This window comes from Enterobacter sp. CC120223-11 (assembly GCF_900215375.1).
Taxonomy (GTDB): Bacteria; Pseudomonadota; Gammaproteobacteria; order Enterobacterales; family Enterobacteriaceae; genus Scandinavium.
Genome location: NZ_OBEF01000002.1, coordinates 1 through 431295, shown reverse-complemented (window position 1 = coordinate 431295; position 431295 = coordinate 1). Strand labels below are relative to the sequence as shown.

Sequence of the window (431295 nt, the reverse complement as noted above, 5' to 3'; positions counted from 1 at the left end):
CTCGACAACAATCAAACGCAGGATATCGATCATAACGCGGCGGCCATTGCCGACAACACCAACCACATCGGACAGGTTGAGCACGACGCTGACACCCGCGCCCACAATCAGGAGCAAATCAATACTGCTGTCGACAATAAGCTCCAGGCCACGCAAGCGCTCGACAACAAACAAACGCAGGATATTGACCATAACGCGGCGGCTATTGCCGACAACACGGATCATATTGATGAGGTTGAGCACCATGTGGGCAACAACTCTGCGGCCATTGCACAAAACGAGCAGCGCATTGAGAAGCTGGAAGCCAGCAACAATGAGAACTTCAGCAATCTGAAAAACCAAGTGGATGAAAACCGTCAGCGTGCGTCAGCAGCAATTTCCGGCGTGGCGGCGATGGCGAATATTCCGCAGGTGATTCAGGGCCAGACCTTCAGCGTCGGTGCGGGCGTGGGTACAACGGATGGCGAAAGCGCGCTGGCCGTTGGGTTCTCGGCGCGAGCCGCAGAACACGTGGTCGTGAAAGCCTCGGTTTCTAACGACACGCAGCAGAACTTCGTGGTTGGCGGGGGCGTAAGCTACGGCTGGTGATATCGGTTTTGCCCGATGGCGCTGTGCTTACCGAGCCTGCGCGTAGGCCGGGTCAGGCATAGCCGCCACCCGGCAAAACACATCGTCTCAAGTATTTATTGCGCGACATGAATTCGCTTTTTAATGTCTTTCAGGAACAGCGTGATGGTAAAGGTCATCATCACCAGCAGCGTCCAGGAACCCCATTTGCCGACATGCACCGTCGCCCATGCGCCCAGCTGATTTGGGTAGCGCCAGACGCCGAAGAAGGTGCCCATATTTTCCGCCAGCCAGATGAAAAAGCCAATCAGGGCGAAAGCCACCAGCAGTGGCATTTTGTAGGGCCTGTCGTAAGGGGTGAAAACCACCGTTGAGCGTGCATACATGCCGAGCGCAACCGCCGCGATATACCCACGGTAGTCACCGATGAAATGATGGGTGAAAAAGTTGGCGTACAGCGCAAGCGAGAGCAAAACCGCATGCAGAATCGGCGGGTGATGGCGAATTTTCAGGTCGAACAGGCGCCAGCACTGAATGATGTAGCTCCCCACCGCCGCATACATAAAACCACTGAACAGCGGCACGCCACCTATTTTGCTCCAGCCCGCTTCCGGGTAGTGCCAGGAGCCAATCGCCGACGACGTTTTAAACAGCTCCAGCGCAAAGCCGAGCACGTGAAACAACGTAATGGCTTTGATTTCATCGAGGCTTTCGAGGCGGGTGAAAAACATGGTGAACTGAATGGCGAGCGCTATCAGCAACAGCACATCGTAGCGTGGTACACCCAAAACTCCGCTGTGGGGCACGCAGAAAATCGCGAGGAAAAAGAGCCCGGCGAACAGGCAAGCGCGAAGTTCCTTCACGCCAAACCAGATGAAATCCAGTCCGGCCTTTTTAGCACCGCGCAGCGCGGTCTTTGGCGGGTGGATTAAGAACAGATCGATACGACTGAGCACTTCCCTTCACTCCAGTACCTGTATGGAAAGCGCTCATTGTGCCACAGGCGCAAAATAAGGATAGCGGGCAGTCAGAGGACTGCCCGAAAACGGATTAGCCAAGCACTTCTTTCAGCACCGGGCCAATAGCCTCAAACGCCTGCGGGGAGATGATGTCCACGTGAGCACAGTCCTGACGGTACACATCCAGCTCACTCACCCACGGGGCCCAGGCACGATGCGGATCCTGCCCCGGCGTCAGCGTGCGTTCGGCAACAAACAACGTCGCTTTGCCGTCAAACTTCACGCTGTGTGCCGTGGTAAGCAGGCGCACCGCATCGGCGTAGTTGCCTTCAATGGCACTGAACAGCTCGCCAGAGGCCTGGCCTTGCTGTGCAGCGAGGAAGGCATCACGTTCGCGATTGATCTCCGCCAACACTTCCGGATCCAGACCGTTGGCTTCCTTTTCCGACCAGTTTTGCGTCTCCGGCGGCCAGGTGTCCAGCAGGCCAAGGAAGGCAACCTCTTCGCCGCGCTGGCGGAGCCGGGCAGCAATCCCCTGCGCCAGCGTGCCGCCTAGCGAGTAGCCAAACAGGTAATATGGCCCATGCGGCTGCTGCGCCAGCAATGTTTGCAGATGATGTTCGCAGAGTTCATCGAGCGTGTTCGCATGCGCCATCGGACCCTCTGGGCGCGGCGACTGAATACCTGTAATTGACCATCGCGGACTCAGCCAGCGGGCCAGCACACTGAACTGCCAGGCAAAGCCAGAAGCCGGATGGAAGCACCACAGGCGCGGCCCGTCACTTTCGCGCAGCGGGAGAAGCGTTTCATAACCCAGGCGCTGCGCCTGCGCATCGTTTACCGAGTCCAGCAGATGGCTCAGCTTGCCCACGGAGGACGCCACCATCACCTGCCCCGGCGTAACCTGACGGGCAAAGGTGCGGCTCAGCTGTGCCGCCAGGCGCATAGCCAGCAGAGAATGGCCGCCAAGCGCGAAGAAATCGGCATCCACGTCCTGAACCTCGCAGCCGAGCAGCGCGCTGAACGCATCGGCGACGGCGATTTCAGTTTTGCTTTCCACCGCCCTCCCCGGCGCTTTTTGCGTCAGCTCCGGCAGCGGCAGGGCTTTGCGATCGAGCTTGCCGTTAGCGCTGAGCGGTAAGGCTGAAAGAGAAATCAGCGTGACCGGCACCATATGCGGCGGAAGTTTGTCGCGAAGGTTTTCGAGCAGCGCAGCGCAATCCAGCGGCAGCCCGGATTCCGACACCACGTAACCCACCAGTTGACGCGCATCACCGCCCACCGCCGCGGCCTGATTCAGCACGCACGCGTGTGCAACCGCCTGTGCCACGTCCGGCAGAGTGAGCATCATGCGTTCGATTTCACCCAGTTCGATGCGCTGGCCACGAATTTTCAGCTGATCGTCGCTGCGGCCCAGATACTCTACCGCGCCGTTATCCTGCCAGCGGGCCACGTCACCGGTGCGATACATCCGCTCACCTGGCGCAAACGGATCGGCATTAAAGCGGCTGGCGGTCAGATCCGGGCGCCCCATGTAGCCCTGCGCCAGCTGGATGCCGGTGAGATACAGGTCGCCCGCTACGCCGAACGGCACCGGGCGCATCTGCGCGTCGAGAATGCGCAGGCCAGTGTTCCACACCGGGAAGCCAATCGGCACGCTGTTACCCTTCACCGCCGCCAGCTCTGGCCCGAATGCCGGATACCAGCTGACGTCGACCGCCGCTTCCGTCGGCCCGTATAAGTTGTGCAGCGGCGCGCCGGTGAGCTGTTCCCACTCCCGGCAAAGTGCCGTTGGCAGCGCTTCGCCGCTGCAGAACACCTGCTTAAGCGTCCGGCACGAAGCCACGTTATCTTCACTCAGCGAGGCCACAAACGCCGCCAGCATCGACGGCACAAAGTGCGTGGTCGTCACGCCGAAATCAGCGAAGAACTGTTGCAGTGCCTGCGGGTCGCGATGAGCATCCGGCTCAGCCATCACCAGCTTCGCGCCGGTGATAAACGGCCACCAAAATTCCCACACCGAGACGTCAAAACTGCACGGCGTTTTTTGCGCCACCACGTCATCCGCCGTGAGCGGATAGTGGTCCTGCATCCACAGCAGGCGGTTGACGATCGCCGTCTGGCCGACCATCACGCCTTTTGGCCGTCCGGTCGACCCTGATGTGAAGATGATATAGGCCGTCTGCTCCGGGCGGGAAAGCGCGAGCGGAGTGTCATCGCCCGCAGACAGCGGCGCGGTGTAGCACAGCGTGTCGATGCCGGAGAAACGGCTCAGCTGATCGTCAGAGGTGATCAGCAGCGAGGGGCGGGCATCTTCCAGCATCATGTGCAGACGCTCGTCCGGATAGCCCGTGTCCAGCGGCAGCCAGGCCGCACCCGCCTCCACAATACCGTGCAGCGCGAGGGTTAAAAAAACCGAACGCGGTAATGCGACCGCAACGCTGTCGCCGGGTTTTACGCCACGCTCGCGTAGCACTTTTGCCAGGGCCACCACCTGCTGGCGCATTTCACGATAGGTGAACTGCAGCCGGGCATCCGCCAGCGCAATAGCATCCGGCGTTTTCGCCGCCTGTGCCGCGACCAGCGCGCTGAGCGTGGTTTCCGGCAGCATCATGCCCGTGTCGTTAATCTGTTCCAGACGCTGATACTCCTCGTCTGACACCATCTCAACGTCGCCGCAGCGTAGTACAGGATTGGCGGCAAACTGGTTCAGCATCGCCAGCAGGCGGGCGATGTGCTGCTGCAATGCCGCTTCGTCGTAGCGCTGCTTATTGGCGAGCACTTCGATCGTCAGGCCGCCCTCTTCGTCCGGGAACAGCGCCAGTTCGAGGTCGTTTACCGGGCCCGTCGCCAGAGTGTGGGTCGTGGCGCGCACGCCGTCGAGTTCGAGCTGATAGTCGAACACTTTGATATTGAACACCGGGCCAAACAGCGGCTCATCACCCGCCGCCTTGCCTGCGTCGCGAACAATTTGTTCCGCGTCGTAGCGCTGATGACGACGCATTTTTTTCAGCTGTGCGCCAAGACGGTTCGCCAGCTCCGGCAGGGTTTCTTCCGGTTTGAGGGTGACCGCCAGCGGCAGCACGTTCAGCACCGGGCCCGTTGCAGTCAGCGCGGCAGAGCCCATGCGGCGCATGAAGATGTAGCCCGCTGCGTAGTCGCTGCGTCCGCAAAGACGGCCCAACCACAGCGCGGCCAGCGCCAGAGCTAAATCGGTGCGCTGACATGAGGATGTTGCCACTATCTGACTAAAGCCCCGCTTGTCCGCCGTGAGCTTCAGCCGCCAGATATCGGTGGTCGCCGCCCGGCCAGGCAGTGGCGCAGAGGAAAGCGAAGCCGGGGGCGGCAGCTGTTTACGCTGCTCAGCCCAGAATGCGCCATCGCGCGCGCGCGCTTCGCTCTGCTGGTAGCGCTGATACTCATCGACAACTTCTGCAAACGGCGTAAACGGCGATGCGGGCGGCGTTTCACCTCGCTGCAATGCGGCATAAATTTGCACGATCTGGCGGGTAATGGCCGGGAAGCTGAAGCCATCCACCAGCAAATGGTGATAACGCTGATACCAGTACCAGCGGCGATCGTCGATGCGGATCAGTTGGTGACAGACCAGTGGGTTACCGCTATCAACACGGGTGTTCTGCGCCAGGTCGGCTTGCATTGACGCCATTGCGGCTACATGCGGCGAGGCTTCGCCGCGAAAATCAAGCACGGTGCTCGCCGCTGGCGTCAGGCTCTCATCCACCCACTGCCACGGCTCGCCGTTATCTTCGGCAAAGCGCATTTTCAGCGTGTCGGCCTGCGTCAGCCCCAGGGTGATGGACTCATTGAACAGGGCGCTATCAATCTCGCCTTCAAGTTCAACATAATGGGCGACGCTCCAGGCGTTCGGCAGCGTGGAGAGCTGCTCCGCCATCCAGATCCCCGGCTGTGCGGCCACCAGCGGTAAACGGTTAGTCATGGTGGGCTCCGGCGAAATGGGCGGGGTTCAGGGTTGTCCAGCGGGCCGCCAGCCAGGCGTTGCAGACCTCGGCGCTTTGAGGTTCGCAGACGACGCGCCAGCCTTCGGGCAATGCGCACTGCTGCGGCCACAGGCTGTACTGCTGCTGCGCATTTTGCAGAATATAAAACTGCCCTTGCGCATCATCGAAAGGGTTACTGATTTGCATACCAAACTCCTGTCGTAAAGCGCACTATGCCGTGAGCAGCGGCTGCCAGAGCGCAATCAGCCCTGCCGTTAAGCCGCCGCGCCAGCACAGCGCATCGTGTCCGCCGTCAACCTGACGCCAGAAAACCGGCTGCTGTGTACGTTGTAGTTGTTGTAAGAGGGCCTGATTGGCCTTAAAGATAATCGGCTCGCGACGTCCCGCTTCCAGCCAGATGCGCAGGCCACGCGGCGAAAACTCGCCACGGGAAAGTTTTTCGGGGATCACGCCCCCCTCAGTGCTGCCGCGCGTGGGCCACCAGTAGGAACCGGACTGACTCAGCACACAGCCAAACTGCTGCGGGAAGCTCAGCCCGGCATACATCGCCGCCAGACCGCCAAAGCTTTGCCCGGCCACAAGACGACGCTCAGGATGCTCGCTGTGCGGCGCAATACGCTGGATTTGCGGCAGCAGCTCTTCCTGAAGCGCCAGCCAGAAATCGCGGTTGCACGGTAACTCGGCGCTGCGGTGCGCGGTGTCGATGGCGTCGATAAGGACATACACGGCGGAGGGCAGTTGGCCTTCACGCGTCAGACGGGCAAGCGGTGACCAGACTGGCATACTTTCGGCCCAGAACTGCCCGTCGAGCAGCAGCGCCAGCGGACGTTCAGCAGAAGACATTTCGCCCGTGGTATAGACCCAGACGCGGCGCACGTTGCCGAGGCGCTGGCTGCGCCACTGAATACAGACCGGTGGCGTATAGGGTACGTCGGGCAGATCCCAGCCGGGCTGTATGGGCGCTTCCGGCAAGGAAAACGCCGACACAGCATGCCCTCGCCCGCCGCGCCAGCTGTGCTGATTTCGTGGGTCGGCCACCGCCTGCGGCAGCAGTTTTCGCCAGCCCTCACGCAGCAACTGGCGATCGAGTGCTGCGCCAGTAAACAGCTCTGCCGCGAAGTCATCGGTGCGTTCGGTGGGAATAAAACAGTAGCTACCGCGCCAGCTGGCAGGCAGACAGGTTTGCCACTGCCAGACGTCGGTGCCGGGCAGACGGGACAGCGTCTGCGGCACTGCATTTTGATGATGATCGGTGACCCCGGTGATATAGATCCACACCCGCTGAACGGCGGAATGATGTTCATCCCCCGCCGGGTCGCGCCAGTAAAATGTGACGTGGCAATCCTCGCCTTCCCTCCGCCACTGGGGGCCATTAATTCCCGCCCACCACTCTGCACTCCCTGCCGCTGCCGTCTCCGCCACGTTAACCCCGCGTCTTGTATGGAATTTTTGTTACACCTTAAAAATTATTGATAATATTATTGATAACTATTTGCATTTGCAATAGCGTATTGGCGCGCGTTTTCGTTTCATCCATAACCTCCGAACGTCGCTCTGCGCCTTGACGAGGTTTTATCCATACAGCAGGACGTTGACTGATAATGAATAACAAACTTAAGTCCCTGACCTTACTGGTTAATCTGGGCATTTACGGGGTGGCTTTACCACTGCACGCTGAAGAGACCGCAAAGGCAAAAACGGCAGATGCAGAAGAAACTATGGTTGTGACCGCCGCCCAGCAGAACCTGCAGGCGCCGGGCGTGTCCACTATCACCGCGGATGAGATCCGCAAAAATCCGCCCGCTCGCGACGTGTCCGAAATTATCCGTACCATGCCGGGCGTGAACCTGACGGGCAACTCCACCAGCGGCCAGCGCGGCAACAACCGCCAGATTGATATCCGCGGCATGGGCCCGGAAAACACCCTGATTCTGGTTGACGGCAAGCCTGTCACCAGCCGCAACTCCGTGCGTCTGGGCTGGCGTGGCGAACGTGACACCCGTGGCGATACCGGCTGGGTGCCGCCGGAAATGATCGAACGTATTGAAGTTATCCGTGGCCCGGCCGCTGCCCGTTACGGCAACGGTGCGGCAGGCGGCGTGGTGAACATCATCACCAAAAAAGCCAGCAACGAGTGGCACGGCTCATGGGACACCTACATGAACCTGCCGGAGCACAAAGATGAAGGCTCCACCAAGCGTACCAACTTCAGCCTGACCGGCCCGATGGGCGGCGACTTCAGCTTCCGTCTGTGGGGCAACCTGGACAAAACGCAGGCCGACGCCTGGGACATCAACCAGGGCCATCAGTCAGAGCGTACCGGGATCTACCAGAACACCCTGCCCGCCGGGCGCGAAGGGGTGGAAAATAAAGACATCAATGGCCTGGTGCGTTGGGACTTTGCGCCGATGCAGTCGCTGGAACTGGAAGCCGGTTACAGCCGTCAGAACAACCTCTACGCGGGCGATACCCAGAACACCAACACCAATGCTTTCGTGAAGGAAAACTACGGCAAAGAGACCAACCGTCTTTATCGCCAGAACTATTCCCTCACCTGGAACGGCGGCTGGGATAATGGCATCACCACCAGCACCTGGGCGCAGTACGAACACACCCGTAACTCCCGTAAAGGTGAAGGCCTGGCGGGCGGCACCGAAGGGATCTTCAACTCCAATAAGTTTGTTGATATCGATCTCTCCGACGTGCTGCTGCACAGCGAAATCAACCTGCCTGTCGATTTTGTCTTCAACCAGACGCTGACCCTCGGCACCGAGTGGAACCAGCAGAAAATGAAGGATATGGGCTCCAACACCCAAACCTTTATGGGCGGGGAAATTCCGGGCTACAGCAGCACCGGCCGCAGTCCGTACTCGCAGGCGGAGATCTTCTCGCTGTTTGCTGAAGACAACATCGAAGTGACCGACTCCACTATGCTGACGCCAGCGCTGCGCTTCGATCACCACAGCATTGTCGGCGACAACTGGAGCCCGTCCCTGAACCTGTCTCAAGGCTTAGGTGATGACTTCACCCTGAAGATGGGTATCGCGCGCGCCTATAAAGCGCCAAGCCTGTACCAAACCAACCCGAACTACATTCTCTACAGCAAAGGCCAGGGCTGCTACGCCAGCACCAGCGGCTGCTACCTGCAGGGTAATGAAGACCTGAAGGCTGAAACCAGCATCAACAAAGAAGTGGGTCTGGAATTCAAGCGTGATGGCTGGCTGGCAGGTGCCACCTGGTTCCGCAACGACTACCGCAACAAGATTGAAGCGGGCTACGCTCCGGTGGCGACCAACACTTCCGGCACCGATCTCTATCAGTGGGAAAACGTGCCGAAAGCGGTGGTTGAAGGCCTGGAAGGCACGTTGAACGTGCCGGTGACCGAGAGCGTCAACTGGACCAACAACATCACCTACATGCTGCAAAGTAAGAACAAGGAAACCGGCGATCGTCTGTCGATCATTCCTGAATATACGCTGAACTCGACCCTGAGCTGGCAGGTAGTCCAGGACTTCTCCGTGCAGTCGACCTTCACCTGGTACGGCAAGCAGCAGCCGAAGAAGTACAACTACAAAGGTCAGCCAGCCACCGGCAGCGAGCTGAACGAAGTCAACCCGTACAGCATCGTTGGCCTGAGCGGCACCTGGGATGCGACCAAATACGTCAGCTTCACGGCGGGGATCGACAACCTGTTCGACAAACGTCACTGGCGTGCGGGTAACGCCCAGACCACCGGCGGCGCGACGGGCTATATGTATGGCGCAGGCGCAGAAACTTATAACGAGTCCGGCCGGACTTATTATATGAGCGTGAATACGCACTTCTGATCCTGAGTTTCCCCTCTTCATGCGGAGAGGGGAATGCGTCGTATCAGGTTCCTCCACGCGCCCTCTCCCCGGCCCTCTCCCCAGGGAGAGGGAGAAAAACGAGCCCTCACTTGATTTCCGGGAGAGGGAGAAAAACTGGCCCTCACTCGACTTACGGGAGAGGGAGAACGGCAAAACCTGCTCCTGACAGTTCCCTCTCCCTTTGGGAGAGGGTCAGGGAGAGGGAGACATCAGGCATGAAAACCACCCACAGCACTTTCACCCTCGCCGCTCACACCCTCCATCAGATAGATTTTGATCCAAAGAACTTCACCGAAGCCGACCTTCTCTGGCTGCCGCACCACCACAAACTTGCCCACGCGGGCAGGAAGCGTAAAGCCGAGCATCTCGCCGGACGACTCGCCGCCTTTCACGCGTTGCAGCAGCACAATATTCGCAAAATCCCTGGCATCGGCGACAACCGCCAGCCGCTGTGGCCGGACGGTTTTTACGGCAGCATCAGCCACTGCGGCACTTCCGCGCTGGCGGTGGTATCGCAGGAACCCATCGGGGTAGATTTGGAAACGTGTTTTAGTGAGGCGATGTGTGGCGAAGTGGTCGGGAGCATTGTCACGACGGAAGAACAAATGGTGCTGAATGCCAGCGGCCTACCTTTTCCACTGGCATTGACGCTGGCCTTTAGCGCAAAAGAAAGCGCCTTCAAAGCCTTCTCTTTTATGGCAACCGGCCTGCCCGGCTTTGCCTCAGCGGAGGTTGTCACGCTGGATACGCTGAGCATCTCATTGCAGCTCACGGACACCTTCTCACCCGCCCTTGCGGGCGAACGCTTTCAGCTTGCCTGGCTTCAGCGCGGGCAGAATGTTGTCACGCTACTGACGAAAACTCTCCAGCCTGCGTAATTGCTGGCCTTGCGCATCAAAATTTTCCGGCGCGAGCCAACTTTGTAGTGCGGCATCAATCGCTGGCCATTCACCGTCGATAATCGACAGCCAGTCGCTGTCCCGGTTGCGGCCTTTGCGCACCATTCTTTGCCGAAATCGCCCTTCGAAAGTGAAACCGATACGTTCGGCGGCCTGCCGCGAAGCCACGTTCAGTGCATCACATTTCCACTCCACGCGACGGTAGCCGCAGGCGAAAGCCTCCCGAAGCAGCAGCCAGACCACCTCGGTACTCATCACGCTACGCTTCATCCGCAGTGACCAGCTAACGTGGCCGATTTCCACCGTGCCGTTAGCGCGGTCAATCGCCATCAGGCACACCACGCCGACCGTGCGTTCGCTGCGTGCATCAATGACCGCATACGGCACCAGACCGCTGTCATCGACTTTGGCCTGTAACCATTGTTCGGTTGCCGCAACGGAGACCGGTCGCACGCTGCCAAGCCAGGTCCAGTCCCGTTCATCTTCAGCCAGCGCAAAGGCATCGTATAAATCTGCCGAATGCTGCGCCGCATTTATTGGCTCCAGGCGACAGCTTCGGCCCGTCAGCATTTTCCGCTTAAGTTCTCCGGCACCATGCCAGTCAGGTACCGGGTCACCCACCCATTGCCCGTATTCGTTCAACTCAGCCACGCTCTGCTCCTGCTGATGTGATTGACTCAGGTTATACCATGCAAGCGGCTGCATTTCGGCAAAACGCAGGCACTGATACAGCCGCGAACTCCGAAACCAAACGTATAAACCGAATCATTAACCAGGCAATAGCGAATGACTCGGAACAACACCCTGCAAATGCGATCACAATCAGCTTTTATTACCATAAATAGATAGTTTCAGGCTGGCATTCCCTCTATTATCCCTTCGACACATTCGGAAAAGAAATGAAACACTCAGTCGGTCGAAAGGAGATCTATGAATACACTGACAAGGACAAAAAAGGACGGGCAGGAAAGTCGCCTGATGAGCGGGTTCCTCAACGCCATTGAGAAGGCGGGCAACCGGCTGCCGGAACCCGCACTGATCTTTTTCTATTTTTTACTCGCGGTAATGGGCCTGTCGGCCGTGCTGTCGCAAATGTCGTTCGACATCGTTAACCCGGTCAATCAGCAAACCGTGCAGGTCAATAACCTGCTCTCTGCCGAAGCGCTGAGCAACACGCTCGCCAATATGGTTACCACCTTCACTAGCTTTGCGCCGCTCGGTATCGTCCTGGTGGCGATGCTCGGCGTGGGCGTGGCGGAGAGCTCCGGATTTATTAACGTGGCGCTGAAAAAGATGCTGCGCGTGACGCCGAAGAAGCTGCTGACGCCAATGCTGATTTTTGTGGCGATGTTCAGCCACGTGGCGGCGGATGCCGGCTACGTGTTGGTGATCCCGCTCGGGGCCATTATCTTTATGTCCGCAGGCCGTCATCCGCTGGTGGGTATTGCCGCCGCGTTCGCGGGTGTCTCAGGCGGATTCGCCGCCAACATGGTGCCAACCGGCAACGACGCACTGTTGCAGGGCTTCACCCAGGCCGCGGCGCAGCTGCTCGACAACACCTACACCGTCAACACCCTGTGCAACCTGTTCTTCGGTATCGGCTCGTCAATCATGATAACCCTGGTAGGCTGGTGGGTGACGGAGCGCATCGTGGAGCCGCGCGTCAGTAAAATGACCCTCGACGGCGATTTTAAGCATGATGAAGACATGTCGCAGGTGTCAGCAGTAGAAAACCGCGCCTTTAACCGTGCGGGCCTGGTGATGATCCTAAGCCTGGTGGCGCTGGCCGCCGCCGCATGGCCGGAAGGCTCGATGCTGCGCAGCCCTGAAGGCTCGCTCACGGCCTACAGCGCGCCGATCATGAAGTCTATTGTGCCACTGATTTTCCTGATCTTTATCATTCCCGGCATTGTCTTTGGCCTGAGTGCAGGCACCTTCAAGAGCGGGAAAGACGTCATTGGCGCGATGAACGAGTCGATGAGCAAGATGGGCTCTTATATGGTAATGGCCTTCTTCTGCGCCATGTTCATTAAGGCCTTCAGCGATTCCAATATCGGTACGCTGATTGCGCTGGCGGGAGCCGACGGACTGAAAGCCATGGCGCTGCCGGGTGAAGCCACCATTATCGGCATGATTGTCCTGACCGCGGTGGTGAACCTGCTTATCGGTTCCGCATCCGCCAAATGGGCGCTGCTGTCGCCAATCATGGTGCCAATGCTGATGGCCGTCGGTATTTCGCCAGAGCTGACTCAGGCGGCGTTCCGCATCGGTGACTCCTGCACCAACATCATCACTCCGCTGATGGTCTTCTTCCCGCTAATCGTCATCTACTGTCAGCGCTACACCAAAGGCGCGGGTGTGGGTACTCTGGTGTCGATGATGATGCCGTACTCCATTGCGTTCTTCATCAGCTGGAGCCTGTTCCTGCTGGCCTGGTGGGGACTGGGCATGCCGCTCGGCGTGGCAGCACCTTACACCTGGTCTGCCGGGTAACTCTCCTTAAACAGGCCACGCCCTGTGGCCTGACGGTAATGCGGTTTTTTGTCTCCTATACTGACAAAAAACCGCTACCGGACCTTGCCATGCCACTTCCCGATTTTCACGTTTCGGATCCTTATACTCTCGGCATTGAGCTTGAAATGCAGGTGGTCAATCCGCCTGGGTTCGATCTGAGTCAGGACTCTTCCGCGCTTATTGCACAGATTGACGGCAAACTGGCTGGCGGAGAGATCAAGCATGACATCACCGAAAGCATGCTGGAGATAGCCACCGGCGTGTGTCACGACATCCATCAGGCAAGCCACCAGCTTTCCGCTATTCGCCAGACCGTGCTAGAGGCCGCCTCGCGCCAGCACGTGCAAATTTGCGGCGGCGGGACGCATCCCTTTCAGAAGTGGCAACGTCAGGAAGTGTGCGACAACGAACGCTACCTGCGCACGCTGGAGCAGTTCGGCTACCTTATCCAGCAGGCGACGGTGTTCGGGCAGCACGTTCACGTCGGCTGCACCAGCGGCAATGACGCCATTTACCTGCTGCACGGGCTCTCGCGCTATGTGCCTCACCTGATTGCGCTGAGCGCCGCCTCCCCTTATTTGCAGGGGAGTGACACAAAATTTGCCACTTCGCGCCTGAACGTCTTTTCCGCTTTTCCCGATATGGGCCCGATGCCGTGGGTAGCCAACTGGCAAGGGTTCGAAGGACTGTTTCGTCGACTCAGCTATACCAGCATGATCGACAGCATCAAGGATTTACACTGGGACATCCGTCCCAGCCCGCATTTTGGCACTGTGGAAGTCAGGGTGATGGACACGCCGCTGACGCTTGAGAGCGCGGTAAACATCGCCGGGTTGATTCAGGCTATCGCCTGCTGGCTGCTGGAAAAGAGGCCGTTTAAGCATCAGGAGCAAGACTACCTGCTGTATAAATTTAACCGCTTCCAGGCCTGCCGCTACGGCCTCGATGGCGTGCTGACGGACGTGCAAACCGGTGAGCAGCGCCCGCTTGGGGAAGAGGTTCAGCGCCTGCTGGAAACCATCGAACCCTGGGGGGACGTTAGCGCTATAGAGGCGCTGGCAAGACGGGTTCAGCAGGGCCACAGCGAAGCCGACGGGATGCGGGAATTTATCGCCTCCGGCGGCTCGCTGATTGCCCTTGTGGAAAAGCATTGTGAGATTTGGGCGGCTTAGCCCGCCCGCTTGTGCCCCCACTCGCGCAGGCGCTGGAACAACACATACAGCGAGGGAATAAACACCAGCCCGACAGCCGTTGCCACCAGCATGCCGCTGAACACCGTAGTGCCGATAATCTTCCGGCTCTGCGCCCCTGCGCCACTCGCCAGCATCATTGGCAGCACGCCGATAATAAACGAGACGGCAGTCATCATCACGGCGCGAAAACGCCGGGAAGCACCTTCACAGGCGGCCTCGATAATGGACGCCCCGCTCTCGCGCCGCGTTCGGGCAAATTCGACAATCAGAATCGCGTTCTTCGCCGCCAGCGCTATCAGCAGTACCAGGCCAATCTGCACGTACACGTCGTTGGCGTATCCGGCTAACCACAACCAGAGCAACGCGCCGCCGATGGCAAACAGCACGGAGAGCATCACGCTGCCCGGCAGCGTCCAGCTTTCATACTGCGCCACGAGGAACAGCCAGGCCATCACCACCGCCGCCAGCACGATCCACACGGCCTGATTGCCGGTCTGCTGCTCCTGCCAGCTCATTCCGCTCCAGGCGTAGTCATAGCCCTGCGGCAGATTCGTCGCGAGGATCTGCTCCATTGCCACCATCGCCGTGCGGCTGCTCGCGCCTTCAGCGGCAGACCCGCTCACCGCGACAGAGGGGAACTGGTTGTACTGTTGCAGGAAGGGCGCGCCCACGGTCGGTGTGATGGTAACCAGGTTGCTAAGCCGCACCCGCTCGCCGCCGTTGCTGCGCACGTAGAGATCGCTGATTTGCTCAGCGCGCTCGCGCCACTGCATTTCGTTTTGCATGACTACATGCCAGACGCGGTTGTTAATGCTGAAATCACCCGCGCGCGTGCCGCCAAAGGCGGTTTGCAATGTGCTGAAGATGCGCGATACCGGCACGTCCAGGCGGGCCGCACGCTCGCGGTCAACGGAAAGCGAAAGTTGCGGCACGGTGCTGCTCCAGGTGCTGAACACCCGGCTCAGCTGAGGATGCTGATTCGCCGCACGCAGGATCTTTTGCAGCGTCTGCTCAAGCTCCGCCGACGACTGCCCTTCCTGTGCCAGCAGACGCAGGTCGAAGCCGGACGCCGTGCCCAGGCCCGGCAGCGTTGGCGGCGCAAAGGTCATGATCGTCGCCCCAGGCAGAGTCAGCAGCTGACGCTGTAGCGCCCCCATGACCGCATCCAGCGGCTCACGCTGGTGCCAGTCTTTGAGCATCACCGACATAAACCCGCCGTTCGACGCGCTGGTGCCGTTGAGGATGTTAAATCCGGAAACCTGAATCACATCGGCCACCGCCGGATCCCGGCGCAGTATTTCACGCGCCTGATTCATGACGGCCTCAGTGCGCTCCAGCGAAGCCGCTTCCGGCAGCTGGACGTTGGCGAAGAAGTAGCCCTGATCCTCCTGCGGCAGGAACCCTTTTGGCATGTTCATGAAGCTGAACGCCACCAGCAGCGCGGCGGCCCCCGTCGCCAGCAGCGCCAGCCACGGACGACGGGTCAGTTTCTCAACCCAGCACTGATAGCCGTTGCGCGTGGCATCCAGCCCACGGTTAAAGGCGCGATAAATTGCCGCAGGCGTCTGCGGACGAGGACGCAGCAGCAGCGCGCAGAGCGCAGGCGTCAGGGTCAGCGCCACCAGGCTTGAAAGCGTGACGGCGGCGGAGAGCGTCACCGCAAACTGACGATAAAGCTCGCCGACGATACCCGGCAGGAGCGCGACGGGTACAAACACCGCCAGCAGAACCAGGGTGGTGGCGATAACCGGGCCGGCGATTTGCCCCAGCGCTTTCGCCGTGGCCGTTTTACGATCGAGCCCCTCTGCCATCAGGCTTTCAACATTTTCGACGACCACGATGGCGTCATCCACGACCATCGTCAGCGCCAGAATGATCGCGAACAGGCTCAGGGTATTGGCGCTGTAGCCAAGCCCCCAGAGTATGGCAAAGGTGCCCGTTAAAGAGACCGGGATCGCCAGCGCGACAATCAGGGTGGCGCGCCAGCTTTGCAGGAACAGAGATACCACGACCACGACCGCCAGCATCGTCAGGCCGAGGGAGAAGGCAATTTCTTCGATGGTCGCTGCAACGAAGCGGGTGGTATCGAACTTCACTTCATATTTGAGATCGTTCGGAAAGCGCGAGGAAAGGGTTTCCAGCTCAGCGCGAACGCGTTTTGCCACCTCCAGCGCATTGGCCGAAGGCGTGGGGTAAATCCCAAGATAGGCAGAGTCATGCCCGTTGAGCTGCGCCCCGGAGCTGTAGCTGCGTGAACCTAATTCAATGGTCGCCACGTCGCCCAGGCGTACCAGTTGGCCCTGTTCGCCCGCGCGCAGAATGATGTTACTGAATTCGTCGGCTTCATTGAGTCGCCCCAGGCCGTTAATCGTCAGGGTCTGCTGCTGCCCGTTGAACACCGGCGGCGTGCCGACCTGCCCCGCTGCGCCCTGCACATTCTGCTCACGCAGCGCCTGGGAAACGTCTTCGGCGGTGATGTTCAGGGCGTTCATGCGGTCTGGCCGCAGCCAGATGCGCATGCTGTAGTCGCGCGCGCCAAACATCTGCACCTGACCCACGCCCGGCAGCCGCGCCAGCGCTTCACGCACGCGGGTGCTGGCATAGTTGCTGACAAACAGCGGCGTCAGGCTGCTTTCCGGCGAGTAAAGGCTGACACCCATCATCAGGTTGGTGGCGCGCTTACGCACCTGAACGCCGTTCTGCTGTGCTTCAGCCGGGAGCTGCGCAACCGCCTGCGAAACGCGGTTTTGTACGTCGATCGCCGCGAGGTCCGGATCGGTGCCTGCCGCAAAGGTGATGCTCAGGCTGTAGGTGCCCTCATCAGAGCTGGTGGATTCCATGTACAGCATGTGGTCGACGCCGTTGAGCTGCGTTTCCAGCGGCGTGGCGATGGCTTCTGCCACGTCCGACGCGCTGGCACCAGGCCAGCTGGCGCTGACGTTCACGACCGGCGGCGTGATCTGCGGATATTGCTCCACGGGCAGCAGCTTCAGGGCCACGGCGCCAACAAAAGTCAGCAGCAGCGCGATGACCATCGCAAAGCGCGGACGACGAATAAAGAACGTCAGCATTCTCTCTCCTTAGCTCAGCGGCTGAACGGCAACGCCGTTACGCAGACGCTGCGCGCCTTCGGTCACGATACGCTCGCCCGACGTCAGCCCGTCTAGCACGGTAAACTGTTGCCCCTGCTGAGCGCCGAGCTTCAGGCGCTTCTGCTGCGCCAGGCCGTTACCGTCCACAGCCCAGGCGAAAAAGCCGCTGGCATCCTGCATGACGGCGGCGGCCGGGATCATTAGCGTCGGCTGTTCTTCCTGCGGGCGCAGCCAGATATCCACGCTGCCGCCCGGCAGCAGGCGATGCTGCGGGTTGGCAAACTCCGCCCGCAGGGTGACGCTGGCGGTACGCGGATCGATGCGGTTATCGACGGAGGTCAGCGTGCCCGATGCCCTTTCACCGTTCAGCTGGATCTGCGGCAGCCACGCGGCCTTCAGATCGCTGATGTCCACGTGCTGCCCGCTTTTTTGCCAGAAGGTTTGCTCATCCAGCGCAAAGGCGATGCGCACTGGATCGAGCTGAACCACCTCCACCAGCACGCCGCTGGCAGGGTTAATCAGGCTGCCCTGATGCATGCTGGTGTGCCCGACGCGCCCGGTGACCGGGGAAGTGATACGCGTGTAGCTGAGCGCGATGGTCTGCGTCTGCACGCGGGCTTTTGCCTGCTCGACCGCTGCGGCGGCCACGTCTCGCTGCATCCGCGCGGTGTCCACATCGTTGCGGCTGATGGCCTGGCTGTTCTTCAGACTCTCGTAGCGCGCCAGCAGCTGCTGTGCCTGCCGCAATGACGCCTCTGCGCTTTTCTGCTCAGCCTGCGCAAGCGACAACGCGGCGCGTTGAGAAGCGCTGTCGAGTTCGAACATGAGGTCACCGGCGTTGACGTATTGCCCTTCGCGGAAGTGCATTTTTTCGATAACGCCTTCGGTACGAGCACGGATAGCCACGGTGTGAATGGCCTCGATGCGACCGGGGATCTGTCGCTCCGCAGCGTGGGAAGTCTGCTCAACTGTGACCAGACGCACCGGTATTGCGCTGGCCATTGCCGTACCCAGCGTACAGACAGCCAGACCACAGGCCAGTAAGGCGTGGCGAAGAGTTTTGTTCATGGGGATCTCCGGTTCGCGCCTCCCCTTTACGGGAGGCGCTTCAGGCAGGTTCAGCTCGTTTTACGGAAGCGGCGCGTCAGGCGTTTTTCGATTTCGACCACGAAGAACATCGCACCCGCCATCGCCAGGGTGATGCCCCAGTAACGCAGCGGCAGCGCTTCGGTACCGAACATCATCTGCATAAACGGCAGGTAGATCATTGCCAGCTGGAGCAGGAGCAGCACCCCGGTCACCAGCCAGATGCCTTTGTTCAACAGCAGGCCACGGTTGAGGGAGAAGCGATTGCTGCTGCGGCAGTTGATCATGTAGACCCACTGCGCCGCCACCAGCATCTGCAACAGCACGGTGCGGATAAACTCCGGGCTGTGCCCGCGTGGGCCAAGCCAGGCCTCCAGCGCGAAGGCGCTCAGCGCAATCATCGAGCCGACGAAGGCCACGCGCCAGACGGCATACCCGTCCATCACGTGCTGGCCCGTTTTACGCGGCGGGCGATTCATGGCGTTGCGCTCGGCGGCCTCAAAAGCAAGACCAAAGGAGAGCGTGGCGGAGGTGGCCATGTTCAGCCAGAGGATCAGCACCGGAGTCAGTGGGATCACGCTGCCTGCCAGCAGGGCGATGATGATAAGCAGCCCCTGCGCCAGGTTGGTCGGCATGATAAACAGGATGGTTTTTTTCAGGTTGTCGTAGACGCGACGCCCCTCTTTCACCGAGCTGGCGATGGTGGCGAAGTTATCGTCCGTCAGCACCATGTCGGCGGCCTCTTTGGTCACTTCCGTGCCCTTAATGCCCATGGCGATGCCGACATCTGCCTGGCGCAGCGCAGGCGCATCGTTCACGCCGTCGCCCGTCATGCCCACAACTTCTCCCTGCATCTGCAACGCTTTTACCAGGCGCAGCTTATGCTCCGGGCTGGTGCGGGCGAAGATGTCAAACTCCACGGCCGCCTTCGCCAGCTCCGCGTCATCCATGTGCTCCAGCTGATAGCCGGTCATCGCCTGCTGGCTGTTGCTGATCCCCAGCATCTGGCCGATGCTCATTGCCGTTTGCGGGTGATCGCCGGTGATCATCTTCACGCGGATCCCTGCCTTCTGACAGGCGTGGATCGCATCAATCGCTTCCGGGCGCGGCGGGTCCATCATTCCGGCGATGCCGAGGAACACCAGGCCGCTTTGCAGATCGGAATGCTCAAGGGTTGTGCTCCCTGGCAGGGCTGGCATGCTCGCGGCAGCAACCATACGCAGCCCCTGGCGGGCGTAGCGCTCCATTTCCTGCTCCCAGTAAGCACGCTCAAAGGCCACAATACCCTGCTTCGTCTGCTGCGCCTGGCACAACGCAAAGAGGACGTCCGGTGCGCCGGTGATCAGAACACGCTCTTCGCTGCCGATGCGGTAGTGTGTAGCCATGTATTTGTACTGCGAATCAAACGGAATTTTGGCGACCAGCTGTGAATCTACCTCGGCCAGGTGCGCTTTCGCCGCCAGCACCTTCAGTGCCCCTTCAGTTGGGCCGCCGGTAATGCCCCACAGGCCGTTGTCCTGCTTCACCAGCTGGCTGTCGTTGCACAGATCGATGGTACGCAGATACTGTTCCAGCACGGTACCCGGCCGGATTTGCACCGCTTCGTTGCTGCCTTCCAGGTAGATGTTGCCGGTTGGCGCGTAGCTGTCGCCGTCCACGAGATAGCAGCAGTCGGCGGTGATAATGGCCTTCACCGTCATTTCGTTCATCGTCAGGGTGCCGGTTTTGTCCGAACACACGACGGTCATCGCGCCGAGGGTTTCCACCGTCGGCAGCTTGCGCACGATGGCCCGCTTGCGCGCCATTGCCTGGACGCCGAGTGAAAGAATGATCGAGATGATTGCCGGTAAGCCTTCTGGCACGGCGGCCACGGCAAGGCTAATCAGCGACAGCAGCAGCTCGCTCATCGGCATGTCGCGCAGCACAAGGCTGAAGACAAACAGCGCGGCCATCATCGCCAGGATAATGACGAAGATGGCTTTGCCCAGCTTGTCCATCTGCACCAGCAGCGGCGTGCGGGCCTGTTTGATCTCCGCCATCATCTGATTGATGTGGCCCAGCTCCGTTTGTTCACCGGTTGCCGTGACCACGCCCGTACCGCCGCCAGCGCTGACCGTGGTGCCGGAGAAGAGCATGTTGGTGCGATCACCGAGGGCCAGTTCACCGCTCAGGGCGTCTGCGTGCTTGTCCACCACGGTGGATTCGCCGGTCAGAATCGCTTCTTCCACCCGCAGGTTGTGCGCTTCAAGCACGCGCATATCTGCCGGAATGCGATCGCCTGCGCGCAGCAGAACGATATCGCCCGGCACCAGCTCAGTGGTGGCGAGGGTTTCATGCTTGCCGTCGCGGAGCACCACCGCATCGCTCGACAGCATGTTGCGGATGCTTTGCAGCGACTTCGCCGCGCTGCTCTCCTGCAGGTGACCAATCAGGGCATTGATGACGGTAACGCCCAGAATCACAAAGGTATCTACCCAGTGGCCCATCGCCGCCGTCAGCACGCCCGCGCCAAGCAGGACGTAAATCAGCACGTCGTTGAAGTGCGCCAGGAAGCGCAGCCACGCCGGTTTGCCTTTCTTTTCTGGCAGCGCGTTTGGCCCGAAGGCTTCGCGTCTGGTATGGGCTTCAGCCGCCGTCAGGCCGCTTGTCTGGCTCTGATGATCGTCCAGGACCTGCGCACAGGATTTCTGGTAAGCATGCTCAGGCGGATTGCCGCCAGGCGGCATATTTTGGGGAGTGATCATTTTAGTCAAAATACGTTTCCTTATAATTTCCCGGAGGCAAATAGCCTGAAGTCTATTTCGGGCCAATATTGAGAAGATTTAAACAATGTTTACTTTGCCGTCTCAAAAATTGATCTGACGCAATATTACAGTTACCACAATATTCAAAACTGCATTCAGCATTTTGTTACTCAATATAATACCGACACATTCTAAACCATTATTAAACGAGGACACCTATGTTTGGAACCTACCCCGCACGCCGCCTGGCGCTTTACATCGTTTTAGCAATCATGATTGCTACGCTTGTCGGATACAGTACTTATATGTTTGTAAAGATGATGACGTAATAATAACGTAAACTGACAATTCAATTATTACCGGAGAACTTAAAACATTATTTCAATAGAAATATCAGATCTCATATTTTGTTGTGAGAAATATCGCACGCGAAGAGCATATTGCACGACGTTAAAATTTACCGGACAATACCTTTTTTACAACGACTGATTAACATCACAATGAAACATCCGCTCGAAACCCTTTCCACCGCTGGCGGCATTTTGCTGATGGCCTTTCTCTCCTGTCTGCTGCTGCCCGCCCCTTCCCTGGGGCTGACGGTGGCACAAAAAATGGTGAGCGTTTTTCACCTGATGGACATGAGCCAGCTCTATACCATCTTGTTCTGCATCTGGTTTTTGCTGCTCGGCGCCATCGAGTTTTTCGTGCTGCGCTTTATCTGGCGTCGCTGGTTCTCACTTGCGGACTAAGCCTGTGAAATCGCGCATTCCGTCGACCAGGGCTTCACACCATGCCGCGTAGTCGTGCCCGCTGGCATATGGATGGAAGCTGACGCGATAGCCTTTGTCACGCAGCACCTGTTCAAACTCTAATGTGTTGGGGTAGTTGCCCCCGCCAGGGCCACTGGTTTCGAAAGTGCCCGCCTGAAGCCAGAAGCGAACCGGATAGCGCGGCGACTGCTGATACTGCCGCGTGAGCCAGTCTGAAGCCTCCCCTTTCGGGGCCCACCAGTAAGAGCCAGACAGGCTCAGCACGTTACCAAACAGGCGCGGGTAGCGCAGCGCCACCCAGGACGCCGCCAGCCCACCGTAGCTGGAGCCCGCCAGCACCGTTTTCTGCCGTTGCAGGCTGAGCCCCTGCCGGTGCAGCCATGGCAGCAGCTCATGCGCCATAAAATCGGCAAAGCGCGGGTTCGGCGGCAGTTCGGCGCTGCGGCGGGTGTGATCGAGCGTGTCGATAAACACCACGTTGACCGGTGGCAGCACGTGGCGGGCAATCAAATCGTCGAGCACGTTGGCAAAATGGTACTCATCCTGATACTGCTTGCCGTCGAACAGCAGCAGCGTCCAGCGCGCAGGCTGAGGCATTCGAGGGCGATAGATTTTGATTTCACGCGTATTGCCCAGAAAATCGCTGTCCAGCTGATGGCGGGTCAACTGGCCGTACTGAATGGGCTTTTTCATGCGCGCCAGCGTGCAGTAGCGGGCAGGATCGAGCGCGAGCAGCGAATGACGATTCCAGCGATCGCCCCCGGGCTGGAGCGTATCCGGGTTCAGCGGATCGGCCTGGGCGCTGACCATAATCGCCTGGCGCTGTTCATGCGGATCGCTGCCGATGAGCGGCACGTCCGGCGCTAATTTATACTGCATCAGCGTATCGGCAGGCACCACGTAGCTGCGGAACCAGACGTCGGAATCGCCCAGTCGGAACAGCGGATCGTGCTCACCCGCAGGCGATCCAAGCAAAAATACGTTATGACGCGCACCGCGCCAGAGGAAAGTCACTCGCCTATGCTGCGCATCCACTGGCTCAATCATCGGCGTGCCCTCCTGCTGGCGCTTTTGCCAGAAGGTTTCAGTGGAGCCTCCTGCCACAAGGTCTGCCGCCAGCTTCTGCAACATCGGGCTGGCAGGAGCCGGGCTGTCCGCTTTTACCACTGCGGACGTCTCTTTCATTCGCCACTGAAAGTGCCAGCGCTCTCCCTCGTTACCGTTCAGCACCAGCGTGGAGCTTTGGTGCACCGGCAGCGAAAACAGCAGGGTTTGCGTGCCGTCTGCCGGGCCGCCCTCTATGAGGGTGCGTATACGGCGATTGTCACGGTCCAGCAGGCGGGCATCCGTCACACCGACCAGTCTGGCCTGAACGTAGTTTTCCCCAAGCTCCGGAAGGGCAAAACAAACCTCACCGCTGGCATCGAATTTGCCCTTCTGCTCACCCTGAAGAGAAGGCGATTCGCAGGCCGTCACCGGCAGCGCGCTTAATCCAATCAGTAAACCACTCCACGCCATTTTCATTACGTTAACGTTCCTGTTGTCAGAGGGGAACACGCTAATGCAAATGGGAATGGTTTGCAATATCACTTAGTTGTTCAGAATAAAGACGTAAAAAAGCCCGCTTTCGCAGGCTCTGTTTTTTTATGCGCTAGTGCGCCCGACTCTGATTCTCTTTGCGCCACGCGCCGGGTGGCTGCTTAAAGGTGCGGGTAAACACCCGGGTGAAAGTCTGCTGTGAGTCAAACCCGTACTTCAGGCAGATGTCGTAGACCTTCTGATCGGTGTCGCGCAGCTCCTGTGCCGCTAATCTGAGCTTGCGCTCGCGGATATAGCGCCCAAGACTCTCCCCCTTTTGCTGTAGAAACAGGCGCTGCAGATGCCACTTCGAATATCCCGCGTGGCGGGCGATGTCGTCAATGCGCAGCGGCTGGTGCAGATTGTCGTCAATCCACTCGACGATGGTGTCAATAACCTGAGCGGAAATCGTCATACCTTCCTCCCCTCTCTCGAAACTGCGCGGTGGTCATTCCCACCAGGCGCGAAACTGCTGATCGCGGTTGGCAACCCACACGGGTTCGCCCTGAACCGGCGTTAACAGGCGATAATTTTTCCCGGCACTGGCCTCGGCCAGCCGCTTATACGGATCGTCCCAGGTGTGTTTGGCGAGCACGAAGCGCCCTGCGTGACCGGGCAACACGGCACGAGCGTTGAGATCGACGGCGGCCTGCGCCGTTTCGTCCGGCAGCATGTGAATGTATTTCCAGTCCTGGTCATACTGGCCGTTCTCCATGATGGCCAAATCGACGTGGCCAAACTGCTCACCGATGGCCTTAAAGTGCGGGCCATAGCCGCTGTCGCCGCTGTAATAGATGTTTTGCTCTGGCGTGACGAACATGAAGCTGCCCCACAGCGTCTGGTTACGCTTCAGGCCGCGTCCGGAGAAGTGGCGCGCGGGCAGCACGTGGGCCGTCAGTTCGTCGCTGACCTTCACCTGCTGGTTCCAGTCGGCTTCGGTAATAATGGCGCTGTCCATGCCCCAGTAGCGCAGGTGTGAACCCACACCCAGCGGGGTAATCACGCGTTTGATCTTCGGCATCAGACCTTTGATCGTCGCGTAATCCAGATGATCGTAATGGTCGTGGGAGATGATCAGCAGATCGATGTCCGGCATCGTTTCGGCTCGCCACGGGTAGTCCCCTTCGAATGCCTTATTGAGGAAGGAAAACGGTGCGGCATAGCTGCTGAACACCGGGTCAATCAGAATGCGCTTTCCGCCAAGCTGTAAATACCACGAAGAGTGACCGAGCCAGATCATCACTTCCTGCTGCACCGGCAGGCTGGCGAGATCGGTTTTCACCATCGGCAGCGGTTTTTCCGGGCGCGCGTTCGGGCGCTTTTCGGTTAAGAACTCCCAGATGGCCCGCGGCATACTTTTCTGCCCGGACCAGCTCGGCGTCGGCTGCTGGTTATGGAACTGACCATCGCGGTAGTGCGCGGAGCCTTCCATCGCATTCAACCGATCGCCCTGCGGGGCCTTACCGAAACCGGCATTTAGCACAAAGGGTAAACTCGCTGCACTGGCAATTAACATGATGATGACCACACTGAGAAGTAGACGCTGCATATCCAGACCGAAGACCCGCTCCATCCTGGAGACAGTATTTAAGAGAAATCTTGCTTATGAGTGAGTAAGCACTCATTATAGAAAACAAGCGAAAGTCGTCAAGCCGATTTTCAATTTTTGACATTCAGCGTTGAAGTGCTGCAAGGGGCGTGCTTCAATCGGTGTTTTTTCCCGTCCGAGAGGTAAAGTGTAGTGGCTCGTCCTAAGAGTGAAGATAAAAAACAGGCGTTACTGGAAGCCGCAACGTCGGCAATTGCCCAGCAGGGGATCGCGGCATCGACGGCCCTGATAGCCCGTAACGCTGGCGTTGCCGAGGGCACGCTGTTTCGCTACTTCGCCACCAAAGACGACCTGCTCAATGCGCTTTACCTGCACCTGAAAAGCTCCCTGTGTGAAACCATGCTGGCGGGCATTACGGACGCGGTGACGCCGAAAGACTTCACCCGCTGCATCTGGAACAGCTACATCTCCTGGGGCGTGCGTAATCCGCTCGGCCACAAAGCCATTCGCCGTATGGCGGTGAGTGAAAAAATTACCGTCGAGACAAAGCAAGAAGTGACGGACATGTTCCCGGAACTGCATAAGCTCTGCCAGCGCTCGGTGCGCAGCGTGTTTCTCTCCACCGAGTTTCAGGCGTTTGGCGATGCGCTGTTTTTGTCGCTTGCCGAAACCACCATCGAATTTGCCAGCCACGAACCGACGCGCGCCAGTGACTTAACCGCCCTCGGGTTTGAAGCCATGTGGCTGGCGCTGGCGGAGGAAAATGCCGCATGAACGGCGAGGCCATAGTCAAACATGCTCATCAGTTTGCGCTTGAACTGCCCTTCACCGAACAGACCTGGCCGTTCGGCCCGGAGTACGACGTGTATCGGGTTGGCGGTAAAATCTTTATGATTGCCATGATCTTGCGCGGTAATCCCATCGTGAATCTTAAAGCGAAGCCGGATAACGTGCTGTTGCATCAGGAGATTTATAAAAGCGTCGGGCCGGGCTACCACATGAATAAAAAGCACTGGATAACCGTTTCCGGCGGCGAGGATATCAGCCCGGAATTGCTCTCAGGGTTAATCACTGACTCCTGGCACTGCGTGGTCGACAAACTGCCTAAACGCGATCAGAAGCGCCTGCGTCCGGGGTGATTTTCTTGTTTTAACAACAAGTGTTATCGCATTTTATCCCTTATCATTTGCCCCCTCACCCTGTACTCTTCAGCCATCGAACGAGCCCCTGTGGGCTGCTACTTTCTGAGGAGTCATTATGGATATCATCTCTGTTGCGTTAAAACGTCACTCCACCAAAGCCTTTGATCCCGCTTTTGCGCTCAGCGAAGAGCAGGCCGAAAACCTGAAAACCCTGCTGCAGTTCAGCCCTTCCAGCACCAACTCACAGCCGTGGCACTTCATCGTGGCAAGCACCGAGGAAGGAAAATCGCGCGTCGCGAAATCAGCCGCTGGTGGCTTCGTGTTCAACGAACGCAAAATGCTCGATGCTTCCCACGTGGTGGTGTTCTGCGCCAAAACGGCGATGGATGATGCCTGGCTGGAACAAGTGGTGGATCAGGAAGAAGCCGATGGCCGTTTCGCTACGCCGGAAGCCAAAGCGGGTAACCATAAAGGCCGCGTGTTCTTTGCCGATTTACACCGCAAAGAGCTGAAGGATGACGCGCACTGGATGCAGAAACAGGTTTACCTCAACGTCGGCAACTTCCTGCTGGGCGTGGCGGCGATGGGCCTTGATGCAGTGCCAATCGAAGGGTTTGATGCTGCGGTGATGGATAAAGAGTTCGGCCTGAGCGAAAAAGGCTTCACCAGCGTAGTCGTGGTGCCAGTTGGCCGTCACAGCGTGGAAGACTTCAACGCTAAGCTGCCTAAATCTCGCCTGCCGCAGAGCACCACGCTCACCGAAATTTAAGCATTTTGCCCGGCCAGCGCCTGCGGCCGGGCTTGCTCCTCAAAGACGCTCGATAAAATGCGCTTCGGTTAAGCTTTTTGCCCCGCATGCCAGATTTTCTCGGCGTATTTACCCAACGCAGCAAGCGAAACGGCGAGGATCAGGAAGAACACGACTTTATGCATGCCGTCCCAGAAGTATTCGAAGAAGCGGGTGTAGAGATTAATTGCGAGGAACGTCAGGCCAAAGCCGCGCAGCATGCCGTCGTCGGTTTTCAGGCTGATATACACGCAGACGCCTGCGGCAACGGCAAACAGCAACGCCCAGGGCAGCAGTTCCGCATGCGTTGAGCTGTACCAGCTGTCAGCATCATAGTTGCCGAAAATCGACATGATCCACAGCGCGATAAACAGATACGTCAGCCCCATCGCCTTACTGACGGTAAACAGATTTCGCCCTTGCAGAATGCGCCCCAGCAGCAGGCAGACCGCCAGCAAAACGCCGCCGAACAGCACGAAACGGATCGGGAAGTTCATCCCCAGCCAGTACGCGCCCCAGCCGGACATATAGCCTGTTTCCGCGCCAAACCAGTTCCCCAACGCCAGCAGGAAGAACAGCCAGACCAGCGACGAGCGCCCGATCCAGCCCACTACGCCGTAAATGGCGCAGCCCACCAGAAACAGCGGCGCAATGTGGCCGCTGCCGTCATCCAGCCTTTCCCCCAGTTGCCAGAGCATCAATGCAGTAAAGACCACGCCGAGGAACAAAATCGCCTCGGTGCTGTAATGCCACTGCGTCTCTCGCCGCTGACGGCGGAATCCCCAGAGATAGCAGAACACGGCCAGCAGCATGGGCACGCCGATGCGCAACAGGCCTGAATTCGAAAACAGTGAATAAAGCACGGCCATCAGATAACTGTCGGCGAACAGGCTTGCCAGCGCGATAAGCACGCAGGCCAGCGCCGTCCAGAAGGCGTAGCGGCTCAGGCGTTTCCAGTCGAACAGCTGAGGCTTCAGCGTTGCCGCCAGCCTCTCCTGCTCAACAGCACTCAGTTCTCCGGTCTGCTGCCAGTCGGCCAGCGCCCGGCGGATAATGCGTTCCTGCTTACGGGTGACGTTCATCGCTTTCCTTGATGTGATGGGGTGATGAGCCCTGTTTATCGAGCCGCGCCAGCGCCTGCTCGCCCTGTTCGTCTACCGGGAGGTATACCAGCAGTCGCGACCCGTTACGCGGGGCGGAATACCAGTACATCTGCTGGAGGCTGAATATCCCTGACTGCGGATGATTAAACATTTTGATCTGATTTTCGACGCCCCGCACCTCATATCGCTGATGCCAGATAGCCTCGAACTCTGACGATGCGGCAAAATAGCGCGCCAGCTTATTCTCCCACTCCGGCTCACCGCGATGCTCTGCCATCGCCGCCCGAAAATAGGAGACGTAGTTCAGCAAAGCATCACTGTTGGCAATCCTGGAGCGCCAGACGTCATGGGTCAGATAGAGATAAATGCAGTTACGATCTTCATCGGCAATCGACGCAAAATCCACGCCCATCAGACGACAGAAGCTGTCATTCCAGGCAACGATATCAAAATTCGGCTTCTGAATGCTCGCCGGCTGCGGCATCAGGCTGTCGAGCATTCTGCGCGTCCCGGCGCTGATGCCTTCACACTGCGGAACCTGCAAAGATTCGAGCGGCGGCAGCCCGGCCAGCACAAACAGATGGCGCGTTTCGAGGGCGGTACACTGCAAGGCCTGGGCTATCGCCTGCAACACCTGCGTCGAAGGATTCACCTCCCTGCCCTGTTCCAGCCACGTGTACCAGGTTACGCCGACATCTGCCAGCATCGCCACTTCTTCCCGGCGCAGGCCCGGCGTTCGCCGTCTGCCGCTACGCGGGAGCCCAAGTCGCTGCGGATCAAGGCTTTCCCGCCGCGCACGCAAAAAGGTGCCAAGCTGTTTCCTGTTGTCATCATGCCTGACGGGTGGGGCCTCCACGGGCGTTATCAGGGACATAAAACCTCCAGCAGGGTAGTGCCAGTACCAGTATAAGCAGGAACTGGTACCCGTTTATTCATTCAGCGATGCTACGTCCGATCCCTGAATGACGCAATGGAGAACACCATGAATACGTCTGCTGTTTCACCCGGTCGCGCTGGCCTGCTGCTGTTATTAACCGGACAGATGCTGCCGCTGATAGACACCTCAATCACCAACGTCGCGCTGGAGTCGATCACTCATTCGCTTCACACCAGCCCGACGCAGCTGGAGCTTATCGTCGCGCTCTACGGCGTTGCCTTTGCCGTGTGCCTCGCTATGGGCAGTAAACTGGGCGATAACTACGGCCGACGTCGGCTGTTTATGTGGGGCGTGACGCTGTTCGGCGTGGCATCGCTGCTGTGCGGTATGGCGGATTCCATCCATGCGCTGCTGGCGGCCCGTACGCTACAGGGTGCAGGGGCGGCGCTTATCGTGCCGCAGATTCTGGCCACGCTGCACGTGACTTTGAAAGGCACCGCCCATGCCCGAGCCATCAGCCTGTACGGCGGCATTGGCGGGATTGCTTTTATCGTCGGACAGATGGGCGGCGGCTGGCTGGTCTCAGCAGATTTTGCCGGGCTCGGCTGGCGGAATGCGTTTTTCATCAACGTGCCCATATGCCTGATTGTCCTCGCCTTCAGCCTGCGCTATATCCCGGAAACCCGCAGTGAAACACCGTCAGGCATCGACTGGCCGGGCACGTTTTATCTCGCCGCGATCCTCTGCTGCCTGCTGTTTCCGATGGCGCTTGGCATGGAGCTGCACTGGCCCTGGGCGCTGAAGTTGATGCTGCTGGCCGTGATCCCACTGGCCTGGCTGATGCGTACCAGCGCTCTGACGAAAGAAGCCCATGGCCAAACGCCGCTGCTGCCGCCACGCTTGCTGAAGCTGCCGAGCATTCGCTTCGGCATTTTGATTGCCCTGCTGTTTTTCAGCGCCTGGTCCGGCTTTATGTTCTGTATGGCGCTGACCATGCAGTCGGGTCTCGGCATGGCACCCTGGCAGTCCGGTAACAGCTTTATCGCGCTGGGCCTCGCCTATTTTGTCTCAGCGCTGTATGCCCCAAAACTGATTGCCCGCTACAGCATGGGGCGCATTCTGCTCATTGGCCTGAGCGTGCAGATAAGCGGCCTGCTGTTGCTGGCGTTCACTTTCTGGCATTTCGGCCTGCGCACCCACGCCCTGACGCTGGCTCCGGCCACCGCCGTGATCGGCTACGGCCAGGCGCTGATCGTCAACAGCTTCTATCGGATTGGCATGCGCGATATCGAAGCACGTGACGCGGGCGCAGGCAGCGCCATTCTTAGCACCTTGCAACAATCGACCTTCGGTCTGGGGCCAGCCGTGCTGGGGAGCGTCTTCCTGGCCCTGGCTTCGCAGGGTGATTACACCACGGCCATCGTTGGCTTTTTGGCCCTTGAAGTCGTGCTGATGCTTACGCTTGGTGCGCTGGCGCTCAGCTACCGACGGCACTTAGCGCACTGCCCGCAGCCAACGGTATAACCCGGTTCGATTTGCATCTTATTCTCTCAGCGGTCATTATGGCCGCTGATAAAAAGGAGAAACTATGCAGGAAATTATCGCAGCCCTTAGAAACTGGGGCCTTGAAATAAACCACACCACATCACTGCTCATCGTATTCGGAATTATCTTCCTGACGGCCATTATCCTGCACATTATTTTGCATCGGATAGTGCTGCGCGCTTTCGAAAAACGCGCTCAGGCGAGCTCTCATTTCTGGTTGCAAATCATCACCCAAAATAAATTATTTCACCGGGTGGCCTTTACGATTCAGGGTATTGTCGTTCAGGTACAGGCGGCCCTCTGGCTGCATAAAGGTAGCGATGCTGCCTCTATTCTGATTAACTGCGCCCAACTGTGGGTGATGCTCTATTCCCTGCTGGCGTTTTTCTCGCTGCTTGACGTACTGCTTAATCTGTCGCAGAAATTCACCTTCTCGTCGCAGCTGCCACTTAAGGGAATATTCCAGGGCGTTAAGTTGGTCAGCGCCATTCTCGTCGGCATCCTGATTATTTCGCTGCTGCTGGGTCAGTCTCCGGCGATCCTGATTAGCGGCCTGGGCGCCATGGCCGCAGTACTGATGCTGGTATTCAAGGACCCGATTCTCGGCCTGGTGGCAGGTATTCAGCTCTCCGCTAACGACATGTTACGCCTTGGCGACTGGCTGGAAATGCCGAAATACGGCGCGGACGGTGCGGTGACGGACATCGGGCTGACCACCGTCAAAGTCCGCAACTGGGATAACACCATCACCACCATCCCGACCTGGTCGCTGGTGTCGGACTCCTTCAAAAACTGGAGCGGCATGTCAGCCTCCGGCGGGCGTCGTATCAAGCGCAGCATTAATATCGATACCACCAGCATTCATTTTCTCGATGAGCAGGAGAAGCAACACCTTATTCAGGCGAGGCTGCTGAAACCTTATATGGACAGCCGCCATGAGGAAATCAGCCAATGGAACGAACAGCACGGCGGCGATAATTCTACACTCAACAGCCGTAAAATGACCAACGTCGGAACTTTCCGCGCGTATCTTAATGAATACCTGCGGAATCATCCTAGAATCCGCAAGGATATGACGTTAATGGTGCGTCAACTGGCACCCGACGCTAATGGTTTGCCGATAGAAATATACTGCTTCACCAACACCGTTGTGTGGGCAGAATATGAAGATATTCAGGCCGATATTTTCGACCATCTATTTGCGGTGGTGGATGAGTTCGGTTTGCGGATTCATCAGACTCCGACCGGGAATGATATTCGGTCCCTTTCCGGCGTCACCGCATAATAAGAAAAATCCCGCCAGATGGCGGGATTTCTTTATCAGGCATCAGGCGCGTTTTCTCAACACCTTAAACACCCCAAACAAAAACACTACCCACACCGGCAGCAGAATCGCCGACAGGCGCATGCCATCGAGGGTCAGCATCAGGCAGAGGATCATCAGCAGAAACGCGATGCAGATGTAGTTGCTGGCCGGTGCCCACAGCGCACGGAACTTCGGTACGCGTCCTTTACGGCGCTGAGCCGATCGGAATTTCAGATGCGCGAGACAGATCATCACCCAGTTCAGCAGCAGCGTGGCCACTACCAACGCCATCAGCAGACCGAAGGCTTCATGCGGCAGCAGGTAGTTCACCAGCACCACCAGCGAGGTGATGGCCCCGGAGAGCAGCAACGAATTCACCGGTACGCCGCGACGGTTAACGCGGGTCAGGAACTTTGGCGCGTTGCCCTGGACGGAAAGGCCGAACAGCATCCGACTGTTGGAGTAAACGCCGCTGTTATAAACCGACAGTGATGCCACCAGAATGACGAAATTCAGCGCCGATGCCACCACGTTACTGTCAATATTATGGAAAATCATCACGAACGGGCTGCTGTCGGATTTGACATTGATCCACGGATAGAGCGCCAGCAGCACCACCAGCGAGCCAATGTAGAACAGCAGAATGCGGTACACCACCTGATTCACCGCTTTCGGGATGGTGGTTTCCGGGTCGCGCGCTTCTGCCGCGGTGATACCAATCAACTCGAGTCCACCGAAGGAGAACATGATCACCGCCAGCGACAGCATCAGGCCGTGCCAGCCGGTGGCGAAGAAGCCGCCGTGCTGCCACAGGTTGTCGAAGCTCGCATGCGCGCCACCGTGACCGCTGAACAGCATCCACAGGCCAAAACCAATCATGCCAAGGATCGCCAGCACCTTAATCAGCGCAAACCAGAACTCGGTTTCGCCATACAGGCGCACGTTGACCAGGTTGACGGCGTTGATAATCACAAAGAACGCGGCCGCCCAGATCCAGGTCGGCACCTCCGGCAGCCAGTACTGCATATAGATCCCGGCGGCGGTCAGCTCGGCCATCCCCACCAGCACGAACATCACCCAGTAGTTCCAGCCGGAGAGGAAGCCCGCAAAGGGTCCCCAGTATTTATAAGCAAAGTGAGCAAAGGAGCCGGAGACAGGTTCTTCCACCACCATTTCGCCCAGCTGGCGCATGATCAGAAATGCGATGATGCCCGCGATGGCATAGCCGAGGATAACAGCAGGCCCGGCCATCTGAATGGCGGGCCCGATACCGAGAAAGAGTCCGGTGCCGATAGCACCGCCGAGGGCGATAAGTTGAATATGACGGTTTTGCAGACCGCGTTGAAGCGTCGGTTGTGATTCTGACGCCGCATCCGTTGGCAGATTATCGGATGCCGATGACGCGTTTTTCACGTCGTTCCCCTGTAGCATTTTTCAGAAGGGGCACCTTTTAACACTTCATCAGAAATGTCGCAAGTTTCGCCCCGGCAAGTCACCCTCGCCGGGGCGAGAGTCACATCAGAAATCGTAGCTCATAGACACCTTCACGGTGCGCGGTTCGCCCTGGAAGATGTAGGTGCCGTAGCTTTCCACACCGGACCAGTATTTCTCGTTAGTCACGTTATCCACGCCCACTCGCCAGACCATATCGTTCCGATCGGCGTTGACGCGCATGCGGTAGCGCACGCCGAGGTCAAGCGTGGTGTAGCTTTCGAGCTTTTTGGTGTTGGCAGCGTCTGCGTATTGAGAACCGGTGTGGTTCACTTTCGCCGTTGCGGTCAGGCCTTCAATCGGCTTGATAATTGGCTTATAACGAGGCTGAGTGAAACAAAGTGGCCCGTGGCCGGGCCGTTCTTTTTATTTATTCAGATCGATACGCACGACGCGGTCGGGCCCATCGGTCGAATGGTCTTTATTGAAGGCTTGTTTGACGGTGACAAACAGGGTCTGGCCATCTGCAGAGAGCAGCAGGCTGTTTGGATTCGGCTTCAGGTCCCAGCTCTTTTTCACCGCGTACGAGGTGGCGTCGAGGCTCAGCACTTTGCCGGACTCACGCTGCGAAACGTATAGCTCATGACGAATCGGGTTGAACACCACGCCAAGTGAATCACCAACATCCAGTTGCTTGATCACTTTGCCGCTGTGAATATCCAGCGCCAGAGTAGTTTTCGCCTGAGAGTTGTCGGTGACGAACAGGCGGCCGGTGTCGCTGTCTTCGGCAATATTCAGCAGCAGCGCCGGTTTGTCGCCGAGCGGCTTCCAGCGTTGCTCAATACGGTTATTACGTGGGTTGATGACCAGGATCTCACCGCCGCCGTTCGCGGCATAAATACGCCCGGTGTTCGACGAATAGTGCAGGCCAGTCATCCATTTGCCGGTGTTTTTGATGCGGGTTTTCAGCTTCATGGTCTTCGCATCAACCACCCAAATGACCGCCGGGTCGGCCACCGCGCCAACGTACAGCAGGCCGTTGTGCAGCAGCACCTGGCGTGCACCATACGGCAGCCCTTTCTCATTACGCTCAGGGAACAGCAGACGCGCCTTCACCTTACCGTCAGAAGTATTCAGCGCGCTGATACCTCCGTCGAGTGAGTTAGTAACGTAAACCGTCTGGCCGTCGTCAGAAATCGCCATACCGAAGTTTTTCAGATCCGTGTGGCTGGCGCCGACGGTTTTCAGCGTCTTCGGATCGAGCTTGTACACCACCCCGCCCTGCACATCTTTAAAACCTTCGGCGCTGGAGACATACAGCGCATCGCCTTTCGGGCTGAGCGCCATTTCGTACAGGCCATCGGCGAGATCGCGCTGAGTCAGATCGGTTGCCGCAGGTGCGGTGACGGCCGCTTCTTTTTGTGGGACAGGCGTGCTCTTTGCGGCACACCCCACCATGGCGAAAGCCACAGCCAGCGCGGTGAGTTTGCGTTTCATGAAAGTTCCCTGCCAATAGATAAAAAAGAGAATGAGAACTATACGCATTATCTTTATATCTTCAAGAATAAATATTCACGGGAAGAATGTGTGGAGATCAGGTATTGAGGGGATAGTAGAATGGAGAAAAACAGATGAAGTCATGCAGGTAAGCTGTGCGGACTGATGCCCTCTCCCCCGCCCCTCTCCCACAGGGCGAGGGGCGCAAACACTAAAAAATCCTCTCGAAAGAGGATTTTTGCTGTTTACCTTGCCGCCGGGCACAAATTACATCAGAACTGATAGCTGTAGTTGACGCTCGCAAACCACAGGTAAGGATGGTCATAGCTGCCGGAGAAGACCTCAGGCGAGGCCACTTTCGACGATTGCATATGCAGGTATTCCACCGCGAAACCGACGTTGCTTGCTGGCGTGATTTGATACTGCGCCCCGGTGCCAAAACGCCACTCATCGCCGGTCGGCAGACTCAGTGACACATCGCTCTGATCTTTGTACGGCGTGCTGTCGAACGCCACACCTGCATTCAGACGCCACTGCTCCGTAGGACGATACTGCACGCCCACCGCCGTGTGCCATGTGTCTTTCATTCGGTTAGTGTTGTTCACCTGGCTGCCACCCACCGTAATATTCGGCGCGCCAAACTGGCTCCAGTCCTGCCACCCCAGATCGCCCATCACCGACCACTGTTTGTCGATGTCGTGCACCAGGCTGAACATCAGCTGCTGCGGCGCGTTCACCTGGGCGGTAATCGGCAGCGTGTAGTCACCCTGTGGCAGACGAACTTTGCCGTCAATATTAAAATCGTAATCGGTTTTGCTGTTCCAGGTTATCCCGGCGCGGGTCTGCTCGGTCAGTTGCATCAGCAGGCCGAGGCGATAGCTCGCCGCCCAGTCGTGATCTTTTTCCTTTTTATCCTCGCCGTTAACGTCGCGCGTCAGGCTAAGAAAACCGTAGTTGGCGTTGACGGAAGCGCCAACGGATACTTTATCACTGAGCTTATAAGCCAGCGACGGGCTGACGGTCAGCGCCATCAGGCTGCTCTTTTTGATGACGCTGTCTCCGGCCCAGTTGCCATAATCCACGCCGAGGCCGAAGTTGCCATACATGCCGATCCCGGCATACAAATTATCCGTCAACTTCTGGCTGTAGAACGCGCTGCCATTCGGCATCACGTTCAGCACGTTGCCCGGGCTCTGTCGGCTGTCGTTATCCAGCTGGTAGTCGATATTCCCGCCAAGCGCCTGCAAACCGCCGGTAAACATATGATCCGGTAAACGCGTCATGCCCGCCGGGTTGGTGGCAATAGTCGATGCATCCTGGGCTCGGGCAGCCTGTCCTGCGCCAGCCAGCGCGGTATCTTCGGTGCCAATTTCGTAGAAATAGAGGGCGCTTGCGAACGCGTGTGAGGAGAGAAGCAGTCCAGAACAGACCAGAGCTATTTTTTTCATTTGCCACCTGCCAAAGGAGAAGTCTTAATCATTGTTATGCGTAAAAAAAGCATAGTTACCCACGGCGAATTTGCCACTGGCAATCACCCGGGTAACCCCTTCATTTTGAAGGGGCAAAGAATAACAAAGGGGTGTTCACTTCTTCAGCAAGAGATCAGTTTATTATTAAACAGGTGAACTATTTCTGCATGCGATCAAGTTGGGTTTTGTCGGCGGCCTGCGCCTTGTCGGCGAGGGGCTGGAACTGCGAAGGGATGTAGTGCCCGTCCGGGGACGGCAGGCGTTCCATCTTATGACCCGGATAGATTTGCAGCTCGCCAAGGGCTGACAGCGTAAAACCACTCATCCGGGCAGGCATATGCAGCTGATAAGGCTCCACCTTTTCAAACGGCACCGGCGTCGGGAGGCGGTTGTCGCGGAGGGTATAGTTGCGCTTCAGTACCAGGAATTTATCCGGCACCCGCCGCTTGCTGTTCCACCAGTCGCCGTCCACTTCACGGAACATCCTCTCCGTCTCTTCGCGCGTCACCACGCCAAGTCCCACCAGCGCCTGCTGGATTTGCGCGTCCATCGCCTTGTCATAGGCTTCGACGCTGCCGGCATGGCCTTGCAGGATGGCGTTAATCGCGAGCCTCGCCCCCAATAAATTGGAGTAAAGATCCTCCGGAGAAAACGCCGAGATCTCTTCTGAAAAACCGGGCACCGACTGGAAGCCATACCACTGGGCAATCTCATGCCACTGCGCCAGCTCGAAGGCGATTTTACCCGCCAGCCAGGCCGCCAGGGTGTAGCGTTCTGTCATCGAGGCAGGAGGCGTAAACGCGTTGAGCTGAATCCGCCGCAGGCCAAGCTCTTCGCTGTAGAAGAAGCGCCACGACTGGCCGAGCTTCGGATAGATTTTAGAGAACAGATAGAAAGTGTTGTCGGCGGTGTCACGCACGTGGGCAATATCAATAAAGCCGCCGCGATGAGTGTAAATCAGCCCGCTTTTTTCATCATTCAGGCCAACCAGATCCTTCACCGCCGTCAGTGCGCTGTCGTTATAATGATGATGTCCGAGCGAATCGAGGGTCAGCACGTTGCCAATCTGATAAACGGGGATCGGCACGCCAATGGCCCGAACGTTCAGGTCATAGCCAAAGGCGCAGCAGGGGCGCAGCGACTCCGGCGCCACCAGATGCCCTACCACTGGCGCAACGCGCCTCGCCTGCTCGACGGGCAGCAGCGTATCGTCCGCCTTCGCCACCGTCGCCACCACTAACAGACTCAACAACCAGCCCCGCATCAAAATGCCTCCGCAACCTGAAAATAGAAACCGGCACTCTCCCGGCCCACGCCCAAATCAAGCCGGATATTCATCGCCGGCTTGACCTCGAAACGGTACCCGACGCCGACCGTCGGTAACAGAGGATGATTTCCTAAATCCGCGGGTGAGCTGCCGAGCGCCCCGGCTCCGGCCCAAAGCACGTAGCCGTGTCGCCAGTTGAGCTTCTGACGATACTCAATCTGCCCGCTCACCACGTCGTTATCGCGGTAGCGGCCCTGATAGTAGCCGCGCAGGCGGTTGTCATCCCCGGCCTGCGAGAGCCTGTCCCAGGGCACGTCGCCGTGGGTAAAGCGGCCCCACAGGTCAAAAGCCAGCACGCGCTTATCATCCAACGGCAGGTAATAGTTATATTGAAGTTGGGTGGCTGTGAAATGGGTATCCGAGCCAAGCGACGGGTCGAAATAGCTGTACTCGACGCTGACGTACTGCCCGTGATGCGGCTGGGTAATGGCATCGCGCGAATCGTAGTTCAGGCTGACGGTCGCCCCTGAACTTAAGGGATTCGTGGTCGTCGTGTACTGCGAAAACTTGTCGCCCGGCTTTCTGTCATCGACGTTGGCATTCATGGCTGAGAAATCCCAGCCCACGCCAAAATAGAGCTTATCGACAATCTGCCGCATCAGCTGCGGATGCAGCTGCACCGAGTTATTATTGTACTTCTGCGAGCTGCCCTGCGCCGCGTCGTAGCCCACGCCCCAAAATTCAGTCGGCACTTTGGCCACGCCACCGTCGAGGAAAAAACGCCAGCGATCGTCGGTAAAGAAGGTGTAGTTGTGCAACCCGAGCCCCAGCGCGCCGCTGGTGCTGACAAACCCGGTAAAGGAAATGGACGAGTTCTGCGTTTTCTTGTCATTGGGGTCGATACGGTAGATCCCCGCCACCGCCGTTCCGAGGCCAAGCTTCAGCTCCGGAGTATAAAACGGCCCCGGCAGCACGCTCCAGTCGATGCCTTTGCTGGCGTCATACTGGTTATCGGCCCCGAGCTTGCCCAGAAAGTCGTCAATCGATTGCTGACTGATTTCGGCAAACGTCGGTGTCACCATGCCCACACTGACAAGCCCGGCCAGTACGGTCGTCCATCTGCTCATCAGAATCGGTATTCACCCGCGATAAAGAAGCTGTTGCGATCGTTAAAGCCAAACTCGGTCAGCACGTTGAAATTTTGCGTGATTTCATACTGCGCACCCACCAGCATATTCCATGGTGAAGAGAGGTGTTGCTTCACGTCGAAGCGCCCGTCCTCAACCACGCTATCCAGCGCCGACGGCAGCCCCAGGTCGGACAGATTGCCTCTGAACTCCTGTTCAACATCCTGATACATGCTGCCGACCCACAGACTCAGATGCGACGGCCCGGCGATGCCCTGAAATTCAAAGCGATAGCCCACGCGTGGAGACACCGTCAGCGCCGAGATTTTGCCATCGAGGATGTCGAAGCTGGTCTGGGTGTAGTTGGTGTCGAGAATGGTGAACCAGTTGCCGTAACCGCCCGCCAGGGTCACGCCCGCGCCGTAGGTGGTGCCTTCGAAGTTGAGTTTAAAATCCAGGTTCTGCAGCGCCCCGCTCTCGTAACCCGAATGCACTGCCTGGGAGATGATATGGTCCGGGTTCGGGTGAAGAATGGTGCCACTGTCGTAGCGCGATGGGTCGGAATCCACCGAGATGTTCGACACCGATGACCCTTTGGTATGGCCGAGAATGCCGTAAACGTTGAGGAACGGGAATACCCACATGTCGAGGCGCAGGTTTTCCGTCTTGCTGCGCTGGCGGGTATCGCCGACGCCGATGTTGAACATATCGTCCGGTATCGGGTGGCTGCCGAGATTCAGCCCGGTCAGGGAAATGCTCTCAACATCAATGTTCTGGCGCATGTTCATATAGCTAAGATTCACGCCGAACGGTAGCGGAATCGAATAGCCACGCGCCCGTGCTTCGTCGCCCCAGATGGGGAACATGCTGTCGCTTTCGGAAGACGACGGCGTGCCGTCGGCAGAAGCCCCGGATGCCTTTTCCGGAGGTGTACTTGCACCACAGGCTGTCCCGGAGATCAGCAGCAGCGGCAGCAGCGTTTCACGCCATCTCATCATTGGTTTCTCATTTTGCGAATTGCCCCGCCTACAGCCCGGAGCCAACATTAAAATAGACCGCCTGTTCACCATCGCTGAAGGCGACATCGACCCCGGTATAAAGCCCGTACTGTCGGGCAATCAGATAGCGAACCCCGGTTCCCCAGGCCACTTCACTGCTGCTGAACAGGTCACTGCTGTCGTTTGCGGCACTCCCCGCGCCGACAAAGCCCTGCAACACCCAACGAGGCGTGACCGCCCACGCCAGCTGCGTTTGCACCGTGCCAACGTAGTCGCCCTGATAGCGATAGCGTGAAATGCCGCGCAGGTTGATATCCGGGCGGGCCATCGGCGGAAGATGCGCATCGCTGTTGGTCAGCGCCTGGTAGTTGCCTGCCAGCCCCAGGGTCACCGTCCGGCTGAGCGGCAGGAAATACTTCCCGTCGATCGTCAGCTGGTTATAGCGGTAGTCGCCGCCAAGAAACGAGCTGTAAAAGCGGTATTCAGCGCTCATCGACAACCCTTTGTGAGGATAGAAAAAGTTATCGGTGGTGTCATATTCGGCCAGCAGTCCGAGCGCTGACGAAGTGCTCTCTTCGCCAAAGATCCGCTGCCAGGCGGCATTAATCACTTTGTTATCGGCTGAAATATCGGTGTGGGCGTAAAACTGCGTCACGCCCAGAAAGACCGGAGAATCCCCGACGCGGAACTGCAGCTTTTGCAGGCCGCCATAGCCTTTGGTGTTGGTGTTGATGGCTTTGCTGTTACCGAAGCCCAGCACGTCGCCGCTGTAAATATCGAGATTGATATCGGCGTAACCGAGGGCCGCAAGGTAGCGAATATGGTCGTTGTTCCAGGTATGGCGATGCCCGCCACCGGCAAACCAGCTTCCGTTTTCGGTCGCGCCGCCGCCAAACGCCGAGAGGTTCGGCGGAATAAAGCGGTCGCCATCCATTGAACCTTTTCCGTGCAAAAACAGGCCAAACAGACCGCCGCCGTAGCCGATCGCCGGTTCGGTTATCAGGATCGGAACGGGTAAAAATCCGTAGCGGTTATCCCGAAGATACTCGCTCATGTCGAACATGCCGTCCTGCGGGTCGAAAAGGTCGGCAGCAACGCTTTGGCCGCAGCCCAATACCAGCAGCACAATTGCCAGAACGCGCAGCCTCATGCTTTCGGTTCGCCAGGAGGCGCTGCCGGGGCGGCGTACCAGTTCTCTTTTGCCACCATCACTGCCCCTTCCGGCTGCAGGACGAAGTTTGGCGACATGATCTGCACGCCAAATTCATTGAATACGTCCTGAATGTTGCTGTGCAGCGCGTTTCGCGCCACCGCAAGCGACGTGCCCGGCAGCAGGCGGACCTGTAATTCATAGGATATGTACCAGTCCATCAGGCTCAGCTGACGCACCAGCGGGGCCTGAGCGTGATCGATACCTTCAGCACGGCGCGCCGCCAGTTCCAGCATGGCATGCACCTGCCGCCACGGCGTGTCGTAACCGATGGTCACGCCAGTGGTGAGGTTCACGCCTCCGCCAGGGTTTTGCGCGCTGAGATTGGTAATTTTACCGCTGACCACAACGGCGTTGGGCACCGTCACGACATAGTTCTCGCGGGTAATGATTTTGGTCGCCAGCATCCCAATTTCACTGACCTGACCTTCGTTGTCTGCAATGCGAATAACGTCACCTTTGCGTAATGCGCGGGAGTAAATTAGCACCAGTCCGCTCATGGCGTGGTTCATCACCCCCGCCGAGCCGAGCGTCAGCATCAGGCCGAAGAAAACGCTTATCCCCTTGAAGGCCAGCGAGTTTGCGCCAGGCAGAAAAGGGTACGCTGCAGAAAGCGCAAACAGCCAGACCATCACCGATATCAGCTTGCGCGTGGCGCCCACCGTTTCCGGATGTAACCCCGGGAGATGCACTTTACCCGCCGCCACCTGATTAAGTAAAACCTTCAATAATTTAATAATAAACGACGTAATCAGGAAGATAATCAAAACGATAAGCAGCCCTGGCAGCGCCGAGACAATCGACAGCGCGATCTTTTGCAGCACCCGCCAGGTCCAGTCGCCGAGGGATTCGCCCCACACTCGGGTCCAGGGGAACAGGCTGAACGTCCAGCCGAGCCACAGATACAACGCGACCAGGCTCAGCAGGATCATCAGCAGGCCGTAGAGTTTGCTTTCGACCGCCCCTAAAAAGCGCCGCCAGCTGTGCGGAATAATCCCGCGTTTTTCAAGCAGCATCCGGCGGTTATAGCGCCTCACCCAGCGCCACGTGCGGTAAGCGCCGTAGCAGAACAGCCCGAGCGCCGCGATCCCAAAGACAACTTTCACCGCCGCCAGCGCCAGGTAGCCGGTGTTGTACTGATCGCTCAGGGCTTTGCGCTGCAGCTCCATACGGGTGAGCACCCGCTCTGCCGCCTGATCGAGGGTTAAATCATCCCCTTCGTCGAGGTCGGCCTGGCTCAGCAGCATGATCGGTTTGCCGTTCATCAGAAACAGGCGCGCGGGCTGGCCGTAGCGGGTAATGGGTTCGACGGTCAGCGGCTGGCTGACGTCGGCATGTGTAAATGAACGAAGGGTATTGCGGATGCGCAGGACACGCTCTTCCGGCGTCGTCAGGCCAAACGTGGCCTGTAGCATGACAATCGGCTGGTGGAAGATATAGACCGTTCGGGCCCGCTCATGATCCGTCGGCTGCTGTCGGGGTTCGGCAGCAAAAAGGGGAATAGCGACCAGCAGGGAGAATAACGCCAGTAAAGCATGCCGCATCCTGTTCATATTCAATACCCACAGAAAGAGAAATTATCGTTATTATTCAGAGCGAAAAAGCAAAAGGCTGGCCTGCTCTGTTTTGAGCATAGACCAGCCTTCGGCTAATTCAAGACGCCTCAGAAACGGATCTTCATCCCAAGCGATGCGGACAGATCGGCATCCACGCTCGTCTTCCCGCTGTTATCCCAGGTTTTACCGATTTCGGTGTACGCCTGAACGTCGCGGGTAACGGTCCAGGTCGCGCCAATCGCCGCCTCCGTCGCGCTGAACCGCTGATCGGCCTTAAGCGTCGTCTTCCCGTTGCTGTTGCTGCCGCTGCGATACGTCACTGCATCCTCACCGTCAGAGAGCTCCTGCCAGAAGTTCACGCGCACATAGGGTTTGATCTTGCCGACTTTGGTGTCGTAATCCGCCGTCAGACGTGCGCCGAGACGGCCAATCACCGCGCTGTCAGCATCAATGTTCACCTGAGTGTTGACCCCGTCATTCAGCGTGGTGTCATCGAAGTTGCTCCACTGCCAGATAAGCTGCGCCTGCGGCTCAAACGCCCAGTTGCTGTCGCCAAGCTGCCACGGTTTGCCCACTTCCACCGACGCCGTGATGGTGCTGCCGTCCGGGTGATAAGTGTCACTGCTGCCCTGGCTTTTCAGATCGACCGAGTGGTAGCCGTACTGCAACACGTTATCGACGTACAGCCCGTCCGTATCCGTCCAGGTGGCGTATCCGCCAATGTAAGAGGAGAAGGTGGAGTTATACGCCGAGCCGCCGCCCATGCCGGTGTTTCCATTGATGGAGCTGTCGAGATCCATAAAGGTGGTGTAGATCCCGCTGCGCCATTGGTCGTTCTGCCACAGGTCAAGGCCAATCTGCATGCCGTCGTACTGCGAGTGGCTTTTGCTGCTGGTTGCATCGTTCAGATGCTGGTCGACCGTTTTACTCAGATAGCGCGCCCAGAAGCGCCCTTCCTGATCCTCCGGCACATCAGCACGCCACGGTTGCTCGTCGCCGACGCGCTGATGCAGCGTGCCCAGCACGAACAAATCGGCCTGACGAATAATGGAAGGCAGCGTGTCAAAGCCTGGCACTACCGGGCTGTAACCCGCCCGCAGGAACCAGTCTTCACCCGCACCGCTCGCATCCCCGGCAAACAGCTGATACTGCCATGCCCCGGCAATCAGCTTGTCAGTGCCAATGTTAAACGCATCTTTGGTGGTCTGCGCCGTGGTTGTTGCGCCGTTCAGCGCCTGTACGACCATGATGCCGTCGCCTGTCGTCGGCTCACCGAGCTGGCTGACGTCGATATCCAGCCTTGTGGTGCCGGTTGCTGTGCCCTGATTGATCACCAGTTTGTCGGCCACGCCAGGACTGTGCTGCTGCGCGGCAATTTTCAGGGTGCCGTTCATCCCGACGTAGTCCCCGTTCACCGTCAGCGTCGAACCGACGTTGCCGCCGCGCAGGTTGACGGTACCCTGGTTCACAAGATTGGCCACCGTCTGACTATTTCCGCCCGTGTCGAGGGTCGCGCCCTGACTCACGATGTGAGTGGATTTGGCGCTGAGGCGAGAAATGCCGCCTGCCTGCAATGTGCCATTCTCCACCAGCGTGTATCCGCTCCAGCTGTTCAGGCCGTTGAGGACCGTGGTACCGCTGCCGCGCTGGATGAAATCTCCGGTGCCAGTGATGACGCCATTGAGATCGACCGTGTTATTACGGTTCACCACCAAATCGCCGAGGTTGAGAATGTTGCCCGTCGCGCTGCCGCTACCGCCGCCGTTCCCCAGTTGCAGTGTACCGTTGCGAATGGTGGTCAGCCCGCTGTAGCTGCTGTCCTGCGTCAGGGTCAGCGTGCCCTCGCCCGCTTTGGTCAAACCGCCGCTGCCGCTGACGGCGGAGAGCAGCGACACGTTATTGCCGTTGGTGTCGATGGTGCCGCCATCGCCCGCCAGCGTCCAGGCGCGGGAAGTATCGAAGCCTTCGCCGTAGCGGAACGTGCCGCCGTTTAGCGTGATACCTGTTCCCGCGCGACCAAGGTTGCCGTCATTGCTGACCTGCAAAACGCCGCCGCCCACAGTGGTGCCGCCGCTGTAGCTGTTGTTACCGTTCAGGACCAGGGTGCCGACGTCTGTTTTGTCTATGCCGCCGCTTCCCGCAATTTGCGAGTTGATCGTCGCGGTGTACAGTTTGCCGAGCGCAGTACCGTCGCCCACGCGAATCACCGTGTCGGCGGTGTTGGTCGTGATCACGCCGTCGTTGATAACATAGCCGTTGGTGGTGAACTGCATGCCGCTCACGGTGACTGCACCGAGGCTGTTGTCGACGGTAACGTTGCCTTTTTTACCGCTGAACACCGCAAACGCGCCGTCGCTGAACGGGGCGTTAATGGCCCCGGACGGATCGGTTTGATCGGTACTCCAGTTATCGTTGCCGCGGCTGTTCTGCCAGATGCCGTCCCCACCGTCGATGGCGCCGTTATTTTTCAGCACGCCGCCGGTTCCCCCGGTACCGTCCCAGAAGTTCAGCACCAGCCCGGTGGTATTGACCAGGTTGACCTGGTTTGCCACCGAGGTCTGCACATACAGCTGGTTTGCCGCATCCGGCACGTTGCCGAGCAACAGGCTGTTGTTGATGAGGTTCCCGCTGTAATTGATGACGCGGTAAACGCCGACGTCAAACTTGCCGCCCGGGGTCTGAGTAATATTCAGTTTGCCATTGAGCGTCAAATCGCCGTTCACCACCAACAGATCGTTCAGCGGATCTTTCGCATCCGGCACGTTGGATTTACCGAACTGGAAATCGAGTTGTGAATTCTCGGCCAGGGTCAGGTTGTTCATCGTCAGGATACCGACGCTGCTCAGATCCTTACCCGGAGCCAGGTGGCCGTTGTCCGCCACGCTGACGTTCGCCCCAAGCGTGCCTTCGCCACCAAGCGTGGCACCGCTGGCGACGCTGGTTGCCCCGGTGGCCGTACTCTGATCGCCGTTGATTAACAGCACGCCTTTCAGCACCGACGTTGCGCCGGTAAAGGTGTTGTCGGCGGTCAGCGTCAGAATGCCAGTTCCGACTTTTTCCAGTCCTCCGCCGACGCCTGAAATCAGGCCGCTGATGGTGTCATTGAGATTCAGGTTACCTTCACTGAGCGTCCTGCTGCCTAGCGTGACGGTACCCGCACCATCAAGCGAACCGATCGATGTTTTCCCGTTTGCCCCTGCGAGGTCCACGTTCCCACCGCTTTGGTTAGCAATACGGGCCGATGCCGACTGTGCATTTTGTGTAAAAGCAACTGTCCCGGCGTTGGTGGTCACGCTGGTACCACCGTCGGAATTACCGTTCATTTTGACCACCGAGCCCGCATCAACACTAATCGCCGCGCTACCGGCACTGCTCGTATCGCCAAAACTCGCGGTGCCGCCGGTCAGGCCGATGGTGCTCTGTCCGGCGCTGGCGCTGTCGTTGAAGGCAAGGGTGGAATTATCCACGGCAAAGGTATGTGACTGTGCATTTGCGCTGCTGTTGAAATTGACCTGCACATCGTCGTTGAGCGCTACGGTGCTGTCCTGCTTGCCAAAAACGCCCGTCGTATTGGCATTAACCACCAGCGATCCCGTGCCGTTTTTCCCGGTAAGGGTGGTATCACCCTGATACGTGTTCGCCGTGTTGAGTTCCAGAATGCCAACTGCAGTACCTGTGGAAGAGTCCACGACGGCCAGCGGGCCATCGCCGCCAATCACGCCTGTAGGCTTAAAGGTGTGGCCGTAGACATCAAAGGTGCCGCCGCCTTCGCCGTCCACAAAGAACAGACGGTCCGTGGTGAAATCGGCACCGGTCTGGAATACCGAACCGCTTTTGATCAGCACCGATGTATTCGCCAGCCCAAGGCTTGAGTCTTTTGAAACCTGCAGCGTGCCATTCCAGATTTCGGTGCCCCCCCGATAATCATTGTCTCCACCGAGGATAAGCCTGCCGGGATCGGTTTTAAGCAGGCGAATACGGGTGGCAGGATCTTCCTGAACCATATCCACATCGATGGTGGTGGTAATGTCAGCACCTGCGCCGCCTGCCCCTACGCGGATGGCAAAATAGCTGTCGGCATGGGTGCCGTTTTGTCCGTCGTAGCTGTTATCCGGATCGAGCTGCGTTGGCGGATTGGTTGCCACCATGTCTAGCTGCGAATCTGGATTCGCAGGATCGGCAACCAGATGGTAACCATCGGTTAAAAACTGCATGCCTGAGGTGACGACAGCCCCGTTGATATCACTGATCCTGACTTCGTTCGCCGCGCCGCCAAACACGGCAAAGGCATCCGTCGCCCACGGCGCATTACCCTCCCCGTTGTCCTGCGTCCAGTTATTGCCCGCCCCGGCAAGCTGGCGAACCCAGTAACCGAAACCGCCATCGACCGCGCCGTTCCCCTCTACGCCATCGGTGCCATGGTTGTTACCATTAAGGTCGCCGTCCCAGTACTGCAGCTGCTGCGTCGGATCGACAAAGTTCAGCGCCAGGTTGACCTGGTTGGCGAGGTTGGTCTGGATGGCATAGTTGACCGCATCGTTCGGCGGCAGGGAGCCAATCTCCATCGTCTGGTTGTTCAGCGTTCCGGTGTAGTTGAACAAGCGATAGACGCCGGGCAGGAAGGTGCCGCCGCTGGTCAGGTCAACATTCAGCACGCCATCAAGCGTCAGGTTGCCATTGACCTGCACCAGGTCATTCAGCGCCCCGCCAGCCGTGTAGGCCTGCCCCAGCTGGAACTGGCTTTTGGTGTCGCTGGCAAGGGTCAGGTCACCGTTGATGGTCAGCGTCCCGGTACCGTTGCCACGGCTGTCATCACCTGGTTTTAACGTTGCCAAAGGCGCATTAAAAACAACATCTCCGCCAATCGTGCCGTAGCCACCGAGCGTACTGCCGCCCGATACAGTCGTCAGCCCACTGCCCGTCTGCACGCCATTGATAAGCAGCGTGCCCTGCTCAACGTTAGTGGTCCCTGCATAGCTGTTGTTACCGCCCAGACGGGTGATGCCAGTACCAATCTGGCGGAAATTACCGCTGCCGGATATCACGCCGTTTAGCGCCACGTTATCCGAGTGGAACACTGTCAGTGTACCGTCATCGGTGATATTCGTTTGGGTCGAGAGCAGCCCGGTTGTGCCGCCATTGCCCAGCGATAGCTCCGAGCCGCTACCGATAAAGGTGTTACCGGTATAGGTGTTGTTTCCCAGCAGCAGCGTGTTACCGCTGTTGATGCGCTCCATGCCACCGCTACCGGAAATGATGCCGCTATAGGTTTGATCGGCAGCGCCGTCGAACGACACCAGACTGTCCGCTCCTGAGGTGGCGATATTGTAGTTATGGATCGTTGCCTGACCGCTTTGCGTTGCGCTGTCTGCGGTGCGCAGCGTCGCGCCATTATTAACGTTGATTAACGGCGTACCCGAGAGAGTGAGATCGTTGACCACGCGCATATCCGTGGTCGCGCCATCCAGCGTCAGCGTGCTCCAGCCGCTGCCAATATTGGTCGCCGTCGCCAGATTGTCCGCCGCCAGCGTGCCGATTTTCGCCGGGTCAGTGCCCGCATGCGTACCGTTGAATGTCAGCGTGCTGCCGGTTCCCCCCTGGCTGAGGATATGCGTTGTGCCGCTCATGTCCACGTTGCCAACGGTGGCGTTATCGTTGCCGTCATTGCCGATAAAGGTCACACCTCCGTTGAAGGTCCCGCTGTTCCACGTGAAGCGGTCGCTGCCGCTGCCGAGCGTCACTTCACCGCGCGTTGTGCCGCCATTTAACGTCATGGCGTCATTGCCGCTGCCCGTCAGGACGACCTGCGCCGTCGACGAAGCGGCGGTCAATGTGCCGCTGTTGGTAAGGGTGTTATTGGCCGCGCCAGAGGCATCAATCACCGTCGCGCCCTGGCTCAGGCTGGTAATGGACCCGGTGTTAGTGATAGCGCGATTTGCCGCCGTGCCGTTCAGCACAATCAGCGAGCTGCTGTTGCTGGTGCTGCTGGAGGTGATGGAGCCGCTGTTACTGAATGCTCCAGTATTGGCGGCGAGGATCGTGCTGCCGGTGTTGCTGGAGGTCTGGATTGTGCCGCTGTTGCTCAGGCTGCTGGCGTTAGTGGCGTCTACTGCCGCCCCCGCGCTGGCCCCCATCGTAATATTTGTCCCTGTCGTCACCGTGCCGTTGGTTTTCGCCAGCACGCCGACGCTGTTTGCACCGTTGCCGTTGATTGTATAACCATTGCCGATGGTCAGGTTGCCGGTGGTCGCCGTGCCGTCCGCTTTCATGAACGCGAAGCCGCTGCCGCTGCCGTTAACGTTCAGGATGTTGCCGCTGCCTTCCGCTGAGAAGGTGACGGCGGTGCGGATCGCCGGGCCATTGGCGGCGTTGATCGTCACGTTATTGAGATTAACGTTACTGGAGTTGGCGTTGTTGTTAATACCTGCGCCGGTGCCCGTCAGATCGATAATTGTGTTAGTGGCGTTAAACGTGGAGGCCCCTATGCTGTCGATAAGCACCCCATCGGCATCCCCGCCCGCGGTGATGTGGTTTCCTGTGCCGTTGACGGTGAGCGATGCCCCGTTACCCGTCAACTGTACCGCCGCTTTGCCACCGTTCGCATTGACCGTACCAAGCTGGCTGACGACCGCCCCGCTGCCCTGAACGCGAACACCGACGTTACCGCTGCCGGTCGCGCCGGAAACGGTAATGGTACCGTTATTGGTGAGCGTACCGGCATTCTGAATATCCACCCCGATGTTATTGCTGCCTGATACCGCTACGGTGGTCCCGCTTTGTACCGTGGCAAGACCGTTATCATGCAGCAAAATACCTTTGCTGCTGTTGCCCAGCAGGTTGATATTTGCCGCAGTATTCAGCGTCAGATTGCCGAGGTAGCCTACGTTGTAGGCCACGATCCCAGACTGTCCGGCGCTGGAGCCAATGACCGCATCCGAGGTGACGTTTGTGGCGCGCGGCGTGTCACCAATTTCATTATTGATATTGTAATTGCGCCCGTCGATAAGGACCGCCGTCGTGTTATCACCGGTCAGGCGGATCGCGCCGTCACTGATCGTGCCCTCGGCACCTCCGGTCACCCTGACCCCCACGGCATTGTTACCGCTGACCTCAATTTGCGCGGCGCCGGTGGTCAACTGGGTCGCGATGTCATCACTTTGATCTTCGGTGTTCTGGTCGTCCACACCGTTGGCAAACACGCCCGTTGAGCCAACGCCGGTGACCGTAAGGTTGTAATTTCCGCCAGAAGTCGAGCCAGTGAAAACGGCCCCGCCGTCCACCGCAAACAGAATGGAGCTGGCCTGAGCGTTGTCAGTGATGGTTGGATTACTGATGTCAATGTTCGCCCCGGTGCCCCAGGCGTAATAGCCAATCTGTCTACTGTTTTCAAAGCTCAGCGTAGAGGCATTGCCGACGTTAATCGTGGCATCGCCGCGGGCATGCACGCCTATCGCCCCGGCGGCAAGCAGGCGAATGGTGGAATCCAGCTGGACCGTGGCGCTATTGCCGTTCAGCCCTTCAGCATAGACGGCGTAGTTGCGATAGGTGTAAGGATCGCTGTCGCTGCCCCCCAAATCGCCGGCCGTCCCGACGGTGATTTGGCTACTGCTGCTGGAGAGCAGGCTGGCATTGGCCGTCATCGCCAGGACGTTGAGGGCGATGTTATTGTCGCCATCCACCTGAATATTGCCGTTGTTAGTCACGGCTCCGGTGGCCCCGCCGATATTATCCTTTACGTAGATGCCGTAGTTTGCTGCGGCGGATCCCGCGGTGAGTTTACCCAGGACGTTCAACGTCCCGTTGTTGGTCACGGTGCCGGTATTAGCGTTGGCTATCATCGCTGCCGCATTTCGGGTGTTGTCGAGGATCGTAATCGTCCCGCCGCTGGCGTTTTCAACCGCGCCGCTGCTCTGACTGAAAATACCTGCGGTTAAATCGCCGCTGCCTGCCAGGTTTACCGGCAATGGCGTTCCGGCTGCCGTGAGCGGCGTACCGCCAATGTAAATATTGCCAAGGTTGGTGAAGCTTGCCGAATCGCTAATCAGCGCGCCGTAGCCGCCGCCGTGACCGTCCACATTATGGCTATTGCCGGTAAGGACAATCGTCCCGCCCGCCTCGTTGGTTGCCTGAGCCGCCCCTCCGGCAATAATCCCCCAGGCATTGTGGGTGGCCGTATCGGTGATCGCCACGTTGATATGGCCAAAGTTACTGAGCGTGCCATTTTCGCTGCCCATCGCGATGGCACCGGCGTTGTTTACATTTTGATTGCTGCCATCCTTTTCCAGAAACAAACCGGCGTTAATAACGCCGTTATTGATGGAGGTGGAATCATAGGCCAACATGCCGGCGGCTAACGGGCTGCTGCCGCTGCTACGCCAGGCGTTAATCGCACCATTGTTGGTAATGGTTGCACCATCAAGCGCTTCCATCACCGCCGACGCGCCATCAACGGCCAGGCTCCCGGTGCTGGTCACCGTCCCTGAGGCATTCGGGCCGTTGGCGTAAATCACCCGCAAATCTCCCGTCCCCAGCGTGGCGTTGTTCGTATGGCTCAGCCCGTCCTCCCAGACGTGATAGCTCATATCAATGGCGGTGCTTTGCGCCTGATTCAGAAGCGTAGTGATGATGGTGTTGTAGACCTGTTGCGCTTCGACCGATGAATCAATCACCTCGCCGTTGACCGTCGCTCCAGCCGTCAGCCAGTACTGTATTTGCGAATTGCCCGCATAGCTTCCCTGACCAACCAGGTAATCGTTGACGTCGGCAATATCTGCCGCCGAGTTGATAGTGAACGTTTTGCTTCCCAGCTGCACCACACGCCCAAGCACTTCAACGTAGTTGGGCAGCGTCAGGGTGTAGTTGTACTGGGTACTTTGCGCCGTCTGGCCCTGCACATCACTGGAAATCACCGCCGCTGGACGGAAATGAATATAGTTATCCGACAGCCAATTGACGCTGCTGTCGACGCCGTCGAACCCGTCTGCCCGTGCAAGGGTGGAGTCTTTGGCTAACAAATCGAGGGTATTAGCCGCCGCCGAAATGGGCGTGGTGCCTGACGTACTGGCCCCGATATTCACATTGGCCGTTCCGCCAGGGCTCAGCACGTTCACAATGCCGAACTGATACATGATCCGCACAGAATCAGGATCGTAGACCGGCAGCTGCATCCCGGACACCGGCACATCTTCCGCTGGAATAAAGCTTGCGGAGTCGTAAATACTGATGACCTGATAGCTGCCATCGAGGCCTGGCACTTCAACATTCAGCTCCTCATCCTGCTGCGGATTCGCAGGCGAAGGTGAATAGTTGTATTCATTGATGTTGGAAGCATCAACCGGCACGGTGTTACCCGAGGCATCCGTTGCATTGATGGTGATGATTCTTCCGCCTTCCGGAGCGCTGGCATCCGGCAATGCATCCACGACCGAGACCGTGCGCCCACTGACTCCGTTCCCGGTACTAAAATCAGGGAATGTAGGTATCGGCCCCAAAATATTGAGCGTAGTTCCCGCAGCATAATTGGCCGCGCCTGTCGTGCCGCCTATCTGGAAGGCGTCTCCGGTGGATTCAACCTGGTCGAAGTTATGCAGCGGATCGGTGGAAAAACCGTAGTCTGCTTTTATCGCTGACCACTGGACATCGACAGCACCTACCCCTCCCGGTACGCTGCCAACCAGAACTATCGCGGTAAGCAAAAGTTTGCGCCTGCCCGCACGCGGAGATTTTCCGCTTTTACTGGCGGTAAACTCGGCAACCGGAACAAACGCCGATGTAACATGACTCCAGACCAAACGGTAGATTCTGTTCATATTAATTCCATGCAAAAAAATCAATGAGTTGAAGAAATTCAGAACAAAATGGAACAAGAAGGAAGGGCCAAGACTTTTGGTAAAAATAGTACAGGCTGCTTATTTCAACCTTTAATTTGTGAAAAAATGACGCAATATGTTACTGGCAAGTTAAATACCTCCTTGCTGCGTCAGCCCGGAGACATTTGAGCAGACAAACGGGATCCACTAAGATCAGGAGTAACTAAATCAGGAGTCATTTCATGGACATCAAGCACAGTACCGGGGAAGTGGCGATTGCCAGCGTGAAGGGCTATCTCTGGTTTTTGTGCTTGAACGTGATATTTACGCTGTGGCTGGTAATGCGCATTTTTAGCGGCGGCACTGTGATTACCCTCAGGACCGAAAACTATACGCTGTCGCTGTATATCATTCTGGCCTTCTCCCTTCTTAATCTGCTGGTCACCCTGAAGCTGCGCGATCGCATCAATGAAGGGCTGTACCAAAAGTGTCTCCCGCTGATTGCACTGGTCTTTGGTATCCTGTGGGCCATCATTTTCTTCAACATGATGATCGACTTTCAGCAGCCGACCGTTACCATGGTGATGCTGGTGATCCTGCTGCTGCCCGCCACCATCACGTTCTATATTTCAGGGCTAATGCTGGCCCTGTTCTGCATCCCCATTATCTTCGCCACCCTTTACGGCGAGGTATTAACGCCGACGAAATTTACCCTGGCGCAGCTCATTGGCGCTTTCATCATTCTGGCCGTCGTCCTGTCGGCACGGTATGTCCTGCTCGAGTCCTATCTGCGCACTCAGCGCAGCGAATATGAAAAAAATGTTCTGATCAAAAAACTGGTTCGTCTCGCTAACTACGACACCCTGACCGGACTGTACAACCGTCATAGCCTCGCAGAAGCCTTTGCCCGAAACCTGCGCCAGATTGAGCAGGACAAGCGGTCGCTCTACCTCATCGTGATGGATATTGATTTTTTCAAACAATACAACGATTTGTATGGACACGTTGAAGGGGACAAGTGCCTGATTCACGTTTCCCGCTGCATCGAGCAGTCGCTACGTAAGGCCAGTGATGCGGCGTTTCGCTTTGGCGGTGAGGAATTTGTGGTGCTGGCGCTGTGCGACGGGATGAAAAATGCCGTAGACATCGCGAAACGCATTCAGCATGCGCTCGCCGAGGCTCGTATTGCACACAAGGGTTCATCTGTTTCTCCCCGGGTCACTCTCAGCCTGGGTATAGCGCAGTGGAAAGCAAAAATGTCTCTCGAAACGCTGATTGAACTTGCCGATAAACAACTCTACCAGGCGAAACACGAAGGGCGAAATCGTATCAGCTGGAACAAAAAAGGCCGCTGACGGAGAGTTGCTACCAGCAACTATTCACTATTTCCTGACTATTCACGTATTTGAAGTCATGCTCGTTTCATCGCTGCATGAAGCCTTATTATTTTTTCGTATTTTAACCTTTCCACAACGCAAAATTTCCATCCTCATCTACACTTGCTCAACGTAAACATGCAGTTATAAAAAGAAACATTTGTTCATCTTGCGCTGACAAAACCGTTCAAACACCGTCAATTATCTCATGAGGCTATGAAGATGAGACTAAACGCAATCGTTAAAGGTCTGGCTCTTGCAGGGATGCTCACCACGCTTTCTACCGCTGCATTAGCCGAAGAAGCGACCAAAGCCGCAACCGCGGCAACCAAGCAGGCAAATGATGCCCTTTACAATCAATTGCCCTTCTCTGATAACACCGATTTCACCAACGCCCATAAAGGTTTCGTCGCCGCGCTGCCGCAGGAGATGATCAAAGGTGAACAGGGCAACGTTATCTGGAACCCGCAGCAGTATTCCTTTATTAAAGAAGGGGAAAAATCCCCCGATACCGTCAACCCAAGCCTGTGGCGTCAGTCGCAGCTGATCAATATCAGCGGGCTGTTTGAGGTCACCGACGGCGTCTACCAGATTCGTAACCTCGATCTCTCGAACATGACCATCATCGAGGGCAAAGAGGGCATCACCGTGGTTGACCCGCTGGTGTCTGCGGAAACAGCCAAAGTCGGCATGGATCTTTACTACAAAAATCGCGGCAAAAAACCGGTTGTCGCCGTGATCTACACCCACAGCCACGTTGACCACTATGGTGGCGTGCGTGGCGTTATCGATGAAGCCGACGTGAAAGCGGGTAAAGTGAAAATCTACGCCCCGGCAGGCTTTATGGAAGCGGCGGTGGCGGAAAACATCATGGCCGGTAACGTCATGAGTCGTCGCGCCAGCTACATGTACGGCAACCTGCTGAAACCATCCACCACCGGACAGGTCGGTGCGGGCCTCGGTACCACCACCTCAGCGGGTACGGTAACGCTGATTGCACCAACCAACATCATTGAGAAAGACGGCCAGAAAGAGACTATCGACGGCCTGACCTATGACTTTATGCTGGCGCCAGGCTCCGAAGCTCCGTCTGAAATGCTGTGGTACATCGAAGAGAAAAAAGTCATCGAAGCCGCAGAGGACGTGACTCACACCCTGCACAACACCTATTCCCTGCGCGGCGCGAAAATTCGTGAACCGCTGCCGTGGTCGAAATACATCAACGAAGCGATTGTCCGTTGGGGTGATAAAGCTGAAATCATCATGGCGCAGCACCACTGGCCGACGTGGGGCAACGACAACGTAAATGCGCTGCTGAAATCTCAGCGCGACCTGTATCGTTACATCAACGACCAGACCCTGCGCATGGCGAACGAAGGCCTGACCCGGGATGAAATCGCCGCCAACTTCAAGCTTCCGCCGAATCTCGCCAATACCTGGGCTAACCGTGGCTATTACGGTTCCGTCAGCCATGACGTGAAGGCCACCTACGTGCTGTACCTCGGCTGGTTCGACGGCAACCCGGCAACCCTGGATGAGCTGCCACCGGAAGAAGCGGCGAAGAAATTCGTTGAATATATGGGCGGCGCGGACGCTATCCTGCAAAAGGCCAAAACCGACTTTGATCAGGGTAACTATCGCTGGGTCGCGCAGGTGGTGAGCAAAGTGGTGTTCGCCGATCCGAGCAATCAGGCGGCAAAAAACCTGGAAGCCGATGCGCTCGAGCAGCTGGGCTATCAGGCGGAATCTGGCCCGTGGCGTAACTTCTACCTGACCGGTGCGCAGGAACTGCGTAGCGGCGTGGTGAAAGGCCCGACGCCAAACACCGCGAGCCCGGATACCGTCCGTGCGATGACGCCTGAAATGTTCTTCGACTATCTGGCGGTACACGTCAATGGCGAGAAAGCGGCCGACGCCAAAGCGGTGCTTAACTTCGACTTCGGCGACAGCGGCGGTAAATACAAGCTGGAGCTGGAAAACGGCGTGCTGAACCATACGGCCGATGCCCAGTCTGATAAAGCCGATGCTACCATCACTATGTCACGCGATACGCTGAATAAAATCGTGCTGAAAGAAGAGAGCCTGCAGCAGGCCAAAGACAAAGGTGACGTGAAAATCACCGGCGACGCTGGCAAGCTGGATCTGCTGCTGAACTCAATGGATAAATTTGAGTTCTGGTTCAACATTGTGACGCCGTAATGCCCTGCCCCTGCGGTTAACGCCGCAGGGTCTACCATGTTAAGTAGCCCGCCGCTTTCGGCGGTTTTTTTATTTGGATCGGACGGTGTGTTTACGGCTTTAAGCGCCTTTTCCGGAGGCAGTGATTGCCCGGAGGCGGCTTGCGCCTTACCGGGCCTGGAAAGCGGGCGAGAGGTTATGCGTTATGCAAATGCTTCTCCTGCGCCTCCATCAACGCCACACGCAGGTTATCGTTGTTATCGCTCAGCAATTCTCTTGAGCGCCAGGCGTCCATCCCGGTCATGATGCTCAGGATCGCGGTACGGCAGTGGTTATTGCCGTTTACCAGCGCCACTTTCGCCTGTGCACGCGGGCAGCCGGTCACTTCCATCACGATAGCGATTTGCCGCTCTTGCCAGCGGGTGTTGCTGCCTTGCACGTCCACGCGCAGATTGCTGTAGACGCGTCCACTACGGATAGCGATGCCGGTGGTGAGCATAGTGAGGATCTGTTTCTGTGCCAGGTGCGCTTTCGGGTTATTAAACCCGGCCACCACTTCCGGCCCGGTGGGTGGCACAATAGTGATATCCGCCAGCTGTGCGGCTTCGCTGCTGGCATCCTGGGTGACAATCGCGACTCGGGCACCGAGGGACCAGGCGTGGCGCATCGCGCCCCAGACCCACGGCGTTTTGCCGCTGACGCTAAGACCAATCAGCATATCGTTGTTGCTAAAGGCTATGGCCTCGAGATCTTTGACGCCGCGATCGTAATTGGCTGCGGCAGCTTCTGAGGTCTGCGTCATTGACGCCATGCCCCCCGCCATCAGCGCCAGCAGCGAATGTTTGTTGTCCGGCGCGAACTCACCGGCGGCCAGTACCGCCGCCCGGCCAGAGGCTCCTGCGCCTGCCAGCACTACGCGTCCTCCGCGGCTGAGGGTCGCCGTCGCGTTATCCACCAGACGGGTGATGTCCGGCAGAGTGGCGGCAATGGCATCGGTGACCTGTTTATCTTCCTTGTTGATCATCGCCAGCATGTCGTGGGTCGAGAGCTTGTCGATCCCGGTGGTCGCGGCGTTGCGACGTTCCATCACGTTACTCATTGGCTTAATGCTCATACAACCTCCTTGGTTAGCGTCCTTACCTACTATAAGGATATTCTGATAACCGACTGCGAGTGCCGTCACGCTTAACGCCCCCGGACGCAAATTTCCTTTTCTTTACGCGGCTTTAAAAAAGGGGCTGCGGCGGCGATAATTACCCCTTTGAGGTTAGCCGCGAGACAGAGATGAGCGAATCCCCCTTGCCCGCCGCCGCGCCAAAGCGGCGAATGAAACTCAGCACCCTGGTCACCCTGATGGTTTGCAGCGTCGTTGGTGCGGTGCTGCTCCTCACCTGCGCTTTGTGGCTCGGGCAGATTGGCAACGCCACGCGCGACGGCGTGAAGGAGACGGCCCTGGCGGTGGCGAGGACGCTTGCCGATTCACCGGAAGTTAAACGCGGGCTGCTTCAGTCGCCGCAGAACAACAGCATCATCCCGCTGGCTCAGGCAGTGAAAGAGCGCAACGACCTGCTGTTCGTCGTGGTGACCGATATACGCGGTATTCGCTACTCACACCCCGACAAAGCCGTCATCGGCCAGCCGTTTATCGGCGAGGATTTACGTCCGGCGCTCGAAGGCCGTGAAAACGTCTCCATCAATCACGGCGTGCTGGCCGAGGCGCTGCGCGTCTTTACCCCCGTTTATGACGACCACCATCAGCAAATTGGCGTGGTGGTGATTGGTATTTCGCTCAGCAAAGTCGATGAGCAAATCAGCCGCAGCCGCTGGAGCGTCATCTGGAGCGCATTGTTCAGCGTCATCATCGCGGGCGTCGGTATTTATGGCCTGGTGTGGGTGCTCAAGCGTGAACTGCTGGGCCTCGAGCCATCGGAGCTTTCCAGCCTCTTCCAGCAGCGCCAGGCGATGCTGCAGTCGCTGAAAGAAGGCGTCATGGCGGTGGATGCGCAAGGGCGAGTCACGGTGATAAACCACGCCGCGCGTCAGATTTTGCTCTCCTCATCGAGCATCGCCCAGGGCGAACCGGGCCAGGCGCAGCTGCTGAACAACCTGACAGAAGTGGTCGCCAGCGGCGAAGCGATTCAGGATCGGGAGCTTGGCTGCAACGGCCGTCTGCTGCTCAGCAACACCGTGCCGGTGCGCAGTCAGGGCCGGGTGATTGGTGCCATCAGCACCTTCCGCGACAAAACCGAAGTCAGCCAGCTGATGCAGCGACTTGACGGCATGGTCAACTATGTCGATGCCCTGCGCACCACCTCGCACGAGTTTATGAACAAGCTGCACGTCATTCTCGGCCTGCTGAGCATGAAAAGTTACGATAAGCTTGAAGAGTACGTGCTGCTCACCGCGCAGACTTACCAGACGGATATCGGTGCCATTCAGCATCGGGTGAAATCGCCGGTGGTGGCAGGCTTCCTGCTCGGCAAAATCAACCGTGCGAAGGAGCGCGGTTTTAGCCTCCAGCTTGCCGATGAAAGTCTGGTGCCCGACAACCCGAATGAAAAACAGGTGACGGTACTGGTGACGGTGCTCGGCAACCTGATCGAGAACGCGCTGGACGCTATGAGCCAGCAGGAAGAAGGCGAAGTCAGCCTGCTGATGCACTGCCAGCAGGGCTGGCTGACCGTTGAAGTGAGCGACGACGGCCCCGGTATTCCCGAGGCGCATCTGGACGCCATTTTCGCTAAGGGCTTCTCCACGAAAGGCGAAAACCGCGGCGTCGGCCTGTTCCTTGCCAGCCAGCAGTTAGATGAACTGGGCGGGACGATTACGGTAGAATCCGAGCCCGGCGTGTTTACCCAATTTTTTGTCAGTCTCCCGTGGGACAGTGAAAGGAAGAGTGCGTGATAAATGTATTAATTGTTGATGACGACGCGATGGTCACCGAGCTGAACCGGATGTACGTCGCCCGGGTGCCCGGTTTTCATTGCTGCGGCACCGCTTCCACGCTGGCGCAGGCCACGCTGATGCTCAACGATCCCGCTCTGGCGATCGACCTGATCCTGCTGGACGTCTATATGCAACAGGATAATGGGCTGGATCTGCTGCCGGTGATCCGCGCCTCCGGGCGGGCGATTGACGTCATCATGATCTCATCGGCTGCCGATGCCGCAACGATTCAGACCTCGATTCACTACGGCGTGGTCGATTACCTGATCAAACCGTTCCAGTTCCCACGTTTTGAGGAAGCACTCACCGCCTGGCGTGAAAAGAAAAATCTGATGGGATCGCATGCGTATTATGAACAGGCCGATGTCGACCAGCTGTTACACGGCGGCACGCCGGAAGTGGCGGACAGCAAAAAGCTGCCGAAAGGCTTAACGCCGCAGACTTTGCGCACAATTTGTCAGTGGATTGATGCCCATCCGGGCACGGAGTTTTCGACCGACGACCTGGCAAACGCGGTGAATATTTCGCGGGTATCCTGCCGTAAATATCTGATCTGGCTGGCGCAAATCAATATTCTGTTCACCAGCATTCACTACGGCGCAACGGGCCGCCCGGTCTACCGCTATCGGCTGATAGCCGAACAGTACGGCCTGCTCAAGCAGTACAGTCAATAAGGCGGTAGCTGTCGTCGAGCAGCGTGAAGCGAAACTGACGGCGGGAGGAGAGCACCACTTCCCGCGCTTTGGTGACGAAAATCGCTTCGATATCGTCGCGCCCTTTCAGCATCCGACAGCCGTGCTCTACGCCCGCGCCATAAAGCAGCGTGGTCCAGATGTCGCCGTCGAGTGAATCGGTGGAGATAATGGTCACGCTGTCGAGTTCGTTATCCAGCGGATAACCGGTTTTCGGGTCGAGAATGTGGTGATAGCGCTGGCCGTTCTTTTCGAAATAGCGCTCGTAGGTGCCGGAAGTGACGACAGATTTGTTGGCGACTTCCATGGCGCCCACCAGCGCATCGGCATCTGAGAAAGGTTTTTTTAGCCCGATGCTCCAGTAGCCCTGCGGCGTGCCGAGCGTCTGAACGTTGCCGCCGAGATTGATAAGCCCCTCGGTCACACCCTCTTTTTGCAGCAGGTCGCGTACGCGGTCAGCGATGTAGCCTTTGGCAATCGCCCCGAGATCGATTTCCATTCCTTTGCGGGTTAAGAAGACGCTGAGCGCCGTATCGTCAAGCAGCACATCCTCTGCTTTCGTCACCTCAAGCAGCGCCGCTATCTCATCGGCAGGCGGCACGCTGTCGCCTTTGAAGCCAATACGCCAGCGTTTGACCAGCGGACCAATCGCCAGGTTGAACGCGCTGCCGGGCAGCATGCTCGAGGCTTTGGCGCATTTAATCAGCTGATATACAGGACGGCTGACGGGGACAGAATGTTCTCCGGCGGCGTGATTGATGTCCATCACCTGCGACTGCGCGCGGTTCACGGTCAGCAAATCTTCATACTGTTTGATAAGAGAAAATACGCGGGAAGCCAGCGGCTCGTTGTGGGAGAAGAGCTTCAGCAGGATGGGCGAGCCCATCAGAACGGCGGAATAGCTGTAAACTGAATCGTCCGTTGGCATGGCGGTTGCCCTCATCATGGTGGTGGCTCTTTTTGTGGCGTTTACCCTCTCCCCGGCCCTCTCCCAAAGGGAGAGGGAGAGAAGCAAACAGCTCCGGGCAATTCCTTCTCACTTTGGGAGAGGGAGAAACGTGCTCTGATCTGATCCCCTCTCCCTTTGGGAGAGGGTTAGGGAGAGGGCGAGCGGAGAACTTACCGCTGTGCTCTCACCGCAGCCTGATGACCGGCGAGTGTACCAAAGATAATGATATCCGCCACTGCGTTACCGCCGATGCGGTTGCCGCCGTGGATACCACCCACCACTTCACCCGCCGCATACGCGCCAGGGATAACCTGATGCTCAGCGTTCAGCACTTCGGTGTTAGTGTTGATGGTCACGCCGCCCATGGTGTGGTGTACGCCTGGCGCAATCTGGATTGCGTGGAACGGGCCTTCGTTGATTGGCGCACGTAACGCGGTGGTGCGGCCAAAGTCATCGTCGTGCTGTTTTTCCACGAAGCCGTTGTAGCGTTCCAGCGTTGCCAGGAAAGTGTGCTCGTCCATGCCTAATTTCGCCGCCAGCTCGCGCGGTGAACTGGCGCTGACCACCAGGCCTTTCGCGATGTACTCATCTGCCGCTTTGTTTTTCGCTCTTACGTGCTCGTCGAAGACGATGTAAGCGAAGTGCTCCGGCAGGGCAATAATCGCCGCAGAGACTTTATCGCGGGTCGACATTTCATTGTAGAAACGCTCGCCCTGCTGACTCACCAGAATCGCCCCACCGCCGCGGATAGATTCGGAAATCAGGTAAGAGGTTTTCTGCTCAACGGTCGGGTGAATCTGAATTTCGCCCATGTCCACGGTGCCTGCACCGATGCGTTCCAGCAGTGCGATACCGCCGCCGGTCGCGCCTTTGTGGTTGGTGGTCACGAAGCCTTCGAGGTCAGGACGGTATTTCACCACCATCGCGCTGTTGGCGCTGAAGCCGCCGGTTGCCACGACGACGCTCTTCGCCTGCACCAGCACGGTTTCTTTCTCTTCGGTCAGCAGGCGCACGCCGCTCACTTCCCCGTCGGTGAACAGGATGTCGTCCACGGAGGTGTCGAGCATTACGTCGATACCGCGTTTGGTGACGTTGCGCACCAGGCCGCTGATCAGGTAGCCGCCGACCGCCGACCCGTCACGTGGACGGTGAGTACGGTCGATGCTCATGCCACCGGTGGTGGTAATGTCGTTCAGCATGATGCCACGACGGGCCAGCCATTCGATGGCTTCCGGTGCGTTTTCCACGAAGCGATGCAGCAGCTCCGGATTGTTTTTGTTACCGCCGCCCTTCAGGGTTTCGGCGTAGAACAGCTCTTTGCTGTCCTGGATGCCTTTCACGCGCTGGAAACGGGTTTCCGCGGCATTCATACCCGCAGAAGCCTTGATGGTGTTGCCGCCGATGGTTGGCATTTTCTCAACGATCAGCACGCTCGCGCCTTCGTCGTGGGCCTGAATGGCCGCCGCCAGGCCAGCACCGCCGCTGCCGACCACAACCACGTCGTAGTTTTTCGGCGCCAGCTCATCGCCGCCCTCTTCCGCCACGCGTGCTTTGGTGGATTTCACCATCGCTTTGGATACAGCTTTTTTCACCGCTTCACTCTGGCTGGTTGCGCCGGAGATGGCGTCGACGTGCGGGGTGTTGGCGTCCAGAATACGAGATTTAATCTCTTCGAAACTGGTGACGAATTCCACCTGCGACGGGCCGGACACCAGTTCGATGTCGGCGATGCGGTCAGTTTCGAGGCTGACATTGATCACCAGCTCGTTCGCATCGTCCTGCACGTTCTCCACGAACACGCCCGCTTTGAATTTGGCTTCACCCATGCTCATGTCGCGGATCATCGCTTCCACCAGCGAGAAGCGCCACAGCGGCTCAGGGATGTTCAGCGCTTCACGCTGAGTGCTGTCGATGAACAGCTCCAGCTCTTCGCCATTGGCGATGCGCTCCGCCCAGTCCGGATAAGCGATGGTTGCACGGCCTACGGCGATCAGGTCGTAGCCGTGATCGATCCCTTCTTCAGCCTCTTTCGCGTTCACCACGCCACCGACGCCCATCACCGGGACTTGTGCCAACGCTTCAGAGCGCTGCGCACAGAATTTTTCAATCAGCGGGGTCGGGTCCTGAGTCTCAACGATGGACGGACGCAGGCTTGCGCCGAGCGAGAAGTGCAGATAGTCGAGGCCGCGCGCCGCCAGTTTTTCCAGCAGGAACATCGTGTCGTCAAAGCGGATGCCCGGGACTTCCATCTCTTCCGGCGAGAAGCGGTAGCCGACGATAAAGCTGTCGTCGGCGTACTGGCGCACCATTTTGTGGGTGATGTCGAGCACCGCCAGCGGGAATTTCGCGCGGTTGTCGCGGCTGCCGCCCCACTCGTCGGTACGCTGGTTGGAGTTCGGGGAGAAGAACTGCTGAATGAGGTAAGTGTTGGCGCCGTGGATTTCCACGCCGTCGAAACCGGCCTGAATCGCGCGACGAACGCCTTCACCGAATTTCACCACCATGCCAGCCACTTCTTCAGTGGTCAGCGCAACGGGCGTTGCAGCACCGTCGCGTGGAGCGGCTACGGCACTTGGGCCAACCGGAGTACGACCGCCGATCAGTTTCGGGTCGACCATGCGACCGCCGTGGTAAATCTGCAGAATGGCTTTTGAACCTTCTGCCTTAATCGCTGCGGCAATTTTGGCGAGGCCTGCGACCTTCTCGTCGTTGTCGATGCCGATGGCGCCCGGGAAAGCGAGGCCGAGGTCGTCAACGAAGCAGCACTCAACGATGATGGTGCCGATGCTGCCCGCACGCACGCGGTAGTACTCCACCAGCTCGCTGGTCACGGTACCGTCGAAATAACCTGTGCAGGTGGTCATCGGTGCCATTAATAAACGGTTTTTCAGCTCAGTACCGTTTGGCAGAGTGAAGGGGCTCAGAATGCGTTCATTACTGGTCATAATGGAACTCCGGAATTTAAAATTGAAATTTAAGAATTCGGTGACGGACACTTTTTTGTTTTATTGAGTGGTCCGATTTCATGGTTATTAATATACGCTTTCTTTAATTACGAAAGTTATTACGTTAGTTATAAAACTATTTAATACCTGATATAACACGCGTACCACCAGGGTATTAGCATTTTAAAATATTACGTTCACACAAAGCGCAAAAATGATAACACCCCATTTACCTTTGTTAACCATGACAATCGATGGTATTGATAGCAATAACAACAACAAAACAATAACTTACACAAAAATCGAACGTCCAAAGCCAGGATATTCACCATTCAAAATTTAACATTCAATGCCACTTTAAGAAAATAACCCCCTACCATATCAGGGGTATTTTATTTTTTAAAAATAACATTACTTACTGCCATTTCTTGATCTCGATCAATTGCAACAGCTACTGAAAGCGCAATATATAAATAACCAACTTATTTAATTTAGCGCTCATCAAGATGCGTTAAATCGCTATATCTGAATAGCATCAAGATCGCCATATATAATTAAAGAAACTTTAGAAACTAAAAAAAGCGATCGCGTCATTCAGAACGGCAAACCGAATTCTTAACTACTTGTCGAGTCTCACTATGAAAGACAAAACTGCAACCCCCGCACCTGCCGCTCCGGCAAGTGCAAAAGCCGGTAATAAAAACCGCCTGGTGATGATGGCGCTGCCGATTATCGTCGCGGTGCTGCTGCTGTTTATACCGGTGCCGGAAGGCCTGCCACCGTACGCATGGCACTACTTCGCTATCTTCGTCGGCGTGATCGTCGGCCTTATCTTCGAACCGCTGCCAGGTGCCGTCATCGGTCTGACCGGCGTGGTGGTCATCGCCCTGTGCAGCCAGTGGCTGCTGTTCAGCCCGGAGCAAATGCTGGAGCCAAAATTCAAACTGGCAACCGCCTCCTTTAAATGGGCAGTGAGCGGCTTCGGCAACTCCACCGTGTGGCTGATTTTCGGTGCCTTCATGTTCGCTGCAGGCTACGACAAAACCCAGTTTGGTCGCCGTCTGGCGCTGATCCTGGTGAAATACCTCGGCCGCCGCAGCCTGACGCTCGGTTATGCCATCACCTTCGCTGACCTGCTGCTGGCCCCGTTCACTCCATCGAACACCGCGCGCAGCGGCGGGACCATCTACCCAATCATCGCTAACCTGCCGCCGCTGTACGGCTCAAAACCTAACGATCCGAGCGCGCGTAAAATCGGTTCTTACCTGATGTGGGTGGCGATCACCGCGGCCTGTATCACCAGTTCGATGTTCCTCTCTGCCCTGGCACCTAACCTGCTGGCGCTGGCGCTGGTGAAAAGCATCGTTGGTCTGAACATCTCCTGGGGCATGTGGTTCCTGGCGTTCCTGCCGCTCGGCGTGATCCTGATTCTGGTGATGCCGCTGCTGGCCTACTGGTTCTACCCGCCAGAAGTGAAAGTGAACAACGAAGTGCCGCTGTGGGCCGCTCGTGAACTGGAAAAACTCGGCAAGCTGTCGCGCAACGAAATCCTGCTGCTGGTGTTCGTCTGCTGTGCGCTGATGATGTGGATCTTCGCCGCCGACTTTATTGAGCCTGCCATGGCCGCCCTGCTGGTTATCGTGCTGATGCTGTGGACCGGCGTGCTGAACTGGAACGACATCACCAGCAACAAAGCGGCGTGGAATACCTTCGTGTGGTTCGCAACGCTCGTCGCCCTGGCCGACGGCCTCTCTTCCACTGGCTTCATCGCGTGGCTGGGTAAAGAAGGCGGCGCGCTGATGGGCGGCATCTCTCCGGGCACCGCAACCATCGTGCTGCTGCTGGCGTTCTACCTGCTGCACTACCTGTTTGCCAGCACCACTGCGCACACTACCGCGCTGCTGCCTGCGATGCTGACCATCGCCTCCACCATTCCGGGCATGAATATGGAAGTGTTCTGTCTGCTGATGGTGACCTCACTCGGCGTGATGGGGATCATCACTCCGTACGGCACCGGCCCGAGCCCAATCTATTACGGCAGCGGCTATCTGCCGACCAAAGACTACTGGCGCCTCGGCACCATCTTCGGGGCTATCTTCCTCGCCGCCCTGCTGCTGATTGGCTATCCGTGGATGTCGATGATGTTCTGATTCAAAACCGTCGGGCACTCCCCGGCGGTTTTTAACTTTATGGAGTTGAGTATGTCGAATAAACCTTTTGTTTATCAGAATCCTTTCCCGCTTTCGAAAGATGAAACCGAATACTATCTGCTGACCCGCGAGCACGTTTCCGTAGCTGAATTTGATGGTCAGGAAGTGCTGAAAGTTGAGCCGGAAGCTCTGACCCTGCTGACGCAGCAGGCATTTCACGATGCCTCCTTTATGCTGCGCATTTCTCATCAGAAGCAGGTCGCGGCAATCCTGACTGACCCGGAAGCCAGCGACAACGACAAATACGTCGCATTGCAGTTCCTGCGCAACTCGGAGATTGCCGCCAAAGGCGTGCTGCCAACCTGTCAGGACACCGGCACCGCAATCATCATGGGTAAAAAAGGCCAGAACGTCTGGACCGGCGGCGGTGACGAGGCCGCGCTGGCGCGTGGCGTGTACAACACCTACACCGAAGACAACCTGCGCTACTCCCAGAACGCCCCGCTGGATATGTATAAAGAAGTGAACACCGGCACCAACCTGCCTGCGCAGATCGATCTCTACAGCGTCGACGGCAATGAATACAAGTTCCTGTGTATGGCGAAAGGCGGCGGCTCCGCCAACAAAACCTATCTGTATCAGGAAACCAAAGCGCTGATCACGCCTGCCAAACTGAAAAACTGGCTGGTTGAGAAGATGCGCACGCTCGGCACCGCGGCCTGTCCGCCGTACCACATCGCCTTCGTGATTGGCGGCACCTCCGCAGAATCGACGCTGAAAACCGTGAAGCTGGCATCAACCCGCTATTACGACGGCCTGCCAACCGAAGGGAACGAGCACGGCCAGGCGTTCCGAGACGTGCAGCTTGAGAAAGAGCTGATGCAGGAAGCGCAGAACCTCGGCCTCGGCGCACAGTTCGGTGGTAAATACTTCGCTCATGATATCCGCGTTATTCGCCTGCCACGCCACGGTGCGTCCTGCCCGATCGGCATGGGCGTTTCCTGCTCGGCAGACCGCAATATCAAAGCGAAAATCAACCGCGACGGCATCTGGATTGAAAAACTGGAAGCCAATCCGGGGCAGTATATTCCGCAAGAACTGCGCCAGCAGGGCGAAGGCGAAGTGGTGAAGATTGATCTGAACCAGCCGATGAGCGAGATCCGCAAGCAGCTTTCCGCCCATCCAGTTTCCACCCGTCTGTCGCTGAATGGCACCATCATCGTGGCGCGCGACATGGCCCATGCGAAGCTGAAAGAGCTGTTGGATAACGGCGAAGCGCTGCCGCAGTACGTGAAAGATCACCCAATCTACTACGCAGGCCCGGCGAAAACCCCGGAAGGCTATGCGTCAGGCTCCCTCGGCCCAACCACCGCAGGTCGCATGGATTCTTATGTGGATCTGTTGCAGTCCCACGGTGCCAGCATGGTGATGCTTGCCAAAGGCAACCGCAGCCAGCAGGTAACTGACGCCTGCAACCAGCACGGCGGCTTCTACCTCGGCAGCATCGGCGGCCCGGCGGCCGTACTCGCGCAGCAGAGCATCAAGAGCCTGGAGTGCGTGGCGTATCCAGAACTGGGTATGGAAGCCATCTGGAAAATTGAAGTCGAAAACTTCCCGGCGTTTATCCTTGTGGATGACAAAGGCAACGATTTCTTCCAGCAGATCCAGAACAAGCAGTGTTCAGGCTGTTCTCAGCGTTAATGCTTTAAACGTAAAAAGCCGGACAGCTCGCTGCTTGTCCGGCTTTTTTTATGCCTGATTTTTATTCCAGAATCGTCTCCCCGACCTTGTCCGGTTTTGAAAACAGCAGCACCAGCGGCAGCAACAGGAAGCAGAGGAACATCATCAGGCGGAAATCCTGATAGTAGGCCAGCACCGTTGCCTGGCGGGTGACCTCATCGTTAATGGCCATCAGCCCGGAGATGTGATGCAAATTATATTCACCCTGTAACGCCTTATTGAAGGGGGTGATAAACCCGGAAAAGACGCTGTGGTTGCTTTGGCTTTTCCGGGCCAGGTACGTCGTCACCACGGAAATGCCAATGCTGCTGCCGATGTTGCGGATCAGCGAATAGAGCGACGTGCCTTCGGTACGATAAGAGGGTGCGAGCGTGGAAAAGGTAAGCGTCGAGAGCGGCACAAACGTCAGCCCCATACCGATGCCCTGCACCACGCCCGAGCTGATAATTTCCCAAGGGCTCATCCACATGCTGAACTGCGTCATCTGCCACAGCGACACCGCCATCACGACCACGCCCAGCGCGATGACATAGCGCAGATCGACCTTCCCGGCGATGCGCCCGACGACCATCATACTGAACATGGTGCCGAAACCTCGCGGGGTCATCAGCAGGCCGACGTCGATGACCGGGTAGTGCATAAAGTTCTGCAGCAGCGGCGGCATCAGCGCCATCGTCGCCAGCAGAATGGTGCCCATCATAAAGCTGAACAGCAGCCCGACGACGAAGTTCTTGTCGCGGAAGATGCCGGGCTCGATAAAGGGTTTTTTGATGGTAAATATGTGGGCGATAAACAGATAGAAGGCAACCGCTGCCAGCACCGCTTCGATGATAATTTCGCCGCTGGCAAACCACTCTTTAGACTGACCGCGATCGAGAAACAGCTGCAGGCTGCCGATCGCCACGCTCAGAAAGAAGAAACCAGGCAGGTCAAATTTACGTTTCGCATCCAGCGCGGTTTCGCTGACGAACGCAGAAATACCAAGCCATGCCAGCACGCCAAACGGGATGTTGATGTAGAACACCCAGCGCCAGCTGTAATACTCGGTGAGCCAGCCGCCGAGCGCGGGGCCGAGGATCGGCCCGACCATCACGCCCATGCCCCACATCGCCATCGCCGAGCCGTGCTTCTCTTTCGGCCATGCGTCGAGCATCACCGACTGTGAAAGCGGCACCAGGCTTGCGCCAAAAATACCCTGCAGCAGGCGGAAAATGACGATTTGGTTGAGCGACTGCGCTGCGCCGCAAAGCATCGACGCAACTGTAAAGCCGATCACCGACCAGGTGAACAGCCGCTTACGACCGATGCGGGCCGCGACGAAACCGGTCAGCGGCATCGCTATGGCGGCGGCGACGATGTAGGAGGTCAGCACCCATGAGGTCTGATCCTGGGTCGCCCCCATCGCGCCCTGCATGTGCGGCAGCGCCACGTTGGCGATGGTGGTATCCAGCGCCTGCATAATGGTTGCCAGCATCACCGAGAAGGTGATCAGCAAGCGCCTGTCAACGGCGGTACGTTGCGGCTGAGGCGCGGCAATAACATCAGACATCTGTGCCTCCTCAGGATGCGCGGTTGGCATTAGCCTGGGTATCAATCCTGATGGTCGCGCTCAGCCCGGCACGCAGCTGCGGCTGGCTGGCATCGGTTTGCAGGCGAATACGCACTGGTACGCGCTGGGTCACTTTCACCCAGTTGCCGGTGGCGTTTTCGGCAGGGATCACCGAGTACTCCGCACCGGTAGCCGGGCTGATGCTGCTGACTTTGCCATGCCAGGTCACGCCAGGCGCATAATCCACATTAATTTCTGCCGGTTCATCATTGCGAATATGGGTGAGATCTTTTTCGGTAAAGTTGGCCTCAATATATAAATGGCTGTCGGAGACCAGCAGCATTGTCGTGGTGCCGCCCTGCACATATTCCCCGGTTTGAATAACTTTAGCGATCGTGCCGGAGGATGGCGCATATTCATTGACGTGGGACAGACGACTCTTCGCCGTATTCAGCTCCGCCAGCGCTTTTTTATAACGCGGATGCTGCTCCACGGGCAGAGTAATATCGCCGCCAAAACTGTCCGTCACTTCCTGGAGCTGTTTTTGCAGCATATTCACTTCCAGCGCCATCAGCAGTGACTTCTCATGCGCGCCGTCCAGTTCAGATGCCGACACGTAGCCTGGGCCGCTCAGGCGATGCAGACGCCCTTCCTCACGCTGAGCGTAAGCCAGCTGGCTTTTAGAAACAGCAATGTTGGCAAGCTTGCTCTGATATTGCGACTTGATGGTATTGAGATCGATAACGGTATTATTCAGCTCCGATTTCGCCTGCGCGACGGCCAACTGATAAGGCTCGGGATCGACGCTAAATAATAAGTCACCTTTATTGACGTGCTGATTCTCTTTCACCGCCACATGTAATACGCGGCCAGACACCTCGGCGCCAATCGCGGTTTTATCCGCTTTCACGTAGGCATTATCCGTTTCAACATAGCGGCCGCCGGTGAAATACATCCAGCCGCCTGCGGCGAGCCCCAGGGCAGGAATCGCAACTAACAAAGCAAAACGCAGTTTTTTGATGGTCATATGCAGGTCTCTTTTAGTTTTTGGTGCGATACCCACGTCGGAAAAAAGCAAAAGAAGTGCAGACGCCCTGCGTGACGAACAGGCGGCGTCGAAGAGAAAGAATCAGGTATCAGCGGAAGTATTGATGGGGTGAATATACTTAGCCTGCTTATAATCAGCTAAGCAGGCGGTGCTATTTGAGGTTTAATTATAAATTTGCGCCACTGGAGAGTCGCACCTTCAGCCTGCCCGCCAGGGTTAAATGCGTGGCCGCATCTTCAGCGTTGCAGAGATATTCCACCGCCAGGCGGCCCAGCTCGCCATAAGGCAGCTGAATACTGGTCAGCGGCGGCGTCATCTGCTCGGAGATTTTCTGATCGTCATAGCCCGCCACCCGCATCTGCTGCGGAATACTCACGCCGTGCGTCGATAAGGCCTGATAGCAGCCGATGGCCAGCCAGTCGCTGGCGCAGAAAATGGCCTCCGGACGCTCGTCCAGCGCCAGCAGCGTCACCGTCGCCTGATAGGATTCGTTGAACTGCCAGTTGGTCTGCTGCACCCATTCGGCTTTCGGCTCAATGCCCGCCTGAATCAGCGCCGCCTGGTAGCCCGCCAGGCGCTGACGGGTCGCCTCCATCCAGCTTTCGCCCGTAATGTGCGCGATGCGGGTTACGCCCTGGCTGAGCAGGTGCCGCGTCATCTGGAAGGCATTGGCGTAGTCGTCCGGCACGAACGACGGCAACAACGGCGAGTCAGGATCGCGCTGGTTGAGCAGCACCAGCGGCAGCGTGGTGCAGTCCTGAAACGCGCTCATGTCCGCCACGCAGGTCACCGGCGAGGCAAGAATGATGCCCACGCAGTTGCGTTTTTCCAGCTGGCGAATGATGTTCAGCGCCAGCTCGCTGTCGTCGCCGTAGTCGTAAACGGTCAGCAGCACCTCGTTACGCCAGGCGGCCTCGCGGGCCTGGGTGATGGCGTCCACAAAAGGGTCGAAGCTTTGCAGGGAGCTTATCAGCAGCGCTATCTCTTCCTGATTGCGCGGGGAGTGAATAGCGGGCAGACGGTCGTAGCCGAGTTCGCCCGCCACCGCGATCACCCGCTGGCGCGTCTCGTCGCTGAGTTTGATGTTGCGCGACTGGTTGAGCACCAGCGACACCGTGGCCTGTGACACCCCGGCGGCGCGCGCAATGTCATTCATCGTGACCTTATTTTTCCGTTTCATAATCCCTGCCCCACGGCTAACAGAATCAACATCATACCTGCCCGCATCGCTTTTCGGCAGCGCTCTGCGCCTCCGGTCACGTTTCTTTGTGCTGTGTGGCTGAACTTTGTGACGCTTCTCGCTTTTCTGCCCTCTCGCAATTGCTCATTTATGCCACAACTAATAATTATTAGCTAAACATTATCAGCTATTGAGGTGAGCATGAAACAGCAGTGGACGCAGCAGCAGGCAAACGCGTGGTATCAGCAGCAGGGCTGGCTGTGCGGCTTTAACTATCTGCCTTCAACGGCGGTGAACTGGACCGATATCTGGCAGAAAGACACCTTCGACGCGCCGACCATCGAACGCGAGCTGGGCTGGGCGGCGGACGCGGGCTACAACAGCCTGCGCATCAACCTGCCGTTTATCGTCTGGGAACATGACAGAGATGGCCTCGTCGAACGCATCCATCAATTCCTGCGCATTGCCGACGGCCACGGCTTCCGCACCATGCTGACGCTGATGGATGACTGCGGTTTCTCCGGCGACGAACCTTACCTCGGCCCGCAAAAAGCGCCGGTGCCGGGCAAACACAACAGCCAGGCGGCGGCGAGCCCGGGGCGCGCCAAAGTATGCGACCGCGATGAATGGCCGCAGATTGAGCGCTACGTGCGAGACATCGTGCGCGAGTTTCGCAGCGACAAACGCGTGCTGCTGTGGGATCTCTACAACGAGCCGGGCAACCGCGGCATTTTCGCCACCGGCACCGTCGAAGTGCAATACGACGAGAAGCTGGAGACGTTCGCCCACGATCTGATGCGCAAAGCCTTCGAATGGGTGCGTGAAGAAGATCCTGAGCAGCCGCTGACCGTCTGCGCCTGGCGTCTGCCGCAGGAAGAAGAAGGTGAGACGTTCTATCAGCATCCGCTGGATCAAACCGCGCTTGAGCTTTCGGACGTGGTGAGCTTCCACGCCTACACCAACACCGCGCGGATGGTCGCCATCATCCATCAACTGGAGCAGCTTGGCCGCCCGATGTTCTGCACTGAATGGCTGGCGCGTCACGTTGGCAGCACTATCGAAGAACAGCTACCGCTGATGCATGCCACCAACGTGGCGCCGTATCAGTGGGGCTTAGTGCGCGGCAAAACCCAGACTTGGCTACCGTGGCCGGTAGTGATGACCCACTCCCCGGACTACTGCCGCCTGTGGTTCCACGACGTGTTTGAAGAAAACGGCATTCCGTTCTCGCAGGCGGAAATGCGCCTGGTGCGCAAGCTGAGCAAAATCGGCCTGCACCCTGCCCGTTCATAAAAATAACTCATGACAATGCCCGGCGGTTTGCTGCCGGGCCTTAAGGTACGCACTATGGCAAATACAATGAAAATACCGTCTCGCGAGTTGTGGTCCTATTTTGGCTATGGTTTAGGTCAGTGTTTTAGCTTTGGTTTAGTGGGTTCATTCATTAACTATTTTTATACCGACGTGCTGGGCATCTCCGCCCTCGCCGCCAGTACCATCTTCCTGATTGCCCGCGCCTGGGATGCGATTCACGATCCGCTGTTTGCCAGCATCATGGACACCATCAACAGCCGCTTCGGCAAGTTCCGCCACTTTATGCTGATTGCGCCGCTGCTGATTACCGGCGTCACGCTGCTGTCGTTCTATAAAATCGAGGCCGACACCACCACAAAAATTCTTTACGCCGGAGTGACCTACATTCTGTGGGGCACGCTGTACGCCATTTCGGATATTCCGTTCTGGTCGATGTCCTCGGTTATGACCAACGACTCAGGCCAGCGCACCCGCGCGGTCACCGCCGCCATGCTCGGCGTGAACGCGGGCATTGCCTGCGCCAATATCTTCTTCCCGAAGCTGGCGGCATTCTTCTCGCAGTACAGCAACGACAAGGGCTACTTTATGGCGGCCCTGGTGATGATGCTGGTTGGCCTGCCGCTGATGCTGAACGGCTTTTTACAGATTAAGGAGCGCGTGCCGCCAAGCCCTGAAAAGGTCACCATGCGCGACACCTTCCGCAACCTGAAGCAGAACAAGCCGCTGTTTATTATCCTGCTGTCGTTCTTCTTCTGCGTGTTTCATAACGTCGCCAACGGCATTTATATCTATTTCTTTATCTACAACATGGGCGACGCCAGCCTGCAGATGGTGATTGGCCTGATGGGGATTGTGGCAGCCGTGGTGTGCCTGGTGGCACCGATGCTGACGCGCAAAATGCCCAAGCGGAAGCTGTTTATGATCCTCTGCGGGCTGGATATCGCGGTGCGCGTGGTGATGTGGTTTGCGGGCTACCACCACACGGCGGTACTGTTCCTGCTGCTTGGTCTGAGCACCATCTTCGTGATGATGACCAACATTCTCACCTCGTCGATGATTGCCGACACCATCGAATACGCCGAGTACCACACTCATAAACGCTGTGCGGCAATTACCTTTTCCGGGCAGACCTTCACCGGCAAGATGTCGGTGGCCGTCGGCGGCGGATTAATTGGCGTGTTTCTGACGATGATTGGCTACGTGCCGCAGGCGCAAAGCCAGAGCGACGCGGTGCTGAACGGGCTGTTCTTCGGCATCTGCCTGCTGCCCGCAATTGGCTCGCTGATCCGCCTGGGCTTTATGTCGCGCTTTACCTTTACCGAAGAGAAGCACGCGGAGATTTGCCGCCTACTGGCGGAGAGACGTCATGCCACGCCTGAGGATGAGGTGAAAGTGCAGCCGGACGGGCGCCCTGTTTCAGCGAATTGATCGTGTATTTTCCCTCTCCCTAACCCTCTCCCAAAGGGAGAGGGAACTGTCCGGAGCCTTGGTTTTACTCCCTCTCCCTTTGGGAGAAGGATCTGTCTGAAGCTTTGGTTTTACTCCCTCTCCCTTTAGGAGAGGCAACTGTCCGGAGCTTTGGTTTTACTCCCTCTCCCCGTGGGAGAAGGATCTGTCTGAAGCTTTGGTTTTACTCCCTCTCCCCGTGGGAGAGGGTTGGGGAGAGGGCATCAGGCAGCCCCCCCCCTCAACAATTACTCGTCGAAGAACCAGTAACCCTGATTGATAAACGCCGTCAGCTCTTCAACAAACGCCGGGTTTTGCAGGGCGTTGCCGAGGTCATCCTGGCTGAGTTCAGTCAGACGGCTTAACGCATCCGCCGCCTGCACATCTGCCGGGTTCCAGCCTTCGCTGTTAACAAAGAATTTGCCGTCGACGTTCAGCACGCGCAGCCCGCTCAGGCGCGTCAGCGTTTCACCGCCCTGCAAGGCATCCAGCACTTCTTCTGCGGAGTATGGCGGCTCTGCCGGGGCGATATCCAGCTCGTGACGTGGCGTGCTGGCAAAACGGCCAAACCACTGTTTAAAGTCTTCCGGCTGGCTGATCATTTCGACCATCATCGCGCGCAGGCGTTCAAGCTCATGCGGCTCCACGCGGCCTGCATGGTCACGAACCGTCAGATCGGGATCGCCATAGTTCACTCCGCCAAGATCGTTTTCCAGTGCATAGTCGGCAAAACCGCTGATCAGGTCGCGTCCGTTCGGCCCACGGAAGCCTACTGAATAGTTCAGCGTGTCTTCGTAAGTGAAGCCATCGTGCGGGAATCCAGGCGGGATATAGAGGATATCGCCCGGCGACATTTCGACGTCGATAATCGGTTCAAACGGATCAACGTGCAGCAGCGCCGGGTGCGGGCAGAACTGACGCATCGGAATGGCATCGCCCACGCGCCAGCGGCGGCGGCCCATGCCCTGAATGATGAAGACGTCGTAGTTGTCGATGTGCGGGCCCACGCCACCGCCCGGCACGGAGTAGGAGATCATCAGATCGTCCAGACGCCATTCCGGCAGCACGCGGAACGGACGTACCAGCTCCGCCGCAGGCATATGCCAGTGGTTCACCGCCTGACACAGCAGCGACCAGCCGCTTTCGCCGAGGTCGTCAAACTGTTCGAACGGGCCGTGGCTCGCGCTCCATTGGCCGTCCTTGTGGCTCACCAGGCGGCTGTCCACTTCCGGCTCCATCGCCAGCCCCGCCAGCTCGTCCGGCGTGATCGGGTCAACGAAGTTCGGGAAGGCATTTTTCAACACAACGGGTTGTTTTTGCCAGTATTTCTCTAAGAACTCAGGCCAGTTCAGATTCAGTTGATTTACCATTCCATCACACCAGTAAGAGGAAAAACGGCGGTGATTATGCGAGAGATGGGCGCACTCTTTCTTGCTAAGGGTCAAGGGTTGGTCAAAAAATGAATCACCTCAACCTTATTGAGGTTGATTTAAGCATTCATTAAGATCTGACCGCTAAAGTGTCGTTTAACGAATTTCACAAGGAGCGAGAAACCATGATTTTTAAAACGATGACGAAGAAAACCGCGCTGGCCCTGATGCTGATTACCCTTCCGGCCACAGCCGCACTGGCGCAATCTGGCCTGACAGGCTGTGCCGCTAAAAAAGCGGAGATTCAGCAGCAGATTGACTATGCCAAAGCGCACAACAATAGCTACCGCATTGCGGGTCTCGAGAAAGCGCTGGCGGAAACCTCAGCCAACTGCACCGATGCGTCTCTGCGCGCGGAGCGTGAAGCCGACGTGCGTAAAAAAGAGCAAAAGGTTGCCGAACGCGAGCAGGAGCTGAACGAAGCCAAAGCCAGCGGCCGCAACGACAAGATCGCCAAAAAGCAGGAAAAGCTTGAAGACGCGAAAGAAGAGCTGGCGGAAGCCAAAGCCGAGCTGAATAAATAAAGTGGGACACGCGGCAAATCGCCGCGTTTATCCGCAGGCGGCTGCCCTGCTCGCCTGCTGTTAAGGTTAATTTAATCTTCTCAATACCCTGCCCCGCCGTTCAGGCGGTTTATCGTCTGAAAGGTGCAATACGCCCTATTTCCCACCTTTTTATATAAATGATAATCACTTTCATTAGCATTTATCTTTCAGTGTGCTGTAATCCGCCTCGCTATGCTTTCTGGTGCTTTTACTCACTTTTATGAAGGATTAACCGATGAAATTTGGCGTCTCGTCCCTCTGTACTCTGGCCGTGCTCACCTCCTCAATCCTGCTTTCTTCTCAGACGCTCGCCGCTGAGAGCGATGCCGGGATCGTGGTCTATAACGCGCAACACGAAAACCTGGTGCAGTCCTGGGTCGACGGTTTCACCAAAGAAACCGGGATCAAGGTGACCCTGCGTAACGGCGGGGACAGCGAACTCGGCAACCAGCTGGTGCAGGAAGGCAGCGCCTCCCCGGCCGACGTGTTTCTGACGGAAAACTCCCCAGCGATGGTGCTCGTCGACAACGCCAAGCTGTTCGCCCCGCTGGATGCCGCCACCCTGGCGCAGGTTTCCCCGGCGTATCGCCCGGCACATGGCCGCTGGATTGGCATCGCCGCGCGCAGCACGGTGTTTGTCTACAACCCGGCTAAACTGAGCGAAGCACAGCTGCCGCACTCGCTGATGGACCTGGCGAAGCCAGAGTGGAAAGGACGCTGGGCCGCTTCCCCGTCGGGCGCAGATTTCCAGGCCATCGTCAGCGCGATGCTGGCGCTGAAGGGCGAAAAAGCGACCCTCGACTGGCTGAAAGCGATGAAAACCAACTTTGTGGCCTATAAAGGCAACAGCACGGTGATGAAGGCGGTGAACGCCGGGCAAATCGACGGCGGCGTGATCTACCACTACTACCGCTTTGTCGATCAGGCCAAAACCGGTGAGAACAGCAAAAACACCGCGCTGCACTATTTTAAACATCAGGATCCGGGTGCCTTCGTCAGCATTTCCGGTGGTGGCGTGCTGGCGTCCAGTAAGCACCAGCAGCAGGCTCAGGCCTTCATCAAGTGGGTAACAGGCAAAGAAGGCCAGGAATCTCTGCGCACCAACGATGCGTTTGAGTACGCCGTCGGCGTCAACGCTGCCTCTAACCCGAAACTGGTGCCGCTGAAAGATCTGGATGCGCCGAAGGTGGAAGCCTCCGAGCTGAACAGCAAGAAGGTGATTGACCTGATGACGCAGGCTGGCCTGCTCTGAGTGACAAGTAAAAGGATGAGTGCTGCATGTCCGTCGTCAATGTGACTGAACATTCCCGGGCACGGGTCGAAGCCGGGCGGGCAAGACCGGCAATCCTGCTGACGGCGCTGGCGTGCCTGTTTTCGGCCCTGGCGCTGATCCCTCCGGCTTTCGTGGTCTACGTGAGCGTCGATACCGGCTGGGAAACGGTGAAAGCACTCGTCTTCCGCCCGCGCGTGGCCGAACTGCTCGGCAACACGCTGTGGCTGATTGCCCTGACGGTCCCCCTCTGCGTGGCGGTGGGGGTCCTGCTGGCCTGGCTGACGGAGCGCACAACGCTTGCGGGCCGACGCGTCTGGTCGGTGCTGGCCGTCGCGCCGTTAGCGATCCCGGCGTTTGTGCAAAGCTATGCCTGGGTGAGCGCTATTCCGTCGCTGCACGGGCTGCCCGCCGGGGTGTTTCTGTCCGTTTTGGCCTACTACCCGTTTATCTATCTGCCCGTTTCCGCCGTGCTGCGCCGCCTCGATCCGACGCTTGAGGACGTGGCTGCCTCACTCGGCAGTTCGCCGTTGAAGGTGTTCTGGCGCGTGGTATTGCCGCAGCTCAAACTGCCCGTCTGGGGCGGTGCGCTGCTGGTAGCGCTGCATCTGCTGGCCGAATATGGGCTGTATGCGATGATCCGCTTCGACACCTTTACCACCGCTATCTACGACCAGTTTCAGTCGACGTTCAGCGGCCCGGCGGCCAACATGCTCGCCGGAGTGCTGGCGCTCTGCTGCCTGGTGATTTTGACGCTGGAAGGCGTCACCCGCGGTAAAGTCCGCTATGCGCGAGTCGGCTCCGGCGCGGCACGCGAGCAACAGCGCGGGCGACTGTCCCCCGGCTGGCAGTTTGCCGGGCAACTGTTCGCCCTCAGCGTGATCCTGCTGGCCTTTGTCGTGCCGCTGACGGTGCTTGGACGCTGGCTATGGCTCGGCGGCGTGGAGAACTGGCAGCACACCGTGCTCTGGCTCTCGCTCCAGCAGACGCTGCTGCTTTCCGCCGTTGGGGCGGCAATCGTCGTCCTGGCGGGGGTGCCCGTGGCCTGGCTGTCGGTCCGCTACCCTCGTCGGCTGTTCCGGCTGCTTGAAGGCTGCAACTATTTCACCAGCTCGCTGCCCGGCATTGTGGTGGCGCTGGCGCTGGTCACGGTGACCATTCATCACTTCCGGCCAATCTACCAGACCGAAGTGACGCTGTTCCTCGCCTATCTACTGATGTTCGCCCCGAGGGCGCTGATCAACCTGCGGGCGGGCATTGCCCAGGCACCGGTCGAGCTGGAAAATGCCGCCCGCAGCTTAGGCAGAACCCCTGCGGCAGCGCTGTGGAGTATTACGCTGCGGCTGGCCGCGCCGGGAGCCGCAGCGGGTGCGGCGCTGGTCTTTCTGGGAATTAGCAATGAGCTCACCGCCACGCTGCTGCTGTCGCCCCTCGGCACGCGCACCCTGGCGACGGGCTTCTGGGCGCTGACCAGCGAAATCGACTACGTGGCCGCCGCGCCTTACGCCCTGCTGATGATCCTGCTTTCGCTGCCGCTGACCGGCATTCTCTACGTCCAATCGCAAAAACTGGCGGGCCTGTAACATGCTGACGTTATCCGGTATTTCTAAAAAATTTTCGCAGACGCCGGTGCTGGAGGCGATCGACCTGGCGGTGACGCCCGGCAGCCGGACGGCCATTGTTGGCCCGTCGGGCTCAGGCAAAACCACGCTGCTGCGTATCCTGGCGGGGTTTGAAGCCCCGGATACAGGTAAAATCACCTTACAAGGCAGAACGCTGTTCGATAAGCAAACCGTTGTACCCGCCCACGAGCGTGGGATCGGCTTCGTGCCGCAGGAAGGCGCGCTGTTTCCGCACATGAAGGTGGGCGACAACATCGCCTACGGCCTGAAGGGCCCGAAGGACGAAAACCGCAGGCGCGTGGCGGAGCTGATGGAGCTTGTGTCCCTTGACGCACGCCTTGCAGCCCACTGGCCGCATGAAATTTCCGGTGGCCAGCAACAGCGCGTGGCGCTGGCCCGGGCGCTGGCGCAGAAGCCCGCGCTGATGCTGCTGGATGAGCCATTTTCCGCCCTGGATACCGGCCTGCGGGCCGCCACCCGGAAAGCGACGGCAGAGCTGCTGGCCCAGGCGGGCGTCGCCTCGATTCTGGTTACCCACGATCAGCAGGAGGCGCTGTCGTTTGCCAGCCAGATCGCGGTGATCCGCCAGGGGCGTTTCACCCAGGTGGGATCGCCCGCAGAGGTGTATTCCCGTCCGGTCGATGAGCAAACCGCGCTTTTCCTGGGCGATGCGCTGATTTTTACCGCTCAGGTCAGCCACGGGGTTGCGCGCTGCGCCCTGGGAGAGATCCCGGTGGCAAACCCATCAATAAGCGGAGAAAGACGCATTATGCTGCGCCCTGAACAGCTTATTATCACCGCCACCACGGCTTCGCAGGCGCAGGCCACGGTGACCGGGGTCGATTTCAGCGGCCATCTTTCAACCCTGACGCTCATGGCAACCGGCTGGGCATCGCCGCTGGAGATTAAAACGGTCAGCCAGCCGTGGCTACAGCCGGGTGCGACCGTCGGCGTGGCGGTGCAAGGGCAAGCCTGCGTGCTATCGCACTAACCCTGCTTTTCGGCGACAGACGCGGCTGCTACTCTTTGGCGACAAAACTCTTATGGATACGCAGGAACATGATGAAAACGATCACCCTTTCCGATTTACAACAGCAGAGCGAAGCGGCGGCTCAGGCCCCTCGCCTGCGCGCGCATCGCAATTTCCACCCGGAGCTGAGCGACCCGGTTCAGCGCCTCGCCATTGCCATGGAGCCCGGCACCTATATTCGCCCGCATCGCCACCCGCACACCTTTGAGCTGCTGCTTCCGCTGAGCGGCCGTTTTGTGGTGCTTAACTTTGACGATAACGGCACGGTGACGCGTCGCGTGATACTGGGCGAGGAGTGCAAAGCGCTGGAAATGGACGCGGGCACCTGGCATGCCGTGCTGTCTCTCGATCCGGGCGCGGTGATTTTTGAAGTCAAACACGGCGGCTACCAGCCCGTTCAGGAGCAGGACTCCGCCCCGTGGGCACCTGCTGAAGGGGAACCGGGCACCGCTGAGCTGATGCAATGGTACGCCACGGCTCAGGTGGGTGACGGTGGTTTTCGTCTGTAAAACTGCCGCTGCGAGAGGGCATTCACTCTCGCACTTCCCCCCTTACCTCACGGAGAGTGTCGCCTCTCACATCTCTGAGCTCATAACATTGCGGGCGCTTTATCCAGATGGCAGGCTCTGACATCGCTCGGAATTTTCAGCAGGTATTATGAAACGCCGACTCCCGTTTCAGGTGAAGCTTTTTCTGTCGCTGGTGCTGTTCTCCTGCCTGCTGCTCACGCTGCTGGGCGCGATCCTCTTTCATTTTATCGACCGCCAGTTGCATCACGACCTGGGCCAGCGCGCCCGGGTGCAGGCCAGCGAAATTGCGCTGATGCCTGGGCTGGCGGATAAGGTCGCACGCCGCGATCTGACCGGGATCGCCCAACTGATTCAGCCGCTGCGCGCCCAAAGTGACGCCAGCTATATCGTGATTGGCGACGTTCACGAACAGCACCTCTATCACTCAGAATCGCCGGAGCGCCTGAACCTGCCGATGATTGGCGGCGACAACGCGGAGGTCTTACAGGGCAAAACCATTATCTCCGTGCGCCAGGGCGGGATTGGCGTGTCGCTTCGCAGCAAGGCCCCGATTTTCAACGCGCAGCATCAGGTGATCGGCATTGTTTCGGTGGGCTATCTCACCTCGTACATCGCCAATATCAACGCCCGCCTGCTGTGGCAGGCCGCGCTTTACGGCCTCGCGCTGCTGCTTTTGTTGTTTCTCTTTTCCTGGCTGTTCAGCCGCAACCTGAAAAAGCAGATGTTCCGCCTGGAGCCCAGGGACATCGCCCTGCTGGTGCTGCAACAAAAGGCGCTGCTGGAGGCAATGTATGAAGGCGTGTTTGCGATTAACGAAGAGCGGCAACTGATCCTGATCAACCGCGCCGCGAGAGAGCTACTGGCGATTCGCCAGGATGAAAAGATGCTGCTTGGCAAACCGCTGGAGGCCATTCTGCACGTGCCGCCGGGCTTCTTTGACCAGACGGAGAGCCGCAACCGCCACGACCAGATTGCCGTGCTGAACCAGCGGCAGGTGATCGTCAATCGCGTGCCTATTGAGCTTGAGGGGCAGGAAAGCGGCTGGGTGTTCAGCTTCCGCGATAAGAATGACATCAACACCCTCAGCAGCCAGCTCAGCCAGGTAACGCGCTATGCCGACAACCTGCGCATGATGCGCCACGAACAGCTGAACTGGACCGCCACGCTGGTCGGCCTGTTGCAGATGCAGCACTACGACGAAGCAATCCGCTATATTCAGGCGCAGTCTGAAGGGGCGCAGCAGGTGCTGGATTTTGTCTCGGCCCGCTTTACTTCCCCGGCGCTCTGCGGCCTGCTGCTTGGGAAATACGTCAGCGCGCGTGAGAAAGGCATTGAGCTGAACTTCGACCCGGCCTGCCAGATGACGCGCCTGCCGCCGGGCATCAACGAGACAGCGCTGATGTCCGTGATTGGCAACCTGGTGGATAACGCCGTGGACGCCACGCTGAACGCTCCGCCGCCCCGCGCGCCCGTTGAGCTCTATATTTCAGATCGTAATCAGGAGCTGCTGATTGAGGTTGCCGATCGAGGCTGCGGCGTGGACGACGACATGAAAGCACACCTGTTCGAACAGGGCGTGACCAGCAAACCCACCGGGGACGATTTGGCGGGCGCGGAGCACGGCATCGGCCTCTACCTGGTGGCAGGCTACGTTGAGCAGGCTGGCGGCAGCATCGAAATCAGCGACAACGCGCCACGGGGCACCCTTTTCTCGGTGTTTATTCCTTACCACGCTTCGCATACGACAGGGTTAAATCATGACGCATTCCAGACCGCTTGACGTCGTCATTGTTGAAGATGAGCCACACCTTGCCGGGCTGCATCGCGAATACATTGAGCAGAATTTTCACCTGCGGGTGGTGGGTATTGCCGCCTCGCTGGAGCAGGCTCGCGCACTTATCAGCGAACACAGGCCACGGCTGGTGCTGCTCGACAACTACCTGCCGGACGGCCAGGGCGTGGAGCTTATCGACAGCCCGCTGCTGAAAAGCTACGAATGTTCGGTGATCTTTATCACCGCCGCCAGCGATATGGAAACGTGCAGCCGCGCCATGCGCAGCGGGGCGTTTGATTATCTGATCAAGCCGGTTTTCTTCCAGCGGCTACAGGCGTCCCTGGAGCGCTTTATGCTGCTGGTGAACGCGATGCGGCAAATGAAGGTGGTCGATCAAAAGGCGCTGGACCGGATGTTTAACCTGCCCGCCGGGGATTCCGCCTCTGCACCGTCGACCAAAGGGATCGAGCCCAACACGCTGGAGAAAATTAAGCGCTTCTTTAGCGACTACCCTGAAACCCACTGGTCCGTGGATGACGTGGTGGACGTTGTTGGCGTCAGCAAAACCACCACCCGCCGCTACCTGGAATACTGCGTGGAGAGTGGGTTTATCAGCATCGAGATGCTGTACGGCAATATCGGGCACCCTCGCAGGCTGTACCGGAAATGCACGGATTCAGGCTCCTGAGTGCCCCCTCTCCCTAACCCTCTCCCAAAAGGAGAGGGAACATACGGAACGTTAATGTCATGCGCTTCTCCTCTCCCTGACCCTTTCCAGAGAGAATATGCAATTTACGAACACCGTTCAGCCATTTCTGCAATCATTACATTCCCCTGCATTTTTCTCTGAGCGCCCTCGCATTAATTATCTTTGTCAGCAATTACATCGTCTGCATGTATAACCAGACAATATAATAACCTCATGCACAACAAATAAGACTTACATCAATAAATGAAAAGAAAGGCATTTATGACATGCAGTAAAAAGAAGGTGAGACTTCTCCACACCGCTAACCACAAAAAATTTAACAGGTATTATTTATGGCTGAGCAAAAACCTACTCCGACATCAATTAACTAAAATATGTAAAGTGCACAAGTTAACACAACCTTTAAAACCCCTGCCATGCGACCTTTTGTTATTAATGAACACACGCTGCTTTCATAATTTCATCTATTGATCACTCTTTTTATTTATGTGAGGTTATCGATTCAACAAACACAAAAGGAAAAAGAAGAATGGCGATTCCGGCTTACTTATGGATGAAGGATGATGGCGGGGCTGATATTAAGGGAGCGGTTGATGTGCAAGACCGGGAAGGAAGTATTGAAGTTCTTGGCTTTAGCCATGGCCTGCATTTACCCACAGATAATGGAACGGGTAAAATAACCGGGACACGTTTACATGCACCGTTAACTTTTCAGAAAGAATTTGATTCATCCAGCCCCTACATCTACAAAGCGGTAGCAAAAGGACAAACGCTAAAAAGCGTTGAAATCAAATGGTACAAGATTAATTACTCTGGGCAAGAACAAGAGTACTTTAATATGTTACTTGAAAATGTAAAAGTAATCTCTATTTGTCCCATGATGCATGATTGCAAAAACCCGGCAACTGAAAAGCATAACCACCTGGAAGCCGTATCTTTGCGTTATGAAAAAATCACGTGGAAACACTGTGACGGTAACATTATCTTCGCGGATAGCTGGAATGAAAGATGATTAGATGCACCTTCCACTTGAACGGTGGCGCACTAAGTAATCTCAGTTGCCCGGGGATAGGCTTTTTCCCTGCCTATTCTGGCACAGGCACATCACGTAATAATGCTAATGTCATTGCTGTGCCAAATATCGGCCCATTACCGCCAGGCCTCTATTATATTGTTACGCGTGGCACTGGCGGCCTTTTAACCACTGTGATAGATTGGGCTGCATCTGGCATTAGCGGTTCCGATAGGTCAATATGGTTTGCTCTATATAGACATGATTCGCGGATAGATGACATGACATTTATTGGTGATGCTACGAGAGGGAATTTTCGATTACATCCCGCAGGATACAAGGGGAGTAGTGAAGGGTGTATTACTCTGCCTCGATTATCTGATTTCATTTTGCTCCGTAATGCGTTACTTAGCACACCGACAATACAAGCAACAGCCTCTTTAACTGCTTTCGGAACTATACAGGTGTACTGATGAGGCCGATAAAATACGTTCTACTATGGCTTGGTGAAGCATTTCTATTTTCTGTAACACTCGTGGCGCTTTTTAAATCCTTCCCAGAAGATAAAGTGTATTGGTTCTTTAGAGCACGTTTTGGCTTTATTGAAGAGTACATATGGAATAACTATTACTTTCTGTCTATATGTCTTACATCGCTACTAATAGTTTCAATAGTGGTCTATTTAGCGGCGATGATTAAGAGACGATGAACATAACCCCCCCTCATCGATTGCCCTCTGTGTGGGGATTTTTTATGTACCAATAAAGATCCCAAAGACTCTTATCATCACGTTTTCAGGGCCGGAGGTTTTGGAATGTGGGTAAACCTCTCATGGCAGAGACCTGGAAAAGACAGCGCCCAACCAAAGCGGGAGCTGTTCCGGAGCGATTAATTCGACTGCCCACCCGAAGCTTCGATGCGCTGACCGTTGCCCCATCGGTTTGCCTCCCCCAACAGGCTGGCAATCATCGGACCGATGTCATCCGCAAGGCAGGCGCGCTGTTACGACGCGGACAAGTTACCTGAAAATGAATGCAAATCGGGAAACTCCTTTGCCAGAACTCTGCGGCCCTTACTTACCCAAAGAAGTATCTTATTCAACCCTGTTGTTTGCTCCCGATACTATATACCTCGTTATCACACTGTAATAACAGCTTATTTTTCCGTGCTGCAGGTGAGATTTAGCTCCAATTATGGATCAGCGATTAATGAGGGAACTTATGAAATTAACAAGCTCTGCTTTTATTCTTGCCACCCTACTGGCGGGCCCTGGCATCAGCGTTTCAGCCAATGCCGCCACGGCCTCTCAATCGGCAAACTGCGAACATGCTCATCAGGAGTGTATGGGTAAGGAACTTGGCTCACTGGAACGAGCCGTCAATGGTCAGAAAGTGAAGGTCGTTGAAGGGCAAACGATTCGTGCACGCTTCTTCAATAGCGAAACCGAACTGCCAGCCCTGGAAACCCGCGTAACAATCCTTGCCGGTGAAGAAGGCCAATGGTCCTACGTACTCGCTCAGGCTATCAACCAGCAGCACCCGGATCTGCGTGCCGGTTTCAAGCACAGCAACGGCGAGATTACGCCCGATGAGCAGCAGCCGAATAGCGTTTACGCCAAAGAGAGCAACGCTCTCAGTCACGTAGAAGTGTCCTTCAATTAATTCAGGGAAGATTATTTTGAAATTACTTAAGATGAATACCATTACGTCGGCCTTAGCCGTGACATTAGTCGGCCTGTACTCCACGGGCGCCATGGCGCATGGCTATGTTTTTGAGCCAAAATCCCGTTCAGTGATCCATTTCCCGCCGATGAATGCGAATGGCGAGCACACTAACGTTTGGCCTGCTGACGCTGTAGAAGCACCGAAGCTCCCTGCCGGCGGCGATATGTCCCCAACCCCGATCGCCAATGAGCAACTTTTCCAGTTCCCGGCGGACGGTAAGCTGGCAAGCGGTGGCTCAACTGCCGATTCTCGATTCAGCAAGCTGGATGACGAAAAACAGAACACCTATTACAACCCGATGTCTGCGGGCCCACATCAGTTTAAATGGCATTTACCGGCTAAACACCGCACCACCTACTTTACCTATTACATCACGAAGCAGGACTGGCAGTCAGTGCCGGGGGCAGATTCACGCCTGACCAAAGCGATGTTTGAAGATAAGCCATTCTGCCATAAGGTTTATACCTATGTGTCAGGTAATTCTTCAGCCGATGCCTCGATCCCAACCGCTTTTGAAACTCACACCTGTGACGTACCGGCACGCGAAGGTAAGCAGAAAATTTATGCCGTCTGGCGCGTACGTGATACCGATAATGCATTTTATCAGATGATCGACGTCGATTTTGGCGGGGAAGTCATCACCAAACCAGAGGCTAGCGTCACGCCATCCAGCCATAACCTGTCGACCAGCAATCTGTCGCTGGACGGTAGCGCCTCTACGGGGAAAGAGCTGAAGTACAGCTGGGCCGTCACCAGCAATGCCGACAAAGTGATTCTGGGAAATAGTCAGACCAGCAAAGCGACCATTCGCCTGAAAGCCAAGCCAGAGGTTGATTTCACCGTCTCCGTCAAACTGACGGTAACGGACAAAAACAACCAGCAGAGCACCCAAACCGTTAATCTGAAAGCGCAGGCAGATGTTGTCGACACCGCGCCGGTTGTGGTAATCGGCAATGATTTCACCGTAACCACGAATAAAGATTCCCGCGGCTATGCCCTTGATGGCTCGAAAACAACCAATGCGAAAAGCTTCCGCTGGACCATTGAATCAATGGACGTCAAAGAAGGTGCTGGATTTGCCTTGCAAACGGCCGACGGTAAGCCGTGGGTTCAGGTGGTTAATCAGTCAACCGCTCGTGCGCTGGTGAAGCCTGCCACAGTGGGTAGCGTCACCTACCGCTTTACCGCCTGGAACGAGGCTGATTTCAAAGGTAAATCCAGTTCGAAACTGATTAAGGTTACTGCAAAGGCGCAGCAGCAGGTGTCTGATGTCGAGATCACCACTGGCGGCAATCAGGATACGATTGTGGGCGGCGACACCCTGTCCGTGAGTGTGATTAGCAAAAACGGCCAGCTGAGCCCGAGTGACACGATCAAATGGTCTGTCAATTCGAATAAGCTCCAGCTCAGCTCCAACTCAGGGATTTCCGTGAACCTGAAAGCCGTTCACCCTTATACCGATAACGTTGACGTTACCCTGACGGCAGAAGTCACCAACAAAGAGACGGGTAAAGTGTCTACTGCAACCAAAGTGATCAAGGTTCGCCCTAAACAGTAAGACTGTCCTTTTCATTACCATTGCATCCGCAATCCCTCAGGATTGCGGATTATTGGGTTGGACTACTCCCGGCTTTCGGGCCGGGAGTTTTTTGAAACATAGAGGCAAATATATTCATCACATGGCATTTAAAAGTAAAAGCATACATATTGGCTTTATTTGCAATTAATTCAGCTTAGGCCGCTTGCAATAACTTCAAAATCAAACACGAATTAACCAGTTGATTTTTATATCTTTAAATCACTTTGACATCAATTGAGCCCTGCCTCAGCGTTTCGATAAATGCTAAGCATTGCCTGGAGGTATTTAATAAATAACTCTTTCTAATTTTTCGTGAGTTAATTCGTAGCATTCCTTTTTTAAAATCATCAAGTGCAAAGCGTTTCTCCCTAATGTTTTGGATTTCCCTGGAGGTCAATATTGTTATACCAAATATGTTCCGCTTGAAACCATCCTCAACAATCATCTTTTTTAGGATTATCCAGTTGTAGCGCAAATTGCAAAATAAACCTCGCACCAAAGCTAGTCAAAAAAACACCTCCTCTATCCCGCTGGCCCAAAATCCCCTCTCCTCCTGAAGGTTTCCGCGGTTTTAATGGTGTTAATTCCCCAAACAACGCCGAAAATCACATTTCCGGGACGCGGCGGTTCGCCCCCTCTTGTCTGCCCTTCACCTTTGGCTATGTTGACAATTAGTTCATCAAATGTAATTAAAAGGTTAACTATAATGTCGAACACTTTCCGCATCTCTCTGATTACTGCTGCTGTACTTCTCTCTACCTCTGCCATGGCGGGGCTGCCGCAGGGCTACCCGGCGGACTATCAAAAGGTCGTTGATGCCGCCACCAAAGAAGGCAAAGTGGTTATCTATTCCACCACCGACACCAAAGCGGCGGGCCCGCTGATTCAGGGGTTCGAGGCCACCTACCCCGGCATCAAAGTCGAATACAACGACATGAACAGCACCGAGCTGTATAACCGTTTTATCAGTGAGCAGGCCGCAGGCGGCGGCAGCGGCGACGTGGTCTGGAGTTCGTCGATGGACACCGGTCTGAAGCTCGCCACCGACTATGCGCAGGCCTATAAGTCGCCTGAGCAAAGCCAGCTGCCGAAGTGGGCGGTCTGGAACGATAAGGCCTACGGCACCACCTACGAGCCGGTGGTCTTTATCTACAACAAGCGCCTGATCCCGGCGAACGAAGTGCCGGACTCGCACGCCGCGCTGGCGAAGCTGATTGCCGGCCAGGTCGACAAATTCAAAAGCAAAGTCACCACCTACGATATCGAGAAATCCGGCCTCGGCTTTATGCTCTCGGTGCAGGATTTCAAAGCCGATCCGAACTACTTTAAAACTCTCGCCGACGTCGCCAAAGGCGGCTTAGCGGTGCAGTCCTCCACCGGCACCATGATGGAACGCGTCTCCTCCGGCGAAAACCTGATTGGCTTTAACATTCTCGGCTCCTACGCTGAGGCTCGCGCGAAGAACGATCCGTCCCTCGGCATCTCCTATCCGAAGGATTACACCCTCGTGCTTTCCCGCGTGTCGTTCATCAGCTCACAGGCGCAGAACGCCAACGCCGCGAAGCTGTGGCTGGACTATGTGCTGTCTGAGAAAGGCCAGAGCATTCTGGCGAACCAGGCCGATATCCCCTCTATCCGCAACGATATCGAAGGGAAAAATGACATCGACGGCATGACCAAAATGCTTGGCAACGCGCTGAAGCCGATTCCGGTGGACGAAAGCCTGCTCGAATATCTGCAACCGAAAAAACGTCTCGATTACATCAAACAGTGGCGCGAAGCCGCGGCGAAATAACCTTTACGGCAACCTAGGTCTGATTGCCCGGTGGCGGCTCGCGCCTTACCGGACCTACAAACCGTAGGCCGGATAAGCGCAGCGCATCCGGCAAACAGACCTGTTGAGATTTTGCCTCCCAGCCAGACCAGGGATTTTCTATGAATGCATTAACCAGAAAGTGGCAAAGTTTGCCGCGCGGCGTCGTGGTGCTGCTCACCGCGCTCGCCATCTACGTTCCATTGTCGTTTATCGTGATTCAGAGTTTCTTATCGGCACCGTTCTTTTCACCCGCTAAAGAGTGGAGCCTCGAGTCGTTCGGGTTTATTTTCACCGATCCGGATTTCTATAAGGCGCTGAAAAGCGGGTTTATTCTCGCCTTTGGCCTGGTCGCCATCGCCATCCCGCTCGGCGGGATCCTCGCGTTCCTGATGGTGCGCACCGATTTGCCAGGCCGTCGGCTGATTGAGCCACTGATCCTCGTGCCAATTTTTGTTTCGCCGATGGTGTTGGGCTTTGGCTACGTGGTCGCCGCCGGGCCGGTGGGCTTTCTGTCGCTGTGGGCGCAGTCGCTGATTGGCTTCGTGCCGTGGAACATCTACGACATGTCGAGCATCGTGGTGATTGCCGGGCTGACGCACGTGCCGCACGCCTATCTCTACATTTCGTCGGCGCTGCGCAGCGTGGGCTCGGACGTGGAAGAAGCCGCTCGCATCTCCGGCGCTTCACCGTTGCAGGTGATGACCGCCGTCAGCCTGCCGATGGTGCGCCCTTCTATTCTCTACGCCATCGTGCTGCTGTTTTTCCTCGGGCTGGAAGTGTTCGGCCTGATGCTGGTGCTCGGCGATCCGGAAGGCAACATGGTGCTGGCGACTTATCTTTATCAGCTCACCAACAAGCTCGGCACGCCTTCCTATCACCTGATGGCCGCCGTCGCCGTGGTGCTGATCTGCATCACCATCCCGCTGGTGATGCTGCAACGCCGCCTGATGAGCACTGCAAACCGCTTCGTGACCATGAAAGGCAAAGCTTCTCAGGCACGTGCGCTGCCGCTCGGCAAGTGGCGCTGGGTTGCGGGCGCCGTGGTCGCGTTCTGGCTGACGGTCACCATTGGCGTGCCGCTGCTCGGCGTGGTGCTGCGCGCCTTTATCTCTAACTGGGGCGTGGGCGTGTCTGTCTGGGATCAGCTCTCACTCAGCACCTTCCGCACCATCTGGGAACAGCCCAACCTGCTGCGGGCCATCGTCAACTCGATGGCGATCGGCGTGTTCGGCGGGGCGCTGGCCGTGGCCTGCTATCTGTTTGTCGGCATCGCCATGCACCGCAAGCCGGACAACACCACCCGCTTCCTCGACTACAGTGTGCTGGTGCCGCGCGCCGTGCCGGGGCTGCTGGCGGGCCTGGCTTTCCTGTGGGTGTTCCTGTTCCTGCCGATGTGGCTCGATAATGCCCTGAAGTCAGGCTGGCTCTCCGGCATGCCGTGGTCGCAGTGGCTGCGCGACAACCTGATTGTCTGGCTGCGCTCGTTACGCAGCACCATTTTCAGCGTCTGGCTCGCCTACACAGTGGTGTGGATGGCGTATGGCCTGCGGCTGATTTCCTCCACGCTGCTGCAAGTTGGGCCTGAGCTGGAAGAGGCGGCGCGCAGCACCGGTGCCACTCGCGGGCAGATCACCCGCCATGTCACCATTCCACTGTCACGCTATGGCCTGATTGGCTCGTGGCTGCTGATGTTCCTGATTTTTGAGCGTGAATATTCAACCGGCGTGTACCTGCTCTCGCCCGGCACCGAGACGATTGGCTCGATGCTGGTTTCCCTGTGGGCGGCGGGCGCCATTGATATCGTCGCGGCGCTGTCGTTTATCAATATTCTGTTGGTGGTCGTCGGTCTGGGGATTGCCCTTCGTTTTGGAGTGAAATTACATGATTGAATTAGCGGTTGAAAACCTGCACCTGACCTACGGCGACAACCCGGTGCTTAAGGGCGTGTCGATGAACCTGAAGCGCGGCGAAGTGGTCTCCCTGTTGGGCCCTTCCGGCAGCGGTAAAACCACGCTGCTGCGCGCCGTCGCCGGGCTGGAAAAGCCAACGCAGGGGTCGATTGTCATCGGTAAAAACAAAGTCTACGACGGCACGCCGCGCAGCGAGATCCCCGCCGAGGAGCGCAACCTCGGACTGGTGTTTCAGTCCTATGCGCTGTGGCCGCACAAAACCGTATTTGAGAACGTGGCCTACCCGCTGAAGCTGCGAAAAGTAGCCGCGAAGGAGATTACCCAGCGCGTGCAGGCCGTGCTGGATCAGCTTGGCCTGGGACATCTTGGCCAGCGCCATCCGCATATGCTTTCCGGCGGTCAGCAGCAGCGCGTGGCGATTGGCCGGGCGCTGGTGTACAACCCGCCGGTCATTCTGCTCGACGAACCGCTCTCCAACCTCGACGCCAAACTGCGCGAAGAGGCCCGTGTGTTCCTGCGGGAGCTCATTATCAATCTCGGGCTTTCAGCGCTGATGGTGACGCACGATCAGAACGAAGCGATGTCGATTTCCGACCGCATCCTGCTGCTCAACAACGGAAAAATTGAACAACAGGGCACGCCGCAGGAGATGTACGGCTCGCCAAAGACGCTGTTTACGGCTGAATTTATGGGCAGCAACAACCGCCTGCACGGCAAAGTCACTGAAGTGCGCGACGGCAAAGCGCGTATCGAAGGGAGTGGCTGGGTGCTGTGGGGCCAGGCAGGAGAAGGCGTGCAGGCTGGACAAGAAGGCACGGCGGTGATTCGCGTGGAGCGCGTGGCGATTGTGGAAGGCCCTGGCGAAAACCAGCTTGAGCTGCCGCTGCTCACCAGCATGTACCTCGGCGACCGCTGGGAATACCTCTTCCGCACTTCCGGCGATGACTTTGTGATTCGCGCCTACGGCAGTGAAGTTCGCGACCCGCAGCATTGCCATTTATCGCTTCCTGAAAAGGATGTGTGGGTCTTTGCTAAGCAGTAGCTCGCATCATGGAGCTAAGCCTGAGCGCGGGCTTAGCTCATTTTTGTCATCAGAGAAAACACTTTAGGATCGGTCCGAACCCAGCCCCGCCGGGCCTGGCGTATCAAAAATAACCCATTCATTATTCTCTCCCGCCTCGCTTTAGGCTATTGTATGGCCCGCTCCATTCTGGCTAAACACTGTTCGACTTGCCCCTAATTGATTCAAATGAAAAAAATACTGCTCGCTCTTTTGTTCTCTTTGCCCGTTGGGACAACCCTCGCCTCAGACCAGGCAGGCATTCAGGTCACATTGACCATCGTCGCCCCGCCACTGCCGCCCCGCATCAGCGAAGTCCGGATATCAGAAGACCGTATGCTGATTGTGCATGAGTGGTGATCCGGAGCTAACTCAGCGAGTCCTGCACTCGCGATGAATAGTCATGTTTACAGACAGTGTTAACGCCACGGTCAGTGCTTTTCACGCCCGTATGCAGATGAAGCGCTTTGGTTTCATGGACCCAGAAGCTGCCCCCGGCCTGTGCGCGCTCATTAAAAACGGTTGCCCCCGGATACATTTCCCGTAAATACCCGCTGCTCAAACCAAACCATTGACGTGATAGCGTCCTGAACTCCTGAGTCGTTAGCAGCGATGCCCCCAGACGTTGGCACCGCGCACGAGCCATTGTTGCGTTGGCATCGATGCTCCCCGCCCCCGTCAGCCAGGTATTCACGTAAAACGGAAGCGCCTGAGTTTGTCCGGTTTTGTTGTTGCGAAGCATCAGCGTTGTGGCCCGTTCTTCTGCGCTGGGTTGCCTGACCATCCTCAATATGACCCGGCCTTTGTCCGGATTGTGTCGGACTTCCAACCAGTCGCGGCTGGCGCGAATCGTCAGATCGTTCATGTTCAGACGCTCGCTGTTGCTGCTCAGGGTTACCGTCGCGCCAACAAACCCTGAAGACAGCATCTCTGCGGTGCGGTATCCGGGCATGCTCGGTGAGTGGAAACTTATCCATTGGAAATGATCGGCGGTGCCGCGTTTTTTTTCCTCCGCTAACACGGCAAAAGGCACAAGCAGGGGCAAAACAGCAGCGGTAAGCGATAGGGCTTTCATGGCGAGTTGTTCTGTCTTCTTCAGCAAGGAGGAAGAGTCAGATTAGGGCCGTTGTTCAGCAAATAAAGTGAATTTACATACCCTTAATTAATTCTCAATCGACTTAATAAACCGACCAAAGCTGACATAGTGCGTCGAAAAAATTGACGAAAGGTGGGGGGTTCAGGCATAAAAAAAGACGTCAATGGACGTCTGATTATGTCGAAGTGGCACGCCCTACAGGATTCGAACCTGTGACCTACGGCTTAGAAGGCCGGTGCTCTATCCAGCTGAGCTAAGGGCGCACTGAGAAGATAAACTTCGCGGTGTGGAACGCCTGGAATTATACGGTCAAAGCCCGGTGAGTCAATGGCTTTCACCTGCAAACCCCGCTTCTGCTTTCTTCCTGCACACGCACGCCATAACAACTGATTAAACCTTAAACACTTCGCCTAATCTGCCCTTCCCCTGCGAAAAATCTCGCTACGGTTTAAGCCGCGCCTGGTACCGTCGGAATTATCTTATAGCGACAATGCTGCATGGTCATACGTCCAGGGAGGGGAACTATGCGCATTATCCTGCGCAGGGAAAGGCGGCGGCGAAACGTGATGGCGCTTCAGGGGCGTTCGCTTCCTCTGCCGCATAACACGCTGGTTGAACATGGCGCATTGCGCCATCATACGGCCCGTTATAGCGATCGCCGCATTCTGGTGACCCGGGATCGCTATCTTGCCTCTGGCATTCGTCACAGCCCGATTCCGCTTTGCCTGTGCCGAATCTACGAGGATATCAATGAGGCGCTGGCCACCGTCAACCAGACGCAACCGCTGTGCCTCATTGTCGATCTTGAAGACTGTCAGCAGCCCGTTATGTCCCTGCTGGATCAGCTCAGGGATGTACAACACAGAAATCCGGAACTGGATATTGTGTTGATGGCCTCAGAAACCGATCCGGTTTCATACTCGTTTTTACAGCGGGTTTGCCGCTGCCGGATCGTTGATAAGCAAATTGCCTTACCCGGGACTCGCGATGTCCTGCTGGCACCGAGCCTGACGCCTTTATTACCGCAGCGGTTATTTAAAGCCAAAGAGTGGAGCGTGCTGCTCCTCATGGCCAAAGGCCACTCGCTCAGCCACGTTGCCCGTCTGCAGATACGCCCATACCACCGCATTATTTATCGGGTCGGCTGCATTATGACCCTGCTGGGCCTCGGGCATCGTCAACAGCTGCTGCGAGTGCTACAGCGCGTCAGCGCCCTTCGCGATCGTTACCACTCGGGATAACCTGCTGAAGTAGAGGGTTTTTAAGAAATTACTTAAAATAAAGTTAACCAAAAGTTAATCATTAACAAAAACGAAACAATTATAACTATTCCTGGTATTGCAGGTCAGTCGAAACGAACGCTCACTTTTTTCATTAAACCTGGGCATTACTGCTGCTTAATAAGATTTAAGGCTGCCCCGGAGGAGATATCGTCGAGTATAATGTGAGCGCAATGGCAATTCTGGCCCCAGGCACGCGGGTCACGCAGAAGAAATAGCTACCAGATGCTTGCGCAGTCTGGCCGGAGACAATGTCAGGAAAAATGCGCTAATGTGCTCTCCAGAAAGGACTTTTTTTACTGAGCGACTAAACGCAGATAATCTAACAATTTGAAAAAAATTTAACATGTGTACAACAAGCAGTCGCTTGTTTCGTTTTTCCTCGCGACCTGGATACTAAGCATTAACAAATTCATCAACCGCAGAAATTCTCGCCAAAAGAAAATTCCTGGTCTGGAACATTCAGAACATCCTAATAAGTAAAGTTAATTATAACTATCTCAGGCTTTTCCCGGATACATTACAAGGTATAATCAGCGGCAATGAGATTTAATAATAGAACAAGAAAAAAAACCGTCCTGAATAATAGTTAAACGGCGGCATTACTCCGCTCACCAACCTAAGGAAGCCTTCATCACATCAGTGGATAAATAATTAACATTCAGTTCCAATTGAGGCTGCCCACCTTTTTCACAAATGACTGGCCGACCAACCGAGGCGTGTTTTGTTATCCTGACGCATTGCGCTCCCGTGCAATTCCAGGTCATTCACACCTTAAGCAAAGCCAGACCACGCTGCAAACAGAGTTTTCCAGACTCTGCACAAATCTATACATAATCTGAGGAATAGAAAATGAAACCTGCTTCCGTTGTTATTATGGATGAACAACCTATCGTCAGGATGTCGATAGAGGTTCTGCTACGCAAAAACAGTGATATCCGCGTCGTACTCAAATCAGGAAGCGGCATTGAGGTTATTGAATACATTAGAAAAAATCAAACAGACCTGGTCATTGCCGATATCGAACTGCCCGGTACCGATGGTTTTTCCTTATTGAAAAGAATCAACGACATCAGCCCAAAAACCCGGGTTTTATTTTTATCGTCTAAATCTGAGGATTATTATGCGGGTCGCGCCATTCGCGCCGGAGCCAATGGTTTTGTCAGTAAGAGAAAAGATTACAACGACATCTATAAAGCCGTGGAAATGCTGCTTTCGGGTTATTCCTTCTTTCCTTCCGACACCCTCAACTTCCTTAGTAATAATTCCGCTCGCCGTGGAGACATCAACGAACCACCCCTTTCAAATCGTGAAGTCACGGTCCTGCGCTATCTGGTAAATGGTCTGACAAATAAAGAGATAGCCGATCAACTTTTGCTCAGTAACAAAACCATTAGCGCACATAAATCAAATATTTTCTCGAAACTCGGGGTCAATACCATTGTAGAATTGATTGATTACGCCAAATCTCACGAGCTGGTGTAAAGGCGCGCTGCATTCCCGCCGAAATTAGTGGGAATGAGCGACTGATATTAATTGTAATTGATCAGAAAGGTGGCATCCGCATCGGCCTTTCCGGGCTGCGGATCGTCAGCGGTCGAGATGTAGTTGGCATAAAATTGCAGCGTCGCATTCCCCTTGTCATCCACAGCCACCTCTCTGCTTGCCTGCTGTAAAGGCAGGCGGCTGCGATCGGCATCACGCAGCTCAACCGCCACCCGGCTGGCCGCGCTGCTACCGTTTAGCGCCAGCAGCCCAGGGTCGCTGTCATCCGGTTTGCCGGTAAAAGTGATTGACGCAGAGCCCGACGGGCAGCCCGTCAGGCTCAGCGTGAAGGGCACAAGCGAAGTGGTACTGCCCGAGTTGCGCAGCTGTTTGGTCGGCCATCGCCCGAGCTCTACCACCTTGTCGCTGTCGTTCGCCTCAACCACGCAGCTGTAATCCACCACGTTGCCAAACAGCTCAATGTTAATTTCGCCAAGTGATGTGTCAGCCAGCGCCTGATGGCTCACCAGGCCGATTGCCAGCGCCAGCCGGATAAGCATTTTCTTCATCATCCGCCCCTCAATCATAGTCCACACGCAGATACCCTCGTGCCGAAAACTTCCCTTCCGCTGGTTTGTTGCCCGTCACGCTAATAGGCCAGGCGCGGATACCAACCTGCGCCTGAGCGCTGGCGTCCAGGCGGAACGGGATTTTGCTGTTGATATTGTTTGGCGTCAGCGGGTTGCCACTGTTGTCGGCCACGATGAATCCGAGATCCGGGTTGTCTGAAAGCATGGCATTGCCCTGTGATTTTTCCGCCTCAATACGCATGCTCAGATACGCCTGCGACTCGACGTTGGTGCATTTGATGGCAACGGTTTTTTGCTGCGCCGGTACGCTCGCCGGGCGATTGCCCGCCCCGGCCTGGCTGAACAACGATGCCCCGATATCACCAAAATCAAACTGCACCACGGTTCCGGCGTTAATCTCGCAGGTCTGCGGCACGTTGATCGTCCCGCTGTAGCTAATGGTGTAGACCGGCGTGCTCAGCGCATCTCCGCTGTTGGTGGTCACATAAACGGTAAACATCGTCTGTTTTGGGATAACCACCATGTTGATAAAGCGCTTGGTGACCTTGAGACGAAACACCAGATTCGAGTCCTGTACCGGGAAAGGCTTTTGTTTCGGCACGTTTGGGTGAGTGCCCATCTGGATGTAGTTGGCAGGCGGATAAAAGGTGCCCGCCGAGCTGTCGGTTATCTGCATTGCGCCGTTGAGATAATCGTTTAACTTCAAATACTTGAAGTTATTTTCGGTGCTGACGATCGGAAAGCTGGTGACATAGCTTCGTTTCGTGGTGGTGCCCGTGGTGCCGCTCGGGCAAACCGCATTCACCCCTACCCAGCCCGATTTTTGACTGAGCGTAACCACCTGCCCGATCTGGTTGTTGGCGCTGGTAAAGGTGTCCGTCAGATCATAAAACACGTCCGTCGGCACCCCTTTCTCGTTGCGACATACCGTTGCCCAGGCCGGGGTGGAAAGCATCGCGCCCCCCAAAAGTAAAACGGTCAAAACCTTACTGATCACAGCGAACCTCCGTGAGCGTGATCGCCTGTTGCAGGCTCTTTTCGGGAAGCGTGTAGCGGGCACGACACTGCGCCCCCGGCCCGTCGCCCCACTGAATCAACAGCTCACCGCTGAGCGGCAAACCACTTAAGTAGATCTGGCCGTCGTCGCCCACCATGCTGGTGACGCCGCTGGCAGTTTCACGGACGATAGCGCCAAACGGCACCGGCTGCGTGCCCCGGCGAACGGTGATGAGCGCCCTGACGCCAATACGGGTATCAAACGCCGCACGCACGACCGCCCCTTCCGTCGGCACCACGCTGCTGACGTTATTCTCCACGTCGGTGCTGTTGCTCATGGAATTGGTGTCCAGCGCAATTCGGTTGTAGCGATACACCGTGGCGTAAGGCATCACCGCGTAGCCGCGCCAGTCAGTCTTCACGCCGGTCTGGTTTTCGATGCTGACGCCGCTTGCCCCTGGCGCTTTGATCAGCACGTTGGTGTCGCCCAGCGGCTGACTGAAGGTAATGCCGTCGGCGTGGGCCAGAATGCCGCCCGCGGCCTGCCAGTTGAGGGAGTGCCGATCGCGGTCGTAGTTATAGGCCCCGCTGAGCGTGCCGTAGGTTGCCTGCCAGTTGGCGCTGGCGCTGCCGGTGTAACCGCGCCCGCTGGCGTTACCCTGGGTTACGCTGTAGCTCAGGTTGTTGCCGTCCAGCAGCGTGCCGCTGATCCCGCTCTGCCAGCTGTTGTCACCGTCGCTGTTGCGGCTGGCGGAAACCGTGGCGTAAGCGCGATCGAACGCAGAGTTGCGACGTTCAGCACCGTTACTGAAGACGCTGAAAGGCACGGACAGGTTAAACGAGGCGATCCTGTCGGTGCCCGGAATGCCGATCGCGCGGTTCCAGGACATCGACAGCGAATAGCTCACGCCGCGCCAGCCGCCGGAGTAGCCCATCTGATACCAGGTGTTGGTGTCGTCCGTGGCCCAGTAGGTCTGTTCGCTGCCGGAAAGATAGAGCGAGCCGTAATCACCGAGCGACTGCGAGACGTTAATCTGAAAACGCCCTTTTTTGTTTTGCGTCAGGTTGTGGTAGCTGATGATGTCCGGCACGCCGTCATCATTGTTTTTGTCGCTGTACTGGTAGCCACTCATGTTCTTCCACGTCGTGTCATCGAGGGTGAAGAACCCTTTGGTCGAGTAGCGATAGCCGAGCAGCTGGAAGTTAGTGCCGTAGGTATTCAGCGATTTAGCGTAGAGGAAGCGCAGCGACTGCCCGTCGTGGGTGCTGTCATCCACCAGCCGACTGTGGGCATGAGTCAAATCGAGCGAAACCGCGCCCCAGTCGCCGAGGTTTTTCCCGAGGCCAACTGCCAGTGCGGTGTAATTTTCCGCCAGCTGCGTGCCGCCATAAACCGTGTAGCCGTCCTTCAGGCCGCTTATCAGCGTGCCCTGGGCGAAGAACGGCGTCTCCTGCTGGCTGTTGCCAGAGCGGAAATCCCCGGCGACCAGATCGTACTTCCAGCGCCCTTCACGCTGGAGCAGCGGCACGGAGGAGTACGGCACGGTGTAGCGCTGCTGGCTGCCGTCTTTTTCATCCACCGTTACCTCAAGGTCACCGCTCGACGACGTCGGGTTCAGATCGCTGATGGCGAACGCGCCGCTTTGCACGTAGCTCTGATAGACGACGTAGCCGTTCTGCCGAATGGTGATTTTGGCGGGCGTGCGGGCAATGCCGCGCACCGTCGGGGCGAAGCCCTGCATGCTGTCCGGGTACATGCTGTCGGAGGAGTAAATTCGCCCTCCGCGAAAGCCCACGCTGTCGAACACGTCGCTGCCGGTGTTGCTGTCGCCGAGCACCAGCTCGCTTTTCCATGGCACGATCGAGCGCTGTGCCCAGGTCGCGACGTTGCGCCAGTCGTTCTCCTTCTGACCGTTGCCGCTTGAGTAGTTCCACGTCCCGCTGTTACGCAGCCGCCATGCGCCGTAGTTCAGGCCGCTGGTCAGGCTCAGGAAGTAGCTGTCATCGTCGCTGCCGCGGTTGCCGCTAAAGCTGTAGTTGGCGAGCAGCGCGGGAATGCCTTCATCCCACTCCTCAGGCGGAATATAGCCGCGGGCGCTGTTGAACATGGCCACCTGCGGCAGGCTTATTGTCAGCTTCAGCGCCGCGAAATCAAACACCACCTCTGAGCCAGGAATCGTCTTCTCCAGCGCCAGACAAGTATCTTTGTCTTCTTTCATCAGCGCCGGAAAGGCGGCCGTATTGACTCCAAGACGTTTCAGAAATGCAGGCGTAAGACAAGGCGATAACCCACCCGCCGCAGGCTGTGTACCTTCGGCAGGTTTAAAGGCCAGATCTTGTGCGCCCACAAATTCGTCATTGCGCCAGATATCCACGCGGTAGACGCCTTCAGGCTGCTGGTGTCCCTTTTCGAAGCGGGAGAGATCTGCCACGCCTGCGGCATCGTCGGACAAAAACGACGGGTTAAAGTAGCTTTCCGCCTGAACGCCAGGGATCAGCGCCACGCCCGAAAGCGCGAGGGTCAGCAGCTTCAGGCGCGGTATGCGATGAGAGTGGGTTAGCGAAGTCATTACAGAGTCACGCGCCGCGCCGGGGTGATCGCCCCATAGTCATTGACGCTCTGCCAGCTCAGTGCGCCCTGCACGCCCGCAGGCGGCGTAACGGTAGCGCTGCTCTTCGGTGAAATCATCACGTTATCCAGCTTGCGGCCTGCCATTTGCAGATTGACCAGCGTGACGTAATAGGGGGAAGGATTGCTGACGGTGATGGCCGATCCGCTGCGGGTAAAGGTGAGTTTGTCCAGCGCCTGCGCGGGCTGCATCTCTAAATTTTTGGGGCGTACGAACAGCTTGATGCGCGAAAGAATCGCCAGCTGCAGCACGTTCTTGTTCTCGCCGCTCTGTTTGTCCATCGACGGAATGGCCTTCACGTTCAGATAAAACAGCGACTCTTTGTCGGTCGCGAGCGCAGGCCCGGCGTAGATAATACGCAGGGTGTTTTCGCTGTCGGGTTCACTGACGAACAGCGGCGGGGTGATAACGAAGGTTTTCTCTTTCTGACCGCTGGCATTTTCAATCCACGCGTTGATCAGATAGCGCTCCTGCTTATTGCTGTTGCTCAGCGCCAGCGACGTTTGCTTCGCATCCGCCGGATAGATAACCCTTGTGGCACCCAAAGCAATGCCGCCTGCCGCATGGGCAGACAGCATCCCTGCCAGAAAAAGCAGCGGCAGCATCAGCGTTTTTATAATTAAACGATTCATAGTCCATTAACCTGTTTTCTTATTTTCTGACCCGCTCGACGATTTACTGATAAACCAGCGTAAACCAGACGTCGGTAAGTAAATTCCCTGGCACCAGCGGCAATGAAATAACGCGATAGCGGGCGCTGAAATGGACGGTCATTTCCTCGGAGATTATTGGCGAATAATAATCAGGCGGTGCGTTGGGGATAATCAACTGCTGTCGGGCATCAAACAAGGCGAGGCCCAGCCCCGTTTCGCCGGGCATGCCGCTGGCCTTAGAGGTGGCGACAAACACCTGCGGATCTTCCGCTGGGCTCAGCCCCTGAAACGCGATCCCGACAAGGCTTGCCACGTCGCGGCGACATTCCACAAGCTTCAGGGAAAACGGGACGGTTACGGTGGAATAACTCCCCACATCACCAAAATTGTTGCTGCGGTACTGCCCCATTTCGACCCGTAAATCCTGACTTTCCGGGGAGACGGCACAGGCGCTGTTCACCAGCGCGCCGCGAAGATGGACGCTTCCTCCGTCCACCACAACCCTGTGTGCATGCGCGGAAAGTGAGGCCATCAGCAGGGCCAGTAGCGGTAACGTCCGAATCATTCTCTGTTCCCGTGAGTGCTGAAAAGATGCCTCATCCCTGAGGCAAAGCTCATCCTGAGTACGACAGAGGCTTATTCGTATTTCATTACGAAGGTCGCATCGGCGTTAGCCTGACCTGGCTCTGCGGTCGCTGCAGTCGCTTTATAGCGAGCGGTGAAGTGCAGGGTGTTGGTGCCCTGTACGAGGTTCTGTGCGGCAGAGAAGGTGCTGCCGTTCGGGCTCAGGGTTGCGGAAGCATTGTCGAGGATTTCGATACCCACGCCGGTTGCGGTATCGCTGTTATCGCCAGAGGCGACGGCCAGCAGGGTTTTGTCGGTGGCATCAACCTGGCCTGAGAACGCAACGGCTGCGGTGGCGGCAACGGTCGGGTCGCAGTCATTCAGTACGATGTTGAATGGAATTTTAGCGGAAGTATCACCGACGGCGGAGAAAGACGCGGTGCGATACTGGCCCAGATTAACGGTCTGGTTGGAAGAGTCGGTGCTGACCGCACAGGCGGCATTAACCAGCTCACCTTTGAAATGAACGTTGCCGCCATTTACAGTAACCGTATCGGCATTTGCCGCGCCAGCAACGAGGCCCAGGGTCGCAACCAGAGACGCAGCGATTTTGCTAAATTTCATGAGTTTTCCTTGATGATTAATCTAATTATTCACGGAGAAGAAACTATCCGAATATAATTTTCGTCGTTCCTTCAAAACTGAGCGGAAATATCCCCCGCGGCAGTCGCACTAAATTAATCAATTCACCTGATACAAAATACGTATAAAAGCTGCGATAGCCGTTAGCCGCGTCCTAATATCTTTTAGGAAAAGCCCGAGTCAAACGTCATTTCCGGGAAAAGACCTGGTCTATTCAGGGTTTCTGGCACGCCACCTCCTCCAGCGACAGAAAAAAGCAAACGGTGACTGACATCACGGCTGGCTTCTGCCAAAATATGCGCATCCCCTCCTTTCGAACTCGACAGACGGAATCTTCTCTCTGATGGCAGCAAAGATTATTGACGGTAAAACGATTGCGCAGCAGGTACGCTCTGAGGTTGCAGAAAAAGTGAAGGCGCGTATTGCCGCCGGAAAACGCGCCCCAGGATTAGCCGTTGTGCTGGTCGGCAGCAACCCTGCCTCGCAAATTTATGTCGGCAGCAAGCGCAAAGCCTGTGAAGAAGTGGGCTTCATCTCCCGCTCTTACGATCTGCCGGAAACTACCCTGGAAGCTGAGCTGCTGGAGCTTATCGACACCCTGAATGCCGATAACGAAATCGACGGCATTCTGGTTCAGCTGCCGCTGCCTGCGGGTATTGATAACGTCAAAGTGCTGGAGCGCATCGCGCCCGATAAAGACGTAGACGGCTTCCACCCGTATAACGTAGGCCGCCTGTGCCAGCGTGCCCCGCGCCTGCGCCCTTGCACGCCGCGTGGCATCGTGACCCTGCTTGAGCGTTACAACATCGACACCTACGGCCTGAATGCGGTCATCATTGGTGCGTCGAATATCGTTGGTCGCCCGATGAGCATGGAGCTGCTGCTGGCAGGCTGTACCACCACCGTGACCCACCGCTTTACCAAAAACCTGCGTCAGCACGTTGAGAACGCCGATCTGTTGGTCGTGGCAGTCGGTAAACCGGGCTTTATTCCTGGCGAGTGGATTAAGGAAGGCGCAATTGTGGTCGACGTCGGCATTAACCGTCTGGAAAGCGGGAAAGTGGTCGGCGATGTGATTTTTGAAGATGCCGCCGCGCGCGCGTCTTACATCACTCCGGTACCTGGCGGCGTAGGCCCGATGACTGTAGCCACCCTAATCCAGAACACGCTGCAGGCGTGCGAAGAATATCATGATCCAGAGGAAGTAAAATAATGGCCACTTTTTCACTTGGCAAACACCCGCACGTTGAGCTGTGCGATCTGTTAAAACTCGAAGGCTGGAGCGAAAGCGGCGCGCAGGCGAAGCTGTTTATTGCGGACGGCCAGGTCAGCGTTGACGGTGCCGTCGAAACCCGCAAGCGCTGCAAAATTGTTGCAGGCCAGACCGTAAGCTTTGCCGGACAGAGCATTACCGTCACAGCGTAATAAATCGTTTTTGTAGGCCGGATAAGCGTTTAGCGCCATCCGGCTTTTTTTTGCCCGGCGGCACCGCGTTTGCCGGGCCTACAGTTCTCCCTCAGACATGCATTATCCCGTAGGCCGGATAAGCGCAGCGCCATTCGGCAGTTGCCCGCCCTCCTCCGAATTTTTAGATCTACTTCAAATAAATACGTAAATCCTATGACCAGTTGTGAAATTTAAGTTGCGTATTCTGCATGCTTCTCAGACGATAAGTAGAACGTTCTACTAAAACGTTCTACTCACAATAACAGCACGTATTCAGTGCATCTCAGGGTCACAGGTCGGGGGAAAACAGCATGAGTCTGTTCTCAGGGTTTGTTAAATCGTTGTCAAAACTGTCCATGATTGGTCGCGCCTTAATGCTGCCAATTTCACTTCTGCCCGCCGCCGGTCTGCTGCTGGCGTTCGGCGATAAATTCCATCTGCCGCTGATGATGAACGCCGGTGGCGTCATTTTCGATAACCTGCCGATGCTGTTCGCCATCGGTTCCGCCGTCGGGCTGGCATCCGAATCCGGGATTGCGGCGTTATCAGCAGCGGTATCCGTCTTCGTCACCAACATCACTATCAGCACAGTCCTGAGCATCACGCCGGAAATGGCTTCCCAGGGCGGGAAATATGCGATGGTGGTCGGCATTCCAACGTTGCAGATGGGCGTCTTTGGTGGCCTGATTTGCGGCGTGCTGGCGGCCTGGTGCTATAACCGCTTCCACCAGATGCAGCTGCCCGAATTCCTCGGCTTCTTCTCCGGTAAGCGCTTTGTGGCCATTGCCACCGCCTTCCTCTCCTTCATTATGGGCCTGCTGCTGCCGTACATCTGGTCGCATATTCAGTCCGGTATTGACGCGCTTTCCGTAGTGGTAAATGGCGACAACCAGGCGGCATCGACCTTTATCTTTGGCCTGGTCGAACGCGCGCTTATCCCGCTCGGGCTGCACCACATCTGGTATCCGTCGTTCTGGTACTCCTTCGGTGATTACACCACTCAGGCAGGCCAGGTCATCCACGGCGACCAGACCATCTGGTTCAAAATGCTGGAAGAGGGCGTGAAGTCCTTCAGCAGCGACAGCTACCAGAACGCCGGTAAGTTCATGCAGGGTGAATTCCCGTTGATGCTGTTCGCGCTGCCTGCGGCCTGTCTTGCGATGTACCACGAAGCGCACACGGCGAACAAAAAAATTGCCGCCGGTATTCTGTTCTCTGCCGCCCTGACCTGTTTCCTGACCGGCATCACCGAGCCCGTTGAGTTCACCTTTATCTTTGTGGCGCCGGTGCTGTACGTCTTCAACGCCATCATGGCCGGTCTGGCCTACATGACGATGTATCTGATGCATGCGCACATCGCCAAGTCGTTCTCTGCGGGCTTTATCGACTACCTGTCGTTCGGCATCCTGCCGTCGTTCAACGGCTATCAGACCAACTTCCTGAGCGCCATCATCATCGGCATTCCGATGGGCCTGATTTACTACTTCACCTTCCGCTTCGTGATCCGCCGCTTTGACGTGAAAACGCCTGGCCGCACCAGCGTCACCGCAAACGCCAACGACAAAACGGACACCGAACTGGCCACCGAAATCATCGGCCTGCTGGGCGGCGCGCAGAACATCGACTCCGTGGGTTCCTGCATCACCCGCCTGCGTCTGGAAGTGGCCGAAAGCGATATCGTGGACAAAGATGGACTCAATGCTTTGGGTGCCCGAGGCGTCGTCTTCGTGGGTGATTCAGGTATTCAGGTAATATTTGGCGCCAGAGCGCAATTTATCGCACAAACCATGTCGACGATGATTGGCAAATAAGCGGAAGATGTTACGCTGTCCACCGTCTCCTGCCCGTGCGGGAGACGGTGCGTTATCTGACTGATTGCGGTGGTTTATCAGGGAGCAGGTTTGAAAAAAGTCAGCATTATTGATGTGGCAAAAGAGGCGGGCGTCTCCGTCTCTACCGTCTCGCTGGTTCTGCGCCAAAAGGGCAAAATTTCCGACGCCACCATCGGGAAAGTTCAGGCTGCCATCACCCAGCTCGGCTACGTGCATAACGTTGCCGCCGCAAACCTTCGCGCCAACACCTCCAATCTAATCGGCCTTATCCTGCGTGACTTCAGCGACAGCTTCTCCATCAAAGTGATGGCAAGCGTGGTTCAGGAGCTGGAGAAGCAGGGGTTTATGGTTTTCCTCGGCCAGCCGTTGGATGACCGGACAAGCCTCGAGCGCTGCCTCCTCTCCTTCAAACAGCAGGGTGTGGCGGGCGTGATTTATCTCTCTTCGGACACCACGCGTGCAACGCTGCCGGACCTGATTCGCCAGTGCCCGCTGCCGTTAGTCGTGGTTTCCCAGTCGCTGATGGAAGAAAGCTGCAATATGGTGATGCGCGACAACCGCCAGGCCGCAAGCCTTGCCACCCGTTATCTGATTGAGCGCGGACACCGCAGCATCGGCTATATTGGCGGCCAGGCCGACTGCCTCATTCGCCAACAGAGGCTGCAGGGCTTTCGCAACGCGCTGACGCAAAGCGGCATGGTGTGGAAAGAAGACTCCGCCCCGGCCTGCAACGATGATACGCAGGCGGCAAGCCTTGCCACCCGGCAACTGCTGGAAAAACACAACACCATCACCGCCCTGCTCTGCCATTCGCCAGACGCTATGATCGGCTGCATCAACGGCATTCATCAGGTCGGCCGCACCATTGGAAAGGATGTGTTCCTGACTCAGCAGGTGGCCCTGGTTGGCTTCGAAGATATGCTGCACGTCAATCTTACTTCGCCGTCGTTTACCTACGTATCATCGGCAAGCGAGGAGACCGGGCGTCAGGCCGCTGGCGTTATCATTCGCAAACTGAGAGAGCCTGAATTACAGACTCAGCGCATCACGCTTTCCGGGCAGTTAATTGCCCGCGAATCGGCATAAAAAAGCCCGGCAGAACCGGGCCTGAATGCATATTTATTTTCCTTCGGCAGGGCGCACATCCATCACCGTAATTTCATACACCATAGTGGCGTTCGGCGGGATTTCCGGCGGTCGCCCCTGCTCGCCATAGGCCAGCTCAGGTGGCACCGCCATAATCATCTTACCTTTGTTGTTCATCTTGCCGATCGCGGATGAGAACAGCGGCGGGAAGTTAGCCAGCGGCAGGGAAAGCACGTTGCCCGTTTTGGTCATATCCTTAATCACCTTACCGTTAGCCAGGCTCTCTTTAACCGAAATGGCCACCACGTTGCTGGAGGTAATTTTTCCGTCGCCTTTATTCAGCACCCGGTAGTAATACCCCATGCCGTCTCGTTTTGTGCCTGGTTTTTTACTGAACGACTGAAGGAAGTCATTGCTGGCGCTGCTTTCTGCAGGCTTACGCTTAGCCATCGCCTGCTTGTTCATGACATCCAGCTGCTCGATAATTTTCTGTCGTGGGATCCGAAACTTGCCATTAAGCGTATCGCTCACGCCGCTAATCACCTGCGAGAGTTCCAGGGTAATGCCATCAGATTCCACCGTCCTCATCGCGCCGTTCACCTCATGCCCCCACAGCGTACCGAGCGCATAGGAACGCATTTCGTTCTGTGATTTGGGCTCCGGCGTAACGACAGCGGCGGACTTCCGATTGCGAAGCTCGGTCAGTTGCTTCTCCTGTGCTTTCACTTTCCCACTGGCGTCCTTCAGGCTTTTATTCATCTCATCACGGTCTTTCTGACTCTCCAACAGGGATTTCTGCGAGACGGCAATGTGTTCCTCTTTGCGCTTATTATCTGCGATCAGCGCCGTATTCTTCGCCAGCAGATCCTTCGCCACTTTCTGACTTTCTTCTAAAGCAGCCTTCATCTGTCCGGCCGCTTTGCCGGTATCATCCTGCGACGAGTCCAGGGTCGCCAGCTGCTTCGTCAGCGCCGCCGTTCGGGTCTGGCTTTCGCTCAGCTGTTGCTTAATCTGCGCCAGCGTCTTCACGTCTTCGGACTGACTGGACGTCAGCGTGGCGATCTGTTGTTGCAGTGCCGCCGATGCCGTCTGGCTTTCTGCCAACGATTTCTTCAGCATTTCGGCTTCGCGCTGACTCTGGCTCAGCGATTGCTTTAACGCAGCCACGGTCTTGTCGTCACTGCTGCGTGCCTCTGCCGCCTTCTCAGTCGCGGCCGTCTTCGCCGTCAGGTCCGTAATCTGAGCTGTCAGCGCAACAGCCTTATCCTGGCTCTCTGCGAGCTGCTTTTTAAGCTGAGAAACAGCCTGGCTCTCGAGTGTTTTGGCCGCGGCAAGCTCAAGCGAGTTGCTGATTTGGCTGGCGGTCAGGGTTGTAATCTGCTTTTTAAGCGCCGCATTTTGGTTCTGCAAATCAGTCAACTGCGCCTTTTGCCCGTCGTCTAAGGCCTTTTCGCCCGACTGAACCTTACTCATTGCCGCCAGTTGCTGGCTTTTTTCTTCAAGCTGTTGCTGCACGCTTTTCTGTTGGATTTCTAGCTGATTTCTTTGCTTTTGCGATTCAGCGAGCTTTTTCTGTAACGCTACGTATTCTGGCATAGTGGCAGCCAGTTGACTCTTTTGAGAACGCTCACCCTCCACGCATTCCGATATTACAACAGGCTTGTTATCGGCAGATTTGTTGACGATGGCTGGCGGAAGATCGATCCTTCTCTCTGTTAATAGATCAGGAATATCGCTGGACTGCGAAGTAATAATCTCCAGTGACTGAAGCGTTTTGGTATTGTCGGCTGCATTTACATTTAATGAAACAATGGCGCTAATCAGCGTCGGAAATACAAAAAAAAAAGTGAGCGTGGTGTGATACTTATCATTTAATGCTTTCTCCTGTACTGATCAAAGACTGGCGGACAGCAATCTCAATATCACTACACAATTTCTGCGTTTTAAATTTATACAGCGCATCCATTGTATCTTTGGTTTCTGCGCCAATTTCATCACGGACAGAGGTATACACTGAAGCACGGGAAAGCAGCAGATCGAACTCAGCCTTCTTTTGCGCATAACTCCGCTGATTAACTTTAGAAAGTGCGATCAATTCGCGCTGGCAGGTCGTCATGCTGCTTCTGACCTGGTTACCCTGAGCCGCTTCTGGTGCCTGTACGGAGGCTGATATCCTGCCCGGTTCAACTGGACGAGTTTTCTGCGGTACAGGGTTTTGACAACCCGCCACAAGGAAAGCCAACGGTAGAGCGATTTTCAGGCAGTGGATCGTCCAAAGATATTCACGATGTTTGTTTATACAATTCAAGGTGTCGCCCTCGTTAATGTTTTGTCTTTTTTAAATGAGAGTGCCGGATTATTTATAATTTAAAAATAAAAAACAATGCCTATAAATACACCGACGGCAATGTTGTTTATATGTAGGGAAAATGTTGTTGAAATAATCCAGTTTAAATATCCAGACATTATGAATTTAGCGAATGAAGTTTATTTTCACATGAGAAAATTAAGCGTTAAATATCGAATTCATGTGGAAAATTCCTAATGCATAAGAAAATGATTCCGTATTTTCCGATGAAAATTAAGAACATTTTCTGCCACTCTGTTTCAGGCTGCAGGTGCCTTTTCGCCAGACAGATGAGTAAAGTCGCGTCCATGGCCCGCCACGCCTTAACGCTTATGAGGGTATCAGTGGCACCTGGCAGAATGACTGCGGATAGGTTTGCCGTCTGCCGTAGCGATGGGAGTATCGTGGTGGAGAGGGTTTAGTGCGGAGCCGGTGGTGGAAACCCGGCAGGCATTGCGCCGCCGGGTATACAAGGTTTACTTACGACGCCAGGTTGTACCCTGAGCACCGTCTTCCAGCACAATGCCCATCTCGTTCAGACGGTCACGTGCTGCATCCGCCGCGGCCCAGTCCTTCGACTGACGCGCTTCCAGACGCTGCTTAATTAACGCTTCGATTTCCGCCACTTCGCCATCATCGGCCTGCGCCCCGCCCTGCAAGAAGAGTTCCGGATCCTGCGCCAGCAGGCCCAGCACGGCGGAGAGCTTACGCAGATGAGACGCCATGGCGTTTGCCGCAACCCCATCTTCGCCCTTCAGACGGTTCACTTCACGCGCCATGTCGAACAGCACGGAGTAGGCTTCCGGCGTGTTGAAGTCATCGTCCATCGCTTCGCGGAAGCGGGCCTCAAACGCTTCGCCGCCCGCGGCTTCAACGGAAGTATCCGTCCCGCGCAGTGCGGTATACAAGCGCTCCAGCGCAGAACGCGCCTGTTTCAGGTTCTCTTCGCTGTAGTTCAGTTGACTGCGATAGTGGCCGGACATCAGGAAGTAGCGCACGGTTTCCGCATCGTAATACTTCAGCACGTCACGCACGGTGAAGAAGTTGCCAAGCGACTTGGACATCTTCTCGCGATCGACCATCACCATGCCGGAATGCATCCAGGTATTTACGTACTCGCCGTCGTGCGCGCAGGTGGACTGGGCGATCTCGTTTTCATGGTGCGGGAACATCAGATCCGAACCGCCGCCGTGAATATCGAAATGTGAACCCAGCTGCTTGCAGTTCATCGCCGAACATTCGATGTGCCAGCCCGGACGCCCTTCGCCCCACGGAGACGGCCAGCTCGGCTCGCCCGCTTTCGACATTTTCCACAACACAAAGTCCATCGGGTTGCGTTTTACGTCCACCACGTCAACCCGTGCGCCCGCCTGGAGGTTTTCCAGATCCTGACGCGACAGCAGGCCATAGTTTGGATCGCTTGGCACCGAGAACATCACGTCGCCATTATCAGCGACATAGGCGTGACCACGAGCGATCAGCTTTTCGGTGATATCGACGATCTCATGAATGTGGTGCGTCGCGCGCGGCTCGTTGTCCGGGCGCAGAATGTTCAGCGCATCAAAATCTTTGTGCATTTCGACGATCATGCGGTCGACAAGCGCCACGAAATCTTCGCCGTTTTCATTAGCGCGTTTGATGATTTTGTCGTCAATATCGGTGATATTGCGCACGTACTTCAGATCGTAACCGAGAAAACGCAGGTAGCGGGACACCACGTCGAAGGCAACAAAAGTACGGCCATGGCCGATATGACAGAGATCGTAAACGGTGATACCACACACGTACATGCCCACTTTTCCGGCATGAATAGGTTTAAATTCCTCTTTTTGGCGCGTCAGTGTATTGAAGATTTTTAACATTGAAGATTCCATGTAAACGTGTGTGGTCTTAAACGGCGTATTCTACCCGTTATTCAGTCGGGAAGCAGCACGCAATGCAAGGTGATCGAACCCGGCGGTTATGCTATAACAACCCCCTATACGTGACCCGTCTGCGGGTATTCGCACCACTATATCGGAACAGGATGCAAAAATGGTTACTTTCCACACCAATCACGGCGATATCGTTATCAAAACTTTTGACGATAAAGCGCCTGAAACAGTTAAAAACTTCCTGGACTACTGCCGCGAAGGTTTCTACAACAACACCATTTTCCACCGTGTAATTAATGGTTTCATGATCCAGGGCGGCGGCTTTGAGCCAGGCATGAATCAGAAGACCACCAAAGATCAGATCAAAAACGAAGCCAACAACGGCCTGAAAAACACCCGCGGCACCCTGGCAATGGCCCGTACTCAGGCGCCACACTCCGCCACCGCGCAGTTCTTCATCAACGTGGTTGATAACGACTTCCTGAACTTCTCCGGCGAAAGCCTGCAGGGTTGGGGCTACTGCGTATTTGCCGAAGTGGTTGAAGGCATGGACGTGGTCGACAAAATCAAAGCAGTTGCCACCGGCCGCAGCGGCATGCACCAGGACGTTCCTAAAGAAGACGTTATCGTGACAAGCGTAACCGTCAGCGAGTAATTCGTGGCGACGCTTTTTATTGCAGATTTGCACCTGCACACAGAAGAACCGGCGATCACCGCCGGTTTTCTGCGTTTTTTACGCGGTGAAGCGCGCAGCGCCGATGCGCTGTACATTCTTGGCGATCTGTTTGAAGCCTGGATTGGCGATGACGACCCTGAACCGCTGCACCGCGAAATGGCGCGTGAAATCAAAGCCCTGGTTGAGTCCGGCGTGCCCTGCTACTTCATACATGGCAATCGCGATTTCCTGCTCGGCAAGCGTTTTGCAGCTGAAAGCGGCATGATCCTGCTGCCGGAAGAGCAGCGACTTGAATTATATGGTCGTCCGGTTTTAATTCTGCACGGCGATACGCTTTGTACGGACGATGCGGGCTACCAGGCCTTTCGTGCCAAAGTCCACCAGCCCTGGCTACAAAAGCTTTTCCTTGCCCTGCCGCTGTTCATCCGCCGCCGAATCGCCGCCAGTATGCGCGACGGCAGTAAAGCCGCCAACAGCCACAAGACCATGAACATTATGGACGTGAACCCGCAGGCAGTTGTCGACGTGATGGAAAAACATCAGGTGCAGTGGCTGATTCACGGCCACACTCATCGCCCGGCGGTACACGAGCTCAGCGCCAACGGCCGGCCCGCATTTCGCGTGGTGTTAGGCGCATGGCACGAGGAAGGATCGATGGTCAAAGTGACCACCGATAACGTCGAACTTATCGCCTTCCCGTTTTGATCAGCCGCGATCGTCCTTCGGCCCGAGGAAGTAGAACCCAAACGGCAGTGAACCGATAATGGTGAACATGATGCTGTAGATGGTCGCCCATGCGCCCTGCATGAAGTACATCGACACGCTCCACTGGTCCATCGGCAGGTTGTACTGATCCTCAACGCCCTGGAACGTCACTTTTGTCACCACCGACACCGCAACGATAAAAACAATGGCCACGGCCGTCAGAAACTTTTTCCCTTCCGGGGTGCGAAGAATTTTCAGCATACGCTCTCCTCGTGGTTATGCTGTGCTGCGAGTGTATCGCAGTCATTTTTTCTGTCAGGTTACGACTCCAGCGGTGACTTTACCTCATTTCATCCGCGATCGGGGTAAATTTACAGCAGCGTGCAACCGGACGGCGCATTTGCCCATTTCATCACCGCGCAACCGTTTTCCTTGCCGATTTTCCGTGCTATTCTCTGTGGCCTTCAATGCCGTGTGTTCCACACCCACAGGAGTTTTAAGACGCATGTCTTCCCGCAACAATCCGGCGCGTGTCGCCATCGTGATGGGGTCCAAAAGCGACTGGGCTACCATGCAGTTTGCCGCTGAGATCCTTGATGCCCTGAACGTACCGCACCACGTGGAAGTGGTTTCTGCACACCGCACGCCGGACAAACTCTTTAGCTTCGCCGAAACGGCTGAAGAAAATGGCTACCAGGTCATCATCGCCGGTGCTGGCGGTGCGGCGCATCTGCCTGGCATGATTGCCGCAAAAACGCTGGTACCGGTTCTCGGCGTGCCTGTGCAAAGCGCAGCCCTGAGCGGCGTCGACAGCCTTTACTCTATTGTGCAAATGCCGCGTGGTATTCCCGTCGGCACGCTGGCAATCGGTAAAGCAGGTGCGGCAAACGCAGCCCTGCTGGCCGCGCAGATTCTGGCGACCCACGACGGCGAACTCCACCAGCGCCTGGCCGACTGGCGTAAAGCGCAGACCGACGAAGTGCTGGATAACCCGGATCCGCGGGGTGCGGCATGAAGCAGGTTTGCGTCCTTGGCAACGGTCAGTTAGGCCGCATGCTACGTCAGGCCGGGGAGCCGCTTGGGATCAGCGTCTGGCCGGTTGGGCTGGAAGCCGAGCCGGAAGCCGTACCTTTCCAGCAAAGCGTTATCACCGCAGAAATCGAACGCTGGCCGGAAACCGCATTAACCCGAGAACTGGCGCTGCATAAAGCGTTTGTGAACCGTGACGTCTTCCCAATCATTGCCGACCGTCTGACGCAAAAGCAGCTGTTCGACAAACTCGGGCTGGCTACCGCGCCGTGGCAGCTGCTGGCAGAAAAAAGCGAATGGCCTGGCGTGTTCGACCGTCTGGGTGACCTGGCTATCGTCAAACGCCGTACCGGAGGCTACGACGGTCGCGGGCAGTGGCGTTTGCGCGCCGGGGAAACGGATCAGCTGCCGGAAGAGTGCTACGGCGATTGCATCGTCGAGCAGGGCATCAACTTCAGCGGCGAAGTCTCGCTGGTTGGCGCCCGTGCCCACGACGGCAGCGCGGTGTTTTATCCGCTAACCCACAATCTGCATCAGGAAGGTATTCTGCGCGTCAGCGTGGCCTTCCCACAGGCGAACGCTCAGCAGCAGTTACAGGCAGAAAGCATGCTGACCGCTATTATGAACGAACTGAACTATGTCGGCGTGATGGCGATGGAGTGTTTCGTCACGCCTGCGGGATTGCTGATCAACGAGCTGGCCCCGCGCGTGCATAACAGCGGGCACTGGACGCAAAACGGGGCTTCCATCAGCCAGTTTGAGCTGCACCTGCGCGGCATCACCAGTCTTCCGCTGCCGCCGCCGGTGGTCAACAGCCCTTCGGTGATGGTCAACCTGATTGGTACCGACCTGAACTATGACTGGCTGAAGCTGCCGCTGGTGCATCTGCACTGGTACGACAAAGAGGTGCGTGAAGGCCGCAAAGTGGGCCATCTGAATCTTAACGACAGCGACACCGGCCGTCTGAGCGCCACGCTGGAAGCCCTCACCCCCCTCCTGCCGCCTGAATATGCCAGCGGCATTGCCTGGGCGCAGTCAAAACTGAGTTAACCTTTCTGGCCGGGGATTGATCTTCCCCTTCCCCGGCCTGCTCTCACGCGCGTAAAATCCTCCCATGCTTTTCCACTAAGGATTTCTCCATGACTAATGGGACAGATTTCCGCGCCATTTTGCGCGCTGGAACGCCCATCATCGACGTGCGTGCGCCCGTCGAATATCAGCAAGGCTCAGTGCCTGCGGCCTTCAACCTGCCGCTGATGAACGACGAAGAGCGCGCTGCCGTCGGCACCAGCTATAAGCGTCACGGTGCCGAAGCCGCCCTGAAGCTCGGCCACTCGCTGGTGAAAGGCGAGAAGCGCCAGCAGCGCGTCAGCGCCTGGATTGAGGCACTCCAGCGTCATCCCGAGGCGTATCTCTGCTGCGCCCGCGGCGGCCAACGTTCGCATATCACGCAAGAGTGGCTGCGTGAGGCAGGCTTCGATGCGCCGCTGATTGTCGGCGGCTATAAATCCCTGCGCCAGACGGCGATCGCCGTGACTGAAGAGGCTGTTCAGCGCCCGATGGTGCTGGTTGGTGGCTGCACGGGTAACGGCAAAACGGAGCTGATTCGTACTCATGCGGCAGGGATCGATCTGGAAGGCCTCGCGCATCATCGTGGTTCGTCGTTTGGCCGCACCCTGGTCCCGCAGCTTTCGCAGGCGAGTTTTGAGAACGCGCTGGCCGTCGAACTGCTGCAGCGGGATGCCTCACGCTGGGTGCTGGAAGACGAAGGCCATATGATTGGCGCCAATCACCTGCCGGAATGCCTGCGCAACCGTATGGCACAGGCTTCGATTGTGGTGGTGGAGGATCCGTTTGAGATTCGCCTGGCGCGCCTGCGCGAAGAGTATTTCACCCGCATGCATCACGATTTCATGCAGGCCAGTGGTGAGGAAAAAGGCTGGCAGGAATACAGCGAATACCTGCATCACGGCCTGTTCGCCATTCGTCGTCGGCTGGGGCTCCAGCGCTTTGCGGAGCTGACGGAGAGGCTGGATTCCGCTTTGGTTGAGCAGCAGCAAAGTGGCACCACCGAAGCACATCTCAGCTGGCTGAAGCCGCTGCTGTCGGAATATTACGACCCAATGTATCGCTATCAGCTCAGCAAAAAAGCAGAGAAGATTGTGTTTCGCGGGACGTGGCAGGAAGTTTCTGGCTGGATTAGCCTCTGATAATAATTGCCCGATGCGCAGGCTTATCGGGCCTACAAAAACCTCATTCTCTCTCGATTTTGTAGGCCCGGTCAGGCAAAGCCGCCACCGGGCATTGTTCCAAATCAGAAATCGTAGCGCAGACGCACCAGATTCATGTCGCCGAGATCGTCGGTGCTTGAGGTGAAGACGTGTTCGTAGTCCACCTGGAAGCCGTAGTCGAGCTTGAAGCTGACGCCCACGCCGTTGTCGATACGCTGGTAGTTGCGTCCGTTGACGTACTGCAAACGGTCGCCCATAAAGTACGGCTGTACGGATTTGAGTCCATACTGACCAATCGGGAATTTGTAGCCCGCGAAGTACTCAATGCCCCACGCGTCGCCCGCGAAGTAGTCATTAACCGAGACTTTTTTGGTGGTCAGGAAGTTCTGATACCAGCCGCCGCCGAAGGAGAACGTCCAGTTATCCGGGGTGTAGCTCAACGCCGTACCGAGGATGTTCTGGTCATAGGTTTTGCTGTCGTTGTTGTCCGGGTTGCGCATATCGGCGCGGGTATAGTTCCACGCGGTACCCCAGGTCAAATCGTCGGTGATGTGGTAGTTCACACCCAGCGAACCGCCGCCCTTGCGCTTGTAGCGCAGACCGTTGCCCGGCAGATATTCATTGTCGTTGAACAGGTAAGAAGCGTAGAGATCAACGTCACCTACGGTTTTCTTGTATTTCAGCATCTTGCGAGAACGATAGGATCCATCATAGTCGCCGTTAATGCCGTTACCCGGAGCCTGGCCGATCATATCGTAATCCCAGATATCGGTTTTCGCGCCGACCACATCGTAATACACGCTGTTTTGCTGGCCGAAGGTTAACGTACCCCAGGTATTACTTTTCAGGCCGGTGTAGAGCATACGGCGTGATGTATTATTAGCGCCTTCAGCATAATGATTATCCCAGTCGAACAGCGCCGGAATATTCACCCCGAGCTCGTAATAGCTTATCCAGCTAATATCATCGAACAGATAATAATCAGCAGCAAAGCGGAAACGGGTCCCGCCATCGAAGCCATTACGCTTATATGAACCTTTGTCGCCGTCGCCCGTCATCATATTAAACTGTGGGCGGATACTGCCGCCGACGGTGAAATTCAGACGGCTCAAAGGATCGCCCGCCTGCGGATCCTGCTTGAGTAAAGTGATCTCGGCCTGAGTGGCCATAGACGTTAACGCCACTGCGGCACCGACGGCGAGCGCCAGTGCATTTTTTGTTATTTTCATGTTATATCCCTGAGTAAATTAACAGACACGCATTTACTTAACGGATATTAACTTTTATCTCCAAATTTGTGTCGATGGTTTTTTAATGAAACGTGCGATTAAACAAGTCAATTTATCCTTACGTGCGTTTAAAAAGATAAAACCGGCACGGTGGCCGGTTTTAATTAATGACGGATATAAATTAACTGCTGAACTGACGGAATAAGGCTTTGCCCTTCAGCAGGCGTAAACCCAGCCAACCGCCGCACAGTGAAAGTAAAATACCGCCACACAATGGTAACGTAATCCACAGACGCCAGTCCGGCTCCCACGGGAAATCAAACACCTTCGTTTGCAACACTGCCAGTGCCGTTTCTGCGCCGATCGCGGCCACCAGGCCAGACACCAGCCCTAAAAGAGCGAACTCCGCCCACAGCGTGGTGCGCAGCAGCGATTTGCCCGCCCCGAGCGTGCGCCACACCACCAGCTCCTGATGACGCTGACGCATTCCCACCTGCACCTGAGCCAGCAGCAACAGGACGCCGCAGACGGTCACCAGCACCACCATCACCTCCAGCGCGCGGCTGACCTGCTCCAGCACCTGTCCGACCTGCTTCAGGATCGCGCCAATATCCAGCAGGCTGACGGTAGGAAACTCGCGATTAAGCTGCGTTAACAGCGCACTGCCGTTATCCCAGCGGAAGCTGGTAAGCCAGCTTTGCGGCTGACCGTCGAGCGCGCCGTTCGGGAAGATAAAGAAGAAGTTAGGCCGCAGGCTTTCCCAGTCTACTTTTCGCAGGCTGGTCACCTGCGCGCTGAACGCCTGGGTATCGCCGGTGAAGGTCACCTTGTCGCCAATCCCCACGTTCAGGCGCTTCGCCAGCCCTTCTTCAATCGACACTTCCCCCGCTTTCGGCGGCCAGCTTCCAGCGGTGACGGTGTTGTGATCGAGCACCTGGCTCTGCCAGGTCAGGTTCAGTTCGCGGTTCAGCGCTTCGTCTTTATTGCCGTCGGTCGTTTTATCGTTAATCTCCGTCAGGCGTGCCCGGACGATGGGGTAAAACGTGGAGGGAATAACCTGATGCTCGGCCAGAAACGCTTTTACCGGGCCAACCTGTTCCGGGGCGATATTAATCAGGAAGTAGTTCGGGCTTTCCGGCGGGAGCTGTTGCTGCCAGCGGTCCAGCAGATCGCCGCGCAGCACCAGCAGCAGCGCCAGCAGCATAAAGGAGAGTGAAAACGCCGCCAGTTGGCTGAGCGTCGACCACGGCTGGCGCAGCAGGCGGCTGACTGCCAGGCGCAGCGCCAGCGACTTCAACGTTATGCGTTTGAGCAGATTCAGCAGCAGCCAGCCCACCAGGCCGCACAATATGGCCAGCACCACCGCGCCCGCCAGCACAGACCAAAGCAGCATTGAGCCGCCCATCAGCCAGGCCAGCAATGCCACCACAACCACAGTCATGGCCGGAATATAAAATTTAAGCGGCCAAACGTTCGCCACCGCATCGCGCCTTAACACCCGCAGCGGCTGAGTGGCCAAAAGCAAGCGCCACGGACGCATCCCCACCAGGGCGGAAATCACCACCATTGCGCCAGTGGCCCACAGCCACGGCCAGAGACTGGCTGGCGGCAGCGCCGCCGGAAGCACCGGTTTGAGCAGCACCATCAGGATATTTTCGAAAACCAGCCCCATCGCCCCACCGGTTATCAGCGAGAGCAGCAACAGCATCGCCCACTGCCCGAGGATCAGCTTGCGCAGCTGCGTTCGCCCGGCCCCGAGGGTTTTCAGCACCGCCACTAAATCGTAGCGGCTGCGGCAGTAATGCCCCATCGCCACCGCGACGGCGGCCACTGCCAGCAGCAGCGTCAGCAGTGCTGAAAGCAGAAGGAACTGCTGGGAACGTTCGAGTGATTTACCGAGTGCACCCTCATCCTGCTCGAGGCCAATCCAGCGCTGATCGGGCTTGAGCTGCGGCAGCAGCCATTTTTCGTAAGCTTCGATTTGCTGCGGAGTACCACCGAATTTGTAGCGCCAGCTGACGCGGCTGCCAGGCTGCACCGCCCCGGTTTTTGCCACGTCGGCAATGTTCATCATCAGGCGCGGAGCCATCTGGAACGGGTTAAAACCGGAATCAGGCTCCTGAACGACTTCACCCGCAATGCGCAGCGTGGCATCGCCGACGTCTATCGAATCCCCCGTTTTCAGGTTCAGCAGCGCCATCAGGCGTGGAGCAAGCAGCACCGTTCCGGCTTGCGGTTTCAGGCCCGCCGGGCTGGTATCCAGCTCGCCGTACATCGGGTAAACGTCATCGACCGCTTTTACGCTAGCCAGCTGCGGCGTGTCACCCGCGTAGGTCATGGTAGCGAAATTGATCTGCTCGCCTACCTTGAGCCCTGCTTCACGCGCTTTCGCCAGCCACTCCGGCGGGACTTCACGTGAAGTACGCAGCGTTCTGTCTCCGGCCATAAACTCGCGGCTCTGCTGGCTGAGACCTTTGTCCATACGGTCGCTGATGTTGCCGAGCGCCAGTACGCAGGCAACCGCCAGGCTCAGCGCCAGCCAGACAATCAGCAGCGACGGCGAGCGCCACTCGCGCCAGAACCAGCGGGCAATCATGACTCCTCCCGCAGTTGCCCGTTCACCAGCCGCAGCCGCCTGTCGCAGCGCGCGGCCAGTTCAGGGTCATGCGTGACCAGTATCAGGGTCGTGCCGTGTTCACGGTTAAGGGAAAACAGCAGGTCTGCAATGCGATCGCCGGTTTGTCGGTCGAGATTCCCCGTAGGCTCGTCCGCAAACAGCAAATCGGGCCGTCCGTTGAAGGCGCGTGCCAGCGCCACGCGCTGCTGTTCCCCACCAGAGAGCTGGGCCGGAAGATGGTGCAGGCGCTTGCCGAGGCCGAGCTGCTCCAGCAGCCCTCTGGCATGACTGCGACCCTGGCTGTCGCTTTCGCCGCGCAGCAGCGCCGGGAGTTCAACGTTTTCCAGCGCGTTGAGCGTCGGAATAAGCATAAAGGACTGGAAGACAAAGCCGACGTGGCGGGCACGCAATGCGGCGCGGGCTTCTTCATCCATCTGGTGCAGCGGCTGCCCCATCAGCTTCACTTCACCGCTGCTGCCGTCGTCGAGCCCGGCGAGGATCGCCAGCAGCGTCGATTTTCCGGAGCCCGATTCGCCGACCAACGCGAGCGTCTCGCCCCGTTTGACAAGCAGCTCAACTCCGGTAAGGATGGAAAGCTCCTGCTCCCCCTGACCGACGGATTTCTTAAGATGATGAACTTCAAGTATGTTTTCCGCTGGCATCTGCCGTTCCTGTTTATGCTGCTGTTAACCTGTCGCGCCGCGTTTGCCGACACGCTGTTAATCCTGGGTGACAGTCTGAGCGCCGGGTATCGCATGGCGGCGAACGCCGCGTGGCCCGCGCTCCTGAATGAAAAGTGGCAGCCGAAGACTGAGGTTGTCAACGCCAGTATCAGCGGGGATACCTCTCAGCAGGGGCTGGCACGCTTACCGACTCTGCTCAAGCAGCATCAGCCGCGTTGGGTGCTGGTCGAACTCGGCGGTAACGATGGCCTGCGCGGGTTTCAACCGCAGCAGACAGAGCAAACCCTGCGTACCGTGCTCAATGCAATTAAGGCCGCCAACGCCGAGCCGCTGCTGATGCAAATTCGCCTGCCTGCCAACTACGGTCGCCGGTATAATGAAGCCTTTAGCGCCATTTATCCGCAGCTTGCCGAAGAGTTTGATATTCCTCTGCTGCCGTTTTTCATGGAGGAGGTCTATCTGAAACCGCAGTGGATGCAGGATGACGGTATTCATCCCAATCGTGACGCCCAGCCGTTTATCGCCGACTGGATGGCGACGCGTCTGGCTCCCTTAGTTAAACACGACTCCTGAAACTCAGGGGTTGTCTTCAGGTAAAGTTATGCAAAAAACGGTCTTAATAACAGGATGTTCCAGCGGAATTGGGCTGGAGAGTGCGCAGGAACTGAAGCGTCAGGGCTTTCGCGTGCTGGCCGCCTGCCGCAAGCCGGAAGACGTGGCGCGGATGTCGGGCATGGGGTTCACGGGGATTCTGCTCGATCTGGATTCACCCGAAAGCGTGGACCGCGCCGCCGACGAAATTATTGCTATCACGGACAATCGTTTGTACGGCATTTTCAACAACGCAGGTTTCGGCGTTTATGGCCCGCTTAATACCCTCACCCGTCCGCAGCTCGAAAAGCAGTTTTCCGCCAACTTCTTCGGTGCTCATCAGCTCACTATGCGCCTGTTACCGGCGATGTTGCCGCACGGCGAAGGCCGTATTGTGATGACCTCTTCAGTGATGGGGCTGATTTCGACCCCAGGCCGTGGTGCTTATGCCGCAAGCAAATACGCGCTGGAAGCCTGGTCAGATGCGCTGCGCATGGAGCTACGCCACAGCGGCATTAAGGTGAGCCTGATTGAACCCGGCCCGATCCGCACCCGCTTTACGGAAAACGTGAACCAGACCCAGGCCGATAAGCCAGTGGAAAACCCAGGGATTGCCGCGCGCTTTACCCTGGGACCAGAGGCAGTGGTGGAAAAAGTGCGCCATGCTTTCACCAGCGAAAAGCCGAAGATGCGCTACCCGGTAACGATGGTGACTCACGCGGTAATGGTACTCAAGCGTCTGCTGCCGGGCCGGATGATGGACAAAATTCTGCAGGGCTGAGTTGAAGGTTTCGCCTTTGCCCCCATGTAACAGAGAAATCGACTAAAGAGAACGCCTCATGTCTGCACAATATATCGTTAACATTACCGAAGCGAACCTGCACCAGACGCTGGAGCAGTCCGCGACTGTGCCCGTTCTGTTCTACTTCTGGTCGCCGCGCAGCCAGCACTGCGAGCAGCTAACCCCGGTGCTGGAAGGCCTCGCAAATCAGTATCAGGGCCAGTTTATTCTGGCGAAGCTCGACTGCGACGCCGAGCAGATGATTGCCTCCCAGTTTGGCCTGCGCGCCATCCCGACCGTTTATCTGTTCCAGAACGGTCAGCCGGTGGACGGCTTCCAGGGCCCACAGCCGGAAGAAGTTATCCGCAACCTTCTCGACAAAGTGCTGCCGCGTGAAGAAGAGCTGAAAGCCCAGCAGGCCATGGCTCTGATGCATGAAGGCAATTACGCCGACGCGCTGCCGCTGCTGAAAGACGCCTGGCAGATGTCGAACCAGGACAGCCAGATTGGCCTGCTGCTGGCAGAAACCCAGATTGCGCTGAACCGTTCCGAAGACGCAGAAGCGACGCTGAAAACCGTGCCAATGCAGGATCAGGACACCCGCTATCAGGGGCTGGTGGCACAGATTGAGCTGCTGAAGCAGGCCGCCGATACGCCGGAAATCCAGCTGTTGCAACAGCAGGTAGAAGCGAACCCGCAGGATGCTGCGCTGGCTTCACAGCTGGCACTCCAGCTGCATCAGGTTGGTCGCAACGAAGAGGCGCTAGAATTGCTGTTCAGCCACCTGAAAAAAGATCTTGGCGCAGCAGACGGCCAGGCCCGCAAAATGATGCAGGAAATTCTGGCCGCGCTCGGCACCGGTGATGCGCTGGCATCGAAATACCGTCGTCAGCTCTATTCTTTGCTTTATTAACTGACACATTGCCGGGTGGCGGCTTCGCCTTACCCGGCCTACAAAAACCAAATCTGCCTGGTGCCCCGTAGGCCTGATAAGCGAAGCGCATCAGGCAATCAACCACCGGGCGGCATCAAACGACTACGGCTTTTTCAACTGCTTCACCACCAGCTGATGACGCGAATTGTAGAACTTCCGGTAGGTCAAATAGCAGGCAATAATGCTCGACAAACTCGCCGTTGAGAGCAGCATAAACGTCACCATAATCTGATACTTTATTGCCTTAACCGGATCGACACCGGCAAAAATCAGCCCCGACATCATCCCCGGTAAGCTCACCAGCCCGACCGTTTTCGCGGAATCCACCGTCGGGATCAGCGACGCGCGAATGCTCTCGCGAATCAGGTGCTGAGAAGCCACTTTCGGCGTTGCGCCGAGGCTCAATTTTTCCTGAATCTGCTGCTGTTGGCTGCTAAAGCGCTGGCCGAGATTGTTGTAGCACAACCCCACGGCAATCATCGCATTGCCCGCAATCATCCCGGAAATCGGGATCACCTGCATCGGCGTGAAGGTAATTGCCCCGGAAAAAATCAGCACGGCCAGGGTCAGCCCGGCACCAGTTGTAATAGCGATAAAAGAAGAGACAAACGCATGGCTGATGTATTTACTGCGCTTTTGCGCGTTATAGGCCGCGTTGAAGCAGATAAACAGCACCATTAACAACGTGAGCAAAGCATTGTTAACGTTGAAGATGGATTTCAACACGTAACCCACAATCACCAGCTGCACAACGGCCCGGCAGATGCTCCATACAATGTCTTTTTCAAGCGCCAGCTTTTCCCGATAGCTGACGATAATTGCCACCAGCACCAGCCCCATGGATAACGCCAGCGACTCATTGGAAATGTTATGCCCGGTCATGAACCTGCTCCTCCATGCCGCCCGCATGCGGTTTTAAGGTAATCACATCGTCCGCATGACCGATCTCACCCGCATCATGAGTGACCCACAGCACGCCCACGCCCTGCTCTTTCACGTAGCGCTGAATAATCTCATTCACGTTATGCTTATTACTTTCATCCAGCGCGCTGGTTATTTCATCCAGCAATAAAACTCGGGGTAAAAATTGCAGATTACGAATCAGCGAAATACGCTGCTTTTCCCCGCCAGACAGTTCATTAATTGATTTTTGCAGCGTCTCTTCCGGCAAATTAAATTGCGCCAGATCGGCCAGTAATTTTTCAGGCTCAGGCCGCTTGCCGCGTATTTGCCACGGAAAAAGTAAATTGTCGTACACCGTATCGCCAAACAGCGCAGGGGTTTGCGCGCAGTACGAAACCTGCTGACGATAGGTTTCAGGAGAGAGACGCGTAATATCCTCGCCGCAGTAAAGAATGGCCCCTGACGTCGGGCTCAGCAGCGAAGCGATAATTTTCAGCAGCGTGCTTTTCCCACTGCCGGAAGGGCCGGTTATCAGGGTGAATTGCCCTTCGCTTAGCGTCAGGTTGATGTTATTTAACAGCGGAATGCCATCGGGTTTAAAACCTAGCTGGTCGACCTGTAATAATGCCTTCATTCTTTTCTCTTTTATCTCGCTTATTCCTCGTTATTGTATGCCTGCGGCCTTCGCGCTGAGAAGGATAAAAGTTATACTTTCAGCTATCGGGCCGACGAAGGCAGTCGGCTATCAGGCAAAAACAGGAGGTTTTAAATGCTCGTCTTTATTCCCGTTCTGATCTTCGTGGCGCTGGTGATTGTTGGCGCTGGCGTGAAGATCGTTCCGCAAGGCTACCAATGGACCGTCGAGCGCTTTGGGCGCTACACCAAAACCCTGCAGCCAGGTCTGAGTCTGGTCGTTCCGTTCATGGACCGTATCGGTCGTAAAATCAATATGATGGAGCAGGTGCTGGATATTCCCTCCCAGGAAATCATCTCCAAAGATAACGCCAACGTGGCGATCGATGCCGTCTGCTTTATTCAGGTCATTGATGCGCCGAAAGCGGCGTATGAAGTCAGTAATCTCGAGCTCGCCATCATCAACCTGACGATGACCAACATCCGTACCGTGCTGGGCTCAATGGAACTCGATGAAATGCTCTCCCAGCGCGACAACATCAATACCCGCTTGCTACACATTGTCGATGAAGCGACCAATCCGTGGGGCATCAAGATCACCCGTATCGAAATCCGCGACGTTCGCCCACCGGCAGAACTGATCGACGCCATGAATGCCCAGATGAAAGCGGAACGAACCAAGCGTGCCTATATTCTGGAAGCAGAAGGTATCCGCCAGGCGCAGATTGTGAAAGCCGAAGGTGAGAAACAGTCGAAGATCCTCAAAGCCGAAGGTGAGCGTCAGTCCGCATTCCTGCAGGCCGAAGCGCGTGAACGTTCCGCCGAAGCAGAAGCCCGCGCCACGCAGATGGTGTCCGAAGCCATTGCCGCCGGTGACATTCAGGCAGTGAACTACTTCGTGGCGCAGAAATACACCGACGCGCTGCAGCAGATTGGATCCGCCAATAACAGTAAAGTGGTGATGATGCCGCTGGATGCCAGCAGCCTGATGGGCTCGATTGCCGGGATCGCTGAACTGGTGAAAGACAGCGCCAGCGAACGGAGAAAATAATGATCGATGCCCTGCTCGTTCACCCGCATATTTTCTGGCTAAGCCTCGGCGGCGTGCTGCTAGCGGCGGAAATGCTCGGCGGTAACGGCTATCTGCTGTGGAGCGGCGTGGCGGCAATCGTGACCGGGCTTCTGGTCTGGCTGCTGCCGTTCGGCTGGGAGTGGCAAGGCGCGCTGTTTGCCGTCTTAACGCTGCTGGCCGCGTGGCTGTGGTGGCGCTGGCTGGCGAATCGCGTACGCCAGCAGCCGCGTGCAGACAGCCAGCTGAATCAGCGCGGACAACAGCTTGTCGGCAAGGTGTTCACGCTGGAAAACGCGCTCAGCAACGGTCGCGGCCACATGCGCGTCGGCGACAGCTCATGGCCGGTCACCGCCGATGACGATCTCCCGGCGGGCAGCCGCGTGGAGGTGGTTGCGGTGGAAGGGATCACCCTGAAGGTACGCCCGCACTAACTTTTTTTACGATGACAGCAGCCGGAAAGATTATCAATAATCGGGCAGTCGGCGCTGTCATCGCCCGGACAGGCATCCGCCAGCGCCAGCAGATGCTCACGCATTCCCTGCAATTCCTGAATGTGCCGCTCGATATCCGCCACCTTCTGTAAGGTGCGCGCCTTCACATCTGCGCTATGGCGGCTCGGGTCGTTAAACAGGTTTACCAGCTCACCGCACTCTTCCAGATTGAATCCGACCTGCCGCGCCTGACGCAGTAGCGTCAGCTCATCCAGGTGTTTTTGTGAATAGGTACGGTAGCCGTTGTCGCTGCGCAGCGGCGGTGTTACCAGCCCTTTCTCTTCGTAAAAACGAATCGCTTTGCTGGTCAAACCGGTTTTTTTCGCCACATCGCTGATATTCATTCTTTCCCCTTGACCTTCCCCTTGATGGAAGGTTTAACCTCAGTAACAGTAAGAAGAAGCATCAGGCTGGTCAAGTGCCAGCGAGGTTTAATTTCGGAGGATTTATGTCCAATACCATTACTCTTACGCTCGATGGCCTCTCCTGTGGCCACTGCGTAAAACGCGTGAAAGAGAGCCTGGAACAGCGTCCTGACGTTGAACAGGCTGAAGTCACTATTACCGAAGCCAGCGTAACTGGCAGCGCCAGCGCCGAAGCGCTTATCGACACCATCAAACAAGCCGGATACGGGGCGGAGCTCAGCCACCCAAAGGCTGACCCGCTGACAGAGTCATCACTCCCGTCGGAAGCACTGACAGCGGCCCCTTCTGCGCTTCCGGCAGCCGATGACCTCGACGACAGCCAGCAGCTGTTGATCAACGGCATGAGCTGCGCCAGCTGTGTCTCCCGGGTTCAGAACGCGCTTGCCGCGGTGCCGGGCGTCACTCAGGCACGGGTCAATCTGGCGGAACGCACGGCGCTGGTTATGGGCAGTGCGGCCGCCTCCGATTTAGTGCAGGCGGTGGAAAAAGCAGGCTATGGCGCGGAGGCTATCGAAGACGATCTCAAACGCCGCGAGCGTCAGCAGGAAACCGCCATTGCGACCATGAAACGCTTCCGCTGGCAGGCGATTGTCGCCCTGCTGGTCGGTATTCCGGTGATGATCTGGGGCATGATCGGCGACAACATGATGGTCACCGACGCCAACCGCTCACTCTGGCTGATTATCGGCCTGATTACGCTGGCAGTCATGGTCTTTGCAGGCGGCCACTTTTATACCAGCGCGTGGAAAAGCCTGAAAAATAAAACAGCCACGATGGACACTCTTGTGGCGCTCGGTACCGGCGTGGCGTGGCTCTATTCGATGAGCGTCAACCTGTGGCCACAGTGGTTCCCGATGGAAGCGCGGCACCTCTATTATGAGGCCAGCGCGATGATTATCGGTTTGATCAACCTCGGCCATATGCTGGAAGCCCGGGCCCGCCAGCGCTCCTCGAAAGCGCTGGAAAAATTGCTCGACCTCACCCCACCAACCGCACGCGTGGTCACGGAAGAAGGTGAAAAATCCGTGCCGCTGGCGGACGTTCAACCAGGCATGACGCTGCGCCTTACCACCGGCGATCGCGTGCCCGTCGACGGTGAAATCACCCAGGGCGAAGCCTGGTTTGATGAAGCGATGCTGACCGGCGAACCGGTGCCACAGGAAAAAGGCGACGGGGAAAGTATTCACGCCGGGACGGTGGTGCAGGACGGCAGTGTGCTGTTCCGCGCAAGCGCCGTCGGCAGCCACACCACGCTGTCGCGCATTATCCGCATGGTGCGTCAGGCGCAGAGCAGCAAGCCGGAAATCGGCCAGCTGGCAGACAGAATTTCCGCCGTGTTTGTGCCAACGGTGGTGGCCATCGCGCTGTTCAGCGCCGCCATCTGGTATTTCTTCGGCCCTGCGCCGCAGATTGTTTACACCCTGGTGATTGCCACCACGGTACTGATCATCGCCTGCCCTTGCGCACTTGGCCTGGCAACGCCGATGTCGATTATTGCCGGAGTCGGGCGAGCCGCTGAATACGGCGTGCTGGTCCGGGATGCCGACGCACTGCAGCGCGCCAGTGAACTGGACACGCTGGTATTCGACAAAACCGGCACGCTCACCGAAGGGAAACCGCAGGTCGTGGCGGTGAAAACCTGGGGCGATCTTCCTGAGAGCCAGGTCTTACGCCTTGCGGCCGCGCTGGAGCAGGGTTCCAGCCATCCGCTGGCCCGCGCCATTATTGAAAAAGCAGGCGCAGAACCGCTGCCGCAGGTGAATGCGTTCCGTACGCTGCGGGGTCTTGGCGTGAGCGGTGAAGCGGAAGGTCATACGCTGCTGCTGGGCAATCAGGCGCTGCTGAATGAACAGCAGATTGCCACCACAGACGTCGAAGCAGAAATTCAGGCCCAGGCGGCCAAAGGTGCCACGCCGGTACTGTTGGCGGTGGACGGCAAAATGGCTGCGCTGTTTGCCATTCGCGATCCGCTGCGTGAAGACAGCGTGGCGGCGCTTTCCCGGCTGCACCGCGAAGGCTATCGCCTGGTGATGTTGACCGGCGACAATCCGATAACCGCCAACGCGATTGCCAAAGAAGCGGGCATTGACGAAGTGATTGCCGGAGTGTTGCCGGACGGCAAAGCCGAAGCCATTAAAAAGCTTCAGGCTGAAGGCCGCAAAGTGGCGATGGTCGGTGACGGCATTAACGATGCCCCGGCGCTGGCACAGGCGGAAGTGGGTATCGCGATGGGCGGCGGCAGCGATGTCGCCATCGAAACCGCCGCTATCACCCTGATGCGCCACAGCCTGACGGGCGTTGCCGACGCGCTGGCGATTTCACGTGCCACGCTGCGCAACATGAAGCAGAACCTGCTGGGGGCGTTTGTTTATAACTCGCTCGGTATCCCGATTGCCGCCGGGATCCTTTGGCCGCTCACCGGCACGCTGCTGAACCCGGTGGTCGCCGGGGCAGCGATGGCGTTGTCGTCCATCACCGTGGTTAGCAACGCCAACCGCCTGCTGCGCTTTAAGCCAAAAGCATAACGCCTGTTCCGGCCCTTAATTGAGCACGTTAAGGGCCAGATGCTGGAGCAGCATAATGGTTTTTCCGTCCTGAATCTCACCGCTGCGGATGGCGTCCAGCGCCTTCGCCAGCGGCCACTCAAGCACTTCGATGTCTTCCCCTTCCTCAGCCAGGCCTCCACCCTGCCCGCTTCGGTCCTTCTCGCTGTACTCCGCAATGAAAAAGTAGAGCTTTTCAGTCACCGAACCGGGGCTCATAAACGCCTCGAATATCTTCTCCGGCTGCGCCACCTTAAAACCGGTTTCTTCTTCGGCTTCAGCAATAATACGCTGTTCCGGAGAAGCGTTATCCAGCAGGCCCGCCGCGGCTTCAATCAGGTAACCATGCTTGTCATGAAGGTAAACCGGCAGGCGAAACTGGCGGGTCAGCACCACCGTTTTCTTCTCACGGCTGTAGAGCAAAATGGTCGCGCCGTGACCACGGTCGTAGGCTTCCCGGCTCTGCTGTTGCCATGAGCCGTCCTGGCGGCGCAGTTCGAAGGTGTATTTTTTCAGGATGTACCAGTTATCAGACAGCAGCTGTTCGTCGAGATGGCGCACGTGTTCAGTGATTTTTTGCATGTTTTATTCTCCGGCAGATGACACCAAAAACGCTATCATGCATAATCGTGCAATATCAAGAAAATTCACTTGGACAAATACGATGCTTGCCAGCCAGCGAAAACAGCAGATTTTGCAGATCCTGAATGCGGAGAAACAGGTTCACTCCGGCGAACTGAGCCAGCGCTTTGGTATTTCAGAGGATTCTATCCGCAGGGATTTGCGCGAACTGGCCGCCGAAGGGCTGCTTCAGCGCGTGCACGGCGGCGCGCTTCCCGTTTCGGATGCCATCGCCCCGTTTGAAACACGCAAAAACGTGCAAAACGGGAGCAAACAGGCCGTGGCGCAAAAAGCGGCGAAGATGATTCAGCCAGGACAGGTTGTGATCATCGACGGTGGAACCACAACCTGTGAGCTGGTGCGCCATCTGCCGACAAACCTGTCCTTCACCGCCGTCACCCATAGCCCTACGATTGCCGTTGCTTTGGCCGATCTTCCTCAGGTGGAGGTGATTTTAATTGGCGGCGTACTGTTCAGGCATTCGGTGGTGACGATGGGAGCAGCGATGCTGGAATCCATCAGCCGGATCAATGCCGATCTCTTTTTTATGGGTGTCACGGGTATTCATCCTCAGGCCGGGCTAACGACGGGTCACTACGAAGAAGCCTGCGTTAAACGTGCGCTTGCCGGGCGTGCCGCCGAGACAGTAGTGATGGCATCACAGGAAAAACTCAACAGCGCATCGGCCTTTGCTGTCGGGGAGTTAAACCTCGCCAGCACGCTGATCGTGGAACAGCAGCCAGACGCGGCTCTGCTGGCAGCCTGCCAGAAAATGGGGGTGACGGTCATTTAAGCATTGAGCCCCTCAGCCTGACGCGCTAGCATGATCTTTTCTTCAGGGAGCGCGTATGAGCCTGTTTCAACAGCTAAAAACTTCGCTTTGTGCTCTGTTCCGTGGGCGCTACGCGTGGCCAGGACTCGACGTCACGCTGCCGGGCGGGCAGCTGCTGCATCTGGTCGGCAGCATTCATATGGGCACCCGCGATATGGCCCCACTGCCGCCGCGGCTGCTGAAGATGATTCAGCAGGCGGATGCGCTGATTGTTGAAGCGGATATCTCCGGGAATGAAACCCCTTTTCGCGATCTTCCGTCTTATCCACCGCTTCGGGAACGTTTAAGCGAATCCCGGTTTCAGCATCTGGAAACCCTGACCGAAGAACTTGGCCTGTCAATTTCGTTGTTTGATTCGCAGCCGCTGTGGCAAATCGCCATGGTATTACAGGCAACACAGGCGCAGAAACTGGGCTTACGCCCCGATTACGGCATTGATTATCAGTTGCTGAACAGCGCGCGTGAAACGCAGCGTCCGGTGATTGAGCTGGAAGGTGCGGAAAGCCAGATAGCGCTGCTGCGTGAGCTGCCGGACGGCGGCCTCTCGTTGCTGGAGGATACCCTGACCCATTGGCACACCAATGCGCGTTTACTGCAGATCATGATCGGCTGGTGGATGGAGCAACCGCCCGGTGAGACGCCCACGCTGCCGAATACCTTCAGCCATTTGCTGTATGACGTACTGATGCATCAGCGCAATCTGGCGTGGTGCGAGAAACTGCACGCTCTGCCGCCCGGGCGTTACGTGGTGGCCGTCGGGGCGCTGCATTTATACGGGGAAGGAAACTTGCCATCGATGCTGAAAACGAGGCCAGGATAAAAAAGCGGCCAATATTTCTATTGGCCCGTCAAAGAGGAATTTCATCTTTATTATTATCCCGAAGTTTACACTTCGGATCTTTCGATTGTCGCTCAAAGTGACCATCACTGCCAACACAATTGCGCAAGATAGTACTATTTTTTCGACAATCTCCAGGCGTATTCTGGTTACCGTTCACTCCGGTTGTAAGAAGGATGATTATGACGCCCGCCGTTAAGTTACTCGAAAAAAACAAAATTGCTTTCCAGATCCACAGCTACGATCACGATCCCGGTGAAACCAACTTTGGCGATGAAGTCGTGCGCAAGCTCGGGCTGAATGCCGACCAGGTTTACAAAACGCTGCTGGTGGCGGTGAATGGTGATCTGAAACATCTGGCCGTGGCGGTAACGCCGGTTGCCACCCAGCTTGATTTGAAGAAAGTCGCCAAAGCCTTAGGGGCCAAAAAAGTCGATATGGCCGATCCGATGGTTGCCCAGCGCACCACCGGCTATCTGGTGGGCGGCATCAGCCCGCTCGGGCAGAAAAAACGCCTGCCGACGCTGATCGACGCCCCGGCCCAGACCTTCGGAACCATTTATGTTTCCGGCGGCAAGCGCGGGCTGGATATCGAATTAGCGGCGGGCGATCTGGCGAAAATGCTGGATGCGAAGTTTGCGGATATTGCACGGCGGGATTAAACGATTGCCCGGTGGCGCTACGCTAACCGGGCCTACGATAGTGTAGTAGTAGGCCGGGTAAGGCGAAGCCGCCACCCGGCATTTGTCATCTTACTGCCAGCTCACTTCCCCTTTCGGTTCGTAAGCATTCACATCCAGCGGCGAGTTCTGCTCGATGTACTGCTTCAGCACTTCGGCGTCGATAAACCCGGTGTTCACGTAGCCCGGTTTGGTGTCGATGCGAGGATAGCCATCGCCGCCGGTGGCGTTGAAGCTCAGCGTCGCCATGCGGTAGTTTTTGTTGGGATCAACCGTCTCGCCTTTGATTTTCAGGTCATTCAGCTGGCCACCTTTCGCCACAAAGCTGACGTTGGCGAACTGCGGATAGGCGCCTGAGTCCGGCTTCATCTGCGCAACCGCGGTCAGGTAGTCCGTCACCTCTTTGCCGGTCATATCGACGTAGACCACAATATTGCCGAACGGCTGAACCTTCAGCACGTCTTTATAAGTGATTTTGCCCGCCTCGATGGAATCGCGGATCCCACCCCCGCTCATCACCGCAAAGTCAGCGTTGGTTCGAGCCATCTGCGCGGCGAGAAGCAAATGTCCCATGTTGGTCTGCACGAAACGCACTTTGCTGCGATCGCCTTCAAGATGGCCATTCACTTCACCCACTTTTACATCCAGCTGCGCTTTACCTTTATTCTGGAACGGCGTCAGCAGCGACAGCATCTGCGGGTTCTCCGGGATCTGCGGCGTGTAAAGTACGCGCTCACTCTGCCCGTTGTCGTAGGTGATTTTTTTCTTCAGGTTTACGGGGATCAACTGATAATGCACCAGTTTCATTTCGCCGTTGCGGAACTCGAAGTCTGCACGCCCCACGTATTTACCCCACTCGTGGGCCTGCACAATCCAGATGCCGTTTTGCTTGTCCGGTGCGCAAGGCGTGCCCGGCACGTAATCAACCTGCTTTTTGTTTTCAGAGGCCATGCAAACCGGATCCTGTGAGTGACCACCCACAATCATCGCCAGCGCTCCGGCAGGCAGGCTGCGGGCCATTTCTACGTCGCCCGGCGCGTTCGAACTGTGGTTGCCGTTGTCGTAATGCCCCATGTGCGTGGCGGCGAGGATCACGTCCGGCTTCTGCGTCTGCTTAAGCTCCTGAATAACCAGCTTCGCTTCTTCCGCCGGGTTACGGAATTCAATGTCGGTGAAGTTTTCAGGGTTGCCGATCTTCGCGGTGTCGTCGGTGGTTAGGCCAATCACGGCAATTTTCAGCCCCTGGCGATTGAACAGCGCCCAGGGTTTAAACAGGCGCTCGCCGGTGCTTTTCTGGTAAATATTGGCCGAGAGGAAGGGGAATTTAACCCACTTTTCCTGCTGACGAATAACGCTGAGCGGGTTATCAAACTCGTGGTTGCCGACGGCCATCGCATCGTAGCCAATCAGATTCATACCGCGAAAATCGGGTTCCGCATCCTGCAAGTCAGATTCCGGCACGCCGGTGTTGATGTCGCCGCCGGAGAGCAGCAGCACGCTGCCCCCTTCTGCCGCCACCTCTTTACGGATGCCGTCCACCAGCGTTTTTTGCGCCGCCAGGCCGTATTCACCGTACTCGCTGCGCCAGAAATGACCATGGTGATCGTTAGTATGCAGGATGGTGATTTTGTAGGTTTTGTCCTGCTCATAAGCGCTGGCCTGCAGGCTACCCAGCAGACCCGCTGCCAGCATCGCCAGCACCACGCCGCGTTTCAACAATGTCATGACTCTCTCCCTGAATAAATATCAACTGCCGAAATTACAGTGAGTAACAAGCATAGACAAATATGTTTTCAGAATTGAGACTTTCTTCAAACGCCTGAGCCAGTTATCTTAGTCTGATAATTATTACAGATAAGACTTTCCTCATCGTCGCTATCGCTCAAACAACTAAGTGAACTTCTATGGCAATCAGTGAAACCAGTCCGACGCTGCCCGGCAGCGCTGCGCCGAAGCCCAAATCGAAAACGTCCTTTGGCATTCTCGGGGCAATCAGCCTTTCCCACCTGCTCAACGACATGATCCAGTCGCTGATTCTGGCGATTTACCCGCTGCTGCAATCTGAGTTTTCGCTCACCTTCGTGCAGATCGGCATGATTACGCTTACCTTCCAGCTCACCTCTTCGCTGCTTCAGCCGGTGGTAGGTTACTGGACAGACAAATACCCGATGCCGTGGTCGCTGCCGATCGGCATGTGCTTTACCCTAAGCGGGCTGGTGCTTCTGGCGATGGCAGGCAGCTTCGAAGCCGTGGTGATCGCCGCAGCACTCGTCGGCACCGGTTCATCAGTCTTCCACCCTGAATCTTCCCGCGTGGCACGCATGGCCTCCGGCGGGCGACATGGCCTGGCCCAGTCGCTGTTCCAGGTCGGCGGCAATTTTGGCAGCTCACTGGGCCCTCTGCTGGCGGCACTGATTATCGCCCCATACGGCAAAGGGAACGTGGGCTGGTTCGTGCTGGCGGCACTGCTGGCGATTGTTGTTCTGGCGCAAATCAGCCGCTGGTATGCCGCGCAGCACCGCATGAATAAAGGCAAACCTAAAGCCACGATTATCAATCCGCTGCCGCGGAACAAGGTGATCCTCGCCGTTTGCGTGCTGCTTATGCTAATTTTCTCCAAATACTTCTATATGGCGAGCATCAGCAGCTATTACACCTTTTATCTGATGCATAAGTTTGGATTATCGGTGCAAAACGCGCAGTTCCACCTGTTTGCATTCCTGTTTGCCGTGGCTGCGGGAACCGTGATTGGCGGGCCCGTTGGCGATAAGATTGGGCGTAAATATGTGATTTGGGGCTCTATCCTTGGTGTTGCCCCCTTCACGCTTGTTTTACCTTATGCTTCGCTTGAATGGACCGGCATTCTGACGGTGATCATTGGATTTATCCTCGCATCAGCGTTTTCCGCCATTCTGGTCTATGCTCAGGAGCTGTTACCTGGGCGAATTGGCATGGTTTCCGGTTTGTTCTTCGGCTTCGCATTCGGGATGGGAGGCTTAGGGGCTGCGGTTCTCGGCGTGGTTGCCGATCACACCAGCATTGAAGAGGTCTACAAAATCTGTGCTTTCCTGCCATTATTGGGGATGTTGACCATATTCCTGCCAGACAATCGTCATAAAGAGTGAAAACCCTGCCGCCAGATTGTAATTCTGGCGGCAATCTCCCTGTGATTTACCTGCATTTATAGCCTTTAACATCCTCACTTTTCCCATCTGTGCGCTTTTTCGCTTTAATTCCATTTTTCTTCAAAATTCAACAATTATTCATAAACGAAATGGTTAAATCTGTCATAAACTATTACACGGGTTTTTGGCATTCTCGCCAGAAATGGATCCCTGCCAGCCACGAAAGGAGACGGAATGCACCACGCCACACCGCTGATCACCACCATTGTAGGGGGGCTCGTCCTCGCCTTTATCTTCGGAATGATTGCCAACAAGCTGCGCATTTCGCCTCTGGTGGGTTATTTGTTGGCCGGTGTGCTGTCAGGTCCGTTTACACCCGGCTTTGTGGCCGATACCAAATTAGCGCCAGAGCTGGCGGAGCTTGGCGTCATCCTGCTGATGTTCGGCGTCGGCCTGCACTTCTCCCTGAAGGATTTGATGGCGGTAAAGGCCATCGCCATTCCCGGCGCGATTGCCCAGATTGCGGTGGCAACGTTACTGGGTATGGCGCTTGCGGCAGGATTAGGCTGGTCGCTAATGACCGGCATCGTCTTTGGTTTATGCCTCTCCACCGCCAGTACCGTGGTGCTGCTGCGCGCGCTTGAGGAGAGGCAGCTGATAGACAGCCAGCGAGGGCAAATCGCTATCGGCTGGCTGATTGTGGAAGATCTGGTGATGGTCCTGACGCTGGTCATGCTGCCGGCCATTGCCAGCATGATGGAACAGGGCGACGTTGGCTTTGCCACCCTCGCGCTGGATTTGGGCCTGACGATTGGTAAAGTCATCGCGTTTATCGCCGTCATGCTGCTGGTTGGCCGCCGTCTGGTGCCGTGGATCATGGCGCGCAGCGCCGCTACCGGCTCCCGCGAGCTGTTCACCCTTTCCGTGCTCGCGCTGGCCTTAGGCATCGCTTTCGGTGCTGTTGAACTCTTCGACGTCTCCTTTGCGCTCGGCGCGTTCTTCGCAGGCATGGTGCTGAATGAATCCGAATTGAGCCACCGCGCGGCCCACGACACGTTGCCGCTGCGCGATGCTTTCGCGGTGCTGTTCTTCGTCTCCGTCGGCATGCTTTTCGATCCGATGGTGCTGGTGAATCAGCCGCTGGCGGTGCTCGGCACGCTGGCAATCATCATCTTCGGCAAATCCGTCGCCGCCTTTATTCTGGTGCGCTTGTTTGGGCACTCTCAGCGCACGGCGCTGACCATCGCCGCAAGCCTTGCGCAGATTGGTGAGTTCGCCTTTATCCTTGCCGGGCTCGGCATGGCGCTGAATCTGCTGCCACAGGCCGGGCAGAACCTGGTGCTGGCGGGGGCAATTCTGTCGATTATGCTCAATCCTGTGCTGTTCGCGGTGCTGGAAAAATACCTCGATAAAACCGAAACCCTCGAAGAGCAAACGCTGGAAGAGGCGCTGGAAGATGAGAAACAAATTCCGGTTGATATCTGCAACCACGCGCTGCTGGTCGGCTTTGGTCGCGTTGGCAGCCTGCTTGGTGAAAAACTACTGGCTCAGGGCATTCCACTGGTGGTGATTGAAACCTCCCGCACGCGCGTGGACGAGCTGCGTGAGCGCGGCATTCGCGCGGTATTAGGGAATGCGGCAAGCGAGGAGATCATGACCCTGGCGCATCTGGACTGCGCCCGCTGGCTGCTGCTGACCATTCCGAACGGCTACGAGGCCGGGGAGATTGTCGCCTCCGCCCGCGAGAAGTGCCCAAATATTGAAATTATCGCCCGCGCGCATTACGACGACGAAGTGGAGTACATCACCGAACGCGGCGCGAACAAGGTGGTTATGGGCGAGCGAGAAATTGCCAATACGATGCTGACGCTGCTGGAAAGCCCGCCGGTGGGCGAAGCGGTGACGGGTTAATTCATATTGCCTGCTGGCGCTCCGCTTAGCAGGCCTACAAAAAACCGTAGCCCCGGCAAGCAGAGCGCCGCCGGGGAAATCTTACCTATCCCAGTAAGCTTCTTCCAGGCTGTCTTCCCGCTCCGGCAGGCCTCGCGTCAAGCGTGGTGAATGCTGATTCAGCACCTGATAGCTCACCCTGTTGGCATACTTACATACCTGCGCCAGCGACGAATAGGTCAGCCAGGTGAACGAATGCTTGCTGGAGTTCGGCACGTTGTTACGGTGGTAGTTATTCGCCGTAATGTCGTGCAGCAGCGCCGCCAGCGCGCCGTCGCCCGCGCCGTTGGTGTTCATGATTTTCTCAGGCCCGCCCATGTACGGCGCGATGTGGGAATAAATGCGCAGCGGATGCTGACAATCTTTATGACGCATTGCGCGGCTGAACTCGTACTGGTTAAATTCAGCAATCGCCCCTGGCAGCAGCGGATGCTGGGTCAGACGCTTCTTCTCTTCCTCAGTGAAGCCTGCCATATACAGCCCGACCGGCCCGGCGGTACATAAAACCAGGTCGACCCAGTCCAGCGCCTTGTCGGAGGCCAGCAGCGGATCGGCAATGCCAGTAAGCGCTTCTGCCTCTTCCTCGTTCATTGCCAGGATCGACACGTGCTCCTTCAGGAACGCCTGCCACCATTCAGGGTTATCGGCGATAACGAATTTCGTGCCAAGCGTCAGGACCACCGGCACGTCGTGTTTTTTGGCGTATTCGATGGCCTTCATGGTCGCATCCGGCATCGGCTCGCCCGGTTTGCAGCGTACGAGGTAGGAGGTGAGCACCAGCGCAGAAGCCCCGGCGATAACCTCTTCCGGAATACTATCGGCACGCAGCTGATTCATGTGGCCAGGGCTTATCGCAAAGGTGCGCTCGCCGCTGTCGCTAATCAGCGTGAAGCAACGACCTATCGGGCCGTTCACGCCCTGCAAGTAGTTCAGATCGGTGCGGCTGGAGGTGTTGCAGAGATAGCGATAGGCATATCCGCCGATTTCGATGTTGCCGCACATCACGCCGAGCAGTACCGAACGGTCGTCTGCCAGCACGGAGTAATTGTGCATCGTGTTGCCGATGGTGCCTCCGGCAAACTGATGGGTGATCAGGTTCTCGCGAACCAGTTCCTGGTAAAGCGCTTCCGCCACGTCGTCTTCAATCACCAGCGAATGGCCGCTGCTGAGGCCGTAGCGGGTCACAAAAGCATCGTCAACTTTGGCTTCAATATCTACCAGAGTCTGGTCGATACCGACGACCCAAGAAGTGCCGGATTCGGCTTCAGGCTGGATTTGCTGCAACAGCGGGTCGCGGGCGTTAACGGGGAAATAGTGCTTGGACTTGCGTTTACCGGGAAATTTCATGGGCTGCGATCGGGTGGCTGTGAATAAGCGAAGAATAGTAGCATATTCCCCGCTTATTCGCTGCTTCCCGCACGCTTAGCGGTACGGCGCGGTGAGATTCACCATCATCTCAATATGTTCGGCATTCGCATTGAGCGCGGGAATGTATTCATACTTTTTGCCGCCCGCCTCAAGGAAGAACTCTTTATTCTGCACGGCGATTTCTTCCAGCGTTTCCAGGCAGTCTGCCGAGAAGCCCGGGCACATAACCTGCACGTGCTGCACACCTTTTTCGCCAAGCATCTTCAGGGTTTCATCGGTGTAGGGCGTGAGCCACGGCTCGCGACCAAAGCGCGACTGGAAGGTCATCATCACTTTGTCGTGAGGGATGCCGAGCGCGGAAACCAGTTCGCGAGTGGTGTCGCGGCAGCGCTGTGGATAGTCGTCGCCTTCATCGGCGTAACGCTGCGGAATACCGTGATAGGAGAGCAGCAGCACGTCCGGCTCGCCGTGTTCGGCAAACGAGGCTTTGACGCTGCTGGCCAGCGCCTGGATGTAGTCGCTGTCGTCGGCGTAATCACGAATAAAAGAGACACCCGGAATACGGCGTCGTTTCGCCAGAATACGCGCCAGCTCATCCCACACGGCGGCAACCGTTGAGCAGGAATATTGCGGATAAAGCGGCAGCACGACGATATGGTCCACATCCTGCGCCAGCAGTTCCTCTACAGCACTCTCCAGCGACGGCGAACCGTAGCTCATCCCCAATGCCACAGGCACGTCTGGCAGGCGCTTCGCCAGCGCAGCCTGCTGACGACGACTGTAGACCATCAGCGGCGAGCCCTCTTCCATCCACACTGACTGATACAGCTTTGCCACGCGCGGAGAACGCAGCGGTAAAATCACGCCGCGCAGCAGCGGCCACCACAGCGCGCGTGGCGTATCCACCACGCGGGAATCGCTCAGAAACTGGCGCAGATAGCGTTTGACCGCTTCAGGGGTGGGCGCATCGGGCGTGCCGAGGTTCGCTAACAGAATGCCGGTTTTGGTCTGACGCATTACCGCCTCTTAACTGGGTAAATGGCTGATAATTGTAGCGGAAAAGAGAGAAAGAAGAACTAATTGCTGTGAGAGGTGCCGGTGAAGGGTGATTGATGGCGCTGATTGCCCGGTGGCGGCTAATGCCTTACCTGGCCTACACATGCATCGTAGGCCGGGTAAGCTTACGCCACCCGGCAATTACCGCGGTATTAGCCGAGGATTTTAGCCAGTTCAGCGCGAACGTCAGCCACGGCTTTGGTGCCGTCTACTTTGGCGTATTTAGTGTTACCCGCCTGCGCTTCTTTGGAGTAGTAGCCGATCAGCGGCGCGGTCATCTGATGGTATTCCACCAGGCGTTTGCGCACGGTTTCTTCCTGATCGTCTTTACGGGTGGTCAGCTCTTCGCCGGTCACATCGTCTTTGCCTTCCACTTTTGGTGGATTGAATTTGATGTGGTAAACGCGACCAGAGGCGGCGTGTACGCGGCGGCCAATAATGCGGTCAACGATCAGCTCGTCCGGTACGTCGAACTCCAGGACGAAATCTACGTTGATGCCCGCTTCTTTCATGGCGTCTGCCTGCGGAATGGTACGCGGGAAGCCGTCGAGCAGGAAACCGTTGCGGCAGTCTTCCTGCGCAATGCGTTCTTTCACAAGGGCAATGACCAGTTCATCGGTCACCAGCTTGCCAGCGTCCATGATGTCTTTCGCCTGCTTACCCAGCTCAGAGCCTGATTTGACTGCGGCGCGCAGCATGTCGCCGGTGGAGATTTGCGGAATACCGTACTTCTCCATAATGAACTGCGCCTGAGTTCCTTTACCCGCGCCCGGAGCGCCAAGCAGAATAATACGCATTGCGGAAATCCCCTCAAATGTTGGTTCAATTTTTCAAAAGCGCTAAACGATACCACCAGACGGCGGCTCGCTCAAGGAAGGCGGGACGGCTGAAACGGTTAACGGGGGGATAATCTTTATTGCGTAGAGCATTTTCCCCTCACCCCGGCCCTCTCCCCAAAGGGGCGAGGGAGAAAACAGCACTCATGTCAGTCTCCTCTTCCCAAAGTGGCAAAAGAGAAAACAGGGCTCAGGTCAGTCCCCTCTTCCCAAAGGGGCAAGAGAGAAAACAGGGCTCGGGTCAGTCCCCTCTCCCTTTTAGGGAGAGGGTTAGGGTGAGGGTAAAAATTACGAGACCAGAAGCTGATTCATACGCTTGATAAACAGGTTCGGATCTTCCAGCGTGCCGCGCTCGGCGAACAGCGCCTGATCCAGCAGCAGCTCAACCCATTCGCCAAACTGTGCTTCGTCCTGAGTATCGGCGGCGCGTTTTACCAGCGCGTGGTCCGGGTTCAGCTCGAAGATGTACTTCACTTCCGGCACGCTCTGGCCCGCCGCGGCAAACAGCTTCGCCATCTGGGTGCTCATTTCGTCCGCTTCGGTGGTGACGATCGCTGGCGTGTCAGTCAGGCGATGCGTCAAACGTACCTCCTTCACGCGCTCGCCCAGCAGGGTTTTAACGCGTTCGATAAACGGCGTCAGCGCTTTTTCTGCTTCTTTGGTGGACTCATCCACTTCATCGGCGAGCTTATCCAGAGATTCATCGGTTTTAGCGACGGACTGGAACTGTTTGCCATCGAACTCGGTCAGGTAGCTCATCATCCACTCGTCGATGCGGTCGGAAAGCAGCAGCACTTCGATGCCTTTCTTACGCAGCAGTTCGAGGTGCGGGCTGCTCTTCGCTGCCGCGTAGCTGTCGGCGGTGATGTAGTAGATCTTCTCCTGCCCTTCCTTCATGCGTGCCACATACTCTTCCAGCGACACGGTCTGCTCGGAAGAATCGGTGTGCGTGGAAGCGAAGCGCAGCAGCTTAGCGATGGTCTGCTGATTGGCAGAATCTTCCGCCGGGCCCTCTTTCAGCACGAGGCCGAACTGTTTCCAGAAGGTCTGGTATTTTTCCGCGTCGTCTTTGGCCAGCTTCTCCAGCATCTGCAGGGCGCGTTTGCTGAGCGCGGTACGCAGATTGCGGGTGACGGTGCTGTCCTGAAGAATTTCACGGGAGACGTTCAGCGGCAGATCGTTGGAATCCACAAGGCCACGCACGAAGCGCAGGTAGTTCGGCATGAACTGCTCGGCTTCATCCATGATGAACACGCGTTGCACGTACAGCTTCAGGCCGTGCTTGTGATCGCGGTTCCACATATCCCACGGTGCCTGCGCCGGGATGTACAGCAGGCTGGTGTACTCCTGCTTGCCTTCCACGCGGTTGTGGCTCCAGGCCAGCGGGTCGGTAAAGTCGTGGGCAATGTGCTTGTAGAACTCGTTGTACTCTTCGTCTTTGATTTCAGACTTGTTGCGGGTCCACAGCGCCTGAGCTTTGTTGATTTTTTCCCAGGAGACGACAGTTTCGCCGTCCACTTCTTCAGTTTTCTCAATCTCGACCGGCAGCGCGATGTGATCGGAATATTTGCTGATGATCGAACGCACGCGCCAGTCGTTGAGGAAATCGTCTTCGCCTTCGCGCAGATGCAGGGTGATTTCGGTGCCACGATCGGCTTTGGTGATGTCGGCGACGGTGTATTCACCCTCACCTTCGGATTCCCAGAACACGCCGTTTTCAGCGCTGTCGCCCGCGGCACGGGTGCGCACGGTGACTTTGTCTGCCACGATGAACGCGGAGTAGAAGCCAACGCCAAACTGGCCAATCAGCTGGCTGTCTTTCGCCTGATCGGAGCCCATGGATTGCAGGAAGGCTTTGGTGCCGGACTTGGCAATGGTGCCCAGGTGATCGACCACGTCGTCACGGTTCATGCCGATGCCGTTATCGGCGATGGTCAGGGTGCGTTTTTCTTTATCAAAGGATACGCGCACGCGCAGGTCGCCGTCGCCTTCGTACAGAGACGCGTCAGACAGCGCGCGGAAACGCAGCTTGTCCGCCGCATCGGAGGCGTTGGAAATCAGCTCGCGCAGGAAAATTTCTTTATTTGAATAGAGAGAATGGATCATCAGGTGCAGCAGCTGCTTCACTTCTGACTGGAAACCGCGAGTTTCTTGTCCTTTCATCGGAAAATTCCTCAATGCCAAAGTAAACGGAATAAAAAAGCGTTGAGGGGGAGATGGGGTTGGAGGGAAATATTTTCAAGCACGAGGAGATAAATCTCCTCCCGCCTGGTTAAAAACGAATCTTGTGGCGCCCGGCGAGAGAATGCGACAGCGTGGTGCCGTCAACCATTTCCAGCTCGCCGCCGACCGGCACGCCGTGGGCGATGCGGCTGGCTTCAACGCCATATTGCCCACAGAGCTCGGCAATATAGTTGGCGGTCGCTTCCCCTTCCACCGTTGGGTTGGTGGCGAGGATCACTTCCTGCATCTGCTCGCTGCTCAGGCGCTGTTCGAGCCTGTCGAGGCCGATATCATCCGGCCCGATGCCGTCGAGCGGCGACAGGTGGCCCATCAGCACGAAATAGCGGCCGGAGAACTGCCCGGTTTGCTCAATGGCGTAGATGTCCGCTGGGCTTTCCACCACGCAAATCTGGCCGTTTTCCTGACGACGCGGGTTCGAACAGATGTTGCAGACGTCCTGTTCGGTAAACGTCCGACAATCGGCACAGTGGCCGATTTCGGACATCGCCCGGGTCAGCGCCTGCGCCAGGCGCATTCCGCCGCTGCGATCGCGCTGCAGCAGGGTGAACGCCATACGCTGCGCCGACTTCGGACCGACGCCCGGCAGACAGCGCAGCGCTTCCATTAACTGGGTTAACAGAGGGCTGGTCTGCATCAGAACGGCATCTTAAAGCCTGGCGGCAGCTGCATTCCGGAGGAAACAGAAGCCATTTTCTCTTTCTGGGTTTCTTCGATGCGGCGCGCGGCGTCGTTGAACGCAGCAGCGACCAGATCTTCGAGCATATCTTTGTCATCTTCGAGCAGGCTCGGGTCAATCTCAACGCGACGGCAGTTGTGCGCGCCGTTGATGGTGACCTTCACCAGGCCTGCGCCAGACTCACCGGTCACTTCCAGTTGAGCGATCTCTTCCTGCGCTTTCTGCATTTTTTCTTGCATCTGCTGGGCCTGTTTCATCAGGTTACCCAGGCCGCCTTTTCCACCAAACATAGGCTTATCTCTCAGTCAGTCATGTTAATAGGTTCAACCGTAAGGCTGACTTACGGTCAAATGGGTCGAATACTCTCTTCATCCAGATCCGCATCGAAGAAGCGGCGCAGGGTCTGGATGTTATTATCGGCACTGATGGCTTCGCGCGCCTGCGCGAGCTTCTCTTCGTAAATGGCCTGACGCCACTCCAGCGGCGTGAGCACCGCCGGATTATCATCTTCCAGGATGGTCAGTTCAACCGCCGTACCGTTTAATTCGCTCAGCGCGTCGGTCAGGACCTTCTGTGCACTGCCGTTGTTCAGATGACGCTGGGCCGGACGCAGATGCAGGCAAATTGCTGCCCCGTTCTGCTCTTTCCAGGCGTTGAGCGCTACCTGCTCTACCAGTTTAGGCAATTTCATGCGGCTGATTTCTGCCGCCCAGCCGTCGCGTTCGAGGGATTCCACCGCAAGCTTCGCGGCAAGCTCCGGCGTTTTCTCATGCTCCAGCGCTTTTTTCAGCGCTTTCGGGGTGGCGACTTCTTCCTTCACCTCTTCAACGACGGTGGTCGCCTTCCAGCGGTAAGCTTCTTTTTTCTTTGGCTGCTGCTCTTCCAGCGCCGAAGGAGACGGGCGCGCCTGAACGCGTTCCGTGACCGAGGCCAGTCTCTCCAGCGCAGCACTGTTCACCGGCCGCGCGCGGGATGCGGGGGCCGGTTCACTCTTTTTTGCTTTGGGTGCTCCCTGAGCGCGCAGCAGCTGGCTGCGGGCCGCCAGCACGGAGCTGGTGGAGTCCGGCAGCGCTTCACTTTGATACGCAGGCGGAGCAGAGACGGGCTGCTGCTGAACCTGCGTCGGGTGCATCACCGCCGTGGGCGCTACGGGCGCGAACGACTGGGGCTGAACCTCAGGCTCGGGCAGCGGCTGCCGGGGATGGAACGCCAGCGCGCGCAGCAGGGTCATTTCGATGCCCATTCTGCGGTCCGGGGCATACGGCAATTCTTTGCGGCCCACCAGCAGCGTCTGATAGTAGAGCTGAATATCGGCTGGCGGCACGGTTCGCGCCAGCTCGCGCATACGATGTTCGACGGCGGCCATGTCGCTGCCGAGCGCAGACGGCGACAGCTGTACCATCGCAATGCGGTGCAGCAGGCTTTGCATTTCCACCAGCAGCGCTTCCCACTCAATGCCGCGGGAAGCGGCTTCGTGGATAAGCGACATCACCTGTTCGCCGTTGGCGGCCACCAGCGCTTCAATCAAGGAGAGCGCCTGATCGTCGTCCAGGGTGCCGAGCATGGTGCTGACCGCTGCGGCAGTCAGCTGCCCGTCACCGCTGGCGATGGCCTGGTCGGTGAGGCTTAACGCATCGCGCAGACTGCCATCGGCAGCGCGGGCCAGCAGCTGTAGCGCACGTGGCTCCGAAGCAATGTGCTCCTCGCCAAGAATATGTTCCAGCTGCTCGCGGATCTGATCGACGTCGAGCGCTTTGAGATGGAACTGCAGGCAACGGGACAGGATCGTGACCGGCAGCTTTTGCGGATCGGTGGTCGCCAGCAGGAATTTGACGTGCGATGGCGGCTCTTCCAGCGTTTTCAGCAGTGCGTTGAAGCTGTGACGCGAGAGCATGTGGACTTCATCGATCAGGTAGACCTTGAAGCGGCCACGGGCTGGCGCGTACTGCACGTTATCCAGCAGGTCGCGGGTATCTTCGACTTTGGTGCGCGAGGCGGCGTCAATCTCAATCAGATCGACAAAGCGGCCCTGCTCGATTTCACGGCAGTTATCGCAGACGCCGCACGGCGTGGCGGTGATGCCGCTTTCACAGTTCAGCCCCTTCGCCAGCAGACGCGCGATGGAGGTTTTCCCGACGCCGCGGGTGCCGGAAAACAGGTACGCATGATGGAGTCGACCGGACGCCAGGCCGTTCGCCAGTGCGGTCAGCACATGTTCCTGGCCGACGACGTCAGCAAAGGTTTGTGGTCGCCATTTTCGGGCTAAGACCTGATAACTCATTGGCAGGCTCTGCAACGCTGGAAGGTGGAATACAGGAGGGTAATGCTAACATAGCCTCGCGGATACGGCGAGGCTATGTAGTGGGGATTTGATCAGTGTCCCGGGAACGGCACCAGGCTGTAACAGGTGATGCCCTGGCTTTCCAGGCGCTGCTCACCGCCCAGATCGAACAGATTGATGATGAAGGCCGCGTCGGTCACTTCACCGCCGAGACGACGAATCAGCTTCACGGTCGCTTCGATGGTGCCGCCAGTGGCCAGCAGATCGTCGACAACAAGCACTTTATCGCCCGGCTGGATCGCATCAATGTGGATTTCCAGCTGATCGGTGCCGTATTCCAGCTCATAGCTTTCAGCGATGGTTTCACGCGGCAGTTTGCGCGGCTTACGTACCGGCACAAATCCTACGCCCAGCGCCAGCGCAACCGGTGCACCAAACAGGAAACCACGCGCCTCAGTACCCACCACTTTGGTGATGCCCATGTTCTTATAACGCTCGGTCAGCAGTTCGATGCTGAGCGCGTAGGCTTTCGGGTCTTCCAGTAAACTGGTGACGTCGCGGAAAAGAATGCCAGGTTTCGGATAGTCCTGGATGCTTTTGATGCTGTTTTTCAGAAATTCAAGCTGCTGTGCAGTTGCGGTCATAGGTGTATGCCTGATTAAAACGGTGTAACTCACAAGGCGCATTTTGCTGAGGGTCAAAATTACATTTGATTAACCTTTAACCAGCTTCGCCCGTGCTCGAAAACGCCAGAATGTACTGGCACTCATCGTTAAATGCAATAACCTGGACACGCATTATTATTTTTGTTGTTTTGCATCAACCACCGGGATGCGCCATAAGAAAATCAGCAGGCAGGCGAGGATGCCTAGCAGCAAAAAGCGAACCCAGACGATTTTGATGAACCACAGTGAAATGGCGAAGGTCACTATGGTGATGACAATGGCACGCGGCTTCGCACCTGGAGGCATCGCTTTATACTGCTGCCAGTGGCGCAGATAGCCGCCAAACCACGAGCGGTAGAGCAGCCATGCGTGAAAACGTGGCGAAGACTGCGCGAAGCACCAGGCCGCCAACAGAATAAATGGCGTGGTTGGCAGCAGCGGTAAAAACACGCCGATCGTGCCTAACGCTACCGCCAGCCAGCCAATGATGTTTAGAATGGTCCGTTTCATAGTGAGAATAGTTATCAAACTGAACGGCAAATGTAGCACAGGCACGGGAGAAAAAGATGAAAACTGACCTGTTACTGCAATCGCTGGCGACGCAGCTTTCACGGCTTGAAGCGGAGGTGGCGCCGATGGCGTTTCACGCCACCCTCGGTCCGCGTTTTGACAGGCAGCTCTTTCGTACCCAAAGCACTTATTTACAGGCGTGCGTGGAAGAAGCACGCGGGAACCTGAAGGCACTCCGCCAGGCCGTTGAACATAAGCAGATTGAGCAGGTGCAGTGGCTGGCCGAGCGCCTGGTGGCGCAGCTTGAAGCCATCGCCCGTGAAAGTACCGCCTGGTCACTGCGCGGCTGGGATAACGGATCGCCCGCCCTGACGCGCTGGCAGCGAAAACGCCTTCAGCATCAGGAGTATGAGCGCCGTCTTCTGGCGATGACGCAGCAGCGGCGTCAGCTGCTGGCACAGGCGACGACGCTTGAGGATCAGCAGCGCCTTTCACGGGAGGTGGAGGCGTTCAGCGCCAGGCTGACGCGCTGTCGCAGCGCGCTGGAAAATATTGAAAACGTACTGGCGCGGATGACGCGCTGACAGGAGAAGCTATGTCGCTGGAGAACGCCCCGGACGATGTCAAACTGGCCGTGGATTTGATTATGCTGCTGGAAGAGCACGCGATTGCACCCGAAACGGTGCTGAGCGCGCTGGAGATGGTAAAACGGGATTTCGAGCGGAAGGTCCTGAGCGCGCCCTCTCCCCGGACCTCTCCCTGAGGGAGAGGGAGAAAACAAAAGCCGCACTATTTAGTCCCCTCTCCCTTAAGAGAGAGAGAAAACCAAAGTCGCACTATTTAGTCCCCTCTCCCTTGAGGGAGAGGGTTAGGGTGAGGGGGAAAAGTCGCAGATCAGCTCTGCGCAGGCGTCGGATCGTCACCCTTCACGTCGCGCTTCACTTCCGTCACTTCGTCACCCTTTTCATTGCGCAGGTGCACTTCGAGCTGATTGAAGGCGATGTTAATGCCGTTTTCACGACAGAGTTTGTCGATGGTGCGGTTGAGTTCATCCACCGTATAACTGCGATCGCGCAGTTCACGGACGTATAAACGCAGTTCGTGATCGAGCGTGCTCGGCCCGAAGAGGGTGAAGAACACCGCAGGCTCAGGATCGTGCATCACTTTTGGATGCTCCGACGCGGCTTTCAGCAGCACTTCTTTGACCTTATCCAGATCCGATCCATACGCCACGCCGAGGCGGATCACCACGCGGGTGATGGTATCGCTGAGTGACCAGTTGATCAGACGCTCAGTCACAAACGCTTTGTTCGGAATGATCACTTCTTTACGGTCGAAATCAGTGATCGTTGTGGCACGAATACGGATCTTGCTGACCGAGCCTGAGAAGGTGCCGATCGTCACCGTATCGCCGATGCGCACCGGGCGTTCGAACAGGATGATCAGGCCGGAAACGAAGTTACCGAAGATTTCACCGAGGCCAAAACCAAGACCGACCGACAGCGCTGCCGCCAGCCATTGCAGTTTATCCCAGGAGACGCCGAGCGAACCGAACACCGTCAACGCGCCGACGGCGATAATGACGTAGTTAAGGATCGTGGTAATAGCGTAGGACGCACCCTGGCGCATCTTCAGCCGCGAAAGCACCAGCACTTCCAGCAGACCCGGCAGGTTGCGGATCAGCGCCCAGGTAACGACTGCCGCAATCAGCGCAAACAGCAGACTGCCAAGGGTCACGCTTCGCATGACTTCGGCCCCGGCCTCCGTTACGTTGTAGTGCCACAGCGTAATGCTGTCGAGGTAGGCGAAGACGGTGATTAAGTCGGACCAGATGGCCCAGAACATCACGCCGAACAGCGCCACCATCACCAGCATGGTGATGCGCAGCGTCTGCTGGTTTACGTCTTCCAGCGCAATGGTTGGCTCTTCCTGTGGTTCAGCCCCTTCCGCGCCCTCTTTCACCAGATGCTGACGGCGCGCCAGCGCACGACGGTAGGCAATGCGGCGGGCCGCAACGCTCAGGCCGCGCAGAACCGTCTGATAAATCAGGTTCCACAGAATGACCAGATAGACGGTTTCAATCCAGCGTCCGGCAAGGCGCAGCGTGGTATAGAAGTAGCCCGTGGCGGTAAGCACCAGCAGCGCAATCGGTACGATAGCGAGCGTGGTAATAGTGACGAGGCGCAGGCTGTGTGACTCTTTATCACGCCAGCTGTCGCGGCACATCGGCCACACCAGCACGGTGATAAGCAGCAGGTTGAGGAAAATAGCAAACTGACCGAGCACGTCATCCATCAGGTGCAGGGGCGACAGTTCAGCCTCAACGGACCAGAAGTGCAGCGGCAGCAGCGCCAGGCTGACGCGCACAATCTGACGACGCCAATGGCTGGTGAGCTGCGGCGGCATGTTGAAGTGCGACACCGCCACGCCGTTCTTTTCCAGCACTTTCCAGCACAGGCCGAAAATCAGCCAGAACAGCGCCAGTTTTTTACTGAACGCCCACAGCAGGTCGCTGACGTTTAGCTGCATGGTCAGCAGGATCAGCCCGACCGCAAGAATAATCATGACTATCGGCAGCGCACGAATCAGGTCGATCAGAATCGCTTTCGGCGTGTGCAGCTGGCTGTCATTGCGCAGTTGTCCGACTTCCGAGGCCAGCTTTTGCTGATAGCTTTTCAGCCACGACAGCCGCCAGCGAATCAGCCCGGCAATCAGCAGCAGAGGAAGCCCCGCCAGAAACGCAACAAACACCGCCGGCCAGGCCTTCTCCCAGTTGACGGTGATGCTCATTTTACTGAACTGATCTTTCAGCGCTGACGGGAAGGATTTCACCCAGTCCCAGTCCATCGGTTTATTGCTGTTCACCCAGAAAATCTGCTGCGTGAGGATAGAACGCAGGCTTTTCGAGACGCTCATCAGCTGCTGCTGATTGACCTGCAGGTTGATGGCCATCATCAGCTGGTTACCCAGCTGTTTGTTCATCTGATCCAGCAGTTCGCGGCGCATATCGACCACCTGGGTCAGGGCATCGGTCACTTCGGCAGTGACATCGCTGCTGTGTCCCTCTTCCAGCTTCGCAACGTAGTCTTCATTCTGGAACAGGGCATCGCGTTGCTGGTTTATTTCGAACTGCTCCAGACGCAAATCCGCAATGCGGTTGGTCATGTCTTCCAGTTCGTCCGCAGACGGCAGCGTTTGCTGCTCCTGATAGAGGATGCGCGACAGCAGCAGGCTGCCTTTAAGCATGGAAATCTGTTCTTTGATATTGCGTTCCGACTGCAGGGCGCGATCGAGCCAGGTTTTGACACGAATGTTTTGCTGCACCAGCTGGTTGCCGTTTTCCGTCGCCTTGATCAACCTTTCGCTCAACTGGTGATTAACGTCCAGCTCCTGCTTTACCAACGGATTAGCCTGAATGCGGGCCGCATCGTCGGGGGAAACGGCTTCCTGCGCGGTTTTTTCTGTCAGCGTCAGCCGCTTGCTGTTAACGGCTTCCTGCAACAGCTGGAGCTGATGCTGGAGTCGGTTACTGTTGGCCGTCACAAAATCGCGCTGCTTTTGCAGGGTGTCCTGCAATGTGGTGTTCCCGGCGAGACTTTTACGCTGCTGATCGAGCTCGGCATTCAACAGCACCTGTTGCACCAGCAGCATGGTTTGCTGCGACGGGCGCAGCGCACCTTCACCGACGGTAGTGCCATTCAGGCGATTGCGAATTTGCTGCAGCTGCTGTGAGACGGTGTACATCGCATTTTGTACGCGCTCAGGCTGCGTTTGCAGGGACACCAGCTGACTGTTGTAGGTCGCGAGATCGTTTTGCGCCGCCTGAAGCTGATCGAGGACGTCACTGATTCGCGCTTCCAGCTGGCGGACGGAGAGTTGATTGAGCGTTTTACGCGTTTCGTCATCGTTATCCACGTCGCTCAGGGCATTCAGACTCTCGGTGGCCTGGCGCATTTTGGCGGGAGCCTGGTCTATCTGCACCTTGAGTTGGGCTGTTTCGTCTTTGATGCGGTCGATTTTATCGAGCAGCTGCAGGGTATCCGACAGATCCTGCTCGACGAGTTTATCCTGCGGCGTGAGCTCTTTTTTCTTGGTCAATGCGGTGAGCTGTTTTTGCACATCGGCGCGATCGGGCAGGTCGTTTGGACTCTGTGCCCGAGCCAGGCTGGAGCCCATCGTGGCAAAGAAAAAAATCAGTACGACGATTAATGCGGAGAGTGGTTTCCGCCAGAATGAGTTGTGCAGCATAGTGTCAGCGTGAGTGAGTTCAGGGCCGGAGCGCCGGGAGAAAAAGCTTGCGCAGAATAGCACTTATCCCGACCGTCGAATAGCACCCGGCATTCGGAAAATTCTTGGTCTATTCTTACGTCGAATTCAGGCCGCTGGCGTAGCCCGCAGCGTCGGACAGAACTGGTACATTTCGATAAGAATCGCAACGTAATGTCTGGCTTCACTTTTCAGATCGAAGGTGTCAGGTGAGAACAGCCAGTTCTCCACAATACCGGAGATGTAGCTGCGCATCAGAATGGCTGCCCTTCGCGTCAGCAGAGTGGCGGGGAGTTGCCCTACCCGCGTACAGTCTTTGAGTGCTTCTTCGATGCGGTCATAACTTTCCAGACAAAGATCGCGTTGAGCCTGCTGAACCACCGCCATTTCACCCACAAATTCACATTTGTGAAAAATGATCTCCATCATCAGTCGACGGCGCTCTTCAATCACCGTAGCTTCAAGAATATAGACTAGAATCTCCCTAAGAACTGAGAGTGGATCGTCAGGGAATTTTGCCCGATACTCTGCTTCAAGACTGCCGATGCTGGATTCTGAGATCTGCCAGATTTCACTGAATAAGTCTGATTTGTTCTTGAAATGCCAGTAAATTGCACCGCGGGTGACACCTGCCGCTTTTGCAATCTCGGCCAACGAGGTGGATGATACCCCCTGTTGAGAAAACAAACGCAGGGCAACATCGAGAATGTGTTGCCGTGTTTCCAGCGCTTGTTGTTTAGTTTTTCGTGCCATAGGTTGGTGAATTTACAGAGGTTAGATTTACATACATTTGTGAATGTATGTACCATAGCACGACCATAATATAAAGCAGCAATGGGTTTGTGGACATTTGTTCCACTGATCAATTTGAAATCGGACACTCGAGGTTTACATATGAACAAAAACAGAGGGTTAACGCCTCTGGCGGTCGTTCTGATGCTTTCAGGCAGCTTAGCGCTTACAGGATGTGACGATAAACAGGCTCAACAGGGTGCGCCGCATACACCAGAAGTGGGTGTAGTGACGCTCAAGTCCGAACCTCTTCAAATCACCACTGAATTACCTGGCCGCACCAGTGCTTTCCGTATCGCAGAAGTTCGTCCTCAGGTGAGCGGTATCATCCTGAAGCGCAACTTTACGGAAGGCGGAGAGATCAAGGCCGGTGAGTCTCTGTATCAGATTGATCCTGCAACCTATCAGGCTTCTTACGACAGCGCGAAAGGCGATCTGGCCAAAGCCGAAGCGGCAGCAAAAGTCGCTCAGCTGACCGCAAGCCGTTACCAGAAACTGTTGGGCACCCAGTACATCAGCCGTCAGGACTATGACACAGCGCTGTCTAATTCCCTTCAGGCAAACGCTGCGGTCGTGGCTGCGAAAGCCGCCGTTGAAACCGCGCGAATCAACCTGGCCTATACCAAAGTGACCTCACCAATTGGTGGCCGTATCGGAAAATCTTCCGTGACCGAAGGCGCGCTGGTGCAGTCCGGCCAGGCTGATGCACTCGCAACCGTTCAGCAGCTCGACCCGATTTACGTTGACGTGACCCAGTCCAGCAACGATTTCCTGCGCCTTAAGCAGGAACTGGCGAGCGGTTCGCTGAAACAGGTTGATGGTAAAGCGAAAGTCGATCTCGTCACGCAGGACGGTATCAAATATTCGCAGAGCGGTACCCTGGAATTCTCTGATGTCACCGTAGATCAGACCACCGGCTCCATCACCCTGCGTGCGGTCTTCCCTAACCCTGACCACACCCTGCTACCAGGCATGTTCGTGCGCGCGAAGCTGGAAGAAGGGACCAACCCTAACGCATTGCTGGTTCCTCAACAGGGCGTGACCCGTACGCCACGTGGTGATGCCAGTGCCATGGTCGTGGGTGAAGGCGATAAGGTTGAAGTGCGCCAGATTACCGCAACCCAGGCGATTGGCGACAAATGGCTGGTTACCAACGGTCTGAAAGACGGCGATCGCGTCATCATTACCGGTTTGCAGAAAGTCAGACCGGGCGCTCAGGTAAAAGCGCAAGAAGTCACTTCTGACAAAGAGCAGCAAACCGCAGGTAATGCGGCGTCAGAACAGACCAAGTCTTAACTTAAACAGGAGCCGTTAAGACATGCCTAATTTCTTTATCGATCGCCCCATTTTTGCGTGGGTGCTCGCCATTATTATCATGCTGGCGGGGGGACTCGCGATCCTCAAGTTGCCGGTCGCGCAGTATCCGACCATTGCGCCGCCGGCAGTAACAATCAGCGCAGTCTACCCTGGTGCAGATGCGAAAACGGTGCAGGACACCGTGACACAGGTTATCGAACAGAACATGAACGGTATCGATAACCTGATGTACATGTCCTCAAACAGTGATTCTACGGGTACCGTACAGATCACTCTGACGTTTGAATCCGGCACCGATGCGGATATCGCTCAGGTTCAGGTGCAGAACAAACTGCAGCTGGCAATGCCGTTGCTGCCACAGGAAGTTCAGCAACAAGGGGTGAGCGTTGAGAAATCATCCAGTAGCTTCCTGATGGTTGTCGGTGTGATTAACACCAACGGCACCATGACCCAGGACGATATCTCCGATTACGTTGCGGCGAACATGAAGGATCCGATCAGCCGTACATCCGGCGTCGGTGACGTGCAGCTGTTTGGTTCTCAGTACGCGATGCGTATCTGGATGGATCCTAATAAGCTGAACAACTTCCAGTTGACGCCAGTTGACGTGATCACCGCGATTAAGGCACAGAACGCCCAGGTCGCTGCCGGTCAGTTGGGTGGTACACCGCCAGTTAAAGGTCAGCAGCTTAACGCCTCTATCATCGCGCAAACCCGTTTAACCTCTACGGATGAGTTCGGCAAAATTTTGCTGAAGGTGAACAACGACGGTTCGCAGGTTCGTCTGCGTGACGTAGCGAAGATTGAACTGGGCGGTGAAAACTACGACATTATCGCCAAGTTCAACGGCCAGCCAGCATCCGGTCTGGGTATCAAACTGGCGACAGGCGCGAACGCACTGAATACCGCAGATGCTATTCGTGCCGAGTTGAAACGTATGGAGCCGTTCTTCCCATCCGGGCTGAAAATCGTTTACCCATACGACACAACGCCGTTCGTGAAAATTTCTATTCACGAAGTAGTGAAAACGCTGGTCGAAGCGATCATCCTCGTGTTCATCGTAATGTATCTGTTCCTGCAGAACTTCCGTGCGACGCTGATCCCAACCATTGCTGTACCCGTTGTACTATTGGGAACCTTTGCCGTCCTCTCCGCATTCGGTTACTCGATAAACACCCTGACGATGTTCGGGATGGTGCTTGCCATCGGTCTGCTCGTGGATGATGCCATCGTGGTGGTGGAAAACGTCGAGCGTGTAATGGCAGAAGAGGGGCTGCCGCCGAAAGAAGCAACCCGTAAGTCGATGGGCCAGATCCAGGGCGCACTGGTCGGTATTGCGATGGTGCTCTCTGCGGTATTTATCCCAATGGCCTTCTTCGGGGGTTCCACCGGAGCAATCTACCGCCAGTTCTCCATTACTATCGTTTCGGCGATGGCTCTGTCGGTACTGGTGGCGTTGATTCTGACGCCTGCCCTGTGTGCCACCATGCTGAAGCCAGTTCAGAAAGGCGGTCACGGCGAGCACAAAGGGTTCTTTGGCTGGTTTAACCGCATGTTTGATAAGAGCACGCACCATTACACTGACAGCGTGGGCAATATCCTGCGCAGCACCGGTCGTTATCTGCTGCTTTACATCATCATCGTGGTTGGCATGGCTTACCTGTTTGTTCGCCTGCCAAGTTCGTTCCTGCCAGACGAAGATCAGGGTGTATTCTTGTCGATGGCCCAACTTCCGGCGGGTGCAACTCAGGAACGTACACAGAAAGTCCTGGATGAGATGACCAATTACTATCTCACCAAAGAGAAAGACAATGTGGAGTCGGTCTTTGCGGTTAACGGCTTTGGCTTTGCCGGCCGTGGCCAGAATACCGGTATCGCATTCGTCTCGCTGAAAGACTGGAGCGAGCGTCCGGGTGAAGAGAACAAAGTCGGCGCTATCACGGGCCGTGCAATGGGCTACTTCTCCCAGATTAAAGATGCGATGGTCTTCGCCTTCAACCTGCCCGCGATTGTTGAACTGGGTACGGCGACCGGCTTTGACTTCCAGCTTATCGACCAGGCAGGCCTTGGGCATGAGAAACTGACTCAGGCGCGTAATCAGTTGTTTGGTGAGATTGCCAAGCATCCGGATGTGCTGACCCAGGTTCGTCCTAACGGTCTGGAAGATACCCCACAATTTAAGATCGATGTCGATCAGGAAAAAGCTCAGGCTCTTGGCGTATCCATTAGTGACATCAATACCACGCTGGGCGCAGCCTGGGGCGGAAGCTACGTCAACGACTTTATCGACCGCGGTCGTGTGAAGAAGGTGTACGTTATGTCCGAAGCGCCATATCGTATGCTGCCAAATGATATCGGAAACTGGTACGTACGTGGCAGCAACGGGCAGATGGTGCCGTTCTCCGCCTTCTCGACCTCGCGCTGGGAATACGGCTCACCTCGTCTGGAGCGTTATAACGGTCTGCCATCGATGGAAATCCTTGGACAGGCTTCACCAGGCAAGAGTACGGGTGAAGCTATGCTGTTGATGGAAGAGCTTGCGGGCAAATTGCCAACCGGCGTTGGTTACGACTGGACCGGTATGTCCTACCAGGAACGTCTGTCAGGAAACCAGGCCCCTGCCCTGTACGCCATTTCCTTGATTGTGGTGTTCCTGTGTCTGGCGGCGCTGTATGAGAGCTGGTCCATTCCGTTCTCGGTTATGCTGGTTGTGCCACTCGGGGTGGTCGGTGCGCTGTTAGCCGCAACCTTCCGTGGGCTGACCAACGACGTGTACTTCCAGGTAGGCCTGCTGACAACCATTGGCTTGTCGGCGAAGAACGCGATACTTATCGTGGAATTCGCCAAAGACCTGATGGAGAAAGAAGGCAAAGGGCTGATTGAAGCCACCCTGGAAGCGGTACGTATGCGTCTGCGTCCAATCCTGATGACCTCACTGGCCTTTATCCTCGGTGTAATGCCGCTGGTTATCAGCAGTGGTGCAGGCTCCGGTGCACAGAACGCCGTCGGTACAGGCGTAATGGGCGGGATGGTGACCGCAACTATACTGGCCATCTTCTTCGTTCCGGTGTTCTTCGTGGTGGTTCGTCGCCGCTTTAGCAAGAAAACCGACGATCTGGAGCACAGCCATCCAGTTGAACGTCATTAATGGCGTGATGCAGAAATGAAAAAGGGTCGCGAAAGCGGCCCTTCTTTTTTGCTCTGCGGACATAATCCCCCTTATTGTCCGTTGGTTTATTTAACTCAGATCTTTTTCAGGGATATAATCTTAATATTAGGGTTATTCATTCTCTGCCAATATGCAGAGATTCTGGTTTGTTTTCAGGCGATCGCTTAGGATTCCTCTGAGTTTGCCGCATGCCCGGTAAGATATTCCACTCTAGTTTTACCGAGCCATAAACATAACCTAATGAAAATTAAGCTACTCTGTAAATATTCAATGCAGAAGAGCTGACATATCAAGTATTAGGAATGGTTGTCATCGCGGTATGGCATTCGATTAATTAATCGTAATTGTAATTTTTCGTAATAGCTCGGTGAAATATTTTTCAGAGTAGATTATAGTTAACACATCAGGTTCACAGCGTATGTTCCGGGTCAGACAGTAGTATCCATCCCACACGGTGTTGTTGGTTAATCATAAGGGGATGCGTTATGGACGAATACTCGCCAAAAAGACATGATATCGCACAGCTTAAATTTCTCTGTGAAACGCTGTATCATGACTGTCTCGCTAACCTTGAAGAAAACCGGGCAGGCTGGGTGAATGACCCCACTTCTGCACTGAATCTTCAACTCAATGAACTGATCGAGCATATTGCTACCTTCGCACTTAATTACAAAATTAAGTACAACGAAGACAATAAACTGATCGCGCAAATTGATGAATATCTGGACGATACTTTTATGTTGTTCAGTAACTATGGCATTAACGCAGAGGATCTGCAGAAATGGCGAAAGTCAGGAAACCGACTCTTTCGCTGCTTCGTCAATCTTAGCCGGACGAACCCTGTCAGTCTCTCTTGTTAAAATTATTACAAGCTAAAAGGTGAAGTGATGTCAGATAAACCTTTAACAAAAGTCGATTATTTGATGCGTCTGCGACGCTGCCAGACGCTCGACACATTAGAACGTGTTATTGAGAAAAATAAATATGAACTTTCAGACAATGAACTGGCTGTTTTTTACTCAGCAGCCGATCATCGCCTGGCCGAACTGACTATGAATAAGCTGTACGATAAAATTCCATCAACCGTGTGGAAATTTATACGTTAATCATCACTCTATCAGGGTTATCCTCTCTTCGCGTTTCTCTACTGACAGCAGTACAGATTGCTCTGTGATTAGAATCACAGACCAGAACAGGGAACGTTCCCAACTCATCGGGCAATCGTTACTGTGGTTCTCTGCTTAACAGGAGAATCACATGAGTGAAGAAAAACGCAAAATGATCGCCGGAGAGCTTTATCTTCCGGGTGATGCCACCCTCCGGGCCGACCGTTTACGCGCCAGAACGCTGCTGCATGGTTACAACCACTCCGCCCCCGAGGAAAAAGCCCTGCGCGCCAGTTTACTGGCTGAACTGCTGGGTTGTGCGCGGGACGCCTACATTGAGCCGACCTTCCGCTGCGATTACGGCTACAACATTTTCGTCGGCCAGAACTTCTACGCTAACTTCGACTGCGTGATGCTCGACGTCTGCCCGATTCGCATCGGCGACAACTGCATGCTGGCGCCAGGCGTACATATCTACACCGCCACGCACCCGCTGGAGGCCGAGGCCCGCAACAGCGGCGCTGAATTCGGCAAACCCGTCACCATAGGAAACAGCGTCTGGATTGGCGGACGGGCCATCATCAACCCGGGCGTGACGATAGGCGACAATGCGGTGATCGCCTCAGGCGCCGTGGTGGTCAAAGACGTGCCTGCCAATGCCGTAGTGGGCGGGAATCCGGCGAAGGTCATTAAAATGCTGGCCTGACTGTTATGCTTTTGCGCAACCAAACTGTTACTTTTCGCCTGAATCCACGCAACATAAAATGGCGTATTCCCCGATTCAGGCATAACAGAAGGCGCAGATGAGCGAAATCCAGCAACTGCTTACCCAGACCATTAACGAGCTGAACAGCAGCGAAAAGCGCGACAACCGCCCGCGCTTCAGCGTCAGCTTTATTCGCCGCTTTCCCGGCCTGTTTATTGCCATGTATCTGGGTTTTCTGGCCACGTGGGTGGTGATGTACCGCTCAGAAACGCTGGCCGATTCACAGTGGCTGCTGGTGGTACTCTTTATTGCCCTGAACGGCTTTTTCTTTTTCGATGTGGCACCGCGCTATCGCTACGAAGATATCGACGTACTGGACTTTCGCGTCTGCTACAACGGCGAGTGGTACAACACCCGCTTTGTTCCGGACACGCTTATTGACAACATTCTGAGTTCACCACGCGTCGCGGAAGTACAGAAAAGTCAGCTGCAAAAGATGGTGGCAACCAAAGGCGAACTCTCGTTCTACGATATCTTCACCCTCGCTCGCGCTGAGTCTGCACAATAAGACGATTCAGTGTCCTGATACCGGCCACGAACCGGGACGCTGACGTATTGCCATACCCCAGAACGAACCCGGTTTCCCCCTGCGACGGATCGAGATAGAAACGGCTCAGCGCCGCCGGGGCCAGCTGGAACTGGCGCGCAAGATCCACCACTCTGCCATCATCAACGCCCGGCACCTTCACCGTTAAATGCATCCCGCCTTCGCCTGCGGAAATGTGGTGTGGCACAGTCAGCTCCTGCTGTAATGCGGCGCGCAGCTGCCCCTGTCGTTTACGGTATAACCGGCGCATTGATGCCAGATGCCGCGCGTAATGCCCTTCCTCAATAAACAGCGCCAGCGCCCGCTGCTCCACACGATGTCCGCCGCGTAGAAGCGAATCAATGGCGGGCTGTACCGACAGAGCCAGCGCTTTTGGCATCACCATAAAGCCTATCCGCAGCGACGGGAACAGCGTTTTGCTGAAGGTGCCGAGATACACAACCGGCGCATTCGGCACCATCCCTAGCATCGCCGGGATCGGCACGCCGCTGTAGCGAAACTCGCTGTCGTAATCGTCTTCAATGATCCACGCGTCCTCCTGGCGAGCCCGTTCCAGCAAAGCCAGCCGCCGGGCTGCGCTCATCAGCGTGCCGAGCGGATACTGGTGTGAAGGCGAGGTAAAAATCAGGCGCGGCGACGGGCTGGCAGCCGGAGGAAAACGCATGCCTTCGTCATCCACGGGCAGCCCCTGAAAGGCCAGCCCGGCGGAAACAAACGCGCTACGGGCACCAAAATAGCCGGGATCTTCGAGCCAGGCCATCTGCCCTCTTTCGCTCAACAACTGCGTGCAGAGATTCAGCCCTTCCCTCGCGCCCTCGGTGATCGCTATCTGGCTGGCATCACAGTCGATACCGCGGGAGAGCGCCAGATGGCGCGCAATCGCCATTCTTAACGAGGGTTCGCCAGCCGAATCGCCGTACCCCAGCAGCAGACTCCCCTCCTCCCGCAGGACACGATCGAGCAGGCGCCGCCAGAGCGGTAACGGAAAGTAATTCACCGCGGGCATACCAGGTGTAAAGGCGAGCGTGGGCGAATCACGGCGCGTACCGGGCGGCAGCTGCGCCAGATGAGGCGGCAAATCAACTGATGTCTGAGCAGGCATTTCAGAGGCCGCGGTCTGGGGCAGCGTCGCAACCTGCGAACCCTGGCGGTCGCGCAGTAAATAACCTTCCGTAGCCAGCTGATCCAGCGCGGCATTGATGGTGTTTCTCGACAGCATAAGCTGCTGTGCGATCGCCCGCGACCCGGGCAGACGGCTCAGAGGGCGAAGCTGTCCTTCGAGAATGGCCTGGCGCAGGGCATGATAAAGGGTGCGCTGGAGCGTCTCGCCCTCTCGCTGCTGCAAAGCCTGAATCAATAATGCATAAAATGCGTCGTCCGGAATGTTCATCGCGCCTCCTCGTGGTACCACCAGAAGATACGCCAGTGGCTCTTTTTAAGGAACCATCAACACCCTATTCTGCGCCTATACGTCCACAAAGGAGTCACTATGAGTCAGAAGAATCAGTTCGATCAGCCGGTGGGCGATGCTCTCCCCGACTGGCAGCCTCGCCCTCATCCGCAGCGTGAAACGCTGGAGGGCCGCTTATGCCGCCTTGAACCGCTCGGGTTGCAGCACGCCGATGCACTGTTTGCTGCGTACCAGTTGGCGGAAGATACCCGCGCCTGGACGTGGCTGCTGCGTGAACCCGATACGCACGTGGAAAGCTATCGCGCATGGGTGGAAAGCATTCTGACGCTTCAGGATCCGATTCACTTCGCCGTTGTCGACAAACAAACGGGGCAACCGGTCGGCACGCTGGCGCTGATGCGCATCGACAGTAAAAACGGCGTGATTGAAGTGGGGCACGTGCATTTTTCGCCGTTACTGAGCCGCACGCCGATGTCCACCGAAGCGCAGTGGCTGCTGATGCGCTATGCCTTTGAGACACTTGGCTATCGTCGCTATGAGTGGAAGTGCAACAGCCTGAACGAGCCGTCGCGCCGGGCGGCGCTGCGCATGGGCTTTCAGTATGAAGGACGTTTTCGTCAGGCGTTGGTGATTAAGGGGCACAACCGTGACACCGACTGGTTCTCAATTATCGACAGCGAATGGCCAGAGGTGGACGACGCGATGCAGAAGTGGCTTGCCGCCGATAACTTCGGCCCCGACGGCAAGCAGTTGAGTTCCCTGGAAAGTTGGCGACAGCCAAAAAGTTAACGTCTTTTCTTACGCCCCTGCACGGCCTTGAAGCGGGGGTTTGTTTTACAAATCACGTACAGCCGCCCTTTGCGGCGCACAATCTGACAGTCCGGGTGGCGCTGTTTCGCGCTCTTCAGCGAGTTCAGTACCTGCATGATTAGCTCCGTTTCGCATCAAGAAAGCCGCCAAAACGATGGCGGAAGCGCGCCATGCTGCCTTCGCTGGAGGCCGCTCTTTGCTTCCCGGTATAGAACGGGTGCGATTTTGATGACACGTCCAGAGTGATGTAGGGGAAAGTTTCCCCTTCCAGCTCGATTTCCTTATCGGTTTTGATGGTTGAACCGACTTTGAAATATTCGTTGGCGCTGGTGTCGTGGAAAACCACGGTACGGTAATGCGGATGGATGTTGGCTTTCATGGCAAACCTCATTTGTTACATTATAACATAACAATAAAGTACGCCGATGCCGCACGAAGATCAACCCTGCATAGCATGAGGTTTTTCTTTAAACGTAAAAAAGGGCGACAGTTGTCGCCCTTGTTCATGCCTGAGAAACGTCGATCAGCGTACCGACTCCGCATAGCGGGCGCTCTGCTGCTGCTTTTGTTCGCGCCCCACAAGCCACGTCGTCAGCGTGAACGACAGCACCAGCGCAATGGCCACGCCCGACAGCGCAAACACAAAGTACGGGCCGATATAGGCAGGCAGGCTAAAAATACTCGACAGGATGTATCCGTAAAGGCGCACGCCGAAGAACGCGATAAACGCCGAGGCCAGTGAGCTGGCAATCGTTGCCGCAATAAACGCTTTTTTGTAGCGGGTCAGCACGCCGAACAGTGCGGGTTCGGTGATGCCCAGCAGGGCAGATACCGCCGCCGACAGCGTGACCGTGCGGTCCTGACGATCCTTACTCAGCCGCCAGATGGCAAAGGTCGCACCGGCACTCGCCATGTTGGCCATAAACATCATCGGCATCAGCATGTCATACCCGCGATCGCTGAAGTTTTGCAGGGCAATGGGCGTCATTGCGTGGTGCATGCCGGTGAGGATTGCCACCGGACGGATTGCGCCGACCACCAGCCCGGCAAAGCTTGCCGATACGCCGAACAGGCCTTCAATAAACAGCGCCAGCCCTTTGCCAAGCCAGATGCCGATCGGGCCAATCACCACCAGCGCCGCCAGCGCGCCAATAAACAGCGTCAGGGTTGGCGTGAAGACCGTTTTCAGCACCTCCGGCATGATACCGTCGACCCACTTATGGATATATTTCAGCGCCAGCACCGAGAAAATCACCGGAATGACGCTCGAGGCGTAGTTAAACACCGACACCGGGATGGCATTCATCAGCCACAGGGCGGAAGCCGCATCAGGCTGGTGCGACGCCAGCGCCTTTGCCGCATCAATCAGCGACGGATACATCAGACATGCCGCCACCGCAGCCGCCAGGTATTCGTTGGTTTTGAAGATTTTCGCCGCCGATACGGCAAGGAAAAACGGCAGGAAGTAGAACACGCCGCTGGCGATCAAATCGATGATCATCACCGTATCGCTTTTCGGCGAAACAACTTTCAGCGCAATCAGCCCCGCCAGCAGACCTTTGATCATCCCGGCCCCGGCAATGGCGGGCACGATCGGCCCAAATACGCCGGACACCGTATCCATAAACATGGATACCAGGCTTTTACGCCCCTTGCCACTGGTGGCGGGTTCCGCAGCCCCCTGGCCGAGTCGGGCCTGCAACGATTCATACCACTCGTTCACCTTCGGCCCGATGATTATCTGAAACTGATCGCTCTGCAGCTGCGCGCCCAGCACGCCGGGCAGCGCTTTGATTTCACTGTGCTGAATTTTGCCATCATCAATTAAATCAAAGCGTAAGCGGGTCATGCAGTGCCAGACTTTATTGATGTTTTCTTCTCCGCCCACCAGCTGAATAATCCTGGTGATGGTCTCCTGCGTCCCCATAGTGACTCCTGAAAATGTTCTTGTTTTGGTTATGCGAATCGTAATGAAGGCAAAAGAACAAAACAAACCAATAAAATTTGAAACCGCTCACAATTCAACACACAAAAGGACTACATAGGCATGATTATCAATAATTGGTCCGGTTTTTAATTCAATTAACCCACCATTTCAGACCAAAATATTTATTCCAGAAAAGGGTTTACGCTGCCCTGAAAATAGGGTGAAGATAACGCATCATTTGAATTATTTTTTCGTCTCACGCAGGGAGCTGTTTCCGTGGAACCTACTCTTATTACCGCTATTAACTGCTTTATCACTCGCCCGGATCGCCACAATTTGGTGACCGTGCGCGTCACAACCGACAAAGGGATCGTCGGCCTCGGCTGCGCCACCTTCCAGCAGCGTCCGCTGGCGGTAAAAACGCTGGTCGATGAGTATCTCCGCCCGCTGCTGCTGGGGCGCGACGCCAATAATATCGAAGATCTCTGGCAGATGATGAACGTCAACGCCTACTGGCGAAACGGCCCGGCGATGAACAACGCCATGGCGGGCGTGGACATGGCACTGTGGGACATCAAAGCGAAGCTTGCCAGAATGCCGCTCTATCAGCTGTTCGGCGGGAAATCCCGGGATGCCATTGCCGCCTACACTCACGCCAGCGGTGAAACGCTGGAAGAGCTGTATAAATCCGTCGATGCTTTGCTTGAGAAAGGCTATCGCCATATTCGCTGCCAGTTAGGTTTTTACGGCGGAACGCCGACCGATTTGCACGCCCCGGAAAACCCTTCGCCGGGCGCCTGGTTCGATCAAGACCAGTACATGCGCAATACCGTGGAGATGTTCCGCGCCCTGCGAGAGCGCTACGGTTACCGCTTCCATATCCTGCACGACGTTCACGAGCGCCTGTTCCCGCAGCAGGCGGTTCAGCTGGCAAAACAGCTGGAGCCTTACCAGCCCTACTTTATTGAAGATATTCTGCCGCCGCAGCAGACGCCGTGGCTGGCGCAAATCCGCCAGCAGAGCAGCGTGCCGCTGGCGCTCGGTGAGTTGTTCAACAACCCGGCGGAGTGGCACGATCTTATCGTCAACCGGCAGATTGATTTTATCCGTTGCCACGTTTCACAGATTGGCGGCATTACGCCTGCGCTGAAGCTCGCCGTGCTGTGCCAGGCCTTTGGCGTCCGGCTGGCGTGGCACGGGCCGGGCGACATGACGCCCATCGGCGTGGCGGTGAATACGCACCTCAATATTCACCTGCACAACGCTGCTATTCAGGAATTTATACCGCGCTCGGCCACCACCGATGCGGTATTCCCCGGCGCACCGGTGGTGAAAGACGGATACGTTTATCCGCCACAGGCGATTGGTATCGGCGTGGACTTCAACGAAGCGCTGGCCCTTGAGCATCCCGTGGTGTATCGCCCACACGAATGGACGCAAAGCCGCCTGCCGGACGGCTCACTGCATACGCCGTAATCACCCCGGCTGCTGGCGAAAGGCGAGGTTGTCGCGGTTGTGCGGAATCACGTACGTGCAGGTGTAGTTGATATCAATGATGTCGCTAATCTCATACACCTGCCCGCCTTCCAGAATACCGCGGTTATTGATGTGCATCGCCGGGCCGCCCTTTTTGCAGCCCAGCAGTTCGGCCTGTTCGCGGCTGACGTTCACCGCCCGGTAGGTCGTCAGCATGTGCGAAATGGGATAGCCTTTTTGCAGGACATACTGCTGTAACGATCGTTCGATAACCTGCTGATTAAGGTCCGCGAATGCCGCCGAGGGCATACGCGACACCTCAATTTGCACCGGACTGTCGTCCACATAGCGCAGACGGCAAAATTGCCAGATAAAATCATCCTCCGTTAGCCCGAATATTTGCTGCTCCTCGCGGTTCGGGCGCTTTTTATGCAGGCTTATCATCCGGTAACGCATCTGATCGAAACGCTTTTCGGTAATGGAGTTATACACCAGCGGATTATTGCGCGCCTGTTCGTTAACCCAACAGCCCGATCCCTGAATAATTCTGACCACCCCAATACTCACCAGTTTCTCCAGCGCCTGACGCACCGTAGAGCGTGAAACGCCATACTCTTGCGCCAGTTGCCGCTCCGGAGGCAGCTTGCGCGGGCCACCGTCGCCCTGTTGATAAATTTTGCTGAGCAGATCCTGAGTGACGAACTCATTTTTCTTCATCGGGCGTGTCCTGAAGATACCTTTGAAAAAAGACAGTTAAGCGCATCATTGCATATAATTGGCGTAACATAACAATTTCAGCGCTTGATAAGGAAAACAGGACCATGACGAGTAAAAAGATGGTCAGCCTGGTCGTGGGCGTGCTGATCCTCTCCGTCTTACTGCCGGTCACGCTCAGCGTCTGGTTTGCACATTATCAGGCAGAAAAAGAGTTTACCCGCGATCTCAATGACTACGGTGAACGTGTCATTCTTCGCGTGCAGCAGGTCGTTGGCGAGGCCAAAGACACGCTTAAGGATATCGATACCTTTCAGGGAGAGCCCTGCAGCGAAGGTCATCTGCGCGCTATGCGTCTGGCGTCATACACCCACCGCGAAGTCCAGGAAGTGCTGTGGCTCAAAGGTCTGAAGCCCATGTGCTCCTCGATGGAGAATCAAAGCCGCGACATCAATTTTCCGCCGACCGATCGCCGGACGGTGGACGGTTACCGCGTATGGCTGACGGACACCAACGATCTGGGCATCAAACGTGAAATGGTGGCGCTGGCAAGCGATCGTCATATGGTGATGCTCGATCCTGGCTCTTTTATTGACGTGGTGCCCTACGCCTCCTGGGCCATTCATACCGCGCTGATTGGCAGTCAAAGCGGCAGCCTCATTGCACAAAGCGCACCGTTTGATTTGCGTCTGTGGCAGCAGGAGCGCCACGCTGGCAATCACACCGCTGCCCGCAATGGGGTGCTGTATAATTTTCGCGATTACCCCGATATTGGCATTTCCCAGGTTGTCTGGGCATCCACTGCGCCGCTTGCCGCCAAATGGCAGCAGCAGCTGTTTTTGTGGCTGCCGCTTGGCATCATCATGAGCCTGCTCGGAACCTGGCTGATACTGCGCATGTTGCGTAATGTGCAGTCACCGTATCACCGCATGCTGGATGCCATTAATGCTCGCAGCCTGGATGTGTACTATCAGCCAATCGTGTCGCTGCGTTCAGGGAAAGTGGTCGGGGCAGAAGCGCTGGCCCGCTGGCGACAGCCGGACGGCACCTTTCTCTCCCCGGATATCTTCGTGCCCATGGCAGTGCAAACGGGGCTCATCACCCGCCTCACACAGCTGATTGTCGAAAAAGTGTTTGATGACCTGGGCCCCTGGCTGCAGCTGTATCCGGAAAAGCACGTCTCAATTAATCTCGATCCGCAGGATCTGATTTCCGCAGCACTGCCCTCCCAGCTGGCTCAGCAGCTGAATAAATGGCGTATTTCCCCCTCACAGGTGGCGCTGGAGCTGACGGAGCGCAGCTTTATCGACCTGAAAAACAGCGCCAGCACCCTAAGCCAGCTACGCCGGGCGGGCTACGCTCTGTACATCGATGATTTCGGCACGGGCTATTCCAGCCTCAGCTACCTGCAAAACCTCGACGTCGACATCATTAAAATCGATAAGGCGTTCGTCGATGCTCTGGAACTGAATAACGTCACGCCGCACATCATCGACATGGCGAAAACCCTGAAGCTGGCTATGGTCGCGGAAGGGGTGGAGACGGAGTGTCAGCGGAAATGGCTGGCGGAGCACGGCGTGCAGTTCGGCCAGGGCTGGCTATTCAGTAAAGCGCTGCCGAAGGCGGAGTTTATCCTCTGGGCAGAGGCCAACCTGCATCAAAACTAAAACGGCTGGCGGCACGCCGCACAGCCGTCATGGCTTACTCGTCAAGGATCGGCGCAAAGCCGCCGTAAATCATCCGTTTCCCGTCGAAGGGCATGCTTTCGCCCATCTCTTTCATCCGGGGATCGGCCATCATCTTCGCGTTGGCCGCATCCCGGGCCTCTTTTGACGGGTACTCAATCCAGCTGAACACTACCACTTCGTTCTCTTCCGCTTTGACCGCCATGCGGAAATCCGTGAGCTTGCCGTCGGGCACGTCGTCCGTCCAGCACTCCACCACGCGGGTGGCCCCAAATTCTTTGAACAGCGGGGCTGCCTTTGCCGCGAGCGCGAGGTATTCCTCCTTTTTATCCGCCGGAACGGCAACGACAAAACCATCAACATACTTCATGAGATAACCTCCGAAGTGAACGGCGCGGCCAGCGGTTCTGACCGCATCCGGCATGGTTAAGTTTAGTCCCGACCCCAGCTGAACGCATAACGCAAGCGGCGCTCTGCCAGCAGGAACTCCGGCGCAACGCTCGGGCTCCAGGAGTCATCGCCGCCGACGCCCATATGGAACGCATCCAGGTTCAGCCAGCAGCCCGCTTCTTCGCGCAGCAGATGGTTGTGAGTCGTCTCGCGCAGCTGCTGCTGACCGTAGCGGCTAAGGCCGAAATGGAACCGGCCACGCAGTTCATGGTTGCCAAAGCGCAGTTCCTGAGTCTCGCAGCGCAGGCCATTTTCCGTCGGGAAAATATAAGGCGTATGCATCTCTGCAAGCGGTAAATTCCAGCGCCCGTGACGAGCCGACAGTTGGCGATCGGGATAGTTTTCATGTGGCCCAAGCCCCAGCCAGGATACCGCAGGAGCCACCTCCGCCAGCTGGCAGCAAATGCCAATTCGCGCCGGTTCGGGAATGTTTGCCGCCACGGTAACGTCTATATCCGCATGCAGCACGCCGTGGCCGTCAATACGCCAGCGCTTGTCGGAAATAAACAATGCTTTCTGCTGATGCATCCAGGCGTGGCGAGTCACGATAGTCACGCTCTCCCCCTGAGTTTGTGCCTCACAGTGCAACAGGGTTGCCTCCATGTCATACAGCCCTGCCGCCTTCCAGCGCTCCACCCAGGCATTCGGATCGATTCGGGTCGCTTCGCTGACGCCGATGTCGTTGTCGAGCGGCGCGCGGGTGAAGTTATCCTGCACCGGCGACAGCAGCCCCGGCTGTTCGTTGCGCCACCACTGCTCCAGATGCCCGCTTTCACGGCTGAACGCCCAGCGCTGGTTGCCATGGCTGACGGTAAAGGCCGCGTCACTCGTGGTGAGCTGCGGCGCGACGCCTGCGACAGGCCATTCCGCCAACGCCAGCGGGGCAGGTATTTTCCACTGATCCCATGCGCACAGGTGCTGTGCATCAGACCAGGCCGTGGCGTCGGTCTGCCACACTTCGACGTTCAGCCAGACTTCACCGAGGCCTGTGGGTAAAGTGAAGTTCGCCAGCTCAATCGCCTGCGTTTCCTGAGGCAAAATATCGAGCCCGCACTCACCTTCGGCAAGCACTTCGCCATCACGTGCCAGCCACCAGCGCAGACGCTCGTTATCGCTGCGGCGGAACAGGTATTCGCTGGCGATTTCAATTTTCAGCGGCGAAGTGGAGAGCAAACGGAACTGGAAGAACTGCTGCGCGCGTTTCGCTTCGAACAGCGCCGGATGCGGGGTGCGATCCGGGAACACCAGCCCGTTCATGCAGAACTGACGGTCGTTTGGCGTGTCGCCAAAGTCGCCGCCGTAGGCCCAGAAGTGGCTGCCCTGCTCATCCGTTTTACACAACGCCTGATCGACCCAGTCCCAGACGAAGCCGCCCTGCAGGCGCGGATACTTGCGAAACGCCTGCCAGTATTTCGCAAAGCCGCCGAAGCTGTTGCCCATAGCATGAGCATATTCGCAGAGGATCAGCGGGCGCGTTTCGCCCGGCAGTCCGATCCACTTGCTGAGCGACCATTTCGGCACCGCCGGGAACGGCTGATCCTGATCTACCCGGGCATACATCGGGCAAATGATATCTGTGGCGGCAGTATCCGCCCCACCGCCTTCGTACTGCACCGGACGCGTAGGATCGGTGGTTTTCAGCCAGCGGTACAGCGCATCGTGGTTGGCACCGTGCCCGGACTCGTTGCCGAGCGACCAGATGATAATGGAAGGATGGTTACGATCGCGGGCTACCATGCGCGTCACGCGCTCGCTCATCGCCGGAAGCCAGCAGGGATCGTCCGCCAGGCGGCTCATCGGCACCATGCCGTGGGTTTCGATATTGGCCTCATCCACCACGTACAGGCCATAGCGATCGCACAGCCGATACCACAATGGATGATTGGGATAGTGCGAGCAGCGCACGGCGTTGAAGTTGTTCTGCTTCATCAGCAGAATATCCTGGCGCATGGTGGCTTCATCCACGGCCTGGCCTGTCTGCGGGTGATGTTCGTGACGATTGACGCCGCGGATCAGCAGCGTTTTACCATTCAGCGTCAGCAGGCCATTAACGATCGCCACTTTGCGAAAGCCCACATCGCAGGCTTCGGTTTCCAGTACGCTGCCATCAGCGCTTATCAGGGTCATTGTCAGGCGATAGAGATTGGGGATCTCAGCACTCCATAAATCCGGCGCTGTCACAGGGATCGCCATCGTCAGACGCTCCGCCCAATTGCCGCGCTCATCGACAATGTCTGAGCCTGGCTTCTGCCGCTGACGCCCGACTTCTTTCCCTTCACGCCAGAGCACCGCCTCCACTTCCGCACTGGCAAACGCCGCCCCTTCCAGCGTCACGTTCAGCCTCAGCACGCCGTGAGTGAAATCCTCATTCAGATCGGTGGTGTGATGGTAATCAGCAATCCGCGTCGCGGGTTTGTGCAGCAGGGATACATCGCGGAAAATACCGCTCATCCGCCACATGTCCTGATCTTCCAGATAGCTGCCGTCGCACCAGCGCAGCACCAGCACCGCAAGGCGGTTGCGTCCGGCCACCAGCGCCTGGCTCAGATCGAATTCGGCGGGCAAGCGGCTGTCCTGGGAATAGCCTATCCACTGGCCGTTGCACCAGAGATGAAAAGCCGAATTCACACCGTCAAAGACGATGCGCGTCTGCCCCTCATTCAGCCAGCTTTCCGGCACATCGAACTCGCGCGAGTAGCAGCCCGTGGGGTTTTCGGCCGGAACCTGCGGCGGCGTGACTGGGATCGGGTAGGTGACGTTGGTGTAAATCGGCGTATCAAAGCCCTGCATCTGCCAGTTCGACGGCACGGGCATCGCCACAGCATCAGCTAAATCTTCAGTCAGCCAGCCTTCCGGCACGGCTTCTGGCGCGTTGAAAAAGCTGAAACGCCACTCGCCGTTGAGCAGCAGCCGGGAGGCGGAAAGCACATCCTGCTGCGCCTCCTCTTCGCTACGCCAGCTGAACATCGGCGCATGGGCAGGTAAACGGTGCCATTGGGTCACGACCGGGTTTTCCCAGTCGCGGCGGGTCAGTTGCAGGGCAAGGGCGGAAGGTGCAGGGGTCATCGGTTAATCCTCTTTGCGAAGCGCTCACAATTTTACGCAGCATGAACCGATCAGAGTGACGGGTAAAGGATCCGATCGGCAAGAAGCGAGGGCGATCACAAAGCCGTCAGCGTAAACCGAGTTTGTCGGCAAACGCCGCGAGTTCCTGGAGGCGGCTCGCGAGATCGTCCGTGGACTCCGATCCGGCAACCGCTGTTGATCCTCGTACGATTAGGGTGACGGGCAGCCGCGTCTGGCTCAGCCTTTGGGGGTCATGTTCGCCGATAAGCCAGTCCACACCTTGCTCGCCCGCAGCGCGGAATGCCTGACGAACGGTGGTCAACGGCGGCGTAAACCAGGCGCTGTCCATGGTGTCATCATAGCCGACAACGGACAGCTGACGAGGGACCGCAATCCCCTTTTCCGCACAGGCTCTCAGTACGCCGAGCGCCATCTGGTCGTTCGCCACCAGGATGGCATCCGGCCTGACGGCATCCGCCAGCAGGCTGTGCGCCTTTTCATACCCGGACTGCGCGCTCCAGTCGCCGCTGGCAATGGCGCAGGCTTCGCTTCCGGCTTGTGCCAGCGCGTGTTGCCAGCCCTGAAGGCGGGCTCGCGCGGAGACAGAGCTCTTCGGCCCTGCCAGCAGCGCAATGCGCGAATGCCCCTGCTCCAGCAAATGCGCGACGCCAAGCTCAGCCCCCTGAGTTGGGCTGAACACCAGGCTGTTGACCTGCGCCTGTTCGCTAACATCAAGAAACAGCACCGGCAGCGGTGCGGCCAGCACAGACAATCGCTGCGCTGCCTCATCCTCCAACGGCAAATTGACGATCAGGCCGTCCACGCGCTGGGCCAGCATCTCCTGTAGCGCTTCGCGACAGTCCGCTTCCGCATAATGGGTCACCATGGAAATCAGCACTGCGTAGCCCCGCTCGCTGGCCCGACGTTTGACGGCGGAAGCAATCTGCGAAGGCGCATGCAGGGCCAGGTCGGCGCTGATCAGCCCCAAAGTGGGCTGGCGTTTTCCGGCCAGCAGCTGCGCCCCACGATTGGGCACATAGTTCAGCTCCGTCATCGCCCGCTGCACCTTTTCGCGGGTGCGGGCCGAGACGTGCTCCGCCTGGTTAATCACGCGGGAGACGGTCTGGTAGGAAACACCTGCCGCCTGGGCGACGTCATAAAGTGTGATGGCTTTCATTGTTCGGGTTCCGGACCATAATGACGCCAGTGTAACGGATATTGCCATTGATTACCGTGAGCGCTTCGTAATTTAGTTCACTGCCTTCGCTTTATTCAGTGAAGACGTCGTGGAAGGCTTCACCTGGAACCAGGGCAGACAGAGCTGGATCAGCGGGCCAATCGCCAGCGCATAGACCAGCGTCCCCACGCCCACGCTGCCGCCAAGGAAATAGCCAATCACCAGCACCGTTATCTCAATCGTGGTGCGAATGGCGCGAATCGACCAACCGGTGCGGGCATGAATGCCGGTCATCAGCCCGTCTCGCGGCCCGGGACCAAACCCTGCGCCAATGTACATCCCCGTCGCCACCGCATTGAGCATAACGGCGGCAATCAGCAGTCCACTTTGCAGCCACAAAGAATCTGGCGTGCCCAGGACGCTCAGCGTGGCATTTGCCGCAAGGCCAAGCACAATCACGTTACTGACGGTGCCAAGCCCTGGACGCTGGCGGATTGGGATCCACAGCAGCAGAACCAGCGCACCGGTGACAATCATCACCGTACCGAAATCGGCTGACAGCTGCTGACTCACCCCAAGGTGGAAGACATCCCACGGATCGACCCCCAGTCCGGCGCGGACGTACATCGCGATCGAAACCCCATACAGGCAAAGCCCGACGTACAGTTGCAGTAAACGGCGCAGCATATAAACCTCATTATTGGTTGCTGAAAATCGCATCATCGTCAAAAATGGACTGATTATTAATGACCAGTTTTATAAAAGTGGACTGCTATGTCGTTACGTCGTTCCGGTAGCCAGTCGCTGGTGAGCCTGCTGGGCCACTGGCAGGAAAACCTTTCCCGTACCCCGCTCTGGCGTCAGCTCGCCGGGGCGCTGCGTCTGTTGATCCTTGATGGCCGTCTGGCGCTCGACAGCCGGTTACCCGGTGAACGTGAGCTGGCCTCAGCGCTCAACGTCAGCCGCACGACCGTTGCCAGCGCGCTGGCTCAACTGCGCGACGAAGGCTACGTGGTCAGCCGCCACGGCAGCGGTTCGCGGGTAATCCTGCCCACGCAGCATCAGCAGGTGCCAACGCGAATGACCGCCGTTCAGGCGCTCGATTTATCAACGGCGGCACTGAGCGCCGGGCCGGAAATTCATCAGGCCTACAGCCATGCGCTAAGCTGTATGCCGCAGCACCTTGCCAGCACCGGCTACGATCAGCAGGGTTTGCCTGCCCTGCGCGAGGCAATCGCTCGGCGCTATTGCGAGCGCGGCCTGCCAACCCGTGCCGATGAGATCATGGTGGTGAATGGCGCGGTCAGCGGGTTGGCGCTGATTCTGCGGCTGCTCACGGGGCCGGGCGATCGGGTGGTGGTGGAAAATCCGACTTATCCTTTAGCCATCGCTGCGATTCAGGGCGCGTCCTGCCGCCCGGTGGGCGTGTCACTTCCCGCAGAGGGCTGGGATGTTGACGGACTTGCTGCGACCATCGCGCAAACCTCACCGCGCCTCGCTTATCTGATGCCGGACTTCCACAATCCAACCGGGCGCTGTATGGATGCGCCGACGCGCCGACGCATCGCCGACCTCGCCGCTCGCACGCGTACCACGCTGGTCATTGATGAGACGATGGTCGATCTCTGGTACCGCGCGCCTCCCCCGCAGCCGCTGGCTGCCTTCAATGCCGATGCGCCAGTTATCACGCTCGGCTCAACAGGGAAAAGCTTCTGGGGCGGCCTGCGATTAGGCTGGATCCGTGCCTCAGCGCGCACGCTCTCCTCGCTGGTGCAGGCCCGCGACACGCTGGATTTAGGCTCTCCGCTGCTGGAACAGCTGGCGACTCTCTGGCTGCTGGAAAACGCAGAGCAGTTCCTGCCAGAAAGGCGGAAAATGCTCGCCGCCCGCCGTGATATGTGCAGCGCGCTGATGAGCGAGTACTTCCCGGAGTGGCGTTATGCCCAGCCGGAAGGGGGATTGTCGTTTTGGGTAGAATTGCCGGATATGGTGGCAACGCAGTTTGCTGCCCGCGCGGAAAGTGTAGGCATTCATTTGGGCACAGGAACGCGGTTCGGACTGGCCGGAGCATTTGACCGCTGGCTGAGAATACCGTATACGCTGGACGATGAAGCGCTAAGAATCGCCTTTAAGACGCTACAACCGCTGTGGAATTCACTGAACGGTCAGCAGAATACATTACGTACACGGAAAATTATTTAATAAAATAGCGACGAGCCGATACCGGATATCAGCTCGTCCAATATATCGTCCGTGATAGCATGAGATGATTGTTTCTTTGTTATCGCTGAACAGTATCCTGATTGCAGGCTTCAGCAATATGACATGATGTTGATATTTTTATTAATGCTGGCGGGGAATGGGGAACCCTTTGACAGAAATAATAAAACTATCGCCGTCTTTTTTAATTTTTGCACCGGTGTCGCACCAGTCTGAGGCTATGCGGAAAAACTCATCGCTGCCGACATTCCAGTTCAGGCGTACGTGCTTCACATACCCAGAGCGAAGCATTTCACAGGCTTCGCCATAGCTGCTGGCGGTTGAAAGTTGTTGTTTCATTTTCTCTTCTTCAGAAGTTTTCGTAATGCCTTGATTTCTTTAGGAGTAAGAGGAGATGACTCTTCTTCGGTATGCTGACTGTCAACCTCATCTTCGGATACTCCCGCCTCTGATGCCACTTCAAATGCCAGCTGTAGCAGCTTTTGCGTCGCTGCGCTCAGCGTCTCGTTATGGACTTCCGCATAATGGCGTAATTGCTCTTTCAGATCGCCGTCAATTTTAACATTCAGAACTGCAGTGGTCATGGTCTCGCTTCCCGCGCAATAAATTCAGATAATTAATACACGAACATTTACAGGCAATCCAGCAATAATTTATTCATAAAAATGAAACAAATAATAACCCGGATTTATTGTCAGCCTAATATATGACAGTTATATGACAACTATATTTCAGCTGCGTGACTTATTGTTTATTCTTGCTGCAGATCTCATTCAGCGCCACTAAAATTCACGGGTTGCATTTCGGTTTAGATGCCGGAAGAGGCTTCGCGGTAAACTGGATAAACACATAACAGAGGCGAACAACGATGAAGATTTTTGTGACCGACAGCGAAGGCGTGCTGCGTGAAGTGGAAGGTGAAACTGTGGTGCTGGAGCTCAGCAACGGCAAAACCATTGAACTGGCGGAGATCACCGACTGGCCGGAGCGACAGACCGCCATCACTATTTGGGGCGGCAGACAGCCGCTGGAATCCTGGACGGAGGACGATCGCCACAAAACGGAACAGCTGAATATGTCGCTGGTTGCGGGAAACTGTGTTGACGTGTGGCCTGGAAGAGTCAAAAAACAAAATTGAGATTTACCGTTCTGTTAGCAAGCCCGAGAAGGTGACGTCCCTGCAATTCCCGTAACAAGACAGTCCGATCTTCGCAGATCGATCGCAAATTTGAGTCGAAACCGCTATTTAGTGCTCAAACCAGTAACAAATAATCTACTCTTCATGGATACCGTTACATGATGAGATAACGATGAAAATGAGATCAGGATTCTGCGCGTTGGCATTTTTGGTTGCGGGAAGCAGTTGGGCTGATGAGGGTAACAGCGCAGCGCAGGCAAATAACCCGCTCGCAAACATGACCGCTTTTAATATGCAAAACTATTACATCGGTGATGTCAGCGGGACGAGTGAGGATGCTAACCAGTTCTGGTTCCGCTACGCGACCCCCTTTTCGTTAGGTAAAAGCGACTGGCTGTTACGGGCATCACTACCGATTAATACCTATCCAACCCCTCCCGACGGCGGTCATCGTACTGGCGTAGGCGACCTTAATTTGTTCGCATCCTGGCTTATTGATACCGGAAACCCTGCGGTGAGTTTTGGCTTTGGGCCACAAATTACCACCCCTACAGCGTCTGATGATGCCGTTGGCTCCGGTAAATGGTCCGGAGGTCTGGTTAACGTCCTGTTTGATGCCAGCAATCCAAAATTTCAGTATGGCTACCTCGCCTCCTGGCAACATAGTTTTGCCGGAGACGATGACCGAAGCGATGTGAACCTGGCCACATTCCAGCCTTTCCTCTTCTATCAACTGGGAGGCGGGACCTATCTTCGTGCGGCACCGATCTGGCTTTATAACCTGCATAACGACGACTACAGCGTCCCGTTAGGTCTGGGTATCGGCCAGGTCATAAAGCGTCAGAAAACCGTCTATAACTTCTTTATTGAACCTCAGGGCAGCGTTGCCGATCGTGGTGATGGGCAGCCAAAATGGCAAATTTTTGCGGGGCTTAACCTGCAATTTCTGAACTAACGGAGTGGGGGATGGTTGATATGACCTGCTCCCCGTTGATTAATACGCCGTGATTTTGCGAAGACGAATCAAATAGGTAGTCCTGCGGCCAAAATGCGATCCCGCAGTTCGACGTGGGCGTCTGATCGAGCTGATAATTGAACAGTGCCCTGATTTCTGCCGGTCTGGCATTAAAAATGCCTGACCCTGCATAAATTTTTCGAGAAGCTTATTTATTTTCTTGAAGCGTATGTGGTGGTGCTAAACATTTACAGCAACAGATAACATTTAGCACCACCAACTGCACCAGACACGATTACATGGCGATTGCTTCAATAACAGAAGTCAAAGAGCGGGTGGGATAAATTGTCTGAAGTGCAAAACCACTGGTTTCAAGAAGCTGACTGAATTCCTTCATCGTCCTCTCCTTCCCGTTCAGGGTCATTAACATTACCACATCCAGGTTAACCGCAGGATGAAAAGCACCGTCATCAGGTAAAATAGCTTCAATAACCAGAAGCTTTTTCCCTTTATTAATGGCACGGCGCAGAACCGTTAATATTCTCAGGCAATCCGCATCTGAAAAGTCGTGCAGAATATTTTTAAGCAGATAAATATCTCCGCCTTTTGGCATATGCTGAAATATATCACCGCCCTCTACCTGCCAGTGATTCTTCAGTCCAGCATCGGGCAGTAACGTGTTTGCCACCGTTTCAGGTCTGTCGAAAAGCAATCCTGATAGACCAGGTGAACGGAACAAAATTTCTCTCAGTAAGCCGCCTTTTCCTCCAGCAATATCAATTATCTGCCCCTCATCAGGAAACGGATAACTTTCCGCTATTTTCTGGTTCACTCCCGACGTCAGCGCTGACATTGCAGAATCAAACAGTCGACTTTTTTCTGGAGCAACGGAAAGGTAACTAAAGAAATCATTATTAAAATGGATATCAAAACCCGGTTTCGACTGACGTAACGTTTCAGGAAGTGCTGCTGCGGAATGGCTGAACATTTCGTCAGTAAAGAGAAGTATGGCGTTACGCTGCGATCCTTGTGTATTTTCACACAACAATCTGCCCTGCTCAGTCAATGTCCATTGATGGTTATCCAGCAGTAAAAAAAGTCCGCGATGTGAAAGAAAACGCAACACTCTAAACAACGGTTCAGATATTAAACCAGCGCGTTGGGCAAGCTCTTCTGCCGAAAGCGGTTTCTCTGCCAGTAAATCAGCAATATTATGTACAACAACCGCCCGTAACGCGCTTGCGTAAATATGACCATACATCAGATCATGAAGTATAAAAGAATTTTGATGTGGATTTATGCCAGTCTTCTGTACATGAGTTTGCTTGTTCAAAGCTATATACCCCTCACTATTTGTGAGCATTGATTATACCATCCTGCATCAATTCATCATAATTTTAAGGGTTTTTACCCTATCAAAATAACATTAATTATCAAGCTATTATGAGGGTAATGAATGGTTACAGTTTCTCTGAAACCATCAATCCCACCATCGTTAGCAGAGCGTGATAAATTTATATCTGGGGTTGTTTAGAGGTTGCCGGTTTGTATTCTGCATTATGCCAGGCCGTATTATAGGCGTAATGGATACATTAAAATGATTATATTTCTTACTCTGCTAAACGACCGTTTATGGAGCCTTAACAGTGACGCCAATGATTAGCCTGCGGAATCGTACCGGGATGGACTGCGCAAGCATTGGAAAGGTTGTGAGGTGAGATATTTCTTCAAACGGAGCAAAGCTTCACGCCAGGAACCTGTACGAAGAGAAATTCGAATTTCACGGCGTTCCCGAGGTGTCAGGCAGACCCTTCGGTAGAACCAGATTCCGTGACGGGAAAGCATAAGATGCGACATTGATAAGCGTCCTGGTGATACACAAAAGTTGTATCACTGCCGTTTCAATGCACGAAAAAAGGGGATTACATGATGGATATCATGCACTTAGTACAAATGGGTGGGGGCCCTGCCAGCTACATCCCGGCACACACGTCGTCTGCCCTGGCTGCTTCCTTCCGGACCTGACCTGGTGAACAGAGTAGCGTTGCGGGAGAACCAACAGAGCCCCCATTGAGAGCGCCATTTCTGACGCGCTGGCGCATTATCCCTGTGCGGCCCGGCAATTGCAACCCACGGCGGTCCGGATGGTGCTTTATTGTCCGATAGCGAGTTTTCACCCCACCGATAAAACATTTCGATATTGCGAAGTCGCTCTCAGCAAATCGCCTCGCAGCGTCCAGACTATGCCGATACGCCGGGTGTTTCTCTCTCTTCAGGGGTCAACCATGATCAAATCACCGCCTTTGACGCTCACGCTGCCCATGCCAGCCATTGATGAAGTGACCCTGCCCCATAAAGGGCTGAATTATCTGCGCCCTGATTTAATGCTGAGCTTTGTCAGTATCAACCCAAACCCGCTGCTTTTTGTGACTCCTGTTGCCGTGCTTTATTCTTCACTTGGCGTGGTAGGTCACGTTCCGCTGCGCAAAATCCCTGTCGCCGTATCAGGCCAGGTGACTTACCCCATCTGTACTCAGGCCTTGCCGGAGATGCGCGGGAAACTGATTATCAGCACCGCTTCCCGAAAATTGAAATTCCTTGAGAATCAGATGGTCAAGCCTGATGACTTTGCGCCCAGCACCTCCCAGGTCATTGGTCTGGCGCTGGAGTTTATCTTTCAACAGCCCGACTGACGCCGCGCTTCACATCCCCTGGGGCCTCCATTATTCTGTGCTTTTCCTCTCAGGAAAGTGCAATGGAACCTGTTGATACATTCCCGCACCGGGTATGGCAAATCGTCGCGGCGATCCCGGAAGGGATGGTTACCACCTATGGTGACGTCGCGCGTCTTGCCGGGTCGCCTCGTGCGGCTCGCCAGGTTGGCGGCGTGCTGCGTCGCTTACCGGAAGGTTCAACCCTGCCGTGGCATCGGGTGGTGAACCGGCACGGCAATATCTCACTCACCGGCCCCGATCTTCAGCGCCAGCGCCAGGCGTTGCTGTCAGAGGGCGTGCAGGTTTCGGGGAGTGGGAAGATAGATATGCAGAGGTATCGCTGGATTTACTGATCCCTCCCCCGGACGGAGGAGGGAACCGACATTAAGGCATTTGCGTCGGGGCAGGAACCGCAGAAGAAGGGTTAACCTGCGTTGGCGATGTGGAAGGCATTGTGGTTGCCGCTCCCCCCGTCGTATTCACCGGCACGGCCGTTTGCTGAACGGGCACCAGCGTCAGGTCGGCTTTGGTCCCACCGTTGTTGATCACCTGCTGCACTGTATCGGTGATAAACACCAACTTGTCGTTCACCGTCACCGCCGCACTCAGCAGAATGCGCGCGTTTGGCTGGATATCGGCCGGGTTAAACGGCAGCACGAAGCTGAACGGAGCCTGTTTCCCTTCGGTGCGCATAACTTTCTGCGACAGCACTTTGGACGGCGCATCAGCCAGCGATGCATCCGACAACGTGACCGTCAGCACAGCATCCGGCGGCAGCGCGACTTTCTGGCGGATCCATGCGGTACCAGAGACGTTGGGTTGCTGAATTACAGGTTGTGTAGCCTCAGAGGGGTTCGGGCTTGGCGCAGGGGTCTTGATATCTGCACTTTTTTGAGCGCAGGCAGACAGTGCGACCGCAACGGCTAAACCACTTAACATGTGCACGAGCTTCATTATGTTCTCCTTATCATCCACTCAACAGCCAGATTAAATCCTGCCGGAGTGCGTGCCTGAAACATTTGTGACGCGGTAAGTGTGGCACAGATCTCAGATATTTGCCTGTAATCGCGCCGTTATTCAGATAATTGCACCCATCGGACCACTTCGAAAACTGCGTTATACTGTGCCTATTCCCGCATATCACGCGGTCTTTTTACCGTTGAGGACATTTATGAGTCAGGCTCTCTCTAATCTGCTAACCCTGTTAAATCTCGAAAAAATCGAAGAGGGATTGTTCCGCGGCCAGAGTGAAGATCTGGGCTTACGTCAGGTATTTGGCGGCCAGGTGGTAGGCCAGGCGCTGTATGCCGCCAAAGAAACCGTGCCCGCCGACCGACTGGTACACTCGTTCCACAGCTATTTCCTGCGCCCTGGCGACAGCGAAAAACCGATTGTTTATGACGTGGAAGTTCTGCGCGATGGCAACAGCTTCAGCGCCCGTCGCGTCGCCGCCATTCAGCACGGCAAACCCATTTTCTACATGACGGCCTCCTTCCAGGCGCCGGAAGCCGGCTACGAGCATCAAAAGCAGATGCCGCCAGCCCCTGCCCCGGATTCGCTGCCGTCTGAAACAGATATCGCCCGCTCACTGGCGCATCTGCTGCCCCCTCAGGCGAAAGAGAAGTTTCTGTGCGACAAGCCATTGGAGATCCGTCCGGTGGAGTTCCATAACCCGCTGAAAGGCCACGTAGCGGAACCGAAACGCCAGGTGTGGATCCGTGCTAACGGCACGGTCGCTGACGATTTCCGAGTGCATCAGTACCTGCTCGGTTATGCCTCAGACTTCAACTTCCTGCCCGTGGCACTTCAGCCGCACGGCGTGGGCTTCCTCGAAAAAGGGATGCAGGTGGCGACCATCGACCACTCCATGTGGTTCCATCGCCCGTTCAACATGAATGAATGGCTGCTGTACAGCGTGGAGAGCACGTCAGCATCGAGCGCCCGTGGCTTTGTGCGCGGTGAGTTTTACACGCAGGATGGTGTGCTGGTGGCGTCCACCGTGCAGGAAGGGGTGATGCGTAACCGCAACTGACAATAGTGCGGTCTGGTGCCCTCTCCCCCAGCCCCTCTCCCACAGGGCGAGGGGAGTAAAGATGGAGCTCAGCAATTCCCTCTCCCAACGGGAGAAGATTAGGGAGAGAGGGATAACAGATGCCCCAAAAACAAAAGCCTCCAATTCGGAGGCTTTTGTCGCTATGGAGATAATCTCATACCGGAGTTGTCTGTTACCCTCACCCCGCCCTCTCCCTAAGGGAGAGGGCGAAAACACTAAAGGCCTTCTCAGAGAGAAGGCCTTGCAGTTTACTTAGGCGTTGTAAGCATTCTCGCCGTGGCTGTTGACGTCCAGCCCTTCGCGCTCCTGCTCTTCCGGTACGCGCAGGCCCACGGTCAGGTCAGCCAGCTTGTAGCCGATAAAGGCAACCACCGCAGACCAGACGATAGTCAAAGCAACGCTCTCCAGCTGCACCAGCACCTGATGGCCCATGGTTACGCCTTCGGCATAGCCCACACCGCCCAGGGAAGTGGATGCGAAGATACCGGTCAGGATACAGCCGACGATGCCGCAAACGCCGTGCACGCCGAACACATCACAAGGGTCATCCACGCGCAGCCAGCGTTTCAGCGCAGTTACGCCCCACAGGCCAGCCAGACCCGCCGCGATACCGACAATCAGGGAGCCGCCGACACCGATGTAGCCACAGGCAGGCGTTACAGCGACCAGACCCGCGATAGCACCGGAACAGGCACCCAGCAGGGAAGGCTTGCCACGCAGCGCCCACTCGCCAAAGACCCAGGCCAGAATTGCCGCAGCCGTTGCCACTACGGTGTTCACGAATGCCAGGCCGGCAATTTCGTTCGCCGCACTTGCAGAGCCTGCGTTGAAGCCAAACCAGCCCACATAGAGGATGGCGGTGCCAGTGAAGACCATTGGCAGGTTATGCGGTTTGAACGCTTCTTTGCCAAAGCCTGCACGTTTGCCAATCAGGTAAGCCCCGACCAGACCCGCCACAGCGGCGTTAATGTGCACCACGGTACCGCCCGCGAAGTCCAGCGCGCCGTGAGTTGCCAGCAAACCGCCGCCCCACACCATGTGCGCAATCGGCACATAGGAGAAGGTCATCCACACCACCACAAAAATCAGCACCGCGGAGAAGCGAATACGCTCCGCCAGCGAACCCACAATCAGGCCAACGGTGATACAGGCGAAGGAGCCCTGGAAGGCTACGTGAATGTACTGATAGAAGGTGCCCATCAGCGCTTTAATATCGATGCCTTTCAGCAGCACCCAGTCGAAGCTGCCGAAGAAGTTACCGCCGGTGCCAAACGCCAGGGTGTAGCCGTAAACCACCCACAGCACGCAGACCAGTGCGAAGGAAACGGTGACCTGCGTCAGCATGGAGAGGACGTTCTTCCCGCGGATCAGGCCGCCGTAAAACAGCGCGATGCCGGGAATACTCATAAACAGCACCAGCGCGGTGCTGATCATCATAAAGGCGTTGTCGGCTTTATCCGCGACGGCGGGCGCCGCCATCGCCAGACCCGGCAGCAGCGCCAGGAGACCAGGGGCAAATTTCAGTACTTTGTTCATGTTCTCGATCCCTATCACTGTGTGGTCTGAGAATTACAGAGCCGCTTCGTCGGCTTCGCCGGTACGAATACGAATCACGCGCTGCAGCTCGGCGACAAAGATTTTGCCGTCGCCAATCTTGCCGGTATAGGCCGCTTTACTGATCACATCGATCACTTCTTCGAGCTGATCGTCGGCGATCGCGACGTCAATTTTCACCTTCGGTAAAAAGTTGACGCTGTACTCGGCACCGCGGTAAAGCTCAGCATGGCCTTTCTGACGTCCGAAGCCTTTCACTTCGGTCACGGTCAGCCCCTGAATACCTATTGAAGACAATGCTTCACGTACGTCTTCGAGTTTGAATGGTTTAATCACCACGGTAACCAGCTTCATAGATCCCCTCCAGTCAGAATTCGGTAATGGCGGCAGCTAACACGTAGGAGGTAAAGCAAGCGGCGTGCCAGAAATTAGAATTGCGCGTTTTCTGACGGTTTCAGTGGGGTAGACAGCGGGAAAAATCAAAGCGAAAAGCGCGGGAGGCGGCAGATGAAACAAAAACGCACCAGCATAGTGCAAGGTGCGTTGAGGGAATGCACCAGCTCGCGCTGGTGTTAGCAAAATGCCTAATGATGGTGCATCAGGCGATTAGCGACTCTTCTTCTATGCTGGCGGCCAGCTCTTCGCCAGCCAGCTGAAGCTGATACATCTGCCAGTAACGCCCTTTGGCTTCAAGCAGCTGCTGATGCGTGCCGCGCTCAACGGCCTGCCCGCGATGCAGCACCAGAATGGTGTCCGCGTCGACAATGGTCGACAAACGGTGCGCAATCACTACCAGCGTTGTGTGCTGCCGCACCGCCGCCAGCGCCTGCTGAATGGCCTGCTCGGTGCCGGAATCGATATTGGCCGTCGCCTCATCAAGGATCAGAATTTGCGGCGTCTCCACCAGCACGCGCGCCAGCGCCAGCAGCTGCTTCTGACCGACGGAGAGATTATTCCCCTGCTCGCCAAGCTGGGTGTAAATGCCGTCGCTCATGCTGCGCGCCAGCTCCGCCAGCTGCACGGTCTCCAGCGCCTGCCAGACCTGCGCTTCACTGATATCCCGCCCGAGGGTAACGTTGGCAAAAAACGTATCGGCCATCACCACAGGATCCTGCTGCACCATCGCCACACCCTGACGCAATACGCTATGATCGAGCGAGGAAAGCGGCCGCCCGTCAAGACGAATTTCGCCTTTGGTCAGCGGATAATAGCCCATCAGCAAACTCGCCAACGTACTCTTTCCGCTGCCGGTATGGCCGACCAGCGCCACAAAGCTGCGCGTTGGGATAGTCAGGTTGATGTCCTGCAACACCAGGCGGTCACCGCGATAAGCAAAGGAGACGTTATCCACTTCAATGGACCCGCTTTGCAGCGGCGCATCATCATCGCCGTACACCTGGCGCGGTTTGTCCATCAGTTCAAAGACGCGCTCCCCCGCTACCACGGCCTGTTGCAGCATTGATTGCTGAGTGGTGAGCTCAATTAGCGGCTCATTGAGACGGCCAAGATAGCTGATAAATGCGTACAGCACGCCCACTTCGATGGTGCCTTTGGCGGTCAGGCCGAACAGCATCAGCAGACCGCACAGGATAAGCGAGGAGAACAGACTCAGCAGCGGGCGCAGCAGGAAACCGTCGAGGCGCAGAGTCTGCATCCTCGCCATATAGTGCGAACGACTCGCCTCGCCCATGCGCTCGCCAAAGCGCGCCTGCTGACGGAACTGCTGAATAACGCTCATGCCGTTGATGACTTCGTTGAAGCCATCGTTGATGTCCGCCAGATAGGCACGCACGCGACGCACAATTGGCGTGCTGTAGCGCTGATAAATCACCATGACCACAATCACCGCCGGGAAGATGGCAATGGCCACCAGCGCCATGCGCCAGTCGAGGCTGAACATTGCCACCAGCATGGCGCTGATTAATGCCGCGCTTCTAAGCACGGTAGAAACCACGGTCACGTAAAGATCGCGGATGACTTCAGTATCGTTAGTCACACGGGAGATCAGCTGCCCGACGGGCTGCACATCAAACTCGCTGAGCGGCTGGCGAAGTGCGGCATCCATGACGTCGGTGCGCAGCTGCTGGACGACACCTACCGCAGCTCGGTTAAATAACAGCGACTGAACGTAATGCAGAGACGCCGCCAGCAGCTGCAGGCCGACATAGGCCGCCGCAAGGCCGATAACGATGCCCCACGGCAGATAGCTTTTCGCCACCATGTTGTCGATGAAGTAGCTGATAAGCAGCGGTCCCGTCACTTCCGCCGCCGCGGCTATCCACATGATCACCATGCCGATACCCAGCGGCTTGCGCCACGGCGAGCCGTACGCCAGCAGGCGCTTCAGCGTCGGCCAGAGCTGTCCAAAATTACGCATCGGCTTCCTCCTCGCGCTGCTCTTCCGGCACGTCGTTGAGCGCCGCCTCAAGTTGCTGATAGCGGTACATATCACGATACCAGCCAGGCTGCGCCGCAAGGTGCTCATGCCCGCCGCGCTGGGCGATGTGTCCGTGCTGCATGACGATAATTTCGCTCGCCTCGGTTAACGCCGAGAGGCGGTGGGCGCTGATGATCACCGTGCGCCCTTCGCCCCACTGCCGCAGATTGTGCAAGATTTGGTGCTCGGTACGCCCGTCAACGGCAGAAAGCGCGTCGTCGAGGATCAGAATTTCCGCGTCCAGCAGGAGCGCTCGCGCGATGGAGATACGCTGCTTCTGCCCGCCGGAGAGCATCACGCCGCGCTCGCCCACTTCAGTTTCGTAACCCTGCGGTAGACGCAGGATATCTTCGTGGACGCTGGCAAGCCTTGCCACGTGCTCAATCTCTTCCTGAGTCGCACCCGGTTTACCCAATGCGATATTGTTGCCAACGGTGTCAGAAAAGAGGAACGGTGTCTGGTTCACTACCGCCAGGCGGCTGCGCCAGCCATCAAGCTGAAGCGCGGTCAGTGGCTTATCCTGAAAACGAATATCGCCCTGAGTGACATCAAAATGACGCTGAATCAGCGACAGCACCGTGGTTTTCCCGGCCCCCGTCGGGCCGCAGATCCCCAGCATCTGGCCGGGCGCAAGGCGGAACTGCACGTTTTGCAGGGTCGATTTATCCGTTTGCGGATAGCGGAATTCGCTAATATTGACCGCAAGCGTACCGCGCTCTGGCGTCAGGCTCTCGCTTCCGTCGTTTACCACCGGCGCCTCTGCCAGCATGGCGCGAATACGGCTGTAGGCCGCGCTACCTCGCTCAACAATGTTAAACATCCAGGCCAGCGCCAGCATCGGCCAAATCATCAGCCCAAGGTACATCATAAAACTGGTGAGCTGCCCGAGCGTCAGGCTGCCGTGAACCACCATCCAACTGCCGCCGCCGATAGCCAGCAGGTTTGCCATACCAATGGCGATGTAGATGGTTGGATCAAAGCGCGCATCCACGCGGGCGACGCGCATATTTTTCGCGCCGGTATCCGCAGCATCTGCCGCAAACTGCGCCGACTGGCGGTCTTCCAGGCCAAAGGCTTTGATCATGCGGATGCTGGTGAGGCTCTCCTGAGTGCGATCGTTCAGGCCAGAAAAGGCTGCCTGCGCAAGCTTGAATCGCTCGTGCAGCGTGTCGCCGTTGCGTTTGATCGCCAGTGCCATAATTGGCATCGGCAAAAGCGCCAGCAGCGTCAGCTCCCAGCTGATCTGCGTGGACATGACGATCAGCACCGCGCAGCCCATCACCAGCGAGTCCACCAGCGTCAGCACGCCTTCACCTGCGGCAAACACCACGCGATCGACGTCATTGGTGGCGCGGGCAATCAAATCCCCGGTGCGGTGACGCAGGTAAAATTCAGGATGCTGGCGGCTGAGCTGGCGGTAATAGTCTTCACGCAGCTCCACCGCGAGCTGATAGGACGCACCAAACAGCAGCACACGCCAGACGTAGCGCAGCAGGTAAACCACCACCGCAATCAGCGCCAGCGTGCCCACCCACATCATGATTCGCATGGCGGTGTAGTGATTTTCAGTCACGCCATCCACCACGTAGCCCACCACCTTTGGCGGGATCAGTTGCAAAACGGCAATAATAATAAGCAGCAGGACCGCACCGAGGTAGCGACGCCACTCCCGGCGGAAGTACCAGCTGAGTTGAGCAAATAATCGCACGCAGAATTACCCGGATAATGAATCGACCGGCAGCGCGGTGGTGTATTTGATCTGTTCCATCGCAAAGCTCGATGTCACGTCAGATAACCCCGGCACGCTGTTGACCAGTCGTTTATAAAAGTCGTCGTAGCGTTTCATGTCCGCCACCTGAACCCGCAGCAGATAGTCGTACTCGCCCGCCATGCGCCAGAAGCCAAGCACTTCCGGCATCTGCGTCACCTGCGACACAAAGCGGCTGTACCATTCGCTGCTGTGATGCTGGGTTTTGATCAGCACAAAGGCCGTGAGTCCGAGACCCAGTTTTTCCGCATCCAGCAGCGCCACGCGCCCGCGCAAAATGCCTTCGTCTTCGAGACGTTTCAGGCGCTTCCAGCAGGGCGTGGTGGTCAGATTAACGGCATCAGCCAGCGCCTGCAAAGAGAGGGTGCAGTCCTCCTGCAATAGCGCCAGCAGCTTACGGTCAATTTTATCTATCATAGAGCCATCACAGAGAAAATTATTCTCTTCTTATTCTATTTCAAAGGTCAGATAGCAACAATTTTTTCCGTGCTTTCCAGTAAGCTGGGCACAAAATGACAAACGGATAAGCATCATGAACAGCACCTGGGTAAAACACGCCATCAGCGAAATTAATGCCGACTATCAGCGCTCTGCCGACACGCACCTGATTCGGCTCGCCCTGCCCGGTTTTCCGGGTATCCAGCTCTACCTGAAAGATGAGAGCACGCACCCGACCGGCAGCCTGAAGCACCGCCTGGCGCGCTCGCTGTTTTTGTACGGATTGTGTAACGGCTGGATCAAAGAAGGCACCACGATAATAGAGGCGTCCTCAGGTTCAACCGCTGTTTCCGAGGCCTATTTCGCCCGCCTGCTCGGCCTGCCGTTTATTGCCGTCATGCCCTCCTGTACGGCAAAACGCAAAATTGAGCAGATCGAATTCTACGGCGGTCGCTGCCATTTCGTGGAGAGCGCCTGCGAAATTTATGAAGCTTCCGAGAAGCTGGCCCGCGAGCTGAACGGCCACTATATGGATCAGTTCACCTTCGCCGAGCGCGCAACGGACTGGCGCGGTAACAACAACATTGCCGACAGCATTTTCCGCCAGATGCAGCACGAACCGAATCCTGTTCCGGCGCATATCGTCATGAGTGCGGGCACTGGCGGTACGTCGGCCACTATCGGGCGCTATATCCGCTGTCAGGGATATGACACTAAGCTCACCGTGGTCGATCCGCAGAACTCCGTGTTTATGGACTACTGGCAAAGTCGGGATGCAACGCTTCGCAGCCCGGTTGGCAGCAAAATTGAAGGGATTGGTCGCCCGCGCGTGGAACCGTCCTTCATTCCTGACGTCGTGGACAACATGCTGCGAGTGCCAGATGCCGCGAGCGTTGCCACTGCGCACTGGCTGGAAACGCAGCTTGGCCGCAAAGTCGGCGCATCGACAGGCACGAATATGTGGGGCGCGTTGAACATCGCCGCACAGATGCGCAGCGAAGGTCAGACAGGTTCCATCGTCACGCTGCTTTGCGACAGCGGTGAACGCTATCTGGAAACGTACTACAACCCGCAATGGGTGGAAGCCAGCATTGGCTCACTGGCGACGGCAAAAGCGAAACTGGCTGAACTGCTGGGCTAAATTTAAAAGGCGTAGGCCCCCTGTTGAATACGCCTTTTTTAACCAATCAATAGCAGGCAGGAAAGATCGTCCCCGGCATTGATCATATCGATCGCTTTATCCATTCGGCGGTCGATCGTTGACGAATGCAGGGTATGCTCGGCAAGGCTTGCCACAATCTTCAGTATCGTCGACCGGTCCGGCACTTCCTCCAGCGACTTTAGACTTAGCAAATGCTTAACGTAGAAATAGTCGAGGATCAGACGGTAAACCTGGCGCATGGCCGTTGAGTAATCCACCCCAGGGAAATGGCTGTGATAAATTTTATAGGTCAGCAAATTACGCAGCACGTGCGGCTCGCTGAGGCAGGAATCCTGGCACAGCTGCTGCCATTGGTTATCCAGGGTGGCAAACTTGTCAGCGAGCGCCTGAAGGTCCGGGCTGTCAGCAACGTTTAAATATGTCGCCATCTGCTGGTGTGCTTCACGAATGATGCCATCTCTTCCGCTATTTCTCGCGATCAACGAACCCAGCACGGACAGTGCGCGCACCTTCAGTCCAACAGAGTCCGTTGCCGATGGGCGATGAATTAGGCTCTCACCTGCTGCCAGATCGTTTAATAGCTGCTGATGGTACTGTTCGGCCTGTGCAAAATGGCGGTACAGGTCAAACTCGATGCGTTGCAGATAAACCACAAAATGCGCCAACGCCATCAGATTTTCTTCGACGTTCACCGAGGGTGCCTGCAGGAGGTGCCAGGCAAAGAGATGGACAACCTGGTGGATTTGATTCACCGGCTGTCGCTGGCCGATGAGGTTGATTTTCGCCTTCGCCAGCAGCTCATCCTGTTCATGCACCAACATGCTGTTTGCGTCGAACAGCACCAGCCTCGCGACCTCCGGACATGAGAGCGTCATTAAATGACGCGTTTCATCGGCGTAGCGCGTTTTAGAACGTGGATAGGTTGAACAGGTGACTGAAAGCGCCTTTTCCCCAAGCTCCCGATGGACCAGGCAGAGCTTGTTTTCGTCGATAAAAGGACACTGCCCCTGCGCGTCCAGCTTAATCATCGAATAATTGCTTTTACCTTTTCGCATCCGCAGCAGGTTCTCTTTTGCCAGCGCGGCGATTTCTGGCTGTTCAGCGTTGAGGTAAGCATGATGGGTTTTCTTATCGATGGATATCGTCCATCCCTGACAGCAGGAGATCAGGCATTCGGGGCCGACGCAGGTGAACTTCTCCACGAACTCCGGTTTGATCACTTTATGGATTTGCATAGCATTCTTCACGTGTAAAAGGCGAAAAATAGCACGCTGTCAGAAAAGATTAATAACGCCATAACCTGACGTTTTAACGAGCATTTCACTCGTTCCAGAAAGCCAAAGAAAAAAGCCAGACGTCATAAGAGGTCTGGCTTGCCGGAAGGGTCTCTGTCATTCGGGGGAATAAGGGAGATGTGGAGTGTCCAGCCAATGAGTCAAATAATGCGACACCGCCTGGTTCTGACAGTGTCCAATAACCGGTAGGTGTGGCAACGTGGCTTTTAGCTGCGGCATGGCGTTACCCATAATCAAGCCTTTCCCCACCAGCCCCAGCATTTCGCTGTCGTTCATTGCGTCACCAAACGCCATGCAGTCGGCCATTGTCATACCCAGGTGACCGCTGAGCGTGGTCAGCGCCGCGCCCTTATTGCAGCCTACCGGCAACACTTCCAGGCATTCGAATGCGGAGAATGTCAGATGTGCGCGATCGCCGATGGCGTCATTCAACTGAATACGCAGACGGCTGAGATCGTCATGATCGCCGCAGAAGCAGATTTTAGTGACGTCCTGCGCAGGCAGCCGTTTGAAATCGCAGAGCTGATAGTGGAAGCCGCTGTAGACGTGCGCCTGCAACATGTCAGGGATATCGCGATCGGTGAGCCAGCCGCTGTCGTTAAACACGTGCATGCTGGCCTGGGTATCCCAGTGGCTGTGCAACACCAGATCGGCCACTTCCGGATTGAGATCGCTGTGGTGCAGAACATCCCCTTCCAGCGAGTGGATACGGGTGCCGTTGCCGGTTATCAGGAAAGCATCGAGGGAAAAATTGCCAATCAGATGGCGCATTTCGAGGACATGACGACCGGTGGCGAACGTCAGGGTGATCTCCCGCTCGTGCAGGCGCTTCAGGGTGCTCAGCGTTTTTTCGCCCAGACGATGGTCGGGCATCAGCAGTGTCCCGTCCATATCAAATGCCGCCAGTCTTGCCATGTTGTTCCCCGAAAGTGTGATGAAAGTCGCTTGTCGGCAAGTATCACCTGAGATATACGGAAGGAATAGTGATTTAATGGATTATATTGTTCCGGGTTTATCAGGACAGAACCGATGCGCCAGCTTAACCGTCTGAATCAGTTTCAGCGCCTGTGGCAGCCCTCTGCGGGTGCCCCTCAGCAAACTACCGTCGCCGAACTGGCGGCAAGATGCTTTTGCAGCGAGCGTCACGCCCGCACGCTGTTGAGCCAGGCTCAGGAGGCGGGCTGGCTAAGCTGGCAGGCGCAGTCCGGACGCGGCAAACGCGGGACCTTAACTTTTCACGTCACGCCGGAGAGCCTGCGCACCGAGATGATGGAGCAGGCGCTGGCCCGTGGGCAGCAGCAAAATGCCCTCGAATTAGCCCAACGGGCCGCTCCGGAGCTGCGTGCACTTCTGCATCCTTTTCTCGGTGGACAATGGCAGAACAACGCCCCAACGCTGCGAATTCCCTACTATCGCCCTCTTGAACCACTTCGTCCGGGCTTTCTGCCGGGCCGCGCCGAGCAGCATCTGGCCGGGCAAGTCTTTTCAGGCCTGACGCGTTTCGCACATGATAATGACGAACCGGTGGGCGATCTGGCGCATCATTGGGAGGTTTCGGACGACGGGCTGCGCTGGCATTTTTATATCCGCTCCACGCTGCACTGGCACAACGGCGACCCGGTTGATACCGCACAGCTTCATCAGCGTCTTAACCGGTTACTGGCCCTTCCGGCGCTGCGAACGCTGTTTGCGAGCGTCCAGCATATTGAAGTGACGCACGCCCAGTGCCTGACTTTTACGCTCGCCAAACCCGACTACTGGCTGGCGCATCGCCTTGCCAGCTATTGCAGCGTGCTGGCTCACCCGGACAATGATGCACTTGGCACAGGCCCTTTCCGACTGAGCGTTTTTGGACCTGAACTGGTCAGGCTGGAGAGTCACGGCCGCTATCACCTTAGCCATCCGCTGTTGCAGACGATTGAGTACTGGATTACCCCGCAGCTGTTTGCGCAGGATCTCGGCACCAGCTGTCGGCACCCTGTGCAGCTTGCCATTGGTCAGGGGGATGATTTATCACGGCTGCGGCCGGTCAGCGACAGCATCAGCCTCGGGTTTTGCTACCTGACGCTGCGCCAGAGCAAGCGCCTGACCGCCGCCCAGGCACAAAAGCTGATTGCGCTGATTCATCAAACCTCCCTGATGCAGACCTTGCCGCTCGACGAAAACCTGATAACCCCAAGCCACGAACTGCTGCCCGGGTGGGCCATTCCACTAGCAGAAGACACCGAATCAGTCGCGTTTCCCCCCACGCTGACGCTTATCTACCATCTGCCCGTCGAGCTTCATACCATGGCAGAACAGTTGCGTCAGGCGCTGGCGGCACAGGGCTGCGAGCTGACGGTGATTTTTCATGATGCGAAAACCTGGGACGGCTGTACGCAACTGGCGAATGCTGATTTAGTCATGGGTGACAGGCTGATTGGCGATACGCCCGAGTACACGCTTGAACAATGGCTGCGCTGCGACCCGCTTTGGCCTCATACGCTCAGTGCTGCGCAGTATGCGCATCTTCAGGCAACGCTTGATGCAGTACAGACTCAGCGGCATTCGGCTTCACGCTATGCCGCATTACAGAACGTTTTTCACCATTTAATGGAAAACGCGGTGCTGACGCCGCTGTTTAACTATCAGTACCGCATCAGCGCCCCGCCCGGCGTGAACGGGATCCGGTTGAACGCCCGAGGCTGGTTTGATTTCACCGAAGCGTGGCTCCCGGCATCCACATCGGCATAAAGCACGCGTTGCAGCTGGTGGACGTCACCCTCAGGCGCTACCATAGCGTTTTCCCGAAATTGACAGGATTTGCTATGAAACGCGCCGTCGTGGTTTTCAGCGGAGGTCAGGACTCCACAACTTGCCTGGTGCAGGCTTTGCAGCAGTACGATGAAGTGCACTGCGTAACTTTTGATTACGGCCAGCGCCATCGTGCAGAGATAGACGTGGCGCGTGAACTCGCCCTCAAACTCGGGGCTCGTGCGCATAAAGTCCTGGACGTGACGCTGCTGAATGAACTGGCCGTCAGCAGCCTGACGCGTGACAGCATTCCGGTACCGGACTATGAACCGGAGGCCAATGGCATTCCGAATACGTTCGTGCCAGGCCGCAACATTCTGTTTCTGACGCTGACCGCAATTTATGCTTATCAGGTCAAGGCGGAAGCGGTGATCACCGGCGTGTGCGAAACCGATTTTTCCGGCTACCCGGACTGCCGGGACGAGTTTGTCAAAGCGCTTAACCACGCAGTGAACCTCGGCATGGCCAAAGAGATTCGCTTCGAAACGCCGTTAATGTGGATTGATAAGGCCGAAACCTGGGCGCTGGCCGATTACTGGTCCCAGCTCGACCTGGTGCGCAGCGAAACCCTCACCTGCTATAACGGCATCAAGGGTGACGGCTGTGGGCATTGCGCGGCTTGTACGCTTCGCGCGAATGGCCTGAGCCACTACCTTGCCGACAAAAGCGGCGTGATGGCGGCCATGAAGGCAAAAACCGGGTTAAAATAATGGCATCATCCCCGGCGGCGTAATGCATGCCGGGGCTTCTCACGCAGGTCTACTCCACCATCGCCTCCAGATGCTCGCGGAGTTCTCCCTCCAGCGCCAGTGCCTTTTGCGTTTTCAGATCGATACAGACAAAGGTGATTTGCGCATCTGCCACCACTTCGCCTTCAGGCTCCAGGGTGACCACCTGGCTCAGCACCCCGCTTTTACCGTTGAGCTGCTGCACTTTGCTGGTGACGGTGAGCAAATCGCCCAACACCGCCGGGCGGCGATAGTTGATGTTGATGTTCACCACCACAAACGCGATGTTGTTTTTGGTCATCCACTGGAAGCCTGAACTGTTTTCCAGCCCGTCCCAGCGCGCCTCTTCAAGAAACTCCAGATAGCGGGCATTGTTAACGTGCTGATAAACATCCAGGTGAAAACCACGAACTTTGATTTGAGTCTGCATAGCGCAATAGCCTTTCTTATTAATAGAGTCAGAGGTCGCACACTGGTACGACCTCTTAATTCTGGCATTTTTTTACAACTGTGCAACCTTTCCGGCCATTCAGAGCATCAGATACGGAAGATTTCTTTCAACCAGCGTTCCTCCCATCCCCGGTACCTGACGCAGATCGTCGATGCTTTTAAAGGGGCCAAACTCGTCACGGTAGCTGACGATGGCCTGTGCTTTTTTACTGCCGACACCTTTCAATACCCGCATCAGTTCCTCAGCGCTTGCCGTATTAATGCTGACCTTGTCGCTATTGCCCTGCTCGTTGATAGCGGGAGTACTTCGTTTCTCTGCATCCACGGGTTTTGCAGCTGCCGCTTTGGCGGTACTTCGGACTTTTTCCTGCGCGGGCGCGGCGGCCACCTGAGCTGTGAGCCCTGAACAGGCCAGAGTAAGTGCGAACAGTAAGGTTTTGATTCCTGCTTTCATGCTGTTATCTCCTTGTTTGTTGACAGCAGTGTCACCATAACCAGCAGCAAAAAGCAGAACAAAAGGCAGATTTCAGAAATGGAAAAGGCCGCGAAAGCGGCCTTTAAATATTGCAGTGCGTTACGAAAATCTGGGAGCGTGCGCGAAATTATTGCTGCTGTTGCGCAATATCGCCCAGCTTGATTTTCGCTTCTTTGCGCAGGTTCGCCATCAGTGCTTCGAAAGCCACCTGGGCGTTATTTTGGGTGATGCCCTGCACCATCGCTTTCTTCTGCTCTGCCGGCATGGTGCCGTCTTTCACTTCATCCAGAGAAACCAGAACCACGTTGCCCTGCATGTCGGAACCGACGCCATAGCTCGCTTTATCTTTCTGCGGCAGCGGCAGTGCGAACGCGGTCTGGCTCAGCGGATCCTGCCCGGTACGGCTCAGGGTTTTCGCAGCACCAAAGCTCAGGTTCGCCGCCTTCATAGCTTCGTCGCCTTTGCCCGCTTTCAGATTCGTCAGCAGCTTCTCTGCGGTGACGTTTGCCTGCTGCACGGCTTTAGTGTGCTTAACGATATCCGTCACCTGCGCTTTCACTTCGGCCAGCGGTTTCACCGCTTCTGCTTTATGCTCGCTGATACGCAGAACGAAAGCACGATCGCCGTCGACGGTGATGATGTCGGAGTTGCTGCCCGGCGTGCCGTTCTCACCGACTAATCCGCCGTTGAAGATGGCATCAGAGACAGGTTTGAAGTTCAGCTCTGCTGGCAGGCTGTCGTGGCCAAACCAGCCTGTTTCAATGGCTTTAATACCGGAAACCTGTTCAGCACCGGCCAAAGATTCGTTGTCATTGCTGGCCGCATCGCTGACTTTCTGCTGCATCGCGTAGAAGGCATCCAGTGCTTTTTCCTGCTTCACTTTCGCCGCGATTTCATCGTGAACTTCAGCCAGCGGTTTCACTTTCGCAGGCACGACGTCATCAAGACGCGCCACCAGGAAGCCCACGCTGGATTTGATCACGCCTGAGAGCTGGCCTTTATCTTTCAGACCGGCATTTTTCAGCTCATCCGGGGTGGTGGATGCTTCCAGCCAACCCATGTCACCGCCGTTTTTCGCGGAGATGATGTCGGTAGATTTTGCTTTCGCAACGTCAGCAAAGTTGGCGCCTTTGTTGATTTCATCCAGTACGGCTTTGGCGTCGGCTTCTGTTTTGGTCTGAATGACGCTGTAGCGTACGCGCTGTGGCTGCGTGTACTGATCCTGATGCTGATCGTAATAAGACTGAATGTCAGCGTCGGAAGCCGTTTCCTGCAGGCTGGCAGCATCCAGTTTGATATAGCTGACGCGGAACTGCTCCGGTGCCACAAACTGATTTTTGTGCTGCTCGTAGTAGCTGGTAATTTCCTGATCGCTGGCCTGCTGCGTCGCCGCCAGCGCATTCACGTCAAGGGTAGCTTCGCGAACAACGCGCTGCTGTGAAACAAGCGCCGCCAGCTGGTCGGTTTCACCCGGCAGCATGAATTCGGAACCCACGATGGCGTTGATTAGCTGCTGAGTCACCAGCTGGTTACGCAGTGCCTGCGCATACTGATCGGTGGTCATGCCCATCTGGCCGACAATAGCGCTGAAGCGCTGATTGTCGAATTTGCCGTTAGACTGGAAAGCCTGAGTCTGGAAAATCGCCTGCTTCACCTGACTGTCGCTGATGCCGAGATTCAGATGTTTCGCGTACTGGTCGAGGAGCGATTCGTCGATCAGGCGGTTGAGCACCTGCTGACGCATCGTTTTCATGTAATTTTCGTTGGAAGCGAGTTCAGAGAACTGATCGCCTAACTGCTGCTGCATACGATTTCTTTCGCTGGCAACGGCATTTTCATATTGTGCGCGACCAATTTCCTGGCCATTCACTTTCGCGGCGTAATCACTGTTACCGCCAATCAGGTAGCTACTCACGCCGGTCAAAATGAACGACACGATAATGATACCGAAAATAATCTTGAGCACGACACTATTGGCTGCCGTACGTAAGGAGTCCATCATGGTGTAACAACGCTCCGCTGTAGGTGACTGTAATCCTCGCACAGCATAGCATGGAGAGCGGCTGCGCGTGAGAGGCTATTTTGACAAGAAACGAGGGTTATTGTCAGCCCACAACTCGCCTAAAGTCGCTTAAAATCAGACTGGACAAACAAAAAAGGCACATCTGATGATGCGCCCTTGTACTTCGTCACGTTCCCGGGAGGGAAAGCGATCAGTTTACCGCGTCTTTCAGTGCTTTACCTGCACGGAAACCCGGAACTTTGGCAGCAGCAATGGTGATCTCTTTACCGGTTTGCGGGTTGCGACCAGTACGGGCAGCACGCTCTTTAACAGCAAAAGTACCAAAACCTACCAGCGCAACGTCATCCCCAGCCTGCAGAGACTCGGTAACGGAAGCGATCAAAGCATCTAACGCACGGCCAGCAGCAGCTTTAGAGATATCCGCACCTGCAGCAATTTTGTCAATCAGTTGAGATTTATTCACTGTTCTCTTCCTCTCTTTATAATTTATATCGCACTGGAATCCTCAGCAGTGCGACGGCGCAGCAGTTATATCAGGAGTGTCATGCCCTTACAACACCCGTTGTCTATGACATACCCAACCAGCAATCTAAATTAGCTATACAAAAAAAGGCTGGCAAGTGAGAAATCACCTGTCAGCCCCGTTTTTATTAACGCTCTTTGCGCGAAGTCACTATTTTGCGGTCACAACCTGCATGCCGTAAGGCTCATTCTGCAAAGCAAGCGCCAGAACTTCCTCGATGCGCTTCACCGGATGAATCTTCAGATCGGCAATCACGTTATCAGGAATCTCTTCCAGATCACGTTTATTTTCGTCCGGAATCAGAACGGTTTTAATGCCGCCACGGTGCGCCGCTAACAGTTTTTCCTTCAGGCCACCGATCGGAAGCACCTGGCCACGCAGGGTGATTTCACCCGTCATTGCCACGTCTGCACGCACCGGGTTACCCGTCAGGCAGGAAACCAGCGCAGTACACATTGCGATACCGGCACTCGGACCATCTTTTGGCGTTGCGCCTTCCGGCACATGAACGTGGATGTCGCGTTTTTCGTAGAAGTCACCGTTAATGCCGAGCTTCTCTGCACGCGCGCGAACCACTGTCAGCGCCGCCTGGATGGATTCCTGCATCACTTCGCCAAGCGAACCGGTGTAGGTCAGTTTACCTTTACCTGGCACACACGCAGTTTCGATGGTCAGCAGATCGCCGCCCACTTCGGTCCACGCGAGGCCCGTTACCTGACCGACGCGGTTTTCATCATCCGCACGACCGTAGTCGAAGCGCTGCACGCCAAGGTAATCATGCAGATTTTCACCGTCGATGGTGATGTGCTTGAGCGTTTTGTCCAGCAGCAACTGCTTCACCGCTTTACGGCACAGTTTGGAGATTTCACGCTCCAGGCTACGCACGCCCGCTTCACGGGTGTAATAACGGATAATGCCGACGATGGCGCTGTCTTCAACCGTAATTTCGCCTTTTTTCAGGGCGTTACGCTCAATCTGTTTTGGCAACAGGTGGCGTTTGGCGATGTTCAGCTTCTCATCTTCGGTATAGCCGGACAGGCGAATCACTTCCATACGGTCCAGCAACGGTGCCGGAATGTTCATGGAGTTGGAGGTCGCGACGAACATCACATCGCTGAGATCGTAATCAACTTCCAGATAGTGATCGCTGAACGCTACGTTCTGTTCTGGATCAAGCACTTCCAGCAGCGCGGATGCCGGATCGCCACGCATGTCCGAAGACATCTTGTCGATTTCATCCAGCAGGAACAGCGGGTTTTTAACGCCCACTTTCGCCATTTTCTGAATCAGCTTGCCCGGCATGGAGCCGATATAGGTGCGACGGTGACCGCGAATTTCCGCTTCGTCACGCACGCCGCCCAGCGCCATACGGATGTACTTACGCCCGGTGGCTTTGGCGATGGACTGACCCAGAGAGGTTTTACCGACCCCCGGAGGCCCTACCAGGCACAGAATTGGCCCTTTGAGCTTATTCACGCGGCTCTGGACTGCGAGATACTCAAGGATCCTGTCCTTCACGCGCTCCAGACCGTAGTGGTCGGTATCGAGGATCTCCTGCGCCTGGCGCAGATCCTTTTTAACTTTGCTGCGCGCGTTCCACGGAACCTGCACCATCCAGTCGATATAACCACGAACGACGGTCGCTTCCGCGGACATCGGCGACATCATTTTCAGCTTCTGCAGCTCGGCTTCAGCCTTCTCTTTTGCCTCTTTCGGCATCTTAGCGGCGTCAATCTTACGCTTCAGCGCTTCGTTTTCGTCCGGCGCATCGTCCATCTCGCCGAGCTCTTTCTGAATGGCTTTCATTTGCTCGTTCAGATAGTACTCGCGCTGAGATTTCTCCATCTGTTTTTTGACGCGATTGCGAATGCGTTTCTCAACCTGCAGCAGGTCGATTTCCGATTCCATCATCGCCATCAGGTATTCCAGACGTTCGTTGATGTCGGACATCTCTAGCACGGACTGCTTGTCCGACAGCTTGAGCGGCATGTGCGCGGCAATGGTGTCCGCCAGACGAGCCGGATCGTCGATGCTGTTCAGCGACGTCAGCACTTCCGGTGGGATTTTCTTGTTGAGCTTGATGTAGCCTTCAAACTGGCTAATCGCGGTGCGCACCAGCACTTCCTGTTCGCGCTCGTCGATGGCCGGGGAATCAAGGTACTCAGCCTTGGCTGAGAAATGTTCGCCGTTGTCTGACAGCGCGGAAATACGCGCACGCTGAAGACCTTCGACCAGCACTTTTACGGTGCCGTCGGGCAGTTTCAGCATCTGCAAAATAGAGGCCACGGTCCCGACGGTGAAAAGATCGTTTACACCCGGCTCATCCGTTGACGCGTCTTTCTGAGCGACCAACATGATTTTTTTATCATGGTCCATGGCCGCTTCCAGACAACGGATAGATTTTTCCCGCCCTACAAATAAGGGAATGACCATGTGCGGATAAACCACCACATCGCGCAACGGCAATACGGGGATTTCAATGCGTTCAGAACGCTCAGGATTCATAGAGCTCTCTCTTAGTTTAATGTCCGCCAGGGTAGTCGATGGCGCCACTGTGCTTCACACCACCGTTAACATGTAATCCAGTATATGGGGATGTTTCCCACACATTCAACGGCAGGAATACAGGAAAAGCAAAAGGGGGATAAAATATCCCCCTTTTCGTTAACTGACTGAGTAATTTGGTGAATTATTCGCCAGATGCCTGCTGCGTTTCGCTGGTGCCGTAAATCAGCAGCGGCTTGGTTTGACCGGCAATGACGGACTCGTCGATAACCACTTTCTCAACGTCTTCCATTGAAGGCAGATCGTACATGGTGTCGAGCAGCGCAGCTTCAACGATAGAACGCAGGCCACGGGCACCGGTTTTACGGGCCATTGCTTTACGAGCGATCGCATCCAGCGCTTCATCGCGGAACTCGAGATCCACGCCTTCAAGGCTGAACAGCGCCTGGTACTGCTTGGTCAGCGCGTTTTTCGGCTCTTTCAGAATCTGAATCAGCGCGTCTTCGCTCAGTTCGTTCAGCGTCGCGACGACCGGCAGACGGCCGATAAACTCAGGGATCAGACCAAACTTAATCAGATCGCCCGGCTCGACCTGCTCCAGCAGCTCACCTTCATTGGCTTTTTCAGATTTAGCCTTCACCGTTGCGCCAAAGCCGATACCCGAACCAGTTTCAACGCGGTTAGCGATGACTTTATCGAGACCAGCAAATGCGCCGCCGCAGATAAAGAGGATCTTAGAAGTATCAACCTGCAGGAATTCCTGCTGCGGATGCTTGCGGCCCCCCTGCGGCGGAACAGCTGCCACGGTCCCTTCAATCAGCTTCAGCAGAGCCTGCTGTACGCCTTCACCAGAGACATCGCGGGTAATCGACGGGTTATCCGATTTACGGGAAATTTTGTCGATTTCATCGATATAGACGATGCCGCGCTGGGCTTTCTGCACATCGTAGTCGCACTTCTGCAGCAGCTTCTGGATGATGTTTTCCACGTCTTCACCCACATAACCGGCTTCGGTCAGGGTGGTGGCATCAGCCATGGTAAACGGAACGTCCAGCAGACGCGCGAGCGTTTCCGCCAGCAGCGTTTTACCGGAACCGGTTGGGCCAATCAGCAGAATGTTACTTTTGCCGAGCTCTACGCCGTTGCTGGTATCGCCGTTACGCAAACGCTTGTAGTGGTTGTAAACCGCCACGGCCAGCACTTTCTTAGCCCTTTCCTGACCGATAACGTAATCGTCCAGGTGATGGCGGATTTCATGCGGAGTAGGCAGCGCACTACGTTCACGATGCGGAGCGACTTCTTTAATTTCTTCGCGAATGATGTCGTTACATAAATCAACGCATTCGTCGCAGATATACACGGACGGACCGGCGATCAGCTTACGCACTTCATGCTGGCTTTTGCCGCAAAAAGAGCAGTACAACAGTTTGCCTGAGCCATCTTTGCGTTTATCTGTCATGAGTCCAAACCTCTTTCTATGTTCTTTGTGCCGCACATGACGACGCAAATGCCAGTCTTAACGGAATGCCGCCCTTCTACAGTATAGCGGCACTCCACGGGCTGGCATTAGTTACGATGGGTCAAAATGGAGTCGACCAGTCCGTACTCTACGGCTTCAGCCGCAGAGAGGAAGCGATCACGTTCCGTATCGCGCTCGATCTGCTCAAGAGAATGACCCGTGTGATGCGCCATAAGTTCATTCATACGCGCTTTAACTTTCAGGATTTCTTTAGCGTGGATTTCAATGTCCGTCGCCTGGCCCTGGTAGCCGCCCAGCGGCTGGTGAATCATTACGCGGGAGTTTGGCAGGCAGAAACGCTTGCCCTTCGCGCCTGCAGTCAGCAGGAATGCGCCCATTGAACAGGCCTGGCCCATACAAATGGTGCTAACGTCTGGCTTGATAAACTGCATGGTGTCGTAAATCGACATGCCTGCGGTGATCACGCCGCCCGGTGAGTTAATGTACAGGTAAATGTCTTTTTCCGGGTTTTCCGCTTCCAGAAACAGCATCTGCGCCACGATCAGGTTCGCCATGTGGTCTTCCACCTGGCCGGTCAGAAAGATAACGCGCTCCTTCAGCAGACGGGAGTAGATATCAAAAGAACGTTCGCCGCGTGAGGTCTGTTCAATGACCATTGGCACCAGGGCCATATGGGGTGCAAAGTTATCTCGTTCGCCACTGTATGACATGTCCGTCTCCTGGATAAAAAGTGAATATACCTGCTGTACTGATTGTAACCTTGCGGACGGATCATCAGCCAGTCTGTCTGTTGCTTCCCCTTTTATGGGGGCGGCAGTGCCTTGTTTCAAGCATAACAATATTTTGCTGTAACGCTAACACTGAAACCGCGTTTTGGCACGCTTCGTCATCTATTACAGCAATAAAAAAACCCGTCACCAGAAGGTAACGGGTTTTTCGCTCAAACTTTAAACGTCAGGGGCGGAAATTACGCCTGCTGGTTCATCAGTTCGTTGAAAGAAGTCGCTTTTTCAGACACTTTCGCTTTGTTCAGAACGGCTTCAACAGCCTGCTCTTCCAGCGCGACGTTACGCATGTTGTCCATCAGCTCTTTATTTTTGCTGTAGAACTCGACAACTTCTTTCGGATCTTCGTACGCGGAAGCCATCTCTTCGATCAGGCCTTTTACGCGGTCTTCGTCAGCTTTCAGCTCGTTGGTGCGAATCACTTCGCCCAGCAGCAGGCCTACAACGACGCGGCGTTTAGCCTGCTCTTCGAACAGCTCGCGTGGCAGTTCCATCGCTTGCTTAGCGTTGCCGCCAAAGCGCTGTGCAGCCTGCTGGCGCAGAACGTCGATTTCGCCGTCGATCAGGGCCGCTGGCACGTCGATGTTGTTGGCGTTAACCAGACCTTCGATTGCCTGAGACTTAATGCGGTTTTTCACGGCGCCTTTCAGCTCGCGATCCATGTTTTTACGCACTTCAGCGCGCAGGCCGTCTACGGAACCATCTTCAACGCCGAAACGTTTGATGAATTCAGCAGTCAGTTCTGGCAGCTCACGCTCTTCGACTTTCTTCAGGTTAATGACGAATTTCGCCGCTTTACCTTTCAGGTTTTCAGCGTGGTACTCTTCCGGGAAGGTCACGTCGATGGTGAACTCTTCGCCCGCTTTGTGGCCTTTGATACCGTCTTCAAAGCCCGGGATCATGCGACCCTGGCCCATTGCCAGCACGAAATCAGTGGCTTTGCCGCCTTCAAACTCTTCACCGTCTACGGAGCCAGAGAAGTCTACGGTTACGCGATCTTCATCAGCGACTGCGCCTTCTTTGTCTTTCCAGGTTGCCTGCTGCTTGCGCAGGGTGTCCAGCATGCCGTCAACATCAGCATCGGTCACTTCAACAACTGGTTTTTCAACTTCGATAGCGTCCAGACCCTGCAGCTCAACTTCCGGGTAAACTTCAAACTCAACGGCGTAAGTGAAGTCTTCGCCCAGTTTGTACTCGCCCGGAACGTAGTTCGGGGAGCCAGCCGGGTTGATTTTCTCTTTGATGATCGCATCAACGAAGTTGCGGCTCATCAGGTCGCCCAGCACGTCCTGGCGAACAGAGGCGCCATAACGCTGAGCAACAACATTCATCGGTACTTTCCCTTTACGGAAACCGTCGATGCGAACTTTTTTCGCTACGTTGACCAGCTCGCTTTTTACAGCGTTTTCGATGCTGTCAGCAGCGATAGTAATCGTTACACGGCGGCCAAGGCCCTGAGTGGTTTCAACTGAAACTTGCATCTTGTTACCTCAAAAAAATCACAGTGCTCGGTCAACTCCGGAAGCGCGTATCGCAGGCTTCACAGAACCGGGATGTTCGCTTCATTACAGAAGTACAATCCCTGTTGCCAGAATCATCCCGAAGACATTCCGAAAATAAGACGCAGCATTATAGCGGCATCACTGTAGTGAGTCGAGAACGGGAATGGCGCATGGGTGCGCCATTTTTCACAGTTTTGAGGTAATTTTGCCCTAAAAAATGCGTTGCTCGCTCAAAATTCAAACAAAACAAAACGGCCCGCAGGCCGTTTCTCATTTAATCTGTACGCAACATACTGGAAAAGTTCCGGCAGTTGCAAATGCGAATTTTACGCGATAGTGCCTGCACCACGGCAAGGCGGAGAGGCAAAGACCGTATCCTGCAAGCCTTCCCACTCTTTAACGGTGTAGGTATGCAACGCCAGTGCATGCACGGTCGTCGACAATTCGGCGGTTAACGTGCCGTAAATCATTCGATGACGGTTAAGGAAACGTTCTCCGGAAAAGCGATCGCTTACCAGCACCACCTTAAAGTGACTTTCGGAGCCAGCCGGGACATTGTGGCGATAACTTTCGTCCACCACTTCGAGGAATAAGGGGTCAAATGCCGCCCTCAGTTTTTCTTCTATATTTTCACGTATCATCATGAAGTTACTCCTCCGACAACGCTAAGATGCCGCCCTTCCTTTTAAATGTTAGCCGCTTTTACCGTTTCCATAACATGAAAACAACAAAAATTTAGCTTTCGTCTCTCTTTCTCAGTCAAACGTATGAACCTTTGCACTTCACCATCCGAATTGTCGCAAAAGAGGGAATGAAACCGAGCCTGAGCACAGAAAACATCCAGGTCGATGAATTTACATGCATCGCCCACTTCCCCTCGCCGTTGGCGATGTTATGATGGCGGGAATTTTTCGCCCCAAACCCATTGAACAGCTGAAACGCCGAGAGTCAAAACATGTTAAAAAAAATCCTCTTCCCGTTGGTTGCGATGTTTATGCTGGCCGGTTGTGCCAAGCCGCAAACCACCATCGATGTCTCCCCTAAAATTACGCTGCCATCGCAGGACCCGAGCCTGATGGGCGTGACTGTCAGCATCAACGGCGCGGATCAGCGTCCTGATCAGGCGCTGGCCAAAGTGACCCGCGATAACCAGCTGGTGACCCTGACCGCTTCCCGCGACCTGCGTTTCCTGCTTCAGGAAGTGCTTGAGAAACAAATGACCGCACGTGGCTATATGATTGGGCCAAACGGTGCCGTTGACCTGCAGATCATTGTGAATAATCTGTACGCCGACGTCTCTCAAGGCAACGTGCGCTACAACATCGCCACTAAAGCGGATATCGCCATCATTGCCACCGCGAAGAACGGCAATAAGATGACTAAGAATTACCGCGCGAGCTATCAGGTTGAAGGTGCCTTCACGGCCAACAACCAGAACATTGCCAACGCGGTGAACAGCGTGCTGACGGACACCATCTCCGATATGGCACAGGACACCAGCGTTCACGACTTCATTAAGCAGAACGCCCGTTAAGTTTTCTGACCCGGCCCTGCGCCGGGTCAGTTATTTATGACCATGTCGAATCATTACTTTCGCTTTTTCCAGCAGCCCAAATCAGCCATTCTGCTGATCCTCGGTTTCGCCTCCGGTTTACCGCTGGCGCTCACTTCCGGCACGCTTCAGGCGTGGATGACCGTCGAGAATATCGATCTTAAAACCATCGGCTTCTTCTCCCTCGTCGGTCAAGCCTACGTCTTTAAATTCCTCTGGTCACCGATGATGGACCGCTACACGCCGCCGTTTTTAGGCCGACGTCGTGGCTGGCTGTTGACCACCCAGGTATTGCTGCTGCTGGCCATTGCGGCAATGGGCTTTCTTGAACCGTCCAGCCAGCTGCGCTGGATGGCAGCGTTAGCCGTCGTTATTGCATTCTGTTCTGCATCGCAGGACATCGTCTTCGACGCATGGAAAACCGATGTGCTTCCGCCAGAGGAACGTGGCACAGGAGCGGCGATAAGCGTGCTCGGCTATCGTCTGGCGATGCTGGTATCAGGCGGTCTTGCGCTGTGGCTCGCCGATCAGTGGCTTGGCTGGCAGGCAATGTACTGGCTGATGGCGGCGTTAATGGTGCCCTGCATCATTGCCACGCTGATGGCCCCTGAACCGAGCGACGTCATTCCAGCCCCGAAAACGCTGGAGCAGGCGGTGTCGGAACCGCTGCGTGACTTCTTTGGCCGTAATAACGCCTGGCTGATTCTGCTGCTTATCGTCCTTTATAAGCTTGGCGATGCGTTCGCGATGAGTCTCACTACCACTTTCCTTATCCGCGGCGTGGGTTTTGATGCGGGCGAAGTCGGCGTGGTGAATAAAACGCTCGGCCTGTTTGCCACCATTCTCGGCGCACTCTACGGCGGCGTGCTGATGCAGCGTTTATCGCTTTTCCGCGCCCTGTTAATTTTCGGCATTCTGCAAGGAGCATCCAACGCCGGTTACTGGCTGCTGTCGATAACCGATAAGCACATGCTGAGCATGGGCACCGCTGTATTCTTCGAAAACCTGTGCGGCGGCATGGGCACTTCGGCGTTTGTCGCCCTGCTGATGACGCTGTGCAACAAATCATTTTCGGCAACGCAGTTCGCGCTCCTCTCGGCCCTTTCAGCGGTAGGTCGCGTTTACGTTGGCCCCATTGCGGGCTGGTTTGTTGAAGCGCACGGCTGGCCGACGTTCTATCTGTTCTCGGTCTTCGCCGCCGTTCCGGGCATTTTGCTTTTATTGCTTTGCCGACAAACGCTCGAGTACACCTGGCAGAGTGAAAGTTTTATGCCGCGCACGCAGTTCAAAACCGCTTATTCAATAGCGCTGCAAATTCTCGCTGTTGGCTGTCTGGTGCTGGCCGTCTGGCTGGTGCTGCTGGTCATGAACGCGCTGGATTTGACTAACTTCTCGTTCCTCACTGGCCTGCTGGAGATTGGCGCACTGATTGCGGTGTCCGGGATTGTGCTGGGTGGGATCCTCGATGCGTTGGCGCTGCGCAAATCGGCACGAATCTGAGCAATAAATAAACGTTATTTGTCGTTGTAGTTACTTTCGGTAATTATAACGGCAATAATCCATTCAATTTTTCCGATTGTTATTTTGTGCGCTATCTAATTTCGGAAATTACTGGCGCTTTTTAAGTTTCGGCATATTTCCTTAACCGATTCAGCCAAAGCGCGATTATTTTATTGTTTTCTTGATGTCGTGCATTTGATAATTAACTGTTAACCATTTGTGTGTTTTTGGCATTGGTTATACCTATTGCCCGCGAAAGAGATCTCTTCTCTCCGCTTTTGTTATAAAACCGCGCTGATGCGCTATCTGCCTGGATTTTAGACACAATCGGCAACATCTGTGACAGCCCCGGCAGAACCCGGTAACAGCTGAAAGACACTTCTCCAATCATGTTTACAGTAATGTAACCTTCCCGTAAAATGCCCCCACACTTTAAACGCCACCAAATCCCGTGGAATTGAGGTCGTTACATGAGACTCAGGAAATACAATAAAAGTTTGGGATGGTTGTCATTACTCGCAGGCACTGTTTTACTCAGCGGCTGCGATTCTGCGCTACTTGACCCCAAAGGACAGATTGGACTGGAGCAACGTTCGTTGATACTGACGGCTTTTGGCCTGATGATGATTGTCGTTATTCCCGCCATCTTGATGGCCGTTGGTTTCGCCTGGAAGTACCGTGCGAGCAACAAAGATGCTAAGTATAGCCCTAACTGGTCACACTCCAATAAAGTGGAAGCTGTGGTCTGGACGGTGCCTATCCTTATCATCCTGTTCCTTGCCGTGCTGACGTGGAAAACCACACACGCGCTTGAGCCAAGCAAACCGCTGGTTCATGACGAAAAACCTGTCACCATTGAAGTTGTTTCAATGGACTGGAAATGGTTCTTCATTTATCCGGATCAGGGCATTGCCACCGTGAACGAAATCGCCTTCCCGGCGAACGTACCGGTGCAGTTCAAAGTGACCTCCAACTCCGTGATGAACTCGTTCTTTATCCCACGTTTAGGCAGCCAGATTTATTCAATGCCAGGTATGCAGACCAACCTGCACCTGATCGCGAATGAAGCAGGCACCTACGACGGTATCTCCGCCAGCTACAGTGGCCCGGGCTTCTCCGGAATGAAGTTCAAAGCCATTGCCACACCGGATCAGGCAACGTTTGATCAGTGGGTCGCGAAAGTGAAACAGTCTCAGAGCACCATGAATGACATGGCCGCCTACGAGAAACTGGCTGCACCGAGCGAATACAACAAGGTGGAATACTTCTCCAGCGTGAAACCAGACCTGTTTGTTGATGTTATCAACAAATTCATGGGGCACGGTCACATGGACATGAGCCAACCTGCCGGTGAGCACGCCTCACACGAAGGGATGGAAGGCATGGACATGAGCCACGCGGAAACCGCTCACTAAGGGGCCGAGGAAGAAACATGTTCGGAAAATTGACACTGGATGCAGTGCCCTACCACGAACCGATTATCGTGGTTACGGTGGCTGCCATTATCATCGGGGGTCTGGCGCTGCTGGCGCTGATCACTTACTTCGGTAAGTGGACCTACCTGTGGAAAGAGTGGCTGACGTCTGTCGACCACAAAAAACTCGGCATCATGTACTGCATCGTCGGTATCGTGATGCTGATTCGTGGCTTTGCTGACGCCATCATGATGCGTAGCCAGCAGGTCCTTGCCTCGGCGGGTGAAGCCGGCTTCCTGCCGCCTCACCACTACGATCAGATCTTTACCGCTCACGGCGTTATCATGATCTTCTTCGTGGCGATGCCTCTGGTTATTGGCCTGATGAACGTGGTTGTTCCTTTACAGATCGGCGCGCGCGACGTTGCGTTCCCGTTCCTGAACAACCTGAGCTTCTGGTTCACCGTGGTCGGCGTTATCCTGGTTAACCTGTCACTCGGCGTGGGCGAATTCGCACAGACCGGCTGGCTGGCTTATCCACCGCTGTCGGGCATTGAGTACAGTCCGGGTGTCGGGGTCGATTACTGGATTTGGGCGCTTCAGCTCTCCGGTATCGGTACGACGCTGACGGGTATCAACTTCTTTGTGACCATCATCAAGATGCGTGCCCCTGGCATGACCATGTTCAAGATGCCTGTTTTCACCTGGGCTTCTCTGTGCGCTAACGTCCTGATTATTGCGTCATTCCCAATCCTGACCGTCACCATCGCGCTGCTGACCCTTGACCGTTATATCGGTACCCATTTCTTCACTAACGAAATGGGCGGCAACATGATGATGTACATCAACCTGATTTGGGCCTGGGGCCATCCGGAAGTGTACATTCTGGTGCTGCCGGTGTTTGGTGTGTTCTCCGAAGTGGCGGCCACCTTCTCCCGTAAGCGTCTGTTTGGTTACACCTCGCTGGTGTGGGCAACCGTGTGTATTACCGTTCTGTCGTTCATCGTCTGGCTGCACCACTTCTTCACCATGGGTGCTGGCGCGAACGTAAACGCCTTCTTCGGTATTGCCACCATGATTATCGCGATCCCAACCGGGGTTAAGATCTTCAACTGGCTGTTCACCATGTATCAGGGTCGTATCGTGTTCCATTCCGCGATGCTGTGGACCATCGGCTTTATCGTGACCTTCTCGGTCGGCGGTATGACCGGCGTTCTGCTGGCGGTTCCGGGCGCGGACTTCGTGCTGCACAACAGCCTGTTCCTGATCGCGCACTTCCATAACGTCATCATCGGCGGTGTGGTGTTCGGTTGCTTCGCCGGGATCACCTACTGGTGGCCGAAAGCCTTTGGCTTCACCCTGAACGAAACCTGGGGCAAACGCGCCTTCTGGTTCTGGATCATCGGCTTCTTCGTAGCGTTTATGCCGCTGTACGTGCTGGGCTTCATGGGCATGACCCGTCGTCTGAGCCAGCAGATCGATCCGCAGTTCCACCCAATGCTGGTTGTTGCAGCCTGCGGTGCGGCGCTGATTGCCTGCGGTATCCTGTGTCAGCTGATTCAGTACTACGTTTCTATTCGCGACCGCGAGCAGAACCGTGACCTGACCGGTGACCCATGGGGTGGTCGTACGCTGGAGTGGGCAACCTCTTCTCCTGCGCCGTTCTACAACTTTGCCCACGTGCCGCACATTCATGAGCGTGACGCGTTCTGGGAAATGAAAGAGAAAGGCGAAGCGTACAAGAAACCGGCTGGCTATGAAGAGATTCATATGCCGAAAAACAGCGGTGCGGGCATCGTGATTGCGGCCTTCGCAACCGTCTTCGGTTTTGCCATGATCTGGCATATCTGGTGGATGGCGATTGTCGGCTTCCTCGGCATCGTGATCAGCTGGATTGTGAAAAGCTTCGATGAGGACGTGGACTACTACGTTCCGGTTGCAGAAATCGAAAAACTGGAAAACCAGCATTTCGATGAGATCGCTAAGGCAGGGCTGAAAAATGGCAACTGATACTTTGACTAACGCGCACGCCCACGACCACGGGCATCACGATACAGGGCCGACCAAAGTCTTCGGCTTCTGGATCTACCTGATGAGCGACTGCGTACTGTTCTCTATTCTGTTCGCGACCTACGCGGTGTTGGTTAACAACACCGCCGGTGGCCCGGCAGGTAAGGACATTTTCGAGCTGCCGTTCGTGCTGGTTGAAACCGCCCTGCTGCTGTTCAGCTCCATCACCTACGGCATGGCGGCTATCGCCATGTACAAAAACAACAAGAGCCAGGTTATCTCCTGGCTTGCCCTGACCTGGCTGTTCGGTGCAGGGTTCATCGCGATGGAAATCTATGAATTCCATCACCTGATTGTTGAAGGTATGGGTCCGGATCGCAGTGGCTTCCTGTCCGCGTTCTTCGCGCTGGTCGGCACTCACGGTCTGCACGTGACCTCTGGTCTTATCTGGATGGCAGTACTGATGTTCCAGATTAACCGTCGCGGCCTGACCAGCACTAACCGCACCCGTATCCTGTGCCTGAGCCTGTTCTGGCACTTCCTGGACGTGGTGTGGATCTGCGTGTTCTCTGTAGTCTATCTGATGGGGGCGATGTAATGAGTCATTCAACCGATCACGGCGCTTCCCACGGTAGCGTAAAAACCTACATGACAGGCTTTGTCCTGTCGATCATCCTGACGATTATCCCGTTTGCGATGGTGATGAACGGCTCAGCTTCGCACATTGCCATGATTGGCTGTGTGCTGGCGGCAGCAGTAGTACAGATCGTGGTGCATCTGGTGTGCTTCCTGCACATGAACACCAAGTCAGATGAAGGCTGGAACATGACGGCTTTCGTCTTTACTGTGCTAATCATTGCGATTGTGGTGATAGGTTCTATCTGGATCATGTGGAACCTTAACTACAACATGATGGTTCGATAAGAGCGGCGAGTATGTTTAAGCAATACCTGCAAGTAACAAAACCAGGCATCATCTTCGGTAACCTGATCTCGGTGATCGGCGGTTTCCTGCTGGCCTCCAAAGGCCACATCGATTACCCGCTGTTTATCTACACGCTGGTCGGCGTATCGCTGGTCGTTGCGTCCGGTTGTGTCTTCAACAACTACATCGACAGGGATATCGACAAGAAGATGGAACGAACCAAGAATCGGGTGCTGGTTAAAGGCCTGATTTCTGCGAACGTTTCGCTGGTGTATGCCACTTTGCTGGGTGTTGCTGGCTTCGCTCTGCTGTGGTTCGGCGCGAATCCGCTGGCCTGCTGGCTTGGCGTAATGGGCTTCGTGGTCTATGTCGGCGTTTACAGCCTGTACATGAAGCGCCATTCCGTTTACGGCACGCTGATTGGTTCCCTTTCTGGCGCAGCGCCTCCGGTGATTGGCTACTGTGCCGTCACCGGCAGCTTTGACAGCGGCGCGGCCATTCTGCTGGCTATTTTCAGCCTCTGGCAGATGCCGCACTCCTACGCCATCGCGATTTTCCGCTTTAAGGATTATCAGGCGGCGAACATTCCGGTTCTGCCGGTTGTGAAGGGGATTTCCGTTGCCAAGAACCACATCACGCTCTACATCATCGCCTTCGCCGTCGCGACGCTGATGCTCTCCCTGGGTGGCTATGCCGGGTATAAATACCTGGTGGTGGCCGCAGCAGTGAGCGTCTGGTGGCTCGGCATGGCGCTGCGAGGGTATAAGGTGGCAGACGACAGAGTCTGGGCGCGCAAGCTGTTCGTCTTCTCTATCGTCGCCATCACCTCGCTTTCGGTGATGATGTCCGTCGACTTCATGGTGCCGGATTCTCATTCCGTGCTGGCTTACGTCTGGTAATTCTGACGAACCAGTTAAAAGGGTGCTTCGGCACCCTTTTTTATTCACGTTATCAATAAATTCCCAATGTAATATTTGTTACACAACCCCTTATTTACCCTGCCCTTCCCTGGCCTTACACTAAGCGCTGCTTTTATTCTGAGGTGGAAATGAACGATTTTAAAATGACGCCGGGCGAACTGCGCGCAACCTGGGGTTTAGGGACCGTATTCTCACTGCGCATGCTCGGCATGTTTATGGTTCTGCCCGTTCTGACCACGTACGGCATGGCGTTGCAGGGAGCCAGCGAAGCGCTGATTGGCATCGCCATCGGCATTTATGGGCTTGCACAAGCGGTGTTTCAGATCCCCTTCGGCCTGATGTCCGACCGCATTGGCCGCAAACCGCTAATTGTTGGCGGCTTACTGATTTTCGTGCTCGGCAGCGTGATTGCCGCGCTCTCTGACTCCATCTGGGGGATTATCCTCGGCCGCGCATTGCAGGGCTCCGGCGCAATTGCCGCCGCCGTGATGGCACTGCTTTCCGACCTGACCCGCGAACAGAACCGCACTAAAGCGATGGCCTTTATCGGCGTCAGCTTTGGCGTCACCTTCGCCATCGCTATGGTGCTTGGCCCGATCATCACCCACAAGCTTGGCCTGCACGCGCTGTTCTGGATGATCTCCGGTCTTGCCACGCTCGGCATTTTGCTGACGCTGTGGGTGGTGCCGAACAGCGAAAACCACGTGCTGAACCGCGAGTCCGGCATGGTGAAAGGCTGCTTCAGCAAGGTGCTGCTGGAGCCGAGATTGCTGAAGCTCAATTTCGGCATCATGTGCCTGCACATTCTGCTGATGTCCACCTTCGTCGCCCTGCCCGGCCAGTTAGAAGCGGCCGGCTTCCCGGCGGCGGAACACTGGAAAATTTATCTCGCCACCATGGTCGTCTCCTTCATCGCCGTGGTGCCGTTTATCATTTATGCGGAAGTGAAACGCCGCATGAAGCGCGTGTTCCTGTTCTGCATCGCCCTGATTCTGATTGCGGAAATCGTGCTTTGGGGCTCAGGGGCATACTTCTGGGAACTGGTCGCGGGCGTGCAGCTGTTCTTCCTCGCCTTCAACCTGATGGAAGCGCTGCTGCCGTCGCTTATCAGCAAAGAATCTCCGGCGGGCTATAAGGGCACCGCAATGGGCATTTACTCCACCAGCCAGTTCCTCGGTGTGGCCATCGGTGGCTCACTTGGCGGCTGGCTTGATGGCTATTTCGACTCACAAACCGTGTTTCTGATGGGTGCCCTGCTGGCCACAGTCTGGCTACTGGTGGCGATGACCATGCAGGAGCCGCAGTACGTTAGCAGCCTGCGTATCGCCATTCCTGACGGTGTTGATGCCGATGAGCACCTGAAAAATCGTCTGCTGGCGAAAGAGGGCGTGAAGGAAGTGCTGGTCATCGGCGAGGAACGCTCGGCGTACGTCAAAATCGACAGCAAAGTGACGAACCGCTACGACGTCGAAACCCTGATAGCCAATCCCTAAAAATTAACGGCTTCCCTGAGGAAGCCGTTGTCATATCTGCACCTGATAAATAATCAGAACAGGCCCAGCGGCGCCGTGCCGTAGCTCACCAGGATATTTTTGGTGTGCTGGTAGGCGTCCAGCGCCATCTTGTGCGTTTCACGCCCGACACCAGACTGCTTATAGCCACCAAACGCCGCGTGTGCCGGGTAAACGTGGTAACAGTTGGTCCAGACGCGCCCCGCCTTAATGCCCCGCCCCATGCGATAAGCAAGGTTGCTGTCGCGCGTCCACACGCCTGCCCCAAGGCCATACTGCGTGTCGTTGGCCAGCGCCAGCGCTTCCGCTTCATCCTTAAAGGTCAGAATGCCGATTACCGGGCCAAAGATCTCCTCCTGGAAGCTGCGCATGGCATTGGTGCCTTTGATCAGGGTCGGCTGAATGTAGAAGCCATTATCCAGATCGTTGACCGTCGCCTTATCGCCGCCGGTGAGGATCTTGCCGCCCTCTTCACGGGCAATGTTGATATAAGACATGATCTTATCGTACTGCTGACGCGAGGCCTGAGCGCCGATCATGGTGTCGGTATCAAACGGGTCACCGCGGCGGATATTGGCGATCTTCGCCATCACGCGTTCCATGAACGGCTCGTAAATCGACTCGTGGATCAGAGCCCGAGACGGACAGGTACAAACCTCACCCTGGTTGAAGAAGCCCAACACCAGGCCCTCAACCGCTTTTTCAATAAAGGATTCTTCGGCGTTCATCACGTCGGCAAAGTAGATGTTCGGTGATTTGCCGCCAAGCTCCACGGTGCAAGGAATAATGTTCTCTGCCGCACAGGCCATAATGTGACGCCCGACCGGCGTTGAGCCAGTAAAGGCAATTTTGGCGATACGTTTGCTGGTCGCCAGTGCTTCACCTGCTTCCTTGCCATAGCCCTGAACGATGTTCACCACCCCCGCCGGGAACAAATCACCAATGATTTCCATCAGCAGCGTGATGCTGAGCGGTGTTTGCTCCGCAGGCTTCAGCACCACGCAGTTGCCCGCCGCCAGCGCCGGAGCCAGCTTCCACGCCGCCATCAGCAGCGGGAAGTTCCAGGGGATAATTTGCCCCACCACGCCCAGTGGTTCATAGAAGTGATAGGCCACGGTATTTTCGTCGATCTCCGCCGTACTGCCCTCCTGCGCGCGTAAACAGCCCGCAAAATAACGGAAATGATCCACCGCAAGAGGAATATCTGCGTTCAGCGTTTCACGCACCGGTTTGCCGTTATCCCAGCTTTCCGCAATCGCCAGCATCTCCAGATTCTCAGCGATTCTGTCAGCAACCTGTAACAGCAAATTGGAACGTTCCTGCGCAGAGGTTTTGCCCCAGCCCTCAGCCGCACGATGTGCAGCATCCAGCGCTTTATTGATGTCGTCCGCACCGGAGCGCGGGAACTGACCGATGTTGCTTCCATCCACGGGAGAGGTATTCATGAAATACTCACCGTTAACGGGTTCAACGAACTGGCCGTCGATATAGTTGCCGTAAGTAGCCTGCAGCGTGATCAGGGCACCTGGCTTGCCAGGATGTGCATAACGCATGGCGAACTCCTTCTGTAGGGTTGAGGAACAGCGGCGTGTTTCTTTTTTGTTTCGCGCGCTGTGCTTCATGCATTGCACCCTGCATGCCAGAATTTCCACTTTCTAATAAATCATTCACTTTCAATGAATTAGTGGCAAGACAAAGCGATAAGCATAAATTTGTCGCAGCAATGTTCGCTTTCGTGTCGCGTAACGCAACATTAAACAAACCATCAAGCTACAATATCGCAACACTTTCTGTTCCGTTGAGGTGTTCGATGCAGGGAAAATCCACCGACAGCGTGGGCCAGGCTCACAGCACCCCTTTGCTGCGTGAATCGTGGTTTCGCAGCGAACTCTATGGGCTGGAACGCAGCGCTGAAGATTTCCCGCTGCTCGGCCAGGGTGAGCTTGCCGATCGTCTCGCCAGCCACTCAGGCCTGCAGCGCTACGCTTTCCCCATGGCCAACCATCTGGCAGAAAGCCTGACGGAAACTCAGTCGGTGGTTGTGCTAACTGATGCCACCGGCGTGGTGCTACAGACAATCGGCAACATGAGCGCCATGGAGAAAGCACAGCGTTTCGCCCTGTCGCCAGGGACGCTGTGGAGCGAAAATGGGCGAGGCACCAACGCCATCGGCACGGCGCTTGCCATTGATGACAGCTGTGAGATCGACGGCGAGCAGCATTTTCTCACCAGCAATCAGAACCTCTACTGCGCCGCGATTCCCTTGCAGACGCCCGATGGCCAGGTGGCAGGCGTGCTGGATATCTCCGGCCCGGCGCACTTTTCTCATACTCATACCCTGGCGTGGGTGAAATCTGCCGCCAGGCAAATTGAGTATCTTTGGGTCAAACAGAGCCTTCATCCTCAGCAGTGGCTGATGAGCCTGCATCCTGATCCGCAAAAGCTCGACAGCGTGGAAGAGATGCTGCTGGTGTTTTCCGACAACGTGCTGACCACCGCCAATCGCCTTGCGCTGCGCAAACTGGGGATTGACGCTGAACGGCTCGGCAGCATCACTTTTGGGCAGCTCTTCCCGCAGCTGAAGCAGACGCCCTGCGCGGTGCCAATGCCTGCCATCCATTCTGCTGAAACTTACTATTATCGCCTGCGTGCCCCAGCGCAAACCCTCGTCAGCGTGCCGCCAAAACCTGCCGTGGCGTGGCCTTTCTCGCTGAAGCAGAACGGCGAAAAAATGGTGCGCCTGCTCAATGCGGGCGTATCGCTCTGCGTTCAGGGGGAAACCGGGAGCGGGAAAGAGTTTGTCAGCCAGACGCTGTATCAGCGCAGCCGCTGGCGTGAGGGGAAATTTATCGCCATTAACTGCGCCGCTATTCCGGAATCGCTGATTGAATCGGAGCTGTTTGGCTACCAGCCCGGCGCCTTCACCGGGGCGAATAAAAATGGCTATATCGGTAAAATTCGCGAAGCGGACGGCGGGGTCCTGTTCCTCGATGAAATCGGTGACATGCCGCTGGCCCTGCAAACCCGTCTGCTCAGAGTATTGCAGGACAAAGTGGTCGCGCCGCTGGGTTCAAGCCGCAGCTGGCCGGTCAACTTTGCCGTGATCTGCGCCACACACCGTAACCTGGCGCAGCTGGTTGCTAATGGCGAGTTTCGCGAGGATCTACTTTATAGGCTGCAGGAGTTTACCCTGACCATCCCGCCGCTGCGGGAGTGGCCTGAGCTAGTGGCCTTTATCGAACAGCAGTGGCTGGAGCTGGGTGGTCAGGCGCGGCGTATCACACTTTCGCCACCGCTGCTGGAAACGCTGGCCCACTTCGGCTGGCCGGGAAACGTGCGTCAGTTACGAAGCCTGATGAAGGTGCTACTGGCGCTGGCGGAAGATGGGGAGACGTTGGGCATTGATGCTTTGCCGGTTGAGTACCGACAGGAAATCCCTGAACCTGCGGAAAACCTGAAGCAGCATGATACAGCGCTGATTGCCAGCACGCTGGCGCGCTTCAACGGCAATATCAGCAAGGCCGCGCAGGCATTGGGCGTTGCGCGCAGCACCCTTTACCGGCGTGCCGCACGCGTCCGTGACGAAAATTAGTCGCGGAAGTTTTTGAACTGGAAAGGCTGGCCGAGATTGCCGCCGCGCACCAGCGCCATCACCGCCTGCAGATCGTCGCGCGCTTTACCGGTCACGCGAATCTCTTCGCCCTGAATCTGCGCCTGCACCTTCAGCTTGCTGTCTTTAATCAGCTTGACGATTTTCTTCTGTACTGAGCTCTCAATCCCGGTTTTCAGTTTAGCTTCCACAAACCAGGTTTTTCCGCTGTGCACGAACTCTTCCGGCACCTCGATGGAGTTCCCCTCAATGCCGCGCTTGAGCAGCTTGGCGCGCAGAATATCCAGCAGCTGATTGACCTGGAAATCAGATTCGCTCAGCACCTTGATGCTCTCGTTCTTTTCATTCAGCTCGATGCTCGCTTCCACGCCGCGAAAATCGAAGCGGGATTCCACTTCGCGCGCAGCATTATCCACGGCGTTTTTGGCTTCCTGAAGATCGACTTCAGAGACAATATCGAAAGATGGCATGTTTTATTCTCCCTCTCTTTTTGTTGCGATGCATAATACCCGCAACGTCAGAGAACACAACCTGTTATCCCCGGGACGGCGGGCGCGCAGTCGGCGCTATACTGTAGCAGAACGCCTGATCCCCCAGCAGGTGAGGAGGAATGATGAAAATTACCGTGCTTGGATGCGGCGCCCTTGGACAATTATGGCTGACCGCGCTGTTCCGGCAAGGGCATGAAGTTCAGGGCTGGCTGCGCGTCCCCGCCCCGTGGTGCAGCGTGAACGTGCAGGACACGGACGGAAGTGTCTTCAACGAACTGCTGACCGCCAACGATCCCGAAATGCTTGCCAGCAGCGATTTACTGCTGGTTACCTTGAAGGCCTGGCAGGTGTCGACTGCCGTGAAAAACCTGGCGGCTCAGCTTCCGGCCACCAGCCCCATTTTGCTGATGCATAACGGCATGGGGACGCTGGACGAACTGCGAACGCTGAAGCAGCCACTGCTGCTCGGCATAACCACTCAGGCCGCGCGCCGAGACGGCAACCTGATCATTCACACCGCCAACGGCACCACCCATATCGGCCCCGGCAACGCTATCGCGCAGGAATACAGCTTCCTGGCGGACACGCTTCACTCCGTGCTGCCGGATGTCGCATGGCATAACGATATCGGCAATGCCAGCTGGCGTAAGCTTGCGGTGAACTGCGTGATCAACCCGCTGACGGCGCTCTACGACTGCCCTAACGGACAGCTGCGCAACTATCCGGAAGAAGTGGAGCGCATCAGCGCTGAAGTTGCGGCGGTGATGGCCCGCGAAGGGCACCACGCGAGTCCCGAAGATCTACTGGCCTACGTCTGGCAGGTTATCGACAGTACGGCGAATAACATTTCATCCATGCTTCAGGACGTGCGTGCCCAGCGGCAGACTGAAATCGACTATATCAGCGGGTATCTGCTCAAACGCGCCCGCGCTCACGGCGTTGCGGTGCCGGAAAACGCCCGCCTGTTTGAACAGATAAAACGAAAGGAGAACTCTTATGAGCGCATCAGCGCTGGTTTGTCTCGCCCCTGGGAGTGAGGAGATGGAAGCGGTGACCACCATCGACCTGCTGGTTCGCGGCGGGATTAACGTCACCACTGCCAGCGTCGCCAGCGATGGCGATCGGGTCATCACCTGCTCACGCGGCGTGAAGATTATGGCCGATGCGCCGCTGGTGCATGTGGCCGACGGCGAGTTTGACGCCATCGTACTGCCCGGTGGGCTGAAGGGCGCAGAATGCTTCCGCGACAGTCCGCTGCTGGTGGAAACGGTGAAGCAGTTTCACCGCTCAGGGCGCATCGTCGCCACCATTTGCGCCGCCGCAGGCACGGTGCTGGTGCCGCACGATATCTTCCCGCTCGGCAACATGACCGGTTTCCCCGCGCTGAAAGAGACCATTCCGCAAGACCAGTGGCAGGATAAGCGCGTGGTCTGGGACCCGCGCGTTAATCTGCTGACCAGCCAGGGTCCTGGCACCAGCATTGATTTCGGCTTAAAGCTTATCGACCTGCTGGTTGGACAGAAAAAGGCTTACGAGGTCGCCTCGCAGCTGGTCTTGCCCGCCGGAATATACAACCACTATTCAGAGTAATTCAGGCCTGTGCCGGGTGACGGATTACCTCTGCCCCGGCCTTCCCCGCCCCCGATGTCGGGCACGCAAAGCACGGCCAGACATGCCCTGACAGCCTCAACAGTTACGTGTTAAAGCTCACACTTCTCACATTTCCCTCATCCTCTGGCGGGCAGAAAATACCGCACTTAGCAGTAAAACTTATTGTAGTTCATTTGGTTACACAAAATTCAGCCACTCCCTCCTGCCATTGACACTCCCCAGCAAGCATGGAAAACTCCAAATCAACTGGACTATACCAGTTAACCGTACCCTGAATAATACCTCTTAAGAGGAGTCACCCGTGGTCACATTTATTGAGAGCAAGGTTGTGCCTGTCCTGATCCGGATCGGCGAAAACAAAATCCTGGTGGCCGTGCGAAACGGGATTGCCCTGACGCTTCCATTCACCATCACCGGCAGTCTGTTTTTGATCATCGCAAATTTACCCATTCCCGGCTGGAGCGAATGGCTTGGTCCGTGGAGTGATAAAATCAGCGCCCCGGTTGCCGTCACCTTCGGCGCAATTGGCCTGATTTCTGCCGTGGGGATCAGCTATAACCTGGCAAAAGAATACAAACTCAACGCCATCACCTGCACAGCCGTTACGCTTGTGGTCTTCCTGCTGGCGCAACTGAACGATAAATATCAGCTGAACGTCGACAACCTGGGCGCCGCGGGTCTGTTCTCCGCCATTATTCTGGCGATCGTCACGGTACATATCATCCGATGGTTCATCAGCCATGAGATAACGATAAAGCTCCCGGAAGGCGTGCCGCCCGCGGTGGCGCAGTCTTTTGCAAGCCTGATCCCGGCGGCGGTGACGATTACGCTGGTGTGGTTTGTCAGAGTGATGTTGGGCTTTGATATCAATGCGTTTTTCACTGAAATTTTAAGCCCTCTGGTAAGCGGTCTGGGCTCGCTGCCAGGCATGCTGGTGTTAATCTTCATGATTTCGCTGCTCTGGTGCTGTGGCATCCACGGCGACAACGTCCTCTCTGGCATTACCAGCCCCATCTTCCTGAAGTACATCGCCGAGAATACGCAGGCTTATCTGAATCACCAGCCCATTCCGCACATTACCGCCGATGGGTTCTATATCGTCTTTATGTGCATCGGCGGGACGGGTGCCACGCTTGGCCTGGTGCTGGCGATGCTCCGTTCACGCAGCAAAATGTATAAATCTGTCGGCAAACTGTCGCTGCCTTCCGCCGTATTTTGCATCAACGAACCGGTGATTTTCGGCACGCCAATTGTCTTCAACCCGCTGCTGATGATCCCCTTCACCCTGACGCCGATGCTGTTATGCATCTCCACCTACAGCCTGATGTATTTCGACATCATCGGCCGCCCGGTGCTGCAAATTCCCTGGACAATGCCCCCTATTCTTGCGGCCTGGTTCGTGACCGGCGGCAATATTCCGGCGGTGATCTGGTCCGTCTGCACCATCGTGATTTCGGTGGCTATCTACTTCCCGTTCTTCAGGCTGCTTGAGCGCCAGCAATTGCAGCGCGAGCACCTTGAAGAACAGCACGCGAAAGATTCTGAACTGAAAACTGACTCTGCATTGTAAAAAGGACATCTGATGAAAAAGCTCAAAATTGTCACCATCGGCGGCGGCTCAAGCTACACCCCGGAACTGATCGACGGCTTTATCAAACGCTATGATGAACTGCCGGTTACCGACTATTACCTGCTGGACATTGAGGAAGGCAAAGAGAAGCTGGAGATCGTCGGCAAGCTGGCGCAGCGCATGGTTCGGGAGGCCGGGATCCCGATGAACATTCACCTGACGCTCGATCGCGAAGAGGCGCTGAAAGATGCCGATTTCGTCACCACGCAGCTGCGCGTCGGTTTCCTGGACGCGCGCATTAATGACGAAAAAATCCCTCTGAAGTACGGCGTACTCGGGCAGGAAACCACCGGCCCTGGCGGCTTTATGAAGGCCCAGCGCACCATTCCGGTGCTGATGGATATCTGTCGCGACATGGAAAAATACTGTCCCGACGCATGGCTGATTAACTTCACCAACCCGGCGGGAATCGTGACCGAGGCCATCACTCGCCACTCAAAAATCAAAAGCATCGGCATTTGCAGCGGCGCTAACAGCATGCTGATGGATATCGCCAAAGCCTATGAGGTAGAAAAGAAGGACGTCTATGCCCGCATCATGGGGCTCAACCACCTGATCTTTGCCGATCGGATCGCCATTAAAGGCGAGGATTACACCGATGATTTTATGGCAAAACTGGCGCAGGGCAGCGCGAGTAACTCGCTGAAAAACATCCCGGATATCGGTTTCTCCTCACGCTTTGCCAAAGCGCTGCATATGTACCCGATCTCCTATCTGAAGTATTTCTTCCTGACCCGCGAAATGGTCGAAGCTGCGCAGAAAGATGCCACCAGCAAAGGCACGCGCGGCGAGCAAACCCGCGAGATTGAGCATCGCCTGTTTGAGCTGTATCAGGATCCGCACCTTTCCCATAAGCCGAAAGAACTGGAAAAGCGCGGCGGGGCCTGGTATTCCGACACCGCCTGCTCAATCATCAGCTCGATTTACAACGACAAGAAAGAGATCCACGTGGTGAACACCGTGAACAACGGCGCAACCCCGGATCTTCCCGATCACGTCACGCTGGAAACCAACGCGATGATCGACAAACAGGGCGCGCATCCGCTGGCCTATGGTCGCCTGCCGGTTAAAATTCGCGGCCTGATTCAGAGCGTGAAAGCCTATGAGGAGCTTGCCGTCGAGGCGGCCATCACCGGCGATTACAACACGGCGCTGATGGCGCTGACCATCAACCCGCTGGTGCCGTCGGCCAACCTTGCTGAACAGATCCTCGATGAGTATCTGGAAGTGAACCAGCGTTATTTACCGCAGTATCAGGGCAAACGCTAAGGAGCAGCGATGAAAACTTCTATCTCTTCTGGCTACGCAGAGCTTTCAAAGGCTGTCGCACAAAACGTGATTGATTGCGTGAAGGCTAAGCCAGACGCGCTGATTTGCATCGCAGGTGGCGATACGCCGCTCGGCGTGTTTGCCGCGCTGGTTGAAGCGCAAAACCAGGGCCGCGTTGATTTCTCCCGCACGCAGTTTCTGGGTCTGGACGAGTGGCTGGGCCTGGGCCTGGCCGACAAAGGCAGCTGCCGGGAAATGGTCTGGCACCATTTCTTCGATAAGCTGACGCTGCGCGAGGAACAAATCTGCTTCTTTGACGGGCTGACTCACGATCCGCAGGCCGAATGCAAACGGGTCGACGGCTACATTGAAAAGCACGGCCCCATCGATTGCATCGTGCTGGGCATTGGCATGAACGGTCATATCGGCTTTAACGAACCCGGTGCGTCGTTGGAAAACACCTGCCATGTGATCGACCTCGATCCGGTCACGCAGACGGTTTCGGTAAAGTATTTCGGTACGCCGCGTGAAGTGAAACAGGGCATTTCGCTCGGTCTGAAGACCATTCTGGCATCGAAAAAGATTGTGCTGATGGCGAGCGGAGAGAAGAAAGCGGCGATTGTCGCGCAAACGGTGAATCACCCGACAAGCGTGGAGATCCCCTCAACGCTGGTGAAAACCGTGCCGCAGGCGAATTTGTTTGTGGATAAAGCCGCGGCAAGCGCGCTGTAGGGCCAGACAGGCAGGCGCTTCGGTGCCTGCTAGCGTTCGATACGCAGGTTTTTCACCCGGAAAATGTCGGCGCGGTTGTAGCTGATGGAGTAGTTAAACGCCGTTTTATCCGCAAGACGCGTCACTTCGGTAATTTTCAGCATCGGCTGCCCGCAGGCAATACTCAGCAACGCTGCAAACTCATCGTCGAATAGCGCAGCCTCAATAATTGAGTCGGCGTCTTTAATTTTCTTGCCGGTGTACTCTTCTATATAGCCGTACAGCGAGCCTTCCTTCAGGATGGCTTCAGGAATGGTTTCAACAATCCGTTGAGGAACATTACTGTCTTCCACCAGCACCGGATTGCCGTCGAGCAGGCGGATACGCCGAATAAACCAGACGTTATCACCCGCGTTAATTTCGAGATGTTGGGCAAGCGTGGCATCGGCCTGAATTATCGTCTGTGTTATCAGCTGGCTGCTGACCTTCACACGCCCCTGAAATTCGCGGGAGAAACCAAGAATGCTGTCGGACGTTTCGTTGTTCAGGAGATAAACATTGGTGGCGCTGTTTTTCAGCACGAACATTCCTTTGCCGTGAATGCGCTCGATGAAGCCTTCCTGAACGAGGATGTCGATAGCCTTCTGCACCGTCACGCGGGTCACACCGTAAACGCCAGCAAGCTCGCGCTCAGAGGGAATGCTTTCACCCTTTTTATAGGTCTGATTAAGAATATCGCCTTTGAGGCGCTCTTTGATTTCGACGTATTTGTGGATTTTTTGCATGACGGCCTCAAACGTTGCCGGGTGGCGCGGCGCTTACCCGGCCTGCAAAGTGCCGCCGGGCAATTTGAAATAAGGTGCGGTCTGATGCCCTCACCCCAACCCTCTCGCACTGGGAGAGAGGGGCAACCTACTCCGGACAATCCCTCTCCCTTGAGGGAGAGGGTCAGCTCAGTTTGCTACGGACGATAAACCTTCACGTTCGCAAAGCCCTGCTCGCGCAGGTACAGCGCCTGCAGGCGACTCATCACGCCACGCTCGCACCACAGCAGGTACGTTTTGCTCTGATCCAGATCGCCAAACTTGGTGCTCAGCTTGTAGAACGGCAGCGAAGCGATTTCCACACCTTCCACCTTCAGCGGCTTCTCGTCCTGCTCGTCGATGGAGCGAATGTCGAGGATCACGTCGTTGGCGCCAAAACCGCTGACGGTTTCCACTTCCACCACTTCTTCGCTGGTCCGCTCGGCGATTGTACGAATATCAACGTTGCTCGCTTCCGCCACGACTTTGTCGAGGATCGCGAAATCGAAGTTCTGCTCTTCGGCTTCAATCTTCGCCTTCACCGCTTTCACGGTCGGGCTCTTCGAAATCACGCCGCAGTATTCCGGCATGGTGCGGGCGAAATCTTCGGTACCGATTTCACGCGCCAGGTCGATGATGTGCTCTTTATCGTGAGAAATCAGCGGGCGCAGGATCAGCGTGTCGGAGACGTTGTCGATCAGACGCAGGTTGGTCAGCGTCTGGCTGGACACCTGGCCCAGCGCTTCGCCGGTAACCAGCGCCTGCACGCCGTAGCGCTCTGCCACCTGAGAAGCGGCGCGCATCATCATACGTTTCAGTACTACGCCCATCTGGCCGTCGTCGACTTTCTCAAGAATTTCGCCGACAACAGGCTCGAAGTTGATCGCCACGAAACGCACTTTGTGGGAACTGCCATAGCGGTTCCACAGGTAGTGTGCCACCTGACGAACGCCGATTTCGTGCGCCGCGCCGCCGAGGTTGAAGAAGCAGTAGTGCACGCGACAGCCGCGACGAATCAGCATATAGCTGGAAACGCCGGAGTCGAAGCCGCCGGAGATCAGCGACAGCACGTCTTCCTGGGTGCCGATTGGGAAACCGCCGATGCCTTCGTAGCGGCCTTTCACCAGCAGCAGGCGATCGTTTTCGATCTCCAGATGCACGGTAACGTCCGGGTCGGTCAGCTTCACGCGGGCCGTTTCGATGTGCTGGTTCAGACCGCCGCCCACGTAACGTTCCACTTCGATGGAGGTAAACTCATGCTTGCCGCGACGTTTTACGCGCACGCAGAAAGATTTGCCTTCCAGCTTTTCGCGCCACAGCGGCAGCGTCTGCTCGAAAATATCGTGCAGGGAAGTGAACGGCACATCTTCCACTTCCAGAATGTGGTGGATGCCGGGAATGCGGGTCAGCGCATCACGGATAACCGGACGCTGGTTTTCATCTTTGGCACGAACTTCGATGTGATCCCAGTGACGAACAACGGCGAGCGTCTCGTCATAGTGCTTCAGCACGTTACGAATGTTCCCGGTGAGCATCTTTATAAAGCGTATGCGCACAGATTGGCTCTTGATGGTGATTTCCGGGAACAATTTAATGATAAACTTCATGGCGGCAATGGTTCGTTGGCAACCCCGATGGGGTCTGTAGAATAAAATACAGCAGCCATGACTTCCCGGCTGCATCCAGGCGCGGAAGTATACCACCATCGAGGTCAACCTGCGCGTTACCATTATGCGTTATTTCATATGCCCGAGGACTTCGCTACCATAGGCAAGTCGCGATACAACAGAGTCAAACATTCACTATGCCGAAGAAAAATGAAGCGCCAGCCACCTTTGAAAGTGCACTGACTGAACTTGAGCAGATTGTTTCCCGCCTTGAAAATGGCGACCTGCCGCTGGAAGATGCGCTGAATGAGTTTGAGCGCGGCGTGCAGCTGGCGCGTCAGGGCCAGGTGAAACTGCAGCAGGCCGAGCAGCGTGTGCAAATCCTGCTGGCCGATAACGAAGAAGCCCCGCTGACTCCCTTCACGCCGGACGCCGAGTAAAAGATGGATTTTCCGCAACAGTTACAGGCCTGCGTAGAGCGGGCTAACGAAGCGCTGCGCCAGTTTATTGCGCCGCAGCCTTTTCAGAACACTCCACTGGTCGAAGCCATGCACTATGGCGCACTCTTGGGCGGTAAGCGTCTGCGTCCATTTTTGGTGTACGCCACGGGCCGCATGTTTGACGTCAGCCTCTCCACGCTGGATGCGCCTGCGGCGGCAGTGGAATGCATTCACGCTTATTCACTGATTCACGACGATTTACCGGCGATGGACGATGACGATCTGCGCCGTGGCCAGCCAACCTGCCATATTAAATACGGCGAAGCGAACGCGATTCTGGCCGGAGACGCGCTGCAAACGCTGGCCTTTTCTATACTGAGTGATGCGCCCATGCCGGAAGTGGCCGATGCGTTCCGTCTGAAGATGGTTTCCGAACTGGCGCAGGCCAGCGGCGTGGCGGGCATGTGCGGCGGTCAGGCTCTGGATCTGGAAGCCGAAGGCAAGCAGGTTGATTTGCAGGCGCTCGAGCGCATTCATCGCCATAAAACCGGGGCGCTGATTCGCTCAGCCGTTCGCCTTGGCGCACTCAGCGCAGGTGAAAAAGGCCTGGCGGCCCTGCCGGTGCTCGACAAATACGCCGAGTGCATTGGCCTCGCCTTCCAGGTGCAGGATGACATTCTGGATGTGGTAGGGGATACTGCGACCCTTGGCAAACGCCAGGGTGCCGATCAGCAGTTAGGCAAAAGCACCTACCCTGCCCTGTTGGGACTTGAGCAAGCCCAAAGTAAAGCCCGTGATCTCATTGAAGAGGCCCGCCAGTCGTTAACGGTACTGGCCGCGCAGTCTCTGGACACCACGGCACTGGAAGCGCTAGCGAATTACATTATTCAGCGCGATAAATAATAATACCTTACGAGCTACCGATGAGTTTTGATATTGCCAAATACCCGACGCTGGCGCTGGTGGAATCCACTCAGGAACTGCGTCTGTTGCCTAAAGAGAGCCTGCCGAAGCTCTGCGACGAACTGCGTCGCTACCTGCTCGACAGCGTGAGCCGCTCCAGCGGACACTTCGCCTCCGGGCTTGGCACGGTGGAACTCACCGTGGCGCTGCACTACGTCTACAACACCCCGTTCGATAAGCTTATCTGGGACGTGGGCCATCAGGCTTATCCGCACAAAATTTTGACCGGACGCCGCGACCGTATCGGCACCATTCGCCAGAAAGGCGGCCTGCATCCGTTCCCGTGGCGCGGTGAAAGCGAGTATGACGTGCTGAGCGTCGGCCACTCATCGACCTCCATCTCCGCCGGGATCGGCATTGCCGTCGCCGCAGAGAAAGAAGCCAAACAGCGCCGCACCGTCTGTGTGATTGGCGACGGGGCGATCACCGCAGGCATGGCGTTTGAAGCCATGAACCACGCGGGCGACATCAAGCCAGACATGCTGGTTATCCTTAACGATAACGAAATGTCTATCTCCGAGAACGTCGGCGCGCTGAATAACCATCTGGCACAGCTGCTCTCCGGCAAGCTCTACTCCTCACTGCGCGAAGGCGGTAAGAAAGTCTTCTCCGGCGTGCCGCCAATCAAAGAGCTGCTCAAGCGTACCGAAGAGCACATCAAAGGCATGGTTGTGCCAGGCACGCTGTTTGAAGAGCTGGGCTTTAATTACATCGGCCCGGTCGACGGTCACGATGTGCTGGGTCTGGTCAGCACGCTGAAGAATATGCGCGACCTGAAAGGCCCACAGTTCCTGCACATCATGACCAAGAAAGGCCGGGGTTATGAGCCTGCGGAAAAAGACCCGATCACCTTCCACGCCGTACCAAAATTCGATCACACCAGCGGCGTGCTGCCGAAAAGCAGCGGCGGCCTGCCGGGTTATTCGAAAATCTTCGGCGACTGGCTGTGTGAGACGGCAGCAAAAGACAACAAGCTGATGGCCATCACGCCTGCGATGCGTGAAGGCTCAGGCATGGTCGAATTTTCCAAAAAATTCCCTGACCAGTATTTCGACGTGGCAATTGCCGAGCAGCATTCGGTCACCTTCGCCGCAGGCCTGGCGATTGGCGGCTACAAGCCGGTGGTGGCGATTTATTCCACCTTCCTGCAACGCGCCTACGATCAGGTTATCCATGACGTTGCCATTCAGAAGCTGCCGGTGCTGTTTGCTATCGACCGCGCGGGTATCGTCGGTGCCGACGGCCAGACGCACCAGGGCGCGTTCGATCTCTCCTATCTGCGCTGCATCCCGGACATGGTCATCATGACCCCAAGCGATGAAAACGAATGCCGCCAGATGCTCTTTACCGGCTATCACCACAGCGAAGGCCCAAGCGCGGTGCGTTATCCGCGCGGCAGCGGCACGGGTGCTGAGCTGAAACCGCTGGAAAAATTGCCGCTCGGCAAAGGCATTGTTAAGCGTCAGGGTGAGAAAATCGCCATTCTGAACTTCGGCACCCTGCTGGCAGATGCCGACATTGTGGCGAACAACCTCAATGCCACGCTCGTCGATATGCGCTTTGTGAAGCCGCTGGATGAAACGCTGATTCTGGAGATGGCCGCGCAACACGACGTGCTGGTGACGCTGGAAGAGAACGCCATTATGGGCGGCGCAGGCAGCGGCGTGAACGAAGTGCTGATGGCACACCGCAAACCGGTGCCCGTGCTGAACCTCGGCCTGCCGGACTTCTTCATTCCACAAGGCACACAGGAAGAAGCGCGTGCGGCTATCGGTCTCGACGCCGCAGGCATCGAAGCAAAAATCACCGCCTGGCTCGCCTGACCTTCCCCCTTTCCGCTCCTGCTATGCTTAAAGGATATTCATCGCAGGAGTGGAACCATGCAATACAACAAATTAGGAACGACTGACCTTAACGTTTCCCGCTTGTGCCTCGGCTGTATGACCTTTGGCGAGCCCGATCGCGGCAATCACGCCTGGACGCTGCCGGAAGAGAGCAGCCGCCCGATCATCAAACACGCCCTTGAGGGCGGCATTAACTTCTTCGACACCGCCAACAGCTATTCCGACGGCAGCAGCGAAGAGATTGTCGGCCGCGCCCTGAAGGATTTCGCCCGCCGTGAAGACGTGGTGGTCGCGACCAAGGTTTACCACCAGACGCAAGACCTGCCGCAGGGGCTTTCCCGGACGCAAATTCTGCGCTCAATTGACGACAGCCTGAAGCGCCTGGGCATGGAGTACGTCGACCTGCTGCAAATTCACCGTTGGGACTACAACACGCCGATTGAAGAGACGCTCGAAGCGCTGAATGACGTGGTGAAAGCCGGGAAAGCACGCTACATCGGCGCATCGTCCATGCACGCCTCACAGTTTGCCCAGGCGCTGGATTTACAGAAGCAGCACGGCTGGGCGCGCTTTGTCACCATGCAGGATCACTACAACCTCATCTACCGTGAAGAAGAGCGTGAGATGCTGCCGCTGTGCTACAGCGAAGGCGTGGCGGTAATTCCATGGAGTCCGCTGGCGCGCGGTCGTTTGACCCGTCCGTGGGGCGAAACAACGGCCCGCGTGGTGTCCGATGAGTTTGGTAAAACGCTCTACAGTACGACTGAAGCTAACGACGCGCAGATCGCCGAACGTCTGGCGGCAATTGCAGAAGAGCTGGATGTTTCAAGGGCGCAGGTTGCGCTGGCATGGCTGTTGAGCAAGCCTGGCGTGGCGGCACCGATCATCGGCACCTCCAGAGAAGAGCAATTGGATGATTTGCTGAACGCGGTAGATATTACGCTGAAACCGGAGCAGATCGCCGAGCTGGAAACGCCTTATCAGCCGCATCCGGTGGTAGGGTTTAAGTAGCTCCCCTCACCCTAACCCTCTCCCCGAAGGGGCGAGGGGATCGAACGACCCCTCTGAAACGCCTGTTTTTCTCCCTCTCCCCAAAGGGGCGAGGGGATCGATCGAACCCTCTGAAACGCCTGTTTTTCTCCCTATCCCCGAAGGGGCGAGGGCATCGAACGAACCTTCTGAAACGCCTGTTTTTCTCCCTCTCCCTTTCAGGGAGAGGGCCGGGGTGAGGGTCTGAGCGCTAAATAATCCCAATTGGCCAGTGGTGACCAATCACATACAGCATCGCGGCGGCAATCACGCCGGCGATAATGTCATCGACCATGATCCCCATTCCGCCGTGCACGTTGCGATCAAACCAGCGGATTGGCCACGGCTTCCACATGTCGAAAATGCGGAACAGCACAAACCCGATGGCAACCCACTGCCAGGCGTTGGTGGGCAGCGCCATCAGCGTTATCCACATGCCGATAAACTCATCCCAGACGATGCTGCCGTGATCGTGCACGCCCATGTCTTTCGCCGTGCGATGACAAATGTAGACGCCAATGCAGATCCCGAGCATCACCACCAGCGAATAGAGCTGCCACGGCAGGAAGGTCATCAGGTACCAGAAGGGAATAGCGGCAATCGATCCTGCCGTACCGGGCATAATTGGGCTTAGCCCGCTGCCGAAACCGGTGGCTAACAGATGCCAGGGATTCAGCAGGTTCAGGCGGCTTTTGGCTACGTCTTTACTGCGCAAAATGATCGTACCCCTTCCAGTCGAGCGTGACTGGCTTGCCGTCACGCTGAAAATGCAGGCCTTCCACGTCGGCACTGATTTGGCCGATGCAGGTATAGTTCATGCCGAAATGACCGAGCGCCACGTCCAGCGCACCGCGATTCAGCTCTGGCACGGTAAAGCACAGTTCATAATCTTCGCCGCCGGAAAGCGCCCAGCGCAGCGCCTGCTCTGGCTCTACGTGGCGCTTCATTGCTTCTGAGTATGGCAGCAGATCGAGATCGATACGCGCGCCGCATTCGCTGGCCTTCAGGATATGGCCGAGGTCAGAAATCAGGCCGTCGGAGATATCAATGGCGGCGTTCGCAAGATTGCGCAGTGCCTGCCCTGTGAGAATACGCGGGGTTGGATGCAGGTGACGTTTCACCAGATAGTCCGCGTCTTCCTGCGGCTGAACGCGTAAGCGATCCTGCAAAATTGCCAGCCCTGCCGCGCTGTCGCCCGGCGTGCCGGTGACATAAATCCAGTCGCCTGGCTTCGCACCAGAACGCTTCAGCGCACGCCCTTCCGGCACAAAGCCGTGGATGCCGAGCGTCATCGACAGCGGCCCTTTGGTGGTGTCACCGCCGATCAGCTGCATATCGTAGTAATTGAGCTGTTCGAACAGGCTGTCGCTGAAGGCGGCAAGCCAGGCTTCATCAACATCAGGTAACGTTAATGCCAGCGTGAGCCACGCCGGATCGGCCCCCATGGCAGCGAGATCGCTTAGGTTCACCGCCAGCGCCTTTCGCGCTAAATCAGCAGGATCGATATCCGGGAGGAAATGAATGCCCGACACCAGCGTATCGGTGCTGATCGCCAGGGTTTGCTTTTCGGGAACGTTGAGAAGTGCGCAGTCGTCGCCAATGCCTGTTTCGACATCCAGTCGGGAGCTTCTGACGCGATCAAAATAACGGGCAATGAGAGAAAATTCGCCGCAAGCCATAGGTCATGCCTCGAGCCGGGAAAAGAGAAAGCCGACGATAACGGAGTGCCCGTTAACGTCGGCTAAACAGATTACTTCTTGCGGGGACGGATGACCGGAGCTGCTTTGTCCAGCACGCCGTTAACAAACTTGTGGCTGTCTTCAGCGCCGAAGGTTTTCGCCAGTTCGATAGCTTCGTTGATGGCCACTTTGTACGGCACATCATCGCGTTTTGCCAGTTCGAACAGCGCAATGCGCAGCACGGCTTTCTCCACCTGGCCCAGCTCTTCGAGCAGACGGGACAGGTACGGCTTCATCAGGCCGTCAAGATATGCGCTGTTGGTCGCCACTCCGGACAGCAGTTCGCGGAAGTACACAACGTCGACGTCTTTCACGTCCTGTTCCGCCAGGAACTGGTATTCAACATCAGAGATGTCGTTATGGGACAACTGCCAGGAGTAAAGCGCCTGGACAGCGCACTCACGGGCGCGGCGACGAGCAGCAGGTTTCACGGAATTCCCCTTACAAAATTCAGGCCTTGATGGCCTTCAATACATTAATCATTTCCAGCGCGGTCAGTGCAGCTTCTGCACCTTTGTTACCGGCCTTGGTGCCAGCGCGTTCGATGGCTTGTTCGATGCTTTCGGTGGTCAGAACGCCGAAGGCAACCGGAATTTCACTGTCCTGCGCAACGTGCAGCAGGCCATTGCTTGCTCCACCGGCGACATATTCAAAGTGAGCAGTACCGCCACGAATTACGGTGCCCAGCGCGATCACTGCGTCATATTTACCGGTCTTCGCCAGTGCGCCTGCTGCCAGCGGCAGTTCGTACGCGCCCGGAACCCAGACAACGGTAATGTTTTTGTCATTCACCTGGCCAATGCGCTTCAGGGCGTCAACCGCACCTTCCAGCAGGCTGTCGTTGATGAAGTTGTTAAAACGCGCAATGGTGATGGCGACGCGGGCTTCAGGTGCCGCTACGTTAGCTTCGATAATGTTCATACTTTTCCTTTTGGGATTCGACTTACCCCATGAGGGGGGCGGATTTTATCATAATATTTCGCGCGCTGCTTCGGTTATTGAGAGCAACTTACGCCGGTCTTAAATGCAGACAGAGATCCGGGCCAACGTGGCGTATCTCGCTGAAACTGAATTGGGGTGCATCGGCCAGTTTCTCAAGCCCTGGCAGGACACATAACCCCCGCGCGTCGCTGCCTAACAGTTTAGGCGCAACGTAAACAATCAGCTCATCGACGAGGCCTGCCTGGAGCAGCGCCCCGGCAAGCGTCGGCCCCGCCTCCACCCAGATGCTGTTAATTTGCTGTTTGCCCAGCTGCATCATCAGCAGGACTAAATCGAGATGGCCGTTGTGCTCCGGAATATTCAGGGTACGCACGTTTTCCGGCCACTGGCGATCGTCATTTTGCGTGCGGGCAAACCAGGTTTCGCCAGGTTGCTGCACGATGCGGTGGTCCGGCGTGACCTGATTCAGCCTGTCGAGCACGATACGCAAGGGCTGACGCAGATTCTCCTGCGGGTAGCCAGCCTTAACGTCTTCGTTGAGTTCTTCCCAACGCACGGTCAGCGCCGGGTTATCCGCCAGCACCGTGGCGCTGCTGGTTAAAATTGCGTGGCTTTCGGCACGCAGACGCTGCACGTCGCGGCGTGCCTGTGGGGAGGTTATCCACTGACTCTCGCCGCTCGCCATTGCCGTGCGCCCGTCGAGAGAGGCGCCGAGCTTGAGCTGAATATAAGGAAAACCGGTGCGCATGCGCTTCAGAAAGCCTTTGTTGAGCGCTTCGGCTTCGCTCATCATCAGCCCGTGGCTGACTTCAATGCCTTCCTGTTGCAGACGATACAGACCGCGCCCTGCCACCTGCGGGTTTGGATCCTGCATGGCGGCCACCACACGGCTGACGCCTGCGGCAATCAGCGCCTCGCAGCAAGGCGGCGTGCGGCCATGATGGCTGCACGGTTCGAGGGTCACATAAGCCGTGGCACCTTTCGCTTTTTCACCTGCCATACGCAGGGCATGCACTTCCGCGTGCGGTTCTCCGGCACGATAATGCGCCCCTTCACCGACGATGACGCCATCGTTCACGATAACGCAGCCGACGCGCGGGTTAGGATGAGTGGTAAAACGCCCCTGGGCTGCCAGCTTCAGGGCTCGCGCCATATACATTTCATCAAGCATGGGTCAGTCCTGTAGGCGGGCGATCTCTTCGCCAAATTCTTTGATGTCTTCGAAGCTGCGGTAAACGGAGGCAAAGCGGATGTAGGCGACTTTATCGAGTTTTTTCAACTGCTCCATCACCAGGTTGCCGATCTGCTTGCTCGGTATTTCGCGTTCGCCGGTGGCACGCAGCTGAGATTTTATGTGATTGACCGCCATTTCGACGTCATCTGAACTCACCGGGCGCTTTTCCAGCGCTTTTTGCAGGCCGCTGCGCAGTTTGTCTTCATTAAAAGGCTCGCGGACATCGTTGCTTTTCACCACCCGCGGCATAACGAGTTCTGCCACTTCAAAAGTGGTGAAGCGTTCGTTACAGACCAGGCACTGGCGACGACGGCGTACGGACGATCCTTCCCCAACAAGACGGGAGTCGATCACTTTGGTATCTACGGCGAAACAAAATGGGCAATGCATGGCGCGTCCTGACGAAGAAGTGTGACATTTTTCTATTTTACCACGACCCGCACGGCTGCGTCATTTTGAGACAAACACCCGATGGCTTTCAGGAAGAGGCTGCTACCATTAGCCCCAACAACACTGAAAAGGAACCCTAACAATGACAAGACGTTTTGTTCGAATTCTGGCGCTGGGCAGCCTGTTCACCCTTAGCGCCTGCGCACAGCAGCAGGAAGTTCGTCAGATGCAGCAGAGCGTCAGCGCGCTGAATCAGGACATGAGCAAACTCAACCAGGCAACGGTGAAAATCACTCAGCAGAATTCACTGAATGCGAAATCGTCGAGCGGCGTGTATCTGCTGCCAGGGTCTAACACACCGGCCCGCCTGGAGAGCCAGATTGGCACCCTGAAAATGTCGCTCATCAATATCGCGCCAAACGCCGATGGCCTGTGCGCCACGCTGCGTATTCAGGGTGAATCCAACGATCCGCTGCCTGCGTTTAGCGGCACCGTCGAATGGGGCGTGATTCAGGGCACGACCGACAGCTATCAGGAAGTGAATGTTAAAAACCAGCTGATTAACGCCCCGGCGAGCATCCTGGCCCCGAGCGATGTGGATATTCCACTCCAGCTGAGCGGCAGCGATCCTAAGCAGCCGGTGTTTGTGCGCATCCACGACATTCAGCCCGTCAATACACAGTAAGCGTTTGTTGCCGGATAGCGCCCGTTATCCGGCTCCTTTTGAGTCCTTTCGAACACCTTTCGACATCTTCCGTCATCCTTTCCGTTTTTCAGAAAACCCTGGAAACATTTGTGATAATCCGTACAATCCCCGCCGGCAATGTACGCAAACGTGAACGCAATCGATTACGTATTTGAGAAAACTGTGAAACACCACATATTTTTGTGAGCAATGATTCTTATAATAGGCCTCGCAGAAAATGGTTACATTTAGAAACGCTCCAGCGACTCTTTTCACTCCCCGAAAGGGATATCAATAAGTGGCATCATGATGAAAAAAACATTACTTGCAGCAGGTGCAGCACTCGCACTTTCTACGTCTTTCACCGCAAGCGCTGCAGAAAACAGCAAACCAGAATACGTTTCTGACTGGTGGCACCAGAGCGTCAACGTGGTTGGCAGCTACCACACCCGCTTCGGACCAAAAATCAATAACGACGTCTACCTCGAGTACGAAGCGTTTGCGAAGAAAGACTGGTTTGATTTCTACGGCTACATTGATATTCCAAAAACTTTCGGCGCAGGTAACGGCAACGACACCGGCATCTGGGATGATGGCTCACGCATGTTCATGGAGATTGAACCGCGCTTCTCCATCGACAAACTGACCGGCACCAGCCTGGCGTTCGGCCCGTTCAAAGAGTGGTACTTCGCGAACAACTACATCTATGACATGGGCGCGCACGGCAACGATGCCAGCAAGCAGAGCACCTGGTACATGGGTCTGGGGACCGATATCGACACCGGCCTGCCAATGAGCCTCTCTCTGAACGTGTATGCCAAATATCAGTGGCAGAACTACGGCGCAGCGAACGAAAACGAGTGGGACGGTTACCGCTTCAAGGTGAAATACTTCGTGCCAATCACCCAGATGTGGGGCGGCCAGCTGAGCTATATCGGCTTCACCAACTTTGACTGGGGTTCAGACCTCGGCGACGAAGATTTCCGCGATCTGAACGGCAACAAGGCGCGCACCAACAACTCCATCGCCTCCAGCCACATCCTGGCGCTGAACTACGATCACTGGCACTACTCTGTGGTAGCCCGTTACTGGCACAACGGTGGCCAGTGGAACGACGATGCAAGCCTGAACTTTGGTGACGGCAACTTCAACGTCCGCTCTACCGGCTGGGGTGGTTACCTGGTCGTGGGTTACAACTTCTGATAACCCCTGTTTGCCGGGCGGCAGCTTCGCTTTGCCCGGCCTACAAAACCCAACCGTAGGCCCGGTAAGCTTGCGCCACCGGGCAATTTAATTACTTGAGACTCAACGCTTTACTCTGATCCAGCAGCCACGGCCGCAAATACCCGACGGTGTTGGAGAACGGTAACACGCACTCCGGTAAGCTAATCCCCACCTCTTTCTGAAGCCAATTGCGCCTTGCCTGCACGCGCGCCCAGAGTTGCGGGTATTCAGCAGCAAGCTGTTCGCGCAGAGCTTCATCGGCCAGCGCCACGGTGTCTTCAATGCTCGCACCCGCATAACCTGCGCGAGAAGGGATGATGTCGATTTGCAGCAGCATACCGCTGGCAAGCAGAATGTCAGACCCGGCAGACACCGGCGAGCAGAGCCACTCTTCGTCCGCCACCAGATGCCCCGGATTGAGATGCCAGTGATAGTCGGCTTTCGGCAACACGTCCTCGATCACCTGATACAGCTCCCCGCCCGTCATGCCCGGATGGATGTTCTCCAGCCAGGTCGCCACCGCGCGAAAGTAAGGGATTGCGACCACGTCCAGATAATCACTGACGGCTTCGGGCAGCTGCGTCTCGTTTTCCACGACGTAAGCCGCGCGGCTGCTGAGGCCGCCCTTATAGCTGACGGTCAGGGAGAATTTATCGCCCTGCTGAATCTGCTTATCGGAAGGATAGAGGTTCGCATGCGCAAAACGATCGCCTGTCGCGGCGATGGTCACAACGTTATTAAGCTGCCCGTCTGCCGCAAGCAGGCTGGCAATCTGCTTCTCGGTTTTCCCAGGCTCCACCGCATTCAGCGCCCGAAGGATCGCCGTTGATGCCAGGTTTGCACCGTATTCGTAATGGGCAAGCTCATTGGCGTTATTGATTACGCGCGCTCCGTAGGCCGGAGAGATAAATACGCCCGTCGCGTTGCGCAGTTCTGCCTCCGGAGCGGCCTCACGAATGGCATCCACAATGAAAGCAGGCATGTCGAACATCTGCCGCACGTTGTCATTCTGCCCGGTGAACAGCTTCCAGCCTGCCAGCCCCAGACTTTTATTCGCCATAATACCCGCCGCCCGCAGGGTTTCAGGCAAAGACTGCGTGTTATCCATCGGCTGATTCGGCAGGGAGAACCACGGCGCGTGCAGGACGCGGTTTTTGAGACGAGCGTGCGGGGCAAGCTTCAGGTTTTCATTGCCAAGCACCAGCCCCGCTTCGCCATCCTGATGCAGCACCAGCAACGCTTCTTCAAAACGAGGGATAAACCCGGTGAGGTATTCGAAATTGCCGCCGTGCTCTTTGTCGGCATAGACAATCAGCGTGTCGATTTTCTGCTGCTGCATCCTTTCCAGCACGCGACTTTTGCGCTCAGCAAGCGTGGCGTCGGTAAGGATAACGGAGGGTTGTTCGGCCCAGCACTTAGGCTGAGAAACCGGGGCGAGAGTGACGGGTCTGTTTACGGTCATTTCCTTGTGACTTCCTGTAATAAGAACATGCCGCTACCATACCTGCCCGCTGGAGGAATGCACTCCCTCTTTTACCGTTCTTTGAACTACGGCGAGTTCCTGTCCTCGCAACGTACCTTGCGCAGGAAATCGTTCAGGGAACGGTCGGCGCGCTCGGCGAAACGACGCCCTGTCGGGTTGAGGCTCAGGCAGCGATCGAGGCGGAAGCTGCGATAATCCTCCCGCCGCTCGCACCAGGCCGCCAGCACCCAGTTCTCTCCCCAGTAGAAAAGCCCCAGCGGCTGAACGTCTCTTTGAGAAAGCTGTCCCGCCTCATCGCCATAGTGCAGGGCGAGCACTTCCTGTCGGGAGATGGCGCGATGAACCTCATCAAATCGCTGTTTACAAAAGCCGCGATCGCCAAAATCAGGAGCAAAAATGCGCGACTGCTCAGCCCTGCGGCGGCTCTCTTCGGGCAGGATGGCCAGCAGCTTTTCCTGTGCGGATTCCAGCTCCGATGACAGCAGCGCCCCACCCCAGGTACGCAACAGGCGAGTGGCGGCGATCAGCGCTTCCGATTCGGCGGGCGTCAGCATCAGCGGCGGTAAATGAAAGCCGTCCATCAGCCGATAGCCAACGCCTGCCTCGCCTTCGATCGGCACGCCGGAAACCGACAGATCCTGAATATCGCGGTAGATAGTGCGGGGCGACACCCCAAGCCGTTCAGACAGCAGAGCCGCCGTGGTCAGCCTTCTGCCTCGAAGGATCTGCACAATCTGAAACAACCGGTCGGCGCGTCGCGACATAGTGACTCCTGAGCGTCAGGCGGGCTGATGCAGCCCGATGCGATTGCCCTCGCTGTCGAGGAACAGCGCAATCGTACCGATGTTATTCGGCAGCGCAAGCGGACCGAATACGCATTCCCCGCCCTCTGCAGCTACGCGTTCAAGCGTGGCTTTTAAATCGTCTGTGTGCAGGTAGATAACGCAGCCCTGATCTGATGGCGAAACTGCTTCAAATTTGACAACCGCACCGCCAGGGGCAGGATCCTCATGCGGGAACACGGCCATTTCCACGCCTTCCATTTTTTCCTGACGCAGGGAAACCTGCATGACCTTCTCATAGAAGGTTACGGCACGGGCAAAGTCGGATGCGGGAATTTCAAACCAGTTGATAATGTTCATACAGCCTCCAGTGGATATGGGTGAGTTCCCGGACAGCATAGAACAGGGCTACTGACAGCATAGTGTCAGCAGGAGCAAAAAAAAACCGCAGCACAAAGGCTGCGGTTTAGCGGAGGATTGATGCGCTTACGGCAGGATGGAAGGCTGGTCGGCGCCCTCTTTCTCTACTTTCTGCTGCAGCAGGTGTTCGCGCTTCATGCCAAGCTTCAGCGCCAGCGCGGATGCCACGTAGATGGACGATACGGTACCGATGGAGACACCGATAAGCATGGTCAGCGAGAAGCCTTCCAGCACCGGGCCACCGAACAGGAACAGCATCAGGATAACCATCAAAGTGGTACCGGATGTGATCAACGTACGGTGCAGCGTCTGGGTCAGGGAGACGTTAAAGATCTCGTAAGGCGTGCCGCGACGAATCTTGCGGAAGTTCTCACGAATACGGTCCGAGACCACGATGCTGTCGTTCAGCGAGTAGCCGATAACCGACATCAGCGACGCGACGATGGTCAGGTCAATCTCAATATGGAACAGCGAGAGAATGCCCATGGTGATCACCACGTCGTGCGCAAGCGCGATAACCACACCAGCAGCCAGACGCCACTCGAAGCGGAAGCCAACGTAGACCAGAATGGAGATCAGTGCCGCCATCAGCGCCATTGCCCCGCTCTGCGCCAGGTCAGCACCCACGCTCGGCCCCACGAACTCAATACGCTTGATGGCTGCGTTCTGAGAGGTGGATTCGTTAATCACGGTCAGCACTTTGCTGCCTAACTCCTGGCTGCCGCTCTCGGTTTTCACCGGAGGCATGCGCACCATGATGTCGTGGCTGCTGCCAAAGTTCTGCACCAGTGGCTCAACGAAGCCTGCTTTTTCAAGCGAGGCGCGCGTTTGCTCCATATCCACTGGTTTTTCCAGCGTAATTTCAATCACCGTACCGCCGGTGAAGTCGAGACCCCAGTTGAAGCCGCGCACGCCGATCACGATGATCGACGCCACCAGCAACAGGCCCGATATGGCAAAGGCCCAGAAGTCCCAGCGCATAAAGTCATAGACTTTACGGCCGTGGTTCAATTGTTCAACAGTATATTCCTGTGCCACAACGCACTCCTCAGATAGACAGCTTGTTGATGCGTTTGCCGCCGTAGATCAGGTTTACGATGGCACGGGTGCCGACGATCGCGGTAAACATGGAAGTCGCCACACCGATACCGGTAGTGATGGCGAAGCCTTTAATTGCACCGGTACCGACCGCGTACAGGATGATAACTTTAATCAGCGTGGTGATGTTCGCATCGAAGATGGAACTGAATGCGCCACGGTAACCTTCGTCAATCGCCTGCTGAACGGTACGTCCGTTGCTGAGCTCTTCCTTAATACGTTCGTTAATCAGTACGTTAGCATCGACCGCTACCGCAAGGGTTAACACGATACCCGCAATGCCTGGCATACTTAGCGTGGCCCCCGGCAGCAGCGACATAATGCCGACGATCAGCACCAGGTTCGCAATCAGCGCGGAAGTCGCGATCAGACCAAACTTCTTGTAGAAGAAGATCATGAACAGAATCGACACCACCAGACCCGCCAGACAGGCTTCCAGACCCTGCTTGATGTTCTGCAGACCCAGAGTTGGACCAATGGTACGTTCTTCAACAATCTGAATTGGCGCAATCAGCGCACCGGCACGCAGCAGCAGCGACAGCTGGCGCGCTTCGTTCGGGTTGTTGATCCCGGTGATACGGAAGCTGTTGCCCAGGCGAGACTGGATGTTCGCGACGTTAATCACTTCTTCCTGTTTCACCAGTACGGCACGGCCCTTCGCATCTTTCTTACCGCTGTCTTTGTACTCCACGAACAGGGTCGCCATCGGCTTACCGATGTTGTCCTTAGTGAAGTTAGACATGATGTTACCACCGGCGCTGTCGAGCGAGATGTTAACCTGCGGCTGGTTGTATTCGTCCTGGCTTGAGGTGGAATCGGTGATGTGGTCACCGGTCAGGATCACGCGTTTGTACAGCACAATTGGCTGGCCTTCACGGGTGTTCTTCACCTCAGAGTCGCCCGGTACGCGGCCGGAAGTGGCAGCAGACTGATCGACGTTGGTGTTCACCAGACGGAATTCCAGCGTCGCGGTCGCGCCCAGAATCTCTTTCGCACGCGCGGTGTCCTGAATACCAGGCAGTTCAACCACAATGCGGTCTGCACCCTGACGCTGTACTACCGGCTCGGCAACGCCCAGCTGGTTAACACGGTTACGCAGGATGTTGATGTTCTGCTGTACGGCATACTCACGCGCTTCTTTCAGACGTGCGTCGGTCATCGCCGCGCGCAGCTGATTGCTGCCCTGGCTTGAGATAACCAAATCACGATGGCGCGCCGTCAGATAGTCGACAGCCTGATCGCGTGCCGCGCTGTCGCGGAACGTAATGCTCAGACCGTAGTTATCGGCTTTCTGTACCGTGGTATAACCGATGCCCTTTTCACGCAGATCGCTGCGCAGGCTATCGATATTTTGTTCCTGGAGTTTACCCAGCGCGGTGTCCATATCCACTTCCATCAGGAAGTGCACGCCGCCACGCAGGTCAAGGCCGAGCTTCATCGGTTCGGCTTTCATCATGGCGAGCCAACGCGGGGTCGCCGGAGCCAGGTTAAGCGCCACGACATACTTGTCACCCAGCACGTCTACCAGCGCTTCACGCGCGCGCAGCTGGATGTCAGTGGAGTCGAAGCGAGCAAGAATTGCGCCCTCTTCCAGTGCCACAGACTTCGCGGTGATTTTTTCTTTTTCTAAAGTGTTCTGGACCTGGATCAGCGTTTGCTCACTGGCGGCGTTACCACGCACGCCAGTGATTTGAACAGCCGGATCCTCACCATACAGGTTGGGAAGTGCGTAAAGCAGGCCGACGAGAATCACGACGACCAGCATAATGTACTTCCACAAAGGATAACGGTTTAACACGGCAGTTCCCTTTGGGAAAACAAGAAATTACAGCGCCTTCATGGTGCCTTTCGGCAGCACGGCAGCGACGAAGTCACGCTTGATAACCACTTCGGTGGTATCGTTCAGCGCGATGGCAATGTAGCCTGCTTCAGCGACTTTGGTCACGCGACCAACCAGACCGCCGTTGGTCAGCACTTCATCACCTTTAGCGATGGAGTCCATCAGCTTCTTGTGCTCTTTGGTACGCTTCTGCTGTGGACGCAGGATCATGAAGTAGAAAATCAGACCGAACACCACCAGCATCAGGATCAGAGACATCGGGCTGCTTTGGCCCGGTGCACCGGTAGCGGCTACCGCATCAGAAATAAAAAAGCTCATTGAATTTCCCTCATTATTAAAATTAATCAACGTTTAAAGGCGGAACGTCCCGACCCTGGCGTTGGTAAAACTCCGTCACAAAGCTCTCTAATTTACCCTCTTCGATAGCCTTGCGTAAACCAGACATTAAGCGCTGATAGTAGCGAAGATTGTGGATGGTATTGAGACGCGCGCCCAAAATCTCGTTACAGCGGTCGAGATGATGCAAATAAGCGCGTGAATAATGGCGACAGGTGTAGCAATCGCACTCGGCGTCGAGTGGGCTGGTGTCGCTTTTATGCTTCGCGTTACGGATTTTCACCACGCCGTCGGTGACAAACAGGTGACCGTTGCGGGCATTACGCGTTGGCATCACGCAGTCGAACATGTCGATACCGCGACGCACGCCTTCCACCAGGTCTTCCGGTTTGCCCACGCCCATCAGGTATCGTGGTTTATCTGCCGGGATCTGCGGGCAAACATGCTCGAGGATGCGATGCATGTCTTCCTTCGGCTCACCAACAGCCAGGCCGCCGACAGCGTAGCCATCAAAGCCTATCTCCACCAGACCTTTGACGGAGATATCGCGTAAATCTTCGTAAACGCTGCCCTGGATAATGCCGAACAGTGCGTTCTTGTTCTCAAGTGAATCAAAACGATCGCGGCTGCGTTTCGCCCAGCGCAGGGACATTTCCATTGAGCGCTTGGCGTAATCCCAGTCCGCCGGGTATGGCGTACATTCGTCGAAGATCATCACGATGTCGGACCCGAGATCGTACTGAATCTCCATGGATTTTTCCGGATCGAGGAAAATCGGATCGCCGTTGATCGGGTTGCGGAAGTGCACCCCCGCTTCGGTGATCTTACGGATGTCGCCGAGGCTGAAGACCTGGAAACCGCCGGAATCGGTGAGGATCGGGCCTTTCCACTGCATAAAGTCGTGGAGATCGCCGTGCAGCTTCATGATCTCCTGACCCGGGCGCAGCCACAGGTGGAAAGTGTTGCCGAGAATAATCTGTGCGCCGGTGGCTTCGACTTCTTCCGGCGTCATCCCTTTTACGGTGCCGTAGGTGCCAACGGGCATAAAGGCTGGCGTTTCAACCACGCCACGATCGAAGACCAGGCGGCCGCGGCGCGCGCGTCCGTCGGTAGTATCGAGTTCAAATTTCATTCTTGCTCCAGCGTCAGAAAGACAGTCTGACGTATTAACCGAGCGCCGCGGAATTATTCCCCAACGCGTTCATTGATTGCGGACGGATTGTACGTGATGTACATGGCATCCCCGTAGCTAAAAAAGCGATATTTTTGTTCTACCGCAGACTTGTAGGCGTTCATCGTGTGCTGATAACCGGCAAAGGCCGACACCAGCATGATGAGCGTCGATTCCGGCAGGTGGAAGTTGGTCACCAGCGCATCGATCACTTTGTACTGATAGCCTGGATAGATAAAGATTTGCGTGTCGCCGAAGAAGGTTTCGATCAGATCGTTCTTCGCCGCCTGCGCCGCGCTTTCCAGAGAACGGACGGACGTAGTGCCCACGGCAACCACTTTGCTGCCGCGCGCTTTCGCCGCCAGTACCGCATCCACAACTTCCTGCGGCACTTCCGCATATTCAGAGTGCATGATGTGATCTTCAATGCTGTCCACTCTCACCGGCTGGAAGGTTCCTGCGCCAACGTGCAGCGTCACGAACGCCATCTCAATGCCTTTTTCACGCAGTTTCGCCAGCAGCGGTTCGTCAAAGTGCAGGCCCGCCGTTGGGGCGGCGACCGCGCCAGGCTTCTGGCTGTAGACGGTCTGGTACAGTTCGCGGTCGGCGTCTTCGTCCGGACGATCAATGTACGGCGGCAGCGGCATGTGGCCGATGGCGTTGAGGATATCGAGCACCGGGCGCTCGTCGTTGAATTCGACTTCGAACAGCGCATCGTGGCGCGCGGTCATGGTCGCTTTGATGCTCTCGTCATCGCCCAGCAGCAGTTCCGCGCCCGGCTTCGGCGCCTTCGAGGCGCGAATATGTGCCAGAATACGTTTATCATCGAGCATGCGCTCAACCAGCACTTCAATCTTGCCGCCGCTGGCCTTGCGACCAAACAGGCGCGCCGGGATCACGCGGGTGTTGTTAAAGACCAGCAGATCGCCAGGGTTGAGCTTCTCAAGCAGATCGGTGAAAGTACCGTGCGTCAGCGCGCCCGTTGGCCCATCCAGTGACAGCAATCGGCAGCCACTGCGCTCCGGCTGTGGGTAGTGGGCAATAAGAGATTCGGGCAGTTCAAAAGTAAAATCGGCGACGCGCATGACGGTGACTCAAGCATAATAAAGAGGCGGGTAGTCTAGTGGCAGGCCGCTTTGGCTGCAACCGATAAGCCCTTTAAATACGGATAACGGACTCATGAATTTTCTGGCTCACCTGCATCTTGCCCATCTCGCTGACAGCTCACTTTCGGGCAATTTGCTGGCAGATTTCGTTCGCGGAAACCCGGACGACGACTACGCGCCTGACGTAGTCAGCGGCATCTACATGCATCGCCGCATCGACGTGCTGACGGATAACCTGCCTGAGGTCAAAACGGCCAAAGCGTGGTTCCGCCCGGAAACCCGTCGCGTCGCGCCCATCACGCTTGATGTGATGTGGGATCATTTCCTTTCGCGCGACTGGGAAAAGCTGTCGCCGGATCTAGCGCTGCCGGAGTTTGTCCGCCACGCCCACGCTCAGGTGGCGGCCATACTGCCCGATTCACCGCCGCGCTTCGTTAACCTGAATGACTACCTGTGGTCAGAGCGCTGGCTTGAGCGCTACCGCGATATGGATTTCATTCAGAACGTGCTGAACGGCATGGCAAGCCGCCGCCCGCGCCTCGATGCCCTGCGTGATTCCTGGCAGGATCTGGACACGCATTACGCGCAGCTCGAAGAAACTTTCTGGACGTTTTACCCCCGCATGATGGCGCAGGCGAAGGCGCGCGAGCTGTAAAACTTGCGCTTTATCACAGAATCGCTAAGCTGAAACGGTTGGTAATATAATAATTGATAGGTAAAACCTGTCTCAACGATTGTCAGTTTTGCATTGAGTCACCTCACACCTCTCCCTATACTGGCCCGCGTTGCGTTCCATTAACCTTATAAATGAAGAGGAGAACCTCATGGTTCTGGTAACCCGTCCTGCTCCTGACTTTACTGCCGCTGCTGTACTGGGTAACGGCGAAATCGTTGATAACTTCAACTTCAAACAGCACACCGCTGGCAAAGCGACCGTTCTGTTCTTCTGGCCGATGGACTTCACCTTCGTGTGCCCGTCTGAGCTGATCGCTTTCGACAAGCGTTACGAAGAATTCCAGAAACGCGGCGTGGAAGTGGTTGGCGTTTCCTTCGACTCTGAATTTGTCCATAACGCATGGCGCAACACCCCTGTCGACAAAGGCGGCATCGGTGCGGTGAAATACGCGATGGTTGCGGACATCAAACGTGAAATCCAGCAGGCTTACGGCATCGAACATCCGGACGCGGGCGTTGCTCTGCGTGGTTCTTTCCTGATCGACGCTAACGGCATCGTTCGTCACCAGGTTGTCAACGATCTGCCACTGGGTCGTAACATCGACGAAATGCTGCGCATGGTTGACGCGCTGCAGTTCCACGAAGAGCACGGCGAAGTGTGCCCGGCTCAGTGGGAAAAAGGCAAAGAAGGCATGAATGCTTCTCCAGCCGGTGTTGCAAAATACCTGACTGAGAACGTCAACGGCCTGTAATCAGCGCTGATTGATGAACAAAAGGCTCGCGAATGCGGGCCTTTTTTGTTTCTGGTGATTGAGGTTTCCCCTCACCCCGGCCCTCTCCCCAAAGGGGCGAGGGAGAAAACCAGTGCTCGTTCGGTCCCCTCTCCCCTGTGGGGAGAGGGTTAGGGTGAGGGGAAAACTTCGCGCGCATTAGACATTAGAACGCAAAACAGCTGCACCCCAGCACGCCCCAGAAGGCCTGGTCATCCGATACCGGTATACCTGACTTGCGCGCGATGTCATGCGAATGGCCGTGCACGCCACAGCTGCCGACGCACTGATGCATCTGCACCACGGCCCCGACCTTCGCAGCGGCTGGCGGTGCGGAACGGTAATGCCCAGGCACTTTCACCACCGGTGACCAGTCCGGCACAATCGGAATGGACGGCGGCGCAAGCGGGCTGAAATGCCCGGCGGCATAAACCACTTTGCCGTCGACAATCGTCAGCACCGACTCAATGCCTTTGATCTCCTCTTCCGGTACGCGGAAGTAGTCCTTTGACAGCACCACCAAATCCGCTAGCTGATTGGCCACGATGCGCCCTTTTTTGCCCTGTTCGCTGGAAAACCAGGCGCTGCCCGCCGTCCACAGCTCTAGCGCCACGTCGCGCGGCAGACGATTATTGTCGTCATACATCGCCATCCCGCCGACGGTACGACCGGACACCAGCCAGTACAGCGCGGTCCAAGGGTTATAACTCGCCACGCGGGTCGCATCTGTGCCAAGCCCGACCGGCACGTCCAGTTCGAGCATTTTCGCCACCGGCGGCGTGTGTTTCACCGCTTCTTTACCGTATCTGTCGACAAAATATTCGCCCTGGAATGCCATGCGATGCTGAACGGCAATGCCGCCGCCAAGCGATTTCACGCGCTCGATATTGCGCTCGGTAATGGTCTCGGCGTGATCGAAGAACCAGTGCAGGCCGTTGAACGGAATGTCACGGTTCACCTTCTCGAATACGTCGAGCATCCGGCTGATGGACTCGTCATAGGTGGCGTGCAGGCGGAATGGCCAGCGGTGTTCCACCAGATGGCGCACCACGCGCTCCAGTTCGTCCTCCATCCCTTCCGGCAAATCAGGGCGCGGCTGCAGGAAGTCTTCAAAATCCGCCGCCGAAAACACCAGCATCTCCCCGGCCCCGTTGGCGCGATAGAAATCAGTGCCCTGCCCTGGCTTGAGCATATCGGTCCAGCGCTCGAAGTCCTCGAGCTCCTGTTTCGGGCGCTGGGTGAAGAGGTTGTAGGCGATGCGCACCGTCATCTGATCTTTGGCGTGCAGCTCGTCGATCACCTGGTAATCTTCCGGGTAGTTCTGGAAACCGCCGCCCGCGTCGATGGCGCTCGTGAGGCCCAGGCGATTCAGCTCGCGCATAAACTGACGGGTGGAGTTCACCTGCATTTCGATCGGCAATTTTGGCCCTTTCGCCAGCGTCGAGTAGAGGATCATCGCATTGGGCTTCGCCACCAGCATCCCGGTCGGATTACCGTTTTTATCGCGAACGATCTCACCGCCAGCAGGATTTGGCGTGTCTTTGGTGTAACCAACCGCCTTCAGCGCCGCGCGATTCAGCAGCACCCGATCGTACAGATGCAGCACAAACACTGGCGTGTCCGGTGCAGCTTCGTTTAGTTCTTCAATGGTCGGCATGCGCCGTTCGGCAAACTGGAACTCGCTCCAGCCGCCCACCACGCGCACCCACTGCGGCGACGGCGTGCGGTCAGCCTGATCTTTCAGCATACGCAGCGCGTCAGCGAGGGACGGCACGCCTTCCCATCGCAGCTCCAGGTTGTAATTCAACCCCCCGCGGATCAGGTGCAGGTGTGAATCGTTCAGGCCGGGGATCACCGTATGGCCTTTCAGATCAATAATCTGCGTGCCATCGTTGGCGAAACTCATCACGCGATCGTGAGTGCCCGCAGCGATGATCTTGCCATTGGCGATCGCCACGGCCTCCGCCAGCGGATTCTGTTTATCCAGCGTATGAATGTCACCGTGGGTCAGGATCAAAGTGGCATGTTGAGACATTTCAGACTCCTCAGACCGGTTCAGGCTTTTTTCAGCCAGCCGGCAAAAATTCGGGTAACGATGGGCATCCACAGCCAGACCACCAGCGCCACGACGCAGGCATCGTTAATCAGATGCAGCAGCAGAGAACCTTTCAGCGCAGGAAACAATGCGCCGGTGACGGCGGGAACAAGATTCGTGCTCGGGAAAATCACCAGCAGCGTAATCAGAAACTGCTTCCAGCGTTTAGGCTGACGCACATGGAGTGCGGGCGGCGTAAACCAGAAGGCCGCTTCGGTACGCACTTCGGTATGGTCGCCTTCGGTCAATAGCGGGGTGATTTCATCCACCAGACGCTGGCGGATTTCCGACTGGGTCCAGGCGTAAAGGTGTTCAAGGGTGTCGAAGCGAATGATGATGTTCCACTTACCCTGCCCGTCGGCCGGGCGGATAACGTTGGCGCCGAGATGCCCAGGGAACTCCGCCGCCACGGGCATGATTTTCCCCAGCCAGGCTTCGTAGCGGGAGCTGTTCTGCGGGTTCAGTGCATGGGTGATGACCAGCGTCACGTGTTTCTGTTGGCTCATGGCGATGGATTCCTTACGGTCGAAAAAAAGCGGGCCTCAGCCCGCCGGTCAGCCTTACGCTTTACGTTCTGGCGCGCCGTGCACCAGAGTGTAGGCGTAGTCGACGCCCATCCCGTAAGCGCCGGAATGTTCGCGCACCAGGTCCATTACCGCGTCATAAGTGCCCTTACGCGACCAGTCGCGCTGGTACTCCAGCAGCACCTGCTGCCAGGTCACCGGCACCGCGCCAGCCTGCACCATACGGTCGATAGCGCGTTCGTGGGCATCAATGGACGTGCCGCCGGAAGTATCCGTCACCACGTACACTTCAAAGCCTTCATCCAGCGCCATTAGCGCCGGGAAAGTCAGGCAGACTTCGGTCCACAGCGCGGAGATGATGAGCTTTTTGCGACCGGTAGCTTTCACGGCTTTCACAAACGCCTCATCTTCCCAGGAGTTCATGGAGGTGCGCTCAATCGGCTTGACGTCCGGATGCACCGCCAGCAGTTCCGGCCAGATGTAGCCGCTGAAGCTTTTGGTTTCGACGGAGGTATAAATCGTCGGCACATTAAAAATCTTGCCGGCCTTCGCCAGTGCGACGGTATTATTTTTCAACGTCTGACGGTCAATGTTCGCCACGCCAAAAGACATTTGTGGCTGGTGGTCGATAAAAATAAGCGCGGAGTTTTGAGGGTCAATCAGTTCCCGGATAGACATATCACACCTTCATAATCAATAAGTTAAAATGCAACGGTCTAAGACTGTTGTGAGCAGTTGGATCCTGAGGGAGAAAGCCTGATGAGTATAGGCGGAAATTTCTAACGAGTTATTTAAGAAATTTTTCCGTTCGGTGAACCCGGGGGAGAAGAACTATTTTGCTCAAAAATTTACGCCAGTACGTTCTTATTTTTTCACTTTTATCGACGGACCCGTTCGGGGAAAATCCTCTTATTGTTTTCTAATGATGTTTGTCGCCATGCGCTTAAACCTCGACGTGTTACTGATTCTAGATGCCCTCGACAAACACGGCTCTTTCGCCACGGCGGCAGAGTCGCTGTTCAAAACCCCTGCCGCGCTCAGCTATATGATTCAGAAGCTGGAGGGCGATCTGAACATCACGCTGCTGGACCGCTCAGGCCACCGGGCGAAATTCACTGACACCGGCAGGATGATGCTGGAAAAGGGGCGCCTGCTGCTGAATGCGGCAAAAGATCTGGAAAAACAGGCGGTGCAGGTACAGTCCGGCTGGGAGAAAGAGCTGTCGATTGCGTTGGACGACTCTTTTCCTTTTAACGCCCTGCTGCCGTTAATCGATGAGTTTCACGCCCTCAACAAGCAGACGCGGCTGAACTTCACCCACCACACGCTGGCAGGCTCGTGGGAAGAGTTAACCCATCACGGGGCGGACATGATTCTAGGGGCGATTAATGAGCCGCCAACCTCCGCCGCATGGGCATACAAAATGCTCGGCACGCTCGATAACATCTTTGTCGTGGCGCCTTCGCACCCGCTGGCGCAGACGCAAACTCCCCTCACCAACGATCAGCTCTGCCTGCATCGGGCAGTGGTGATAAGCGACAGCGCCCGCAGCTGCCAGCCGATCAACAGCAACCTGATGGACGAGCAGCCGCAGATCCGCGTCGATGATTTTCACTCAAAGTTAACGCTGCTGCGCGCCGGGATGGGCTGTGGTTTTCTGCCGCGCCATATCGCGCGTCCGTGGCTGGAGAACGGGGAGCTGGTGGAAAAATCGGTGGTGTCGTTTCGTGAAAAAGACGTGGCCTATATGGCCTGGCGCAACCACAGCGACGGGCTGGCGCAGCGCTGGTGGCGAGAAGCGCTGCTATCCAAAGTGGACGAATTCTACCCTTAAAACCATGCCGGGTGGCGGCTGCGCCTGACCCGGCCTACGGTTTGTGCGGCCTGATGCCCTCTCCCCCGGCCCTCTCCCACCAGGAGAGGGGTGCAAACACTAAAAAACCCTCTCCAGAGAGGGTTTTACTGTTTACCTTGCCACCAGGCATTCTGCCCGCTAATTCCCGAACCACACCGAGGCGGAAATGGCAGGCAGCGTCAGCACATCATCCTGTAGCGTGCCTTTGCCCTCTTTCAGCAGCCACTCTTTGACTGCCAGCAGCGGCGAGGCTTCGAGTACCACTTCGCACGGCTCGCCGCGGTTGATCGCCACCAGCACGCGCTGCTGTTTCAACACGCGAACGAACACCACCACGTTGTCTTCAGCATAAATCACCTGACAGCCGCCGTGACGCAGCGCCTGCGTGCGATGGCGCAGCTTTGTCATACGCTGATAAAGCGCCAGCAGATCCGTATCCTGCTGCTCTTTATTCCACGGGAACGGCTTGCGGCAGAACGGGTCGTTGTTACCGTCGAGCCCCACTTCGTCGCCGTAATAAATGCACGGCACGCCCGGCCATGTGAACAGCCACACTACCGCCAGAGGCAGGCGCGCCACGTCCTTGCCGAGCAGGGATTTAAAGCGCGCAGTGTCGTGGCTGTCGAGCTGATTGAACATTCTCAGCTGCTGCTGATGCGAGAGGCTGGCGCGATAGTTGTCCATCCACGCCATACAGGTTTGCGCATCAATCAGCTGCGGATCGTAGGAGATATCGGTGTTGGCGAGGAAGCCCCACAGCGGGAAGGTGAAGCCGCGATAGTTCATCGCCGCATCTTCGGCATCGGCCTGCAGCCACTGACGCGCGTCGCCGAAGTGCTCGCCCAGAATATAGGCCTCCGGCTGCGTCTCTTTTGCCGCTTTGGTGATGCCCGCAATGTGCTGAAGGTTGTTGCGCGCCCCGCCCGCTTCGCCAAGCATGTGCACCACGTCCAGCCGCCAGCCGTCCATGCTCCACGGTGCTTTCAGCCAGTGGCGAACGATGCTGTCCTCATCGCGATAGATTTCGTTGATCAGCGTTTCAGAGCTGAAATCGAGCTTCGGCAGGCTGGCATAGCCCAACCAGTCCAGCGCTTTGCCCTCTTCGGAGAAACTGTACCAGTCCCGCCAGTGTGAGGAAGGATTGTGGCAGGCACCGTCAGTGCCGCGGTTATGTCGGTCAAACCAGCCGTGCGAATCACCGCTGTGGTTAAACACGCCATCGAGAATCAGCTTCATTCCCTCGCGACGCGTGTTGTGCCGCAGGCGGAGTAACGCCTGATCGCCGCCAAACTGTGGGTCGACGTGGCGATAATCTTCGGTGTCGTACTTATGCACGCTCGGCGCGACAAACACCGGGTTGAGGTACAGCGCGGTGACGCCAAGCTTTTTCAGATACGGCAGGTTCTCGCTGATGCCGTCGAGGTCGCCGCCGTAAAAGGTTGAACCTCCCGCTTCTGCCGTTAATGGTTCATCCCATTCGCGCAGCACGATGTCACGTCCGGCGGCGTGATGGTAATAGACGTTGTCCTGCTCGGCGGTGCGAGGCTCACTGCGGGCAAATCTGTCAGGGAAAATTTGATAGAAGACCTGGTCTGCCACCCACTGCGGGCCGGTGTCCGGCACGTCGACGGCGAACTGTTCCAGCCGCGCAGGCGGAAAAGCGCTGAAGCCTTGAGGCGTGAACCAGCGCTGGCGGTTGGCCCACATCAGCTTAAAGCTGTAGCGACGACGAGGCTGGCCGCTGCTTAAAGCGATCTCCGCCCGCCAGGCCACAACGCCCGGATACGGCTCGCTGCGCAGACGATGCATCGGCAGCGAGATCTCTTCGTTATCTTCTTCCGCGCGAAGCGTCACCTTCAGCGGCGGCGCTTCCCCGCTCAGCCAGAGCGTAATCGTCAACCGGTCCTGTTGCTGTTTAATGAACGGCGCAACAGGCAGATGCCATGCCTTCAACATCGCTTTTCCCCTTTGTTCAAAATGCGTTCATCCTGCCATACGCATTAGGAGGATGACTCATCATTATGGCTTTTTTGCGGGGAGGATGAAGGGGGAGGAGAAGGAACCCCGGCAGCAGAACGCCGCCGGGCTTGAAGCCATTACTGCGCGTTAGCCAGACGACGATCGCGGCGCGTCTTGAACTGCCAGCCAATCAGCAGCAGCACAATCCACGCAAAGCCGACGTACAGCGAAATACGGGTATCCGGGTGCCAGCCAATCAGGGCGATGATAAACACCAGGAACAGCAGGCCTGCAATCGTGGTGAACACGCCGCCAGGCACCTTGAATTTAAGATCCTTCACTTCTTCCGGCGACAGGCGACGGCGGAAGGCAATCTGTGACAGCAGGATCATGATCCACACCCAGACGGTGGCGAAGGTCGCCAGCGACGCAATCACCAGGAAGACGTTCTCTGGCATGATGTAGTTCAGGTAGACCGCCAGCAGCAGCGCTACGGTCATCACCGCCACCGTCACCCACGGCACGCCGCGGCGGGAAGTTTTGGCGAACACCTTCGGCGCACTGCCCTGCTCCGCCATGCCGTGCAGCATGCGCCCCACGCCAAACACGTCGGAGTTAATTGCGGAAAGCGAAGCCGTCAGCACCACGAAGTTCAGGATGCTGGCCGCAAAGGTAATGCCCATATGCTGGAAGGTCATCACGAACGGACTGCCGTTGGTGCCGACCTGGTTCCACGGGTAGATAGACATGATCACAAACAGCGTGCCCACGTAGAACACCAGAATACGCATCGGCACGGAGTTGATGGCGCGCGGAATGGATTTCTCCGGATCTTTCGCTTCCCCGGCGGTGATGCCGATGATTTCAATCCCACCGTAGGCGAACATCACCATCTGCAACGACATCACCATGCCAAGCCAGCCGTTGCTGAAGAAGCCGCCGTTGCTCCAGAGGTTGTGAATGCCCGTTGGCTGCCCGCCGTTGCCAATCCCCCAGATGATGATGCCGAAACCGGCGACAATCATCACGATGATGGTGGCGACCTTGAAGAACGAGAACCAGAACTCCAGTTCGCCAAAGACTTTGACGCTCATCAGGTTGATGGAGCATATCAGCAGCACCACGCTCAGCACCCAAATCCAGTGCGGCACCGCGGGGAACCAAACGCCCATGTAAATACCGAACGCCGTGACGTCGGCGATGGCAACAATCAGGATTTCGAAGCAGTAGGTCCAGCCGGTGATGTAGCCTGCCAGCGGGCCTAAGTTTTCCTGCGCATAGCGGGAAAAGGAGCTGGCAGACGGGTTGTGCACCGACATTTCGCCGAGCGCACGCATGATAATGTAAGCGGCCACGCCGCCGATGAGGTACGCCAGCAGCACGCTGGGACCGGCCATTTTAATGGCGTCTGCCGAGCCATAAAAAAGACCGGTTCCGATAGCCGAACCGAGCGCCATAAAGCGGATGTGACGGGCGGTAAGCCCACGCTTTAGCTTGTTATCTGTTGCCATGAATTCCACTGCCTTAACAAAAAACAAAACCACGGAGCCATTGGCCCCGTGGTTAATTTCTATCCTCGCCCGCTATTAATGCGCGCTGGAGGTTACCTGACGGCCTGCGGCGCGATCCCATCCCATCGCCAGAACGGCGGCGACGATAGTTGGCATCAGCCAGGCCAGACCCTGCTGCGCCAGTGGCAGATGCGAGGTCCAGGCCGGAAGGATATCAGCAAACACGGAGGCTTTCACGCCGTCGAGCAGGCCGAACACCAGGCTGATAAACATCGCCGGGGCAATCACGCGGGTCGAATTATGCCACCAACCGCGGGTAAAACTTAATACAACGAGTGCGATACACGGCGGATAAATCGCGGTGAGAACCGGAATGGAGATCTGAATCAGATGGCTCAGGCCAAGGTTGGACACCACCATCGAGAAGATCCCGAGGATGAACACCAGCGTTTTGTAAGAGAGCGGCAGATACTGGGAGAAGAACTCCGCGCACGCGGTCGTCAGGCCAACCGCCGTGACCATACAGGCCAGGAAAATCAGCGCCGCCAGCAGGAAGCTGCCCGCTCCGCCGAAGGTGTGCTGAACGTAAGCATGCAGAATCGTTGCGCCGTTGGCATTCTGATCAACAAGCGTTGCGCTGTCAGAACCCAGACGGAACAGCGCCAGGTACAGCAGCGTCAGACCGACACCCGCCATCAGGCCAGCCCACACGGTATAGCGCGTCAGCAGACGGGCTTCGCTTACGCCGCGGGAACGTGCGGCATTCACGATAACGATACCGAACACCATCGCCCCGAGCGTATCCATGGTCAGGTAGCCGTTAACGAAGCCGTTTGAGAACGGTGCGGTTTGATAGGCTTCCAGCGCATGGCTGATGGAGCCCGCAGGCCACATGATGGCCGCCACTGCCAGCACAATCAGCGCGATGATTTTCAGCGGTGCAAGGAAGTTACCGACGGTATCCAGCAGCTTGCCCGGATAGAGCGAAACCAGAATCACCAGCGCGAAATAGACCAGGCTGTAGATGAACAGCGGCAACGGACCGTCACCGGTCAGCGGGGCAATTCCCACTTCGAAAGAGACGGTTGCAGTACGCGGCGTGGCGAACAATGGCCCGACCGCGAGGTAGCACACCACCGCCAGCAGAACGCCCGCGACTTTACCGATTGGGGTGCTGAGGCTGTCCACGCCGCCGCCGACTTTCGCCAACGCGATAATGGTCAGCACTGGCAGACCTACGCCGGTGATCAGAAAGCCTAAAGCCGCCGTCCAGACATGCTCGCCAGCCTGCAAACCAACCATAGGAGGGAAAATGATGTTGCCCGCGCCAACGAACAACGCAAAGGTCATAAAGCCCAACGCGATGATATCGCGAGATTTTAACTGATGGGTCATAAACTCTTTACTGCCTGTGGATGTGGTGTTGAAAGTAAAAACGCCGCGCTTATCCCTGCGGAACAGAACAACGGTGAAAGCGTGTCATGCAGTGGGAAATACTCCCGATACTCATGCGTAAAGAATAGTTATTGGGTTTATCGCATGAAGGCAGTCAGACTGCGACTGCATGGGGGCCAATTTAAACGCTTATAACGTTTTAATGCAACATGGGATCGCAAAACCAGATGATTATAGCAACAACCATTTACGTTCCAGCACGAACAACCATATATCAGAAAAACATCTGGCCAATCATGCGAACAAAAAAGCAGCAGGCGATTGATAATTATCCAGCGCATCAATGAGCGGAAAGGAAAAAAACCGACTTTCGTCGGTCTTTGTCAACGGATGCTTACAGCCGCACCTTCAGGCGCTTTTTCTGGCAATCAAACGTTCCGGCAGCACGAAGCTAAAACGCGTCATTTTGCCCGGAATGCTCTCGATATCGAGGCGGCTGTCGTGATGATTGACCGCATGCTTCACGATAGCGAGCCCCAGTCCGCTGCCGCCTGTCTGGCGGGAACGGGCTTTATCAACGCGATAGAAGCGCTCGGTCAGCCGCGGAATGTGCTCCGGTGCAATGCCTGGCCCGTTATCTTCGACGCTGAACATTGCCCCATGCGACACACATTGCCAGCGCACCACAATCTCTGTGCCTTCAGGCGTATGATTCACCGCGTTATACACGAGGTTCGACATGGCGCTGCGCAGCTGCTCTTCGCTGCCCAAAACCTGAAGCGAATCATCAATTTCAAAGTGCAGAATGTGCTTCTTGTGACTCAGGGTTTGCGCCTCCCGCTCGACGACCCGCAGCATCATCGGCACGTCAATGCGTTCATTCAGCGCAGCCAGCGGCGCGGCTTCGATGCGCGACAGCGTCAACAGCTGGCGCACCAGCCCTTCCATCCGCTGTGTTTGTTCACGCATGGTGTGAAGCGCTTTTTCGCGCGGTGCCCCCTCCAGCGTCTGCTCCTGCATCATCTCCAGATAGCCCTGTAACACCGTCAGCGGCGTGCGCAATTCGTGGCTCACGTTGGCGAAGAAATTACGCCGCGCGCCTTCCAGCTGATGCATCTGCGTCACGTCTCGTGCCACCAGCAGCAGCTGTTTGTCGCTGTAGGGCATGACGCGGATCTCCAGATGTCGCCCGGTGTTAAGCACCAGATTGAGCGGTTTGGAAAAATCGCGGGATTTCAGATAGCGGGAAAATTCAGGGTAGCGAAGCAGGTTGAGGATGTTCTGGCCGTTATCGTCCGGCCAGCGCAGGTTGAGCATCTGTTGCGCAAGCCCGTTACACCAGAACATCGCACCCTCTTCCGTGGTCAGCACCACCGCATCCGGCAGCGACTCGGCACCGCTACGAAAACGTTTAATCAGGCTGCCCAGTTCACGACGGCGCTTTTTATTACGCATCTGCATCTGATGCAGACCGTACAGCAGAGGTTCCCAGCTGCCTTTTCCCGGCGGAGGCGTCATGCTTCTGTCCACCCACAGCCACCACGACAGCTGAAGTAAGTTCCAGAAATGCCAGACAAGCAGGCCAGTGACCGCCGCCAGCAGAAACCACGGCAGATGGCCGACAAAGGCCCCGAGGATCAGGGCCGGGATACAACAGAGGATCAGCTCAAAAACCAGCCTTTTCCATGACAGCCGTTCCAGCACGGGTCACACTCCAGTCAATTGTCAGAAACGGGCAGAGAAACGGTAGCCCGTGCCGCGGACGGTCTGTACCATCCGATCGTGACCGCTGTGTTCCAGCGCTTTACGCAGACGGCGAATGTGCACATCCACCGTCCTGTCTTCTACATAGACGTTGGTGCCCCAGACGTTGTTCAGCAGCTGTTCGCGGCTGTAGACGCGCTCCGGGTGCGTCATAAAGAAGTGCAGGAGCTTAAATTCGGTTGGCCCCATATCCAGCGGGTTTTCGCCGGTCATCACGCGGTGCGACGAAGGATCGAGGCTCAGGCCCTGCATTTCAATCACCTCTTCCACCGCCATCGGCGAGATGCGACGCATGACGGCTTTGATGCGTGCCACCAGCTCTTTCGGCGAGAAAGGCTTAGTGATGTAATCATCCGCGCCCGTTTCCAGGCCACGCACGCGGTCTTCTTCTTCGCCACGCGCGGTCAGCATGACCACAGGGATATCGCGCGTTAACGCCTCGCGCTTGAGGTGTTTGATGAACTGGATCCCCGAGCCACCCGGCAGCATCCAGTCCAGCAGAACCAGATCAGGCCACGGTTCGTTGAGCTGATTCACGGCACTGTCAAAATCTTCGGCTTCAACAGGCTGAAAGCCATTTTGCTCAAGGACGAAGCACACCATCTCGCGAATGGGGGCTTCATCTTCAACGACCAGAATACGTCTCGCCATTATTTGTCCCGTGTTATTAGTCATATGTATGCAATGCGGCGCTAGTATGCGTCAGATTTATGACAGATTTATGATAGCGTTTTTTCGATTATGACACCTAACGGGTACGGGCATCGCCCTGTAATCACTAAAAGTTTATACTTGCTGCCTCGCTTTCCTGCCATGGACTGAATATGCGCCTCCTTCATACCTCTGACTGGCACCTCGGCCAGAACTTTTACAGCAAAAGCCGTGCCGCCGAGCACGAAGCTTTTCTCGACTGGCTGCTGGAGACGGCGCAGGCACAAGAGGTGGATGCCATTATCGTGGCGGGCGACATCTTCGATACCGGTTCGCCGCCGAGCTACGCGCGCGAGATCTATAACCGTTTTGTGGTAAAGCTCCAGCAAACCGGCTGCCAGTTGGTGGTGCTGGCGGGTAATCACGACTCCGTCGCCACCCTGAATGAGTCCCGCGATATCCTGGCCTTTCTCAACACTTTCGTCGTGGCGGGCAGCGGCACGCCGCCCTTCGAACTGAAGCGTCGTGACGGCACGCCAGGCGCTATTCTCTGCCCGGTACCGTTTTTACGCCCGCGCGACGTGATTGTCAGCCAGGCGGGTTCTTCGGCAGGCGAAAAGCAGCAGCATTTATTACAGGCCATCACCGATTATTACCAGCAGCAGTTTCAGCAGGCGTGCGATATTCGTGGTGAACGCCCGTTGCCGATCATCGCCAGCGGCCATCTGACCACCGTCGGCGCCAGCAAAAGTGACGCGGTGCGTGACATTTATATCGGCACCCTCGACGCCTTCCCGGCGCAGAACTTCCCGCCTGTCGATTACATCGCCCTCGGCCACATTCACCGCGCGCAGAAAATCGGCGGCACGGAGCACATTCGCTACTGCGGCTCGCCGATCTCCCTGAGCTTTGATGAAACCGGCAAGGCAAAAACCGTCAATTTGGTGAGCTTCCGCGAAGGCAAACTGGAAAACGTGGAGCCGCTTGAGGTGCCCGTCACGCAGAAACTTGCCGTGCTGAAAGGCGATTTCGCCGCTATCAGCCAGCAGCTGGAACAGTGGCGCGACGCAGATTCCGCCTCTCCGGTCTGGCTCGATATCGAAATCACCAGCGACGAATACCTGCACGACATTCAGCGCAAAATCCAGGCGCTGACCGATGATTTACCCGTCGAAGTCCTGCTGGTGCGCCGCAGTCGCGAACAGCGCGAGCGCGTTCTGGCTACTGAGCACCGTGAAACCCTGAGCGAGCTGAAAGTGGAAGAAGTCTTTGAGCGTCGTCTGGCGCTGGAAGAGATGGAACCCCCGCAGGCGCAGCGCCTCCATCAACTCTTTGCAGAAACCCTGAGTACCCTTTCCGGGGAGGAACAGCCATGAAAATCCTGAGCCTACGGCTGAAAAACCTCAACTCCCTGAAGGGCGAGTGGAAGATTGATTTCAGCGCCGAACCCTTCGCCAGCAACGGCCTGTTCGCCATTACCGGGCCAACGGGCGCGGGCAAAACCACGCTGCTGGACGCCATTTGTCTGGCGCTGTACCACGAAACGCCGCGCCTGAGCACGCTGTCGCAATCACAAAACGACCTGATGACCCGCGACACCGCCGAATGTCTGGCGGAAGTGGAGTTTGAAGTCAAAGGCGTGGCCTACCGCGCCTTCTGGAGCCAGAACCGCGCCCGCAACCAGCCGGACGGCAATCTCCAGGCCCCGCGCGTGGAGTTAGCCCGCTGCGATGACGGGGAAATCCTCGCCGAGAAAGTCAAAGATAAGCTGGACTTAACCGCCTCGCTCACCGGCCTCGACTATGGCCGCTTTACCCGCTCGATGATGCTTTCCCAGGGCCAGTTTGCCGCCTTCCTCAATGCCAAACCCAAAGAGCGAGCCGAGCTGCTGGAAGAGCTGACCGGCACCGAAATTTACGGACAGATTTCGGCCCGGGTGTTCGAGAAGCATAAAGAAGCCCGAACCGAACTGGAGAAGTTTCAGGCGCAGGCCTCGGGCATGGTTTTGCTGACGGACGAACAGCAGCAGGGGTTGCAGCAACGTTTGCAGGCGCTCACTGACGCAGAAAAGCAGCAGCAGACGGAGCAGCAGCGCGTGCAGCTCTGGCAGCAGTGGCTGATGCGTGAAGCCGAAATGCAGGACTCGCAGCTGCGCTCACAAACAGCGCTGGCTGCGGCGCAGGAGGCGCTGAATGCCGCTCAGCCTCAGCTCAGCGCACTCGCCCAGGCCCAGCCCGCCGACAGGCTGAAGCCGCTGTGGGTTCGTTATCAGGACAGCCAGACGTCGCTCACGCAAACGCATCAGCAGGCAGAAGAAGTAAATACTCGCTTACAGGCGCAGATCGCACTACGCGGGCGTTTGCGTCTGAGCGCCGAACGTCAGCATCGCGAACTGAACGACAAACGGAAAACCCTCGCCGACTGGCTGCTCGCCAACGAACGCTACCGCCACTGGTCAAGCGAACTGGCCGGATGGCGCGCCACCTTCAGCCAGCAGGCGCGCGATTCGGCGCAGCTAAATGAACTCATTCAGCGTGAAAACGGACTCACGCAGCAACACAACGCCCTGCCGCCATCCGGGCTGACGCTGGATGAAACCGCCGTTATCGCCGCCCTGGAACAGCATCAGCGCCTGCGTCCACTGCGTCAGCAGCTGAACGCCCTGCAGGGCCAGTTCCGCCCGTTCAGCCAACGCCGACAGCAGCTGCAACCTCTTGTCGTGCAGCGTCAGCAGGAGATTGAAAAAGGCGAAGCGGATCTTGCCGCTCGTCGCCAACAGTACAAAGACAAGCTTCAGCAGTTTAACGATGTTAAAACCCTGTGCGAGCAGGAAAAAATCATCGCGAAACTCACCGATGAGCGCGCCCGCTTGCAGCCCGGCGCACCTTGCCCGCTCTGTGGTTCAACGGAGCACCCGGCGGTGGCGGAATATCAGGCGCTCAAACCGGGTGTGAACGAAGCCCGCCGCGACGCGCTGGAAAAAGAGGTCAATCAGATCCGCGAAACCGGTGCGAGCCTGAAAGGTCAGCTCGACGCACTGATTAAACAGCTGCTCGCGGAAAAAACCGAGCTGCAGTCGATCGCCGGGCAGGAGCAAGCGCTCACCTCGCAATGGCAAACGACCGTCGACGGCCTGCAGATTTCCCTGTCGCCGGAAGAGGATATCAGCGGCTGGCTGAACGAGCAGGAAAACGCCGGGCAGCAGCTCTATCAGCACAGCCAACGGTTAAACCTGGAGCGTCAGATACACGCCCTGAACGCGCAGCGCAGCGCTCTGGAGCAGGAAGCGAAATCGCGCCTGTTGGCGCTGAATCAGGCCCTCGCCGCGTTCAGCCTGTCTCAGCCAGAGGCCGGCGAAGAAACAGCGTGGTTGCACGCGCGCGAAACTGAAAATCAGCAGTGGCAGGCGCAGAGCGACCTGCAACAGGCCGTTGCTCAGAAATTGTCAAACCTTCAGCCAGTGCTGGAGACGCTGCCGCCTGTTGAACAGAAAGAGAGCGAGTCAGTCACCCTCGAGGGCTGGCAGCAGGTGCATCACGACTGCGTTTCGCTGGAAAGCCAGTGGCAGACGCTGCAACAGCAGGAAACTCAGCTGCGCGAACGCCTGGCAGAGGCGAAAAAAGACTTTGATGCCGCGCTGGCTGCCAGTCAGTTTGCTGACCAGCAGGCGTTCCTGAGCGCTCTGCTTGACGATGAAACGCGCCAGAGACTGGAGCAGCTAAAACAGCAGCTTGAAAATCAGCTCACGCAGCAGCAGGCGCTGGCCGCTCAGGCACAAAGTGCGTTGACGGCCCATCAGCAGCAGCGGCCAGAGGATTTACCGGCGGCACAAAATCGTGAACAGGTGCAGACCACGCTGGCGCAGCTCGCTCAGCAGCTGCGGGAAAACAGCACCGCGCAGGGTGAAATTCGTCAGCAGCTGAAGCAGGACGCTGACAGTCGCCAGCAGCAGCAGTCGCTGATGGCGCAGATCCAGGCCGCCGCGCAAACCCTCGAAGACTGGGGCTGGCTGAATCAGCTTATCGGCTCTAAGGAAGGCGACAAGTTCCGCAAGTTCGCCCAGGGCCTGACGCTCGATAATCTTGTCTGGCTGGCGAACGAGCAGCTCAGTCGCCTGCATGGTCGCTATCTGCTGAAGCGCAAAGTCAGCGAAGCGCTGGAGCTGGAGGTGATGGACACCTGGCAGGCCGACGCGGTGCGCGACACCCGTACGCTCTCGGGTGGGGAAAGTTTCCTCGTGAGCCTGGCGCTGGCGCTGGCGCTCTCCGATCTGGTGAGTCACAAGACACGCATTGATTCACTGTTCCTTGACGAAGGCTTTGGCACGCTGGACAGCGAAACGCTGGATACCGCGCTCGACGCCCTCGATGCACTGAATGCCAGCGGGAAAGTCATCGGCGTAATCAGCCATGTTGAGGCGATGAAGGAGCGGATCCCGGTGCAGATTAAAGTGAAAAAAATTAATGGTCTGGGATACAGTCGCCTCGATAAAACCTTCGCGGTGGAGTAATCGCGCAGCAGGATTGTGAATAGAGAAAGAAGAATAAGCGATTGGCTTTCGCGCCCTGTTTACCGCAAGCTGGGCGTTTCTTCGCGGCATGACGTTCAGGGCATCTCCCTTTTGCAACGGATCGGTATGAAAAAAGTCATTTTATCGTTAGCGTTAGGCACCTTCGGTTTAGGCATGGCCGAGTTCGGCATCATGGGTGTACTCACTGAACTCTCTCATGATGCGGGCCTCAGCATTCCCGCCGCCGGGCACATGATCTCCTGGTATGCGCTGGGCGTCGTTATCGGCGCACCGATTATCGCTCTGGTCTCTAATCACTTTTCACTCAAGCACATCATGCTGTTTCTGGTGGCGCTGTGCGTGGCGGGTAACGCACTGTTTATGCTGTCGTCGTCTTATGTGATGCTGGCGATAGCGAGGCTGCTGTCCGGCTTCCCACACGGTGCCTTTTTTGGCGTCGGGGCGATTATCCTTTCGAAACTTGCCCCTCCGGGAAAAGTGACAGCGGCCGTCGCCGGAATGATTTCGGGCATGACCGTGGCGAACCTGCTCGGCGTGCCGCTCGGGACATGGCTCAGCCAGACCTTCAGCTGGCGCTACACGTTTTTGCTGATAACCGTATTCGACGTGGCCGTACTGGTTTCCGTGCTGCTCTGGATCCCGAATATTGCCGATAACGCAAAGCGAAAACTGCGGGAGCAATTCCACTTTCTCCGCCTCCCGGAGCCCTGGCTTATCTTTGCCGCGACCATGTTCGGTAATGCGGGCGTCTTCGCGTGGTTCAGTTACATCAAGCCGTTTATGATGTCGGTGTCCGGGTTTTCGGCAGGCAGCATCACGCTCATTATGATGCTCGCCGGGCTGGGCATGGTGTCCGGTAACCTGTTAAGCGCGCGCTTGTCCGGCAAGTGCTCACCGCTCAGCATTGCGGTGGTGACCGACCTGGTGATTGTCATCGCGCTGCTGGCGCTGTTCTTCTTTGCCGGATCGCCGCTCATGTCTCTGGGCTTCGCTTTTGTCTGCTGCGCCGGGCTGTTCGCCCTTTCCGCGCCGCTGCAAATTCTGCTGCTGCAGAATGCCAAAGGCGGCGAAATGCTGGGAGCCGCGGGAGGGCAGATTGCCTTTAATCTGGGGAGTGCGATCGGGGCTTACTGCGGTGGGATGATGCTGACGGCAGGGTTCACGTACAATTACGTCACGCTCCCTGCCGCACTGCTCTCTTTCCTGGCGATGTCTTCCCTGCTTCTTTACGCACGTAAGAAGCAGAGAACCACGCAGATTATTTGCAGCAGCTGAGGGCCGCGCTTACAGCGGCCACAGCCATGCAGCACCGCGAACGCCGCTTGAATCGCCGTGTACCGCCTTGCGGATCGGCGTTTCACATTCGCCGCCAAAGACAAAATGCTTTACTAAATCCGGCACGGTTTTGTAGAGCCGTTCCACATTGCTCATACCGCCGCCGAGCACTATTACGTCCGGGTCCAGAATATTCACCACGTGGGCCAGCGACTTCGCCAACCGCAGCTCATAGCGATTGAGTGCCAGCTCCGCGACGGCATCCTGTTCCTCCACCAACCGCATAATTTCGCTGCCTTTGAGCGGGTTACCGCTCAGGCGGTGATAATCGGTGGCAAACCCGGTGCCGGAGATGAACGTCTCGATACAGCCCTGCTTGCCGCAGTAGCACGGCACTTCAGCACGGTAGCGCAGTTCGTCTTCATCCATCCACGGCAGTGGGTTGTGTCCCCATTCGCCCGCCGTACCATTGCCGCCGATATGCGCCCTGCCGCCCAGCGCCACGCCAGCCCCGCATCCGGTGCCGATAATGACCGCGAAGACGGTTTGCGCTCCGGCCGCCGCGCCGTCAATCGCCTCGGAAACGGCCAGGCAGTTGGCGTCGTTGGCCAGACGCACTTCCCGATTGAGCCGCAGGCTTAAGTCTTTATCGAAGGGCTGACCGTTAAGCCAGGTCGAGTTAGCGTTTTTCACCACCCCGGTGTAAGGCGAAATCGAGCCCGGAATCCCCATCCCCACGGTGCCGGTTTGCCCGGTTTCTTTTTCGGCCATCGCCACCAAAGTAGCGATGGTATCGATGGTCTGCTGGTAGTCGTCGCGCGGCGTCGGCAGGCGATGACGGAACAGCTGCTCCCCCTGGTCACTGAGTGCAATGACCTCTGTTTTGGTACCACCCAAGTCTATTCCTATACGCACAGAAGCCTCCCCGGTGCCTGATTAACAATGCAAGCATAGTGACAATTCGCTATCATGCCCGCTGAATTTAACGTTAACCCCGTGGAAATTATCATGCTGTGGTTCAAAAATTTAATGGTTTACCGTCTTAGCCGCGACATTTCCCTGCGCGCCGATGAGATGGAAAAACAGCTGGCCGCGCTGGCGTTCACTCCCTGCGGAAGCCAGGACATGGCTAAAACCGGCTGGGTTCCGCCGATGGGTTCGCACAGCGACGCTTTCACCCACGAAGCCAACGGCCAGATCCTGATCTGCGCCCGTTACGAACAGAAAATTCTGCCTGCCCCGGTCGTGAAGCAGGCGCTGGAAGCGAAGATCCTCAAGCTCGAAGCCGATCAGGGCCGCAAGCTGAAGAAAACCGAAAAAGACTCCCTGAAGGATGAAGTGCTGCACTCTCTGCTGCCTCGCGCCTTCAGCCGCTTCAGCCAGACAATGCTGTGGATCGATACCGTCAACGGTTTGATCATGGTGGACTGTGCCAGCGCGAAAAAGGGCGAAGATACCCTCGCCCTGCTGCGTAAAACCCTCGGCTCGCTGCCGGTTGTGCCGCTGGCGCTGGAAAACCCGATTGAGCTGACGCTGACCGAGTGGGTTCGCTCCGGCAACGTGGCGCAGGGCTTCCAGCTGCTGGACGAAGCTGAACTCAAGGCGATCCTCGAAGACGGCGGCGTGATCCGCGCGAAGAAGCAGGATCTGGTGAGCGATGAGATCGCGGTGCATATCGAAGCCGGAAAAGTGGTGACCAAACTGGCCCTCGACTGGCAGCAGCGCATTCAGTTTATGATCTGCGACGACGCCTCTATCAAGCGTCTGAAGTTCTGCGACGAGCTGCGCGATCAGAACCAGGATATTGAGCGAGAAAACTACGACCAGCGTTTCGACGCCGACTTTATCCTGATGACCGGTGAACTGGCGGCGCTGGTGGCGCAACTGGTGGAAGGTCTGGGCGGCGAAGCCCAGCGCTAAACAAACGCCTTCCTGTGCAGACCGGAAGGCGCATTACTTAAAGAAAGCAGTTACAGATAGCGGCAGAGGTAAGAAGTCGGTTCAGCGACCTGAAGGTGGAACTCGCTGTGGCCCGGCACGTTAAACACCTGGCCTGCAACGTAGGTTTTCCATTCTGTTTCACCCGGCAGCAGCACGTGCAGCGCTCCGCTCACGACGGTCATCTCTTCAGCCTGCGCCGTTCCAAAGGTGTATTCCCCTTCCAGCATCACGCCGACGCTGGCACGACCGGTGCTGCTGCTGGTAAACCCGATGGACTTCACTTTCCCGTCAAAGTATTCATTGCTTTGGAGCATAACTGGCCCTTATTGGTGTCGTTGTTGTGTACCAATCCAATATAGGGGGCGTGACAGCAGGCTGTCACGCAAAAAATCAGCTCAGACCAGCAGCTCCGCCGCGAGCCTCGCCACCAGCACATTCGACAACAATACCGGAACACCCAGCGCTTTCTGGAGCAGATCGCGATGCCGCTGATGGAAGCCCAGGCAGTCGAGCATCAGTACATCCGCTCCACGACCGATCAGCTGCTGCCCGGCGGTGATAAGTTCATCCGCTGAGCCGTGAATGGGGTTTGCCAGCGCGTAGTGTGGCGAGTTCTGCAACGCCTGCCATTTGCTGCGTTGGGTGCTCATTAATTCCGGAATGGGGACAATCACGCCCACCTGGTGACCATCCACGATGGAGCTGACCAGCGGCGGGATGATGCGCTGAGGTTCGATAAGAATGGCATTGCGGGCGACCAGGCCTGCGATCGGCGCGGTGCTCATCAGAAGGATCACGTCGTAATCCTGATTATCCAGCACCTCCACCACCGACTGCAGGTCGCGCTCGACCTTCGCCCGGGAGAGCTCTGCCAGTTGGTTATCGTTCAGCAGAGCGATAAGAATATCTTCGCCGGGAGCGGCGGCATACTCCTCCATGACCGCTTCACGCGTCATTTTCCCCAGTAAACTGACGTGGGTAATCTGATCTTCCCTGATGTGCTCCGTTAATAGCGGCAACACCTCACGCAACGGAACCACACCGATGGTAAGAATCGCCAAAGTCGCACTCATGTTATGACCCTTTTATTACGACAACCACTGCTTCGATACAGGCTTACTGCTGACTGACAGCCCCCTGGATGGCTTAAAAACAACCGTTCAGAAGCGTAGCAGCTTCATTCCGGGGCTGTTTGTAAAGATTCCAGCTCGCTCCAGCTCACTCCAGCATTATCCAGAGCTTAACTTTTTATTAACATCCAGTTTAGCTGAAAAGTGTGATTTACGCCCGCGCGCGGCGGGCGTTGCGCAACAATTATCCCGGCATCAGGACTTGCCAGGATCTTCATAACGCCGTTTGGCATCGAGCGCCTCGGCCTGGGTGGGATGTTCGCTGATAAGCGAGTCGGGCTTAGGGTGGTCGGCGCGCAACTCATACCAGGTCACCGACTGGCTCGGCTCGCCTTTTTCGACGGCCACAACGCGGGCTTCTCGTGGATAAGGGGGGTTGGACGGCATAGCTCTTCCTCTTTCGGTTCAGAGCCTTAAGTATAGGCGTTAGCCAGCGGTTGCTGATTTTAAAGGCTGGACTGATGTGTGGGCAGCGGCGAGGGCGCGCTGAATTTGCGCCACCACTTCGTCGGGCTCACAGGCCGCGTCCACCACATGATGGGCGGTTTCCCGGTAGAGCGCATCACGCTGGGTAAGGATCTCGCGCACTTCTTCACTGATCGGTTTGCCGGTCAACGTCGGGCGCTGAGACGCTTCGGGGAAGGCTTCGAGACGCCCCGCCAGCACTGATACAGGCGCTTTCAGATAAATCACAATGCCGTTTTCACGCAAAAATTCACGGTTAACTGGAGCAAGGATAATGCCGCCGCCGGTAGCAATTATCGAGTCAGGCGCGGCGACTGATTGTAGCGTGCGAGTCTCAAGCGCGCGAAACGCGGGCCAGCCCTCTTTCGCCACGATATCAGCGATGGTTTTCTTCGCACGCTGCTGAAGGATTAAATCGGTGTCGATAAACGCACACTGGCAGGCTTCGGCGAGCTTTTGCCCCACCGTCGTTTTACCGCACCCGCGGGCACCAATCAGAAAAATGGGCTGTGTTGTCACTGAGTTCCCCCTGGTACTGCGGCGTTACGGGCCGAACGAATGAGAGCTGATAATATCATCAAACTAGTACAAAAATGAGCGTAAAAATAAAAATACACTTTCAACGCCCCTCTTCTGCATTCGCTGATATAGCTAAACGTAAGAGGCCTTAAAAGTGTAAAGAAATAGTGTCATTAACTGTTTCGGTAACCTTACATGAAGCAGCGGCGTTTTGACAACCCCGGGCGGCTGCAAAAGGTAACACATTTCTGCACAGCTTTACGTAGTCTCTGTTTACAGCCTCACTGTTTCAGACAAACTATTGGCTGTCGCGATGATGCGATTAAGGAGTCCCCCATGCAATCTGAAGAACAACGGCTGATCGACGGGCTTTTTTCACGTCTGCAACAGGCTGAGACGCAAAGCGCGCCGCGCGATGCTAACGCCGAGCAGGTGATTGCGCAACATGTTCAGGCTCAGCCTGCTGCGCCCTACTACATGGCACAAACCATTCTGATTCAGGAAGCGGCCCTCAAACAGCTCAACGAGCGCATTCAGGCGCTGGAGAGCGATTTAACACAGCTTCAGGCGACAAAGCAAAGCAGCGGCGGCTTTCTGGCGGACCTGTTCGGCGGCGGGAGCCAGCCTCAGCCACGCGCGGGCAATGCCATCCCTGGCGCTGAAAACTATGGTCGCCCGCAGGCCGGTTACGCCGCACCACAGGCCCAGAATTACGCTCCCGCCCGCAGCGGCGGTGGCTTTATGTCCGGCGCGCTACAAACGGCAGCAGGCGTGGCGGGCGGCGTGGTGCTCGGCAATATGCTGATGAATATGTTCTCAGGCACGCACTCGCAGGAAATCGTCAATATCATTGAGGAGACGCCTGTGCCTGCCGCCGACGACCTGACTCAGGCCAGCGATGCGCAGTTCCTGCCTGACGACGGCAGCGATTACGCCGCCAGTGGCAGCGACGACTGGAACAACGCCGATTTCAATGATGACGATTTCGGTGGCGACGACGACAGCTGGGTTTAATTTTGCCCGCGCTTGACCGCTAACAGCCATTTATCAAGTTCAGCGGCAAACTGCTGGCGATCCCGCTGTGACAGGCTGTCCGGGCCACCGGTCTGAATGCCGCTGGCCCGCAGCGTATCCATGAAGTCGCGCATCGTCAGGCGCTCACGGATTGTCGCTTCGCTATAGCGCTCGCCGCGCGGGTTCAGCGCTGCGCCACCTTTGGCAATGACTTCTGCCGCCAGCGGAATATCTGCAGTAATAACCAGATCGCCCGGCTGGCACTGGCGCACAATTTCGTTATCCGCCACGTCGAACCCTGCTGGCACCCGCAATGAGCGAATAAACCGCGACGGCGGCACGCGAATATTCTGGTTCGCCACTAACGTGACCTGCGTTTGCGTTCTGTCCGCCGCGCGGAACAGGATCTCTTTAATCACATTCGGACACGCATCCGCATCCACCCAAATCGCCATACACACTCCTGGTTCCATTAACCGCGGCATTGTCGCCTGCTTTCCTCTTCCCGCAAAGCCACAAGATGATAAGCTAAGACCCACTATCAGAAAAACGCTGTGGGAGAGACAGAATGGACAAGAAAATCGGTTTCATCGGCTGCGGTAACATGGGAAAGGCCATCCTCGGAGGGCTTATTGCCAGCGGTCAGGTGCAGCCCGCCCAGATTTGGGTTTATACGCCCTCGCCGGACAAAGTGGCCGCCCTGCACGATAAGTATGGCATCAACGTTGCGCAGAGCGCGCAGGAAGTGGCTCAGGTCGCCGACATCGTCTTCGGCGCGGTGAAGCCTGCCATCATGACCAAAGTACTGAGCGATGTGGCTTCCAGCTTCAATAAAGACACCCTGGTGGTCTCCATCGCCGCAGGTGTGACGCTCGATCAGCTCGCGCGTGCGCTGGGCCACGATCGTAAAATCGTTCGCGCCATGCCCAATACGCCTTCGCTGGTGAACGCAGGCATGACCTCGGTGACCCCTAACGCGCTGGTCACCACTGAAGATATCGCCGACGTGGTCAGCATCTTCCGCTGCTTTGGTGAAGCCGAAGTCATTGCCGAGCCGATGATCCACCCGGTAGTCGGCGTCAGCGGTTCCGCCCCGGCCTATGTGTTCATGTTTATTGAAGCGATGGCGGATGCGGCCGTACTCGGCGGAATGCCGCGCGCGCAGGCTTATAAATTCGCGGCGCAGGCGGTGATGGGCTCCGCCAAAATGGTGCTGGAAACCGGCATCCATCCAGGCGAACTGAAAGATATGGTTTGCTCCCCAGGTGGTACCACGATTGAAGCGGTTCGCGTGCTGGAAGAGAAAGGCTTCCGCTCGGCGGTGATCGAGGCGATGGTCAGCTGTATGGCGAAGTCAGAGAAGCTCAGCAAGTCATAATCGGATGCGGGTGAGTCCTTGCCAGGCTCACCCGTGAAACGCCGTTAATTACCCCGTTTTCTTCAGGCAGGCACTCATAAATTTATTACGATCGTCACCCTTCAGCGACTGCTGCGTCGCGGTGGCGTTACATTCCCGCATTTTCTGCTGTTGCGGGGTCAGGCTTTTTTCTGCCGGTTTTGAGCTGCTGTTTTTCAGGCAGTCGCTCATGTAAGTTTTCCGCGCGTCGCCTTTCAGCGTTTTGCTCGTCGCCTGCTGATTACAGGTGGTCATTCGCTGCTGTTGCGGCGTCATCGTTTTTTCTGCTGCCCCCACCGTGGTGAGAAAGACCAGGCCGAACAGCAGAGTAACCAGTAATGTTATTTTCATTGCACCATCCTTCTGTGAGGGGATCTCAGTAAGTCTGGTCAATGACGTGAAAAAAACCATGTTAGTGGAAAAAAAATAACGTTCAGAACGGTAAACACTGAGGAATAAAATAGTTAAACAGCGACGACAGTCGGGTTAACTCTCGCTTCAGAGTGCGGCATTCACGTTAATTACGCGGATGCCGTAATAGCTTTTTTATATACTGATGCAGTAATTCGACATCCTTTTCTGGAACCTGAAGTTCGGGTTTGGCAACGTCTAATGCGGCTTCAATATCCGTAATCAAGGCCTGCTGCTCGGGCTGTCGCATATGGCGCAGTAGCGCGGTCACCACAATCTCCAGCGCTTCAACCTGTACCACCAACTCTTTTGATTCTTCTTCCTTTTCTGCAAGCTTAACCAACAATTCTGCAATCAGATTTTTCATGGCGAGACTTCCTTATGAGAATGCCGTGACGGTAGCAAAGATGATCCCTAATGCATAGTCGGTATAAGAATTATTTAACAAGTTTTGAATAATGCAAATATAAGAGATAGCGAAACGTTTCTCTCGCCTAATTTACCCCACCAGAATGAAGGGCGAAGTCATTAATACCTCGCCCCCTTATTATTTATTTCGCCGGAAGGCTCTGACGACGGCGTAACATAATGGCAAGTTGAATAAGGTTGATCAGCACCACAATGGCGGTTGCCACAAACACCCAGCGAAAACCAGCCATCGCAGAAACGGAGGCACCAATCAGCGGACCCACCACGTTCCCCAGATACATAAAGGACTGGTTGTAGCCGAAGATGCGCCCGGTGACCTGATCGCTCGAATATTTGAGCAGCAGCGTCTGCACCGCCGGGAGCATTGCGCCATCGGCAAAGCCCAGCAGGAAACGCAGCACGCCAAGCTGGAATGGGGTGGTCACAAAGGACATGGCAAAGAACATCACCACGGCACAAAACAGGGTTGCAAGCAGAATGCGATGCGCGCCAATTCTGTCACCCAGCTTCCCTAAACGCGGGGCGGACATCAGCGCGGAGATCCCCGGCACGGCGGCTATCATGCCCGCCAGAAAGGCAATATTGGTGCTGTCCGGCGACATGGATTTAATAAACAGCGCCAGAATCGGGCCAATCGAGCCATTACAAAGCTGAATCACCAGCGTGGTGAAAAACAGGCTGATAACGAGGCCGGGATAGGTAAGTGAAGCAAAAACCGCCTTGCCGCTGAGTCGATCTTCTTTGCTGATCTGCGGGCGTACGCCCTCTTTAATCAGGAACAGCGTCACCAGGAAGCTTACCGTCAGCAGAATGGCCGTGATAAAGAATACGGCGCGCAGCCCAACGTGGTCCGCTAAAAATCCCCCCAGCAGCGGGCCGCCGATCACACCGCTGATTTGCGCAGTGGATAAGGTACTCAGCGCCCAGCCGCTGCGCTCACGCGGCACCTGAGAAGCCACCAGTGCCATCGCATTCGGTATATAACCGGACGTCAGCCCCATGATGGCGCGCAGGATAAACAGCTGCCAGACGTTGGTGGCAAAGGCCTGCAACAGAATCGCTATTGCCATACCCAGCGAGGCGCGCAGCAGCATAAGCTTACGCCCTTTGCGATCGGCAAGACTACCCCACATGGGCGAGACAATGGCCGAGACCAGGAACGTGACGCTGAAGGTCAGCCCCGACCACATCGACAGCGCTTCATGCGACGTTACCCCCAGCTGGGAAACGTACAGCGGTAAAAAAGGCAGGATTTGACTGATCGCAAGGCCGGTAAAAAAGCAGCCAAACCAGACGGAAATGAGATTAACCTTCCAGGATTCCATAACTACGCGTTTTCATTCATGTTCGGTGTGTAATTCCCAGCATAGCAAGCGAGTCACGTGCTTGTATGGCGCCAGATGCGCTGAACGGGAGTTTAGTGTTTTATTTCTTCATCAGCCATTTGTGTGATTAATGTCACGAAAAATTGCTCATTTCACAGTGCAATATTCTCATCGACAGAGCCCGTACCCGCGCATGCCGAAGTGAAAGTGGTTCGCATGGGCGGCATTGTAGTCCGGCCCCAGGCCGTTGCCGTAATAGTGGCAACTTGCGGAAAGCAGCGCCCGCAGAAACGACGCTTGTTGCGGCCGCTGCCAGCCCTGCAAAACAGTGATTCGCCGTCCATCGCTGAGGCGGAAGCCGCTGACGTCCAGCGCCTCAGCGGTGGCGTGTTCGCTCAGCCTGGCGTTATCCCGATGATAGATATTGCGGCAGGCAAAGCTGCCAAAATGATCTATCTGACGCAAACCCGCCCCCTGCATGCTCTCCGCCAGGGGCTTAACCTGCTGCTGCACGAACAGCGCGCTGCTGAGCGCCAACGGGCAGCTCGCCAGAAAACTGCTGCTAAGCCGCACATCGCCGAAGTTCATCACCCGCACCGGCTGACGCAACGGACAAGGCCCACCGCTGTCGGCCAGGGTTTTGCTGCTGATCCAGCCGCGCTCGTTGGCCTGCTGTAGCAGCACAGGACAGCGAGCCTCCGGCAGACGGCGCAGCTTGAACTGGGTGATGCGTCCCGGCGGGTCGTCCAGTGAAAGTGGTGCGAATGGATTGTATGCAGACGGCAGAAAACGCCAGGTCAGGTACCCGACTATGCCGACCGCCAGTAAAACAAGGATGCCCTTCCCGCGCATTTTCGCTCCCGGTGATAAAACTAAGATTATGGCAGAAGCCCCTGGGTCGACGTGCTATGGTATCGGCTTTCTGTTTTTGTAGATGGGTGTGGAAATGGCTAAGTTGCGGGTTGGAGTCGTCTTTGGCGGGAAGTCAGCGGAGCATGAAGTCTCTTTGCAGTCGGCAAAGAACATTGTTGAGGCAATGGATAAGACGCGTTTTGACGTGGTACTGCTGGGGATTGATAAGCAGGGGCAATGGCATATTAATGACGCCAGCAGCTACCTGCTGAACGCGCAGGATCCAGCCCGTATCGCCCTGCGCCCTTCTGACATTACGCTCGCCCAGATCCCGGGCAAAACCACCGGGCAGCTGATCAACGCCGACAGCGGCCAGCCGCTGCCAGCCATCGACGTCATCTTCCCGATTGTGCACGGCACGCTGGGTGAAGACGGTTCTTTGCAGGGCATGCTGCGCATGGCGAACCTGCCTTTCGTCGGCTCCGATGTGCTGAGTTCAGCCGCCTGCATGGACAAAGACGTCACTAAGCGCCTGCTTCGTGATGCGGGCCTGGCGATTGCGCCTTTCGTGACGCTGACTCGCGCCAACCGTGATAAATACAGCTTCGCGACAGTAAAAGAGCAGCTCGGCCTGCCGCTGTTCGTGAAGCCAGCCAACCAGGGTTCTTCCGTTGGCGTCAGCAAAGTGAAAACCGAAGAGCAATATCAGCAGGCGGTGGCGCTGGCCTTCGAATTCGATCACAAAGTGGTGGTGGAAACCGGCATCAACGGCCGTGAAATCGAATGTGCGGTACTCGGCAACGACTTCCCGGAAGCGAGCACCTGCGGTGAGATCGTCCTGAACAGCGAATTCTACGCCTACGACACCAAGTACATTGATGACAACGGCGCGAAAGTGGTTGTGCCTGCTGTCATTGATTCGGCGGTGAACGATATGATTCGTCAGACGGCCATTGAGGCGTATCAGGCGCTGGGCTGTAGCGGGATGGCGCGTGTCGACGTATTCCTGACGGCAGAAAACGAGGTCATTATCAATGAAATCAACACGCTGCCAGGCTTTACCAACATCAGCATGTATCCAAAACTGTGGCAGGCAAGCGGCCTGGATTACACCAGCCTGATTACCCGCCTGATTGAACTGGCGCTGGAGCGCCATCAGGCCAACGCGGCGCTGAAAACCACGATGACAGCCTGATGTTTTGTATTCCGGGCGGCAGTGATGCGGCCCGGTTTATGCCTCCGGGCTCTGGGTTTCTTCAACCGGACGACGGCGAATAATCAACCCGGCAAGCCAGAAGCTAATCACCCAGGTCACCAGTCCCACGGCATAAGTTTGCCAGCCCTTCGCTTCAAACCCCAACAGCCCGACCACGCCATTAAGGATAAAAATCAGGCCGATAGCAAAGGCGTAGTAGTGCCAGTCGCGGCGAATCTTATCAGGCAGTTTCATAACCACTCCTTCAGGAAAACGTCATCCTCGCACATTCGCAGGCCGCCGTCTGCGCGGTACTTAGCAAATATTTAACATCGCCCCAGTTCGCATACAGGCCGCTCTGTGATCGCCACTGGAAAAATTTGATTTAGGAGCATTCCTGAACGCAAATTACCACGAATCTGATATTGACAACGGCGTTCTGCTGCCACACTCCACTCATTAGCGTTCTGGCTTTTGCCAGCAGAAAAACGCCTGACGATGTAGCGTCAGCGCGCATGAAGTTTTAAGGAGGTCGTGATGACTGAGTTCACCTTATCCAGGTCTGTGATTGCCAGGAACAATAAAGGATCCTCCCTGCCCGGCAACATCGCCTACGCGCTGTTTGTATTGCTCTGTTTTTGGGTCGGCGCGCAGGTGCTGAACCTGGTGGTTCACGCTCCTGGCGTGTTCGAACATCTGATGCAGATGCAGGACAGCGGTCGCCCGCAGGTCGAAATTGGCCTGGCGGTCGGCACACTGTTTGGTCTTGTGCCATTTCTCGCAGGCAGCGCCCTGCTTGGGGCAATCGCACTTATTCTGCGCTGGCGCCGTTCCTACTAATTCCGCGCCATACAGCTTGCCCGACGCTCGTCCACCCGCTTAGCAAACCACGCCGTGGTCAGGTTGCGGGTAATCTTCGGGCTTTCAAGCTGAATCCCCGGCAGCATTTCACGCACTAAGGCCTTCCCGGCTTTCGCTTCCGCCAGTCGATAAACGCCCTTGTAGAGCTCAGTTTCCTCAAAGCCCTGGCTGTCGCCTTTTTGCAGCTGCTGATGGATCTCGCGGGTGCTCATATCAAGCTTCGACGCCAGCTTCTGCACCGCCAGTTCGGTTTTCCCCGCCTCGTCGCTGTCGTAGCGAATCAGATCGCCGTCGAGCGCCAGCTTCACGCCGCTCGCTTTACTGACCGCATTCTGAAACGCTGCGTTGCGGCTTGCATACCAGCCTGCATTAAAATCAGCGAAACGATAAAGCGGAGCGGTGTAGCTTGTCGGGTAATTCAGCAGATGATAGGTGCCAAACCACAGTCCGCCGCGCAGGGAGAAGACCTCCTGCCGCACGGTGCCGTCCATTTGCCACGGGTAGCCTTTCTTGTGCGCTTCAGCAAAAGCGATGCTGACCTGCATTGGCCCGCCGGTATGCACCGGGTTGAGTGAGCCGAACAGCGTCTGCCCGAGAGGAACCATACCGATGAAGTCATCAAAAATGGCGCTCAGCTGCTTTTCAGTTTTCACCGTATCCAGCCGATCGCTGTAGCTTTTCCCGTTTGGCGAAGTGATTTTCAGCGCCGTATGCACGACAAACAGCGGCACATGCATGCCCTGCGCCCGGCGGTCGATCTCCTGCCAGGCAATTTTGCTGAGCCCCGGCACCGCCGGGTCGGCCTGGTAGTTCGACTCCTGCTGTGCCACCGCCAGCACGGAGCAGACGTTTTCCTCGGTGGGCGCAATCTTCTGGCTCTCAAACGTCTTCGCCAGAGTTTGCGCCCAGGCTTCTCTGTCCTTCACGCTGGCGGGCATCTTCTGTCGAACCATCGCGGCAACGTCCACCGGTTTTTCCCCCTCTTTTAGCACCGGTTTCTGGCTGGTGCAGCCCGCCAGAACCATCCCGGCGAGCAGCGTCAGTGAGAGTGAGACTTTGCGTGTCATGACTGAGGCCATTGTCCTTCCCTGTTTTAGCTGAATGACCGAGTAACTTCCTGCTCGGGGTTGTTGTCGAGTTCACGCTCGAAGCTGCGCAGACGTTTATAGATGGACATCAACTCCACCAGCGTCGTCCAGGAGTTGATCAGATACTGGAACGAATTACTCACCTGCCCGAACGCCCCGAGGATCTGGTTCATGATGCCGAGCGTAATCGCCCCCGCGGCAATGGACGGGAACAGCAGGAACAGTCCAAAAACCGTGTCCGCCTGCAGGTACATAAAGCGGGCGATGTTGAAGTAGGTGTAATGGAAATAGAGGCGGAAATAGTTACGGCGAACGGCGCTGAACAGCTCCTGAACGGTTGGCGGCGCGGCACGATTCGGATCGTCTTCGCCGTAGACCAGTTCCTTACGATAGGCCGCTTCCACCCGCTGATTTTTAAAGTTCAGGCCGGGCAGTTTAATGCCGACCACCGCCAGCAGACCCGTGCCGACCAGCGACCAAATGATGGCGGCGATCACCAGACCGTAAGGCACATGGCCGATAATCGGCAGCGCCTGGACCTTGGGCGAAACGGCCACCAGCACCGGTAAAAAGGCAATCAGCGTCATGACCGCGTTAATCAGGCTCACGCCCATATCCTCAAGGGTGGAGGAAAAACGCATGGTGTCTTCCTGCACACGCTGGGCGGCACCTTCAATGTGGCGCAGGCGCTGCCAGTTATCCATGTAATATTCGTTCATCGCGGTACGCCAGCGGAAGATATAGTGGCTCACGAAAAACAGATTCAGTACGCCGACAACCACGGCAATCAGCGCGATAGTGAGGAAAACGCTGGTTTCAGAGAACAGCTGCGTGATGGTGACGCTGCCCGGCTTGCTGAGCGCATTCTGGATCATATCCCAGAACGGCACGTACCAGGCGTTGATCGCCACGCTCACTTCGACGCTGAACCAGGTGACAAAGATGATGAGCGAGGTGCCTAAAATCGACCAGTACTGCCAGCGGTGCGGGGAGTATTTAAACCAGAACAGGGCAAACACCCCGACGCAGAACAGGTAGTAGGCGTAGAACGCAAAGAAGTTCAGCGACCAGAAACGTGCGGCGCTCACCGGGACGGTGGGCGATGCCCCGATGGCGTGCTGCAGCAGGGAATTTCCCCCCATCTGCCAGACGATGACCGCAATAAGGGCCCAAATGGCGGCCGACAAAAAGAACGGCCCCGGTTTGGGGAAGAAAGACTTAAACATAACTGCTCTCCTGCTAATTTCTTATCGTTTTAGGCGTTGCTGTGTACAACGAAAAGAGCCGCGGCGCTTACCGCGACAAAAACGGATCGATGAATCTGACCAACCAGAAAGGGCTTAGTTCGCCCGCCACTGAGCGAGAATTGTTTCGACGAGTTTCACATGAACGGGATTGCCGGGCACAGTGAGCGTGCGCCAGACGTCATTGTAATGGGCAATCAGCGTTTCGGCTTCTGCCGCTGGGCGGTTCGCCGTGGTGTGCGCATCTTCAGCCATCGTGATTCGGTAGCCCTTGCTGGCCCCCACTTTCAGCGTGGTATCGACGCAATAATCGGTGGCGCAGCCGCACATCACAAACCCGTCGATCTCGTTTTCGGCAAGCACGCGCTCCAGTTCGGTGTGATAAAAAGCATCACAGGCCGTTTTTTGAACGTAGAGGGCATTGGCCGGTCTTTCGAGGCCTGCTAACAGCGCATACCCGTCGCTCCCCTCCTCCAGCCCCCCCGCTTCACAATGCTGAATAAAAATGACACGGTCAGCGGCCTGAATAAGCTGATTCACTTTTGCCACGCACGCTTGCTGCTCGCGGCGAGGGGTGGCGAAAACGCCATTTTGCATATCCACGACCATGACAACACGTTTATTCGACATCTTTTGCTCCGTAACCGTCTGTGAAGGTGGAGGATATCATACGCGTGAGTTCACAAAAGCGCGTAAAGACCCGCAGGAAAAATATTCATATTTACCCCAGGTTACGTTTTTATTCCTGCAATCTGGCAGAAAGGCGCTTTGCAAGCGGCCGTTTAATAGTATAAATACGCATTATCTTTTTATTTCAATTCATGGATGCTTTCCTTGAAACGTAGTTTGCTCCTCCTCGCGGCGCTGTGTGCTGCCTCGCTGCCTGTCGCCCAGGCCGCTCCAACCTCTCCGGACCCGGTTTTTGCTTCTGACATTGTCGATCGCTACGCCAATCATATCTATTTTGGTAGCGGCGCGACGGGCATGGCGCTGGTCGTGATTGACGGTAACCAGAGAGTGTTTCGCAGCTTCGGCGAAACGCGTCCCGGCAACAACGTGCACCCACAGCTCGATTCCGTGATTCGTATTGCCTCGTTAAGCAAGCTGATGACCAGCGAAATGCTGGTAAAACTGCTGGATCAGGGCGTGGTCAAACTCAACGATCCCCTGAGCAAATATGCGCCTCCGGGTGCAAGCGTACCGACTTATCAGGGCGCGCCCATCACGCTGGTGAATCTTGCCACCCACACCAGCAGCCTGCCACGCGAGCAGCCCGGCGGTGCCGCGCACCGGACGGTCTTCACCTGGCCGACGCACAGCCAGCGCTGGAACTGGCTGACCACGGCGAAACTGACGAAAGCGCCGGGCACCCAGGCGGCCTATTCTAATCTGGCGTTCGATCTGCTGGCCGATGCGCTCAGCACCGCCGCCGGGAAGCCCTACCCGCAGCTTTTTGAAGAGCAAATCACCCGTCCGCTGGGCATGAAGGACACCACCTTTACGCCATCGCCGGACCAGTGCCAGCGCCTGATGATCGCGGAGAAAGGCGCAAGTCCGTGTGATAACACGCTGGCGGCGATTGGCAGCGGCGGCGTGTACTCCACGCCGGGCGATATGATGCGCTGGATGCAGCAGTTCCTCTCTTCTGATTTTTATACCCGCAACCAGCAGGCCGATCGGATGCAGACGCTGATTTATCAGCGCAGCCAGCTGACCCGGGTGATTGGCATGGACGTGCCGGGCAAGGCCGACGCGCTGGGTCTGGGATGGGTCTACATGGCACCGAAAAACGGGCATCCGGGTATCATTCAGAAAACGGGCGGCGGCGGCGGCTTCATCACCTATATGGCGATGATCCCGCAGCACAACATTGGTGCATTTGTGGTGGTGACCCGCTCCCCGTTGACCCGCTTTGTGAATATGAGCGATGGCATCAACAATCTGGTCTCCGAGCTGAGCGGCAACAAACCGCTGGTTGTGCCTGCCTCCTGATCCTCACGATGCCAGGGGCAAACGGCCGAACAAGCCGTTTGCCCTTTTCCGTTTAACCACCACGATAGTGAAACAAACACCACGTCAATCGGGTAAACTCTGCCCATTGTCCCACTACTTTCAGGCCTATCATGACAGATTTAATCACCCGTCCTCGCCGCCTGCGCAAATCCGCGGCGCTGCGCGCCATGTTTGAAGAGACCTCCCTCACCCTCAACGATCTGGTGCTGCCAATCTTCGTTGAAGAAGAGATTGACGATTACAAGGCTATCGAAGCGATGCCTGGCGTCATGCGCATCCCGGAAAAACACCTTGCCCGTGAAATTGAACGCATTGCCAACGCTGGCATTCGTTCGGTGATGACCTTCGGCATCTCGCACCACACCGATGCCACCGGCAGCGACGCCTGGAAAGAAGATGGCCTGGTGGCGCGCATGTCGCGCATCTGCAAGCAAACTGTGCCGGAAATGATCGTCATGTCCGACACCTGCTTCTGCGAATACACCTCGCACGGCCACTGCGGCGTGCTGTGCGATCACGGTGTGGACAACGACTTAACGCTGGCAAACCTCGGCAAACAGGCCGTTGTGGCGGCAGCGGCTGGCGCTGACTTCATTGCGCCGTCGGCGGCTATGGATGGTCAGGTGCAGGCGATTCGCCAGGCACTGGATGCGGCAGGCTTCACCGACACCGCCATCATGTCCTACTCCACTAAGTTCGCCTCGTCGTTCTACGGCCCGTTCCGCGAAGCTGCAGGCACCGCGCTGAAAGGCGACCGCAAGACCTATCAGATGAACCCGCTGAACCGCCGCGAAGCGATTCGCGAGTCGCTGCTCGATGAAGCCCAGGGCGCAGACTGCCTGATGGTGAAACCGGCAGGCGCCTACCTCGATATTCTGCGTGATATCCGCGAGCGCACTGAGTTGCCCATTGGCGCTTACCAGGTGAGCGGCGAATACGCGATGATTAAGTTTGCTGCACAGGCAGGCGCCATCGATGAAGAGAAAGTGGTGCTGGAAAGCCTCGGCGCAATTAAGCGCGCGGGTGCCGATCTGATCTTCAGCTACTTCGCCCTCGATCTGGCCGAGAAGAAAATCCTGCGTTAATCCCCTTCGCCCGGCTCCCTCGCCGGGCGTATTGCCTTCCCTAAAACATCATCTCGCTGACACCTAACCGTCACGCCACGCCCCTATTTTCGTCATCAGGACGACAAAAGGAGCCGCTATGTTCAGTCTCGATAATGTCCTCGACGATCTTTGGCCACAGGCAACGCCAGCCCGCTGGCAAAAGAGCCTGCTCAAAAAGCTGCTCTACGAAAAGGAGTTTCAGCAGTTTGCTGCCGATCACCCACATTTGCGCGGGCTGGATATGGTCGAACAGGTGCTGGAGCACCTGCATATTCGCTGCGATATCACCCCTCGCGAGCTGGAAAACATCCCCGAACAGGGTCCGCTGGTGATTATCGCCAATCACCCCACCGGCACGCTGGACGGCCTGGCCCTGCTGTATGCCGTTTCGCGCGTGCGCCGGGATGTCAAAGTCGTCACCAACCGGATGCTGTCGCATCTGACGCCGTTGAGCACCCTGTTTATTCCCGTGGATAATATTAATGGCCGCACGCGCAAGTCCTCCCTGACTCTGATGGAGCAGCAGCTGCAAAATGGCGGCGTGCTGATTTTCTTCCCGGCGGGTGAAGTTTCCCGGCTGACGCGCCAGGGTGTCGCCGACGGTCACTGGCATCCGGGGTTTATCAGGCTGGCTGAGAAGTTTCGCGCCCCGCTGCTGCCGGCGTTTATTCACGCCCATAACAGCCCGCTGTTTTATGCCTCGACCTGGCTGTTGCCGACCTTTTCCATGCTGTTGCTGATGCAGCAGATGTTCCGCCGCCGCGGCTCCAGTCTGCCGGTCACGCTTGGGGAACGCATTCCCTGGGAAAGCTGGTATCAGCCGCAGCTCGCCTCAAAAGAGCAGGCGAAGCGCTGCCGCCAGCATGTGCGGCTGCTGGGCAAAGGACTACCGGGGAAATTCAGAACCGAAAGCGCCATTGGCCGGCCCGAAGACAGAGCGCTTCTGCGTCGTGAACTTGCCCGGGCGGAGTGTCTCGGCACGACCGCCGACGGAAAAACCATCTACCTCTGGCAGCGGAAGGATATTCAACAAGAAGTGCCGCTTCTGCGCGAATTGGGCCGCCTGCGCGAGATCGCGTTTCGCGCCGTCGGCGAAGGCAGCGGGAAACGCCGCGATATCGATCGCTATGACGATGACTATCTGCATCTGATCCTGTGGGATGAAACGGATCTGGAGATTGTCGGCGCGTACCGTTTTATGCCCACCGCGCAGCAGATCGAGAAACGCGGGATCGACGGCCTGTACAGCCACAGCCTGTTTCACTATGACCAGAAGATGGATGACGTCCTTCAGCAGGGTATTGAGCTTGGCCGCAGCTTTATTCAGCCGCGCTACTGGGGAAGACGCGGGCTGGATTATCTCTGGTCCGGCATTGGGGCTTATCTGGCGCGTTACCCGCAATACCGTTATTTGTTCGGCCCGGTGTCCATTTCCGGCGGCTTACCGCCTGCGGCCCGCGATTTGCTGGTCGCTTTTTATCGACTCTGGTTCCCGGCAACGCATCCCCTTGCCGTCTCACGCAGCCCTTACCCCGCCTCGCTGCCGGATGTGCTGGCGCAGTTTGGCGGTGAGGATTATACGGAAGATCTTACCCGTCTGAAGTCGCTGCTCAACAATCTCGGCTGCGCCATTCCGCCGCTCTATAAGCAGTATTCAGAGCTGTGTGAGCCCGGCGGCGTGCAGTTTATCGATTTTGGCAGCGACCCGGCCTTTAACCACTGCGTTGACGGCCTGGTGTTGGTGGATTTAACCCGAATCAAGCCCAGTCGTTATGAACGGTACATTGGATCGCACAGGACAGATCAACTCGCCCGATAAAACGGCTTATCACCGAGAATAGTCGCGCGGTGCATTATGCGCCGCTGCGGCAGGTAATCGGCGTTAGCGTAATGCTGCGTGACGCGGTTGTCCCAGATGGCGACATCGCCCTCCTGCCAGCGCCAGCGCACCTGAAACTCCGGCTTCGTCACGTGGGTGAACAGATACCCGAGCAGCGCTTCACTCTCTTTCTCCGTCACGTCCACAATCCGCGTGGTAAACCCTTCATTGACGAACAGCGCCTGCTTGCCGGTGACCGGATGCGTGCGCACCACCGGGTGCAGCAGCGGCGGATTTTTTGCCACCGCGTTCAGCCAGCGCTGGTGCTCCTCCTCAGACTTCAGGTGCTTCCACTCCGGGAAGGATTTACGGAAATCGTGCTCGGCCCGCAGGCCACTCAGCAACGTTTTCAGCGGTTGGGAAAGTGCTTCATAGGCGGCAATGCCACTGGTCCAGAGCGTATCGCCCCCGGTTTCCGGCAGCTGTTTTGCCGCCAGAATCGCCCCGGCAGGTGGCGTGTCGATAAAGGTCACATCGGTGTGCCAGTTGTCGTTATCTGGCGGATTATCGTCATGGGTGTCCAGCACGATAATCTCTTCAACGCCCACGGCATGCGGGTATACCGGGTGGATATGCAGATCGCCAAAGCGCTGCGCCAGCGCTCGCTGCTGCTGCGGCGTAACCGGCTGTTCGCGCAGGAAAACGACCTGATGGCGCAGTACGGCGTGGTACAGCTGTTCAAACTGGTTATCGCTCAACGGGCGGGTTAAATCGAGTCCCGCAACCTGCGCCCCGATAAATGGCCCCAGCGGGCTGATATTCAGACGTTCACTCATGCTATTTCTCCATGCCATGGCGTCAGGCGGCGTTGCAGCGCGCGCAGGCCCAGCTCTAATACGAAAGCGATAACGGCAATCACGCCGATCCCGGCCAGTACCACGTCAGTTGCCAGAAATTCCCCCGCGGACTGCACCATAAACCCTAACCCACGCGTGGCGGCGATAAGCTCCGCGGCCACCAGCGTGGACCACCCCACGCCCAGACCGATGCGCAACCCGGTGAGGATCTCCGGCAGCGCGCCTGGCAAAATCACAAACCACAAAATTTGTACCCGACTGGCGCCGAGCGACTGTGCCGCGCGCAGCCGTACCTGTTGGGCACTTTTGACACCCGCCAGCGCCGACATCGCCACCGGTGCGAAAATGGCCAGGTAGATGAGCAATATCTTCGACGTCTCACCAATCCCAAACCAGATAACCATCAGCGGCAGATAGGCCAGCGGCGGGATCGGGCGGTACAGCTCAATCAGCGGATCGAGGATGCCGCGCACCGTCGGACTCAGCCCCATGGCGATCCCCACGGGAATACCAATGACCACCGCGGCCAGCAGTGCAATCAGGATCCGCATCAGGCTGGCGGCCAGGTGTTGCCAGAGGGTTGCATCCATAAAGCCCTGCGGCCCGGCGATGGTCAGCAGCTTGTTCAGCACTGCTCCTGGTGGCGGCAGGAACAGTGGCGCAATCAGCTGTAATGCCGTCACTGCCCACCACAGCGCCAGCAGTATGCCGAGCGTGGACAGACTGAGCGTCAGCTGGCGTGACAGCGGCCAGCGCCAGCTCTGCGTAGTACGGCGGTTTTTTTCTTGCAGCACAATGCTCATGAGAAAGCCTCCCGATGCTCGAAGACGCGGCTCAGCACATACTCACGCTGGCGGATAAACTGCGGGTCGGATTTGATAATGCGGCAGGGTTCACCGGCGACAAAGCGACGGGCAAAGTCGAGCGAAAGCCTTTCCGTCACGGTGCCCGGCCCGGCTGAAAGCAGTACCAGATCGGTGGCCATAAAGACGGCCTCTTCAATGTCATGCGTGATGAGCAGCACCTGCTTGCCCGTTTCATTCCACAGGCGCAGCAGCAGGGTCTGCATCTGCTCTCGGGTGAAGGCATCCAGCGCGCCGAAAGGCTCATCCAGCAGCAGCAACTGCGGGTCTGCTGCCAGCGCTCGCGCAATGCCGACTCGTTGACGCTGGCCACCGGAAAGCTGCCAGATATAGCGTTTCTCTGCGCCCTCCAGCCCCACTTTCTTCAGCATCTGCCGGGCGGTTTCCAGCCGTTCGGGTTTGCTCACTCCTGCCAGCTGCAGGCCAAACGCCACGTTGTCCTGCACGTTGCGCCACGGCAGCAGCCCCTCATTCTGAAACACCACGCCGCGCTCTGCACCCGGGCCCTTCACCGGCTCGCCGTTCAGCGTGATGCTTCCGGAGCGATGCGGCACGAACCCGGCCACCAGATTTAGCAGCGTGGTTTTTCCGCAGCCTGATGGGCCAAGCACCACCAGCAGTTCACCGCGGTCGACGCTCAGTGAAACGTCATTCAGAACCGGCTTGCCGCCGTACTCTGCGCTGAGATGAGAGATTTGCAGCATGGTGATCTCCGCTACTTCACAAACTTGTCGGTCACGAACTGGCTGTAATCGGCAGCGACGGCGGGCACTTTACCCTGCTCTTTCAGGAACTGTGCGGTATCCACGATAGCCTTATTGACCGGGCCATTAAGCTGCTGCGCCTGCTGTGCGGCGGTGAGATAGGTGTTGCCCTTTACCAGACCCGGTACATCAGTTTCCGGGACGCCACTCAGCTTCGAGAGCTTTTGCAGGTTGTCCTGCTGCTGCAGCCAGCCGTCAGGGTTATCAATATAAGGCTGCTGTGCAGCAATCGCGCTGCGGACAAAGGCTTTCACCACTTCAGGATGTTGCTGGGCAAAATCTTTGCGGACAACCCACACATCCAGCGTTGGCGCCCCCCATTGGCCGACTTTGGCTGAATCAGTCAGTACCGTGCCGTCTTTCTCAAGCTCGTTTACCGCCGGGGCCCAGACGTAAGCGCCGTCAATATCGCCCCGCTGCCAGGCAGCAATGATCGCAGGTGGCTGGAGGTTCACAATTTGCACCTGGCCTGGCTTGATACCCCAGTGCTTCAGCGCTGCCAGCAGGCTGTAATGAGTGGTGGAAATAAACGGCACGGCAATGCGTTTACCGATCAGATCTTCCGGTTTGCTGATGTTCTTTTTCACCACCAGCGCTTCAGAGTTGCCCAGCTGTGAAGCAAGCAGGAAAACTTCAATGGGCACCTGCTGGCTTGCCGCCACGGCCAGCGGGCTGGAGCCAATATTGCCGATCTGCACGTCTCCGGAGGCCAGCGCCCGCACCACGCTCGCGCCACTGTCAAATTTGCGCCAGTCGACGGTCGCGCCACTCTCTTTCGCAAAGGTGTTATCTGCCTGCGCCACTTTGGCGGGCTCGGCTGAAGTCTGATAAGCGACGGTGACGTTAACCGCCTGCGCCTGGAAGGTGATGAAGGCCAATGCGGCCAGGAATGAAATCTGCGATGTACGTGCCATGGTGTCTGCTCCCCTTGTGGTTATGGGCGCAGTATTTCCGGCAGCAGAAATTTGAGGAAGGAATTAAAACGTCTGGCTAATGCCAATCCGTTTTTAGAAAAAAAGTGGCAAAGCTTAGTTGTTTTGCCGCACCAGCGTCAGCTTTCCACGACGACGCGAAAGCTGTGGACTCGATGTGGTTATCAGAAAAAGAAAGGGTCGCCAGGCCATAAGGACCTCCTGTATCACTTTCTTTCAGCATGTCTGGCTCACACCATCACCGCCGTCAGGCAAAAGCCTGATCTTATCCGGCAGAGTCATCCTTTCTTCTGAGTCCGTAAATAGCTGGGCTGTTATTTGTTTATTTTTACTTCACAAACATATTTTCAGATAAATATCAGCATGAAAAGTTTAAATTTATTTTTATATAAATACGAGTTTGCCCACTCCGTAGCTTTATGGTCTTCTCTATTCTGAAGGTTATTTCATCTTGAATCATTCGCTTATTTTTCTCTCTGGAGAGTTTAATCATGACCCTGGACTATGTTGCCCTGGCAATACTGACTGTGGTGCTTATTGTGTTCTTTTATGGGATCATTGCCATCCACGACATCCCTTACGACATCGCTAAAAAACGCAACCATCCCCATCAGGATGCCATTCACTATGCGGGCTGGGTTAGCCTGTTCACCCTGCATGCGCTGTGGCCGTTCCTGTGGATTTGGGCCACGCTGTGGCGTGAAGACCGCGGCTGGGGAATGAACCGCATCAGTGAAGACCAGCAGGTCATCCATCAACAGATGAATCATCTGCTGATTCAGGTCGAGAACTTAAAAAACGAAATTAGCCAGATGAAAAGTGCCTCGCCGATTGCCTCCGCGCCCGCAGTCACTCAGGAGGAAAAATAATGGAAACGTTATTACTGCTCTGTTATGCCGCCCTGTGCGTCATTATTTTTAAAGTTTTTCGCATTCCGCTGAATAAATGGACTGTGCCTACCGCCGTTCTTGGGGGGATTATTTTTATTTCCCTGATTATTCTGGTGATGAACTACAACTATCCCTTCAGCGATGTCGGTAAACAGGCGTACCGCACGGTGCCGATTGTGTCGCAAAACCGCGGGCGCGTGATTGATGTGCCAGTGAAGCCCAACACGTTGCTGCAAAAAGGCGATGTGCTGTTTCGTATCGACCCGACTCTGGCTCAGGCTAAAGTTGATGACCTGAAAGCGCAGGTGAAAGCGGCGAGCCAGGACGCCCTCTCTTTGGATGCTGGCCTCGACCAGGCACGTGCCGACCTGAGTAAAGCTATCGCTGACCGTGACAAAGCCCAGCGTGAGTACGCACGTTACAACGAAGGTCACGCGAAAGGTGCGTTTTCCGATCAGATGGTTGATACCCGTCGCCAGACCTACAAAGCGACTGATGCGGCCGTAGTGGCTGCCAGGGCTAAAGTCGAGCAGGCCCAAAACAACCTTAATTCTGTGGTAAACGGGCAGAACACCAAAGTTGCCTCTCTGCTGGCGCAGCTACGTGAAGCGGAATTCCGTCTTGAAAACACCGTCGTTCGTGCGCCTTCTGCAGGCTATGTCAGTAACGTGGGTTTGCGGGAAGGCACCATGTCGACCGCGCTGGGCCTGGCGCCAGTGATGACGTTTGTCCCGACTGACGCCGACTCACAAAACAGCTACGTGGCGGCCTTCCGTCAGAATTCGGTCCAGAGACTGAAACCCGGCTACAAAGCAGAGCTGCTGTTCCCGTCGATTCCGGGCACGGTGTTTAGCGGAGAAGTTGTGGAAGTGCTGCCTGCCATTGGTGAAAGCCAGTTCCAGGGCCAGGGAAAACTCCTGACCACTGCCGACCTGAGTAATCAGGGGCGCGTGCTGGTGAAGGTAAAAGCGAACGATCCTCGCCTGAAAGAGTACGCGCTGCCGCAGGGGACACAGGTGGAAATTGCCGTCTATTCCGGCCACTTCAAAGAGCTGTCACTGATTCGTAAGATTTTGATCCGCATGAAAAGCTGGGAAAACTACGTCTTCCTCGATCACTAAAAGCGATCCCCTCGAACGAGGGGATTTTTATCTGTTTTCAGGCAAGCCACAAACTCTGTCCCGTCCGCTGTTTTTCGCTTCGTACAACCTCGCATCCGCTTCCGCTATCACCTCACTTAGCTCACGCTGCCAGCCATAAGCCACGCCAAAACTGGCGGTGATGGAAAAAGCTTCCCCCTTCGGGCCCTCGAATCGGAGCCTGCGGATTTCGTTCTGGATGCGGGAAGTATAACCCGCGATATCTTCATGCCCCTGAGTACGGAACATCACGCCAAACTCTTCCCCACCAAGGCGAGCAATGACATCCCCTGGGCGGCTGAACTTCATAAGCGTGGTCGCCAGCGCCACCAGCACTTTGTCACCGGTCGGGTGGCCCCATGTGTCGTTGATTGATTTAAAGCGATCGACGTCGATCATAATGAGCCAGGCAGGGTGATCACGGTTGGCCTTCGCCAGCAGAGAACCCGCCAGCGCATCAAATGCCCGGCGATTAAACAGATGGGTCAGCGGATCTTCTTCCGACTGCCGCTGCAGCATTTTGCTCAACTGAGTCTGTTCACGAAGCTTATTGCCGAGCGTACCCAGGGATGAAAACAGCTCCTGAACCTCTTCGGCCGTACTTTCATCCATCAGGGCATCCTGATGATGGCCCGCGATGATCCCCGTTGTGATCTGGTTAAGCCGCAGAATGGGCTGCAAAACACGTGTGCGGATGTAGTAAATCATCCCGATGGTTAACAGGCAGAGCACACCCAGAATCGCCACCACCATCAACAAATGCAGCAACGCTTCTTGCTTGGCGCTGACATAATGCTTTCTCACGCCTTTCAGATAGGTATCCAGCAGCTCATTAAATGAAGTCAGACTGCCGTGATAACTCAAGGCGAAACTGTCGGCATTGACGCTGTAAACCATGCCTTTCTCACTCTCCGCCTGAAGCGTTTTGATGAGTGCCACGCCCTGCTTTTCAAACTGGTGGCGCACAGTCTCCAGCCGCTGAGGAAAACCGGGTAAAAATCCCGCTTCCTCACCCTGGGTTCGCAGCAGCCACCACAGTACGTCAATACGTTCCATGCCACGACTTAGGGCTTCGTTATTATGCAATGGGATAGGCATATGGGTCGCCAGAGGGATTAGCAACTGAGAGCCGAGGCGGCCTGTGGCGTCACGTAGCTCGCCTAAGGCCTGAGCACGCAAAATTGGCCCGAGCGCCGAGGGCTCGAGCATTAAAAATGCTGACGTATGCTGGAACAGCGCTTCATGATAAAAATCGGTCGCAGCCACCATCTCATTGATGGCGCTTTGCGCTTTGATGGGATCTTTAAGCACCTTGTCCTGATAGTAGTCGATGCTCTGGCGTGAGCGCTGCAGCTGATCTACCGTCGCGGCCATGAGTGCCTGAGATAACAGGTTGGCCGGAATCTTATTAAGATCGCTGTCGGTGAGCTGACGACTCGTCTGCAACGCCTGCCAGGCTTTGGTTTTAGTCTCCAGCGGGCTAAGCACCAGCTCATTGGCATAGGCACGCTCACTCGCAAGGTCATTAGAAACCCGCAACACAAGGTAGAAATTGTCGAACTGGGTGACATCGTTCTTCGCGCTGTTCCAGGCCTGCCAGGAGCCAGAAAGCAACCACCACGAAAGAATCGATGTCAGGACAATAGTGGCCCCAGCGCACCCCCACAGATAGCGCAGAACGTTAGAAGGTGAAGAGGTATTTTTGGGTTTTTTCATTCGATATACCGGCCATGCGATTTCTGTCACAGACCCCGCCAGACCTGCAGTGGATGCTCAAGTTAGACAAAGTGTAGCGCAGCGCCGCGAGGGATTGTTTCTCCTCGTCATTTTACCGTAGTAGCCTGAAGACCCAAACCGATTAAATGCATCTGTTCATTTCGAAGAGTGCTCAGGGTCGGCATTTAAATGTGGAAAAAGAGGATTAACGTTCCCCTGCCCCTCAGGGCTTTGAACAAATAAACAGAACGTCCGAGACGTAGCTGATTGCGAGGCTATATTCAGAGAAATCACTGATACTCATAAACAGATGCATACCTTCTTTTAAAAAGAAGCCAGGATAATGCCTTTGCATCGCGTCCAGACTGACGGTCTCCGCTGAAAATGAAATGATTTCTTTTGAGACAAGCTGGTAACCCGTATCATCCACCGATTTATAATCAAACATAACCTGGCGGCTGATTATCGATTTTTTTCCTGCCTCGTCAAAAATGCCGTACATAATCATTGTGCCAATATTATCCGCCATGTGTAGCTTGTAGGTTATCGAAACGGTATCGACGTCATGATGTAATGTGTGAGTAATTTTACAATCAATGACTTTTTCTGCGCTGACGGCAGAAGCGGAATACACGACGGCGATAATAATAGCCGCAAAAAATTTATTCATAATTGTATATCCTGGTAAAGGATTGGCAACGCCTTAATTCATTGTCACACTCGATACCCGTCAGTTTGCCGCGGCTTACGCTCACATACACCGGCTGTTCACTCCTGCAAACAATATGCTGAGATTGCACAATATCTACTGCCTCACTCGTCGACATGTCGTCGCTTTTTTTTATAAAAAGACACTCAGGTAACTCTTTAAGGGTGCGAAAGCGCTGCGAGACATATTCATGCCGGTGAACAGAAATCAACACCAGCGCCATCAGAACGACACATAAACCAGCGATCACCGTAGCCAGCAGCTTATTCTTTTTTAGCCAGGAGCTGACCATACGCTGGTGCACTCCTGCAGCTGTGGAAGGAACTTCCTGTATCGTTATAACCTCCACCGTTGGAGATAGCTTTACCCCTTCCTTAGGAACGGTGATAACCAGTTCATCCTCATAGCCAATGGTTTTCAGCTGTTTACGTAAATTAACAAAACACTGGTAATAAGCGCTGGGTGACGTTGAGGGACCTTTAATTTCTCCCCAGCCAATGTTGTAGAGCTCTTCCTGACTGATAATGTCTCCCTGACGTGCGATGAGCGCCTGCAAACAGTTTGACGCTGGCGCGTGCAAACTGGCGCTTCTATTATCCTTGATGTTTTTCAGTAATTTAGCATCAGGGGAAAATGACAATAAACCATTAATCAGGTAGATCTCGGGCATAGTGTTCGCGTCGTTAATTTTAGGAATTTTCCACCCATAATAACAGACGTTTTTTGAATTAAAAAGATTCCAAATCAATGGGTTAATTTTCATCAATAAATGTTACACCCACGTAGAACACTGACAGAAACTTGCCAAGAAAGCGCTACAACGAGCGTTAAAACCTCGAACTTTTAATTAAGTTTTGACTGATTTTGATTACTTCCCATGCTTTTTAGATCAAAAAGGAACTCAGGGAAGGCGCAGTAAAAGGTCATCACGGTAAAGTAAATAGCGCCCCGGAAGACGGGCCCTGGATAGCGAATTTAATACCCTTACACACAGCAGAAAAGGACCAGAAGTTACTGCAAAAACGATACCCTATATGAAAGAAACAATAATTCACGCTCCAATGGCACTCAACGAGATCAGTGCAATTTAGAAAGAGGTGGACTGATGCAGCTGAATATTCAAACCAGGAATTTGACCAGAAATAAGATTTTTCCAAGGACTATTCCGAATAACGTTAGCGTGATGTGAATGGAAACGTTTCATTGATAACGGTTACTGTCAGTACAACAATCCAAAACCACCTCACAAAACCTCATAAGATCAAAAAAAATGGCTACAACAGAGTAATTGACAGCATGAAAAACCAAAATCAGCATCTTTATAAGGCATTGTTGATTTGTTTATAAAAAAAAATCACATTAACAACACAAACAGAGGGGATAAGATGATTACAACATTTTCTCCTGGGCTCAGTAAAACAGTCGCGATCATGGGAACGGATAATTTTGCCAGAAGTGGAATATCAAATCTGATTCAGGAAATTAGCCCTAGCATCCATATTAAAGCATCGGTACGTGAACAAAAGGTTCTTGACCTTTTTTTATCACAGACAACCGTCGACATTTTATTTTTATCTGAATACAAGACAGGCCCACAGGGGTATGACTGTATTAGTTACGTACAGAAATTAAAAGATGAAAATCCAGGCATGACGATATGTATTTATTCAGCCTGTAGTAATCTTTATTTCTGGGCTGGAGAAGCAGTAGCGGACTATTTATCCATAGATGAACCGATCTACGGGCTACGATACAGATTAAAAAGAATACTGGAATCTCGTCATGGCTCGCTAAGCCGCTTGCCCATTCAGCGGCTTTCGCTCACCAATGCGGAATGGACAGTGTTAAAGGGATTAAAAAATGGCTTATCCATGAGCCATATTGCGCACAATGAAGAAATTCCTTATCGCCGGGTGAGTGCCTTAAAAACCTCGGCAATAAGAAAACTGGGACTTCGAAATAAAACAGATTTACTGGTGTTCCTTACCAGTTAAACATCTATTTATTAGATGTCTAATTTAATCATGCCATTATGTAGGGTAATTTCATGAGCTCGTTTATTAGTAGCAAAACACTGCTGTCCATCAGCTTATTCTCTTTACTGTGCTCCACCGCTGCCGTTCAGGCAGCAGAAGTGAGTGGCGGTACGGTCAATTTCCACGGCAGCGTGGTCACCACCGCATGTGCAATTAGCAGCAACAGCGCAGACATTAATGTTGATCTCGGCGAGATCCGCGCTGCAAACCTGAAAACCGCAGGTAGCGAGGCGGCCACCGCCAAGAACTTCTCAATTGTTTTACAGGGTTGCGATTCCAAAACCTCAACAGGCGTAGCGATTACCTTTAGCGGTTCCGCCGACAGCAATGACCCTACCAGTCTTGCCGTGGGCGCCAACGGGGGTGCATCCACCGCGCAAAACGTTGCCATCCGTCTGTTTGACGAAAATGGTGCACAGGTAAAACTGGGTGTCGCTTCCGGTGTAACCACGCTGCGTGACGGCGACAACACCCTTAACTTCAGCGCGAAATATTACTCATCTAAAGGCAATGCAACCGCCGGTGATGCCAGCGCCGTTGCAACTTACACCCTGACCTATTCCTGATAAATACTGGCCCGTTGCAAAACGGGCCGTAACCACCCAACCCTAAAGGACGGCGATGAAAGGCTTTTATTCACTTATTATTCTGCTGATGCTCAGCACATTCGAAACCCATGCCGGTGGCGTAGGTCTTGGAACGACTCGTCTTATCTATTCCAGCGACAGCAAGCAGTCTTCTCTGGCCGTAAGAAACACCGACCAGCAGGCACAGTTTCTCATACAGTCCTGGATTGAGGACGAGCGAGGCCAACCCTCGCGCGATTTTGTCATCACCCCGCCGCTGTTCGTGCTTAAGCCAGACAGTGAAAATATGCTGAAGGTGCTTTTCGCCGGAAAACCGCTGGCTCAGGACAGGGAGACGCTTTACTGGATAACGGTAAAATCCATCCCGCAAACGCAGACCGGCAACGGCGCGAACACTCTTCAGTTTGCTTCGGCAAGCCGAATAAAGCTTTTCTATCGACCTCACAATATTGCCGATGAGGCACTCCAGAGCTATACAAAAATAAAGCCGAGCTACCTCGGACAAAAAATCACATTTAGTAATCCAACGCCTTTTTATATCACCACGACCAATGTTCGCGTGGACAACAAAACGCTTCCACCAGTGATGATTCCGCCTCAAAGCGAAGCGACAATTCCGGGAAAATTTCAGTCCCCACAGCGTATTAGCTATCAAACCATTAACGATTACGGGGCATTAACCCCCGTGGTAGACGTACATTTTTAATTCCCGCCGTGAGTCAATTTTGAGATCGGAATAATTCAGGTGAATACGAAAGTTAAAGTCATTTTAATGACATCGTCATTATATTTGCCGGTTGAGAATGCACTGGCTGAAAATGATTTACACTTTAACCCGGCTTTTATCAATGGCGGGGACAATGAGAACGTTGATCTTTCATGGATCGGCAACGGCAATGAAATTCCGCCTGGTCACTACAACGTTAATATCACCATCAACGAGTCTTATGCTTTTACCGCCGATATTCCCTTTGTGATGAGGGATGGCGTCGTTTCACCTCAGTTCAACCGAGAACAGCTCAACGCGCTTGGCATCGATCTTAAACAGCTTACAGCCGAAAAAGAAGCTCTGTTTCAGCAGGCCGGGCCATGGTCGCTGGAAGATTTGCTGCCCCAGGCCACGTTTTCCTACGTCAGCAAGAGCATGACCCTGCGTTTGAGCGTCCCTCAGCGCGCGATGCTCAATCTGCCCCGGGGTTATGTGAACCCCGAGAGCTGGGACTACGGGCTGATGTCAGCGTGGACCAGCTATGTCCTCAATGGCTCCCGTGACGACAGCCGCCGCAGTCAACAACTCTTCCTCGGGCTGTCCAGTGCGGTGAACTGGGGCCCGTGGCGCTTGCGCGATTACTCCACCTGGACCAAAAGCCAGCAAGAGGGCTTTTCTCATGGCCGCACCTGGCTTCAACGCGATCTGAAATCGCTGAACTCCCAGCTTTCCGTTGGGGAAGTGCTTACCTCGCAGAAGCTGTTCGACGCCGTCGGCATGCGCGGGATCATGCTTAATACCGACGACAATATGCTGCCGGACAGCCTGCGCGGGTATGCCCCAGAAGTGAAAGGAATTGCCAAAAGCAACGCCACCGTGACCGTGCGGCAAAACAAGAGCATTCTTTACCAGACGACGGTCTCTCCGGGGCCTTTTGTGCTGAAAGATCTTTATCCCACCGCGTTTGGCGGCGATCTGGATGTCACCGTTGAGGAGGAGAATGGCCAGGCTCAGCACTTCACGGTGCCTTTCGCAAGCGTGCCCGATATGGTGCGCCAGGGGCAGATCCATTACGCCATTGGAGCAGGTCAGTACCAGTCCACCGGCGATCAGAGCGCCCCCCAGCTGCTGTGGGGAGAAGCCTACTGGGGAGCGTTGGATACTTTGACGCTGTACGGCGGCACGCAGCTGACACCTGATTACAGCGCGGTGGCACTTGGAGTTGGACAGAACCTTGGTATTGTAGGTGCGATTTCCGTCGATCTTACCCATGCCCGGAGTCGACTCGCGGACGGCAATATCTATTCCGGTAACTCCGTTCAGGTCCGTTACAGCAAATTGCTCAACTATTATGGTACCCGGCTGAATTTCTACTCCTGGCGCTATTCAACCGCCGGGTTTTATAGCCTGAGCGATACCACTTATTCGGCCATGAAAAGCGGAACCTTGCCGCAAACCGTCAACGATGATGGTGTTGCCACCTATCAATATGACGACTATTACGACTTAAACCAGGCCAAAAAAGCGAAAAACCAGCTCGAAATATCCCAACAAATGGGCGATCTGGGATCGCTTTCACTCTCCTGGGTGCGACAAACCTGGTGGCGTTCGGCCCAGGCTTCAGAAAGCACTCAATTATCCTGGAACAGTGCCTGGCGCAGCGTATCGTTTGGTCTGAGCTACCAACGGAGTCGCAACCCCGGCAGCGGCGAAAAGGAGAATATCCTGTCGCTGGCCATCTCCATTCCTCTGGGATCGCCTGCCTCTGCAACGCGCGCTAATTTCTCTGTGATGCAACCCGACAGCTCACCGGCGGTATACAACGTAGGCCTGAGCGGATACGTGCCGGGCAACGAGAACCTGTTCTACAGCGCTAATCAGAGAATCAACTCGCAGCAGGAAAAGGGCGGGAACCTGTCCCTGCAATATTCCACCGGAAAGGGTAATTACAACGTGGGCTATGGCTATTCGCCGCAGTCCCGCAACGTCAGCTATGGCGCGAGCGGCGGTATCGTTTTTCATGAGAGTGGCGTGACGCTCAGCCGTCCATTAGGCAATACCAACATCCTGGTTGAAGCCCCAGGCACTGCGGGAGCCGCGCTGAGTAACAATCCAGACGTCACCACCGACAGCCGAGGTTACGCCGTGATTCCTTATGCCTCCCCTTATCGGATGAATCGGGCTGAAATGGATGTCACCACCGTCGGGCAAAATGTGGAGATTGAAAACGCCATCGTCAACGTGGTGCCGACGGAAGGGGCACTCGTCAAAGCCTCCATTAAAACCCGCACCGGGCTTAAGGCGATGTTCTTCATCCGCCAGCGCCACGGTGATTTGCCCTTCGGCAGCCTGGCCTCCGTCAGCCAACGCGAACAGAACAACGGCATTGTCGGGGACAACGGCAGCTTATATATGTCCGGTTTACAGAAACGAGGCACGCTGAATATCGTCTGGGGAAAAGGTCCGGAGAAACAGTGCCAGGCCTCATATCATCTGAAAGCAGAAAATTTCAATCCGGCGACTGGCCTTTATACACAGGAGGTGAATTGCCAATGAATAAACGCCACTACCTGACCATTTTGCTGGCGGGATTGATTTTGCAGACCCCCGCCCAGGGGTACGACGTTTTAATCTCAGTCATGGGCAACCTTATCGGGAATACCTGCGACGTCAGCGCTGATACAAAAAACCAGACGGTCCCGCTCGGCACCATTGGCAGCAGGCAATTCCGCACCGCAGGCAGTATGAGCAACGTGAAATCCTGGTTCACCTTGGGGCTTGAAAACTGTGGTCCGACGTTTACCGGCGCGAGAGTGCGTTTTACCGGCACACCCGATCCAGCCAACGCCCAATGGCTAAAAACGGCCGACGGGGGAACCGATGGGATCGCCCTCTCCTTCTTCGATGCGGACAACCAGCCTGTGCCTTTGAATACGCAGACAAAATTCTACGGAAAGGCCGGTGACAGTCAGGTTGAAATGAAATTTTACGCCCGGATGGTTGCCACACTGCCATCCGTTGAACCCGGAGATGTATCAGCAATGGCCACCTGGCTTGTGGAGTATCAATGAAGACTTTTATTTTTTTGACCACTTTTTTGTTCAGCGTGCATGCCTCTGCGCTTAACTGGGTGGCTGACATCGTGATTTCTCCTGCACCGATGACCTACTCCGGCCCGGCAAACTCCATCGTGCCGGGGAACATCATCGGAACGAGCTGGAGCGCAACAGCTAATGTGCAGGAGGTGTTCTGGTGCGGTCTGGTTGTCTGGTGCACCAAAGGGACGATGGAGCCCTCGAGCGGCACGGTCTCCACCGGCATGAACGTGACGGTCGACGGAAAAAGCTACACTATTTTCGAATCGGGCATTCCCGGTATTGGCTATATCATCGGCCTGAAAGACTTTAACGGCAACGCCTATGTCCCGTTGCAAAGCGGCGTGACGCAAACCTATCCGGCAGACGGTACCAATGATCTCGCACAAAATCTGGGATGGTCCGGCAAAGTCACCTTTATCAAAACCGGGCAGCCGCTGGTGTCGGGGGTTTATGTCACCCCGAGCATTGACGCCGCGATGCTCACGGCCTACAACAACGAGACCAAAACGGCCAGGGTAATCATTAACCCAACCACTATCAGCGTGACCGCTACAGGGTGCGTGGTCATAACCAAATCAGCCAACGTCAATCTGGGTGACGTGGATATTCGCCAGCTGACAACGGTAGGCAGCATGGCTGCGGCCGGTGCCTTTAACGTCACTTTAGACTGTGACGCAAATATTTCCCTGAACGCGGTGCTGAGCGATCAGACTCACCCGTCCAATGACAGCAATGCGGTCTCTCTGACGTCAGATTCAACCGCGGGAGCGCTGGGCGTCGCCTTTTATTACAACGGCAGCGGGCCAATCCAGTTAGGCAAAGACTCTTCTGTCGCAGGAACAACCAATCAGTTCCACATAACCACAACGACGTCAGCGCAGTCGATAACGATGCCTTTTCAGGTCAGATATATTCGGATGGGTGATATTACTCCTGGAACGGCGAATGCCTTAGCAGGACTCACATTCTCTTATCAATGACGTTAAAAGGTTAGCGCGTTAAAAAAACCAGCAGCTCCGTCTTATTGCGTAGGCCAAGCTTTCGAGTCGCCGAGTTCTTAAGCGCACTGACCTTGCGATAGCTATTTTCTGTTTTTACTGCAATATGCTGCAGAGAGTGCCCTTCCCGGATGGCTTTGAGCACCTGCCATTCCATGTCCGTTAAAAGAAATTCGGCTGTGCGTTTTTTTCGTGAATAGACTCTGGCGTTTATCACTTTAATAATACAGTTTCGCCATTCAGATAAGGGCTCGCTCAAAGAGAAACAGGCATCAATGTGCTCACTCACATAAAATAGTACGTCGGATTGCTGGGAATACATGCAAATAGCCATCTTCGGATATTTTTTTCGGGCCTCTTTGACATATTCCAGGCATCCATATCCGGCACCCGATTCTGGGCCAGACCAAAACACCAAATCAATATCACCTTGTTCCAGCGCATCATCCAGCAAGGGATAATTTCTGATCGACACGCTGATTTTTCCTTGAGCATCCAGCTCCTGCAATAAAGCATAAATCGCGTTGCGGACAAAGTGATTCGCATCCGATAAAGCAACGTTCACCTTGCCTCCGGGCGGTAATCTCTCCATCTTTTTTTCTCCTTACTCCCTGGCGAACACACCTCAAAACCATCACAACATCAACTAACAATAAAAGCTACAAAGCTGTTTGATTCATTATTGCGAAGAAGTATCGGAGATAGCATCTGAACTTATTTGAAATATTTTACACTGAAGAAAAGTTCAGCTAAGAAAAAACCACACTAATCATTCACAGATCCTGATTAAAGAGCTGAAGAAGATAAGCAAGCTCCGCTCCTGAGGCAATCAACGGAGTGCCATCCCGCGCCAGGCTTGAGCAAACCTTAATTTATCTTTTTTCAATACCGGAAAGATATGAACTTCAATGAATAATATTAAACATTACTCGTTTTAGGATTAATCCCCGTATCGGGTGTGTATAATCATCAAAAGCAGGCTAATAGAATATTTTGTCCTAGCTGGAAAAGACTTAAGTTTTCTCTTTCCAAGACTAAAAGCTACGGTTCTATTCTTTTCATGGAGAAAAAGATAATCAGCTATGCATAATCACTATATTATAAATGACATTATTGAGTTTCACCCTGCCACCAGCACGTTGCGGGAACTAAACGACACAGAAAATATCGTGATGTTAAATTCTCCTGCAGGGCGCTGTTTACTTCTACTGATTAACCGTCAAGGTAGCATCGTCACGCAAAATGAAATGATGGACGTTGTATGGGAACAAAGTGGCATGCAGGTGTCACCCAATACCTATTATCAAAATATTTCTATTCTGCGAAAGGGATTAAAAAAAATTGGGTTAGGTGAGAACATCATCGTAACCATCCCTCGAATTGGTCTGACGCTGGCCAGCGATACTCATATTAAGAAGCTTTCAACGGAAAAGATGGTTGAAATTGACCATGGCAATACACATTTTATGAGTAAGGATGATGAGGGCACCACCTCGGATGCCGCAGTGAAAAATCCTGTCGTAGCTCGTGCAGAAATATCATCAGAGTTTACCCAGCCAAACAAACCGTTCAACTTAGCGTTTATTAGAAAGCGATTGTCGCTGAAGTTCATTATTTTGACAGGGATCTATACTTTTGTTGTGCTGTCGTTTCTGATCGTATTTGCCGCCAACTCTGATGATGCCAACCATCGTCGTTTTTTCGATAAGTACAACGAAATCAGCACGCACAACGGCTGCAAAATCTACCTGTCGAATGGCATGAGTCATGATGGCAGGGAAAAGGCACTTTCTTACATGCAGCGCTTCGAAGCAGCCTGCGCGAGCTATCCCTGGGTGTATATCACCCGTTTTCCTGGGTTGCCTCGCACATCAATCATTCGCTGCGATGCTCCAATGAGCAAGCTTAATACTTGTATTTCAGATTATTTTTTCGAGACCAATAAATAATGTTAAAGAGTTTTTCTGTACTTACTTTGGCGCTGATAACTCTGCTGGCCGTCGCAAAACTCTCGTATACCTTTTGGCAATCCAAGTACAATGTTGATATTTCCTGCATTGCCAGCTTTACTGTCCATAATGACCATTCAACTATTCATGCCACAACAAGCTATGTATTTAATAACAAAGTCGGATTTCTTAGCCTTAACGGTTATCAGGAGGAAGACCCTTCAATGGTCTTTAACCGTAAAATCGTCTTTGATTATCGCCGAGATAATGATACCTACATGCTGCGTTCGCAGCAAAACATAAAATATCCTGATGATACCGTCAGCAATGACTGGATGGCGAAAGTGTTTCCACAGTTTTATATTTTTGAGGGAAAAAGCATCTATTTCAAAGTAATAAAGCAGCTTAACAATAGCCATCTCTTCTTTATTGGCACTCTACCAACTTTTGTCTGTAAATACTCCCAACCTGTCAGACTGGAGTAATCAACAGGAAAACAAAAAAGAAATTTAATTATCAGTTAATTAAAAATTATAAAGGTGCAGATTGCTCTTCACCTTTATAATATTATGCACTCTGGAACGTGCCGTTGAATACGCTCACCTGAGAGGATTTTATACTTTCAATAAAAATGGAGGCAACTCTACCCTCTGCACAATCTTACTCGCTCAAGAAGACAGAGAATTTAGTCTGGCCTGCGATAGAGTCGCTGCTCGGCACCGAGGTCCAGGCATAGGCATCTCAACGTCAAAGCTACTTCGCCCCGTATGAGAACAGGTTACCGCGATGCAGAAACGGCTGATTAAGCAACCTGTTAGTTTGGCTGGATAACGGAACGGATTTCCCTCTTATCATTATTGTGATAAAAGCGCCGTCAGAATCATAAAGTAAAGGGAAGTGTATTAATTATTACATCCCTATTTCATTACAGTGATAATCATGGAACAGCACTTGAAAAAAACCATCAAATCGATAAGTACATCATCCTTGAAAGGGTTTTACTTTTTATTGAAAAAAGGTCTGCACCTGCAGACCTTTTGTTTAATGTGGGATAAAGCTCTCAACCAAGGAATTCACATTAATACTGCTGGAGTCCATTGCAGTTTTATTAGGGGAAATTGCTGTAAAAAGCATAATGCAACCTGACTTCACCTCTGCCAGAACAATGTATTGCCAGCAGGTAACGCTGTCTGATGGCATAAATGAAAATGCTAGCGCAGCGGCTTTAGTAAAACCTTTCCCAGCCTCCAGTTTGTGCAAATCGATAAAATTATACTTGCGGCACTTTTCTTCCAGAATTTTTATCTGCCCCTGGATATAGCCTTCAAAATCCACGCCTGAAGCTGGGTAGTCTCGGTTGATGTTCACATTTTGCCCACTGGCAAGCGTGATAATATTGATCGTCTGCGCCCTTGCATTATCAGGAAGATGCAGGACACCTTCCGGGCAGAGGTAATTTTGTGGCATATACGTCTCTCTTATTACTGGTAGTCAATGTTGTAAACTAATACTGAACGAACTTCTGCAGGTGCCAGCTGGCTCACACCCGTTGCATAATATTTAGCACGCAGTGGTATTCGGACCAACGTCCGGCTCTCGTCAAAGTTACCGATGACGAAATTTTGCCCAGGAACAACAGGCTCATAACTTCCGCTAGCTCCCTGAAGCAGCTGTAGCGCCATATCCGGAGCTTCTTCACCGGTACTGATATTTTTCCATTTATAAAGCCCAAGATTCTCCATTCCCGAAATATTTTCACCGGTAATTTTCATCAGAATATTCTGCGTGCTCCATAAGTCAGAATTACAATTAATCAACACCTCGAAATCCCGCGAAGGAGAGTCAATCGCTCCCGGCGCATGAATGCTGTTTACGCTCAGTGGACTAAGCTCCGCGCTGAAATTACCATCGCCGTAAACATCACAGGTCTGGATGGTAAAGTTCAGGTAGCTGTTATTACGTAAATAATATTGTACGTCACCTCCCCCCTGTGACCCCACGGTGAACAGCTGAATATTATTTGACTTCGGATTCAGAGATTGGTTTTCACCGGTTTTAACCAGTTCAACGGTCACATTCACCGTGACACGATCGAGATACTCGGTATCCAGCCCGTTAGTCCACGGTTTGTTAGTCAGCACACCCGTTCCATAGGCTTTACCTGTGGTGCCACGGTTACCGTTGATAGTCACGTAAACCGTCAGGCCACTATTGCTGCCTAATATGTTGGTGGTCGTGACTCGGTTAATAAAAATTTCTTCTTCAGTAAAGGGGTTAGTCCCGGTCATTGTTTTACCGCACCAGATAGTTGCCACGGTTTCCTTACTGTATATCACCGTGTTTATTGGCACGCTGGTGTTAATCTGATTAGGAATCGTTGAAAAATCCATTGCGGTATTATTAAAAACCGGCGAGTCTGAACCGCAGGTTAAATCTGCATAAGCGGGAGCCGCGGCTCCCGCAAAAAGCCCCAGGAATGCCAGCAAACTAAAAATACGCTTAGCCATTATATTTATCCTTTCCACTTTCATTGGGAACATCTTCATATCAGCTGTCCTTGAATGAGCCGCTTAGTGCTGATGCCAGATTCTGTCGGATGCCAGAATCTTCGCCTTCACAGACGGTATTCACCTGTTCTATGTTCGCCTCTGATGCCGTAGCGCCTGGCTTCACATTAAAAGTACAGCTGAACTGCTGCTTCCCGCCGCCCCAGTTGATATTCAGGCGGTCCTGACTATCATTCAGACGGGCGTATATTTGCCCGCCCTGAGCGACAACCCCGACATCTGTGCCATGGCTGTCTTTTACAGAAGCCCCAAACGGCAGCGCATCACCTTCTGGCGTGGTGGCTCGAATCAGTACAGTTCTCCCTTTGCTGGTCGCATAATCCAGTTTCACAATCGCCCCTTGTGCAGGCGCAATCTGTTTACTGGTGGCTTTCAGCTCAACGTCAAACGGCAAGCCCTTCGGATCGATAGCCACTTCGTTCATACGATACGGCGTCAGGTAAGGCACCAACGCATAACCCCAACGGTTCAGCGTTACGCCAGAATAACCTTCAATATTCGCGCCGGCGGCATCTTTCGCAGAGACTATAGCCATGGTGTTGAGACTGTCATAAGGGCTGGTGACAACCCCATCAGAGAAAGCAACTACGCTGCCGCTCACGCCGGTCGAATAGCCGTGATAATCTTTCCCTTTAGAGAAGCTGCCGTTAAGCGTCGCATCACGGAATTTATAAGAACCACTGAAGTTCCCGGCGTAGTTGTTGTCGGTATCCCGCCCGGCGGAGACGTTGTAGCTCAGCTGGTCTTTTTCACCCAGTATTCCGCTGACCCCGAGCTGGGAAGACACCCCGTTGCTGTCTTTCGTCGAGTAGCTGTTCAGGTTTGGCGTATGACGCCCTCTCCCCAAGGGTAGTGAGAAGTTTAGTAGGTACTGCGTCTCTTTCTGACGGTCCCGCGTTTCGGTTTTGCTAACGGCCAGACCATAGCTCAGCCATTTCCACGTATTGTTGTACCCCACTTGATACTGGGTGTTGCTGCCAACATTGTTCCAGTAGTTTTCCCGGTAGCCCGAAATGTAGAGCTGGCCGAACTGATCACCGAGATCCTGGCTCAAGGTCAGCGAGAAGCGGTTGCGCGGGCGGTTGATTGATCTATAGCTGGCATCGAAGCCACTCTGCTTCATGTCATCGGCAAGATAGACCGCATTGTGCAAGTCCAGATAGCCGGAGGACGAGAAGCGATAGGCTGCAAGCGAGAAGCTACTGCGGGTTGCTGCGATATATTTGTTGTAGCTCGTTCTGATACTGACCCCGGTTTGCGACACATCATCTTTAGAGAATCGCGCCCCAGTGACGTCAAGTGCAAAAGCCCCTATCGGCGTTCCCAGCGCTGAACCCACCAGCGCAGAATAATAGTGCTTCGTCGCGGTTACGCCCGTATAGGCAGTCACCGCGTTGTTAACCCCCTGCTTCCAGGTTCCCTGAAGAATATCGGGCGCGTCCGACACATTGATGTTACGCATTCGCCCAACCATAAGGCTGTAATTCACGCGCCCCGGTCGCAGCAGCTCCGGTACTGAAGCATACGGCACGGAGAAAGAACTCTGTGAGCCGTCAGCTTCAGTCACCGTGACCATCAGGTCACCACCGTAACCAGTCGGGTAGAGATCGTCGATCGAGAATTCACCTGGCGGTACGGAGGTTTCATAGATGACCCGGTCGCGCTGCTTGATGGAGACTTTGGCGTTGGTCCGTGCTATCCCGCGCACAACCGGGGCATACCCCCGCAGCGAATCAGGCAGCATTTGTTCCGCGCTGGCAATCTGAACACCACGGAATGAGAAAGAGTCAAACAGTTCGCCAGAGGTATTCGCATCCCCCACCAGCACGCGCGATTTTAGTACCGGAATATCCCGCTGCAGGTTAGTGAAGAAATTATCATATTGATCGCCGCGGCGATCGTCCCAGCGATAAGCGCCCGAATGCTTAAGCATCCAGGCCCCGATGTTCAGGCCACCTTTGATGTCACCGTAGAACGACTTATAAATATCATCCTGGCTGTGCTGCTCAAAATAGGAGGTGTTGTAGCTCAAATAGAGCGCTTTTTCGCCGTAGGACCACATGGACGGCGGGACATATCCCCTGGCACTCTGATTGATATACGCCTGAGGGATACTCACATCAAGGCGCATATCCGAAACATTCAAACGCGCAGTTGCGCCGGGAATTAATGATTCCAGCAGCGTGCATCCCGCCTTATTATTGAGCGCAGCAATGCTATTATATGGCAGACGTGCCATATTCAAATTTAAACTAGCTAAAAGAGATTCATTAAAGCAAAGATACGAGCGCTGGCTGTCCCCTTGTACAATGACGGTTGCGCGATCGATGAGTGCGCCGTTTAGATAAATATCAGGTGCATATTCCCCCGGGACTGCCCGATACTCACCATTAAAACGTGTGACATCCACCGCCTGGCCAGTAGCATTATTTAAAAAATCCGGGTTAAAATTCACATCAGCAAAAGTATCAGAGGGCGTTAAGATCCCCATCATTGAAAAAATGCTAAGGGAAACCAGAGACAGGTTAAATCCATTCAGTTTTGGATGTTTCATAATCACGTCCATGCATAGCAGTTAATTGACTACTCGTTTTTTATTTGGACTCTGACGGAGGCGCCGAAGTCGTTAATATAATCAATAAACAACTTATTCTCATTCAGGCGGAAATTTAACGGGTAGCTCCCTGCACTAAAGGGTGAAATCATATCGCCTGCCTGGAGCGCAATAACCTTATCACCAGACATTGACTGAATTTTAGATACGGTGACAAACAGCGGCGTCGGGTTGTTAATCGTTATACACTGCGTTTTTCCGCATGGCTTCGCTGACCAGGTCAGTTTCTCAATAGCTTCATCATAGGATGAAATGTTTAACTCCACTGGCCTGTAAAACAGCTTAATACGTGAGCGAAAGGCCATCTCAATGCTGTTACCAGCGGCATGCTCAGGCTTTGGTGGAATATCAAGTACGTTAAGCCAAAAAACAGATTCACGATCTTTCGGTAGGTTATTCCCCGTATAGGTAATACGCAACGTCTGCCCCTGAGCGGGTTCAATTCTTGACACTGGTGGAAGAATAATAAAGGGAACCTCAATCTGACTCACTTTTGCCGAACTGTCCCCTTTATCGATCCAGGTCTGAACCAATGAGGATTTCTCCCCTTTATTTTCAAGGCGAATCGTAACTTCTTTTTCACTGGAGGGATAAATTACGCGCGTACCATGGATAACAACGCTGGCAATAGCCTGAGTGGATAAAATAAAGGTGCTCAGGAAAAATAAGAAAAAGCGCATAGTGTTCTTCGCCATGACTAAATGTAAGCAATATCAGGGAACCGAAATTCCCTGTATTTTTATAACAACGCCTGGTTTTATTCGTAATCAATAGAATAAGTAACAGCAGACTCCAGGTCACCCGCGGTGCTCGCACCGGTTGCGTAGTAACGTGCGTTATAAGTCAGAACCGCAGCCCCAGCTGATAAAGGGGATGAAGCGTTAGTACGCTGGTTGGTGTTACCCGCTTCCAGAATAACGTCTTTATCATTACGCAGCTGAATCTGAACGTTTTTCGCCTGGCCGGTAGTCAGGGAGTTGTTCAGACGACCAGTGGCCGCATCAACGTTAGCGCCAGCTTCGAAGAAGGCACGCACGTTACCGGTAGCAGGTGTACAGCCGCTCAGCTTCATCACGAAGTTAGTAACACCAGCAGTTTCACCAGCTTCGGACAGCTGATTGATTGGCAGAGCGGGCAGCGTGACGGTCGCATCGCCGGTTGCGCTGCTATCAACTTTAACCGTACAGGTTGCTGCAGTCAGCTTACCTTTGATAGTGATGTTGCCAGATGGAGCAGCAGAAACAGCAGCGGTCGAACCCAGTGCCAGAGCAATTAAGGAAGCCAGAATAACCTTTTTCATAATAAATTCCTTTTTTGTTTTAACGCTTTACACAAATAATGAGAAAAGCATTTCGCTAAATAATATTAATAATGATTTGCAAGTGGATACGTACTAATAAATAACGTGCATCTTACTTGCGATTGAAAAGACTAAAAATCCCACCGAATAAAGCGAAGGAAGCGCCAGTTGCAACAGCCAGAACGGCCAGACCGCCCGTAACGATTGCTTTGCCGAATTCTTCACCTTTACCCAATGCAGGCGACTCTATCGTGGAATTAGAAGTCCATTCGCCCTTCTCTGCATTCGGGCCTCCCACCCAGTTATGGATAAAATCCAGGATACAGGAGGTCAGATTACCACCCGATACTTTACTTAATACTTCCCCATTAATTTCTTTCATAACATTCTCAACTTTGACAAGGTAATGACGGTGAAAAACACCACAACCAATCTACATTTATGAACAAATCATAAATGTAGCTTTGCTGAAAAAAACGAAAAGCGTCAAACCATTAAATGTTACCCAGGCAATCGCCTGGGATAACATAAATAATTTTAAATTCTTATTTCGGGTTATTGTTGCTCAGATCAAACCAGTACTCAGTTGCGCCGTTGAACTGCTCAACAGTTTTATCCCAGTCATTAACCAGACCGTAAGAAGCCCCCTGGATAACACCACCAATGCCACCGAGAGTAAGACCAACGAGCGCACTAAAAATGCCCATGCCGAGAATACCACCAGTGTTACCAGCTGCAATACCCGCTTTCATCATACCGGTAGTTGCACCAAGAATACCACCCAGAATGCCAGCACCAATTTGGCTAAAGAAACCCGCACCAGAGACTTCGTTAATTTCGCAGATATGTAATTCACGCATTTTTATTTTCCTTTGACTTCGATTGCTGTTAATTAAATTTATAGCTGACGGGTCATCCGCCGCTGAAAACAATATTATAAAAATATACTTTTACTCACAATAGAATAAAATCCATTCACTCTTTTAGTAGTGCACTCTGCGGAATTTCAGTGACACCATTTTTATTCAATAAGATTATTCTATCCGCACTGCGAATTGTCTCAGGACGATGAGCAATTATAATCCTGGTTATATCCATGCAGCGGATAGCATCGTTAATTCCTTTTTCTCGGGTAATATCAAGATGGCTGGTGGCTTCGTCGAGAATTAATATCCGTGGCTGACGATACAGCGCACGAGCTAACAGCACACGCTGCATCTGCCCACCCGATAGTGACGATCCCATATCTCCCACCAGGCTGTTATAGCCCATCGGCATGGTCATGATATCCTCGTGGATCTGCGCAAGCTTTGCCGCCTGCTCAACGCGCTCAATCGAATAATGGGTATCAAAGAAGCTGATGTTATCCATAATTGAACCCGCAAACAGGATATCATCCTGCATAACGCTGCCAACGTGTTCGCGATACCAGTTCATACCGAGCTTGCGAATATCCTGCCCGGCAACCTCAATGCTGCCCTCTTCAGGTTTCAGCAGCCCCAATAGCAGCTTCACCAGTGTCGACTTACCTTGTCCAGACGGGCCAATGATCGCCACCGATTCTCCTGCGTGCAGGCTCAACGAACAGCGCTCAAAGACCCATGGCTCGGTGGTCGCATAACGGAAGGAAATATCTTTCACCTCAATCGGTAGCGCCGTCTCGCCTGCTGGTAAAGCAACCACATTATCCATGTCGCCTTCTTTGTCCGTCAGGACAATATCCGCCAAACGTTCACCGTGCAAACGCAGCATCCAGAACTCAATCACAGCGTTAACTAACCCCGTTGCCCGCCCGGTAAACTGATCGGCAAAACTGGTGAAGGCAATCAACATCCCCGCAGAAAAGTTTCCTTCCAGTACCTGCAAGGCCGCCATCCACACCAGCACGATGCGGCCAATCCCGGAGATCAGCCCCTGCAGGGTGCTGAAGCCTATCGACAGTCGCTGAATATGAATACCTTTGTTGGTCGCCTCCACCAGTTCATTGGCATAGGCTGACACGCGCATCTCCTGCTTATTATTGAGCTTCACGGCCTGTGCGCCACGAATTGACTCCAACAGCTGCGATTGCGCACGTGAGGAGGCAATCAGCTGCTCTTCACTAGCCTGTCGAAAAGGCCGGAACGAGATCCAGCGGATAAGGATATAAACCAGCACCAGGCCCAGCACCACAAACGTCAGCCTGACGTTGTAGGTAAAGAGTACAAACAGCGTCACGATAGCCATCACGCCGTCAAGGATCGAGGAAATAAACCGGCTGGTCAGCGTACTCTGGATGGTCGAGATCGAACCGAAGCGCGAAATAATGTCCCCAACGTGGCGCTCCTCAAACCAGGACATCGGCAGCCCCAGCAGGTGTGCGCAGACGTTAGCGGACCACTGCACGCTGAGCATGCTGGAAAACCAGGTTGTTACCCAGGAACGGATGGCTGACAACACATTTTGCAGCACGACAACCACGATAAATGCACATCCCAACAGCGTCATCAGATCGTAATCAGCAGACACCAGCACCTGGTCCATCACCCACTGGCTGTAAAACGGCGTCAGTAAGCCAAATACTTCAAGCCCTATGGAGAGGATCATCACCTGCACAAACGCCGAACGAATACCGCTTACGTTACCGATAAGCTTCAGCATCGAAAGCGTTTCTTTCTCTTCTTTTTTGACAAAGCTGGCGTTGGGCAACAGTTCCAGCGCAATCCCGGTGAAGGAGTTAGACACTTCATCAAGCATCACTTCACGGCGACCACGGCTTGGATCGTGGATAACAATCTTCTTTTTACCGACCTCTTTCAACACTACAAAGTGGTTCATATCCCAGTGCAGCACGCAGGGCAGTTTGAGTTTCTGCAATTCGTCCATCTCCAGACGCAGTGCACGGGCAGACATACCCAGATGCTGCGAAACCTGCATGATATCGGAAAGCGTGGCCCCCTTAAGCGACGTAGAAAAGCGCCGGCGCAGCGTTATCATGTCGATCTTGTGGCCGTAATAGTTGGCAATCATCCCGACGCAAGTCAGGCCGCATTCGGAAGCCTGGGTTTGCTGAATAACGGGCAGCCTTTTCCCCCAGGAAAAATTTAATTTTTCGAGTAAATTCATTTTGTAACCTTGTTGTTATGCGATTCAGGTCGAACTGCTGCGGCCAAGAGCGTAGAGCGGCTCAAGTACCCACTCATAAAGCCGCCGTTTATCAATCAGGAAGTCCGCTTCCAGCCCGCTACCGGGCTGAAGTTTGACCTTCTGTCCGTAGGCGTGAATAAACTGGTTATCCAGCCGGACCTTCACCACATAGTGCTGCTCTTGTACCTGAGAGTTGCCGGTGATGACTGAAACTTCCTGCGGAGAAAGCGACACGCGAGACACTTCTGACACTACCCCGTACTGCTGGCCAAACTTCTGCCAGGGATAAGCCTGGTAACGTAAAACGACGCGCTGACCGGGAACGATAAAACCAATCGCTCTGCTGCTGACCATCATGCGGGCCTGCAGGGTGGCATTTTCGGGCAGTAAAGAGGCCAGAGTTTGCCCGGCGTTAACCATCTGCCCACGCTTGATCAGCACTGAGGCCACCGTCGCATTCTGCGGCGCATTCAGCACCACCGAGCGGCGGGACTCGTTCTCCATCATCGTTTGCTTCAGCTCCGAGAGACGCCGCTCGATGTCGTTTGCCTGATTCAGGTCGTTGATCGGCTGTTCGCGCAGCTGTTGCAAAGTGCGGGTTAGCTGCTGTTGCAGGTCGATTTGCTGTCGGGCAACATCCTGTGCACGCGATTCAGCCTCCAGCCGCTGTGTCTCCTGTTCTTCCACCTGCTTGTTGGAGACATAGCCTTCATCACGCATCATCTGCATCTTCTTTAGCTGTGCATCCGCGAGCCGGGTTTGCTGCACGCGGCTGGCGTAGATATCGTTCAGCTTTTTCAGCTGCTGCTCCAGCAGCCGCCGCTGATTTTCATACCCACGGCGCGTCTCTGCCGAGAGCGTGTCGAGGTTCTTTCTTTCCTGATTGAGCGCATCATTTTGCAACGACAGTTGCCCGGCGATGCTTTCCCTAGTCTGACCATATTTAGTGGCAATCTCAGATGACACCGTGGCCAGCGCCGCACCTTTTTTTACCGAGTCCCCTTCACGGATCGGTAAATCAACTACGGTCCCAGTAGTGACGGCGACAATATCCATCACCCCGTCTTCCGGGATCAGCGCTCCAGTCATGGTTTCTCGTTTGGTATAGCTGCCAAAAATACACAGCAAAATGGTGGCGAGCGTGACAATTCCCGTGAGGCTAATGATGACCCAGCGGTATGGCGGGCAATAGAGCGCCACGCTGCCGATGGATTTGGTTTTATTCGCCTCCAGGGCTTCCTTGCGAAATAATGAATTGGGCATAAAAAAGTTCCATAATTCTCAGCGTTGTGAGGGGCAGTTAAATGTATTCAGCCAGGCGTAATCGAGCTCCCCGGTTGCGGTAGCGAGCTGGATATTGGCGGTGATGTAGTCGTACTGGGCTTTGGCGATATCTTTTAACGATTTGAAGTAGTCACTCTCTGCATTCAGCGCATCAAGCACCGTCCTCATGCCGATATCACGACCATACTGTGTCGAAGCCATCCGCTTTTGTGCGGACACGGTTGCCCGCTGGTAAGCACGAATTTTGGCTTCGCCTGACTTCAGACCAAACCAGGCGCTTTCAGCTTCCTCCAGCGCTTTACGCCGTGCATCCAACAACAGCGCCCTCGACTGCTCTTTACGGTGCGCGGCTTCAATACTTTGTGAAATATGGCTGCCACCAGCAAAAAGCGGGATCGAGACATTCACGCCAATATTGGTATCGCGAGTTTTGGAGGTCGTACCAAAGATTGAATCAAGGGCATTTTCGTCTTCGCCACGGCTCCAGTTGCTGCCATAGGAGGCCTGAAAGGTCACCACCGGCAGATGATTACCTGCACTGGCCACGACGTCTGCATCGCTTTGCTTCAGGGTCATCATCGCGGCCTGAACATTCAGGTTCCGGCTACTGGTTTTCACTTTTATCTTCTCTAACTCCGGGAGCGTCTGTGGCGTGACGCACTCCAGCACATTCAGCGGCACCATCGTTCCTGGCAGGCCCGTAAGCTTCAGAAAACGAATCCGGGTGTCATTGACGTCGCTTTCTGCAGCAATCGCGTCGGCAACCGCAGTATCATAGTTGGCCTGGGCTTCATCGACGTCCAGACGCGTCTGCTCCCCAAGCTGCAGCCCACGCTCCGTCTGGCGCAATTGCTGGCTGAAGGCGGTTTTTACCCGCTCGGCATTTTTCAGCACCAGGGCGGTATAGGCGACAGAAAACCAGGCTTCGCTGACATCATTAATCAGCTGCTGCTGAGAAAGCATAAAGTTCACTTCGCCAAGATCGGCCATCGCTTCTGCCCGCCGCCAGGTGGCGAATTTGGCGACATCGAAAATGGGCTGGGTCAGGTTTACGCTATAGTTATGTCGGGTAATACCTGCGGCGTAGGGGGCGTTAGGCTGATCCTGTTTTGAATATCCTCCATTCAGACTGATTTGGGGCAGCAAACCAGAAAAGCCCTGCAGGCGTTTTTGTTTTTCCGCATCATTTAATTCACGCGCGGCGCGAATACCTGAATCGTAGCTGTCTGCAGCCAGTATGGCCTGCTGTAACGTCAGCGCCGACGCCTTATGCGCCATAAATGCAATAGCTATCAGCAGCGGCAGGGTAATTACATTTTTACAATCCATCTTATTATTCCATCATCCCACTGACGTACATGTACTTAATCAATTCACTGTTGCTGGAAAGATTAAGTTTTCTCATCGCATTCTGTTTTTGTGTTGCAACCGTACTGACGGCCCTGCTTTTTCGCTTAGCAATGTCAGAGATGGAGTATCCCTGTGCCACCAGGTACAACACCTCCCACTCTTTCGGTGACAGAGGGAATTCGCGATCGTCACCATCAACCATATTCCGGGTGAGTAAATCAGAAACAAAAGGAATGTTTTCTGGCTGCTGGATAACTTCGATGACCTTACGAAAGCCACTCGTCCCTTCGCTTAAACTCAGCGTCGCCTCGAACTTCATATCAATAATATGTCGCAGCAAATAGGGGTGCTGATTGGTGACGAGCATGACTCTTTTCACGTCATTTTCGATACATAATCGATTGAGTTTCTTAGCATTTGAAGCCCACGATTTGTTGTTAGACAAAAAATCAAACTCGGTGAACAACACATCAACCCGACCTTCTGCCAGGGCGGATAACAACGTTTCCATTGTTCGAATGAACAGAATTTCAATACGGCAGAGTTGAATTTCTTTTTCCAGGTGGTGACTGATAACCTGTTGAAAAACAGAAAAATCATAAAAAACAGCGACCTTTAAATGGTCCGTTCCTTTTCTCATAAGCAGTCCATCTTTATAATATATATTTATGAATTTATTCTATTGAAAATCACGAACAGCAACGCTATTCAAGTGATCTGCAATAGGTTATTTACCATTTTATTAAATGCTAAAAGGCGACATTGGTGGCACACTAGGGAACTTATCGCTTAAGAAAATAGTAGATTATCCAAAAAGTCATTTCAACACGATTCATTTAGGATTTTACCCAATTAATGAATGATAAAAGGTAAATAATAAGATTTTTCACACATCACCAGATCAGAATTTAAAAAAATCCTAACTTCTCAACATTCAAATACCCCATGTATAATCACCCAAAGACAAAACAGCTTTAAGCACAGCAATCAAGATAACTTTAAACAACCAACACATTATTATTTCGCGGCTGATACTTCCGCTTGTTATTACACAATTTCACTATTCACATTATTAAGGAAAATATCATGTCACGACATGGCAGTGTTGCTTACTACCAGTTGGCTACAGGCTTGTGCCTGCTTTCCATCCCGGCGCTTTCCGCCCTCGCATATCAGTCTACTGATGGCGGCATTCTCAACATTACAAACAGTTATACCTCCAGTGGACCGGGTGATTACCCGCTTTACACCTCTGGCGTCTTGAGCAAGATTGAAACGGGTGCCGAGGGATTAATGTTTACCAGCAGCAATAACGCCACTGGCGTGGCCGTCATAGAAAACGGCGGCGAACTGAATTTATCGAAAGCAACGCTGACCAGCAGCGGCTCCGTGGCGGATACCGTAAATATTGATGGCGGCACATTGCACGCTTCTCAGGGAAGTATCAATGCGACAGGAAAGGTCTCCTGGGGAATTGTTGGCAACAACAGTTCACTGCTCGATCTGCAGGGAACCACCGTCAACGTCTCAGGTTCAGCTGATGGCGGCATCATGCTGGGCTCCCGCAGCCAGCTAACGGCGCAAAACACCCAAATTATTGCTTCGGACAATGCTATCGCCCTCAGCCTGAAGTCAGGCAATCTTGCAGACAGAAGCAGCGCGGTCATCACAGACAGTACTCTTTCGGCAGAAAACGCGGACGGGATTCGCATTATGAACGGTGATGTTGAGCTGAATAACACCGTTGTCAGCAGCGCAGGGACTTACACCTACGCGATCAATGCCAACACTGGAGCAAAAGTGAGCATCAACGGCGGCCACCTCCAGACAACCGGCGATTTTGGGGATGCAGTCTGGATTGCCTCCGAAGACTCTTCCCTCACAGCCAAAGATGCCACCTTTACTACCTTTGGCGACGGCGCCTTCGCCGTAAATGCGCAAAATGGTATGGCAACGTTGAATCATAGCCTTCTGGAAACCAGCGGCAGCGAGGCCCATGGGCTATACGGCGAACGAAACATCCAGGGCGATCAACTTACTATCACCACTGCCGGCGACTGGGCCATTGGTGTATTTTCGGCCCGAGGTGGCGAGATTACCCTCACAGATTCCAGCGTGACGACAAAAGGCCAGGGCAGCGCGGCATTACTGGCTTACCCCGAGTCCAGCATTAATGGTGATAACGTAAAAATTACCACTTCGGGCGATAATGCCTGGGCCATCGCCACCACCAACAGTAACGTGACGCTGAGCAAAGCCGAAATCACTACCGCCGGGAAAGGTGGAGCGATTTATGCGACGGGCAATATCTCATCGCAGCCAAATAATATCTCACTCAATACGGCGCACGTGCTGGCCCAGCAAGGTGCGGTCATCACTTCTGATGGTGCCCTGCTGAACGTGGCGTTAACGAAAACCGCGCTTGAGAGTGATTCGGGAGAAGTACTGAACGCCCTGAGTAATCAAAGCAATCCAGCCAGCCCCATTCTGAGCAATGTAACCCTCAAAGCCAGCGACAACAGCGTGCTAAACGGTTCGCTTATCTCAGACAGCGATGCTAATGCTTCCCGCGTCTACCTGAGCCTGAACTCCTCGCTGAAGGGCTTTAGCCAGAACATCAGCGAACTAACTTTGGATAACACCAGCCAGTGGCAGATGACGGCGAGTTCAGATGTCGGCGCACTGACCAACGATGGGACCATCACCTTCGCCCCCCCTGAGAATGCATCATTGAAAACGGCCTCGTTGAAGACGCTGACAATCAAAGGGGACTATCTGAGTAATGGTGGCCATCTGCTCATGAATACTGCGCTTGGCGATGACACTTCCGCCACCGATAAGCTCATTGTTGAAGGCGACGTTCAGGCAGGTGATACGCAGGTTACCATCAACAACATTGGGGGCCAGGGGGCGCAAACGGTAGAAGGCATCGAAGTTGTCAAAGTCGGAGGCACTTCCCATGGCACCTTTACCAGCACCGGGCGTATCGTCGCCGGGATCTATGACTACAGCCTGGTGAAAAAAAGCGAAAACTGGTATCTGACAAGCCAGGTTCCCACCGTTGTGCCTCTACCAGGAGAAAATGACGGTTCAAACTCGGGTAATGGCAATTCACGTATTACCCCGGTGTATCGCCCTGAGTCAGGTGCCCTGCTGGCGAACAAGATGGCGGGTAACACCCTGTTTAACACCAACCTCTACGATCGAATGGGCGAGACTGGCTTTTCCCCACGCAACGCGGACAGCGATAGCGCCAATGGCTTCTGGCTGCGTCAGGTCGGCGGCCATACGCGATTCAATGACGGCAGCAATCAGCTGAAAACACGAATTAACCGGTACGTGGTTCAGCTAGGTCAGGATTTTGTTGACTGGAGCAGCAACGGTCAGGATCGCTGGCACATTGGCCCGATGGTCGGCTACGGCAATGCGCAAAGCAACAGCCACTCGAAAATAACCGGCTATCGTGCGGACGGTAAAGTGGACGGCTACAGCGCAGGTTTATATGCCACCTGGTTTGCGTCAGAGAAGGAAAAAAACGGCACCTATCTGGACAGCTGGGTACTCTACAACTGGTTTAACAACCAGATCGACGGTCAGGAGCTCCCTTCAGAAGATTATCACTCCCAGGGCTTCACGGCTTCTCTCGAAGGGGGATACAAGATGCCAATGACAGAAAGCATGCGCCTGAGCAGCTGGCTTCAGCCTAAGTTCCAGCTAATCTGGATGGACGTCAATGCCAACAGCCATCGGGAATCCAATGGCACTCAGATCTCCGAACAAATGTCCGGCAACCTTATGTCCCGCGTAGGGGTCCGCGCCTCGCTTAAAGGACATAACGCCATTGACGATAATACCGGCCGTGAGTTCCAGCCGTTTGTAGAGGCAAACTGGGTTCATAACACGAATGACTACAAAGTGAAGATGGATGATGTTTCGAACACCGTTGCTGGCACCGAAAATATGGCGGAGTTTAAGGCGGGCGTCGAAGGCAAAGTCCATAACGACTTCAACCTTTGGGGCAACGTAACCGTGCTGGTCGGCGACAAAGACTTTAGCGATACCAGCGTACTGTTTGGTGGCCGCTATAATTTCTAAAACCTGACACAATCTTCAAACAGAACAGGGTCAGAAACATCATCATATTTTCTGGCCCTGTATTTGACTTAATCATTAATTTACTCAGGATGCCCATATAAATCGGGCAATGACAGTTAAAATATAGAGATTGCTTTATGCATTCAGAATCTGTTTCTTTCCTGTTCATGCTCATCACTTCATAATTTTCACCTGCGAGCCTGATTACGCTCCTGAATCAGTTGGGCTTTGTTGAATGAATCAGACTCAGGACGAGCGACTCTGTAACTGACCGGGTTTTCAGGCAATTCACACGCTTTCTGGCATACCTGCCCTCATCATTTTGTTCGGCACACGCACCATGGTCATAGCCTCCTCAACCTCCCCATCATAATTATGCAGCGTCAGTAAACCTCCGGGCAGCTGTTTCACGCTGTATATCGCCGTTTCCGCTATCGAGCGACGGTTGTAATCTGTTGTCCATTTCCATCGCGAACTGCTCTCGCTCAGACGCTGATTAGCAGCTTCACGATAGGGCCTGCGTATTCACCGGGCCAGTAACCGGCTCCTTTTCGGGGCGGGGTAGTGCGCTGATTATCTTACGCCGCATTTCATCATGACAGAGGCGAGTGTCATATACGCTGCCTGCCGCGGCTGACCTGATTTTCCGATGGATCAGCCGGAATACGCGTTTAATCGCCAGAAGAGTTGTTGTGGCAAGGTCTTCAGAATAATGCTGAGGTCTTCTCCAGGATGTGGGCGTTGCTGACTTGTACCAGGCCTGAATAGACTCATCGTCAAGCCAGAAAATGAGGGTGCCACGATTGATGAGGATTTTGTTGTAGATTCGACAGTGGGGGATTTTGAACTTTTGCTTTGCCACGAAACGGTCTGTGTTGTCAGGAGGATGAGTGATCTTTCAACTCAGCAAAAGTTCGATTTATTAAGCAAAGCGCTGGCGATTATGAAACTGGTCGCTTCCAACGTTTTTATCAACGGACAAATACTAAGGGACACAGCCTATTACGCCCATTTTATATTGTAGCAGCAGAGGTAATAGCTGCCGTTTAGTTTAAAAATCGACGTGCGCTATTATAAAATGGAGAATTCGCCATTGCTTCAATTTTGTCGATGGCGGTTTTCTTGTAGTAATATACTCTTTTAACGTCACACCCCATGCAACTGGCAATCTGTTTAGTTCTCAGGTTTGCATAATAACCCCGTAACACAGACAATTCACTGTTACTGAGATTCAATGATGGGGTATGCGCAATGGTTACATTCACCATCAAATAACCCTCTCGATTAGCGGCTTTATTAATAATCATCTCCCACAATGATGATAAGTCATTTAATGCCGTTTGTTTGCTGAACATCCCGTCCACCAAAGGCTGCTTAATAATTCCAACTGCAGTTGAAAAAATAAAAACTCTGGATTGTGGTTGCCATTGCTTAATGCGAGTGACGTCTCGATTAATATCAACGATAATATTACTATTTTGCATAGGGTCGTAGATAATGATGTCAAAGTTAACTTCACTTTCATTCAACTCGCTGAGAGTTGCAAAACCAAATGTATTAACACTCACCCCTTTGCCATGCGTATGAGATATTATCTGTGAGAACCCTTGTTGCGTATATGAACAAGAGTCTATCAGTGCTATATTTAATTTTTTTTGTATTGTTGTCATGTTGCATATTCCTTGCATGGTTTTTACTTATTCAGAATATCCTTTGTACTAATAATCCATTTGCTTATTGCTTATCCATGAAAAACACCCTGATAGCCGACACAGAGTAGGATGAATCCCTAAAATGGCAGAGTGAATTAATCTCCAATAATTTAAAGGCACATTAAGTTTTCTTAATTCGCATCAACATGACTTTATCGCCATGATTTTTAAGGTTTTTTTACAAACTCAATCATCTTTACATCAGTCTTAAGGCATCAATTAATTACATCCAACACAGTTACGGAAATTATTTTTTATCTTTATTAATTCGATAAAAAACAATAATAATAAATGAAGAAATTAATAATCAGGCGACTCACCGCAGCAGAATAATGAAGTGGGGATGGAGGCGAATAAGACAGACCCGGGATGGGCCTGTCTGCTTCTATTACGGCGGGAATTAAACGATGGTGTTCGGTTTCGCTTCGGTCTTAATCTGGGCGTTAGCCAGCATTCTGCGCACAGGGACGATCAGGATAATCAGCACTGCGGCGCAGATCAGCAGCGCCAGGGAACAGCGGGCAAAAAGATCCGGTAGCATGTCGAGTTGATCGGCTTTAACATGGCCACCAATCAGGCCAGCAGCCAGGTTACCCAGGGCGCTGGCGCAGAACCACAGGCCCATCATCTGGCCACGCATTCTTTCCGGAGCCAGCAGGGTCATCGTTGCCAGGCCGATCGGGCTCAGGCAAAGCTCGCCGAGAGTCAGCATCAGGATGCTCCCTACCAGCCACATCGGTGAAACACCTGCGCCACCGTTACCAAGAACATCTTTCGCTGCCAGCATCATTAGGCCGAAACCTGCGGCCGCAAACAAAATACCGATCACGAACTTGGTGATGCTACCCGGACGCACGTTATTGCGCGCGAGCATTGGCCACAGCCAGCTGAACACAGGGGCGAGAATAATAATGAACAGCGCATTGACCGACTGGAACCACACTGCAGGAATTTCAAAATCACCGATCATGCGGTTGGTGTAGTCGTTCGCAAACAGGTTAAACGAGGTTGGTTTTTGCTCAAACGCCGACCAGAAGAATGCGGCTGAGACCAGCAGGATGAAACATACCAGCAGACGTGCACGCTCTTTGCGGTTCAGGCCCGCGAAGACGAAAAGATAGATGAAGTAGAGCGCCACTGAGGCCGCAATGACGTATACCAGCGTGCTGGCAACCGCCACAGGGTTGATAATGATAATGCCTTGCGCTACCAGCGTAACAATTACCGCCACGCCCGCGGCTATCGCCAGCAGCCAGCCTCCAACGCCCTTTTTCTTCGCCACCGGGTTATTCCAGGTAGAATCCAGGCCCACTTCACGGTCGTAACGCTTCATTGATGGCACCGCAAACACACGGAAGATAATCAGTGCTACCAGCATTCCGATGCCACCGATACCAAAGCCCCAATGCCAGCCGTGGGTTTTAATCAGCCAGCCTGAGATCAGCGGGGCAATAAACGAGCCGATGTTAATGCCCATATAGAAAAGGGAAAAACCGCCGTCACGACGCGCATCTCCCTTCTTATAAAGTGTCCCCACCATCACTGAAATACAGGTTTTGAACAGGCCCGAACCGAGGACGATAAACATCAGGCCAATAAAGAACAGGCTATTGCCCATAAAGGCAGACAACGCGATCGACAGATGACCGAGCGCAATCAGAATCGAACCGTACCAGACCGCTCTTTGCTGGCCAAGCCAGTTATCCGCCAGCCACCCGCCCGGCAGTGCAGCCAGATACATGGCTCCGGCAAAAATCCCGACGATAGCCGAGGCATTTTCACGCGCCAGCCCCATTCCGCCGTCATAAACCGTCGCCGCCATAAACAGGATCAGCAGTGGGCGAATGCCATAGAAGGAAAAACGTTCCCACATTTCGGTGAAGAACAGCGAGCCAAGCGGATAGGGATGGCCGAAGAACGTCCGGCTTTCATTGTGATGCGTTGAGGACTGCATAAATACTCCCAAAAAGGTATGTCACGGTGTTTGCAAACGCTGAGATGTACGCCGACCTTTATGTAAAATTTAGTCGGTCATTTACCCTCAGCAAAAATTCTTTTAACTATTTGATAACCATGAACTGGTTTTGTCTAGTGCCAGACCGGGCACTTTAAGGCTAAAAGTCGACAAATGTCTACTTTTACAGATTTTTAGTTTGAATGAGAAAGATAATCATTGACTTAGCTACAGGCCACAAACAGCTTTAGCCCTTTAAACAGCAATAAATGGATTTGTCAGGCTGATTTGCCTTGGGTGTAATTTGCTTTCTGGTGCAGTTGAATGGATGGGAATGACTTGAAGCGTAAAGGGGTGAAGATCAACGAGCAACTGCTGTCGCATTTGTCACCGTTAGGCTGGGAACACATCAATCTGACAGGCGATTATATAAGGAAAAGCAATCGGATACCGGCTTCCGGTAAGTTTCGTATTCTGAAGTCAGCTAAAGTAGAAAGGTCAAAAAAACAACCTTAACGTACAATAATTTTCGATATCCAATGACTGGTGTCAGTTTGAGGAAACGGAAATTATCGTACGCTAAGTCGTTTTTCAAAGTTAGGCTGGTTAGCTCCCTCAGACCTCCCGCCCTAAAGGACGGGGGTATCACGGGAGCTATTCGATGAGATGGATTAAAAATAATACTTTAATCCGTACATGGCTGAGGCATCGTGGTAACCACTTCCTCCCATCTGCACTGCAACATTCCCCCACATATTGAGTCTGTCGCCGATTTTCGCCTCCACACCTGTTTTGATCTCACCGATGTTCCGGTTGCCTTCCTGGGTAATGGTTCTGTCATCCAGAGTGACCGAGAAGGTCCGTGTATTATGCAGCCAGTTCATTTCAATAAAAGGCTCAAACTCACGGCGTTTTCCTTCATCCATCTTGTGATGGCTATTGATATAAGCCCTCATCCCCAGCCGGGTCTGAATATTTCCGTCTCCGCCAAAGCCCACATTCGTTCCGTTCTGCTCGCGGTGTGAATCACTGCGTACCCCCATCCAGATGGCCTGTGCCTTTGGCTGGACATACCATGTGTTCAGCGTTCCCAGGCTTCCATCGAAGGTGCCCATCTCTTTGGTCCATCCGGACTCAATGGAGGCTGTCACTCCCCGGGACTTATAGCTTTCGGCAGTGAGCTGGTTACCACTGACGTGGTTATCAAACCAGCTGTAAATGAGCCAGCTGTCGGTGTACAGCCCTTCTTTATTTTCGTTGTCGGCATACCAGGTGCCATATACCCCCACATTGTAGCCGCTCACGGTCCCGTCAGCTTTGTAATCACTCCAGCGGGAACGGGTATTACTCTGATTATTTGCATACCCCCCCATCACGCCAAGATGCCAGCGATCTTTCCCGTCTGATGACCATTCGGCAACATCGCTACCAAGCTGGGCAATGTAACGGTTACTTTGTGTGGTGAGCTGTCCAGCACTGTGGAATACGTTATGCCCTCCCACCTGTCTCAGCCACAAACTCGTCACTTTCTTTTCACCGGTCAGCGCATCGGTATACTGCGTTTCGCCGAGTCTGTCGTGCAGCCCCATAACAAATAAGTTGTTTGCTGCTGCGTGATTGGCGAGGTAAGCGCCTGGCTCAGGGCGCACCATTGGCGTCTGAGGTCCCGGCTCTGGTTTAGGCTCTGGTTTAGGCTCTGGCTTAGGGTCGGGTTTAGGCTCTGGCTCAGGCTCTACTGGAGTTGAGATCGAACTGGTCAGATACCAGTCTTGACCTTTACGCACGACATCATAGTCATAAGCTCCGGCAACAATACGTCCGGCTTTAACAAATGAGCCATAAGACTGACCACCCACGGTAATTATCTCGATACCTTTATCCGTCAGAGCGCCTTTACCACCGATGTTATTAATACCGACAAGGGTGGTTCCAGGTTCGACATCGCCGAGCACGTGCATCTGGTCCGTCAGAGAATCATCACCAGCCAACACCGAATTGAGCGTGAGGACGCCTTCAAGACTTTTATAATTGCCGGTGACCGTCAGGTTTTTCGGGTTAAAAGTGGTTGCAGCTGCCGGTTTCGCATAGGTCAGTTGAGAGCCATCGAGTTTAAACGTAGTGATAACGCTATCATCGGTCATCACCCATTGGCTTTGACTGCCAGCAATATCCAGATGAATGGCACCATTGTCAGTGGTACTCAGGGTGCCGTCTTCGTTACGTTGTGCGGCATTTGCAGCACCAACAAAATGGGATCCCTCCATCATTCGTAAATCAACGATACCATTGCGATCGGCGCGCATATCACCGTTAATATGATATACCCCAGAAGATCTTGTACCATCGATGAAACCGGATGTGATAAGTGCCTGGTTGCCGCTGGCATGTATGGCATAACTATTTTCACCGCTGACGTTAATAATCACGTCTCGGGTAAGATAAATTTGCCCGCCGTTGAAAGTATGAACGGCATCGGGATCGACATCCGGCGGCAACAGTGCAAAAATTGTGATATATCCTGCCAGACCATCTTCAGCCATCAGTCCTGCTGCACCCTTACCAGATGTATTTATGCTGATATCGCCAGCCTGAATCAGTCCTGTGCGGTTAGCAAATAGTGCATGGGCGTTGTCACCGCTTGTTTCAACCTGTGCATTATGATCGAGGGTAACCAAAGTGGTGCCGAATATTCGAGAGGGGTCATACCATGAATTATCATTCATAATAGCTGGATTACCGGAAAACACTCCATACCCCGTTGGCCGAAAGTCAAAATCATCGCCATTACCTTGAGTACGAATAATTGCATTTTTACCTATGATTAATTGCTGTGTTTTCTCGCTGGTAGCTAATTCGACACCGACGCCAACGCCTCCATGAGTATTAATGGTAAGGTCATCACCAACAGTTACGGTACTGCCATCCCCACCCATTAAATAGATACCTGCGCCTGTAGTGCCCTGCGTTTCTATCGATAATTTACCTGTAAAGGTAACTGTGCTGTCTGTTTGTAAAGTAATGCCATTAGGGCTAGCATAATAGTAATCCCCATTCCACAGCCATGGTGTATCTGACGTTTTGATATTGATGGATTCTGAAGTGAAAACGTAATTCTTATTGTCAATAAATAATGCCTGACCATCCAATCGGAACTCGCTTCCGGTAACATCAAAATTGACTTCTTTATACACATTCAATAACGTATCAAGATCATCTCCCGTTAATCCGTGGGAGCCAGTGCCAGTACAACTCAAACTTTTTTCTGATGTTGGCAAACAGTTAACGCTCGCTGCAAAAGCCGGGAGCGAAATCGTATTCAGCGCTAAGGCTATACCTGTGGCAAGGAATGTATACTTTAATGGCGAAGGTAATTCTCGCCTTCCATTTTTTTTCATTGTTGCACTCCTGTGCGAATGACGGGATAAAGGAATTAAAAAAGCTACTTTTTATTTTTCCTTTGACATGAGGTGTAGTTCCAAAAATTATGAAATCCATGTTCCTGGTGCTATTTATTGAATGAATAATATCTTTTTAGTCAAAAAAACGTAAGTCACATGATTGTATTTGGGATTATTCATTTCCACTTCCATCAGGTGATGCAACAATAGTTAATACTTGCCTCTGAATTTATTTAATAAATTTCAAGTGGTTAGGTGATGGTTTGAGAGCGATTTATTGTGGGAGTAAGCAAAAATATTAATCCTGAGGTGCATAGAATGTTAGGATTTTTTCTCATAAAATTCATTCCGTGAAATCATATAATGCTTTTGCATGTTCCGGATTAATTGCATTTGCATTGTTTATGTTGCACCGTATTTGTACTGCCACAGTGTCTGTAAGCTCTCTATGACGCTTAGGTGTGAGATTCACATCAAGAGGGAGTTAACCTGTACCTGGTGAACAGAAATCATTTATTGCTGATGTTTTATACAAACCTCGCTGGAGATGACTTATCTCCAGGCCAGTCTCCGAGTACGCTGAATAGGTTTAAATTTTAAAATAGCTCCCTTTTAAAAAGGGAGTTCGGTGATTTTGATTGTAATATAGAGCAATTAAATTAAACGACTATATTGATTGTGTTTGTATCAATGAGTTACTTAATGATATACAGGATGCGTTCAAAATCCCTCGAAAATATCGGACTTTCAAGTTTAAGTGATTTTTTGGTGAGCAGTGATGTGCATAAATTAATTCTTTAATTATCAAAGATCTCGCAAAGATAGCAAAGCAACCTTTTCTTATCAGGCACAGAGGGAGTTGAAGTGTTTAACTTCAGTTGACCCTGACCCAAAATTCTGCGGCTGCTTAGAATTCACTCAGTTGACAGACTATGACTTATTAAATCATTCGAAGGCATTCTGAATCAGAAACCATTTTGAATAACATCAACTCACGCCACAATTTTGCCACACTGCAACGCGCAAAACTGCACATTAGCGTTGAACAAAGCAAAACACTGCAATAGTAACTTAATGATTTTACGAGAAAGATGGTGCCGATAATAGGAGTCGAACCTACGACCTTCGCATTACGAATGCGACGTTAATATACTTCCAACTGTTTGAATAGTCACTCAAAACTTCATCTTTATCATTATAAAACAAACAATTACCATAAAACACCTATTGATTGAAATTGACAGGTGTTGATGTTTATTCCCGCAATTTACTTACACCAGCCATTACATTACTGTGAGGCAGAAATCCTCAACTGGAACCAGACTATGGCGCTTTCAAGACAAAAACTCACCTTCGAACGAATTCGCAGGTTTACCCTACCGGAAGGGAAAAACCAAACCTTCCTTTGGGATGCAGATGTTACAACTCTCGCATGCCGAGCAACTAGCGGAGCAAAAGCCTTCGTATTCCAAAGCGTATATGCGGGAAAAACCCTTCGCATGACCATTGGCAACATTAATGACTGGAAGATTGATGAAGCAAGGAGTGAGGCAAGACGGTTACAAACGTTGATCGATACCGGGATAGATCCACGAATTGCCAAGGCTGTAAAAATCGCAGAAGCAGAATCCAAGCAGGCAGAATCGCGTAAAACAAAAGTGACTTTCTCCGTCGCCTGGGAAGACTATCTTCAGGAATTGCGAACCGGTATCAGTGCAAAAACCAAGCGTCCATATTCTACTCGATACATTGCAGATCATATCAACTTGTCCAGCCGTGGAGGGGAAAGTAAAAAAAGAGGCCAGGGTTCGACCTCAGCTGGACCATTAGCCTGTTTACTTGATCTACCGCTATCGGATCTAACGCCAGACTATATTTCGGCATGGCTGAGTACAGAAAGACAAAATAGACCGACTGTCACAGCTCATGCTTATCGCCTGCTGCGGGCATTCATCAAATGGAGTAATTATCAGAAAAAATATCAGGGAATTATTTCTGGCGATCTTGCACAAGATTACAACGTAAGAAAAATGGTGCCAGTGTCTGCGAGCAAAGCCGATGATTGCTTGCAAAAAGAACAACTCAAAAGCTGGTTTAGAGCCGTGCGCAGCCTTAGTAGCCCTATTGCGTCCGCGTACCTTCAGGTGCTTTTACTTACCGGTGCCCGACGTGAAGAAATTGCGTCACTTCGCTGGTCAGACGTCGATTTCAAATGGGCAAGCATGCGAATTAAAGACAAAATCGAAGGAGAACGCATCATCCCTCTCACGCCCTATGTTTCCAGCCTATTAAACGCGCTGTCAGCAGCCCCAAATTCTGACGTTAATAAGGAGAATTGGATTTTCAGAAGTCATAGCAAAAGCGGCAAAATTATTGAACCTCGTTCAGCACACAATCGGGCTTTAGCGCAGGCTGAATTACCGCACATTAGCGTACATGGGCTGCGCCGTAGTTTTGGTACGCTTGCCGAGTGGGTTGAAGTACCAACCGGAATTGTGGCACAAATCATGGGGCACAAGCCCAGCGCTCTTGCTGAGAAGCACTATCGCCGCCGCCCGCTGGACCTGCTGAGAAAATGGCATGAAAAAATTGAGGCCTGGATTCTAGAGCAGGCCGATAGTTAAACTGAAGTGGTGTTGATTAGTGTTGATTTATCTTTACCCAAATATTAATCGCATTTTTTGTATTGACAAAAGCCTGAAACATCTTCGTACTATGACGTGAACCTATAACTAAGCAGGAGAGGAATATGTCTGTAACAATTCCGTTTGAAGAAATGGAAGAATTGGTGGAATTTTCGCTGGAAGAGCGGAGCCCCCTCAGCCATGAAAGCATGATTGAACCGGCTACGTATTCGCAGGATTTGCACGCGAATGTCGAGGCTACGTCTTCGTTTGAAAAGCTCTGTGATAGAGCCATGGCTTCTCTGAAGGTGTTTTTAACTAAAATCAAACGTGCAAGGCAGTACCGGGTTAAAGCATTAACTATGATCAGAACAAAGTGTCTGACTCGCCGTTCTGCACGTTCGCATCGCAGCAAATCCGCTTCAAAATCTGCTGCGTCTAATTCTAGCAATGCCGATGGCGGTGACCCCGAACCAGCCCCTTCTGTATTCCCCCGCACTGAATTAAAATCCACATTCTCTTTTTATGCTGAATTTGCTAATCGCCTCTCCCTGGAGGACGCATAGTGAAACAGTACCCCCTCCCCCAAACACATCACTCTGTCGCAGACCTACACCTGGCTGCTCTTGCTGAAACCATAAACCAAATGGGCATCAGTACAGAAGAACGTCTCATGCGCTTATTGCACGATAAAGCTTTGCGTGACGCTATTCTTCGCCCAGCGAAGACCAGATACCAGAATAATTCTGTCAATGTAAAACGTGTAATCGATGATCAGGGTGTTATTGGCACAACCGAAGTTGCTTCAATGCTCGGAGTGAAAAACCAGACTCTGCTTAAATGGGTTTGCTATGACACATTACCCCAGAATTTCCCCCGCCCATTCAAAATTAGGAGGAAGAACAAGTGGCGCATAAAAGATATTAGCGCATATTTCGCAAATCTAACGCACGAATTTTGATAGTTCAACAGCCAGGCGCAGTATACCTGCGCCTACACAACTAAAATAAATAGAGAATAAGGAGCGGGCATGCAACATATCGTTGACCATGGAGATGAATTTGAATATGTGTATGAATATACAGAGGAAGATGAGACCATACCCGTAGCCTGGGGGGAGACTGGCCTTCAACAGCTTTTCAAATCTGCAAAAACAATGCCTAAGCCTGATGAGCAAGATTTTTTCGCGGGAGGGTTCCCTTTAGAGGCATTATGCGGACATGCACAAAATGTCTGCTATCAGCTTAAGTATGAGCATGGCTTTGATTATAGCGCAACAGCATGCGTTATGATTTCTGCTATGGCATTTGCAGCACAACCTTTTATTCAGGTGAAATTACCGAAAATGCCTGAACCAACACCAGTTTCGGTTCACTCGATGTATATTGCGAGCTCGGGAGCAGGTAAATCGCATCTTAACAAAATACTCCTGCGCCCATTCAGAGAATATATCGATGAACTTTCTGCTATATTTGAAAAAATGAAGCATGATAAAGATGCTGAAATTGAACTCTGGAAAGTGAAAAAAAGAGATTTTGACAAGGACAAAAGAAGGAACTCCAATGATCCGGAGGTTCGGACAAAAGCTGAAGCAGAGTATGTTGATCATATAAAGAACAAACCCGCTGAGCCAATAATGCCGCCTCTTCTGTACGAAAACTTTGATCTGGACGGGGCTGTTATTGGGCTTAATGAATATCCCGAAGGTTTCTTTGAAACAACGGAAGGTGCAGAGCTTGTCAATATGTCCTTCAAACTCATCCCACTGCTGAATAAATCAGCAAGTGGTGAGACCTATAGTCGGCGCATCGGTAAAAAAACTTATGTCATTAAGCCAAGCATGAGTGCACTGATAATGATCCAACGGGGGCTTTTTTGGCAACTGTTGGAAAAGAAAAATGGTGCAGTAAGGGCAAGTGGCCTGATGTCTCGCTTCATTTATTATGCTCATAATGAAAGCAAAGATGCTGCTGAAGCAGCTGATGCTGTCACTCCAAAAGAATATCCCTCCACCACACTGGAGGATTATTATCAAAGGTTCACCTCATTACTGCGTAAACAGGGAGATCGTATTATTGGGCACGATAAATCACCTAAGATCACTGTTCATCTGACCGAAGAAGCTAAGCAGCATTACACTGCAAAGTGGAAGGAAGTGGAGGCCGAGACAAAACCTGGGGGCCGTTTTTTTTGCATCGCTGACATAGCATTAAAAGCACCTGAAATTGCAGTGCGAATTGCTACCAGTCAGAAGTTCTTTCCGGATGGAGATACCAGTGATATCAACATCGACGAGCTGCAACGAGCATTTCAGTTGATGGAATTCCTTCTCGGCCACGCATTCAATATCTATTATCCACTTTCTGATGAGAGTAAGGAAAAGAGTTTGTTTATCGAGCGTGCCCGTAAACTGTATGAGTGGATCCGGGAACACAACTTTGAACCTTTTCCACTACAGGAGATTAAACGCGGGCTCCGCTTTGCTCGCGAGCCTGAAATCTTGCATCGGCTTTTAAAACAGCTAATTAGCCAGGGAGAAATCGTCTTAGCCGTTTACCCTTTTGACCGCACAACCTACGTTACATGGCCTGCAAAGGACTTCAACCCAGTCGGAAAATACACAGCTGTTAACCGAAATTGGGAAGAAATTGTAAAAGGGCCGAACAACACTGAAAGCACCGGGCCCTACATTGACGTATCTGATATCAAAGCCCGCTATTAAGCAGTTAACGTCCTGATTCGTTGATGTGACGATACAAACGCCATGAGCGACAAAACGCTGCCGTGGCGTTTTTTTTGCGGTAAACTTACCGGATGGGTATTTGCATTCACTTGACTACCTGTGTGCATTTTACTTGGACATCTCCAACAAAAAATGCAGGCAAGTATCTTACTTAGTTGACGGGCAGTTTTGAGCGAGGAGCAGAAATTTAACTCGTAATGATGCCCGAGCCCCGAATTTGTGGCGATTCATGTTGATATTTGCTATAATTGATAGTTTAGGAGGTAATGTGATTATTAAGAATTTAAATTTTGCAGATACAGTCAGGCGGATAATTCATCATGAGTTAGGCCATTGGTTAATGAGTCGTCATGTGGGATTCGATACTGGCGAAATAAATATCGGGATGCTAGCAAACCACAAACCGTATGGACAGGCAATTGTTTATCCTTCACCGAAGAGCCAGCTAGCACAAGCTGTTGATATTTACGATCATTTACTGAGCCGTACAGCAGTATTATGCGCTGGTGTCATTGCTGACATTGGATGGCATAAAAGATATGCGTCATCTGATTACGATTCAGATGATACAGAGTATCTTTATGCAAATGGTGTCATGGACGCGACAGGCCTTTCCGACAGCGGAAAAATCGAAGAGTTGCTTTATGTAATGAATGGCATAAAGAACCCGCCTAGCCAGGATTCAGAAGAGATTATGAATCAGCGTCATAAAATAAGAACCGAAGCATGGTTGAAAGCTTCAGAATTTATTGATGAAAATCCTATTCTATTCGGAATGGGAGAAATTCTTATTAAAGATTACTTTGAAAATGCGATTCGCACTTTTCAAAAATGTTATCTTGAAAAGATCATGCTTGATGTACAGAGCTCGAACTCACAAAGTTGATGCTACAGAAGCCAATATTTTAAACAAGCTACAATTTTTTTCGTACTAATTTTTTTGCAGCGGTTCTGACCTACATATCTCCATAAAAATGCTCGTGATAGTTATGAACTGGCATGCTATATCACTTTCAAACTAGGCTGGCTATGTAAATCTCATCATAGACATGAGTTTGGTGTATTTATCTATAAATCACCATTACAGTTATTTGTATTATTTCTTATACGGTAATGTGTCATTTTCATCCCAGAAATCAAGAGTTCTTGATTGACTTAATTCCCTCTTCGCTTTATCAAATAATTTTGAGACGCCTTCGTCTCCAGTCTCTTCAGATATTATGGCTGCTACCTCGCTTAAATTTTGACGAGCATGACTTAATATGTGTCTTTTGGCTAAAGCACCTTGGATCGTTTTGTGCAGAAAACGATACTCAAACTCTCTTTCTTTTATATCCTTGATAATTTGATGATATTCACTTGTTACATCCTCCCATAGAGTTAACAAATCAGCCTCCTTGTCAAAATGAGCTGGAGCAATCTTACCAGGGTCTTTTCCGTCAAAAATTGTCACATTAGCTTTCATGTATATTTTAGCAATCAGCTCTGAGCAGAAAGATTTATTATCAACACTTTCCATCATGTACTTTACATTATATTCTTGACGAAGAAAAAAAATAGCAGCCTTAGCAAGGTTTTCTGTATCTTGCTCTGTAAGCCCTCGTAACCTTATAACTTTCCACTCATCTTTTATATCTTTTAGTTCATCAAGCAAAAAAGACAAGTGCACTCCATTATCTCCAGTTGAATGAATAATAGAACCATCACCTAAATAGAATTCGATATGGCTTGACTTAGCCTTTGGGTATAATATTTTTTGAGCGTTAACTATTGCAGTTGAAAATTTGCTACCACCGCGAACTAGAAAAATATCTCCAATCATCCCATCTACCTTTAAATATTTTATGTAATAAACTTTAATAACATCGGCTTCTTTAGAAGAATATCTCAACTACAGTCAAAACGGCAACAACAAACGCTGGTATCAGTAACCCAGTCTTCAACCCCTCTTAGGTGCAGGCTATACGTTAATCGCGTCTGCTATTGGCACATAGATGCCGTACGAAAGTACATCCATACACCCTCAAACCTGAGTGATGGGATTTTGTTGGCAATCGTAAAGTAACTTGCAAACGGTCGCCAAGTAAAATGCAAAATGGGTAGTCAAGTTAGATGCAATTACGCACCGGCTCCCTTATCCGATCGCACCACTATCCCCCTTCAGAGCGCAAAACCTGCTCGGGGAAAGCTGCTGGTAAGATTGATTGTACTCACCAGCTTGTTCAGTTGACAGATCGCTGCGGTTCGGCTGGACGAAACTTACCATCGATAAACAACAGGCTAAATCGAGCTAAGGCGTCATAGTTCAAAGCTATTTCGCCTCACAGGATTGTGATCTCAGTTAGTGATACCAGTGGGCTTAACCTCCCACTACACAACAACGCCACCACGGGAAATTGCGGTTCATTGCCGCCGGAACTGTGATGGGATTGTAAGTACCCCGGTAAACCGAACCATTCACTTTTAGAGATCTTCCGACATACTGATTATGTCCTCTGAGGAGATCGTCATGCGTAAAGCCCGATTCACCGAACACCAGATCATTGCCGTTCTGAAGTCCGTCGAAGCCGGACGTACCGTCAAGGATGTCTGTCGCGAATCCGGTATTTCTGAAGCCAGCTATTACAACTGGAAAGCGAAGTTTGGCGGTATGGAAGCGTCTGATATCAAGAAGATGAAAGACCTCGAGGATGAAAATCGACGCCTCAAACAGATGTTTGCTGATCTGAGCCTTGAGTGCCGGGCACTTAAAGACGTCATCGAAAAAAAGCTTTAAAACCAGCGATAAAGCGTGAACTCGTCAGCTATCTGACCGCGCAATTTGCCATGAGTTTACGCCAGGCCTGCAGGACGTTATCGCTGAGCAGGACGGTGTATTTTTATCAGCCCGATACCCGGCGTGATGAACCGGTGATCCATGCGCTGACTGAGCTGGCAGAACGCTATCCGCGCTACGGTTTTAAGAAGCTTTTTCAGGTAAGCCGCAGGCAGGGTCACGCCTGGAATCACAAGCGCGTGCACCGGATTTACTGTCTGCTGAAACTGAATTTTCGTCGTAAGGGAAAGCAGCGTCTGCCAGTGCGTAATCCAGCACCACTGGCGACACCGCAAGCGTTGAACCAGAGCTGGTCCATCGATTTTATGCACGATGCGCTGGTCTGCGGCAGACGCTTCCGGACCTTCAATGTGGTGGATGATTTTAACCGTGAAGCACTGGCGATAGAAATCGACCTTAATATCCCGGCTCAGCGAGTAGTCCGGGTGCTGGAAAGGATCGTGGTAAACCGCGGCTACCCGCTGAAGATGCGGATGGACAACGGGCCAGAACTGGTCTCACTGGCGCTGGCACAATGGGCCGAAGAACATGGGGTGCAGCTCGAATTTATTAAGCCGGGTAAGCCAACACAAAATGCTTTTATCGAACGGTTCAACCGGACATACCGGACAGAAATCCTGGATTTTTACTTGTTCAGAACACTGAATGAAGCACGGGAAATTACAGAGCGTTGGCTGATGGAATATAACCACGAGCGGCCTCATGAATCCCTGAACAACCTGACGCCGGAAGAATACCGGCTGATGGCTGAAAACCCGGAAATCTCAAAAAGTGCATGGAACTAAAACCGGTGTACTTACAGGATGTCTGATTGATACACAAAAATCGTGATTAAGCCCTCCTCCAGCCCCTTATCATACGCAAAAACACCACTATCACATCAAATATAGCAAGCCTGCTAACAACACAAAATGAAACAAAATACATCCACATAGCGACAATAAGTCTCACACACACTCAGCTATCCAGATGGCTAATCTACTCAAAAAAAAGATCATCGATGATCCTCTTTCTCTGAAAGTGGCTATTCGGGAGACTCACATAGCTTAAATCGCCACTTTCGCGTGTTCACGAAAACAGAAATACAATTTTTTCTCCCATTAGCGCTGTCTTGCAATCAATGAAGATTGCTGATGCCTGCCCGCCAAGTTACATCTAGTAACACAATAAATACATTTGGTTCAAAAGTTAGTACACGGAGAATGCAGTGAAAGTACAAAACGTTAAAAGTACCATGTGTTGCACCATCAGTTTCAGGCAGATCCAGGTCCGAATTCTCAACTGGATTTTCCCCAAAAATGACTTTACTATCGATTGTGAAATCGTATTTCAGCATTAAGTTGGACGGAATCGAATACGACAGAAAATTGAGGTTTTATTGGTGCATAAATAAGGTATATGGCGCCTAGGTGTTCTGCTGTCATTATATTTATTTTGCATTATATTATTATAATAGATTAATACATACCTCATTCAATATCACTACAGCATCACCCTATCACAGGGGTGTTTATATTGAGCTAATGTCATGAAGCGGTGTAAAATTAAGCCATGTGGTAAAGTGCTTAGTTACATTAGAGATACCAGAAGGGCCTACTTAGCAGGCTATTGTTACGAACATTACACTGAATATCTGCTACGCAAGAATCAACGTGAAGAACATGCCAAGCAGGTCTGTGCAAATAAAGGCTGTACCAGCACGTTAGCCGGTACAAGGAATCAGCTGTATTGTAGCGTTGCATGTCGACGGGAATCTGAACGTAGGCTGGATGTTTCGCAGCTCAGCAAGCTCATGAACTGGTCATACATGAAGAATGTCCAGTATATGATCGATCGTAGCCCGTTGAAATTAGGCTCTGTAACCTCTGTTGACGACATCATAGCGTTGCTCAGGCTTTATGTAGGTAAAGGATCGTATCAGCGAAGTTATACCATCATCCCCCTGAATTCAGGCAAGTATAAACCTAAGCCTTTGTTGGAACTGGAACTTTGTCATCTGTATCCGGTCGGTGCAGGTGGAGCTAATATCCCTGATAATATCCTCATCGCACCTAAGTTCATCAATCGTAAGAACAATTCTGCTATCCCCTGCCAGGCTCATACCTTCAGAGGTGTTGTATCGCATGGTGAGCTAATTCCGATGGGAGATAACCTTCTTACAGGCCTGACCGACCATTATGGCGTAGAGGCCGTTACAGAAGCGTTGAGTGGGCTTGAGAGACCCAGGCTTTTTCATGGGAGCTCCAGCCGGGATCCTAATTTTAAAGGAATTCAACACGAACTCCCGCTATTCAGCCTGTTACGCGATGAGCTATGGCGGTTTAAGCAATATGAGACAGCATCAATATTGTTTAGCATCGAAAGGGTGACTGAGATTTCTTTGCATTTCCCCATCTACCTGGAGCTGCTGGCGGTACTCGGTTTCTGCGATGTGTTGTCTGGTGAACGGGATCGCCTGCTGATCCGTATGTGTCGTATCGAACGGGCATTCTTTGGTAATCCTGCTAACGGTAAGCTAAGTCGGCGATCTGGCGGGATAGATGACTATAAGGCGGTGATGTATCGTTTCATCCGAAAGTACCTTTACCGCTACTTCGGCGTTGAACTCGAACGACTGGATTCCGTGGTAGCCTTCTATAATGGGTTCTTCTCGCTACCGGTCGTTGGCACTAGCTGGGCCAGCGGTAATCTTGTCTGCTATTTATACCGTGACGGGGTAAGTCATTCAGAAACCACCGGCTTTTTCGCGCCTGACGAAGAAACTGTCTCTTTATACGAGCTAACCGATTGATTATCCTTTCTAACAAGCGCTGCCGCCCGGCATGTTCAAGGCCACTTCTTTAGGGGGTGGCCTTTCCCACATTTACTGTTAAGTGATATGCCCCACGATCGCACAAATTAGCCGGTAATCAGTAACATGGAAGATCTCAGGATTATCGGCATTCTGCTCGCCAATGAAGAAAATCTGCGCTCTGTCGCTGAGTCTTTTTTTCTTAGCTTCCTTTGCTTCTTCCTTAGCGACCTCCAGTTCCTGTCGAACTAATGTGCGTTTAGCTTGCGACCAGTCACCCCATTCGATATGAAGTTTGTAAGGGCGTGATGGCCTGGGATTTCCAAACTCATCCGGTGCCCACTCCCCTGAGAGAAAAATGACGAGTCTGTCCTCTGACTGCTCGAATTTCTGCCAGACCAGAGTCGAATAGTTGACGCGACGATGTGGGTAGAGTTGTATGGGATCCCTCAGCTTTCTAAACACGGACTTGTAGGTGTGAGCATCAATTCCCGGTATGTTCAGCGATATATCCCGATCATGCGGGAAGCGGATGAATGCACGGCAAATCTGGCGAATAGTATTAACCGGGCGGCGCGATTGCCGTGTTGGGGCATTGCCCTCATGGGATGTTGACGATGCAGAACGCGCAGATCTGGAATTGTTTTCACTACCAGTAGCGTCAGGATCAACAACTGGGCGTTTTTCAATCAATCTTAACCCTGCAGGCATCAAACCCGGTGCGCTGTCCAGCAGATCGCGGACGCTTTTCTTTTGGCCCTGTTTAACAACCGTGCTTTCAGCATCAGCATCGCAGTTAATATGTTCTTTCCCCGGCATTTTATTAAACGAGGGCCTTTTCTTGCTGCCTTTTTGCCAGGCTGAGGGATACATCTCGATCCCACATCCCCAGCATATATAACCGGTGGTATCAATATCATCCAGCAACCACAGGTCTTCAGCCTCGACAATTTCCTCGGTACGTCTGTCACGAGCAGACTCCATCACGTTCTCCTTCAGGTTTTCTTGCGCTGTGATCTGACCAGTCCAGCCTGCGGGAAACGCACACCATGATGATGTACAAGCATGGCACGACGATGCCGGTCGCGGTTTCGCTGCCACAGTATCCAGGCCTTTAGTGCATGCAGCTCCATTATCTCAAGCATGAGCATCATGCGTTTTTCCCACAAAATTGCCGCAGAAAGGCTCATTTTCATACACCGTTTAATGTCAGTGACGCTATCCCCGGCCACCAGCGCGTTAATACCCTCACCCCAGCTTTCAAAAAAACGCAGACCGGAGACAGGGAGTCTGCTCAGCAGACTGAAATTACGGTCACAAGGACGACACCGGAAACTTGGGCGTTCTTTCGTTCGGACAGTCTGTGTTCCTCCGCAAAGCGGACAAGTTGCTGTTTCCAGAGTTTTCAGCGTCCGATACCAGTTTTTCAGCCGTTCTGCTTCAACCGTAACCTCCGGCGTAAAATCAGGATCACGTCGTTCGTAATGGGGTTCCCACCAGGCACAGAGTGCAGGCCAGTAAGTTCGCATTACACTGGCTATAACGCGATCCTTATGCAGGCATGTCGGTTCCGAAATCTTCAGTGCTGCCACTAATTCAGCGGTACTGAGTCCAGATAAACGGGCGGCAGCGTACACCGGCCACAAGGGAATATGCCGACTCCGGGCCAACAGCGTCCCCGTCAGCGGTGAAAACCCTTTTTTGCAGCGGCTACAGCGATAGTTAATAATTTGATCTTTAGGCGATCTGCCGTTGGTGTGGAATACCGGGCTCTCGCAATGCGGGCAATGCTCTGGCTTCAGGTAAGGAATGATTGCCAGCCAGTCAATCAGTGCATCAGCATCCCGATGCAGCTCTGGTGGCAGAAATCGATGATAATTGTAAGACCCAGAGAAACTACTCTTCGTCAAAATCCCTTCCCCGTAACTTCCCTATCCTCATCCGCATCGTCTGCGGCATTTGATCTTCATTGTCATCCCGAAGTCCAAGCATAATGTTATATCCCGAAAAGAGATCCGGGTCGCCAAGCCTCGGACGCGGCAGCAAACGCACCGGAACAGTCAGGTGCAGGCTGGCGTCGTAATCGCATCCCAGGTAGGTCTTCAGCAGCGCGAACACATCCCTGCGCAACTGGCCTCGCGGCATCCAGCCTTTAGCCTCATCGGCATCCTCTGTATTCATTTCAATGCGCATGCAGTAGTTTGCATCTTCGACCTCATCCCCCAGAATCGGACGTTCGCCCAGCGTCATTCCCCCATTAATCGACATTCGCGCAGGTTCAGCGACAGGCATCCAGACAGGGTGATGCGGGATAACCTTTACCTGTGTATTCGGGGCCTGACTACGAATGATGGCAGCCACACCTTCAGTCGTATGAGTCGGATGTAACATTGCTGGCAAAATTGCCAGTAACCGCGAAGGGGGGAGTTCCCTGCTATGGGAAACTCCGGCTAACGCCATTAGACTGCGGGAAAACTTATCCCTGCCGCCATCTTCAAACGTGGCCGGATAGCTGTATTTCTTCCAGATACGGTAAAACTGCGTCATCAACCGGTGGTTGAATATATCGAGGAACGCGGCCATTGCATCAGCCCCTTCCCGCCCCTGGTTGATATCATCGATATAGGCTGTCGGCAGCGGCGAATCCACGCCGTACAATCCCAGGAACTTTGTTCTGACGGTTGGCGGCGCATCCGGGTTATCCGGGTCTGTTTCAGTACGTTTCAGTTCACTGGATGGAAACCCCAGATGAGGGTCTGGCCTGAAGCGCACCGGATCGCTGTCGGGGTATAAACCTGTACCCAGCGAATTCCCGCTGGTCTTCTCCAGCAACTGGCAGAATCGATAGAAATTAAACCGGGCAGTCTGATCGTTACCCTCACTGTCCAGCCAGAATGGCGGCAGGGTTTTCTTGTCTTCTGTGCCGCTCACATCAATACCCTGTCAATCCTTCGTTCAGGCCACGTCCATTCCGAGCCAGATTCGCTAAGCACCACCGTCAGCTGCGTAAAGCGGATAACACTGGCGTACTGTGCAAAAAACTGCTCCAGTAATTCGCAGAACAACCGCGCATCCCCCACTCCGCTGAACTGTGTTTCGTCCAGCTCGATGCGGATTCGAACTCCGTGCCAGCGGCGAGATGAATTGTACGCCTGCTGATAGCTGACCTGCCGGATACCCTCAATTCGGCGGCGGTTGTTTTCATCTTCCGTCCAGTTAAACAGCTGCAACACATCCCGAAGATTCTCTGCATCGCTTATCATCTGACTCAGGGCGCGGGGGTGCAGCTGTGCCATGATATGCCACTGGTGGAGTTGCGATAGCGGCGGGTAGCATGGCATCGAGGGCGCATGCCGTGTCTGACAGAGCAGTGTCTGATTGCCTGTTGTGGCTGTGCCGTCAAAAACCGCAGCATCCAGCGCCATACGTGGATAGTTACCGTTGGTACAGGTGATGTTCATAAACAGCGTGGCATTTTCTTCCTGGAGATCCTGCTCCCCGGACGTACCGCCCAACATCAGCAACGTTTCATGCAGGCCGCTAACCCCGCGCCAGATGCGTGTGTGATAGTAACGTTCAGGCCAGCTCTCCTTACGCGCTAACATCCCGCCCTTGTGCCGGAACTGTCGATACGGCACATACTGGCGTTTATCCAGCGTCTCACTCGCGGCCACCTTATCCACGCTGTAGATTTCGGTGTGGTGATCGCGAAGCCGGTGTGGCCGAAGCCGGTAATCCAGCGTTGCGGGTTCAACCTTCAGGGGTTCAGCGTTAAGCGAAAACAGATTAATCAGCGGTACACAGTGGATACGCAGAATATCTTCCGGCACGGGAATATCACGGTTCAGGGGAGTGCTCAGATGAAACTCCAGTTCAAAATGCTGGCAATCTTCTCCAAGCGGCAACCTTTCAAGACCTGTCAGAGTAAAGAACGCAAATCGGGCCGGGAAGCTGAAGTATTCCAGTAACGGGCGAACCTCACCGCACAGCGCCGGGCTGTCACTCTCCGGCCAGACTGACGACCAGTTTTGCTGCCAGCGCGACAACAGCTTACCGTGAAAAGGTTGAGGGTCGAGATTGCCAGTTTGCGGCAGGCGCACCGTGGTATGCGAGACATGATGTGTCAGCGCCAGATACAACATCGACTGTAAAGGACGATCACCGTGGATATAGAGTGGGATCTGACTTAAATCCGTTTGTGACGGGTCAGCGTACTGGCTGAATGAAAACTTCAGAGTCAGCACCTGATGACCGTCAGGATGCCACTGTCGCCGGACGTTACGCAGCTCCAGCGGGTGCAGCACCAGTTCATCGGTCGTGCGGTACGGGCAGCGCAGGCCGGTGTCATCCATTGGCCGGGTCAACAGTGTCGTGCCTGCGGGGATCACCACATCCCTGACCTGCGCAACCATTTCCGGGGTCAACTCGACCACGGCCATTGAAGGTTGCGTCCGGTTGGCTATCGGCAGCAGATGGCCCAGCAACGGCTCTGTCAGTTCGGGAATATCGTCATCCAGCTTGCGACGCAGCTGTGCCATCATCAGCGAAAAGCCCTGGAACAGTTGCTCTACTGAATCGTCGGCTTTATGTGACAAGTGATCCACACCGAGGCGTCGTCCTGCCTCCGGGTACTGTTCGGCAAATTCTCGCGCAGCCGCTTTCAGCCAGCGCATTTCACTGTCGAAATATTTCAGAAAATCATGGTCATTCATAACGGGTTAATCCACCAACGTTAAAACCTGATAAAGGACCGTGCACAATGAGGCAACCCACAATGCCATTAGCGAGAATATCGCCCGGTGAAAAAGGGTTTTCGTCCCATGCCAGCGTTCAGCCAACGTGCGAGTGCAGCCTGGCTTTTTTCCCCACAAATGCACCATTCCGTTATCAAACTCAGCAAGATCGCTTTCACTCTCTATGAGCTGAAAAAGTCGTTCATCCAGCCACAGACGCCAGCAGTAATAATGAGCCAACAAAAAGAGCCCCATCAACAACACGCAATCGGCTGAAAACAACAGGTTAAAGATCAACACCAAAGGTGGCAGCGTCAGAGCAGCAAAGTAGCGCCAGCTCGACAGATGAATTTGCATGATTTTGTTGGTCATGGTGATATCTGACATTGCAGCTCCTTGCTGAACGTTTCCAGAACCTGAAGATGGGCGAGCGTAAGCACCACCTGGGGTCGTTGGGATTTGATTAACGCCACGGCCTGCGTGACCGACCCGGCGTGCCCTTCACTTAACAGCCAGGCCGCAACAATCGTTGCACTGCGGGATAAACCTAAGGCGCAGCACACAAGTACACTTTTATGTCCCTGCTGCAGTTGGCGGAGCTTCATGACGGCCTGCCAGATATCCTGATTTTCCGGTACCACTAAATCCATCAGCGGATAAGCTTCCCAGCACGCCGTTTTGCGCTTGCCTTTATGAAATTCAGCTGTCAGGTCGAGGACTGCGGCCTGCGCCACGGTTTTATCAGGAAAACGACCCAGTACCACGCCGTTATAAATGGTGTTGCTTCGGGATATCCGTTGGGAAAACCATTTTTTTGAAAGCCATACCCCGGCTATATAGGGGAACAGCAGCCAACGGGCAGAGAGGGACAAATCGCCGTGATTATTTTTCTGGAACACCGACACACCGAGCCCGGCATAGCCTGCAGCCACCAGCAATAGTGCCGCAGCAAGCCACAGCAAAATGAAGCCGTGGGGGATCCACAATCCCGCCAGTAAAAACACTATCCCACCAGCACAATATTTAGCGGCGAGCCGCATGGCGTGCGCTGACGGGCGCATCCACCGCCAGTGACCTTCAACCGGGATGGCATAACTAATCAGCACTCCGACCACAATGCCGCTAACGACATCGATGAAATGGTGCTGCCAGGTGGTGAGCACAGATACCGCTATCAGCCAAAACCACGCACCGGATAGCAGCCTTGCGCCCTTCCCCAGATGCTGACGAAAACGCAGCCACAGCATCCATGTCAGGATGATATGCAGCGACGGGGCCTGGTTATAAGGCAAATCAAACTGTTCGAGCTGTTGAAACAGCCAGCCAAACATCCCCTGCGTTTCCGGGCGCACGAAGGTGAATTTCAGCGGAAAGAGAAGAAAGCCCACGCAGGCAATAAGCGATGCGGCGAGCAGCCGACAGCCGTGGCGGGTCAGCTCGTGCTTTGAAGTACAAATAAACAATGAAATGCCATACAGCAGGTCAATGCTCCAGTAAGGCACGATGGTCCAGGGCATAAACGGGATAGCATGTTCCCAGCCAAGGACCATGCTTCCCACATCATCACGTGTGGCCGTGAACTGATTCACCTGCCCATAGCTGAGGAAAAACAGGGGTCCCAACAGAACCAGCCAGCACAGCCCCTGTTTCCAGAGGCTGACTTTGCTCTGCATGAGCATGGACTCAGCCATGCTGTTTTCTCACGGCCAGCGAGACGGTGAAAATACCGAACTCATCAATCACCTGATGGCATTTCTCGAAGCCCGCCTGCTCCACCAGCGTATCCATCTCTTTCTGGGTGCGAACACGCATCATCCACGGAATGCCGTTCTGATGGCTGGTTAAGGTATAGGCGATGGTTTTTAACTGCGGATGCCACGGCTGCCCGGTGTAAACCAGCACGCCGCCAGGCGGTATTGCAGCTGCCAGCCCGGCAAGCGAGGCTTTAATTAAGTCGTTATCCGGGAAGAGTTCATACAGCCCGGAAACGATCCCCAAAGTTGGAGCAGGATCGAGCGAAGCAAGAGAGTCATAGTCGAAAGCATTGCCCTTTTTGAACTGAGCGACGTGGCTTAACCCTCGCTCTTCAATCATGGTCTGGCCTTTTTCAACGTTCAGATCGCTGTAATCACGCAGCAGGATACTTTCGATATCCTGATGCTTCTCCAGTGCGTCGAGCACATAGCGCCCGTGTCCGGCTGCAATATCCACTACGCGAACGGGCAAACTGCAGTCTTTCAGCTTTGTGACCGCCTGCTCAATGACTTGCTGAATATTGATTTTTCGTACCCGGATCCCCTGCCAGCCAATGCTGTTAAGGTAGTGCCTGTCTATCATGCGCCCAAGAATACCGTTACCTTCCGGGTAGTTACGGTACACATAATCCAGCGTACTGCCGGAATCAAAGCCGGTCTCGTAGCCCAGACGCATCCCTTTCGACAGTCTGCCGACCGTTTTCATGCCATAGCTCAATGAGGAATAGAACATCCCCTCCAGCGAGCGGGCTTTTGGCGGAGCCTGCAGTTCGCGGTAGGCATCCGCGCTCGGGCTCCACTGGTCTTCATGGCTGTAATCGAAGTTGTAAGGTTTTGTCGCATAGAGTTTATCGATAAAGATTTTCATTTTATCGAAGGCCAGGGCGCGATCTTTTTCGCCCAGCGTATCGTGATAGAAACCAGGTAAGATATGCTGCTCTTTGATGGCACTGCGCAAACCGGCATAGAACTGTTTTTGCGGCTTCGCATGCACTACAAAATCATCACCGGAAATAAGCAATTGGGTTGGCAGCGTAATGGCGGCAGAGTCGGACACAATACGCTCAGCCGTTTTGTAGAGATCGAGAAGAATGTTCACCGCGATTGCCCGCGTGATGAGCTTATCCTGCTCAAAACTGGCGACACGCTCCGGATCGTGGGTAAGGAATTTCCCTTTCACGTAGGAGTTGACGTAGAACAGGCCACGGATCCGCTGCATCAACGCAAGGCCCGTTCGGGCGAACGGCACATACAGCTTGACCTTAAAGGCCGGAGAAGCCAGCACCATCCCCCTAATTTTCGGCGCATAGTCATGGACCCAGGTGGAGACCAGTACAGCCCCCACGCTCTGCGCAATCACCACGATATCCTCAAGGCTGACCTGCGCGTCCTTCGCCACAAAACGAACAAACTCATCCACGTCCAGAACAGAGCGAGCAAGGCTCGGACTGTAACCACGATCACCCGGCGACTGACCGTGGCCGCGGGCATCCCAGGCGTAGAAATGCGTATCGGGCATGACCAACTCGTCGACAATATGCTGCAGACGCCCGGAATGTTCATGCCCTCGGTGAAACAGCACGATCACTTTCTTACCGTTGCCTTCCGTTGCAGGCCAGTGGCGAAAATAAAGCGACTCATCATCGCTGGTTGCAAATGTACTTTCCTGAAATATACGCGCTTCCTGACTCATGTGATTTTCCTTGTCACTTGCTGTTGTAATGTGACGAAACGAGTAAATAACGATTGCTTAAACGTGACCTTATCCGCGTCGTAAAACAGCGGTTCGTCGATAAAGATGTCGATAAAAAACGGCACGGGGATTTTCTGCCCTTTGCCCATTGAGCGGTCCAGACCGTGCATGTAGACAGGGATAATCGGCACATCCGGGCACTGCTGGCTTAAATGCCAGATGCCGGATTTTATCTCTGAGAATTTCCCCGGCTCGCCGCGCGTGCCTTCGGGGAAAATAATCACAATTTTCTTTGCTTCCAGCGCATCAACGCAGGCCTGCAGCGGATTGGCCTGATGGGCTCCGCGATAAACGGGGATGATGCCAATGACCTTGAGTGCGAACCAGCCAATCACTTTGTTACGCAGGAAATAGTCTGCTGCCGCCACGGGCTGCACGTTCACCAGCGTTGAGAGTGGAAACAGCGTGAACAGCGTCAGCACATCCAGATGGCTGTTGTGGTTCGCCACGATAATGGCCGGACCTTCTACAGGCAGCTTTTTGCGACCCGACACGCGAACGCCCAGCCAAATCCAGACCACCGGGTACGCGATGCACAACGTAAAGATCCAGCGCAGAAAACGGTTCATCTGCGCCCCTTATACGTAGAAGTAGTAATAGAAGTGGAAGAACAGCGGCGCGGTGTAAATCAGCGAATCCAGACGGTCAAGAATGCCACCGTGCCCCGGCAGCAATTTCCCGGAGTCTTTCACACCAAAATCACGCTTGATGGCCGACATCACCACATCGCCGCAGAACCCGCTCAGGCCGATAATCACCCCGGCACCCAGCGAGTGGATCCAGTTCATCGGCGTCAGCAGTGGGCCGAAAATAGCCGCCAGCAGCGTAGTGGTCAGCACGCCGCCCAGCAATCCGGCCAGCGTTTTATTCGGACTGACCTTCGGTGTGACCTTGATTTTGCCCAATGATTTTCCCCACAGATATTGCGCAATATCGTTAAGCTCGGTGGTCGCCACCAGGAATATCACCAGCAATGCCCCGGCTTTGGTATCCACGCCAGGCAACATCATCAGAAACGCAACATGGCTTAAAGCAAAGACCGTTGTCATCATGCCCCAGTGCATGACGGATGCAGAATGCAGGAATCCCTTCGTATCACCGACGAGCACCATGCGGGCGGGCAGGAATAGAAAGACGTAAATCGGGATGAAGATAATGAACATGCCGTACCACGATATGCCCACCCAAATGTATTGCAGCGGGATCGCGGCATACATCCACAGCAACGGCACGCTATCGGAGCGGCGAGTCGGTGCCAGGGTCAGATATTCCTTCAGTGACAGGAAGCTGAGAAATCCAAAGAAGGTGAGCGCCAGCCCTTTTGGTGAGAGCATCGCCAGTGAAAATAAGCCAACGATGACCCACCAGCTGTTAACTCGTTGCTGAAGCTCCAACCAGTCGCGCTGCGGGCGGCATTTTTTTAAGACGAAAATGATAACAGTTGCCAGAACCAAAACGCTGAAGATCCCGCCGAGGCAGTAATACAATGTATGCAGAGAATCAGGCATTTTTGACCTCCAGCGCGCTGCGGCAGCGGTTGATTGAGGTCCAGGCCAGCAGCACCGCCGAGGCACCAAAGACGATATTGGCAGCGACGATATACTGCGGCCAAAGCGCGATAAACAAACCTAAAGCCCCCAGAACAAAGGCGCGGTCGCTTTTACCCATCGGACCACGATAATTTCGACTGCCCGTCAGCGTCTGAGCGATAACACCGCAAAACTCTGTCAGCCACGACAGCAACACCACCAGCACAACCAGCCATGGCGAAACCCCGGTCACAAAAGCAAATGCAAGATAGAGCGCAGCATCAGCAATAATGTCGCCGACTTCATTGAGGATCGCCCCAAGCCTGGACTGCTGGTTAAACTCCCTCGCTAACATGCCGTCGATGGCATTCAGCGCCATACGGAAAAAGAGGAAGACCGGCAGCGAGATAAATAACAGCGGTTTCGGGAAACACATCAACACACCGCCGAGCAGAACCGAGGCCAGCATTGCCAATAGCGTTACCTGGTTTGCCGTCACTCCAATGGCATGCAGTCGGACGACGGTGGGGCGAAGTAAATTCTGAAACTTAGGTTTGATGTCATACAGCGTCACGTTATGGCTCCTGCCTTGTGTTTGACGGGGTTTTATTTCAATGGTCGTAAAAACAGCGTGTTATCTTGGACCTCAATGACTCGCGGCTCATCCGGGTCAAGATCATCTCGGCTTAGCACCAGCTTCCAGGTGCTACGGGTTCTGTCCGGCTTACGGAACAGCCCGACAACAGCCACAAATTGCGCCTTCTCATCCATCGGAATATCAAGATTCATCGCCTGACCAGGGTAAACACTTATCTGGCGTTGAGTAACGAGTGAATCTTTCAGAGCCACATCAGCTTGTGTCAGCAAGTCAGTGTATTCGGCGTTATCAAAGGCCTTGCGGTCGCTCAGTTGCAGGACGCGGATACACAGCGGCATCGCCTGCTGCGCATCATCGGCGTTAATGGCGCTCCGGGCAGCGAAGCTCAGGTGCAGTGTTTCCACCTGGCGATAGAAAATCGCTTTCGCCACGCTCTGCGTACCCTGTTTTGTCTTCTGGTACAGGCCACAGCTACTCAGCAGCAAAAGTGGCAGACACAACAGCAGCTTTCTGGATGGACGGATTTTCATTGTTCACCTCCGGTACGGGTTCCCGCTGCGGCAATACCACCGGTTGAGAAAATCTGTGATGGCAGCATAAACCCACGCAGATCGAGCAGCGACAACGGCCCTTTGCCCAGCTCGGTGCGCAGCTGATAGTTCAGGGCCACGCCGTCCGGTGTTATCCAGGCCACGCGGTAAAGGTTGTCACCCAGGCTCGTCACCAGCGCTTTATCCAGCAGGCGTATGAAGCCCCAGCTTCCCGGCTCATCGGAATAGAGACGTGCGCCGGTTTTCACCGTGCGCCAGGTGAGCGTGGTCTGGGGCTGCCAGCGATTGTCCGGCCAGGTCAGGGTCTGCCAGCTTTCTTCCTGGTTGAAATACTGGAGTTTCTGCCTGTCCAGCGTCAGATCGGACTCCACCACATCACGGGAAGGTTTCGCCATCAGCTGAAAATGCAGCGCCACGTCGCCATGCGCAAAAGCCACATTCGCGACACGGGTCAGGCGGTTAAGCGCAGTGAGAAACGCCGGACTAAACGTCAGCCCCTGGCTGTTCATCGCATCCGGCACCCACTTATCACCTTCAAGGCGTAGCAGGCCACCCAGACGGGTCTGGATAAACTGCGCAATACGCCCGGTGTCTGAGCGCATAAACTGCGCCAGCTCAGGCAGTGAAGCCTCGCTCTGACGTTCGGTAAACGGATAACGGTCTGCAAATGACGCATTCCACGGCGTCACAATATCGCTTTGCCACTGGCTGTTAAGGCTCTCAGAGGTCGGGGAAAGTACCTGTTCCCAGGCCTGAATCATTGGCTGGACAAAAACCGTCTGGCCGAAGCCACTCCACTCCTGGCCGAGACTCGCAGCGATCAGACTGCCGTAGTCGCGGGTGTCGGTTAGATCGACCGCCTTGCCCTGAAATACCGTCAGCGCCAGTGACTGCATCATCGCCTGCGGATCGGGTGCGTTCGTCACCTGCTGAAGACGCAGGCGAACGCGGGTGATGCGGGTCAGGAAGGTTTGCAGGCTCAGGCTGTTTTGCGAAGCGTCTCCGCCCGTCAGTGACAGTAACGGGCCAAAGGTTGCATCAAGTGGCCCATGCGCCTCATTTCCAGCCTGCTGAATAGCCGTGTTCGCTTTATCACTGTGGATCAGATTTTTCGCTGAACTCACCAGCGAGTCGGTTAGGTCGCCCCCGGTTTGCCCGGCACGCCCCTGCACGTTCAGAGTGTTCACCAGCGCAATCAACGGTGACTGTCGTACATCTGCCAACAGGGTCAGCTGATCAATCGACTCCGACAGGCTTCCGGCCTGATGCCATTGCAGGCTGTTGAGGAATTTAAGCCACGCCCCGGAATAATCAGAGAAGTACCGCGCCGTCAGCCGGGCTTTCAGCGTCTCCGGGGAAACCGTATCGGCGGTATCACTGGAATGCTGCGCATCGCTGAGCACCCAGTCAATTTCTTCCCGGCGTGACTTCGCCAGCTTCTCAATGGCAGGCTGAACGTCTTCCTCCCACGCCTTACGTGTGAATACGCCGGGTACGGTCACGTCGGTACTGAACAACTGGCTGCTGTCCGTGCCGTTCACCATTGCACTCAGCGTCATATCTGCGTAATCACGGGATACCTGCTCAATCATCTTCTGATAGCGGGTAGACTCCGCATTGCTGGCCCCAATCTGGCGAAGCAAGCCGGTGCGCATCCCGCTGACCAGACGCATATCCGGCGTAATCCTCCACTCAAGGTGAGCCGGGAGGTTCTGCATCATAAACGTCAGCATACTGTTGCCGACCGCTCGCCAGGTGCCATCCTGCACACCCTCGCGCTGCGGCCAGAACTGCATCACCGTCGAACCGAAGAAAGCCGGGTCTGCTTTATCCGGGCGGGAGAGCATCAGGTACGCGCGAAGCTGGTCATACATCACTTTTGACTGTGCGGCTCGCTGAGGGTCATCAGGAGGCAGATTGCGCCAGGTATTCATCAGCGAAGACAGATGTTGTGCCGACGCATCCCGCAGTAACGGCATTGCCGCCTGCTGCCAGTAAGGCCAGAGTGCGTCCAGTACGTCATCGTTTCGACTCAACCCCATACGCATATACCACGGCGCACCGTACTGCTGTCGGTGTTGCAGGCGTTCAATTTCATGTTGCAGCTGATAAAGCGCCATCAGCCTTTTCGGCATTGGCTGGCGCGTATCGATGGCACTCTGCGCAAGCTGCCGATCGGCCTGCATCAGACGCAGGTTCGCCACCCAGGAAAAAGCGGTTGCTGCCAGCAAGAAGGCCAACAGGCAGGTACAGGCCAGCAGTAACGACCTGCGCCACGACACTCCCGTTGCCACCGGCTTTCGCCAGCGCTGCGCGAGCAAATCCAGCCAGGCTTTACCCGGTTGCCAGGCATGTCGTAAAGAGGCCGTTCCCGAAGTGATGGCAGGACTGAAGACCATCCCAGCAAGCGGCAGAGCACGCGCACCTTCTGCCAGCTGCGAGAGTGTATGCGTCAGCCTTTCTGTACCGCCATCGCGGAGGCTGTGCGCCAGCTGCAACAGGAATCCATGCTTTCTGTCATTAAGGGTCTGCTGCATCCCCTGCCGAACCAATTCGGTTTCGAGCTGGTTCAGGGAATGACGAAAATCATCGGCTTCATCGCCGGGGGCCGTGAGAAAACCGGTTCCCTGCGCTGGCAAACCTGGCTGCTCCCATTCCAGGGCGTGAGTCTCCCACAGCCACAGCGGTATTTCCCATCCCAGAAGGTGATACTGTTTTTGCAGCTGACGCGCCACGGTATCCAGCGAGTCATGAGAGAGTTCTGTCTGAGCATTGACGACCCAGACCAGTGCATCAGCCAGGCGACGACGAATTTTGCGAAACGCTTTTAATTCTGCGGCATCCGGTTCAGCTAACGGACTTCCGTGCCACAGCAACAACGCCCCATGTCCTTCCAGCCAGTGCTGCGTCGTCAGCCCCGGAATGGCCTGCTCAACCTCATTTTCTTCCCCGACGATCAGCATGATGCGCACCTTGCTGCGCCAGTGTCTGCCGTACTGGAATTGCAGCTGAGTGGTGATGTCCTTGACCAGCTGATTTTCCGGTGGCCGCTGTTTTTTATTCCCGGTAGCACCTGTTGCCTCACGCGCTTTGAGCTTAACCAGCGCTTTCCAGCACAGAATGAACGGCGCACAGAACCAGATAAGCACCAACCAGACCATCGCCGCCCGGAAGGCTATCTGCCCCGGCAACAACTCCGGCAGGTCAAAACTGCTTCCTGTGAAGTAATAGAGCAACGCCCCGAGCAATACCAGCAGGGTGATCGCGATAACATAGCCAGTGACCAGCCAGAATAATGAATGACGGGGTTCAGTGCGGGAGGTTTCCACGGGGAACGCAAACTCCTGTAATAAATTGAGATTCCATCAATGGCGCTGTCCAGCCGCAGGACTTCCCCTGAAGGGCTGACAGCGCGGCCAGAGACTGCATGACGAAGGGCGTAACCGGCCCGGCGTTCCCCAGCCACGGCATCAGAACGTAATCGACAGCTGACCAGCCGGACGGTAAAAGCGCATCCATCGAGGATGAATCGGCGGCCAGCATACCTTCCGGCAAACCGCGCAGATCGGCATAGCGGCTAAGCTGCTCCGTCAATTGCCCGGCGGCTTCCCCCGCGTCAGGCAGGAGTATTTCGCTGCGCGTCATCAGGGCTTCAGCCTGGTGTCCACACAGCCAGGCAAAACCGGCTTCCGAAGCGGTGTATTCCGCTGATGGTTTTGCCTCACCAAACCCCGCGCACAGCAGCAGGGTGTGTTCATCGTCGGGTATGGCATCAATCACCCTGTCCAGTTCGGCTGCACTTTGCAGCTGAAGCACATCTTCCGGCAGGCGAATACCATCGGATTCCAGCACCAGGCTGAACGCGCTCAGGCTCTGCTCATCGCCCAGCCAGCAAAACACCTGCACCGGTCGGCTTTCATTGGCTTCGCGCAAACGGGTCAGCACCAGACGGCCCAGATAGCGAGCCAGCATCACCGCCCGGTTTTCCCGGCCTCCCAGCCCCAGCACCTTCGGGCAATGCATCAGCGCATTACCCGAAGTGTCATCGACCGTGACCGGAACCACAGGAAACGGCGGCGACAACAGCGCCTGATGGTCAGCCTCTTTATCGCCCACTGGCGTAACCAGCATCACGGCTTCCACAGGCAACATAAGCGAACGGTGTCGCCACCAGGCCCGGACAGAGGACGCAATCTCTTCTCTGTGCGTTTCGCGATTCGAAACGGACTGAAGCCAGACCAGCCAGCGCAGCGCGACGGCGACCAGCCAGACAATCAACGGACACACCACGCTCCAGAACCAGAAGGTCAGCGTTCGGGTAGGTTTGCCCTCCGGCCACAACAGCATCGTTGCCAGTGCCGCCAGGAACAAAATCACCGGCAGCGCAATCCACCATCGCCGCCATCGGGCGGGATGCAGTTCGGCATACTCCGGGTAACGAGGCGGGAAGATCATCCGTGAACATCCATCGTGCTGAGTGAACTCACAAGCGTACAGCCGCAGGCGCATTTATGGCCGTCGAGCGAAACGGCCTTGCCGTTAACCGTGCTGCCGGGTGTTCCCTGAGCGATGGTAGTCATGCCGTGTTTATTACAACGAACTTTATCCCCCACGCAGGCCACCGGTTTACCGAAAGCCTCATAGCTGCCGCTCAGCACTTCACCGCCATATTCCTTCAGGGTATCCCCCACGCGAATCAACTTTTTCAGGCTCACAGGACTTTCACCCCCGACGCTTTCAGCATATCGATGGAGGAATTCATCATCGCCTGGTGCTGTTCGTTAATGGTGTCTGAGCGGGTCTGTGACGCAACGCTGCCGGGTTCATACCCTGCTGCCGACTGCGCACCGGCGGCCAGAGTCTGCGTCGAACCTGTAGCCAGATCCGTCACCTTATGGACTTCACCTTTGTACGCCGACTTTGGCTCAACCAGATAGACAACCCGGTTTGAGGTTGGCTGTGCGCCAACGACTTTGCCTTCCACGGAAATCAGTTGCAGTTTCTTATTGGCCTTGTTGCCGCAGTAGATCATGCGATAACGGAAGTAACCGCCCCAGGGTTCACGGCCACCGAGCGAACTTTGCATAAACCAGGCTCGGGAATCGTGGATCTGCTCGTCATAGAGGGCCAGTAATTCAGCGCGGGGCTGGGTACGGATTCCGGTTCCCAGCTTATCGGTGAACAGCTGCGGGTATAGCCGGTTGCCGTCTGCTTTCATTTCCTCATATTCAGCGGCTTCATCATCGCCATTAATCAGGAAAACGGCGTGTTTGGGGATCACATCAAGAACGACCTGCTTGGTTTTCTCAATGAAGCTGCCGTTTATGTCGCGCCCCCACTCCTTGTAATCGCTCTGGAACTCACGAGCGGCTTCGCGTAGCTGATACTGCGCGGTGGTCGGATCGAGGTCTGGAATACCCTGATTATTCACGTCCGGTATTTTGCGTTCCTTCAGCACTTTGGCCCGACCAGCTTTGATGATCCGCATTTTTTCATCATGCGTTTCGGCCTCTCTTTCGAGTCCGGCTTCATCCAGCTGCGGGGCATTTTTATAGAAATATTGCGCGGTGAGACTGCCGTGGGCGTAACGGCCAATTCGCCAGGCGGTGATCCAGCCAATCTGTTCGGTGACGGCACTTTCAAGGGTCTGGGAAAGCTGGTAGGCACGATAGCCGTCCTGGCTTTCGGTATCAGCACTATTGCCTTGCAAGGTAGTGTTCAGGAGGGTTTGCCGCCAGATGTTGAAACGCTCAATCAATAAAGCATCAACCGTATACTCTCTAATGACACTATCAGCGGTAATTATCCTTTGGGGAGATTTATCCTTAATGAGCTGAGTTACTGACCCAGGGGGAACGGCTAGCGGAGCGCCCGCCTCGAACGCAGCAGCATATAAGTCATGAAGAACAATTTGAGAAAGAATCGTTCCAACTCCCGCGCATGACTTCCCTTGATCACGCGGAGGATAGCCACCGCCCACATCCGAGTGCATTCCTGGATAGATGACTTCCTGACAGTTTGGCGGGTAGCTGCCATCTGGCCGCCGAATGGAGTCCAACGGGAAACAGAGTCGTTGCTCATGTGCCGAAACAAAATGGCGGCAGCATTTGATCAGGCCGGGGAATTTGCCCTCATCGGGTAGCTGTTGGGTATTATCGGCCCAGCCCATATGGCCTGCGGCCCCAGGCAGGATATGCGCCGCCCCCACTGAAGGAACGGTATCGAGCAGGCCCAAAAACTCGATACTCACCGGCAATCCGGCCAGCGTCAGTTTGTCGTGAGCGGCTTTCGTTTTGGGATCGGGTAACTGCGTTAACCAGCTGACAAAAGCACGGGCTTCCGCAGCACCACGGGAAAAACCGTAGATGAATAATTTGACGTTAATCAGGTGTGGCTGATGAGTGGGGATCTGCGCTTCCAGCGGCTGCAAGAACTTATTCATCGCCAGGCGGCGATTCACTTCCCCCGTAAAGGGTAACGGTTCCCGCATCCCCGCCAGGCTGGCTTTCATCGTGGGTGCGGGTATGTGTTGTTTTGTTATGGCAAAAGTCAGCGCATCGGCCAGCTGCAATAAGCCCCAATTAATACGATCTTCGCCCCCGGCTGCGAAAGCCAGGCCATCGGTGCTGTAATCCATTTCCCCAATATCAGGGAACGGCGTACCCACACCCGGTATGTAGTAGGCAAAATAGCCATCGGCTTCAGCCGTCTTCGCGTAAGTGGCATGAAACAGCTTGGCGATATTCGTCGGGTGAGAAGGTGAGGCGTTTGTATCGTTGTGCTCATTGTTGCCCGTGCCATCGAAAAACAGGCTGATATGCAGGCTCTGACTACAGGTGAAGCCCAGCTTAACGCCGACTTGCGCACTCAGCTGTGCCTTAAAATCATCAGCCTCTTTCATCTGCTTTTTGTAATTGGCATTCACCTGTGCTTCCGTCAGCGTTAAGCGCCCATTGTCGGGAAATTCTGGTGGTGCACAGCACGGTAAAGCCAGACTCATTTCACTGGACATGATGCAGGCTCCTTCATATTGAGTGGCTCTTTCACCGGATATTCAGGCGCACCATAGCCGTAACAGGAGGTGGTCACTTTGATCTGATTACAAGTCAAAAAATGAACCGTAAGGCCACATGCTTGATCATATTTGGGGATATCTACGACTGCGGAATGCTGCTGATATTTAGCAGCATGTTTTGCATACGCATCTTCATCGTAACCAAATCCCTTTTTCTTCATGGGAATTGGCTCATTCGCATTAGGATCTGACTCCCATTTAATACTGGCTTTTAAACCAGGTCGCCATTTGTCGGGCAGCATGATGCAGCAGCTGTTACCAGTAAGCGAACCGCCATAACCGTTGACCGAAAATGAATTCACGGCTTGCCCCGCAACATGATTGATGCCACTGATGTTGGCTGCACTGGATGCCGTATCAGTCGCCTTAGCGCATCCTGCAACTAAAACCATCAGGAAAGCGAAACACACCTTCAGCATGCGATTTATCTTCATCCCGGATACCCTTCCTTATCAATTTGTTGTCCTGACGAACGCAGAATCAGAGTTAATTCACTGGACATGACGCAGGTTCCTTCATATTGAGCGGTTCCTTCACCGGATATTCAGGCGCACCATAGCCGTAACAAGAGGTGGTCACTTTGACCTGATTACAAGTCAAGAAATGAACTGTAAGACCACATGCCTGGTCATAATTTGGGATATCTACGACTGCGGAATGCTGCTGATATTTAGCAGCATGTTGCGCATACGCCTTTCTGAATTCTTCTGTACCCAAAGGTGGAAGTGAGGCATAGGCATCTGGGTCTACCTCCCATTCAATATTGGCTTTTAATCCAGGTCGCCATTTGTCCGGCAGCATAATGCAGCAGCTATTGCCAATGAGCGAACCGCCGTAGCCGTTAACCGTGAATGAGTTAACGGTCTGCCCCGCGACATGGTTGATGCCGCTGATATTCACCGCGCTCGATGGCGAACTCGCTGACTGTGAACATCCCGCACTAAGCAGCACGGCCAAGAGCATGCTGTTGATCAGGAGAACATTGCGGGTCATCCTCATCGCGTTATCCCTCAAAATCCTGTAAAGCACCGAAATACCCTGCATCGTTAGCCTTGAAGGCAATATCCAGACAATCGGCAAAATGGCTTTCCCGGCTGATATTACTGACGCTTTTTTCCTTCATCAGCGTATCGGCATCACCGATGCAGCCCATCAGGCCAACCTGAGCATCATCAACCCGGCTGAGTTCCGGGTCATCGGCCAGCGTGCGCGTCGGTAGGAAAGTACCGGACTTCCAGACAATCTCACCGTCTCTGTCTCTCCAGCCCCAGAACAACGCGATATCCGTAAATGCGGCCTGTTGCTCTGAGGTGAGGACGTGGGCAAGCAGGGAGGGAAAGACGCGGTTATCGTAGTACCGCAGGAGGCCGGTTTGTTCCTCCCACTGCACCTGTGACAAGGCCTGCAAGTGGCGGCATAACAAATCAAAGGCCAGAGGGGAGATCAGCAACGTCAGGCGCGGCGTGTCCGAGAAGTATTCCAGCAGCTGCTCAAGCCACATCCGGTGACTCGTCACCGCGAAGTGCAGACGCATGACGACCGGTGAATATTCCAGCGTTCCTCCTTCCGGGGTTCCCTCGAACAGTTCAAACCAGAGCGCCTCTGGCGATAACTGGCGCAGGGCATTTTGCAGCGGCTGGTCAGTTCCGGCCTGGTCAACCAGAACATCGATGTAGTCCTGCCCGGCAGCGGAACAAAGGGATTCAGCCTGCTGCATCCAGAGCATGTGCTTTTTGAGCGTGATCGGCGGTGTCGTTGTCATTGCCTGTCCTTATCCACGCGCCGCAAAGGCGGCAGCGGCTTCCTGCGCTTTCTTCAGGCAGTCTTTACACACCGATTTCGGCAGTTCCGGCAGCTGTGTTTCAACGCTGGCTGGCGCATCCCAGACGTGCTGACCTTTCAGGCTCAGTTTACCTGGAGTATGGATCTCGATACTGCCCTGCGGCGTGATACGAATCGACGCGCCGCCGCAGCCCAGCACAATACCGTTCTTCGCCGCGAAATGAAGTTCACCCTGCGTGGACTGCACGGTGACATCCTTCAGGGCTGTTAAGCCCATCAGATCGCCATGCGATTCGATGGTCAGCGGCCCTTTACCGGACACCATGCGTATCCCTTCTTGCTGTGCGAGCAGTGAAATGGTCTGGCTGGCATTCAGGGAAATGCGCTCCCCGCTGGCAATATTGGTTTCGCCCTGGCTTTGCAGATGCAGCGTCTGGCCGCTGTTAACCAGAACGGTTTCGGGGCTGACCACACCAATGCCCTGCGGGGCGCTCAGCAGCATGGCCGGAGACTTCAGTTGGTCGGCAGCAGCCAGATAGGCTTTCAGGTGCGTGGCATCAGGCTGGAAATTGTGATGTGACTGCGTGATAGTGTGCCAGTCGGCCATCTGACTGATGGCCCCTTTGACCAGACTTATCGCCGGAGACATATCCAGCACTTGTCCGGTGGCCGTGGCCTGCGCATCGGCAGTAAGGTAAAGCCCTTTCCCCGCCCGGAGTGTGCCGGTGCTGTCGGTGCGCAGCTCAAACCCTTCGCCGCGTTTGTTACGCGAACTGTCAACGATATGGCCGAGCGTCAGCTGGCTCTTGCCGCCATATTCCGTCGAAATTTTAACGTGCTCAGCCCCGCGCCTGTCCTCAAATCTCAGTTTGTTATTCGCAGGAGTTCTTAACACATTGCGTTGATAGTTATAGAGATTAACGTGATCTTCATGCCGGGAATCATGCATAGCGCAGAGGATGTACGGCCTGTCCGGATCGCCATTGGTGAAGGCAATCATCACCTCTGTACCGGCTATCAGCGGGAAGTGCCAGCCGTAAACATTACCGGCGTAAGGCTTAGCCAGGCGCACAGGGAGACTTTCAAAACCTGCCTGCCAGGTGGTGTTGAGGTCAAACTGGAATCGCACCCGGTATCGCCCGGTTTCATCCAGTTCGGCATACTGTGCGTTTTCAACCGGGCTTGTGACCCTAGCAAGCAGCGTACCGGCAATGTGAGGTCGGGCCAGCAAAGGAGGTCGATAAGAAAGGTGCTGGCGATTCGGTACAGCGGTAAAGCTGATAATGTAGGCCGTATCGCGGGAAACACGTTGCGATGAGGTCGATACCACTAACAATCCTTTCGGCGCATCCTCCCAGCTCTTGCCCTGCGGATGGATAATCATCCCCGGACGGATATCCATCCCGTTAGATTTACCGTCAAAAATGACCTGCTCTGTGGTCAGACGTTCACGACGGCGCTTAACAAACCAGCGGCCCTGCTCCGGCTGTTCAGCGGCTTGCCTGCCCTGCTCTTTGTAATTCTCGCCATAACGGTATTCTTCGCCGGTGAGCGCAGGTTTATCCAGATCGGTTTCCAGCTGCGCCTGCATATCACTCTGGGCTTCGCGGTAATATTCATCGTTCACCCGCGTCTGCCCGGCAACCGTATGGCGGTTGACCGTCACATCCCACAACGATTCCAGACCACCATCAAACAGGCCTGAAGGATGACGAAATGCAATTTGGGGGCCATCCGTAAAAGCGTGCCCGGAATCACCCAGCACCAGAACATCACGGTGATTTTCATCATCCCATGCAAAGTAGTAGAACACGCCAACACGGGCCAGATGACGCTGAATAAAGGCCAGATCGCTTTCGGCATAGGAGATAAAGAAATCCCGCACCGGGTATTGTGTATTCAGCTGGTAGCGATAATCGAGGCTGGAGAACTCCCAGCGCTTCAGGATATCTTCGACGGCCCCAATTACACTTTTGTTCTGGTATACCGCATAGGTCAGGCTGTTGCGTAACAACGCTAAGCTGGCCTCCAGCACCACCACATAGCGTGTGGTATCGGCAGAGCGCTCGCACTGCTGGAAAGACGTGATGACACCGCGCATGACGCGAGGACTGACGGCCTGCCAGGGCTTGCCATCAGGGTAAAACAGAAGCTGTGCTGTGGTGTTGATAAGCACATCGGAGGGAATATCGGGAGTCGCACTGGTCAGCTCAATCGAGTAACGCCACGGGGTATTCAGGGCTTCTTCACCGCTGAAACGCAGCACCGACAGTTGAATGTCCGGGCGTTGCTTTTGCAGCTCCGGCACTTTCAGCTGGTAGTGGTTGTAGACCGGAATTTTGCTCCCCTGAAGGGTAAACGTATTTTCGCTCATGACCTGCTTCTCCCTGGTCAGTTGTTATCAGCTCAGCGTGTACCACTGACCGAGTAAATAGTGCAGATGGATGCTCATCGCACAGGACGCGGCAGCAATCAGCAGTAGCCCCAGAAAGCGCATTACCCACGGTGAACGCCGCCAGAAGCGAATGTCCGGGCGGCGGTTGTGAATAAAAATCGGCGTGTTGATTTTGCCTTTGGCTGCGGGTAACAGCTCATTCAGTTGTTTCAGCAGCGATTGCCGTTCTTCATTTGCTTCGCCACCATCTAGCTGATATTTCCCCTGATAGCCCAGCGTCAGCATCCGGTGATAGCAGGTCAGAATAGCTTCTGAAGGTGCGACCTCACGAAGCAACTTATTCAGGTGCACATAGAATTTTTCGCCGCCTCGCAGATCCATCAATAATCGTGACTGTAAAGGAGACGCATGCCACCAATATGATGTATCCACATCTTTTTGGTTCATAATGGCCTCGTCCAGAAAGACGCAATGCACAAATTTGAACTCATCGCAGAGATACTCCGATGCACCGGCATTACGAAGTCTTTTTTGCACATCCTCAATCATATCCAGGCAATGTTGATAAAGCGCTTCATCAACCTCAACGCCGGGAATATTCCTAATGGCTAAAGCGAGAAGCCATGTATCCTGAAATATATTATCGATGAAGGCAGGTGTGATGAGTTTTGCCTGAATATCCGTTCCGGGGGCAGTTGAAGCCACGAAGCTATGTCCATGATTAGAGTAAGGCTTATTATCACCGATGGTATTAGTGTGCAATCTGACGGGCAATGAAACGGATGTTACAAAATGTAATATAAACAGTATCTAACTCCTCAGGCCTTGCCACAGGCGGAGCTTGAAAAAACCTAAAAAAATCCAAAAGAATATTCAATGTTTTATTCATAACCAAAATACATTCACACTAAAAATACATTCTTTAAAATTATTTCTAGAAAATATTTTAGCCAAGCTAATAAAAACTTAAGAACCGCTTCCCAATCACGACAACTGTGCATGTATGGAGAAGATCTGTCAGATTAGTTATATTGCTGTTTAGACGCTATACCCCAAGGGAATGCATGTGGACCTGTCAGAACTCAAAGCGTTACTAGCGCAGCTGAAATCACTTCCCCAGCCCAATAAAACCGAGCTGAATCTTTTTTCTATCGGAGCACAAGGACACTATGAGAATCCAATCAGCGATCTCCTCGCCTTCTTTATCGATCCTGATGCAGGTCACAATCTGAGCACATTAATGCTGGAGGCATTCATGGAATGCCTCCCCGGAACACATGGTGTAGCCCTGTCGTCACAGCCTTCTTGTGAAGTTATGACAATAACCGGAAGCCGGATTGATATTTTGCTTGAATCCGAAGAGTGGGTTATGGCGCTGGAAAACAAAATTTGGCATCACTGACCCTGCCCCAAAATCCTGTGCCATTCTGAAAAGAATTAGCACTATTTTCTCTAGAAATTAAAAAGTTAGTGAACATCACATAAACCAACTGGATAGATGACAGCGACAATTTACAGTGGTATTTTCTTTTGGTCGTTAGTAGATATACTGAGGAAAAATTTTGGAAATAAAAATTTGGGAAGGCGGACTACAAGCACAAGAGCTGAGTGCTATTGAAAAAATAAAATCGACCTTTTGCCCACCATCACCAAAACTGCTTAACCATGGCAAGTCAATGCAAGAGCAGTTACGTAACATATCAGGTTCGAGCATGTTTCCCTGGAAAGGATATGCAGGCTTTCGATTTGTAGATATGAATAGTGGATACGAGGGTGAATTCGACTTAGTGATTGTTACTCATTGCAATGTGCTAATTATCGAATTGAAAGATTGGAACAATGGAAAGGTTACTTCCAGCAAGGATAACTGGTACAAAAACTCTCGCTTAATGGGGCGTTCCCCAGTAAGCATTACACGCAACAAAAAGTTTTTATTAGATAATAAAATTAAACGTGAAAGACATCGATTTACTAATAAAGACTTTCCTCCTTCAGTTGAGTTTCTTGTTGTCATGACTGGTAACGCAGATTTCTCGCTATTACCGGATCATGAGCGACTTCACACATTAAGTCTAGATGATTTCCTTTCATTATCCGACAGAAAAACTTTCCAAAAGAAGTTCAGACCACATCCGGCCGCACAAGTATTAAACAAAGATTTCCATGTGTTTGACGACTTATTTAATATTAATGCAACGGCACCTAAACCAATTAGCGTTGGTGGGTATAAATCAAGCACATTAATATTTGATGAGCACCCAACAAAGCTTTATCGAGAGTTCTTAGCTATTTCAGAAGTATCTAAACAAGATGAGGCACTGTTGAGAGTATGGGACTTTAGTAAATTTCGCGGAGTTAAAGGGGGCACACCAGAAGGAAGGTATAGTATTGTCTCTCGTGAGCGTGAAGTTCTTGGTTATATTAAACACCAAAACCATGATCTCTACAAACATTGTTTACGTTCTTTAACTAACATACAGAAAGAAGATATAACAACAGAATTCAATGAAATATTTGAACTTCCCCCAAGCCATAATCGTTTTAACGAATTCATTGGGAAATTTGGACTGAACTTTTCAGATTCCGATCGTATTAATTTAGTTAAGCTGTTGATAGCGAAATTTGCTGATTTGCATAGAATAAAAATAGCCCATAGGGATCTTGCAGATCATAGTTTATGGATTTCCCCAGGTAAAGAAATTGCCTTATCTAATTTTATCTCGGCATATCACCAACCCATCGGTACAGTTGGTGACTACAGGAGCCAGTTGTCAGTTATTGGTACAAAACCCGATAATGAACTAACTCCATTCCAAGAAGATGTTAAATCCATTGGTATTATTTGCTGGCATATACTATCTAATTTGAGAATGTCTGAGATTAGTTTAGAGGAAATGCAGAAGAAACTCTCTGCCTCCACATTTTGGTATAGCGAAATTTTAATCAACGCCATCAATGGAAAATATTTTTGTGACGCAGGAGAGCTTTTTGATGCTTTAAAATCAATAGAGCCAAAACTTGATAACCACTTTGACTTCGATGATTCTGAATTAGAACCATTTAGAAGAACAATAAATCACTCGAGGCAGTATAGAGATGATGAGTTTATAGTTGAAACAGATGAGAAGGAAGTCTATATCTCAGGCGATCTCATAGTTAAAGCCTGGCTCAATATAAATCCTACTAATGATGAGCCATTACTAGGCTCAAAAATAGTACACTTTCTCAAACGTATTGAACGTATTGCATCCATAAACCCTCCTTATATACCTTGCATTAGAGAATATGGCATAGCGACAAAATCATCTAGCCTCTTTCTTGTTACTGACAAATGCACTGGAGATTTTTTTGATACTGTGCAAGTGACGCAGGATGAAAAAACAACTATTATCAATAAGTTGATAGCTGCAATTGAACACCTTCATGGATTGGGCATTTATCATGGTGATTTACACCCTAAAAATATCCTAGTGAATGGAGAAGGCAGTGAAATTGAAATCATAATTATTGATATTCCTGACTTTTGTTTAGATGGTAATGAACCTAAAAGCCCTCGCTATTGTCCAGAGCAATTTGACAGTTGCACTGGATTTGAAAGAGATAACTTTGCAGTTATGAGATTAAGCTGTGAGTTACTCGGTATCGAGTGGGGAGGTAATTCTGAACACTTTACCGAACTAGCTGATTGTGTAAAAAATGAACTGCAAGACCGTGACGCTGGGTTCAAAGACTTACTGCGTTTTAAACAAGCTTTATTACCCACTAAAGATATTACAAATTCTATAATCGAAATTACTGCAAAAGAAGTTTTTGAAGAATTAACAATTTATCCAGATAATGGAGAGCTATATGTTCACGTTGAGAAAAGTAACACAAATAGCACTGATGTTCTTATAACTTTCATTGGACTTGGCGGGCAAGTTAAAACTATTTACCGAACTACCGAAAAGGCTTTCATCGTTTGTTTTCGACCGAATGTTAGAGATAACCTACGTAAATCAGATATTGAAAAATGTCAGTTAGTCTTAGATTTCTCTATTCATATACAATCTGGCTCAGTAATGGAACTATCCGGACTGTCCAAAGAACTTTCTACTAATGAAGCCTTTTTAAGAACGGTAGATACAGTTTACAATCAGGATGAAGAACCAAAGATTGATGGTTTAACTGAACAATTAAAAGAAGCCTTTAGAAAATTAGATCAGGGCAATAACAAAGAGAACACTCTCTCTATCTCTACCGCTAAACTCTGGAAAGCAATATTAGAAACCGAGACTGAAGCATATCCATATATCGAGATGGTGGGTGGTGTAGTATCTGTTGAAGACAATGATAACGAAATTATTTTGCCGTACTCTTCAGATGTAGATGCCCTAGGAGGGTTTGCAAAAACTGATATCGTGGAAGCTTTACAAACTAAAGGTGATGAAGAAGTCAGACTAGGTGAAGTCATACTAAAACAAAGTGCACTCAATGAAATTCGCTTACATAAACTTAGTTTTAAAGCCAAGCATTTAGAAGATGGCGAACAAGTTTTCTTTAGAACCAAAGCAGATAAAGCTTCATATATTAAGAGAAAAACAGCCCTTCAAAGGATATTAGATCGTGAAAGTGTTATAAGTAATTTATCTCAGTATTTTGATACTGACTGTAATATTGATGCTACTCAATATAAAATTGAAGTTACAGATACGGATTTTTCACGATACGATCGAAAAGATGATCACGGAAATAATATAATCCTTAATGAGCAACAGCGTAATGCTTTTTCAAAACTACTAAACAATGGCCCATTATCCTTACTACAAGGACCTCCTGGCACTGGAAAAACAGAGTTCATTGCTGCTTTTGTTCATTATCTTATTGAAAAACAGAAATCCAAAAGTATCTTATTAGTTAGCCAATCACACGAAGCAGTTAATACTGCTGCTGAACGGATCAGAAAGCACTGTATACGCTTAGGGACACCTTTAAATATTGTGAGGTTTAGCAATCGCGAAGGGGCTGTATCAACAGGGCTTAAAGATGTTTACTCAAATGCTATAATTGCAGAAAAAAGAGAACTTTTTAGAGCAGAGTTTAAATATCGAGTAGAATTCTTAGCCCAAGCATTAGGATTACAGCCTGAGTTCATTTCATCTATAGTCGAAGCTGAACTTATTCTATTTAAACAAATCGAAAATTTGAGTAAGTGCTTTGATGCTATACAAAATCAGCAGTTAGAAAAAGACGAGCAACACCAGTTGAAATTGAACATTGCATCTATTGATGCGAGCATACGAAAATCCTTATCTCAAGTGTATTTTCTAGATTACCCAGCAGATAAAGATATAAGAATAGCAAAACGTGAAGTCATTAATCATTTATGCTCACGATACTCGGTTCGCCCTGATGAAGCAAGAAAAGCGACTGCTTTGGCTGCTGTATCACGTGACATGATAGATGTTTTAGAAACAGAGCGTGTAAATTATGAAGAATTTTTTGCACGCTCAAGACAATTAGTCACCGGAACATGTGTAGGTATCGGACAAAAACATTTAGGCATAGCTGAAAATCAATATGATTGGGTAATAATAGACGAAGCTGCTCGCTCTATTGCAAGTGAATTAGCTATAGCTATGCAATCAGGAAAACGTGTACTTTTAGTCGGTGACCATAAACAATTACCTCCATTGTATTCTGATGCTCATAAAAGAGCTCTTGCTTTAAAATTAGGTATTGCAGACAAGGATGTTGACTTAGATGCTATTTTACAGAGTGATTTTGCGAGAGGCTTTGAATCTCCGTATGGAATTCAAGCAGGAGCATCTCTGCTCACTCAATATCGTATGGCCCCTCAGATTGGTAATATTGTTTCTGCAACTTTCTATAACGGCGAACTTGAAAATGGGTCTCGTTCAATCCCCGATATTTATAACGATGTCCCAGCAGCCTTACAGAGTATTGTTACTTGGATTGATACATCTAAGTTAGGGAAGAAATGCTATCACAGCGAGGATAAAGGCATCAGTATCTACAATCGTACTGAAGCCGATATCATCATCAACTTGCTAAAAAATATATCCTGTAAACCAGATTTCGTTAACGCCTTAAAGGACATAGTTAAAAAAGACGAGGCTGCAATTGGTGTAATTTGTATGTATGGTGAACAAAAAAGAATTATAAGGCAAAAATTTAATGAGATTGATTGGAATGATGATTTCAAATCATTGGTGAAAATTGATACTGTTGATAGTTATCAAGGTAAAGAGAATAGAATTATAATTCTTTCTGTAACACGTTCTAGTTCTGATAAAAAACCTAAATTTTTAAAAACCCCCAATAGAATAAACGTTGCAATATCTCGAGCAATGGATCGATTAATAATCGTGGGTTCAACACATATGTGGACAGGTACCAATAAAGATCTTCCACTAGGAAAAGTTCTTAGCTTTATATCAGATCGATCATCTGAAGATAAGCAAAATTTTTATGAGAAATCACCAAATTATCGAATAGTTGATATCGAGAAAAATCTTGAAGAGGTATCAAAATGAGTGAGCAAATTAGATTGAACTATCATGAAATGGACTTTCTTGTTCCAGTTCATCGATTTAACATCCAATTTTCATATGTAACCAAGCAAGGCTTATCTTTCATTAGAGAATTTGTCTTACGCTTAGTACAGCTTGCACCTATGAAACCTTCACAAATAGCAACTTATATTGGATTAAATAAGGACGAAGTTGATGAGGCTATTTCTGATCTCATGGATAAGGGAGATCTGCGTTTCAATACACATGGGAGTGTTGAACTTACACCACAATCTACAGGGTACTTTGATAGTATTGGTTCCCCACCTAAGACTTCATCAATTCAGGAAACGGGTACTACATTGTCGTTCGAGTTATGTGGCTTTAATTGCATAGGAAATAAGCGTACATTCGATCGCTGGAAGCAAGGTATTGAATTGCATGTTGACAACAAACTATTATCTTGCTCAGAAAATTTAGCTAAAGAAAAATTCCAGAAAGAATTCTATAAATATCTCGACAAAGGCTATCTCAAAGGTGTTAGAACTGAAGGAACAGACCGCCCAAGCATATACACAATGGATGCAGTAAACAAACTAACAAAAGATGCTCTTAGATTAACTTGCAAATTCTATGTTGATGTAGATGGAAGACCCATTGAACGAGAAGATTTCGATCTATTAGATGATTCCGCTGATATTCATGAAATGATAACAAAAAGCTTAGGTCATAACAAAAGACCATCCAATATATCGATGATAGCTACAGCTATGGCTAACTTTGAAGATACATGGACTAAGCAAATTTTTAACGATTTCTCTATCAGCCCCGCATCTTTTGCTATTGCATCCGCTGAATCTCTAGCCAACTTACAAAAACCTAAAATACTGGCAGGACCATTATACTCAAATTCAAATTGGAGCTTTATATCAAGTAAGATCCAAAAATACATTGCAAATAGAACTATATCAGAAGACAAAAAAACAAAGCAACTAATATGGTTAGCTCCGTCTGATCCTTATTGGGGGAAATCATCACGAATCATCGACTGTTTAAGTGAGTTAGAGAATCTCCAGCTGACGACAGGTAAAAATCCTGAGAGGGTATTTACGCCTAAATTATACCTTCCTTTATCAAGTCCTAAAGATAGAAGGACATTAAGCAAACTGGTTTATGATTTTAGAGAAAGTAGTAATTTAAACTATGGTATTGCTGAAGGTTTCATGGATGGTAATGTCGAAGTTTTATACTTAGAAAATGAATTTATTGTTGTTTTCTATCATATTAATTTCCCTGAAAGCTTACCAGTCACATTGCCCGTAGGCTTTATAGCTGAGGATAAAAAAATCATCAGCAAAATCTCTAAACTAGTCGAAGAGTATATAGAAAGTTCGAGTTCTCATGACAAACCGCATAATTTTGGCCTTCTAAAAAACCTCTAACATTGACATACCCCTCGCTAGCGCGAGGGATATTTAATCATTTATTCTTGTTGCTCTCGATCCAAAATTATTGGTTAATCCAAAAATATCTCACATCTATATTACCTCTGTGAATCACTAAGCATCATATTCCCAGCATGTTTTTCACAGGAGTAAACGGTGAGTCGCAAATACCTGAACTGCAGGCTTCCATTATTCATCGAATCACGAACCTCCCCTCTGACCGCAGGCAGGTCGCGTTGCCAACGAGCACAGCCCTTTGTGGTGGTCTGTCGTTACCCGATATCCATCAAAAATTATCACCATGAATTACATGTAAATTTTCACCACGAATTTCAGCACAAAAAAGAGGTCACTCAGGTTGCTGACCCCGGCAATCAACTGACGCAACGTGACTCGCTGCCTGAACCGCATCCGGGCTGCCTGTCGGTTGGCAATCTTACGCCGATACAGCCCGAGAAAGTGGCGACACTCAACCAGCGCATGTCTTCTCAGAGGCGTTCTGATTTCGTGGTGCTGTGGCTGAGATGAGAGGGCCAGAATGTCGCTGATAACGTCAATGTAGCTGTACGCCCGGATATCGTAGTAGTCCTGCCGGTGGGTAATTGATGCCGGGTTCGTGATGTAGAAATAGTCTTTTCTGCCAGCGAAATAAAACAGGCCGTTTGCAGCGGCCAGATTAATCGTCCAGAGGATATCTTTGTGGCTTTTACCCTCCTGAAAACGCAGATTATTCTTCCTGATGTATGACGAGCGTACCATCTGCAGCCACAGGTAATGCGGCCATTCTTTCTGCGCCACGCATTGCTGTATCCACGCATGCCCGTTGAGCGCCTGAGCATAAGGCTGTTTACGATGAACCGGTCTTCGTAGTAAGCCGCTGTTGTCGGTATGCCAGCCATTGAAAATAGCGACATCGGCCCGGTTCGCCCTTGCGCTCTTCAGACGCTCCCGGAGAAACCCTTCTTCAATCCTGTCATCAGCATCCAGGAAGACCACCCATTCACCCCGGTGTACTGCCAGTGCGGCGTTTCTTGCCGCATACACGCCCAGGTTATTCTGGCTAATAACCACCAGCCGTTCATCATCGATGGCTTGCAATATCGCGGCGGTGTCGTCAGTGGAGCCATCATCCACAGCAATGACTTCCGTGCCGATGTCACTTTCACTGAGAAGTGACGCCACCAGGCCGCCAATGGTGTTCTGTGCGTTAAATGCAGGAATGATGATGCTGATATCCGTTGGTTTTTTCATGTGCATAGTGAACTGACTGCGGTTAACGGGCGTTTCGTTGCTGAGGACGGTTATTGAGTTCGGGCTGCGCTCTTTTCTCCCTGATTTCCTGGTTCATTATCAGCAGGCAGTTATCGCAGTAGTCCTTATCAAGCCCCCAAAAGCGGCTGATAAACCCTCTCTTCTTGTTACATCTTTCACATCTTCTCATTCCATCACCTGTATTCCCTTGAGCCAGCCACCTTCAACCACGCTTGACTAAAACGGCGTTAAAACATGGTGTTAATCACGATTCACCGTCGTGCATTGGTTGTCTTTACAAAACCATCAATTGATTATACAGATCAATATCATTAAATCGATCGATAAAAACGATCATGTTATTGCCTCTGACATCCGCCTGGACATGCGTTCACGGCGGGTCATTTCCACGACCTGAAAGGGTTATCGACAACGAAAAAGGTAGGGCGAGGGTTTCTCGCTCAGAGATAAAAAAGGAGAAAATTGAATGAAGAAATACCTTCCACATCAGCACACCTTGCTGGCAGCGGTGTTCAGCATGGCGGCTTTTAATGCCTCTGCCGCCTGGACTATTAACGGCAGCTATTGTCAGACGTACAGCGATGACGGTGGGAGCATTGTCCGGGTGAAGCCCGATAATATCGGATTGATTGAAATGCAGGCCCGGTGTAATGGTCGCGGCTCATTTGATTTGACAGGCAGCAACTTTGGCGTCGGGGGGATCCGTTATCCATCCAGTGCAATGTGTAACGCTCAGACGCAGTACCACACCATCCAGTTCACGCCCACCACGAAAGATATTCGCTCAATTATCAATACCATGACTGACAGCAAACAGGTGACTTTCAATACCTTTGGGACCGCGTTTAATGTCAACACCGCTGACTTTGCACAAGCCTGCTCATCCATCATCAACCAGAAAGTTGCCGACTTTGATCCGCAGAAAACGTATCAACAGGACATGACAAAGATGGGTTACAAACAGGATGAAAACGGCCAATGGCATAAACAATCGAAGCAGGCATTTTCACGCGAAGCCGATCCTGAAATAGCTGCCAACTACAATCCCAGCGCAGGCAGGGATACAAGTCTGACCGGAAAAGGTGGGTTCTATGGAGACGGAGCCAGTAAAAATCTTTATGAGCCGGGTAGTCAGGCGCAAAAGGATGCAACAGCCGCAAACGAAGCCCGCCGCCTCGCGGCACAACAGCGTGGGTCGAAAAGTACACCAGGAACAACAGAACCAGAGATACAGACAGCTCAGCAGTCAGCATATTTCCCGGTTAATGCATTCTGCACCCTGGATAACGGGAAAAATGTGGGAGTCTATGCTGCTGCCGGGCAGGATTATCGTTACACCTACACGGATAAAAGCGATAAACCCGAGCTGGAATTAGCGGAGGGACAGTTCGGTGTGAAGGCCTTCCACTACCACGTACCGCTGGGCATGGGCTCGGCCAGCTACATCCGCTTTAACAAAGGGATATACGACTACATCCTGCTGAGCAAAGACACCGGGCACGAAGAGTTTCAGGGCATCCGGGTTTACAAAAACGGTGACCTGATTTCGGCTCATGAATGCAAAACCCGTCTGAAGCTCGATACCCGCGTGCTTCCCCAGGACAGTCACGTTGACAACGAAAAAATGGGTGAACACTTCACCCTGAACTGACAGTAAAAATCATTAACCACAGGGATAACCCTGTGCCAGCAGGCCACACCTTCTCAGGAGGGCGTGGCCTGTTGCTTTTATGCCCTCTGACAGCAAATCCACCGGCCAGGCTCATCACAGCGATGTCCCTGGCCTTTCTTTTATCCACTGTTTAAGCAGGAGAACCGATGGAAAATAACGACGAATTTGAATACGACGATGAGATAAACCATGACGGCCAAATGCCTGGTGAGGAACGCAGCCCCCGCAGCATTCAGGCGATGATGGGCTGGCTCTATGACAAAGCCGTCAGCAGGATTGCCGGGATCGAATCGGCTGAAACCTTGGCAGAACGCTATCTCGCGGATGCGGAGGGTAATGTGATGAAGGCCGCCCACGCGATGATCCGCTGGGAGAGCGTCAAGGCGGGCAGTACCGGCTTTTTATCCGGTGTGGGCGGTGTGGTGGCGATGCCCGTCACACTGCCGCTGAATATCACCAGCGTGCTGTTTCTCCAGACCCGACTGGTGGCAGCCATTGCCTGCCTCGGGAAACATAATCTGGCTGACGAACGTATCCGGGCGCTCGCCGGGCTTTGCCTGTGCGGTAATGCTGCCAAAGCACTGCTACAGGAGGTGGCGCTACAGGCGATGGAAAACTGGACCCGGCCCTTCACACGGAAGATTGTGGAGAAAACCCTGGTGCTGATGGCTGCCCGGACAGGTATGCGCACCGGCGGTCAGTTTGTCCGTCTGGTGCCACTTGCCGGTGGCGTGGTCAGCGGGGCAGTCGATGTCGCCACCACCCGCACGATTGGTCGCATTGCCTGTACCACGTTTCTGAACCCGCATCCCGGACGCCAAGCATCATGAAAAATCATCAGGTTCCTTCCTTGCCGCAGGGAACGTTCACCCGCGCTCAGGCCGAAGCGATAGCCGCCGCATACACCAATGTCGCCATCGAGGACGACCAGGGTACCCATTTTCGCCTCGTTATCCGTGATACCGACAGTATGCTCATCTGGCGCGACTGGAACTTTGCCCCGGAAGCCGGGGTGATGCTCAATCGCTATATCGTCAGTGATGGTATCCCTGTTCCTTCACTCTCTGACGACAACTGACCGCAGTCAGCATCCATCGTCGTTCTTTATCACAACTGCCATCCACTGCATCAGGCCATGTTTCTTCGGAACATGGCCTTTTGCTTTTATGCCGTTAACCACAAGGAGTTTTCATTATGCGATTAGCATCCCGCTTTGGTCGTATCAACCAGATACGCCGCGATCGCCCGCTGACCCACGACGAATTACACCAGCATGTACCCAGCGTCTTTGGCGAGGACAAGCACGAATCCCGCTCGGAACGCTACTGCTATATCCCGACTATCACTCTGCTGGAGAACCTTCAGCGCGAAGGGTTTGAGCCGTTCTTCGCCTGCCAGACCAAAGTGCGTGACCAGAGCAAGCGTGGGCACACCAAGCACATGCTGCGACTTCGCCGTGCCGGGCAGATAAACGGTCAGCAGGTGCCGGAAATCATCATTCTTAACTCGCACGATGGCGCATCCAGCTTTCAGTTATTACCAGGCGTTTTTCGCAGCGTCTGCACCAATTCGCTGGTCTGCGGCCAGTCGTTTGGCGAAATCCGTGTACCGCATCGCGGTGATGTTGTTGAGAAAGTCATTGAAGGGGCTTACGAAGTGCTTGGGGTGTTTGACCGGGTGGAGGAGAAGCGCGAGGCCATGCAGTCACTGCTGTTACCGCCACCCGCTCAGCAGGCGTTTGCGAAAGCGGCACTGAATTACCGGTTTGGCGAAGAGCATCAGCCTGTCACCGAATCCCAGGTGCTGGCACCGCGTCGCTGGCAGGACGAGAAAAGCGATTTGTGGACGACTTTCAATACGCTGCAGGAAAATTTGAGTAAGGGGGGCTTAAGTGGTCGTTCAGCACAGGGGAAACGTAGCCGTACCCGCGCGGTTAACGGTATCGACGGGGATATCAAGCTGAACCGGGCGCTGTGGGTAATGGCCGAAGAATTACAACAGGTGCTGGGCTGACACCTTTCACCGGGACTCAATATTTATCATATCAGTACGTGTGGTAAACAAAGAAAAAGAACATCCCGGCATAAGCTACGGAGGTGGGTATTACCTGCCGGGATGGGCTATAGGACGGACTCAGAAGCGTGCCGATTCGCAGGTCGGCTGATAACCAACATATCGCAACGCCACGTTGTATCCCATGTCATTGATACGGGAATAGTCTCAATGCCTTCCAGGTGTGACCTTCGTCAACATCTGTTGACTGGTACATTCCACTGAAGCAAAAAAATGCTCCGGCCGGTCACGGGACCCGCAGGAGCAAAAGGATTTGGACTTCAAGGATTTGGGCTTACGCCCCTTACATTTGCGCTCCGGCTTCCTGGCCGGATGTATTCAGCATAGCGAAACGTTACCGCTTCGCCAGCCATCCGCACACCGACTTCCTTTTATATCCCTTCACGGGCAAATGAAGCCCAACTTTCACTATGGAGAATCACCATGACCGATAACACATTGCCATTGTTTACCCCTGCTGCAGACGTTCAGATTGCAGACCCGAATCGTATTATCGCCACTCGAGTTGCCGATGAAGACCGACTTGTTTTCTGGCCGCAGCACTTTGAGGATGTGCAGCAGTGGATAACGCTGGAGCCGCACATCTTCGCCAGGATGGACCGATGGTGTGAAGACTACCACGGCGGTATCTGGGATTTTTACTCTCTCAGTAACGGAGGAGCCTTTATTGCACCGGAAGATGAGGACGGTGAGTTGTGCTGGTCACTGTTCAACGACATGAACGGCAACAGTGCTGAGCTCAGCAGCGAGGCAGCCGGGATTGCCGTGTGCCTGATGGCTTACAGCCACCATGCCTGCCGCACGGAATGCGATGCCATGACGGAGCATTATTATCATTTACGGGATTACGCGCTTGAGCATGCTGAATGTAACGGCATCATGCAGCTGATTGACTGAGGGCTACCGTGATGACCATACCGTTACCTCATACCAGCAGCCAGCCTGACTTATTCCCGCTCTTACCGAAAACTCCTTTACCTCCAGCGCTCTCACCTTACGCACAACAAACTATCCGTCGCGCGATTAAGTTACTGGAGAGGCAACTGCGCGAACCCGGCGTGCCGTTTTTCTCCGCCAGTGCAACCCGGGACTGGTTGCGGCTGAGTCTTGCAGGTCAGGAGCGGGAGCTGTTTGTCGTGCTGTTTCTGGATAACCAGCATCGCCTGATTGCCCATGAACCGCTGTTCAGCGGTACCCTCAGTTGCACCAGCGTGTATCCTCGCGAGGTGGTGAAATCGGCGCTGCAACACAATGCCGCTGCGGTCATACTCGCTCACAGCCATCCGAGCGGGTATGCCGAACCCAGCAAACAGGACCGTCATATCACGACGCGGCTACAACAGGCCCTGGCACTCGTTGATATGAATGTGCTGGACCATTTCATTATCGGCGGAAGGAATATTGTCTCGTTTGCCGAACGAGGTTTGCTTTCAGGAGAGATAGCTACATGAGAGTCATCCCCAAACGTCAGGCCATGGCGATATACCGCCAGCATCCTGAGTCCCGGCTGTTTCGCTTCTGCACTGGCAAGTACAAATGGAGCGGCAGCATCTGCCACTACGCGGGTCGTGAAGTGCAGGATATCAGCGGCGTACTGGCCGTCTTCGCTGAACGCCGTCAGGACCGTCATGGCCCGTATGTGGTATTGCGCAGCGTCACGTTGAATTAGTCCCTCTCCGTTACTTTTAAGGAGTACTTAAATGTCAGAAACCAGAAATACCTCAACCAAAGCGGTAACTCCGCACGATAGCACTTCCCCCTGGTGGGGCATGAATCGTCCCATCGCTCCGCTGTTTGGCGCACGCCTCGTCCAGGAGGGTAACCGCCTGCACTACCTTGCCGACCGCACCAGTATTGCGGGTAAATTCAGCGATGCGCATTTACGCCAGCTAAACCAGGCGTTCCCGCTGATGCTCAAAGAACTTGAGCTGATGCTAGTCTCCGGTGAGCTGAATCCACGCCGCCAGCACTGCGTCACGTTGTATCACAATGGCCTGGTGTGTGATGCCGATACACTCAGTTCGCATGGCTACGTTTATCTCGCAATTTATCCGGGAGAACCGCCGAAAGCATAACAATAAGGCCCTCCGCAATACGCAGCAATCCTCTCGCTTTCCCTCGTTTAACCTCAGAAAGAGAACATCATGCAAACTCAACATTCACACCCGACAAGGGCGGCTGACTCTTGTCCATCACCTGTAGCCGTCTGGCAAATGTTACTAATGCATCTGCTGGACCGCCACTATGGTCTGACCCTGAACGATACACCGTTCAGTAACGATGGCGTGATTCAGGAGCACATCGACGCGGGTATCTCACTCTGTGATGCCGTGAACTTTATCGTCGAAAAGTATGACCTGGTACGCACCGACCGACGGGGCTTTACTGTGGACCAGCAGTCACCGCTTATCAGCAGTATCGACATACTTCGCGCCCGTCGCGCCACTGGGCTAATGCAACGTCAGGGTTATAAAACCATCAGCAATATCACTCGTGGTAATCACCGACAGGAGCGCCCATGAAACTCTCACTCAACGTGGAAGCCAACAGTATCAACGTACTGGCGCTGAATATGGGGAGAATTGCCGTTGAGGTTGACGGCATTGAACTTGCTGAACTGATTGATGTGGTCTGCGATAACGGCTATTCGCTGCGCATAGCTGACGAACCCGGAAAGCTGTTAATTGAAGATCCGTTACCAATAAGCTGCCGGTATAACGGCATTCGATGCAGTACCGCGCATATAACGCGGGAAGACAACGATCTGCTGCACCGGCTATCACGACAGGTGCTGGACTTTGATGATTCGGAGTGGGTGGGCTACACAGGCTCGGGTTATCTCATCCGTCTGGATGCGTGGGCTTTTCCGGTTCTGCAACTGAAACGGCGCGGGCTGTCAAAAGCTGCTCGCCGGTTGATTCTCACCCTGATGCGTCGCTACCAGCTGGGGATCATTCACCTCGATACCTTTGGTGAACTGCTGCCGGGCTTTGAGATCTTCGACTGGTAAATCTTCTCTTCATTATCACAGGCAACCCCATGTTGACACTCACTGCCGAAGCGGTGCTGGATATTCTTATCGACTGGCTGCAGGACAATATCGAGTGCGAAACAGAACTCATCTTCGACAACGACGAAGACAAAACCGACTCCGCCACACTCTTACCCTGGATTCAGCAGGCAAGGAACGATGTCCGGGATCTCCGCCGTCTTCAGCTCCTGCACAACGCCAATAAATCATAGCTCCATCAAACCAAACTGCATAAGCGCCAGCCCTTACCCGGCTGGCGTTTGCATTTATATAAAGGAAAGAAACATATCTGAACCATTAACTTGCACAGAATCCGGCGTACTGACGGGCCATACCGAGCTTATCAGCTCCACCAACATGGAACGCATCGTTGCCGAGTGCAATGCCGTACTGGAACAAATCAGGACGATGACCCACCAACTTGCAGATATCTCTGCGCTAACCGGGAGTATTGGCGGGCAAACCACGTAGAACTGGGCAATGCGCGATGGTTTCCGCTGCGGCTGCTGGTTGCTTGAGAAAGAACATATCGCCATGAAAGTTATCATCTGCAATCTTGACTGTAGCATCTGACGTGATTTGATGAAGAAATCCGGCATGATCGCCCTGATGAGCGTACCGGCCTCTGCTGAGAGGAACCGAAATCTTGAACGGGACCCAATAGGAGCGCGGGCACCGAATAATGCGCGCAGGTGGATATCCTTATTATTCTGAATCGATGGTTGTGAAGCTTTATAGCTTTGTCTCAGCCTGAAGAAGTCGATGACTAACAAGAAGAATTGCACAATCAGCTGAGGTATACTTTTGGTATAGGGATAATTGATGGTGCCTAAATGACTGCGACGCCAAGCCATAAAACAGATGCAAAGCGCGATGCTACCGACAGTATTCGCGGATACGTTTACCAGATTTATCAGAGTGTCCTTGCATGGATCAATCTCAATGAAAGTGAAATTTTGTTCCTTGAATGCGCTGAAGACTTTGATATCTGTTCAGGGCAGTCCGTCATTGGTACTCAAGTCAAAGATTTATCCAGCAATCTAACACTGCGTTCTCCTGAAATTGTCGAGACGCTTAATAACTTCTGGTCTTTGCAGCAGAACAATCCCCATCACAATGTTACCTTGCGGTTTTTAACGACAGCCTCAGCAGCCGATGAAAAAGGCGCCCCCTTTGGGAAAAATCAAAAAGGACTTGAATACTGGAAGAAGTGCCAGCCAAACACTGAGCAGGTTGAGCGATTGCGTTCATTTCTTTTAACGCTCCCGCTGAACCCCGCACTTATGGAATTCGTGAAGTCTGCGACCGTGGATCTTCTCTACCACAAATTCATCAATAGAATTGAGTGGGATTTGGGAAATAAGAAAAAAGATGCTTTGCAGCTGGTCATTGAAGATAAGCTCAAATTGCATGGTTCAAAACTCGGTATTAATACGCATTATTCACGTAAAGCGTTACCGCATCTCCTTAAACACGTCGCAGATTTACTTTCTACAAAAGGTTCAAAGCCACTTTTTCAAACAGATTTTTGGGATGCATTCGAGTCGGCCACCATGGAATCTATTCCTAAAAATGAGCTGGATGGCTTGCGGAGGAACAGCAGCCTGCAGCAGTTCATGGATATTTCAGAAGTTAGTGAAAGAGCAAAACTGCTTGCGCGCGCACCTACGATTGGGATGCCACTGCCGGTTGTGGACGGTGCCGTGCGTCGAACTGTCCTTGTCGAAAAGTTAGAACGACAGCTTTTGTCTTCTCAAGTGCTTTTTTTACACGGCAGTAGCGGAACGGGTAAAACAAACCTTGCAGCATTGCTTTCTGACAAAATGGGTGGCCGTTGGGGGTGGGGAAGTTTCCGGGGACGGCCCAATGATCAAATCAGGGAAATGCTTTCTCGCGCAGCAATAGAAGTCAATGCATCGGACCTGCCGATTCAGTTGGTGCTAGACGATCTGGATTTGAGTGGCATTGCAGACTTTGAAAGTGAACTTATCACGCTGATTTTCACCGTGGTGCAAAATAAAGGCAGGGTTATTGTAACAGGCCAGAAACCGCCTCCCCTGCCGTTGTTCCCTAAGTTGTGGCTTTCTCAGGAGAGCGAGCAAGCCATTCCCTATTTTGACGAGCAGGAGATTGGAGCGTTAATTAAAATACACGGGCTCCATGATCCGAAAAAAATTTCTCAAACTGGGCGGGGGATTTATTACTCCACCCGAGGACACCCACAACTAGTGCACGCCAGGGTCAGAACATTAAGCAGTCGAGGGTGGTCTACAACGATTGATGACATCTTACGACCTGAGGATGTAGAGCGTATAAAAGAAGAAGCCCGCAGCCGTCTTGTCAGGGAGTTCCCTTCTGATGCTGCCAGGGTTTTGGCTTATAGGCTTAGTCTCGTTTCAGGATCTTTCCGGCGTAATATTGTTACCACCATTGCGGGAGCACCGCCTCCCATTCGATTGCCTGGTGAGATTTTTGATACACTCGTCGGTCCCTGGATTGAAAAGGAAGGTAGCGACCTTTACCGAGTATCCCCGTTGTTGGCCGGAGCAGCCAACGATACTTTGCCTGAAGACGAGATTAACGCCGTCCATATAAAAATTGCGCACAGTATTGTTAATGAAAAAGAACTCAACCAGTACGATGTGGCGAATGCATTCCTGCACGCATTCTTGGCGAAAGAAAAAACGATACTTATTTCTCTAGCGAGTCAGCTTATTCGAGAGAGCGATAAACATTTGAGTTACCTTCGTGATTCAATGTCCTGGTTTGCAGAGGTAGCCTTGAATCCGGGCCAAACAATTATTGATGATGAAGCAATGCCTGAATTGCTACTTCGTTTACTTCAATTCAAGCTTCTTGTGTCTTCGTCACAAGAAGCGAAGGTATTGACGAGTATTCTTAAAATAGAAGGAATCGTTGCTTCAATTACGCCTGAAGAGCAGAAGAATCTCTCAACCTTAATGGCCTATGGCAATATATTAGCTAATATAAGTGTACATATTCCGTCATTAACTGTGGTCAGATTACTAAGTTCTATGATGGATGCCCTGGACAGTGGTGTCGTAGATAATGTGTCTTTTTCTCCTTATCCCGGAGAATATTCTATTGATACAAACGATCCGGTAACACTTCTGTTTTCTCATCAGGCAGTTAGAATAAATGGGCTAGATGATCTCCTTGAGCTTATTACTTCGCTTGACCTCCTTGAGGAAGATAAAAGAAATAGGCTGCTTGCTGTTTGTGACATTGATACTGATTTTTCGAATGTTTTAATTAACCAATCTTGCTGGAAAGAAGAAAAAGGCAGTTCACTGGACATTCAGAAAGCGCTGCATATACTCCGACTTACAGAAACAAAAGCCCGCGAGTGGGGGGCGAGAAGACTCTATAAAGCTTGTTTGTCCAATATTTCAGTCATTTATGATGAATATGAGCACTCAGTCGATGAAGCTTTATCTGTGCTGGACAAAGCGGATAAGGAATTTAAAGATGATGCAACTTTGAGCAACCAGCGTGCCAAGGTACTGTTTCATGCAGAGCGTTATTCAGATGCGATACACTCTTTCCAGAAAGCCTTGCTCTTGCCTGATTTTGGTAATGTGGATTATGTCTTTGCCTGCCGGTATATGGGCATTGCTTTTGCTAAATTGAACGACTGGTCAAAGTCAGCCGTTTTTTTCCAAAAAGGTGCGGAAATTACCGGGAAATCAAAGATACAAATAAGAATAAGAGTTGGTTTGATGGCAGATGCTGCTGTTTCCTTATGGCGTTCAGATAAGAAAAAAGAATCTCTGCTTCTCTTTTCTGACGTGTTGGACTGTCTGCCGTCTATTGAAACCAAGGATGATATACGAGCCCACCACTTACATGCCACGGTTAGGCACTGTATCGCATGGGTTCATTTTGAAACGATAGGATATTCTGAACATGACTTAGTAGTGCCCCTGCCAGGGATGTGCAGCAATCAGGAACCCCATGAAAAAATTATTGATCACCGACTCATTGATATTAGTGGTTCGTGGGGATTGTTGGCAGCGACCGAGGATTTTTTATCCTTGGGAGATAAAATTACTAAACGTGCTCATATGGCAACAAAAGGAAGGATGCCATTAAATTCGGTACTTTACGGTCGGATGTTGGCGCTGGAGTTACTATTCAGAGAAAAAACATTTGATAAATTGATTCCAACTCTTATCGGGGTGCATGAAGGTATGTCCTACATGAAAACCGTTGAACAAAATAATATTGACACCCATGAGGTTGGGGAGATACCTCCAGTTCCAGGGGATTACTGGAAGGATGAAGCATCATGGGTGTTAAATAGCCAAATAGTGCTTGCCGCCTGTATAACAAGTTTTTCGGAAAGCTCTGTGTTGCCTTCGCTTTTAAATTCATGGCGCGATGCACTTGAGCATATCGCTGAACCTTCTGCGGACTTCAAAGGGCTTATTGCTGTTTTGCATGGAGAAATGCCTGGGAATAACATATACCAACAGGCAGCATCTGCACTGCTGGCATTACAGAGCAATTCGTTAACACCTGTTCAGCTATGGAAAAATTCATGCCGGTTATTAGAGGTGTCAAGGCTGGTGAAGAACTACACGGAGACAGCACTGGAAGCGTTGCTTGTAAAACGATGGCTTTTTGCTTCTCAGCAGCAGAAGTTCCTGTTCAGCGCACCAAGGATTTCAGCGACTCAAATTGAAAGGGCTTGTCTTGGCAGTGAGTATTCAGGATTAGAGAAAGTTGCCTCAATATTAATCATTGCTGAACCTTATCTGGATATCAGCGTATCGGGCGAATTAATGATGCTGCTTAAATGCATTAGAGATAAAAAACAATAGGCTTTTTATTGTAATTGTAAGAATAACTTATGCAGTACCAGATTGTCTGGTGGCAGTCTGTCGTTATAATTAGTGATAGAATTGAAGTCTTGTTGGATGAGGCGCTGAAAGACTTGGACCAGTTGAACACAGAAAGGTTTCGATAAACATACAGCAACAGGGCAGCATTCTGCGCCCATTGCTGATGTAAACCCAGTTAATGGAAGCAGGAACAGCCCCGTGTTTCACAGAACTATATGTTTCTGGATTCAAAGCAACCCTTTCTCCGCATAGGTTATGCTTCTTCGAAGCATTGCCTTTCACTAGAGTGCACCACTACGCATACGCCTCGAGAATAACAATCTGCTGCATCGGCTAGCAGATTTGCATCGCATGCTAAATCTGCTTGATGGAAAGCCTCTTCCCGAAAACCGCCGCGATCTTAGCATTAGGTTAGCTGACCATATCAGCAAGCAACACAGTACCGTATATGAAGATGAGTATCTTTCAATACGCTACTTCCAGAATGGATCGGGGCATATCACGTTCAAGCGTCTCGACCTGACTGAGAAGATGAACAACATTATCGCAAAAACACTATCCGGAGATGCTGGCAGGGAAAGAATGTTGATTTTCGTTGATGTAAATCACTTACATCAGCCGTTACATAGGAAAGAGTTACTGGTGTAAACGATAGTGATGCTGAATGTAACTTATTGATTTTAATGGTGCCGATAATAGGAGTTGAACCTACGACCTTCGCATTACGAATGCGCTGCTCTACCAACTGAGCTATATCGGCACTGAGGGGAAGTGCTACGGGGCAAAAGCTTAAAACTCTAAGGGTGATGCGTCAATGGCCTTTGAAATCAACTGCCTGTTTTTGCATCACCCGTTGTCAATCAGGCACGAATTGTATCGTCGCCGAAGCCAATCCACTTGTAGGTGGTCAATGCTTCAAGGCCCATCGGGCCGCGGGCGTGCAGTTTTTGCGTGCTGACCGCCACTTCTGCCCCCAAACCAAACTGACCGCCGTCGGTGAAGCGGGTTGAGGCGTTGACATACACCGCAGACGAATCCACTTCATTGATAAAGCGATCGGCGTTGCGCAGCGTGCGGGTCAGAATGGCGTCGGAATGTTGGGTGCCGTGCTGACGAATGTGCTCGATAGCGCCGTCGAGACTGTCCACCACCTTCACGTTCAAATCCAGCGACAGATACTCGTCGTCATACTGCTGCGCCTGTACCGGCACCAACGCCGCAGGGCCGTTTTGCAACTGAGTAAGTGCATTGGCATCGGCGTGCAGCGTAACGCCACTTTCCGCCATCTGCTTGCTTAACGCCGGCAGGAAGGTGTCGGCAATGGCTTTATGCACCAGCAGCGTTTCCACCGTGTTGCAGGTGCTTGGGCGCTGGGTTTTGGCGTTAACGATAATTTTCAGCGCTGGTTCAAATTCCGCAGAATCATCGACATAGATATGACAAACGCCGATACCACCGGTAATGACCGGAATGGTCGACTGCTCGCGACACAGCTTGTGCAGGCCTGCACCACCGCGCGGGATCAACATGTCGATGTATTTGTCCATGCGCAGCATTTCGTTGACCAGCGCGCGGTCCGGGCTTTCAATCGCCTGCACGGCACCCGCCGGTAAGCCGCACTCCTCCAGCGCCTGCTGAATCACTTTGACGGTGGCGGCATTGGTACGCCATGTTTCTTTCCCGCCACGCAGGATTGCCGCGTTGCCCGTTTTCAGGCACAGCGAGGCAACGTCAACCGTCACGTTCGGGCGAGCCTCATAAATCACGCCGACCACGCCGAGCGGCACGCGGCGGCGCTCAATGCGCAGGCCGCTGTCCAGCAGACCGCCGTCAATCACCTGCCCTACCGGGTCGGCGAGTTTGCATACCTGGCGCACGTCATCGGCGATGCTTTTGAGGCGAGCGGGCGTCAGCGCCAGACGATCGAGCAGCGCTTCGCTCAGGCCATTGGCGCCAGCCTCTTCCAAATCCTGCGCGTTGGCCGCCAGAATAGTTTCCGTCTGAGCTTCCAGATAATCAGCAATCTTTCCCAGAACCTGATTCTTTTCACGGCCGGATAGCTGCGCCAGCTTGTAGGAGGCCGCTTTAGCCGCTATGCCCATTTGTTCCAGCATTGAAAGCTCCTTAACGGGTAATCATGTCGTCGCGATGCACGGCCACCGGGCCATACTCGTAGCCAAGAATGGCATCAATTTGCTGCGAGTGGTGTCCGGCAATACGGCGCAGCGCGTCGCTGTTATAGCGGGTAACGCCGTGGGCGATGTCACGCCCATCCAGCGTACGGATGCGGATCACTTCACCACGGGAGAAGTTGCCTGTCACGCTTTTAATTCCTTTAGGAAGTAATGAACTCCCTCTTTCCAGAATCGCCGAAACAGCCCCTTCATCAACGGTGATTTCGCCCGCCGGTGGCGCGCCGAAAATCCAGCGTTTACGCGTTTCGAGTGGAGAGGTTTGCGCATGGAAACGCGTGCCGACGGCAACGCCTTCCATCACATCGCCAATCACGCCAGGACGGCTGCCCGCGGCAATAATGGTGTCGATGCCCGCGCGGCAGGCAACGTCGGCGGCCTGCAGCTTGGTGCCCATTCCGCCAGTACCGAGGCCGGACACGCTGTCTCCGGCAATGGCGCGCAGTGCGTCATCAATGCCGTGGACATCCTGAATCAGCTCTGCCTGCGGGTTGGTGCGAGGATCTGCGGTAAACAGCCCTTGCTGATCCGTCAGCAGCAGCAGCTTGTCGGCACCGGCCAGTATCGCCGCAAGCGCGGAGAGATTGTCGTTATCGCCGACCTTGATTTCTGCCGTGGCGACCGCGTCATTTTCGTTGATAACCGGCACGATGTGGTTATCCAGCAGGGCACGCAGCGTGTCACGGGCATTGAGAAAACGTTCACGGTCTTCCATATCTGCACGGGTGAGCAGCATCTGGCCGACGTGGATACCGTAAATAGAGAACAGCTGCTCCCAGAGCTGAATCAGGCGGCTCTGGCCGACGGCCGCCAGCAGCTGCTTGGAAGCGATAGTGGCAGGCAGTTCGGGGTAGCCAAGGTGCTCACGCCCGGCGGCAATCGCACCCGACGTCACAATCACAACACGATGCCCTGCGGCGTGGAGCTGTGCGCACTGGCGCACCAGTTCAACAATATGCGCGCGATTAAGGCGGCGCGATCCCCCGGTTAACACGCTGGTACCCAGTTTGATGACCAGCGTCTGGCTGTCACTCATGATTCTCTGCCATTCAATAATTACGAAAAAGACGTTGTAGCAGGTGTCAGGCCGCTTGCCAACTCCCGTAAGGCGTAGGCGGGTACTTTGTTGCGCGGGATCAGGAAGCGTAACGGCAGAAAATGACTTTTTTATGACAGAAACAGATAACTACAGATATTTAAAATTATTCTTACATTGTCATAAAACTTTCATTTCCCAGGGTTACAACCCTTCCTGTTTTTTACATCGGGCAAGTTCCCAAATTTACAGCGCGTCTATTAATCAGGGTTAAAAATGAAAAAGAGCACACTGGCATTAATCGTACTGGGCGTAATGTCTTCCACCGCAGCACAGGCCGCAGAAGTTTATAATAAAGACGGCAATAAACTGGACCTTTATGGTCGAGTGAAAGCTGAGCATTATATGAGCGATAACAATGCCGTGGACGGCGACCAGTCTTATATTCGTCTGGGCTTCAAAGGCCAGACCCAAATTAACGATCAGCTGACCGGCTTTGGCCAGTGGGAATACCAGGCTGCCGCCAACAAAGTGGAAGGTGACCCGAATACAACCAAAACCCGTCTGGCCTTCGCCGGTCTGAAAGCGGGCGATATCGGCTCCTTCGACTACGGTCGTAACTACGGCATCCTGTATAACGTCGCCGCTTACACCGATATGATCCCTGAGTTCGGTGATGACTCGTTCGTTAAAACCGATAACTTTATGACCGGTCGCGGCAACGGTATGGCAACTTACCGCAACAACAACTTCTTCGGCCTTGTTGATGGCCTGAAACTGGCCCTGCAATATCAGGGTAAAAACGAAAACGACGCCCGCGCAGACAGCAAAGCGAACGGCGACGGCTTCGGTACCTCTCTGAGCTACGACTTCGGCGATTCTGGCTTCACGCTGGGTGCCGCTTATGCTAACTCCAACCGTACGCTGAACCAGCAGAACAGCACCTTCGGCAAGGGTACCGACGCAGAAGCCTGGACCACCGGTTTCAAATATGATGCCAATAGCGTCTATGTGGCGGCAATTTACGCAGAAACCCGCAATATGACACCAATTTCGGGCACCGCCTCCATCGGTGGAGTGGATACCAAAGTCAGCGGTTTTGCTAATAAGAACCAGGCCTTCGAAGTCGTTGCCCAATACCAGTTTGATTTTGGTCTGCGCCCTTCCATTGGCTATATCCAGTCTAAAGGCAAGGATATTGAAGGCGTGGGTGATGCTGACCTCGTGAAATACATCGACGTGGCTGCCACTTACTACTTCAACAAAAACATGTCCGCCTTCGTAGATTATAAAATCAACCAGCTGAGCGATGACAACAAGCTCGCCCTGAATAATGACGACGTTGTTGCTCTGGGTATGGTTTATCAGTTCTGAGTCTAAGAAATGTAAAAGGCCTCTCAATATGAGAGGCCTTTTTGTTTATTCAGGAAATCTTCAGGCCGATAATCTGACCGGCTGAGTGACATCTTCAGCAGGCTCGAGCTTCAGGCTGAAGGTTTTCAGCAGCTCCTCGGCGCGAATGTGGAAATCACGCAGGGTCTGCTCGAGACGATCTGTCACTTCTTTGTCTTTAATGGCCGTTGGCTGCCAGACGCCATCTTTGTCGAACAGGCCAAACTGATAGCTGTAGGTAAAGCGTTTTTCCTGTGCTTCCATTTCCAGCCACCAGCCCCAGAATTCACGCTTCTCCGGCGCCGGTTTAACGTTGACGCAGACGGCCAGGCAATCGAAGAAGAAGCGATTATCTTCACACTGCTCTTCCCGGATGTACGGGCCAAGGGCCATGAACTTCTTGATCAGTTTACTCTTCGGGTGTCCACTCGGTAACGTCATTACAGTCTCCTTTAGTGATGCAACTGTTTTACCAAATCAATAGAATTTAGCAATCTATTAACCCAATCTATGATTGATCCACCCGGCAATTTCTTTCAATGCCTTGTCAAAATTACGGTAAACCGGTTTGAACGGGATCGACATCAGCTTGCCATCCGCTGAGGAGGAAGTGATGAGACGAGACTCCTCTTCCGAGCTGAAGGGGTCGTTCTGCCAGTAGCCGGAGAGCATCGGTGTCGGGCATCGGCGGCCCAGCAGCCCCTGGGTTTTCAGCGAATAACGATTAAGCTCAACGCGTAACGCTTCGTCGGAAGCATCGTGCATGCCCAGGCGCGAAGCGAGCACATCGAGATACATCTCCGGCACGTTGCCCTGGCGCAGTGGGTCGCACAGAAGCCCATGCACTACCGGACCCAGGCAGGCCACCGCCTTCAGACGCGGAGATTCCAGATAGCCCAGGCGAACGGCGACGTTCGCGCCAAAGCGGAAACCAAACGCCGCAACGCGGGTGTGGTCGACCCAGGGAACGTTAGGCAGGTTCTTCAGCACCTGTTGGTGCAGGAAGCTGGAATCCTGAGTCAGTTTCCATTTTGACGAGAAGCCAATCGACGGCATGTCCAGCGTCAGCATGGCAATGCCGAGAGGGGCCAGATAGCGTTCAAACAGGTTGTAGTTGTCACTTTGCAGCGCATCCAGCCCGCCGCACATCAGCACCGTCGGGAATGGGCCTTCGCCCGGCGGCATGTGCAGGAAACCGCTGACGGAGGAGCCGCCAGGAATGGTGAACTCCAGCTCCCGTATTGAGCCCGGCAGCCGCTGCGCCGCCTCTTCATAGGCGCGATTCGCCAGCGCCTGGGCCTGCTCTGCCAGGTCATCGCCCTTCAGATGCGGATAAGCCGCAATGCTGTAGAGATTGGCGGCGTGGAGCCAGTGGCGGCCACTGAGGGCGTCGTCCTTCTCCTGCGTGGCTTTTTGCTGCCACAGCATTGCCTGCTTCGACCATTCGTAGATCCAGTTGCCGCCGCGATAGCCGACTACCGTGTCGTAAAGCTCTTCGTCGGTGCGTTCGTTGGTGCTCATGACAATCCTCGCCTGTACGTCGAGGATTTCCTGCGGCGAGACGCCACGCCAAATCCACATCAGGCGGTTGACCATCCGGTACCAGTGAGGGACGTTTTGCCCGTCCAGAGTGGACTGAACCGTAGGCTGAGTGCCGGCATTAAAACGGCGCACCAGCGTCGAGGTTTCCGGGTGCTTAAAACGAGGTTTGAAGAGAATTTCGCTGAGGTTGGCTTCTGGCATCGCATAGACTCCATAAATACGACATGGACTCTATTGTAACCTGTCGAATGCCAAAAAGAACAACGCCCGGCAAGCCGGGCGCTGAAAGAAAACGTTTGAATTAACGGCTTGAGATAGGTGGCACAAACACCACACCCATATCCCACGGCTGTTCAATCCAGGTATCCTGAGGGATATCAATCACGTAGTCGTCCACCAGCGGCTGACCAGCAGGCTTGGCGAAGATAGTGACGAAGTGCGCTTTCGGGTACATTTCACGGATAGCAACCGCGGTGCCGCCGGTATCGACCAGGTCGTCGATGACGATAAAGCCTTCGCCATCGCCTTCAGCACGCTTGAGTACTTTCAGCTCACGCTGATTGTCGTGGTCGTAGCTGGAGATGCAAACGGTATCGACATGACGAATGCCCAGTTCACGAGCCAGCAGAGCACCTGGTACCAGGCCTCCACGGCTGACGGCAATAATGCCCTTCCACTGTTCGGACGGCATCAGGCGCGCGGCCAGTTTGCGTGCATGGATCTGCAACATGTCCCAGGTAACGACGTATTTTTCGCTCATGTGATTGTATCCCAGCCTGTAAAACGGCTTAAAAAATGTTCGGGGTGATTCCAGGTTGCGCGAGATTATAGAGATCTGACGCACTAAAAACCAGTGTTTAACCGCCCCGTCAGGAGTTTTTGCGTGCATCACACTACCAGAGCAGGCAGAAAGTGGTATTCTCAACGCCATCTCGCAAGTCAGGCTCCACGCCTGTTTGCCCTTGCTAACCCATTACCTGCAAGTCATTTTGCAGGAGCCGTAAGGAGACTTACCGTGTCTGAACTGTCTCAACTGTCCCCGCAGCCGCTGTGGGACATTTTTGCCAAAATCTGCTCTATCCCACACCCGTCCTATCACGAAGAACAGCTTGCTGAACACATCATGGGCTGGGCAAAGGAAAAAGGTCTGCACGCAGAGCGCGATCAGGTAGGTAACATCCTGATTCGTAAGGCCGCAACTGCAGGTATGGAGAACCGTAAACCGGTTGTGATGCAGGCTCACCTCGATATGGTGCCGCAGAAAAACAATGACACCGTACACGACTTCACCAAGGATCCGATTCAGCCGTACATCGACGGCGAGTGGGTAAAAGCGCGTGGCACCACGCTGGGTGCCGATAACGGCATTGGCATGGCTTCTGCTCTGGCGGTTCTGGCGGACGACTCCGTCGTTCACGGCCCGCTGGAAGTCCTGCTGACCATGACCGAAGAAGCAGGCATGGACGGCGCGTTTGGTCTGCAGGCGAACTGGCTGCAGGCGGACATTCTGATCAACACCGACTCCGAAGAAGAAGGTGAGATCTACATGGGTTGCGCGGGCGGGATCGATTTCATCACCACCCTGCCGCTGACCCGTGAAGCGATTCCGGCTGGCTTCCAGAGCTTCAAGCTGACCCTGAAAGGCCTGAAAGGCGGCCACTCCGGCGGCGACATCCACTTAGGTCTGGGCAACGCCAACAAACTGCTGGCGCGCTTCCTGGCCGGTCACGCTGCCGAGCTGGATCTGCGTCTGGTTGATTTTAATGGCGGTACCCTGCGTAATGCCATCCCGCGCGAAGCCTTCACCACCGTGGCAGTACCTGCGGCGAAAGTGGAAACCCTGAAAGCGCTGGCGGAAGAATACCAGTCCATCCTGAAAAACGAACTGGAAGCGAAAGAGAAGAACCTGGTTGTCATTCTGGAAGCGGTCAGCGCGGACAAAAACGCTCTGAGCGAAAAATCCCGCGACAGCTTCATCCAGCTGCTTAACGCAACGCCAAACGGCGTGATCCGCAATTCAGACGTGGCTAAAGGCGTGGTAGAAACCTCCCTGAACGTCGGCGTGGTGACCATGCAGGACGACAGCGTGGAAATCATCTGCCTGATTCGTTCCCTGATCGACAGCGGCAAAGACTATGTCGTCAGCATGCTGGAATCTCTGGGCAAGCTGGCTGGCGCACAGACCGCACCGAAAGGTGGATATCCGGGCTGGCAGCCGGATGCCAACTCTCCGGTAATGCATCTGGTGCGTGAGACCTATCAGCGCCTGTTCGACAAAACCCCGAACATCCAGATCATCCACGCGGGTCTGGAATGCGGCCTGTTCAAAAAGCCGTACCCGGATATGGACATGGTCTCCATCGGCCCAACCATTACCGGCCCGCACTCCCCGGACGAGCAGGTTCATATTGAAAGCGTGGGCCAGTACTGGACCCTGCTGACCGAGTTGCTGAAAGCGATTCCTGCGAAGTAAATAGCGGCAAAATAAGCCTGCCAATCTCTGCATAAAAAAAGCCTCCGAACGGAGGCTTTTTTGTTGGTTCAGCAGCCCGGTGACGCAAGCTTACCGGGCATCTCCGGGCGGCACTTCGTTTGCCCGGCCTACAAAAAATAACTAAAACAGGGTTATGTAGGCCTGCGCTAGCAAAGCACCGCCAGGCGTCACAGCCCTAAAACCAGCTGCCGCTCAAGCTGCGGGTCAAGCAGCGTCACATGCACGCCCACCAGCCTCACGCCCCTTCCCCCTCGCCTTTCCTGCCAGGTTTTATAGGCTGTCGATATCAAATCGTCTTTGTTGAGCTTCGGCCAGACGTGTTCCTGAGTGGTTTGCTGGAAGTCATTAAACTTCAGCTTAATACCCTGCCGGGCAATCAGCAGATCCGGTTTCACCTTCGCCAGTCTGCGTTCCAGCTCCGGGTAGAGTTGATTGACGATGATCGCCTCGCACGCTTCCCAGTCGTGGATATCCTCGACCAGCGTTCGCTCTACGCCAATCGACTTACGCAAGCGGTCGTTGTTGACATCACGCTCGTCGATACCGTTGCTGCGCTCCCACAGCACGCGGCCAAATTTGCCAAAGCGCTTGAGCAACATCGCCAGATCGGCCTGCTGCACGTCTTCACAGGTGCGCAGCCCCATATTTTCGAGCTTCGCCGAAGAGACTTTGCCGACGCCGGGAATTTTTGCCAGCGGCAGCGTTTTCAGGAAAGCGGGGACATCATCAGGTGTGATCACGTATTGCCCGTTAGGCTTATTGAGATCGGAGGCTATTTTGGCTAAAAACTTCACCGGGGCAACCCCTGCCGAGGCGGTCAGATCCAGCTCTTTGTGAATAGTCTGGCGGATCTCCTGCGCCATCAGCGTGGCCGAACCGTGACAGTGCACGCTGTCGCTGACATCGAGATAGGCTTCGTCCAGGGATAACGGTTCAATGAGCGAGGTGTAGCGGGAGAAGATTTCGCGGATGTGGTTCGAGGCTTCCCGGTAGGCCTCAAATCGCCCGGGTAACAGGATGAGATGTGGGCAGAGCTTGAGGGCCATTCCTGTCGGCATGGCACTGCGTACGCCAAACTTACGCGCCGGATAGTTCGCGGTGCTGATAACCCCACGCTTAACGCGACTGCCGCCGATGGCAATGGGAATATCGCGCAGGGCTGGATTATCCCGCATTTCCACCGCGGCGAAAAAACAGTCCATATCGACATGGATAATTTTGCGCATACTCAGCCCTCAATAATTACTGGTTAAGTATACAGTAATTATGAAAAGAATGAGAAGTGCGAGAAAGTCGGCCTGATAAGCGAAGCGCCATCAGGCCATAACGCCCGGCAGCACAAGCCTGCCGGGCGGTGAGATCAGAGGATCCGGTTTTGCTGACGCTGCGCTTCGCGGGCTAGACGCTTTTTCCGCGCATCACAGGGCTCGGGGCAGTCACAGACTTTCTCCAGCCCAAGAGACGAAATGCCGCCGCAGCTCCCCTGAATACTTTTACGCTTGACCAGATAGCCAAGCGACATACCCAAAATCACCAGTACGAATACGACGAACGTCGCCAGAAAAACCGTCAACATCCTCAGCCCCCAAAATCGTCGAGCATGATGTTCTCATCTTCAACGCCGAGATCTTTCAGCATTCTGATGACAGCCGCGTTCATCACCGGCGGCCCGCACATGTAGAACTCGCAGTCTTCCGGCGCGTTGTGGTGTTTGAGGTAGTTCTCATACAGCACGTTGTGAATGAACCCGGTGTGCCCCGTCCAGTTATCTTCGGGCTGCGGATCGGAGAGCGCCACGTGGAAGGTAAAGTTCGGATTCTCACGTGCCAATTGCTCGAACTCATCATCGTAAAACATCTCACGCAGCGAGCGAGCGCCGTACCAGAAGCTGATTTTACGCTGGCTGCCCAGGCGCTTGAGCTGATCGAAAATGTGCGAACGCATCGGCGCCATCCCCGCACCACCACCGATGAAGACCATTTCTGCATCCGTTTCTTTCGCGAAGAACTCGCCAAACGGCCCTGAAATCGTCACCTTATCGCCCGCTTTCAGCGACCAGATGTACGAAGACATAATGCCCGGCGGCACATCTGGCGCGGACGGAGGCGGCGTGGCGATACGGACGTTGAGCATAATAATGCCCTTCTCGTCCGGGTAGTTTGCCATTGAGTAGGCGCGCAGCGTCGGCTCTTTGACCTCGGACACGTAGCGGAACAGATTAAACTTATCCCAGTCGCCACGGTATTCGTCCGGCACGTCGAAATCAGCATAGGCCACTTTGTGCGAAGGGCACTCAATCTGAATATAGCCCCCGGCACGAAACGGCACGCTCTCGCCCTCAGGGATCGCCAGTTTCAGCTCTTTAATGAAAGTGGCTTTGTTATCGTTGGAGATAACTTCACACTCCCATTTTTTGACGCCGAAAATCTCTTCAGGCAGCTCGATCTTCATGTTCTGACGAACCGCTACCTGGCAGGCCAGGCGACAGCCTTCTTTCGCTTCACGCTTGCTGATATGCGAAAGTTCGGTCGGCAGAATATCACCACCGCCCTCTTTTACCGTCACGCGGCACTGCCCACAGGAGCCGCCACCGCCGCACGCAGACGACACGAAAATACCGTTGCTGGAGAGCGTGTTCAGTAGCTTGTCGCCTGCAGGAGTACGGAGCTGTTTATCCGCCTCGTTGTTGATCTCAATGACCACATCGCCTGCGTTCACAAGCTTCGCACGCGCCGCCAGAATCAGCAGCGACAGCGCCAGTACAATCAGCGTAAACATGACTACGCCAAGAATAATTTCCATCACTTACGCCCTTATAGCTGCACGCCGGAGAATGACATAAAGCCCAGCGCCATCAGTCCGGTGGTGATAAAGGTGATTCCTAAGCCGCGCAGTCCTGCGGGCACGTTGGCGTACTTCATCTTTTCACGGATGCCTGCCATCGCCACAATCGCCAGCATCCAGCCGATGCCAGAACCAAAGCCATAAACGATGGACTCCGGGAAGTTGTAATCACGCTGCACCATAAACGACACGCCACCGAAGATGGCGCAGTTCACGGCGATAAGCGGCAGGAAGATCCCCAGCGCGTTATAGAGCGACGGGAAGTACTTATCGAGGATCATCTCGAGAATCTGCACCAGTGCGGCGATCACCCCGATAAAGGTGATGAAGTTGAGGAAGCTCAGATCCACCCCTTCCACCAGCGCGCCGTCGCGCAACACAAGGTTGTAAATCAGGTTATTCACCGGCACGGAGATGCCGAGCACGACCGTAACCGCTACGCCCAGGCCAAACGCCGTGGAGACTTTCTTCGACACCGCAAGGAAGGTACACATGCCGAGGAAGAAGGCCAGCGCCATGTTTTCCACAAACACCGCGCGAACAAAAAGACTAAGGTAATGAGCCATGGTCGGTTACTCCTTCTCCTGCTGTTCCGGCTTCCAGCTGCGCAGCGCCCAGATAAGCAAACCGATAATGAAAAACGCGCTCGGTGCGAGCAGGAACAGGCCATTTGGCTGATACCAGCCGCCATTCTGCACGGTTTGCAGCACGGTGATACCAAACAGTTTACCGCTGCCGATAAGCTCGCGCAGGAAGCCGACTATCATCAGAATCGCGCCATAGCCGAGGCCGTTACCAATGCCATCCATAAAGCTCGCCAGCGGCGGCGATTTCATGGCATAGGCTTCCGCACGGCCCATCACGATACAGTTGGTGATAATAAGCCCAACGAACACCGACAGCTGCTTCGACGTTTCATAGGCAAATGCGCGTAAGAGCTGATCGACCACGATCACCAACGAAGCGATGATCGCCATCTGCACGATGATGCGCACGCTGTTAGGAATATGGTGGCGGATCATCGAGATAAACATGCTGGAGAACGCCGTCACCAGGGTTACCGCGATGGTCATCACGAAGGCCGTTTCAAGCTTGGTGGTCACCGCCAGGGCGGAACAGACGCCCAGCACCTGCAGCGCAATCGGGTTATTGGCAATAAGCGGCCCGACCAGCACCCGTTTTACTTCTTTCATTTCACCGAGTTCAGCCATGATTGAGGCCTCCTTCACGCATCTGCTTGAGGAATGGCCCGAAGCCCTGCTCCCCCATCCAGAAATCAAAACTGTGCTGCACGCCGTTTGAGGTCAGCGTTGCGCCGGAAAGTCCGTCCACTGCGTATTCATCGCCGGGACGCGCACCGCCTTTCGCCACCTTCAGCGCTGGCATACCGTTATCATCCAGCACCTTCTTACCGACAAACTGCTTACGCCAGGCCGGGTTTTCCACTTCACCACCGAGCCCCGGCGTTTCACCCTGATCGTAGTAAGTGATGCCCTTCACGGTGCGACCGTCGGTGTCCAGCGCCACGAAAGCGTGCATCATCGACCACAGCCCGTTGCCGTAAATCGGCAGCACCACCTGCTGCACCTTTTGCTGCGCATCTTTGACGAGGTAGATTTCCACCACGTTGCTCCGGCGCTTGATACCAGCAGGGTCGTCGCTGGCCTCCAGCTGAATGCTCTGCGCAGGATCTTTAAGCGCCAGTCCCTGGTTAAAAGAGGCCGGGTCTTTGTCCAACAGCGCACCGCTTTTCAGATCAAGCAAGCGGGGTGTAATACGTCCGGCAAAGACCGAAGCGACATCATCCTGCTTCATATCTGGCTGCATCAGCCCTGCTACCGATAAAATATTGCGCTGCTTATCCAGCGCTCGCTGCTCCTGCTGGCGGGACTTCAGGCCCACCGCGGAACCGGCCACCACAATCGAGCAGACCAGGCACAGCACCAGTACCACCAGCAGCGTTTTGCCGATGCTATCGTTACTCTTTACTTCAGCCACGCGACTTCCTCCGCTTGATGTTGGCCTGCACCACCAGATAATCGAACAGTGGCGCAAAGAGGTTAGCGAACAGGATCGCCAGCATCATCCCTTCCGGATAGGCCGGGTTAACCACGCGGATCAGTACGCACATCACGCCAATCAGCGCCCCGTAGGCCCATTTCCCTTTGTCGGTAAACGACGCGGAGACCGGGTCCGTTGCCATAAACATCATGCCGAAAGCGAACCCGCCGAGCACCAGATGCCAGTACCACGGCATGGCAAACATAGGGTTGGTGGCGGAACCGATAAAGTTGAACAGGGTGGCGGTGGCAATCATGCCGAGCAGCACGCCCGCCACGATACGCCAGGAGGCCACGCGGCCAAAAATAATGATGGCGCCGCCGAGCAGGATCATCAGCGTGGAGACTTCACCAATGGAACCAGGAATATTGCCGAGGAAGGCATCCATCCAGGTAACAGGCTGCCCACTGGTGACATTGACCAGCGCTTCCCCGCCGTGGCTTGCCCACTGGGATAGCGGCGTGGCACCGGAGAAGCCGTCTGCCGCCGTCCACACCAGATCGCCGGAGATCTGCGCCGGGTAGGCGAAGAACAGAAACGCGCGTCCGGCCAGCGCCGGGTTGAGGAAGTTACGTCCGGTACCGCCAAAGATCTCCTTACCGATTACCACACCAAAACTGATGCCGAGTGCAGCCTGCCAGAGCGGCAGCGTAGGCGGCACAATCAGCGCGAACAGAATGGAGGTAACAAAGAAGCCTTCGTTGATTTCATGTTTGCGTACAATAGCAAACAGCACTTCCCAGAAACCGCCGACGATAAACACGGTCAGGTAAATAGGCAGGAAGAAGACCGCGCCTAATCCCATCATGCTGAGCCAGCCCGCATCCGGCGCGAAGCTCACGCCCAACCACTGTGCCACGCTGTAATGCCAGTGGCTGGCAATCACCTGCTGCAGCCGCTCGGCACCGTAGAGCTTATGCAGCGCCGGAATGGTTTGTAATCCGACGTTGTACATCCCCCAGAACATGGCCGGGAAAACCGCCAGCCAGACCAGGATCATCATGCGTTTGAGGTCGATGGCGTCACGAACGTGCGACGCGCCCCGGGTCACCTGGCCCGGCGTGTAGAAAATGGTCGCCGCGGCTTCATACAGCGGGTAGTACTTTTCAAGCTTGCCGCCGTGGGTGAAGTGCGGCTCAATTTTTTCCAGCAGATTTTTCAGACCCATCACTTATCCTTCCTGCTCAATGCGGGTTAAGACCTCACGCAGCGCCGGGCCGTATTCATATTTTGCCGGACAAACGTAGGTGCAAAGCGCCAGATCTTCTTCGTCGAGTTCAAGGCAGCCCAGCGCCTGTGCGCTGTCGGTATCACCGGCCAGCAGGTCACGCAGCAGATGCGTCGGCAGAATATCCAGCGGCATCACGCGTTCGTAGTTGCCGATAGGCACCATCGCCCTTTCACCGCCGTTGGTGTCCGTGGAGAAACTGAACAGCTTGCGCTTAAGGAAATGACCAAGCGTGGTGCGGGTAATAGAAAATTTGTCTTTCCCGGGCATCACCCAGCCAAACAGCTCTTTCTCCCGCCCTTCTTTCACCACGCTGACCTGAAGATGGTAGCGCCCGAGGAATGCAGCAGGCCCCTGGGCGTGCGTGCCGCTCAGTACGGAACCGGAAATCACGCGGTTTTCACCCTCGCAGAGCTCACCCGCCGTCAGCTGCTCGAGGCTTGCGCCAAGTAGCGTTTTGACCAGACGCGGCGTTTTCACCTGCGGCCCGGCCAGTGCAACGACGCGCTCCGTCCACAGCTCACCTTCCACAAACAGCTTGCCGATGGCGATAACGTCCTGATAGTTCAGGTGCCAGACCTGCTTTGTCAGGCTGACTGGCTCAAGGAAATGAATATGCGTGCCTGGCAGCCCGGCCGGATGCGGCCCGGTGAAGGTATTAAAGGTGACCTGGCCAACGGGATGCCCACCAAGTTTGCCCCCGCTCGCCTGGCAGACGTGGACTTTGCCGTCGGTAAGACGAGAGAGCACCGTCAGGCCTGCGTAAAAGGCTTCACGATGCTGGAAGATAATGGGTTGCGGATCGGCGGCCAGCGGATTGGTGTCAATGGCGGTGACAAAAATCGCCGCCGGGACGCTTGCCGGTGCAGGAATCTTACTGAATGGCCGCGTGCGCAGGCTGGTCCATAATCCTGATGCCAGCAACTGCTGCTGCACCGTTTCGCGGTCCAGTTGGCCCAACTCTGCGACGTCCGTGCGCGGAAACGTAATGGCGTCATCACCGTCAATATCAATGACAACAGCCTGCAACACCCGACGCTCGCCGCGATGAATCGCACTGACAACGCCGCTTACCGGTGCCGTAAAGCACACGCCGGGGTTCTTTTTGTCTTCAAACAGCGCCTGCCCTTTGCGCACCCGGTCACCTTCCTGAACGCTCATGGAAGGACGCATACCGATGTACTCTTCACCCAGAACGGCCACGCGCGTCACTTTTGCGCTGTCGCCTGTATCCTGGCCTGGCGCACCTGCGATGGGGAGATTTAACCCTTTTGTAATTTTAATCATGTCGTTACTGTCACTAAACCCAGCGTAGATAGAAGAAATAAGAAAGGAAAAGCCGAGGCCAGAGGGCACTGCTGGCGGCAGTACAGAGAGAGTAAAGCATCCTTTCTTAACCTGGTCGTAAGACCGGAGAAGTGTACAGGATGAGCGCCACAAGCGCAGCATTTACGCGGTTGTCAGGTCGGTATTTGCGAGCAAATACGCAAAGTTCTGACAGATTAAGGCAAAAAAAAGATTTATAACGTAAAACTCATTTGTAAACCGCGCCGGGAGTACTTGCGAAAAACTTTGGTGATGCTAATGTGAGCGCACCAATTCAGGACAATTCTGATTCCGGGTTTATTTTGGCCTCCGGCCTCTCTTCACCGTTTTATCAAGGAACATGTAGTATGCGCAAAATCGCATTGTTACTTGCGATGCTGTTTATCCCGTGCATGTCATTTGCCGGTTTGCTGAGCAGCTCCAGCTCAACCACGCCAATCAGCAAAGAGTACAAGCAGCAGCTAATGGGATCTCCGGTTTATATCCAGATCTTCAAAGAAGAACGTACCCTTGATCTCTACGTGAAGATGGGTGAAACATTCCAACTGCTCGACAGTTATAAAATCTGTAACTATTCCGGCGGTCTTGGGCCAAAACAGCGCCAGGGCGATTTTAAATCTCCGGAAGGTTTCTATAACGTTTCCCGCAGCCAGCTCAAACCGGACAGCCGCTTCTATAAGGCAATTAATATCGGTTTTCCGAATGCCTATGATCAGGCCCACGGCTATGAAGGGAAATACCTGATGATTCACGGTGCCTGCGTGTCAATTGGCTGCTACGCCATGACCGATTCCGGCATTGATGAAATTTTCCAGTTCGTGACCGGTGCGCTGGTGTTTGGTCAGTCCAGCGTGCAGGTGAGCATTTATCCGTTCCGCATGACAGATGCCAATATGGAACGTCATAAATACTCTTACTACAAGGACTTCTGGTCACAGCTGAAGCCGGGTTACGACTACTTCCAGCAGACGCACAAGCCACCAACGGTGTCCGTTGTCGGCGGGCGTTACGTGGTCAGCAAGCCGCTGAGCCACGAAGTCCGCTCGCAGCTCGTGTCAAACTACACGCTCCCCGAGACAAAATAACGCCCACTCGCCTGGCATAATCTTGTGCCAGGTTTCATTGCCGGTTAACGGCTGCGTTGCAATCACGGTGACCACATCATTCGGTGTGGTTTCCCGCTGAAAATCTATTTCCACATCCTGATCCAGCAGCGTTGCCACACCAAACGGGGCACGACGCGTAATCCAGTGCAGATTGGTCGAGCAGAATGCCATCACATAGCGGCCATCGGACAGCAGCATGTTAAACACGCCCTTTTCCCGCAGTTCACCCGCAAGCGTCGCGATGTACTTGAACACCGCGTTCATGTTGCCCGGCGTGCGTGGGTAGCGCGTGGTGAGTTTGTGCAGCAGCCAGCAGAAGGCTTTTTCGCTGTCGGTTTCGCCAACCGGGCGGAACTGGCCGGTTTCAAGCGTCTTATAGCCCGTCAGTTGCCCGTTGTGGGCATAGGTCCAGTTGCGGCCCCAAAGCTCACGAGTGAAGGGATGGGTGTTCTCCAGCGCCACTTCACCGCGGTTCGCCTGGCGAATGTGGGCGATGACGGAGCAGGATTTGATCGGATAATCCTGCACCAGGCGGGCAATCGGTGACTGAAAGCTCGGTTGCGGATCCTTAAAAGTGCGACAGCCTTTCCCTTCGTAGAAGGTGATGCCCCAGCCGTCTTTATGCGGCCCGGTGCCGCCCCCGCGCTGAACCAGTCCGGTAAAGCTGAAGCAGATATCGGTTGGCACATTGGCGCTCATCCCGAGCAGTTCGCACATAGTTCACCTCACAACGCATAAAGCGGGGGCTTCCCCCCCGCTACGACTTACGCCTTAACCATCTCTTTTTCGATAAGCATGATCAGGATGTGGATCACTTTGATGTGAATTTCCTGAATACGGTCGGCGTAGCCAAAGTGCGGCACACGAATTTCCACGTCAGCAGAACCGGCCATTTTTCCGCCATCTTTGCCGGTCAGGGTAATGACTTTCATGCCCTGCGCGCGCGCGGCTTCGATAGCTTTGATAACGTTGCCGGAGTTGCCGGACGTGGAGATACCAAACAGCACATCGCCGGAACGACCAACGGATTCAACGTAACGGGAGAAGACGTATTCGTAGCCGAAATCGTTGCTGACGCAGGAGAGATGGCTGACGTCGGAAATGGCGATCGCCGGGTAGCCCGGACGGTTTTCACGGTAGCGACCGGTCAGCTCTTCGGCAAAGTGCATTGCATCACAGTGAGAGCCGCCGTTGCCGCAGGAGAGCACCTTGCCGCCCGCTTTAAAGCTATCTGCCAGCAGCACCGCGGCGCGCTGGATAGCGTGAATGTTCGCTTCATCAGCGAGGAAATTGGTCAGTGTTTCTGCTGCTTCATTGAGTTCGTTACGAATCAGATCCTGGTACATGAGGATAGTCCTTCCGCTTTGATTATTAACCTCAGCAGTGTAACGGATAGCGGCAGAGGCGAGAAGTATTCCCCACCGTTATCCCGGCTGCTTTTGATTTTCCGTGCCGCCGAAAGCGGCAACAGTGTGAGCTACGTTGTAATTATTTTGTAAACACATTGATAAAAGAAATAACATCCACTACAACCATATCATCACAAGTGGTCAGACCTCCTACAAGCAAGGGAGCATTTCTTTATGATGATTTTGAGTATTGTTGCAACCATCGTGTTACTCGGCGTGTTGTTCTATCACCGGGTAAACCTGCTGTTGAGCAGCCTTGTTCTGCTGGTCTGGACCGGCGCGCTGGGTGCTGCTGGCCTGTGGAATATCTGGCTGCTGGTGCCGCTGGCCATCATTCTGCTGCCGTTCAACCTGACGCCAATGCGTAAATCCATGATTTCCGCCCCGGTGTTCCGCACCTTCAGCAAAGTGATGCCGCCGATGTCGCGCACTGAAAAAGAAGCGATCGACGCAGGCACCACCTGGTGGGAAGGCGACCTGTTCCAGGGCAACCCGGACTGGAAAAAGCTGCATAACTACCCGCAGCCACGCCTGACGGCGGAAGAGCAGGCCTTTATCGACGGCCCAGTGGAAGAAGCGTGCCGCATGGCGAACGACTTCGAAATTACCCACGAAATGGCCGACCTGCCGCCGGAGCTGTGGGCGTACCTGAAAGAGCATCGCTTCTTCGCGATGATCATCAAGAAAGAATACGGCGGCCTGGAGTTCTCCGCTTACGCACAGTCCCGCGTGCTGCAAAAACTCTCCGGCGTTTCCGGCATCCTCGCGATTACCGTTGGCGTGCCAAACTCTCTCGGCCCAGGCGAACTGCTGCAACACTACGGCACCGACGAGCAGAAAAACCACTATCTGCCGCGCCTGGCTCGCGGTCAGGAAATTCCATGCTTCGCGCTGACAAGCCCGGAAGCGGGCTCCGATGCGGGTGCCATTCCGGATACCGGCGTGGTCTGCATGGGCGACTGGCAGGGTGAGCAGGTGCTGGGCATGCGCCTGACCTGGAACAAGCGCTACATTACGCTGGCCCCAATCGCCACCGTCCTGGGCCTGGCGTTCAAACTCTCCGATCCGGACAAACTGCTGGGCGGCGAAGAAGATCTCGGCATTACCTGTGCGCTGATCCCAACCGGTACGCCGGGTGTGGAAATCGGCCGCCGTCACTTCCCGCTGAACGTGCCGTTCCAGAACGGTCCGACCCGTGGTCAGGATATTTTCGTCCCCATCGATTTCATTATCGGCGGGCCAAAAATGGCCGGTCAGGGCTGGCGCATGCTGGTGGAATGCCTCTCCGTGGGCCGCGGCATTACCCTGCCGTCTAACTCCACTGGCGGCGTGAAATCTGTCGCGATGGCGACGGGTGCTTACGCCCACATTCGCCGTCAGTTCAAAATCTCTATCGGTAAAATGGAAGGGATTGAAGAGCCGCTGGCACGTATCGCAGGCAACGCCTACGTGATGGATGCCGCCGCGTCGCTGATTACCTACGGTATTATGCTCGGCGAAAAACCGGCGGTGCTGTCGGCCATCGTGAAGTACCACTGTACCCACCGCGGCCAGCAGTCAATCATTGACGCGATGGACATCACCGGCGGCAAAGGCATCATGCTCGGCGAAGGCAACTTCCTCGCCCGTGCTTACCAGGGCGCGCCGATTGCCATCACCGTGGAAGGCGCCAACATCCTGACCCGCAGCATGATGATATTCGGCCAGGGTGCGATCCGCTGCCATCCGTACGTGCTCGAAGAGATGGCCGCCGCGCAGAACAAAGACCTGAACGCGTTCGACCAGCTGCTGTTCAAACACATCGGCCACGTGGGCAGTAATAAAGTGCGCAGCTTCTGGCTTGGCCTGACCCGTGGCCTGACCAGCAGCACGCCAACTCACGACGCCACCCGTCGCTACTATCAGCACCTGAACCGCCTGAGCGCCAACCTCGCCCTGCTGTCAGACGTGTCGATGGCGGTTCTCGGCGGCAGCCTGAAGCGTCGCGAACGCATCTCCGCCCGCCTGGGCGACGTGCTGAGCCAGCTCTATCTGGCCTCTGCCACGCTGAAACGCTACGACGACGAAGGCCGTAACGAAGCGGATCTGCCGCTGGTTCACTGGGGTGTTCAGGACGCGCTGCATCAGGCTGAACAAGCCATGGATGACCTGCTGCGTAACTTCCCGAACGGGTTCGTGGCAGGCGTGATGCGCTTCGTTATCTTCCCGACGGGCCGCCACTACGCTGCACCGTCTGACAAACTGGATCACGCTGTGGCGAAAATCCTCCAGGTTCCGAGCGCCACCCGTTCGCGCATCGGTCGCGGTCAGTACCTGACGCCGAGCGAGCACAACCCGGTTGGCCTGCTGGAGTCTGCGCTGATTGATGTGATGGCGGCCGATCCAATCCACCAGCGGATCTGCAAAGAGATTGGCAAGAACCTGCCGTTCACCCGTCTCGATGAGCTGGCCCGCAACGCACTGGCGAAAGGGCTGATTGACCAGGACGAAGCGGCCATTCTGACTAAAGCCGAAGAGAGCCGCCTGCGCAGCATCAACGTCGACGACTTCGAGCCTGACGCACTGGCCACAAAGCCGGTAAAGCTGCCGGAGAAAGTACGCAAGATTGAAGCGGCGTAACTGACAACAAAAAGGCCGGACAACGATCCGGCCAGAACATCACATCACATCACGTGTTCATACTCAAAGCGGAGAAACCCTCCGCTTTTTTTATTGAAAAGTTACGCACTCTGGTCCTGCCCTGATAAGGTAGAAGCCTGAATTGTGAGCCTGACATCAGGAGTTTCCGACCGTGTCTAACCTGAAAGTGACCGTCCTGCAACAACCGCTGGTGTGGATGGATGGCCCCGCCAACCTGCGCCATTTCGATCGTCAGCTGGAAGCCGTGAGCGGACGGGATATCATCGTACTGCCGGAGATGTTTACCACCGGTTTTGCGATGGAAGCAGCAACGCAATCCCTGCCGGAAGCGGACGTTGTGGCATGGATGCATGAAAAAGCGCAGCAGGCCGATGCGCTGATCGCCGGAAGTGCGGCCCTGCAAACGGAACGTGGGCCGGTAAACCGGTTTTTACTGGTGGAACCCAACGGCACGGTTCACCGCTACGACAAGCGCCACCTGTTCCGTATGGCCGATGAGCACCATCATTACCAGGCTGGCAACGAGCGCGTAGTGTTTGAGTGGCGCGGCTGGCGGATATTACCGCTGGTGTGCTACGACCTGCGCTTCCCGGTGTGGTCACGCAATCGCAATGATTACGACTTAGTGCTGTACGTTGCCAACTGGCCTGCGCCACGTTCTCTGCACTGGCAGGCGCTGCTCACCGCACGCGCCATTGAAAACCAGGCTTACGTCGTCGGCTGTAACCGCGTCGGCACCGACGGTAACGGGCATCACTACCGCGGCGACAGCCGGGTGATCAACCCACAGGGCGAAATCATCGCCACCGCCGAGCCGCACCAGGCCACGCTTATCCATGCCGATCTTTCGCTTTCTATGCTGAAGGAGTACCGCGAAAAATTCCCCGCATGGCAGGACGCAGACACCTTCACCCTCGAATAATCCTCCTCTTTAGCGCTTCTTTCGCGGAAGCGCTGAAAAAAAATGCTGTTCGTGCAGTAGATCCAGATTTAGCACAAAGATTAGGCAGCTAACTTGTCGCCCGGCCTCGTTGTTAACTAGCTTTTGAGATGGCGTTTTCTTTATACGCCACCTCTGGTTACGTCTGAACAGTCGAGGAAATAATGAAAAAACTGACGTTAAGTCTTATTACCTTAGCGCTGGCCGGTGTCGCTAATGCAGCGCTCGCGGATACCCTGCGTATGGAATGCCCGATCTCTCCCGGCGGTAAGGAATACTGCAACTACGTCAAAGACCGTTTCGAAAAGCAAACTAGCAACAAACTGGAATTTATCGAATTTCCGGCAGCCTCCGACGAGAAGCTCGCCCTGTTCCAGCAGCTGTTTGCCGCCAAAGATGAAAAAGCGGTCGATCTCTTCCAGTCCGATACCATCTGGGTCGGCCTGCTCGATAAGCAGACTCTCGATCTGACCGATGCCGTCAGCGACATGAAGGGCGATTTCTTCCCCGGCCCGTGGGCCAACGACACCGTGAACGGCAAGGTTAAAGCCATCCCCGCCTATCTGGACACCGGCGTGCTCTATTACCGCAAAGATCTGCTGGAAAAATACAACGAGCAGCCGCCGAAAACCTGGGAAGATCTGACGCGCATCGCCACCAAAATTCAGGCCGAGGAGCGCAAGGCCGGACATAAAAACTTCTGGGGGATGATCTTCCAGGGCAAATCCTACGAGGGCCTGACCTGTAACGCCCTGGAGTGGATCGACTCTTACGGAGGCGGCACCTTTATCGACGAAAAAGGGAACGTGACCGTGAACAATCCGAAAGCCGCCGCGGCGCTGGATATGGTCGCGGGCTGGATTGGCAAAATCACGCCAAAAGGCGCGCTCGGCTATAAAGAAGAAGAGTCGCGGGCCGTGTTCCAGAACGGCGACGCGCTGTTTATGCGCAACTGGCCTTATGCTTATCTGCTTTCACAGGGCGCCGACAGCCCGCTGAAGGGTAAAGTGGGCGTCGCCCCGCTGCCTGCCGGGCCGGACGGCAAATCGGCGAACGCGCTGGGCGGCTGGCAGTGGTCAATCAACGGCAACACCAAAAACAAAGACGCGGCCATTGCGCTGCTGAAAATCCTCACAGATGCCGATTCGCAGAAGATGCAGCTGAAGTATCTCGGCTTCGCGCCAACTCGCTCGGCGCTGTATGAAGACAAAGCCGTGATGGAAAGCGCGCCGCACCTGACGATGTTTAAAGAGATCTTCGCCAATGCGGTTCCACGCCCGGCCACGGCGACGAAGAGCCAGTACCCGCGCGTCTCTAATGCCATCTTCAACGTCACCTTTAAGGTGCTGAACGGCGGCAGCGACGGTAAAACCGCCGTTGCGGATCTGCAAAAACGCCTGGAGCGTGTGAAAGGCAAGGACTGGCATTAATTGGCGCACTCTGGCTATCAACAGCGGCGTCGCCGTATCGCATGGATACTGGTGGCGCCCGCCCTTTTGCTTCTGGCGCTGGCGGCAGGCTGGCCGCTGGCTCGTACCTTCTTCTTCAGCTTCACCAACGCGATGCTCGACAACCCGGGCGACTATCAGATGGTGGGGCTCGCTAACTATTACCTCAAACATGACGGCGACATCACTGGCGTGCTGGCAGATCCGCTCTGGTGGCAGGCCGTGGGCAACACGCTGTGGTTTACGGTGGTGTCCGTCTGTCTGGAAGTGGTGCTCGGGATGCTGCTCGCCCTGCTGATGAACGAGAAGTTTCGCGGTCAGGGGCTCGTACGTACCGCCATTCTGGTGCCCTGGGCCATTCCGACCATCGTCAGCGCCAAAATGTGGGGCTGGATGTTTCACGACCAGTACGGCGTGGTGAACGATCTGCTGGCGAAGATCTTCGGCTATCAGGCGCACCTGGCGTGGATTGCCGAACCGTCGCTGTCGATGTGGGCCGTGGTGATCGCCGACGTCTGGAAGACCACGCCGTTTATGGCGCTGATGCTGCTGGCGGCGTTACAGCTGATCCCCGGCGATCTCTACGAAGCCGCTCGCGTGGACGGCGCCAGCGCCTGGCAGCGGTTCAGGCGTATTACGCTGCCGCTGATCCTGCCTGCGATGATCGTGGCGGTGATTTTCCGCGTGATGGATGCCATGCGTATTTTCGATCTGATCTTCGTCCTGACCTCCAACAGCGAGGCCACGATGTCCGTGTCCGGCTACGCCCGCGAGCAGATCATCTCCTATCAGGATATGGGCGCAGGCTCGGCGGCGTCGGTGCTGGTGTTTATGATGGTGGCAGGCATTGCCGCCTGCTTTATCCGCGTCTCGAAGCTTAACGACAAGGAGAAGCAGCCATGAAAACCACCCGCGCCCAGCGGCGTTTTGGCAAAAGCCTGACGATTTACGCAGGCGCAACCGTCGCGGTGCTGTTCTGCGTCTTCCCGTTTTACTACGCGATCCTGACCTCGCTGCGCACCGGGCAGGAGCTGTTTTTACCCGCGTATCTGCCGAGCGGCTGGCACTGGCACAACTATGTGGTCGCGCTGGTGGATAACGGCATCGCCCGCAGCCTGCTGAATTCGGTGCTGGTGGCAACCATCACCGTCGGTATCTGCCTGCTGGTGTCCGTCACCGCCTCGTTTGCACTGGCTCGCGTGCCGTTCCGCGGCAGGCGTTTTCTGCTGTTCACCATTCTGTGTGTCTCTATGTTCCCGCAGGTGGCGGTGCTGACCGGCATGTTCGAACTGGTGCGCTTTCTCGGACTCTACGATTCACTCGGGGCGCTGATCCTCTCCTACACCACGTTTTCGCTGCCTTTTACCGTCTGGGTGCTGACCACCTTTATGAAGTCGATCCCGGTCGAACTCGAAGAAGCCGCGATTGTCGACGGCGCAGGCACATGGACCATTATCCGCCGCGTCTTCGCGCCCATCCTCGCCCCGGCGCTGGTGACCACCGGCCTGCTGGCGTTTATCGGCGCGTGGAACGAATTTATGTTCGCCCTGACGTTCATCATCTCTGGCGACAAACGCACGGTGCCGGTAGCCATCAGCATGTTCAGCGGGGCGTCCACCTTTGAACTGCCGTGGGGCAGCATCATGGCGGCATCGGTGGTGGTGACTTTGCCAATTATCATCCTGGTGCTGATCTTCCAGAAACGCATCGTCAGCGGACTCACCAGCGGAGCGATTAAGGGGTAACGATGGGGCAACTGGTACTCGATAAGATCAGCAAACGGTACGGCTCCTCTTCGGAGGTGATTAAGCCGCTGGATTTAACCGTCAGCGACGGTGAGTTTGTGGTGGTCGTCGGCCCTTCAGGCTGCGGCAAATCGACGCTGCTGCGCATGGTGGCAGGGCTGGAAGAAATCAGCGAAGGCGAAATGCGTATCGACGGCGTCTGCGTGAACGATGACTCTCCCTCCGAGCGCGGCATCGGGATGGTGTTCCAGTCCTATGCGCTCTACCCGCATATGACGGTGTATCAGAACATGGCGTTCGCGCTCGAAATGGCGAAGCGCCCGGCGAAAGAAATCGACGACAAGGTGCGGGCCAGCGCGCGCATTCTGCAACTGGAAAACCTGCTCGACAGGCGACCGAAAGATCTCTCCGGCGGCCAGCGTCAGCGCGTGGCGATTGGCCGGGCTATTGTGCGCGAACCAAGCCTGTTTCTGTTCGACGAACCGCTTTCAAACCTCGATGCTTCCCTGCGCGTACAGATGCGCATGGAGATTGCGGCGCTGCACAAGCGCATCAACGCGACCATTCTGTACGTCACCCACGATCAGGTTGAAGCGATGACGCTTGCGGACAGGATCGTGGTGCTGAATCAGGGCCACATCGAGCAGGTGGGATCGCCGCTTGAGCTCTACGATCGTCCAGCCAACCTGTTCGTCGCGCAGTTTATCGGCTCGCCGAAGATGAACCTGATTGCGGGCGCGCTCGTCGAAACGGGCGAGCGGCAAACGATAGTGGATCTGGAAAATCGCCAGCGTATTGCGCTGCCAATAGAAACGCTGAGGGCAAAAGTCGGCGATCGCGTCTGGCTTGGGATCCGCCCGGAGCACGTCAGCCTTATCGATCTTGCCAAAGCCGACGTGGAGGGCGAAGTGCTGTTCGTCGAACAGATGGGCAACGAAACGCTGCTCTACGTCAACGGCGGCTACGGCAGCGAACCGCTGGTGACGCGCCTGACGTCACGCCAGGAGGTGGCGCCCGATCAGCGCCTCGGCCTGCACCTGCCGCCGGAGCGCTGCTATCTGTTTGACGAGGCGGGGCTGGCCTTTGCGCGGCTTTAATACCGTGGCGCCCTCTCCCCAACCCTCTCCCCCAGGAGAGGGAGAAAATCAAAACCCGCTCGTCCGGTTCCCTCTCCTCAGGAGGGCGAAAAATCAAAACCCGCTGGTTGCTCATAAGGGAGAGAGGAAGCCAACAACCGCATCATTCGATTCCCTCTCCCTTCGGGAGAGGGTTAGGGAGAGGGCAACAAACGCAACCAGGAGCATCTTATGAAACAAAAATGGTGGCACAGCGCCGTGGTGTATCAGATCTACCCGCGCAGCTTTATGGACAGCAACGGCGACGGCATTGGCGATCTGGGCGGCATCATCAGCAAGCTCGACTACCTGCATCAGCTCGGGATCACCCTGATCTGGCTCTCGCCAGTTTATCGCTCACCGATGGACGACAACGGCTACGACATCTCCGACTACGAAGACATTGCCGCCGAGTTTGGCACCCTGGCCCAGATGGACGAACTCATCGAACAGGCGAAACGGCGCGATATCCACATCCTGATGGACCTTGTGGTGAACCATACCTCCGACGAACATCCGTGGTTTCTCGAAGCGCTAAAATCCCCCGATAACCCCTGGCGCGACTTCTACATCTGGCGCAAACCGGCGGCGAATGGCGGCCCACCAAATGACTTCCACTCTTACTTTGGCGGCAGCGGCTGGGCGCTGGATGAAGCCAGCGGCGAATACTATCTGCACCAGTTTTCAAAGCGCCAGCCCGATCTCAACTGGGACAACCCACGCGTGCACGAAGAGGTCCACGCCATGATGAATCGCTGGCTCGCCCGCGGCATTGGCGGCTTTCGCATGGACGTCATCGACCTGATTGGCAAAGAAGTCGATAAGCAAATCATGGCCAACGGCAAAAACCTGCACGCGCTGATCCGCCAGTTGAACCGCGCCACCTTTGGCAAGGGAGATTACGTCACGGTCGGCGAGGCCTGGAGCGCCTCGCCGGAAGATGCGCTGCTCTACAGCGCGGAAGATCGCGACGAGCTGTCGATGGTATTCCAGTTCGATCACATCAAGCAGTTCTGGGACGAGCACGCCGGGAAATGGCGCAGCCAGCCGTTTGAGCTTTCAGGCTTCAAAGCCGTGATCGATAAATGGCAAACGGCACTGGCGCACGTTGGCTGGAACTCGCTGTTCTGGAGCAACCACGACCTGCCGCGCGCGGTGTCCAAATTCGGCGACGAAGGCGAGTATCGCGAAGCCTCTGCCAAAATGCTCGCCACCGCCCTGCACTGCCTGAAGGGCACGCCTTACATCTATCAGGGCGAAGAGATTGGCATGACCAACGTGCGCTTCGACAACATCGATGACTACCGCGACATCGAAACCCTGAACCTCTACCGGGAGCGGGTGGAAGCCGGCATCAGCCACGAAGAAATGATGCTCGGCATCCACGCCAACGGGCGCGACAACGCCCGCACACCGATGCAGTGGGACACCAGTGCCAACGCAGGTTTCACAAGCGGTACGCCGTGGATCGGTGTTAATTCCAATTACCGTGACATTAACGTCACCGCCGCGCTGGCGCAGCCGGACTCCATTTTCTGGCATTACCGTAAGCTGGTGGCCTTACGCAAACAGCACCCGATTCTGGTGTACGGCGATTTTCAGCAGCTTTTCGCCGAACATCTGCACGTTTTCGCGTGGCTCAGAACGCTCGACGATCAAACGCTGCTGGTTATCAACAACTTCAGCCGGGAACGCGTGATGCTGAAGCTGCCCCAAGAGATGCACGGCTGGCACGGCGAGTGCCTGATTCACCATTACGCTCCGCGCGAACTGCTTGGCTCAAGCATAGAGCTGCAACCCTATGAATCCTTTGCTTTACTGATCGGGAGATAACGATGGCAACCTGGTGGAAAGAGGCGGTCGCCTACCAGATTTATCCGCGCAGCTTTAAGGACAGCAACGGCGACGGTATTGGTGACCTGAACGGCATCACCGAAAAGCTCGATTACCTGAAAGAGCTGGGCATCGATCTTATCTGGATCTGCCCGATGTACAAATCCCCCAACGACGACAACGGCTACGACATCAGCGATTATCAGCAGATCATGGCAGAGTTCGGCACAATGGCCGATTTTGACCGCCTGCTGGCCGAAGTTCATGCCCGCGGCATGCGGCTGATTATCGATCTGGTCGTCAACCACACCTCTGATGAACATCCGTGGTTCCTGGAATCCAGCTCATCAAGAGACAATCCGAAACGCGACTGGTACACCTGGCGCGACGGCAAAAATGGCGCGGAGCCGAACAACTGGGAAGGCATTTTCAAAGGCTCAGCGTGGGAGTTTGATCCGCAAACGGAGCAGTATTATCTGCACCTGTTTACCCGTCGTCAGCCGGATCTGAACTGGGAAAACCCGCAGGTGCGCACCGCGGTGTACGACATGATGCACTGGTGGCTGGCGAAAGGCATTGACGGCTTTCGCATCGACGCCATCTGCCACATGAAGAAAGAGCCGACGCTTGCGGACGTGCCCAACCCGGACAAGCTGCGCTACGTACCGTCGATGAAAAGCCACCTCAACTACGACGGGCTGCTGGAGTACGTCGACGACATGAGCCGCAACGTCTTTCAGCACTACGACATCGTCACCGTCGGCGAAGTCAACGGCCTGGATTCAGCGCATGCCGAAGAGTGGGTTGGCGAGCATCGCAATCGCCTGAATATGGTGTTCCAGTTCGAGCACGTGCGTTTGTGGGAAACCGAAGCCGGGATCCGTCCCTCTCCCGCGCAGCTAAAAAAAATCTTCACCGCCTGGCAGGAGGCGCTGGAGGGCAAGGGCTGGAACGCGCTGTATGTTGAAAACCACGATTTAACGCGCATCACCTCCCGCTGGGGTGATACTCAGCACTACTGGCGAGAAAGTGCGACCTGCCTCGCGACGCTTTATTTTCTGATGCAGGGCACGCCGTTTATCTATCAGGGGCAGGAAATCGGCATGACCAACACCCGCTTCAGCGGCCTTGCTGACTTCGACGACGTCTCGGCAAAAAACATGTGGCGCGACATGACGGCGCAGGGCAAAAGCGAAGAGGAAATCATTGCCTTCCTCACCCATACCGGGCGCGACAACTCACGCACGCCGATGCAGTGGGATCACTCGGCCAACGCCGGTTTCAGCGAAGCGAAGCCCTGGTTCCAGGTCAACGCCAACCATACGATCATCAACGTCGCCGCCCAGCGGCAGGATCCTGATTCAGTGCTCAATTTTTACCGCGCCCTGATCGCCCTTCGCAAAAAAGAGCGCGCGTTGATCTACGGCCGCTACCGGCTGGTGCTGGCGGATCATCCGCAGATTTATGCTTACTGGCGGGAGCAGGACGACGCGAAGTTTCTGGTGCTGTGTAATTTGTCGTCCAAATCCGCGCAGTGGCCTGAGGGCGATCTCAGCCTTGATGGCGCGAAGTGCGTGCTTGGGAACGCCGCGCAGATTGATGAACCATACCGGCTGCATCATTGGGAGACGCGTGTTTATCAGTTCTGAGATTGGGGCGGCATCTCCCCCTCACCCCGGCCCTCTCCCTCAGGGAGAGGGAGAAATTCAACTACGGCACCAATCAGTCCCTCGCCTCTTTAGGGTGAGAGTCAGGATGAGGGAGAAATTCAAAGACGGCACCAATCAGTTCCTCGCCTCTTTAGGGTGAGGGTCAGGGAGAGGGAGAAATTCAAAGACGGTACAAATCAGTCCCCTCGCCCCTTTGGGGAGAGGGTTAGGGAGAGGGAGAAATTCAAAGACGGCACCAATCAGTCCCTTCGCCATTTTGGGGAGAGGGTGAGGGAGAGGGAGAAATTCAAAGACGGCACCAATCAGTCCCTTCGCCATTATGGGGAGAGGGTTAGGGAGAGGGGAAAAATCACGATCCCCGGTACGTCGACCAGCCCCAGGGGGCAATCAGGAAGGGCAAATGATAATGGTCGCCCGCCCGGGGCAGCACCACGTCTATCTGCGCCTGCGGGTAGAGCGTTTCCCGCGCCGTCTGCGTAAACCACTCGCCGATATCTGCCGTCAGCCGGTATCGTCCGGCGGCCAGGTCGCCTTCCGCCATTGAGGCGATGCGCCCGTCGGCGTTGGTCTTCTCTTCATGAATCAACAGCCAGCCGGAAGCCGTCTGCTTTTCCAGGCGGATTCGCACGCCTGCGGCGGGTTTGCCGAGAGAGGTGTCGAGAATGTGGGTCGAAATGTGGCTCATCGGATAAACACTCCCTCCAGGCGCAACAGAGTGATCTGCCGCAGCTGCTCCAGCGCCGCCTGAACCTCTGCGGCATCATCATTCTGCAATCGGGCCTGCAGCAGAGAAAGGATCTCTTCCCCGCTGCGCCCTTTGGCGCGAATCAAAAACACCCGACCAAAGCGGGCCTCGTAGTCCGCATTGCCCTGCGCCAGCGCCTGAGTCAGCGCGCGGTCCTGGCCGTTGACGGCGGATTGCTCCTGCCGCGAAAGCGCAGATTCGGCGGACGCATCTTTCGGCTTATCGCCGATACGTGGATGCGCCTGCAACGCCTGCGCCAGCTCGTTCTCCTGCCAGCGTTCACTTAGCGCGGCGGCTTTCTGCATCAGCGCCTCCACGCTCATAAAGGGCCGTTCAGCTACCAGCAAGCGTTGCCATTCTGGCAGCGCCACGCAGGCGGCAATCATCGCCAGCGCGTCTTCATGGCTGGCGGCATTAAACTGCTGTAGCGGGCCCGGCTGAGCGCTCTCCAGCACCGCAAGGCTGAAAGCCTGCAGGGCCGTGGCAACATCCGCCGCTTCGACCGATTCCGCAGGATGATGGCTTATGCCGCCCGCGCAGCGCACAAACAGCATTGCCACCGGCCAGCGTTCTGCGAGCGCCATCGAATCATGCCCGGCCCCGCTCGGCAACAAAGGGGCTTTGCCCTGAACGCTTTCGCAAGCACGACTGAGCGCGGCCTGGAGCCCTGAATCACACGGCGTGGCTGAAGAGATATAAAAGATTTCATGAGAAAACTTCAGATCGCGTCGGGCGGCGATCTCCCGAGCTTTTTCCAGCAGACTGGCCAGGAGCGTATCTCGCGTTTCGTCCGACGGACTACGGATATCCAGCGTCAGCTCCGCGCAACCAGGGATCACGTTCACCGCTCCGGGGGAGCACTTCAGCGTGCCCACTGTGGCCACCAGCGTCGGGCCGCTCGCCTGGGTGAGCTGTTCAACAGCCAGCATCCATTCCGCCGCGCCCGCCAGCGCATCACGACGAAGCGGCATCGGCACGGTGCCCGCGTGCCCCGCCTCGCCGTCAAAGCGGCAGTTCAGGCGCTTTGCACCGTTGATGGCCGTCACCACGCCGAGGGCCAGGCCTGCTTTTTCCAGCACCGGCCCCTGCTCGATGTGCAGCTCCAGGCAGGCGCTAAAATCCAGCGGCGAGCGGGCGGCATGCGCGATTCGCGTCGGGTCCAGCCCCGCATTGACCAGCGCCCGTGCGACGCTAATGCCCTGCGCATCTTCACACTCAAGCCACGCCTGAGGCCAGCTGCCCGTCAGCCCACGGCTGCCGAGAAGCGTGATACCAAAGCGCGTGCCCTCTTCATCGCCAAAGCCCACAACTTCAATGGCTTGCGTCAGGCGAATATGATGCTTGTTCAGCCAGGCCACCACTTCGAGCGCCGTCAGCACGCCGAGCATGCCGTCGTAGCGTCCGGCATTACGCACGGTATCAAGATGTGAACCCAGCAGCAGTGCGGGGGCGCCTTCATGCTGCGCTTCGTAGCGCCCGCAGATGTTGCCCACCGCGTCCTGCCAGGCATTCATGCCCGCCTCATTCATCCACTGCGCCACCAGCGCATTGGCCTGTAAATGTTCCGGTGAGAGATAAACGCGGGTCAGCTCGCCCGACGTTTCGCTGATCTGCGCGAGCCTGTCGCTGCGCAACATAACGCGCTCCGCCGCCAGACGGGCCTCTTCGGCTGTCATTTGCATGGCTTAGCCCTCGTAGGTGTCCCAGGCCGCCTGCATCGCTGCGCCCTGAGTGGTGGCAAAGCCGAGACGGTTGAGCACCGCTTCCAGCGCCGTCAGCGTCTGTAGCACGCAGTCTTTTCGGGCATTGTAGCCCATGGTGCCGATGCGCCAGATCTTGCCCGCCAGCGGCCCGAAGGAGGTGCCGATTTCGATGTGGAAATCGTTCAGCAGACGCTGACGTACCTCTTCGCCATGCACGTTCGCCGGGATCACCACGCCGAGCACGTTGTTCATTTTGTGGGAGATATCGCCGAACACCTCCAGCCCCATGCCCTGAATACCGTTGAGCATGGCGCGGCCGTGGAGTTCGTGGCGGGCGATAAGGTTATCCATGCCCTCTTCCAGCATAATTCGCGCGCATTCGCGGGCGGCAAATAGCATGCTGGTGGCTTCAGTGTGGTGATTCAGGCGCTCCGGCCCCCAGTAGTCCATCACCATCCCGAGATCGAAATAGTTCGACCAGATCATTTCATCTTCGCCGTCGCAATGATCGTCGGTGCGGATCCCCTGCTCCACGCATTTGCGCGCGCGGATCACCGCTTCCATTTCAGCACTCAGGGTGATCGGCGAACTGCCGGACGGGCCGCCGAGGCACTTCTGCAACCCGGCGGAAACGGCGTCGAGACCCCAGGCATCGGTTTCCAGCACGTTGCCACCGAGCGATGCCGTGGCATCGGTATAAAACAGCACGCCGTGGCGGCGGCAGATATCGCCGAGCTCCGCCAGCGGTTGCAGCATGGTCGTCGAGGTGTCGCCCTGCACCGTCAGCAGCAGGCGCGGCTTAATGCGTTTGATGGCATCTTCGATTTGATCGGCGCTAAACACCTCGCCCCACGGCACCTCAAGCACATGCACTTCGGCGCGGCAGCGGCGGGCAATTTCACACAGCAGATGCCCGAATCGGCCAAACACCGGCACCAGCACTTTGTCGCCGGGGCGGATGGCCGACACCAGCAGCGCTTCAATTCCGGCGCGGGATGTGCCGTCCACCAGCATCGTCCAGCGGTTTTCGGTACGAAACACGCCGCGATAGAGGGCCATCACTTCGTTCATGTAGCCGGTCATTACCGGGTCGTACTGGCCAATCAGCTGGCTGGACATCGCGCGCAGCACCCGCGGATCGGCATTAATCGGGCCCGGCCCCATCAGCAGACGATGCGGCGGGTTTACAGAAGAAAAAGCTGGAGCCTCGAACATGGACACATCCCTTGGTCAGACGACCGGTGAGTGAAACGAATGGTTCTTTAATATCTCTTTTGCAACGAATGTGCCATTCCGTTTTTCACCAGCCTGCTGGATTCTTCACTCTTATTGAGTCAAAACGGATCCCTGCACGAGTGCATTTGCACCACAAAAGAGCATCAGCGCTGTTCGAGTTCATCGAGAGAGTGATAGAGATCGGCGATGCGATGAATGCGCTGGCGGCCTTCGCTGAGCGTGCTGTGCAGCAGGGCATTCGCCAGTAAATTCACCAGGCTCATGGCGCTGCTGTAACTGTCAAACGCCGAGACGCTATCCAGCGGGCTGGCGATATGCCAGCGGCAGCGGGTCCGGATGGCGGTGGCCTGAGGTTCGCTCAGCACTAAAACCTGAGCCTGCTGGCCCTGCAATGCTTCCAGCAGCGGGCGAATGACCCGTGGACGGCGGCGAAATGCCACCACAATCACCAGGTCGTCTGGCGTGATATCCACGACTTCTTCCGCCAGCGTCTGTCCGGGCTGCGGCATCAGCCAGACGTCACCGCGGCTTTGCATCAGCTGCTGGCGCAGGTGCATCGCCACCGGGGCGCTGTTGCGCAGGCCGACGATAAACACGCGCTTTGCGGTACTTAACGCGGCAATGACTTCCTCAAACTGTGTGGTGTCCAGCGCGTTCACCCACTGCGTCAGGTTGGCCATCTCCTGCTTGTAGTGGCGCGCCAGCAGCGTGTTGCCCTGCACCGCATCGCGGTCGCCGGTCAACGGCATGCCGCTCTGGCGCAGCGTGCGCAGCTCGTCGCGCATGTCCTTAAAACGCTCGTAGCCGAGGTGGCGAAACAGGCGGCTAACGGTGGCTTTGGACACGCCGCTCAGCCGCGCCAGCTCAGCGCTGTTGTAGCTCACCAGATCGTCGAAGTGATCCATGATGAACGACGCCACGCGCTGCTCCTGCGGGGATAGTTCGTTGAAGCACGCCCTCAGGCGCTCGTCCAGCTGCTGCATACCTTCTCCTGCAACTTTTGTTTCACCCTAAGCTGACACAGGCGGACCTTAGCCGTCAATCTGGAACGTTTTTTGCCTGATTGCAGGAAAGAGTCTTCAGGGAGCACATCACATGCAAAGTAATCTGGCCCCGGGTGCCATGGCGGTCACCCCTCATCATCTCGCCAGCGAATCGGCCCTCGCGGTGCTGCGTCACGGCGGCGATGCCATTGAAGCAATGGTGGCCGCGGCGGCGACAATCGCGGTGGTTTATCCGCATATGAACGGCATTGGCGGCGACGGATTCTGGCTGATTGTGCCGCCGGAGGGTGAACCCGTTGCCATTGACGCCAGCGGAGCCGCCGGAGCGCTGGCAACACGCGACTATTACGCCGGACACGCCGCGATCCCCCATCGTGGAGCCAAAGCGGCACTGACCGTTCCCGGCACGATAAGCGGCTGGGATGAAGCGCTGAAAATGTCCGCGGGCCTCGGTGGCGGGCAGCTGCCGCTTTCTCGACTGCTTGCCGACGCCATTCGCTACGCCGCCGAAGGCATCCCGGTGACGCACTCTCAGGCGTCGGCGACCCGCAGCAAATATCACGAGCTCTCCGGCGTGCCGGGATTCGCGGGCACCTTTTTGCAACGGGGCGAAGTTCCCGCCGCGAGCAGTCGTTTTTGCCAGCCGCGCCTCGCCCGCACGCTGACGCGGCTTGCCAGCGATGGGTTGGACAGCTTCTATCGCGGGCCGCTGGCGCAGCTGATGGCGGAGGAGTTTCAGGCAACCGGCTGCCCGCTAACGGCGCAGGATCTCGCCAGCCATCGCGCGCGTCGTCGGGTTCCGCTGAAGCTCAGCCACCGGCAGGGCGACATTTTCAATATGACGCCGCCGACCCAGGGGCTGGTGTCGCTCGCCATTCTCGGCATCACCGATCGTCTCGATATGGCGCAGGCCGACGAGGTGCAGACCATTCACCGCATCGTCGAGGCCACCAAGCTCGCCTTCGGCCTGCGCGACAAATACATCACCGATCCGCAGCACGTGACTCTCCCGGTCCAGAGCCTGCTGGAAGCCGCCCCGCTGGAAGCCATGGCGGCCAGCATTGATGACAACCGTAGCGCCGCCTGGGGCCAGGGCAAAGGCCCGGGCGATACCGTCTGGCTTGGGGTGATCGACGGCAACGGCCTCGCGGTGTCGTTTATTCAGAGCATCTATCACGAATTTGGCAGCGGCGTAGTGCTGCCGGAAAGCGGCATTCTGCTGCAAAACCGTGGCGCGGCCTTCAGCCTCGATCCCGATCATTTGCTGGCCCTCGCCCCCGGCAAGCAGCCATTCCACACGCTAAACCCGGCCGCAGCGCGGCTGAAAGATGGCAGAACGATGGTTTACGGCACGATGGGCGGCGACGGTCAGCCGCAGACCCAGGCGGCGATTTTCACCCGCCACGTGATTCAGGGGATGCCGTTACAGGAGGCGGTTTCTGCGCCGCGATGGCTGCTGGGCCGCACCTGGGGCCAGGCAACGGAGTCGCTCAAGCTCGAAGGACGCTTCAGTGAGGCCACCTTCACTGCCCTGCGCGACAAAGGTCACGACGTGGAGTGGCTGCCGGACATGAGTGAAGCCATGGGCCATGCGGGGGCGATTGTCCGCCACCCGAACGGGATGCTTGAAGGAGCATTCGATCCGCGAAGCAACGGCAGCGCGGCAGGATTTTAAGGAGCAGAGATGAACGAAAGTGACTTCCGTTGGGACGATTACATCCACTTGATGGAGCAGCTGCTGGCGGTGCCGTTGGACGATCCTCGCCGCGCCGAACTGGCCATTCAACTCGAACGCATCGCCGCCATCGCCGGGCCGCTGATGGCCTTTGCGCTGCCGCCGCGCCAGGAAGGCGCTGGAGTGTATCAGCTATGACACTGAGCATTCGCGACATTCAGCAGGGATTACGCTACGGGCAGTTCAGCGCCGTTGAGCTGGCACGGCAGACCCTGGCACGCATTGCGCGGGACAACCCGCAGGTGAATGCCTTTACCGACGTCACGGCAGATCGCATGCTGCGCGAAGCGGCGGCCATTGATGAACGTCTACGTCAGGGTGAAACATCACCTCCGTTAGCCGGGGTGCCGTTTGCGGTAAAAAACCTGTTTGATATTGAGGGCGTGACCACGCTGGCAGGCGCAAAGTTGTTCAGCGATCAGCCGCCTGCCGTGAGCGATGCCTTTGCCATTAAGCAGTTGCAGAACGCAGGCGCGCTGCTGGCGGGTGCGCTAAATATGGACGCCTATGCATATGGCTTTACCACCGAGAACAGCCATTATGGCCCGACGCGGAACCCTCGCGACCTGAAACGTATTGCGGGCGGTTCCTCCGGCGGCTCTGCGGCGGCGGTGGCGGCGAAACTGGTTAACTTCACGCTTGGCACAGACACCAACGGCTCGATTCGCGTGCCCGCTTCGCTGTGCGGCGTGCTGGGCCTGAAGCCGACCTTTGGGCGCCTGTCGCGTTCGGGCAGCCATCCGTTCGTGGCAAGCCTCGACCACATAGGCCCACTGGCACGCTTTACCGACGATCTTGCCCACGTGTACGACGTGATGCAGGGGCACGATCCGCACGACCGATGGCAGTCCGGGCAGGCAGTATCAGCCGTCTCTCCGGGGCTGTCTCAGGCATCACCGCTGCGCTGCGCCGTGCTGGGTGGCTGGTTTGACGAATGGAGCGACTGCGCTGCGCGTGAAGCCGTCGCACGCGTTGCAAAGGCACTGGGGGCGAATGAAAGCCTGAATCTGCCGGAAGTGGCGCTTGCCCGTTCGGCCGCGTTTCTGCTTTCTGCGGCGGAAGGCGGCAACCACTATCTGCCCGCGCTACGTGCCGAGGCCGATCGCTTTGAGCCCAACTCTCGCGAGCGCCTGCTGGCGGGGGCCATGACGCCCTCCGCCTGGTACACGCAGGCCCAGCGCTTCCGCGCCTGGTTTCGCGACAAAACGCTGCCGCTGTTTAACGATTTTGATTTGCTGATTGCCCCGTCCACGCCCTCCTGTGCCACGCTTATCGGCGAGCCCACAATGCGCATCAACGGCGTGGAGTTGCCGACCAAAGCCAGTATGGGCATGCTGACGCAGCCGATTTCCTTCCTTGGGCTGCCTGTGGTGAGCGTGCCGCTGAAAACGCACGGTGGCCTGCCCATCGGCGTACAGATTATCGGTGCCCCCTGGCAGGAAGTGCACTGTTTACAGGCCGCCTGGCAGCTTGAGCAGGCAGGCATTCTTTATCAACAGGAAGATATATGAACCGTGAAAATACTGACCGCCCGGCGGTGCTGAATGAGGTGACCGCGGCGTTTTACCGCTATGAGCAGGCGCTTATCAGCAACGACGTTGCCGTGCTGGATGAGCTGTTCTGGGATGACGATCGCACGGTGCGTTATGGTGCGACGGAGAATTTGTACGGCATCGCGGCCATTCGGGATTTCCGCAACGCCCGGCCGTCAGCGGGGCTGGAGCGCCTGCTGCGCCATACCGTCATCACCTCCTTCAGCGATGATATGGCGGTGGCGAGCACCGAATTTACCCGTGAGAACAGCGAACGCGTCGGGCGTCAGATGCAGACCTGGGTGAAGTTCCCCTGCGGCTGGCGCATTGTGGCGGCGCATGTCAGTTTGATGGGTTCCTCTGCGGGCTGATCCCCTCTCCCCGGCCCTCTCCCAAAGGGAGAGGGAGAAAAGAAGGTGCACTCCCTTTGGAGAGAGAGAAAATAAGGCATTCTCTTTGGGGGAGAGATTCAAAGACCGCACATTACTGTTCCCTCTCCCTGAGGGAGAGGGTTAGGGAGAGGGGAACAGCCTCACTTGTAAGGATGATTCTCCACCCAGTGCCGCGCTATATCCTCCCGGCGGCATATCCACACGTCATCGTGGCTCTGCACGTAGTCCAGAAAACGCTGCAGGGCGCGAAAACGCCCTGGACGGCCCAGCAGGCGGCAGTGCATGCCTATCGACATCATCTTCGGTGAGGTTTCGCCTTCTTCATAAAGCACGTCGAAGCTGTCTTTGAGATAGGTATAAAACTGCTCGGCGGTGTTAAAGCCCTGGGCGGTGGCGAAGCGCATGTCGTTGGCGTCCAGAGTGTAGGGCACGATCAGATGCGGCTTATCGCCAACCTTTGTCCAGAACGGCAGATCGTCGCCGTAGTAGTCGCTGTCGTACAGGAAGCCGCCCTGCTCCGCAACCAGCTGCCGCGTGTTCGGGCTGTCGCGCCCTGTGTACCAGCCGAGCGGTTTTTTACCGAACAGGGCTTCCAGGATTTCAATCGCCTGCTGCATATGCTGGCGTTCGGTCTGAATGTCCAGGTCCTGATAGTGGATCCAGCGCCAGCCGTGGCTGACCACATCGTAATCCGCCGCTTTGATGGCCTCGACGATGGCCGGGTTGCGCGCCAGGGCCATCGCCACGCCAAACACCGTCAGCGGTAAGCCGCGTTTCTGAAATTCCTGATGAATGCGCCAGAAGCCCGCGCGGGAACCGTATTCGTAGAGGGAGTCCATCGACATATGGCGGTCGGGGAAGCTTGCGGCGCCGATGATGTCGGAGAGAAACTGCTCCGAGCCTTTGTCGCCGTGCAGGACGTGGTTTTCGCCGCCCTCTTCAAAATTAAGCACAAACTGGACGGCGATCCGCGCGCCGCCCGGCCATTGCGCATGAGGCGGACGTCCGGCGTAGCCCGCCATATCGCGTGGGTAGTTTTCGGTAAAATGCCAGACGGGCTGGTCCTTTGCTGATTGCATACTGATTCGGCCTCTTTATCAGATGGCCGCCGTCGTCAGCTCAGGATTTCAAAGCCTCCGCTCAGCGGCTTTTTATTGGGATACGCGAGGTCGCCGTGCTTACTGGTGCCAAGCCCGAGGGCCAGCAGCGATTCCACCATTTTCACCGCCGCCGTCACGCCGTCGATAACCGGGATCCCCAGCTCCTGCGTCAGCTCCCGGGCAAGGTTCGCCATGCCGCCGCAGCCAAGCACAATGGCTCCGCTGCCGTCTTCGCGTTTCGCCTGAAGACAACGCTCGCGTACTTTCTCCTGAGCAAGACCCGTGCCATCTTCAAGAGCGAGGACCGGTAAGTCGATGGCGTGCAGCGCCGCGCAGTGATGCTCAAAGCCGTACTGCTGCAATAAATGGCGGGCGATGATCACCGTTCTTGGCAGCGTGGTGACGATGGAAAAGCGCGTCGCCACCAGCGTGGCCATATGCATGGCGGCTTCGGCGATGCCAACCACCGGCCCGCTCGCCAGTTCGCGTGCGGCAAGCAACCCCGGATCGCCAAAGCAGGCAATCACATGGCCCTGCGCGCCCTGCGCCTGGCCCTTTTTGATTTGTTCGAGCACGCCAATGGCCGCGATCGCTTCATCAAAGTGTCCTTCGATGGACTCCACGCCCTGAGTCGGGCAGGTGGCGAGGATCTGCGTGCCCGGCGCGGCAACGCTTCTGGCCGCTTCGCCAATCGTCTGTGTCATGGCAAGGCTGGTGTTAGGGTTGATCACTTGTATACAAAAGGAGGACATCAGCTTTCTCCGTTGCCGCCAAACAGGCGGGCAAAATCAGGAACGGTTTCCCCTCCACGCTCAAAGCGAAGGCTCGCCACAATGTCGTCAAAGTGGTGTTCCATGGCGTGAGTCAGAGCAGGAAGATCTTTGCGGCGCAGCAGATCGATAAGCGTCGCGTGGTCGTGGCAGCGGCAGCCGTGCTGCCAGGGCGCGCCCCAGGCGGCGATCACCAGCGAAGAGCGCTGGGTGAGCGAGGTCAGCATTTCGGTCAATACCGCGTTGCCGGAAATGGCCTGCAGCTGAAGATGGAAGGCCGCCGAGCAGCGCAACGCTGCCGCGCCGTCCTGGGCGTTGTGCGCCTCATCCTCTTCCCTCACGATTTTCTCCAGCCCAACCAGATGCGGGGCCTGAAGATGATCGAGGACGGTCGGCAGGTTCGCGCACTCAATCAGCTTGCGCGTCGCGAAGATCGCCTTCGACTCTTCCACGTCCGGCGTGGCGACAAATGCACCACGTCTGGGCGTGAGGGTGATCATTTGCACCGTCGCAAGGCGGGTCAGCACTTTGCGGATCCCGGTCCGGCTGACGCCAAACACTTCCGCCAGCGCCTCTTCCGGCAATTTGCTCCCCGGCGGCAGCTCGTGTTCAACGATGGCTTTCATTATGGATTGCCAGATGTGCTGCTCTTTGTCTTCCGTTTCTGGCGAGGCGCAGAGCCCCGTTTCACGTTTCATTTCCGACTCCTGAAAAGGCCTGCTCGGTGGCATTTTGTATACAGTATAAATACTCTTCGTATACAAGAAAGCAAAAACTGGCCTGGTTCCTGCAACGTTCGTTACAGACATCACGTATCTGTTTTCAGAGGAGCAGATCTCATGCCAAACCCGCAAGCGAACTACAAACCGGGCTACAGCCCAAGACTGACCAACAACGATCTGGCGCCTACGCGCCAGCAGAGCTGGTCGTGGTACAACATTTTTTCGTTCTGGATGTCCGACGTACACAGCATGGGCGGCTACGTGGTGGCCGCGAGCTTCTTTACCCTTGGGTTAGCCAGCTGGCAGGTGCTGCTGTGCCTGCTGGCGGGCATCTGTATTGTGCAACTGTGCGCCAACCTGGTGGCGAAACCGAGCCAGATGGCGGGCGTGCCCTATGCCGTCATTAGCCGCCAGGCCTTTGGCGTGTTTGGCGCGAACATTCCGGCGATTATTCGCGGTCTGATCGCCTTCGCCTGGTACGGCATTCAGACTTACCTGGCGGCAAACGCGCTGATGCTGGTAGGCCTGAAGTTCTGGCCTTCCCTGGCGACTTTGACCACCGGGCACTTCCTGGGGCTGTCGCACCTCGGCTGGATCTGCTTTGGCATTATGTGGGTGCTTCAGGCCATGGTGTTCTGGCACGGGATGAGCGCCATTAAGCGCTTTATTGATATCGCCGGGCCGGCGGTCTACGTGGTGATGATGGCGCTGGCGGGCTGGATTTTGTATCAGACCGGTTTCGACGGCATCTCCTTTACCCTCGCCAGCAAGCAACTCAGCACCGGGGAACAAACCTGGCAGATGATCACCGCCACCGCGCTGGTGGTCTCCTACTTCTCTGGCCCGCTGCTCAACTTTGGCGACTTTTCGCGCTACGGTAAAAACATGCAGGAGATCCGCCGCGGCAACCGCTGGGGCCTGCCGTTCAACTTCCTGCTGTTCTCCATTGTGACGGTGATTATTGTCTCCGGCTCGCAGTCGCTGTTTGGCCGCATGATAACCGACCCGATTGAAACCGTGAGCCACGTCGGCAACAGCGTGGCGATGGCAATTGGCCTGCTGACGATGATCACCGCCACCATCGGGATCAACATCGTCGCCAACTTTGTCTCTCCGGCGTTTGATTTCTCCAACTGTTCGCCGCAGCGGATTAGCTTCCGCACCGGCGGGATGATTGCCGCCGTGGGCTCCGTGCTTTTGACACCGTGGAACCTGTTCCAGTCGCCGGAGCTGATTCACTACACCCTCGACGTGCTGGGATCGTTTATCGGGCCGCTGTTCGGCATTCTGCTGGCGGATTTCTATCTGATTAAGCGTGGGAAAGTGGTGGTCGATGACCTGTTCACCGTCTCCCCACAGGGACGCTACTGGTACAAAAATGGCTTCAACCCGAAAGCCATTGCCGCGCTGGTGCCTTCTGTGGCGGTCGGCCTGGTGCTGAGCTTTATTCCTGCTCTGCACGAGGTGGCTAACTTCAGCTGGTTTATTGGCGCGTTCCTGAGCGCAGGCTGCTACCGCTGGATTGCCCGCCACGAGCGTGAAGGCGTGACACAATTTGCAGGCGTGGAGACGGCAAAGGAATAATTACTGACCGCCCGGCTGGTACCTGTCACAGGTTCGATGAAATAAGGTAGGATTGCCCCTCATACCAGCCGGGCAAACACAGGGAGCACGATGACCATTTCAACCATTTCCCCCGCAGAGGCGAAAACGCTGCTGGCGCAGGGAGCCGCCTTGATCGACATCCGTGAAGCCGACGAGCATGCGCGCGAAAACATTGCCGAGGCTCACCTCCTCTCACTTTCCGCCATCGAAAAAGGTGAGCGGTTAGGGCCGTTTGATCCCTTCGACACCGTCATTTTCTACTGCCAGTCCGGCAACCGCACGACGCAGAATGCGCAGAAGCTGGCTGATGCAGTCGCGCCTGCGAAAGTCCTGCTGCTGGAAGGCGGACTGAACGGCTGGAAAAAAATCGGCCAGCAAATTAAGGCGGATAAATCGGCCCCGCTGCCCATTATGCGCCAAGTGCAGATTGTTGCGGGGCTGCTTATTTTACTGGGAACCGTGCTGGGCTTTGGCGTACATCAGGGCTTCTTTTTGCTGTCAGGGTTTGTAGGCGCGGGCCTGCTGTTCGCCGGGATCAGCGGATTTTGCGGAATGGCGCGACTGCTCGCCGTGATGCCGTGGAATCGACGCTAATCGACTGGACACGCAATCCAGGCGGCATCTAACCTGAACTAAGGCAACTATCCCTCAGGGCAGGCAGAAAGCTTATGATTTTCACCCCCCGGTTTATGGCGGTTATCTCTTCCGTGGTGCTGTTTGGCCTGACCTATGGGCTGAGTTCGCCGCTCATCGCCCTAAAGCTGCTGGATGCCGGGATGTCGGAGAGCGCCATTGGCGTGAATGCCGCCATGCATGCCGTGGGCGTTTTCGCCGTGGCTCCCTTTTTGCCCGTGCTGTTTCGCCGCTTTTCACCGACGTTTCTCATCACTTTATCCCTGAGCGGCCTTGCCGTTCTGTTCCTGCTGTTTGCGGTCCTGCCGCTGCCCTACTGGTTTCTACTCCGTCTGGGGCTTGGCATCTTCAGTGAAATTATTATGGTGCAGACGGAAACCTGGCTGAATGGCACGACGGTCGAGCAGGCCAGAGGAAAGGTGCTGGCCATCTACACAGCGGGCATGTCGCTCGGGTTCGCTGCAGGCCCGTTGATCATCGTGGGGGCCGGGAGCGGGGGTAATCTGGCGTTTTACATTACCTCCGCACTCGCCTGCTTCGCCGCGCTGTTAGTGATGAAAACCGGAATGCCCCGTGCCGACGATCATGACGCCCCGCCGCTGGGCCTGCGTGCCAGCCTGAACCTGGCCCTTCTCCCCATTCTTGCCACTCTCCTGAACGCCGCGGTGGAAGTGCTGGGGATGAATTTCCTGTCGCTGTACGCCATGAAGCTTGGCTGGAGCGAACCGGCCTCGGCGCTGCTGATTGCCGTGCTGATGTTCGGGGCCATCGTCCTGCAGCTGCCCATCGGCTGGCTTGCCGATAAGGTCAATCGCCCGGCGCTGATGCGTACCCTCGCATTTGTTGCCGCTGCGCTGGCCTTCGTCTGGCCTGCGCTGCTGGCGTTTCATCTGCTGGCCTATGTGATGCTGTTTCTTTGGGGAGGAATTTTCGTCGGCATTTATACCGTCGCCATTACCTGGGTAGGCGAGCGCTTCAAAGGGGCGCAGCTGACGGGGATCTACGCGGCGATGTCCGTCGCATGGGGCCTTGGCGCGCTGGCAGGCCCGCTGCTGGGCGGCGTGGTCATGACTTTCTCACGCCACGGATTGCCCTGGATAACCGGGCTCCTGTGCCTGCTGTTCGCCCTGCTGAGCATGCATCGCCGCTTTAAAATCCGTAGCTGAACCCAAGCGTCAGCTCGGCGATGGCGTCTTTGTTGATCATCGGGCTGTCCGTTATCGTGGAAGAGTAAAAGCGCCCGGTCATCTCCGCCCAGGTATTCAGGCCGTTGTGCCAGTCATAGTTTGCCGCCAGGGACACAAAGGGGATCATGCTCGCATGAGGACGCCAGGCCGATAAGCCTGAACGGGAGGCTTCCTCTTCAGAGATGCCATAGTAATAGCGATTCTGCTGGCTGTTGTTCCAGTCTACGCCCGCAATGGGCAGCACCGTCAGCCCGCCCCACTGCTTCATCAGGATCCAGGAAAAATTAGCCGTGACGCCCTGGCTCTGGTTGAGCGTATCGACGCCCACCGTCGTCTGGAAGCCGCCGACAGGTGTGGTCCGGAGGTAGCTTGCGCCTGCAAGCATTGTGCTGTGGCGGTTATTGAGTTTACGCAGCGCGGCGGTGCGGCCTTCGGAGGCGTCGTACTGTACGTCCAGATACCAGACTTTGAGCTTGAGCGAGTTCACCTCGTCATCCACCAGCTTGTAGCCCATTTCCGTGCCGTCGATATAGAACTGCTGATAGTCATAACCGATATAGGGCAGCACCCAGTTTTCCGCCCGGCGATCGTCGTAAGGCGTGCCGTAACTGCCGCCTTCGAGCCCAAGCGCTACGGCGGCGGCCGGGTGCGGCATGAGCGCGGCAATCAGCCCCACCGCCAGCAACCCACTGAAGATAGTTCGCCGGATAAACGACAGGATCGAAATCCTGGCAGGGTGAACAATGGCGTGCAGCGTCCGCGTGTAGTCCAGCAGGAGCCCTGGCGTCCAGGCCATGGTGGTGGCCCGCTTACGGATTTGCGCGGCTATCCACAGCTCTGGAATGAAGAACAGTCGCAGAAACCCGCCCCAGGAGCAGCGCTCGCGCAGGACGCCGTCCAGGGCAGCTTCAAGCGCATAAGCCACGCTGCTGGAGCAATTTCGCCAGGTCAGATTGTAGGTTTCCGTCTGTCGGTAACGGGCCCAGAAGCTCTGAAGCGACTCGGCATTAAAGGTTGAGAAGAGTATTTTGCGATCCGACTCGCACCAGTTTTTCGCCTCGGTGAAATAGTCGGGCTGGAACGTCCCGGCCACGGTGTTTGCCTCCACCGCTTTTAACGTATTGAAAAACTCCGAAGGTGAGCGATCGATATCCGCCGCCGGGTAGAGACTGATATACAGCGATGGCGATAACTCCAGGGCCGCATGCCCTGTGGAAATCACCCCGTGGGCATCGACTGCGGCGATGTAGCGGTTAATCACCGGACGCGGCAGCGTCTCTTCTTCCGCCGATCCTTCCGGCGTCCAGACGTGCACAACCAGCGGACCGCTACCCATGATGGTGGTGGATACCGGGGGCGTTACCGGGCGTGTCTCGAGCAGATCGTCCGGGGCCAGAATGTCAAAGACAGAGCGGCCCTGCTTTATCCGAAACATGCGTACGGACAGCCGCACCCACTGAATGCCACCGACGATCAGCACCATACCAATGAACTGGGAGACGGTGCCATCATGCTGGGTAGGAAACGGCAAAAACAGGAAAATGGCGAACACCAGCTGTAAAAAACCCGACAGCAGTGAGAACTGCCAGTGCTTAAAGCGCACCACGATGGCCGAGGCAATCACAAACAGCCCGGTGATGAAGTACGCCATGCCGAAGATAATCGCCAGCACCAGATTCCCGCTGTGTTGCCCCGACAAAATCAGCAACGCGATGAGCAGAAACAACCCACCTTTGAAGCAGAACACGCCGCGCTGTGTCCCTGTCGCCGCTGAGCCCATCAGCAGCGACACTATGCTGTCGGCCAGCAGCAGCAGGCCAAAGATATGCAGGGGAAAATGCCGTTCCCCCTGCAAACCATCCACAAAAATCGATGCCCCGAGCCCACCCCATAGCAGCCCCACCAGCAGCAATACCGGCGCCGCCTTCCTGACAAATGAGGCTCCCGCCAGCAAAAAAGCGATCTGTAGCATAATCAGCCCTCTCCCTTTGATGCGGCGTGGAGTAAACCGGAATGTTCCTCCACCCAGAAACCGACAATGACTGTCGAACCAGCCCCGACCACCGGAAGCGTGGTGATTTCAGCCATCGCCACGGGCCGTCGGCCCGCCAGGTGAAGCATAAAGGGGAAGCGTTCCTCAACGGCGTGCGCCTCAAGCACTGACTGCCAGCGTCGCTGTAGCTGCACTTTTTGGGCCTCGTCCGGAATATGCTCCAGCAGTCCTTCCCGCGAAGTGATTGCCGCCAGTTCAGCACTGAGCGGGGAGCTGGCATGGGGGTTCCAGACTATCTGCCCGTTCTCAGGATTTAGCGTGTAGGCGATATCCTGACTCGCTCCGCTGCGCCTGTCGCTTTTCCCCACGCTCTTTTGCGCGCGGATAAAGATAATCAACAACGCAGCACCGGACAGGTAGCACTGCGCCAGAATGATAGATTCTTCGGTGCTCAGCCTGGCGAGGTAAAACGGCCCGGTTTCATGCCAGGAAGCGCCGACCACCACGGCGCTGAAGGCGATAAAGGCTATCGAACCCAGCCTGGCGTTGCACACCACCGCCGTCACCATCATCAGAATCAGAGGAAGGCAGGCCAGCGTGTAGGTCAGCGCGATATTCTGATGGTTGTCAGGTGTTCTGGCGAAAATCAGCAGGGTGGAAATCAGTACGGCCAGCAGCAACAGAAGGGAAAGCGCGAGTGGAACCGTGCGCTGAGGAATCTGAGCACTCACCAGCCCAACCAGCGCCGGGGTAACAAAAAGCGTACCGGTGACGTTGGCGCTCCACCAAATCCAGAGGCCTTTCAGCCAGGGGGTTCCGTTCAGCAACGAAAGCCAACTCACGCCTGAAATGGCTCCCACGGCGCTGACCAGCAGAGTGGCGGCAATCCACGTCACGACTTTATTGAGATCGTCACGCCCCCGCGAGAAGCGACGCACAATCCAGGCAATTGCCCAGTCGTTAAGAAGCGAGATGAACGCAGTCCCCAGTGAAACGGCAATAACGTGATGAAACGTGACGTCCAGCAGCAACCTGGCGATAAACAAGGTGATAAAAAGCCAGATCCAGCTCGCCCGGGGAGAGATCAGAAAAGCGCTGACCGCGACGCCAGCAGGCAGCCAGATAAAGGCAATGCGGCTGCCGGGATCGTCCAGCGTTAGGGAGAGGTAGCCCAGCACATAATAGAGCACGCCCCACCCCGGTAAGGTGAGCACCCAGGCTCGTTGCCGGGTGTTTAAGACATCCACTCGCATAGGCAGGCTCCCGGCATCAAAAGCGAACGGGCAAAAGTAAGCGGTTTCGCCATCTTATTATGGCGTAGACCCGGAGTTTGGCGAGGCAGAAAAACGGGGCTGGCCGTCAGCGATAAAAAAAGTTTAAGGTTTTATGCGCGCAGTACGTGCGGAGGAATAAAGAATGGGAGTGAAAAACGACAAAGGCCTGAATCATTGCTGATTCAGGCCTTCTGAATAGTGGCGGAACGGACGGGACTCGAACCCGCGACCCCCTGCGTGACAGGCAGGTATTCTAACCGACTGAACTACCGCTCCACTGTTCCCTTGGGAACGAGGCGAATATTACGGATACCCCGCTCCGCCGTCAACGCTTTTTCTCACGTTTTGAATCGTTTGCTGCAAAAATCACCCATGCGCTTCTTTTCAGCGCATGTTTGCCGCTATCAGGCGCGCCAGAGGCAGCTTCCACCTTTCTTTTGCACCAAATCCAGACGCGATTCGTGTGCCGCCAGCTCTTCATCGGTGGCGGAAATCACCCTCAGCTGGCTTGCTGCACGAACAACACGCTGAATGCCGGCATCGCCCGCCCGCTGACTGTTGTCGCCGTCCATTGCAAAGCTTAGAGACGTTTGCCCACCGGTCATCAGCAAATAGACATCGGCCAGAATTTGGCTATCGAGTAATGCGCCGTGCAACGTACGTTTGCTGTTGTCGATTTCATAGCGGGAACATAACGCATCGAGGCTGTTACGCTTGCCCGGGAACATTTTACGCGCCAGCGCCAGGCTATCGGTGACCTTACAGAAGGTGTTCGTTTTGGCAATGCCACGGTTTAGCTTGCCGAATTCATAGTCCATAAAGCCGATATCGAACGAGGCATTATGGATGACGAGCTCGGCGCCTTTGATGTAGTCGATAAACTCATCAGCGATGTCGGCAAAGGTGGGTTTGTCCAACAGAAACTCATCGGCTATACCGTGAACGCCGAAAGCTTCCGGATCGACCAGACGATCGGGCTTCAGATAGACGTGGAAGTTGTTACCCGTTAAACGACGGTTGATCACTTCAACCGCCCCGATCTCGATGATCTTGTGCCCTTCATAGTGCGCACCGATCTGATTCATACCGGTGGTTTCCGTATCGAGGACGATCTGTCGGGTAATTGCAGTGCTCATATCGTTCATTTATGTCAGACTTGTCGCTTACGTCGAATTTAATTACAGGAAGTCTACCAGAGATGCTTAAGCAGGTAGAAATTTTCACCGATGGTTCTTGCCTCGGTAACCCGGGACCCGGCGGCTATGGCGCCATTTTACGCTACGGTCAGCATGAAAAAACCTTTAACGAAGGCTACCGCCTGACCACCAACAACCGGATGGAGTTGATGGCGGCTATCGTGGCGCTCGAAGCGCTGAGAGAGCACTGCGAAGTGGTGCTGAGCACCGACAGCCAGTACGTGCGTCAGGGCATCACGCAGTGGATCCATAACTGGAAAAAACGCGGCTGGAAAACGGCGGATAAGAAACCGGTGAAAAATGTCGACCTATGGCAACGTCTGGACACCGCGCTCGGCGGCCACAAAATTCGTTGGGAGTGGGTCAAAGGCCACGCGGGCCATCCGGAGAACGAGCGTTGTGATGAGCTTGCCCGCGCCGCAGCAATGAGCCCGACGCAGGAAGACACGGGCTACAAGCCGGAGAGCTAATCCTGCGGCTTACGGTACTGCCTTGTTGCGCCCACAGCCGGACGCAGCTGCGTTTTCGCTTTGCTCTGGCGCATTGGGTTGAGCGTTAACGGCACCGTTCTTTTGCGCGCAACAATCACTTGTAAACACCCCAGAGCCGGGAGATGCGTGCTCAGAATGCGTCCGCCCTGACGCGTCCAGGGCAGGACCTGGAAACGACCCTGGTGCAGCACTTCAAAATTAAGCAGCGCCAGCCAGTCCAGCTGACGCGTCAGGCTAAACATGCGGCTATTATAAGGCGTGCGGTTACGCAGAATCGGCACCATTTTGCGCAGGCCCATCAGGCTCATAGGGTTGAAGGCCGTCACGATCAGCCAGCCGTCGTCAATCAATACGCGATCGGCTTCACGCAGCAGACGGTGTGGGTCTGAACACCAGGGCAATGTGTGCGCCAGTAAGCAGGCGTCGACTGATTTTTCCGCAAAGGGTAGCCAGAGCGGATCCGCTTTCACCTGCATCGGGCTACCGTCCAGCGAGACATTAACCTGATGCGAGATAGCGCACGCATCGGTATTGATTTCCGCGCTCAAATTGCCAATCTTCAGCAGATGAAATCCATAAAGTTTTGCCAACCACGGCTTGAGCTGTTGTTCCAGCGCTTCACGGTAGTATTCTCCCCAGGGCATTTCCGCCCAGTGGACCGGGGCCGTGGCTTTCAGAGGTATCCTTGCCGGTTTCATCACACCTTCCGCGACAGTAATGAGAGGTAATTTATGAATCTTAACAGTATTCCTGCATTTCAGGACAACTACATCTGGGTTCTGAGTCAGGACGATGGTCGCTGCCTGATTGTCGATCCGGGTGAAGCCGCTCCGGTTCTTGCCGCTATCGCCAAAAACCAATGGCGACCGGAAGCCATTTTGCTGACGCATCACCACAACGATCACGTTGGCGGCGTGAAAGAACTGGTGGAAAAATTCCCGGGTCTTGTGGTGTATGGCCCTGACGAGACGCAACATAAAGGGGTGACAAGCATCGTTAAGGAAGGCGATCTTATCGATGTTTTGGGATGCGAATTTTCTGTAATTGCGACGCCAGGCCACACGCTCGGCCACATCTGTTTCTTTAGCGATCCTTATCTGTTTTGCGGCGATACGCTTTTCTCCGGCGGTTGCGGACGTCTGTTTGAAGGCACTGCCGAGCAAATGTATCAGTCACTTAAGAAATTAGACGCGCTTCCTGGCCATACCCTGGTATGTTGCGCGCACGAGTACACATTAGCCAATATGAAGTTTGCAATGAGCATCTTACCCCAGGATCGGGCGATAAATGATTATTACAGTGAAGTTAAGGAGTTACGTGCCAAAAACCAAATGACACTACCCGTAATTCTGAAAAACGAACGCAATAACAATGTATTTTTACGAACAAATGATATTGATTTAATTGAAGAAATTAACAAAGAAACAAATTTGCAACAACCTGAGCAGCGATTTGCATGGTTACGGTCAAAGAAAGATAACTTCTGAGTCTTCAGGGTTGCCTTTTTAAAATTTCGCCATTATGATTGCTCGTCTTTTAAGCAACTATTGACCACACACATGAAGGCACGAGCGATATTACTCGCCTCTGTCCTGCTGGTGGGTTGCCAGGCCAATCGAGATGGTAACGTTCAGCAGCACGCACAGAGCCTTTCTGCGGCTAGTCAAGGGGAAGCAGGAAAGTTTGCAAGTCAAGCGCGATGGATGGATGACGGAACGTTTTATGCGCAGGATCAGGACTTGTGGGCTTTCATTGGCGACGAGCTGAAGATGGGAATTCCGGAGAACACCCGGATTCGCGAACAGAAACAGAAGTATTTACGTAATAAGAGCTATCTCCACGATGTAACTTTACGGGCAGAGCCGTATATGTACTGGATAGCAGGGCAAGTTAAGAAACGCAACATGCCCATGGAACTGGTACTACTACCCATAGTGGAGAGCGCTTTTGACCCCCATGCAACGTCTGGCGCCAATGCCGCAGGCATCTGGCAGATCATTCCGAGCACAGGGCGCAATTATGGTTTAAAACAGACCCGAGCGTATGACGCGCGTCGCGATTTGGTTGCCTCTACAACGGCAGCTCTCGATATGATGCAGCGTCTGAACAAGATGTTTGATGGCGACTGGTTGTTAACTGTCGCAGCATATAACAGCGGTGAAGGCCGGGTCATGAAGGCAGTGAAAGCAAACAGATCGCGTGGGAAACCTACCGATTTCTGGTCGCTCTCTCTGCCTCAGGAAACGAAGATTTACGTACCTAAAATGCTGGCATTGAGTGATATTCTCAAGAACAGCAAGCGCTATGGCGTTCAACTGCCGACGGCAGATGAAAGTCGTGCACTGGCTCGCGTTCGACTGGATAACCCGGTTGACGTGAAGCAGGTCGCAGACATGGCAGGTATTTCGGTAACAAAGCTGAAGGCGTTTAATGCAGGCGTGAAGGGTTCTACCCTTGGAGCCAACGGACCAAAGTATGTGATGGTGCCGCAAAAGCATGCCGATCAGCTGCGTGAGTCTCTGGCGTCCGGCGAAATTGCTGCCGTTCAGTCGACTCTGGTGGCCGATAATATGCCAATGCCCAGCCGTAGCTATAAGGTTCGTTCAGGTGACACCCTTTCGGGTATCGCGGCACGCTTAGGCGTAACGTCGAAGGATTTGCAGCAGTGGAATTCACTGCGCGGAGCACACCTGAAAGTCGGTCAAAACCTGACCGTCGGCGCGGGGAGTAGCGCAAGCCGTCTGGCGAACAACAGCGGTAGCATTACCTATCGCGTTCGCAAGGGGGATTCGCTGTCGAGCATCGCTAAGCGTCACGGCGTCAACATCAACGATGTTGTCCGCTGGAACAACGATACCGACAATCTGCGACCGGGCGATCAGCTGACGCTGTATGTTAAAAACAGCGACAGACCCGATTCCTGACAATCTGTTTAACGAAAAAGGCACCGGTTTCCCCGGTGCCTTTTTTATTTACTTCGCTTTATGGGCTTCGACCATCAACGTATCGCTGGAGAACGAGCCGTCATCCTGCAATTCGAAGTAGGTCTTCACTTCCTGCGAGGCACTCTCCTGATACAGACGGATCGCGGTACACAGTGCCTCAGGCGTTCTCATACGCGTTACCCAGGAGCTGAACTCCAGCGACAAACGATCGGCAATCAGACTATCGGTCACCAGCCCTGACTCGTTGATCATAGAGAACCATTCCCCGCTGGAGTAATTACGCACGTGCGAGGTGTCACGCAGGGCTTCGACTGTCTGCAGCCAGATATCCCGCAGCGGGTGCCCCGGAGACATGATATCCATCATGATGAAGATGCCGCCCGGCTTCAGTACGCGTTTAACTTCCCGCAGCGCTTGCCCGACATCATGCCAGTGGTGAGCTGAATAGCGGCTGATGACCACGTCATAAGCGGCATCATCAAAAGGCAAAATTTCAGCATAGCCCTGAGCCGTGATGATGTTGTTTAAGCCTTTGTCTTTCGCAGCCTGTTTCACCACATCCAGCATCTGTGCGGATAAGTCGTAAGCCGTCACGCTTGCTACGTTAGCGGCCGCCACAAAACTGGCGTGCCCTGCTCCGCATCCCAAATCGAGTACACGGGCCTCAGGATATGCGCTCAGCCGCTCGCCCAGTCGCTGTAAATCACGACCGGAAGCATGTACGGCACTGGTTAAATAAGCGCTCGCCTGGGAGCCAAACTGTTTCTCGACGTTATTGTGGTGAGTTTGCGTTGTCATTGTGTTGTCCTTCGGTTGGTTGAATGAATAAAGGGCAGCACCTTACGTGCACAGGTCTGCCCCACGGCAGACCTGACTTACCTTTATCGCTCAGGTTTGCCGGGACTGAATTCCACTAGTAGCGGATTGTGATCGGATGCGCTTGTCACCAGAACGGAGGCTTCATGCACATTCAGACCACGGTAGAACACAAAATCGAGAGGGCGACCAAACGCACGGCGGCGCTGATCGTCGGTGAAGCGGACTTCACGCAGCGACATTTCGCGCGCAAAGCGGTACAGCGCATTCATGCGTGGACGGCTCCAGGCGTTAAAATCGCCTGCCATGATAATGGGGCCGCTATGATGCGCGATCTGATCACCTATAGGTAACAGCTGCTTGCTGTAAACATCTACGCCGAGGCTAAAATTGACAGCATGAATATTGACGACCATCAGCAGGCGCGTATCAGGCAAGGGATAAACCGTCACCAGCGCTGATTTCGCCAGTCGCAGAATGGGTTCACGTTCACGCAGTGGACAGCAGTAAACCGGATGCGCAGAAGAAAGCGTCATTACGCCAGAGGGATTTTGCGGCAAGACAAAAGCAGGCACCTGATCGGCGGCCAGGTAGTTGGTTGTGGCGAACCTTACCAGTTCAGGCGTTGTTTGCGCTTCCTGTAAGAGAACCAGATGCGCATCTTTGCCAAAATTCTTCAGAACCGACTGCCATTCGGCCCGCTTCTGCTTGAAAATGTTCCACACCAGAACGCGAATTTTCTCTTCACTGCTCAGCGGTTCCCCTGCCGGCAGCGCCTTGCCAATAGTTGCGAACGAGCCGGGAGGCAAAATCCTCTCGGCCGGTTGTCCGGCAACATAACGCATGGCATAGGTATTTTTTCGCACGTTCGGTTTCTGACCTCTATAACAGAAAACCACGCCGCCATCACGGAGTGGTTCTTCTGTTATAGGGATTTTTGCTTACGGTTTCAACGCCATTTTTCAGAAAGATAGTTGCTACTCTGTAAGCAAATGCGGACTCAGCCGAGCGCCACCCTGGCCGGTTTATCGAGGCGACCGCTGATGCCAATCAGCAGGAAAGCCACCATCACAATCACCGCGCCAATCCACGGCGTCTGTGCCAGACCGTAATGCTCAACGGTCTGTCCGCCAATGATCGAGCCCAATGCGATACCCACGTTAAAGGCTGCAATATTCAGACCTGATGCCACGTCCACAGCAGACGGTGTATACAGCTCTGCTTTCTGCACGACATACACCTGCAAGCCCGGAACGTTACCGAAGGCGAAGATCCCCATCACCAGCACCGTCGCCAGCGCCGCATACTGTATGGAAGCGGTAAACTGGAAGACCAGCAGCAGGACAACCAGCGCCGCGAAGATGATTTTCAACGCGGGTACGGCTCCGTGTTTATCGGCAAGCTTGCCGCCCCAAATGTTACCAATAGCGACCGAAACACCGTATCCAAGCAGGATCCAGCTCACCGCAGAAGGAGAGAAGCCAGCCAGGTTTTGCATCATCGGCGCGAGGAAGGTAAACGCCGTGAAAACACCACCGTAACCCAGCGCAGTGATCGCATAAATCATCAGTAAACGCGGATGGGTCAGCACCTGAAGCTGTTCGCGAAGCGTTGCCGTAGCGCGCTGCGGAATATTTTTAGGTACGAGGATAGCACTGGCGATCAGCGCAATCACGCCAAGCAGGGAAACGGCCAGGAAGGTTTCACGCCAGCCAAAATGTTGGCCGATGAAAGTCCCCAACGGCACGCCCGTAACCAGCGCGACGGTCAAGCCGCCAAACATGATGGCAATGGCGGATGCCGCTTTCTCTCTCGGCACCAGGCTTGTGGCAATGGTCGAGCCAATTGAGAAGAAGACGCCGTGGGCAAGGCCTGTTAACAGACGGGCGAGCACCAGGGTCCCGTAGCCCGGTGCCTGCCAAGCCAGTAAGTTTCCGGCGGTAAAAAGCACCATCAAAGCCAGCAGCAGCTGTTTACGCGGCATGCTTCCGGTGAGCGCAGTTAATACCGGCGCGCCGATGGCAACACCCAGCGCGTATATGGAAACCAGCAGGCCCGCGGAAGGCAGGGAAACAGAAAGTTGTTCAGCGATGGTAGGAACCAGACCCACAATCACAAACTCGGTCGTGCCAATTGCAAAGGCACTGATCGTCAGGGCAAGTAGCGCCAGTGGCATAATTTACTCCGTATCATTCAGGATTAAGATGACACGCAGTATGCGCCGGTGTTTAAATAACAAAAATGGTCAAAATCTCAATAGAATTTTGCAGGTGAAGCAACAATGAGAGCCACATCCGAAGAAATTGCCATCTTTGTCGCCGTCGTGGAAAGCGGCAGCTTTAGTCGTGCCGCTGAGCAGCTCGGTCAGGCTAATTCTGCCGTTAGTCGTGCGGTGAAAAAGCTGGAATCGAAGCTTGGCGTAAGCCTGTTGAATCGCACAACGCGACAGCTCAGCCTGACGGAAGAAGGTGAACGCTATTTCCGCCGTGTGCAGGGCGTTTTACAGGAGATGGCGGCGGCAGAGAACGAACTGATGGAGGCCCGACACACGCCACGAGGGCTGCTACGCATCGATGCTGCGACTCCTGTAGTCCTGCATTATCTGATGCCGCTGATCAAACCTTTCCGGGAGCGCTATCCCGAAATTGCGCTGTCACTGGTTTCCTCTGAGACGTTTATCAACCTGATAGAGCGTAAAGTGGATGTGGCTATCCGCGTGGGAACCTTAGCCGATTCAAGCCTTCGCGCCCGCCCTCTTTTCAGCAGCCTGAGGAAGATCATCGCTTCACCAGACTACATTGCCCGCCACGGCAAACCTGAATCGGTTGAAGATCTGAAACATCACGTCTGTATGGGGTTTACTGAGCCTGTGTCACTGAACATGTGGCCGGTCTCATGCTGTGACGGGCAGCTGCATGAAATTCAGTGTGGGATTTCATCCAACAGTGGGGAGACGCTCAAGCAACTCTGTCTGCAAGGGAATGGCATAGCTTGCCTGTCAGACTTTATGGTCGATAGTGAGATTGCCAGAGGGGAGTTTGTTGAACTGTTGGCAGATAAACGGCTACCGGTCGAAATGCCTTTCAGCGCCGTCTATTACAGCGATCGTGCCGTGAGTACGCGGATCCGCGCCTTTATTGATTTTCTGAGCGAGCATGAAGCTCAGCGCAAAAGTGAAACAGGGGCATAAATGCCCCTGTTTTGATTAGTCCCACTCTGGCGCGAGGCCTTCCGGGCTCACCAGGCGATCATTACAGTCAAGTGCCGCAATCACCGCCCTGTCAGCATCGTCCAGAGTCAGTTTCTGAGCTTCAAGGTTACTCGCCAGGTTTTCCCGCTTCGTAGAGGACGGAATCACCGCATAGCCTTCACCCATTGCCCACGCAAGAATGACCTGTGCTGGCGTAGTGTTATGCTTCTCAGCAATCTGGTTAATGACCTTATCCTGCAGCGCTTTACCGTAAGCCAGCGTCATATACGAAGTGATATGAATGCCGTGCTGTTTCGCCCACTCAACCACTTTCCGATTTTGCAGATAAGGAGAGAGTTCTATCTGATTGGTTGCAATGTTTTCCGCACCAACCGCTGCAATGGCTTTTTCCATCAGCGGAATAGTGAAGTTCGAAATACCAATCGCCTTAGTTAACCCGCTCTTTTTCGCTTCCAGCAGTGCCTGCATAAATTCTTCAACAGAAACAGCATCTTTAGGCGATGGCCAGTGGATCAGAGTGAGATCGACGTAATCTGTACGCAGCTTTTTCAGGCTCTCTTTCAGGCTCGGGATCAGAGCCTCTTTGCTAAGGTTTTCCGTCCAGATTTTGGTGGTGATAAATAATTCGCTACGCGGGATGCCACTTTCAGCAATGGCCTGACCAACTGCGGCTTCATTGTCATAGATCTGTGCGGTATCAACAGCACGGTAGCCCAGCTCCAGCGCCGTTTTAACTGATGCGATAACCACGTCATCTTTGAGACGGAACGTACCTAAACCAAATGCAGGGATTGTCATATTTTCCTCATTAAGGAGTTTGTTTGTCTAATCAGAGGATTATCGCGAGCGCGGGGTGGAGGAAAAAGAGTAAAAAATACAGAGGATTTTTGCGATTCTGGCAATAATAAGTTCAGCGAAAAAGAAAAAGCCCTGAGCAGATGCTCAGGGCTTTCAATAAGTGGCGGAACGGACGGGACTCGAACCCGCGACCCCCTGCGTGACAGGCAGGTATTCTAACCGACTGAACTACCGCTCCACCGAATTTCTTTGTCACTACCCGGATTCTCATCCCGGTTTACTGCAATTTGATGCCTGGCAGTTCCCTACTCTCGCATGGGGAGACCCCACACTACCATCGGCGCTACGGCGTTTCACTTCTGAGTTCGGCATGGGGTCAGGTGGGACCACCGCGCTGTTGCCGCCAGGCAAATTCTGTTTTCAACATGCACGTCTTACTCTGTGCACATCGATTAATCTGTTATCAGGCTGAAAATGTGTCTGTCTCTCACGCCAAAACAGCTTCGGCGTTGTAAGGTTAAGCCTCACGGTTCATTAGTATCGGTTAGCTCAA

Annotated in this window: 366 protein-coding genes, 4 tRNA genes, 1 rRNA gene, 1 other RNA gene, 7 pseudogenes and 1 other annotated feature; of the genes and pseudogenes, 167 read left to right on the top strand and 212 right to left on the bottom strand. The window is 54.9% G+C overall.

All coding sequences use genetic code 11. The annotated features are described in order from the left end of the window. Positions 1-588, top strand: a 588-nt coding sequence (locus CRO87_RS04175) for a YadA C-terminal domain-containing protein (protein WP_097161658.1), incomplete at its 5' end; no start/stop codon positions are given. A 95-nt stretch (positions 589-683) separates the two neighbouring features. Here the strand turns inward: CRO87_RS04175 and CRO87_RS04170 are convergent. The 4 genes from CRO87_RS04170 to fes all read right to left on the bottom strand — a co-directional run bounded on the left by CRO87_RS04170 (position 684) and on the right by fes (position 6928). Further along, a complete protein-coding gene (locus CRO87_RS04170) occupies positions 684-1523 on the bottom strand; it encodes a DUF817 domain-containing protein (RefSeq protein WP_097161657.1) in 840 nt (279 codons plus the stop codon). A 94-nt stretch (positions 1524-1617) separates the two neighbouring features. Beyond that, positions 1618-5484, bottom strand: a complete 3867-nt coding sequence (entF, locus tag CRO87_RS04165) for an enterobactin non-ribosomal peptide synthetase EntF (protein ID WP_097161656.1) — start codon at positions 5482-5484, stop codon at positions 1618-1620. Further along, on the bottom strand, positions 5477-5692 hold the full coding sequence (locus CRO87_RS04160) for an MbtH family NRPS accessory protein (protein ID WP_097161655.1): 216 nt from the start codon (positions 5690-5692) through the stop codon (positions 5477-5479). Before CRO87_RS04160 ends, entF begins: the two co-directional genes overlap by 8 nt. A 24-nt stretch (positions 5693-5716) precedes the next feature. After that, complete coding sequence (gene fes / locus CRO87_RS04155) at positions 5717-6928, bottom strand: enterochelin esterase (RefSeq protein ID WP_097161654.1); 1212 nt, start codon at positions 6926-6928, stop codon at positions 5717-5719. A gap of 179 nt (positions 6929-7107) precedes the next feature. Between fes and CRO87_RS04150 the strand changes: the two genes are divergently transcribed. Together CRO87_RS04150 and entD are read left to right on the top strand one after the other, a co-directional pair. Continuing rightward, the gene (locus tag CRO87_RS04150; protein WP_097161653.1) at positions 7108-9333 is read left to right on the top strand and encodes a TonB-dependent siderophore receptor; all 2226 of its coding nucleotides are present in this window, start codon (positions 7108-7110) and stop codon (positions 9331-9333) included. Between the two features lie 236 nt (positions 9334-9569). Continuing rightward, positions 9570-10232: an enterobactin synthase subunit EntD gene (entD, locus tag CRO87_RS04145; RefSeq protein WP_097161652.1), complete on the top strand. Its 663-nt coding sequence runs from the start codon at positions 9570-9572 to the stop codon at positions 10230-10232. Here entD and CRO87_RS04140 read toward each other — a convergent pair. Continuing rightward, positions 10203-10904, bottom strand: coding sequence for a GNAT family N-acetyltransferase (locus CRO87_RS04140; protein WP_097161651.1), 702 nt, complete (start codon positions 10902-10904; stop codon positions 10203-10205). The two genes, entD and CRO87_RS04140, sit on opposite strands and share 30 nt — an antisense overlap. Before the next feature lie 279 nt (positions 10905-11183). On the opposite strand from CRO87_RS04140, the gene CRO87_RS04135 reads away from it, so the two are divergent. Further along, entirely contained in the window at positions 11184-12746 is a 1563-nt protein-coding gene (locus CRO87_RS04135) for an AbgT family transporter (protein WP_097161650.1), read from the top strand. An 89-nt stretch (positions 12747-12835) separates the two neighbouring features. Further along, positions 12836-13939, top strand: a complete 1104-nt coding sequence (locus CRO87_RS04130) for a YbdK family carboxylate-amine ligase (protein ID WP_097161649.1) — start codon at positions 12836-12838, stop codon at positions 13937-13939. Here CRO87_RS04130 and CRO87_RS04125 read toward each other — a convergent pair. The 3 genes from CRO87_RS04125 to CRO87_RS04115 are packed head-to-tail and all read right to left on the bottom strand — an operon-like array spanning position 13936 to position 20882. Next, a complete protein-coding gene (locus CRO87_RS04125) occupies positions 13936-17031 on the bottom strand; it encodes an efflux RND transporter permease subunit (RefSeq protein WP_097161648.1) in 3096 nt (1031 codons plus the stop codon). The two genes, CRO87_RS04130 and CRO87_RS04125, sit on opposite strands and share 4 nt — an antisense overlap. Positions 17032-17040: 9 nt before the next feature. Beyond that, complete coding sequence (locus CRO87_RS04120) at positions 17041-18120, bottom strand: efflux RND transporter periplasmic adaptor subunit (RefSeq protein WP_097161647.1); 1080 nt, start codon at positions 18118-18120, stop codon at positions 17041-17043. A gap of 50 nt (positions 18121-18170) precedes the next feature. Beyond that, positions 18171-20882: a cation-transporting P-type ATPase gene (locus CRO87_RS04115; RefSeq protein WP_097161646.1), complete on the bottom strand. Its 2712-nt coding sequence runs from the start codon at positions 20880-20882 to the stop codon at positions 18171-18173. A gap of 500 nt (positions 20883-21382) precedes the next feature. Between CRO87_RS04115 and CRO87_RS04110 the strand changes: the two genes are divergently transcribed. Next, a complete protein-coding gene (locus tag CRO87_RS04110) occupies positions 21383-21631 on the top strand; it encodes a DUF1158 domain-containing protein (RefSeq protein WP_097161645.1) in 249 nt (82 codons plus the stop codon). Here CRO87_RS04110 and CRO87_RS04105 read toward each other — a convergent pair. The 3 genes from CRO87_RS04105 to CRO87_RS04095 all read right to left on the bottom strand — a co-directional run bounded on the left by CRO87_RS04105 (position 21617) and on the right by CRO87_RS04095 (position 24779). Beyond that, positions 21617-23176, bottom strand: a complete 1560-nt coding sequence (locus CRO87_RS04105) for an alpha/beta hydrolase-fold protein (RefSeq protein ID WP_097161644.1) — start codon at positions 23174-23176, stop codon at positions 21617-21619. The genes CRO87_RS04110 and CRO87_RS04105 overlap by 15 nt on opposite strands. Positions 23177-23303: 127 nt before the next feature. Further along, the gene (locus tag CRO87_RS04100; RefSeq protein ID WP_097161643.1) at positions 23304-23645 is read right to left on the bottom strand and encodes a RamA family antibiotic efflux transcriptional regulator; all 342 of its coding nucleotides are present in this window, start codon (positions 23643-23645) and stop codon (positions 23304-23306) included. A gap of 33 nt (positions 23646-23678) precedes the next feature. Then, positions 23679-24779: an MBL fold metallo-hydrolase gene (locus CRO87_RS04095; protein WP_097161642.1), complete on the bottom strand. Its 1101-nt coding sequence runs from the start codon at positions 24777-24779 to the stop codon at positions 23679-23681. A 192-nt stretch (positions 24780-24971) separates the two neighbouring features. Between CRO87_RS04095 and CRO87_RS04090 the strand changes: the two genes are divergently transcribed. The 3 genes from CRO87_RS04090 (at position 24972) to nfsB (ending at position 26690) form a co-directional block, all read left to right on the top strand. After that, entirely contained in the window at positions 24972-25553 is a 582-nt protein-coding gene (locus tag CRO87_RS04090) for a TetR/AcrR family transcriptional regulator (RefSeq protein WP_097161641.1), read from the top strand. Then, complete coding sequence (locus CRO87_RS04085; RefSeq protein WP_097161640.1) at positions 25550-25918, top strand: MmcQ/YjbR family DNA-binding protein; 369 nt, start codon at positions 25550-25552, stop codon at positions 25916-25918. Before CRO87_RS04090 ends, CRO87_RS04085 begins: the two co-directional genes overlap by 4 nt. 118 nt (positions 25919-26036) lie before the next feature. Beyond that, positions 26037-26690 (top strand): oxygen-insensitive NAD(P)H nitroreductase, encoded by a 654-nt coding sequence (nfsB, locus tag CRO87_RS04080; protein ID WP_097161639.1) that lies wholly within the window; start codon positions 26037-26039, stop codon positions 26688-26690. Positions 26691-26758: 68 nt separating this feature from the next. Here nfsB and CRO87_RS04075 read toward each other — a convergent pair whose 3' ends face one another. After that, the gene (locus CRO87_RS04075; protein ID WP_097161638.1) at positions 26759-27790 is read right to left on the bottom strand and encodes a DUF2157 domain-containing protein; all 1032 of its coding nucleotides are present in this window, start codon (positions 27788-27790) and stop codon (positions 26759-26761) included. Beyond that, positions 27774-28685, bottom strand: a complete 912-nt coding sequence (locus CRO87_RS04070; RefSeq protein WP_097161637.1) for a helix-turn-helix transcriptional regulator — start codon at positions 28683-28685, stop codon at positions 27774-27776. Before CRO87_RS04070 ends, CRO87_RS04075 begins: the two co-directional genes overlap by 17 nt. 108 nt (positions 28686-28793) lie before the next feature. On the opposite strand from CRO87_RS04070, the gene CRO87_RS04065 reads away from it, so the two are divergent. Both CRO87_RS04065 and CRO87_RS04060 read left to right on the top strand, forming a co-directional pair. Continuing rightward, on the top strand, positions 28794-30212 hold the full coding sequence (locus tag CRO87_RS04065) for an MFS transporter (protein ID WP_097161636.1): 1419 nt from the start codon (positions 28794-28796) through the stop codon (positions 30210-30212). A 64-nt stretch (positions 30213-30276) separates the two neighbouring features. Further along, positions 30277-31518, top strand: a complete 1242-nt coding sequence (locus tag CRO87_RS04060) for a mechanosensitive ion channel family protein (RefSeq protein WP_097161635.1) — start codon at positions 30277-30279, stop codon at positions 31516-31518. A gap of 42 nt (positions 31519-31560) precedes the next feature. On the opposite strand, the gene pheP is transcribed toward CRO87_RS04060, so the two are convergent. The 10 genes and pseudogenes from pheP to CRO87_RS04010 form a co-directional block, all read right to left on the bottom strand. Further along, complete coding sequence (gene pheP / locus CRO87_RS04055; RefSeq protein WP_097161634.1) at positions 31561-32952, bottom strand: phenylalanine transporter; 1392 nt, start codon at positions 32950-32952, stop codon at positions 31561-31563. Between the two features lie 105 nt (positions 32953-33057). Then, positions 33058-33339: pseudogene (locus CRO87_RS04050) on the bottom strand (TonB-dependent siderophore receptor); the annotation flags it as partial. A 57-nt stretch (positions 33340-33396) separates the two neighbouring features. Beyond that, the gene (locus tag CRO87_RS04045; RefSeq protein WP_097161633.1) at positions 33397-34467 is read right to left on the bottom strand and encodes a YncE family protein; all 1071 of its coding nucleotides are present in this window, start codon (positions 34465-34467) and stop codon (positions 33397-33399) included. A gap of 272 nt (positions 34468-34739) precedes the next feature. Next, positions 34740-35915: an OmpP1/FadL family transporter gene (locus tag CRO87_RS04040; RefSeq protein ID WP_097161632.1), complete on the bottom strand. Its 1176-nt coding sequence runs from the start codon at positions 35913-35915 to the stop codon at positions 34740-34742. 178 nt (positions 35916-36093) lie between these two features. Then, positions 36094-37200 (bottom strand): DUF4056 domain-containing protein, encoded by a 1107-nt coding sequence (locus CRO87_RS04035; RefSeq protein WP_097161631.1) that lies wholly within the window; start codon positions 37198-37200, stop codon positions 36094-36096. After that, a complete protein-coding gene (locus CRO87_RS04030) occupies positions 37200-38330 on the bottom strand; it encodes a BamA/TamA family outer membrane protein (RefSeq protein ID WP_097161630.1) in 1131 nt (376 codons plus the stop codon). Before CRO87_RS04030 ends, CRO87_RS04035 begins: the two co-directional genes overlap by 1 nt. Further along, a complete protein-coding gene (locus tag CRO87_RS04025; protein ID WP_097161679.1) occupies positions 38330-39325 on the bottom strand; it encodes a hypothetical protein in 996 nt (331 codons plus the stop codon). The genes CRO87_RS04030 and CRO87_RS04025 overlap by 1 nt, the downstream gene beginning before the upstream one ends. A gap of 31 nt (positions 39326-39356) precedes the next feature. After that, positions 39357-40478 (bottom strand): BamA/TamA family outer membrane protein, encoded by a 1122-nt coding sequence (locus tag CRO87_RS04020; RefSeq protein ID WP_097161629.1) that lies wholly within the window; start codon positions 40476-40478, stop codon positions 39357-39359. Further along, complete coding sequence (locus CRO87_RS04015; protein ID WP_097161628.1) at positions 40475-42082, bottom strand: mechanosensitive ion channel family protein; 1608 nt, start codon at positions 42080-42082, stop codon at positions 40475-40477. Before CRO87_RS04015 ends, CRO87_RS04020 begins: the two co-directional genes overlap by 4 nt. 119 nt (positions 42083-42201) lie before the next feature. Further along, a complete protein-coding gene (locus tag CRO87_RS04010) occupies positions 42202-51903 on the bottom strand; it encodes an autotransporter-associated beta strand repeat-containing protein (RefSeq protein WP_097161627.1) in 9702 nt (3233 codons plus the stop codon). A gap of 242 nt (positions 51904-52145) precedes the next feature. Between CRO87_RS04010 and CRO87_RS04005 the strand changes: the two genes are divergently transcribed. Together CRO87_RS04005 and CRO87_RS04000 are read left to right on the top strand one after the other, a co-directional pair. Further along, positions 52146-53258 (top strand): GGDEF domain-containing protein, encoded by a 1113-nt coding sequence (locus CRO87_RS04005; protein WP_097161626.1) that lies wholly within the window; start codon positions 52146-52148, stop codon positions 53256-53258. Between the two features lie 243 nt (positions 53259-53501). Continuing rightward, positions 53502-55478 (top strand): alkyl/aryl-sulfatase, encoded by a 1977-nt coding sequence (locus CRO87_RS04000; protein ID WP_097161625.1) that lies wholly within the window; start codon positions 53502-53504, stop codon positions 55476-55478. 175 nt (positions 55479-55653) lie between these two features. On the opposite strand, the gene CRO87_RS03995 is transcribed toward CRO87_RS04000, so the two are convergent. Then, on the bottom strand, positions 55654-56571 hold the full coding sequence (locus CRO87_RS03995; protein WP_097161624.1) for an N-acetylmuramic acid 6-phosphate etherase: 918 nt from the start codon (positions 56569-56571) through the stop codon (positions 55654-55656). Between the two features lie 170 nt (positions 56572-56741). On the opposite strand from CRO87_RS03995, the gene CRO87_RS03990 reads away from it, so the two are divergent. Both CRO87_RS03990 and dcuR read left to right on the top strand, forming a co-directional pair. Beyond that, positions 56742-58361: a sensor histidine kinase gene (locus CRO87_RS03990; RefSeq protein ID WP_097161623.1), complete on the top strand. Its 1620-nt coding sequence runs from the start codon at positions 56742-56744 to the stop codon at positions 58359-58361. Then, positions 58358-59077: a two-component system response regulator DcuR gene (dcuR, locus tag CRO87_RS03985; protein WP_097161622.1), complete on the top strand. Its 720-nt coding sequence runs from the start codon at positions 58358-58360 to the stop codon at positions 59075-59077. The genes CRO87_RS03990 and dcuR overlap by 4 nt, the downstream gene beginning before the upstream one ends. On the opposite strand, the gene CRO87_RS03980 is transcribed toward dcuR, so the two are convergent. After that, positions 59058-60023 (bottom strand): FAD:protein FMN transferase, encoded by a 966-nt coding sequence (locus CRO87_RS03980; protein WP_097161621.1) that lies wholly within the window; start codon positions 60021-60023, stop codon positions 59058-59060. The two genes, dcuR and CRO87_RS03980, sit on opposite strands and share 20 nt — an antisense overlap. Positions 60024-60214: 191 nt before the next feature. Beyond that, positions 60215-62989 (bottom strand): flavocytochrome c, encoded by a 2775-nt coding sequence (locus CRO87_RS03975; protein WP_097161620.1) that lies wholly within the window; start codon positions 62987-62989, stop codon positions 60215-60217. A gap of 638 nt (positions 62990-63627) precedes the next feature. Between CRO87_RS03975 and CRO87_RS03970 the strand changes: the two genes are divergently transcribed. Further along, on the top strand, positions 63628-65139 hold the full coding sequence (locus tag CRO87_RS03970) for an anion permease (RefSeq protein ID WP_097161619.1): 1512 nt from the start codon (positions 63628-63630) through the stop codon (positions 65137-65139). 51 nt (positions 65140-65190) lie between these two features. Further along, positions 65191-66840, top strand: coding sequence for a class I fumarate hydratase FumA (gene fumA / locus CRO87_RS03965; protein WP_097161618.1), 1650 nt, complete (start codon positions 65191-65193; stop codon positions 66838-66840). A gap of 61 nt (positions 66841-66901) precedes the next feature. On the opposite strand, the gene CRO87_RS03960 is transcribed toward fumA, so the two are convergent. The 3 genes from CRO87_RS03960 to CRO87_RS03950 all read right to left on the bottom strand — a co-directional run bounded on the left by CRO87_RS03960 (position 66902) and on the right by CRO87_RS03950 (position 70656). Further along, the gene (locus tag CRO87_RS03960; protein ID WP_097161617.1) at positions 66902-68428 is read right to left on the bottom strand and encodes a DHA2 family efflux MFS transporter permease subunit; all 1527 of its coding nucleotides are present in this window, start codon (positions 68426-68428) and stop codon (positions 66902-66904) included. 10 nt (positions 68429-68438) lie between these two features. After that, entirely contained in the window at positions 68439-69455 is a 1017-nt protein-coding gene (locus CRO87_RS03955) for an HlyD family secretion protein (protein ID WP_097161616.1), read from the bottom strand. 187 nt (positions 69456-69642) lie between these two features. Next, complete coding sequence (locus CRO87_RS03950) at positions 69643-70656, bottom strand: LacI family DNA-binding transcriptional regulator (RefSeq protein ID WP_097161615.1); 1014 nt, start codon at positions 70654-70656, stop codon at positions 69643-69645. Positions 70657-70857: 201 nt separating this feature from the next. On the opposite strand from CRO87_RS03950, the gene CRO87_RS03945 reads away from it, so the two are divergent. Further along, complete coding sequence (locus tag CRO87_RS03945) at positions 70858-71949, top strand: cellulase family glycosylhydrolase (RefSeq protein ID WP_097161614.1); 1092 nt, start codon at positions 70858-70860, stop codon at positions 71947-71949. A 54-nt stretch (positions 71950-72003) separates the two neighbouring features. Continuing rightward, positions 72004-73398 carry an MFS transporter gene (locus CRO87_RS03940; RefSeq protein WP_097161613.1) on the top strand — a complete coding sequence of 465 codons (1395 nt, stop codon included), beginning with the start codon at positions 72004-72006 and terminating at the stop codon, positions 73396-73398. A 266-nt stretch (positions 73399-73664) separates the two neighbouring features. Here CRO87_RS03940 and CRO87_RS03935 read toward each other — a convergent pair whose 3' ends face one another. Then, entirely contained in the window at positions 73665-74786 is a 1122-nt protein-coding gene (locus CRO87_RS03935) for a cupin domain-containing protein (protein ID WP_097161612.1), read from the bottom strand. 185 nt (positions 74787-74971) lie between these two features. Here CRO87_RS03935 and CRO87_RS03930 point away from each other — a divergent pair, with 185 nt between their 5' ends. From CRO87_RS03930 to CRO87_RS03890, 9 genes are all read left to right on the top strand, one after another. Beyond that, complete coding sequence (locus tag CRO87_RS03930) at positions 74972-75370, top strand: DUF1090 domain-containing protein (RefSeq protein ID WP_255252476.1); 399 nt, start codon at positions 74972-74974, stop codon at positions 75368-75370. Positions 75371-75626: 256 nt separating this feature from the next. Continuing rightward, positions 75627-76643, top strand: coding sequence for an iron ABC transporter substrate-binding protein (locus CRO87_RS03925; RefSeq protein ID WP_097161611.1), 1017 nt, complete (start codon positions 75627-75629; stop codon positions 76641-76643). 26 nt (positions 76644-76669) lie between these two features. Beyond that, a complete protein-coding gene (locus CRO87_RS03920) occupies positions 76670-78244 on the top strand; it encodes an iron ABC transporter permease (protein WP_176504253.1) in 1575 nt (524 codons plus the stop codon). 1 nt (position 78245) lies between these two features. Further along, positions 78246-79274 carry an ABC transporter ATP-binding protein gene (locus tag CRO87_RS03915; protein ID WP_097161610.1) on the top strand — a complete coding sequence of 343 codons (1029 nt, stop codon included), beginning with the start codon at positions 78246-78248 and terminating at the stop codon, positions 79272-79274. Between the two features lie 71 nt (positions 79275-79345). Next, on the top strand, positions 79346-79822 hold the full coding sequence (locus CRO87_RS03910; protein WP_097161609.1) for a WbuC family cupin fold metalloprotein: 477 nt from the start codon (positions 79346-79348) through the stop codon (positions 79820-79822). A gap of 148 nt (positions 79823-79970) precedes the next feature. Next, a complete protein-coding gene (locus CRO87_RS03905; protein WP_097161608.1) occupies positions 79971-81623 on the top strand; it encodes a sensor histidine kinase in 1653 nt (550 codons plus the stop codon). Further along, a complete protein-coding gene (locus CRO87_RS03900) occupies positions 81601-82305 on the top strand; it encodes a response regulator (RefSeq protein WP_097161607.1) in 705 nt (234 codons plus the stop codon). Before CRO87_RS03905 ends, CRO87_RS03900 begins: the two co-directional genes overlap by 23 nt. Positions 82306-82855: 550 nt before the next feature. Beyond that, positions 82856-83338: an Hcp family type VI secretion system effector gene (locus CRO87_RS03895; RefSeq protein ID WP_097161606.1), complete on the top strand. Its 483-nt coding sequence runs from the start codon at positions 82856-82858 to the stop codon at positions 83336-83338. Further along, positions 83335-83811, top strand: a complete 477-nt coding sequence (locus CRO87_RS03890) for a DUF2778 domain-containing protein (protein WP_097161605.1) — start codon at positions 83335-83337, stop codon at positions 83809-83811. The genes CRO87_RS03895 and CRO87_RS03890 overlap by 4 nt, the downstream gene beginning before the upstream one ends. Positions 83812-84226: 415 nt before the next feature. On the opposite strand, the pseudogene CRO87_RS22845 reads toward CRO87_RS03890, so the two are convergent. Beyond that, positions 84227-84328: pseudogene (locus CRO87_RS22845) on the bottom strand (3-oxoacyl-ACP reductase); the annotation flags it as partial. A gap of 230 nt (positions 84329-84558) precedes the next feature. On the opposite strand from CRO87_RS22845, the gene CRO87_RS03875 reads away from it, so the two are divergent. The 6 genes from CRO87_RS03875 (at position 84559) to CRO87_RS22665 (ending at position 91787) form a co-directional block, all read left to right on the top strand. Further along, a complete protein-coding gene (locus tag CRO87_RS03875; RefSeq protein ID WP_097161603.1) occupies positions 84559-84999 on the top strand; it encodes a hypothetical protein in 441 nt (146 codons plus the stop codon). A 16-nt stretch (positions 85000-85015) separates the two neighbouring features. Further along, the gene (locus CRO87_RS03870; RefSeq protein ID WP_141398664.1) at positions 85016-86620 is read left to right on the top strand and encodes a lytic polysaccharide monooxygenase auxiliary activity family 9 protein; all 1605 of its coding nucleotides are present in this window, start codon (positions 85016-85018) and stop codon (positions 86618-86620) included. 727 nt (positions 86621-87347) lie between these two features. Next, positions 87348-88436 (top strand): ABC transporter substrate-binding protein, encoded by a 1089-nt coding sequence (locus CRO87_RS03860; protein ID WP_097161600.1) that lies wholly within the window; start codon positions 87348-87350, stop codon positions 88434-88436. A gap of 140 nt (positions 88437-88576) precedes the next feature. Continuing rightward, positions 88577-90346 carry an iron ABC transporter permease gene (locus CRO87_RS03855; RefSeq protein WP_097161599.1) on the top strand — a complete coding sequence of 590 codons (1770 nt, stop codon included), beginning with the start codon at positions 88577-88579 and terminating at the stop codon, positions 90344-90346. Continuing rightward, a complete protein-coding gene (locus CRO87_RS03850; protein ID WP_097161598.1) occupies positions 90339-91409 on the top strand; it encodes an ABC transporter ATP-binding protein in 1071 nt (356 codons plus the stop codon). Before CRO87_RS03855 ends, CRO87_RS03850 begins: the two co-directional genes overlap by 8 nt. A gap of 207 nt (positions 91410-91616) precedes the next feature. Further along, positions 91617-91787 (top strand): hypothetical protein, encoded by a 171-nt coding sequence (locus CRO87_RS22665; protein ID WP_176504252.1) that lies wholly within the window; start codon positions 91617-91619, stop codon positions 91785-91787. Between the two features lie 7 nt (positions 91788-91794). On the opposite strand, the gene CRO87_RS03845 is transcribed toward CRO87_RS22665, so the two are convergent. Together CRO87_RS03845 and CRO87_RS03840 are read right to left on the bottom strand one after the other, a co-directional pair. Further along, positions 91795-92502 carry a hypothetical protein gene (locus CRO87_RS03845; RefSeq protein WP_097161597.1) on the bottom strand — a complete coding sequence of 236 codons (708 nt, stop codon included), beginning with the start codon at positions 92500-92502 and terminating at the stop codon, positions 91795-91797. 207 nt (positions 92503-92709) lie between these two features. Next, positions 92710-92786: transfer RNA gene (locus CRO87_RS03840), tRNA-Arg, on the bottom strand. Positions 92787-93047: 261 nt separating this feature from the next. Between CRO87_RS03840 and CRO87_RS03835 the strand changes: the two genes are divergently transcribed. Beyond that, positions 93048-93764 (top strand): hypothetical protein, encoded by a 717-nt coding sequence (locus CRO87_RS03835; protein ID WP_141398663.1) that lies wholly within the window; start codon positions 93048-93050, stop codon positions 93762-93764. A gap of 891 nt (positions 93765-94655) precedes the next feature. Next, positions 94656-95288, top strand: coding sequence for a fimbria biosynthesis transcriptional regulator FimZ (gene fimZ, locus CRO87_RS03830; RefSeq protein ID WP_097161595.1), 633 nt, complete (start codon positions 94656-94658; stop codon positions 95286-95288). Positions 95289-95335: 47 nt separating this feature from the next. Here the strand turns inward: fimZ and sfmF are convergent, their stop codons facing one another. From sfmF to fimA, 6 genes are all read right to left on the bottom strand, one after another. Further along, positions 95336-95857, bottom strand: a complete 522-nt coding sequence (sfmF, locus tag CRO87_RS03825) for a fimbria assembly protein (RefSeq protein ID WP_097161676.1) — start codon at positions 95855-95857, stop codon at positions 95336-95338. Between the two features lie 10 nt (positions 95858-95867). Next, positions 95868-96872, bottom strand: a complete 1005-nt coding sequence (gene fimH / locus CRO87_RS03820) for a type 1 fimbria D-mannose specific adhesin FimH (protein WP_255252479.1) — start codon at positions 96870-96872, stop codon at positions 95868-95870. After that, the gene (locus CRO87_RS03815; protein WP_097161594.1) at positions 96865-99444 is read right to left on the bottom strand and encodes a fimbrial biogenesis usher protein; all 2580 of its coding nucleotides are present in this window, start codon (positions 99442-99444) and stop codon (positions 96865-96867) included. The genes fimH and CRO87_RS03815 overlap by 8 nt, the downstream gene beginning before the upstream one ends. After that, complete coding sequence (gene fimC / locus CRO87_RS03810) at positions 99444-100136, bottom strand: type 1 fimbria chaperone FimC (protein ID WP_097161593.1); 693 nt, start codon at positions 100134-100136, stop codon at positions 99444-99446. The genes CRO87_RS03815 and fimC overlap by 1 nt, the downstream gene beginning before the upstream one ends. Before the next feature lie 43 nt (positions 100137-100179). Beyond that, positions 100180-100722: a type 1 fimbrial protein subunit FimI gene (gene fimI, locus CRO87_RS03805; protein WP_097161592.1), complete on the bottom strand. Its 543-nt coding sequence runs from the start codon at positions 100720-100722 to the stop codon at positions 100180-100182. A gap of 71 nt (positions 100723-100793) precedes the next feature. Continuing rightward, positions 100794-101345: a type 1 fimbrial major subunit FimA gene (gene fimA, locus CRO87_RS03800; protein ID WP_097161591.1), complete on the bottom strand. Its 552-nt coding sequence runs from the start codon at positions 101343-101345 to the stop codon at positions 100794-100796. 361 nt (positions 101346-101706) lie between these two features. On the opposite strand from fimA, the gene folD reads away from it, so the two are divergent. From folD to malI, 4 genes are all read left to right on the top strand, one after another. Beyond that, positions 101707-102576: a bifunctional methylenetetrahydrofolate dehydrogenase/methenyltetrahydrofolate cyclohydrolase FolD gene (gene folD / locus CRO87_RS03795; RefSeq protein WP_097161590.1), complete on the top strand. Its 870-nt coding sequence runs from the start codon at positions 101707-101709 to the stop codon at positions 102574-102576. After that, positions 102576-102788: a ribosome-associated protein YbcJ gene (ybcJ, locus tag CRO87_RS03790; RefSeq protein ID WP_097161589.1), complete on the top strand. Its 213-nt coding sequence runs from the start codon at positions 102576-102578 to the stop codon at positions 102786-102788. Before folD ends, ybcJ begins: the two co-directional genes overlap by 1 nt. Positions 102789-103120: 332 nt before the next feature. Next, entirely contained in the window at positions 103121-104620 is a 1500-nt protein-coding gene (locus CRO87_RS03785; protein ID WP_097161588.1) for a PTS transporter subunit EIIC, read from the top strand. 90 nt (positions 104621-104710) lie between these two features. After that, on the top strand, positions 104711-105727 hold the full coding sequence (gene malI, locus CRO87_RS03780) for a Mal regulon transcriptional regulator MalI (protein ID WP_097161587.1): 1017 nt from the start codon (positions 104711-104713) through the stop codon (positions 105725-105727). 33 nt (positions 105728-105760) lie between these two features. Here malI and CRO87_RS03775 read toward each other — a convergent pair whose 3' ends face one another. The 3 genes from CRO87_RS03775 to cysS all read right to left on the bottom strand — a co-directional run bounded on the left by CRO87_RS03775 (position 105761) and on the right by cysS (position 109936). Continuing rightward, a complete protein-coding gene (locus CRO87_RS03775; RefSeq protein WP_097161586.1) occupies positions 105761-107323 on the bottom strand; it encodes an FKBP-type peptidyl-prolyl cis-trans isomerase in 1563 nt (520 codons plus the stop codon). Between the two features lie 271 nt (positions 107324-107594). Beyond that, the gene (locus tag CRO87_RS22460; protein WP_141398662.1) at positions 107595-108035 is read right to left on the bottom strand and encodes a hypothetical protein; all 441 of its coding nucleotides are present in this window, start codon (positions 108033-108035) and stop codon (positions 107595-107597) included. A 515-nt stretch (positions 108036-108550) separates the two neighbouring features. Continuing rightward, positions 108551-109936 (bottom strand): cysteine--tRNA ligase, encoded by a 1386-nt coding sequence (gene cysS / locus CRO87_RS03765; protein WP_097161584.1) that lies wholly within the window; start codon positions 109934-109936, stop codon positions 108551-108553. Positions 109937-110108: 172 nt separating this feature from the next. Between cysS and ppiB the strand changes: the two genes are divergently transcribed. Together ppiB and lpxH are read left to right on the top strand one after the other, a co-directional pair. Then, positions 110109-110603, top strand: coding sequence for a peptidylprolyl isomerase B (ppiB, locus tag CRO87_RS03760; protein WP_097161583.1), 495 nt, complete (start codon positions 110109-110111; stop codon positions 110601-110603). Between the two features lie 3 nt (positions 110604-110606). After that, on the top strand, positions 110607-111329 hold the full coding sequence (gene lpxH / locus CRO87_RS03755) for a UDP-2,3-diacylglucosamine diphosphatase (RefSeq protein ID WP_097161582.1): 723 nt from the start codon (positions 110607-110609) through the stop codon (positions 111327-111329). Here lpxH and CRO87_RS03750 read toward each other — a convergent pair whose 3' ends face one another. After that, positions 111330-111590 (bottom strand): DUF2534 family protein, encoded by a 261-nt coding sequence (locus CRO87_RS03750; protein WP_097161581.1) that lies wholly within the window; start codon positions 111588-111590, stop codon positions 111330-111332. A 244-nt stretch (positions 111591-111834) separates the two neighbouring features. Here CRO87_RS03750 and purE point away from each other — a divergent pair, with 244 nt between their 5' ends. The 3 genes from purE to mnmH all read left to right on the top strand — a co-directional run bounded on the left by purE (position 111835) and on the right by mnmH (position 114568). Then, positions 111835-112344 (top strand): 5-(carboxyamino)imidazole ribonucleotide mutase, encoded by a 510-nt coding sequence (gene purE / locus CRO87_RS03740; RefSeq protein WP_097161580.1) that lies wholly within the window; start codon positions 111835-111837, stop codon positions 112342-112344. Further along, positions 112341-113408, top strand: coding sequence for a 5-(carboxyamino)imidazole ribonucleotide synthase (gene purK, locus CRO87_RS03735; RefSeq protein WP_097161579.1), 1068 nt, complete (start codon positions 112341-112343; stop codon positions 113406-113408). The genes purE and purK overlap by 4 nt, the downstream gene beginning before the upstream one ends. 89 nt (positions 113409-113497) lie before the next feature. Then, the gene (mnmH, locus tag CRO87_RS03730; protein ID WP_097161578.1) at positions 113498-114568 is read left to right on the top strand and encodes a tRNA 2-selenouridine(34) synthase MnmH; all 1071 of its coding nucleotides are present in this window, start codon (positions 113498-113500) and stop codon (positions 114566-114568) included. A 104-nt stretch (positions 114569-114672) separates the two neighbouring features. On the opposite strand, the gene CRO87_RS03725 is transcribed toward mnmH, so the two are convergent. From CRO87_RS03725 to ybbA, 3 genes are all read right to left on the bottom strand, one after another. Continuing rightward, positions 114673-115818 (bottom strand): porin, encoded by a 1146-nt coding sequence (locus CRO87_RS03725; protein WP_097161577.1) that lies wholly within the window; start codon positions 115816-115818, stop codon positions 114673-114675. Between the two features lie 181 nt (positions 115819-115999). After that, positions 116000-118414, bottom strand: coding sequence for a putative ABC transporter permease subunit YbbP (ybbP, locus tag CRO87_RS03720; RefSeq protein ID WP_097161576.1), 2415 nt, complete (start codon positions 118412-118414; stop codon positions 116000-116002). Then, positions 118411-119097, bottom strand: a complete 687-nt coding sequence (ybbA, locus tag CRO87_RS03715; RefSeq protein WP_097161673.1) for a putative ABC transporter ATP-binding protein YbbA — start codon at positions 119095-119097, stop codon at positions 118411-118413. The genes ybbP and ybbA overlap by 4 nt, the downstream gene beginning before the upstream one ends. Between ybbA and tesA the strand changes: the two genes are divergently transcribed. From tesA to CRO87_RS03700, 3 genes are read left to right on the top strand one after another with little or no spacing between them, the layout of a single operon-like run. Beyond that, positions 119065-119691, top strand: a complete 627-nt coding sequence (gene tesA, locus CRO87_RS03710; protein WP_141398661.1) for a multifunctional acyl-CoA thioesterase I/protease I/lysophospholipase L1 — start codon at positions 119065-119067, stop codon at positions 119689-119691. The genes ybbA and tesA overlap by 33 nt on opposite strands. A gap of 28 nt (positions 119692-119719) precedes the next feature. Beyond that, positions 119720-120490, top strand: a complete 771-nt coding sequence (locus CRO87_RS03705) for an SDR family oxidoreductase (RefSeq protein ID WP_097161575.1) — start codon at positions 119720-119722, stop codon at positions 120488-120490. A 58-nt stretch (positions 120491-120548) separates the two neighbouring features. After that, positions 120549-121403: a co-chaperone YbbN gene (locus tag CRO87_RS03700; RefSeq protein ID WP_097161574.1), complete on the top strand. Its 855-nt coding sequence runs from the start codon at positions 120549-120551 to the stop codon at positions 121401-121403. A 123-nt stretch (positions 121404-121526) separates the two neighbouring features. Here CRO87_RS03700 and fetB read toward each other — a convergent pair whose 3' ends face one another. Then, positions 121527-122306 (bottom strand): iron export ABC transporter permease subunit FetB, encoded by a 780-nt coding sequence (gene fetB / locus CRO87_RS03695; protein ID WP_097161573.1) that lies wholly within the window; start codon positions 122304-122306, stop codon positions 121527-121529. Then, a complete protein-coding gene (gene fetA / locus CRO87_RS03690; RefSeq protein WP_097161572.1) occupies positions 122293-122961 on the bottom strand; it encodes an iron ABC transporter ATP-binding protein FetA in 669 nt (222 codons plus the stop codon). Before fetA ends, fetB begins: the two co-directional genes overlap by 14 nt. A gap of 135 nt (positions 122962-123096) precedes the next feature. Here fetA and CRO87_RS03685 point away from each other — a divergent pair, with 135 nt between their 5' ends. Both CRO87_RS03685 and CRO87_RS03680 read left to right on the top strand, forming a co-directional pair. Then, positions 123097-124011 (top strand): SPFH domain-containing protein, encoded by a 915-nt coding sequence (locus CRO87_RS03685; protein WP_097161571.1) that lies wholly within the window; start codon positions 123097-123099, stop codon positions 124009-124011. Then, positions 124011-124463, top strand: a complete 453-nt coding sequence (locus CRO87_RS03680) for an NfeD family protein (protein WP_097161570.1) — start codon at positions 124011-124013, stop codon at positions 124461-124463. The genes CRO87_RS03685 and CRO87_RS03680 overlap by 1 nt, the downstream gene beginning before the upstream one ends. On the opposite strand, the gene cueR is transcribed toward CRO87_RS03680, so the two are convergent. Further along, entirely contained in the window at positions 124460-124867 is a 408-nt protein-coding gene (gene cueR, locus CRO87_RS03675) for a Cu(I)-responsive transcriptional regulator (protein WP_097161569.1), read from the bottom strand. The genes CRO87_RS03680 and cueR overlap by 4 nt on opposite strands. A gap of 104 nt (positions 124868-124971) precedes the next feature. Here cueR and copA point away from each other — a divergent pair, with 104 nt between their 5' ends. Further along, complete coding sequence (gene copA / locus CRO87_RS03670) at positions 124972-127473, top strand: copper-exporting P-type ATPase CopA (protein ID WP_097161568.1); 2502 nt, start codon at positions 124972-124974, stop codon at positions 127471-127473. A 15-nt stretch (positions 127474-127488) separates the two neighbouring features. Here the strand turns inward: copA and CRO87_RS03665 are convergent, their stop codons facing one another. After that, complete coding sequence (locus CRO87_RS03665) at positions 127489-128073, bottom strand: NUDIX domain-containing protein (RefSeq protein WP_097161567.1); 585 nt, start codon at positions 128071-128073, stop codon at positions 127489-127491. An 82-nt stretch (positions 128074-128155) separates the two neighbouring features. Here CRO87_RS03665 and CRO87_RS03660 point away from each other — a divergent pair, with 82 nt between their 5' ends. The 3 genes from CRO87_RS03660 (at position 128156) to ybaK (ending at position 130444) form a co-directional block, all read left to right on the top strand. Then, the gene (locus CRO87_RS03660) at positions 128156-128905 is read left to right on the top strand and encodes a DeoR/GlpR family DNA-binding transcription regulator (RefSeq protein ID WP_097161566.1); all 750 of its coding nucleotides are present in this window, start codon (positions 128156-128158) and stop codon (positions 128903-128905) included. 55 nt (positions 128906-128960) lie between these two features. Next, complete coding sequence (locus CRO87_RS03655; protein WP_097161565.1) at positions 128961-129764, top strand: TraB/GumN family protein; 804 nt, start codon at positions 128961-128963, stop codon at positions 129762-129764. A 200-nt stretch (positions 129765-129964) separates the two neighbouring features. Continuing rightward, complete coding sequence (gene ybaK / locus CRO87_RS03650) at positions 129965-130444, top strand: Cys-tRNA(Pro)/Cys-tRNA(Cys) deacylase YbaK (RefSeq protein ID WP_097161564.1); 480 nt, start codon at positions 129965-129967, stop codon at positions 130442-130444. A gap of 90 nt (positions 130445-130534) precedes the next feature. On the opposite strand, the gene ushA is transcribed toward ybaK, so the two are convergent. Further along, complete coding sequence (gene ushA, locus CRO87_RS03645) at positions 130535-132187, bottom strand: bifunctional UDP-sugar hydrolase/5'-nucleotidase UshA (protein ID WP_097161563.1); 1653 nt, start codon at positions 132185-132187, stop codon at positions 130535-130537. A 179-nt stretch (positions 132188-132366) separates the two neighbouring features. On the opposite strand from ushA, the gene CRO87_RS03640 reads away from it, so the two are divergent. Together CRO87_RS03640 and ybaL are read left to right on the top strand one after the other, a co-directional pair. Then, a complete protein-coding gene (locus CRO87_RS03640) occupies positions 132367-133587 on the top strand; it encodes an MFS transporter (protein ID WP_097161562.1) in 1221 nt (406 codons plus the stop codon). Positions 133588-133821: 234 nt separating this feature from the next. Continuing rightward, positions 133822-135498 (top strand): YbaL family putative K(+) efflux transporter, encoded by a 1677-nt coding sequence (ybaL, locus tag CRO87_RS03635; protein WP_097161561.1) that lies wholly within the window; start codon positions 133822-133824, stop codon positions 135496-135498. Positions 135499-135579: 81 nt separating this feature from the next. Here ybaL and CRO87_RS03630 read toward each other — a convergent pair whose 3' ends face one another. From CRO87_RS03630 to CRO87_RS03590, 9 genes are all read right to left on the bottom strand, one after another. Continuing rightward, positions 135580-136884, bottom strand: coding sequence for an inosine/guanosine kinase (locus CRO87_RS03630; RefSeq protein ID WP_097161560.1), 1305 nt, complete (start codon positions 136882-136884; stop codon positions 135580-135582). A gap of 75 nt (positions 136885-136959) precedes the next feature. Continuing rightward, positions 136960-137922 (bottom strand): ferrochelatase, encoded by a 963-nt coding sequence (gene hemH, locus CRO87_RS03625; protein WP_097161559.1) that lies wholly within the window; start codon positions 137920-137922, stop codon positions 136960-136962. 191 nt (positions 137923-138113) lie between these two features. Next, positions 138114-138758 (bottom strand): adenylate kinase, encoded by a 645-nt coding sequence (gene adk / locus CRO87_RS03620; protein WP_097161558.1) that lies wholly within the window; start codon positions 138756-138758, stop codon positions 138114-138116. Positions 138759-139085: 327 nt separating this feature from the next. Further along, complete coding sequence (gene htpG, locus CRO87_RS03615; protein ID WP_097161557.1) at positions 139086-140960, bottom strand: molecular chaperone HtpG; 1875 nt, start codon at positions 140958-140960, stop codon at positions 139086-139088. A 109-nt stretch (positions 140961-141069) separates the two neighbouring features. After that, the gene (recR, locus tag CRO87_RS03610) at positions 141070-141675 is read right to left on the bottom strand and encodes a recombination mediator RecR (RefSeq protein WP_097161556.1); all 606 of its coding nucleotides are present in this window, start codon (positions 141673-141675) and stop codon (positions 141070-141072) included. Beyond that, positions 141675-142007 (bottom strand): YbaB/EbfC family nucleoid-associated protein, encoded by a 333-nt coding sequence (locus tag CRO87_RS03605; RefSeq protein ID WP_097161555.1) that lies wholly within the window; start codon positions 142005-142007, stop codon positions 141675-141677. Before CRO87_RS03605 ends, recR begins: the two co-directional genes overlap by 1 nt. 56 nt (positions 142008-142063) lie before the next feature. Beyond that, the gene (dnaX, locus tag CRO87_RS03600) at positions 142064-143998 is read right to left on the bottom strand and encodes a DNA polymerase III subunit gamma/tau (RefSeq protein ID WP_097161554.1); all 1935 of its coding nucleotides are present in this window, start codon (positions 143996-143998) and stop codon (positions 142064-142066) included. Beyond that, positions 142670-142734: a sequence feature (DnaX frameshifting element), on the bottom strand. (Overlaps the previous gene by 65 nt.) A gap of 92 nt (positions 143999-144090) precedes the next feature. Continuing rightward, positions 144091-144642, bottom strand: coding sequence for an adenine phosphoribosyltransferase (gene apt / locus CRO87_RS03595; RefSeq protein WP_097161553.1), 552 nt, complete (start codon positions 144640-144642; stop codon positions 144091-144093). A gap of 156 nt (positions 144643-144798) precedes the next feature. Beyond that, the gene (locus tag CRO87_RS03590; protein WP_097161552.1) at positions 144799-145173 is read right to left on the bottom strand and encodes a DUF454 family protein; all 375 of its coding nucleotides are present in this window, start codon (positions 145171-145173) and stop codon (positions 144799-144801) included. 56 nt (positions 145174-145229) lie between these two features. Between CRO87_RS03590 and priC the strand changes: the two genes are divergently transcribed. Together priC and rsmS are read left to right on the top strand one after the other, a co-directional pair. Next, positions 145230-145757: a primosomal replication protein N'' gene (gene priC / locus CRO87_RS03585; protein WP_097161551.1), complete on the top strand. Its 528-nt coding sequence runs from the start codon at positions 145230-145232 to the stop codon at positions 145755-145757. Positions 145758-145768: 11 nt separating this feature from the next. Beyond that, entirely contained in the window at positions 145769-145936 is a 168-nt protein-coding gene (gene rsmS, locus CRO87_RS03580) for a pleiotropic regulatory protein RsmS (protein WP_097161550.1), read from the top strand. 131 nt (positions 145937-146067) lie between these two features. Here the strand turns inward: rsmS and mscK are convergent, their stop codons facing one another. Together mscK and acrR are read right to left on the bottom strand one after the other, a co-directional pair. Next, a complete protein-coding gene (gene mscK, locus CRO87_RS03575) occupies positions 146068-149421 on the bottom strand; it encodes a mechanosensitive channel MscK (protein WP_097161549.1) in 3354 nt (1117 codons plus the stop codon). Between the two features lie 126 nt (positions 149422-149547). Then, positions 149548-150192, bottom strand: a complete 645-nt coding sequence (gene acrR, locus CRO87_RS03570; RefSeq protein WP_097161548.1) for a multidrug efflux transporter transcriptional repressor AcrR — start codon at positions 150190-150192, stop codon at positions 149548-149550. Between the two features lie 141 nt (positions 150193-150333). Here acrR and acrA point away from each other — a divergent pair, with 141 nt between their 5' ends. The 6 genes from acrA (at position 150334) to CRO87_RS03540 (ending at position 157097) form a co-directional block, all read left to right on the top strand. Next, complete coding sequence (gene acrA, locus CRO87_RS03565) at positions 150334-151527, top strand: multidrug efflux RND transporter periplasmic adaptor subunit AcrA (protein ID WP_097161547.1); 1194 nt, start codon at positions 150334-150336, stop codon at positions 151525-151527. A 22-nt stretch (positions 151528-151549) separates the two neighbouring features. Continuing rightward, the gene (gene acrB, locus CRO87_RS03560; protein ID WP_097161546.1) at positions 151550-154696 is read left to right on the top strand and encodes a multidrug efflux RND transporter permease subunit AcrB; all 3147 of its coding nucleotides are present in this window, start codon (positions 151550-151552) and stop codon (positions 154694-154696) included. A 506-nt stretch (positions 154697-155202) separates the two neighbouring features. After that, positions 155203-155577: an Hha toxicity modulator TomB gene (gene tomB / locus CRO87_RS03555; protein WP_097161545.1), complete on the top strand. Its 375-nt coding sequence runs from the start codon at positions 155203-155205 to the stop codon at positions 155575-155577. 27 nt (positions 155578-155604) lie between these two features. Then, positions 155605-155823 carry an HHA domain-containing protein gene (locus CRO87_RS03550; RefSeq protein ID WP_097161544.1) on the top strand — a complete coding sequence of 73 codons (219 nt, stop codon included), beginning with the start codon at positions 155605-155607 and terminating at the stop codon, positions 155821-155823. A 151-nt stretch (positions 155824-155974) separates the two neighbouring features. Further along, a complete protein-coding gene (gene maa, locus CRO87_RS03545; RefSeq protein WP_097161543.1) occupies positions 155975-156529 on the top strand; it encodes a maltose O-acetyltransferase in 555 nt (184 codons plus the stop codon). Positions 156530-156626: 97 nt separating this feature from the next. Beyond that, the gene (locus CRO87_RS03540) at positions 156627-157097 is read left to right on the top strand and encodes a YlaC family protein (protein WP_097161542.1); all 471 of its coding nucleotides are present in this window, start codon (positions 156627-156629) and stop codon (positions 157095-157097) included. Here CRO87_RS03540 and CRO87_RS03535 read toward each other — a convergent pair. Next, the gene (locus CRO87_RS03535; RefSeq protein WP_097161541.1) at positions 157066-158526 is read right to left on the bottom strand and encodes a PLP-dependent aminotransferase family protein; all 1461 of its coding nucleotides are present in this window, start codon (positions 158524-158526) and stop codon (positions 157066-157068) included. The genes CRO87_RS03540 and CRO87_RS03535 overlap by 32 nt on opposite strands. 99 nt (positions 158527-158625) lie before the next feature. Here CRO87_RS03535 and CRO87_RS03530 point away from each other — a divergent pair, with 99 nt between their 5' ends. Beyond that, entirely contained in the window at positions 158626-159336 is a 711-nt protein-coding gene (locus CRO87_RS03530) for a GNAT family N-acetyltransferase (protein ID WP_097161540.1), read from the top strand. Here CRO87_RS03530 and ykgO read toward each other — a convergent pair. From ykgO to CRO87_RS03515, 3 genes are all read right to left on the bottom strand, one after another. Next, positions 159333-159473: a type B 50S ribosomal protein L36 gene (gene ykgO / locus CRO87_RS03525; RefSeq protein WP_097161539.1), complete on the bottom strand. Its 141-nt coding sequence runs from the start codon at positions 159471-159473 to the stop codon at positions 159333-159335. The genes CRO87_RS03530 and ykgO overlap by 4 nt on opposite strands. Before the next feature lie 2 nt (positions 159474-159475). Continuing rightward, positions 159476-159736 carry a type B 50S ribosomal protein L31 gene (locus CRO87_RS03520; RefSeq protein WP_097161538.1) on the bottom strand — a complete coding sequence of 87 codons (261 nt, stop codon included), beginning with the start codon at positions 159734-159736 and terminating at the stop codon, positions 159476-159478. 144 nt (positions 159737-159880) lie between these two features. After that, positions 159881-161284, bottom strand: a complete 1404-nt coding sequence (locus tag CRO87_RS03515; protein WP_097161537.1) for a PTS transporter subunit EIIC — start codon at positions 161282-161284, stop codon at positions 159881-159883. A 276-nt stretch (positions 161285-161560) separates the two neighbouring features. Here CRO87_RS03515 and CRO87_RS03510 point away from each other — a divergent pair, with 276 nt between their 5' ends. Continuing rightward, positions 161561-162760, top strand: a complete 1200-nt coding sequence (locus tag CRO87_RS03510; RefSeq protein ID WP_097161536.1) for an enolase C-terminal domain-like protein — start codon at positions 161561-161563, stop codon at positions 162758-162760. On the opposite strand, the gene CRO87_RS03505 is transcribed toward CRO87_RS03510, so the two are convergent. After that, entirely contained in the window at positions 162761-163477 is a 717-nt protein-coding gene (locus tag CRO87_RS03505; RefSeq protein ID WP_097161535.1) for a GntR family transcriptional regulator, read from the bottom strand. Positions 163478-163581: 104 nt separating this feature from the next. Here CRO87_RS03505 and CRO87_RS03500 point away from each other — a divergent pair, with 104 nt between their 5' ends. After that, the gene (locus tag CRO87_RS03500) at positions 163582-165141 is read left to right on the top strand and encodes an EAL domain-containing protein (RefSeq protein WP_097161534.1); all 1560 of its coding nucleotides are present in this window, start codon (positions 163582-163584) and stop codon (positions 165139-165141) included. A 34-nt stretch (positions 165142-165175) separates the two neighbouring features. On the opposite strand, the gene CRO87_RS03495 is transcribed toward CRO87_RS03500, so the two are convergent. From CRO87_RS03495 to CRO87_RS03480, 4 genes are all read right to left on the bottom strand, one after another. Further along, positions 165176-165529: a DUF1428 domain-containing protein gene (locus CRO87_RS03495; RefSeq protein ID WP_097161672.1), complete on the bottom strand. Its 354-nt coding sequence runs from the start codon at positions 165527-165529 to the stop codon at positions 165176-165178. A 62-nt stretch (positions 165530-165591) separates the two neighbouring features. Further along, positions 165592-168675: a beta-galactosidase gene (locus CRO87_RS03490; RefSeq protein WP_097161533.1), complete on the bottom strand. Its 3084-nt coding sequence runs from the start codon at positions 168673-168675 to the stop codon at positions 165592-165594. A 106-nt stretch (positions 168676-168781) separates the two neighbouring features. Then, positions 168782-169852: a LacI family DNA-binding transcriptional regulator gene (locus CRO87_RS03485; protein ID WP_097161532.1), complete on the bottom strand. Its 1071-nt coding sequence runs from the start codon at positions 169850-169852 to the stop codon at positions 168782-168784. 72 nt (positions 169853-169924) lie between these two features. After that, the gene (locus tag CRO87_RS03480; protein ID WP_097161531.1) at positions 169925-170539 is read right to left on the bottom strand and encodes a YitT family protein; all 615 of its coding nucleotides are present in this window, start codon (positions 170537-170539) and stop codon (positions 169925-169927) included. A gap of 87 nt (positions 170540-170626) precedes the next feature. Between CRO87_RS03480 and CRO87_RS03475 the strand changes: the two genes are divergently transcribed. Then, complete coding sequence (locus tag CRO87_RS03475) at positions 170627-172054, top strand: PLP-dependent aminotransferase family protein (RefSeq protein WP_097161530.1); 1428 nt, start codon at positions 170627-170629, stop codon at positions 172052-172054. Between the two features lie 141 nt (positions 172055-172195). Here CRO87_RS03475 and CRO87_RS03470 read toward each other — a convergent pair whose 3' ends face one another. Then, a complete protein-coding gene (locus CRO87_RS03470) occupies positions 172196-172411 on the bottom strand; it encodes a hypothetical protein (protein ID WP_097161529.1) in 216 nt (71 codons plus the stop codon). Beyond that, positions 172408-172656 (bottom strand): hypothetical protein, encoded by a 249-nt coding sequence (locus CRO87_RS03465; RefSeq protein WP_097161528.1) that lies wholly within the window; start codon positions 172654-172656, stop codon positions 172408-172410. The genes CRO87_RS03470 and CRO87_RS03465 overlap by 4 nt, the downstream gene beginning before the upstream one ends. Positions 172657-172940: 284 nt before the next feature. Here CRO87_RS03465 and CRO87_RS03460 point away from each other — a divergent pair, with 284 nt between their 5' ends. Together CRO87_RS03460 and CRO87_RS03455 are read left to right on the top strand one after the other, a co-directional pair. Next, a complete protein-coding gene (locus CRO87_RS03460) occupies positions 172941-173210 on the top strand; it encodes a hypothetical protein (protein ID WP_097161527.1) in 270 nt (89 codons plus the stop codon). A gap of 172 nt (positions 173211-173382) precedes the next feature. Continuing rightward, positions 173383-174165, top strand: a complete 783-nt coding sequence (locus tag CRO87_RS03455) for a hypothetical protein (protein ID WP_097161526.1) — start codon at positions 173383-173385, stop codon at positions 174163-174165. A gap of 295 nt (positions 174166-174460) precedes the next feature. Here the strand turns inward: CRO87_RS03455 and CRO87_RS03450 are convergent, their stop codons facing one another. Both CRO87_RS03450 and ffs read right to left on the bottom strand, forming a co-directional pair. Further along, the gene (locus CRO87_RS03450; RefSeq protein WP_217992661.1) at positions 174461-175498 is read right to left on the bottom strand and encodes a methyltransferase; all 1038 of its coding nucleotides are present in this window, start codon (positions 175496-175498) and stop codon (positions 174461-174463) included. Between the two features lie 631 nt (positions 175499-176129). Next, an RNA gene (gene ffs / locus CRO87_RS03440) (signal recognition particle sRNA small type) lies at positions 176130-176226 on the bottom strand. 224 nt (positions 176227-176450) lie between these two features. Here ffs and CRO87_RS03435 point away from each other — a divergent pair. Both CRO87_RS03435 and CRO87_RS03430 read left to right on the top strand, forming a co-directional pair. Then, positions 176451-176858 carry a dTDP-glucose pyrophosphorylase gene (locus tag CRO87_RS03435; RefSeq protein ID WP_097161524.1) on the top strand — a complete coding sequence of 136 codons (408 nt, stop codon included), beginning with the start codon at positions 176451-176453 and terminating at the stop codon, positions 176856-176858. Positions 176859-176920: 62 nt separating this feature from the next. Next, positions 176921-177232, top strand: a complete 312-nt coding sequence (locus CRO87_RS03430; RefSeq protein WP_097161523.1) for an MGMT family protein — start codon at positions 176921-176923, stop codon at positions 177230-177232. Positions 177233-177263: 31 nt separating this feature from the next. On the opposite strand, the gene CRO87_RS03425 is transcribed toward CRO87_RS03430, so the two are convergent. Then, on the bottom strand, positions 177264-177833 hold the full coding sequence (locus CRO87_RS03425; RefSeq protein ID WP_097161522.1) for a YbaY family lipoprotein: 570 nt from the start codon (positions 177831-177833) through the stop codon (positions 177264-177266). Between the two features lie 217 nt (positions 177834-178050). Here CRO87_RS03425 and tesB point away from each other — a divergent pair, with 217 nt between their 5' ends. Next, positions 178051-178911, top strand: a complete 861-nt coding sequence (gene tesB, locus CRO87_RS03420) for an acyl-CoA thioesterase II (protein WP_097161521.1) — start codon at positions 178051-178053, stop codon at positions 178909-178911. A 273-nt stretch (positions 178912-179184) separates the two neighbouring features. Here the strand turns inward: tesB and amtB are convergent, their stop codons facing one another. From amtB to CRO87_RS03390, 5 genes are all read right to left on the bottom strand, one after another. Further along, on the bottom strand, positions 179185-180468 hold the full coding sequence (gene amtB, locus CRO87_RS03410) for an ammonium transporter AmtB (protein ID WP_097161519.1): 1284 nt from the start codon (positions 180466-180468) through the stop codon (positions 179185-179187). Between the two features lie 33 nt (positions 180469-180501). After that, complete coding sequence (glnK, locus tag CRO87_RS03405; RefSeq protein WP_097161518.1) at positions 180502-180840, bottom strand: P-II family nitrogen regulator; 339 nt, start codon at positions 180838-180840, stop codon at positions 180502-180504. Between the two features lie 244 nt (positions 180841-181084). Continuing rightward, positions 181085-182863: a SmdB family multidrug efflux ABC transporter permease/ATP-binding protein gene (locus CRO87_RS03400; protein WP_097161517.1), complete on the bottom strand. Its 1779-nt coding sequence runs from the start codon at positions 182861-182863 to the stop codon at positions 181085-181087. Beyond that, a complete protein-coding gene (locus CRO87_RS03395; protein WP_097161516.1) occupies positions 182856-184631 on the bottom strand; it encodes a SmdA family multidrug ABC transporter permease/ATP-binding protein in 1776 nt (591 codons plus the stop codon). The genes CRO87_RS03400 and CRO87_RS03395 overlap by 8 nt, the downstream gene beginning before the upstream one ends. A 6-nt stretch (positions 184632-184637) precedes the next feature. Then, positions 184638-185108, bottom strand: coding sequence for an Lrp/AsnC family transcriptional regulator (locus tag CRO87_RS03390; protein WP_097161515.1), 471 nt, complete (start codon positions 185106-185108; stop codon positions 184638-184640). A 115-nt stretch (positions 185109-185223) separates the two neighbouring features. On the opposite strand from CRO87_RS03390, the gene CRO87_RS03385 reads away from it, so the two are divergent. Then, a complete protein-coding gene (locus tag CRO87_RS03385) occupies positions 185224-186270 on the top strand; it encodes a PLP-dependent cysteine synthase family protein (protein WP_097161514.1) in 1047 nt (348 codons plus the stop codon). Positions 186271-186308: 38 nt separating this feature from the next. Here CRO87_RS03385 and fliB read toward each other — a convergent pair whose 3' ends face one another. Together fliB and cof are read right to left on the bottom strand one after the other, a co-directional pair. Continuing rightward, on the bottom strand, positions 186309-187526 hold the full coding sequence (gene fliB / locus CRO87_RS03380; RefSeq protein WP_097161513.1) for a flagellin lysine-N-methylase: 1218 nt from the start codon (positions 187524-187526) through the stop codon (positions 186309-186311). Positions 187527-187682: 156 nt separating this feature from the next. Then, the gene (gene cof, locus CRO87_RS03375) at positions 187683-188501 is read right to left on the bottom strand and encodes an HMP-PP phosphatase (RefSeq protein WP_097161512.1); all 819 of its coding nucleotides are present in this window, start codon (positions 188499-188501) and stop codon (positions 187683-187685) included. A gap of 114 nt (positions 188502-188615) precedes the next feature. On the opposite strand from cof, the gene CRO87_RS03370 reads away from it, so the two are divergent. Both CRO87_RS03370 and queC read left to right on the top strand, forming a co-directional pair. After that, positions 188616-190319, top strand: a complete 1704-nt coding sequence (locus CRO87_RS03370; RefSeq protein ID WP_097161511.1) for an SgrR family transcriptional regulator — start codon at positions 188616-188618, stop codon at positions 190317-190319. A 74-nt stretch (positions 190320-190393) separates the two neighbouring features. Continuing rightward, positions 190394-191089, top strand: a complete 696-nt coding sequence (queC, locus tag CRO87_RS03365) for a 7-cyano-7-deazaguanine synthase QueC (RefSeq protein ID WP_097161510.1) — start codon at positions 190394-190396, stop codon at positions 191087-191089. Between the two features lie 49 nt (positions 191090-191138). Here queC and CRO87_RS03360 read toward each other — a convergent pair whose 3' ends face one another. The 9 genes from CRO87_RS03360 to bolA all read right to left on the bottom strand — a co-directional run bounded on the left by CRO87_RS03360 (position 191139) and on the right by bolA (position 201494). Then, the gene (locus CRO87_RS03360) at positions 191139-191537 is read right to left on the bottom strand and encodes a YbgC/FadM family acyl-CoA thioesterase (RefSeq protein WP_097161509.1); all 399 of its coding nucleotides are present in this window, start codon (positions 191535-191537) and stop codon (positions 191139-191141) included. A 99-nt stretch (positions 191538-191636) separates the two neighbouring features. Next, positions 191637-192011 carry a helix-hairpin-helix domain-containing protein gene (locus tag CRO87_RS03355; protein WP_097161508.1) on the bottom strand — a complete coding sequence of 125 codons (375 nt, stop codon included), beginning with the start codon at positions 192009-192011 and terminating at the stop codon, positions 191637-191639. 148 nt (positions 192012-192159) lie between these two features. After that, on the bottom strand, positions 192160-194034 hold the full coding sequence (ppiD, locus tag CRO87_RS03345) for a peptidylprolyl isomerase (RefSeq protein ID WP_097161507.1): 1875 nt from the start codon (positions 194032-194034) through the stop codon (positions 192160-192162). A gap of 211 nt (positions 194035-194245) precedes the next feature. Beyond that, complete coding sequence (gene hupB / locus CRO87_RS03340) at positions 194246-194518, bottom strand: nucleoid-associated protein HU-beta (protein ID WP_002444653.1); 273 nt, start codon at positions 194516-194518, stop codon at positions 194246-194248. Positions 194519-194728: 210 nt separating this feature from the next. Continuing rightward, complete coding sequence (lon, locus tag CRO87_RS03335) at positions 194729-197083, bottom strand: endopeptidase La (RefSeq protein WP_097161506.1); 2355 nt, start codon at positions 197081-197083, stop codon at positions 194729-194731. Positions 197084-197267: 184 nt separating this feature from the next. Further along, positions 197268-198542, bottom strand: coding sequence for an ATP-dependent protease ATP-binding subunit ClpX (gene clpX, locus CRO87_RS03330; protein ID WP_097161505.1), 1275 nt, complete (start codon positions 198540-198542; stop codon positions 197268-197270). Between the two features lie 107 nt (positions 198543-198649). Beyond that, a complete protein-coding gene (clpP, locus tag CRO87_RS03325) occupies positions 198650-199273 on the bottom strand; it encodes an ATP-dependent Clp endopeptidase proteolytic subunit ClpP (RefSeq protein WP_097161504.1) in 624 nt (207 codons plus the stop codon). 257 nt (positions 199274-199530) lie between these two features. Continuing rightward, a complete protein-coding gene (gene tig / locus CRO87_RS03320) occupies positions 199531-200829 on the bottom strand; it encodes a trigger factor (protein ID WP_097161503.1) in 1299 nt (432 codons plus the stop codon). 347 nt (positions 200830-201176) lie between these two features. Beyond that, the gene (bolA, locus tag CRO87_RS03315; RefSeq protein WP_097161502.1) at positions 201177-201494 is read right to left on the bottom strand and encodes a transcriptional regulator BolA; all 318 of its coding nucleotides are present in this window, start codon (positions 201492-201494) and stop codon (positions 201177-201179) included. A gap of 311 nt (positions 201495-201805) precedes the next feature. Here bolA and CRO87_RS03310 point away from each other — a divergent pair, with 311 nt between their 5' ends. The 8 genes from CRO87_RS03310 to CRO87_RS03275 all read left to right on the top strand — a co-directional run bounded on the left by CRO87_RS03310 (position 201806) and on the right by CRO87_RS03275 (position 210663). Continuing rightward, entirely contained in the window at positions 201806-202384 is a 579-nt protein-coding gene (locus CRO87_RS03310) for a lipoprotein (protein ID WP_097161501.1), read from the top strand. Positions 202385-202426: 42 nt separating this feature from the next. After that, positions 202427-203902, top strand: a complete 1476-nt coding sequence (gene ampG / locus CRO87_RS03305; RefSeq protein WP_097161670.1) for a muropeptide MFS transporter AmpG — start codon at positions 202427-202429, stop codon at positions 203900-203902. A gap of 470 nt (positions 203903-204372) precedes the next feature. Further along, complete coding sequence (cyoA, locus tag CRO87_RS03300; RefSeq protein WP_097161500.1) at positions 204373-205317, top strand: cytochrome o ubiquinol oxidase subunit II; 945 nt, start codon at positions 204373-204375, stop codon at positions 205315-205317. A gap of 17 nt (positions 205318-205334) precedes the next feature. Continuing rightward, on the top strand, positions 205335-207326 hold the full coding sequence (gene cyoB / locus CRO87_RS03295; protein ID WP_097161499.1) for a cytochrome o ubiquinol oxidase subunit I: 1992 nt from the start codon (positions 205335-205337) through the stop codon (positions 207324-207326). Further along, entirely contained in the window at positions 207316-207924 is a 609-nt protein-coding gene (locus CRO87_RS03290) for a cytochrome o ubiquinol oxidase subunit III (RefSeq protein ID WP_097161498.1), read from the top strand. Before cyoB ends, CRO87_RS03290 begins: the two co-directional genes overlap by 11 nt. After that, complete coding sequence (locus CRO87_RS03285) at positions 207924-208250, top strand: cytochrome o ubiquinol oxidase subunit IV (RefSeq protein WP_097161497.1); 327 nt, start codon at positions 207924-207926, stop codon at positions 208248-208250. Before CRO87_RS03290 ends, CRO87_RS03285 begins: the two co-directional genes overlap by 1 nt. 11 nt (positions 208251-208261) lie before the next feature. After that, a complete protein-coding gene (gene cyoE / locus CRO87_RS03280; RefSeq protein ID WP_097161496.1) occupies positions 208262-209149 on the top strand; it encodes a heme o synthase in 888 nt (295 codons plus the stop codon). Positions 209150-209298: 149 nt separating this feature from the next. Continuing rightward, positions 209299-210663: an MFS transporter gene (locus tag CRO87_RS03275; RefSeq protein WP_097161495.1), complete on the top strand. Its 1365-nt coding sequence runs from the start codon at positions 209299-209301 to the stop codon at positions 210661-210663. A gap of 53 nt (positions 210664-210716) precedes the next feature. On the opposite strand, the gene CRO87_RS03270 is transcribed toward CRO87_RS03275, so the two are convergent. Continuing rightward, positions 210717-212234, bottom strand: a complete 1518-nt coding sequence (locus tag CRO87_RS03270; protein WP_097161494.1) for an aldehyde dehydrogenase family protein — start codon at positions 212232-212234, stop codon at positions 210717-210719. Between the two features lie 257 nt (positions 212235-212491). Here CRO87_RS03270 and CRO87_RS03265 point away from each other — a divergent pair, with 257 nt between their 5' ends. Further along, positions 212492-214273, top strand: a complete 1782-nt coding sequence (locus tag CRO87_RS03265; protein WP_097161493.1) for a sigma-54-dependent Fis family transcriptional regulator — start codon at positions 212492-212494, stop codon at positions 214271-214273. On the opposite strand, the gene CRO87_RS03260 is transcribed toward CRO87_RS03265, so the two are convergent. Continuing rightward, entirely contained in the window at positions 214270-214761 is a 492-nt protein-coding gene (locus tag CRO87_RS03260) for a YajQ family cyclic di-GMP-binding protein (RefSeq protein ID WP_097161492.1), read from the bottom strand. The genes CRO87_RS03265 and CRO87_RS03260 overlap by 4 nt on opposite strands. Positions 214762-214904: 143 nt before the next feature. Between CRO87_RS03260 and panE the strand changes: the two genes are divergently transcribed. From panE to CRO87_RS03235, 5 genes are all read left to right on the top strand, one after another. Then, the gene (panE, locus tag CRO87_RS03255; RefSeq protein ID WP_097161491.1) at positions 214905-215819 is read left to right on the top strand and encodes a 2-dehydropantoate 2-reductase; all 915 of its coding nucleotides are present in this window, start codon (positions 214905-214907) and stop codon (positions 215817-215819) included. Then, positions 215779-216372, top strand: a complete 594-nt coding sequence (gene yajL, locus CRO87_RS03250; protein ID WP_097161490.1) for a protein deglycase YajL — start codon at positions 215779-215781, stop codon at positions 216370-216372. The genes panE and yajL overlap by 41 nt, the downstream gene beginning before the upstream one ends. A gap of 322 nt (positions 216373-216694) precedes the next feature. Then, positions 216695-217963 carry a PTS sugar transporter subunit IIC gene (locus CRO87_RS03245; RefSeq protein WP_097161489.1) on the top strand — a complete coding sequence of 423 codons (1269 nt, stop codon included), beginning with the start codon at positions 216695-216697 and terminating at the stop codon, positions 217961-217963. Between the two features lie 12 nt (positions 217964-217975). Then, positions 217976-219292 (top strand): 6-phospho-beta-glucosidase, encoded by a 1317-nt coding sequence (locus CRO87_RS03240; protein ID WP_097161488.1) that lies wholly within the window; start codon positions 217976-217978, stop codon positions 219290-219292. Positions 219293-219301: 9 nt separating this feature from the next. After that, complete coding sequence (locus tag CRO87_RS03235) at positions 219302-220024, top strand: glucosamine-6-phosphate deaminase (RefSeq protein ID WP_097161487.1); 723 nt, start codon at positions 219302-219304, stop codon at positions 220022-220024. Positions 220025-220053: 29 nt separating this feature from the next. Here CRO87_RS03235 and CRO87_RS03230 read toward each other — a convergent pair whose 3' ends face one another. Both CRO87_RS03230 and thiI read right to left on the bottom strand, forming a co-directional pair. Continuing rightward, positions 220054-220788, bottom strand: coding sequence for a GntR family transcriptional regulator (locus CRO87_RS03230; RefSeq protein ID WP_097161486.1), 735 nt, complete (start codon positions 220786-220788; stop codon positions 220054-220056). 176 nt (positions 220789-220964) lie between these two features. Further along, entirely contained in the window at positions 220965-222413 is a 1449-nt protein-coding gene (thiI, locus tag CRO87_RS03225; protein ID WP_097161485.1) for a tRNA uracil 4-sulfurtransferase ThiI, read from the bottom strand. Positions 222414-222610: 197 nt separating this feature from the next. Here thiI and xseB point away from each other — a divergent pair, with 197 nt between their 5' ends. From xseB to CRO87_RS03205, 4 genes are read left to right on the top strand one after another with little or no spacing between them, the layout of a single operon-like run. Beyond that, on the top strand, positions 222611-222853 hold the full coding sequence (gene xseB, locus CRO87_RS03220) for an exodeoxyribonuclease VII small subunit (RefSeq protein WP_097161484.1): 243 nt from the start codon (positions 222611-222613) through the stop codon (positions 222851-222853). A gap of 3 nt (positions 222854-222856) precedes the next feature. After that, a complete protein-coding gene (ispA, locus tag CRO87_RS03215) occupies positions 222857-223756 on the top strand; it encodes a (2E,6E)-farnesyl diphosphate synthase (RefSeq protein ID WP_097161483.1) in 900 nt (299 codons plus the stop codon). A gap of 20 nt (positions 223757-223776) precedes the next feature. Continuing rightward, the gene (dxs, locus tag CRO87_RS03210; RefSeq protein WP_097161482.1) at positions 223777-225639 is read left to right on the top strand and encodes a 1-deoxy-D-xylulose-5-phosphate synthase; all 1863 of its coding nucleotides are present in this window, start codon (positions 223777-223779) and stop codon (positions 225637-225639) included. 57 nt (positions 225640-225696) lie between these two features. Further along, positions 225697-226671 carry an aldo/keto reductase gene (locus tag CRO87_RS03205; protein ID WP_097161481.1) on the top strand — a complete coding sequence of 325 codons (975 nt, stop codon included), beginning with the start codon at positions 225697-225699 and terminating at the stop codon, positions 226669-226671. A 229-nt stretch (positions 226672-226900) separates the two neighbouring features. Here CRO87_RS03205 and pgpA read toward each other — a convergent pair whose 3' ends face one another. From pgpA to nrdR, 6 genes are all read right to left on the bottom strand, one after another. Further along, the gene (gene pgpA / locus CRO87_RS03200) at positions 226901-227449 is read right to left on the bottom strand and encodes a phosphatidylglycerophosphatase A (RefSeq protein ID WP_097161480.1); all 549 of its coding nucleotides are present in this window, start codon (positions 227447-227449) and stop codon (positions 226901-226903) included. Continuing rightward, a complete protein-coding gene (thiL, locus tag CRO87_RS03195; RefSeq protein WP_097161479.1) occupies positions 227394-228368 on the bottom strand; it encodes a thiamine-phosphate kinase in 975 nt (324 codons plus the stop codon). Before thiL ends, pgpA begins: the two co-directional genes overlap by 56 nt. Before the next feature lie 71 nt (positions 228369-228439). Next, complete coding sequence (gene nusB / locus CRO87_RS03190) at positions 228440-228859, bottom strand: transcription antitermination factor NusB (protein ID WP_097161478.1); 420 nt, start codon at positions 228857-228859, stop codon at positions 228440-228442. Between the two features lie 19 nt (positions 228860-228878). Further along, positions 228879-229349 (bottom strand): 6,7-dimethyl-8-ribityllumazine synthase, encoded by a 471-nt coding sequence (ribE, locus tag CRO87_RS03185; protein ID WP_097161477.1) that lies wholly within the window; start codon positions 229347-229349, stop codon positions 228879-228881. Positions 229350-229437: 88 nt separating this feature from the next. Then, on the bottom strand, positions 229438-230541 hold the full coding sequence (ribD, locus tag CRO87_RS03180) for a bifunctional diaminohydroxyphosphoribosylaminopyrimidine deaminase/5-amino-6-(5-phosphoribosylamino)uracil reductase RibD (protein ID WP_097161476.1): 1104 nt from the start codon (positions 230539-230541) through the stop codon (positions 229438-229440). 3 nt (positions 230542-230544) lie between these two features. Beyond that, entirely contained in the window at positions 230545-230994 is a 450-nt protein-coding gene (nrdR, locus tag CRO87_RS03175; RefSeq protein ID WP_097161475.1) for a transcriptional regulator NrdR, read from the bottom strand. A 142-nt stretch (positions 230995-231136) separates the two neighbouring features. On the opposite strand from nrdR, the gene CRO87_RS03170 reads away from it, so the two are divergent. Further along, positions 231137-231679 (top strand): DUF3251 domain-containing protein, encoded by a 543-nt coding sequence (locus CRO87_RS03170; protein ID WP_097161474.1) that lies wholly within the window; start codon positions 231137-231139, stop codon positions 231677-231679. Positions 231680-231988: 309 nt separating this feature from the next. Next, positions 231989-232882: a nucleoside-specific channel-forming protein Tsx gene (locus CRO87_RS03165; protein ID WP_097161669.1), complete on the top strand. Its 894-nt coding sequence runs from the start codon at positions 231989-231991 to the stop codon at positions 232880-232882. A gap of 91 nt (positions 232883-232973) precedes the next feature. Here CRO87_RS03165 and CRO87_RS03160 read toward each other — a convergent pair whose 3' ends face one another. From CRO87_RS03160 to queA, 8 genes are all read right to left on the bottom strand, one after another. Beyond that, positions 232974-234365 (bottom strand): M24 family metallopeptidase, encoded by a 1392-nt coding sequence (locus CRO87_RS03160; RefSeq protein WP_097161473.1) that lies wholly within the window; start codon positions 234363-234365, stop codon positions 232974-232976. Between the two features lie 86 nt (positions 234366-234451). After that, complete coding sequence (locus CRO87_RS03155; RefSeq protein ID WP_097161472.1) at positions 234452-235150, bottom strand: YafY family protein; 699 nt, start codon at positions 235148-235150, stop codon at positions 234452-234454. Between the two features lie 15 nt (positions 235151-235165). Next, positions 235166-235528, bottom strand: coding sequence for a VOC family protein (locus CRO87_RS03150; RefSeq protein ID WP_097161471.1), 363 nt, complete (start codon positions 235526-235528; stop codon positions 235166-235168). 126 nt (positions 235529-235654) lie between these two features. Further along, complete coding sequence (gene secF, locus CRO87_RS03145) at positions 235655-236626, bottom strand: protein translocase subunit SecF (RefSeq protein WP_097161470.1); 972 nt, start codon at positions 236624-236626, stop codon at positions 235655-235657. A 10-nt stretch (positions 236627-236636) separates the two neighbouring features. Next, a complete protein-coding gene (gene secD, locus CRO87_RS03140; RefSeq protein ID WP_097161469.1) occupies positions 236637-238484 on the bottom strand; it encodes a protein translocase subunit SecD in 1848 nt (615 codons plus the stop codon). 27 nt (positions 238485-238511) lie between these two features. Then, positions 238512-238844, bottom strand: a complete 333-nt coding sequence (gene yajC, locus CRO87_RS03135; protein ID WP_097161468.1) for a preprotein translocase subunit YajC — start codon at positions 238842-238844, stop codon at positions 238512-238514. Between the two features lie 22 nt (positions 238845-238866). Beyond that, the gene (gene tgt / locus CRO87_RS03130) at positions 238867-239994 is read right to left on the bottom strand and encodes a tRNA guanosine(34) transglycosylase Tgt (protein ID WP_097161467.1); all 1128 of its coding nucleotides are present in this window, start codon (positions 239992-239994) and stop codon (positions 238867-238869) included. 53 nt (positions 239995-240047) lie between these two features. Next, positions 240048-241118 (bottom strand): tRNA preQ1(34) S-adenosylmethionine ribosyltransferase-isomerase QueA, encoded by a 1071-nt coding sequence (queA, locus tag CRO87_RS03125; protein ID WP_097161466.1) that lies wholly within the window; start codon positions 241116-241118, stop codon positions 240048-240050. Between the two features lie 94 nt (positions 241119-241212). Between queA and acpH the strand changes: the two genes are divergently transcribed. Together acpH and CRO87_RS03115 are read left to right on the top strand one after the other, a co-directional pair. Then, positions 241213-241794: an ACP phosphodiesterase gene (gene acpH / locus CRO87_RS03120; RefSeq protein WP_097161465.1), complete on the top strand. Its 582-nt coding sequence runs from the start codon at positions 241213-241215 to the stop codon at positions 241792-241794. Positions 241795-241963: 169 nt separating this feature from the next. Next, complete coding sequence (locus tag CRO87_RS03115) at positions 241964-242566, top strand: peroxiredoxin C (protein ID WP_097161464.1); 603 nt, start codon at positions 241964-241966, stop codon at positions 242564-242566. 184 nt (positions 242567-242750) lie between these two features. On the opposite strand, the gene CRO87_RS03110 is transcribed toward CRO87_RS03115, so the two are convergent. The 3 genes from CRO87_RS03110 to CRO87_RS03100 are packed head-to-tail and all read right to left on the bottom strand — an operon-like array spanning position 242751 to position 245881. Beyond that, the gene (locus tag CRO87_RS03110; protein ID WP_097161463.1) at positions 242751-244619 is read right to left on the bottom strand and encodes an amidohydrolase; all 1869 of its coding nucleotides are present in this window, start codon (positions 244617-244619) and stop codon (positions 242751-242753) included. A 20-nt stretch (positions 244620-244639) separates the two neighbouring features. Then, positions 244640-245185 carry an antibiotic biosynthesis monooxygenase gene (locus CRO87_RS03105; RefSeq protein WP_097161462.1) on the bottom strand — a complete coding sequence of 182 codons (546 nt, stop codon included), beginning with the start codon at positions 245183-245185 and terminating at the stop codon, positions 244640-244642. Between the two features lie 54 nt (positions 245186-245239). Then, positions 245240-245881, bottom strand: a complete 642-nt coding sequence (locus CRO87_RS03100; RefSeq protein ID WP_097161461.1) for a hydrolase — start codon at positions 245879-245881, stop codon at positions 245240-245242. Positions 245882-246140: 259 nt separating this feature from the next. On the opposite strand from CRO87_RS03100, the gene CRO87_RS03095 reads away from it, so the two are divergent. Then, on the top strand, positions 246141-247037 hold the full coding sequence (locus tag CRO87_RS03095) for a LysR family transcriptional regulator (RefSeq protein WP_097161668.1): 897 nt from the start codon (positions 246141-246143) through the stop codon (positions 247035-247037). 159 nt (positions 247038-247196) lie between these two features. On the opposite strand, the gene malZ is transcribed toward CRO87_RS03095, so the two are convergent. The 5 genes from malZ to phoB form a co-directional block, all read right to left on the bottom strand. Beyond that, positions 247197-249014: a maltodextrin glucosidase gene (gene malZ / locus CRO87_RS03090; RefSeq protein WP_097161460.1), complete on the bottom strand. Its 1818-nt coding sequence runs from the start codon at positions 249012-249014 to the stop codon at positions 247197-247199. Between the two features lie 140 nt (positions 249015-249154). Then, on the bottom strand, positions 249155-250528 hold the full coding sequence (proY, locus tag CRO87_RS03085; protein WP_097161459.1) for a proline-specific permease ProY: 1374 nt from the start codon (positions 250526-250528) through the stop codon (positions 249155-249157). Between the two features lie 75 nt (positions 250529-250603). After that, positions 250604-251923: a branched-chain amino acid transporter carrier protein BrnQ gene (gene brnQ / locus CRO87_RS03080; protein ID WP_097161458.1), complete on the bottom strand. Its 1320-nt coding sequence runs from the start codon at positions 251921-251923 to the stop codon at positions 250604-250606. 408 nt (positions 251924-252331) lie between these two features. Then, positions 252332-253627, bottom strand: a complete 1296-nt coding sequence (phoR, locus tag CRO87_RS03075) for a phosphate regulon sensor histidine kinase PhoR (RefSeq protein ID WP_097161457.1) — start codon at positions 253625-253627, stop codon at positions 252332-252334. A gap of 21 nt (positions 253628-253648) precedes the next feature. Beyond that, positions 253649-254338: a phosphate response regulator transcription factor PhoB gene (gene phoB, locus CRO87_RS03070; protein ID WP_097161456.1), complete on the bottom strand. Its 690-nt coding sequence runs from the start codon at positions 254336-254338 to the stop codon at positions 253649-253651. Positions 254339-254511: 173 nt separating this feature from the next. On the opposite strand from phoB, the gene sbcD reads away from it, so the two are divergent. From sbcD to araJ, 3 genes are all read left to right on the top strand, one after another. Beyond that, the gene (gene sbcD, locus CRO87_RS03065; RefSeq protein ID WP_097161455.1) at positions 254512-255714 is read left to right on the top strand and encodes an exonuclease subunit SbcD; all 1203 of its coding nucleotides are present in this window, start codon (positions 254512-254514) and stop codon (positions 255712-255714) included. Then, entirely contained in the window at positions 255711-258848 is a 3138-nt protein-coding gene (sbcC, locus tag CRO87_RS03060) for an exonuclease subunit SbcC (protein WP_097161454.1), read from the top strand. The genes sbcD and sbcC overlap by 4 nt, the downstream gene beginning before the upstream one ends. 126 nt (positions 258849-258974) lie before the next feature. After that, complete coding sequence (araJ, locus tag CRO87_RS03055; RefSeq protein WP_097161453.1) at positions 258975-260144, top strand: MFS transporter AraJ; 1170 nt, start codon at positions 258975-258977, stop codon at positions 260142-260144. A gap of 9 nt (positions 260145-260153) precedes the next feature. Here araJ and mak read toward each other — a convergent pair whose 3' ends face one another. Then, on the bottom strand, positions 260154-261059 hold the full coding sequence (gene mak / locus CRO87_RS03050; RefSeq protein ID WP_097161452.1) for a fructokinase: 906 nt from the start codon (positions 261057-261059) through the stop codon (positions 260154-260156). 93 nt (positions 261060-261152) lie between these two features. Between mak and rdgC the strand changes: the two genes are divergently transcribed. Continuing rightward, positions 261153-262064: a recombination-associated protein RdgC gene (rdgC, locus tag CRO87_RS03045; protein WP_097161667.1), complete on the top strand. Its 912-nt coding sequence runs from the start codon at positions 261153-261155 to the stop codon at positions 262062-262064. 50 nt (positions 262065-262114) lie between these two features. Here the strand turns inward: rdgC and ppnP are convergent, their stop codons facing one another. From ppnP to aroL, 4 genes are all read right to left on the bottom strand, one after another. Continuing rightward, a complete protein-coding gene (gene ppnP / locus CRO87_RS03040; RefSeq protein ID WP_097161451.1) occupies positions 262115-262399 on the bottom strand; it encodes a pyrimidine/purine nucleoside phosphorylase in 285 nt (94 codons plus the stop codon). 81 nt (positions 262400-262480) lie between these two features. Then, positions 262481-263158 carry an AroM family protein gene (locus tag CRO87_RS03035; RefSeq protein ID WP_097161450.1) on the bottom strand — a complete coding sequence of 226 codons (678 nt, stop codon included), beginning with the start codon at positions 263156-263158 and terminating at the stop codon, positions 262481-262483. A 252-nt stretch (positions 263159-263410) separates the two neighbouring features. After that, a complete protein-coding gene (locus tag CRO87_RS03030; protein WP_097161449.1) occupies positions 263411-263602 on the bottom strand; it encodes a YaiA family protein in 192 nt (63 codons plus the stop codon). A 39-nt stretch (positions 263603-263641) separates the two neighbouring features. Then, complete coding sequence (aroL, locus tag CRO87_RS03025) at positions 263642-264199, bottom strand: shikimate kinase AroL (RefSeq protein WP_097161448.1); 558 nt, start codon at positions 264197-264199, stop codon at positions 263642-263644. 336 nt (positions 264200-264535) lie between these two features. On the opposite strand from aroL, the gene CRO87_RS03020 reads away from it, so the two are divergent. Next, positions 264536-265213 (top strand): DUF2076 domain-containing protein, encoded by a 678-nt coding sequence (locus CRO87_RS03020; protein ID WP_097161447.1) that lies wholly within the window; start codon positions 264536-264538, stop codon positions 265211-265213. Here the strand turns inward: CRO87_RS03020 and CRO87_RS03015 are convergent. Next, positions 265210-265668: a YaiI/YqxD family protein gene (locus CRO87_RS03015; protein WP_097161446.1), complete on the bottom strand. Its 459-nt coding sequence runs from the start codon at positions 265666-265668 to the stop codon at positions 265210-265212. The two genes, CRO87_RS03020 and CRO87_RS03015, sit on opposite strands and share 4 nt — an antisense overlap. A 113-nt stretch (positions 265669-265781) precedes the next feature. Between CRO87_RS03015 and proC the strand changes: the two genes are divergently transcribed. Next, a complete protein-coding gene (proC, locus tag CRO87_RS03010; protein WP_097161445.1) occupies positions 265782-266591 on the top strand; it encodes a pyrroline-5-carboxylate reductase in 810 nt (269 codons plus the stop codon). Positions 266592-266639: 48 nt separating this feature from the next. On the opposite strand, the gene psiF is transcribed toward proC, so the two are convergent. The 4 genes from psiF to CRO87_RS02990 form a co-directional block, all read right to left on the bottom strand. Beyond that, on the bottom strand, positions 266640-266960 hold the full coding sequence (gene psiF / locus CRO87_RS03005) for a phosphate starvation-inducible protein PsiF (protein ID WP_097161444.1): 321 nt from the start codon (positions 266958-266960) through the stop codon (positions 266640-266642). 166 nt (positions 266961-267126) lie between these two features. Continuing rightward, on the bottom strand, positions 267127-267387 hold the full coding sequence (gene iraP, locus CRO87_RS03000; RefSeq protein ID WP_097161443.1) for an anti-adapter protein IraP: 261 nt from the start codon (positions 267385-267387) through the stop codon (positions 267127-267129). A gap of 184 nt (positions 267388-267571) precedes the next feature. After that, the gene (locus tag CRO87_RS02995; RefSeq protein ID WP_097161442.1) at positions 267572-268774 is read right to left on the bottom strand and encodes a multidrug efflux MFS transporter; all 1203 of its coding nucleotides are present in this window, start codon (positions 268772-268774) and stop codon (positions 267572-267574) included. A gap of 168 nt (positions 268775-268942) precedes the next feature. Beyond that, positions 268943-269626: an extensin family protein gene (locus CRO87_RS02990; protein WP_097161441.1), complete on the bottom strand. Its 684-nt coding sequence runs from the start codon at positions 269624-269626 to the stop codon at positions 268943-268945. Between the two features lie 94 nt (positions 269627-269720). Between CRO87_RS02990 and ddlA the strand changes: the two genes are divergently transcribed. Further along, on the top strand, positions 269721-270821 hold the full coding sequence (ddlA, locus tag CRO87_RS02985) for a D-alanine--D-alanine ligase (protein WP_097161440.1): 1101 nt from the start codon (positions 269721-269723) through the stop codon (positions 270819-270821). 36 nt (positions 270822-270857) lie between these two features. Here the strand turns inward: ddlA and CRO87_RS02980 are convergent, their stop codons facing one another. Further along, the gene (locus tag CRO87_RS02980; protein ID WP_097161439.1) at positions 270858-271076 is read right to left on the bottom strand and encodes a DUF2754 domain-containing protein; all 219 of its coding nucleotides are present in this window, start codon (positions 271074-271076) and stop codon (positions 270858-270860) included. 282 nt (positions 271077-271358) lie between these two features. Here CRO87_RS02980 and CRO87_RS02975 point away from each other — a divergent pair, with 282 nt between their 5' ends. Further along, positions 271359-271661 carry a DUF2755 family protein gene (locus CRO87_RS02975; RefSeq protein ID WP_097161438.1) on the top strand — a complete coding sequence of 101 codons (303 nt, stop codon included), beginning with the start codon at positions 271359-271361 and terminating at the stop codon, positions 271659-271661. Here CRO87_RS02975 and CRO87_RS02970 read toward each other — a convergent pair. The 3 genes from CRO87_RS02970 to CRO87_RS02960 all read right to left on the bottom strand — a co-directional run bounded on the left by CRO87_RS02970 (position 271658) and on the right by CRO87_RS02960 (position 274644). Beyond that, on the bottom strand, positions 271658-272761 hold the full coding sequence (locus CRO87_RS02970) for a DUF1615 domain-containing protein (protein WP_097161437.1): 1104 nt from the start codon (positions 272759-272761) through the stop codon (positions 271658-271660). The two genes, CRO87_RS02975 and CRO87_RS02970, sit on opposite strands and share 4 nt — an antisense overlap. A gap of 14 nt (positions 272762-272775) precedes the next feature. Further along, entirely contained in the window at positions 272776-273996 is a 1221-nt protein-coding gene (sbmA, locus tag CRO87_RS02965; RefSeq protein WP_097161436.1) for a peptide antibiotic transporter SbmA, read from the bottom strand. 114 nt (positions 273997-274110) lie between these two features. Beyond that, positions 274111-274644, bottom strand: coding sequence for an isochorismatase family protein (locus CRO87_RS02960; protein WP_097161435.1), 534 nt, complete (start codon positions 274642-274644; stop codon positions 274111-274113). Between the two features lie 204 nt (positions 274645-274848). On the opposite strand from CRO87_RS02960, the gene ampH reads away from it, so the two are divergent. From ampH to CRO87_RS02945, 3 genes are all read left to right on the top strand, one after another. Beyond that, a complete protein-coding gene (gene ampH / locus CRO87_RS02955; protein WP_097161434.1) occupies positions 274849-276006 on the top strand; it encodes a D-alanyl-D-alanine-carboxypeptidase/endopeptidase AmpH in 1158 nt (385 codons plus the stop codon). 131 nt (positions 276007-276137) lie between these two features. Then, complete coding sequence (hemB, locus tag CRO87_RS02950) at positions 276138-277112, top strand: porphobilinogen synthase (RefSeq protein WP_097161433.1); 975 nt, start codon at positions 276138-276140, stop codon at positions 277110-277112. A gap of 118 nt (positions 277113-277230) precedes the next feature. Continuing rightward, positions 277231-278952 carry a lysophospholipid acyltransferase family protein gene (locus CRO87_RS02945; protein WP_097161432.1) on the top strand — a complete coding sequence of 574 codons (1722 nt, stop codon included), beginning with the start codon at positions 277231-277233 and terminating at the stop codon, positions 278950-278952. On the opposite strand, the gene tauD is transcribed toward CRO87_RS02945, so the two are convergent. From tauD to tauA, 4 genes are read right to left on the bottom strand one after another with little or no spacing between them, the layout of a single operon-like run. Next, on the bottom strand, positions 278937-279788 hold the full coding sequence (gene tauD / locus CRO87_RS02940) for a taurine dioxygenase (protein WP_097161431.1): 852 nt from the start codon (positions 279786-279788) through the stop codon (positions 278937-278939). The two genes, CRO87_RS02945 and tauD, sit on opposite strands and share 16 nt — an antisense overlap. Next, positions 279785-280612 (bottom strand): taurine ABC transporter permease TauC, encoded by an 828-nt coding sequence (gene tauC, locus CRO87_RS02935; RefSeq protein ID WP_097161430.1) that lies wholly within the window; start codon positions 280610-280612, stop codon positions 279785-279787. The genes tauD and tauC overlap by 4 nt, the downstream gene beginning before the upstream one ends. Beyond that, entirely contained in the window at positions 280609-281376 is a 768-nt protein-coding gene (gene tauB / locus CRO87_RS02930; RefSeq protein WP_097161429.1) for a taurine ABC transporter ATP-binding subunit, read from the bottom strand. Before tauB ends, tauC begins: the two co-directional genes overlap by 4 nt. 11 nt (positions 281377-281387) lie before the next feature. Further along, positions 281388-282350 carry a taurine ABC transporter substrate-binding protein gene (tauA, locus tag CRO87_RS02925; protein ID WP_097161428.1) on the bottom strand — a complete coding sequence of 321 codons (963 nt, stop codon included), beginning with the start codon at positions 282348-282350 and terminating at the stop codon, positions 281388-281390. A gap of 509 nt (positions 282351-282859) precedes the next feature. Here tauA and CRO87_RS02920 point away from each other — a divergent pair. Together CRO87_RS02920 and CRO87_RS02915 are read left to right on the top strand one after the other, a co-directional pair. Next, complete coding sequence (locus CRO87_RS02920; protein WP_097161427.1) at positions 282860-283237, top strand: DUF3302 domain-containing protein; 378 nt, start codon at positions 282860-282862, stop codon at positions 283235-283237. Next, on the top strand, positions 283237-284379 hold the full coding sequence (locus tag CRO87_RS02915) for an HlyD family secretion protein (protein ID WP_097161426.1): 1143 nt from the start codon (positions 283237-283239) through the stop codon (positions 284377-284379). The genes CRO87_RS02920 and CRO87_RS02915 overlap by 1 nt, the downstream gene beginning before the upstream one ends. 27 nt (positions 284380-284406) lie before the next feature. On the opposite strand, the gene CRO87_RS02910 is transcribed toward CRO87_RS02915, so the two are convergent. The 3 genes from CRO87_RS02910 to CRO87_RS02900 all read right to left on the bottom strand — a co-directional run bounded on the left by CRO87_RS02910 (position 284407) and on the right by CRO87_RS02900 (position 287492). Beyond that, on the bottom strand, positions 284407-286113 hold the full coding sequence (locus CRO87_RS02910; RefSeq protein WP_097161425.1) for a GGDEF domain-containing protein: 1707 nt from the start codon (positions 286111-286113) through the stop codon (positions 284407-284409). 223 nt (positions 286114-286336) lie between these two features. Continuing rightward, on the bottom strand, positions 286337-286783 hold the full coding sequence (locus CRO87_RS02905) for a hypothetical protein (protein WP_097161424.1): 447 nt from the start codon (positions 286781-286783) through the stop codon (positions 286337-286339). Then, entirely contained in the window at positions 286776-287492 is a 717-nt protein-coding gene (locus CRO87_RS02900) for a hypothetical protein (protein ID WP_097161423.1), read from the bottom strand. The genes CRO87_RS02905 and CRO87_RS02900 overlap by 8 nt, the downstream gene beginning before the upstream one ends. 715 nt (positions 287493-288207) lie before the next feature. Between CRO87_RS02900 and CRO87_RS02895 the strand changes: the two genes are divergently transcribed. The 6 genes from CRO87_RS02895 to CRO87_RS02870 all read left to right on the top strand — a co-directional run bounded on the left by CRO87_RS02895 (position 288208) and on the right by CRO87_RS02870 (position 294232). After that, positions 288208-288816: a LuxR C-terminal-related transcriptional regulator gene (locus tag CRO87_RS02895; protein ID WP_097161422.1), complete on the top strand. Its 609-nt coding sequence runs from the start codon at positions 288208-288210 to the stop codon at positions 288814-288816. Between the two features lie 53 nt (positions 288817-288869). Next, positions 288870-289424: a fimbrial protein gene (locus CRO87_RS02890; protein ID WP_097161421.1), complete on the top strand. Its 555-nt coding sequence runs from the start codon at positions 288870-288872 to the stop codon at positions 289422-289424. Between the two features lie 55 nt (positions 289425-289479). Further along, the gene (locus tag CRO87_RS02885; protein ID WP_097161420.1) at positions 289480-290151 is read left to right on the top strand and encodes a fimbria/pilus periplasmic chaperone; all 672 of its coding nucleotides are present in this window, start codon (positions 289480-289482) and stop codon (positions 290149-290151) included. Between the two features lie 66 nt (positions 290152-290217). Next, a complete protein-coding gene (locus CRO87_RS02880; RefSeq protein ID WP_097161419.1) occupies positions 290218-292710 on the top strand; it encodes a fimbria/pilus outer membrane usher protein in 2493 nt (830 codons plus the stop codon). Then, a complete protein-coding gene (locus CRO87_RS02875; protein WP_097161418.1) occupies positions 292707-293225 on the top strand; it encodes a fimbrial protein in 519 nt (172 codons plus the stop codon). Before CRO87_RS02880 ends, CRO87_RS02875 begins: the two co-directional genes overlap by 4 nt. Continuing rightward, the gene (locus tag CRO87_RS02870; RefSeq protein WP_097161417.1) at positions 293222-294232 is read left to right on the top strand and encodes a fimbrial protein; all 1011 of its coding nucleotides are present in this window, start codon (positions 293222-293224) and stop codon (positions 294230-294232) included. The genes CRO87_RS02875 and CRO87_RS02870 overlap by 4 nt, the downstream gene beginning before the upstream one ends. Before the next feature lie 10 nt (positions 294233-294242). Here CRO87_RS02870 and CRO87_RS02865 read toward each other — a convergent pair whose 3' ends face one another. Then, entirely contained in the window at positions 294243-294842 is a 600-nt protein-coding gene (locus tag CRO87_RS02865; RefSeq protein WP_097161416.1) for a LuxR family transcriptional regulator, read from the bottom strand. 490 nt (positions 294843-295332) lie between these two features. Between CRO87_RS02865 and CRO87_RS02860 the strand changes: the two genes are divergently transcribed. Continuing rightward, a complete protein-coding gene (locus CRO87_RS02860; protein WP_097161415.1) occupies positions 295333-296199 on the top strand; it encodes a winged helix-turn-helix domain-containing protein in 867 nt (288 codons plus the stop codon). After that, on the top strand, positions 296199-296684 hold the full coding sequence (locus CRO87_RS02855) for a hypothetical protein (protein ID WP_097161414.1): 486 nt from the start codon (positions 296199-296201) through the stop codon (positions 296682-296684). The genes CRO87_RS02860 and CRO87_RS02855 overlap by 1 nt, the downstream gene beginning before the upstream one ends. 556 nt (positions 296685-297240) lie before the next feature. Here the strand turns inward: CRO87_RS02855 and CRO87_RS02850 are convergent. The 11 genes from CRO87_RS02850 to CRO87_RS02800 all read right to left on the bottom strand — a co-directional run bounded on the left by CRO87_RS02850 (position 297241) and on the right by CRO87_RS02800 (position 309080). Further along, entirely contained in the window at positions 297241-297666 is a 426-nt protein-coding gene (locus CRO87_RS02850; RefSeq protein WP_097161413.1) for a DcrB-related protein, read from the bottom strand. A 14-nt stretch (positions 297667-297680) separates the two neighbouring features. Beyond that, complete coding sequence (locus tag CRO87_RS02845) at positions 297681-298706, bottom strand: fimbrial protein (protein ID WP_097161412.1); 1026 nt, start codon at positions 298704-298706, stop codon at positions 297681-297683. Positions 298707-298746: 40 nt separating this feature from the next. Continuing rightward, positions 298747-301320 carry a fimbria/pilus outer membrane usher protein gene (locus CRO87_RS02840; protein ID WP_255252475.1) on the bottom strand — a complete coding sequence of 858 codons (2574 nt, stop codon included), beginning with the start codon at positions 301318-301320 and terminating at the stop codon, positions 298747-298749. Positions 301321-301349: 29 nt separating this feature from the next. Beyond that, positions 301350-302060, bottom strand: a complete 711-nt coding sequence (locus CRO87_RS02835) for a fimbria/pilus periplasmic chaperone (protein WP_097161666.1) — start codon at positions 302058-302060, stop codon at positions 301350-301352. Positions 302061-302137: 77 nt separating this feature from the next. Further along, entirely contained in the window at positions 302138-302680 is a 543-nt protein-coding gene (locus tag CRO87_RS02830; protein WP_097161410.1) for a fimbrial protein, read from the bottom strand. Positions 302681-302792: 112 nt separating this feature from the next. Further along, positions 302793-303062: a hypothetical protein gene (locus tag CRO87_RS02825; RefSeq protein WP_097161409.1), complete on the bottom strand. Its 270-nt coding sequence runs from the start codon at positions 303060-303062 to the stop codon at positions 302793-302795. A 163-nt stretch (positions 303063-303225) separates the two neighbouring features. Continuing rightward, on the bottom strand, positions 303226-303540 hold the full coding sequence (locus CRO87_RS02820) for a hypothetical protein (RefSeq protein ID WP_097161408.1): 315 nt from the start codon (positions 303538-303540) through the stop codon (positions 303226-303228). A gap of 115 nt (positions 303541-303655) precedes the next feature. After that, complete coding sequence (locus CRO87_RS02815; protein ID WP_097161407.1) at positions 303656-305785, bottom strand: peptidase domain-containing ABC transporter; 2130 nt, start codon at positions 305783-305785, stop codon at positions 303656-303658. A 24-nt stretch (positions 305786-305809) separates the two neighbouring features. Then, the gene (locus CRO87_RS02810; RefSeq protein ID WP_097161406.1) at positions 305810-307069 is read right to left on the bottom strand and encodes an HlyD family secretion protein; all 1260 of its coding nucleotides are present in this window, start codon (positions 307067-307069) and stop codon (positions 305810-305812) included. An 18-nt stretch (positions 307070-307087) separates the two neighbouring features. Beyond that, positions 307088-308419 (bottom strand): TolC family outer membrane protein, encoded by a 1332-nt coding sequence (locus CRO87_RS02805; RefSeq protein WP_097161405.1) that lies wholly within the window; start codon positions 308417-308419, stop codon positions 307088-307090. 4 nt (positions 308420-308423) lie between these two features. Next, on the bottom strand, positions 308424-309080 hold the full coding sequence (locus tag CRO87_RS02800; protein ID WP_097161404.1) for a LuxR C-terminal-related transcriptional regulator: 657 nt from the start codon (positions 309078-309080) through the stop codon (positions 308424-308426). A gap of 446 nt (positions 309081-309526) precedes the next feature. Between CRO87_RS02800 and CRO87_RS02795 the strand changes: the two genes are divergently transcribed. Then, positions 309527-312535: an autotransporter outer membrane beta-barrel domain-containing protein gene (locus CRO87_RS02795; RefSeq protein WP_097161403.1), complete on the top strand. Its 3009-nt coding sequence runs from the start codon at positions 309527-309529 to the stop codon at positions 312533-312535. A 288-nt stretch (positions 312536-312823) separates the two neighbouring features. Here the strand turns inward: CRO87_RS02795 and CRO87_RS02790 are convergent. From CRO87_RS02790 to CRO87_RS02780, 3 genes and pseudogenes are all read right to left on the bottom strand, one after another. Then, positions 312824-313397 (bottom strand): annotated as a pseudogene (locus tag CRO87_RS02790) (transposase). A 184-nt stretch (positions 313398-313581) separates the two neighbouring features. Beyond that, positions 313582-314205 carry a hypothetical protein gene (locus tag CRO87_RS02785; protein ID WP_097161402.1) on the bottom strand — a complete coding sequence of 208 codons (624 nt, stop codon included), beginning with the start codon at positions 314203-314205 and terminating at the stop codon, positions 313582-313584. Between the two features lie 442 nt (positions 314206-314647). Next, positions 314648-316201, bottom strand: coding sequence for a peptide MFS transporter (locus tag CRO87_RS02780; RefSeq protein ID WP_097161401.1), 1554 nt, complete (start codon positions 316199-316201; stop codon positions 314648-314650). 339 nt (positions 316202-316540) lie between these two features. On the opposite strand from CRO87_RS02780, the pseudogene CRO87_RS02775 reads away from it, so the two are divergent. Next, positions 316541-316717: pseudogene (locus CRO87_RS02775) on the top strand (Tn3 family transposase); the annotation flags it as partial. A gap of 155 nt (positions 316718-316872) precedes the next feature. On the opposite strand, the gene CRO87_RS02770 reads toward CRO87_RS02775, so the two are convergent. Further along, positions 316873-319596, bottom strand: coding sequence for an autotransporter outer membrane beta-barrel domain-containing protein (locus CRO87_RS02770; protein WP_097161399.1), 2724 nt, complete (start codon positions 319594-319596; stop codon positions 316873-316875). A gap of 1253 nt (positions 319597-320849) precedes the next feature. On the opposite strand from CRO87_RS02770, the gene CRO87_RS02760 reads away from it, so the two are divergent. The 4 genes from CRO87_RS02760 to CRO87_RS02740 all read left to right on the top strand — a co-directional run bounded on the left by CRO87_RS02760 (position 320850) and on the right by CRO87_RS02740 (position 325852). Then, on the top strand, positions 320850-322223 hold the full coding sequence (locus CRO87_RS02760; RefSeq protein WP_097161398.1) for an integrase family protein: 1374 nt from the start codon (positions 320850-320852) through the stop codon (positions 322221-322223). A gap of 125 nt (positions 322224-322348) precedes the next feature. After that, positions 322349-322789, top strand: coding sequence for a hypothetical protein (locus CRO87_RS02755; RefSeq protein WP_097161397.1), 441 nt, complete (start codon positions 322349-322351; stop codon positions 322787-322789). 464 nt (positions 322790-323253) lie between these two features. After that, entirely contained in the window at positions 323254-324945 is a 1692-nt protein-coding gene (locus CRO87_RS02745) for a DUF3987 domain-containing protein (protein ID WP_097161395.1), read from the top strand. Positions 324946-325195: 250 nt separating this feature from the next. Next, positions 325196-325852 carry a hypothetical protein gene (locus tag CRO87_RS02740; protein WP_097161394.1) on the top strand — a complete coding sequence of 219 codons (657 nt, stop codon included), beginning with the start codon at positions 325196-325198 and terminating at the stop codon, positions 325850-325852. Positions 325853-326062: 210 nt separating this feature from the next. On the opposite strand, the gene CRO87_RS02735 is transcribed toward CRO87_RS02740, so the two are convergent. Continuing rightward, positions 326063-326788, bottom strand: a complete 726-nt coding sequence (locus tag CRO87_RS02735; RefSeq protein ID WP_097161393.1) for a YiiX/YebB-like N1pC/P60 family cysteine hydrolase — start codon at positions 326786-326788, stop codon at positions 326063-326065. A gap of 687 nt (positions 326789-327475) precedes the next feature. On the opposite strand from CRO87_RS02735, the gene CRO87_RS02730 reads away from it, so the two are divergent. Beyond that, positions 327476-328587 (top strand): IS3 family transposase gene (locus tag CRO87_RS02730; RefSeq protein WP_097161392.1). Its coding sequence is split into 2 segments (ribosomal slippage): positions 327476-327737 and positions 327737-328587, totalling 1113 coding nucleotides; the frame shifts between segments, so codons are not numbered across the junction. A gap of 1040 nt (positions 328588-329627) precedes the next feature. After that, the gene (locus CRO87_RS02725) at positions 329628-330593 is read left to right on the top strand and encodes a hypothetical protein (RefSeq protein WP_141398659.1); all 966 of its coding nucleotides are present in this window, start codon (positions 329628-329630) and stop codon (positions 330591-330593) included. 78 nt (positions 330594-330671) lie between these two features. Here the strand turns inward: CRO87_RS02725 and CRO87_RS02720 are convergent, their stop codons facing one another. From CRO87_RS02720 to tssL, 20 genes are read right to left on the bottom strand one after another with little or no spacing between them, the layout of a single operon-like run. After that, positions 330672-331577: a hypothetical protein gene (locus tag CRO87_RS02720; RefSeq protein WP_097161390.1), complete on the bottom strand. Its 906-nt coding sequence runs from the start codon at positions 331575-331577 to the stop codon at positions 330672-330674. Between the two features lie 11 nt (positions 331578-331588). Further along, the gene (locus CRO87_RS22455; protein WP_141398658.1) at positions 331589-332503 is read right to left on the bottom strand and encodes an IS1 family transposase; all 915 of its coding nucleotides are present in this window, start codon (positions 332501-332503) and stop codon (positions 331589-331591) included. Next, the gene (gene tssG / locus CRO87_RS02710; RefSeq protein WP_097161388.1) at positions 332490-333524 is read right to left on the bottom strand and encodes a type VI secretion system baseplate subunit TssG; all 1035 of its coding nucleotides are present in this window, start codon (positions 333522-333524) and stop codon (positions 332490-332492) included. Before tssG ends, CRO87_RS22455 begins: the two co-directional genes overlap by 14 nt. Beyond that, positions 333521-335305, bottom strand: a complete 1785-nt coding sequence (gene tssF / locus CRO87_RS02705) for a type VI secretion system baseplate subunit TssF (protein WP_097161387.1) — start codon at positions 335303-335305, stop codon at positions 333521-333523. Before tssF ends, tssG begins: the two co-directional genes overlap by 4 nt. 6 nt (positions 335306-335311) lie before the next feature. Beyond that, positions 335312-335713 (bottom strand): hypothetical protein, encoded by a 402-nt coding sequence (locus tag CRO87_RS02700; RefSeq protein WP_176504251.1) that lies wholly within the window; start codon positions 335711-335713, stop codon positions 335312-335314. Next, the gene (locus tag CRO87_RS02695) at positions 335695-337017 is read right to left on the bottom strand and encodes a phosphatase PAP2/dual specificity phosphatase family protein (RefSeq protein ID WP_097161386.1); all 1323 of its coding nucleotides are present in this window, start codon (positions 337015-337017) and stop codon (positions 335695-335697) included. The genes CRO87_RS02700 and CRO87_RS02695 overlap by 19 nt, the downstream gene beginning before the upstream one ends. After that, entirely contained in the window at positions 337010-338773 is a 1764-nt protein-coding gene (locus CRO87_RS02690; protein WP_097161385.1) for a bifunctional alpha/beta hydrolase/class I SAM-dependent methyltransferase, read from the bottom strand. Before CRO87_RS02690 ends, CRO87_RS02695 begins: the two co-directional genes overlap by 8 nt. Beyond that, a complete protein-coding gene (locus tag CRO87_RS02685) occupies positions 338770-339402 on the bottom strand; it encodes a lysophospholipid acyltransferase family protein (protein WP_097161384.1) in 633 nt (210 codons plus the stop codon). The genes CRO87_RS02690 and CRO87_RS02685 overlap by 4 nt, the downstream gene beginning before the upstream one ends. 9 nt (positions 339403-339411) lie before the next feature. Then, positions 339412-340341, bottom strand: a complete 930-nt coding sequence (locus tag CRO87_RS02680; protein ID WP_097161383.1) for a phosphatidate cytidylyltransferase — start codon at positions 340339-340341, stop codon at positions 339412-339414. After that, positions 340334-340936, bottom strand: coding sequence for a CDP-alcohol phosphatidyltransferase family protein (locus CRO87_RS02675; protein ID WP_097161382.1), 603 nt, complete (start codon positions 340934-340936; stop codon positions 340334-340336). The genes CRO87_RS02680 and CRO87_RS02675 overlap by 8 nt, the downstream gene beginning before the upstream one ends. 32 nt (positions 340937-340968) lie before the next feature. Beyond that, positions 340969-341490 (bottom strand): type VI secretion system lipoprotein TssJ, encoded by a 522-nt coding sequence (gene tssJ / locus CRO87_RS02670; RefSeq protein ID WP_097161381.1) that lies wholly within the window; start codon positions 341488-341490, stop codon positions 340969-340971. Further along, positions 341487-344840 (bottom strand): ImcF-related family protein, encoded by a 3354-nt coding sequence (locus tag CRO87_RS02665; protein ID WP_097161380.1) that lies wholly within the window; start codon positions 344838-344840, stop codon positions 341487-341489. Before CRO87_RS02665 ends, tssJ begins: the two co-directional genes overlap by 4 nt. Next, positions 344821-345966 carry a hypothetical protein gene (locus tag CRO87_RS02660; protein ID WP_097161379.1) on the bottom strand — a complete coding sequence of 382 codons (1146 nt, stop codon included), beginning with the start codon at positions 345964-345966 and terminating at the stop codon, positions 344821-344823. Before CRO87_RS02660 ends, CRO87_RS02665 begins: the two co-directional genes overlap by 20 nt. Further along, the gene (locus CRO87_RS02655; protein WP_097161664.1) at positions 345963-346220 is read right to left on the bottom strand and encodes a PAAR domain-containing protein; all 258 of its coding nucleotides are present in this window, start codon (positions 346218-346220) and stop codon (positions 345963-345965) included. The genes CRO87_RS02660 and CRO87_RS02655 overlap by 4 nt, the downstream gene beginning before the upstream one ends. Positions 346221-346222: 2 nt before the next feature. After that, positions 346223-348523: a DUF2235 domain-containing protein gene (locus CRO87_RS02650; RefSeq protein ID WP_097161378.1), complete on the bottom strand. Its 2301-nt coding sequence runs from the start codon at positions 348521-348523 to the stop codon at positions 346223-346225. Beyond that, entirely contained in the window at positions 348508-349020 is a 513-nt protein-coding gene (locus CRO87_RS02645) for a DUF3304 domain-containing protein (protein WP_097161377.1), read from the bottom strand. Before CRO87_RS02645 ends, CRO87_RS02650 begins: the two co-directional genes overlap by 16 nt. Positions 349021-349072: 52 nt before the next feature. Further along, positions 349073-349579: a DUF3304 domain-containing protein gene (locus CRO87_RS02640; protein ID WP_255252474.1), complete on the bottom strand. Its 507-nt coding sequence runs from the start codon at positions 349577-349579 to the stop codon at positions 349073-349075. A 10-nt stretch (positions 349580-349589) separates the two neighbouring features. Next, positions 349590-350348 (bottom strand): DUF4123 domain-containing protein, encoded by a 759-nt coding sequence (locus CRO87_RS02635; protein ID WP_097161375.1) that lies wholly within the window; start codon positions 350346-350348, stop codon positions 349590-349592. Between the two features lie 9 nt (positions 350349-350357). Further along, positions 350358-352742, bottom strand: a complete 2385-nt coding sequence (locus tag CRO87_RS02630; RefSeq protein ID WP_097161374.1) for a type VI secretion system Vgr family protein — start codon at positions 352740-352742, stop codon at positions 350358-350360. Positions 352743-352769: 27 nt separating this feature from the next. Beyond that, complete coding sequence (gene tssL / locus CRO87_RS02625) at positions 352770-353468, bottom strand: type VI secretion system protein TssL, short form (RefSeq protein ID WP_176504250.1); 699 nt, start codon at positions 353466-353468, stop codon at positions 352770-352772. Positions 353469-353829: 361 nt separating this feature from the next. On the opposite strand from tssL, the gene CRO87_RS02620 reads away from it, so the two are divergent. From CRO87_RS02620 to CRO87_RS02610, 3 genes are all read left to right on the top strand, one after another. After that, positions 353830-354165 carry a PD-(D/E)XK nuclease family protein gene (locus CRO87_RS02620; protein WP_097161373.1) on the top strand — a complete coding sequence of 112 codons (336 nt, stop codon included), beginning with the start codon at positions 353830-353832 and terminating at the stop codon, positions 354163-354165. Between the two features lie 160 nt (positions 354166-354325). Then, the gene (locus CRO87_RS02615) at positions 354326-359299 is read left to right on the top strand and encodes an AAA domain-containing protein (protein ID WP_097161372.1); all 4974 of its coding nucleotides are present in this window, start codon (positions 354326-354328) and stop codon (positions 359297-359299) included. After that, entirely contained in the window at positions 359296-360717 is a 1422-nt protein-coding gene (locus CRO87_RS02610; protein WP_097161371.1) for a hypothetical protein, read from the top strand. The genes CRO87_RS02615 and CRO87_RS02610 overlap by 4 nt, the downstream gene beginning before the upstream one ends. 309 nt (positions 360718-361026) lie before the next feature. Here CRO87_RS02610 and CRO87_RS02605 read toward each other — a convergent pair whose 3' ends face one another. Then, complete coding sequence (locus CRO87_RS02605) at positions 361027-361971, bottom strand: glycosyltransferase (RefSeq protein WP_097161662.1); 945 nt, start codon at positions 361969-361971, stop codon at positions 361027-361029. Between the two features lie 487 nt (positions 361972-362458). Between CRO87_RS02605 and CRO87_RS02595 the strand changes: the two genes are divergently transcribed. The 14 genes and pseudogenes from CRO87_RS02595 to CRO87_RS02530 all read left to right on the top strand — a co-directional run. After that, the gene (locus CRO87_RS02595; protein WP_097161369.1) at positions 362459-363643 is read left to right on the top strand and encodes a hypothetical protein; all 1185 of its coding nucleotides are present in this window, start codon (positions 362459-362461) and stop codon (positions 363641-363643) included. 221 nt (positions 363644-363864) lie between these two features. Continuing rightward, positions 363865-364494: an EcsC family protein gene (locus CRO87_RS02590; protein ID WP_255252473.1), complete on the top strand. Its 630-nt coding sequence runs from the start codon at positions 363865-363867 to the stop codon at positions 364492-364494. Continuing rightward, complete coding sequence (locus CRO87_RS02585) at positions 364491-364742, top strand: DUF905 family protein (protein WP_097161367.1); 252 nt, start codon at positions 364491-364493, stop codon at positions 364740-364742. Before CRO87_RS02590 ends, CRO87_RS02585 begins: the two co-directional genes overlap by 4 nt. A gap of 116 nt (positions 364743-364858) precedes the next feature. After that, complete coding sequence (locus CRO87_RS02580) at positions 364859-365677, top strand: DUF932 domain-containing protein (RefSeq protein WP_097161366.1); 819 nt, start codon at positions 364859-364861, stop codon at positions 365675-365677. A gap of 483 nt (positions 365678-366160) precedes the next feature. Beyond that, positions 366161-366634 (top strand): antirestriction protein, encoded by a 474-nt coding sequence (locus tag CRO87_RS02575; RefSeq protein ID WP_097161365.1) that lies wholly within the window; start codon positions 366161-366163, stop codon positions 366632-366634. Positions 366635-366645: 11 nt separating this feature from the next. Next, on the top strand, positions 366646-367188 hold the full coding sequence (locus CRO87_RS02570) for a RadC family protein (protein ID WP_097161364.1): 543 nt from the start codon (positions 366646-366648) through the stop codon (positions 367186-367188). Next, positions 367185-367406 carry a DUF987 domain-containing protein gene (locus CRO87_RS02565; protein WP_097161363.1) on the top strand — a complete coding sequence of 74 codons (222 nt, stop codon included), beginning with the start codon at positions 367185-367187 and terminating at the stop codon, positions 367404-367406. The genes CRO87_RS02570 and CRO87_RS02565 overlap by 4 nt, the downstream gene beginning before the upstream one ends. A 31-nt stretch (positions 367407-367437) precedes the next feature. Next, entirely contained in the window at positions 367438-367812 is a 375-nt protein-coding gene (locus tag CRO87_RS02560; RefSeq protein WP_097161362.1) for a type IV toxin-antitoxin system YeeU family antitoxin, read from the top strand. Positions 367813-367881: 69 nt separating this feature from the next. After that, positions 367882-368259, top strand: a complete 378-nt coding sequence (locus CRO87_RS02555) for a TA system toxin CbtA family protein (RefSeq protein WP_097161361.1) — start codon at positions 367882-367884, stop codon at positions 368257-368259. Beyond that, positions 368256-368747 carry a DUF5983 family protein gene (locus CRO87_RS02550; protein ID WP_097161360.1) on the top strand — a complete coding sequence of 164 codons (492 nt, stop codon included), beginning with the start codon at positions 368256-368258 and terminating at the stop codon, positions 368745-368747. The genes CRO87_RS02555 and CRO87_RS02550 overlap by 4 nt, the downstream gene beginning before the upstream one ends. A 29-nt stretch (positions 368748-368776) precedes the next feature. Continuing rightward, complete coding sequence (locus CRO87_RS02545) at positions 368777-368980, top strand: DUF957 domain-containing protein (protein WP_097161359.1); 204 nt, start codon at positions 368777-368779, stop codon at positions 368978-368980. A 73-nt stretch (positions 368981-369053) separates the two neighbouring features. After that, positions 369054-369338 (top strand): annotated as a pseudogene (locus CRO87_RS22840) (restriction endonuclease subunit M); the annotation flags it as partial. Between the two features lie 263 nt (positions 369339-369601). Continuing rightward, positions 369602-373612 (top strand): tetratricopeptide repeat protein, encoded by a 4011-nt coding sequence (locus CRO87_RS02535; protein WP_097161357.1) that lies wholly within the window; start codon positions 369602-369604, stop codon positions 373610-373612. A 351-nt stretch (positions 373613-373963) separates the two neighbouring features. Then, a pseudogene (locus CRO87_RS02530) lies at positions 373964-374222 on the top strand (DUF4942 domain-containing protein); the annotation flags it as partial. Positions 374223-374317: 95 nt separating this feature from the next. Here CRO87_RS02530 and CRO87_RS02525 read toward each other — a convergent pair. The 3 genes from CRO87_RS02525 to proB form a co-directional block, all read right to left on the bottom strand. Further along, positions 374318-374393, bottom strand: a tRNA-Thr gene (locus CRO87_RS02525). 100 nt (positions 374394-374493) lie between these two features. Then, a complete protein-coding gene (gene proA, locus CRO87_RS02520) occupies positions 374494-375747 on the bottom strand; it encodes a glutamate-5-semialdehyde dehydrogenase (protein ID WP_097161356.1) in 1254 nt (417 codons plus the stop codon). A 10-nt stretch (positions 375748-375757) separates the two neighbouring features. Further along, complete coding sequence (proB, locus tag CRO87_RS02515) at positions 375758-376861, bottom strand: glutamate 5-kinase (RefSeq protein ID WP_097161355.1); 1104 nt, start codon at positions 376859-376861, stop codon at positions 375758-375760. Positions 376862-377137: 276 nt separating this feature from the next. Here proB and CRO87_RS02505 point away from each other — a divergent pair, with 276 nt between their 5' ends. Next, positions 377138-378235: a porin gene (locus CRO87_RS02505; RefSeq protein ID WP_097161353.1), complete on the top strand. Its 1098-nt coding sequence runs from the start codon at positions 377138-377140 to the stop codon at positions 378233-378235. 60 nt (positions 378236-378295) lie between these two features. Here CRO87_RS02505 and crl read toward each other — a convergent pair whose 3' ends face one another. From crl to gpt, 3 genes are all read right to left on the bottom strand, one after another. After that, positions 378296-378694, bottom strand: coding sequence for a sigma factor-binding protein Crl (gene crl / locus CRO87_RS02500; protein ID WP_097161352.1), 399 nt, complete (start codon positions 378692-378694; stop codon positions 378296-378298). Between the two features lie 57 nt (positions 378695-378751). Further along, positions 378752-379996: an esterase FrsA gene (gene frsA / locus CRO87_RS02495; protein WP_097161351.1), complete on the bottom strand. Its 1245-nt coding sequence runs from the start codon at positions 379994-379996 to the stop codon at positions 378752-378754. A 100-nt stretch (positions 379997-380096) separates the two neighbouring features. Further along, positions 380097-380555 (bottom strand): xanthine phosphoribosyltransferase, encoded by a 459-nt coding sequence (gpt, locus tag CRO87_RS02490; protein WP_097161350.1) that lies wholly within the window; start codon positions 380553-380555, stop codon positions 380097-380099. 255 nt (positions 380556-380810) lie between these two features. Between gpt and pepD the strand changes: the two genes are divergently transcribed. Further along, on the top strand, positions 380811-382268 hold the full coding sequence (pepD, locus tag CRO87_RS02485) for a cytosol nonspecific dipeptidase (protein ID WP_097161349.1): 1458 nt from the start codon (positions 380811-380813) through the stop codon (positions 382266-382268). A 188-nt stretch (positions 382269-382456) separates the two neighbouring features. Here pepD and dinB read toward each other — a convergent pair whose 3' ends face one another. The 8 genes from dinB to CRO87_RS02445 form a co-directional block, all read right to left on the bottom strand. Next, positions 382457-383515, bottom strand: a complete 1059-nt coding sequence (gene dinB / locus CRO87_RS02480; protein WP_097161348.1) for a DNA polymerase IV — start codon at positions 383513-383515, stop codon at positions 382457-382459. 134 nt (positions 383516-383649) lie between these two features. After that, positions 383650-383865 carry a (Na+)-NQR maturation NqrM gene (gene nqrM, locus CRO87_RS02475; RefSeq protein ID WP_097161347.1) on the bottom strand — a complete coding sequence of 72 codons (216 nt, stop codon included), beginning with the start codon at positions 383863-383865 and terminating at the stop codon, positions 383650-383652. A 2-nt stretch (positions 383866-383867) separates the two neighbouring features. Then, a complete protein-coding gene (nqrF, locus tag CRO87_RS02470; protein WP_097161346.1) occupies positions 383868-385091 on the bottom strand; it encodes an NADH:ubiquinone reductase (Na(+)-transporting) subunit F in 1224 nt (407 codons plus the stop codon). Positions 385092-385102: 11 nt separating this feature from the next. Further along, positions 385103-385699 carry an NADH:ubiquinone reductase (Na(+)-transporting) subunit E gene (nqrE, locus tag CRO87_RS02465; protein WP_032689372.1) on the bottom strand — a complete coding sequence of 199 codons (597 nt, stop codon included), beginning with the start codon at positions 385697-385699 and terminating at the stop codon, positions 385103-385105. Between the two features lie 6 nt (positions 385700-385705). Continuing rightward, positions 385706-386344 (bottom strand): NADH:ubiquinone reductase (Na(+)-transporting) subunit D, encoded by a 639-nt coding sequence (locus tag CRO87_RS02460; protein WP_097161345.1) that lies wholly within the window; start codon positions 386342-386344, stop codon positions 385706-385708. Next, positions 386337-387131 carry a Na(+)-translocating NADH-quinone reductase subunit C gene (locus CRO87_RS02455; protein WP_097161344.1) on the bottom strand — a complete coding sequence of 265 codons (795 nt, stop codon included), beginning with the start codon at positions 387129-387131 and terminating at the stop codon, positions 386337-386339. The genes CRO87_RS02460 and CRO87_RS02455 overlap by 8 nt, the downstream gene beginning before the upstream one ends. After that, positions 387124-388362 carry an NADH:ubiquinone reductase (Na(+)-transporting) subunit B gene (locus CRO87_RS02450; protein ID WP_097161343.1) on the bottom strand — a complete coding sequence of 413 codons (1239 nt, stop codon included), beginning with the start codon at positions 388360-388362 and terminating at the stop codon, positions 387124-387126. The genes CRO87_RS02455 and CRO87_RS02450 overlap by 8 nt, the downstream gene beginning before the upstream one ends. A 3-nt stretch (positions 388363-388365) precedes the next feature. Continuing rightward, a complete protein-coding gene (locus CRO87_RS02445; RefSeq protein ID WP_097161661.1) occupies positions 388366-389709 on the bottom strand; it encodes a Na(+)-translocating NADH-quinone reductase subunit A in 1344 nt (447 codons plus the stop codon). Between the two features lie 386 nt (positions 389710-390095). Between CRO87_RS02445 and dpaA the strand changes: the two genes are divergently transcribed. Continuing rightward, positions 390096-390833 (top strand): peptidoglycan meso-diaminopimelic acid protein amidase, encoded by a 738-nt coding sequence (gene dpaA / locus CRO87_RS02440; RefSeq protein ID WP_097161342.1) that lies wholly within the window; start codon positions 390096-390098, stop codon positions 390831-390833. Here dpaA and CRO87_RS02435 read toward each other — a convergent pair. Together CRO87_RS02435 and lpcA are read right to left on the bottom strand one after the other, a co-directional pair. Continuing rightward, entirely contained in the window at positions 390804-391571 is a 768-nt protein-coding gene (locus tag CRO87_RS02435) for a class II glutamine amidotransferase (protein WP_097161341.1), read from the bottom strand. The two genes, dpaA and CRO87_RS02435, sit on opposite strands and share 30 nt — an antisense overlap. 47 nt (positions 391572-391618) lie before the next feature. Further along, complete coding sequence (gene lpcA / locus CRO87_RS02430; protein WP_097161340.1) at positions 391619-392200, bottom strand: D-sedoheptulose 7-phosphate isomerase; 582 nt, start codon at positions 392198-392200, stop codon at positions 391619-391621. A 237-nt stretch (positions 392201-392437) separates the two neighbouring features. Here lpcA and fadE point away from each other — a divergent pair, with 237 nt between their 5' ends. The 8 genes from fadE (at position 392438) to CRO87_RS02390 (ending at position 403633) form a co-directional block, all read left to right on the top strand. Next, positions 392438-394882 carry an acyl-CoA dehydrogenase FadE gene (fadE, locus tag CRO87_RS02425; RefSeq protein WP_097161339.1) on the top strand — a complete coding sequence of 815 codons (2445 nt, stop codon included), beginning with the start codon at positions 392438-392440 and terminating at the stop codon, positions 394880-394882. Positions 394883-395054: 172 nt separating this feature from the next. After that, positions 395055-395825 carry an amidohydrolase gene (locus CRO87_RS02420; protein WP_097161338.1) on the top strand — a complete coding sequence of 257 codons (771 nt, stop codon included), beginning with the start codon at positions 395055-395057 and terminating at the stop codon, positions 395823-395825. A 182-nt stretch (positions 395826-396007) separates the two neighbouring features. Then, positions 396008-397273, top strand: a complete 1266-nt coding sequence (locus CRO87_RS02415; RefSeq protein ID WP_097161337.1) for an ABC transporter substrate-binding protein — start codon at positions 396008-396010, stop codon at positions 397271-397273. Beyond that, complete coding sequence (locus CRO87_RS02410) at positions 397274-398194, top strand: carbohydrate ABC transporter permease (RefSeq protein WP_255252472.1); 921 nt, start codon at positions 397274-397276, stop codon at positions 398192-398194. Then, positions 398191-399036 carry a carbohydrate ABC transporter permease gene (locus CRO87_RS02405; protein ID WP_097161336.1) on the top strand — a complete coding sequence of 282 codons (846 nt, stop codon included), beginning with the start codon at positions 398191-398193 and terminating at the stop codon, positions 399034-399036. Before CRO87_RS02410 ends, CRO87_RS02405 begins: the two co-directional genes overlap by 4 nt. A gap of 2 nt (positions 399037-399038) precedes the next feature. Continuing rightward, positions 399039-400133 carry an ABC transporter ATP-binding protein gene (locus CRO87_RS02400; protein WP_097161335.1) on the top strand — a complete coding sequence of 365 codons (1095 nt, stop codon included), beginning with the start codon at positions 399039-399041 and terminating at the stop codon, positions 400131-400133. 210 nt (positions 400134-400343) lie between these two features. Next, positions 400344-401984, top strand: a complete 1641-nt coding sequence (locus CRO87_RS02395) for an alpha-glucosidase (protein ID WP_097161334.1) — start codon at positions 400344-400346, stop codon at positions 401982-401984. 2 nt (positions 401985-401986) lie between these two features. Then, positions 401987-403633, top strand: a complete 1647-nt coding sequence (locus CRO87_RS02390) for an alpha-glucosidase (protein ID WP_097161333.1) — start codon at positions 401987-401989, stop codon at positions 403631-403633. Between the two features lie 370 nt (positions 403634-404003). On the opposite strand, the gene uraH is transcribed toward CRO87_RS02390, so the two are convergent. From uraH to CRO87_RS02370, 5 genes and pseudogenes are all read right to left on the bottom strand, one after another. After that, positions 404004-404339: a hydroxyisourate hydrolase gene (gene uraH, locus CRO87_RS02385; protein ID WP_097161332.1), complete on the bottom strand. Its 336-nt coding sequence runs from the start codon at positions 404337-404339 to the stop codon at positions 404004-404006. Next, positions 404336-404854, bottom strand: a complete 519-nt coding sequence (uraD, locus tag CRO87_RS22835) for a 2-oxo-4-hydroxy-4-carboxy-5-ureidoimidazoline decarboxylase (protein WP_255252477.1) — start codon at positions 404852-404854, stop codon at positions 404336-404338. Before uraD ends, uraH begins: the two co-directional genes overlap by 4 nt. Then, positions 404840-406081 (bottom strand): annotated as a pseudogene (gene hpxK, locus CRO87_RS02380) (allantoate amidohydrolase); the annotation flags it as partial. The pseudogene hpxK and the gene uraD, both read right to left, overlap by 15 nt. 3 nt (positions 406082-406084) lie before the next feature. Continuing rightward, complete coding sequence (locus tag CRO87_RS02375; RefSeq protein ID WP_097161330.1) at positions 406085-407317, bottom strand: alanine--glyoxylate aminotransferase family protein; 1233 nt, start codon at positions 407315-407317, stop codon at positions 406085-406087. Between the two features lie 164 nt (positions 407318-407481). Beyond that, positions 407482-408321 carry a MurR/RpiR family transcriptional regulator gene (locus CRO87_RS02370; RefSeq protein WP_097161329.1) on the bottom strand — a complete coding sequence of 280 codons (840 nt, stop codon included), beginning with the start codon at positions 408319-408321 and terminating at the stop codon, positions 407482-407484. A gap of 112 nt (positions 408322-408433) precedes the next feature. Between CRO87_RS02370 and ggt the strand changes: the two genes are divergently transcribed. Genes ggt through hpxZ form a run of 4 tightly spaced genes read left to right on the top strand, consistent with a single transcriptional unit; the run spans position 408434 to position 411980 of the window. Beyond that, positions 408434-410017 (top strand): gamma-glutamyltransferase, encoded by a 1584-nt coding sequence (gene ggt / locus CRO87_RS02365; RefSeq protein ID WP_097161328.1) that lies wholly within the window; start codon positions 408434-408436, stop codon positions 410015-410017. A 9-nt stretch (positions 410018-410026) separates the two neighbouring features. Continuing rightward, positions 410027-410215 (top strand): oxalurate catabolism protein HpxX, encoded by a 189-nt coding sequence (gene hpxX, locus CRO87_RS02360; protein WP_097161327.1) that lies wholly within the window; start codon positions 410027-410029, stop codon positions 410213-410215. Next, complete coding sequence (locus tag CRO87_RS02355) at positions 410212-411588, top strand: AtzE family amidohydrolase (RefSeq protein ID WP_097161326.1); 1377 nt, start codon at positions 410212-410214, stop codon at positions 411586-411588. Before hpxX ends, CRO87_RS02355 begins: the two co-directional genes overlap by 4 nt. Beyond that, positions 411585-411980, top strand: coding sequence for an oxalurate catabolism protein HpxZ (gene hpxZ, locus CRO87_RS02350; protein WP_097161325.1), 396 nt, complete (start codon positions 411585-411587; stop codon positions 411978-411980). The genes CRO87_RS02355 and hpxZ overlap by 4 nt, the downstream gene beginning before the upstream one ends. A gap of 161 nt (positions 411981-412141) precedes the next feature. Here the strand turns inward: hpxZ and puuE are convergent, their stop codons facing one another. The 3 genes from puuE to CRO87_RS02335 are packed head-to-tail and all read right to left on the bottom strand — an operon-like array spanning position 412142 to position 414569. Next, on the bottom strand, positions 412142-413080 hold the full coding sequence (gene puuE / locus CRO87_RS02345; protein ID WP_097161324.1) for an allantoinase PuuE: 939 nt from the start codon (positions 413078-413080) through the stop codon (positions 412142-412144). A gap of 35 nt (positions 413081-413115) precedes the next feature. Continuing rightward, on the bottom strand, positions 413116-413853 hold the full coding sequence (hpxA, locus tag CRO87_RS02340; protein ID WP_097161323.1) for an allantoin racemase: 738 nt from the start codon (positions 413851-413853) through the stop codon (positions 413116-413118). Then, the gene (locus CRO87_RS02335) at positions 413853-414569 is read right to left on the bottom strand and encodes a GntR family transcriptional regulator (protein WP_097161322.1); all 717 of its coding nucleotides are present in this window, start codon (positions 414567-414569) and stop codon (positions 413853-413855) included. Before CRO87_RS02335 ends, hpxA begins: the two co-directional genes overlap by 1 nt. 141 nt (positions 414570-414710) lie before the next feature. Between CRO87_RS02335 and CRO87_RS02330 the strand changes: the two genes are divergently transcribed. From CRO87_RS02330 to CRO87_RS02320, 3 genes are all read left to right on the top strand, one after another. Beyond that, a complete protein-coding gene (locus CRO87_RS02330) occupies positions 414711-416177 on the top strand; it encodes an NCS1 family nucleobase:cation symporter-1 (protein WP_097161321.1) in 1467 nt (488 codons plus the stop codon). A 90-nt stretch (positions 416178-416267) separates the two neighbouring features. Continuing rightward, on the top strand, positions 416268-416792 hold the full coding sequence (locus tag CRO87_RS02325) for a rhodanese family protein (RefSeq protein WP_097161320.1): 525 nt from the start codon (positions 416268-416270) through the stop codon (positions 416790-416792). Between the two features lie 74 nt (positions 416793-416866). Further along, complete coding sequence (locus CRO87_RS02320; RefSeq protein WP_097161319.1) at positions 416867-417997, top strand: MFS transporter; 1131 nt, start codon at positions 416867-416869, stop codon at positions 417995-417997. Here CRO87_RS02320 and CRO87_RS22830 read toward each other — a convergent pair. The 4 genes from CRO87_RS22830 to dnaQ form a co-directional block, all read right to left on the bottom strand. Continuing rightward, entirely contained in the window at positions 417981-419990 is a 2010-nt protein-coding gene (locus CRO87_RS22830) for a MipA/OmpV family protein (RefSeq protein ID WP_255252471.1), read from the bottom strand. The genes CRO87_RS02320 and CRO87_RS22830 overlap by 17 nt on opposite strands. 2 nt (positions 419991-419992) lie before the next feature. After that, on the bottom strand, positions 419993-421264 hold the full coding sequence (locus CRO87_RS02305; protein WP_097161318.1) for an MASE1 domain-containing protein: 1272 nt from the start codon (positions 421262-421264) through the stop codon (positions 419993-419995). A gap of 220 nt (positions 421265-421484) precedes the next feature. After that, positions 421485-421561 (bottom strand) — tRNA-Asp (locus tag CRO87_RS02300). A gap of 128 nt (positions 421562-421689) precedes the next feature. Continuing rightward, positions 421690-422421, bottom strand: coding sequence for a DNA polymerase III subunit epsilon (dnaQ, locus tag CRO87_RS02295; RefSeq protein WP_097161317.1), 732 nt, complete (start codon positions 422419-422421; stop codon positions 421690-421692). A gap of 62 nt (positions 422422-422483) precedes the next feature. Here dnaQ and rnhA point away from each other — a divergent pair, with 62 nt between their 5' ends. Beyond that, positions 422484-422951: a ribonuclease HI gene (rnhA, locus tag CRO87_RS02290; protein WP_097161316.1), complete on the top strand. Its 468-nt coding sequence runs from the start codon at positions 422484-422486 to the stop codon at positions 422949-422951. Here rnhA and CRO87_RS02285 read toward each other — a convergent pair. Beyond that, complete coding sequence (locus CRO87_RS02285; RefSeq protein ID WP_097161315.1) at positions 422948-423670, bottom strand: class I SAM-dependent methyltransferase; 723 nt, start codon at positions 423668-423670, stop codon at positions 422948-422950. The genes rnhA and CRO87_RS02285 overlap by 4 nt on opposite strands. Positions 423671-423703: 33 nt before the next feature. On the opposite strand from CRO87_RS02285, the gene gloB reads away from it, so the two are divergent. Both gloB and mltD read left to right on the top strand, forming a co-directional pair. Beyond that, entirely contained in the window at positions 423704-424459 is a 756-nt protein-coding gene (gloB, locus tag CRO87_RS02280; RefSeq protein WP_097161314.1) for a hydroxyacylglutathione hydrolase, read from the top strand. 72 nt (positions 424460-424531) lie between these two features. Further along, positions 424532-425896: a murein transglycosylase D gene (gene mltD / locus CRO87_RS02275; RefSeq protein WP_097161313.1), complete on the top strand. Its 1365-nt coding sequence runs from the start codon at positions 424532-424534 to the stop codon at positions 425894-425896. Positions 425897-425944: 48 nt separating this feature from the next. On the opposite strand, the gene CRO87_RS02270 is transcribed toward mltD, so the two are convergent. The 3 genes from CRO87_RS02270 to CRO87_RS02260 form a co-directional block, all read right to left on the bottom strand. Beyond that, positions 425945-426715, bottom strand: a complete 771-nt coding sequence (locus CRO87_RS02270) for a class I SAM-dependent methyltransferase (protein WP_097161312.1) — start codon at positions 426713-426715, stop codon at positions 425945-425947. An 83-nt stretch (positions 426716-426798) separates the two neighbouring features. Further along, positions 426799-427599 carry an endonuclease/exonuclease/phosphatase family protein gene (locus CRO87_RS02265; protein ID WP_097161311.1) on the bottom strand — a complete coding sequence of 267 codons (801 nt, stop codon included), beginning with the start codon at positions 427597-427599 and terminating at the stop codon, positions 426799-426801. 134 nt (positions 427600-427733) lie between these two features. Further along, complete coding sequence (locus CRO87_RS02260; RefSeq protein WP_097161310.1) at positions 427734-428909, bottom strand: MFS transporter; 1176 nt, start codon at positions 428907-428909, stop codon at positions 427734-427736. A gap of 105 nt (positions 428910-429014) precedes the next feature. Here CRO87_RS02260 and yafC point away from each other — a divergent pair, with 105 nt between their 5' ends. Then, positions 429015-429923: a DNA-binding transcriptional regulator YafC gene (yafC, locus tag CRO87_RS02255; protein ID WP_097161309.1), complete on the top strand. Its 909-nt coding sequence runs from the start codon at positions 429015-429017 to the stop codon at positions 429921-429923. Between the two features lie 15 nt (positions 429924-429938). On the opposite strand, the gene dkgB is transcribed toward yafC, so the two are convergent. From dkgB to rrf, 3 genes are all read right to left on the bottom strand, one after another. Then, the gene (gene dkgB / locus CRO87_RS02250) at positions 429939-430742 is read right to left on the bottom strand and encodes a 2,5-didehydrogluconate reductase DkgB (protein WP_097161308.1); all 804 of its coding nucleotides are present in this window, start codon (positions 430740-430742) and stop codon (positions 429939-429941) included. Between the two features lie 161 nt (positions 430743-430903). Next, positions 430904-430980 (bottom strand) — tRNA-Asp (locus CRO87_RS02245). Positions 430981-431034: 54 nt separating this feature from the next. Then, a 5S ribosomal RNA gene (gene rrf, locus CRO87_RS02240) occupies positions 431035-431150 on the bottom strand. Between the last annotated feature and the right edge of the window lie 145 nt (positions 431151-431295).

Bases quoted from the DNA above. Each gene is read 5' to 3' on its own strand.
- CRO87_RS02995 (WP_097161442.1), bottom strand. From the start codon at position 268,774: ATGGAATCCTGGAAGGTTAATCTCATTTCCGTCTGGTTTGGCTGCTTT.
- CRO87_RS02695 (WP_097161386.1), bottom strand. From the start codon at position 337,017: ATGGCTGAGTCCATGCTCATGCAGAGCAAAGTCAGCCTCTGGAAACAG.
- hpxA (WP_097161323.1), bottom strand. From the start codon at position 413,853: ATGTCCTCCTTTTGTATACAAGTGATCAACCCTAACACCAGCCTTGCC.
- CRO87_RS03205 (WP_097161481.1), top strand. From the start codon at position 225,697: ATGCAATACAACAAATTAGGAACGACTGACCTTAACGTTTCCCGCTTG.
- dnaX (WP_097161554.1), bottom strand. From the start codon at position 143,998: ATGAGTTATCAGGTCTTAGCCCGAAAATGGCGACCACAAACCTTTGCT.
- CRO87_RS03520 (WP_097161538.1), bottom strand. From the start codon at position 159,736: ATGAAAGCCAACATCCATCCGCATTACCGTACCGTGGTTTTCCACGAC.
- CRO87_RS02645 (WP_097161377.1), bottom strand. From the start codon at position 349,020: ATGAAGATAAATCGCATGCTGAAGGTGTGTTTCGCTTTCCTGATGGTT.
- sbmA (WP_097161436.1), bottom strand. From the start codon at position 273,996: ATGTTTAAGTCTTTCTTCCCCAAACCGGGGCCGTTCTTTTTGTCGGCC.
- CRO87_RS02850 (WP_097161413.1), bottom strand. From the start codon at position 297,666: ATGCCACAAAATTACCTCTGCCCGGAAGGTGTCCTGCATCTTCCTGAT.
- CRO87_RS02745 (WP_097161395.1), top strand. From the start codon at position 323,254: ATGCAACATATCGTTGACCATGGAGATGAATTTGAATATGTGTATGAA.
- CRO87_RS03750 (WP_097161581.1), bottom strand. From the start codon at position 111,590: ATGCTGAAAATTCTTCGCACCCCGGAAGGGAAAAAGTTTCTGACGGCC.
- CRO87_RS04160 (WP_097161655.1), bottom strand. From the start codon at position 5,692: ATGCAAATCAGTAACCCTTTCGATGATGCGCAAGGGCAGTTTTATATT.
- bolA (WP_097161502.1), bottom strand. From the start codon at position 201,494: ATGATGATACGTGAAAATATAGAAGAAAAACTGAGGGCGGCATTTGAC.
- CRO87_RS03655 (WP_097161565.1), top strand. From the start codon at position 128,961: ATGAGCCTGTTTCAACAGCTAAAAACTTCGCTTTGTGCTCTGTTCCGT.
- CRO87_RS04135 (WP_097161650.1), top strand. From the start codon at position 11,184: ATGAATACACTGACAAGGACAAAAAAGGACGGGCAGGAAAGTCGCCTG.
- fimI (WP_097161592.1), bottom strand. From the start codon at position 100,722: ATGATTCGGACGTTACCGCTACTGGCCCTGCTGATGGCCTCACTTTCC.
- CRO87_RS03385 (WP_097161514.1), top strand. From the start codon at position 185,224: ATGAACAGCACCTGGGTAAAACACGCCATCAGCGAAATTAATGCCGAC.
- CRO87_RS03540 (WP_097161542.1), top strand. From the start codon at position 156,627: ATGAGCGAAATCCAGCAACTGCTTACCCAGACCATTAACGAGCTGAAC.
- CRO87_RS02535 (WP_097161357.1), top strand. From the start codon at position 369,602: ATGACTGCGACGCCAAGCCATAAAACAGATGCAAAGCGCGATGCTACC.
- proY (WP_097161459.1), bottom strand. From the start codon at position 250,528: ATGGCAACAGATAACAAGCTAAAGCGTGGGCTTACCGCCCGTCACATC.
- CRO87_RS04025 (WP_097161679.1), bottom strand. From the start codon at position 39,325: ATGAGATGGCGTGAAACGCTGCTGCCGCTGCTGCTGATCTCCGGGACA.
- CRO87_RS03960 (WP_097161617.1), bottom strand. From the start codon at position 68,428: ATGTCTGATGTTATTGCCGCGCCTCAGCCGCAACGTACCGCCGTTGAC.
- CRO87_RS03485 (WP_097161532.1), bottom strand. From the start codon at position 169,852: ATGAAAGCCATCACACTTTATGACGTCGCCCAGGCGGCAGGTGTTTCC.
- CRO87_RS02825 (WP_097161409.1), bottom strand. From the start codon at position 303,062: ATGAAAGAAATTAATGGGGAAGTATTAAGTAAAGTATCGGGTGGTAAT.
- CRO87_RS03435 (WP_097161524.1), top strand. From the start codon at position 176,451: ATGATCAAATCACCGCCTTTGACGCTCACGCTGCCCATGCCAGCCATT.
- CRO87_RS02610 (WP_097161371.1), top strand. From the start codon at position 359,296: ATGAGTGAGCAAATTAGATTGAACTATCATGAAATGGACTTTCTTGTT.
- CRO87_RS02980 (WP_097161439.1), bottom strand. From the start codon at position 271,076: ATGAAACTGCCTGATAAGATTCGCCGCGACTGGCACTACTACGCCTTT.
- CRO87_RS02415 (WP_097161337.1), top strand. From the start codon at position 396,008: ATGAAAAAACTGACGTTAAGTCTTATTACCTTAGCGCTGGCCGGTGTC.
- ybbA (WP_097161673.1), bottom strand. From the start codon at position 119,097: ATGCCAGCGGAAAACATACTTGAAGTTCATCATCTTAAGAAATCCGTC.
- ampG (WP_097161670.1), top strand. From the start codon at position 202,427: ATGTCGAATCATTACTTTCGCTTTTTCCAGCAGCCCAAATCAGCCATT.
- CRO87_RS02860 (WP_097161415.1), top strand. From the start codon at position 295,333: ATGCATAATCACTATATTATAAATGACATTATTGAGTTTCACCCTGCC.
- CRO87_RS03490 (WP_097161533.1), bottom strand. From the start codon at position 168,675: ATGACCCCTGCACCTTCCGCCCTTGCCCTGCAACTGACCCGCCGCGAC.
- CRO87_RS03020 (WP_097161447.1), top strand. From the start codon at position 264,536: ATGCAATCTGAAGAACAACGGCTGATCGACGGGCTTTTTTCACGTCTG.
- CRO87_RS03895 (WP_097161606.1), top strand. From the start codon at position 82,856: ATGGCGATTCCGGCTTACTTATGGATGAAGGATGATGGCGGGGCTGAT.
- CRO87_RS03425 (WP_097161522.1), bottom strand. From the start codon at position 177,833: ATGAAGCTCGTGCACATGTTAAGTGGTTTAGCCGTTGCGGTCGCACTG.
- CRO87_RS03900 (WP_097161607.1), top strand. From the start codon at position 81,601: ATGACGCATTCCAGACCGCTTGACGTCGTCATTGTTGAAGATGAGCCA.
- queA (WP_097161466.1), bottom strand. From the start codon at position 241,118: ATGCGCGTCGCCGATTTTACTTTTGAACTGCCCGAATCTCTTATTGCC.
- rdgC (WP_097161667.1), top strand. From the start codon at position 261,153: ATGCTGTGGTTCAAAAATTTAATGGTTTACCGTCTTAGCCGCGACATT.
- ispA (WP_097161483.1), top strand. From the start codon at position 222,857: ATGGATTTTCCGCAACAGTTACAGGCCTGCGTAGAGCGGGCTAACGAA.
- recR (WP_097161556.1), bottom strand. From the start codon at position 141,675: ATGCAGACCAGCCCTCTGTTAACCCAGTTAATGGAAGCGCTGCGCTGT.
- CRO87_RS03705 (WP_097161575.1), top strand. From the start codon at position 119,720: ATGCAAAAAACGGTCTTAATAACAGGATGTTCCAGCGGAATTGGGCTG.
- frsA (WP_097161351.1), bottom strand. From the start codon at position 379,996: ATGCCAGAAGCCAACCTCAGCGAAATTCTCTTCAAACCTCGTTTTAAG.
- CRO87_RS03275 (WP_097161495.1), top strand. From the start codon at position 209,299: ATGAACGATTTTAAAATGACGCCGGGCGAACTGCGCGCAACCTGGGGT.
- proB (WP_097161355.1), bottom strand. From the start codon at position 376,861: ATGAGTGACAGCCAGACGCTGGTCATCAAACTGGGTACCAGCGTGTTA.
- CRO87_RS02905 (WP_097161424.1), bottom strand. From the start codon at position 286,783: ATGAATAAATTTTTTGCGGCTATTATTATCGCCGTCGTGTATTCCGCT.
- CRO87_RS03230 (WP_097161486.1), bottom strand. From the start codon at position 220,788: ATGCAAAAAATCCACAAATACGTCGAAATCAAAGAGCGCCTCAAAGGC.
- ppiD (WP_097161507.1), bottom strand. From the start codon at position 194,034: ATGATGGACTCCTTACGTACGGCAGCCAATAGTGTCGTGCTCAAGATT.
- fimZ (WP_097161595.1), top strand. From the start codon at position 94,656: ATGAAACCTGCTTCCGTTGTTATTATGGATGAACAACCTATCGTCAGG.
- acrB (WP_097161546.1), top strand. From the start codon at position 151,550: ATGCCTAATTTCTTTATCGATCGCCCCATTTTTGCGTGGGTGCTCGCC.
- CRO87_RS03360 (WP_097161509.1), bottom strand. From the start codon at position 191,537: ATGCAGACTCAAATCAAAGTTCGTGGTTTTCACCTGGATGTTTATCAG.
- CRO87_RS02575 (WP_097161365.1), top strand. From the start codon at position 366,161: ATGACCGATAACACATTGCCATTGTTTACCCCTGCTGCAGACGTTCAG.
- CRO87_RS02550 (WP_097161360.1), top strand. From the start codon at position 368,256: ATGAAACTCTCACTCAACGTGGAAGCCAACAGTATCAACGTACTGGCG.
- CRO87_RS04150 (WP_097161653.1), top strand. From the start codon at position 7,108: ATGAATAACAAACTTAAGTCCCTGACCTTACTGGTTAATCTGGGCATT.
- maa (WP_097161543.1), top strand. From the start codon at position 155,975: ATGAGTGAAGAAAAACGCAAAATGATCGCCGGAGAGCTTTATCTTCCG.
- mltD (WP_097161313.1), top strand. From the start codon at position 424,532: ATGAAGGCACGAGCGATATTACTCGCCTCTGTCCTGCTGGTGGGTTGC.
- tig (WP_097161503.1), bottom strand. From the start codon at position 200,829: ATGCAAGTTTCAGTTGAAACCACTCAGGGCCTTGGCCGCCGTGTAACG.
- CRO87_RS04035 (WP_097161631.1), bottom strand. From the start codon at position 37,200: ATGCGGGGCTGGTTGTTGAGTCTGTTAGTGGTGGCGACGGTGGCGAAG.
- CRO87_RS03500 (WP_097161534.1), top strand. From the start codon at position 163,582: ATGACGAGTAAAAAGATGGTCAGCCTGGTCGTGGGCGTGCTGATCCTC.
- CRO87_RS02370 (WP_097161329.1), bottom strand. From the start codon at position 408,321: ATGCAGCAGCTGGACGAGCGCCTGAGGGCGTGCTTCAACGAACTATCC.
- nqrF (WP_097161346.1), bottom strand. From the start codon at position 385,091: ATGGAAATTATTCTTGGCGTAGTCATGTTTACGCTGATTGTACTGGCG.
- CRO87_RS02795 (WP_097161403.1), top strand. From the start codon at position 309,527: ATGTCACGACATGGCAGTGTTGCTTACTACCAGTTGGCTACAGGCTTG.
- ushA (WP_097161563.1), bottom strand. From the start codon at position 132,187: ATGACATTGTTGAAACGCGGCGTGGTGCTGGCGATGCTGGCAGCGGGT.
- CRO87_RS02595 (WP_097161369.1), top strand. From the start codon at position 362,459: ATGAAGAAATACCTTCCACATCAGCACACCTTGCTGGCAGCGGTGTTC.
- cof (WP_097161512.1), bottom strand. From the start codon at position 188,501: ATGGCAAGACTGGCGGCATTTGATATGGACGGGACACTGCTGATGCCC.
- priC (WP_097161551.1), top strand. From the start codon at position 145,230: ATGAAAACTGACCTGTTACTGCAATCGCTGGCGACGCAGCTTTCACGG.
- CRO87_RS02330 (WP_097161321.1), top strand. From the start codon at position 414,711: ATGCCAAACCCGCAAGCGAACTACAAACCGGGCTACAGCCCAAGACTG.
- CRO87_RS03945 (WP_097161614.1), top strand. From the start codon at position 70,858: ATGAAACAGCAGTGGACGCAGCAGCAGGCAAACGCGTGGTATCAGCAG.
- CRO87_RS04010 (WP_097161627.1), bottom strand. From the start codon at position 51,903: ATGAACAGAATCTACCGTTTGGTCTGGAGTCATGTTACATCGGCGTTT.
- CRO87_RS04000 (WP_097161625.1), top strand. From the start codon at position 53,502: ATGAGACTAAACGCAATCGTTAAAGGTCTGGCTCTTGCAGGGATGCTC.
- CRO87_RS02885 (WP_097161420.1), top strand. From the start codon at position 289,480: ATGAAAGGCTTTTATTCACTTATTATTCTGCTGATGCTCAGCACATTC.
- CRO87_RS04105 (WP_097161644.1), bottom strand. From the start codon at position 23,176: ATGAAAATGGCGTGGAGTGGTTTACTGATTGGATTAAGCGCGCTGCCG.
- CRO87_RS03535 (WP_097161541.1), bottom strand. From the start codon at position 158,526: ATGAACATTCCGGACGACGCATTTTATGCATTATTGATTCAGGCTTTG.
- CRO87_RS02555 (WP_097161361.1), top strand. From the start codon at position 367,882: ATGCAAACTCAACATTCACACCCGACAAGGGCGGCTGACTCTTGTCCA.
- CRO87_RS04030 (WP_097161630.1), bottom strand. From the start codon at position 38,330: ATGAGCAGATGGACGACCGTACTGGCCGGGCTTGTCAGTGTGGGCATG.
- entF (WP_097161656.1), bottom strand. From the start codon at position 5,484: ATGACTAACCGTTTACCGCTGGTGGCCGCACAGCCGGGGATCTGGATG.
- purK (WP_097161579.1), top strand. From the start codon at position 112,341: ATGAAGCAGGTTTGCGTCCTTGGCAACGGTCAGTTAGGCCGCATGCTA.
- htpG (WP_097161557.1), bottom strand. From the start codon at position 140,960: ATGAAAGGACAAGAAACTCGCGGTTTCCAGTCAGAAGTGAAGCAGCTG.
- ybcJ (WP_097161589.1), top strand. From the start codon at position 102,576: ATGGCCACTTTTTCACTTGGCAAACACCCGCACGTTGAGCTGTGCGAT.
- CRO87_RS02845 (WP_097161412.1), bottom strand. From the start codon at position 298,706: ATGGCTAAGCGTATTTTTAGTTTGCTGGCATTCCTGGGGCTTTTTGCG.
- CRO87_RS03470 (WP_097161529.1), bottom strand. From the start codon at position 172,411: ATGAAACAACAACTTTCAACCGCCAGCAGCTATGGCGAAGCCTGTGAA.
- CRO87_RS03775 (WP_097161586.1), bottom strand. From the start codon at position 107,323: ATGCCAGAATACGTAGCGTTACAGAAAAAGCTCGCTGAATCGCAAAAG.
- CRO87_RS03460 (WP_097161527.1), top strand. From the start codon at position 172,941: ATGAAGATTTTTGTGACCGACAGCGAAGGCGTGCTGCGTGAAGTGGAA.
- CRO87_RS02405 (WP_097161336.1), top strand. From the start codon at position 398,191: ATGAAAACCACCCGCGCCCAGCGGCGTTTTGGCAAAAGCCTGACGATT.
- CRO87_RS02590 (WP_255252473.1), top strand. From the start codon at position 363,865: ATGCCTGGTGAGGAACGCAGCCCCCGCAGCATTCAGGCGATGATGGGC.
- CRO87_RS03285 (WP_097161497.1), top strand. From the start codon at position 207,924: ATGAGTCATTCAACCGATCACGGCGCTTCCCACGGTAGCGTAAAAACC.
- proC (WP_097161445.1), top strand. From the start codon at position 265,782: ATGGACAAGAAAATCGGTTTCATCGGCTGCGGTAACATGGGAAAGGCC.
- CRO87_RS03975 (WP_097161620.1), bottom strand. From the start codon at position 62,989: ATGACCAGTAATGAACGCATTCTGAGCCCCTTCACTCTGCCAAACGGT.
- adk (WP_097161558.1), bottom strand. From the start codon at position 138,758: ATGCGTATTATTCTGCTTGGCGCTCCGGGCGCGGGTAAAGGAACTCAG.
- CRO87_RS02605 (WP_097161662.1), bottom strand. From the start codon at position 361,971: ATGAAAAAACCAACGGATATCAGCATCATCATTCCTGCATTTAACGCA.
- fliB (WP_097161513.1), bottom strand. From the start codon at position 187,526: ATGCAAATCCATAAAGTGATCAAACCGGAGTTCGTGGAGAAGTTCACC.
- hemB (WP_097161433.1), top strand. From the start codon at position 276,138: ATGACAGATTTAATCACCCGTCCTCGCCGCCTGCGCAAATCCGCGGCG.
- CRO87_RS03550 (WP_097161544.1), top strand. From the start codon at position 155,605: ATGTCAGATAAACCTTTAACAAAAGTCGATTATTTGATGCGTCTGCGA.
- tomB (WP_097161545.1), top strand. From the start codon at position 155,203: ATGGACGAATACTCGCCAAAAAGACATGATATCGCACAGCTTAAATTT.
- sbcC (WP_097161454.1), top strand. From the start codon at position 255,711: ATGAAAATCCTGAGCCTACGGCTGAAAAACCTCAACTCCCTGAAGGGC.
- mnmH (WP_097161578.1), top strand. From the start codon at position 113,498: ATGACTAATGGGACAGATTTCCGCGCCATTTTGCGCGCTGGAACGCCC.
- CRO87_RS03015 (WP_097161446.1), bottom strand. From the start codon at position 265,668: ATGGCGATTTGGGTGGATGCGGATGCGTGTCCGAATGTGATTAAAGAG.
- CRO87_RS02390 (WP_097161333.1), top strand. From the start codon at position 401,987: ATGGCAACCTGGTGGAAAGAGGCGGTCGCCTACCAGATTTATCCGCGC.
- araJ (WP_097161453.1), top strand. From the start codon at position 258,975: ATGAAAAAAGTCATTTTATCGTTAGCGTTAGGCACCTTCGGTTTAGGC.
- ppnP (WP_097161451.1), bottom strand. From the start codon at position 262,399: ATGCTCCAAAGCAATGAATACTTTGACGGGAAAGTGAAGTCCATCGGG.
- CRO87_RS03475 (WP_097161530.1), top strand. From the start codon at position 170,627: ATGTCGTTACGTCGTTCCGGTAGCCAGTCGCTGGTGAGCCTGCTGGGC.
- CRO87_RS02635 (WP_097161375.1), bottom strand. From the start codon at position 350,348: ATGACAACGACACCGCCGATCACGCTCAAAAAGCACATGCTCTGGATG.
- ribD (WP_097161476.1), bottom strand. From the start codon at position 230,541: ATGCTTGATGAAATGTATATGGCGCGAGCCCTGAAGCTGGCAGCCCAG.
- CRO87_RS02285 (WP_097161315.1), bottom strand. From the start codon at position 423,670: ATGAAACCGGCAAGGATACCTCTGAAAGCCACGGCCCCGGTCCACTGG.
- CRO87_RS03935 (WP_097161612.1), bottom strand. From the start codon at position 74,786: ATGGTAAATCAACTGAATCTGAACTGGCCTGAGTTCTTAGAGAAATAC.
- fadE (WP_097161339.1), top strand. From the start codon at position 392,438: ATGATGATTTTGAGTATTGTTGCAACCATCGTGTTACTCGGCGTGTTG.
- lpcA (WP_097161340.1), bottom strand. From the start codon at position 392,200: ATGTACCAGGATCTGATTCGTAACGAACTCAATGAAGCAGCAGAAACA.
- CRO87_RS02630 (WP_097161374.1), bottom strand. From the start codon at position 352,742: ATGAGCGAAAATACGTTTACCCTTCAGGGGAGCAAAATTCCGGTCTAC.
- CRO87_RS04060 (WP_097161635.1), top strand. From the start codon at position 30,277: ATGCAGGAAATTATCGCAGCCCTTAGAAACTGGGGCCTTGAAATAAAC.
- CRO87_RS04020 (WP_097161629.1), bottom strand. From the start codon at position 40,478: ATGAGGCTGCGCGTTCTGGCAATTGTGCTGCTGGTATTGGGCTGCGGC.
- thiL (WP_097161479.1), bottom strand. From the start codon at position 228,368: ATGGCTTGCGGCGAATTTTCTCTCATTGCCCGTTATTTTGATCGCGTC.
- CRO87_RS03035 (WP_097161450.1), bottom strand. From the start codon at position 263,158: ATGAGTGCGACTTTGGCGATTCTTACCATCGGTGTGGTTCCGTTGCGT.
- CRO87_RS02910 (WP_097161425.1), bottom strand. From the start codon at position 286,113: ATGAAAAAACCCAAAAATACCTCTTCACCTTCTAACGTTCTGCGCTAT.
- CRO87_RS02505 (WP_097161353.1), top strand. From the start codon at position 377,138: ATGAAAAAGAGCACACTGGCATTAATCGTACTGGGCGTAATGTCTTCC.
- CRO87_RS03995 (WP_097161624.1), bottom strand. From the start codon at position 56,571: ATGAGCATTAAGCCAATGAGTAACGTGATGGAACGTCGCAACGCCGCG.
- CRO87_RS03115 (WP_097161464.1), top strand. From the start codon at position 241,964: ATGGTTCTGGTAACCCGTCCTGCTCCTGACTTTACTGCCGCTGCTGTA.
- CRO87_RS02445 (WP_097161661.1), bottom strand. From the start codon at position 389,709: ATGATTAAAATTACAAAAGGGTTAAATCTCCCCATCGCAGGTGCGCCA.
- dxs (WP_097161482.1), top strand. From the start codon at position 223,777: ATGAGTTTTGATATTGCCAAATACCCGACGCTGGCGCTGGTGGAATCC.
- clpP (WP_097161504.1), bottom strand. From the start codon at position 199,273: ATGTCATACAGTGGCGAACGAGATAACTTTGCACCCCATATGGCCCTG.
- CRO87_RS04070 (WP_097161637.1), bottom strand. From the start codon at position 28,685: ATGTCCCTGATAACGCCCGTGGAGGCCCCACCCGTCAGGCATGATGAC.
- rsmS (WP_097161550.1), top strand. From the start codon at position 145,769: ATGTCGCTGGAGAACGCCCCGGACGATGTCAAACTGGCCGTGGATTTG.
- CRO87_RS04110 (WP_097161645.1), top strand. From the start codon at position 21,383: ATGAAACATCCGCTCGAAACCCTTTCCACCGCTGGCGGCATTTTGCTG.
- sbcD (WP_097161455.1), top strand. From the start codon at position 254,512: ATGCGCCTCCTTCATACCTCTGACTGGCACCTCGGCCAGAACTTTTAC.
- CRO87_RS02810 (WP_097161406.1), bottom strand. From the start codon at position 307,069: ATGCCCAATTCATTATTTCGCAAGGAAGCCCTGGAGGCGAATAAAACC.
- CRO87_RS02355 (WP_097161326.1), top strand. From the start codon at position 410,212: ATGACACTGAGCATTCGCGACATTCAGCAGGGATTACGCTACGGGCAG.
- CRO87_RS03920 (WP_176504253.1), top strand. From the start codon at position 76,670: ATGTCCGTCGTCAATGTGACTGAACATTCCCGGGCACGGGTCGAAGCC.
- ggt (WP_097161328.1), top strand. From the start codon at position 408,434: ATGCAAAGTAATCTGGCCCCGGGTGCCATGGCGGTCACCCCTCATCAT.
- CRO87_RS22665 (WP_176504252.1), top strand. From the start codon at position 91,617: ATGAAAAAAATACTGCTCGCTCTTTTGTTCTCTTTGCCCGTTGGGACA.
- hpxX (WP_097161327.1), top strand. From the start codon at position 410,027: ATGAACGAAAGTGACTTCCGTTGGGACGATTACATCCACTTGATGGAG.
- CRO87_RS02895 (WP_097161422.1), top strand. From the start codon at position 288,208: ATGATTACAACATTTTCTCCTGGGCTCAGTAAAACAGTCGCGATCATG.
- cyoA (WP_097161500.1), top strand. From the start codon at position 204,373: ATGAGACTCAGGAAATACAATAAAAGTTTGGGATGGTTGTCATTACTC.
- CRO87_RS02570 (WP_097161364.1), top strand. From the start codon at position 366,646: ATGACCATACCGTTACCTCATACCAGCAGCCAGCCTGACTTATTCCCG.
- CRO87_RS03685 (WP_097161571.1), top strand. From the start codon at position 123,097: ATGCTCGTCTTTATTCCCGTTCTGATCTTCGTGGCGCTGGTGATTGTT.
- CRO87_RS02640 (WP_255252474.1), bottom strand. From the start codon at position 349,579: ATGACCCGCAATGTTCTCCTGATCAACAGCATGCTCTTGGCCGTGCTG.
- CRO87_RS03930 (WP_255252476.1), top strand. From the start codon at position 74,972: ATGATTTTTAAAACGATGACGAAGAAAACCGCGCTGGCCCTGATGCTG.
- gloB (WP_097161314.1), top strand. From the start codon at position 423,704: ATGAATCTTAACAGTATTCCTGCATTTCAGGACAACTACATCTGGGTT.
- CRO87_RS02870 (WP_097161417.1), top strand. From the start codon at position 293,222: ATGAAGACTTTTATTTTTTTGACCACTTTTTTGTTCAGCGTGCATGCC.
- CRO87_RS03785 (WP_097161588.1), top strand. From the start codon at position 103,121: ATGAGTCTGTTCTCAGGGTTTGTTAAATCGTTGTCAAAACTGTCCATG.
- fimA (WP_097161591.1), bottom strand. From the start codon at position 101,345: ATGAAATTTAGCAAAATCGCTGCGTCTCTGGTTGCGACCCTGGGCCTC.
- panE (WP_097161491.1), top strand. From the start codon at position 214,905: ATGAAAATTACCGTGCTTGGATGCGGCGCCCTTGGACAATTATGGCTG.
- yajC (WP_097161468.1), bottom strand. From the start codon at position 238,844: ATGAGCTTTTTTATTTCTGATGCGGTAGCCGCTACCGGTGCACCGGGC.
- CRO87_RS04040 (WP_097161632.1), bottom strand. From the start codon at position 35,915: ATGAAAAAAATAGCTCTGGTCTGTTCTGGACTGCTTCTCTCCTCACAC.
- CRO87_RS02660 (WP_097161379.1), bottom strand. From the start codon at position 345,966: ATGATCTTCCCGCCTCGTTACCCGGAGTATGCCGAACTGCATCCCGCC.
- CRO87_RS02890 (WP_097161421.1), top strand. From the start codon at position 288,870: ATGAGCTCGTTTATTAGTAGCAAAACACTGCTGTCCATCAGCTTATTC.
- CRO87_RS03110 (WP_097161463.1), bottom strand. From the start codon at position 244,619: ATGTCTCAACATGCCACTTTGATCCTGACCCACGGTGACATTCATACG.
- CRO87_RS03465 (WP_097161528.1), bottom strand. From the start codon at position 172,656: ATGACCACTGCAGTTCTGAATGTTAAAATTGACGGCGATCTGAAAGAG.
- puuE (WP_097161324.1), bottom strand. From the start codon at position 413,080: ATGCAATCAGCAAAGGACCAGCCCGTCTGGCATTTTACCGAAAACTAC.
- CRO87_RS04115 (WP_097161646.1), bottom strand. From the start codon at position 20,882: ATGATCACTCCCCAAAATATGCCGCCTGGCGGCAATCCGCCTGAGCAT.
- CRO87_RS03530 (WP_097161540.1), top strand. From the start codon at position 158,626: ATGAGTCAGAAGAATCAGTTCGATCAGCCGGTGGGCGATGCTCTCCCC.
- CRO87_RS03630 (WP_097161560.1), bottom strand. From the start codon at position 136,884: ATGAAATTTCCCGGTAAACGCAAGTCCAAGCACTATTTCCCCGTTAAC.
- CRO87_RS02735 (WP_097161393.1), bottom strand. From the start codon at position 326,788: ATGATTGGAGATATTTTTCTAGTTCGCGGTGGTAGCAAATTTTCAACT.
- dnaQ (WP_097161317.1), bottom strand. From the start codon at position 422,421: ATGAGCACTGCAATTACCCGACAGATCGTCCTCGATACGGAAACCACC.
- xseB (WP_097161484.1), top strand. From the start codon at position 222,611: ATGCCGAAGAAAAATGAAGCGCCAGCCACCTTTGAAAGTGCACTGACT.
- CRO87_RS04095 (WP_097161642.1), bottom strand. From the start codon at position 24,779: ATGCAGCGTCTACTTCTCAGTGTGGTCATCATCATGTTAATTGCCAGT.
- CRO87_RS03160 (WP_097161473.1), bottom strand. From the start codon at position 234,365: ATGACCGTAAACAGACCCGTCACTCTCGCCCCGGTTTCTCAGCCTAAG.
- queC (WP_097161510.1), top strand. From the start codon at position 190,394: ATGAAACGCGCCGTCGTGGTTTTCAGCGGAGGTCAGGACTCCACAACT.
- CRO87_RS03915 (WP_097161610.1), top strand. From the start codon at position 78,246: ATGCTGACGTTATCCGGTATTTCTAAAAAATTTTCGCAGACGCCGGTG.
- CRO87_RS03235 (WP_097161487.1), top strand. From the start codon at position 219,302: ATGAAAACTTCTATCTCTTCTGGCTACGCAGAGCTTTCAAAGGCTGTC.
- acrA (WP_097161547.1), top strand. From the start codon at position 150,334: ATGAACAAAAACAGAGGGTTAACGCCTCTGGCGGTCGTTCTGATGCTT.
- CRO87_RS03940 (WP_097161613.1), top strand. From the start codon at position 72,004: ATGGCAAATACAATGAAAATACCGTCTCGCGAGTTGTGGTCCTATTTT.
- CRO87_RS03310 (WP_097161501.1), top strand. From the start codon at position 201,806: ATGTTAAAAAAAATCCTCTTCCCGTTGGTTGCGATGTTTATGCTGGCC.
- CRO87_RS03700 (WP_097161574.1), top strand. From the start codon at position 120,549: ATGTCTGCACAATATATCGTTAACATTACCGAAGCGAACCTGCACCAG.
- ybaK (WP_097161564.1), top strand. From the start codon at position 129,965: ATGACGCCCGCCGTTAAGTTACTCGAAAAAAACAAAATTGCTTTCCAG.
- dpaA (WP_097161342.1), top strand. From the start codon at position 390,096: ATGCGCAAAATCGCATTGTTACTTGCGATGCTGTTTATCCCGTGCATG.
- CRO87_RS02700 (WP_176504251.1), bottom strand. From the start codon at position 335,713: ATGTCAGATATCACCATGACCAACAAAATCATGCAAATTCATCTGTCG.
- CRO87_RS03875 (WP_097161603.1), top strand. From the start codon at position 84,559: ATGAAATTAACAAGCTCTGCTTTTATTCTTGCCACCCTACTGGCGGGC.
- CRO87_RS02460 (WP_097161345.1), bottom strand. From the start codon at position 386,344: ATGGCTGAACTCGGTGAAATGAAAGAAGTAAAACGGGTGCTGGTCGGG.
- CRO87_RS03270 (WP_097161494.1), bottom strand. From the start codon at position 212,234: ATGCGTTATGCACATCCTGGCAAGCCAGGTGCCCTGATCACGCTGCAG.
- CRO87_RS03155 (WP_097161472.1), bottom strand. From the start codon at position 235,150: ATGTCGCGACGCGCCGACCGGTTGTTTCAGATTGTGCAGATCCTTCGA.
- CRO87_RS04005 (WP_097161626.1), top strand. From the start codon at position 52,146: ATGGACATCAAGCACAGTACCGGGGAAGTGGCGATTGCCAGCGTGAAG.
- CRO87_RS03355 (WP_097161508.1), bottom strand. From the start codon at position 192,011: ATGAAAGCAGGAATCAAAACCTTACTGTTCGCACTTACTCTGGCCTGT.
- nrdR (WP_097161475.1), bottom strand. From the start codon at position 230,994: ATGCATTGCCCATTTTGTTTCGCCGTAGATACCAAAGTGATCGACTCC.
- amtB (WP_097161519.1), bottom strand. From the start codon at position 180,468: ATGAACAAAGTACTGAAATTTGCCCCTGGTCTCCTGGCGCTGCTGCCG.
- gpt (WP_097161350.1), bottom strand. From the start codon at position 380,555: ATGAGCGAAAAATACGTCGTTACCTGGGACATGTTGCAGATCCATGCA.
- CRO87_RS03170 (WP_097161474.1), top strand. From the start codon at position 231,137: ATGACAAGACGTTTTGTTCGAATTCTGGCGCTGGGCAGCCTGTTCACC.
- CRO87_RS02580 (WP_097161366.1), top strand. From the start codon at position 364,859: ATGCGATTAGCATCCCGCTTTGGTCGTATCAACCAGATACGCCGCGAT.
- brnQ (WP_097161458.1), bottom strand. From the start codon at position 251,923: ATGACCCATCAGTTAAAATCTCGCGATATCATCGCGTTGGGCTTTATG.
- CRO87_RS03505 (WP_097161535.1), bottom strand. From the start codon at position 163,477: ATGAAGAAAAATGAGTTCGTCACTCAGGATCTGCTCAGCAAAATTTAT.
- CRO87_RS04120 (WP_097161647.1), bottom strand. From the start codon at position 18,120: ATGAACAAAACTCTTCGCCACGCCTTACTGGCCTGTGGTCTGGCTGTC.
- CRO87_RS03640 (WP_097161562.1), top strand. From the start codon at position 132,367: ATGGCAATCAGTGAAACCAGTCCGACGCTGCCCGGCAGCGCTGCGCCG.
- lon (WP_097161506.1), bottom strand. From the start codon at position 197,083: ATGAATCCTGAGCGTTCTGAACGCATTGAAATCCCCGTATTGCCGTTG.
- hpxZ (WP_097161325.1), top strand. From the start codon at position 411,585: ATGAACCGTGAAAATACTGACCGCCCGGCGGTGCTGAATGAGGTGACC.
- CRO87_RS02780 (WP_097161401.1), bottom strand. From the start codon at position 316,201: ATGCAGTCCTCAACGCATCACAATGAAAGCCGGACGTTCTTCGGCCAT.
- ribE (WP_097161477.1), bottom strand. From the start codon at position 229,349: ATGAACATTATCGAAGCTAACGTAGCGGCACCTGAAGCCCGCGTCGCC.
- CRO87_RS02875 (WP_097161418.1), top strand. From the start codon at position 292,707: ATGAATAAACGCCACTACCTGACCATTTTGCTGGCGGGATTGATTTTG.
- CRO87_RS03515 (WP_097161537.1), bottom strand. From the start codon at position 161,284: ATGGGGACGCAGGAGACCATCACCAGGATTATTCAGCTGGTGGGCGGA.
- tssF (WP_097161387.1), bottom strand. From the start codon at position 335,305: ATGAATGACCATGATTTTCTGAAATATTTCGACAGTGAAATGCGCTGG.
- cysS (WP_097161584.1), bottom strand. From the start codon at position 109,936: ATGTTAAAAATCTTCAATACACTGACGCGCCAAAAAGAGGAATTTAAA.
- ddlA (WP_097161440.1), top strand. From the start codon at position 269,721: ATGGCTAAGTTGCGGGTTGGAGTCGTCTTTGGCGGGAAGTCAGCGGAG.
- CRO87_RS02805 (WP_097161405.1), bottom strand. From the start codon at position 308,419: ATGGATTGTAAAAATGTAATTACCCTGCCGCTGCTGATAGCTATTGCA.
- tgt (WP_097161467.1), bottom strand. From the start codon at position 239,994: ATGAAATTTGAACTCGATACTACCGACGGACGCGCGCGCCGCGGCCGC.
- CRO87_RS03950 (WP_097161615.1), bottom strand. From the start codon at position 70,656: ATGAAACGGAAAAATAAGGTCACGATGAATGACATTGCGCGCGCCGCC.
- glnK (WP_097161518.1), bottom strand. From the start codon at position 180,840: ATGAAGCTGGTTACCGTGGTGATTAAACCATTCAAACTCGAAGACGTA.
- ppiB (WP_097161583.1), top strand. From the start codon at position 110,109: ATGGTTACTTTCCACACCAATCACGGCGATATCGTTATCAAAACTTTT.
- CRO87_RS02915 (WP_097161426.1), top strand. From the start codon at position 283,237: ATGGAAACGTTATTACTGCTCTGTTATGCCGCCCTGTGCGTCATTATT.
- CRO87_RS03390 (WP_097161515.1), bottom strand. From the start codon at position 185,108: ATGATAGATAAAATTGACCGTAAGCTGCTGGCGCTATTGCAGGAGGAC.
- cyoB (WP_097161499.1), top strand. From the start codon at position 205,335: ATGTTCGGAAAATTGACACTGGATGCAGTGCCCTACCACGAACCGATT.
- CRO87_RS03850 (WP_097161598.1), top strand. From the start codon at position 90,339: ATGATTGAATTAGCGGTTGAAAACCTGCACCTGACCTACGGCGACAAC.
- nqrM (WP_097161347.1), bottom strand. From the start codon at position 383,865: ATGTTGACGGTTTTTCTGGCGACGTTCGTCGTATTCGTACTGGTGATT.
- nqrE (WP_032689372.1), bottom strand. From the start codon at position 385,699: ATGGCTCATTACCTTAGTCTTTTTGTTCGCGCGGTGTTTGTGGAAAAC.
- acpH (WP_097161465.1), top strand. From the start codon at position 241,213: ATGAATTTTCTGGCTCACCTGCATCTTGCCCATCTCGCTGACAGCTCA.
- CRO87_RS22830 (WP_255252471.1), bottom strand. From the start codon at position 419,990: ATGCTACAGATCGCTTTTTTGCTGGCGGGAGCCTCATTTGTCAGGAAG.
- CRO87_RS02680 (WP_097161383.1), bottom strand. From the start codon at position 340,341: ATGCCTGATTCTCTGCATACATTGTATTACTGCCTCGGCGGGATCTTC.
- CRO87_RS02335 (WP_097161322.1), bottom strand. From the start codon at position 414,569: ATGAAACGTGAAACGGGGCTCTGCGCCTCGCCAGAAACGGAAGACAAA.
- yafC (WP_097161309.1), top strand. From the start codon at position 429,015: ATGAGAGCCACATCCGAAGAAATTGCCATCTTTGTCGCCGTCGTGGAA.
- CRO87_RS04015 (WP_097161628.1), bottom strand. From the start codon at position 42,082: ATGCGGCATGCTTTACTGGCGTTATTCTCCCTGCTGGTCGCTATTCCC.
- rnhA (WP_097161316.1), top strand. From the start codon at position 422,484: ATGCTTAAGCAGGTAGAAATTTTCACCGATGGTTCTTGCCTCGGTAAC.
- fetB (WP_097161573.1), bottom strand. From the start codon at position 122,306: ATGACCGGGCATAACATTTCCAATGAGTCGCTGGCGTTATCCATGGGG.
- fumA (WP_097161618.1), top strand. From the start codon at position 65,191: ATGTCGAATAAACCTTTTGTTTATCAGAATCCTTTCCCGCTTTCGAAA.
- CRO87_RS03430 (WP_097161523.1), top strand. From the start codon at position 176,921: ATGGAACCTGTTGATACATTCCCGCACCGGGTATGGCAAATCGTCGCG.
- CRO87_RS02450 (WP_097161343.1), bottom strand. From the start codon at position 388,362: ATGGGTCTGAAAAATCTGCTGGAAAAAATTGAGCCGCACTTCACCCAC.
- CRO87_RS03400 (WP_097161517.1), bottom strand. From the start codon at position 182,863: ATGCGTAATTTTGGACAGCTCTGGCCGACGCTGAAGCGCCTGCTGGCG.
- proA (WP_097161356.1), bottom strand. From the start codon at position 375,747: ATGCTGGAACAAATGGGCATAGCGGCTAAAGCGGCCTCCTACAAGCTG.
- CRO87_RS04125 (WP_097161648.1), bottom strand. From the start codon at position 17,031: ATGCTGACGTTCTTTATTCGTCGTCCGCGCTTTGCGATGGTCATCGCG.
- CRO87_RS02325 (WP_097161320.1), top strand. From the start codon at position 416,268: ATGACCATTTCAACCATTTCCCCCGCAGAGGCGAAAACGCTGCTGGCG.
- CRO87_RS04065 (WP_097161636.1), top strand. From the start codon at position 28,794: ATGAATACGTCTGCTGTTTCACCCGGTCGCGCTGGCCTGCTGCTGTTA.
- tssJ (WP_097161381.1), bottom strand. From the start codon at position 341,490: ATGAAAATCCGTCCATCCAGAAAGCTGCTGTTGTGTCTGCCACTTTTG.
- CRO87_RS02320 (WP_097161319.1), top strand. From the start codon at position 416,867: ATGATTTTCACCCCCCGGTTTATGGCGGTTATCTCTTCCGTGGTGCTG.
- CRO87_RS02585 (WP_097161367.1), top strand. From the start codon at position 364,491: ATGAAAAATCATCAGGTTCCTTCCTTGCCGCAGGGAACGTTCACCCGC.
- cueR (WP_097161569.1), bottom strand. From the start codon at position 124,867: ATGAATATCAGCGATGTGGCGAAAAAAACCGGTTTGACCAGCAAAGCG.
- CRO87_RS02375 (WP_097161330.1), bottom strand. From the start codon at position 407,317: ATGTTCGAGGCTCCAGCTTTTTCTTCTGTAAACCCGCCGCATCGTCTG.
- CRO87_RS04075 (WP_097161638.1), bottom strand. From the start codon at position 27,790: ATGAACGTCACCCGTAAGCAGGAACGCATTATCCGCCGGGCGCTGGCC.
- CRO87_RS02800 (WP_097161404.1), bottom strand. From the start codon at position 309,080: ATGAGAAAAGGAACGGACCATTTAAAGGTCGCTGTTTTTTATGATTTT.
- CRO87_RS02865 (WP_097161416.1), bottom strand. From the start codon at position 294,842: ATGGAGAGATTACCGCCCGGAGGCAAGGTGAACGTTGCTTTATCGGAT.
- CRO87_RS02260 (WP_097161310.1), bottom strand. From the start codon at position 428,909: ATGCCACTGGCGCTACTTGCCCTGACGATCAGTGCCTTTGCAATTGGC.
- CRO87_RS03095 (WP_097161668.1), top strand. From the start codon at position 246,141: ATGCGCTTAAACCTCGACGTGTTACTGATTCTAGATGCCCTCGACAAA.
- CRO87_RS02400 (WP_097161335.1), top strand. From the start codon at position 399,039: ATGGGGCAACTGGTACTCGATAAGATCAGCAAACGGTACGGCTCCTCT.
- CRO87_RS03665 (WP_097161567.1), bottom strand. From the start codon at position 128,073: ATGCAAAAAATCACTGAACACGTGCGCCATCTCGACGAACAGCTGCTG.
- purE (WP_097161580.1), top strand. From the start codon at position 111,835: ATGTCTTCCCGCAACAATCCGGCGCGTGTCGCCATCGTGATGGGGTCC.
- mscK (WP_097161549.1), bottom strand. From the start codon at position 149,421: ATGCTGCACAACTCATTCTGGCGGAAACCACTCTCCGCATTAATCGTC.
- CRO87_RS03680 (WP_097161570.1), top strand. From the start codon at position 124,011: ATGATCGATGCCCTGCTCGTTCACCCGCATATTTTCTGGCTAAGCCTC.
- CRO87_RS02560 (WP_097161362.1), top strand. From the start codon at position 367,438: ATGTCAGAAACCAGAAATACCTCAACCAAAGCGGTAACTCCGCACGAT.
- psiF (WP_097161444.1), bottom strand. From the start codon at position 266,960: ATGAAAATAACATTACTGGTTACTCTGCTGTTCGGCCTGGTCTTTCTC.
- yajL (WP_097161490.1), top strand. From the start codon at position 215,779: ATGAGCGCATCAGCGCTGGTTTGTCTCGCCCCTGGGAGTGAGGAGATG.
- ybbP (WP_097161576.1), bottom strand. From the start codon at position 118,414: ATGATTGCCCGCTGGTTCTGGCGCGAGTGGCGCTCGCCGTCGCTGCTG.
- CRO87_RS03100 (WP_097161461.1), bottom strand. From the start codon at position 245,881: ATGTCTATCCGGGAACTGATTGACCCTCAAAACTCCGCGCTTATTTTT.
- CRO87_RS02855 (WP_097161414.1), top strand. From the start codon at position 296,199: ATGTTAAAGAGTTTTTCTGTACTTACTTTGGCGCTGATAACTCTGCTG.
- nfsB (WP_097161639.1), top strand. From the start codon at position 26,037: ATGGATATCATCTCTGTTGCGTTAAAACGTCACTCCACCAAAGCCTTT.
- CRO87_RS02270 (WP_097161312.1), bottom strand. From the start codon at position 426,715: ATGACAACGCAAACTCACCACAATAACGTCGAGAAACAGTTTGGCTCC.
- CRO87_RS02720 (WP_097161390.1), bottom strand. From the start codon at position 331,577: ATGGAGTCTGCTCGTGACAGACGTACCGAGGAAATTGTCGAGGCTGAA.
- CRO87_RS02760 (WP_097161398.1), top strand. From the start codon at position 320,850: ATGTTTATTCCCGCAATTTACTTACACCAGCCATTACATTACTGTGAG.
- cyoE (WP_097161496.1), top strand. From the start codon at position 208,262: ATGTTTAAGCAATACCTGCAAGTAACAAAACCAGGCATCATCTTCGGT.
- tesA (WP_141398661.1), top strand. From the start codon at position 119,065: ATGATGAACTTCAAGTATGTTTTCCGCTGGCATCTGCCGTTCCTGTTT.
- ykgO (WP_097161539.1), bottom strand. From the start codon at position 159,473: ATGCAGGTACTGAACTCGCTGAAGAGCGCGAAACAGCGCCACCCGGAC.
- CRO87_RS02650 (WP_097161378.1), bottom strand. From the start codon at position 348,523: ATGTCCAGTGAAATGAGTCTGGCTTTACCGTGCTGTGCACCACCAGAA.
- CRO87_RS03105 (WP_097161462.1), bottom strand. From the start codon at position 245,185: ATGAGCCAACAGAAACACGTGACGCTGGTCATCACCCATGCACTGAAC.
- dkgB (WP_097161308.1), bottom strand. From the start codon at position 430,742: ATGACAATCCCTGCATTTGGTTTAGGTACGTTCCGTCTCAAAGATGAC.
- CRO87_RS03970 (WP_097161619.1), top strand. From the start codon at position 63,628: ATGAAAGACAAAACTGCAACCCCCGCACCTGCCGCTCCGGCAAGTGCA.
- CRO87_RS03855 (WP_097161599.1), top strand. From the start codon at position 88,577: ATGAATGCATTAACCAGAAAGTGGCAAAGTTTGCCGCGCGGCGTCGTG.
- CRO87_RS02725 (WP_141398659.1), top strand. From the start codon at position 329,628: ATGATCGATCGTAGCCCGTTGAAATTAGGCTCTGTAACCTCTGTTGAC.
- tauD (WP_097161431.1), bottom strand. From the start codon at position 279,788: ATGAGTGAACGTCTGAATATCAGCCCGCTGGGGCCATTTATCGGGGCG.
- tauC (WP_097161430.1), bottom strand. From the start codon at position 280,612: ATGAGCATTGTGCTGCAAGAAAAAAACCGCCGTACTACGCAGAGCTGG.
- CRO87_RS03860 (WP_097161600.1), top strand. From the start codon at position 87,348: ATGTCGAACACTTTCCGCATCTCTCTGATTACTGCTGCTGTACTTCTC.
- CRO87_RS03290 (WP_097161498.1), top strand. From the start codon at position 207,316: ATGGCAACTGATACTTTGACTAACGCGCACGCCCACGACCACGGGCAT.
- CRO87_RS02770 (WP_097161399.1), bottom strand. From the start codon at position 319,596: ATGAAAAAAAATGGAAGGCGAGAATTACCTTCGCCATTAAAGTATACA.
- CRO87_RS03925 (WP_097161611.1), top strand. From the start codon at position 75,627: ATGAAATTTGGCGTCTCGTCCCTCTGTACTCTGGCCGTGCTCACCTCC.
- CRO87_RS03240 (WP_097161488.1), top strand. From the start codon at position 217,976: ATGAAAAAGCTCAAAATTGTCACCATCGGCGGCGGCTCAAGCTACACC.
- CRO87_RS02920 (WP_097161427.1), top strand. From the start codon at position 282,860: ATGACCCTGGACTATGTTGCCCTGGCAATACTGACTGTGGTGCTTATT.
- CRO87_RS03605 (WP_097161555.1), bottom strand. From the start codon at position 142,007: ATGTTTGGTGGAAAAGGCGGCCTGGGTAACCTGATGAAACAGGCCCAG.
- CRO87_RS02970 (WP_097161437.1), bottom strand. From the start codon at position 272,761: ATGGCCTCAGTCATGACACGCAAAGTCTCACTCTCACTGACGCTGCTC.
- CRO87_RS02565 (WP_097161363.1), top strand. From the start codon at position 367,185: ATGAGAGTCATCCCCAAACGTCAGGCCATGGCGATATACCGCCAGCAT.
- CRO87_RS02435 (WP_097161341.1), bottom strand. From the start codon at position 391,571: ATGTGCGAACTGCTCGGGATGAGCGCCAATGTGCCAACCGATATCTGC.
- CRO87_RS02990 (WP_097161441.1), bottom strand. From the start codon at position 269,626: ATGCGCGGGAAGGGCATCCTTGTTTTACTGGCGGTCGGCATAGTCGGG.
- tauB (WP_097161429.1), bottom strand. From the start codon at position 281,376: ATGCTGCAAATCTCTCATCTCAGCGCAGAGTACGGCGGCAAGCCGGTT.
- acrR (WP_097161548.1), bottom strand. From the start codon at position 150,192: ATGGCACGAAAAACTAAACAACAAGCGCTGGAAACACGGCAACACATT.
- sfmF (WP_097161676.1), bottom strand. From the start codon at position 95,857: ATGAAGAAAATGCTTATCCGGCTGGCGCTGGCAATCGGCCTGGTGAGC.
- entD (WP_097161652.1), top strand. From the start codon at position 9,570: ATGAAAACCACCCACAGCACTTTCACCCTCGCCGCTCACACCCTCCAT.
- thiI (WP_097161485.1), bottom strand. From the start codon at position 222,413: ATGAAGTTTATCATTAAATTGTTCCCGGAAATCACCATCAAGAGCCAA.
- CRO87_RS02305 (WP_097161318.1), bottom strand. From the start codon at position 421,264: ATGCGAGTGGATGTCTTAAACACCCGGCAACGAGCCTGGGTGCTCACC.
- CRO87_RS02900 (WP_097161423.1), bottom strand. From the start codon at position 287,492: ATGCCCGAGATCTACCTGATTAATGGTTTATTGTCATTTTCCCCTGAT.
- CRO87_RS04045 (WP_097161633.1), bottom strand. From the start codon at position 34,467: ATGAAACGCAAACTCACCGCGCTGGCTGTGGCTTTCGCCATGGTGGGG.
- uraH (WP_097161332.1), bottom strand. From the start codon at position 404,339: ATGAGCCACATTTCGACCCACATTCTCGACACCTCTCTCGGCAAACCC.
- CRO87_RS03480 (WP_097161531.1), bottom strand. From the start codon at position 170,539: ATGCTGCGCCGTTTACTGCAACTGTACGTCGGGCTTTGCCTGTATGGG.
- CRO87_RS03835 (WP_141398663.1), top strand. From the start codon at position 93,048: ATGCGCATTATCCTGCGCAGGGAAAGGCGGCGGCGAAACGTGATGGCG.
- CRO87_RS03890 (WP_097161605.1), top strand. From the start codon at position 83,335: ATGATTAGATGCACCTTCCACTTGAACGGTGGCGCACTAAGTAATCTC.
- CRO87_RS03265 (WP_097161493.1), top strand. From the start codon at position 212,492: ATGCAGGGAAAATCCACCGACAGCGTGGGCCAGGCTCACAGCACCCCT.
- CRO87_RS03150 (WP_097161471.1), bottom strand. From the start codon at position 235,528: ATGAACATTATCAACTGGTTTGAAATTCCCGCATCCGACTTTGCCCGT.
- CRO87_RS02945 (WP_097161432.1), top strand. From the start codon at position 277,231: ATGTTCAGTCTCGATAATGTCCTCGACGATCTTTGGCCACAGGCAACG.
- fimC (WP_097161593.1), bottom strand. From the start codon at position 100,136: ATGAATCGTTTAATTATAAAAACGCTGATGCTGCCGCTGCTTTTTCTG.
- folD (WP_097161590.1), top strand. From the start codon at position 101,707: ATGGCAGCAAAGATTATTGACGGTAAAACGATTGCGCAGCAGGTACGC.
- CRO87_RS02880 (WP_097161419.1), top strand. From the start codon at position 290,218: ATGACATCGTCATTATATTTGCCGGTTGAGAATGCACTGGCTGAAAAT.
- apt (WP_097161553.1), bottom strand. From the start codon at position 144,642: ATGACCGCAACTGCACAGCAGCTTGAATTTCTGAAAAACAGCATCAAA.
- CRO87_RS02975 (WP_097161438.1), top strand. From the start codon at position 271,359: ATGACTGAGTTCACCTTATCCAGGTCTGTGATTGCCAGGAACAATAAA.
- CRO87_RS03905 (WP_097161608.1), top strand. From the start codon at position 79,971: ATGAAACGCCGACTCCCGTTTCAGGTGAAGCTTTTTCTGTCGCTGGTG.
- copA (WP_097161568.1), top strand. From the start codon at position 124,972: ATGTCCAATACCATTACTCTTACGCTCGATGGCCTCTCCTGTGGCCAC.
- CRO87_RS03495 (WP_097161672.1), bottom strand. From the start codon at position 165,529: ATGAAGTATGTTGATGGTTTTGTCGTTGCCGTTCCGGCGGATAAAAAG.
- CRO87_RS02960 (WP_097161435.1), bottom strand. From the start codon at position 274,644: ATGTCGAATAAACGTGTTGTCATGGTCGTGGATATGCAAAATGGCGTT.
- CRO87_RS03030 (WP_097161449.1), bottom strand. From the start codon at position 263,602: ATGCCGTCCAACCCCCCTTATCCACGAGAAGCCCGCGTTGTGGCCGTC.
- CRO87_RS03590 (WP_097161552.1), bottom strand. From the start codon at position 145,173: ATGAAACGGACCATTCTAAACATCATTGGCTGGCTGGCGGTAGCGTTA.
- CRO87_RS02840 (WP_255252475.1), bottom strand. From the start codon at position 301,320: ATGAAACATCCAAAACTGAATGGATTTAACCTGTCTCTGGTTTCCCTT.
- CRO87_RS02685 (WP_097161384.1), bottom strand. From the start codon at position 339,402: ATGAACCGTTTTCTGCGCTGGATCTTTACGTTGTGCATCGCGTACCCG.
- CRO87_RS03990 (WP_097161623.1), top strand. From the start codon at position 56,742: ATGAGCGAATCCCCCTTGCCCGCCGCCGCGCCAAAGCGGCGAATGAAA.
- CRO87_RS02815 (WP_097161407.1), bottom strand. From the start codon at position 305,785: ATGAATTTACTCGAAAAATTAAATTTTTCCTGGGGGAAAAGGCTGCCC.
- CRO87_RS03815 (WP_097161594.1), bottom strand. From the start codon at position 99,444: ATGACTTCGCTAACCCACTCTCATCGCATACCGCGCCTGAAGCTGCTG.
- CRO87_RS03660 (WP_097161566.1), top strand. From the start codon at position 128,156: ATGCTTGCCAGCCAGCGAAAACAGCAGATTTTGCAGATCCTGAATGCG.
- hemH (WP_097161559.1), bottom strand. From the start codon at position 137,922: ATGCGTCAGACCAAAACCGGCATTCTGTTAGCGAACCTCGGCACGCCC.
- CRO87_RS03165 (WP_097161669.1), top strand. From the start codon at position 231,989: ATGAAAAAAACATTACTTGCAGCAGGTGCAGCACTCGCACTTTCTACG.
- CRO87_RS03910 (WP_097161609.1), top strand. From the start codon at position 79,346: ATGAAAACGATCACCCTTTCCGATTTACAACAGCAGAGCGAAGCGGCG.
- CRO87_RS03955 (WP_097161616.1), bottom strand. From the start codon at position 69,455: ATGACCATCAAAAAACTGCGTTTTGCTTTGTTAGTTGCGATTCCTGCC.
- ybaL (WP_097161561.1), top strand. From the start codon at position 133,822: ATGCACCACGCCACACCGCTGATCACCACCATTGTAGGGGGGCTCGTC.
- CRO87_RS02755 (WP_097161397.1), top strand. From the start codon at position 322,349: ATGTCTGTAACAATTCCGTTTGAAGAAATGGAAGAATTGGTGGAATTT.
- CRO87_RS02395 (WP_097161334.1), top strand. From the start codon at position 400,344: ATGAAACAAAAATGGTGGCACAGCGCCGTGGTGTATCAGATCTACCCG.
- CRO87_RS02785 (WP_097161402.1), bottom strand. From the start codon at position 314,205: ATGACAACAATACAAAAAAAATTAAATATAGCACTGATAGACTCTTGT.
- CRO87_RS04085 (WP_097161640.1), top strand. From the start codon at position 25,550: ATGAACGGCGAGGCCATAGTCAAACATGCTCATCAGTTTGCGCTTGAA.
- fetA (WP_097161572.1), bottom strand. From the start codon at position 122,961: ATGAAGGCATTATTACAGGTCGACCAGCTAGGTTTTAAACCCGATGGC.
- malZ (WP_097161460.1), bottom strand. From the start codon at position 249,014: ATGTTGAAGGCATGGCATCTGCCTGTTGCGCCGTTCATTAAACAGCAA.
- CRO87_RS02830 (WP_097161410.1), bottom strand. From the start codon at position 302,680: ATGAAAAAGGTTATTCTGGCTTCCTTAATTGCTCTGGCACTGGGTTCG.
- CRO87_RS02545 (WP_097161359.1), top strand. From the start codon at position 368,777: ATGTTGACACTCACTGCCGAAGCGGTGCTGGATATTCTTATCGACTGG.
- CRO87_RS03260 (WP_097161492.1), bottom strand. From the start codon at position 214,761: ATGCCATCTTTCGATATTGTCTCTGAAGTCGATCTTCAGGAAGCCAAA.
- crl (WP_097161352.1), bottom strand. From the start codon at position 378,694: ATGACGTTACCGAGTGGACACCCGAAGAGTAAACTGATCAAGAAGTTC.
- phoB (WP_097161456.1), bottom strand. From the start codon at position 254,338: ATGGCGAGACGTATTCTGGTCGTTGAAGATGAAGCCCCCATTCGCGAG.
- tesB (WP_097161521.1), top strand. From the start codon at position 178,051: ATGAGTCAGGCTCTCTCTAATCTGCTAACCCTGTTAAATCTCGAAAAA.
- dinB (WP_097161348.1), bottom strand. From the start codon at position 383,515: ATGCGCAAAATTATCCATGTCGATATGGACTGTTTTTTCGCCGCGGTG.
- CRO87_RS04130 (WP_097161649.1), top strand. From the start codon at position 12,836: ATGCCACTTCCCGATTTTCACGTTTCGGATCCTTATACTCTCGGCATT.
- CRO87_RS03370 (WP_097161511.1), top strand. From the start codon at position 188,616: ATGCGCCAGCTTAACCGTCTGAATCAGTTTCAGCGCCTGTGGCAGCCC.
- clpX (WP_097161505.1), bottom strand. From the start codon at position 198,542: ATGACAGATAAACGCAAAGATGGCTCAGGCAAACTGTTGTACTGCTCT.
- iraP (WP_097161443.1), bottom strand. From the start codon at position 267,387: ATGAAAAATCTGATTGCAGAATTGTTGGTTAAGCTTGCAGAAAAGGAA.
- CRO87_RS03725 (WP_097161577.1), bottom strand. From the start codon at position 115,818: ATGAAAATAACAAAAAATGCACTGGCGCTCGCCGTCGGTGCCGCAGTG.
- CRO87_RS02690 (WP_097161385.1), bottom strand. From the start codon at position 338,773: ATGAGTCAGGAAGCGCGTATATTTCAGGAAAGTACATTTGCAACCAGC.
- CRO87_RS02835 (WP_097161666.1), bottom strand. From the start codon at position 302,060: ATGCGCTTTTTCTTATTTTTCCTGAGCACCTTTATTTTATCCACTCAG.
- CRO87_RS03980 (WP_097161621.1), bottom strand. From the start codon at position 60,023: ATGCCAACGGACGATTCAGTTTACAGCTATTCCGCCGTTCTGATGGGC.
- tauA (WP_097161428.1), bottom strand. From the start codon at position 282,350: ATGGCACGTACATCGCAGATTTCATTCCTGGCCGCATTGGCCTTCATC.
- CRO87_RS03845 (WP_097161597.1), bottom strand. From the start codon at position 92,502: ATGAAAGCCCTATCGCTTACCGCTGCTGTTTTGCCCCTGCTTGTGCCT.
- CRO87_RS03455 (WP_097161526.1), top strand. From the start codon at position 173,383: ATGAAAATGAGATCAGGATTCTGCGCGTTGGCATTTTTGGTTGCGGGA.
- CRO87_RS02820 (WP_097161408.1), bottom strand. From the start codon at position 303,540: ATGCGTGAATTACATATCTGCGAAATTAACGAAGTCTCTGGTGCGGGT.
- CRO87_RS02740 (WP_097161394.1), top strand. From the start codon at position 325,196: ATGTTGATATTTGCTATAATTGATAGTTTAGGAGGTAATGTGATTATT.
- CRO87_RS04100 (WP_097161643.1), bottom strand. From the start codon at position 23,645: ATGACGATTTCCGCTCAGGTTATTGACACCATCGTCGAGTGGATTGAC.